This window comes from Enterocloster clostridioformis (genome assembly GCF_020297485.1).
GTDB lineage: Bacteria > Bacillota > Clostridia > Lachnospirales > Lachnospiraceae > Enterocloster > Enterocloster clostridioformis.
In genome coordinates this window covers 1,958,628-2,418,819 of record NZ_JAIWZC010000001.1, presented here as the reverse complement: position 1 = coordinate 2,418,819, position 460,192 = coordinate 1,958,628, and the positions used below count along the sequence as shown (strand labels likewise).

442 protein-coding genes, 1 tRNA gene, 47 pseudogenes and 4 riboswitches (2 of these 494 only partly in view) are annotated in these 460,192 nt (G+C 48.8%); of the genes and pseudogenes, 382 read left to right on the top strand and 108 right to left on the bottom strand.

Annotated features, from left to right (window positions below):
- The 17 genes from LA360_RS12305 to LA360_RS12225 form a co-directional block, all read left to right on the top strand.
- A protein-coding gene (locus LA360_RS12305; RefSeq protein ID WP_022201871.1) for an SDR family NAD(P)-dependent oxidoreductase crosses the window boundary here: on the top strand, positions 1 to 552 show its 3' portion. 273 nt of this gene lie to the left of the window's left edge; 552 of the gene's 825 nt are visible here — the last part of the coding sequence; its start codon lies beyond the left edge, outside the window; the stop codon is at positions 550 to 552.
- A 211-nt stretch (positions 553 to 763) separates the two neighbouring features.
- The gene (locus LA360_RS12300) at positions 764 to 1,807 is read left to right on the top strand and encodes an alcohol dehydrogenase (protein WP_368072319.1); all 1,044 of its coding nucleotides are present in this window, start codon (positions 764 to 766) and stop codon (positions 1,805 to 1,807) included.
- Positions 1,808 to 1,909: 102 nt separating this feature from the next.
- Entirely contained in the window at positions 1,910 to 2,512 is a 603-nt protein-coding gene (locus LA360_RS12295) for a cytidylate kinase-like family protein (RefSeq protein WP_022201873.1), read from the top strand.
- 355 nt (positions 2,513 to 2,867) lie between these two features.
- Positions 2,868 to 3,284, top strand: a complete 417-nt coding sequence (locus tag LA360_RS12290; RefSeq protein WP_112482015.1) for a MarR family winged helix-turn-helix transcriptional regulator — start codon at positions 2,868 to 2,870, stop codon at positions 3,282 to 3,284.
- Positions 3,285 to 3,289: 5 nt separating this feature from the next.
- Positions 3,290 to 4,354: an HlyD family secretion protein gene (locus LA360_RS12285; protein WP_022201875.1), complete on the top strand. Its 1,065-nt coding sequence runs from the start codon at positions 3,290 to 3,292 to the stop codon at positions 4,352 to 4,354.
- A gap of 23 nt (positions 4,355 to 4,377) precedes the next feature.
- Entirely contained in the window at positions 4,378 to 5,526 is a 1,149-nt protein-coding gene (locus LA360_RS12280) for an ABC transporter permease (RefSeq protein WP_022201876.1), read from the top strand.
- A complete protein-coding gene (locus LA360_RS12275) occupies positions 5,523 to 6,671 on the top strand; it encodes an ABC transporter permease (protein WP_022201877.1) in 1,149 nt (382 codons plus the stop codon). The genes LA360_RS12280 and LA360_RS12275 overlap by 4 nt, the downstream gene beginning before the upstream one ends.
- 175 nt (positions 6,672 to 6,846) lie before the next feature.
- Entirely contained in the window at positions 6,847 to 7,044 is a 198-nt protein-coding gene (locus LA360_RS12270; RefSeq protein ID WP_225537524.1) for a hypothetical protein, read from the top strand.
- 78 nt (positions 7,045 to 7,122) lie between these two features.
- Positions 7,123 to 7,992, top strand: a complete 870-nt coding sequence (locus LA360_RS12265) for a MurR/RpiR family transcriptional regulator (RefSeq protein ID WP_022201878.1) — start codon at positions 7,123 to 7,125, stop codon at positions 7,990 to 7,992.
- Between the two features lie 14 nt (positions 7,993 to 8,006).
- Entirely contained in the window at positions 8,007 to 8,906 is a 900-nt protein-coding gene (murQ, locus tag LA360_RS12260) for an N-acetylmuramic acid 6-phosphate etherase (protein WP_022201879.1), read from the top strand.
- Complete coding sequence (locus LA360_RS12255) at positions 8,887 to 9,873, top strand: GNAT family N-acetyltransferase (protein WP_022201880.1); 987 nt, start codon at positions 8,887 to 8,889, stop codon at positions 9,871 to 9,873. Before murQ ends, LA360_RS12255 begins: the two co-directional genes overlap by 20 nt.
- A gap of 32 nt (positions 9,874 to 9,905) precedes the next feature.
- Positions 9,906 to 11,234, top strand: a complete 1,329-nt coding sequence (locus LA360_RS12250; RefSeq protein WP_022201881.1) for a PTS transporter subunit EIIC — start codon at positions 9,906 to 9,908, stop codon at positions 11,232 to 11,234.
- 155 nt (positions 11,235 to 11,389) lie between these two features.
- Positions 11,390 to 11,602 (top strand): FeoA family protein, encoded by a 213-nt coding sequence (locus LA360_RS12245; RefSeq protein ID WP_002587049.1) that lies wholly within the window; start codon positions 11,390 to 11,392, stop codon positions 11,600 to 11,602.
- Positions 11,603 to 11,707: 105 nt separating this feature from the next.
- Positions 11,708 to 11,929 (top strand): helix-turn-helix domain-containing protein, encoded by a 222-nt coding sequence (locus LA360_RS12240; RefSeq protein ID WP_022201882.1) that lies wholly within the window; start codon positions 11,708 to 11,710, stop codon positions 11,927 to 11,929.
- A 22-nt stretch (positions 11,930 to 11,951) separates the two neighbouring features.
- The gene (locus tag LA360_RS12235; RefSeq protein WP_225537523.1) at positions 11,952 to 12,251 is read left to right on the top strand and encodes a 6TM ABC transporter family protein; all 300 of its coding nucleotides are present in this window, start codon (positions 11,952 to 11,954) and stop codon (positions 12,249 to 12,251) included.
- 11 nt (positions 12,252 to 12,262) lie between these two features.
- Positions 12,263 to 13,183: an ABC transporter ATP-binding protein gene (locus LA360_RS12230; protein WP_263870226.1), complete on the top strand. Its 921-nt coding sequence runs from the start codon at positions 12,263 to 12,265 to the stop codon at positions 13,181 to 13,183.
- A 2-nt stretch (positions 13,184 to 13,185) separates the two neighbouring features.
- On the top strand, positions 13,186 to 13,638 hold the full coding sequence (locus LA360_RS12225) for an ABC transporter permease (protein ID WP_112482013.1): 453 nt from the start codon (positions 13,186 to 13,188) through the stop codon (positions 13,636 to 13,638).
- 66 nt (positions 13,639 to 13,704) lie between these two features.
- On the opposite strand, the gene LA360_RS12220 is transcribed toward LA360_RS12225, so the two are convergent.
- The 3 genes from LA360_RS12220 to LA360_RS12210 all read right to left on the bottom strand — a co-directional run bounded on the left by LA360_RS12220 (position 13,705) and on the right by LA360_RS12210 (position 17,026).
- A complete protein-coding gene (locus tag LA360_RS12220; RefSeq protein WP_002587052.1) occupies positions 13,705 to 14,526 on the bottom strand; it encodes an ABC transporter permease in 822 nt (273 codons plus the stop codon).
- A complete protein-coding gene (locus LA360_RS12215) occupies positions 14,519 to 15,286 on the bottom strand; it encodes an ABC transporter ATP-binding protein (protein WP_022201886.1) in 768 nt (255 codons plus the stop codon). The genes LA360_RS12220 and LA360_RS12215 overlap by 8 nt, the downstream gene beginning before the upstream one ends.
- A 159-nt stretch (positions 15,287 to 15,445) precedes the next feature.
- Complete coding sequence (locus LA360_RS12210) at positions 15,446 to 17,026, bottom strand: polysaccharide deacetylase family protein (protein WP_112482011.1); 1,581 nt, start codon at positions 17,024 to 17,026, stop codon at positions 15,446 to 15,448.
- A 155-nt stretch (positions 17,027 to 17,181) separates the two neighbouring features.
- Between LA360_RS12210 and LA360_RS12205 the strand changes: the two genes are divergently transcribed.
- From LA360_RS12205 to LA360_RS12190, 4 genes are all read left to right on the top strand, one after another.
- Positions 17,182 to 17,622, top strand: a complete 441-nt coding sequence (locus LA360_RS12205) for an HIT family protein (protein ID WP_002587055.1) — start codon at positions 17,182 to 17,184, stop codon at positions 17,620 to 17,622.
- A 159-nt stretch (positions 17,623 to 17,781) separates the two neighbouring features.
- Complete coding sequence (locus LA360_RS12200; RefSeq protein WP_022201888.1) at positions 17,782 to 19,077, top strand: D-alanyl-D-alanine carboxypeptidase family protein; 1,296 nt, start codon at positions 17,782 to 17,784, stop codon at positions 19,075 to 19,077.
- Positions 19,078 to 19,353: 276 nt separating this feature from the next.
- On the top strand, positions 19,354 to 20,868 hold the full coding sequence (locus LA360_RS12195; RefSeq protein WP_022201889.1) for a sugar ABC transporter ATP-binding protein: 1,515 nt from the start codon (positions 19,354 to 19,356) through the stop codon (positions 20,866 to 20,868).
- A gap of 16 nt (positions 20,869 to 20,884) precedes the next feature.
- A complete protein-coding gene (locus tag LA360_RS12190; RefSeq protein WP_112482009.1) occupies positions 20,885 to 21,916 on the top strand; it encodes an ABC transporter permease in 1,032 nt (343 codons plus the stop codon).
- Positions 21,917 to 22,319: 403 nt separating this feature from the next.
- Here LA360_RS12190 and LA360_RS31275 read toward each other — a convergent pair whose 3' ends face one another.
- Complete coding sequence (locus tag LA360_RS31275; RefSeq protein ID WP_112482007.1) at positions 22,320 to 23,771, bottom strand: DDE-type integrase/transposase/recombinase; 1,452 nt, start codon at positions 23,769 to 23,771, stop codon at positions 22,320 to 22,322.
- Between the two features lie 177 nt (positions 23,772 to 23,948).
- On the opposite strand from LA360_RS31275, the gene LA360_RS31885 reads away from it, so the two are divergent.
- From LA360_RS31885 to LA360_RS12150, 6 genes are all read left to right on the top strand, one after another.
- The gene (locus tag LA360_RS31885; RefSeq protein WP_112482004.1) at positions 23,949 to 25,787 is read left to right on the top strand and encodes a substrate-binding domain-containing protein; all 1,839 of its coding nucleotides are present in this window, start codon (positions 23,949 to 23,951) and stop codon (positions 25,785 to 25,787) included.
- A gap of 142 nt (positions 25,788 to 25,929) precedes the next feature.
- Positions 25,930 to 26,196 carry a response regulator gene (locus tag LA360_RS12170; RefSeq protein ID WP_242997675.1) on the top strand — a complete coding sequence of 89 codons (267 nt, stop codon included), beginning with the start codon at positions 25,930 to 25,932 and terminating at the stop codon, positions 26,194 to 26,196.
- Entirely contained in the window at positions 26,102 to 27,517 is a 1,416-nt protein-coding gene (locus LA360_RS29665) for a response regulator transcription factor (RefSeq protein ID WP_242997693.1), read from the top strand. Before LA360_RS12170 ends, LA360_RS29665 begins: the two co-directional genes overlap by 95 nt.
- A gap of 24 nt (positions 27,518 to 27,541) precedes the next feature.
- On the top strand, positions 27,542 to 28,591 hold the full coding sequence (locus LA360_RS12160; protein ID WP_022200959.1) for a sensor histidine kinase: 1,050 nt from the start codon (positions 27,542 to 27,544) through the stop codon (positions 28,589 to 28,591).
- Positions 28,588 to 30,108 carry a sugar ABC transporter ATP-binding protein gene (locus tag LA360_RS12155; RefSeq protein WP_022200960.1) on the top strand — a complete coding sequence of 507 codons (1,521 nt, stop codon included), beginning with the start codon at positions 28,588 to 28,590 and terminating at the stop codon, positions 30,106 to 30,108. The genes LA360_RS12160 and LA360_RS12155 overlap by 4 nt, the downstream gene beginning before the upstream one ends.
- A complete protein-coding gene (locus tag LA360_RS12150; protein ID WP_146774943.1) occupies positions 30,066 to 30,257 on the top strand; it encodes a hypothetical protein in 192 nt (63 codons plus the stop codon). Before LA360_RS12155 ends, LA360_RS12150 begins: the two co-directional genes overlap by 43 nt.
- Positions 30,258 to 30,293: 36 nt before the next feature.
- Here the strand turns inward: LA360_RS12150 and LA360_RS12145 are convergent, their stop codons facing one another.
- A complete protein-coding gene (locus LA360_RS12145; protein ID WP_022200961.1) occupies positions 30,294 to 31,298 on the bottom strand; it encodes an ABC transporter substrate-binding protein in 1,005 nt (334 codons plus the stop codon).
- A gap of 385 nt (positions 31,299 to 31,683) precedes the next feature.
- Between LA360_RS12145 and LA360_RS12140 the strand changes: the two are divergent.
- The 9 genes and pseudogenes from LA360_RS12140 to LA360_RS12100 form a co-directional block, all read left to right on the top strand.
- Positions 31,684 to 32,157, top strand: a pseudogene (locus LA360_RS12140) (class I SAM-dependent methyltransferase); the annotation flags it as partial.
- A pseudogene (locus tag LA360_RS12135) lies at positions 32,127 to 32,576 on the top strand (phospholipase D-like domain-containing protein); the annotation flags it as partial. The pseudogenes LA360_RS12140 and LA360_RS12135, both read left to right, overlap by 31 nt.
- Positions 32,577 to 32,953: 377 nt before the next feature.
- Positions 32,954 to 33,286, top strand: coding sequence for a SymE family type I addiction module toxin (locus LA360_RS12130; protein ID WP_089776083.1), 333 nt, complete (start codon positions 32,954 to 32,956; stop codon positions 33,284 to 33,286).
- Positions 33,287 to 33,290: 4 nt separating this feature from the next.
- Positions 33,291 to 34,010, top strand: a complete 720-nt coding sequence (locus LA360_RS12125; RefSeq protein ID WP_057572979.1) for an AAA family ATPase — start codon at positions 33,291 to 33,293, stop codon at positions 34,008 to 34,010.
- Positions 33,949 to 34,527 (top strand): hypothetical protein, encoded by a 579-nt coding sequence (locus LA360_RS12120; RefSeq protein WP_207657889.1) that lies wholly within the window; start codon positions 33,949 to 33,951, stop codon positions 34,525 to 34,527. Before LA360_RS12125 ends, LA360_RS12120 begins: the two co-directional genes overlap by 62 nt.
- 187 nt (positions 34,528 to 34,714) lie before the next feature.
- Positions 34,715 to 34,915, top strand: a complete 201-nt coding sequence (locus LA360_RS12115) for a hypothetical protein (protein WP_057572981.1) — start codon at positions 34,715 to 34,717, stop codon at positions 34,913 to 34,915.
- 396 nt (positions 34,916 to 35,311) lie between these two features.
- A complete protein-coding gene (locus tag LA360_RS12110) occupies positions 35,312 to 35,845 on the top strand; it encodes a sigma-70 family RNA polymerase sigma factor (RefSeq protein ID WP_112481996.1) in 534 nt (177 codons plus the stop codon).
- A gap of 160 nt (positions 35,846 to 36,005) precedes the next feature.
- A complete protein-coding gene (locus LA360_RS12105) occupies positions 36,006 to 36,392 on the top strand; it encodes a type II toxin-antitoxin system MqsR family toxin (RefSeq protein ID WP_057572984.1) in 387 nt (128 codons plus the stop codon).
- A gap of 27 nt (positions 36,393 to 36,419) precedes the next feature.
- Entirely contained in the window at positions 36,420 to 37,430 is a 1,011-nt protein-coding gene (locus LA360_RS12100) for a Panacea domain-containing protein (protein ID WP_057572985.1), read from the top strand.
- Positions 37,431 to 37,681: 251 nt separating this feature from the next.
- Here LA360_RS12100 and LA360_RS31260 read toward each other — a convergent pair.
- Positions 37,682 to 38,349, bottom strand: a pseudogene (locus tag LA360_RS31260) (transposase zinc-binding domain-containing protein).
- Between LA360_RS31260 and LA360_RS29660 the strand changes: the two are divergent.
- The 9 genes from LA360_RS29660 to ltrA (LA360_RS12055) all read left to right on the top strand — a co-directional run bounded on the left by LA360_RS29660 (position 38,296) and on the right by ltrA (LA360_RS12055) (position 47,376).
- A complete protein-coding gene (locus LA360_RS29660; RefSeq protein ID WP_263870328.1) occupies positions 38,296 to 38,430 on the top strand; it encodes a hypothetical protein in 135 nt (44 codons plus the stop codon). The pseudogene LA360_RS31260 and the gene LA360_RS29660 overlap by 54 nt on opposite strands.
- 210 nt (positions 38,431 to 38,640) lie before the next feature.
- The gene (locus LA360_RS12090; protein ID WP_002588931.1) at positions 38,641 to 39,444 is read left to right on the top strand and encodes a DUF5058 family protein; all 804 of its coding nucleotides are present in this window, start codon (positions 38,641 to 38,643) and stop codon (positions 39,442 to 39,444) included.
- Between the two features lie 13 nt (positions 39,445 to 39,457).
- Entirely contained in the window at positions 39,458 to 40,147 is a 690-nt protein-coding gene (locus tag LA360_RS12085) for a hypothetical protein (protein ID WP_022201438.1), read from the top strand.
- Between the two features lie 133 nt (positions 40,148 to 40,280).
- Positions 40,281 to 41,387 carry a M20/M25/M40 family metallo-hydrolase gene (locus tag LA360_RS12080; RefSeq protein WP_112481994.1) on the top strand — a complete coding sequence of 369 codons (1,107 nt, stop codon included), beginning with the start codon at positions 40,281 to 40,283 and terminating at the stop codon, positions 41,385 to 41,387.
- 23 nt (positions 41,388 to 41,410) lie between these two features.
- Positions 41,411 to 42,748: an amidohydrolase gene (locus LA360_RS12075; RefSeq protein ID WP_022201440.1), complete on the top strand. Its 1,338-nt coding sequence runs from the start codon at positions 41,411 to 41,413 to the stop codon at positions 42,746 to 42,748.
- A 49-nt stretch (positions 42,749 to 42,797) separates the two neighbouring features.
- Positions 42,798 to 44,102, top strand: a complete 1,305-nt coding sequence (locus LA360_RS12070; protein ID WP_002587071.1) for a hypothetical protein — start codon at positions 42,798 to 42,800, stop codon at positions 44,100 to 44,102.
- Positions 44,103 to 44,233: 131 nt separating this feature from the next.
- Complete coding sequence (locus LA360_RS12065) at positions 44,234 to 45,043, top strand: Cof-type HAD-IIB family hydrolase (RefSeq protein ID WP_022201441.1); 810 nt, start codon at positions 44,234 to 44,236, stop codon at positions 45,041 to 45,043.
- A gap of 189 nt (positions 45,044 to 45,232) precedes the next feature.
- Positions 45,233 to 45,553: a YerC/YecD family TrpR-related protein gene (locus tag LA360_RS12060; protein ID WP_022201442.1), complete on the top strand. Its 321-nt coding sequence runs from the start codon at positions 45,233 to 45,235 to the stop codon at positions 45,551 to 45,553.
- 542 nt (positions 45,554 to 46,095) lie between these two features.
- Entirely contained in the window at positions 46,096 to 47,376 is a 1,281-nt protein-coding gene (gene ltrA / locus LA360_RS12055) for a group II intron reverse transcriptase/maturase (RefSeq protein WP_002578445.1), read from the top strand.
- Between the two features lie 128 nt (positions 47,377 to 47,504).
- On the opposite strand, the gene LA360_RS12050 is transcribed toward ltrA (LA360_RS12055), so the two are convergent.
- Positions 47,505 to 48,122, bottom strand: a complete 618-nt coding sequence (locus tag LA360_RS12050) for a DUF1836 domain-containing protein (protein ID WP_022202104.1) — start codon at positions 48,120 to 48,122, stop codon at positions 47,505 to 47,507.
- Positions 48,123 to 48,395: 273 nt separating this feature from the next.
- On the opposite strand from LA360_RS12050, the gene LA360_RS12045 reads away from it, so the two are divergent.
- The 6 genes from LA360_RS12045 to LA360_RS29650 all read left to right on the top strand — a co-directional run bounded on the left by LA360_RS12045 (position 48,396) and on the right by LA360_RS29650 (position 53,205).
- Entirely contained in the window at positions 48,396 to 48,701 is a 306-nt protein-coding gene (locus LA360_RS12045) for a hypothetical protein (RefSeq protein ID WP_057573027.1), read from the top strand.
- A gap of 234 nt (positions 48,702 to 48,935) precedes the next feature.
- Positions 48,936 to 51,278, top strand: a complete 2,343-nt coding sequence (locus LA360_RS12040) for an ATP-dependent helicase (RefSeq protein ID WP_057573026.1) — start codon at positions 48,936 to 48,938, stop codon at positions 51,276 to 51,278.
- Between the two features lie 208 nt (positions 51,279 to 51,486).
- Positions 51,487 to 51,801 carry a hypothetical protein gene (locus LA360_RS12035; RefSeq protein WP_002588051.1) on the top strand — a complete coding sequence of 105 codons (315 nt, stop codon included), beginning with the start codon at positions 51,487 to 51,489 and terminating at the stop codon, positions 51,799 to 51,801.
- Between the two features lie 590 nt (positions 51,802 to 52,391).
- Complete coding sequence (locus LA360_RS12030) at positions 52,392 to 52,589, top strand: hypothetical protein (protein WP_225537521.1); 198 nt, start codon at positions 52,392 to 52,394, stop codon at positions 52,587 to 52,589.
- 24 nt (positions 52,590 to 52,613) lie between these two features.
- A complete protein-coding gene (locus LA360_RS29655) occupies positions 52,614 to 52,889 on the top strand; it encodes a reverse transcriptase domain-containing protein (RefSeq protein ID WP_263870224.1) in 276 nt (91 codons plus the stop codon).
- Positions 52,870 to 53,205, top strand: a complete 336-nt coding sequence (locus LA360_RS29650) for a reverse transcriptase domain-containing protein (protein ID WP_022202615.1) — start codon at positions 52,870 to 52,872, stop codon at positions 53,203 to 53,205. The genes LA360_RS29655 and LA360_RS29650 overlap by 20 nt, the downstream gene beginning before the upstream one ends.
- A 496-nt stretch (positions 53,206 to 53,701) precedes the next feature.
- Here LA360_RS29650 and LA360_RS12020 read toward each other — a convergent pair whose 3' ends face one another.
- Positions 53,702 to 54,958 (bottom strand): IS110 family RNA-guided transposase, encoded by a 1,257-nt coding sequence (locus LA360_RS12020; RefSeq protein WP_112481992.1) that lies wholly within the window; start codon positions 54,956 to 54,958, stop codon positions 53,702 to 53,704.
- A gap of 311 nt (positions 54,959 to 55,269) precedes the next feature.
- Between LA360_RS12020 and rlmD the strand changes: the two genes are divergently transcribed.
- From rlmD to LA360_RS11910, 22 genes are all read left to right on the top strand, one after another.
- Positions 55,270 to 56,670: a 23S rRNA (uracil(1939)-C(5))-methyltransferase RlmD gene (gene rlmD / locus LA360_RS12015; protein WP_022200804.1), complete on the top strand. Its 1,401-nt coding sequence runs from the start codon at positions 55,270 to 55,272 to the stop codon at positions 56,668 to 56,670.
- 232 nt (positions 56,671 to 56,902) lie between these two features.
- Complete coding sequence (locus tag LA360_RS12010; RefSeq protein WP_092361637.1) at positions 56,903 to 57,748, top strand: hypothetical protein; 846 nt, start codon at positions 56,903 to 56,905, stop codon at positions 57,746 to 57,748.
- Between the two features lie 93 nt (positions 57,749 to 57,841).
- Positions 57,842 to 58,270: a hypothetical protein gene (locus tag LA360_RS12005; protein ID WP_112481990.1), complete on the top strand. Its 429-nt coding sequence runs from the start codon at positions 57,842 to 57,844 to the stop codon at positions 58,268 to 58,270.
- 261 nt (positions 58,271 to 58,531) lie between these two features.
- Complete coding sequence (locus tag LA360_RS12000; protein ID WP_054354536.1) at positions 58,532 to 59,242, top strand: hypothetical protein; 711 nt, start codon at positions 58,532 to 58,534, stop codon at positions 59,240 to 59,242.
- Entirely contained in the window at positions 59,236 to 60,435 is a 1,200-nt protein-coding gene (locus LA360_RS11995) for a recombinase zinc ribbon domain-containing protein (RefSeq protein ID WP_225537519.1), read from the top strand. Before LA360_RS12000 ends, LA360_RS11995 begins: the two co-directional genes overlap by 7 nt.
- A 2-nt stretch (positions 60,436 to 60,437) precedes the next feature.
- Complete coding sequence (locus LA360_RS11990) at positions 60,438 to 61,439, top strand: recombinase family protein (RefSeq protein WP_112481988.1); 1,002 nt, start codon at positions 60,438 to 60,440, stop codon at positions 61,437 to 61,439.
- Positions 61,363 to 63,018 (top strand): recombinase family protein, encoded by a 1,656-nt coding sequence (locus tag LA360_RS11985; RefSeq protein ID WP_166433703.1) that lies wholly within the window; start codon positions 61,363 to 61,365, stop codon positions 63,016 to 63,018. Before LA360_RS11990 ends, LA360_RS11985 begins: the two co-directional genes overlap by 77 nt.
- A 157-nt stretch (positions 63,019 to 63,175) precedes the next feature.
- Positions 63,176 to 63,565 carry a hypothetical protein gene (locus tag LA360_RS11980; RefSeq protein ID WP_225537518.1) on the top strand — a complete coding sequence of 130 codons (390 nt, stop codon included), beginning with the start codon at positions 63,176 to 63,178 and terminating at the stop codon, positions 63,563 to 63,565.
- Positions 63,566 to 63,832: 267 nt separating this feature from the next.
- Positions 63,833 to 65,461: an antirestriction protein ArdA gene (locus tag LA360_RS11975; RefSeq protein ID WP_112481987.1), complete on the top strand. Its 1,629-nt coding sequence runs from the start codon at positions 63,833 to 63,835 to the stop codon at positions 65,459 to 65,461.
- A 130-nt stretch (positions 65,462 to 65,591) separates the two neighbouring features.
- Complete coding sequence (tnpA, locus tag LA360_RS11970) at positions 65,592 to 65,963, top strand: IS66 family insertion sequence element accessory protein TnpA (RefSeq protein WP_065549657.1); 372 nt, start codon at positions 65,592 to 65,594, stop codon at positions 65,961 to 65,963.
- The gene (gene tnpB, locus LA360_RS11965; protein ID WP_112481961.1) at positions 65,956 to 66,309 is read left to right on the top strand and encodes an IS66 family insertion sequence element accessory protein TnpB; all 354 of its coding nucleotides are present in this window, start codon (positions 65,956 to 65,958) and stop codon (positions 66,307 to 66,309) included. The genes tnpA (LA360_RS11970) and tnpB (LA360_RS11965) overlap by 8 nt, the downstream gene beginning before the upstream one ends.
- Before the next feature lie 147 nt (positions 66,310 to 66,456).
- A complete protein-coding gene (gene tnpC / locus LA360_RS11960) occupies positions 66,457 to 68,106 on the top strand; it encodes an IS66 family transposase (RefSeq protein ID WP_112481985.1) in 1,650 nt (549 codons plus the stop codon).
- A 350-nt stretch (positions 68,107 to 68,456) separates the two neighbouring features.
- The gene (locus tag LA360_RS11955) at positions 68,457 to 69,212 is read left to right on the top strand and encodes a hypothetical protein (RefSeq protein ID WP_112481984.1); all 756 of its coding nucleotides are present in this window, start codon (positions 68,457 to 68,459) and stop codon (positions 69,210 to 69,212) included.
- A 48-nt stretch (positions 69,213 to 69,260) separates the two neighbouring features.
- The gene (locus LA360_RS11950) at positions 69,261 to 70,661 is read left to right on the top strand and encodes a B12-binding domain-containing radical SAM protein (protein WP_112481982.1); all 1,401 of its coding nucleotides are present in this window, start codon (positions 69,261 to 69,263) and stop codon (positions 70,659 to 70,661) included.
- Position 70,662: 1 nt separating this feature from the next.
- Positions 70,663 to 72,072, top strand: a complete 1,410-nt coding sequence (locus LA360_RS11945; RefSeq protein WP_112481980.1) for an HD domain-containing protein — start codon at positions 70,663 to 70,665, stop codon at positions 72,070 to 72,072.
- Complete coding sequence (locus LA360_RS11940) at positions 72,023 to 73,291, top strand: DNA methyltransferase (protein ID WP_160116331.1); 1,269 nt, start codon at positions 72,023 to 72,025, stop codon at positions 73,289 to 73,291. Before LA360_RS11945 ends, LA360_RS11940 begins: the two co-directional genes overlap by 50 nt.
- 11 nt (positions 73,292 to 73,302) lie before the next feature.
- Positions 73,303 to 75,726: a DUF4062 domain-containing protein gene (locus LA360_RS11935; RefSeq protein WP_225537517.1), complete on the top strand. Its 2,424-nt coding sequence runs from the start codon at positions 73,303 to 73,305 to the stop codon at positions 75,724 to 75,726.
- Between the two features lie 606 nt (positions 75,727 to 76,332).
- On the top strand, positions 76,333 to 78,405 hold the full coding sequence (locus tag LA360_RS11930) for a reverse transcriptase domain-containing protein (RefSeq protein ID WP_225537516.1): 2,073 nt from the start codon (positions 76,333 to 76,335) through the stop codon (positions 78,403 to 78,405).
- 76 nt (positions 78,406 to 78,481) lie between these two features.
- Entirely contained in the window at positions 78,482 to 79,504 is a 1,023-nt protein-coding gene (locus LA360_RS11925; RefSeq protein ID WP_112481973.1) for a virulence RhuM family protein, read from the top strand.
- A 398-nt stretch (positions 79,505 to 79,902) separates the two neighbouring features.
- Complete coding sequence (locus tag LA360_RS11920; RefSeq protein WP_225537515.1) at positions 79,903 to 80,838, top strand: AlbA family DNA-binding domain-containing protein; 936 nt, start codon at positions 79,903 to 79,905, stop codon at positions 80,836 to 80,838.
- 184 nt (positions 80,839 to 81,022) lie between these two features.
- Entirely contained in the window at positions 81,023 to 81,901 is an 879-nt protein-coding gene (locus LA360_RS11915; RefSeq protein ID WP_146774940.1) for a hypothetical protein, read from the top strand.
- Positions 81,902 to 82,008: 107 nt separating this feature from the next.
- Positions 82,009 to 83,061 (top strand): virulence RhuM family protein, encoded by a 1,053-nt coding sequence (locus tag LA360_RS11910; protein WP_022200730.1) that lies wholly within the window; start codon positions 82,009 to 82,011, stop codon positions 83,059 to 83,061.
- Between the two features lie 696 nt (positions 83,062 to 83,757).
- Here LA360_RS11910 and tnpC (LA360_RS11905) read toward each other — a convergent pair.
- The 4 genes from tnpC (LA360_RS11905) to tnpA (LA360_RS11890) all read right to left on the bottom strand — a co-directional run bounded on the left by tnpC (LA360_RS11905) (position 83,758) and on the right by tnpA (LA360_RS11890) (position 86,803).
- A complete protein-coding gene (gene tnpC / locus LA360_RS11905) occupies positions 83,758 to 85,407 on the bottom strand; it encodes an IS66 family transposase (protein ID WP_112481967.1) in 1,650 nt (549 codons plus the stop codon).
- A gap of 147 nt (positions 85,408 to 85,554) precedes the next feature.
- Positions 85,555 to 85,908, bottom strand: coding sequence for an IS66 family insertion sequence element accessory protein TnpB (tnpB, locus tag LA360_RS11900; RefSeq protein ID WP_089776306.1), 354 nt, complete (start codon positions 85,906 to 85,908; stop codon positions 85,555 to 85,557).
- Entirely contained in the window at positions 85,901 to 86,272 is a 372-nt protein-coding gene (tnpA, locus tag LA360_RS11895) for an IS66 family insertion sequence element accessory protein TnpA (protein ID WP_057573074.1), read from the bottom strand. The genes tnpB (LA360_RS11900) and tnpA (LA360_RS11895) overlap by 8 nt, the downstream gene beginning before the upstream one ends.
- A 120-nt stretch (positions 86,273 to 86,392) precedes the next feature.
- The gene (gene tnpA, locus LA360_RS11890) at positions 86,393 to 86,803 is read right to left on the bottom strand and encodes an IS66 family insertion sequence element accessory protein TnpA (RefSeq protein ID WP_174713916.1); all 411 of its coding nucleotides are present in this window, start codon (positions 86,801 to 86,803) and stop codon (positions 86,393 to 86,395) included.
- 137 nt (positions 86,804 to 86,940) lie between these two features.
- Here tnpA (LA360_RS11890) and LA360_RS11885 point away from each other — a divergent pair.
- Both LA360_RS11885 and LA360_RS11880 read left to right on the top strand, forming a co-directional pair.
- Positions 86,941 to 88,038: pseudogene (locus tag LA360_RS11885) on the top strand (IS256 family transposase); the annotation flags it as partial.
- A 45-nt stretch (positions 88,039 to 88,083) separates the two neighbouring features.
- Positions 88,084 to 88,296 carry a hypothetical protein gene (locus tag LA360_RS11880; protein ID WP_002583243.1) on the top strand — a complete coding sequence of 71 codons (213 nt, stop codon included), beginning with the start codon at positions 88,084 to 88,086 and terminating at the stop codon, positions 88,294 to 88,296.
- On the opposite strand, the gene LA360_RS11875 is transcribed toward LA360_RS11880, so the two are convergent.
- The 5 genes and pseudogenes from LA360_RS11875 to tnpA (LA360_RS11855) form a co-directional block, all read right to left on the bottom strand.
- Complete coding sequence (locus tag LA360_RS11875; protein ID WP_002583244.1) at positions 88,293 to 88,568, bottom strand: hypothetical protein; 276 nt, start codon at positions 88,566 to 88,568, stop codon at positions 88,293 to 88,295. The two genes, LA360_RS11880 and LA360_RS11875, sit on opposite strands and share 4 nt — an antisense overlap.
- A gap of 206 nt (positions 88,569 to 88,774) precedes the next feature.
- Positions 88,775 to 89,819, bottom strand: a pseudogene (locus tag LA360_RS11870) (transposase); the annotation flags it as partial.
- Between the two features lie 73 nt (positions 89,820 to 89,892).
- The gene (tnpC, locus tag LA360_RS11865; RefSeq protein ID WP_112481963.1) at positions 89,893 to 91,542 is read right to left on the bottom strand and encodes an IS66 family transposase; all 1,650 of its coding nucleotides are present in this window, start codon (positions 91,540 to 91,542) and stop codon (positions 89,893 to 89,895) included.
- 147 nt (positions 91,543 to 91,689) lie between these two features.
- Positions 91,690 to 92,043 carry an IS66 family insertion sequence element accessory protein TnpB gene (gene tnpB, locus LA360_RS11860; protein ID WP_112481961.1) on the bottom strand — a complete coding sequence of 118 codons (354 nt, stop codon included), beginning with the start codon at positions 92,041 to 92,043 and terminating at the stop codon, positions 91,690 to 91,692.
- Positions 92,036 to 92,407: an IS66 family insertion sequence element accessory protein TnpA gene (gene tnpA / locus LA360_RS11855; protein ID WP_065549657.1), complete on the bottom strand. Its 372-nt coding sequence runs from the start codon at positions 92,405 to 92,407 to the stop codon at positions 92,036 to 92,038. Before tnpA (LA360_RS11855) ends, tnpB (LA360_RS11860) begins: the two co-directional genes overlap by 8 nt.
- 190 nt (positions 92,408 to 92,597) lie before the next feature.
- Between tnpA (LA360_RS11855) and tnpC (LA360_RS11850) the strand changes: the two are divergent.
- Both tnpC (LA360_RS11850) and LA360_RS11840 read left to right on the top strand, forming a co-directional pair.
- Positions 92,598 to 93,961: pseudogene (gene tnpC / locus LA360_RS11850) on the top strand (IS66 family transposase); the annotation flags it as partial.
- Between the two features lie 375 nt (positions 93,962 to 94,336).
- Positions 94,337 to 94,821 (top strand): annotated as a pseudogene (locus LA360_RS11840) (GTP-binding protein); the annotation flags it as partial.
- A 63-nt stretch (positions 94,822 to 94,884) separates the two neighbouring features.
- On the opposite strand, the pseudogene rhuM reads toward LA360_RS11840, so the two are convergent.
- From rhuM to LA360_RS11820, 4 genes and pseudogenes are all read right to left on the bottom strand, one after another.
- A pseudogene (rhuM, locus tag LA360_RS31255) lies at positions 94,885 to 95,266 on the bottom strand (RhuM family protein); the annotation flags it as partial.
- A gap of 150 nt (positions 95,267 to 95,416) precedes the next feature.
- Positions 95,417 to 96,667 carry an MFS transporter gene (locus LA360_RS11830; protein ID WP_022201357.1) on the bottom strand — a complete coding sequence of 417 codons (1,251 nt, stop codon included), beginning with the start codon at positions 96,665 to 96,667 and terminating at the stop codon, positions 95,417 to 95,419.
- A 196-nt stretch (positions 96,668 to 96,863) separates the two neighbouring features.
- Positions 96,864 to 97,433 (bottom strand): SAP domain-containing protein, encoded by a 570-nt coding sequence (locus tag LA360_RS11825; protein ID WP_022201356.1) that lies wholly within the window; start codon positions 97,431 to 97,433, stop codon positions 96,864 to 96,866.
- 176 nt (positions 97,434 to 97,609) lie between these two features.
- Positions 97,610 to 97,942 (bottom strand): RNA-dependent RNA polymerase family protein, encoded by a 333-nt coding sequence (locus LA360_RS11820; protein WP_022201355.1) that lies wholly within the window; start codon positions 97,940 to 97,942, stop codon positions 97,610 to 97,612.
- 397 nt (positions 97,943 to 98,339) lie between these two features.
- Between LA360_RS11820 and LA360_RS11815 the strand changes: the two genes are divergently transcribed.
- The 10 genes and pseudogenes from LA360_RS11815 to LA360_RS31245 form a co-directional block, all read left to right on the top strand.
- Positions 98,340 to 98,483 (top strand): hypothetical protein, encoded by a 144-nt coding sequence (locus LA360_RS11815; protein WP_225537514.1) that lies wholly within the window; start codon positions 98,340 to 98,342, stop codon positions 98,481 to 98,483.
- 317 nt (positions 98,484 to 98,800) lie between these two features.
- Positions 98,801 to 99,508 (top strand): FadR/GntR family transcriptional regulator, encoded by a 708-nt coding sequence (locus LA360_RS11810; protein ID WP_022201354.1) that lies wholly within the window; start codon positions 98,801 to 98,803, stop codon positions 99,506 to 99,508.
- Positions 99,505 to 100,845: an ABC transporter substrate-binding protein gene (locus tag LA360_RS11805; protein ID WP_022201353.1), complete on the top strand. Its 1,341-nt coding sequence runs from the start codon at positions 99,505 to 99,507 to the stop codon at positions 100,843 to 100,845. The genes LA360_RS11810 and LA360_RS11805 overlap by 4 nt, the downstream gene beginning before the upstream one ends.
- A gap of 232 nt (positions 100,846 to 101,077) precedes the next feature.
- Positions 101,078 to 101,950, top strand: coding sequence for a carbohydrate ABC transporter permease (locus tag LA360_RS11800; RefSeq protein WP_057572589.1), 873 nt, complete (start codon positions 101,078 to 101,080; stop codon positions 101,948 to 101,950).
- A gap of 4 nt (positions 101,951 to 101,954) precedes the next feature.
- Positions 101,955 to 102,791 (top strand): carbohydrate ABC transporter permease, encoded by an 837-nt coding sequence (locus LA360_RS11795; RefSeq protein ID WP_022201351.1) that lies wholly within the window; start codon positions 101,955 to 101,957, stop codon positions 102,789 to 102,791.
- A gap of 128 nt (positions 102,792 to 102,919) precedes the next feature.
- Positions 102,920 to 103,738 (top strand): transketolase, encoded by an 819-nt coding sequence (locus LA360_RS11790; RefSeq protein WP_225537513.1) that lies wholly within the window; start codon positions 102,920 to 102,922, stop codon positions 103,736 to 103,738.
- 1 nt (position 103,739) lies between these two features.
- Positions 103,740 to 104,666, top strand: a complete 927-nt coding sequence (locus tag LA360_RS11785) for a transketolase family protein (protein ID WP_022201349.1) — start codon at positions 103,740 to 103,742, stop codon at positions 104,664 to 104,666.
- A 31-nt stretch (positions 104,667 to 104,697) separates the two neighbouring features.
- A complete protein-coding gene (locus LA360_RS11780) occupies positions 104,698 to 105,099 on the top strand; it encodes a cupin (RefSeq protein ID WP_057572588.1) in 402 nt (133 codons plus the stop codon).
- A gap of 253 nt (positions 105,100 to 105,352) precedes the next feature.
- A complete protein-coding gene (locus tag LA360_RS11775) occupies positions 105,353 to 105,781 on the top strand; it encodes a C-GCAxxG-C-C family protein (RefSeq protein WP_022201347.1) in 429 nt (142 codons plus the stop codon).
- 25 nt (positions 105,782 to 105,806) lie between these two features.
- Positions 105,807 to 105,896: pseudogene (locus tag LA360_RS31245) on the top strand (prevent-host-death protein); the annotation flags it as partial.
- Between the two features lie 402 nt (positions 105,897 to 106,298).
- Here LA360_RS31245 and LA360_RS11765 read toward each other — a convergent pair.
- On the bottom strand, positions 106,299 to 107,189 hold the full coding sequence (locus LA360_RS11765; protein WP_022201345.1) for a helix-turn-helix domain-containing protein: 891 nt from the start codon (positions 107,187 to 107,189) through the stop codon (positions 106,299 to 106,301).
- A 191-nt stretch (positions 107,190 to 107,380) separates the two neighbouring features.
- Here LA360_RS11765 and LA360_RS11760 point away from each other — a divergent pair, with 191 nt between their 5' ends.
- The 3 genes from LA360_RS11760 (at position 107,381) to LA360_RS11750 (ending at position 112,928) form a co-directional block, all read left to right on the top strand.
- Positions 107,381 to 110,422: a glycoside hydrolase family 2 TIM barrel-domain containing protein gene (locus LA360_RS11760; RefSeq protein WP_057572586.1), complete on the top strand. Its 3,042-nt coding sequence runs from the start codon at positions 107,381 to 107,383 to the stop codon at positions 110,420 to 110,422.
- Between the two features lie 87 nt (positions 110,423 to 110,509).
- Entirely contained in the window at positions 110,510 to 111,892 is a 1,383-nt protein-coding gene (locus LA360_RS11755) for an MFS transporter (RefSeq protein ID WP_057572585.1), read from the top strand.
- 232 nt (positions 111,893 to 112,124) lie between these two features.
- Positions 112,125 to 112,928, top strand: coding sequence for a helix-turn-helix transcriptional regulator (locus LA360_RS11750; RefSeq protein WP_022203330.1), 804 nt, complete (start codon positions 112,125 to 112,127; stop codon positions 112,926 to 112,928).
- A 109-nt stretch (positions 112,929 to 113,037) separates the two neighbouring features.
- Here the strand turns inward: LA360_RS11750 and LA360_RS11745 are convergent, their stop codons facing one another.
- From LA360_RS11745 to LA360_RS11735, 3 genes are read right to left on the bottom strand one after another with little or no spacing between them, the layout of a single operon-like run.
- A complete protein-coding gene (locus LA360_RS11745) occupies positions 113,038 to 113,763 on the bottom strand; it encodes an ABC transporter permease (RefSeq protein ID WP_022203331.1) in 726 nt (241 codons plus the stop codon).
- Between the two features lie 13 nt (positions 113,764 to 113,776).
- Positions 113,777 to 114,538: an ABC transporter permease gene (locus LA360_RS11740; protein ID WP_022203332.1), complete on the bottom strand. Its 762-nt coding sequence runs from the start codon at positions 114,536 to 114,538 to the stop codon at positions 113,777 to 113,779.
- The gene (locus LA360_RS11735; RefSeq protein ID WP_022203333.1) at positions 114,535 to 115,521 is read right to left on the bottom strand and encodes an ABC transporter ATP-binding protein; all 987 of its coding nucleotides are present in this window, start codon (positions 115,519 to 115,521) and stop codon (positions 114,535 to 114,537) included. Before LA360_RS11735 ends, LA360_RS11740 begins: the two co-directional genes overlap by 4 nt.
- A 207-nt stretch (positions 115,522 to 115,728) precedes the next feature.
- Between LA360_RS11735 and LA360_RS11730 the strand changes: the two genes are divergently transcribed.
- The 3 genes from LA360_RS11730 to LA360_RS11720 all read left to right on the top strand — a co-directional run bounded on the left by LA360_RS11730 (position 115,729) and on the right by LA360_RS11720 (position 118,547).
- Complete coding sequence (locus tag LA360_RS11730; protein WP_002584381.1) at positions 115,729 to 116,439, top strand: response regulator transcription factor; 711 nt, start codon at positions 115,729 to 115,731, stop codon at positions 116,437 to 116,439.
- Positions 116,436 to 117,782: a histidine kinase dimerization/phospho-acceptor domain-containing protein gene (locus tag LA360_RS11725; RefSeq protein WP_225537512.1), complete on the top strand. Its 1,347-nt coding sequence runs from the start codon at positions 116,436 to 116,438 to the stop codon at positions 117,780 to 117,782. The genes LA360_RS11730 and LA360_RS11725 overlap by 4 nt, the downstream gene beginning before the upstream one ends.
- A gap of 162 nt (positions 117,783 to 117,944) precedes the next feature.
- A complete protein-coding gene (locus tag LA360_RS11720) occupies positions 117,945 to 118,547 on the top strand; it encodes a 50S ribosomal protein L25 (protein WP_057572583.1) in 603 nt (200 codons plus the stop codon).
- Positions 118,548 to 118,714: 167 nt separating this feature from the next.
- Here LA360_RS11720 and LA360_RS11715 read toward each other — a convergent pair whose 3' ends face one another.
- Complete coding sequence (locus tag LA360_RS11715; protein ID WP_112481957.1) at positions 118,715 to 118,942, bottom strand: hypothetical protein; 228 nt, start codon at positions 118,940 to 118,942, stop codon at positions 118,715 to 118,717.
- Positions 118,943 to 118,977: 35 nt separating this feature from the next.
- Here LA360_RS11715 and LA360_RS11710 point away from each other — a divergent pair.
- The 31 genes and pseudogenes from LA360_RS11710 to metF all read left to right on the top strand — a co-directional run.
- Positions 118,978 to 119,310: pseudogene (locus tag LA360_RS11710) on the top strand (PTS sugar transporter subunit IIC); the annotation flags it as partial.
- The gene (locus tag LA360_RS11705) at positions 119,300 to 120,109 is read left to right on the top strand and encodes a PTS system mannose/fructose/sorbose family transporter subunit IID (RefSeq protein ID WP_022203337.1); all 810 of its coding nucleotides are present in this window, start codon (positions 119,300 to 119,302) and stop codon (positions 120,107 to 120,109) included. The pseudogene LA360_RS11710 and the gene LA360_RS11705, both read left to right, overlap by 11 nt.
- Before the next feature lie 183 nt (positions 120,110 to 120,292).
- Positions 120,293 to 122,338, top strand: a complete 2,046-nt coding sequence (locus tag LA360_RS11700) for a heparinase II/III domain-containing protein (RefSeq protein ID WP_022203338.1) — start codon at positions 120,293 to 120,295, stop codon at positions 122,336 to 122,338.
- 47 nt (positions 122,339 to 122,385) lie between these two features.
- A complete protein-coding gene (locus LA360_RS11695; protein WP_022203339.1) occupies positions 122,386 to 123,390 on the top strand; it encodes a LacI family DNA-binding transcriptional regulator in 1,005 nt (334 codons plus the stop codon).
- A 261-nt stretch (positions 123,391 to 123,651) separates the two neighbouring features.
- Positions 123,652 to 123,792 carry a hypothetical protein gene (locus tag LA360_RS11690; protein ID WP_022203340.1) on the top strand — a complete coding sequence of 47 codons (141 nt, stop codon included), beginning with the start codon at positions 123,652 to 123,654 and terminating at the stop codon, positions 123,790 to 123,792.
- A gap of 146 nt (positions 123,793 to 123,938) precedes the next feature.
- On the top strand, positions 123,939 to 124,163 hold the full coding sequence (locus LA360_RS11685) for a hypothetical protein (protein ID WP_022203341.1): 225 nt from the start codon (positions 123,939 to 123,941) through the stop codon (positions 124,161 to 124,163).
- A gap of 197 nt (positions 124,164 to 124,360) precedes the next feature.
- On the top strand, positions 124,361 to 124,849 hold the full coding sequence (locus LA360_RS11680; protein WP_138262448.1) for a hypothetical protein: 489 nt from the start codon (positions 124,361 to 124,363) through the stop codon (positions 124,847 to 124,849).
- A gap of 124 nt (positions 124,850 to 124,973) precedes the next feature.
- Positions 124,974 to 126,458, top strand: coding sequence for an AAA family ATPase (locus LA360_RS11675; RefSeq protein ID WP_022203344.1), 1,485 nt, complete (start codon positions 124,974 to 124,976; stop codon positions 126,456 to 126,458).
- Between the two features lie 129 nt (positions 126,459 to 126,587).
- Positions 126,588 to 127,127 (top strand): methylated-DNA--[protein]-cysteine S-methyltransferase, encoded by a 540-nt coding sequence (locus LA360_RS11670; protein ID WP_022203345.1) that lies wholly within the window; start codon positions 126,588 to 126,590, stop codon positions 127,125 to 127,127.
- A 488-nt stretch (positions 127,128 to 127,615) separates the two neighbouring features.
- Entirely contained in the window at positions 127,616 to 127,780 is a 165-nt protein-coding gene (locus LA360_RS11665) for a hypothetical protein (protein WP_022203346.1), read from the top strand.
- Between the two features lie 135 nt (positions 127,781 to 127,915).
- Complete coding sequence (locus LA360_RS11660) at positions 127,916 to 128,194, top strand: type II toxin-antitoxin system HicB family antitoxin (RefSeq protein ID WP_022203347.1); 279 nt, start codon at positions 127,916 to 127,918, stop codon at positions 128,192 to 128,194.
- Between the two features lie 41 nt (positions 128,195 to 128,235).
- Positions 128,236 to 128,442: riboswitch (cobalamin riboswitch) on the top strand.
- A gap of 301 nt (positions 128,443 to 128,743) precedes the next feature.
- On the top strand, positions 128,744 to 129,802 hold the full coding sequence (locus tag LA360_RS11655) for a sirohydrochlorin cobaltochelatase (protein WP_022203348.1): 1,059 nt from the start codon (positions 128,744 to 128,746) through the stop codon (positions 129,800 to 129,802).
- Positions 129,803 to 129,833: 31 nt separating this feature from the next.
- Positions 129,834 to 130,859: a hypothetical protein gene (locus tag LA360_RS11650; protein WP_089774563.1), complete on the top strand. Its 1,026-nt coding sequence runs from the start codon at positions 129,834 to 129,836 to the stop codon at positions 130,857 to 130,859.
- Complete coding sequence (locus LA360_RS11645) at positions 130,856 to 132,115, top strand: ABC transporter substrate-binding protein (RefSeq protein WP_089774540.1); 1,260 nt, start codon at positions 130,856 to 130,858, stop codon at positions 132,113 to 132,115. Before LA360_RS11650 ends, LA360_RS11645 begins: the two co-directional genes overlap by 4 nt.
- Before the next feature lie 79 nt (positions 132,116 to 132,194).
- On the top strand, positions 132,195 to 133,214 hold the full coding sequence (locus tag LA360_RS11640) for a FecCD family ABC transporter permease (RefSeq protein WP_022203351.1): 1,020 nt from the start codon (positions 132,195 to 132,197) through the stop codon (positions 133,212 to 133,214).
- A 65-nt stretch (positions 133,215 to 133,279) separates the two neighbouring features.
- Positions 133,280 to 134,383, top strand: coding sequence for an ABC transporter ATP-binding protein (locus LA360_RS11635; protein ID WP_022203352.1), 1,104 nt, complete (start codon positions 133,280 to 133,282; stop codon positions 134,381 to 134,383).
- 221 nt (positions 134,384 to 134,604) lie between these two features.
- On the top strand, positions 134,605 to 134,787 hold the full coding sequence (locus LA360_RS11630; RefSeq protein ID WP_138262450.1) for a LacI family DNA-binding transcriptional regulator: 183 nt from the start codon (positions 134,605 to 134,607) through the stop codon (positions 134,785 to 134,787).
- A gap of 94 nt (positions 134,788 to 134,881) precedes the next feature.
- A complete protein-coding gene (locus LA360_RS11625) occupies positions 134,882 to 135,643 on the top strand; it encodes a LacI family DNA-binding transcriptional regulator (RefSeq protein WP_138262451.1) in 762 nt (253 codons plus the stop codon).
- A 670-nt stretch (positions 135,644 to 136,313) separates the two neighbouring features.
- The gene (gene ltrA, locus LA360_RS11620) at positions 136,314 to 137,594 is read left to right on the top strand and encodes a group II intron reverse transcriptase/maturase (RefSeq protein ID WP_002578445.1); all 1,281 of its coding nucleotides are present in this window, start codon (positions 136,314 to 136,316) and stop codon (positions 137,592 to 137,594) included.
- A gap of 97 nt (positions 137,595 to 137,691) precedes the next feature.
- Positions 137,692 to 138,015, top strand: coding sequence for a TIM-barrel domain-containing protein (locus tag LA360_RS11615; protein WP_022203354.1), 324 nt, complete (start codon positions 137,692 to 137,694; stop codon positions 138,013 to 138,015).
- Between the two features lie 51 nt (positions 138,016 to 138,066).
- Positions 138,067 to 138,456, top strand: coding sequence for a hypothetical protein (locus LA360_RS11610; RefSeq protein ID WP_022203355.1), 390 nt, complete (start codon positions 138,067 to 138,069; stop codon positions 138,454 to 138,456).
- 15 nt (positions 138,457 to 138,471) lie between these two features.
- A complete protein-coding gene (locus LA360_RS11605) occupies positions 138,472 to 139,542 on the top strand; it encodes a beta-L-arabinofuranosidase domain-containing protein (RefSeq protein WP_022203356.1) in 1,071 nt (356 codons plus the stop codon).
- Positions 139,543 to 139,692: 150 nt separating this feature from the next.
- A pseudogene (locus tag LA360_RS11600) lies at positions 139,693 to 141,365 on the top strand (alpha-glucosidase).
- A gap of 213 nt (positions 141,366 to 141,578) precedes the next feature.
- Positions 141,579 to 141,941, top strand: coding sequence for a hypothetical protein (locus tag LA360_RS11595; RefSeq protein ID WP_022203359.1), 363 nt, complete (start codon positions 141,579 to 141,581; stop codon positions 141,939 to 141,941).
- A 4-nt stretch (positions 141,942 to 141,945) separates the two neighbouring features.
- Entirely contained in the window at positions 141,946 to 142,140 is a 195-nt protein-coding gene (locus tag LA360_RS11590; protein ID WP_225537511.1) for a hypothetical protein, read from the top strand.
- A 197-nt stretch (positions 142,141 to 142,337) separates the two neighbouring features.
- On the top strand, positions 142,338 to 142,784 hold the full coding sequence (locus LA360_RS11585) for a hypothetical protein (protein ID WP_225537510.1): 447 nt from the start codon (positions 142,338 to 142,340) through the stop codon (positions 142,782 to 142,784).
- Between the two features lie 304 nt (positions 142,785 to 143,088).
- A complete protein-coding gene (gene cobI, locus LA360_RS11580; protein ID WP_022203361.1) occupies positions 143,089 to 143,799 on the top strand; it encodes a precorrin-2 C(20)-methyltransferase in 711 nt (236 codons plus the stop codon).
- Positions 143,799 to 144,644, top strand: coding sequence for an ABC transporter ATP-binding protein (locus LA360_RS11575; protein WP_022203362.1), 846 nt, complete (start codon positions 143,799 to 143,801; stop codon positions 144,642 to 144,644). Before cobI ends, LA360_RS11575 begins: the two co-directional genes overlap by 1 nt.
- Positions 144,635 to 145,372 (top strand): ABC transporter permease, encoded by a 738-nt coding sequence (locus tag LA360_RS11570; protein WP_022203363.1) that lies wholly within the window; start codon positions 144,635 to 144,637, stop codon positions 145,370 to 145,372. The genes LA360_RS11575 and LA360_RS11570 overlap by 10 nt, the downstream gene beginning before the upstream one ends.
- A pseudogene (locus tag LA360_RS11565) lies at positions 145,356 to 146,846 on the top strand (DUF512 domain-containing protein); the annotation flags it as partial. The gene LA360_RS11570 and the pseudogene LA360_RS11565, both read left to right, overlap by 17 nt.
- 155 nt (positions 146,847 to 147,001) lie before the next feature.
- Positions 147,002 to 147,865 (top strand): methylenetetrahydrofolate reductase [NAD(P)H], encoded by an 864-nt coding sequence (gene metF, locus LA360_RS11560; protein WP_022203365.1) that lies wholly within the window; start codon positions 147,002 to 147,004, stop codon positions 147,863 to 147,865.
- A gap of 13 nt (positions 147,866 to 147,878) precedes the next feature.
- On the opposite strand, the gene LA360_RS11555 is transcribed toward metF, so the two are convergent.
- Positions 147,879 to 148,787, bottom strand: coding sequence for a LysR family transcriptional regulator (locus tag LA360_RS11555; RefSeq protein ID WP_022203366.1), 909 nt, complete (start codon positions 148,785 to 148,787; stop codon positions 147,879 to 147,881).
- 145 nt (positions 148,788 to 148,932) lie between these two features.
- Here LA360_RS11555 and LA360_RS11550 point away from each other — a divergent pair, with 145 nt between their 5' ends.
- On the top strand, positions 148,933 to 149,133 hold the full coding sequence (locus tag LA360_RS11550; protein WP_146774939.1) for a hypothetical protein: 201 nt from the start codon (positions 148,933 to 148,935) through the stop codon (positions 149,131 to 149,133).
- Between the two features lie 49 nt (positions 149,134 to 149,182).
- Here LA360_RS11550 and LA360_RS11545 read toward each other — a convergent pair whose 3' ends face one another.
- The 3 genes from LA360_RS11545 to LA360_RS11535 form a co-directional block, all read right to left on the bottom strand.
- Positions 149,183 to 149,776 carry a transposase gene (locus LA360_RS11545; RefSeq protein ID WP_225537753.1) on the bottom strand — a complete coding sequence of 198 codons (594 nt, stop codon included), beginning with the start codon at positions 149,774 to 149,776 and terminating at the stop codon, positions 149,183 to 149,185.
- Between the two features lie 137 nt (positions 149,777 to 149,913).
- Positions 149,914 to 150,408 (bottom strand): helix-turn-helix domain-containing protein, encoded by a 495-nt coding sequence (locus LA360_RS11540; RefSeq protein ID WP_112481404.1) that lies wholly within the window; start codon positions 150,406 to 150,408, stop codon positions 149,914 to 149,916.
- A gap of 63 nt (positions 150,409 to 150,471) precedes the next feature.
- Positions 150,472 to 150,903 (bottom strand): VIT domain-containing protein, encoded by a 432-nt coding sequence (locus LA360_RS11535; protein WP_225537509.1) that lies wholly within the window; start codon positions 150,901 to 150,903, stop codon positions 150,472 to 150,474.
- 102 nt (positions 150,904 to 151,005) lie between these two features.
- On the opposite strand from LA360_RS11535, the pseudogene LA360_RS31240 reads away from it, so the two are divergent.
- Positions 151,006 to 151,308: pseudogene (locus tag LA360_RS31240) on the top strand (cation:proton antiporter domain-containing protein); the annotation flags it as partial.
- Positions 151,309 to 151,849: 541 nt separating this feature from the next.
- Positions 151,850 to 152,464, top strand: a pseudogene (locus LA360_RS11525) (AI-2E family transporter); the annotation flags it as partial.
- 88 nt (positions 152,465 to 152,552) lie between these two features.
- On the opposite strand, the gene LA360_RS11520 reads toward LA360_RS11525, so the two are convergent.
- On the bottom strand, positions 152,553 to 153,809 hold the full coding sequence (locus LA360_RS11520) for an IS110 family RNA-guided transposase (RefSeq protein WP_057572861.1): 1,257 nt from the start codon (positions 153,807 to 153,809) through the stop codon (positions 152,553 to 152,555).
- A gap of 266 nt (positions 153,810 to 154,075) precedes the next feature.
- Here LA360_RS11520 and LA360_RS11515 point away from each other — a divergent pair.
- The 5 genes and pseudogenes from LA360_RS11515 to LA360_RS11495 all read left to right on the top strand — a co-directional run.
- Positions 154,076 to 154,402: pseudogene (locus LA360_RS11515) on the top strand (sporulation integral membrane protein YtvI); the annotation flags it as partial.
- Positions 154,403 to 154,521: 119 nt separating this feature from the next.
- The gene (locus LA360_RS31235) at positions 154,522 to 155,136 is read left to right on the top strand and encodes a sugar O-acetyltransferase (protein ID WP_022201269.1); all 615 of its coding nucleotides are present in this window, start codon (positions 154,522 to 154,524) and stop codon (positions 155,134 to 155,136) included.
- A 3-nt stretch (positions 155,137 to 155,139) separates the two neighbouring features.
- Positions 155,140 to 156,189, top strand: coding sequence for a 16S rRNA (cytosine(1402)-N(4))-methyltransferase RsmH (rsmH, locus tag LA360_RS11505; RefSeq protein ID WP_002584420.1), 1,050 nt, complete (start codon positions 155,140 to 155,142; stop codon positions 156,187 to 156,189).
- A gap of 28 nt (positions 156,190 to 156,217) precedes the next feature.
- Positions 156,218 to 157,231, top strand: coding sequence for an SDR family oxidoreductase (locus LA360_RS11500; protein WP_002584421.1), 1,014 nt, complete (start codon positions 156,218 to 156,220; stop codon positions 157,229 to 157,231).
- Between the two features lie 68 nt (positions 157,232 to 157,299).
- A pseudogene (locus tag LA360_RS11495) lies at positions 157,300 to 157,434 on the top strand (DNA-3-methyladenine glycosylase I); the annotation flags it as partial.
- Positions 157,435 to 157,635: 201 nt separating this feature from the next.
- Here the strand turns inward: LA360_RS11495 and LA360_RS11490 are convergent.
- Entirely contained in the window at positions 157,636 to 158,964 is a 1,329-nt protein-coding gene (locus LA360_RS11490; protein WP_112481952.1) for an IS4 family transposase, read from the bottom strand.
- A gap of 205 nt (positions 158,965 to 159,169) precedes the next feature.
- Between LA360_RS11490 and LA360_RS11485 the strand changes: the two are divergent.
- The 7 genes and pseudogenes from LA360_RS11485 to LA360_RS11455 all read left to right on the top strand — a co-directional run.
- Positions 159,170 to 159,643, top strand: a pseudogene (locus LA360_RS11485) (DNA-3-methyladenine glycosylase I); the annotation flags it as partial.
- Between the two features lie 357 nt (positions 159,644 to 160,000).
- The gene (locus tag LA360_RS11480; RefSeq protein ID WP_002584423.1) at positions 160,001 to 160,222 is read left to right on the top strand and encodes a hypothetical protein; all 222 of its coding nucleotides are present in this window, start codon (positions 160,001 to 160,003) and stop codon (positions 160,220 to 160,222) included.
- Between the two features lie 273 nt (positions 160,223 to 160,495).
- A riboswitch (TPP riboswitch) is annotated at positions 160,496 to 160,605 on the top strand.
- A 79-nt stretch (positions 160,606 to 160,684) separates the two neighbouring features.
- Positions 160,685 to 160,981: a thiamine-binding protein gene (locus LA360_RS11475; protein ID WP_002584424.1), complete on the top strand. Its 297-nt coding sequence runs from the start codon at positions 160,685 to 160,687 to the stop codon at positions 160,979 to 160,981.
- On the top strand, positions 160,950 to 161,723 hold the full coding sequence (locus tag LA360_RS11470) for an ABC transporter permease (protein WP_022201267.1): 774 nt from the start codon (positions 160,950 to 160,952) through the stop codon (positions 161,721 to 161,723). The genes LA360_RS11475 and LA360_RS11470 overlap by 32 nt, the downstream gene beginning before the upstream one ends.
- A 44-nt stretch (positions 161,724 to 161,767) precedes the next feature.
- Positions 161,768 to 162,853 carry an ABC transporter substrate-binding protein gene (locus tag LA360_RS11465; protein ID WP_057571143.1) on the top strand — a complete coding sequence of 362 codons (1,086 nt, stop codon included), beginning with the start codon at positions 161,768 to 161,770 and terminating at the stop codon, positions 162,851 to 162,853.
- Positions 162,854 to 162,888: 35 nt separating this feature from the next.
- Positions 162,889 to 163,674 carry an ABC transporter ATP-binding protein gene (locus LA360_RS11460; protein WP_022201265.1) on the top strand — a complete coding sequence of 262 codons (786 nt, stop codon included), beginning with the start codon at positions 162,889 to 162,891 and terminating at the stop codon, positions 163,672 to 163,674.
- A gap of 66 nt (positions 163,675 to 163,740) precedes the next feature.
- On the top strand, positions 163,741 to 164,496 hold the full coding sequence (locus LA360_RS11455) for an EFR1 family ferrodoxin (protein WP_022201264.1): 756 nt from the start codon (positions 163,741 to 163,743) through the stop codon (positions 164,494 to 164,496).
- A gap of 85 nt (positions 164,497 to 164,581) precedes the next feature.
- Here the strand turns inward: LA360_RS11455 and LA360_RS11450 are convergent, their stop codons facing one another.
- Positions 164,582 to 165,604, bottom strand: a complete 1,023-nt coding sequence (locus tag LA360_RS11450; protein ID WP_022201263.1) for a PTS sugar transporter subunit IIC — start codon at positions 165,602 to 165,604, stop codon at positions 164,582 to 164,584.
- A gap of 207 nt (positions 165,605 to 165,811) precedes the next feature.
- Between LA360_RS11450 and LA360_RS11445 the strand changes: the two genes are divergently transcribed.
- The 5 genes from LA360_RS11445 to LA360_RS11425 all read left to right on the top strand — a co-directional run bounded on the left by LA360_RS11445 (position 165,812) and on the right by LA360_RS11425 (position 170,934).
- Entirely contained in the window at positions 165,812 to 166,354 is a 543-nt protein-coding gene (locus tag LA360_RS11445; protein ID WP_022201262.1) for a phosphatase PAP2 family protein, read from the top strand.
- 64 nt (positions 166,355 to 166,418) lie between these two features.
- Positions 166,419 to 167,444 (top strand): MBL fold metallo-hydrolase, encoded by a 1,026-nt coding sequence (locus LA360_RS11440; RefSeq protein WP_022201261.1) that lies wholly within the window; start codon positions 166,419 to 166,421, stop codon positions 167,442 to 167,444.
- An 81-nt stretch (positions 167,445 to 167,525) separates the two neighbouring features.
- Positions 167,526 to 167,638: riboswitch (THF riboswitch) on the top strand.
- Positions 167,639 to 167,874: 236 nt separating this feature from the next.
- On the top strand, positions 167,875 to 168,447 hold the full coding sequence (locus LA360_RS11435; RefSeq protein ID WP_022201260.1) for a folate family ECF transporter S component: 573 nt from the start codon (positions 167,875 to 167,877) through the stop codon (positions 168,445 to 168,447).
- Positions 168,448 to 168,766: 319 nt separating this feature from the next.
- Positions 168,767 to 170,050, top strand: coding sequence for an NAD(P)-dependent oxidoreductase (locus LA360_RS11430; RefSeq protein WP_022201259.1), 1,284 nt, complete (start codon positions 168,767 to 168,769; stop codon positions 170,048 to 170,050).
- 32 nt (positions 170,051 to 170,082) lie between these two features.
- Positions 170,083 to 170,934, top strand: a complete 852-nt coding sequence (locus tag LA360_RS11425) for a sugar phosphate isomerase/epimerase family protein (RefSeq protein ID WP_022201258.1) — start codon at positions 170,083 to 170,085, stop codon at positions 170,932 to 170,934.
- A gap of 189 nt (positions 170,935 to 171,123) precedes the next feature.
- Here the strand turns inward: LA360_RS11425 and LA360_RS11420 are convergent, their stop codons facing one another.
- Positions 171,124 to 172,503: an MATE family efflux transporter gene (locus LA360_RS11420; protein ID WP_057571139.1), complete on the bottom strand. Its 1,380-nt coding sequence runs from the start codon at positions 172,501 to 172,503 to the stop codon at positions 171,124 to 171,126.
- A gap of 328 nt (positions 172,504 to 172,831) precedes the next feature.
- Here LA360_RS11420 and LA360_RS11415 point away from each other — a divergent pair, with 328 nt between their 5' ends.
- The 4 genes from LA360_RS11415 to LA360_RS11400 all read left to right on the top strand — a co-directional run bounded on the left by LA360_RS11415 (position 172,832) and on the right by LA360_RS11400 (position 176,280).
- Positions 172,832 to 173,827, top strand: coding sequence for an ADP-ribosylglycohydrolase family protein (locus LA360_RS11415; RefSeq protein ID WP_022201256.1), 996 nt, complete (start codon positions 172,832 to 172,834; stop codon positions 173,825 to 173,827).
- Positions 173,824 to 174,756 carry a PfkB family carbohydrate kinase gene (locus LA360_RS11410; protein WP_112481951.1) on the top strand — a complete coding sequence of 311 codons (933 nt, stop codon included), beginning with the start codon at positions 173,824 to 173,826 and terminating at the stop codon, positions 174,754 to 174,756. Before LA360_RS11415 ends, LA360_RS11410 begins: the two co-directional genes overlap by 4 nt.
- Positions 174,757 to 174,782: 26 nt before the next feature.
- Entirely contained in the window at positions 174,783 to 175,469 is a 687-nt protein-coding gene (gene pnuC / locus LA360_RS11405; RefSeq protein WP_022201254.1) for a nicotinamide riboside transporter PnuC, read from the top strand.
- 85 nt (positions 175,470 to 175,554) lie between these two features.
- Positions 175,555 to 176,280 carry a GntR family transcriptional regulator gene (locus LA360_RS11400; protein WP_112482229.1) on the top strand — a complete coding sequence of 242 codons (726 nt, stop codon included), beginning with the start codon at positions 175,555 to 175,557 and terminating at the stop codon, positions 176,278 to 176,280.
- Positions 176,281 to 176,331: 51 nt separating this feature from the next.
- Here LA360_RS11400 and LA360_RS11395 read toward each other — a convergent pair whose 3' ends face one another.
- Positions 176,332 to 177,891: a putative polysaccharide biosynthesis protein gene (locus tag LA360_RS11395; protein ID WP_022201252.1), complete on the bottom strand. Its 1,560-nt coding sequence runs from the start codon at positions 177,889 to 177,891 to the stop codon at positions 176,332 to 176,334.
- Positions 177,892 to 178,064: 173 nt separating this feature from the next.
- The gene (locus LA360_RS11390; RefSeq protein WP_225537507.1) at positions 178,065 to 178,799 is read right to left on the bottom strand and encodes an MATE family efflux transporter; all 735 of its coding nucleotides are present in this window, start codon (positions 178,797 to 178,799) and stop codon (positions 178,065 to 178,067) included.
- Here LA360_RS11390 and LA360_RS31230 point away from each other — a divergent pair.
- The 7 genes and pseudogenes from LA360_RS31230 to LA360_RS11355 form a co-directional block, all read left to right on the top strand.
- Positions 178,790 to 178,958 (top strand): annotated as a pseudogene (locus LA360_RS31230) (glycoside hydrolase family 88 protein); the annotation flags it as partial. The gene LA360_RS11390 and the pseudogene LA360_RS31230 sit on opposite strands and share 10 nt — an antisense overlap.
- Before the next feature lie 243 nt (positions 178,959 to 179,201).
- Positions 179,202 to 180,395, top strand: coding sequence for an AAA family ATPase (locus LA360_RS11380; protein WP_022201250.1), 1,194 nt, complete (start codon positions 179,202 to 179,204; stop codon positions 180,393 to 180,395).
- Between the two features lie 15 nt (positions 180,396 to 180,410).
- The gene (locus LA360_RS11375) at positions 180,411 to 180,899 is read left to right on the top strand and encodes a hypothetical protein (RefSeq protein ID WP_022201249.1); all 489 of its coding nucleotides are present in this window, start codon (positions 180,411 to 180,413) and stop codon (positions 180,897 to 180,899) included.
- A 330-nt stretch (positions 180,900 to 181,229) separates the two neighbouring features.
- Positions 181,230 to 182,423 (top strand): cysteine desulfurase NifS, encoded by a 1,194-nt coding sequence (gene nifS, locus LA360_RS11370; RefSeq protein ID WP_022201248.1) that lies wholly within the window; start codon positions 181,230 to 181,232, stop codon positions 182,421 to 182,423.
- Between the two features lie 57 nt (positions 182,424 to 182,480).
- Positions 182,481 to 182,918, top strand: coding sequence for a Fe-S cluster assembly scaffold protein NifU (gene nifU / locus LA360_RS11365; protein ID WP_027641692.1), 438 nt, complete (start codon positions 182,481 to 182,483; stop codon positions 182,916 to 182,918).
- On the top strand, positions 182,915 to 183,994 hold the full coding sequence (gene mnmA / locus LA360_RS11360) for a tRNA 2-thiouridine(34) synthase MnmA (protein ID WP_112481949.1): 1,080 nt from the start codon (positions 182,915 to 182,917) through the stop codon (positions 183,992 to 183,994). The genes nifU and mnmA overlap by 4 nt, the downstream gene beginning before the upstream one ends.
- Positions 183,991 to 185,352 carry an N-acetylmuramoyl-L-alanine amidase gene (locus tag LA360_RS11355; protein WP_112481947.1) on the top strand — a complete coding sequence of 454 codons (1,362 nt, stop codon included), beginning with the start codon at positions 183,991 to 183,993 and terminating at the stop codon, positions 185,350 to 185,352. Before mnmA ends, LA360_RS11355 begins: the two co-directional genes overlap by 4 nt.
- Before the next feature lie 281 nt (positions 185,353 to 185,633).
- Here LA360_RS11355 and LA360_RS11350 read toward each other — a convergent pair whose 3' ends face one another.
- The 4 genes from LA360_RS11350 to LA360_RS11335 all read right to left on the bottom strand — a co-directional run bounded on the left by LA360_RS11350 (position 185,634) and on the right by LA360_RS11335 (position 188,853).
- On the bottom strand, positions 185,634 to 186,398 hold the full coding sequence (locus tag LA360_RS11350) for a M20 metallopeptidase family protein (RefSeq protein WP_225537506.1): 765 nt from the start codon (positions 186,396 to 186,398) through the stop codon (positions 185,634 to 185,636).
- Between the two features lie 68 nt (positions 186,399 to 186,466).
- Complete coding sequence (locus LA360_RS11345) at positions 186,467 to 187,204, bottom strand: amino acid ABC transporter ATP-binding protein (protein ID WP_022201244.1); 738 nt, start codon at positions 187,202 to 187,204, stop codon at positions 186,467 to 186,469.
- Positions 187,205 to 187,242: 38 nt separating this feature from the next.
- Positions 187,243 to 188,142, bottom strand: a complete 900-nt coding sequence (locus LA360_RS11340) for a transporter substrate-binding domain-containing protein (protein ID WP_022201243.1) — start codon at positions 188,140 to 188,142, stop codon at positions 187,243 to 187,245.
- Between the two features lie 45 nt (positions 188,143 to 188,187).
- Positions 188,188 to 188,853 carry an amino acid ABC transporter permease gene (locus LA360_RS11335; RefSeq protein WP_002584455.1) on the bottom strand — a complete coding sequence of 222 codons (666 nt, stop codon included), beginning with the start codon at positions 188,851 to 188,853 and terminating at the stop codon, positions 188,188 to 188,190.
- A gap of 253 nt (positions 188,854 to 189,106) precedes the next feature.
- On the opposite strand from LA360_RS11335, the gene LA360_RS11330 reads away from it, so the two are divergent.
- On the top strand, positions 189,107 to 189,910 hold the full coding sequence (locus tag LA360_RS11330) for a DUF6612 family protein (protein ID WP_022201242.1): 804 nt from the start codon (positions 189,107 to 189,109) through the stop codon (positions 189,908 to 189,910).
- Positions 189,911 to 190,032: 122 nt separating this feature from the next.
- A tRNA-Ser gene (locus LA360_RS11325) sits at positions 190,033 to 190,121 on the top strand.
- A gap of 48 nt (positions 190,122 to 190,169) precedes the next feature.
- Here LA360_RS11325 and LA360_RS11320 read toward each other — a convergent pair.
- The 5 genes from LA360_RS11320 to LA360_RS11300 all read right to left on the bottom strand — a co-directional run bounded on the left by LA360_RS11320 (position 190,170) and on the right by LA360_RS11300 (position 192,285).
- On the bottom strand, positions 190,170 to 190,340 hold the full coding sequence (locus LA360_RS11320) for a hypothetical protein (RefSeq protein ID WP_155521179.1): 171 nt from the start codon (positions 190,338 to 190,340) through the stop codon (positions 190,170 to 190,172).
- A gap of 119 nt (positions 190,341 to 190,459) precedes the next feature.
- Positions 190,460 to 190,639, bottom strand: a complete 180-nt coding sequence (locus LA360_RS11315) for a hypothetical protein (RefSeq protein ID WP_002584457.1) — start codon at positions 190,637 to 190,639, stop codon at positions 190,460 to 190,462.
- Between the two features lie 6 nt (positions 190,640 to 190,645).
- On the bottom strand, positions 190,646 to 190,828 hold the full coding sequence (locus LA360_RS11310; protein ID WP_022201241.1) for a hypothetical protein: 183 nt from the start codon (positions 190,826 to 190,828) through the stop codon (positions 190,646 to 190,648).
- 64 nt (positions 190,829 to 190,892) lie between these two features.
- Positions 190,893 to 191,765, bottom strand: coding sequence for an anti-sigma-V factor RsiV (gene rsiV / locus LA360_RS11305; protein WP_022201240.1), 873 nt, complete (start codon positions 191,763 to 191,765; stop codon positions 190,893 to 190,895).
- Positions 191,734 to 192,285: an RNA polymerase sigma factor gene (locus tag LA360_RS11300; RefSeq protein WP_022201239.1), complete on the bottom strand. Its 552-nt coding sequence runs from the start codon at positions 192,283 to 192,285 to the stop codon at positions 191,734 to 191,736. The genes rsiV and LA360_RS11300 overlap by 32 nt, the downstream gene beginning before the upstream one ends.
- A 190-nt stretch (positions 192,286 to 192,475) precedes the next feature.
- Here LA360_RS11300 and LA360_RS11295 point away from each other — a divergent pair, with 190 nt between their 5' ends.
- On the top strand, positions 192,476 to 193,435 hold the full coding sequence (locus LA360_RS11295) for a peptidoglycan recognition protein family protein (RefSeq protein ID WP_112481945.1): 960 nt from the start codon (positions 192,476 to 192,478) through the stop codon (positions 193,433 to 193,435).
- Positions 193,436 to 193,497: 62 nt separating this feature from the next.
- On the opposite strand, the gene LA360_RS11290 is transcribed toward LA360_RS11295, so the two are convergent.
- Positions 193,498 to 194,307, bottom strand: a complete 810-nt coding sequence (locus LA360_RS11290; RefSeq protein WP_022201237.1) for a histidinol-phosphatase HisJ family protein — start codon at positions 194,305 to 194,307, stop codon at positions 193,498 to 193,500.
- 217 nt (positions 194,308 to 194,524) lie between these two features.
- Here LA360_RS11290 and gap point away from each other — a divergent pair, with 217 nt between their 5' ends.
- The 4 genes from gap to gpmI all read left to right on the top strand — a co-directional run bounded on the left by gap (position 194,525) and on the right by gpmI (position 199,326).
- The gene (gene gap, locus LA360_RS11285) at positions 194,525 to 195,556 is read left to right on the top strand and encodes a type I glyceraldehyde-3-phosphate dehydrogenase (protein ID WP_002584463.1); all 1,032 of its coding nucleotides are present in this window, start codon (positions 194,525 to 194,527) and stop codon (positions 195,554 to 195,556) included.
- A 109-nt stretch (positions 195,557 to 195,665) separates the two neighbouring features.
- Positions 195,666 to 196,883, top strand: coding sequence for a phosphoglycerate kinase (locus LA360_RS11280; RefSeq protein ID WP_112481943.1), 1,218 nt, complete (start codon positions 195,666 to 195,668; stop codon positions 196,881 to 196,883).
- 50 nt (positions 196,884 to 196,933) lie between these two features.
- Positions 196,934 to 197,686, top strand: a complete 753-nt coding sequence (tpiA, locus tag LA360_RS11275) for a triose-phosphate isomerase (RefSeq protein WP_022201235.1) — start codon at positions 196,934 to 196,936, stop codon at positions 197,684 to 197,686.
- Between the two features lie 98 nt (positions 197,687 to 197,784).
- A complete protein-coding gene (gpmI, locus tag LA360_RS11270; RefSeq protein ID WP_022201234.1) occupies positions 197,785 to 199,326 on the top strand; it encodes a 2,3-bisphosphoglycerate-independent phosphoglycerate mutase in 1,542 nt (513 codons plus the stop codon).
- A 107-nt stretch (positions 199,327 to 199,433) separates the two neighbouring features.
- Here gpmI and LA360_RS11265 read toward each other — a convergent pair.
- Positions 199,434 to 200,829 (bottom strand): annotated as a pseudogene (locus LA360_RS11265) (cation:proton antiporter).
- A gap of 123 nt (positions 200,830 to 200,952) precedes the next feature.
- Here LA360_RS11265 and LA360_RS11260 point away from each other — a divergent pair.
- From LA360_RS11260 to LA360_RS11205, 12 genes and pseudogenes are all read left to right on the top strand, one after another.
- A complete protein-coding gene (locus LA360_RS11260) occupies positions 200,953 to 201,846 on the top strand; it encodes a LysR family transcriptional regulator (RefSeq protein WP_022201232.1) in 894 nt (297 codons plus the stop codon).
- Between the two features lie 16 nt (positions 201,847 to 201,862).
- Positions 201,863 to 202,507: a Fic family protein gene (locus LA360_RS11255; RefSeq protein WP_022201231.1), complete on the top strand. Its 645-nt coding sequence runs from the start codon at positions 201,863 to 201,865 to the stop codon at positions 202,505 to 202,507.
- A 217-nt stretch (positions 202,508 to 202,724) separates the two neighbouring features.
- Positions 202,725 to 202,976: a gamma-glutamylcyclotransferase family protein gene (locus tag LA360_RS11250; protein ID WP_022201230.1), complete on the top strand. Its 252-nt coding sequence runs from the start codon at positions 202,725 to 202,727 to the stop codon at positions 202,974 to 202,976.
- A gap of 1 nt (position 202,977) precedes the next feature.
- A complete protein-coding gene (locus LA360_RS11245) occupies positions 202,978 to 203,403 on the top strand; it encodes a helix-turn-helix domain-containing protein (RefSeq protein ID WP_318653988.1) in 426 nt (141 codons plus the stop codon).
- A gap of 63 nt (positions 203,404 to 203,466) precedes the next feature.
- On the top strand, positions 203,467 to 204,402 hold the full coding sequence (locus tag LA360_RS11240) for a HipA domain-containing protein (RefSeq protein ID WP_112481941.1): 936 nt from the start codon (positions 203,467 to 203,469) through the stop codon (positions 204,400 to 204,402).
- Entirely contained in the window at positions 204,399 to 204,614 is a 216-nt protein-coding gene (locus LA360_RS11235; RefSeq protein ID WP_022201227.1) for a hypothetical protein, read from the top strand. The genes LA360_RS11240 and LA360_RS11235 overlap by 4 nt, the downstream gene beginning before the upstream one ends.
- A 4-nt stretch (positions 204,615 to 204,618) precedes the next feature.
- Positions 204,619 to 204,759 (top strand): hypothetical protein, encoded by a 141-nt coding sequence (locus LA360_RS11230; protein ID WP_155521178.1) that lies wholly within the window; start codon positions 204,619 to 204,621, stop codon positions 204,757 to 204,759.
- 131 nt (positions 204,760 to 204,890) lie between these two features.
- Entirely contained in the window at positions 204,891 to 205,127 is a 237-nt protein-coding gene (locus LA360_RS11225) for a hypothetical protein (RefSeq protein ID WP_022201225.1), read from the top strand.
- A pseudogene (locus LA360_RS11220) lies at positions 205,088 to 205,237 on the top strand (DUF4253 domain-containing protein); the annotation flags it as partial. The gene LA360_RS11225 and the pseudogene LA360_RS11220, both read left to right, overlap by 40 nt.
- Positions 205,237 to 205,569 carry a hypothetical protein gene (locus LA360_RS11215; protein WP_022201223.1) on the top strand — a complete coding sequence of 111 codons (333 nt, stop codon included), beginning with the start codon at positions 205,237 to 205,239 and terminating at the stop codon, positions 205,567 to 205,569. The pseudogene LA360_RS11220 and the gene LA360_RS11215, both read left to right, overlap by 1 nt.
- Positions 205,550 to 206,176: a DUF3885 domain-containing protein gene (locus LA360_RS11210; RefSeq protein ID WP_022201222.1), complete on the top strand. Its 627-nt coding sequence runs from the start codon at positions 205,550 to 205,552 to the stop codon at positions 206,174 to 206,176. The genes LA360_RS11215 and LA360_RS11210 overlap by 20 nt, the downstream gene beginning before the upstream one ends.
- A 419-nt stretch (positions 206,177 to 206,595) precedes the next feature.
- Positions 206,596 to 206,976, top strand: a complete 381-nt coding sequence (locus tag LA360_RS11205; RefSeq protein ID WP_057571131.1) for a hypothetical protein — start codon at positions 206,596 to 206,598, stop codon at positions 206,974 to 206,976.
- Between the two features lie 226 nt (positions 206,977 to 207,202).
- On the opposite strand, the gene LA360_RS11200 is transcribed toward LA360_RS11205, so the two are convergent.
- Positions 207,203 to 207,598 carry an RrF2 family transcriptional regulator gene (locus LA360_RS11200; protein ID WP_022201220.1) on the bottom strand — a complete coding sequence of 132 codons (396 nt, stop codon included), beginning with the start codon at positions 207,596 to 207,598 and terminating at the stop codon, positions 207,203 to 207,205.
- Positions 207,599 to 208,024: 426 nt separating this feature from the next.
- Between LA360_RS11200 and LA360_RS11195 the strand changes: the two genes are divergently transcribed.
- The 8 genes and pseudogenes from LA360_RS11195 to LA360_RS11160 all read left to right on the top strand — a co-directional run.
- Complete coding sequence (locus tag LA360_RS11195) at positions 208,025 to 209,320, top strand: O-acetylhomoserine aminocarboxypropyltransferase/cysteine synthase family protein (protein ID WP_065550949.1); 1,296 nt, start codon at positions 208,025 to 208,027, stop codon at positions 209,318 to 209,320.
- Between the two features lie 39 nt (positions 209,321 to 209,359).
- A complete protein-coding gene (locus tag LA360_RS11190; protein WP_022201218.1) occupies positions 209,360 to 210,019 on the top strand; it encodes an amino acid ABC transporter permease in 660 nt (219 codons plus the stop codon).
- Entirely contained in the window at positions 210,000 to 210,674 is a 675-nt protein-coding gene (locus LA360_RS11185) for an amino acid ABC transporter permease (protein ID WP_022201217.1), read from the top strand. The genes LA360_RS11190 and LA360_RS11185 overlap by 20 nt, the downstream gene beginning before the upstream one ends.
- Before the next feature lie 4 nt (positions 210,675 to 210,678).
- On the top strand, positions 210,679 to 211,440 hold the full coding sequence (locus tag LA360_RS11180; RefSeq protein ID WP_022201216.1) for an amino acid ABC transporter ATP-binding protein: 762 nt from the start codon (positions 210,679 to 210,681) through the stop codon (positions 211,438 to 211,440).
- A 30-nt stretch (positions 211,441 to 211,470) separates the two neighbouring features.
- Positions 211,471 to 212,355: a transporter substrate-binding domain-containing protein gene (locus LA360_RS11175; protein ID WP_022201215.1), complete on the top strand. Its 885-nt coding sequence runs from the start codon at positions 211,471 to 211,473 to the stop codon at positions 212,353 to 212,355.
- Positions 212,352 to 212,459, top strand: a pseudogene (locus tag LA360_RS31225) (arylesterase); the annotation flags it as partial. The gene LA360_RS11175 and the pseudogene LA360_RS31225, both read left to right, overlap by 4 nt.
- 82 nt (positions 212,460 to 212,541) lie before the next feature.
- Positions 212,542 to 212,789: pseudogene (locus LA360_RS31220) on the top strand (IS110 family RNA-guided transposase); the annotation flags it as partial.
- Between the two features lie 335 nt (positions 212,790 to 213,124).
- A pseudogene (locus tag LA360_RS11160) lies at positions 213,125 to 213,244 on the top strand (transposase); the annotation flags it as partial.
- A 264-nt stretch (positions 213,245 to 213,508) separates the two neighbouring features.
- Here LA360_RS11160 and LA360_RS31215 read toward each other — a convergent pair.
- Positions 213,509 to 213,622, bottom strand: a complete 114-nt coding sequence (locus LA360_RS31215) for an ATP-binding protein (protein WP_236945787.1) — start codon at positions 213,620 to 213,622, stop codon at positions 213,509 to 213,511.
- 162 nt (positions 213,623 to 213,784) lie between these two features.
- Positions 213,785 to 214,564, bottom strand: a pseudogene (locus LA360_RS11150) (ISL3 family transposase); the annotation flags it as partial.
- 80 nt (positions 214,565 to 214,644) lie between these two features.
- On the opposite strand from LA360_RS11150, the gene LA360_RS11145 reads away from it, so the two are divergent.
- On the top strand, positions 214,645 to 215,928 hold the full coding sequence (locus LA360_RS11145; protein WP_112481939.1) for an IS630 family transposase: 1,284 nt from the start codon (positions 214,645 to 214,647) through the stop codon (positions 215,926 to 215,928).
- An 18-nt stretch (positions 215,929 to 215,946) separates the two neighbouring features.
- Here the strand turns inward: LA360_RS11145 and LA360_RS31210 are convergent.
- Positions 215,947 to 216,188 (bottom strand): annotated as a pseudogene (locus tag LA360_RS31210) (transposase family protein); the annotation flags it as partial.
- 517 nt (positions 216,189 to 216,705) lie between these two features.
- Here LA360_RS31210 and ltrA (LA360_RS11135) point away from each other — a divergent pair.
- A complete protein-coding gene (gene ltrA, locus LA360_RS11135) occupies positions 216,706 to 218,004 on the top strand; it encodes a group II intron reverse transcriptase/maturase (RefSeq protein WP_057572962.1) in 1,299 nt (432 codons plus the stop codon).
- Between the two features lie 169 nt (positions 218,005 to 218,173).
- On the opposite strand, the gene LA360_RS11130 is transcribed toward ltrA (LA360_RS11135), so the two are convergent.
- Together LA360_RS11130 and LA360_RS32125 are read right to left on the bottom strand one after the other, a co-directional pair.
- On the bottom strand, positions 218,174 to 218,359 hold the full coding sequence (locus LA360_RS11130) for a hypothetical protein (protein ID WP_009295925.1): 186 nt from the start codon (positions 218,357 to 218,359) through the stop codon (positions 218,174 to 218,176).
- 55 nt (positions 218,360 to 218,414) lie between these two features.
- Positions 218,415 to 219,518 (bottom strand): IS91 family transposase, encoded by a 1,104-nt coding sequence (locus tag LA360_RS32125; RefSeq protein WP_465245347.1) that lies wholly within the window; start codon positions 219,516 to 219,518, stop codon positions 218,415 to 218,417.
- Positions 219,519 to 220,612: 1,094 nt separating this feature from the next.
- On the opposite strand from LA360_RS32125, the gene LA360_RS11110 reads away from it, so the two are divergent.
- The 26 genes and pseudogenes from LA360_RS11110 to LA360_RS10985 all read left to right on the top strand — a co-directional run bounded on the left by LA360_RS11110 (position 220,613) and on the right by LA360_RS10985 (position 247,645).
- The gene (locus LA360_RS11110; protein ID WP_057573083.1) at positions 220,613 to 222,295 is read left to right on the top strand and encodes an ABC transporter substrate-binding protein; all 1,683 of its coding nucleotides are present in this window, start codon (positions 220,613 to 220,615) and stop codon (positions 222,293 to 222,295) included.
- Between the two features lie 200 nt (positions 222,296 to 222,495).
- Positions 222,496 to 223,458 (top strand): ABC transporter permease, encoded by a 963-nt coding sequence (locus LA360_RS11105; RefSeq protein ID WP_022202427.1) that lies wholly within the window; start codon positions 222,496 to 222,498, stop codon positions 223,456 to 223,458.
- An 11-nt stretch (positions 223,459 to 223,469) separates the two neighbouring features.
- On the top strand, positions 223,470 to 224,390 hold the full coding sequence (locus LA360_RS11100) for an ABC transporter permease (RefSeq protein ID WP_022202426.1): 921 nt from the start codon (positions 223,470 to 223,472) through the stop codon (positions 224,388 to 224,390).
- A gap of 12 nt (positions 224,391 to 224,402) precedes the next feature.
- The gene (locus LA360_RS11095; protein WP_022202425.1) at positions 224,403 to 225,425 is read left to right on the top strand and encodes an ABC transporter ATP-binding protein; all 1,023 of its coding nucleotides are present in this window, start codon (positions 224,403 to 224,405) and stop codon (positions 225,423 to 225,425) included.
- Positions 225,415 to 226,458, top strand: coding sequence for an ABC transporter ATP-binding protein (locus LA360_RS11090; protein WP_022202424.1), 1,044 nt, complete (start codon positions 225,415 to 225,417; stop codon positions 226,456 to 226,458). Before LA360_RS11095 ends, LA360_RS11090 begins: the two co-directional genes overlap by 11 nt.
- Positions 226,431 to 228,086 (top strand): FAD-dependent oxidoreductase, encoded by a 1,656-nt coding sequence (locus LA360_RS11085; RefSeq protein WP_022202423.1) that lies wholly within the window; start codon positions 226,431 to 226,433, stop codon positions 228,084 to 228,086. The genes LA360_RS11090 and LA360_RS11085 overlap by 28 nt, the downstream gene beginning before the upstream one ends.
- 23 nt (positions 228,087 to 228,109) lie before the next feature.
- Complete coding sequence (locus tag LA360_RS11080; RefSeq protein ID WP_112481937.1) at positions 228,110 to 229,099, top strand: acetylxylan esterase; 990 nt, start codon at positions 228,110 to 228,112, stop codon at positions 229,097 to 229,099.
- The gene (locus LA360_RS11075) at positions 229,081 to 230,094 is read left to right on the top strand and encodes an acetylxylan esterase (RefSeq protein WP_022202421.1); all 1,014 of its coding nucleotides are present in this window, start codon (positions 229,081 to 229,083) and stop codon (positions 230,092 to 230,094) included. The genes LA360_RS11080 and LA360_RS11075 overlap by 19 nt, the downstream gene beginning before the upstream one ends.
- A gap of 1,499 nt (positions 230,095 to 231,593) precedes the next feature.
- Positions 231,594 to 232,697, top strand: coding sequence for an L-ascorbate 6-phosphate lactonase (gene ulaG / locus LA360_RS11070; RefSeq protein ID WP_057573181.1), 1,104 nt, complete (start codon positions 231,594 to 231,596; stop codon positions 232,695 to 232,697).
- Between the two features lie 26 nt (positions 232,698 to 232,723).
- On the top strand, positions 232,724 to 233,182 hold the full coding sequence (locus LA360_RS11065; RefSeq protein WP_022200313.1) for a PTS sugar transporter subunit IIA: 459 nt from the start codon (positions 232,724 to 232,726) through the stop codon (positions 233,180 to 233,182).
- A 15-nt stretch (positions 233,183 to 233,197) separates the two neighbouring features.
- Positions 233,198 to 234,676, top strand: coding sequence for a PTS ascorbate transporter subunit IIC (locus LA360_RS11060; RefSeq protein WP_089775493.1), 1,479 nt, complete (start codon positions 233,198 to 233,200; stop codon positions 234,674 to 234,676).
- Positions 234,677 to 234,731: 55 nt separating this feature from the next.
- Positions 234,732 to 235,034: a PTS sugar transporter subunit IIB gene (locus LA360_RS11055; protein ID WP_022200315.1), complete on the top strand. Its 303-nt coding sequence runs from the start codon at positions 234,732 to 234,734 to the stop codon at positions 235,032 to 235,034.
- A 270-nt stretch (positions 235,035 to 235,304) separates the two neighbouring features.
- Positions 235,305 to 236,075, top strand: a complete 771-nt coding sequence (locus tag LA360_RS11050) for a DeoR/GlpR family DNA-binding transcription regulator (RefSeq protein WP_022200316.1) — start codon at positions 235,305 to 235,307, stop codon at positions 236,073 to 236,075.
- Between the two features lie 67 nt (positions 236,076 to 236,142).
- Positions 236,143 to 236,991 carry an L-ribulose-5-phosphate 3-epimerase gene (locus tag LA360_RS11045; RefSeq protein ID WP_022200317.1) on the top strand — a complete coding sequence of 283 codons (849 nt, stop codon included), beginning with the start codon at positions 236,143 to 236,145 and terminating at the stop codon, positions 236,989 to 236,991.
- Positions 236,992 to 237,004: 13 nt separating this feature from the next.
- Positions 237,005 to 238,054, top strand: coding sequence for a hypothetical protein (locus tag LA360_RS11040; RefSeq protein ID WP_022200318.1), 1,050 nt, complete (start codon positions 237,005 to 237,007; stop codon positions 238,052 to 238,054).
- Positions 238,055 to 238,090: 36 nt separating this feature from the next.
- Positions 238,091 to 238,780 carry an L-ribulose-5-phosphate 4-epimerase gene (locus LA360_RS11035; protein ID WP_022200319.1) on the top strand — a complete coding sequence of 230 codons (690 nt, stop codon included), beginning with the start codon at positions 238,091 to 238,093 and terminating at the stop codon, positions 238,778 to 238,780.
- Between the two features lie 32 nt (positions 238,781 to 238,812).
- Positions 238,813 to 238,980: a hypothetical protein gene (locus LA360_RS11030; protein WP_022200320.1), complete on the top strand. Its 168-nt coding sequence runs from the start codon at positions 238,813 to 238,815 to the stop codon at positions 238,978 to 238,980.
- Positions 238,981 to 239,102: 122 nt separating this feature from the next.
- Entirely contained in the window at positions 239,103 to 239,399 is a 297-nt protein-coding gene (locus LA360_RS11025) for a DUF6262 family protein (protein WP_225537503.1), read from the top strand.
- A gap of 766 nt (positions 239,400 to 240,165) precedes the next feature.
- Positions 240,166 to 240,351: pseudogene (locus tag LA360_RS11020) on the top strand (ABC transporter ATP-binding protein); the annotation flags it as partial.
- 117 nt (positions 240,352 to 240,468) lie between these two features.
- Complete coding sequence (gene tnpA, locus LA360_RS11015) at positions 240,469 to 240,939, top strand: IS200/IS605 family transposase (RefSeq protein ID WP_057571327.1); 471 nt, start codon at positions 240,469 to 240,471, stop codon at positions 240,937 to 240,939.
- A gap of 47 nt (positions 240,940 to 240,986) precedes the next feature.
- Positions 240,987 to 241,856: a DegV family protein gene (locus LA360_RS11010; protein ID WP_022202240.1), complete on the top strand. Its 870-nt coding sequence runs from the start codon at positions 240,987 to 240,989 to the stop codon at positions 241,854 to 241,856.
- A complete protein-coding gene (locus LA360_RS11005) occupies positions 241,857 to 243,326 on the top strand; it encodes a sensor histidine kinase (protein WP_022202239.1) in 1,470 nt (489 codons plus the stop codon).
- A gap of 86 nt (positions 243,327 to 243,412) precedes the next feature.
- A complete protein-coding gene (locus tag LA360_RS11000; protein ID WP_089775490.1) occupies positions 243,413 to 244,354 on the top strand; it encodes a GerMN domain-containing protein in 942 nt (313 codons plus the stop codon).
- Between the two features lie 112 nt (positions 244,355 to 244,466).
- Complete coding sequence (locus LA360_RS10995; protein ID WP_112482227.1) at positions 244,467 to 247,016, top strand: DNA internalization-related competence protein ComEC/Rec2; 2,550 nt, start codon at positions 244,467 to 244,469, stop codon at positions 247,014 to 247,016.
- 65 nt (positions 247,017 to 247,081) lie between these two features.
- Positions 247,082 to 247,492, top strand: a complete 411-nt coding sequence (locus LA360_RS10990) for a PTS sugar transporter subunit IIB (RefSeq protein WP_225537502.1) — start codon at positions 247,082 to 247,084, stop codon at positions 247,490 to 247,492.
- Positions 247,493 to 247,501: 9 nt separating this feature from the next.
- The gene (locus tag LA360_RS10985) at positions 247,502 to 247,645 is read left to right on the top strand and encodes a hypothetical protein (protein ID WP_225537501.1); all 144 of its coding nucleotides are present in this window, start codon (positions 247,502 to 247,504) and stop codon (positions 247,643 to 247,645) included.
- Between the two features lie 24 nt (positions 247,646 to 247,669).
- Here LA360_RS10985 and LA360_RS10980 read toward each other — a convergent pair whose 3' ends face one another.
- The 4 genes and pseudogenes from LA360_RS10980 to LA360_RS10965 all read right to left on the bottom strand — a co-directional run bounded on the left by LA360_RS10980 (position 247,670) and on the right by LA360_RS10965 (position 249,959).
- Positions 247,670 to 248,128, bottom strand: a complete 459-nt coding sequence (locus tag LA360_RS10980) for a low molecular weight protein-tyrosine-phosphatase (RefSeq protein ID WP_022202235.1) — start codon at positions 248,126 to 248,128, stop codon at positions 247,670 to 247,672.
- Positions 248,129 to 248,313: 185 nt separating this feature from the next.
- Positions 248,314 to 248,541, bottom strand: a pseudogene (locus tag LA360_RS10975) (tyrosine-type recombinase/integrase); the annotation flags it as partial.
- A 168-nt stretch (positions 248,542 to 248,709) separates the two neighbouring features.
- A complete protein-coding gene (locus tag LA360_RS10970) occupies positions 248,710 to 249,327 on the bottom strand; it encodes a transposase (protein WP_225537750.1) in 618 nt (205 codons plus the stop codon).
- 137 nt (positions 249,328 to 249,464) lie between these two features.
- Complete coding sequence (locus LA360_RS10965; RefSeq protein WP_112481932.1) at positions 249,465 to 249,959, bottom strand: helix-turn-helix domain-containing protein; 495 nt, start codon at positions 249,957 to 249,959, stop codon at positions 249,465 to 249,467.
- A gap of 20 nt (positions 249,960 to 249,979) precedes the next feature.
- On the opposite strand from LA360_RS10965, the gene LA360_RS10960 reads away from it, so the two are divergent.
- Positions 249,980 to 250,528: a hypothetical protein gene (locus LA360_RS10960; RefSeq protein WP_146774937.1), complete on the top strand. Its 549-nt coding sequence runs from the start codon at positions 249,980 to 249,982 to the stop codon at positions 250,526 to 250,528.
- Here LA360_RS10960 and LA360_RS10955 read toward each other — a convergent pair.
- Together LA360_RS10955 and LA360_RS10950 are read right to left on the bottom strand one after the other, a co-directional pair.
- Positions 250,520 to 250,966: a DUF3237 family protein gene (locus LA360_RS10955; RefSeq protein WP_022202832.1), complete on the bottom strand. Its 447-nt coding sequence runs from the start codon at positions 250,964 to 250,966 to the stop codon at positions 250,520 to 250,522. The genes LA360_RS10960 and LA360_RS10955 overlap by 9 nt on opposite strands.
- Positions 250,963 to 251,928, bottom strand: coding sequence for a LysR family transcriptional regulator (locus tag LA360_RS10950; RefSeq protein ID WP_057573095.1), 966 nt, complete (start codon positions 251,926 to 251,928; stop codon positions 250,963 to 250,965). The genes LA360_RS10955 and LA360_RS10950 overlap by 4 nt, the downstream gene beginning before the upstream one ends.
- Positions 251,929 to 252,052: 124 nt before the next feature.
- On the opposite strand from LA360_RS10950, the gene LA360_RS10945 reads away from it, so the two are divergent.
- The 7 genes and pseudogenes from LA360_RS10945 to LA360_RS10915 all read left to right on the top strand — a co-directional run.
- Positions 252,053 to 252,352, top strand: coding sequence for a UxaA family hydrolase (locus tag LA360_RS10945; protein WP_022202834.1), 300 nt, complete (start codon positions 252,053 to 252,055; stop codon positions 252,350 to 252,352).
- Between the two features lie 12 nt (positions 252,353 to 252,364).
- Positions 252,365 to 253,528 (top strand): UxaA family hydrolase, encoded by a 1,164-nt coding sequence (locus tag LA360_RS10940; protein WP_225537500.1) that lies wholly within the window; start codon positions 252,365 to 252,367, stop codon positions 253,526 to 253,528.
- 30 nt (positions 253,529 to 253,558) lie between these two features.
- Positions 253,559 to 254,845, top strand: coding sequence for an SLC13 family permease (locus tag LA360_RS10935; protein WP_022202836.1), 1,287 nt, complete (start codon positions 253,559 to 253,561; stop codon positions 254,843 to 254,845).
- Positions 254,846 to 254,877: 32 nt separating this feature from the next.
- Positions 254,878 to 256,626, top strand: a complete 1,749-nt coding sequence (locus tag LA360_RS10930) for a CE1 family esterase (protein ID WP_146774936.1) — start codon at positions 254,878 to 254,880, stop codon at positions 256,624 to 256,626.
- 96 nt (positions 256,627 to 256,722) lie between these two features.
- The gene (locus tag LA360_RS10925; protein WP_112481930.1) at positions 256,723 to 258,669 is read left to right on the top strand and encodes an oxidoreductase; all 1,947 of its coding nucleotides are present in this window, start codon (positions 256,723 to 256,725) and stop codon (positions 258,667 to 258,669) included.
- Between the two features lie 87 nt (positions 258,670 to 258,756).
- On the top strand, positions 258,757 to 259,452 hold the full coding sequence (locus tag LA360_RS10920; RefSeq protein ID WP_022202839.1) for a DUF554 domain-containing protein: 696 nt from the start codon (positions 258,757 to 258,759) through the stop codon (positions 259,450 to 259,452).
- Positions 259,453 to 259,653: 201 nt separating this feature from the next.
- Positions 259,654 to 260,284, top strand: a pseudogene (locus LA360_RS10915) (recombinase family protein); the annotation flags it as partial.
- Here the strand turns inward: LA360_RS10915 and LA360_RS10910 are convergent.
- From LA360_RS10910 to LA360_RS10895, 4 genes are all read right to left on the bottom strand, one after another.
- A complete protein-coding gene (locus LA360_RS10910; RefSeq protein WP_022202841.1) occupies positions 260,265 to 260,582 on the bottom strand; it encodes a hypothetical protein in 318 nt (105 codons plus the stop codon). The pseudogene LA360_RS10915 and the gene LA360_RS10910 overlap by 20 nt on opposite strands.
- A gap of 1 nt (position 260,583) precedes the next feature.
- On the bottom strand, positions 260,584 to 261,621 hold the full coding sequence (locus LA360_RS10905) for an aldo/keto reductase (RefSeq protein WP_065550970.1): 1,038 nt from the start codon (positions 261,619 to 261,621) through the stop codon (positions 260,584 to 260,586).
- A 12-nt stretch (positions 261,622 to 261,633) separates the two neighbouring features.
- On the bottom strand, positions 261,634 to 262,719 hold the full coding sequence (locus tag LA360_RS10900; RefSeq protein WP_022202843.1) for a flavodoxin: 1,086 nt from the start codon (positions 262,717 to 262,719) through the stop codon (positions 261,634 to 261,636).
- Positions 262,720 to 262,939: 220 nt separating this feature from the next.
- A complete protein-coding gene (locus LA360_RS10895; RefSeq protein ID WP_155521171.1) occupies positions 262,940 to 263,092 on the bottom strand; it encodes a hypothetical protein in 153 nt (50 codons plus the stop codon).
- Positions 263,093 to 263,157: 65 nt separating this feature from the next.
- Between LA360_RS10895 and LA360_RS10890 the strand changes: the two genes are divergently transcribed.
- Positions 263,158 to 263,688, top strand: coding sequence for an RNA-guided endonuclease TnpB family protein (locus LA360_RS10890; RefSeq protein WP_225537499.1), 531 nt, complete (start codon positions 263,158 to 263,160; stop codon positions 263,686 to 263,688).
- 171 nt (positions 263,689 to 263,859) lie between these two features.
- Here the strand turns inward: LA360_RS10890 and LA360_RS10885 are convergent, their stop codons facing one another.
- From LA360_RS10885 to LA360_RS10860, 6 genes are all read right to left on the bottom strand, one after another.
- Positions 263,860 to 264,612 (bottom strand): carboxymuconolactone decarboxylase family protein, encoded by a 753-nt coding sequence (locus LA360_RS10885; RefSeq protein WP_022202845.1) that lies wholly within the window; start codon positions 264,610 to 264,612, stop codon positions 263,860 to 263,862.
- Positions 264,613 to 264,629: 17 nt separating this feature from the next.
- The gene (locus LA360_RS10880) at positions 264,630 to 265,106 is read right to left on the bottom strand and encodes a flavodoxin (RefSeq protein ID WP_022202846.1); all 477 of its coding nucleotides are present in this window, start codon (positions 265,104 to 265,106) and stop codon (positions 264,630 to 264,632) included.
- A 1-nt stretch (position 265,107) separates the two neighbouring features.
- Positions 265,108 to 265,665 (bottom strand): flavin reductase family protein, encoded by a 558-nt coding sequence (locus LA360_RS10875; protein WP_112481928.1) that lies wholly within the window; start codon positions 265,663 to 265,665, stop codon positions 265,108 to 265,110.
- A gap of 3 nt (positions 265,666 to 265,668) precedes the next feature.
- Positions 265,669 to 266,028, bottom strand: a complete 360-nt coding sequence (locus LA360_RS10870; protein WP_022202848.1) for a MerR family transcriptional regulator — start codon at positions 266,026 to 266,028, stop codon at positions 265,669 to 265,671.
- Positions 266,029 to 266,134: 106 nt separating this feature from the next.
- Complete coding sequence (locus LA360_RS10865; RefSeq protein WP_003526155.1) at positions 266,135 to 267,001, bottom strand: LysR family transcriptional regulator; 867 nt, start codon at positions 266,999 to 267,001, stop codon at positions 266,135 to 266,137.
- A 34-nt stretch (positions 267,002 to 267,035) separates the two neighbouring features.
- The gene (locus LA360_RS10860) at positions 267,036 to 267,245 is read right to left on the bottom strand and encodes a hypothetical protein (protein ID WP_146774935.1); all 210 of its coding nucleotides are present in this window, start codon (positions 267,243 to 267,245) and stop codon (positions 267,036 to 267,038) included.
- Positions 267,246 to 267,377: 132 nt separating this feature from the next.
- On the opposite strand from LA360_RS10860, the gene LA360_RS31875 reads away from it, so the two are divergent.
- Positions 267,378 to 267,515, top strand: coding sequence for a putative holin-like toxin (locus LA360_RS31875; protein WP_349141420.1), 138 nt, complete (start codon positions 267,378 to 267,380; stop codon positions 267,513 to 267,515).
- Positions 267,516 to 267,926: 411 nt separating this feature from the next.
- Here the strand turns inward: LA360_RS31875 and LA360_RS10850 are convergent, their stop codons facing one another.
- Genes LA360_RS10850 through LA360_RS10840 form a run of 3 tightly spaced genes read right to left on the bottom strand, consistent with a single transcriptional unit; the run spans position 267,927 to position 270,030 of the window.
- Entirely contained in the window at positions 267,927 to 268,271 is a 345-nt protein-coding gene (locus LA360_RS10850) for a hypothetical protein (RefSeq protein WP_022202850.1), read from the bottom strand.
- Positions 268,272 to 268,319: 48 nt separating this feature from the next.
- The gene (locus LA360_RS10845) at positions 268,320 to 269,372 is read right to left on the bottom strand and encodes a DUF4868 domain-containing protein (RefSeq protein ID WP_022202851.1); all 1,053 of its coding nucleotides are present in this window, start codon (positions 269,370 to 269,372) and stop codon (positions 268,320 to 268,322) included.
- A 19-nt stretch (positions 269,373 to 269,391) separates the two neighbouring features.
- Positions 269,392 to 270,030, bottom strand: a complete 639-nt coding sequence (locus tag LA360_RS10840) for a hypothetical protein (protein ID WP_022202852.1) — start codon at positions 270,028 to 270,030, stop codon at positions 269,392 to 269,394.
- 219 nt (positions 270,031 to 270,249) lie between these two features.
- Here LA360_RS10840 and holA point away from each other — a divergent pair, with 219 nt between their 5' ends.
- Both holA and LA360_RS10830 read left to right on the top strand, forming a co-directional pair.
- Positions 270,250 to 271,230: a DNA polymerase III subunit delta gene (gene holA / locus LA360_RS10835; protein ID WP_022202853.1), complete on the top strand. Its 981-nt coding sequence runs from the start codon at positions 270,250 to 270,252 to the stop codon at positions 271,228 to 271,230.
- Positions 271,231 to 271,250: 20 nt separating this feature from the next.
- Positions 271,251 to 271,823, top strand: coding sequence for a TIGR01440 family protein (locus LA360_RS10830; RefSeq protein ID WP_022202854.1), 573 nt, complete (start codon positions 271,251 to 271,253; stop codon positions 271,821 to 271,823).
- Positions 271,824 to 271,946: 123 nt separating this feature from the next.
- On the opposite strand, the gene LA360_RS29990 is transcribed toward LA360_RS10830, so the two are convergent.
- Complete coding sequence (locus LA360_RS29990) at positions 271,947 to 272,324, bottom strand: transposase domain-containing protein (protein WP_112481926.1); 378 nt, start codon at positions 272,322 to 272,324, stop codon at positions 271,947 to 271,949.
- Positions 272,325 to 272,420: 96 nt separating this feature from the next.
- Here LA360_RS29990 and LA360_RS10820 point away from each other — a divergent pair.
- The 22 genes and pseudogenes from LA360_RS10820 to LA360_RS30425 form a co-directional block, all read left to right on the top strand.
- Positions 272,421 to 272,753 (top strand): annotated as a pseudogene (locus LA360_RS10820) (transposase); the annotation flags it as partial.
- Positions 272,754 to 272,902: 149 nt separating this feature from the next.
- Positions 272,903 to 273,186: pseudogene (locus LA360_RS10815) on the top strand (hypothetical protein); the annotation flags it as partial.
- Positions 273,169 to 273,399 (top strand): hypothetical protein, encoded by a 231-nt coding sequence (locus LA360_RS10810; protein WP_225537498.1) that lies wholly within the window; start codon positions 273,169 to 273,171, stop codon positions 273,397 to 273,399. The pseudogene LA360_RS10815 and the gene LA360_RS10810, both read left to right, overlap by 18 nt.
- 78 nt (positions 273,400 to 273,477) lie before the next feature.
- Positions 273,478 to 274,443 (top strand): alpha/beta hydrolase, encoded by a 966-nt coding sequence (locus LA360_RS10805; RefSeq protein WP_170321126.1) that lies wholly within the window; start codon positions 273,478 to 273,480, stop codon positions 274,441 to 274,443.
- A 155-nt stretch (positions 274,444 to 274,598) separates the two neighbouring features.
- Positions 274,599 to 276,227, top strand: a complete 1,629-nt coding sequence (locus tag LA360_RS10800) for a response regulator transcription factor (RefSeq protein WP_022203136.1) — start codon at positions 274,599 to 274,601, stop codon at positions 276,225 to 276,227.
- Positions 276,224 to 277,789, top strand: a complete 1,566-nt coding sequence (locus LA360_RS10795) for a sensor histidine kinase (RefSeq protein ID WP_022203137.1) — start codon at positions 276,224 to 276,226, stop codon at positions 277,787 to 277,789. The genes LA360_RS10800 and LA360_RS10795 overlap by 4 nt, the downstream gene beginning before the upstream one ends.
- A gap of 171 nt (positions 277,790 to 277,960) precedes the next feature.
- Positions 277,961 to 279,061: an ABC transporter substrate-binding protein gene (locus LA360_RS10790; RefSeq protein ID WP_112481924.1), complete on the top strand. Its 1,101-nt coding sequence runs from the start codon at positions 277,961 to 277,963 to the stop codon at positions 279,059 to 279,061.
- A 141-nt stretch (positions 279,062 to 279,202) separates the two neighbouring features.
- On the top strand, positions 279,203 to 280,717 hold the full coding sequence (locus LA360_RS10785; RefSeq protein ID WP_022203139.1) for a sugar ABC transporter ATP-binding protein: 1,515 nt from the start codon (positions 279,203 to 279,205) through the stop codon (positions 280,715 to 280,717).
- On the top strand, positions 280,714 to 281,769 hold the full coding sequence (locus LA360_RS10780) for an ABC transporter permease (protein WP_022203140.1): 1,056 nt from the start codon (positions 280,714 to 280,716) through the stop codon (positions 281,767 to 281,769). Before LA360_RS10785 ends, LA360_RS10780 begins: the two co-directional genes overlap by 4 nt.
- Positions 281,769 to 282,794, top strand: a complete 1,026-nt coding sequence (locus LA360_RS10775; RefSeq protein WP_022203141.1) for an ABC transporter permease subunit — start codon at positions 281,769 to 281,771, stop codon at positions 282,792 to 282,794. The genes LA360_RS10780 and LA360_RS10775 overlap by 1 nt, the downstream gene beginning before the upstream one ends.
- A gap of 584 nt (positions 282,795 to 283,378) precedes the next feature.
- Entirely contained in the window at positions 283,379 to 284,659 is a 1,281-nt protein-coding gene (ltrA, locus tag LA360_RS10770) for a group II intron reverse transcriptase/maturase (RefSeq protein WP_002578445.1), read from the top strand.
- 433 nt (positions 284,660 to 285,092) lie between these two features.
- Entirely contained in the window at positions 285,093 to 286,277 is a 1,185-nt protein-coding gene (gene chvE / locus LA360_RS10765; protein ID WP_065550987.1) for a multiple monosaccharide ABC transporter substrate-binding protein, read from the top strand.
- Between the two features lie 81 nt (positions 286,278 to 286,358).
- Complete coding sequence (gene mmsA / locus LA360_RS10760) at positions 286,359 to 287,906, top strand: multiple monosaccharide ABC transporter ATP-binding protein (protein ID WP_022202258.1); 1,548 nt, start codon at positions 286,359 to 286,361, stop codon at positions 287,904 to 287,906.
- Between the two features lie 2 nt (positions 287,907 to 287,908).
- Complete coding sequence (mmsB, locus tag LA360_RS10755) at positions 287,909 to 289,078, top strand: multiple monosaccharide ABC transporter permease (RefSeq protein ID WP_065550989.1); 1,170 nt, start codon at positions 287,909 to 287,911, stop codon at positions 289,076 to 289,078.
- 9 nt (positions 289,079 to 289,087) lie between these two features.
- A complete protein-coding gene (locus LA360_RS10750; RefSeq protein WP_022202256.1) occupies positions 289,088 to 290,194 on the top strand; it encodes a GntR family transcriptional regulator in 1,107 nt (368 codons plus the stop codon).
- The gene (locus LA360_RS10745) at positions 290,194 to 290,490 is read left to right on the top strand and encodes a hypothetical protein (protein ID WP_002584267.1); all 297 of its coding nucleotides are present in this window, start codon (positions 290,194 to 290,196) and stop codon (positions 290,488 to 290,490) included. Before LA360_RS10750 ends, LA360_RS10745 begins: the two co-directional genes overlap by 1 nt.
- Positions 290,491 to 290,531: 41 nt before the next feature.
- Positions 290,532 to 292,028: an L-arabinose isomerase gene (gene araA, locus LA360_RS10740; protein WP_022202255.1), complete on the top strand. Its 1,497-nt coding sequence runs from the start codon at positions 290,532 to 290,534 to the stop codon at positions 292,026 to 292,028.
- Between the two features lie 28 nt (positions 292,029 to 292,056).
- Positions 292,057 to 293,667 carry a xylulokinase gene (locus LA360_RS10735; RefSeq protein ID WP_022202254.1) on the top strand — a complete coding sequence of 537 codons (1,611 nt, stop codon included), beginning with the start codon at positions 292,057 to 292,059 and terminating at the stop codon, positions 293,665 to 293,667.
- Positions 293,668 to 293,722: 55 nt separating this feature from the next.
- Positions 293,723 to 294,415 (top strand): L-ribulose-5-phosphate 4-epimerase, encoded by a 693-nt coding sequence (locus LA360_RS10730; protein ID WP_002584264.1) that lies wholly within the window; start codon positions 293,723 to 293,725, stop codon positions 294,413 to 294,415.
- A 281-nt stretch (positions 294,416 to 294,696) separates the two neighbouring features.
- Entirely contained in the window at positions 294,697 to 295,050 is a 354-nt protein-coding gene (locus tag LA360_RS10725) for an MGMT family protein (RefSeq protein WP_022202253.1), read from the top strand.
- Positions 295,051 to 295,173: 123 nt separating this feature from the next.
- Positions 295,174 to 296,391: an MFS transporter gene (locus LA360_RS10720; RefSeq protein ID WP_022202252.1), complete on the top strand. Its 1,218-nt coding sequence runs from the start codon at positions 295,174 to 295,176 to the stop codon at positions 296,389 to 296,391.
- Positions 296,388 to 296,606 (top strand): hypothetical protein, encoded by a 219-nt coding sequence (locus tag LA360_RS30425; protein ID WP_022202251.1) that lies wholly within the window; start codon positions 296,388 to 296,390, stop codon positions 296,604 to 296,606. Before LA360_RS10720 ends, LA360_RS30425 begins: the two co-directional genes overlap by 4 nt.
- 409 nt (positions 296,607 to 297,015) lie before the next feature.
- On the opposite strand, the gene LA360_RS10710 is transcribed toward LA360_RS30425, so the two are convergent.
- Entirely contained in the window at positions 297,016 to 298,083 is a 1,068-nt protein-coding gene (locus tag LA360_RS10710; RefSeq protein ID WP_022202250.1) for a HAMP domain-containing sensor histidine kinase, read from the bottom strand.
- Positions 298,080 to 298,754: a response regulator transcription factor gene (locus LA360_RS10705; protein ID WP_002584259.1), complete on the bottom strand. Its 675-nt coding sequence runs from the start codon at positions 298,752 to 298,754 to the stop codon at positions 298,080 to 298,082. The genes LA360_RS10710 and LA360_RS10705 overlap by 4 nt, the downstream gene beginning before the upstream one ends.
- Before the next feature lie 162 nt (positions 298,755 to 298,916).
- Here LA360_RS10705 and LA360_RS10700 point away from each other — a divergent pair, with 162 nt between their 5' ends.
- From LA360_RS10700 to LA360_RS10680, 5 genes are all read left to right on the top strand, one after another.
- Positions 298,917 to 299,075, top strand: coding sequence for a hypothetical protein (locus LA360_RS10700; protein ID WP_022202249.1), 159 nt, complete (start codon positions 298,917 to 298,919; stop codon positions 299,073 to 299,075).
- A gap of 125 nt (positions 299,076 to 299,200) precedes the next feature.
- The gene (locus tag LA360_RS10695; RefSeq protein ID WP_089776449.1) at positions 299,201 to 300,352 is read left to right on the top strand and encodes an efflux RND transporter periplasmic adaptor subunit; all 1,152 of its coding nucleotides are present in this window, start codon (positions 299,201 to 299,203) and stop codon (positions 300,350 to 300,352) included.
- Between the two features lie 3 nt (positions 300,353 to 300,355).
- Positions 300,356 to 303,361, top strand: coding sequence for an efflux RND transporter permease subunit (locus tag LA360_RS10690; protein WP_002593475.1), 3,006 nt, complete (start codon positions 300,356 to 300,358; stop codon positions 303,359 to 303,361).
- Positions 303,362 to 303,379: 18 nt separating this feature from the next.
- Positions 303,380 to 304,540 (top strand): TolC family protein, encoded by a 1,161-nt coding sequence (locus LA360_RS10685; RefSeq protein ID WP_022202247.1) that lies wholly within the window; start codon positions 303,380 to 303,382, stop codon positions 304,538 to 304,540.
- A 75-nt stretch (positions 304,541 to 304,615) separates the two neighbouring features.
- The gene (locus tag LA360_RS10680) at positions 304,616 to 305,836 is read left to right on the top strand and encodes a TolC family protein (RefSeq protein WP_057571116.1); all 1,221 of its coding nucleotides are present in this window, start codon (positions 304,616 to 304,618) and stop codon (positions 305,834 to 305,836) included.
- On the opposite strand, the gene LA360_RS10675 is transcribed toward LA360_RS10680, so the two are convergent.
- Positions 305,823 to 307,700, bottom strand: coding sequence for a sensor histidine kinase (locus LA360_RS10675; protein WP_112481922.1), 1,878 nt, complete (start codon positions 307,698 to 307,700; stop codon positions 305,823 to 305,825). The two genes, LA360_RS10680 and LA360_RS10675, sit on opposite strands and share 14 nt — an antisense overlap.
- The gene (locus LA360_RS10670; RefSeq protein ID WP_022202244.1) at positions 307,697 to 309,253 is read right to left on the bottom strand and encodes a response regulator; all 1,557 of its coding nucleotides are present in this window, start codon (positions 309,251 to 309,253) and stop codon (positions 307,697 to 307,699) included. The genes LA360_RS10675 and LA360_RS10670 overlap by 4 nt, the downstream gene beginning before the upstream one ends.
- Before the next feature lie 199 nt (positions 309,254 to 309,452).
- On the opposite strand from LA360_RS10670, the gene LA360_RS10665 reads away from it, so the two are divergent.
- The 3 genes from LA360_RS10665 (at position 309,453) to ltrA (LA360_RS10655) (ending at position 312,780) form a co-directional block, all read left to right on the top strand.
- Entirely contained in the window at positions 309,453 to 310,442 is a 990-nt protein-coding gene (locus LA360_RS10665; protein ID WP_022202243.1) for a substrate-binding domain-containing protein, read from the top strand.
- Between the two features lie 209 nt (positions 310,443 to 310,651).
- Positions 310,652 to 310,879, top strand: coding sequence for an HPr family phosphocarrier protein (locus LA360_RS10660; protein WP_002565147.1), 228 nt, complete (start codon positions 310,652 to 310,654; stop codon positions 310,877 to 310,879).
- Positions 310,880 to 311,481: 602 nt separating this feature from the next.
- Positions 311,482 to 312,780, top strand: coding sequence for a group II intron reverse transcriptase/maturase (gene ltrA / locus LA360_RS10655; RefSeq protein WP_057572962.1), 1,299 nt, complete (start codon positions 311,482 to 311,484; stop codon positions 312,778 to 312,780).
- Between the two features lie 169 nt (positions 312,781 to 312,949).
- Here the strand turns inward: ltrA (LA360_RS10655) and LA360_RS10650 are convergent, their stop codons facing one another.
- The 4 genes from LA360_RS10650 to deoD form a co-directional block, all read right to left on the bottom strand.
- Positions 312,950 to 313,135 (bottom strand): hypothetical protein, encoded by a 186-nt coding sequence (locus LA360_RS10650; RefSeq protein WP_009295925.1) that lies wholly within the window; start codon positions 313,133 to 313,135, stop codon positions 312,950 to 312,952.
- A 55-nt stretch (positions 313,136 to 313,190) separates the two neighbouring features.
- The gene (locus LA360_RS32120) at positions 313,191 to 314,294 is read right to left on the bottom strand and encodes an IS91 family transposase (protein WP_465245347.1); all 1,104 of its coding nucleotides are present in this window, start codon (positions 314,292 to 314,294) and stop codon (positions 313,191 to 313,193) included.
- 260 nt (positions 314,295 to 314,554) lie between these two features.
- Positions 314,555 to 315,748, bottom strand: coding sequence for a phosphopentomutase (locus LA360_RS10630; protein WP_112481918.1), 1,194 nt, complete (start codon positions 315,746 to 315,748; stop codon positions 314,555 to 314,557).
- Between the two features lie 25 nt (positions 315,749 to 315,773).
- Complete coding sequence (gene deoD, locus LA360_RS10625; RefSeq protein WP_112481916.1) at positions 315,774 to 316,496, bottom strand: purine-nucleoside phosphorylase; 723 nt, start codon at positions 316,494 to 316,496, stop codon at positions 315,774 to 315,776.
- Between the two features lie 109 nt (positions 316,497 to 316,605).
- Here deoD and LA360_RS10620 point away from each other — a divergent pair, with 109 nt between their 5' ends.
- From LA360_RS10620 to ltrA (LA360_RS10480), 29 genes and pseudogenes are all read left to right on the top strand, one after another.
- The gene (locus LA360_RS10620) at positions 316,606 to 317,313 is read left to right on the top strand and encodes a Crp/Fnr family transcriptional regulator (RefSeq protein ID WP_112481914.1); all 708 of its coding nucleotides are present in this window, start codon (positions 316,606 to 316,608) and stop codon (positions 317,311 to 317,313) included.
- A 175-nt stretch (positions 317,314 to 317,488) separates the two neighbouring features.
- Positions 317,489 to 318,364, top strand: a pseudogene (locus LA360_RS10615) (transposase); the annotation flags it as partial.
- 2 nt (positions 318,365 to 318,366) lie between these two features.
- Positions 318,367 to 318,909 carry a sulfatase-like hydrolase/transferase gene (locus LA360_RS10610; protein ID WP_112481912.1) on the top strand — a complete coding sequence of 181 codons (543 nt, stop codon included), beginning with the start codon at positions 318,367 to 318,369 and terminating at the stop codon, positions 318,907 to 318,909.
- The gene (locus tag LA360_RS30410; protein ID WP_330411235.1) at positions 318,816 to 319,145 is read left to right on the top strand and encodes an alkaline phosphatase family protein; all 330 of its coding nucleotides are present in this window, start codon (positions 318,816 to 318,818) and stop codon (positions 319,143 to 319,145) included. Before LA360_RS10610 ends, LA360_RS30410 begins: the two co-directional genes overlap by 94 nt.
- A gap of 110 nt (positions 319,146 to 319,255) precedes the next feature.
- A complete protein-coding gene (locus tag LA360_RS10600; protein ID WP_112481909.1) occupies positions 319,256 to 320,293 on the top strand; it encodes a LacI family DNA-binding transcriptional regulator in 1,038 nt (345 codons plus the stop codon).
- Between the two features lie 321 nt (positions 320,294 to 320,614).
- The gene (locus LA360_RS10595) at positions 320,615 to 322,033 is read left to right on the top strand and encodes an ABC transporter substrate-binding protein (RefSeq protein ID WP_112481907.1); all 1,419 of its coding nucleotides are present in this window, start codon (positions 320,615 to 320,617) and stop codon (positions 322,031 to 322,033) included.
- 26 nt (positions 322,034 to 322,059) lie between these two features.
- Positions 322,060 to 322,929, top strand: coding sequence for a carbohydrate ABC transporter permease (locus tag LA360_RS10590; RefSeq protein ID WP_225537495.1), 870 nt, complete (start codon positions 322,060 to 322,062; stop codon positions 322,927 to 322,929).
- Between the two features lie 9 nt (positions 322,930 to 322,938).
- On the top strand, positions 322,939 to 323,781 hold the full coding sequence (locus LA360_RS10585; protein ID WP_225537494.1) for a carbohydrate ABC transporter permease: 843 nt from the start codon (positions 322,939 to 322,941) through the stop codon (positions 323,779 to 323,781).
- An 84-nt stretch (positions 323,782 to 323,865) separates the two neighbouring features.
- Positions 323,866 to 325,998: an ADP-ribosylglycohydrolase family protein gene (locus LA360_RS10580; protein WP_112482906.1), complete on the top strand. Its 2,133-nt coding sequence runs from the start codon at positions 323,866 to 323,868 to the stop codon at positions 325,996 to 325,998.
- Between the two features lie 2 nt (positions 325,999 to 326,000).
- The gene (locus tag LA360_RS10575; RefSeq protein WP_112482907.1) at positions 326,001 to 328,091 is read left to right on the top strand and encodes an ADP-ribosylglycohydrolase family protein; all 2,091 of its coding nucleotides are present in this window, start codon (positions 326,001 to 326,003) and stop codon (positions 328,089 to 328,091) included.
- 22 nt (positions 328,092 to 328,113) lie between these two features.
- Positions 328,114 to 329,031, top strand: coding sequence for a carbohydrate kinase family protein (locus LA360_RS10570; RefSeq protein ID WP_112482909.1), 918 nt, complete (start codon positions 328,114 to 328,116; stop codon positions 329,029 to 329,031).
- The gene (locus LA360_RS10565) at positions 329,021 to 329,920 is read left to right on the top strand and encodes a nucleoside phosphorylase (RefSeq protein WP_112482910.1); all 900 of its coding nucleotides are present in this window, start codon (positions 329,021 to 329,023) and stop codon (positions 329,918 to 329,920) included. The genes LA360_RS10570 and LA360_RS10565 overlap by 11 nt, the downstream gene beginning before the upstream one ends.
- A gap of 1 nt (position 329,921) precedes the next feature.
- Positions 329,922 to 331,082: an SIS domain-containing protein gene (locus tag LA360_RS10560; protein ID WP_112482912.1), complete on the top strand. Its 1,161-nt coding sequence runs from the start codon at positions 329,922 to 329,924 to the stop codon at positions 331,080 to 331,082.
- 12 nt (positions 331,083 to 331,094) lie between these two features.
- On the top strand, positions 331,095 to 331,502 hold the full coding sequence (locus LA360_RS10555; RefSeq protein ID WP_112482914.1) for a secondary thiamine-phosphate synthase enzyme YjbQ: 408 nt from the start codon (positions 331,095 to 331,097) through the stop codon (positions 331,500 to 331,502).
- Between the two features lie 43 nt (positions 331,503 to 331,545).
- Positions 331,546 to 332,502 carry a nucleoside hydrolase gene (locus tag LA360_RS10550; RefSeq protein WP_225537493.1) on the top strand — a complete coding sequence of 319 codons (957 nt, stop codon included), beginning with the start codon at positions 331,546 to 331,548 and terminating at the stop codon, positions 332,500 to 332,502.
- A gap of 14 nt (positions 332,503 to 332,516) precedes the next feature.
- Entirely contained in the window at positions 332,517 to 333,653 is a 1,137-nt protein-coding gene (locus LA360_RS10545; protein WP_112482916.1) for a nucleoside 2-deoxyribosyltransferase, read from the top strand.
- 44 nt (positions 333,654 to 333,697) lie between these two features.
- Complete coding sequence (ade, locus tag LA360_RS10540; protein WP_225537492.1) at positions 333,698 to 335,431, top strand: adenine deaminase; 1,734 nt, start codon at positions 333,698 to 333,700, stop codon at positions 335,429 to 335,431.
- A gap of 146 nt (positions 335,432 to 335,577) precedes the next feature.
- Complete coding sequence (locus LA360_RS10535) at positions 335,578 to 335,898, top strand: hypothetical protein (protein WP_112482920.1); 321 nt, start codon at positions 335,578 to 335,580, stop codon at positions 335,896 to 335,898.
- 503 nt (positions 335,899 to 336,401) lie between these two features.
- Positions 336,402 to 337,826 carry an extracellular solute-binding protein gene (locus LA360_RS10530; RefSeq protein WP_112482923.1) on the top strand — a complete coding sequence of 475 codons (1,425 nt, stop codon included), beginning with the start codon at positions 336,402 to 336,404 and terminating at the stop codon, positions 337,824 to 337,826.
- 7 nt (positions 337,827 to 337,833) lie between these two features.
- Entirely contained in the window at positions 337,834 to 338,958 is a 1,125-nt protein-coding gene (locus LA360_RS10525; RefSeq protein WP_112482925.1) for an SIS domain-containing protein, read from the top strand.
- An 18-nt stretch (positions 338,959 to 338,976) separates the two neighbouring features.
- Entirely contained in the window at positions 338,977 to 339,771 is a 795-nt protein-coding gene (locus LA360_RS10520; RefSeq protein WP_112482927.1) for an HAD family hydrolase, read from the top strand.
- 15 nt (positions 339,772 to 339,786) lie between these two features.
- Positions 339,787 to 340,683, top strand: coding sequence for a carbohydrate ABC transporter permease (locus tag LA360_RS10515; protein ID WP_160116364.1), 897 nt, complete (start codon positions 339,787 to 339,789; stop codon positions 340,681 to 340,683).
- Positions 340,683 to 341,516 carry a carbohydrate ABC transporter permease gene (locus LA360_RS10510; RefSeq protein ID WP_112482931.1) on the top strand — a complete coding sequence of 278 codons (834 nt, stop codon included), beginning with the start codon at positions 340,683 to 340,685 and terminating at the stop codon, positions 341,514 to 341,516. The genes LA360_RS10515 and LA360_RS10510 overlap by 1 nt, the downstream gene beginning before the upstream one ends.
- 20 nt (positions 341,517 to 341,536) lie before the next feature.
- Positions 341,537 to 342,424: a sugar phosphate isomerase/epimerase family protein gene (locus tag LA360_RS10505; protein ID WP_112482933.1), complete on the top strand. Its 888-nt coding sequence runs from the start codon at positions 341,537 to 341,539 to the stop codon at positions 342,422 to 342,424.
- 12 nt (positions 342,425 to 342,436) lie between these two features.
- On the top strand, positions 342,437 to 343,576 hold the full coding sequence (locus LA360_RS10500) for an SIS domain-containing protein (protein ID WP_112482935.1): 1,140 nt from the start codon (positions 342,437 to 342,439) through the stop codon (positions 343,574 to 343,576).
- 18 nt (positions 343,577 to 343,594) lie between these two features.
- Positions 343,595 to 344,008 (top strand): secondary thiamine-phosphate synthase enzyme YjbQ, encoded by a 414-nt coding sequence (locus LA360_RS10495; protein ID WP_112482937.1) that lies wholly within the window; start codon positions 343,595 to 343,597, stop codon positions 344,006 to 344,008.
- 81 nt (positions 344,009 to 344,089) lie between these two features.
- Positions 344,090 to 344,866, top strand: a complete 777-nt coding sequence (locus LA360_RS10490) for a GntR family transcriptional regulator (protein WP_112482939.1) — start codon at positions 344,090 to 344,092, stop codon at positions 344,864 to 344,866.
- An 80-nt stretch (positions 344,867 to 344,946) separates the two neighbouring features.
- Positions 344,947 to 346,347 carry a GNAT family N-acetyltransferase gene (locus LA360_RS10485; protein WP_112482941.1) on the top strand — a complete coding sequence of 467 codons (1,401 nt, stop codon included), beginning with the start codon at positions 344,947 to 344,949 and terminating at the stop codon, positions 346,345 to 346,347.
- A 535-nt stretch (positions 346,348 to 346,882) separates the two neighbouring features.
- Positions 346,883 to 348,163, top strand: coding sequence for a group II intron reverse transcriptase/maturase (gene ltrA / locus LA360_RS10480; RefSeq protein ID WP_002578445.1), 1,281 nt, complete (start codon positions 346,883 to 346,885; stop codon positions 348,161 to 348,163).
- Positions 348,164 to 348,247: 84 nt separating this feature from the next.
- Here the strand turns inward: ltrA (LA360_RS10480) and LA360_RS10475 are convergent.
- Positions 348,248 to 348,667: pseudogene (locus LA360_RS10475) on the bottom strand (helix-turn-helix domain-containing protein); the annotation flags it as partial.
- Positions 348,668 to 348,812: 145 nt separating this feature from the next.
- Positions 348,813 to 349,121: pseudogene (locus LA360_RS10470) on the bottom strand (helix-turn-helix domain-containing protein); the annotation flags it as partial.
- Between LA360_RS10470 and LA360_RS29980 the strand changes: the two are divergent.
- Together LA360_RS29980 and LA360_RS31870 are read left to right on the top strand one after the other, a co-directional pair.
- Positions 349,110 to 349,742, top strand: a complete 633-nt coding sequence (locus tag LA360_RS29980) for a GyrI-like domain-containing protein (RefSeq protein ID WP_160116365.1) — start codon at positions 349,110 to 349,112, stop codon at positions 349,740 to 349,742. The pseudogene LA360_RS10470 and the gene LA360_RS29980 overlap by 12 nt on opposite strands.
- A complete protein-coding gene (locus LA360_RS31870; RefSeq protein WP_081031239.1) occupies positions 349,678 to 349,962 on the top strand; it encodes a GyrI-like domain-containing protein in 285 nt (94 codons plus the stop codon). Before LA360_RS29980 ends, LA360_RS31870 begins: the two co-directional genes overlap by 65 nt.
- Positions 349,963 to 350,090: 128 nt before the next feature.
- Here LA360_RS31870 and LA360_RS10460 read toward each other — a convergent pair whose 3' ends face one another.
- Both LA360_RS10460 and LA360_RS10455 read right to left on the bottom strand, forming a co-directional pair.
- Positions 350,091 to 350,234, bottom strand: a complete 144-nt coding sequence (locus LA360_RS10460) for a hypothetical protein (RefSeq protein WP_002585181.1) — start codon at positions 350,232 to 350,234, stop codon at positions 350,091 to 350,093.
- 23 nt (positions 350,235 to 350,257) lie between these two features.
- Complete coding sequence (locus tag LA360_RS10455) at positions 350,258 to 350,407, bottom strand: hypothetical protein (RefSeq protein ID WP_002569425.1); 150 nt, start codon at positions 350,405 to 350,407, stop codon at positions 350,258 to 350,260.
- On the opposite strand from LA360_RS10455, the gene LA360_RS32115 reads away from it, so the two are divergent.
- A complete protein-coding gene (locus tag LA360_RS32115; RefSeq protein ID WP_465220487.1) occupies positions 350,396 to 350,545 on the top strand; it encodes a DUF4884 domain-containing protein in 150 nt (49 codons plus the stop codon). The genes LA360_RS10455 and LA360_RS32115 overlap by 12 nt on opposite strands.
- 19 nt (positions 350,546 to 350,564) lie before the next feature.
- Here the strand turns inward: LA360_RS32115 and rpsT are convergent, their stop codons facing one another.
- The gene (gene rpsT, locus LA360_RS10450; protein ID WP_002569424.1) at positions 350,565 to 350,828 is read right to left on the bottom strand and encodes a 30S ribosomal protein S20; all 264 of its coding nucleotides are present in this window, start codon (positions 350,826 to 350,828) and stop codon (positions 350,565 to 350,567) included.
- 221 nt (positions 350,829 to 351,049) lie between these two features.
- On the opposite strand from rpsT, the gene gpr reads away from it, so the two are divergent.
- From gpr to dhaM, 17 genes are all read left to right on the top strand, one after another.
- Positions 351,050 to 352,060, top strand: a complete 1,011-nt coding sequence (gene gpr / locus LA360_RS10445) for a GPR endopeptidase (RefSeq protein WP_022203088.1) — start codon at positions 351,050 to 351,052, stop codon at positions 352,058 to 352,060.
- 73 nt (positions 352,061 to 352,133) lie between these two features.
- Positions 352,134 to 353,468: a stage II sporulation protein P gene (locus LA360_RS10440; RefSeq protein WP_112482947.1), complete on the top strand. Its 1,335-nt coding sequence runs from the start codon at positions 352,134 to 352,136 to the stop codon at positions 353,466 to 353,468.
- Between the two features lie 73 nt (positions 353,469 to 353,541).
- On the top strand, positions 353,542 to 355,356 hold the full coding sequence (lepA, locus tag LA360_RS10435; protein WP_022203090.1) for a translation elongation factor 4: 1,815 nt from the start codon (positions 353,542 to 353,544) through the stop codon (positions 355,354 to 355,356).
- 21 nt (positions 355,357 to 355,377) lie between these two features.
- Complete coding sequence (locus LA360_RS10430) at positions 355,378 to 356,655, top strand: coproporphyrinogen-III oxidase family protein (protein ID WP_112482949.1); 1,278 nt, start codon at positions 355,378 to 355,380, stop codon at positions 356,653 to 356,655.
- Between the two features lie 84 nt (positions 356,656 to 356,739).
- Positions 356,740 to 357,477: a DNA alkylation repair protein gene (locus LA360_RS10425; protein ID WP_022203092.1), complete on the top strand. Its 738-nt coding sequence runs from the start codon at positions 356,740 to 356,742 to the stop codon at positions 357,475 to 357,477.
- A 170-nt stretch (positions 357,478 to 357,647) separates the two neighbouring features.
- Positions 357,648 to 358,214 carry an alkyl hydroperoxide reductase subunit C gene (ahpC, locus tag LA360_RS10420; protein WP_002594486.1) on the top strand — a complete coding sequence of 189 codons (567 nt, stop codon included), beginning with the start codon at positions 357,648 to 357,650 and terminating at the stop codon, positions 358,212 to 358,214.
- 4 nt (positions 358,215 to 358,218) lie between these two features.
- Positions 358,219 to 358,884: a thioredoxin family protein gene (locus tag LA360_RS10415; RefSeq protein ID WP_022203093.1), complete on the top strand. Its 666-nt coding sequence runs from the start codon at positions 358,219 to 358,221 to the stop codon at positions 358,882 to 358,884.
- Positions 358,885 to 359,139: 255 nt separating this feature from the next.
- Positions 359,140 to 359,709 carry a glycerol-3-phosphate responsive antiterminator gene (locus LA360_RS10410; protein WP_022203094.1) on the top strand — a complete coding sequence of 190 codons (570 nt, stop codon included), beginning with the start codon at positions 359,140 to 359,142 and terminating at the stop codon, positions 359,707 to 359,709.
- Between the two features lie 99 nt (positions 359,710 to 359,808).
- Positions 359,809 to 361,305, top strand: a complete 1,497-nt coding sequence (gene glpK / locus LA360_RS10405; RefSeq protein WP_002585172.1) for a glycerol kinase GlpK — start codon at positions 359,809 to 359,811, stop codon at positions 361,303 to 361,305.
- Positions 361,306 to 361,410: 105 nt separating this feature from the next.
- Positions 361,411 to 362,124, top strand: a complete 714-nt coding sequence (locus LA360_RS10400; RefSeq protein ID WP_002585171.1) for an MIP/aquaporin family protein — start codon at positions 361,411 to 361,413, stop codon at positions 362,122 to 362,124.
- Positions 362,125 to 362,365: 241 nt separating this feature from the next.
- Entirely contained in the window at positions 362,366 to 363,805 is a 1,440-nt protein-coding gene (locus LA360_RS10395) for an NAD(P)/FAD-dependent oxidoreductase (protein WP_112482951.1), read from the top strand.
- A 17-nt stretch (positions 363,806 to 363,822) separates the two neighbouring features.
- Positions 363,823 to 365,088, top strand: a complete 1,266-nt coding sequence (locus LA360_RS10390) for an NAD(P)/FAD-dependent oxidoreductase (protein WP_002585169.1) — start codon at positions 363,823 to 363,825, stop codon at positions 365,086 to 365,088.
- Between the two features lie 3 nt (positions 365,089 to 365,091).
- Positions 365,092 to 365,451, top strand: coding sequence for a DUF1667 domain-containing protein (locus LA360_RS10385; RefSeq protein WP_022203097.1), 360 nt, complete (start codon positions 365,092 to 365,094; stop codon positions 365,449 to 365,451).
- A gap of 167 nt (positions 365,452 to 365,618) precedes the next feature.
- The gene (locus LA360_RS10380) at positions 365,619 to 365,810 is read left to right on the top strand and encodes a hypothetical protein (RefSeq protein ID WP_002569410.1); all 192 of its coding nucleotides are present in this window, start codon (positions 365,619 to 365,621) and stop codon (positions 365,808 to 365,810) included.
- A 163-nt stretch (positions 365,811 to 365,973) separates the two neighbouring features.
- The gene (gene dhaK, locus LA360_RS10375; RefSeq protein WP_022203098.1) at positions 365,974 to 366,960 is read left to right on the top strand and encodes a dihydroxyacetone kinase subunit DhaK; all 987 of its coding nucleotides are present in this window, start codon (positions 365,974 to 365,976) and stop codon (positions 366,958 to 366,960) included.
- 50 nt (positions 366,961 to 367,010) lie between these two features.
- Positions 367,011 to 367,634: a dihydroxyacetone kinase subunit DhaL gene (gene dhaL, locus LA360_RS10370; protein ID WP_022203099.1), complete on the top strand. Its 624-nt coding sequence runs from the start codon at positions 367,011 to 367,013 to the stop codon at positions 367,632 to 367,634.
- Positions 367,635 to 367,701: 67 nt separating this feature from the next.
- The gene (gene dhaM, locus LA360_RS10365) at positions 367,702 to 368,082 is read left to right on the top strand and encodes a dihydroxyacetone kinase phosphoryl donor subunit DhaM (protein ID WP_002594484.1); all 381 of its coding nucleotides are present in this window, start codon (positions 367,702 to 367,704) and stop codon (positions 368,080 to 368,082) included.
- A 70-nt stretch (positions 368,083 to 368,152) separates the two neighbouring features.
- On the opposite strand, the gene LA360_RS10360 is transcribed toward dhaM, so the two are convergent.
- Both LA360_RS10360 and LA360_RS10355 read right to left on the bottom strand, forming a co-directional pair.
- Positions 368,153 to 368,503: a NusG domain II-containing protein gene (locus LA360_RS10360; RefSeq protein WP_112482953.1), complete on the bottom strand. Its 351-nt coding sequence runs from the start codon at positions 368,501 to 368,503 to the stop codon at positions 368,153 to 368,155.
- Positions 368,500 to 369,006 (bottom strand): hypothetical protein, encoded by a 507-nt coding sequence (locus tag LA360_RS10355; protein WP_022203102.1) that lies wholly within the window; start codon positions 369,004 to 369,006, stop codon positions 368,500 to 368,502. Before LA360_RS10355 ends, LA360_RS10360 begins: the two co-directional genes overlap by 4 nt.
- A 341-nt stretch (positions 369,007 to 369,347) precedes the next feature.
- Between LA360_RS10355 and LA360_RS10350 the strand changes: the two genes are divergently transcribed.
- The 6 genes from LA360_RS10350 (at position 369,348) to LA360_RS10325 (ending at position 374,857) form a co-directional block, all read left to right on the top strand.
- On the top strand, positions 369,348 to 370,214 hold the full coding sequence (locus LA360_RS10350) for a tyrosine-type recombinase/integrase (protein WP_112481419.1): 867 nt from the start codon (positions 369,348 to 369,350) through the stop codon (positions 370,212 to 370,214).
- On the top strand, positions 370,207 to 371,364 hold the full coding sequence (locus tag LA360_RS10345; protein ID WP_112481418.1) for an IS91 family transposase: 1,158 nt from the start codon (positions 370,207 to 370,209) through the stop codon (positions 371,362 to 371,364). The genes LA360_RS10350 and LA360_RS10345 overlap by 8 nt, the downstream gene beginning before the upstream one ends.
- A 518-nt stretch (positions 371,365 to 371,882) precedes the next feature.
- Positions 371,883 to 372,470, top strand: a complete 588-nt coding sequence (locus LA360_RS10340; RefSeq protein ID WP_022203103.1) for a Gx transporter family protein — start codon at positions 371,883 to 371,885, stop codon at positions 372,468 to 372,470.
- Positions 372,471 to 372,528: 58 nt separating this feature from the next.
- Positions 372,529 to 374,112, top strand: a complete 1,584-nt coding sequence (gene galT, locus LA360_RS10335; RefSeq protein WP_022203104.1) for a UDP-glucose--hexose-1-phosphate uridylyltransferase — start codon at positions 372,529 to 372,531, stop codon at positions 374,110 to 374,112.
- A gap of 87 nt (positions 374,113 to 374,199) precedes the next feature.
- Entirely contained in the window at positions 374,200 to 374,388 is a 189-nt protein-coding gene (locus LA360_RS10330) for a PTS sugar transporter subunit IIA (protein WP_242857952.1), read from the top strand.
- A 136-nt stretch (positions 374,389 to 374,524) separates the two neighbouring features.
- Positions 374,525 to 374,857, top strand: coding sequence for a cupin domain-containing protein (locus LA360_RS10325; RefSeq protein WP_002585160.1), 333 nt, complete (start codon positions 374,525 to 374,527; stop codon positions 374,855 to 374,857).
- A gap of 410 nt (positions 374,858 to 375,267) precedes the next feature.
- Here the strand turns inward: LA360_RS10325 and LA360_RS31185 are convergent.
- Positions 375,268 to 375,552, bottom strand: a pseudogene (locus tag LA360_RS31185) (transposase); the annotation flags it as partial.
- Positions 375,553 to 375,842: 290 nt separating this feature from the next.
- On the opposite strand from LA360_RS31185, the pseudogene LA360_RS10315 reads away from it, so the two are divergent.
- The 9 genes and pseudogenes from LA360_RS10315 to LA360_RS10275 all read left to right on the top strand — a co-directional run bounded on the left by LA360_RS10315 (position 375,843) and on the right by LA360_RS10275 (position 380,192).
- Positions 375,843 to 376,254 (top strand): annotated as a pseudogene (locus LA360_RS10315) (YjdF family protein).
- Between the two features lie 389 nt (positions 376,255 to 376,643).
- A complete protein-coding gene (gene cptIN, locus LA360_RS10310; protein ID WP_057572672.1) occupies positions 376,644 to 377,114 on the top strand; it encodes a type III toxin-antitoxin system CptIN family toxin in 471 nt (156 codons plus the stop codon).
- 82 nt (positions 377,115 to 377,196) lie between these two features.
- Positions 377,197 to 377,433, top strand: a complete 237-nt coding sequence (locus LA360_RS31865; protein ID WP_112482957.1) for a hypothetical protein — start codon at positions 377,197 to 377,199, stop codon at positions 377,431 to 377,433.
- Positions 377,399 to 377,779 (top strand): transposase, encoded by a 381-nt coding sequence (locus LA360_RS10300; protein WP_166433720.1) that lies wholly within the window; start codon positions 377,399 to 377,401, stop codon positions 377,777 to 377,779. Before LA360_RS31865 ends, LA360_RS10300 begins: the two co-directional genes overlap by 35 nt.
- The gene (tnpB, locus tag LA360_RS31860) at positions 377,724 to 377,975 is read left to right on the top strand and encodes an IS66 family insertion sequence element accessory protein TnpB (RefSeq protein ID WP_112482959.1); all 252 of its coding nucleotides are present in this window, start codon (positions 377,724 to 377,726) and stop codon (positions 377,973 to 377,975) included. The genes LA360_RS10300 and tnpB (LA360_RS31860) overlap by 56 nt, the downstream gene beginning before the upstream one ends.
- A gap of 291 nt (positions 377,976 to 378,266) precedes the next feature.
- Positions 378,267 to 378,401 (top strand): annotated as a pseudogene (locus tag LA360_RS31180) (MBL fold metallo-hydrolase); the annotation flags it as partial.
- A gap of 151 nt (positions 378,402 to 378,552) precedes the next feature.
- Positions 378,553 to 378,687 (top strand): annotated as a pseudogene (locus tag LA360_RS10285) (YjdF family protein); the annotation flags it as partial.
- Positions 378,688 to 378,942: 255 nt separating this feature from the next.
- Positions 378,943 to 379,437 carry a helix-turn-helix domain-containing protein gene (locus LA360_RS10280; RefSeq protein WP_089776580.1) on the top strand — a complete coding sequence of 165 codons (495 nt, stop codon included), beginning with the start codon at positions 378,943 to 378,945 and terminating at the stop codon, positions 379,435 to 379,437.
- Positions 379,407 to 380,192, top strand: a complete 786-nt coding sequence (locus LA360_RS10275; protein WP_112481403.1) for a transposase — start codon at positions 379,407 to 379,409, stop codon at positions 380,190 to 380,192. The genes LA360_RS10280 and LA360_RS10275 overlap by 31 nt, the downstream gene beginning before the upstream one ends.
- Here the strand turns inward: LA360_RS10275 and LA360_RS10270 are convergent, their stop codons facing one another.
- Entirely contained in the window at positions 380,193 to 380,375 is a 183-nt protein-coding gene (locus LA360_RS10270; RefSeq protein WP_112482961.1) for a hypothetical protein, read from the bottom strand.
- Between the two features lie 1,111 nt (positions 380,376 to 381,486).
- Here LA360_RS10270 and LA360_RS31855 point away from each other — a divergent pair.
- The 3 genes and pseudogenes from LA360_RS31855 to LA360_RS10255 form a co-directional block, all read left to right on the top strand.
- Positions 381,487 to 381,567: pseudogene (locus LA360_RS31855) on the top strand (SEC-C metal-binding domain-containing protein); the annotation flags it as partial.
- Positions 381,568 to 382,008: 441 nt separating this feature from the next.
- Positions 382,009 to 383,214 carry an IS256 family transposase gene (locus LA360_RS10260; protein ID WP_173876956.1) on the top strand — a complete coding sequence of 402 codons (1,206 nt, stop codon included), beginning with the start codon at positions 382,009 to 382,011 and terminating at the stop codon, positions 383,212 to 383,214.
- A gap of 45 nt (positions 383,215 to 383,259) precedes the next feature.
- Positions 383,260 to 383,472 (top strand): hypothetical protein, encoded by a 213-nt coding sequence (locus LA360_RS10255; RefSeq protein WP_002583243.1) that lies wholly within the window; start codon positions 383,260 to 383,262, stop codon positions 383,470 to 383,472.
- Here the strand turns inward: LA360_RS10255 and LA360_RS10250 are convergent.
- On the bottom strand, positions 383,469 to 383,744 hold the full coding sequence (locus LA360_RS10250; RefSeq protein ID WP_002583244.1) for a hypothetical protein: 276 nt from the start codon (positions 383,742 to 383,744) through the stop codon (positions 383,469 to 383,471). The two genes, LA360_RS10255 and LA360_RS10250, sit on opposite strands and share 4 nt — an antisense overlap.
- A 229-nt stretch (positions 383,745 to 383,973) precedes the next feature.
- Here LA360_RS10250 and LA360_RS10245 point away from each other — a divergent pair, with 229 nt between their 5' ends.
- On the top strand, positions 383,974 to 385,296 hold the full coding sequence (locus LA360_RS10245) for an IS701 family transposase (RefSeq protein WP_470295739.1): 1,323 nt from the start codon (positions 383,974 to 383,976) through the stop codon (positions 385,294 to 385,296).
- 217 nt (positions 385,297 to 385,513) lie between these two features.
- Here the strand turns inward: LA360_RS10245 and LA360_RS10240 are convergent.
- Positions 385,514 to 385,870 (bottom strand): annotated as a pseudogene (locus tag LA360_RS10240) (helix-turn-helix domain-containing protein); the annotation flags it as partial.
- Here LA360_RS10240 and LA360_RS10235 point away from each other — a divergent pair.
- Positions 385,845 to 386,148, top strand: a pseudogene (locus LA360_RS10235) (site-specific integrase); the annotation flags it as partial. The pseudogenes LA360_RS10240 and LA360_RS10235 sit on opposite strands and share 26 nt — an antisense overlap.
- A gap of 708 nt (positions 386,149 to 386,856) precedes the next feature.
- Here LA360_RS10235 and LA360_RS10230 read toward each other — a convergent pair.
- The 4 genes from LA360_RS10230 to LA360_RS10215 all read right to left on the bottom strand — a co-directional run bounded on the left by LA360_RS10230 (position 386,857) and on the right by LA360_RS10215 (position 389,982).
- On the bottom strand, positions 386,857 to 387,153 hold the full coding sequence (locus LA360_RS10230; RefSeq protein WP_057573142.1) for a hypothetical protein: 297 nt from the start codon (positions 387,151 to 387,153) through the stop codon (positions 386,857 to 386,859).
- Positions 387,153 to 387,965, bottom strand: a complete 813-nt coding sequence (locus LA360_RS10225; protein ID WP_112481587.1) for an ExeA family protein — start codon at positions 387,963 to 387,965, stop codon at positions 387,153 to 387,155. Before LA360_RS10225 ends, LA360_RS10230 begins: the two co-directional genes overlap by 1 nt.
- On the bottom strand, positions 387,958 to 389,373 hold the full coding sequence (locus LA360_RS10220; RefSeq protein WP_112481597.1) for a DDE-type integrase/transposase/recombinase: 1,416 nt from the start codon (positions 389,371 to 389,373) through the stop codon (positions 387,958 to 387,960). The genes LA360_RS10225 and LA360_RS10220 overlap by 8 nt, the downstream gene beginning before the upstream one ends.
- A gap of 78 nt (positions 389,374 to 389,451) precedes the next feature.
- Positions 389,452 to 389,982 (bottom strand): DUF6431 domain-containing protein, encoded by a 531-nt coding sequence (locus LA360_RS10215; protein ID WP_146774921.1) that lies wholly within the window; start codon positions 389,980 to 389,982, stop codon positions 389,452 to 389,454.
- Positions 389,983 to 390,130: 148 nt separating this feature from the next.
- Here LA360_RS10215 and aspS point away from each other — a divergent pair, with 148 nt between their 5' ends.
- A complete protein-coding gene (gene aspS, locus LA360_RS10210; RefSeq protein ID WP_225537746.1) occupies positions 390,131 to 391,318 on the top strand; it encodes an aspartate--tRNA(Asn) ligase in 1,188 nt (395 codons plus the stop codon).
- On the opposite strand, the gene LA360_RS10205 is transcribed toward aspS, so the two are convergent.
- The 6 genes and pseudogenes from LA360_RS10205 to LA360_RS10180 all read right to left on the bottom strand — a co-directional run bounded on the left by LA360_RS10205 (position 391,319) and on the right by LA360_RS10180 (position 394,745).
- Complete coding sequence (locus LA360_RS10205) at positions 391,319 to 391,936, bottom strand: transposase (RefSeq protein WP_225537737.1); 618 nt, start codon at positions 391,934 to 391,936, stop codon at positions 391,319 to 391,321. It abuts the gene before it with no gap.
- A 137-nt stretch (positions 391,937 to 392,073) separates the two neighbouring features.
- Positions 392,074 to 392,568 carry a helix-turn-helix domain-containing protein gene (locus tag LA360_RS10200; protein ID WP_112481787.1) on the bottom strand — a complete coding sequence of 165 codons (495 nt, stop codon included), beginning with the start codon at positions 392,566 to 392,568 and terminating at the stop codon, positions 392,074 to 392,076.
- Positions 392,569 to 392,789: 221 nt separating this feature from the next.
- Positions 392,790 to 392,948, bottom strand: a complete 159-nt coding sequence (locus LA360_RS10195; RefSeq protein WP_146774974.1) for a conjugal transfer protein — start codon at positions 392,946 to 392,948, stop codon at positions 392,790 to 392,792.
- Positions 392,949 to 393,025: 77 nt separating this feature from the next.
- Positions 393,026 to 393,400, bottom strand: a pseudogene (locus LA360_RS10190) (CD3337/EF1877 family mobilome membrane protein); the annotation flags it as partial.
- Between the two features lie 274 nt (positions 393,401 to 393,674).
- On the bottom strand, positions 393,675 to 394,139 hold the full coding sequence (locus tag LA360_RS31175; protein WP_089776457.1) for a TspO/MBR family protein: 465 nt from the start codon (positions 394,137 to 394,139) through the stop codon (positions 393,675 to 393,677).
- Positions 394,140 to 394,265: 126 nt separating this feature from the next.
- Complete coding sequence (locus LA360_RS10180) at positions 394,266 to 394,745, bottom strand: cupin domain-containing protein (protein ID WP_089776456.1); 480 nt, start codon at positions 394,743 to 394,745, stop codon at positions 394,266 to 394,268.
- A 193-nt stretch (positions 394,746 to 394,938) separates the two neighbouring features.
- On the opposite strand from LA360_RS10180, the gene LA360_RS10175 reads away from it, so the two are divergent.
- From LA360_RS10175 to folK, 13 genes and pseudogenes are all read left to right on the top strand, one after another.
- A complete protein-coding gene (locus LA360_RS10175) occupies positions 394,939 to 395,112 on the top strand; it encodes a hypothetical protein (protein ID WP_155521220.1) in 174 nt (57 codons plus the stop codon).
- Between the two features lie 408 nt (positions 395,113 to 395,520).
- A complete protein-coding gene (locus tag LA360_RS10170; RefSeq protein WP_146774975.1) occupies positions 395,521 to 395,733 on the top strand; it encodes a hypothetical protein in 213 nt (70 codons plus the stop codon).
- Positions 395,734 to 396,012: 279 nt separating this feature from the next.
- On the top strand, positions 396,013 to 396,336 hold the full coding sequence (locus LA360_RS10165) for a hypothetical protein (RefSeq protein ID WP_146774976.1): 324 nt from the start codon (positions 396,013 to 396,015) through the stop codon (positions 396,334 to 396,336).
- A gap of 28 nt (positions 396,337 to 396,364) precedes the next feature.
- Positions 396,365 to 396,733: an MFS transporter gene (locus LA360_RS10160; RefSeq protein WP_225537491.1), complete on the top strand. Its 369-nt coding sequence runs from the start codon at positions 396,365 to 396,367 to the stop codon at positions 396,731 to 396,733.
- 109 nt (positions 396,734 to 396,842) lie between these two features.
- A riboswitch (glycine riboswitch) is annotated at positions 396,843 to 396,923 on the top strand.
- Positions 396,924 to 397,493: 570 nt separating this feature from the next.
- Positions 397,494 to 398,774: a group II intron reverse transcriptase/maturase gene (gene ltrA, locus LA360_RS10155; RefSeq protein ID WP_002578445.1), complete on the top strand. Its 1,281-nt coding sequence runs from the start codon at positions 397,494 to 397,496 to the stop codon at positions 398,772 to 398,774.
- A 253-nt stretch (positions 398,775 to 399,027) separates the two neighbouring features.
- Positions 399,028 to 399,681: pseudogene (locus LA360_RS31850) on the top strand (hypothetical protein); the annotation flags it as partial.
- Positions 399,682 to 399,741: 60 nt separating this feature from the next.
- Positions 399,742 to 400,113 carry an IS66 family insertion sequence element accessory protein TnpA gene (gene tnpA, locus LA360_RS10145; RefSeq protein WP_112482449.1) on the top strand — a complete coding sequence of 124 codons (372 nt, stop codon included), beginning with the start codon at positions 399,742 to 399,744 and terminating at the stop codon, positions 400,111 to 400,113.
- Positions 400,106 to 400,459 (top strand): IS66 family insertion sequence element accessory protein TnpB, encoded by a 354-nt coding sequence (gene tnpB, locus LA360_RS10140; RefSeq protein WP_089776306.1) that lies wholly within the window; start codon positions 400,106 to 400,108, stop codon positions 400,457 to 400,459. The genes tnpA (LA360_RS10145) and tnpB (LA360_RS10140) overlap by 8 nt, the downstream gene beginning before the upstream one ends.
- A gap of 147 nt (positions 400,460 to 400,606) precedes the next feature.
- A complete protein-coding gene (gene tnpC, locus LA360_RS10135; protein WP_112482447.1) occupies positions 400,607 to 402,256 on the top strand; it encodes an IS66 family transposase in 1,650 nt (549 codons plus the stop codon).
- A 71-nt stretch (positions 402,257 to 402,327) separates the two neighbouring features.
- A pseudogene (locus LA360_RS10130) lies at positions 402,328 to 402,780 on the top strand (aminomethyl-transferring glycine dehydrogenase subunit GcvPA); the annotation flags it as partial.
- Positions 402,777 to 404,219: an aminomethyl-transferring glycine dehydrogenase subunit GcvPB gene (gcvPB, locus tag LA360_RS10125; RefSeq protein ID WP_022202039.1), complete on the top strand. Its 1,443-nt coding sequence runs from the start codon at positions 402,777 to 402,779 to the stop codon at positions 404,217 to 404,219. The pseudogene LA360_RS10130 and the gene gcvPB, both read left to right, overlap by 4 nt.
- A gap of 92 nt (positions 404,220 to 404,311) precedes the next feature.
- Positions 404,312 to 405,601 (top strand): annotated as a pseudogene (lpdA, locus tag LA360_RS10120) (dihydrolipoyl dehydrogenase); the annotation flags it as partial.
- Positions 405,601 to 405,920 (top strand): annotated as a pseudogene (gene folK, locus LA360_RS31160) (2-amino-4-hydroxy-6-hydroxymethyldihydropteridine diphosphokinase); the annotation flags it as partial. The pseudogenes lpdA and folK, both read left to right, overlap by 1 nt.
- Positions 405,921 to 405,949: 29 nt before the next feature.
- On the opposite strand, the gene LA360_RS10110 reads toward folK, so the two are convergent.
- The 3 genes and pseudogenes from LA360_RS10110 to LA360_RS10100 all read right to left on the bottom strand — a co-directional run bounded on the left by LA360_RS10110 (position 405,950) and on the right by LA360_RS10100 (position 408,293).
- The gene (locus LA360_RS10110) at positions 405,950 to 406,471 is read right to left on the bottom strand and encodes an ECF transporter S component (RefSeq protein WP_022202041.1); all 522 of its coding nucleotides are present in this window, start codon (positions 406,469 to 406,471) and stop codon (positions 405,950 to 405,952) included.
- Between the two features lie 189 nt (positions 406,472 to 406,660).
- Positions 406,661 to 407,292, bottom strand: a pseudogene (locus LA360_RS10105) (HAD family hydrolase).
- Complete coding sequence (locus tag LA360_RS10100; RefSeq protein ID WP_022202043.1) at positions 407,292 to 408,293, bottom strand: winged helix-turn-helix domain-containing protein; 1,002 nt, start codon at positions 408,291 to 408,293, stop codon at positions 407,292 to 407,294. The pseudogene LA360_RS10105 and the gene LA360_RS10100 overlap by 1 nt, the downstream one beginning before the upstream one ends.
- 184 nt (positions 408,294 to 408,477) lie before the next feature.
- Here LA360_RS10100 and LA360_RS31845 point away from each other — a divergent pair, with 184 nt between their 5' ends.
- Complete coding sequence (locus tag LA360_RS31845) at positions 408,478 to 408,639, top strand: hypothetical protein (protein WP_022202044.1); 162 nt, start codon at positions 408,478 to 408,480, stop codon at positions 408,637 to 408,639.
- Positions 408,636 to 409,210 (top strand): annotated as a pseudogene (locus LA360_RS10090) (DMT family transporter); the annotation flags it as partial. The gene LA360_RS31845 and the pseudogene LA360_RS10090, both read left to right, overlap by 4 nt.
- Before the next feature lie 298 nt (positions 409,211 to 409,508).
- Here LA360_RS10090 and LA360_RS10085 read toward each other — a convergent pair.
- Positions 409,509 to 410,522: an asparaginase gene (locus LA360_RS10085; protein WP_022202046.1), complete on the bottom strand. Its 1,014-nt coding sequence runs from the start codon at positions 410,520 to 410,522 to the stop codon at positions 409,509 to 409,511.
- 234 nt (positions 410,523 to 410,756) lie between these two features.
- Between LA360_RS10085 and LA360_RS10080 the strand changes: the two genes are divergently transcribed.
- The 8 genes from LA360_RS10080 (at position 410,757) to ilvC (ending at position 417,462) form a co-directional block, all read left to right on the top strand.
- Positions 410,757 to 411,209: an NfeD family protein gene (locus LA360_RS10080; protein WP_022202047.1), complete on the top strand. Its 453-nt coding sequence runs from the start codon at positions 410,757 to 410,759 to the stop codon at positions 411,207 to 411,209.
- Positions 411,210 to 411,230: 21 nt separating this feature from the next.
- Positions 411,231 to 412,181 (top strand): SPFH domain-containing protein, encoded by a 951-nt coding sequence (locus tag LA360_RS10075; RefSeq protein WP_002585143.1) that lies wholly within the window; start codon positions 411,231 to 411,233, stop codon positions 412,179 to 412,181.
- A 162-nt stretch (positions 412,182 to 412,343) separates the two neighbouring features.
- Positions 412,344 to 413,738, top strand: a complete 1,395-nt coding sequence (locus LA360_RS10070; protein WP_022202048.1) for an MATE family efflux transporter — start codon at positions 412,344 to 412,346, stop codon at positions 413,736 to 413,738.
- 41 nt (positions 413,739 to 413,779) lie between these two features.
- Entirely contained in the window at positions 413,780 to 413,962 is a 183-nt protein-coding gene (locus LA360_RS10065; RefSeq protein WP_002585141.1) for an HPr family phosphocarrier protein, read from the top strand.
- Between the two features lie 215 nt (positions 413,963 to 414,177).
- On the top strand, positions 414,178 to 415,011 hold the full coding sequence (nudC, locus tag LA360_RS10060; protein WP_022202050.1) for an NAD(+) diphosphatase: 834 nt from the start codon (positions 414,178 to 414,180) through the stop codon (positions 415,009 to 415,011).
- A gap of 31 nt (positions 415,012 to 415,042) precedes the next feature.
- A complete protein-coding gene (locus LA360_RS10055) occupies positions 415,043 to 415,711 on the top strand; it encodes an HAD family hydrolase (protein ID WP_022202051.1) in 669 nt (222 codons plus the stop codon).
- Between the two features lie 125 nt (positions 415,712 to 415,836).
- Complete coding sequence (gene ilvN, locus LA360_RS10050) at positions 415,837 to 416,340, top strand: acetolactate synthase small subunit (protein WP_002569358.1); 504 nt, start codon at positions 415,837 to 415,839, stop codon at positions 416,338 to 416,340.
- A gap of 111 nt (positions 416,341 to 416,451) precedes the next feature.
- Positions 416,452 to 417,462, top strand: coding sequence for a ketol-acid reductoisomerase (gene ilvC / locus LA360_RS10045; RefSeq protein WP_022202052.1), 1,011 nt, complete (start codon positions 416,452 to 416,454; stop codon positions 417,460 to 417,462).
- Between the two features lie 133 nt (positions 417,463 to 417,595).
- Here the strand turns inward: ilvC and LA360_RS10040 are convergent, their stop codons facing one another.
- Positions 417,596 to 418,477, bottom strand: a complete 882-nt coding sequence (locus LA360_RS10040; RefSeq protein ID WP_003526187.1) for a LysR family transcriptional regulator — start codon at positions 418,475 to 418,477, stop codon at positions 417,596 to 417,598.
- A 152-nt stretch (positions 418,478 to 418,629) separates the two neighbouring features.
- Here LA360_RS10040 and leuC point away from each other — a divergent pair, with 152 nt between their 5' ends.
- Together leuC and leuD are read left to right on the top strand one after the other, a co-directional pair.
- On the top strand, positions 418,630 to 419,892 hold the full coding sequence (gene leuC, locus LA360_RS10035; protein WP_089776250.1) for a 3-isopropylmalate dehydratase large subunit: 1,263 nt from the start codon (positions 418,630 to 418,632) through the stop codon (positions 419,890 to 419,892).
- Between the two features lie 44 nt (positions 419,893 to 419,936).
- On the top strand, positions 419,937 to 420,422 hold the full coding sequence (gene leuD / locus LA360_RS10030) for a 3-isopropylmalate dehydratase small subunit (protein WP_003526189.1): 486 nt from the start codon (positions 419,937 to 419,939) through the stop codon (positions 420,420 to 420,422).
- An 87-nt stretch (positions 420,423 to 420,509) separates the two neighbouring features.
- Here the strand turns inward: leuD and LA360_RS10025 are convergent, their stop codons facing one another.
- On the bottom strand, positions 420,510 to 421,385 hold the full coding sequence (locus LA360_RS10025) for a LysR family transcriptional regulator (protein ID WP_022202054.1): 876 nt from the start codon (positions 421,383 to 421,385) through the stop codon (positions 420,510 to 420,512).
- 174 nt (positions 421,386 to 421,559) lie between these two features.
- Between LA360_RS10025 and LA360_RS10020 the strand changes: the two genes are divergently transcribed.
- The 35 genes from LA360_RS10020 to LA360_RS09850 form a co-directional block, all read left to right on the top strand.
- Entirely contained in the window at positions 421,560 to 422,834 is a 1,275-nt protein-coding gene (locus tag LA360_RS10020) for an L-cysteine desulfidase family protein (protein ID WP_022202055.1), read from the top strand.
- A gap of 2 nt (positions 422,835 to 422,836) precedes the next feature.
- Positions 422,837 to 424,030 (top strand): dicarboxylate/amino acid:cation symporter, encoded by a 1,194-nt coding sequence (locus LA360_RS10015; protein ID WP_002585132.1) that lies wholly within the window; start codon positions 422,837 to 422,839, stop codon positions 424,028 to 424,030.
- A gap of 30 nt (positions 424,031 to 424,060) precedes the next feature.
- On the top strand, positions 424,061 to 424,234 hold the full coding sequence (locus LA360_RS10010) for a hypothetical protein (protein ID WP_160116368.1): 174 nt from the start codon (positions 424,061 to 424,063) through the stop codon (positions 424,232 to 424,234).
- Positions 424,212 to 425,642 carry an amidohydrolase gene (locus LA360_RS10005; RefSeq protein WP_022202056.1) on the top strand — a complete coding sequence of 477 codons (1,431 nt, stop codon included), beginning with the start codon at positions 424,212 to 424,214 and terminating at the stop codon, positions 425,640 to 425,642. Before LA360_RS10010 ends, LA360_RS10005 begins: the two co-directional genes overlap by 23 nt.
- A gap of 55 nt (positions 425,643 to 425,697) precedes the next feature.
- Positions 425,698 to 426,453 carry a MerR family transcriptional regulator gene (locus LA360_RS10000; protein WP_022202057.1) on the top strand — a complete coding sequence of 252 codons (756 nt, stop codon included), beginning with the start codon at positions 425,698 to 425,700 and terminating at the stop codon, positions 426,451 to 426,453.
- Between the two features lie 73 nt (positions 426,454 to 426,526).
- Positions 426,527 to 427,645 (top strand): BMP family protein, encoded by a 1,119-nt coding sequence (locus LA360_RS09995; RefSeq protein ID WP_022202058.1) that lies wholly within the window; start codon positions 426,527 to 426,529, stop codon positions 427,643 to 427,645.
- Between the two features lie 90 nt (positions 427,646 to 427,735).
- Positions 427,736 to 429,265, top strand: coding sequence for an ABC transporter ATP-binding protein (locus LA360_RS09990; protein ID WP_022202059.1), 1,530 nt, complete (start codon positions 427,736 to 427,738; stop codon positions 429,263 to 429,265).
- The gene (locus LA360_RS09985) at positions 429,258 to 430,286 is read left to right on the top strand and encodes an ABC transporter permease (protein WP_022202060.1); all 1,029 of its coding nucleotides are present in this window, start codon (positions 429,258 to 429,260) and stop codon (positions 430,284 to 430,286) included. Before LA360_RS09990 ends, LA360_RS09985 begins: the two co-directional genes overlap by 8 nt.
- Positions 430,280 to 431,221 (top strand): ABC transporter permease, encoded by a 942-nt coding sequence (locus tag LA360_RS09980; RefSeq protein WP_022202061.1) that lies wholly within the window; start codon positions 430,280 to 430,282, stop codon positions 431,219 to 431,221. Before LA360_RS09985 ends, LA360_RS09980 begins: the two co-directional genes overlap by 7 nt.
- Before the next feature lie 272 nt (positions 431,222 to 431,493).
- Positions 431,494 to 431,745, top strand: coding sequence for a TM1266 family iron-only hydrogenase system putative regulator (locus LA360_RS09975; RefSeq protein ID WP_022202062.1), 252 nt, complete (start codon positions 431,494 to 431,496; stop codon positions 431,743 to 431,745).
- A gap of 90 nt (positions 431,746 to 431,835) precedes the next feature.
- Positions 431,836 to 433,257, top strand: coding sequence for a [FeFe] hydrogenase H-cluster radical SAM maturase HydG (gene hydG, locus LA360_RS09970; RefSeq protein WP_022202063.1), 1,422 nt, complete (start codon positions 431,836 to 431,838; stop codon positions 433,255 to 433,257).
- Positions 433,258 to 433,281: 24 nt separating this feature from the next.
- Positions 433,282 to 434,517, top strand: a complete 1,236-nt coding sequence (gene hydF / locus LA360_RS09965) for a [FeFe] hydrogenase H-cluster maturation GTPase HydF (RefSeq protein WP_022202064.1) — start codon at positions 433,282 to 433,284, stop codon at positions 434,515 to 434,517.
- A 281-nt stretch (positions 434,518 to 434,798) separates the two neighbouring features.
- Entirely contained in the window at positions 434,799 to 435,938 is a 1,140-nt protein-coding gene (gene nagA / locus LA360_RS09960; RefSeq protein ID WP_022202065.1) for an N-acetylglucosamine-6-phosphate deacetylase, read from the top strand.
- 176 nt (positions 435,939 to 436,114) lie between these two features.
- Positions 436,115 to 436,582: a ribosome maturation factor RimP gene (locus tag LA360_RS09955; RefSeq protein ID WP_022202066.1), complete on the top strand. Its 468-nt coding sequence runs from the start codon at positions 436,115 to 436,117 to the stop codon at positions 436,580 to 436,582.
- Between the two features lie 41 nt (positions 436,583 to 436,623).
- Positions 436,624 to 437,790, top strand: a complete 1,167-nt coding sequence (nusA, locus tag LA360_RS09950; RefSeq protein ID WP_022202067.1) for a transcription termination factor NusA — start codon at positions 436,624 to 436,626, stop codon at positions 437,788 to 437,790.
- Positions 437,791 to 437,824: 34 nt separating this feature from the next.
- On the top strand, positions 437,825 to 438,097 hold the full coding sequence (gene rnpM, locus LA360_RS09945) for an RNase P modulator RnpM (RefSeq protein ID WP_002569337.1): 273 nt from the start codon (positions 437,825 to 437,827) through the stop codon (positions 438,095 to 438,097).
- Entirely contained in the window at positions 438,087 to 438,422 is a 336-nt protein-coding gene (locus LA360_RS09940) for a L7Ae/L30e/S12e/Gadd45 family ribosomal protein (protein ID WP_022202068.1), read from the top strand. Before rnpM ends, LA360_RS09940 begins: the two co-directional genes overlap by 11 nt.
- Entirely contained in the window at positions 438,409 to 441,771 is a 3,363-nt protein-coding gene (gene infB / locus LA360_RS09935) for a translation initiation factor IF-2 (protein ID WP_112482969.1), read from the top strand. The genes LA360_RS09940 and infB overlap by 14 nt, the downstream gene beginning before the upstream one ends.
- Positions 441,772 to 441,796: 25 nt before the next feature.
- A complete protein-coding gene (gene rbfA, locus LA360_RS09930; RefSeq protein ID WP_002569333.1) occupies positions 441,797 to 442,198 on the top strand; it encodes a 30S ribosome-binding factor RbfA in 402 nt (133 codons plus the stop codon).
- Positions 442,198 to 443,166 carry a DHH family phosphoesterase gene (locus LA360_RS09925; RefSeq protein WP_112482971.1) on the top strand — a complete coding sequence of 323 codons (969 nt, stop codon included), beginning with the start codon at positions 442,198 to 442,200 and terminating at the stop codon, positions 443,164 to 443,166. Before rbfA ends, LA360_RS09925 begins: the two co-directional genes overlap by 1 nt.
- 10 nt (positions 443,167 to 443,176) lie before the next feature.
- Positions 443,177 to 444,103: a tRNA pseudouridine(55) synthase TruB gene (truB, locus tag LA360_RS09920; protein WP_022201567.1), complete on the top strand. Its 927-nt coding sequence runs from the start codon at positions 443,177 to 443,179 to the stop codon at positions 444,101 to 444,103.
- A 58-nt stretch (positions 444,104 to 444,161) separates the two neighbouring features.
- A complete protein-coding gene (locus tag LA360_RS09915; protein ID WP_022201568.1) occupies positions 444,162 to 445,112 on the top strand; it encodes a bifunctional riboflavin kinase/FAD synthetase in 951 nt (316 codons plus the stop codon).
- A gap of 177 nt (positions 445,113 to 445,289) precedes the next feature.
- On the top strand, positions 445,290 to 445,556 hold the full coding sequence (rpsO, locus tag LA360_RS09910; RefSeq protein ID WP_002569329.1) for a 30S ribosomal protein S15: 267 nt from the start codon (positions 445,290 to 445,292) through the stop codon (positions 445,554 to 445,556).
- A gap of 234 nt (positions 445,557 to 445,790) precedes the next feature.
- A complete protein-coding gene (locus LA360_RS09905) occupies positions 445,791 to 447,914 on the top strand; it encodes a polyribonucleotide nucleotidyltransferase (RefSeq protein ID WP_022201570.1) in 2,124 nt (707 codons plus the stop codon).
- A gap of 40 nt (positions 447,915 to 447,954) precedes the next feature.
- Entirely contained in the window at positions 447,955 to 448,659 is a 705-nt protein-coding gene (locus LA360_RS09900; protein ID WP_022201571.1) for a hypothetical protein, read from the top strand.
- A 109-nt stretch (positions 448,660 to 448,768) separates the two neighbouring features.
- Complete coding sequence (gene gltX / locus LA360_RS09895) at positions 448,769 to 450,220, top strand: glutamate--tRNA ligase (protein WP_057572498.1); 1,452 nt, start codon at positions 448,769 to 448,771, stop codon at positions 450,218 to 450,220.
- 11 nt (positions 450,221 to 450,231) lie between these two features.
- On the top strand, positions 450,232 to 452,058 hold the full coding sequence (locus LA360_RS09890; RefSeq protein WP_022201573.1) for an ATP-dependent helicase: 1,827 nt from the start codon (positions 450,232 to 450,234) through the stop codon (positions 452,056 to 452,058).
- Positions 452,055 to 452,597, top strand: a complete 543-nt coding sequence (locus LA360_RS09885) for a cob(I)yrinic acid a,c-diamide adenosyltransferase (RefSeq protein WP_022201574.1) — start codon at positions 452,055 to 452,057, stop codon at positions 452,595 to 452,597. The genes LA360_RS09890 and LA360_RS09885 overlap by 4 nt, the downstream gene beginning before the upstream one ends.
- A 247-nt stretch (positions 452,598 to 452,844) precedes the next feature.
- On the top strand, positions 452,845 to 453,168 hold the full coding sequence (locus tag LA360_RS09880; protein WP_022201575.1) for a DUF1292 domain-containing protein: 324 nt from the start codon (positions 452,845 to 452,847) through the stop codon (positions 453,166 to 453,168).
- Between the two features lie 209 nt (positions 453,169 to 453,377).
- On the top strand, positions 453,378 to 454,058 hold the full coding sequence (locus LA360_RS09875; RefSeq protein ID WP_002585105.1) for a response regulator transcription factor: 681 nt from the start codon (positions 453,378 to 453,380) through the stop codon (positions 454,056 to 454,058).
- Positions 454,055 to 455,578: a sensor histidine kinase gene (locus LA360_RS09870; RefSeq protein ID WP_022201576.1), complete on the top strand. Its 1,524-nt coding sequence runs from the start codon at positions 454,055 to 454,057 to the stop codon at positions 455,576 to 455,578. The genes LA360_RS09875 and LA360_RS09870 overlap by 4 nt, the downstream gene beginning before the upstream one ends.
- A 167-nt stretch (positions 455,579 to 455,745) precedes the next feature.
- Complete coding sequence (locus tag LA360_RS09865; protein ID WP_022201577.1) at positions 455,746 to 457,059, top strand: DUF3798 domain-containing protein; 1,314 nt, start codon at positions 455,746 to 455,748, stop codon at positions 457,057 to 457,059.
- A 79-nt stretch (positions 457,060 to 457,138) separates the two neighbouring features.
- On the top strand, positions 457,139 to 458,728 hold the full coding sequence (locus tag LA360_RS09860) for a sugar ABC transporter ATP-binding protein (protein WP_022201578.1): 1,590 nt from the start codon (positions 457,139 to 457,141) through the stop codon (positions 458,726 to 458,728).
- A gap of 13 nt (positions 458,729 to 458,741) precedes the next feature.
- Positions 458,742 to 459,821, top strand: coding sequence for an ABC transporter permease (locus LA360_RS09855; protein ID WP_022201579.1), 1,080 nt, complete (start codon positions 458,742 to 458,744; stop codon positions 459,819 to 459,821).
- Positions 459,818 to 460,192 carry the 5' portion of an ABC transporter permease gene (locus tag LA360_RS09850; protein WP_002585100.1) on the top strand. The gene runs 753 nt beyond the window's last position, so 375 of the gene's 1,128 nt are visible here — the first part of the coding sequence; the start codon lies at positions 459,818 to 459,820; the stop codon falls past the right edge of the window. The genes LA360_RS09855 and LA360_RS09850 overlap by 4 nt, the downstream gene beginning before the upstream one ends.

The window sequence follows — 460,192 nt, the reverse complement described above, 5'->3', positions numbered from 1 at the left end:
GCCATTAACAACGCGGGCGTCAAGGGAAATCCCAGTCCGCTCCATGAGTTAGAGCAGGAGCAGATGGACTACACCATGGCGAACAACTTTTATTCCGTATTTTTCTGCTGCAAGCACGAAATCAGGGAATTCATGAAGGAAGGGAATGGGGGCGTCATTGTCAACAATGCATCCATTGCCGGGCTCACAGGCCTTCCGGGCAATCCTGCCTATGTGGCGTCCAAACATGCGGTCAACGGACTGACTAAGAACCTGGCCCTTGATTACGCCAGATACGGAATCCGCATAAACTCAGTCAATCCCGCAGGCACCACCACGCCCATGGTAGCCGAGGCATATGAATATGTGAAGAACCATAGAGAGGCAGCCATCAAAGCTGGTATGGACCCTGCAAAGGCCCAGTCCATGGCCGGACAGAAGCTCACCTCCATGCTGGAACGGGAGGCCACGGCAGAGGAGCAGGCGGCATCCATCCTGTTTTTGGTATCAGATGACGCCACCCACATGACAGGGGCCACGGTACAGACAGACGGAGGATGGACGTCCTTTTAGGAATGCCTGATATATGCTATAATATCCTTATATTTATATATATATGATAAGATGATATTGGAGAAAACAGCAGCAAATCGGAGGTATAGTAAAGATGCAAAGCGATATGCAAACTCAGGTGTCCCAATCCCAGGCGGCCCAGTCTCAGGCGACCCAATCCCCGGTTCCTCAGTCCCCGGCTCCCCAGTCCCGGACTCCCCAGCCCAAGACAATGAAAGCCGCCGTCTATAAAGAAAATGGTACCATAACCCTGGAAGACCGGCCTGTCCCCAGGCTGAAAGATCCGCAGGATGCCATTATAAAGGTGACCCTTACCACCATCTGTTCCAGCGATATCCATATTAAAAACGGCGCTGTCCCAAGGGCTGTGCCGGGAACCATACTGGGACATGAGTTTGTGGGCATAGTGGAGCAGACCGGGGAGGAGGTAAGAAGGTTTAAGCCCGGAGACAGGGTGGCTGTGAATGTGGAGACATTTTGCGGGGAGTGCTATTTCTGCAAGCGGGGCTATGTCAACAACTGTACCCATGAGCACGGAGGATGGGCGCTGGGGTGCAGGATTGACGGCGGTCAGGCCGGGTATGTCAGGGTTCCGTTTGCTGACAACGGACTAACAAGGATACCCGGTGAGGTGACGGACGAGGCGGCGCTGTTTACAGGGGATATCCTTTCCACCGGTTACTGGGGAGCGTCCCTGGCGGAAATCAAACCGGCGGATACGGTAGCTGTGATTGGCGCAGGTCCTACCGGGCTGTGTACCCTGATGTGCGCAAGGCTCTACGGTCCCGGAATGATCATTGCCATTGATACGTCTGATGAACGGCTGGAGCTGGCTAAGGATCAGGGACTGGCGGATGTCGGCCTCAACCCGCTAAAGCAGGATGTGGAACAGGAGATAAGGAAGCTGACCTTTGGACGCGGCGCGGATGCCGTATTGGAAGTGGCAGGAGGCAGGGATACCTTCCAGATGGCATGGAAGATTGCCAGGCCCAATGCAGTGGTCTGTGTAGTGGCCTTATATGAAGAACCGCAGATACTCCCCCTCCCGGACATGTACGGGAAGAACCTGGTTTTCAAGACCGGCGGAGTGGACGCTTCCTGCTGTGAGGAAATCATGAAACTGATAAAGGCCGGAAAACTGGATACCAGCTGTCTGATTACCCACAGGGCAAAGCTTGAAAACATTATGGAAGCCTATGATGTGTTTGAGAATAAGAGGGACCATGTGATAAAGTACGCAATTGAGGTAACATAAGGCAGATGGATGTCCTGCGTAATTTGAGGACATTTGCAGACATATAAGAAAGACATATAGGAAAGATATATAAGAAAGATATATAAGAAAGAAGGAATGAGTATGGGCAGGAACTGTTGTATCACCATTGAGCGTCAGTACGGAAGCGGAGGAAGGGAGGTGGCCCGCATCCTGTCGGAGCGCCTGGGGATTCCCTGTTATGGGAGGGAGCTTCTGGCAGTGACGGCGGCAGACAATGGAATCAGCATCGAGGAACTGAAAAAGCTGGATGAAAAACGGACGGGAAGCCTGCTTCATGATTTGGTGCTGTATGCCTTCCGGTTCCAGAATTACAATAAGATGCAGGAGCCCTTTGATATCAATAAGGAGGTATCTGACACCATCCGCAGGCTGGCCCGGAAGGGACCATGTATCTTTATCGGAAGATGCGCTGATTTTGCCCTGGACGGAGAATGCGACGTACTTAAACTGTTTATCTACGCTTCATCCATGGAGAAGCGCAAACGCCGTATATGCGAGGTGGATGACATAGCCTTTGAGAAGGCGGAGGAAGAATTACAGAAGAGGGACAGCCAGAGAAGTGACTATTATCACTATTTTACCGGAAAAAACTGGGGGGATATGGAAAATTATGATGCCTGTCTGAATACCTCTGTATTGGGATATGAGGGCTGCGCGGACCTGATTATGAAAATGATGGAATGAGATTGTTGAATGTCATCAAAGGAAGTATAAAAACATTATATGAAAACGCTGCGAAAACGCCGTGATAATGCCGTGAATCAGCCGGATTCCAAACCAGGAAACCAGCTTCTTCACGGCATTTTTCTTCCTCCGCGCCCTGTCAGAAGAACCATCCCGTCAAATAAACGGAGAAATAATAAAAGTTGAGCCGTAATTTTGTGAAAAAAAAACGGGTTGATTTTCATTTGCAAAATGCATATAATATTTGTCAAACACAACAGTTGTTAAATACATATGATAGCCGCACAAAGCATTCCTTAGCAGTGTCTGCGGCAGCACCCGCAAGGAGGTGAGTACCATACAGGAAATAGCCACCATGATAGAAAAGAGCAAACGAAGGTTTCTGTGCATTAAATTCAGGGCCTGCGGCCTTTCCTTTTCCGAGGGAATCGCGCTTCTGGTTATAGGCTACAGCAAATACAGCAATCAGGATACCATTTCCAGCCTGTCCGGAATCGATAAATACCAGACAGCCAAGGTATTGGCGGCCATGGAGGAGCGGGGATATATCAGGAGGGAGATTAACCCTGAGAACAAGCGTGAAAAGCTGGTCTGCCTGTCGGAAAAGGGAAAAGAGGCAGCTAATTCACTGAAGGACATCATGGATCAGTGGGAGAAAATCATCTTTGCCGGAATCACGGCCCAGGAGGAACGGGCCCTGGAACAGATTATGTGCAAAATCGTCGGAAATGTAAGGGAGTATGAAAGAAATACTGGAAGGGAGAAACTGTAATAACAATGAAACTGGCAAAATCCAAGAAAAAAATCATAGGGGCAGCGGCGGCTGTTATTTTATGCGCCATTGTCCTGGTGCTCATCTTCGGCCATGTGACCGGGGATGACCTGTTATTTAAGAATAAGAAAAATCTGGTGGTGCAGTCCTATGTGACCATGGATGAGAGCAACATCAACGCGCTGACAGGAGGCCAGATTAAGGATGTCCTGGTGGAGGAAGGGGATCTGGTGACGAAAGGCCAGGAGCTGGTCCGTCTGGACAGTGATACCCTGATGGCCCAGAGGGAACAGGCCCAGGCAGCCCTGGCCCAGGCGCAGGCATCTTATCAGAGCCTGTTAAACGGCGCCACAGAGGAACAGATGAAGCAGCTGCAGCTGGCGGTCCAGATTGCCCAGGCAAACCTGGAAAATGCCCAGGCATCCTATACCAGGATGGAGGCGGATTATGAGAGGACCTTGGCGCTGGTTCCGGCAGGGGCCGTATCCCAGTCCTCCGTGGATGGGCAGAAGGCTGCCCTGGCTTCTGCCAAGGCTGCCCTGGACAGCTCACGCTCCAATCTGGAGATTTCCCGGAGCAAGCTTTCCGAAGCCAAAAACGGAGCCACGCCGGAACAGATTGCCCAGGCCCAGGCCGGGGTGGACCAGGCCTGGGCTGCCCTGAAACAGATTGACACCACCCTGGATAAATGTGTCCTCACCTCCCCTGTGGACGGCCTGGTGACAACGGTAAATGTCAAGGCCGGTGATGTGGTGTCCTCCGGACTTCCCTCCGTTGTGGTTGCGGACATTTATACCCCCTATATCACATGTGATGTGGATGAAATGAAGCTTCCCCGGGTAAAACTGGACCAGGAGGTGGATATCTCCCTGGCAGCCCTGGGAAAGGATACATATAAGGGAAAAGTGGTGCGAATCAATAAAGAAGCGGATTTTGCCACTAAGAAGGCGTCCAATGAAGCTGACTGGGATATCCTGACCTACGGAATCAAGGTAACCTTTGACGACCTGTCGGGACTGCAGGATGAGCTGCGTTCCGGTATGACAGCCTATGTTGACTTTGGAAAGTGATGTGATGGTATATGAGAGAATGGATGAAACGGGCAGGGAGCCTGGCATCTTCTGTGAAAAAACGGTACATAACGATTCCCATGCTGATTCTTCTTCTGGCACCCACCATCCTGAGTCTGCTCATGGGCGCTGAGTTCATTCACCTGCCTTTTCAGAAGGTCCCCACGGTCATTGTGAACCATGACCACTCTGAGACGGTCCAAAGCCTGATTCAACTGATTTCGGATAACAGGACATTTGACGTCATTGCATGTACGGATGAGGAGGATGACCTGAAGGAAGCATTTTACTACAATAAGGCCCTGGCCGGAATCGTGATTCCGGAGCATTTTTCAGAGGATTTGTTAAATGGCAGGGAAGCCAAAATCATGATTTTTAACGACGGCGCCCTTTCCACGGTTGCCAGCGGCATGAGGGGAACCATAGCCGAAGCCCTGGGAACCATTAAGAGCGGCTATATGCTGAAGCTGGCAGAGGGAAAGGGCATACCGCCCCAGGCAGCCATGAACCTGATTGCGCCCATGGGATATGTGACAAAGGCCATCAGCAATCCCTCCAAGAACGTGGCATACATGATGATGGAGGGCATCCTTCTTACCATTGTGCAGATTGGAGCCGGATGCGTGGGGGCCTGCGTGTGCGAGAGGGCGAGCTTTGGAAGTCTGATGAAGAAGGCCGGATTCATCACCGGCATTGCCTGCGTCTCTGCCCTGGGCTGTATGGTGACCCAGACCCTGTGTTTCGGGTTTCCGTATAAGAGTTCGCCCTGGGCCGGCATTCTGATGACAGTTTTCACCTGCTTCGGCATTACCCTTTTTGGAATACTCCAGAACCTGGGTACCGGGGGAAACTGTGAGGAGGCAGTGCAGAAATGCAGCATCATAAGTTTTACCATGCTGTTAGCCGGTTACACATTTCCGGTCATCTCCATGCCCTGGCCCTGTAAGTTTCTTACCTGGTTCATGCCCAATACCCACTATATCGTGCCTCTGAGGGACATGGCCCTGGTGGAGCGCAGCTTTTTGAGTGAGGCCCATCATGTTCTGTGGCTTATGGGATTCTGCGCGGTGATGGCGCTTTTGGTGGCCAAGAAATTCAGGGATGTCAGGACAGAGGCGGGAAGCCCGCTGACGGATAGTCCCCTGACGGAAAGCGGGGTGGCCGGCATATGATGAGCAGGATATGGAAGGAAGAAAAAAACACGGTTATCGGTCTTTTTATTTCCGTGCTGGCCGGCATGCTCCTGATTACTACTATCTGGAAAAATGATTACACAGAAAATATTCCCTTCGGAATTCTGGATGAGGACCGGTCCTCTTTGTCCCAGTCCATTGTGAAGCAGCTTGGCATCAATCCCTCTCTGGACATTGTATATTACGCGGATTCGGAGCAGGATTTGAAACAGGCCATCCTGGATAAGAAGATAGAGGCCGGCGTCATGATACCCGTAAATTTCAGCCGGGATATGTCACTGAAGAAATCACCCCAGGCAGTGATTTTTGCGGACTGCTCCAACATCATCACCGGAGGAGGGGCTGTGGGGGCTGCATCGTCTGTGCTGGGTACCATGAGCGCGGGAATGCAGCTTAAGATGCTGGAGGGAAATAACTTTTACCCCTCGGCGGCCCAGACCAGCCTGGGTACATTTTCTTACGTGGACAGGACCTTGTATGAGCCACAGGGCGATTACATCAGGAAAATGAGCTATCTGCTGGTTCCCTCCATCACCATGCAGACCTTCCTCATCTCATTTTTCATTCCTCTCATGATACGCAAGAGGAAAGCCCTGGCAGCGGCTGCCCCGGAAAAGCGGGGGGAGGAATTAAAGGACGGAATCATCAGGACGGCCGTGGTGGCGGGCGGCGCAGTGGTGACCCAGTTCGCGGCGCTGAGCGTGGTGGGGCTGTATAAGAATATTCCCCTGAGAGGGGAAATCGGCCTCTATCTGTTCAGCACAGTGCTTTTCATGCTGGCAGCCGTGGCCTTTGGCGTGATGCTTGGGTCCTTTACCAGGAGGCTGGCCTGCTTTGCACAGCTGTATATGATGTGCAGCAACCTGATTGTATTTACCTCAGGACTTATTTTTCCATACTATTTGATGCCGAAATGGCTCAGCATTGCTTCCAGGATATTTTCGCCCATTGCCAATATTGCCGTGGAATTAAAGGCTGTGAACCTGAAGGGAATCGGCTGGGACGCTGCCTGGCCCCAGCTGGCGGGAACGGCCCTGTATACCGTGTTCTGGCTGGCGGCGGGAGGCGCCATGTACGCTCTGAGCATTAAGAAGGAGCGCAGGCTTGCCGGGGCGGCGGAGTGAGAGACTGGGTAACAGGGAATGGCAGCCAGCAATGTTTGGGCTATGGGGTCTTGTCTTGCAAAGCGGTAATACGGATATGATTGACGGCAGTATCTTTAAGTCTATTTTCTGGTTTTCAATCCCTCTTTTGAATAGGAAATTTTTTTCAACAATTGTATAATACGTGGATTCCTATGTGGAAGGAAATTTTGTCAATACAAACGCCCTGGCGGCGGTGGGGGCTTCGCCCCCTGTCATCAATATGCTGGCGGGATTCTTCATGGGACTGTCCACTACCTTGGGGATTGACGGATTCCTCCAGCCGCCGCTCAATAAAAAAGCGGCGGCTTTTCAGTATTTACGCGCAATAAGAGGTGAAAAAGTCAAAATATGAAATAATTTTTCGTAAAAGTCAGATGATATTGACAAAAGTGTTTAAAAGAGTAATATAAAGGCATAGAAAGGAACTGATATGAAAAGTGTACTTGTCAGGATACAGGAATATTCAGCGCAGGCCAGCGGGGCTGAGAAAGGGGTCCTCAGATTTTTAAGGGAAAATCCCGAGGAAGCCGCCGGATACAGCATAAAGCAGCTGGCAGACAAAACGTTTTCCTCAGCGGCAACCATTGTCCGCCTGTGCAGGAAGATGGGGTTTGAGGGCTATAAGGAGCTGCAGAAATCGCTGCTGTATGAGTCAGCCCTGCGCAGGGAGAGTACACGGCCCATGGAGCAGGAGATAAAGAAGGACGACAGCCTGGAGGAGCTGGTGAACAAGGTGACCTATAAGAACATAGTGTCCCTTGACAATACCAGGAAGCTGGTGGATCTGGAAATCTTGAATCAATGTGTGGAGTTGCTGGAGCGGAGCCAGACCGTGTATCTGTTCGGGCTTGGTTCTTCCCTGCTGGTGGCCAGAGATATGTATCTGAAGCTTCTGCGGGTCAACAAGCCATGTGTGATTTGCGATGACTGGCATGCCCAGCTCCTGCAGGCCAGAAACATCCGGGGGTGCGATCTGGCCCTCATTGTCAGCTATTCCGGTCTTACAGAGGAAATGATAGTATGTGCCAGGGAAGCCAGGCTGAGGGAGGCGCCGGTCATCACCATATCCAGGTTTGAGCAGTCGCCCCTGGTCCGTCTGGCTGATTATAACCTGTCAGTGGCTGCAACGGAACTGATTTTCAGGAGCGGGGCCATGTCATCCAGGATATCCCAGCTGAACATGATAGATATTCTGTACACGGCCTATGTGCATAAGCGGTATGACGAGTGCATGGAACAGTTCAGGAAGACCCATATAGACAAATCCGAGGGACCGGATGAAAACCAAAACGTATTGTAAGGGGAGGAATTGCCATGATAGATTTGTCAGTGTTGGTAACGGAAAGCAGGAATAAGGAGACCATGGGGCTGGACCAGATGACCCCTCTGGAAATTGTTGCTATTATGAACCGGGAGGATGGGAAGGCGGTGGAAGCTGTGGGGGAGGTTCTGCCCCAGATTGCCCGGGCCATTGCCTGGTGTACGGACAGTCTGAAACAAAAGGGGAGAATCATCTATATGGGAGCCGGTACCAGCGGAAGGCTGGGGGTACTGGATGCGGTGGAATGTCCGCCCACCTTCGGGGTGTCGCCGGATGTGGTGGTGGGCCTGATGGCCGGGGGCTCCGCTGCCTTTGTGAAGGCGGTGGAGGGAGCCGAGGACAGCCAGACCCTGGGTGAGGAAGACTTAAAAAAGATTCATCTGTCCCCGGCGGATATCGTCATAGGGCTGGCGGCCAGCGGAAGGACGCCTTACGTGATATACGGCCTCCGGTATGCCAAAAAAATTGGATGCAGGACCGTGGCAGTGTCCTGCAACCGGGATTCTGAGATAGGAAAGGAGGCAGATTTGGCCATTGAACCGGTGCCGGGCCCGGAGGTCCTTACTGGCTCCACCAGGCTGAAGGCCGGAACGGCCCAGAAGATGGTTCTGAACATGATATCCACAGGAAGCATGGTGGGAATCGGCAAGGTTTACCAGAACCTGATGGTGGATGTTGTGCAGACAAATATGAAGCTGATTACAAGGGCGGAAAATATTGTCATGACAGCCACGGGATGCACCAGGGAAGAGGCCAGGGACTGTCTGGAGGAGGCGGAGGGAAGCGTAAAGCTGGCAATTACCATGATTCTGCTGCATTGCGGCGCCGAATCCGCAAAGACAAGATTAAATCGAGCTGGGGGGTATGTTCGGAATGCAATACAGGACGTATAAGGAAGCCATGCTTCCGCAGCTGGTGCGGCTGTGGAAAGAGGAAGCGGTGCGTATCCGGTATAAAGCCTATGATACACCGGAAGAATGGAAGGCAGAGCTTTTGGATAAACCGGATTTTGACCCGGAGGGATGCATCCTGGCCTTTACGGATTCCGGCAGTCTGGCGGGATTTGCGGCGGCAATCAGCCAGAAGGAATTCCTGCCGGGGCAGAACCGGGACAATACGCCGGGATATATATTCCTTCTGGTGGTAAAGGAGGAATATGAAGGCAGAGGCGTGGGAAGCAGCCTTTTGGAAAGGGCGGAGGCATTTCTGAAGGGCCAGGGAAAACATGAAATAAGAATAAGTCACAAATGTCCCGTTAAAATGTCCTGGTACATAGACCGGGAAGGCCACGAGCACAACAAGGCGCCTGGAATCAGGACAGACTCCCGCGGATACGTATTTTTTCAAAGGAGAGGATATGAGCTGGTTCAAAAAGAGGTTTCTTATTATCTGCAACTGGAAAAATTTTACATTCCGGCGGACGTACAGAAGCACATTATGGAGTTTAAGCAGCAGGGAATCAGAGTCGCCTGGTTTGACGGCACCAGGAATTTTGGATATGAGGAAATGTTTGGGCGTCTGAGGGACCAGTCATTCCTGAAAAAATTCCGGGACGGAATCCGGGAACATAAGAAAATTCTCATAGTGGAGGACAGGGACGGCAGGGTGATTGGCACAGCCGGAACCGTGTATCCTGAGAAAAACGGACGGGGATTCTTTTCGGCCCTGGCAGTGGACCCGGCTGACGGGGGAAAGGGAATCGGCAATGTACTGTTCTTCAGCCTGTGTCAGGAGCTTAAGAACATGGGGGCGGAATACATGACGATTTTTGTAACGGAAACCAATTTTGCCAGAAGGATTTATGAGAAGGCAGGTTTTTCAGTGGTACAGGAGTGGGCGATACTAAAAAAGACGGTATAACAGGCAAGAGATAAGAAAGGGGAAGGTATCTTATGACAAAGAAAGAGCTGGCACAATCAATCTGCAATCTGGTGGGCGAATCCAATATCAGGACCATAGCAAACTGCTATACCCGGGTCAGGCTGACCGTAAAGGACCCGGAAAAAATGAAGCGGGAGGAGCTTAAAAAGCTGGAGGGCGTACTGGGGGTTATTGAGGAGGGCAGTCATGTGCAGCTGGTGCTGGGCCCCGGCACTGCGGCGGCAGTGGCCCAGCTTATGAGTGACATGACCCATATTAAAAGTGAAGAGGTGGACGAAGCCGTTCTCCTGAAAGAGGAAAACAGGGCAAAAAACAATGTACCCTGCAAGAACATGCTGAAAAAGATAGCCAATATCTTCATTCCCATCATCCCCGCATTCATTGCCTGCGGACTGGTGGTTGCTGTCTACGAATCATCCTATGTATTTTTCCCGGGCTTTCAGGATACGGATTTCGGCAAAATAATGAGCGCGCTGGCCTACTCGGTCTTTACCATCCTGCCCATCATCGTGGGGTATAATACATCCAAGGAATTCGGCGGAAGTCCCATCATCGGTGCTGTTCTGGCCTCCATACTGAACAGTTCATCCCTGGCAGGGGTACAGCTGTTCCATGTGTCCATTACCCCCGGACGGGGCGGCGTGATATCCGTACTGATTATTGCCTATGTGGCAGTGCTGCTGGAGAAACAGCTTCAAAAAGTCATACCGGATTTCCTGGACATGTTCCTGCGGCCGCTGATTACGGTCTGCGTCATGACCTTTGTGGGCCTGATGGTATTCCAGCCCATCGGCGGCTTCATATCGGAGACCATTGGAGCCTTTGTCAGCTTCATTATCTATAAGGTGCCTGTGCTGGCCGGTCTGACCTCAGCCATCTATCTGCCCCTGGTAATGACGGGAATGCACCATGGGCTCATTGCGGTCAACACCCAGCTTATAGCGGATTTCGGCGTCACCTATCTGCTGCCCGTTACCTGTATGGCCGGCGCGGGACAGGTGGGAGCTGCGTTTTACGTATATTTAAAGACAAAGAACCAGAGACTGAAAAAGACCATTAAGAATGCTCTTCCCGTGGGAATGCTGGGAATAGGGGAACCCCTGATGTGGGGCTGTACCATTCCTCTTGGAAAGCCGTTCATAGCATCCTGCATTGGCGGCGGAATCGGCGGAAGCGTCATGGCAGTGATGAAGGTGGCGGCCAAGGTCCCTGAGCTGTCAGGTATTCCTCTGGCGTTCATTACCACCCGGTTCCCGCTGTATTTTGTAGGTCTGTTCGCTTCCTACGCGGCCGGCTTTATCGTGTGCAGGCTGATGGGATTTACGGACCCGGAGGACTAGAGGATAATGGAGATAAAAGATTAAAAAAGCCTAACCCACATTGCCGTTGACTAACAGCCCTTCGGATGTTTACAATATAAATAAAAGGGCCGGCATGATAAAGGGCCATTTTGCTCATACTTGGTATGAACGCAAACGGTAACGGAGGTGTGGTTATGCAGTCATTGTCAGAGGTTAAGGCAGGAGCTGTCTGTACGATTAAATGGATGTTCGGCAATCCCCAGGTCATGGAGTTCATGCATCAGCATGACATCAGGGAGGGAAGTACCATCAATGTGTTCCAGCATGGAAGGGACAGCATGATAATCGGAATGAACAATATACGTCTTGCAATCGGAAACGAGGTTGCGGAGCGGATTAAGGTGTGAAGCAGGCCGTTGATATCCCAGATTAGAGGTATCAGCGGCCTGAAATTTTTCTTTGCTGCAGAATAATTATGCAGTTAATTTCAAAAAATATAAGGAAACTGTTCCATGTTTTGCCGGCGTCTGGAACGGGCCGGCCATATAACAATGGTCAAGAATGACAAAGACGCCCGTTTCATAAATGTGGTCCTTACAGAAAAAGGGCGGGCATTGGTTCAGGGCATGATGGAGCAGATGGGCAGCCATTCTGAGAAGGATTCCATGAGCAAAGAAGCTCTGGAGACTATTTTGAAAGGGTTAAAATGTCTGGAAAAGTGTTTGCAGAGCTGAAAGCGTTCCGTCTGGAACTTCTATGCGTGCTGGTCAGTGTGGCGGCCGGAGTGGGAGCCACTCGGGGCTTCCCACCTATCTGTCGGATATCATCAACAGGGGAATCGCGGATAAGGATATGAATTACATTCTTCACACCGGCCTCATCATGCTGGGAATGGTATGCAATATTATCACAGGCTTTTTTGCCTCCAGAATCGCGCTGGGCTTAGGGCGGAATGTGAGGAGCAGGATTTTCACAAAGGTGGAATATTTCTCCCAGGCGGAGATTGACACATTTTCAACCGCGTCTTTGATTACGCGCTTCTGCGCATCATCCTGACAGCGCCTATCATGTGCGTGGTGGGCATCATGCTGGCTTACAGCAAAAATCCGAAAATGTCAAGCATACTCGTGGTATCCATGCCGGTGATGGTGCTGATTATCAGCCTGATTGGCAGGAGGACCATGCCTCTTTCCAGGAAGATGCAGACCAGGATTGACCGAATCAACCTGATTATGAGGGGAAAGCTTTCCGGCATCCGTGTCATCCGGGCATTTGGGACAGAGGATTACGAAGAAAAGCGTTTTGACGGCGCCAACAAGGACCTGATGAATAATGCCATGAAAATGATGCATGCCATGTCACTGCTGGGGCCGTCCCTGATACTGATATTAAACCTGACCGTGGTGGGGCTTCTCTGGCGGGCGGGACAGGGAATCGCAGCAGAGCCCGTGATACCGGGAGATATCCTGGCAATCATCCAGTATGTGATGCAGATCATGATGTCGGTCACCATGCTTTCCATGATCTTCGTCATGTATCCCAGATGCGCTGCTTCCGCGGACCGTATCTGCGAGGTGCTGGATACTGAAAATTCCATCAGTGACCCGGCGGTTCCCAAGACATCAGAGAGACAGAAAGGTTATCTCACCTTCCGGGATGTAAGCTTTTATTTTTCGGGAGCAGAAGAGCCGGCCGTCAGCCATGTCAGCTTTGAGGCAAAGCCGGGAGAGACAACGGCTATCATCGGAAGTACGGGCAGCGGCAAGACAGCGCTGGTGGGATTGATTCCACGCTTTTATGATGTGCAGGAGGGCGAGGTCCTGGTGGGCGGAGTCAATGTAAAGGACTATGACAGGAGGACCCTGCGCCAAAAAATCGGTTATGTGCCTCAGAAAGCCCTGCTGTTTAAGGGTACCATCATGGAAAATATCCGCTTCGGGGATGATTCGGCCAGCGATGAGCGGGTGAGGGAGGCGGCGGCCTGGTGAGCATGAAGGTGGTAAAACATTCCCAGCGTTATTTCCAGGGACAGCAGTCCGCGCTGGGGGATCTTACAGGGTATGTGGAGGAGATGTACAACGGACAGAACGTGATTGCCGCCTTTGGAAAAGAGGAGGACATCATCGGGACTTTTGAGGGCATCAACAACCGACTCTACGACAACGGATGGAAAGCGCAGTTTTCGTCCAGTATCATCATGCCCTTAACGCAGGCGCTGACCAATATCGGCTATGTGGGAGTGGCGGTTGTCAGCGGATGGCTCTGCATCAACGGCAGGCTGAGCATAGGTATGATTCAGTCCTTCATCCAGTATCTGCGCCAGTTCTCCCAGCCCATCAACCAGGTAACCAACATTGCAAACATCATGCAGGCCACCATGGCTGCGGCCCAAAGGGTATTTGAGTTTTTGGATGCGAAAGAGGAGGTGAAAATTAAGCTGTAAGGGACAGGAAGGTCTGCCGTAACCTCCTGTCCCTTACATATTCAGTTCAGAGACGGGTTTTACTCACTATCTCTTTTTTATTCTCATCTCCGCATACGCGATAATCTGATACAACACTCCCGACACAATGCAGAGGATCACAATAGAAGTCACCACCATGGTCATGGCAAAGGTCTGAGAGCCATAGGTAATCAGATATCCCAGCCCGGCCTTGGCGCTCAGGAATTCACCTATAATCACGCCCACCAGACACAGTCCGATGTTCACCTTCATATTGCTTATAACAAGGGGAAGGGAACCGGGCAGCAGAACCTTCAGGAGCACATCCTTTCGTCCGCCTCCCAGGGAGTAAATCAGCTTGATCTGTTCCGTATCCATCTGGGAAAAGCCTGTGTATAAGGTCAGAATGGAACCAAATACAGCCACGGACACGGCAGCCACCACAATGGTCCGCATGTTATTGCCCAGCCACACAATCAAAAGAGGGGCCAGGGCGGATTTGGGGAGGCTGTTTAACAGGACAAGGAAGGGCTCCAGCACCTGTGCCACGCTTTTGCCGGACCACAGAAGCAGGGCGCATGCCAGGCCAAAGACTGTGCACACGGCAAAGCTGATAAGGGTTTCCATAAGAGTTACCCCTGTGTGGAGGAACAGGCTTCCGTCCTTTGCCATGGAAACCAGGCATTTGGCAATCATCACAGGGGAGCTGAAAATGAAGCTGTCAATCCAGTGCATGTCGGCCGCCAGTTCCCACAGCGCCAGGAGAAGGACCAGCAGCATGACGCGGCATATGGTCACCTGGCGGTGGCGCTGTATTTCTCGGGCCACATACTCCTGCTGGGCCACGGACATATTGCAGGCTGATACAGGCTGTTTATCTCTATTCATATGTCTTTAACTCCTTCCATACCATATTAAAGTAAGCAGAGAATTCCGGACAGTTCCTGCGGTCCAGGGAGCGGGTGCACATTTTAGGAAAATCAATGGACAGGATTTTCTTGACACGGCCGGGACGGGGGGACAGGATCAGTATGCGGTCAGCCACGCTGATGGCCTCAGACAGGTCGTGGGTCACCAGTATGGCGGTTTTGTGCGTCTGACGGATGATGGAGCTGATGTCGTCGCACACAGACAGCCGGGTCTGGTAATCCAGGGCTGAAAATGGTTCGTCCAGGAGAAGAAGGTCCGGCTTAAGGGCCAGTGTCCGTATGAGGGCCGCTCTCTGGCGCATGCCGCCGGACAGCTCCGAGGGTTTTGCATATTCAAAGCCTGCCAGACCGTAGGCCGCCATCATTTCCAGCAGTTCCTGCCTGGCAGGTTCGTCCAACCGCTTTTGAATTTCAAGGCCAAGGGATATATTTGAGAAAATATTTCTCCATTCAAATAAATGATCCTTCTGCAGCATGTATCCAATGGCAGAGGGAGATTTGGTCAGGGGGACGCCGTCTATGTTGATGGTGCCTCCCTCGGGCAGTGTCAGTCCGCACAGCATGGACAGAAGGGTGGACTTGCCGCATCCGGAGGGACCCACGATAGCCAGGAATTCCCCGGGGGATACATCAAATGATATATGGTCAAGGGCCAGCGTCTCACCATCCAGTGAATGGTAGGAATAGCTGACCCCGTCTACTTCCAGTTTGGGAATCATGAAGAAGCTCCTTTCAATTAGAAATCAATTCCTTGATTTATTATATGTAGACAACGGGAAACCGTTCGCCCGGAGCAGGAAAAAAGAAAACAGGCCCCCTGCCGCTTGACCGCGGCAGGAAGCCTGCGTGATAACAATATGAGCGGGAGCCGTAAGACGTTACTTCTGGTAGCTCCAGCTTACCGGCGTGGGCCTGGCTGAGTCAAACACCTGGGCGGCGTCAAACAAATCAGTCAGGCGTTTCCTGGCCGGGTCTGTCTGGATGAGATCCTCATACAGGCGGTAGCCGTCCAGGTTCCTTCTGGCCATGCGGAAGTAGTTTGTACCCATCTGGGTCCAGTAGGGCTTGCTGGCATCCACATTGCAGAAATAGCGGAATCCCTTGGATTCCAGGTAGGCAAAGCGGGGATTGTCCTGATGGTAAGGACGCCAGTCGGCAATGTCGTTGCCATAAGGATAGAGGATGATATCGGTGGGACCTATGAGGGATTCCACCTCGGCCTCCCATTTGTCCGTATCGGTTCGGAAACGCTCCTCATCAATGGCAAATCCGGCCTGCGGGCCATCCGCCACGCCCAGGTGCAGGTGGCCCCAGCTGTGGGAAGCCAGCTCCCAGCCATTATCCTTCAGACACTGGGCCACCCTGGCTGCCTGTTCACGGTCAGCCTCATAGGCGGGGCTGTTCTGGTAGGAGGATGCAGTTCGATACCCCAGTATGCCTTCATAGCCGGTAAATGCGATAATGGCCCTTGCGCCTTTGTAGGAAAAGTCGGGGTGTTCCTGTATGAAGTCCTCCAAAAGCGGAATCAAATCATAGGAGCCGGTGGATGTGGTGCCGTCGTCCATGACCATCTCGCAGGTGGGCTTTCCGTCCTCGCCAATCACCACCCGTTTGGCAAACCCGTCCCCGTCCATGTAGGGATAGTAGCAGACATCATCCTGGGACATGACAAAGGGCTTCTTTCCCTCCGGGAGCATGACGCTGCCCATTACAAAGCGGACGTTTCCATTTTCATCAGGCGCCTCGTAGGCCACATCGTGGATGCGGACCAGCACATAGCCCTTCTGGTACATATCCTCCAGTATCTTAAGAAATTCATCCTTGGTGGTCATGACGGAATTATAGTTGGCGCTGTCCGAGTCCCCGTCAAAGGCCTTGGAGGTATCCATGATAAGTGAGTGGAAGAAAATGTGGGTGACAGCGTTCATATCGGCGGGAACCAGGGCGGCCTTCTGTGATTCATACCGTGCCAGCGCCTCCTTCATGCGGGAGTTCTCCAAATCCAGGCCGCTGGAGTTGATAAGCTCTGCGGCCTTATCGTAATCATAACCCATGGCGATGCGGTCAGCCTGGGCTATGAGCCGGGAAATGTCGTCCTGGGGAGCTTCCGCGGAAGGCTGGTCCGATGGGCCGGAGGAACTGTCTCCGGAAGCCCCGGAGGAACTATTGCCGGAGCTTCCGCCAAAATTGCCGCCGGAAGCCCCGCCGGGGGAATCCCCACCAGCGGAAGGTCTGTTCCCGTTCGGATTAGGGGAGCCGTTTTGCCCTGATGAGGCAATGACCTGGACCGTTCCGTCCGGCTGTTTCGCTAAAACAAACCGGTAGAGGGCGAAAATGCCGCCTCCTGCCAGTACAGTGATTGCTAATAATAAAATAAATGTAGGAAGATGCCGTGACATCCGTGCAAGCTTCTGCCTGCGCCTGCGGGACTGCCTGCGTCTGAAATCTGCTCTGCTCATAGAAATTCTCCTGTATCTGGTACTTGCCTACTTATTATAGCATAGATTCCGTGAAGTGGGTACTATGAAAGAAAAAACAAATATTGGAATTGAAATTCATCTTGTTCCGTGGTATGTTTAAGTTGATATGAATAAACATAAAGGAGAACAGGAACATGGAAGATATGGTAAAGGATCCTAATTGCGCATATTGTATGCAGGGCGAACTGGTGGCTAAGTTCGGTTATCCTGTGTGTGAGATGAAGACAGGCTTTCTCTATGTATTTAAGGAGCAGAGTAAGAAGGGCAGAGTTATTCTGGCTCATAAGAAGCATGTCAGCGAGCTCATCGATCTGACCGACGAGGAGAGGAATGATTACTTTGCAGAGGTGGCCCAGGCAGCCCGCGCCGTACACAAGGTGTTCCGGCCGGACAAGGTAAATTACGGTGCTTACGGCGACACAGGACATCACCTGCACTTTCACATTGTCCCCAAGTATGAGGGCGGTGAAGAATGGGGCGGCACCTTTGAGATGAACAGCGGAAGGACCATGCTTACAGACCCTGAGTACGAGAAGATGGCAGAGGACTTAAGACAGGCCCTGAAGGAAGTATAATTATAATAAGGCAGGAAAATAAGATAGGAAAAATGCGGCAGGCTGCGGTATAATTACGGCCCGCTGCATTTTTTTGCGGTAGAAATCAAGGTTTTGCGGGCATAAGCTGTCTGTCCACTCCCATACAATTAGTAGCAGATGATTTTATTGGAGGAAAATATGAGACGGATTGCAGCGATATTATGCTCAGCAGCAATACTGGTCTCCTATCCCGGGATTGCCGCCCTGGGCCAGGAGCCGGAAATCGCCATCCCCGTGGGAGCAGAGGTATCAGGGAGCAGCCTCTATGGACAGGATGAAGGATGGACAGGAGGGGATGTGCAGGCGGCGGAGGCGCCTGCGGACCAGAACCAGACAGCAGTCCAGATAGCCGCCCCGTCGGCTATTCTAATGGAAGCGTCCACCGGACAGGTAATCTATGAAAAGGGTGCAGATGAAAAACGCAGCCCGGCCAGTGTTACCAAGGTTATGACACTGATATTGATTTTCGATGCCCTTCAGTCCGGGAAGATTCAGCTGACGGACGAGGTGGTCACCAGCGCTCATGCCAAATCCATGGGAGGTTCCCAGGTGTTTCTGGAGGAAGGCGAGAAACAGACCGTGGAGACATTGATTAAATGCATTGTCATTGCATCCGGCAATGACGCGTCTGTGGCCATGGCGGAGTACATAGCTGGCAGCGAGGAGGAGTTTGTGCGGATGATGAATGAAAGGGCAGCCGGCCTTGGCATGGCCAATACCCATTTCGTGGACTGCTGCGGTCTTACGGAATCCGCGGACCATTACACCACGGCCAGGGACATTGCCGTCATGAGCCGCGAGCTGATTAATAAATATCCTCAGATACATAACTATTCCACCATATGGATGGAGAATATAACACATGTCACAAAGCAGGGAACAAAGGAATTCGGCTTGTCCAACACAAATAAACTGCTTAAGATGGCAACTAATTTTACGGTTACGGGCCTTAAGACGGGGTCCACATCCATTGCAAAGTACTGCCTGTCGGCCACAGCGGAAAAGGATGGGGTGCGTCTTATCGCTGCCATCATGGCTGCGCCGGATTTCAAAACCAGATTTGCAGACGCCCAGACCCTTCTCAACTATGGTTATGCAAACTGCAAGCTCTATGAAGACAAGGAACATCTGCCGCTGCCCCAGATGCCGGTTACAGGAGGCGTGGAGGATGAGGTAGGGCTGACCTACGAGGGAACATTTTCCTACCTGAGCCTTAAGGGTGAGGATTTGGGAGCCATCGAGAAGAAGCTGGTGCTTCTGGAATCCATACCCGCTCCGGTGGAACCGGGGCAGAAGGCAGGCGTGCTGGAATATTCTCTGGGCGGCAAAAAGCTGGGAGAGGTTAATGTGCTGACGAACGGAAGTATACGGGAAGCAGGGTATATGGATTATTTGAAGAAGCTTGTGGGAGCGTGGAGGCTGAACCGGCGGTAGGGGGTAATTGTATGGGGATTAGAAGGCTGTCCTCCTGGGGAGGGCGGCCTTTTTTAAGAGATGGAAAAAGTGCTAATTATATCAAGTAATAATAAAAATAATACGGTGTATATAACAAACAATTCTGCGTCTCGTTTCTGTAATTCTATAAAAATGCATAAAAATGTCCCCCTAATTAGGAAAAAGCCCCCCTTATTTGTGAAACTGAAGATTGGTATAATAGAATCATAGATAAAAGTCAGACAATGGATTATGAAGAAGGACAGGTGGCTGAGAATGAACGATACAATTGTTTCCATGGAGAATATCTGTAAGAGCTTTCCAGGAGTCAAGGCATTGGACCATGTGCGTTTTGAACTGCGTTCAGGGGAAGTCATGGCGCTTCTGGGAGAAAATGGTGCAGGAAAAAGTACATTGATGAAGGTGCTCAGCGGTGTCTACACAAGGGATGAAGGGAAAGTGGAAATATTCGGCAGGGAGTACGGGGATATGAACCCGAAGCAGGCCCAGGAAGCCGGAGTGGCAATCATCCATCAGGAGTTGAACATGTGCAGGCATCTGTCGGTGACAGAAAACATGTTCCTGGGACGCGAGAAGGTAAAGGGCATGGTTCTGTCAAACAAGGAGATGGAGGAGGAAGCCAGAAAGATTCTGGATGAGCTGAAAATTGATTTGGATCCGCACCAGGTGGTGGGGGATCTGCCTGTGTCCAAGCAGCAGATGGTGGAGATAGCCAAGGCACTGTCCACCCATGCGAAAATCCTGATTATGGATGAACCCACTTCCGCCCTGACAGCCAGGGAGATAGAGGACTTATTCCGAATCATCCATAACCTGAGGGAAAAGGGATGCGGCATCGTGTACATTTCCCACCGGCTGGAGGAGCTTCAGTCCATTGTGGACCGTGTGACCATAATGCGGGACGGCCAGTACATAACCTCTATGAATTTCCGGGACACAACCCTGGATGAGATAATTGCCAACATGGTGGGACGTGAAATTAAGGAAAAGTTTCCGCGCGTTTCCTGCGAAAAAGGGAAAAAGGTCCTGGAAGTAAAAAATCTGAATGCAGGCAGGATGGTGCGTGATGTGGATTTCTCCCTGTATGAAGGGGAAATTGTGGGATTTGCCGGACTGATGGGAGCGGGCAGGACCGAGACCACCAGGGCTATATTCGGCATTGATGCCAAGGAGAGCGGACAGATTTTCCTGGACGGAAGAGAGGTGGCCATTCACAAGCCCGAGGATGCCATACAGGCAGGAATCGTGCTGGCCCCTGAGGACAGGAAAAAGGACGGACTATGTACAAAACTGAGTATACGGCATAATATAGCCCTGCCAAACCTGGATTTGCTGTGCAACAAGATGGGGGTGGTAAGCCGGTCCAGGGAAGATGAAATGTGCCGGAAGGTGGTGGATGACTTAAAGGTCAAAACCCCTAATGTGGATGTGAATGCAGGCAATCTGTCCGGCGGCAACCAGCAGAAGGTGGTTGTTGGAAAATGGCTGGCCCGTAATTCCAGGGTGGTGATATTCGATGAGCCGACCAGGGGAATTGATGTGGCTGCCAAAGTAGAAATATATAATCTGATGAACCAGCTAAAGCAACAGGGAATTGCTGTCATGTTCGTATCCTCGGAGATGCCGGAGGTCATGGGAATCGCTGACAGAATCGTCGTCATGTGTGACGGCCGTATTACCGGAGAGCTGATGGCAGAGGAGGCCACCCAGAACAGCATTCTGACCCTGGCAACCAGATTTGAGAAGAAAATTGACGCTAAGTGCTTATAATGAGGAGGAGAAAGGTATGAATCACAAGAATCAGGGAGCCCTCAGACAGTTTTTGAATATAAGGGGCATGAGAGGGGCTATGACTGCCTTTGCGGGACTCATTGTCATTTACATAGCATTCGGGGCAATTAATCCCACTGTATTTTCAGAACAAAATGTTACAAACCTGTTCCGTTCCATGTCAAAGTACCTGATTATCGGTATCGGACAGAGCTACGTGCTCATAACAGGCAACATTGATTTGTCCATTGGTTCTGTGGTGGGCATGAGCGCCATGATAGCAGCAACCCTTATGACCCATGGGGTCAATCCCATGGCTGCCATACTGATTACACTTGTCTGCTGCCTGGCCATCGGCGTGGTAAACGGTATTCTGGTAGGAAAGTTCCAGCTTCCCCCGTTCATAGCAACCCTGGGAACCATGTTCGTAGCCAGAGGCGTGGCTTATATGGTAAATGGGAACCGCAACACGGATGCCATCAGTTCAGGCATAGGCAAGGAAGCGGCAGATAAGTTCCAGGCATTTTTTTACTATGGAAAGACGGCGGGGGTGTTTAATACCTTCTGGATTGCCCTGGTACTGTTTATCGCATTCTTTTTCCTGCTCTCCAAGACCAGGACCGGACGCCATATTTACGCCATTGGTTCCAATGCGGAGGCGGCCAAGCTCTCCGGTGTCAGTGTGGTGGCGACAGTCACAAAGACATATCTGGTCAGTGCCTTCTGTTCCTTCGTGGTAGGTCTGATTCTCTGCGGCCAGGCCAATATGGGCAATATGGAAGCAGGCAATATGTATGAGATGTACGCAGTGGCAGCCGGCGTCATCGGCGGTATCTCGCCGCTGGGAGGAACGGGAATCCTGCTGGGGACCTTTGCGGGTGCGGCTGTATGGCAGACCCTGGAAAACGGACTTAACATGATTGGGGTACAGGTAGGAATCCAGCGCCTTGTCATAGGTATTATCGTGGTATTCGCAGTGCTTCTGGACGTGGTGCTCCGGAAGGGAATGCTCATACGGAAACGTCCGGCAGCGGAAAAAAAGGTTTAGAAATTTTATGGAATTAGACGTCACGGGCCAGCTTCCCTGACGCTAATATAAAATGAATGTGAAAGTGTACATGCGTGTACGAAAGGTAGTGTCAAGTAATCTATGAAAACTAAGCCGGAAAAAATCGGCTCAAATGAACCTTGAAAACTGCAGATATACCAAGAGCCAGGCCCTCCGGGAGCTTAGGGCGCCGCCCTAAGAACTTGCAAGGGACCTGTCCCTTGACCCAATATCGGGCTCTGCCCGAACCCGTCCTCGCCGGAAGGCAGGAAAAGGGCGCACCTGCCCCCTTTTCTGTTTTACAGGATTATCCGTGAACCTTATGTCAAGAGGCTTTCGCGGCATATCCTCGCACTTTGTGCTCCGGTATTCCACGGTCCTCCTGACAACAGTTCCGCTCCTTTTAGACTGCGGCTGTTTTCCGGAGATTTAGGATGGTCTGCTGGCCCAGAAAGATGAGAAGCTGCCATTTGCCCGGCATGTTGTCTGCTCCCCGCAGGATTTCCACATCATTGAGCACATGGTAGTTGTTGTGTTTATGAGGGCGTAGAAAGTTGTAATAAGCGACCCACAGGGCAAGGTCATAGTTGGCTCCATCGATGGTGTCAAAGCCGTTGGTCTTTCGATAGGAAGCCTTGTAGGTGCGGTTAAGCCGTTCGATCATCTGCTTAAAAGGCCGGAATTCTTTGGAGACGGCGTCATCATTGGTAAGCCCGATGACCTGGGTGATGTGGAACTTAAAAGCATCGCCGAATTCATGAAAGAACTGCTGGGCGGCAAGAGGATACGCACTATAGCCATCGGCAATAAAGCGGAAGTTTTTGGGAAGCTCCTTAAAGTGGCGGAATGCCATGCGCATGGCCATGATACAGGGGCCGACGCCCCGGTTATCTGAGACCCTGTAGCCGATGATGGAGCGTTTGGCGGCATCCATGATAAACCAGATATAAGATTTGATGCCGCGAACTTTGATGTAGGTCTCGTCGGCGGTAAAGGTAGTGCCAGCGCCGTAATCATAGTTATCAACAAAGGGCTTGATACAGATGGCGGCGCTCTTGCAGTAGTTAGCGATCTGCTGATGAGAGATTTGGATGTTGTAGAGGTCTTTCAGGGCCTGGGAAGTCTTACGCAGAGAAAGGGAAAGGTTTACATGAAGGGTGAGGCACAGGGACATGACATGGGAATCGAACTTATTGAATTTGAGGGAGGAGGCATTCTTTGGCAGGGAGTTTAAGTCCATGCGAAAGAAATCTATCGTGAATTCGCGGTAGAGGTAGTGAAGCTTGTATTCATTTTTGCCATAGTCTTTCTCCAGGTGTTCTTTATCGACGTTTTTGAGGTTATGGAGATAGTAGGGACATTTCTGGTTGACGCATTTGTGGAGGATGAAGTGTTTCCGGTCCTTTTTGTGGACAAGGGCATGTCCGCAGTGGGGACAGCGCAGGGTATAGTGCTTGGAGAAGCGGTTATCATCAGTAGAGAAGTTGGTATCACATACTTTGCATTTTAACTGTCCTTTGGAACCATTATTACGATAAAGAAAAGGCTGAGGAGCATGGCAGGAGGGACAGGTACAGTCAGGAGAGATATCGCATTCCTTGCGCCGTGCAACAGGCCGAATCTTCTTATGGTATTTATATTCGAAGTAAGGGATGAGGAGCTGCCAGTCCCAATCGTTTTGATGAAACTGAAGCATAGGGAGTTCATCGGTTCTGAATTTTTGGTATTTAGGGGAATGGGAATCATCAAAAGCCCATTGTTTGAGAGGGATATATTTGCAGATAAAAGTAATGAGCCAGCAGTTCTGCTGGTAAAGAAATTGAATGAGTGACAATAAATAGGTAATACTATTCATAAGCAATGAAATTCCTTTCTGTGTTTGTGGGATTGGTTTACCTAAAGTATTGACACAAAAAGGGAGGTCATTGCTTTTTTCTTTGAAAAAGTGGTGTAATCCCTAAAAATACAAGGTTTGTAACAAAAAATGAGGTAGTAAACTTGACACTACCGTACGAAAAAAGGAGGAAATGCAATGAAAAAAATGTTAGCACTGGCTTGTTCCCTTGGCCTCGCCGCGTCTCTTATTACCGGGTGCGGCAGCAAGACTGAGGATGTATCAGCCACCACCGCAGCGCAGGCATCGGCAGAAGCAGCAAAGACAGAAGCGCCGGCAGCTGGTTCCGACACCATGGTTGCCCTGATTACCATGGATTCCATTGACCAGCATTGGGTGACCCTGAACGAGGGCGCGCAGAAGGCTGCAAAGGAGCTGGGCGTAACGGTCCAGTTTATGGCTCCCAACACCAAGGATGACGCGCAGCAGATTGAATGTGTGAACAATGCGGTGTCCGCGGGCGCCAAGGCCATCATCGTGGCAGCCAACGGTCCGGACGCCATCTCGTCCGCATTAAAGGAGGCGCAGTCCTCAGGCGTAAAAATCGTATATGTAGACTCCCCGGCCAACGTGGAAGCAGAGGCAACCTTCTCCACGGATAACAAGGCAGCAGGCAAGACGGCAGGCGGGGAAATGCTTAAGGCCCTGAAGGACGCAGGGGTGACATCCGGTTCCATCGGCATCATCAATGTAAACGCTGCAACCGATTCCTGCGTCATGCGTGAAGAGGGATTCCGTTCCGCATTTGAGGGAAGCGGCTTCACTCTCTTAGAGACACAGTACGGCGAAGGCGATGCGGCCAAGTCGCAGAGCATTGCGGAAAACTATATCACCCAGGGCGTTGTGGGCATCTTTGGCTGTAACGAAGGTTCTACCACCGGAGCGGGCAACGCAATCAAGGCATCCGGTAAAGACGGAATCATCGGCGTTGGATTTGACAAGTCCGATGCAATCCTGGGCCTGATTGACGACGGATACATGCTGTGCACCATGGCCCAGAATCCCGATGTAATGGGCTACGAGGGCGTAAAGGCAGCCGTGGCAGCTGTTGGCGGCGAGTCATTGGGCGGCAAGGTAACTGACACAGGCGTATCTGTGCTTACGGCGCAGAACGGGGCGGCTGGCGATGCTTCCGCGGCTGTAAAGGCAGGCAGGGAATACAGGATTGCTCTGATTACCATGGATTCCATTGACCAGCACTGGGTAACCCTCAACGAGGGCGCACAGAAGGAAGCAGAGGCCCTTGGCGTAACCGTGACCTTCATGTCTCCAAATACAAAGGATGACGCACAGCAGATTGAGTGCGTGAACAATGCAGTGGCAGGCGGCTATGAGGCAATCATGGTAGCAGCTAACGGTCCGGACGCTATCTCCTCCGCGTTAAAAGAAGCAGAATCAACCGGTGTAAAAATCGTATACGTAGACTCCCCGGCCAACGTGGAAGCAGAGGCAACCTTCTCCACGGATAACAAGGCAGCAGGCAAGACGGCAGGCGGGGAAATGCTTAAGGCCCTGAAGGACGCAGGGGTGACATCCGGTTCCATCGGCATCATCAATGTAAACGCTGCAACCGATTCCTGCGTTATGCGCGAGGAAGGATTCCGTTCCGCATTTGAGGGAAGCGGCTTCACCCTGTTAGAGACACAGTACGGCGAAGGCGATGCTGCCAAGTCGCAGAGCATTGCGGAAAACTATATCACCCAAGGCGTTGTGGGCATCTTTGGCTGTAACGAAGGTTCTACCACCGGAGCGGGCAACGCAATCAAGGCATCCGGCAAAGACGGAATCATCGGCGTTGGATTTGACAAGTCCGATGCAATCCTGGGCCTGATTGACGACGGATACCTGCTGTGCACCATGGCCCAGAACCCGGATGTTATGGGCTCAAAGGGTGTGGAAGCATGTGTGAAGGCTCTGGAAGGAGAAGCTTTAGGAGGAGCTGTGACGGATACAGGAGTGTCTGTATTGAAGAAGTAAGGAATCATCAATAATGGATATGACAGGAACGCCGCTCTGAGGAACGGCGTTCTTGTTGAAATGTAAAATTGGGCATGTTATGATTAAGGTCAGAGAAAGGTCGCGGGTATAACCTGGAAGGCTGTCTTAGGGGGAGTGGTATATGTTAAAGGTAATAATAGCGGACGATGAGCGCCTGATATGCAGGCTGGTGCAGACGCTGGCGGACTGGGATTCAATGGGCATGGAGGTGGTGGCCATGGCGGAGAACGGCCTGGAGGCGCTGGAACTGGTGCAGTCCAGGCATCCCGACATACTTGATTACAGACATACGTATGCCTGGCTGCGACGGGCTGGAGCTGATACGGAGCGCGAAACAAATCATGCCGGACCTGGAAGTGGTAATCATCAGCGGCTATGCCCATTTTGAGTATGCCCAGAGCGCCATGAAGTATGGGGCCGGCTACTATCTGTTAAAGCCCATCAAACAGGCGGAGCTGATGGAGACACTGGAAAAAATCAAGGAAAAATGTGAATCCAGGCTGGAGACAATGGAAACCATCAGCAGGCAGCATCAGAACAGCCAAAAGGATTTAAGCCGCATACGGGAGAGTCTGGTAAAGGATTTGATGACGAATCCCACAGAATTGACGGCGGAAGCTCTGAGGGACATCTACCACGTGGAGACATACGGCGGCATGTACCAGGTGTTCATGGTAAAAATAGACGGCGGCAGTGGCCAGGTCAGCCGCAGCGGCCTGGAGGTCATGCAGGAGAAAATAAAGGATATATTCAGCAACTCCCTGGCCCCGGTCTGCCATGACATGCTGCTGCATTTCCAGTCCTTCACCGGCTGCGGCGTCATGAATTACGACCCGGCTAAAAAGGATGAGGTGCGCAGAGGACTGAGGGAGTGCCTGAATCACCTGGAAGTAAAGAGAAGTCTGCTGGGCCCCTTTGAATTTTCCGTCTCACTGGGAATTGCCGTGGATGCTCCGGAGAAAATGCCCTTATCCCTGGAATCAGCCAGGAACGCCATGACAGAGCGCCTGATTCAGGGAACCGGAAGACTGCTGGATACAGTGCCGCCGGGCTCCGGCATAGAAAAGCAGAACCTGCTGGATAAATACATAAAGGTGATGGAGCACACCGTGGACAGCCTGAGTACAGCAGAGGCAGGGGAGGCCTGCCGTATGCTGGAGACAGAGGCCCTGGGGCTGGATCGTATATGCGGCAGGGAGATACTGGAGCTGGTGCTGTCAGCAGGCCGCCTCTTCATCGCCCGCACAGCCCTGAGCAATGTGGAGGAAATCCAGCAGGAATTTGTGAACAGCTGCAGCCAGTGCAGGACAGCGGGAGAGCTTTTCGGCCAGCTGGCCCGAATCCAGGAAAGGCTGCTGTCTGAGGCCAGGGAGATGCGAAGCAGCGAGGCCGCAAGACCGATTCGCATTGCCAAACAGTATGTGATGCAGCATTTTGACGAACCCATTACCCTGGAGACCGTGTGCGAGGATATCGGTTTCAGCGTCAATTATTTCAGTATGCTGTTCAAGCGTGAGACAGGGGAAGGATTTGCTAAATACCTTACCAGGGTAAGGATTGAGGAAGCTAAGACATTGCTTCGCGAGACCAGTATTCCCATTGCAGAGATATGTGAGAAGGTGGGGTACAGTGACAGGAAGCATTTTACCCATACCTTCCACAAGGCCACGGGACTGAATCCGGTGGAATACCGGAAACTGTATGGATAAAGGGAACAGGAGGGAGGCGGGGAAATGGAACAAAACAGGTTCAGATATCTTTCGGTGCGGGTTATTGCGCTGCTTATTGCCGCCCTGTGTTTAGCGATGTTTCAGACTGCGGCCTGCCTGGTCCGGGCGTTCCGGGGAAATGCACCCTTGTGGCCCGGCGTTATGGGCGCTGCGCTGCTGCTTATTTGCATATGGGTCTTCAGTAAATGGATACTCAGGCCCTACCTCCGGTTGGAACGGACCATGCACCTGTTCCTGGAGGGATATACCACCACCGACCTGACTGACTTGTGCCAGGTGGTCCCGACTCCCATGGTGTACCGGATGCTGGAGCACATGATGAAAATTATGGATTCATCGGAACTGCTTAAGCTTAACAAGCGGCAGGCCCAGTATCTGGCGCTCCAGAATCAGATTAACCCCCATTTCCTGTACAATACCCTGGAGAGCATCCGCAGCGAGGCTTTGATTGCAGGGCTTACCAGCGTAGCGGATATGACGGAGGCCCTGGCCACATTTTTCCGCTACACCATCAGCAAGGTGGAAAACCTGGTTTCCGTGGAGGAGGAGCTGGAGAACTGCAGGACCTATTTCCGGATACAGCAGTACCGGTTCGGTTCACGGCTGAGCCTGTCCATAGAATGCGATCCGGAGGACAGGGAGGAGATATATGGCTGCCGGCTGCCGAAGCTGACCATGCAGCCTATCCTGGAGAACAGCATCATCCATGGAACGGAGTGCAAGATAGGCACAGGCCACCTGTCCATCCATCTGGAACGGAGCGGACAACGGCTGCTGATACGCATTTCTGACGACGGGGTGGGGATGGATGAGGAGGTATTGTCCAGGATGAACGATCGGCTGGGAAAGAGCGGTCAGGCATTTGCGTCCCAGGGTTCAGAGACTCGGGGCGGCATAGCCCTTATAAATGTAAACAACCGGATTCACCTGCTCTTTGGAGAGGAATACGGGCTTCATGTATTTTCCATGCCGGGAGTTGGGACAGATGTGGAAATCAATTTGCCTGCCATTACCAATGACAGGGACTTGAAGAACAAAGAGGCATTAAAATGAGGGAAGAGATACTGCGCATGGAGCGGGTGACTTACCGGGAACAGGGAGTGGCCCTGCTGGAGAATTTCAGCATGACAATCTGGGCAGGCGAGATACTGGGTCTGGTGCCGGTAAACCACCTGGGGCTGTCTGCCCTGGTTCGTCTGCTGCAGCAAAACCTTCCCCTGCATTACGGCTATGTGTATTATAAGGAAAGGCTGGTAAACGACTGGCGTTTTCCATGTACAGGTATGAACCATACCATCATGAACCAAACCGCCATAAATCAAACTGCCATGAACCGTGTCAGCGTGATTCGCAACCGGAGCTGTCTGGCGGAGGGACTGACTGTGGCCGACAATATTTTCGTGCTCCGTCCCGGATTCAGGAAGCGGCTGATGCAGCCTTATATACTGAGGGAACAGTTAAAGCCCTTCATGGAGGATATCGGAGTGGAGATTCCGGCCGACGCTTATGTGGAGGAGCTCACTAACTTTGAACGGTTTGTGGTGGAACTGTTAAAGGCAGTGGTGGCAGGCAATCATCTGGTGGTGCTGGAGGACATAAGCACCTTCATAAGCGACGCGGAGCTGGAGCAGCTGAGCGGAATCCTGCATCACTACGCGAAAAAGGGCATGTCTTTTCTCTACATAGCCGCTCATTTCGAGGAAGCGCGTCAGATATGCGGTCGGACGGCCCTTATGCTGAACGGACAGATTATAAAATGCTTCCAGGCAAAGGACAAAGCGCCGGACCCGTTTTTTCTGCACTGCACCGAGGACTTTGACCGTCATGTGCGGGAGCAGATGAACCAGAGGCCAAGGCCGGAGGAAAACCAGATTGTGTTTCAGGCAGAGGGAGAACCTGCGTTTTCAGTTGCAAGGGGAGAATGTCTGGTGATGCAGGATTTGGATAACTGCATGATTCAGGAACTGATTCCGGTCCTGTCCGGTGAAGAAAGGCATTCCGCGGGACAGATTTTAATTGACGGAACGCCTCTGGGAGGGAAAAATGACCGCCGCATCGCAGTGATCCAGGAACTGCCGGTACATTCCATGCTGTTTTCCAACCTGAGCTATCTGGATAACCTTTGTTTTACTCTGGACCACCGGGTCAGAGGCGTGTGGGGAAGCAAGCGCGTTAAGAAAAGCCTGCGTCAGGAATATGCTGAACTTTTGGGGGAGGAGGTATTTGACCTGCCTGTGGACCGTCTGACGGAATGGCAGAAATACGACCTCATATATACCCGCATTTACCTTCAGAATCCTAAAGTCGTGTTCTGTGTGCAGCCCTTTAAGAGTGCGGAGGTATCCCTGCGCATCCATATCATGGAGCTGCTGGAACGTTTTTTAAATAAGGGGATTCCTGTGGTGATTATGGCAGTGAACCTGGCAGATTCTCTGGCTCTGGCGGACCGGCTCCTGCGGGTGCGCCGGGGCGGGAAGGTACAGGAGTATCACAGGGATGAGTTCGCGGCATTGCCGGTGAATACGCCATGGCTGTATTTGTATCAGGAGAAGTACAGGGAAGAGTGGTAGGGCGGCGTGGACGGGCGGTGGGGCGTGGAAGAGTGGCAGGCGGAGCGGTTGAAATGAATGAAACAGGTGAACTAAATGAAACAGGCCGGATTATATACTGTACTGCATTTGGGCAGGTAACAGTTTATAAGCCGGCTGTTTATAGTTAGTGGGAATTAAAGTGCACTGCGTGAGTAAAGCGGAGGCTATTTCGCTGCCTGCTCAGAAAACTGTGTGGTAACAAGGTCCTCATAGGGAACCCGTGCCGACAGTTCACCTGCCTCTTCCAGGATGTTTTCCAGAAGCTCAAAGCTTTCTTTCTCGAATACGGTGTCATCCTTCCAGGTATCCTGGTCCTTATAACGGCCTACGATGACAGCGAGTTTATCCACCGGTGTTTCCTTGAACTGGGGCTGGATGGTTTTGGCAATTTCTTCGGCGGAATGGGAGTTTACGTAGTCCATGCCCTTCTGGATGGCATTGGTAAACTTCTGAATGATTTCCGGGTTTTGCTCCACATAGCTCTTCCTGGCACAGTAAGCAGTGTAAGGGACATATCCGGATTCTGTTCCAAGAGAGGCTACCACGTACCCGCTGCCTTCGCTCTCCAGAGTGGTTGCAAAAGGTTCAAATTCCACGGTATAGTCCGCGTCATCGCTGGTAAAGGCGGCTGCGGTCAGCCCGAAATTGATGCTCTGGTCAATGGAAAGGTCTGTCTTTGGGTCCATGCCGTGTTTCTTTAGGATATACTCGAAGACCATCTGAGGCATGCCGCCTGCGCGTCCGCCGAGGACCTTCCTGCCCTTCAGGTTTTCCCATTTAAAATTGTCCTCAGGCTGACGTCCCACCAGGAAGTTGCCTGCCCGCTGTGTCAGCTGGGCGAAGTTCACAGCATAGTCCTGAGAACCCTCCTGGTATACGTAGATGCTGGCCTCGGAACCCATAAAACCGATTTGGGCGTCGCCGGAGATAAGGGCGGTCATTACCTTATCAGCACCAGCTCCGTTTACAAGGGTCAGGTCGATGCCCTCGTCCTCAAAATATCCCAGCTCAATGGCTGCGTATTGGGGGGCGTAGAAGATGGAATGGGCCACTTCGTTGAGGACCAACGGGGTGTTGCCGGAGGATGCACTGCCGGATGATTTTGAACAGCCAGTTAGGGCAGCTGCGGTCAGGGCTGCTGCCAGAAGAATGCTAATTGCTTTTTTCATCAATATGCTCCTTATATGATTTGGTATAGTATAGTCTATTAGGTCTGGGGGGAATCGGTGAATAAAACATGGGGAACCGAGGATTAAAATGGCTGATGGAAGCCGTGTTTTATACCGGCGTGATATTGAGTGGTCTTATAGAGAGTCTGATTTTATGGAGACCAATCTGATAGTACCTGGTTATGTATTTATTTTTAAACAGTTTTAATTGCCTGTGATGCCCAAAAATGATATGATTGACAGTAGTCGTGATAAAAATGGGTAGCAGTCTTAATGAGAGTATAATATGCTATTTTCCATATCTGCCTAAGGAGAATGGAAACAAATCGGAGATTGACCTTCTGCTTTTTGTAAATATATATATATTTGAGCAGGAATTACAGCGGCTGGAATCCTGGACTTCGGATGCGGTTCCGGCAGAGATACCAGGTATTTCATGGACAGGGGATTTGAGACAGATGCCATAGATGGTTCTGAAGAGCTGGTCAGGATTGCGTCTGAATATACAGGCATTGAAGTAAGGCAGATGTATTTTCAGAATTTAGATGAAAAAGAGGCTTATGATGGAATCTGGGCATGTTCTTCCATACTGCATCTGTCCTATGGGGAGCTGGAGGATGTTTTTGTCAAAATGGCTCGTGCGTTGAATCACCATGGAATCCTGTATACCTCCTTTAAATATGGAACGGCAGAGGGTGAGCCAAGTGGCCGCTATTTTACGGATATGACGGAAAGAAAGATGGATAAACTGTTAAAAGATGTAAATACATTTGACATCATGGAGATGTGGGTAACGGACGATGTCCGCCCGGGGAGAGCAGAAGAAAAATGGCTGAACATGATATTGAGGAAAAAATAGAATCGTTGAAACAAATACAAAGGGATATCGGGCCCTGTGAGGTCATTACCGGGGGCAGAGATAAGAATCGTTTTTTGCTGTATCAGTTAGAGCTCAGTATGCTCAGGGCTGTACAGATTGATATGATTGTGTCATTCCTCATGGAGTCAGGAGTACGTATGATTCTGGATGATTTGGAACAGGCACTGAAACGCGGAGTGAAAATCAGAATCCTGACCGGAAATTATCTGGGGATCACACAGCCGGAGGCATTGTGCCTTATAAAGGACCGGCTGGGGGACCGGGTGGACCTTCGGTTTTACAATGAAAAGGAACGGTCCTTTCACCCCAAAGCCTACATATTCCGAAGAAAGGATTTAGGGGAAATATACATTGGTTCATCCAATGTTTCGCGCAGTGCTCTCACATCCGGTATTGAATGAATCATACTTTGCCAGGGATTGTTTTGATTATATTGTTATTGATGAGTACGGCATAATAGGACAAGTCAAGAGAAGACCGATTTTAAAGGCTTCCTGACCAAGTCCTATTTTTTTGACCTACTGGAAGAGGGGGTGAGATGTAAGGACGGCGCCGAATTTACAATCGAATACCTACTACTATGAAGGCAGAGGGGTTTCCAGGCTCCGAATGGACGAAGAATGCCTTCGTGAGAGTGGGGTGATGCTTATCAGAGCAAATAGGGCTTTGATCCGCGGGAGTAGTCTGCTCCTAGACGGATCTGAGCCCTTTTCTCTTTCAAGGCGGTCGGATGCAGGCAGCATCCATGTTACAGATAATCGAAGGAGGAAATCAGATGAAGAGATTCAAAGAGCGTAGAAATATGAAGATCTACGGAATGAGCGGATACAATTACAAGTCAACCCCGACCATCATGCTTAAAGGTCAGTGGCTGAAGGAGCTGGGCTTTGAGATCGGCGGGTATGTTACTGCCAGCTGTGAGAACGACAAGCTGGTTATCACGCCGGATGCGGAAATGGCGGTGCTGAAGGAAGCAGAGGCGGCTTTCATGGAAAGAGAGACAGAGCTTCTGCAAAAGAGGTTTAAGGCGGAGAAGGAAAAGCTGCGTGCTCAGTTTGTAGCGGAGAGAACAGCGGAGTACGGCGTTTGCGCGGAACAGGGGGTGTGATGTTATGGGAAAGATAATCATGATCGGAGCAATGAAGGGTGGTGTCGGTAAATCTGTTACGGCGTTCAATCTGGCGTATTCCCTGCAGAAGAAGGGGAAGAAGGTTCTGGCTGTGGACTTTGATCCGCAGTCTAACCTGACAACCTGTTTCGGGGCGGCAGATGAAGTGATCGTGACGGTGAACCCTCAGCTTCTGGCTATGAAGGGCTTGGCGGACTTCCTGAAGACCGTGAAAAAGATCAAGAGCTGCATCAATGAGAAACGTACAAATTTTGAGCCGCCGAGCGGGAAGCGCACCAAGCAAAATGAGGTCGAGTGGCTGGAATGGCAGGCACATAGGTTGGCTCCAAGGGTTCTGATGCCTAAAAATATGTTCCGGAAGAAGGCAGAGGAACTGCTTGATAATGATATCAATTCCTGTGATGAGCTGATTCACCAACTTGCCGAGTTCTTCATTGTTTCGAGAAGCTCTGTTAAGATTCGATTGCTTGAAGTGGGGCTGGAAGAAAGAATATCCGGCTTTCAAGATTATGAAGCTGTTTATGCTGAGTTGAACCGGACAAAAGATTTTGTTCCTCTGACTTTGGAAGAGTCATTCCAGATGCTTTCCGATAATCCCATTCTTGAAGAGTGGGTGGAGTCATATGGCCTGTTATTTGTAGATGGGTACTTTGTTGTCCCGGACAGAAGAATATCACCGTCAAAAACGGCGAAATACATCTGACAAAAAGGGCGAAGACAAATCTTCCTACATGTGCCCTGAATATAAGGGAACAGCATTTTATAACATACAAATATGCGCAGGAAGATCTTTCTTGCTATGCAATGATGAGACTGAAAAAGAGTTCCTTAGGCTGCTCAGGGATGAAGATACCACCTTATGCCAGAGCCTGACATTTATGATTGATAAAAAAGGATGGACGGATCCTCTGGACTTTTATGAGAATACATTAGTACATGAGAATTATCTTAAACGGATTAGAGATAATGAATCCAATAAAATGGAGTCCGGAACTATCATGGCTATCTGTGTCGGTTTAGGGCTTCGCAGGGATCTGATAGAAGAAGTGTATCAGAAATCGGAGCGCAAACTACATCCATATCAAGATCCGGATCGTATCTGGCTGAAAATTATTGACCGATACCCGTGCATTAGCATTGTGGACTTCAATAGATTACTTGAAGTGGTCAAAATGGAGCCAATCGGAACCAAAGATAGAAAGAATTCAAGAGTTTCATAATTTTTTTCAACTTACCAAGTTGGGATTGAGCCTCTTAGGGGGCTTTTTTTTTTATGCTCAAATCTGAAAAGCCTTATTTTAAGCCATTTCTTCTCAACTTACCGAGTTTTTACAGCATTTTTCCATTCTGCTTTAATGAAGGCGTGCCAGGCAAAAGACACAGAAAAAGAGACGGAGGTATGCAGAAATGACAAGAGATGAAAGAACAAATTGGATCGCAAATATTGAAAATACAGCTTCATTTATCGAGTCAGAGATTGGTGCAGAAACCGTGAATTTTGTCCTGGAAAAATACGAGGCAAAGTCAATCGAGCAGATCGCATCATCCGATTTGTCTGAGGTTTTCAGTGAACTATACGCGATCGAGACGAATTTGAGATCTGGATGATGATACCGGAAAAATGCGGTGAAAAACCGCTTAGTAAGACAGGGGGTTGCAAATATCCCAGAGAAATATAGGAGGGAAATCGGAAAAACGGGGTTTCTCATACCTATACCAGTAGGACGGTGGGTACGGATCAGAGTCCTCATCCGTGGATGAAGGTTCTGATGGGTATCCGGCGGATATCCAAATAACTATTTACAAATTTAATATCGGCACATGATGCGCAGTGGACAGGATACGAACATATTGCATTCCAGACAGTTGCCGGTACGGCAGCAGCGGAAAGCGATATGTATGTACCCTTGCTTCATTGCGCTCTTTTTGCAGCATGGGTACGTCGGGGGATAAGCCTGTCGATGTCTTGTCTCACTGTCTCCGGGCCAGAAACGGAGGCAAAAGATGTTATTCAGAAAAACACCGACAAGTGAGAGAGGCAACTATGTGTACAGGTTCAGTGACGGGATGGTATCCGTTATTGCGGAGGGTGATGAGGCGGCGGTCTGGATCAAGTCGCTCCATTCCTTCGATGATGCTGAGGTCTATAACAACATCAAGAACAGCAGACCGCAGCTTGAATCCTGGCAGAAGAAGGCTCTGGAAGAGTGGAAGGCTCAGCATCCGGGTGAAGAGCCGGAGAAGAATTGGAATCTGTCGATGGACGGATTGATGATGACTGAGAATCCAGATACCAGCACTTATGCGAAGCAGCTTGCGGAGATGGCGGCGGAAGAGCCGGATCCGCTGAAGGAGCTTCTTTATGAGATTCTTTCAAGGCTGCCGGAGGACGATCAGGAATTGTATCGTCTGTATTATGTGGAGGGCTATTCACAGGAAGAGATTGCGGAGATGAAAGACGTGTCACAGAACACAATCTCTAAGAAGCTTCGCAGGATCAAGAAGCAGCTGACCGAGATGTGCAGGAACGCAGTATAAGGACGGAGCGGGTAATCCCAACTGAATATGGTGTCAAATGACGGCGGGAAATTTTCCTGCCGCTTTTGATGATGGGATATTGACAAAAAGCAATCATAGGGTTATACTGATGATGAAAAAAATCAAAAAATACATCATGCACTCTGCGGAGGATAAAGTATTGAGCATAGATCAGAAAGACATAGAGCAGTATCTTTCCGAGGTGAAGGAAGCTGTTGAAAAGGATAATTACCGGCTTGATCGGAATGCCAGACGGCAGGATAACATCAATCTGTTTCTGGATTATGTTATTGACGAGGCAAAGGCAAAGGAGATCATATTGAGCCTTACTGTAATGGATTTTTCGGAAATCCTGCAGAATGAGCATAAGGGCTATGAACATGAGAACCTGTATGTATTTGGCAAGGATGTGTCACTTTTGGAGAGGAATGGGACGGAAGAAAAAACAGTATCTTTGTATATCAAATTCAACAAGCTGGAGAACTGTTTTGTGATCGTTATTTCGTTCCATGAACAGAAACATCCGCTTACATACTATTTCAAATAATCAGGAGGCAAATCGGAGGTGACCATTATGACAGAGAAGGGAAGAAGAGATTTCTGCATAGAGTGCAGGAAAGAGACCGAGTACCTTTTGCAGAAGAAGGACATCGTAAAGAATATAAGGGATAAGGATTATACCTTTGCAATCACCGTGGCTGTCTGTGCGGAGTGCGGTGAGGAAATGAGCATTCCAGGCCTTATTGATAAGAATGTTCAGGAAATCGATGAGCAGTACAGGGTGGCGGAAGGGCTTGTATCGGTTGACGATATCGAAAAGCTCATGAAAATCTATAAGATCGGTAAGGCTCCTCTGTCCCTGGCGCTGGGTTTCGGAGAGGTGACTATTCCGCGTTATCTGGAAGGACAGGTACCTTCCAAAGAATATTCTGATATCGTAAAGGCGGCGCTGGCATCCCCTGCCTATATGAAGCATAAGCTCATGGAAAACCGGGAGAAGCTGACGGATGCGGCATACAGGAAGGCGCTTTCGGCATCAGAAAGCATAGAGAGCCTGTTTTCCGTTTCGGATAAGATGCTCAGGGTGATCGCATATATATTTGAAAAGCTGGAAGAGGTAACGCCTCTCATGCTGCAGAAGCTCCTGTATTTTATCCAGGGCGTTTATTCTGCATTGTATGGAAAACCGATCTTTGAAGAGGACTGCAGGGCATGGATCCACGGTCCGGTTTATCCGGAGGTGTATGACCTGTTCCGGGATTTCAAATATAATCCGATCGATGATGCACGGTTCGCGCTTCTTAGTGGAACTGAGGATGCACTGACGGATGATGAGAAGCGTGTGATCGACCTTGTGGTGAATACTTTCGGGATGTATGGCGGAAAGGTGCTGGAGAAGATCACACACAATGAGGATCCCTGGATGGAGGCGAGGAAAGGATACGGCGACAGCATCCCTTCCAGTGAGCTTCTGCCGAAAGAGCGGATTATGAAGTATTATATCCTGATAAACCAGAAATACGGCATAGATACGGAGGATGGCCTGCGGACATATATCCATGATATGCTTGATAAGGCATCATGATCCGTAACAACTGAATCCGGATAATAGAGTCAGACCATAAGGCTCAGAAGAGTTAATTCTTCTGGGTCTTATTTTTTTCTTTATTAGGAAACTTCGCAAATCGGCAAAGATGGTGTATAATAGACTGGAGATAAAAAATGACATAGCAAAAGAGCGAAGGTGTGACTTCGCCATGACGTTGTCTATGTAGTTTTTTGTTTTTGGTTTAGGCTGCACTATCTGACGGTAGAGAAAGGATAAGGCGTATGGATCTATCCATATCCCATAACCTTTCGATAGCGTTCAAATAGTGCAGTTTTTTTGTGGTAAACTTCTAAAACCAACATAGAAGTGCCACACTTCGGGCATCTGAGCGGATCATAGCCAAAGGCCAGAAGAATCGAATTACGCCAGTCCAGTAATCGGGAAAGATATTGCCGCTTCTAAGGGATAAACATTTCCTGAGATTTTTTTCCTGTTTATGGTGTTTTGCATAAATGCCGTAGTAGCGGACCATTTTAAAGTGCCTGTCAGGGATATGTACGATCAGCCGTTTGATAAAGTCAATGGCAGGGATGCATTCTGTGATTGTTTTATGGTCCTCATGGCGCTGATAATGGAACGTCACACAATCCCCGTCATAGGCATCAATCCTGGAAGTGGCAATGACAGGTCTTCCAAGATATCTGCTGATGTATTTAACGGGGATTGTAAAGACACAATGTCTGTGGTTGCAGGAAACGAGTTTACAGGACATACGTAAAGCCCGTTTCTGGTTATACATGCTGCCACAGGAAGGACAGAAGCGGCTTTTACAGGAGAAGGGAACAAATTTAAGGTTACCACAATGAGGGCAGCCAAAGAAAGCGCCCCCGAAAGAAGGAGCATGGCAATTGATCATCCTGTCGATGTTATCCAAAACATTGTTGCCGGGGCGGATGACATATTGGACGTATTCAAAGTGGTCAGAAAAAATAGTTTGGAGGATGTTCTTTTTACACATAAGAACATTTTACAATAAAAAGATATAAAGAGAACCCCCCAAATCCTCTCATGAGTGAGGGGCAGGGGAGTTTAGAGTGCCGAAGGCACTTTGTTCAGAATAGCTCCCATTCTTTGAGATATTCTGCACTACACCCTCCAACCTCCATTCTGTCACTTAAACAAATATTCAACAAAAGCACTTGACAATACCGAGGAAATGTAGTAAATATAAATATAAGGACATGTTATGGACATGACCGAAACTAGAAAATCCAAAAGACTGCAGCTTTTGGAAAGGGGAATAACCAAGGAGGTCAGAATGAACGAAAGTGTTAATTATTTGGATTATGCCAACAGTCCTCTGATGTGGGCAGCAGCGGCTTTGGCGGTAGCGGTGGTAGTGTTTCAGTCAATTCTGTTTATGAAGAGGTCTATGAAGGCGGCCAGCGAGTCGGCTCTTACCACGGACCAGGTACATAAGGCAATCAAGAGCAGTGTGATATCATCCATTGGCCCGTCCGTAGTAATCCTGGTAACCATGATATCCCTGCTGGTCACCATGGGTGCGCCGGTGGCATGGATGCGTCTGTCATTTATCGGTTCGGTCAACTATGAGGCCATGGCGGCCGGATTCGGTGCGCAGGCCATGGGAAAGACACTTCAGACCATGGATACCATGGCATTTGCCTGCGGCGTGTGGACCATGGTATGCGGCTCCCTGGGCTGGCTGATTTTCACCTTCCTGTTCTGCGATAAGATGGACAAGGTTAACCACCTGATGTCAAAGGGCAATGCCAAGATGGTTCCCATCATTTCCGCGGGCGCCATGCTGGGCGCGTTTGCTAACCTGGCTTCCGGCAACTTCTTTACGGCCGAGGGCTCCCTGACATTTACCAACGCGCCGGCAATCGCTACCATAGCGGGCTGCGTCATCATGATGATACTGGTGAAGCTGTCCAGGGCCAGGGATATCGGCTGGCTCAGGGAGTGGGCATTTGCAATCGCCATGTTCAGCGGCATGTTCATCGGATATGCTGTCAGCGTAATCTAAGGAGGGTTAGAAGATGAAAAACGATTATTATTCTGGTACATATATCCCCGGAATCGTCAAATGGGGAAAGATTACACTGCTGCTGGGCATTTTCGCGGGATTCCTTCCTGCGCTGGTGATGGCCTTCAGAGGCTACATGCCTCCGGTGTCCGCCATTATCGCAGGTACTCTTATGCAGATCAGCGTAAGCGGAGCATTTTACATTGTTGAGCCCATTTCCTACTTCCCGATTCTGGGCATTCCGGGAACCTACCTTACCTTCCTTTCAGGCAATACCTCCAACATGCGTGTGCCATGTTCTTCCGTGGCGCAGGAGGCAGCCGGAGTGGAGATGGGGACGGAGGAAGGCTCCATTATTTCCACTATCGGTATTGCCACATCCATTCTCGTCAATATCGTGATTCTTACCGTGGGAGCTGTTGCGGGAAGCGTTATCCTGAACATTCTTCCTGCACCTGTGAAGGAGGCGCTTAATTTCCTGCTTCCCGCGCTCTTCGGTGCTGTATTCGGACAGTTTGCCGCAACCCGTCCCAAACTGGGCGTGGTGGCCGCCATCATCGCCATCGGAATGAACTGGCTCATGAAGCTGGGCTTCTTAAGCTTTATACCGGGCAATCCATCCTATGTGGTTATTCTGGTAGCTGTATTTGGCTCCATCTACGCAGGCAAGCTTCTTTACAAGAAAGAGCTGCAGGTTGACTGATAAGCAGAGACTGATAAGCAGGGACGGATAAGGAAAAGGGATGGACAAGAAAAAGGGATAGGATACCTTGCACAAGCGCCCGGGGCACGGGCGCTGCGTGCACATGAAGGCTTATAAAATGAGGAGGATGACTATGCTGTCACGCGAGCGGATGCAGGAACGTTTTTTGGAATTAGTTCAGATTTACAGCCCTTCCGGCGGGGAGAAGGAGCAGTGCCAATGGCTTATGGACTATTTTAAGGAGAGAGGAATAGAGGCTTCCATAGATGAAGCCGGAAAGGCATATGGAGGAAACGGCGGTAATATTATCGCCCATGTCAAGGGCGAGCCCTGTAATCCTCCCTTCTGTTTTGTAGCCCATCTGGACCAGATTGAGCCGTGTAAGGATGTGAAGCCGGTGGTGGATGGCCATATCATCCGCACGAACGGCACCACCACCCTGGGAGGCGATGATAAGGGGGCTGTGGCCTCCATACTGGAAATCGTTGAGGATATTGTGGAGACCGACAGGCCCCACAAGGAGTTCTATATCATGTTTACCGTCTCTGAGGAGACAAGCATGCAGGGAACCAAACACATGGACCTGTCCCGCCTGCCATGCAAGAACATGGTCATAGCGGACGCGACAGGCCCGGCAGGAATCATTGCCTATAAGGCCCCGGCCATGGAGGCCATAAGGTGCACGGTGAGAGGTCGTAAGGCCCATGCGGGCATTGAACCTGAAAAAGGAATCAATGCTGTGGTGGCAGCGTCCGGGGCAATCAGCCGGATGCATATCGGGCGGATTGACCAGGAGACCACATCCAATATCGGGCGGATCGAGGGAGGGGCAGCCACCAATATCGTGACTGATGAAGTGACATTTACCGCCGAGATACGTTCCCACAGCATGGATAAGCTTAAAAATGAAGTGGCCCACATGGAGGAATGCCTGAAAGCAGCCTGCCTGGAGATGGGTGCCGCCTATGAAATAGAACATGAACTGGCATATCCTTCCCTGGAGGTAAGCCTTGACAGTGATTTGTACCGCATGACAGCCCAGGCCATGGAGAAGGAAGGAATCGAACCTAAGCCCATGGTCATCGGCGGAGGCAGCGACGGCAATATATTGGCCGGGTACGGCTGCAGCAGCCTTATATTAAGCGTTGGCATGATGGATGTACATACGGTACAGGAAGCGCTGGATATGGATGAACTCTGGAATGCTACCAGGGTTATGAGCCGGATGACAGAACTGTAAGTAAGATGACAAGGAATGATGATATGGACAAAGAAGAAGTGAAACAGAGATGCCTCAATGTGATTGAGGAACACCAGGATGAAATCATTGCCCTGGGAAAGGAAGCTTATAAAACGCCGGAGCTGGGATATAAGGAGTTCAGGACAGGAAAACTTATGGAGGAAGCCTTTCGCAAGCTTGGGCTGGAGCCGGAGACCGGCGTATCCTATACCGGCTGCCGTGTATCCTCCGGTCCCAAGGGAAACGGTCCCAGGGTGGCGGTGATGGGCGAGCTGGACTGCATCATGTGCGACGCCCATCCGGATGCGGCCGAGGGAGGGCTGGTTCATGCCTGCGGGCATAATGTACAGCTGGCAAACCTGTACGGGGCAGCCGTGGGAATTCTTACGTCAGGCGTTATGGAGCACCTGGGCGGCGCCGCTGACTTCATAGCCATACCCGCGGAGGAATGTGTGGACTATGAGTACAGGAACCGCCTTATGAGTCAGGGAACCATCCACTATCTGGGAGGAAAACAGGAGCTTATGTACCGTGGGGGCCTGGACGATACGGATATGGTTCTTCAGTGCCATATGATGGAGATGGAGCCGGGAAAATGCTGCATCCTGGACACCAAAGGCAATGGATTCATCAGCAAGACCGTGCATTTTCTGGGAAGGGCAGCCCATGCCGGGTTTGCCCCGGAGCAGGGAATCAACGCCCTGAACATGGCGGAGCTGGCCATGAACAATATTCACGCGCTGAGGGAAACCTTCAGGGATGAGGATAAGGTGCGGGTAAGCATTGTAATCAAGGAGGGCGGTGGCCTGGTAAATGTGGTGCCGGAGCGTGTTACCATGGAAATCATGGTTCGTGCCTTTACCATTGATGCCATGGAGGATGCCTCCCATAAAGTAAACCGGAGCATGAAGGCGGCCGCAATGGCTCTGGGGGGCAAGGTGGAGATTCACGACTGCATCGGCTACCTCCCCCTGAATACGGACCGCCGGATTGCCCGTCTGTACCGGGACAACATGATAGCCTACGAACACGCGGGGGAGGATGCGTTTGTGGAGGACTGGGAGACAGCCGGTTCCACGGACCTGGGGGACATTTCCCAGATCATGCCCTGCATGCACATCTGGGCAGGCGGCATAAAAGGCGGCCTCCACACGGAAAAATACCGGATGGACGACCCTTACACTGCCTATATTGTACCTGCTAAAATGATGGCCCTTACCATCATCGACCTTTTGTGGGACGGAGGCGCGAGGGGAAAGGAAATCATGGGGAATTTCCGCCCTGCCCTGACAAAGGAAGAATACCTAAATCTCTTAAAAGACCATCAGGTGGTTGATTTATACGACGCTTCTGATTTATAATCGGTATATGGCGCGCTGTGCGCAAAAAATCGGGAGGTTGACAGTATAAATGATAGTGGGAGTAGTGGGGCCAAAGGAATCCTGCGGAATCATCAGGAAAGCAATTCATCAGATTGACCAGAGTCATGAGGTGCGTTTATATACAAGGGAGCTGGTAAGAGAGGCCGTGGATGTCATTGACATCTGCGAGCAGGAGTGCGACGGTGTGATTTTTACCGGAAGCGGCATCTGCGACTATGTGCTGGGTCATCACCAGATGCAGAAACCTTACACATACATCAAGCGGTCCGCCAGCAGTATCTCGGAAGTATTTCTGAAAATGGTCAGGGAAGGGCGGGAAATCGACACCTTCAGCATTGACGTGGTGGAAAAGCAGATTATCGAGGATATCCTGGACGCCTTTCACATACAGCCCAGGAATATATATACCTGCCCGCTGCTTGCAGGCGTGGCGGAGGAAGAGTATGTTGCATGGCATATGGAGCTGCTGGAGAAGAAGATGACCGATGTGGCGGTCACTGCTTATGTGGCAGTCTATCATATGATAGAAGAAAAGGGCGGCAGGGTCTTTTACCTGGAGCCCAAACGCTCCCAGGTCAGGGATGCCCTGGCCGATCTGGACAAGGGCTGGGCCCTGGCTCAGGCAGAATATTCGCAGATTGCGGTGGAATTGATTCAGATGTCCAACTTCCCGGAGAGGGAGGACCAGTATTATAATGCCATGGCAAGCAAGGCGGAATTTGAAGTGGAACTGATACGCTATGTAAGGGGAATCCAGGGATCTGTATTCCCCTTTGGGCGTGATGAATATGTGATTTATGCCAATTCCGGAGTGGTGAAGGGAAAGAAGAACCATAAGGATCTGAGAATTCTTCAGGGGGAGGGAAAGAATCTGGGACTGGTAGTAAATGCAGGTCTGGGCATGGGCGTGACGGCTTACCAAGCAGAGATGCATGCCAGGAAGGCTCTGGAATATTCTCTTGGCAAGGGGGATGGAGGAATCTTTCAGATTGATGAGGGAGAGAAGATTCATGGCCCGCTGGGCCTGGAGCAGCAGCTTCAGTACAGCATGATATCCTTTGACCCCAAAATTCAGACGATCTCTGAAAAGACAGGACTCAGCATGGAATCCATTCTGAAGATTCAGGCCATTGCTGGTGTGAGGAAGAGCTATGTGTTTGACGCTTCGGAGCTGGCTGAATGTCTGGGCATCACGGTCAGGAGCGCCAGGCGGATTCTCAGCAAGATTCAGGCAGCCGGCCTGGGGACGGTCTGCGCCAGGGAAAGCGCTGCCAAGGGAGGCCGCCCCAGGGCTCTGGTAGAGCTGAAATTCGGTCTCAGGGATGTGGATTAATATCTGTTCCGGTTGTCACTGCGCTGTATTTCTGATAAAATGGTTCCATGGAAGTGTAAATGGAAACATGGAAGTAAAACGCGGAAAAATATAAGTGGAAATAAAGAATCGGATACAGGAGAGAAAAGGCAATGGACTACAAGATAATCGTACTGGATTTGGACGGTACACTGACCAACCGTGATAAAATCATTACGCCCAGAACAAAAGAGGCCCTGATGAAGGCCCAGGAAGCAGGAAACGTGGTGGTGCTGGCATCCGGCCGTCCCACGGCAGGCGTGGAGCCGCTGGCAAGGGAGCTGGAGCTGTCGCGTTTCGGCAGCTATATCCTGTCCTACAACGGAGGGATGATAACCAACTGTAAGACAGGTGAAACCGTGTTTTCTTCATTGCTGCCCAGGGAGTCCAACCAGAAGATAATCGGGCTGGCAGAGGAGCACAGGGTAGATATCCTTACATATGAAGGCGGGGAAATTATCACCAACAATGAGGAATGTCCCTACGCCATTGCCGAGTCCAATATCAACCACCTGCCTTTGCGACAGGTGGAGGATATGAAGTCCTATGTGGATTTCAGGGTGCCCAAGTTCCTGATGCTGGATGACGGCGATTACCTGGTGACCGTGGAGCCCAAGGTAAAAGCCGCTATGGGGCGTGATTTCAGCGTGTACCGTTCCGAGCCGTATTTCCTGGAAATCATGCCAAAGGGAATCGACAAGGCCCAGTCTCTGGCCCGTTTGCTGGAGGTGCTGGGGCTTGAACGGGAGCAGATGATAGCCTGCGGCGACGGTTACAATGACATGACCATGATTAAGTATGCCGGCCTGGGCGTGGCCATGGAAAATGCCGTTCTCCCGGTGAGACAGGCCGCTGATTACATCACTGCATCCAACAACCACGACGGCGTAGGGCTGGTGGTTGAGAAATTCATGCTGTCCTAAAAGAGGCAGGGAAAACAGAAGAATATATACCCGAAAAAAATGCCCTTATAAAATCTCCTGCCACGTATGGACTTTCAGACTTTAATATGCTAAAATGAACAAGTATGGGGCTTATATGACCTGTAATCATTTTACAATACCATACGGAAGGGGAAGGCCGTATGAATTATAAGGAGAGATAACCAGGACATGAACAAGAAAATTAAAACAGAAGCAGTGGACCATCTATTTGATGCCATACTGACCTTAAAGACTCCGGATGAATGCTATAAGTTTTTCGAGGACGTATGCACCATCAATGAACTGCTGTCCCTGTCCCAGCGCTATGAAGTGGCCAAAATGCTGCGGGAAGGCAAGACCTACCTGGAGATTGCGGAGAAGACCGGCGCATCTACAGCTACCATCAGCCGGGTTAACCGTTCGCTGAATTATGGAAGCGACGGATACGACATGGTATTTGCCAGGCTCACAAGGGGAACGCAGGCAGAAAAAGGGGATATCGAAAGCTGAGTATGATAAAGGGTGTATTAAAAAACGGATATTGCGGCGTGAATGGCCGCGATATCCGTTTTGTTTGCCCAGCATGGGCGTTTTCTAATGGGTGAAAGTCCCAAGTGCGCGTAGGCAACAACGAAGCACATAGCCGAACAGCAAGGGTGTCCGCCGTGAGACGGAATCTGAAAGAAGCTGTAAGCAAACCTCTGACCTGACGGACAGGAACCGCATATAAGGCTCGGAAATACGGATAAGGTGGCAAAAGGCACTGAAGTCCAAAAGGTTGCCGGAAGTACGAGTAAATGCGGCAGGTACATGGAGGAAAAGAACACGCACCTTAACTGGGGAGGTCTCACAGGCGGTCTCATTAGCCGTAGTAACAACGAATTGTGAGAAGTCAGCAGAAGCCATAGTAGTGAGGAAGTTCCTGTAATGGGGACGGAGCGAAGGGCTGAACAATCAATCAGTTGAAGTACGTTCCACTTCGTAGCCGGAGCATACGCCTGTCGATGACTTCAAAGGCGGCAAAGGCAAAAGGGGCAGAAAGGAAACAACGCATGGACACAAGCAGTCTCATGGAGCAGATATTAAGCAGGGATAATCTAAATGCGGCGTATCTGCAAGTCGTAAGGAATAAAGGAGCGGCAGGCGTGGACGGGATGACCGTTGAAGAACTTGGCGCATATCTTTCGGAAAACGGCGAAAACATTAAGGAACAGTTGCGGACGAGGAAGTATAAGCCGAAGCCAGTCCGCAGGGTGGAGATACCCAAACCCGATGGTGGTACAAGAAATCTTGGAGTGCCAACAGCAGTAGACCGCTTTGTACAGCAGGCGGTGGCACAGGTGCTTACCCCGATATTTGAGGAGCAGTTTCACGACCACAGCTATGGATTCAGACCCAAGCGGTGTGCACAGCAGGCAGTCCTTAAAGCATTGGAAATGATGAATGACGGACACAACTGGATAGTGGATATCGACCTAGCGAAATTCTTTGACACAGTAGACCATGACAAGCTGATGACGATTTTCGGACGGACAATAAAGGACGGAGATGTCATATCGGTGGTAAGAAAGATTCTGGTCAGCGGCGTAATGATTGATGATGAGTATGAAGATACGGTAGTCGGCACACCGCAGGGTGGAAATATCTCGCCGCTGTTAGCAAATATCATGTTAAATGAGCTGGACAAAGAACTGGAAGCAAGGAGGCTGGATTTCGTCCGGTATGCAGATGACCTTATTATAATGGTCGGGAGCAGACAGGCGGCAGAGCGGGTAATGAAGAGCGTGGCTCGGTTTATAGAGGAAAAGCTTGGACTGAAAGTGAACGCGGAAAAGAGCAGGGTTGATAAACCAAAGGGCATTAAGTATCTGGGGTTTGGATTTTACTATGACTCATTTGCCAAAGGGTACAAAGCCAGACCACACCCGAAAGCGGCAGCAAAGTTCAAGGCGCAGATGAAGAAATATACAAGCAGGAGCTGGGGAGTGGGCAATGGTTATAAAATTGGGAAACTCAACCGGCTTATCCGAGGGTGGATAAATTATTTCAAAATCGGAAGCATGAAAAGGCTGTGCGCAAAAATGGACGGACAGATTCGGTATCGACTGCGCATGTGCATATGGAAACACTGGAAAACGCCAAAGAACAGGGAAAAGAATCTTATCAAACTTGGTCTGCCGCCAAATGCGGCACATGGCATTTCATATGCCAAAGGATATGCCAGAGTGTGCAGAAGCTGGAATCTCCACATTTGTATCAGTAAAGAGAGACTAGCTAAGTTTGGTCTTGTATCCATGGAAGACTACTACGCCGAAAAGGCTGTTACATGTTAAGTTGATTGAACCGCCGTATACCGAACGGTACGTACGGTGGTGTGAGAGGTCGGAAGGCGAAATAATCGCCTTCCTCCTACTCGATTGGCTTTTGTCCGCTATGGGCGGGTTTCAACCGGTTATGAAGCCTACTTCTTGCGGGGAGCGGGCGCATCCTCCCTGAGCTGGTCCGCAATCATTTCAATCATCTGTGTCTTCAGATACACGTCAAAGGACAGCTCGCAGATAAAGGCAAACAGCTTCAGGTACTCCCTGTCCTCATCATCCACAGGAGCATCTGAAAATGTATCCTGGGCCCGGGCAAACTTGGCCGCCACATCAGACTTCAGATTGTTCATCTCGCCCTTTTCCAAAGTAAATACTTCGTTATAGATATCTTCCAGGGACAGCCGGGATGTCTGCCCTGAGAAATGCTTCGACGTAATAGGACGGAACAGTTCTTCAATATCACTGAAGGACAGCAGGTTTTTGAAGTAATATATGAACACAAGCATCAGCATGTGGTCTTTGGAATACTTCTTCTTCACCGGAGGAGGAAGGAGGTTGTTCTTGGCGTAGTTGTTAATCATGGTTTTGGTCAGGACTTTATCACCCGGATGGCGTCTCATATCTTTTAAATGGCTGTCCATGAAGGTGGTAACCTGGTCCATGTACAAATCAATATCAGGAATCTCGTCCGCCTTGACATGGGACAGGTTCTCCAGATAGGAAAACAGGTCCTGCAGACGTTCTTCATTTGTCTTCATCTATGTGTCACCTCTGTCATTCTTATCACATTACTATATCCATTATATAGTATTCAATACTAGTATAACTCGATTTAAATAAGCTTACAATTTAAGCATTGGTAGTAATCTGATTTCTTGGCTTACGTGTCCGTGCTTTGGGCGCACGTTTCCCTTGGTTTTCAGGATAATAATGTAAACTTATTAAAATCGAGTTATACTAGATGACAAGGGGGAAATTCCCCTTATTTTACATGGGTTCTTAGACACATTTATTATATTGGAGGAAGCCCGGTGGATGGAAAAGGTGATAAAATTACGCTTGTGAAAGCGGATGAAAAAGGAGAAGTCACATTTGATGAGATTGTGGGTGCAGGCAAACAGGACGGCAAGGCATCCAACAGGTTTTATGCGTTTGCCCTGGACACAAAGGAGACAGTGGAACTGGCGCCTGTGCCAGGGGGAGGAAACCAGGACACAGTGCGTATCACAGGTGTTGGATGGCCGGATTTATGTATTCAGCGGCGGGGATGCAGTGGCTTTACTGATTTTAAATGCTCTGGAAAATGCATGGAGCGCTGTGGGAGAGGTTTCTTTTGACGCCCCGTGCGGGGAAGGCCTGGTGCTGAACGGAGATTATATTTATTCAATCAATGGCGAAATCAAACCTGGAACAAGGACCAGCCGCATGTATGGGGGATTGCTTGTAAGATAGGATTGTATTTTGCCGCCTGCAGTCGCCTGCAATCGTCCCAAATGCAGGTCTTGCAGGATGGGATTCAGAATGGTATACTTAATAAACATAATTGCAGTTAAGAAGGCGGTACATAGTTTATGAGTATTTACGATGCATTGAATCCCATGCAGAAGGAGGCGGTCCTTCATACGGAAGGGCCTCTCCTTATTTTAGCAGGAGCCGGTTCCGGAAAAACCAGGGTGCTGACCCACAGAGTGGCATATCTGATTGATGAGAAGCAGGTGAACCCGTGGAATATCCTGGCCATCACCTTTACCAATAAGGCGGCCGGAGAGATGAGGGAAAGGGTGGACCAGCTGGTAGGATTTGGGGCTGAGAGCATTTGGGTCAGCACCTTCCACTCCACCTGTGTGCGCATCCTGCGCAGGCATATAGAGTATCTGGGCTACACCACGAATTTTTCCATCTATGACAGCGACGACCAGAAGACCCTGATGAAGCAGGTGTTCAAGGTCATGGATGTGGATACCAAGCAGTTCAAGGAGCGTTCCGTGTTAGGCACCATATCCTCCGCAAAGGACAAGCTCATCGGCCCTGAGGAGTTCCTGTTAAATGCAGGGCAGGACTTCAGGCAGCGCAGGATTGGGGAGATATATAAGGAGTACCAGAAGCGTCTCAGGAAGAACAATGCCCTGGACTTCGACGACCTCATAGTAAAGACAGTGGAGCTGTTCCAGAACAACAGCGAGATCCTGAATTACTATCAGGAGCGGTTTAAGTATATCATGGTGGACGAATATCAGGACACCAACCTGGCCCAGTTTAAGCTGATCAGCCTGCTGGCTTCCAAGTACAGGAACCTGTGTGTGGTGGGGGATGACGACCAGTCCATTTACCGGTTCAGAGGGGCGGATATAGGGAATATTCTGAGCTTCGAGGAGACATTTCCCGGGGCAAAGGTCATTAAGCTGGAGCAGAATTACCGCTCCACCCAGAATATACTGAATGCGGCCAACGGCGTCATACGCCACAACCGGGGACGTAAGGACAAAACCCTGTGGACCGCCAATGGCGAGGGGGATTTGATTCGTTTTAAACAATTTGACACGGCCAGAGAGGAAGCGGACTTTGTGGCCAGGGAGATAAGGGACAGCGGCTATGCTTATCAGGACCAGGCTGTGCTTTACCGCACCAATGCCCAGTCCCGCCTTCTGGAGGAGAGGTGTATCTTTTACAACGTACCCTATCGCCTGGTGGGAGGCGTGAATTTCTATCAGAGAAAGGAAATCAAGGATATCCTGGCCTATTTAAAGACTATAGCCAACGGAGTGGATGATTTGTCTGTGCTGCGCATTATCAATGTGCCCAAGCGGGGAATCGGAGCCACCACCATGGGGAAGGTAACCATCTTTGCCTCTGAACATGGCATGAGCCTGTACGACGCCCTCAGGGAGGCCCGCCAGATTCCGGGCATAGGCAAGGTTGCTGAGAAGATCGGAACCTTCATAGGGCAGATGGAGAGCTTCCGAGCCAGGGCACAGTCAGAGGATTACACCATCCAGGATTTGATAGAGGGTATTATGGACGAAACAGGCTACCAGCAGGAGCTGGAGGCAGAGGGAGAGGTGGAGTCCCAGACCAGGCTGGAGAACATAGAGGAGCTGGTCAACAAGGCCGTGAGCTACGAGGAGGACAGCGAGCATCCCACACTGGATGAATTCCTGGAGCAGGTGGCCCTGGTGGCTGATATAGACAATATGGATGAATCTGAAAACCGGGTCACCCTCATGACCCTGCACAGCGCCAAGGGACTGGAGTTCCCAAAGGTGTATCTGGTAGGTCTGGAGGACGGACTGTTCCCCAGCATGATGTCCATAAATTCCGATGACAAGACAGACATGGAGGAGGAGCGTCGTCTCTGCTATGTGGGAATGACAAGGGCCAAGAATGAGCTGGTGATTACCAGCGCCAGACAGCGGATGGTCAACGGAGAGACCAGATACTGCAAGCCCAGCCGTTTCCTGGAGGAAGTGCCGGGTGAGTTGCTGGAGGAGGAGCGTCTGGAACCGGTGCTGGGAAGCTTTGGCAGCCGGAACAATGGGGATGGTGCAGGTGGATTTGGCAGGTCAGGTATTTCCGGCGAAGCAGGTCTGCCGTGGAACCAGCCGGCCCCAGGGAATACGCGTACAAGCACCTTTGGAAAAGGTTATAACGCATATGCATCCGGTGCATCCCAGCCTCTGTCAGGCCGGGGCGCCGGCAGCCCAGCGGGTAATCCGGGATTTGGCAAAGCATTTACGGTACAGAAGGCAGCATCCCTGGATTACGGCGAGGGAGACCGGGTCAGGCACATCAAATTCGGAGAGGGAACCGTGAAGTCCATCAGGGACGGAGGGAAGGACTACGAAGTCACCGTGGTGTTCGACGGTGCGGGCCAGAAGAAGATGTTTGCATCCTTTGCAAAGCTAAAAAAGGTCTGATGGGTGTGGCAGCGTCCGGAACGCCTGGCGGAAACCGGTATCTGCATAGCGGATTCCCGCCGGGATCGGGTTTCAATTAAAATTGGATTGAAACAATTGGATAAAATTTGAATAAATTGGGATAGTAAATCAAGAGCTTCCATGATATAATAATTAAAAACAAGCAAGAGGGCAGAAGTGCTTATATATAAGAAAGGACGTGGGTAGAATGAACAGATTTGACAGAGACAGGTTTGATCAGATGGGGAAAGAGGCATTAAGCCGTGTAGAAGAACTGATGAATTCCAGCAGAATCAATGAACTGCTTCACAAGAGAGAAGAGGACGAGAAGAAAAAGAACTGCATTCTCTGGGTGCTGGCCATCATTGGAGCAGTGGCAGCAGTGGCAGGTATTGCATACGCTGTATACCGTTTCTTTACTCCGGATTATCTGGAGGATTTTGAGGATGATTTCGACGATGACTTTGACGATGACTTCTTTGAGGATGAGGAGCCGGAGGAGAAGGCAGAAAAGGCTGAATAACAGGGAATGCTATAATGCTGTTATAAGATACACTGAAGAATGATAAAAAGGATAGTTGTTTGGACCGCCGCGGGAAGTGGCGGTCCTTTTTGGGTATGACGGGCATGCCCGTGTTCTGTGGTGAAAGTCCACTTAGGCGTAGCTGTCAACGAACTATATAGCGACTCCCAAGGTTCACAGCGCGAGGCGTGGACGAGAGGAAGGGATAGAGAAATCGTAGCCCTACGAACAGAAGCTTGATATTAAGGCGTTCATTGGCGTGTAAGTTAGCCTAAGATAACGAAGCCTTAAAGGCAGCCGTAAACCATGGGCGTAAATCAAGAGGGCAGACGAGGAAAGAACACGGACTTATCCCGTGAGGTCTCACGGGCGGGTCTCATTAGCCGTAGTAACAACGAACTGTGAGAAGTCAGCAGAAGCCATAGTAGACAGGTGGAAACATCTGCCGAAGGTCTGAACAATGTAACAGTGTGAACGAATGTATGTACCTGTGAGTATCTGACAAGCGGATGTAGGCGAAACGTATAAGAGCCGTAAACGCATGAACATAGGACAAATCAGGGAGCGGAGAGAAGTGAAGCACACAGAGTATGACGGAGTTGTTGGAAAAGATACCGGACAAGAGGAGCATGAACAAAGCGTATAAGAAAGTCCGTGCCAACAAAGGCGCAAGCGGCGTAGACGGCATGGAGATTGAAGAACTTGCCGGATATATCCGCAAGAACTGCACAGTATCAGAGAGCAAATCAGAAAGGAGTTTTACCACCCCATCAAAAAAAGGCCAGTAAGGTATAATACAGGTAATCAGCTCTATGTGCAAGCCGCTGTTTTCAGAGCACAGCTGCGGATTCCGTCCGAACAGGAGTTGTGAAATGGCAATAAGGGAGATGCTCGTATTTCTTAATATTGACTTAGAGGAATTCTTCGATAACGTGCCCCGAGATAAACGGATGAGCCTTGTTCATAACATTATCAACGACGGAGACGCAGAATCGCTGATACGAAAATATCTGAAAGCAGGCGTAATGGTGCAGGGCAGGTACGTGAAAACGGAACGAGGAACCCCATATGTGGGGGGGTGGGGGTAATCTTTCGCCACTATTGTCGCCAATAATGCTGAACGAACTGGACAAAGAGTTGGAGAAGCGAGGATTACGCTTCGTGAGGTATGCTGACGACTGTGTAATAGCAGTAAGAAGCGAAGCGAGTGCCAAGCGAGTCATATATTCGATAACGGACTGGAAAGAGAGAAAACTCGGATTGAATGTAAATGCTGAAAAGACACACATAACAAGACCAAGTAACCTCAAATATCTCGGATTTGGATTTTATAAAGATACAAAGACAAAGGAATGGAAATGCAAACCTCTCAAGGATTCCGTACAGAAATTTAAAAGGACGTGAAAGAAGCTGGCAGAAAGAAGAAAATCAACAGCGTTTGAGGTGAGAGTGCAGCAGCTTGGAGTAGGAAAAGACCTTGCACGAGCAACGGTATACTGTGGAGACCAATACCAGTGGGTTGTGACCAAAACATGTGTTGTCAGGGCAATTTCAAAAGAAAAACTGACACTGGCAGGACTGGTCAGCTGTAATGATTATTACATGGAACATCATGCTTTGAAGTTATGTTGAACCGCCGTATGCCAAACGGCATGTACGGTGTGAGAGGGGAGAGAAAATCTCCCTACTCGATTCTGTAGGAAGTGGAGGTCCTTTTGGGGCCGGCTTGATGTGAGCCCTATTGCATGATATAATGATACGGCAAAATGAACCACAAGAAAAATGCCTAAACGGCGGACAGAACGGAGAAATAGGTTGAAAGAAAAAATCAAAAAAAATCGTAACTTAACAAGAGCACCAGTAAACTGCCGCCCCAAAGGATCCTATGGAATAAAGGGTATCAGGCCATAGCAGGAGGAGTAATCATATAGCCTCGTTTCTCTAAACGTTTGATGGCATTTCTGTCATACTGTTCCTGAAATTTCCGGTACATTTCTTCAGGAATAGCGGAATAATCCGTATCGGCAGGATTAAATACCTCCTGCTTTTGGAACATGTGGTAAATGCAAGTCAACACCATGCGTGCAATGGCAATGATTGCCCGTTTATGACCACGACGTTTTTTTATACGGTCATATTTGTATCTGAAGTAAGGGTTTTTACTCTTGATGGCAGCATTTGCACACTGAACCAGCAGAGGCTTTAAGTACACCCCGGCTCTTGAAACATGGACGCTCTTCTTTTTACCGGCACTTTCGTTATTTTCAGGAGCCAGCCCAGCCCAGGAGCACAAACGTTTTGAGGATTTGAATACCGCCATATCCACCCCGATTTCAGCAATGATAAAGGTGGCAGACTGCTCTGTAATTCCAGGAATTGTAGTAGCCAATTCGATAAATTTATGGTAAGGTTTAGCCAGGTCGGAAATCGTTTCTTCGAGAGTGGAGACGCACTCATTGATTTCATCGAAATGCTTTCTGCAGACCTTAATCTTAACGGATTGGTCACGGCGCAGTTCATAACCGATTATGGAGGTTACAACATCATCTGCCTTGTCCTTTGCTTTTTTAAGAAGCAGGGATTTACAGTATTCGGGGTCAAATACCTCACAGGTCAGGATATAGTCAACGATGGCGGTCGCTGATTTTCCAAAGGTATCTGAGAGGACGGATGCAAGGGCAATGTTGGAAACCGTAAGAGCATTCTGTAACCGGTTTTTCTCACTGCTGCGGTGGCCAATCAGTTTCTGCCGGTATCGGAACAATTCCCGAAGCATGCGAATTTCCTTACAGGGGATATAACTGGAAGGAACAATATCAAATTTAAACAGATCCGCAATCCAGGCGGAGTCTTTGTCATCGGTTTTCTGTCCTTTGATAGCCCTGACATACTTGGGGTTAGCAACGACAACGTGACAGGAATCCTCCAGGATATTAAAAATTGGAATCCAGTATTTACCAGTGGATTCGAGGCAGATCTCAGTGCAATTGAAAGAAAGAAGCCATTTTTTCAAAGAATTAAGATCGGAATTGAAGGTGGCGAACCGCTTTTTAACATAAGAAGTAGCGCCCCTGTAGTCTGTCAGAGCAATGGTAGCGACAACAAATTTCTTGTGAACGTCCATGCCACAGCAGACAAAGTGTTTGATAGATAACATAAAACAGCCCTCCTAAGTAAAATAGACAGACATTGACTGGCTGTCCAGCAAAGAAAGACCTAAGGAATTGCTTTGACAATGATTAGGTTACGAGCTCAAGGCGTCACTGGTTTGTGCTTGAGAAGACAGCCGACACATGTTTTTATGCGGACTTGATCCCAAATGGAGGAACCGATTCTACTTCCTCCTCCGTGCTCTGTAGTGTATCTGTCTGAGGAGAGTTTAACATCAAAAATAAAATAGTGGAAGCACAAACTTGCTATTTCATAACTGTTTTGTGCCTAAGCGAAGCGAAAGGAATGAGAGTTTTTATGAGAAAAGGCGATATTTACGAAGGAATAGTGGAAAAAATCGAATTCCCGAATAAGGGTATCCTGCATATAGATGGCGAGAGAGTGGTGATAAAGAATGCCATACCAGGCCAGAAAATTCAGTGTGTTATCACCAAGCGCAGAAAGGGAAAGTCAGAGGCCAGAACCTTGGAGATACTGGAGCATTCACCGGCAGAAAGGCCGGAGGAGGCATGTCCGCATTTTGGGATATGCGGCGGCTGCATTTACCAGAGCCTGCCCTACGAAGAACAGTTAAAAATAAAAAAAGAGCAGGTAAAATCCCTGCTGGACAGCGTGGTAGAGGACGGCACCTACGAGTTTCAGGGAATCAAGGCCAGCCCCAACTCATCAGGATACCGCAATAAAATGGAGTTTTCCTTTGGAGATGAGGTAAAGGATGGCCCCCTGGCATTGGGAATGCACAAGAGGGGGAGCTTTTACGATATCGTAACCACTCCTGAGTGCCGGATTGTACATCCGGATTTCTGCAGGATATTGGTGGCCACCAAAGAATATTTTGAGGAGCTGGGGATTACTTTCTATAAGAAATTACAGCACCAGGGTTATCTTCGCCATCTGCTGGTCCGAAGGGCGGTAAAGACAGGGGAAATTCTGGTAGACCTGGTGACCAGCACACAGCGGGAGTATCTGGGCGAAAGGACAGAGGAAGAGGCGCTGTCAAAGTGGACGGAAAAGCTGGCTGGCCTTCCTCTGGATGGCAGGCTGGCGGGAATTCTTCACACAGAGAATGACTCCCTGGCAGATGTGGTGCAGAGCGACGCGACCCACATCCTTTACGGTCAGGATTACTTTTACGAAGAACTGCTGGGACTGCGTTTTCGTATCTCGCCCTTCTCTTTCTTTCAGACAAATTCCCTTGGCGCGGAGATTCTGTACGATACAGTACGGGGATTTGTAGGCGATACAAAGGACAGAGTGGTATTCGATCTATACAGCGGAACCGGAACCATTGCACAGATACTGGCGTCTGTGGCTAAAAAGGTGGTGGGCGTTGAGATTGTAGAAGAAGCCGTCAGGTCAGCCAAGGTAAACGCCGAACTCAATGGACTGGAGAACTGCGAGTTTTTGGCTGGCGATGTGCTCAAAGTGATAGATGAACTCCAGGATAAGCCCGATCTGATTGTAGTGGATCCGCCCAGGGATGGAATACATCCTAAGGCATTGGGAAAAATCATTGATTTCGGGGTGGACCGGATTGTATATATATCCTGTAAACCTACCAGTTTGGTCAGAGATTTGGCGGTGCTGCAGGACAGAGGATATAGGGTGGAGAAGGTTTGTGGGGTGGATATGTTTCCGGGGACCGGGAATGTCGAGGTGGTAATAATGATGCGGAATTGTGGTTTGGAAGGAAAATAGAGGGAGCTTACCACAAGATATAGTGGTTTTTGGCGAAAAATCGAGGAAAAAATCGGGCAAAAAATGGCCGTTTTTGACCTCGATTTTTTGGCCTTTTCATAGATGTGAGACGGGTAAAAGAGGATATGAGGTAAAATTTCAGGTCAGCCAGATCAAAAAATGGCGGGCCTTTTTTAATAGAGTATCAAAAATAGAAACGTCTATATGTGAAGAGACAGAGAGGGGAATTTAGATGTTTAAGATTTATTTGAGCCAGACAGTAAGCCCTGGTGTAGGAATAAGCCTGCCGGCTACGATCGAAGAAATGAGAGAAGCCTATTTTCTTCTGAATGGAACGGATACAGTTCCATTGGAAACAGCTACCGCCTATGTGGAATCGTCCATTCCAAATCTGCGCCAGTACCTGTATGAGGTTCCGGTGTCAGAAAAAAGATTAGAGGAACTGAACTACCTGGCCTATCGTGTGAAATGGATGGACAGCCAGGACGAGGCGGTATTCGGAACCGTGATTGAGATGATGAAACCGGAGACACTCCAAGATATAATCAATCTTTCCTGCAACATGGATAAATTCAGATATTTGCCGGGGGTGACAACAGAAGCAAAATTAGGGGAACATCTGCTGAAGGGAAATGCTGATATGGCTATGGAGGAGCAGGCAGCCAGATCTAATTATGAAGGGATTGTAACAGATTATATAAAAAAACACGGTGGTATGTTTCATGCATTTGGCTATACCAGTGGGAGTCAGGAAGAACTGGAGCCTATCTATGGAGGGAATGAGTTACCAGATCCGGATTTCAAACAGACTTGTAGTTTTAAAGTATGGATCTATAAAGGGAATCCTTATGATAACTATACATTGACCCTTCCGGCAACCGAAAGTAAAATGGATGCGCTCAAGAGCGCTATGGGAATTTCAAACTGGAGCGAATGTAAACAGTTAGCCATCCAGTGCAGGGTGCCAGCGCTGTGGGATTGGTTACCGGAGTATGGTTCCATAGAGGAGCTGAATGATTTGGTGGCCGAGCATTGTCAGAGCATGGAGAATCAGCTGGCCCCAGTATTGGAGATGTAAAAGAAAAGGCCATCGAATAAAAATTCCAGGTCAGCCAGATCAAAAAGTGGCTGGCCTTTTTTATATAGATAAGAAAAAAGAAGGAGGAATTTCATGCAGATCACAACCGATGAGTTACGCAGAATGACAAATCAGGAAGGACTGATCCTCCAGGGCTGTGGAGGGGATGCGCAGGAGTGGGTAGACGGAATCAATGAACTGTTAACACAGGAAGGCATTTTATTGGAGGGGACAAAGTTTAAAAATGTGAAGTCATTTCGTAATGAGGGATTGACCAACCTTCTGTTTCCATTTGAGGACGTGAAACTTGATTTTGGAAAGCTGGCGATATGGAGAATTAAGAGCCATGAGACGTTTGGGGGCGCTTGGCTGTCTGATTATGTTCCGAATCGGCTGGGAGGTTTTCTGGACGCGGTGTCTGCACAAAAGACAGATGAGATTCAGCAACAGGGTGAACACCCGTCTCATCCTGCATGGGAAGGCGAGGAGGATGGTCTGATTGGGATGTCAATGAAGCAGTAAAAGGCAGACTGGAAGAACTGGGATACCGTATGGAAGGAATCAGTTCAAAAGCAGAAGAGATGGATATGGGGTGGCTGAATGAATTGGAATCCATGGTATTCCATTAGAGAGAGGAACTGAAAAAATAATCAGCCGGACTTTGATAGGAAAGTGCTGGTGTCCAGTGATACCGTGGAACCGCAGTTATGTCTTTTAAAATAAGGGCATAGCTGCTTTTTTTATGTCAAAAACCCAACGATTTGAAAGAAAGGACGGAGAACCATGACTGTAAGATTTATGAAAGGGACTTCAATCGCAGAGCTGGAGCGGGAAATGCAGCAGGTGCCAGGGTTTGGGCCGCGTAGAAGCGGAGTCATCCGGAGCCGGCAGGCTGGGGAGACAGCGGGAGTTGGAAGCTGCCGGTATGTCAATGTGTGGAGAGCAGAAAAAGAACAGGGTATGGACGGCCGTCTGTATACCGCAGTGGATGAGGAAATGCCTCCTGCATTCTATCAGATTTTACTCAGATTGTTGGCAGAGGAGCTGCCGGGATCGGCCCTGACGGTCCGGGTAGGGAAGCTCCAGGAGGAAGGGGAGAAAGGAATTATGTTTTTTAAAAGTGTGGAACACAGGCGGCGGTTTCGGGCGCTCATGCGCTGCGGTTTATATCCGGGGCTTGTGACGGAACCGGGATTTGCAGCGGCCGTGTTTCTATTGAGCAGTGAGGAGAAGCTGTGGGAAAAGGCCGGGCCATTTGTGCAGGAGCACACGATTGACTACAGCCGATTCCGCCTTCGCGGGGCAGATTTAGACAGCTACGCAACGTTCTGTGTGGCGAAGGAATTATGTACCGGAAAACCTTATGTGTCTTTATCGGAATTGGGAGATCCGGAACTGTTCCATGACGGGCTGCTGCGTCTGATTATCCATGCGGTCTTAATCAGCCGGCATGGGGTAGGGACTGTCTTAAATGAGGAGGAAGTAGAATGTTAGAAATCCGGATTGGTTATGGGGATGTAGTTTCCGGGCAAATGGGGATTCCAATGTCGGCTTCAGACTTTGAGGCTGCCAAAAAGATACTGGACGAGGGGAAAAACGGGAATCAGCCAGTGACGGTCCGTTCTCTGGTTTCCCCGGTTCAGCCGCTGTCAGAGATGATTACAGGGATGGATTACGGAGATGAGACGATGCGGAAGGAACTGGACTTCCTGGGTTCGCGGCTGCGGCATATGACAAGGAAAGGGCAGGATATTTTTTCCGTGGCGCTTAAATTGGAAACGCCTGGAACGCTGAAGGAGATCATCAATCTTTCCTATAACCTGGATTCCTATGATCTGTTGGAGGATATCAGTGATCCGGGGCGAATTGCAGCAGAGCTGTTACGCAGGGGAAAACAGATTGAGATACCAGAGGTACTGTACCCTATGCTGGATTTTGAACGCATCCGGGATTCCTATTTTGCAGACCACAAAGGTGATTACTGTGCAAGTGGCCTTGTTTTAAAGCGTGAGGATACTGTTTATACAGAAGTATATCAGAACCGGTATGCATTCAGCAGTCGGATTCTCTGCGGGGAGTGTGGGACAAAATTTCGCAGGCAGAAAATCTATATCGGAAAGCCATATGAAAAAATCCAGTGGTGTTGCTACCAGCATATTAAAGACAGTAAGAAATGCAGCCAGAAGGCAGTCCGCGAGGACGTCATCCAGGCTGCATTTCTTACGCTTTGGAACCGGCTTGCCAGCAATTATGAGGAGATCCTGATCCCCATGCTGGCGGCGCTGAAGGCAATCCAGGGCAACCCAGAGCAAGACCGGGAAATGCAGGAGATAGAACAGAATATTCAGGAACTAAAACGGCAGGGCTACAGGCTGGGCAGGTTATTAACCGAAGGCAGCATAAGCTCTGCCATTTTTATTGAGAGACAGAACCAGATTGAGGCACAGCTGGAAGCGGACCGGAGGCGGCTGCGGCAGCTACAGGGGCAGAAAGCCTTTGAATGGGAGATATCCCAGACCGAATATCTGATAAGCGCCTTCCGCAATCGTCCTGCCATTCTGGAGGCATATGACGAGGAGTTGTTCCTGCTGCTGGTAGACCATATCACGGTGCTACCCGGACGCCGGCTGGTATTCCGTCTGAAGAATGGTCTGGAACTGGAAGAAAATGAACAGGAGGTGAGCTAAGTATGGGACAACGCCATATGCCGCTGGGGTATCGGATGGCGGGAGGAAAAATAGTAATTGATCCAGAACAGGCAGAGATTATAAAAGGAATCTTCCAGGAGTATTCAGAAGGAGCCTCCCTGTATCAGATTGCGAGAAAACTTACGGAGCAGGGGGTGCTCAATGCAAATCATAAGCCGGTGTGGAATCATGGGACGGTCGGAAAAATCCTGGAGAATCGAAAGTATCTGGGAGACGAATTCTACCCAACAATCATAGAACCGAAACTGTTCACCCAGGTACAGGATCGCAGGAAAGAAAAGAGCAGAGAGTTGGGGCGCGTCATGCAGCCTAACAGCTTCGGAAATCGCTCTATGTTCGCAGGCAGTCTGGTCTGTGGAGTCTGCGGGCAGCCCTACCGCCGGTACGTGGAGCACTGCGGACAGCCGGGAGAAAAAATCGTCTGGAAATGTAAGCACTACATAAATGAAAATAGGGTGTGCTGCCGGAACATATTCCTGGTAGACAGTCAGATCATCCAAGCATTTATGGAACTGATGAGAGGGGTGAAGGATGGGAGGTTCCAAATAGAGCCGGAAACCATCGTGCAGGGCCTGCCATATAGCCGTGAGGTGGCAGAACTGACCAGAAAGCTGCAGGAATTGGAGGAAAAGCCGGAGTATCCATCCGAGGAGATGGTACGGCTGATTTATGAGCGGGCCAGATTACAGTACCGGGTGTCCAGAATTCAGTACCAGAATTACCAGACAGAAAAACTGAAAACAGTCCTGGAAGAAAACCCACTCCAAAAAGAATTTAATAGTGAACTTTTTAAGGCAACGATACATCGGATTACCGTTCACAAGGACAGACGGTTCGAATTTGAATTAATGAATGGTGTAAAAATCGAGCTTCCTATCCGAGAAGCAGCAGAAGGGAGGAAACCGGATGAGACGGGCCAGAACAGAAACCGTTGTAAAGAAAAACATCTCTGTAATTCCAGCCAATCCGGAATACAGCCGTGATACAAGGGCCCAATATAAGCGGCTGCGGGTAGCCGCCTACTGCCGGGTCAGTACCTTGCAGGAACAGCAGGAGACCAGCTATGAAGCACAGGTGAATTATTATACAGAAAAAATCAACAGCAACCCGGAATGGGGGTTTGCAGGAATCTATGCAGATGACGGGAAGAGCGCCACCATGACCCGTAAGCGGAATGACTTTCAAGCAATGATTGATGACTGTATGGCAGGAAAAATTGATATGGTCATCACAAAATCCATCAGCCGCTTTGCCAGGAACACGGTAGACTCCCTTACCCATATCCGAAAATTAAAGGCAAAGAATATCGCCGTGTATTTTGAAAAGGAGAACATCAATACCCTGGGGGATGGCGGGGAAATGCTGATCACCATTTTAAGCAGCCAGGCCCAGGAGGAAAGCCGGAATTTGAGTGAAAATGTCCACTGGGGGTATGTGAGGCAGTTTGAAAACGGAGTGGTGTATGTAAATCACAATAAATTTCTGGGATACACCAAAGATGAAGAAGGAAATCTGGTCATTGTGCCAGATGAGGCAAAGCTGGTCCGCAGGATCTTCCGATTATACCTGGAAGGAAACAGCATTAACAAAATTGCAGAGACATTTACAAAAGAAGGAATCCGGACTGTGACAGGAAACACCGTATGGCATGCCACGGTGATTTCCAAGATGCTGATGAATGAAAAATATATGGGAGATGCGCTGCTGCAAAAAACCTATACCGTGGATTTCCTGGAAAAGAAGAGGGCGGTCAATAAAGGAATCGTACCGCAGTTTTACATCGAAGGCAACCATGAAGCGATTATCCCTCGGGAACTGTTTTACCAGGTACAGGAGGAACGGGCCCGCCGGGCGAATGTTTATCGTCCGGCAAACAAGAAGGGAACCACCATCCGGGGAAAATACAGTTCCAAGTATGTGCTGGCTGACATCATGTACTGTAAGGAGTGCGGACAGCCTTACCGTAGGCAGGTCTGGGTGAACGGCGGGACAAAGAAGCCGGTGTGGCGCTGTTACAGCCGCTTGAAGAGCGGAACCAAGAAGTGCAAGCATTCCCCAAGCCTGGAAGAAAAGACGCTCCATGAAGCGATTATGGAGGCCGTCAACTCCGTGGTAAAGGATGAAGGGGAGTTTATCGATGCCTTCCGGGATAATGTCATCCGGATCCTGGGCAGCTACTCGGATAACGTGGAACCGACCGAATATGATGAGAAGATCGATGCGCTGCAGAAACAGATGCTGGCCCTAATTGAGGACAGCGCCAAAACAGAGAGCGCCGACGAGGAATTCGACCGGGCGTACCGGGAGATCGCGGACCAGATCCGGGCTCTCAAGAAAAAAAGAACAGAGCTAATCCGGGAAAAACAGCTGGCCGAAGCTTACGACCAGAGAGTGGAAGGCATGGGCCAGTATATCCAAAAGACCAACTACCTAAAACGCCAGTTTGACGATGAACTGGTCAGACGGCTGATTAAGGGTATCAAGGTAATCAGCGAAGATAAGATTGAAATCCAGTTCCACTCAGGGATTGTAATGACACAGAGAATCAACGATTATGACTAAGGCCGGCGGCAGAATCAACGGGTTCCTGCCTGCCGGGATCCTGACAGTGGTAAGAATAAAGTCCCCAGACATAGTGTGATATTTCTATCACAGCTGGGGGTTTTATTGTTGGCATTACAGAGCGGTAAAGGAACGATAGAAGCGGAGGAACAGCAGAATGGTATCAGAAGAGTTGAAAAAGATGTTTGATGGGCGGATTGCAATGCAGGATATGCACTATGTGGGGAAAGCCTGCTATGGGAGACTGGATGAGAATCTTAGAGGTAAGATTGAGCTGGGACAGGGCTTCCTGGACAGTGGATATACCCGTCTTACCGTCTCTGTGCTGGAGCGAACAAATGGACTGGTGGATCAGATGAAGTTTTTAATCAGTGATGTGACCGGTCTGAAACAAGAAACGGAAGGGGAACGGATGGCAGGGCCAGAACTGAGATCGTATAAGGATTCTGTCTGGTGGAATTGTGAGATGGAAGAGGAGGACTACCAGAAGATAGCGGAGGCGGTCAATGGATATCTGTCCCTGTTTCAGTCGGAAGAACTAGTATAACTCGATTTAAATAAGTTTACAATTTAAGCATTGGTAGTAATCTGATTTCTTGGCTTACGTGTCCGTGCTTTGGGCGCACGTTTCCCTTGGTTTTCAGGATAATAATGTAAACTTATTAAAATCGAGTTATACTAGTTCAGGGACAGAAGGAAGGAGAATCCCAGGGGCAGAATGAACAGGTGGGAGTGCTGCCGAGTAATATCCTTACTTAAATCATCGGAACCATATATAAATTATAGAAGGAATGAGGAAGGGAGCAGGGCTTAAATGGAAGTGTTTGTGAAGCGTGAAAACTGGGATGGCGGAATCTGGATGAAGCTGCCGGCCTCGGAGGAACAGGCAGAGCAGGTCCAGAAGGAATTGGCCGGGTATCATCCTTCCAGAATGATTCCATTCATAGGGGATGTGAAAGCGCCGGTGGCTGGTCTGGCTCATCTGTTAATTGGAGAATTTGTGTTTCAGGATTCAAACCTGGGGCAGTTAAACTACCTTGCCGCAGAGCTTGGTTCCTGGTCGGAACAGGAGCGGGCTGTATTCGAGACTGTACTGCAGAATGAAAAGCCGGATTCCTTGCTGCGGATTGTGGAGGCAATGGACCATTTAGACCAGTACGAATGCCATCCAGAGATAAAATCCCTGGAACAGTGTGGGTATTATCTGTTTGAGCGGGAGGGAAGAACGCTACCGGTGGAATTGACCGGCTATTTTGATTATGAAGCATATGGCCGTTTGAATATGAAAGCCAGTGAGCGGTTGACAGATGAGGGACTCGTCACAAGAATCAAGGCGCCAAAACCAGCAGTGGGAACGAAGCAGAATCCGGAAGTGGTGCAGCCTGGATCAGCCGTATTCCGAGTGTATCTGGCATTTGATAAGAGGTATTCGGAAAAGAGCTGTTTTTACTTCCCTATGACGGAGAAACAGCTGGAGGCTCTGGAGGAGAAGTGCAGAACATATGATGGTGATGAGGAGGCAGATTATCTCAGCAATATCTGGGAGTTGGATCAGTTCTTACCTCCAAGGCTCACATTTAGGGAGCTGAACCAGATTGCAATGGAGATACAGAACCTGGCAGATAAATCCACTGTGTCGAGAAAGAAACTTCTGGCTTCACTAGAAGCGGAGGTTCCAAGGGATGCAGACGCAGCGTGTCGGATTATCCGTAATTATAAGGACTATGAGTTCCTTTCAGTTCAGAAGTTGTCTGTGGAGAGCTATGCGAAGTATCTGTTGAATCTACATCAGATTTACATCGAGAAGGAGCTGGAACCATATGTCCGTCTCCAGGAATATGGTTTGCAGAAAATGAAAGAAAACGGGCCGGTGGAGACAACATTTGGCACGTTGATTTGCAAGGGACATCCGATACAGGAAATGAGCCCGTCTGTTCAGGAGTTCCGTCTGTACAATTCATTGGCTGTAACTGCCTATTGGAATGAAAGTGAATCCTTTGTGCCGGAGCTTTTAAGCGGGGAGGAGCTTCTCTCGTATGAAAGCATGATCCGGGAAAAGATCCAGGCCAGCTTAAAAAACTGCCTCGAGAAGGGGCTGGCAGAATATCTATATTCTGAACTGCTTAAAAAACGGGTTGTATCCATGATGCCAGATGTAGAAGCATATGCCGGCAGCCTTTGGGGTGTGCTTACAGTACGAACTTACGGAGAATTAAATGATCGGGAATTGGCGGCAGTGATGGAAGAGTGGAAGGCGATGGCGGATAGTGGCTGGGGAGAAGAACTGTTTTACCGGCCTATTCGGACGGAGAAGGGTGAGATTTATATTGGGTTCTGGGATACAGACAATAATGACAACCTGTTTATAAAAACAGAGGAGGAGTTTCGGCGGGACTGCCTGGGCGGAAGTCAAATTGGGCAGGAGCGGCAGCTTTTAATGTAAGTCTTTCAATACAACGTTTAAATATAGGCCAAGACAGTAACTTAACATGAAAAGAATAGACGTTTTAAAAGTAAGTAGGTAATAATCAGTATCTGCAAATTTCCATCCACATTTGATAAGATAAGTTCAAATGATGGAGGTGATACCAATAAATACGAATGACAATGTAACCTCAAAGGCTGACCTTTGGGCAGACCGGTTCCATGCTTTTCAGGAAAGCGGTTTATCCCGCAAAGAATGGTGTCAGCAGAATGGAATCCCACAGTCTACACTGGGTTACTGGATCCGAAAGCTCCAGTCAGAAGCAGCTGAGACAGAAAGTGCTTCTGATCCGGTGTTTGCAAAGCTCCCTTCGGAACATGAACTCCATTTCAGTACAGCAGGTACAGGAAAACCTCCTGTGATGCTCTGTCTCCCGGAAAATATCCGGATTGAAGCTGCTGCGGACTGTCCAGCCAGACTGTTGACTGCCCTGCTTCAGGCCTTAAAGAACTATGCTTGATTTTTCCGGAAGTACTACGGTCTATCTGGCATGTGGCTGCACGGACCTCCGGAAGAGCTGCACTGGTTTAGCGGCCATCATCAAACTGAAATTCCATCTCGATCCGTACTCCCGCTGTATGTTCGCGTTCTGCAATCGCAGGCGCACATTGCTCAAGATCCTTCAGTGGGACGGGTCAGGGTTTTGGATCCTGATGAAACGGCTGGACCGCGATTCCTTCCATTGGCCTGACACACCGGATGAACTGCAGAAAGTTACGCTGAAAGAGATCCATTGGCTGTGCGATGGTTTATCCCTGAACCCCAGCGGCGCATTTGAAGAACGTCACCCGAAGATCGTCATATGAGCCCGGATCCTGTCAATTCGCAAAAAGCCGAAAATCACTTTGTTTTGGGCGGATTTTCCTCCGTCCCGGAATGCAGTTTCCTATAGGAACGGAATGCTTTTTCTGGTATACTTTCTGGCAGAGATTTCAGAAAGTTGAGGCTGTGTTATGGATCCGCTTTTTACAGAGGAACAACTGAACAAGATGAGCAGGGAGGATATCATCTCCCTGATGAAAACCATGCGGGAGCATTATCAGAAACAGGAAACAAAGATCCAGATCCTCGAAGAAAAAACAAAGGAACTGGAATTCCTGAACGCGATGCTTTCTGACCGTCTGACTCTTGCGCAGCGGAAACAGTTTGGCCCATCCAGCGAAAAATATGCGGATGGCTATACGCAGCTGAACCTTTTTAACGAGGCAGAGCAGGAAGCAGAGCCTGATGCGCCGGAGCCGGAAATGGAGGAGATCCATCCGTCTTCCTATAAAAGAAAGAAACGTTCCGGCAAAAAGGAGGAAGATCTTTCCGCCTTTGAGACAACGGAAGTAATTGAGTATAAGCTGACCGGCGCGGACCGAAACTGTCCGGACTGCAATACCAAATATAAAGTCGTGACAAAAGAGACGGTGAAGCGCCTGAAGTTTGTGCCTGCACGGTTTGAAGTGGTGGAGGAGGTCACCTATGTTTACAGCTGCCCAAAATGCGGGGCGATGAAACGTCCGGAAAAGGCGCCTTCCCTTCTCAAAGGCAGTGTGGCAACACCATCCCTGGCGGCAGGCATCATGAACGCAAAGTATGTGGGCGGCATGCCCCTTGCGCGTCAGGAACGGGAATTCGCCCGTTACGGCCTGAACCTTTCCACAAAGACCATGGCGAATTGGATCATCCAGTGTGCGGACCGGTATCTGCAGCCGCTTTATGAACTGATGAAGGAAGAATTCCTCCGGAGCCGGTACGCTCATGGGGATGAAACCCGTGTTCAGGTAATCGATGAGCCGGAACAGAAAGGTTCCACCCAGAACTGGATGTGGGTCTATCTCACTGATGAATACAGCGGCGCACCCCGGATGGTCCTCTTCCAATACGAAAGAACCCGGGCGGGATATCATCCGGTGGAATTCCTTGGGGATCAGTACCAGGGATATTTCACCTGCGATGGATACCAGGCATACCACAGCCTTCCGGAAAGGATCACCGTGACAGGATGCATGGCCCATGCGAGGCGCAGATTTGATGAATCCCTGACCGTTTTGAAAAAGGACTTTACCAAAGAGCAGCTGAAGGAAACAACCGCATATCAGGCAATGGCACGGATCGGGATGTTCTATAAGATCGAAGAGATGATCCGTGACAAGTCACCGGAAGAAAGGTATGAAGAGCGTCAAAAGCAGGCAAAGCCGCTTTTAGAGGCTTTCTTTGAGTGGCTTCATACCCTGGAGGAAGCTGTGGACAGATCTTCTAAGATCGGAGAGGCGGTCCTGTATACGCTGAACCAGGAAACCTATCTGAAAAGGTATCTGGAAGATGGCCATCTGAGTATTGACAATCTAGCTGCAGAGCGGGCACTGAAAAATTTTGCCATAGGGAGACGCAGCTGGCTGTTTGCCAAAAGCATCCGCGGGGCACAGGCCAGTGCGACTGTGTACAGCATCACAGAAACTGCGCTTCTGAATGGACTGAAGCCATACAACTATCTCACATATGTGATGGAAAAGATGAAAGAACTCGGTGCGTTTCCGGCAAAGGAAGAAATGCTGGAGCTTCTCCCATGGTCCTCCAATCTGCCTGATGATTGCCGCAGCAAACTTAAAAAGTAAAAAACAGATCTTCCCCCGGTAAGTGCTGGGGGATTTCTTATTTTGTCAAGATACGGATTATTACTTACTTACTTTTAAAATATGCTGCGATTTTATTTCAGTTCCCATATAATAGTTGTAGAGAGAGGAGGGATTAGATCAGATGATTCGGTTCTTTGAGTTGCGTAGCAGAAGGTAGTATATAAATTGGTAGGTCTTATGAGCAGATGGTACGTGAGGGAGTATTCATAATATATTTTTAGATAGTAAAGAGTGGGATAATATGTTAAGATGGTGTAAGAGTTATACAACTACAATCTAATATTTATGATTAATTTAACAATGAATAATAAAATGTGAGGGTAAATAACATGGATAAGTTAATAGAGAAAATGGGCTTATATGATATCTGGACTGTACTTTTTCCAGGTGCAATTTTCCAGCTATTATTTAAAACAATTTTTGATTATATGTTGTCATTACCAGAACAAGTAAAAAACACAACAAGCGTGATTGAACGAACATTTCTTTTTTGTAAATCTTATATATATGAGCCAGGAACAGTATATGAATTACTGATCTTTCTTTTAAGCTCTTATTTTGTGGGATTACTTCTACACGAATTTAGTAGTATATTTAAGAACAGGGTTATGTATAAACATGGGAAGCCTATAGAGCTTTTGCTGGATTACCAAGGTGGTGTTTTTGAGCAAGAACAAATCCAAGTATTGATGCCAATGTATATTAAGTTAAAAGGAAGTGATTTTACGTTAAATGATAAGGAAAAGCAAAGAGAAGAGAGTCGCTCATTATTTCATAAAATTAATATGGATATGCAGAGGCGGAAGAGAGCAAATGAATATGTAAAACTAAATGTGATTTATAATACATGTGCTACATTAGGAGTTGCAATTATGCTTATTTTATGTTTGGCATTAGCATTCGAAATAGAATTTATGATTCTTAAAAGACAAGATTTAATATTATCATTTATAAGTTTGGATGTGGTGCTCATTCTAGGAATATATATACTTCTAAATAGGAGTAAAAGATATTATAGATATTGGACAAAGAATATTGTTTTAGCATATCAAGACCTATATATAAGTGAAGAAACAAATTCATAGGAGTAAAATTGGTATGGATGTGTTAAAAATACATAATGAGGTAATGTTATGAAAAATGTAGATTTATTGTTAATTAACCCTCCGTTTCATAGAAGAAATGGAAGTGGAACAATTTTTCCATTGGGTTTGGGATATATACTTGCGGCAGTAAATATAAATGGATTAACAAGTGATGTAATAGACTGTTCACATGTTATATCAACATATGAACCTGGCGATTTGAATAAATTAAAAGAATATTTACAGATTAATTTAAAAAGTTATACACCTACGCTTGTTGGAATCGGCCCATGTATTACAACACAGGTAAAATCTTTAAAAATTATATCTGATTGTTGTAAAGATATTTATAGAAATGATAGAATTTTTGCGGGCGGTCCATTAGCTTCGATTGATGGTCAGGAATGGTTTTTTTTTGATTTTTTAGGACTTCAATATATTGTAAAGGGGGATGGAGAAAAGGCGATTGTTGAAATGCTAAAGTGTGCAAAAAAAGGTGCGGAACTTTCGGAATGTAAATATGTAACGAGAAGAAATTATAGTTTTTTTAATGAAATTGAGGATATTAGTAATATTTCTTATCCACAAAGACCCTTTATTGAAGATAATATAATTTCAACAAGGAGAATGGATGGGCATAATAAAACAGCGACTATGATAACTTCGAGGGGATGTTTATATAATTGTAAATATTGTGTTTCAGGTAATATGAAGTATAAGCAGTTCAGAAAAAGAAGTTACAATGATATTATTGATGAAATGCAATATCTTAAAGAAAAATATAAGATTACAGACATTATTTTTTATGATGATTGTTTTTTTTATAATCCTCAAAAAGTACACCAGGATGTTTTTGATTTTTGCTCTATGTTAATACAAAGGAAGGTTGGTATGACATGGCAGATGGAGATAAGATGTGACTTATTTGAAATAATGAATGATAGGGACGTTATGTTACTATATCAATCAGGGTGTAGACAGATAAATTTAGGTATAGAAAAAGTATCAATAAGTGGTTTGAAGTATTTAGGTAAGAATATTTCTCTTAATGGATTAGCAGATCAGATTAAGTATGTAAAGAATATTTCTAAAATAAAGATCGCAGGTACTTTTATTTTAGGTGGAAAAGACGAGACGAGAGAAAATATTGAACATACTATAGAAGTCTCTACAAATATGAATCTTGATTTTGCCCATTATAATCCTTTGTTTATTTATCCAGGAACTCCAATATATCAAGAATGTTTTCACAATGAGAAGGACTGGGTTGATTATATTATGAAGGATACGTGGCCTTGGGGAGAAATTGTTTACCAAAATAAGTATGTGAGTAGAGAGCAGTTACTTGAGTTGGTTAATTATGCTTATGAAAAATTTTATGAAGAATCATCATACAAAAATAGTATAATGGTAAAGGATAGATTTAATTTAAATAGTAGAGGTAAGTAGTATGAAAATATATGATAGATTATATAAAGAGATGAAATTTCCTCCCATTATCATAGAATTATTAAACTGCCCAGGTCTTTTGCGGTTACGTGATGTTAGGATGGCAAATAATCAATTTGTTGCATTCCCATCATTTGCATCGTCATCACGTTATGAACACTCTTTGGGAGTTTGCTATCTTGCTGGTATTTGTGCAGATAGTATGGAACTGGCTGAAAAAGATAGAACAGAATTGATGGTAGCTTGTTTATATCATGACGTTGGAACGCCTCCTTTTGCGCATGCAATGGAAGAGGTCTTGCAGATAAAGTTCGGATTTGACCATGAGCAAAATTTGAAAAATCTAATCATGGGAACAACAGGTGTTTTTGATAGAGAATTTGCTCAAATCTATCAGGGACAGGGTTTAAAAATACTGAGTGTGTGCCAAAGTAGAGAGGCCAGGAGAATAGGTTTAGATATTCATCGCATCGCTCATTTAGCAGCAGGAGATTCTCGAGAACTTCTTTCAGATTTAGTAAATAGTAAAGGTATGGATTTAGATAATATAGATAATATTTTTAGGGCTTCATCTGCAATGGGGCTAATAGCGGGGGAATGTGGAGAAACAGCAAAAATGCTTGCGGGGTCTTTTGTTGTTAAAGAGGGACAGATTTGCCTTAATGGGATGTATGTTGATCAAATACGAGAATGGCAAAGGATACGTGATTTGCAATATACTGCGATATTTGAAAGTATAGAGGATTTTGCCTATCAAACAATGATAAAAAGAGCTATAAATTTATTGTTAGAGGAAGATTGTAATACTACAGTGCTTGATATTAATTCATGGCGATTAACTGATTCGGAAATGACATATAATGTTTTATTAAGGCATACTAAAAGCCGTGATATTATGAAACGTGTCTTGTTATGCAAACCATATGTATGCTTGGGAATTCTGTATGTTAAGGGCAATGGAGTAGTCAACTATATAAATAAAAATTTACAAAAAATAGAGAAGGTAGCGGGAGAGTATTTCGTGGATTTTATGGGTATGACGGACAAAAAGATAAAATCAATAGGAATACCACCTGTTGTTGCAAACTTTTATCCAGATAAAAGGAAAAGAATGATAGCAAATAAAGTTTTTTTATGGAATGAGGAGATTAAGGTTTGTAATTCAGAAGATTATCCACAAGGAGTTTTACTGGGCCTTTTTAGCCCTTTTAGCAATAATAATTTTAAAAATGTTGAGGTTGAGGGAAAAAACCTTAGAAAGAAAATTTCTTTCAGAAAAAGTGAGTTGGAAGTAATGTGTAATATCCTGGAAGAGGGATTGTTAAAGAATTTTGAAGTATCGTTATATGGAGGTGAGGATAATGGAAAAGCTTATTCGGACTTTGAATCAAATCAATTGGGACTTTTCTGATTATAATAGTTTGAAATTTCCTATAGATATTAATTCAATACCATGGTATCCAGCAACTCTGCCACCGCCAATACCCAAATTTCTAATTGCGCTATTGTCAAAGGAAAATGATATTGTTTTTGATCCTTTTGGAGGAAAAGGAACAGTTGGTGTTGAAGCGATAAAACAAAACAGACGCTTTTATTATAACGATTTGAACCCATTTGCAGCAGATATTACAAAAGATATTATAAATATACTTAAGGGCTGTTGTTTGGATAGGAATCACGTCTTAAAGCTTGTTGAATTAGATACAGAAACCTTAAAGAGTATAAGAGTGCGTTTTGTGAAAGAAGATGTTTATGAAGGGAAAAATGAGGAAATTATTAATAAATACTACGCCTATCAGTTGAGTATTGATATTGATGTACTTGGTTTAAGCCGGGAGTTACCTTATTGGTATCATATTGATACTTTGAATGAACTTGTTTGTATATATAAATTACTAGAAAGTAATCATGATACCTATTCATATTATATAAGAAAATTTGCTTTTGTATCTATTCTGAAAGAAGTTTGTTCCCAGAGAGGGCATTTTACATATATAACAGATAATTGTAGACCCTCTAAGATCACATATTTTGATGCGTTTACTGCGTACCTCGCCATGTTGAAAAGAATTAATGATTCAGCGGCAGACTTTATTAAGCAATTTCATACAACGAATAGTACTGGTAATTTATTTGATATAATAAACAATTCATATATAAATTGTGGCGATTCACGTAGGCTCGATTGGATTGAGAATAACAGTATAGATCTTGTTATCACATCACCCCCATATTTATGTGCTCAAGACTATGTAAAAACAATGCGACTAATTAATCTTTTTTTCCCGGAAGAGAGATTTAAAGATTTAACAGAAAAAGAGATCGGAGCAAGAGCTAGAAGAAAAGGTAGGGCTGCAGAAGTAGTACAAAGTTTTTATGATGACATGGATAATGTGCTTAATGAAGTAAGTCGAATTTTAAAAAAAGATAAGTATTTTTGTCTTGTTATCGGACAAGGAAAAGGAAAAATAACAAAAGAGTACGATACTATCAACGATATATCTACTATGGCTATAACAAAGCATAGCTTTGAAAAGGTATTTCAAACAACGAGAAGAATTAACTATAAAGCTGTTAGGATTGGCGGAGTAGATAGTGAAGAGATTATAATATTTCGTAAGATAAACTAGGGAGGATAAAAATGTCTTTACCGTGGGTGATTGGAGTACTTTCCACTGATTTTGATTTACATGATTATCGCGAAGCAATTATTAACTATCTAAAACAAAGTAATACTATAATTTCTGCTTTTGAATCTCCTGATTTTCCAGTAGAACCAGATAAACATTCGCATGACGTTTGTTTAACAGCTTTAAAAAGAACACATATCGCTATTTTAATAATAGACAAGAGATTTGGTGGTATTTATTACGATTCATCGGATGTGTCTATTACAAAGGAAGAATATATATCTGCAATTGAAAAAGGAATCCCATGTCTTGTTTTTGTAAACAAACAATCTTGGGAGGAGAGGCATTCTTATTCCGTTGATTTGAAAAAATGTGGAAAGTCACCTGAGGAATTTGAAAAAGAATATAATTGTAAATATGTTAGTGACATTAGAACAATTTATTTTATCAATGATATTCAAAAAATTTATGAGGATAAAAATTGTAGTAATTGGATAACTTTTTTTGATAGCATACCTGATTTGATAGAGAAATTGCATGGTAAACTTAGTGGTCTATCTCGGTATTGGATAAAGCGTATAGTTAATAGGCAGAGAGATAGTTTGAAGGCCCGAAAGACATCTACAAGTTTTTCGATGTCTTTAGGAGATGTTTTCGATAAAGGGTATTATATGGAGCCTGAATATAATGTTGAATCAGGTTCTTTATTAACAGAGAATCAGGGTTTGGAAAAAGCTATAGTTAGTGAATTATCTAATCAAAAATCTGTCCTTGTTTATGGCGAGGCAGGTTATGGGAAGACAACAATCTTAGCGAGGAGTTTTTTAGAACATGTTGCGAAATTTAATAAAGAGGATGGATACGAAATTCCTTTTTATATTTGGTTGAAAGATAAAAGTAGCGAATATCATTTTGATTTTTATAGGTACATACAGGAATGTTTTGAAGTCTATTATAAGAGAATGCCATATCCTTATTTGGATGTTTCGTCTATAATGCCATATTTTTATTTAGATGGCTTTGATGAGATTGCAGAAAAAATTTCCAGAGAAGAGGTAAATAGTATTATTTCATCATGTATATTTAAATTTCCTATCATGTTGACAAGTCGCATTCAATATGCCTTACGTTATTTGGGTAATTTTGAATTGGCCAATAAATTTAATGTTCGTATAAAGATAAACAAATGGGATCCAGAAAAGGCTAAAAAATATATTGATAATTTTTGTGTTATAAATGGGAAAAACAAAGAATATGTTGATAAAATTTACGTTTTATTAACTGATAACAAAGATTTAAATGATATTTTAGATAATCCATTACTTATTACAATGTTACTTTGGGTAATTGAAGCTAATAGAATGGATATTCCTGAAACAATTTCTACTAGGGTAGAACTTTTTCAGGAATGTTTTAAGGAAATGGCTCGGCGAGAATTGCATAGAGCAAAAATTTCTAATTTAGTTGAAAATGATTTAATATTAATTTGGTCTTATTTTGCTTGGCTGATATATCAGGAAAGATTGTTGAAAAGAAAACCTAAAGTTAAAAATTTACTTTTAGATTTACAAAATAATTATCTTATACAATATGGTGAAAATTATAATGATTCTATATTAGAAGTGGTCTTTGATACAGTGGGAGAATTTGTATTTGGAACTTTTCATGAACAATTTTTAGAGTTTTTGGTTGCTAATACATTATACCATGCATGTTTGTATAAGAAGATGCCATATCCAGAATTTCTAAAATATGTTATACGCCCAGAAATTAATAGATATTTTAGAGCAATTTGGAATGAAAGTTTAGAAGAAGAAAAAGAAAGTATTGCTAATAATATTTTTGATAAATACATGGATAATTTAGGTTTAAATGATAATATAGCTATTTCGACCAGAGTACATGCCATATATCATATTTCAAGGTTAAATAGTAAGTTACGAGAAAAAAATATTGAAAGGGCGTTTTCAATTGAGACGAATATTTCAGTGCGTTTATCTTTGTTTTTTGGAGCAATTAAAATGGGAAAAATGAATGAAGAAGAGGACTTCTATAATCTTTTACTTGAAAACCAGGAATATAATGTAGCAAATAGAGGATATCATCTGGCATATTATTCTGACATGCCGTCAGATGGAGAATTACCGTTTCTCGATACAGGTGAAGTAGATTGGTCAAATACATTAAAAGCGTTTATTAGACATTTTGAAAGTAAAAAAAGAGAACAATATTTTTTACGCAGAATAGATTTGATTACAATGTTACAATTAATGGAATCAAGACAATCAACAGGACCGCTTACTAGAAAAATTTTGGAAAATTTTGAACAACTTACCTTTCATCCGGTTATTCGAAATGAGAAAGATTTTCAAAAGAAAATAGAAAAAGCTTTTAATACTGTGAAAGCGAAATTTGAAGAATTCTGTGAATTGTAATTTTCAAAGAAAGAATTAGGGTATGCTTATGTATAGATATTGGGGTCAAAAAGGGGCGAAGTGGACCGGCGAAGGCGTCGGCCTTTTTGACCTTAATATCATATTATATAGTTGGCCTGGATTCTATCAGTTGCATTTATAAAAACAAGATATTAAAATATTTATTTTTAGATCATTAATATATTTTAGCATAGCTATTTTTTGAATAAATTAGTTTAATCGGACATCAGATTCATATGTTTTCTTCAATTATTAGATGACTTAAATTAGAGCATCAAGCGATTCCGAATAACAAATAAAGTGGATTATATCATTTCCGCTTGGGGAGAATTGCGTCCTTCCACCATCATTATTATCCACTCAACAAATGTCGAGAGTTTGTGTAGAATTGTGCAGAAAATAAGGAATAGCTTATTAACGAAAAGTGATAGAAAATGATAAATGTTAAAAAATGGCTGAAAAATGTTTAGGAAGAGTATTGTGGTGATTGAACTTTTGTGATAAACTCTTTGTAAAGAGCCAGTAATGTTCAATTAATTTGGACTTTTTGAAACTATTTTTAGTTTCAAAACGGTTTGTCCAACAGGTAGCACGATAGAAATCGGAATGCTTGTTCCAAGCTTTCCAATTTCTATCGCACTCCCTGTTAGCCAAAGCAGTTTTATCAAGTGGCTCTTTTTTGTGTGGGAGAAAATGATGAATAGGACGCCGGAAGAAGTTATTAATTTAAGACCACTTGTTTTTTTATGTGGACCATTATATGATCCATCAGATAAGAAAGACCGAAGAAAAATTTTGCGACAGTATCTGACGAGATATAAAACGACACTTAGTTATAATGGAAAAGATTATGTGATTGAACCATTTGCATTGATTATTGATAAGGTTTTTAACACAGAAGATCTGGAAAATAACCAAAATATTGCATTGATAGAAGAAGTGATTGCTGCATGTGCATATAAAAATTATATTTTTATAGATACAATGTCAACAGCTTTGGAGTTGGGACTTTTTGCAAATAGCTATTCTCAAAACAGAACCACGGCATTACTGCCAAAAGATTTCAGATCGTTTAAACCATCAATAGGATATTTTGTACAACAGACGATAAAAAAGTCGGATAATATTGCACTTTGTATTTATGGGAATAAAAGAATCAATAAATTTATTGATGGAGGCAGACAGGTTATAGAAAATCTGGTTGCTTTTAAATCACATCAAATTCCACGCGAAATAGAGCGTGATATAAAGAAAGACTTTAGCAAAGGAATAGAGAGCTTTATTCTGCGGATTGAATTTACAACAAATATTAAGGATGCTGAAAAAATCTTATACCAGGTTAATACAGAGGGGATTCGAATGGTTATTCCTCCACGAATTTTATTTTATTTGGTAGAAACCTTTGGAAGTATTAACAATATCAAAAATGCACTGCTGGATTATTTTGAATATTATGAGTGCGAAAAAGATAAAGAGCTGGTTATAATGTCTATATTAATACGAAAAGGATTGTGTATTCTGGAGTTGGATTCGCCGTTTGAATATAGCATCATCGATGTAATTGGGAGCATGAGCTATTTCATAGAAAAGTTAAAAACTCGTGTAGCCTTTCATCAGAATTATGAGCGACTGCGGTATGCTCCGATAAAACGTTGGAGATCTCGAAAACGATTTTCTGCATGCGAATTATTGGGCCTGGATATTATTGAAATGAGGCAGATGCAGTCACTGTTTGGATATAATAAGAAAAAATCTGTTATATCCAAAAACCTACTCATAAATGGCAAGAAAAGGAAAATAAAAATGTATTCTTGCACATCAGAAGGCTTTGCTTTAAGAAATTTTCATTTAAGACTTATGAAGCAGTTGCAGAAGTTATTTGAACTGCAGCCATATAGTTATGCTTATCGCAAAGATAGGTCGATTTTAATGTGTATGAACCAACACATTGACAGTAAATTTTTCTTAAAGATAGATATTAGAGACTTTTTCAATAGCATATCAAAAGGGAAAATGAATAAAATTATCAAGTGTCATTTGTGCTACGATCCTAAACAGGCTTATGAAGATAATGTGATATGGAGAAAGAGCAGGTATTTAGGTGAGTATGTAAAGGAATGGTTGGGAATTAAAGAAATTACAGATATATGTTTTGTGAATGGTCGGTTAGCCTTGGGAATGGTTACATCACCAATTCTATCAAATATTTACATGGATTTCTTTGATGCACGGTTTCATGATAACTATCCTGAATTAGTTTATACAAGATATTCCGATGATATATTAATTTCATCTGGAAAATGGTTCGACTATAAATCTATTTTAAATTTCATTGCAAAAGAATTGTGCTATCTTGGACTGGAGATGAATGAGCATAAGGTTGGATTTTATAAATTGAAGCAAGCGGGTGATCATATTAAGTTTTTAGGATTAAATATAGTCCATGGACCAGCGGAAGAAAATTATATTACAGTTGGAAAGCAGTATATAAAAGATGTTTGTTCCAATATTTCTCAATATGAAAAAAAGATAGGATTATTTAAAAAATCTCAAATTATTGGGCAAATAGAATATATTAAGTTTATTAGTACCAGAGATTATTTGCAATTGCAGAAAATATATAGAATCAAAAATCATAAAGATTTAAACGTGGAAGAATTGAATCGAGTGGGATTGTAACAATAAAATTAGAATATAGTTATAATCTGCAAGTGATGACATGAACAATATTAAATGATCAAAGGCAGGTGATTGAATGGAGAATCAAGGTGAAATCATTATTTATCAAACAGAAGATGGCCTAACACACATAGAGGTGAAAATTGAGGATGAAACCGTCTGGTTGAGTCAACAGCAAATGGCAGACTTGTACCAAACCTCTAGGACGAATGTGGTCGAGCATATAAAACACATTTACGAAGATGGTGAACTGGATGAGCAGTCAACCTGTCGGAATTTCCGACAGGTTCGTCAAGAAGGCAATAGAGAAGTTGCAAGGAATATACCATTTTATAATCTTGACATGATCATATCACTTGGATATAGAGTAAAATCATCGATTGCCACGAGATTTCGGCGTTGGGCGACAGAGCGTTTGAGGGAATACATGATTAAAGGCTTTACTATGGATGATGAAAGGTTGAAAGGCAATGGCGGTGGTAATTACTGGCGTGAATTACTTGAACGTATTAGAGATATCCGCTCATCTGAAAAGGTATTGTATCGACAAGTTCTGGATTTATATGCCACAAGTGTAGATTACGATCCTCGTAGTGAGGATTCAATAGAGTTCTTTAAAATAGTGCAGAATAAGCTGCATTTCGCGGCTCATGGCCATACAGCGGCAGAAGTGATATACGAACGAGCAGATTCAGAAAAGCCGTTTATGGGACTTACTACATTTTCGGGAGAACTTCCGGAATTAAAGGATATTAGTATTGCAAAAAATTATCTGAATGAGGAAGAATTAAAAGTTTTGAATAATCTTGTTTCTGGTTATTTTGATTTGGCTGAAATTAATGCAATCGAGCATAAGCCAATGTACATGAAAGATTATATTGACCAGTTGGATGCTATTTTATTGTCAGGTAATAGAAAACTGCTTGCGGGATATGGAAAAGTGAGTCATGATCAGGCAATGAAAAAGGCAAAGGAAGAGTATAGAAAATACCAAAAAAATACACTTTCACCGGTGGAGCAGGCATATATGGAAACTATTAAGGACGTTGGTGAGAATGCGAAAAAGAGAGTAAGAAAAGAAAGAGGAAATAGAAGATGAATCTTGAGTAGGTATGCAATGGCTTGCTGTGCATTTGAGCGGGATGTTTACTATTGGAGTTCCGCCAAGGGGCAACTATATATTTCTGCCATCATTATTATCCACTCAACAAATTGTCGAAGTTTGCGTGGAATTATGCCGGAAAGAGATGATGGGGAACATAAATTTATGAGTGAAAATGGATAGTAACTTTAGTTGTCTGAAATATTTATAAACGCATGAGTAAAATGAGGAGGAAGATAAATGAGTTTAATTCCAAGTGGTTTAAGTGTACAAGAAGCATATCGTAGATATAGAAATGGTCAAATTGTTGTTAATAGGAAGTATCAGAGAAAATTAGTATGGACACAGAATGAAAAAAGAATTCTTCGTTAGCAGTCGATATTGAAAATGCACTAATGAGATATAAAAAGGAAAAATTGATTTCAGATATTAAAAATACATTTTCAGTTTTAAAAAATACAATTGAAAGTGTAAGTAATGAGGATAATTTTTTGAGAAAGACTTTATATCCTGATTCAAGAAGTCCTATTAAAAATGCATTTTATACTTTATTTATGGCATTTTATAATATGTTAGTAAAAGAGGATTTATCACCATGTGATAATAATCGTTTGTTTGAAAACTTAAAAAATCTTCAATCAAAGATTAAGATGAGTACACATTATACAAATATTGAAGATCGTAAAAAAAATATAGCATTAACAGAAGGACTAATAAGAGGAACCTTTGTAAAGAAGGAGCCATCATCTTTGAATCATGGTGCGGGTTTAGCTTTAGATTTTGAAAATTCCATTCGTAGGTCTAAAATTGAAACACCAAGGTATGAATTTAAACAAGGTTTTTTAAGATTATCAGATGACCGGAAATATGATAAAGAATTAGAAAGTCAAATTATTCATACTATATGTGCAATGGCTAATATCGGTCCAGATAGTGAGGGTTATATATATATTGGTGTAGCTGACAAAGAAAAAGATGCTGAAAGAATTAAAATTCTGGATGGAATAGAACCAATGAATATATCAAACCATTTTGTAGTGGGGGTAGAAAGAGAGGCTATAATACTTGGGATTTCGGTGGAAAACTACTGTAGGAAGGTTTTGAGCATTATTCAAGAGTCAAAATTATCAAAAGACTTAAAAATAGCAGTTTTGACTAAAATTGATATTATAGATTATAAAGGGTTGACAGTAATTAGGATATGTGTACCGAAACAAGATGAACTTTCATACTGTGGGGAGGATATTTATATTCGACAATATAACAACACTGTAAAATTAGAAACCGCTAAAGAAATTTTGGCAGTAAATAAAATATTTGAACAAAGATAAACGTAATGCATAGTCTGTTGCCTTTTAGAGAAAAATAATCAATATTTGTATTTTGAATTTGTATTTTATTGCTATAAGCGCATAATAGAAAAGATATTAATAATACAGAGGATGAATATGAAACTTGGAAAAGCGTTTGAGTTATTTATAAAACACATTCTTAATAAATGTAGGGTTTTCTGACGTGAAATTCGATGGATTATATATTTTTGATGGGGCTCCTGGCCAAATGATTCAAGGGCTAGGGGAAGCACACAATGCAGATGTATTATTGGAGCCTCCAGCTCAAACTCCTTTTTATTCTTGTACAAGGTTGTTAATTGAATGTAAAGACTACCGCAAGAAAGTAGGTTTGAATATGATAAGAAGTACACTGGGTCTGAGAGAGGATATTAATCATTTTGACATTGTAGATGTAAATAGACTCTTGGCCCGAAGGAGGCAAAATAGAGCGGGAGTTGTCTATCCCTATGAACGTTACACTTATCAGGTTGCAGTCGCTTCACTCAGCGGATTTACTGTTCAAGCCCAAGAGTTTGCAGCAACGCATAGAATTCCTTTGCTGGAATTTGATAAAATGCCTTTTTGGAGTGATTTTTGGATGTTGCTTGGTTATGATAATGTTTCTTTCGGTGATAGTATAAGGGGACATAGAATACCTGCTGTGCATATGGCTGAAAATCAAATCATTGAATTCGCTAATGAAATCGGGAGACGTATGGCTGTTGCTGTAACAAATTCTGGTCAATTGTTGTTTTTATACCGGATAACAAGGGAAAATAATGATTTTTCTGACTCATATACATTGCATTGGAGTAATTCATCTCATCCCTGGGAATTGCGATCAGGGAATCAAGTATATTTATTTCAACTTCCAAAAAGTATCATGAAGTTGTGGTTAGAAAATTCTACAAATGATCTTGAACTAAAAAAAGAGGCTATTAATTGTAAGGCAGGTTTTTTATCAAGTATGATTGTATATTATTCGCACCATTATCTGCCAACTGCGAAAATGATTTCAATTGATAAATATGATTTGGAACGAGCCAGACGAAATTTATAGAGATGATCTAAAATGGGAAATTCTTGAGTCTTTGTAATGTTTGGAATGAAAGTTTCTTTTGGGAATGCAAGGAAAGAAGGAACAAAGCGGGGAGAGGAGAGTCGTTTATGTCAAAAAGGAAAACGGACATTACAATACACAGTTCTGCCGCGGAGTATTTGACTTATGTGGCTTCAGTCGGGGATAGTAACGATAGCTTTGAAATGCGTTATGAGGATGAAAATATCTGGCTGACGCAAAAAATGCTTGCGACTTTATATGATGTAAATGTGCGTACAATCAATGAACATATTAAAAAAATTTATGATGATGGTGAACTGGCACAGGAGTCAACTATCCGGAAATTCCGGATAGTTCAAACAGAAGGTTTGCGGCAGGTGAACCGGGAAGTGATTCACTATAACCTTCAAATGATCGTTGCGGTCGGCTTTAAAGTTAACAACGACCGTGCCGTAAGATTCCGCAAATGGGCTGGTCAGATTGTCAAGGATTATACAATTCAGGGCTGGACGATGGACAAAGAGCGCCTGAAAAAAGGGCATATGTTCACCGATGAATATTTTGAACGACAGCTGGAAAATATTCGTGAGATACGCCTATCTGAGCGCAAGTTTTATCAAAAGGTTACAGATCTCTATGCCACAGCGTTTGATTACGACAAAGATGCCAAGACTACCCGGCAGTTTTTCAAAATGGTACAGAACAAGATGCATTGGGCTGTACATCGGCATACGGCAGCAGAATTGATTGTAGAGCGTGCAAATGCTGAAAAAGAACATATGGGTTTGACAACATGGGAATCAGCGCCGGATGGGAAGATCGTCAAAGCTGATGTAAGTGTTGCTAAGAACTACCTGAGCGAAAAGGAAATGTCCTATTTGGAGAGAATCGTTTCACTTTATCTTGACTATGCGGAGTTACAGGCCGAACGAAGGATACCGATGAGTATGGAGGACTGGGCAAAGCGCCTTGACGGATTCCTGGAGTTTAATGGGAATGAACTGCTGATGGGACCGGGAAAAGTCAGTGCAGAGCAGGCAAAGCTTCATGCAGAGACTGAGTTTGAAAAATATCGTATTGTTCAGGATCGATTATTTATGTCAGATTACGATAAATATTTGTTAGAATTAGAATATCAAGCAGAGCAAAGTGATGAGTAAAGTTGATTATATCGTTTCCGCTGGGGGAGGAGTATACCTTCCCGCCATCATTATTATTCACTCAACAAATGTGGAGACAATTGTCGAATTATGTCAACATTTCTGAATTAAGAAGATTCAGGTAGTAGATAGAAAGAAACAGCACTAAGTTTTCACAAGTATTAAATTCTATGGTATTATTTAAAGGAATATGTGGACAGGGCATTCAAAAGAAACTTGATGTCTTCTCAGTGAGGAACAATAATGAATTCGAAAAGGTTTGACTATGCCTTTTGAGAATCTTTTTACAGCTTCAATACATGTGGAGACTGAGTGGCGTTTTCAAAGAAAGTTTGATTTTATGCTTAATTGAACGATCTATCCTGAGAAAGTGATTCTGAGTTGCTTAATTTAATAAAATAGGAATATTTTTCGAATATGTAAACAATTTCTTTGTTTTTTATGAAAACTAGAGTATTATTGTAGCAAATAAAGGAGTTTCCAGTATGGATGTAAGTAAGTAATAATCCGTATCTTGACAAAATAAGAAATCCCCCAGCACTTACCGGGGGAGGATCTGTCTTTTACTTTTTAAGTTTGCTGCGGCAATCATCAGGCAGATTGGAGGACCATGGGAGAAGCTCCGTAAGTAAGTAATAATCCGTATCTTGACAAAATAAGAAATCCCCCAGCACTTACCGGGGGAAGATCTGTTTTTTACTTTTTAAGTTTGCTACGGCAATCATCAGGCAGATTGGAGGACCATGGGAGAAGCTCCAGCATTTCTTCCTTTGCCGGAAACGCACCGAGTTCTTTCATCTTTTCCATCACATATGTGAGATAGTTGTATGGCTTCAGTCCATTCAGAAGCGCAGTTTCTGTGATGCTGTACACAGTCGCACTGGCCTGTGCCCCGCGGATGCTTTTGGCAAACAGCCAGTTGCGTCTCCCTATGGCAAAATTTTTCAGTGCCCGCTCTGCAGCTAGATTGTCAATACTCAGATGGCCATCTTCCAGATACCTTTTCAGATAGGTTTCCTGGTTCAGCGTATACAGGACCGCCTCTCCGATCTTAGAAGATCTGTCCACAGCATCCTCCAGGGTATGAAGCCACTCGAAAAAAGCCTCTAAAAGCGGCTTTGCCTGCTTTTGACGCTCTTCATACCTTTCTTCCGGTGACTTGTCACGGATCATCTCTTCGATCTTATAGAACATCCCGATCCGTGCCATTGCCTGATATGCGGTTGTTTCCTTCAGCTGCTCTTTGGTAAAGTCCTTTTTCAAAACGGTCAGGGATTCATCAAATCTGCGCCTCGCATGGGCCATGCATCCTGTCACGGTGATCCTTTCCGGAAGGCTGTGGTATGCCTGGTATCCATCGCAGGTGAAATATCCCTGGTACTGATCCCCAAGGAATTCCACCGGATGATATCCCGCCCGGGTTCTTTCGTATTGGAAGAGGACCATCCGGGGTGCGCCGCTGTATTCATCAGTGAGATAGACCCACATCCAGTTCTGGGTGGAACCTTTCTGTTCCGGCTCATCGATTACCTGAACACGGGTTTCATCCCCATGAGCGTACCGGCTCCGGAGGAATTCTTCCTTCATCAGTTCATAAAGCGGCTGCAGATACCGGTCCGCACACTGGATGATCCAATTCGCCATGGTCTTTGTGGAAAGGTTCAGGTCGTAACGGGCGAATTCCCGTTCCTGACGCGCAAGGGGCATGCCGCCCACATACTTTGCGTTCATGATGCCTGCCACCAGGGATGGTGTTGCCACACTGCCTTTGAGAAGGGAAGGCGCCTTTTCCGGACGTTTCATCGCCCCGCATTTTGGGCAGCTGTAAACATAGGTGACCTCCTCCACCACTTCAAACCGTGCAGGCACAAACTTCAGGCGCTTCACCGTCTCTTTTGTCACGACTTTATATTTGGTATTGCAGTCCGGACAGTTTCGGTCCGCGCCGGTCAGCTTATACTCAATTACTTCCGTTGTCTCAAAGGCGGAAAGATCTTCCTCCTTTTTGCCGGAACGTTTCTTTCTTTTATAGGAAGACGGATGGATCTCCTCCATTTCCGGCTCCGGCGCATCAGGCTCTGCTTCCTGCTCTGCCTCGTTAAAAAGGTTCAGCTGCGTATAGCCATCCGCATATTTTTCGCTGGATGGGCCAAACTGTTTCCGCTGCGCAAGAGTCAGACGGTCAGAAAGCATCGCGTTCAGGAATTCCAGTTCCTTTGTTTTTTCTTCGAGGATCTGGATCTTTGTTTCCTGTTTCTGATAATGCTCCTGCATGGTTTTCATCAGGGAGATGATATCCTCCCTGCTCATCTTGTTCAGTTGTTCCTCTGTAAAAAGCGGATCCATAACACAGCCTCAACTTTCTGAAATCTCTGCCAGAAAGTATACCAGAAAAAGCATTCCGTTCCTATAGGAAACTGCATTCCGGGACGGAGGAAAATCCGCCCAAAACAAAGTGATTTTCGGCTTTTTGCGAATTGACAGGATCCGGGCTCATATGACGATCTTCGGGTGACGTTCTTCAAATGCGCCGCTGGGGTTCAGGGATAAACCATCGCACAGCCAATGGATCTCTTTCAGCGTAACTTTCTGCAGTTCATCCGGTGTGTCAGGCCAATGGAAGGAATCGCGGTCCAGCCGTTTCATCAGGATCCAAAACCCTGACCCGTCCCACTGAAGGATCTTGAGCAATGTGCGCCTGCGATTGCAGAACGCGAACATACAGCGGGAGTACGGATCGAGATGGAATTTCAGTTTGATGATGGCCGCTAAACCAGTGTAGCTCTTCCGGAGGTCCGTGCAGCCACATGCCAGATAGACTGTAGTACTTCCGTAAAAATCAAGCATAGTTCTTTAAGGCCTGAAGCAGGGCAGTCAACAGTCTGGCTGGACAGTCCGCAGCAACTTCAATCCGGATATTTTCCGGGAGACAGAGCATCACAGGAGGTTTTCCTGTACCTGCTGTACTGAAATGGAGTTCATGTTCCGAAGGGAGCTTTGCAAACACCGGATCAGAAGCACTTTCTGTCTCAGCTGCTTCTGACTGGAGCTTTCGGATCCAGTAACCCAGTGTAGACTGTGGGATTCCATTCTGCTGACACCATTCTTTGCGGGATAAACCGCTTTCCTGAAAAGCATGGAACCGGTCTGCCCAAAGGTCAGCCTTTGAGGTTACATTGTCATTCGTATTTATTGGTATCACCTCCATCATTTGAACTTATCTTATCAAATGTGGATGGAAATTTGCAGATACTGATTATTACCTACTTACAAAAATATCGAGAGGATAAGCCACAGACGATGTAGATCTTTTCAAGTCCGGAGATATCGCCTAACATGAAGTCTCCCGGATCAGACGGAGTGTCCTTGTAAGAAGGACAGGGTCGGCATCATTGCTGATCCGAATGATCACATCTTTCATGGTCACTTCAATCGTATGTGAATTGTCAAGGTACATTTGCTGCATCTGTGATGCCGCATGCTGCTCCGGAAGATGATCCGGAACAATATCAATGGGAACCACATCCTGTTTTGGAAGTGGATCTGCATGATGACCGTAATTCGGTGCAGGGATCTGTTCCGCTGCCGCTTTCCGGCATCGGCTGACCCAGTTATAAAAGGTGCTTACTGCGATGTCATTTTCACGGCACCATTCAGCATCTGTCATGCCGCTCTGGCGGCATTCATTGATAAGCCTGATCTGTTCTGCCATAGGAACACGGGCTTTGCGAGTAGCTGCCATAACCTATCCTCCATAATTGTAGTGAAATAGTCTAAGTATCTAACAGCTACAATTATAGCGGAAGAAGGCGGATTAGAAAATCCGCAGGTATATTTGGCGCTTACTTTTGTCAAGATACGGATTATTACTTACTTACGAAGGAGATGATGGAAGCGGAGATGGATGAGCATCTCGGCTATGGGAGGTCAGAACGGTCGGATTCGGATGATTACCGCAATGGCTACAAGCCCAAGCGGATCAACAGCAGCTTCGGGAGCATGGACATCCAGGTGCCCCAGGACAGGAAGTCCACGTTTGAACCCCAGGTGGTAAGAAAGCGCCAGAAGGACATTTCCGGCATTGACCAGAAGATCATATCCATGTATGCAAAAGGCATGACAACCCGCCAAATCTCGGATACCTTGATGGACATTTATGGTTTTGAGGCTTCGGAAGGGTTCATCTCGGACGTGACGGACAAGATACTGCCGCAGATTGAAGACTGGCAGAACCGCCCGCTGGAGGAAGTCTATCCCGTGGTCTACATCGACGCAATCCATTATTCCGTGCGGGAGGACGGGGTAATCCGCAAGCTTGCCGCCTATGTCATCCTCGGCCTTACGCTGGAAGGTAAAAAGGAAGTCCTGAGCATACAGATCGGGGAGAATGAAAGCTCCAAGTACTGGCTCTGCGTTCTGAACGAGTTGAAGAACCGCGGTGTGAAGGATATCCTCATTCTCTGCTCGGACGGGCTCACGGGCATTAAGGAAGCCATAACGGCGGCATTCCCGAAGACGGAGCAGCAGCGCTGCATCGTACATATGGTACGGAACACGCTGAAATACGTCTCCGACAAGGACCGGAAAGCATTTGCCACGGACCTGAAAACCATCTACCATGCCGCAAACGAGGAAAAGGCGCTGGAGGCGCTGGAGAAGGTGACGGAAAAGTGGACGCCAAAGTACCCCAACTCAATGAAACGCTGGCATGACAACTGGGATGTGGTATCCCCCATCTTCAAGTTTTCCATGGAGGTCAGGAAGGTGATCTATACTACCAACGCGATCGAGAGCCTCAACTCTACCTACCGGAAGCTCAACCGCCAGCGGAGCGTGTTCCCGGGCAGCACGGCGCTCTTAAAGGCTCTGTACCTGGCCACGTTCGAGGCGACGAAGAAGTGGACCATGCCCATCCGCAACTGGGGGCAGGTCTATGGGGAACTGTCCATTATGTACGAAGGCAGACTGCCGGAATAAGAGCGCACAGGCATAGGTGTACACCTATCCGGAAAGGAGCTTTCCATGTATGGATTTTCAAAATACGATGCTCAGGACAGGTACGACAGCTATAATACTGTACAGGTGAAGTTAAAACTGAATATGAAGACAGATGCAGATATCCTGGCCTGGGTCAGACAGCACAAATATGGCAGGGACACTTCCGTCCAAGGGGCCATCAAGGCCCTGATACGGGAAGACATCGCCAGAGGCCAGGCCGATGGGACACAAGGTTAATCCCTCTGCATTTTACATTCGTTGGCTGTCTGCAGCTCTGACAGGGATTCCATGATAGACAGGTAATCGATCCCCTCCACAACAGTCCCTGTGCCAGGGTCAAACAGTTCATCGTCTGCGGTGGCTTTCGGGTCATAGGATTTCAGTTCACTGTCATACCAGCTATAGATATCACTGTATAAGTCGGCTGCATGATCCAGCAGGGACTGCAGTCCATTGATCTTTGCCCTGATATCTTCAGGTACAAAGGGATCGTCTGTTTTTAGCTTCATGGCACACCTCCTGATGTTTTCCTGTAAGAAGTGTACCATAATTTGATGGGATTTTCCAATACATCTTGACAGAATCCAAAAGCATCCGTATAGTAAAGGTAGGTGGTCACGACATCCACCTACCTTTCTCATTAACTTATCATAGAAGATCTCAATTTACAGACTTTTTTTCATACTCTCTACTGAACAGTAAAAAGTTTGTACGCTTAAGAAGCCAGTAAATCCTTATCAATTACTGACCTTTCCTGCATTTCCTGAATTAATTGTGTTATGCGTAATTCGGGATTTTGCCCCATAAAATGAAAAATATATTTCCGTAGGTAACACATCACGGCTCCTTCCGATACTTTCCCTTTCGATGTAGTACGTTGGTAGCGGATTTGTTAGGAGCGAAGCTTTCCCTCTGATCGGATAGCAAGAGCCTGAATCGTTCCCATTGCAATACACGACAATGCCATATGCATTTCAATGGCACGGATTGCTTCCATTATCTTTTTACGCGAATAGTTGTCGGTCACTTGTTCAAGAGAAGTTGGCTCTGTCTTTTTGCGATAATAATCAATCTTGGGCATATGCTTTGACCAGAAATGGTAACAGAAGCCTCCCAGTTGCTGCTTCAATTCCCGGAAAGTGCATTCGATCCGGAACCTATAGCTATATAAACGGATCATAGCCACTGGCTCTATAGAAAGACTGGTTCCCGCCAGAATGCTTTGCCCCCCATTATATTCCACCAGAACAAAACGTAGTTCTTGATACAGTTTCTGGCCCCAAAGCAGGTCGGTGCTGTAGTAGCGGATCTTTTCTTTCTTCCCATAAAGTTCCAACTCTGTCTCCAGGAACTTCTCCTTATGGGAATAGAAGAGTTCCTTCAGATGGTCGGCCTTTCCTTTCTTGGCAGGTCTTCCCCTTCCGGATCTTCGGACGCTGGGTTTTTCATAAGCAATGCAGTTACGTTTGGCTTTTGTCACAATTTCCATATGGACAGACTCTTCCAGGGTAAGTTCTTGAAGCCTTGTAAGAGCCGGCACGGAAAGAAAATACCGGTCAAGCAGGAGCAGGGAATCGCCAAAGACCTTTGCTGCCTGATAAGCGTCTTCTACCATCTGTACCACGTGGGATGCGTTGGAAATGCAGGAAGTATCCCAATTGCAGACCGTCATGGAGTCGGATGCTCAGTGGAATGCATGCCAGGCTATGAATGGATCCGGCAAGGATACCCAGCCCACCGAACATATGACCATGGATAAACGTAAGTAAGTAATAATCCGTATCTTGACAAAATAAGAAATCCCCCAGCACTTACCGGGGGAAGATCTGTTTTTTATTTTTTAAGTTTGCTGCGGCAATCATCAGGCAGATTGGAGGACCATGGGAGAAGCTCCAGCATTTCTTCCTTTGCCGGAAACGCACCGAGTTCTTTCATCTTTTCCATCACATATGTGAGATAGTTGTATGGCTTCAGTCCATTCAGAAGCGCAGTTTCTGTGATGCTGTACACAGTCGCACTGGCCTGTGCCCCGCGGATGCTTTTGGCAAACAGCCAGCTGCGTCTCCCTATGGCAAAATTTTTCAGTGCCCGCTCTGCAGCTAGATTGTCAATACTCAGATGGCCATCTTCCAGATACCTTTTCAGATAGGTTTCCTGGTTCAGCGTATACAGGACCGCCTCTCCGATCTTAGAAGATCTGTCCACAGCATCCTCCAGGGTATGAAGCCACTCAAAGAAAGCCTCTAAAAGCGGCTTTGCCTGCTTTTGACGCTCTTCATACCTTTCTTCCGGTGACTTGTCACGGATCATCTCCTCGATCTTATAGAACATCCCGATCCGTGCCATTGCCTGATATGCGGTTGTTTCCTTCAGCTGCTCTTTGGTAAAGTCCTTTTTCAAAACGGTCAGGGATTCATCAAATCTGCGCCTCGCATGGGCCATGCATCCTGTCACGGTGATCCTTTCCGGAAGGCTGTGGTATGCCTGGTATCCATCGCAGGTGAAATATCCCTGGTACTGATCCCCAAGGAATTCCACCGGATGATATCCCGCCCGGGTTCTTTCGTATTGGAAGAGGACCATCCGGGGTGAGCCGCTGTATTCATCAGTGAGATAGACCCACATCCAGTTCTGGGTGGAACCTTTCTGTTCCGGCTCATCGATTACCTGAACACGGGTTTCATCCCCATGAGCGTACCGGCTCCGGAGGAATTCTTCCTTCATCAGTTCATAAAGCGGCTGCAGATACCGGTCCGCACACTGGATGATCCAATTCGCCATGGTCTTTGTGGAAAGGTTCAGGCCGTAACGGGCGAATTCCCGTTCCTGACGCGCAAGGGGCATGCCGCCCACATACTTTGCGTTCATGATGCCTGCCGCCAGGGATGGTGTTGCCACACTGCCTTTGAGAAGGGAAGGCGCCTTTTCCGGACGTTTCATCGCCCCGCATTTTGGGCAGCTGTAAACATAGGCGGCCTCCTCCACCACTTCAAACCGTGCAGGCACAAACTTCAGGCGCTTCACCGTCTCTTTTGTCACGACTTTATATTTGGTATTGCAGTCCGGACAGTTTCGGTCCGCGCCGGTCAGCTTATACTCAATTACTTCCGTTGTCTCAAAGGCGGAAAGATCTTCCTCCTTTTTGCCGGAACGTTTCTTTCTTTTATAGGAAGACGGATGGATCTCCTCCATTTCCGGCTCCGGCGCATCAGGCTCTGCTTCCTGCTCTGCCTCGTTAAAAAGGTTCAGCTGCGTATAGCCATCCGCATATTTTTCGCTGGATGGGCCAAACTGTTTCCGCTGCGCAAGAGTCAGACGGTCAGAAAGCATCGCGTTCAGGAATTCCAGTTCCTTTGTTTTTTCTTCGAGGATCTGGATCTTTGTTTCCTGTTTCTGATAATGCTCCCGCATGGTTTTCATCAGGGAGATGATATCCTCCCTGCTCATCTTGTTCAGTTGTTCCTCTGTAAAAAGCGGATCCATAACACAGCCTCAACTTTCTGAAATCTCTGCCAGAAAGTATACCAGAAAAAGCATTCCGTTCCTATAGGAAACTGCATTCCGGGACGGAGGAAAATCCGCCCAAAACAAAGTGATTTTCGGCTTTTTGCGAATTGACAGGATCCGGGCTCATATGACGATCTTCGGGTGACGTTCTTCAAATGCGCCGCTGGGGTTCAGGGATAAACCATCGCACAGCCAATGGATCTCTTTCAGCGTAACTTTCTGCAGTTCATCCGGTGTGTCAGGCCAATGGAAGGAATCGCGGTCCAGCCGTTTCATCAGGATCCAAAACCCTGACCCGTCCCACTGAAGGATCTTGAGCAATGTGCGCCTGCGATTGCAGAACGCGAACATACAGCGGGAGTACGGATCGAGATGGAATTTCAGTTTGATGATGGCCGCTAAACCAGTGCAGCTCTTCCGGAGGTCCGTGCAGCCACATGCCAGATAGACCGTAGTACTTCCGGAAAAATCAAGCATAGTTCTTTAAGGCCTGAAGCAGGGCAGTCAACAGTCTGGCTGGACAGTCCGCAGCAGCTTCAATCCGGATATTTTCCGGGAGACAGAGCATCACAGGAGGTTTTCCTGTACCTGCTGTACTGAAATGGAGTTCATGTTCCGAAGGGAGCTTTGCAAACACCGGATCAGAAGCACTTTCTGTCTCAGCTGCTTCTGACTGGAGCTTTCGGATCCAGTAACCCAGTGTAGACTGTGGGATTCCATTCTGCTGACACCATTCTTTGCGGGATAAACCGCTTTCCTGAAAAGCATGGAACCGGTCTGCCCAAAGGTCAGCCTTTGAGGTTACATTGTCATTCGTATTTATTGGTATCACCTCCATCATTTGAACTTATCTTATCAAATGTGGATGGAAATTTGCAGATACTGATTATTACCTACTTACGATGGAAAAGATGAAAGAACTCGGTGCGTTTCCGGCAAAGGAAGAAATGCTGGAGCTTCTCCCATGGTCCTCCAATCTGCCTGATGATTGCCGCAGCAAACTTAAAAAGTAAAAAACAGATCTTCCCCCGATAAGTGCTGGGGGATTTCTTATTTTGTCAAGATACGGATTATTACTTACTTACCTTTATGGAACAAAATCCGAGAAGACATCTGCACTTCAGATCGAGGGACAGATGTCTCTTTTTAATCAAAAAGAGGGTTTAATGAAGTGGAATCCTGTGCAGATCCCAATGCGCAGGAACCTGACCTGGTTGAAGTTGAGAAACATCTCCGTAAAAAGAAATATACAGGCCAGCGTGAGGAATTGGTCAAAAGCATTCCGCACAGCAAAGTGCTGCATACGATCGATGACAGAGAGAAGATCTGCGAAAAATGCGGAGGCACAATGGTGAGAGTCGGAGAAGAATTTGTCCGCACAGAGGTACAGTTTATCCCGGCGAAACTCAAAGTCATTGACCATTACAGGGAAACCTATGAATGCAGGGCATGCCGGAAACGTGGAAAACCACATATGGAAAAAGCACCAGTACCATATCCTCCGGTCATGCATTCCCTTGCATCCGCTTCTACGATCGCATGGCTGATCCATCAGAAATTCGAACTGGGCATCCCATTACACCGTCAGGAAAAGGAATGGAACGCTCTCGGCTTAAGCCTGAGCAGGGCGACGATGTCAAACTGGCTGCTGGTTGTATACCGTGACTGGCTTCAGTATGTAGTCTGCCGTCTCAAACAGGAACTGCTGAAGCAGAGTTACCTGCACATCGATGAAACCCATGTACAGGTGCTGAAGGAACCGGGCCGAAAGAACCCATCGGATTCTTACATGTGGGTTTACTGCAGCATCAAAGATGCCGCAAATCCGATCCGTTATTTCGAATACCAGCCTGGCCGGGGCGGAAAATATCCGGAAGCATTTCTGGAAGGATATAACGGATATATACACACAGATGCGTACTCCGGATACAATGGGGTAAAGGGAGTGAAACGATGCCTGTGCTACACACATCTGCGCCGCGCCTTTGTAGATGCGCTTCCAAAGGATGTCCATGATCCTAAGGCTTCGAAACCAGCAGAAGCAATCCTGCGGCTGAATAAACTATTCGAAATCGAAGGAGAACTGGAAAGTCTTTCACCCGAGCAGAAGAAAAAAGAACGTCTCATCCGCGAGAAACAACATCTCGAGGATTTTTGGTCATGGGCAGAAAAGAATGCCATCGGAGAACTACCAAAATCAAAGCTTTCAACAGCTTTCCATTATACGTTGAACCATCGTCAGGAGTTTTTTAATTATCTGGAAGACGGACACTGTTCCATCAGTAATTCGCTTGCTGAAAACTGCATCCGGCCATTTGTAATCGGTCGAAAGAATTGGCTGTTTGCAGGAAGTCCAAAGGGAACTGCTGCAAGCGCCGGAATATATACACTAGTATAACTCAATTTTAATAAGTTTACATTATTATCCTGAAAACCAAGGGAAACGTGCGCCCAAAGCACGGACACGTAAGCCAAGAAATCAGATTACTACCAATGCTTAAATTGTAAGCTTATTTAAATCGAGTTATACTAGTTGAAACAGCTAAGGCTAACGAGCTTGCCCCAATGAAATACATAAAATACATCCTGTCAGATATGCCCGGAAGCGCTTTCCTGGAGCATCCAGAATATCTGGATGATTATCTACCTTGGAATCCCATGGTAAAGGAAATATGTCAATAACCATCAACCTTTTAGTATTTAGTATAAGAGGCTGGTGGTTATTTTTATATCCACTATCTTGTTTGACGCTTACGAAAGGGGTAATAAAATGCGAAATAAAGGGACGACAAAACTTTATGTATTAACAGGTTTTTTGGGGCTGGTAAAACTACCTTGTTGTTAAAGCTCCTAGAACACCTGAAAGGGAATAGGGTTGGTATCATCCAAAATGAATTTGTCAAATTGGGGATTGACGGCGCAATCCTGAAAAATGATGATATCCATATGGTTGAAATCAACCATGGTTCTATTTTCTGCTCCTGCCTGAAACTTTCCTTTGTCAGCGCACTCAGTGAAATGACACAGCATGATTTTGACTACCTGTTCGTAGAAAGTTCAGGCCTGGGAGACCCATCCAATGTTGAAGAAATTCTTGGGGCTGTTGATGCCATCTCCGGTAAAAGTTATGATTTCTGTGGTGTTATCCGCTTAGCTGATGCAGTAAATTTTATAAATCAACTGACAGATTTAGAGACTGTGTACCGTCAGCTTAAATATTGTCATCTTGCCGTCATTACTAAATCTGATCTTGTTGAGTGGATAATAATGATGGCGGCAGGGCGTAATTCTCCCCAAGCGGAAACGGTATAATTATCTTTACGCGTCACTTTGAACCGCTTGATATTCTAATTCTAACAAATACTTATCATAGCCTGACATAAATAAGCGTTCCCGAACAATGGGATATTTTTCAAACTCAGTCTCCGCATAAAGTTTTGCCTGCTCCGCACTAATTTTTCCCGGCCCCATAAGCGGTTCATTCCATTAAACTCCAGGAATCCGTCAAGGCGCTTTGCCCAGTCTTCCATACTCATTCGTATACTACGTTCCTCCTGCATCTTATTCTGAACCGTTTAAAAAAAACTGCCGGGTAGTCTTAGCATCTTTATCGTAATCTAATGCTGTAGCATAAAAATCCGTAACCTTCTGAATAAAACTTGCGCTCAGACAGCCGTATCTAACGAATATTCTCCAGCTGTTAAGAACCAACATCCCTTTAAAGTCATGGCAGTCTGTCTGCGATAAAAGAATCAACTTCCAAGTATGAAAATTATTGGAACACCAGCCAGCAGGCAGTAAACCAGCTAAACACAAGTCATAGCCGGATGCTCCACCAAAAACCGGATTTTTATTCTGATTTTTTCTTATTGATAAGAATCCCGGCCTTATCACAAATCCGCACCGAAGGCACTGCCACACATAACACAGAAGCAGCCAGTACCAGCACTCCCGCAATCAGGAACCAGTTCTCAACCCCATACCGTTCCGCAAATATCCCGGATACAATCAGCCCCAGCGGTCCGCTGAGCAGTCGTATACTGCTGGACAATGACAGAACCCTTCCCAGGTACCTTGCTTCAAAGTTGCTTTGCAGCAGCGGCGTATACATCCCCCAGTAAAATGGTCCGGAGACTCCCATGAGCCAGGAACATAAGATAAAGACATAAAAATCATCCGGCGGCAGGATTCCTGATACAAATAAGCTAAAACTCATTAACAGAAAGGAACCAACAATGGTATAAACCCTGTTTTTTGTTCCTCCCCATTTTGACAATATCAACGACCCAAACAAAAGCCCGGCAGAGAACACCACCTCAACAATACTGGCACTTGTACTGGTTCCATTAAAATATGACATTGTCATCAATGGAAACAGCGCACTGGTAGGCATCAACGCCAAAGTATAAAGACTTCCAATCGACACCAGCCCCAGCATCCCTTTCTTTGCCCTGAGAATCCGGAAGCCTTCCCTCGCCTCCCGTAAAACCTGTACGTTTCTGTCACGTCCCTCCTGCTGCAATTCCGGGATTTGCGTGATTCCAAGCGTAATTACCGCAATCAGCGCCCCTATGACGTCCAAGGAGATAATTCCGCTCAGGCTCCAGGAACTGTACAGCACCGCCGCGACAACCGGGCTTAAGATTTGTGATACCGATTCCAACGCCTGCGAATATCCCGCACATCTGGTCAACTGGCCTGCCGGGACAATCTGCGGGGTAACTGCCTGAAGGCAGGGATTGTGGAACGCGGAACCGACCGAGCGTGCCAGCAAAACCGCAAGAATCAGTTCTGTCGATAACCTGCCCATCCATCCTGCGATCACCATTACAAAACTTGCTGCCGAAATAAGAAGATCTGAGATAATCATGATTCTTTTTCGGTTATACTGGTCGATAAAGACACCGATAAACGGTCCTAAAACCCCCTGCGGGAGAAACCCCATCATCATAGCCGCCGTCAGTACCATGGCAGAACCGGTATGGTCTGTCAGATACCACACAACCGCAAATTGAAGGACAGAACTTGAGAACTGGGATATTGCCTGTCCGGTCCAGATTGTGAAGAAATTCTTTTTCCAATTTGTTATCACTGTATCCATGCTGTTTCCATTCTAATCAAAGTTTATTTAATAAGCAGATAAAATTCTTCTTATGCCTTGTCTTTCTTTGTCATTAAAATTTCACTACTTAGCCAGAATTATATCATATTTTTGACCATTTGATGTTATTTTCCGTAATAAAATACCGGGAAGACTTAAACCTCCCCGGCATAGATTTCTTTCATTGAGCTGAATGTCAATTTCCCAGCAAAAACCGCTTTTCTTCATCCTGCACAATTCCAGGCTTTGCATATCGGTCATATGCCTGCCATGAAATGCCCCGGTTTTTATTCCTGTGGATTTGTACGTAGGCATCATGAGTCTGAAGGAATGCAGCTCCCTCTGAAGACAGCTTATATACCGTTTCCGGGACATGGGCATTCAAGAATCCTTCTTCAGCATTATCAAGTATTCGCTCTATCAGGACTGCTTTCTTACCAGATATCGGCAAATTCAGTTCCCTCAGCATGTCCTTGAGTTCAGGCAGCTTCAACAATTCCAGCGCCTCTCCTGGTTCTGCCTCAATTAGATACCCTTCCTTAATCAGCTTCTTATGATATTTGACGCGGTCTCTGATTCCGCACTCGTACAGAAAATAACTTGCATAGTAACCATCATCTCTTATTGGCTGTGGTTTGGAAAATGCCCACAGAAATACAGCCTTTGCATAATCCCTCTGCAGCGGTGGAATCTCCGGGCTTTTTAAGCAGATTCGAAAAAAATCCCATTCTCCCGTACCTCTCTTCTCTTTGCAAAGTAATGCCATGCTGCTAATACGTTTTTTTCCCTTCTCTTCTATGTTTAGCTATAACACATTACCTGCTGTATCATATTTATATATTTTATCTATATGTTTAGTTATATATGAAGTTCTCAATGCATCATAAGAAATAGTTCTCTCAACCTATAATTATCCTCTCTTTACAAACCATTTTCTCAAAATTACCATTGTATCTCATCTAGCTGCCTTAAAAAGTATTCACCAGTTTGAGGTTCTACCATTTTTATGTAGTATGCTTTTCCATACAGATACTCTTTAAAATTAACACTCCTTGCAGATGCAATGTTTTCCAGATGTGTTGAAACTCCAAATTTTTTACAATAATAAATCTCCTGTTTTAATCTTCTTTTGAATTTCTTTGGAATCTTCAGACCATCTTCTTTGACCAGTAAACCAGTAATCAGTTTTCTTTCATTTTCTTTAAATATCCTTGTTTTATTGTTATTTATAGAAAAACCGTATTTCTTTATGATTTCCGCTATGATAGGAAACAAAAAAAATCCTCGATATCCACTGTCAAAATTTGTTTTTTCCTATATGCTTTTCAGCATTGGTAACAATCGATTTACCAGTTACAAACCCATGACAGCATTCACTTTTTTTCAATATTTCGTCCAGAATCCATCTTTGCCGTATTTTTAACTTCAAGCTGGGAGCCGTTATTTCTCGTTCCTTAGATCTCCCATGTATAATAAACACATTGTAATACGGAAATTGTAACTGTGTCATTTTCAATATCTTATCTACATGATGCCCATCAGATATTACAGGCAGGTTTCTTGCAGGTGATGAAATAAAATATTTTGTCTGTAACGCCCCCGCGGTCCTCCCGGTAGGGGAACTGGACAGGGCAGCAACGTTAAGGCGGCCGATTGAACAATGCTTTGAGGAATGCAAGAGCAATCTGGGGATGGGGATTATGAGTGCCGCAGCTACCAAGGCTGGAACCGCCATATGCTGTTTGTAATGATAACCCTTCTGTTTGCCACCCAGATACGGGAAATCTTTAAAAAAGCAATCCCATTTTCTGTGTAATTTATACAAAAGATGAATTGGGTTTAATGTGGGAAAAATTTGTGCAAAAACGAAAACAACATACCAATTGGTATGAAAATATACTAAAAGGTCTGATGAATTTAAAATACAAACAAGTATAATATGGGCATTTTAACCTATAAAATAAGTAATAAATAGATTTAAATTAAAAAATACATGAAAAATCTATTTACAAACATCATATGTTATGCTACTATAAGGACAGATGAAACAAAAATATCACCAATGATTGCTAGAAAAACTGAAGTTAAATGACAAAATGACCATAGACCACCGCTGAGGGAGAGGAGAGTTCAATGCGCAGAGATATGAACGAATATCAGAATATGGATGTACTTCCCATGGCTACTGCCCAGAAAGTTAAGACGATGATTATCCAGAGGGAGATGAAGCCCGGTGACAGGCTTCCCACAGAGAAGGAGCTGGCAGATCTTTTTGGCGTAAGCCGGTCTACACTTCGGGAAGCCATGAAGTTCCTGAGAGCGGAGAATGTGGTTGTAATCCGGCAGGGGAGCGGAACCTTTGTGAGCGCGGGAACGGGTATTGGGGAAGACCCCCTGGGGCTGCATTTCACCAATCAGGAGAAGCTGATCCAGAATCTGTTTGAGACGCGTATGCTGATTGAACCTCAGATCGCAGGCCTGGCCTGCCAGAGGGCCACACCCCAGGACGTCAGGAACCTCCAGTTGCTGGTGACGGAGATGGACCGCAGCGAGGTCAACAGCCCTGCATCGGCGGAGCTGGACGTCCAGTTCCACACCGCGGTTGCGGAATGTACGCACAACGAAGTGCTGATCCGGGTAGTGCCCATCATCATTGAGTCTATCCGCCGAAGCCATGTGGAGACACATGATGATCCGGAGAGTTTTAAGCGGGCCAAGAGAAGCCACTCGGGAATCTGTAAAGCAATTGCCGAGGGCGATTTCATGGAAGCCAAGTTCCAGGCCGAGCGGCATGTATGGGAAACATTAAATGATATAAAGGAAACGGAGGAACGAAAATGAAAAAAAGATTATTTGCAAGAAAGACACTGGCTCTGGCAATGGCAGCCCTGATGGCCGCAGGCGCTCTGACTGGCTGTTCATCAGGCTCCAAGGAGACAGCGGCCGCGGGGGATACAACCGCTGCACCGGCTGCAGGTTCTGAGGCGGCCGGCTCAGAGGCGGCCGGCGGTTCCGGGGAGGCGGTTACCGTTAAGTTCCGCTACTGGGCGGACAACACCGATTATTCTGCATTGATGCAGGACATTATCAAGAAATTCAACGCGGAGAACGGTAAGGGCATCACGGTTGTGGGTGAGGAGACTCCCTGGGACGGCGGCGCATACTCTGAGAATCTCTTTAACGCCAAGATGGGCGGCGGAGACATCGACTGCGCAACCTGGAAGCTGACTTCCACCCCGTTGTTTGTCAACAACGACCTGCTGGCCGACCTGACTCCCCTTGTGGACAGCTGGGACAAGAAGGACGACATAGACGAGAACATCTACAGCATTATGAAGGAAGCCGGAGGCACAGACAGTCTCTATGTTATGCCATGGAACATCCAGGTGCTGTACGTTTACTACAGACCTTCCATCTTCGAGGCAGCCGGCGTTGAGGTTCCAAAGACCTACGAAGAATTCTTAACTGCAATTGAAAAGTGCACCATGGACACCAACGGCGACGGCAAGACCGATGTCTACGGCTTTGGCATGAGAGGCGCCAAGGGCGGCCAGGAGCCATGGGGAAGCTTCGTATACGGGCGCGGCGGCAATTTTGAGGATATGACTACCCCGGAAGCTGTTCAGGGTATGCAGGACTTCATCGACATTTACACCAAGGGCTATGTACCGCCCACAGCAACCAGCGACGGCTTTAACGAGATTATTGCCAACTTTAAGTCCGGCTTAACAGCCATGACCATTCACCATACCGGTTCTTCCGCTGACATGGAAGCCGCCTTCGGCGGCGACGTATCCGCATTCCCCTTCCCCGCAGGCAAGGGCCAGTGGACCTCCATGGGTGACACTGAGACTGTTATTTTCGAATCCTGCCAGAACAAAGAGGCTGCATTTGAGTGGGTATCTTACCTGGCGACCGGCGAAGGCCAGAAGATGTGGTGTGAAGGCACCGGCAATGTACCTGTAAGCAAGACTGTTCAGGCCGGCGACTTCTTCCGGAGCAACCGATTCATGGCAGCCTCCATTGAAGGACAGAGCTATGCAGGTATTCTTCCGATCCTGGATACCACAACCGAGTGGATCTCCACCCTGTGGCCCAACACCGTATCCCAGGCGCTCACCGGCAGCATCACTGCCGAGCAGTGCATGAAGACCCTTCAGAACGGTTTGTACCAGTAACCATTGACACATACGCGGGGCGGCAGAAACTAGTATAACCCACACTAAATACCTTACTGTTTCGCTGGTCTGATTTTCCTATAGCACAGGTGCAAAATACTCAGCGTAGAACCCACTACGCCTCCGTTTTTGCACCTGCACTCTCAAAAAATCATCCTCACCGAACCGGCAAGGCATTTAATGTGGGTCATACTAGGGCCGCCCCACAGAAATCAGAAGGGGGGATTCACCAATGGTCAAGAAACGGACAATATGGCCATACCTGCTGGTCGCTCCGGCAGTGCTCATCATTCTCTGCGTAGTGTTCATTCCGGTGTTCAACGCAATTGTCATGAGCTTTCAGAAGTATGACCTGCGCAGACCGAAAGACATTGCATTTAACGGAGTAGCCAACTATATGAAAGCCTTCGGGGACCCGCTGTTCTGGAACGCCCTGTGGAGGACAGTCATATGGGTGGCGGCAGGTGTAGGCTTACAGTTCCTGTTCGGATTCATTCTGGCCCTCCTTCTGAATCAGAAGTTTGTGGGGCGCGGCATGGTCCGTGCGGTCAGCATGATTCCATGGGTAACACCTGGCGTACTGATCGGCCTGATGTGGCGCTGGATCTATGACGGCAACTTCGGCGTACTCAACGATTTATTGTTAAAAATCCATGCGGTCACGGACAAAATACCCTTTTTGTCCCGGGTTTCAACCGCATTTCCCAGTGTGATCGTAACCATTGTATGGCAGGGAATTCCGTTCTTTGCGCTGATGCTATTAGCAGCTCTTTCGGGCGTGCCCGCGGAAATGTACGAGGCGGCGGATATTGACGGCGCGTCACCGTGGCAGAAGCTGATGTTCGTTACCATTCCATCCATCAAGAACACCATTTTCGTAACAGCGCTGCTGCGTGTGATCTGGGTAGCCAACTCAGTGGATGTAATCTACAACATGACAGAGGGCGGACCGGCTTACTCTACGCAGACCCTCAGCGTTTACATCTTCAACAAGGGCAATGCCCTGGAACTTGGATATGCGTCAGCAATGGCCCTTCTGATGGCAGCGGTTCTGCTGGTGGCAGCCATACCGTATCTGAAAATGAACTTTAGGGAGGAGAAGTAAGGATATGAAAAGACAATCCGGATTAAAACGTTTTGTAGCCGTATTTATCCCGCTGCTCCTGATGATGGTTTTCATCCTGTTTCCGTTCTACTGGACATTCGTAACTTCTGTGAAACCGCAGGATGAGCTTTACGGAGCGGTGGTTACATACTGGCCCAGCCACATTACTTTTGAAGCCTACAGCAAGCTGTTTACCACCACTGTAAACTTCTTTGCTGCCATGAAGAACAGCTTTATCGTTGCTTCCCTGACAACTATCGTATCGCTGACCGCTTCCACGCTGGCGGCATATGCATTTTCCAGATACCAGTTCACGGGAAGAAAGATTTTAATGTGTACGTTCCTGTGCAACAACATGTTCCCCACGGTACTGCTGCTGATTCCGCTGTACACCATTATGCGTAAGATGGGACTGCTGTACACTCCTGCCTCCTTGGTTTTATCTTACACCACATTTACCATTCCCTTTTCCGTATGGCTGCTGCTGGGCTTCCTAAACGACCTGCCCATGTCACTTGAGGAAGCGGCCCTGGTAGACGGGTGCAACAGAGGCTCCGCCTTTTTGAAGATCATTCTTCCGATCCTGGGTCCCTGCCTGGTGGCAACCGGAGTTTACATTTTTATGACATCCTGGAATGAGTACACATTTGCCATGATGTTCACCAACACGGATACACGCACCATCCCGGTAGCGCTGAAGAGCCTGATCGGACAGCTGGGCGTCCAGTGGGATCTGCTGACTGCAGGAGGCATTATCACCATTATACCGGTGTGTATTATGTTCTTCTTCGCACAGAAGCGTTTGGTAGAAGGTTTAACAGCCGGAGCTGTGAAAGGTTAACTTCAAGAGCCGCCCCGTTCGGCCCGGGAAATGCCGGCGGGTTGACGTCCATAAACAAGGAAAGCTCCCTTCGCATACGCTGAGGGGAAAGTCAAGGAAAGTCCCCTTCGCATAAGCTCAGGGGGGAGATGAGGAGGAAAACAATTATGCGGTATGACAAGAAAGCGAAAGAACTGAGGGCAGAAATCTTAAAGATGTTATATGCCTGCCAGTCAGGACATCCCGGTGGGTCTCTGTCCTGTGTGGAAATGCTGATGGCACTTTATTATGAGGTGATGAAGGTAGATCCTAAGAACCCAAAAGACCCGGACCGCGACCGTTTTGTGCTGAGCAAGGGCCATGCATGCCCCACCCTCTACGCGATTCTTGCGGACCTGGGGTATTTCCCCAAGGAAGACCTGGCCGGGCTGCGCCAGATTGACAGCCATTTACAGGGACATCCCGACTGCACCAAGACTCCGGGCGTGGACATGAACACCGGCTCCCTGGGACAGGGCGCTTCCCTGGCCATGGGCCTGGCTCTGGCTGCAAAGCATGCGGGGGCAGACTACAAGGTATACACAGTGCTGGGCGACGGCGAGTGCCAGGAAGGCCTGGTATGGGAGGCTGCAATGGCGGCGGCCCACTACAAGCTGGATAACCTGACCTTTATGCTGGATTACAATAAACTGCAGATCGACGGCCGCAACGACGAAGTTATGAGCCTGGGCAACATTATGAAGAAGTTCGACGCCTTTGGCTTCGAGTGTTTCGAGGTGGACGGCCATGATATGGACGCGATTGTGTCCGCTCTGAAGGCTCCCGTATCGGGCAGGCCGAAATTCATATGCTGCAACACTGTCAAGGGCAAGGGCGTTTCCTTTATGGAGGACCAGTTCGGATGGCACGGCAGCCCCATGAACAAAGAGCAGTTTGAGAAAGCGTTAAGCGAGCAGGAGGTGGAGTAAAATGGGAAAGTCGTTACGTGTTGCATACGGTGAAGCTCTGGTTAAATTAGGAGAGAAAAATGATAAGGTAGTGGTAATGGATGCCGATCTGGCCCATGCTACCCAGACCGGTATGTTCAAAGATAAATACCCGGAGCGTTTCTACAACATGGGTATTGCAGAAGCTAACATGATGTGTGCGGCGGCTGGATTCGCTCACACCGGCTACGTTCCTTTTGTGAGCACCTTCGCCCTGTTCGGCGCAGGACGTGCGTTTGAACAGATCCGCAATTCCATCTGCTATACCAACTGTAATGTAAAGTTCGGCTTTTCCCACTCCGGCCTGTGTGTAGGCGAGGACGGCGGAAGCCATCAGTCCATCGAGGACATCGCCCTCATGAGAGAGCTGCCCCACATGACCATCTTTGTTCCCTGCGATCCCGCGGAGACAGAGAAGGCGGTTATGGCTGCTGCTGAGATCGACGGGCCGGTATATATCCGTGTTGCCAGACCTGTCTGCGACGATATCACCACAGCCCACACCCCATTCATTCCCGGCAAGGCCAATGTGATGAAAGAGGGAAGTGACATTTGCTTAATCGCTTGCGGCCTGATGATTCCGAGGGCCCTGGAAGCGGCGGCTGAGCTGGAAAAAGAGGGCTCAAGCGTGGCAGTTGTGAACATGCATACCATCAAACCCATTGACAAGGACATTGTGCTGAAGATGAACGAGAGCTGCAAGGCCATCGTAACTGTTGAAGAGCACTCCGTTATCGGCGGCCTTGGCTCTGCGGTTGCAGAAGTTCTGGCAGGCCACAACGGCGCCAAGTTCGCCATGGTGGGCATTGAAGACAAGTTCGGCAAGTCCGGCAAGCCGGATCAGCTGTTCGAGGCATATGGCCTGACCGCTGCCAATGTGGCTGCAAAGGCAAAAGAGCTGCTGAAATAATTGGGGAAAATGACTGTGGAGGATTAAGAAAATGACCATTGCAAATTATGAGTTTACCGGCGAAGGTATGCAGAGAGTATTCGAAAACGAGAAATGGACTGTGGGAATCAAGAACTGGAAGCCGGCCAATGATGTAACAGGAATTGACTGCCTGGAGCGCCACAACAAGACGGACGAGCTGTTTGTGCTGGTGGAAGGCAGCTGCACCCTGATCTACGCCAATGAAGTGGAAGGCGGGTTAGCATTCGGCGCAGTAAAGATGGAGAAGGATAAAGTCTACAACATCCCCTCTACCCTTTGGCACAACACTATCACCCAAAAGGACACCAAGATGATCTTGATCGAGGATTCCAGCACTTCTATGGAAAACAGCGATATTCTGAACCTGGTTGCAGCTCAGATTGAAGAGATGAGAAGCCTCTGGAGCAGATGACTAAACATCCGCTGACAGACACAGGAAAGCTAGGATAAAGGATAAAACCCGATATTATAAAAGGAACACAGTGCTGTGGTTTAGGAGGTTGTGCGCATCATGTGCAGGGAACCTGACGCGTAATGGTTGTCAGGATGTCTCGCGCCTTTTGAAAGAAATCCTGGATTGCCATGAACAACCGGATGTCGCAAAGCCGATGATAAACAGTATGATGACAAGATTCTGGCAAGGGTCTTGGGAAAGGGAAGGATAGATGACAAAAGAGGAAATAAAAAACCTGTTTATGCAGGGAATTGACTGTTCACAGGTAGTGGCAGGTCGATTTGCAGATGAATTGGAGATGGAGGAAAGCCTTCTCAGGAAAATGTCTGCCTGTTTTGGCGGTGGAATGCAGTGTGGTGAAACATGTGGGGCGGTGACCGGTGCGTTGATGGTAATCGGTCTCAAGTACGGACATAGTATGAATAACGATTTGAAACAAAAAGAAATCATGCGTGAAATGACTTCTGAGTTCAAGCGTTTGTTTGCCGAAAAGTACGTTTCTTGCATGTGCAGGGAGCTGCTGGGACACGACATATCCAAAGCGGATGAGATGGAACAGGTGTTGGAGCAAGGGCTGCTGTTAGATTTCTGTCCATGTGTTGTGAGGGACATAATAGAAATACTGGAGAAGATGATATAGATGCGGCGGACAAAGGAGGGATAATATGCCCCGGATAATGCCAATTACAGACTTAAGAAAAACAAATGAGATTTCAGAAATCTGCCATAAAAGCCAGGAACCAATCTTTGTGACACTATTACAGAGGCGTTAAGCGGATTGAGGAGAAAGTATGCATAATAAAAATATACAGTAGAACTGTTTCATCGGGCCCTGAGAGATTTTGACCGTATCTACCGGTATATTTACGATTATCTTTGAGGCATATACATTAGGACTATTATTAGAGAAAATAGACCAGAGAGGAATTACAAGGTGAGAGTAGAATGCGGCATCTGTTATAGAACAATAATAAATGTGGAGGTGGTAATAATGATGAGGAATTGTGGTTTAAGAAGTAGAGTGCATTAACCACGAGATATAGCGGTTTTGGCTGAAAAAACGAGGGGAAAACCGGGCAAAAAATGGCCGGTTTTCCCCTCGTTTTTTTGCCTTTTCATAGATGTGAGATGGGGAAAAGAGGATGTGGAGTAAAATCTCAGGTCAGCCAGATTGAAAAATGGCTGGTGCAGGATGACTTGGTTTTACGATATTCTGTTGGAGAATATCCCTTTAGTTTATGAAACAGGCGGCTGAAATACAGCTGGTTATCATACCCTACGATGCGCGATATTTCATTGACTGCATAATTTGTGGTTTCCAATAAAGTTTGTGCGTTATTGACGCGGATAGAAACGATATATTGTAAGGGTGTGGAGCCTGTATATTTTTTAAAGTTGCGAATAAACCAACTGACACTCATTCCTCTGGATGAAGCATATTCCTCTATATTAATCTCCCGATTATAATTTTCCATAAAGTAAGTTATAGCGTTATCTATTTCGTGAATCATATAGTCATTTTTTAAGGTATGTTCTTTGGTTAATTCCCGCTGGAAAATGATCAATAAATGGCGCAATAAGAGCGTCATCATTTCTTCATAATTACTTTGGCATTTTTGCAATTCTAATATGATACGTTTGAAAATTTGTTCATACTCCAAAGCAGTACCTACCGGAAAGATTCTGCGGTTGTCTGCGAACCCATATTTTCGCAAGATATTTTTTATATTATTTCCTGTAAAGTGAATCCAGTACACCTCGGTTTTATCTTCACCGTAGTATTCATATTTTTGAAATTCCTTTGGACGGTATAAAACAATATTGCCGGCATGAACGATGGTTTCATTTTCCGGTTTGTCGAAATGAAAATGGCCGCATCCGGAAGCAACGTAGATGATTTGAAAATCCAAGCGCCCCCGCGGACGATAGGTTGGTAATTTAGGAAGCGTAGATAGTCTGTATGTGCCGCAGCTTCCAACAATCAGTGGTTGGCTTTTGTCTTTGAAGTCGAGATGAGATTGATTTAAGTAACCGTTGTTCATATACATGGCGGAGAACCCCCTTTAAAATAAGTGATGACGCTGCCTTTTTTATATTGTATCATTTTGTGCATAAAATGTCTATTCCGGTTTATAGACATATTTTGAATACTGACGTATGATTACAGTAACAAATAAAGCGCAGCCGATGAAAGAAAATTTATTGTGTGATAAAAAGTGCATATTCAAGGAGGGAATTTATGATCGTACCACGTTATTATGAAGATTTAAGCGTGCTGCATGAAAACACAATGCCGCCAAGAGCGTACTACATGCCGGCATCAAAAAGAATGGATGATTTGACAGAGCATAGAGAAAAGTCAGATCGTTTGCAGCTATTAAATGGAAACTGGAAATTTCGTTATTTTGAAAGCATTTACGATGTGAAGGAATCGTTCTACGAAACGGATTATGACGTATCAGATTTTGATGAAATGAGAGTCCCAGGCATATGGCAAATGGAAGGATACGATATGCATCAGTACACGAATATCCGTTATCCATTTCCGTTTGATCCGCCTTATGTTCCGCAGGATATTCCGTGCGGAGCTTATGTTCATACATTTTTTTACCAGAGTGAAAAAACGGCGCCAAAAGCATACCTGAATTTTGAGGGAGTAGATAGCTGCTTTTATGTCTGGTTGAATGGAAAATATGTAGGATACAGCCAGATATCTCATGCAGTGAGTGAATTTGATGTTACTTCCTTTTTGAAAGATGGAGAGAATATCATTGCAGTGTTGGTTCTGAAGTGGTGTGATGGTTCGTATCTGGAAGATCAGGATAAATTCCGAATGAGTGGAATCTTCAGAGATGTGTACATTTTAAAACGTCCGGAACGGGCTGTGTGCGATTATCGCATAACGACAGAGGTTTCCAAAGAAGTCGCCAGGATAAAGTTAGATATACAGTTTTATCAGCCGATTCATCTGAACATAAGAGTTGAAGATAAAAACGGAGCTGTTGTTTCTCAAGGGACGATAGAGAAAGATGGAATCATAGAATTTGAAATCTTTTGTCCGGTGTTTTGGAATACGGAAAATCCATATCTTTATACGGTGATTCTGGAATCGAAATATGAAGTGATTGTGGATGCGGTAGCTTTACGCACGATTGAAATTTACGATAAAGTGATTTATTTCAACGGTGAGAAAATCAAATTCCGCGGTGTGAACCGTCACGATTCTGAGCCGGAAACAGGAGTTGTGGGTGCAAAACAGATAAAGACGGATATGATATTGATGAAACAGCATAATTTTAATGCGATTCGTTCCAGCCATTACCCGAATGCGCCGTATTTTTATCAGATGTGCGATAAATATGGATTTATAGTTATTGACGAGGCGGATATTGAAGCGCATGGGCCGTTCATGTTATATCGGAAAGAGGATACCGATTATAACCGCTTTAGTCGCTGGAATGAGAAGATAGCGGATGATCCGGCTTGGGAGCAGTCGATTCTTGACCGTGTACAGCGTATGATTCAGCGGGATAAGAACCGTTTTTGCATCGTTATGTGGTCTATGGGAAATGAAAGTGCTTATGGCTGCAATTTTGAAAAGGCACTGGAGTGGACAAAAACATTCGATCCCGCAAGACTTACACAATACGAAAGCGCCAGGTATCGGAATTATAACGTAACCTATCAGTACCATAATCTGGATCTGTATAGCCGCATGTATCCGGCACTGGAAGAAATAGAGGAATATTTGGAGAAGGATGGAAGTAAGCCATTTCTGCTGGTTGAATATTGCCATAGCATGGGAAATGGCCCCGGTGATTTTGAAGATTATTTTCAAATGATTCAGAGCGATGACCGGATATGCGGAGGTTTTGTCTGGGAATGGTGCGATCATGCGATAGCACATGGAAAAACGGAAAATGGAACGCCTATGTATTATTATGGCGGCGATCATGGAGAGAGCATCCATGATGGGAATTTCTGTGTGGATGGACTGGTTTATCCGGACCGTACTCCCCATACCGGACTTCTGGAATATAAAAATGTGTATCGTCCGGCAAGAGTTGTTTCCTATGATTTGGACAGCGGAGAGTTGATTTTACACAATTATATGGATTTTGATGATCTGAAGGACTATGTGGAAATTTCTTATGAAGTGACGCAGGATGGCTTGATTATTAGTAAAGGGAAATTGCCCGCTTTTTCAGTAGCGCCCCACCAAGAGGGAAAAACAAAGCTGGAGCTTTCTATACCGGGGAATGGGAAGGTTTATTTAAAACTAATTTACCGGTTGAAGAAATCGGCTGCTCTTTTGGAAAAAAATCATGTGCTGGGCTTTGATGAGATACAGCTTTCTGGCAGCCACTTAAAAACCCGTCAGGCAGAACAGTGGTTAAACAGAATTGCAGAGGGTACAGAAATCCAAGTAAAGGAAAAAGACACTCAAATCGAAATAAAGGCAGCCGACTTTGTTTACATCATAGATAAACGAACAGCCCTTTTTGAGCAAATTCAGTTTGCCGGAAGAAATTATCTGAAGCGTCCTATGGAACTGAATATTTGGAGAGCACCAACGGATAACGATATGTATATGAAAGAAGTCTGGAAAAAAGCCCATTACCATGAAGCATATACGAGAGCTTATGATATTGAGGTTTGCCAGAACAGAAATGGTGTGGAAATTTTGGCTTATTCAGCGATAGTCGCTGCAACAGTGCAAAAAATCATGGACGTAAAAATCAAGTGGATAGTAGACGCCAGCGGAAAAGTATCTTCTGAATTTACAGTGTTGAAAGATGGGGAATTTCCAGAACTTCCGAGATTTGGTTTGAGGCTTTTCCTTGATAAGAGCATGGAAAATGCCTGTTATTATGGAATGGGTCCTCAGGAAAGCTACAGAGATAAACATAGAGCAGCGAGTCATGGGCTTTATCGGTCGAAGGTATGTGACTTACATGAGGATTACATTCGCCCGCAGGAAAATGGAAGTCACTATGACTGTGATTATCTGGAGCTTTCTGGTTCACAGTATGGAATTGCGGCTGTTGCAAAGAAGTCCTTTTCATTCAATGCTTCGCATTACACGCAGGAAGAATTGGAAAGAGCTGCGCATAACTATGAATTATGCGCAGCTGACAGTACAATACTATGTTTGGATTATGCATTAAATGGAATAGGATCGAATAGTTGTGGCCCTGTTGTCCTGGAGAAGTACAGGTTTGATGAAACCGAGTTTCAGTTTGGACTTACTCTGGTTCCATTTGTGAAAGGCACAAAGTAACAACGGTGAGCAGCCATAAGACAATGAAAACATCTAAAATCGCTGCCTGGCATTGAACGTTCAGGCAGCTTCGGGAAGGAGCGTATTATGGGAGAAAAAACGTACTTGAAGTGGTATAACAAAGTGGGATACGGATCGGGTGACATTGCCGGAAATGTGGTATACGCATTTTTAACATCGTTCGTTATGATTTATTTAACAGATACGATTGGGCTGGCATCCGGGATAATCGGAACACTAATTGCGGTATCTAAGATTTTTGATGGATTTACAGATATTATTTTCGGTTCCTTGATTGATAAAACCCATACGAAGCTGGGAAAAGCAAGACCCTGGATGATTTATGGGTATATCGGGTGTGCAATCACACTGATCGCTGTGTTTGCAGTTCCAATCAGTTGGGGCAAAACAGCACAGTACGCATGGTTTTTTATTGCGTATACACTGCTGAATGGAGTGTTCTATACGGCAAATAATATTGCGTATTCAGCCCTCACCTCTCTAGTGACAAAAAACAGCAAAGAACGTGTACAGATGGGGTCTTATCGTTTCATCTTTGCATTTTCAACGAGCCTGCTCATTCAGTCTGTCACAGTGATCTTCGTGGATTTCTGTGGTGGAGGCGCCGAAGCATGGAGAACGGTTGCAATTATTTATGCCGTGATTGGCCTTATTGTAAATACTATTTCAGGGCTTTCTGTAAAGGAACTTCCAGAGGAGGAATTAATTTCAGCGGATCAATCTAAGGAAGAAAAATACAGTGCCGTTGATGCGTTTAGACTGATTATTGCAAATAAATATTACCTCATGATTTGTGGAGTCTATATCTTACAGCAGTTGTACACTGCTATGATCGGAGCGGGTATCTTCTATGCAACATGGGTTCTGAAGAATAAAAATTTGTTCGGAGTATTTTCGTGGGCAGTAAACATTCCTTTGATTATCGCTCTGATTTTCACGCCCACATTGGTAGGAAAATGGAATGGAATGTATAAGCTGAACTTAAGAGGTTATATGCTTGCGGTGGCTGGAAGAGCCCTGGTAGTTGTTGCGGGGTATATGGAAAGTGTTCCGTTGATGCTGCTATTTACAGCGGTGGCAGCGTTTGGCCAGGGGCCTTGGCAGGGAGATATGAATGCAGTGATTGCATCTTGTTCAGAATACACATATCTGACGAAAGGGAAAAAGGTAGAAGGAACCATGTATTCCTGTACCTCATTAGGGATTAAGCTTGGCGGGGGTATTGGAACTGCTGTTGTAGGATGGCTGCTTGAATTAAGCGGTTATGTAGGAACGGCAGAAACGCAGCCGGAATCTTGTATCAGTATGCTTCAGTTTATGTATCTGTGGCTGCCGCTGATTTTTGACGTGCTTATTATGTTTGTCCTCTCCAGGATAAATGTTGAGGAAGCAAATGATAAAATCCGGGCGAAAAAAGGAATGGTATCAGGAAATACTCAGTCTTTTTGATAACTATGCGCGATATATATGGTTAAAATAGTCGGCGTAAAAAGTTAAAAGGATATTGAAATACTGTTTAAGCTTACTCATTTTACCTTCCTCCTTGTTCTTGGTTATGTGTTTATTATATGACAGGAGAAATAATATTGCTTGCCAAAAGAAAAGAAAGAATAGCCAAATTTTGCAGTAGATATAAGGTGACAATGCAGAATCATGAGCAAGGGAGAGGAGGAATTTATCAGTGCATTTATCATTTGTAGATACGGAAGAAGAAATTCTGGCAGTAAAAAGAGTGGCAAGACATGTATCTCCACATCTGCACAATGCTTTGGAAATTGTATGGGTAACAGAGGGTGCTTTGGAATTGGGAGTTGGGCAGGAACTGTATCATATGGAGAATGGAGATATAGGTTTTGTATTTCCCAATATCATTCACCATTATCAGGTTTTTACGGATAGGGAGAGTGTGGCTGTTTTTATAAAATCCCCGCCGTTTGTTTTGAGTACTTTTGATGAGATATTGCTAAACTATGCGCCGGAATATCCGATAATAAAAGCTGGTGACGTGGACAGAGAAACGTATCGTGCGCTTGGGGCGGTTATGAAAACAAAACAGACGGAATTTGCGATTGTACAAGCATATTTACAGATTGTCCTGGCAAGATGTATCAGAAACTTCAAATTAGTAGAAAAAAGAAGCGTTGGAAGCGATGATCTCATTTACCAGACAGTTGCCTATGTGTCAGGCAATTTCAAAAATACGTTTTCTTTAGAAGATATGGCGAAAGACTTAGGGGTTAGTAAGTATGTTTTATCTCGCATTTTTTCAAAGACGTTTCATAGTAATTTTAAGCAGTATCTGAATGATACGAGGTTAGATTATGCTCGTCGCCGATTGGAGAACACGGAGGATTCGATTACTAATATCTGCTTGGACAGTGGATTTGATAGTCAGAGGACATTTAACCGAGTGTTCAAAGAAAGATTCCGGGTTTCGCCCACTGAATATCGGAAAAGTCAGAAAGAGAAAGTGAAGCTGCTTTGACGAGCTGTTTTAACAGAAAAGAGATAGCTGGATAAAGAGCGGAGGTAAAAGCGCTTGAGCGCCGGAAGCCCATTCCCGGGCTTCCGGCTCCTTCGTTATTATAGGAAATCTATCCTATCTTATTCTTTATTCTTCCAATTCCCGTCAAAGATACCCCCAGCAGATAAACCGCGCATATCACAAAGAATAACACGGTATTCTGCCCCAGCACATCCTCCGATTTGTTGGAATTCATGCCCAGGAGCATCTGGGAATAGGGCCACAGGAGTCCGGCCTTCGTATTGGCGGCAATTATGCCTGTAACGCCGCCTGCCAGGCCAACGGCAATGGGAGTGGCAAAGCTTCGTATTTCCGTGGCAACCAGAAACTGCAGGGCGGCAATCACAAAGGCTCCGGCCAGTCCGCGGATCATCCAGAAACAGAGATCGCCGGGCGGCAGATCCGGCAGGCCAATGACTTTTCCGGAGGCGAAAAAGAGCAGGGCAAACCATATCTGTGTCAGTCCGGAAATAGCGCATACCAGGATGAACTTGGACAGGTAGATGGTGTGATAGGATACCGGGCAGGCGAACAGGGTATTCCGGCAGCTGTTAAAATTCTCATATCTCCATAAAAACGCGCAGTATGCGCCGATCAAGGGAGCAAAAAAGAATGTGGCATAAAATAATGTCACCTGAGTCCAGTAGGAATACCATCCGGATTTTAACAAATCAAGATTGGACAGGTAATTTCCGGCGCCGAGCAGGATGGGGATGACAGGAATCAGCAGAAAGGCCGGCCATATCAGGGTTCCTCTGCATTTCATGCGTTCACAGATAATTGCTTTTACTATCATCAGTTATTCCTCCTTACATGGTTTCACGGACCGTTTCTAAAAAATGTTTTTGGCCGTAACGGTACAGAATTATGATTGCCGCAGCCAGGATGGCCATCCAGAAGAAAGGATACGTATTCCAGCTATAGGCAGTGTAGCGCGTGGACTCATCATATGCATATCCCACATTGCACAGCGATGCATAATATCCCCACGGTATCAGACAGCGCAGCGGCCATCTGTTTAAAAACCAGGAGAACAGCCCGGTAAATGTGCCTCCTATGCTTATGAAGATGGGTGTCAGCTGGTTGGTGAACTTGAGGGAGAGGTTCAGCTGAAGGATAAATATGCACAGGGAAGTCAGACATATGGTTGTAAAATATTCCGTCAGATGGGACGCGGCCCCTCCGTCATATGACCGTGAAACAGCCCAGAACAGGAGTGTCTGCATGAGTGCAAACAGGATGATATAAAAACTGCCGGCCGCTGCTTTCCCGCGGTAGACGTGTTCCGGTTTCTGCATGGTACAGATCCATTTGTAAGTATTTCCCATCTGTTCCATATCACACATCCGGCTGGCCAGAGCAGCCAGAACAATAGGGCACAGGATGGTGTTCATCAGAAGCAGATTGGTAAACAGCATAGCGCTCGCATCGTTCAGGCGTGTAATGTCTAAATCGTCCATGCACCAGCACGTCCAGGCCGTGATGAGGGCAAATATCATCAGGAACAGAAGCGGGATATGCCGGCGGCGCAGCTTGCGCATCTCCAGGATGAATTCTGTTTTTATACTCATAGTCCCGCCTCCTTTACCATACTGAGGTAGATATCTTCCAGGCTCTGCCGCTTCTCCTCGGCCCGGTATAAATCAATCCCATGATTCATCAAGATGTGGAATATCTGTGCCAGCATATGGTCGGGAAGGAAGGGGAGGCGGATGCCGTCAGCAGCGGAGTAACAGAACCCGTCCGCGGCGTCATTCCCTTTCAGAAGCAGGGCGGCACGGTCCTCATTTTCCCGAAGCAGTGCAGAGAGCTCCCCGTTTTCCCTGAGCAGTGCGGCAGCGCCTGTGTCATCCGAGGTACGCAGATAAATCTGCCGGGTGCTGCGCGCCTGGAGCATGGACAGGGCATCCTGGAATATCAGCCGTCCCCTGGATATGATGCCGATGCAGCCGGCGGTCTGTTCCATTTCCGCCAGGAGGTGGCTGGATACCATTACCGTCATTCCAAACTGTTCCGGAAGGCTTTTAATCAGCTCCCGCATCTCGTGAATACCGGCTGGGTCCAGCCCGTTGGTGGGTTCATCCAAAAGTACCAGTTTTGGGGAGCCTAATAGAGCATTTGCCAGGCCAAGGCGCTGCTTCATGCCCAGGGAGTAATGCGCGGCCTGTTTCTTTTTCTGACCATCCAGGCGTACGATGGACAGGACCCGGTCAATCTCCGTGTAAGGGAGACCTCTCAACATGCAGCTGATCTGAAGGTTTTCATATGCGGTAAGATTACCATAATAGGAAGGAGTCTCAATCAGGGAACCCACCTGTCTCAGGATGGAAATGCGGCTGTGGTCATTCAGTTCTGTGCCGTTGATGCGGATGCTTCCGCTGTCCCGGTTGATTAATCCCAGGAGCATTTTCATGGTCGTGCTTTTGCCGGCTCCGTTAGGACCTAAAAATCCAAAGATGGAGCCCTCGGGAATGCGAAGGTCCAGGTGGTCCACGGCGGGAGTGCCGCGGTAGGTCTTTGTCAGCTGGCTGGTTTCAATGATATATTGTGCCATTTTGATATCCTCCTTGTCTGCGATTAAGCGGCATACGGCATAGGTCAGAGCCTCATCCGGATTTTCTGCTGCTTTCTCTAGGATTCAGAATAACGCGGCCTCCTTATGCCTGCCTTTCTCCAACCTTAAATTTACCTTAAATGATTCAAAAAATGATTCCCTGTTCCGCTAAATCAGCTATAATGAACCCAAAGGCAGGTGATTGGGATGAAGCTTAGGGAAGCGCGTATTTTAGTGGTAGATGACAGCCGGGAGTTGTGCAGCCTGGTGGAGAGTATTTGTGAGCAGGAGGGCTTTTCCCATGTGGAGACAGCCTTTTCCTGCCGGGAGGCGGAAGAACGGATAGAAAACGGGGCTGCTGACTTCCTGATTCTGGATGTAAATATGCCCTTTGAAGATGGATTTTCTTTCTTCCAGCGGATTAAGACAGTGCTGGAAAAGCAGAGGATTCCGGTCCTGTTTCTCTCCGCACGGGACCAGGACGAGGACCGGCTCCAGGGATTGGATCTGGGGGCGGATGATTATATGACTAAACCATTCCTGCCCAGGGAGCTGGTACTGCGCATCTCGGCTATCTTAAAACGGACTTACCGGCTGGAGGAGCAGACGGAGTGTTACAGGCTGGGAAAACGGGAGGTGGATTTGTCCGCGGGGGTGGTGAGGTTATTGGACGGATCGGGGAGAACCATTTCCCTGACAAATAAGGAATATCAGCTTTTGAAGCTGTTCCTGGAAAACCGCGGCAGGATCCTGACATTTGATGTTCTGTCGGAATCGGTCTGGGGAGAGAATTATTTCGATTATGAGAATACGCTGATGGTACACATCCGTAAACTGCGGGAAAAGATAGAAGAGAAGCCGTCGGAACCGGAATTTTTAATTACTGTGAAAGGATTAGGGTATCGGATGAACAGATGAAAAGCCTGATGAGGATTTATTTTAGTTATATTGCAACAGCGCTGGCAATCATTGTTGCATTTGTCGTACTGCAGGTTGTATTGCTGGGCATCGTCACCTCCAAGCTTTATGAAAATGAGAGCGGCGGGGGAAAGTATGCCATTGCCCGGGTATACCAGGCGCTGGACGGAGACGGGCTGGAAGCTGTGGCCTGCCTACAGGAGATGGGGGCCTCCTTTGCCATGCTTTTAGATGATACAGGAACTCCGGTCTGGAACTATCGGCTGCCGGAGCATTTAAACCACACATACACAACCTCGCAGGTTGCCTCTTTCACACGCTGGTATCTGGATGACTATCCGGTTTATGTATGGGGAGGGGGAAAGGGGCTCCTGGTAATCGGCTATCCCAGGGGAAGTATGTGGAATTATGCTGTTCATCAGGATATGGATAATTTAAAGGGAGTTTTCACATTCCTGTCGCTAAGCTTTGTCAGTACGCTGGCAGCCTCGGTCCTGATTCTGCTGGTATCCGGATTCCGCTACTACAGGCGGATGCGGATTATTGCGGATGCCATTGGGCAGCTTGCATCTGGCGGAAGCGCCCATTTGGCGGAAACCGGGACCATGAAGGAGATTGCCAGTACCATCAACCGCACCTCTGACCGTCTGACAGCGCAGCGGGAGCAGCTGGAGAAGCGTGATGAGGCGCGTACAGAATGGATCAGCGGGGTATCCCACGACATACGTACTCCCCTGTCCCTGGTCATGGGCTATGCGGATATGATAGAGCGTCAATCCGATACAGATACGCGGATCAGGAAAAAGGCCGCCTTAATCCGTTGGCAGAGTGTCCGTATCCGGAATCTGATTGAGGATTTGAATCTTGCATCAAAACTGGAGTATAATGCACAGCCGCTGCGAAAGAGAAAGGTGTTTCTGGCGGTAATTCTGCGGAAGGTTGCTGCGGATTTGCTGAATTCCATGGAGCAGGCGGAGCGTTATCCGTTGTCCATCTGCATTGAACCCGGATTTGAAACATTTTCGTTGGAAGCGGATGAGCAGCTTCTGTTCCGCGCATTCCGAAACATACTGGGCAATTCAGTCCGCCACAATGAAGACGGGTGCAGCCTTGGGGTGCGCGCCTGGATGAAAGACAGTCGTCCCCATGTGCAGTTTTATGACAATGGCCGCGGCATTCCTCCGGCCATCTGTCATTATCTGAACGGGGGGCAGATGCCGGAAGAAAATGTACATCTGATGGGGCTGAGGATTGTGCGTCAGATTATAGGGGCCCACGGGGGCACCATCTGTACCAGGGAGGATGGACATGGGATTGAGATTCGATTCCAGGCGCTCATATAGCGAGAGAAAGTAAATGGACCGCGTAATCGATAGGCATAATCCGAAAAGGACTTGACAACGGTGCTATAATGTAGTTGTAACATAATAAACTTACTTAACACACCTATTTGTTTATCAAATTTGAAGGCTGCTAAGCAATCAGAATTTTGGAGGAAAAGATAAATGACTACTTTAAAAGCTGAAAAAAGAAGCATGTCCATCAAAGCAAAACGATTGAGAAGAGAGGGTTTCGTTACTGGAAATATCTTTGGCAGGGAAATTCCCGAATCCATTCCCATTAAAATGGAGAGAACCGTGGCGGAACGGCTCCTAAAAACCTGCAACAAAGGCAGCCAGATTCTGTTAGACGTGGACGGACAGGTGTTTGACGTCCTGATTAAAGACATATGCTTTAATTCAATGAAGGGGCTTGTTGAGGAGATTGATTTCCAGGCGCTTGTAAGCGGCGAAAAAGTCCATTCCGTGGCGGAGATCATCCTTTTAAACCATGATAAGGTGATAAGCGGTGTTCTGCAGCAGCGGATTCAGGAGATTTCCTACAAAGCTTTACCGGATGCAATTATTGACAAGGTAAAAGTCGATGTAGGAGATATGAGAGTCGGTGATATAATCCGGGTAGGAGATTTGGATATCGCGAAGAATAAGAACATTGAGCTTGTTACTGATTTGGATACAGCAGTGGCAACGGTTATCGCGGTACATGCGGCGGCGGAGACGGCGGACGAGGCTGCTCCTGAGACAAAGCAGACCGGAAACGTTTTATAATTAAGTGCAATAGAAAAATGACAGAGTATAGGCGCTTAGGAACTTTATGTTCTTAGGCGCCCTTTTATGCATATACGGAAACAGCGCCCTTCCTCAAACAATACCACAATTTTAACCGTTCTTCCATTTTCGCCTCACATGCCGCCGGTCGTACAGGCCGTAATGGCTTAATGTTCCAGCACCAGGAGATTCTCGCTTGTGGATGCCCGCCATCTCCCTTTCTTCCCGGCTGCGGGGAATCCGGTTTGTGATAAGGGGTCTCCTCCACGCGCTTCCGGAGTGCGCTGCCGGGCAGCCTCTTTCAGGACCGGTATGGGATTGCGGCTTTCACGCTGGACACGCCCGATGTTTGCGCCTGCCGCAGTGCCGCCTGCCTTTATACGGCGTTTTGTCATGGCGGCATTGACCGCATAACCGCCTCCGGCACAAACTGGGCTTTATTATCGGATTCGGAGGCGCCTTCAGCTCCGAGGGGCTCCAGAAGGTGATTTCCCTGATTCCCGCATGGCTCAGCGCGGGTCTGGGCGTGGCAGGCAAGATGCTTCCCGCCATTGGTTTTGCCATGATTCTCAATGTAATGGCAAAGAAGGAACTGATTCCATTTGTACTGTTCGGCTATATCGCCATTGCCTACCTGAACCTTCCTGTCATGGGAGTGGCTGTAATCGGTACGGCCATTGCGCTGCTTGTATTTTTCCATGCCGGCAAAGAAAACGGCGAATCTGTAGAAGAAGTGGAGGTTGAATTTGAAGATGGCATTTAATCAGCTGGAGAAAAAAGATTATATGAAGACATCCCTGCGGGCCTATTTCCTGCAGAATGGATTTAACTATGGCAATTACCAGGGTCTTGGCTATGCAAATGTGCTTTATCCCGCCCTCCGCAAGATGTACAAGGACGACGATGACAAGCTCCAGGAAGCATTGAAGGAGAATATAGAGTTTTTTAACAGCAATATTCACTTTCTTCCGTTTATCACCAGCCTTCATCTGGTTATGCTGGAGAATAAGACTCCTTCCAATGAAATCCGCAACATCAAAATGGCTCTCATGGGACCTCTGGCAGGAATCGGTGATTCTCTTGCCCAGTTCTGCCTGGCGCCGCTGTTTGCAACCATTGGCGCGTCCCTGGCCCAGGACGGCCTGATTATGGGCCCTATCCTGTTCTTTGTGGCCATGAACGTGATTCTTCTGGCCATGAAGTTTCTGACCGGCATGTGGGGATACAAGCTGGGCACCAACATCATCGCCACCCTCAGCACGAAGATGGAACAGATATCCAATATCGCCAGCATGATAGGCGTTACTGTCATCTCCGGCCTTGCTGTAAATTTTGTAAAGATTTCCACACCGATTCAATACGTTGCCAATATGACGGGAGACCAGCAGAAGGTGGTGGCTATCCAGGAGATGATTGACGCCATTGCCCCCAAGCTTCTTCCTGTATTGTTCACAGGACTTATTTTCTACCTTATAAAGGTGAAAAAGTGGACCACTTATAAGCTGGTCATCCTTACCATTATCCTGGGCGTGGTGCTTTCTGTCCTGAATCTGATTGCTTAGAGTGTATCAGGAAATTGCTTTGGGACACACTCAAAAAAGCGGGGAGGTACCCTTTGACATGTATGCCTGAAGCATGCAGCGGGGGCGCCTCCCTCTCTGTTTTATGAATGTTAACGGGAACAGGGGATGAAGCAGCCCCCCTGAAATGAGAGAAAGACTGAACGGCATAAAAAGGAGTTATCTATGCATGATGAAAGGTATGTACATGTAAGACAAAGAGCAGAGGCCTACGAGGCCTGGTATGAAAAGGAACATGTGTGCGCCCATATTGCCGGAAACTGCCGGGAGGAGGCGGAGAAAATTCTGGCGCAGGCAGACAGGCTGATGGCGCATACATTTTCGTTTGAGGACAGATGGGATATGGAACCCTGCCGTGAACCATTTACCCTTAAGGAAATGATATGGGACAGAAGCCCCAACGGGGATCCGGAATGGATTTTCATGCTGAACCGTCACGAGTACATGAACAAACTTCTTATTGCCGGCTGGCTTACCGGCGATAAGGCATATGTGGAAAAGCTGAAATGGTTTCTGTTCCATTGGATTCAGGCAAATCCCATACTTCCTGAAGGAACCGTGACCACCCGGACCATTGATACGGGAATCCGGTGCATGAGCTGGCAGTATCTGCTGCTTCATCTTCTGGGAGAGGGCCTTATGGAGGAAAGAGAAGCCGCAGGAATCCTGGAGAGCATGAAAGAACAGTTTGCCAGCCTGAGGAAAAGGTACATCGGAAAATATACACTCAGCAACTGGGGCGTCCTTCAGACGGCGTCCATCTGCAACGGATACCTGTGGTTTCACGAATATTTACCTTCAGACGGAACTGAGGACTGGGCCTGGCAGGAACTGGAACGTCAGATTGGGCTCCAGGTACTGGATGACGGAGCCCACTGGGAGCAGTCCATGATGTATCATATGGAGGTGCTTCTTGCCTGCATGAAGCTGCTGGCCTCCTGCCGGGCTTGGGTCAGGATTGAAAACAGGACGGAATTTTGGCGCGATACAGACTGGCTGGAGAAGGCCGTTGACAGGATGAGCCGTTATGTGCTTTTCGCCTCGGGACCGGATCATTTACAGATAGCCCAATGTGACAGCGATGTTACCGATGTGAGGGATGTGATGGTGAAGGCGGCTGTCCTTACCGGGGACGGCAGGTACAGGTATGCGGGATATGATACCGCGGACCTGGACAGTGCCTGGATGTTTGGAAGCGCCGGAGTCACCGGGTACAGTGCCATGGCGGGCAGGAAACCGGAGAGCCTGTCCCTGGCTGCAGCGGATGCCGGGCATATATTTTTTAGAAGCAGCTGGGAGGAGGACAGCCATTTCACCTATATGAAATGCGGTCCCCTTGGAAGCGGGCACGGACATGCGGATTTGACTCATATATCGCTGCATTACAGAGGCTGTCCCATACTGGTGGACAGCGGCAGGTATTCCTATGTGGAGGAGGAACCGCTGCGCCCGTTTCTCAAAAGCGCCCAGGCCCACAATGTATGTGTCATAGACGGAGAGTCTCATGGAAGGCCCAGGGGTTCATGGGGGTATGACAGCTTTGGACAGAGCTTTAAAAATTATTACAGGGAACAGGGCCCGGTCCATTACGGGGAAATGGCTTATCACGGATGTCTCATGTCCGGCGCGCATTATCTGGTCATCCGCAAGGTGATGGCGGTGGACCAGGGAATCTGGATGATTGTCAATGATATACGCTGCGATGGCGGTCATGAGGTGAAAGAGTATTATCATCTGGACAGTGCCGTACAGGGAACCCCCATTGGGACAGGAACGGACGGGGCCGGGGAATGCTGGAGACTGTGTTCCGGCGGGGATGATGCAATGACGGTGCTGGGCTCCCGCCCCTTTGAGGCAGTGCCCTGCGTCATATCCAAACAGTATAACCAGAAAGAGAAAAGCACCTGTCTGGTTAGGAAAACCGGATTTACAGACCGCATCACAGACTGGACCTGTCTGTTTGGAGAAGGGACAGAGGCTGAGAAAACCCAGGTTTTCCAGTACGGAAGCAGCCGGCCGGAGACGGAGGAACAGGTGACGGCCATGAGCTTTTGCCTCTCGCCGGATGAATCCTGGGATTTCCTGGTGTGGAATCAGGAAACGTGGCAGGGCGGTAAAATTCACGATTGCAGAGGGGTGCCGGTTTATGCCAAGGCAGCGGCCATTCACACCATAAAAGGGAACACGACACTTTACCGATTGAGGATTTAATGGTATATTTATAAGAGCGATGCAGGATGAGGCGGGTGGAGGTCAGAATGAAGAAGTTGACAATTAATGAGATTGCTGAACGGGCGGGTGTTTCAAAGACAACGGTGTCCTTCTATCTCAACGGCAAGATTAATAAGATGTCTGAGGAGACCAAACAGAGAATACAGCATATTATTGATGAGACCGGATATGAGCCAAGTGCTGCGGCCAGAGCCATGAAGGCCAAGAGCAGCGGCGTGGTGGGGGTCATACTGGCGGACACGTCGGAGGGATACTGCGCCAGGGCCCTCAAAGGAATTGAGGAGGCTGCCAGCGCCCTGGAATACCAGATTGTGGTGGGAAACAGCGGTCTGGCCTTCCAGCACGAGAAGGATTACGTGGAACGCATGCTCAGGCTGGGAGTTGACGGTTTTATAGTCCAGTCCACCTACCGTTTCGGCATGCTGGCCTCAGACCTGGAAAAAAAGAAAAAGCCCATCGTATATCTGGATGCCAAGCCCTATGATTTCAAGGGACGGTATGTGAAAAGCAACAATTATGACTGCGTGTACCAGGTGATTTCGGAATGCATCAGGAAGGGATATGAGAAATTTCTCATGATTTCAGACGGTGATTCCAACATCAGCGCAGGTTTTGAGAATACCCAGGGATATAAGGATGCCATACAGGACGCCCGGAAGGAGGGTGCCACCCAGTACCTGCAGGAGGGCGTAAAGTCCGACCAGGTCTACGAAATGCTGAAGGACCAGATAAGCCTGGATAAAAAGACGCTGATTTATGTTGCCAGTCCGGGACTTTTGCAGGTGGTGTACCAGGCGATCCGCAGGTACCCGGACTATATGAGGCTGTTTCCGGACACACTGGGCCTGATCGGATTTGACGCAGAGGGATGGACCCGGATGACTACCCCGGCCATATCTGCCATCATCACGCCCGCTTATCAGGAAGGGGTCAGAGCCATGGAAGAGCTGGCTGACATCCTGGACGGTAAGAAAACAGATGGGGAAGTGGTATTTAAGAATATAGTCAAGTGGAGGGAAACCACCCTTTGACATTTTAATGTAATATGAGTCTGTGAAATGACGATGTCCGTGTGCCGGGACATCTGATTGGATGATATGGGAGCCGGTATAAGGAAACTTATTTTGGCTCCTGTTTTTTGGAACATATATTATTTTGCGGAGTCCCTCTTCATTGCGCGGCAGCAGGAATCATGATATGCTTTAACACACGGATAAAGACCGGAAAAGAGGAAATGAGAAAGGCAGTATTACACAGAGCTATTAAAAAAGACATTTGACCTGGAATTACCAATGGCGCAGCTGCTGGAAGTACCCAAGATGACGGTACTGGACGATGAAGGGACTCTTGCAGGACTTCCTAAGACAGGAGACCAGAATCAAAGGATGGTGCAGGTTTTGATATGTGATATTATATTTTGTGGATTGATGTAAAATCAACAGGAATCCAAAGTTTGGAAAATGCAATCAATCTCGGGATGGAAAGAAGTATGCAGATATGGTACAATATAGATTATATGAGGTAACTGGGTCGAATGATAAAGTTGACTTATTCACGCCTGGTTGGAGGAATTGGGAATATGGTTAAAAACTATACGATAAAAGATCATCTGGTTTCAGAAGCTGATTTTAGAGAGTTATCGGGCAAAGCGTCATTGAACGAGAATGACGGGATGATATATATATTACCAGAGTTTACTGATGGAAAAGATATTATAAATGAATTTGCGTTTGATTTAAACAGGTTCGCCAAAAGCGAGGACATTCCTTGTACCATGGTATATGATAAAGATAATTTTGAATAGTTGGCATCAAGGGATTTTGATATTTTGCTACCCTTTATAATCAGTCTGTCAGCGTCCGCCTGTTATGATTTGATGAAGTACTTTGTTAAGAAATATTTTTCTGATAAGAAAAAAGTGAATGTGAGAATGATTATAAAAAAGAAAAAAGATACAAGCTATCGTAAAATTCAGATATCGGGAGACGCAGAAGGGGTAATTTGTGCGCTGGATATTTTGAAAGAAGAAGAGAAGGAAATATAGAACGTTTGAATTGTTTTTACGTAGAGATGGCCCATTATGTCAGCGAAATTGACTGCAGGGAATGTGCTGAAAGGCATTCAATATATAAAGATTGTATTTGGAATTCGTTTATAACTGCGGCCTCCTATGAAGCTTTTAAAGGGAGGAACCGTTTTGTAAAGGTAATTGACTGGCTTGAGGATTTGCATGAATTTTCAAACAAAGATATCAGCGATATGAACAGAGAGATTTCGAATCAATTAAAAACTGTTATGCAGGAGCGTTTGCTTCCGTTATGCAGAGAGCATAATATGTATGTGGCCAGCAAGAAAGTAGCAAGATCAGAGTCAGCATATGCTGATGTGAAAAGCGAGATTTATGAGAGTTACAGGGAGGAGTTTGACCAGGATATAGATAAAACGTATTTTGATTCTGCTGTTAATATGCTCTTAGCTGAGAGAAGATAGTAAGGTCAGCAGAGGAAGCCGCCTGGATGCTTCCGGAAAGGATAACATGGGGAAAACATAAAGGAAAATCCCCAATCCCTCTGTTGACACAAAAATAAGATGTACATAATTAGGGAGGATTATCATGCCGGTATTTGATTTCAGCGATACACCCAAAAAGGAAGAGGAGCCCCAGTGCACCTATACGGTATACTGCTCCGGCGAGGCGGCTGCCTCCCCGGAGAAGCCCATGCTTGTTCTGGATAACAGCAGCCGGGACTGGAAGCACCATTCCTGCGGCGTATTTACAAATCAGGCCAAACGGACGGCCTTTGAATTCAAGGAGGAGGACGGGACCATCAGCGCTGATATCCTGCGGGTTGACGCACGCTTCATCAGTCTGCTGCGCTGGCTGGGAGAGAACCATATCAGTGTCCGCCTGTCCGGCCAGAACCGCGGGGACGGATACGCGGTCTATAAGATTCGGGAGGTGGCCTTTGGCGGCGGGACCAAGCTTTCCGCTGAAGACGGATTTCTCCAGTTTATGATTGACAGGCTGCTGGCAAGCAGCGCGCCGGAGACGGAACTGGCGGAAGAGGACCTGGAGGAAATCGGGGACGATATGAAGCTGACCAGTCTCCAGAGTCTTTCTGATTTTATGAACTGCGCCGGCAGAACGCTGCCTGACAACATACGAATCTGGGCCCGCCGGAATCTGGCGGTAGCCCGATCCCATGAAGTGACTCCGGAGGAGAGGCGCCATGCGCAGCGCGCCCTTTCCATTATGATGAACATACAGTGGAAGAACCACTATTTTGAGTCCATTGATCCAAGGGAGGCCCGGCGGATTCTGGATGAGGAGCTGTACGGTATGGAACGGGTCAAGCAGAGAATCATAGAGACCATCATACAGATTAACCGTACCCATACCCTTCCCGCATACGGCATGCTTCTGGTGGGTCCGGCAGGCACCGGAAAGTCACAGATTGCCTATGCGGTAGCCAGGATTTTAAAGCTTCCGTGGACGACCCTGGATATGAGCTCCATCAATGACCCGGAACAGCTCACCGGCAGTTCCCGTATCTATTCAAATGCCAAACCGGGCATCATTATGGAAGCCTTCTCCATGGCGGGAGAATCCAACCTTGTCTTTATTATCAACGAACTGGACAAGGCGTCAGCGGGAAAAGGCAACGGCAATCCCGCCGATGTGCTGCTGACCCTCTTAGACAATCTGGGATTTACGGACAATTACATAGAATGTATGATTCCCACCGGCGGCGTCTATCCCATTGCCACGGCAAACGATAAGAGCCAAATCAGTGCGCCCCTTATGTCGCGTTTTGCAGTGATTGATATTCCGGATTATACACCGGAGGAGAAGAAAATCATATTTTCCAGGTACGCCATGCCAAAGGTTTTAAGACGCATGGGACTGCACGAAAATGAATGTGTGGTGACTGAAGAGGCACTTGACGCGGTCATAGAAAAATACGCGGACACCACAGGAATCCGGGATTTGGAGCAGGCCGCAGAGCATATGGCTGCCAACGCCCTCTACCAGATAGAAGTGGAACACGTCCCAGCGGTGGTGTTTGACGGGAATACGGTGCGGGGGCTGCTGGGGTAGGGATTATTCCTGTTCCGGCGTGTATACAGGAAGCTTATTATAAAGACTGCCGGGTGTGTGACGGATACAGGAGCGGCAGCGCGTGGGAAGCGCTTCATGGATAAACAGGGAGAACAGAGAGGGAGTAATATGTATTATACGACAGATTATGCATCGCCGGTTGGCGGGATTAAGCTGGCTGCTGACGGTGAAAGACTGGTTGGGCTATGGCTGGAAGGACAGAAATATTTTGCCGGTACTGTAAAAGAAGAGATGACTGAGGACCGGGAACTTGGTATTTTTAAACATACGAAGGACTGGCTGGACCGCTATTTTGCAGGAAAGAAGCCGGTACCCTCAGAGCTTTTGCTGGCTCCTCCGGGCGGAGAATTCCGGCAGGGAGTGTGGGAAATCCTCTGTCAGATTCCTTACGGCCAGCTCACTACATACGGCGATATTGCAAAGAAAATGGCGGTGAGGATGAACAGGGAAACCATGTCTGCCCAGGCAGTGGGCGGAGCTGTGGGACACAATCCCATTTCCATCATCATCCCGTGCCACCGGGTAGTAGGCACAACCGGCAGTCTGACCGGATATGCCGGGGGCATTGATAAAAAGATATGGCTGCTGAAGCATGAAAGTGCGGATATGGAAGGCTTGTTCATGCCTAAGAGGGGGACGGCGCTTTAAGGATAAGGGTATGTCTTGGGAAAGGTTGTTCTGATTATCGCAACACAAATGGACCGGCAGTTTCCTGACGGCCCATCTAGTATGAGAAAAGTTGTATGAAAAGCATTACGCTTTATAAATTAAATATAGCATCAAGGTATGAATAAGATATGAACAGGAACGAATTTTTTTTGTATTTTATCAACTGTTTTGCCGACCATTTTGCCCATACTTTTCTGAACGGTTCATGACCAAAGCATGGATATGAATTATAATAGAATATACAGTCCTATAAAAAGGGATTGACAGCAAAAACAGGATATAGCATAAAGAAATGGAACAGACGCTGGCTGCCCTCGTGAATGTGGAGCAGCTTATAAAGGAGGCGGGAGGAGACAGGACGAATCTGCGGACGCGGAGGGCTGTGGAAGCTGGATTACAAAGCGCCGGCATTCAGTCCGGAGCTGATAGACCGAGATACATGGGGAATCTTCCGTTACAGGGCGTTCATGCCGCTGTCAGACGAGGGCTGGCAGGATATTACCCTTGGGGAGGGCATGACACCGGTCATCCGGTTCTCCGAGAATGTCCTGCGTAAGATGGACTATCGGATTCTGGAGGCCTGCCACACAGAAACGGGTGCGCTGCCGGAATCCCGGCGTGTCCGTCAGTGACATCATAGATGGTATGGGAAATGCAGAATATTCTACAAAAAATAACAGCTTCCCAATAACACTCCGAGATTGTGCAGAATCCAAATTCAGTATATAATAAGTATGCTTTATTATGAATATTGGAGGAAGAAAGAAATGACATTTACTTACCCGGCGGTATTTACGCCTCATAAAAACGATAAAGGCTACCATGTAACATTTCCGGATCTGCAGTGCTGCGAGGCAGACGGACCGGACCTGGAGGATGCGGTGGAGCATGCCAGAGAGGCGGCTTACAACTGGCTCTATCTGGAGATTGAGGAGAAAACTTTTGAGTTTCCTCCCCAGACCCATGTGGAGGATATCAGGCTGGAGGAAGGGGAGTTTCTGAAACAGATCATGGTGACAGTGAAGCTGCTTCCGGATAATGATTGATTTTATTGCCTTTTTTTACATTAAGTGGTAGGATAAATCATATCGAGTTAAGAACAACTGGTGCCGCTGTCTGTCGCTGGCAGACTGCGGGTAATAGGGAAACAGGTGGAAATCCTGTACGATCTCGTCACTGTAAGTAAGGAGCGCATGGTTCGTGTCAAGGACAGTCACTGATTCGTTTGAATTGGGAAGGCGGTCATGCGTGTTGATATACGAGTCAGGAAACCTGCCAGTTGTTGGTACAGGAATATATTTCCAGATCACGAGTAATTGGTTGTACCGATTTACGGTGTTTCGGCCGCGGATTTCTGACTCAGACGGTAACGGATTTTTACGCAGGGGAAGCTGTGCCCGGACGGAAGGGGATTCCTTCGGAGCATGGATACGCTGCGTATTACATATCTGCAGAAAAACACATATCTGCTGACATCTTCCGGAATACGCCTATGCGCGTGCAGACTGCCGTTTGGGATTCGTCAGATACAGGCGGCATATTCCTCTACCTTTCTTTGACCGATGGGGTTATATAAAACAAGGAGGAAAGAGAAGATGAAAATGAAAAAACTGGCAGTATTATTTGCGGCGGCAGCCCTGACAACGGTGACCGCGGCCGGCTGTTCCGGCGGACAGAAGGAAACAGCCGCAGAGACAACCAAGGAGACTGAGGCAGCGGCCACTGCTGAGGCAACAACAGCGGCAGAGACGGAAGCAGCGGAGACGACAGAAGAGGCCGCAGAAGCAGCTGCCGAGGCGGACGAGGAGAATTACGATACCGGGGATGCATCTAAGGATAATACCAGGAATCAGGATGAGATCGGTGAAAATGAACTTCTGGTAGTCAGCTTTGGTACCAGCTACAATGACAGCAGACGTCTGACCATTGGTGCCATTGAGGACGCTATTGAGAAGGCATTTCCTGACTTTGCCGTAAGAAGAGGATTTACCAGCCAGATTATTATTGACCACGTAAAATCCCGGGATGACGTTGCCATTGACAATGTGGGCGAGGCCCTTGACCGCGCGGAAAAGAACGGCGTCAGGAATCTTGTGATTCAGCCTACCCATCTGATGAACGGGCTTGAGTATACGGATTTGGTCAATGAGGTGGCGGAGTATTCGGATGCATTTGAGAAAGTGGCAATCGGAAAGCCGCTTCTCACCACAGATGATGATTTCAGGGCAGTGATGAAGGCCATCACAGAGGCAACTGCCCGGTATGATGACGGCGAGACAGCTATCTGCTTCATGGGACATGGCACTGAGGCAGATTCTAACCAGGTGTACGCAAAAATGCAGGACATGCTCACGGAGGAAGGCTATAGGAATTACTATGTGGGTACCGTGGAGGCGGCGCCAGGCCTGGATGACGTCCTGACAGCAGTGAAGGAAGGAAGCTACAAGAAGGTAGTACTGGAACCGCTGATGATCGTGGCAGGCGACCATGCTAACAACGACATGGCAGGAGACGAAGAGGGCTCCTGGAAGACCGCCTTTGAGGACGCAGGCTATGAAGTGACATGCCTTGTTAACGGACTGGGCGAGCTGGAAGCAATTAAACAGCTCTTTGTAGAACACGCTCAGGCAGCGGTTGACAGTCTGACAAAGTAAATCAGAAAGATAAATGGGCGGTCGGGGCAATTTGCTGATCGCCCTTTTGAAGGTGGGGAGATTGGAAATGAAATTCAGGAAAATGAACTTGGCTGCCCTGCTGCTTGTCGTGGGGCTGTCCGCCGGAACTCTTTCAGGCTGCGGAAAGGAGGCGCCGGCTGCCGCCGCTGCAGACATTGCCCGGGAAGCCGGTTCTCAGGCAGAGGATAGGCAGACAGGGGATAGGCAGACAGAGGATAGGCAGACAGGGGATGACCCGGCAGAGCGCGCCCGGGCAGGAGACACCGGAAGCCAGGAGACAGGCAGCCGGATGGATGTAGCGCAAGACGGAATGGTACCGGTTCTGGCAGATGCAATAAAAGATGGGGTCTATGGGATTAAGGTGGACTCCAGTTCCAGCATGTTCCAGATTACGGAGTGTGAACTTACGGTGCGGGATGGAGCCATGAGTGCAGTTATGACCATGAGCGGAACCGGGTATCTGAAACTGTATATGGGAACAGGCGCTGATGCAGAGCGGGCTCCTGATGCGGATTTTATTCCATTTGCGGAAAACGCGGATGGGAAACATACTTTCAAGGTACCGGTGGAAGCGCTGGACAAGGGGATTGACTGCAGTGCGTTCAGTAAGAAAAGGGAAAAATGGTATGACCGTGTGCTGGTATTCCGTGCCGACTCCCTTCCGGCAGAGGCGTTTGCAGACGGTAAGGTGGCTGCCGCGGAGAGCCTCAAGCTGGAGGATGGTTCCTATACAGTGGCAGTCAGGCTGGAGGGCGGTTCAGGCCGGGCATCTGTGGAGACGCCGGCTGCACTCCGGATTGAGGACGGCAAGGCTTTTGCAACCATTATCTGGAGCAGTTCAAACTATGATTATATGAAGGTCGGGGGCGAGAAGTTTGACCTGGTGAACACGGAAGGGAATTCTTCCTTTGAGATTCCGGTCAGCGCCTTTGACTGGAAGATGCAGGTCATAGCGGATACCATAGCCATGAGCGAGCCTCATGAGGTGGAATATACCCTGGTGTTTGATTCAACGACAATAAAAAGGGCTGAATGATGAGACGAAAAAAGATAGTGACGGCGGCTGCCGCCGCAGGAATTCTGATGGCGGTGATATGCGCAGGCTGTTCGCCGGGCGGGCGGGCTGAGACAGGACGGACGGCGGCGGGACAGACGGCGGCCGGGCAGACAACGGCCGGGCAGACAACGGCTGGGCAGACAACGGCCGGGCAGACGGCCTCGGATGAGGATCCGGAAGCTGCCCCGGAAAGCTGGAGCAGCAAAAAGATAACCAGGAGTATGGAACTTCTCTATGCGGACCAGTTTTCAGTGGATTATTACGATGGCGGCTACCCGATGATTACCATAAAGGACAGCGGCCGCTATCTGGTGGTGCCGGAAGGGAAAACAGAGCCCTCCGGTCTTCCGGGCGATGTGGCTGTCATAAAACAGCCGCTGAAGAATATTTATCTGGCGGCAACATCAGCAATGGACCTGTTCTGCAGTCTGGATGGAACGGACCGGATTACACTGTCCGGGACAGATGCTTCCGGTTGGTACATAGAGGAGGCCAGGTCAGCCCTGGAGGATGGCAGAATGCTTTATGCGGGCAAATACAACGCGCCGGATTATGAGCGGATATTGTCCATGTCCTGCGACCTGGCCATAGAATCCACCATGATTTATCATTCCCCGGAAGTAAAGGAACAGCTGGAACAGCTGGGGATACCGGTTCTGGTGGAGCGCTCCAGCTATGAGAGCCATCCCCTTGGCAGGATGGAGTGGCTGAAATTATATGCCGTGCTGCTGGGCCGGGAGGAACAGGCAGAGCGCTGTTTTGACGACCAGGTAAGGCAGCTGTTACCTGTGATGAACCAGGAGAATACCGGGAAGACAGCGGCATTTTTCTATATCAGCAGCAACGGCTATGTCAATGTGAGAAAGTCCGGGGATTATGTGGCCGAAATGATTGCCCTGGCCGGAGGAACCTATGTCCCGCAGGGACTTGCGGGAAATGAAAATGCATTGTCCACCATGAACATGCAGATGGAAAGCTTTTATGCCGCTGCCAGGGATGCGGATTACATTATTTACAACAGCACCATAGACGGGGAACTGGACAGCCTGGACCAGCTTTTGGATAAAAGCAGCCTCCTGGCTGACTTTAAGGCTGTGAAGGAGGGAAATGTGTGGTGCACGGAAAAAAGCCTGTTCCAGGAAACCATGGGGCCGGGGGATATGATTCTGGATATCCACCGGATACTGACAGAGAAGGAGCCGGAGGGATTAAGGTATATGCACCGGCTGCGCTAGGGGGGCGTCTGAAAACGCATTCCCGCCCGGCAAAGATACATGGCGGTCCCATGGGCTGCCGGAAAAAGGAGTTATGCCAATGCCAAAAGGTATCTACACAAAATACAGCATTTCATTTGCCCTTTTGGCAGCCATGATGTGCGTATTATTTATCTGGAACATTAATTCCGGCAGTGTGCATCTGTCCGTGGAGGAAATCGGTGAAATCCTGCTCAGGAGAACCGGGGAGGACACCTCATACCACATTGTGTGGGATATACGCCTTCCCCGGATTCTTTCGGCTGTGATACTGGGCGGAGCCTTATCCGTATCCGGTTTCCTGCTGCAGACGTTTTTCGCAAATCCCATCGCAGGGCCATTTGTGCTGGGGATTTCATCCGGCGCAAAACTGGTGGTTTCCCTTGTGATGATTGTCCTGCTGGGAAGGGGAATCTCCATCGGCTCGGCCGGGATGATTCTGGCTGCTTTTGCAGGCTCCATGATTTCCATGGGATTTGTGCTGATGATTTCCGGTAAGGTAAAGAAGATGTCCATGCTGGTTATCTGCGGTGTAATGATTAGCTATATCTGTTCCGCCATAACGGATTTTGTGGTGACATTTGCGGACGACGCCAACATTGTCAATCTTCACAACTGGTCCATGGGCAGCTTTTCAGGTACCTCATGGGAGTATGTAAGGGTCATGACAGCAGTGATTTTCCTGGCGCTGCTCCTTGTCTTTCTCATGGCAAAGCCCATTGGCGCTTACCAGATGGGAGAGGTCTATGCCCGGAACATGGGGGTGAACATCCTGCGGTTCAGGGTGGCCCTGATTCTGCTGTCCAGCATTCTTTCGGCCTGTGTGACTGCATTTGCCGGGCCCATATCCTTTGTGGGCATTGCGGTTCCGCACCTGGTGAAGAGCCTGTTTAAGACGGCAAAGCCCATACTCATGATTCCGGGCTGCTTCCTGGGCGGCGCTGTGTTCTGCCTGTTCTGCGATTTGGCGGCCAGGACGGTCTTTGCGCCCACAGAACTCAGCATCAGCTCCGTGACAGCTGTTTTCGGCGCGCCCATTGTCATCTATATGATGGTGCACAACCGTAAGAACATGCAGTGAGCGGGAAGGATGGGGACCGGGCAGCGGGAAAACAGAACAGCGGGAGAGACAGAGAGGCGGATTTCATGGAAGAAAATTACATATTGACTGAAAATATGACCGTGGGATACGGCGGTATACCTCTTATAAGGCAAATCGGGATTCATGTGAGACCAGGCGAAATTGTAACCCTGATTGGTCCAAACGGGGCTGGCAAATCCACCATTCTCCGAAGCGTAATCCGGCAGCTGGGGCTGTTGGAAGGGGCTGTATATCTGGATGGCACGCCCATGCAGCAGATGGGGGAGAGGGAGATTGCAAAGCGGATGTCCATTCTGATGACAGAACGGATTCACCCTGAACTTATGACCTGTGAGGATGTGGTCAGCACCGGCCGTTACCCGTATACCGGAAGAATGGGCATACTGACCGCAGAAGACAGAAAAAAGGTCAGGGAGGCCATGGAACTGGTTCACGCATGGGACCTGGCCCGGCGGGATTTTTCGGAGATAAGCGACGGGCAGAAGCAGCGCATCCTTCTGGCGCGGGCCGTGTGCCAGGAACCCAGGGCCATTGTGCTGGACGAACCCACTTCTTTCCTGGATATCCGGCATAAGCTGGAGCTTCTGACGATTCTCAAGGACCTGGTTCATGAGAAGAAGGTGGCAGTGCTTATGTCCCTTCATGAGTTGGACTTAGCGCAGAAATTATCGGATTATATTGTCTGCGTAAACGGGGAATACATTGAACGGTGCGGTACACCGGAAGAAATCTTTACATCCTCTTATATTACCAGTCTGTACGGAATTACGAAAGGCAGCTATCATGCCGAGCTGGGCTGCCTTGAGATGGAACCGGTGAGGGGAACGCCCCAGGTGTTCGTCATAGGCGGAAACGGAAGCGGAATCCCGGTGTATAGGAAGCTGCAGCGCATGGGAATTCCTTTTGCCGCAGGAATCCTCCACGAAAATGATATAGATTACCCCATTGCCGTGGCATTGGCTGCAAAGGTGATATCGGAAGCCCCCTTTGAACTGATTCGGGAGGAGACGTATGAGCGGGCAGCTGCGGTTATGGAGTCCTGCGGCCAGGTCATCTGCTGTCTGAAGGATTTCGGGACTGTAAATGAGAAGAACCGGAAACTGGCTGAGCTGGGCAGGGATAAGCCGGAACCGTGCGGGTTTTCCTGAAACAGGCTCCGGATTTCATTTACGGATGTAATGATTAGACGATATACTGATAAGGCAGGGACGGATATAAAGTTTGAAAAACCAATGGAGGAGCATCTGAAAGTATGGTATGATTCTACCAGAGCGTGTCTGGAAACTGCTTTTACGTCAGATGGCGGGAATGAATTTTCAGACACGCTCCGTAAAAAGTAAAATGTCAAAGCAGGACAGGTGAAGTTAGAATGATTACATTAAAGGAAATCGCAGCAGAGGCAGGCGTCAGTATGACCACTGTGTCGAATGTACTGCATGGAAAAGCAAAGAAGGTTTCTCCGGAAGTGGAAGAGAGAATAAAAAAAGCTTTTGGTCAAATACAACTATATCCCCAGATTCGGGCTGAATGCTCTGACCAACAAGGACTCTAAAATAATCAGTATTCTTGTCAATACGCCGGATTTCGTGGAGCGGACCCCTTACGAACGTCCCTTTTACGGAAATATCATTGGTGAGCTTGAAAGCATGCTGAGAAAAAGAGGGTATTATATCATGCTCTTTTCTTCCAAGAACATACCCGAAATTATGAAAATGACCATGGGATGGAATGTGGATGGAATCATATCCATCTCCATGCCGGCCAAATATTATAAGCAGATTGGCAAACAGACGGGAAAGCCCATTGTATCCATTGATATGAACGAATACGACCCGGCAAAGATAGCAGGATGCTTTAATGTGACCTCCAGGGATTATGAGGGGGGCAGACACATGATGGGGTATCTGCTGGACCAGGGAATTGAAAAGGTGGTGTACCTGACCAATACCAAGTCGGGAGCTGATTACTGCTGGTATCTGGGAGCGTCGGAGTTATACAGGGAGCGCCTGGGAGAAAACGCGGCCCTGGAGATACATATGCTGGGCAGGACCTATGACGAGAGGGCCATGGTTTACGATGAAATGCGCAGGCTGATTGGACGCAGGTCCGCACTGTTTTTTTCCACGGATTTCAATGCGGTGGAGGCCATCGGTTATCTGCAGCGCAGGCAGATTTCCATACCGGAGGATATCTCTGTGGCGGGATTTGACGATGATATATATGCAAGGCTCTGCAATCCAAGGCTTACATCCATGAGTGTGGATGTGAGCCGTAAGGCAGAGCTGGCGGTAAATATGCTCATGCGTCTTATAGATGGAGAAGAGGTGCGGGAGAGCGAGCCGAAAATTGATGCTGTCATAGCGGAGAGGGAAAGTGTTATGAAGGTGGAGGAGGGACTGGACTACTAAAGGGGCGGCAGGCCAAGGCGCGCTGTGCATATCCTTCTTATGAAAAATGTAAATACAATTGGAACCAGGAGAGGGGGAGCTTAAGCGTCCGGATTCCCAGGATGCCCGCTGCCCGCCTATTTGAGCTGGAAGTGGTACAAAGTTAAGATAAAAAAACAGGTATTTTCAGTTAATTGGAAATACCTGTTTTGTTTGCCCAGCATGGGCGTTTTCTAATGGGTGAAAGTCCCAAGTGCGCGTAGGCAACAACGAAGCACATAGCCGAACAGCAAGGGTGTCCGCCGTGAGACGGAATCTGAAAGAAGCTGTAAGCAAACCTCTGACCTGACGGACAGGAACCGCATATAAGGCTCGGAAATACGGATAAGGTGGCAAAAGGCACTGAAGTCCAAAAGGTTGCCGGAAGTACGAGTAAATGCGGCAGGTACATGGAGGAAAAGAACACGCACCTTAACTGGGGAGGTCTCACAGGCGGTCTCATTAGCCGTAGTAACAACGAATTGTGAGAAGTCAGCAGAAGCCATAGTAGTGAGGAAGTTCCTGTAATGGGGACGGAGCGAAGGGCTGAACAATCAATCAGTTGAAGTACGTTCCACTTCGTAGCCGGAGCATACGCCTGTCGATGACTTCAAAGGCGGCAAAGGCAAAAGGGGCAGAAAGGAAACAACGCATGGACACAAGCAGTCTCATGGAGCAGATATTAAGCAGGGATAATCTAAATGCGGCGTATCTGCAAGTCGTAAGGAATAAAGGAGCGGCAGGCGTGGACGGGATGACCGTTGAAGAACTTGGCGCATATCTTTCGGAAAACGGCGAAAACATTAAGGAACAGTTGCGGACGAGGAAGTATAAGCCGAAGCCAGTCCGCAGGGTGGAGATACCCAAACCCGATGGTGGTACAAGAAATCTTGGAGTGCCAACAGCAGTAGACCGCTTTGTACAGCAGGCGGTGGCACAGGTGCTTACCCCGATATTTGAGGAGCAGTTTCACGACCACAGCTATGGATTCAGACCCAAGCGGTGTGCACAGCAGGCAGTCCTTAAAGCATTGGAAATGATGAATGACGGACACAACTGGATAGTGGATATCGACCTAGCGAAATTCTTTGACACAGTAGACCATGACAAGCTGATGACGATTTTCGGACGGACAATAAAGGACGGAGATGTCATATCGGTGGTAAGAAAGATTCTGGTCAGCGGCGTAATGATTGATGATGAGTATGAAGATACGGTAGTCGGCACACCGCAGGGTGGAAATATCTCGCCGCTGTTAGCAAATATCATGTTAAATGAGCTGGACAAAGAACTGGAAGCAAGGAGGCTGGATTTCGTCCGGTATGCAGATGACCTTATTATAATGGTCGGGAGCAGACAGGCGGCAGAGCGGGTAATGAAGAGCGTGGCTCGGTTTATAGAGGAAAAGCTTGGACTGAAAGTGAACGCGGAAAAGAGCAGGGTTGATAAACCAAAGGGCATTAAGTATCTGGGGTTTGGATTTTACTATGACTCATTTGCCAAAGGGTACAAAGCCAGACCACACCCGAAAGCGGCAGCAAAGTTCAAGGCGCAGATGAAGAAATATACAAGCAGGAGCTGGGGAGTGGGCAATGGTTATAAAATTGGGAAACTCAACCGGCTTATCCGAGGGTGGATAAATTATTTCAAAATCGGAAGCATGAAAAGGCTGTGCGCAAAAATGGACGGACAGATTCGGTATCGACTGCGCATGTGCATATGGAAACACTGGAAAACGCCAAAGAACAGGGAAAAGAATCTTATCAAACTTGGTCTGCCGCCAAATGCGGCACATGGCATTTCATATGCCAAAGGATATGCCAGAGTGTGCAGAAGCTGGAATCTCCACATTTGTATCAGTAAAGAGAGACTAGCTAAGTTTGGTCTTGTATCCATGGAAGACTACTACGCCGAAAAGGCTGTTACATGTTAAGTTGATTGAACCGCCGTATACCGAACGGTACGTACGGTGGTGTGAGAGGTCGGAAGGCGAAATAATCGCCTTCCTCCTACTCGATTTTTGCCTGAGGATGCAGTTCGGGCTTTTGTCCACCCACAGCCGGCTTCACGGCTCCAAGAGCTACCGTGTGCCATGGCTTTTCGATGACGAGGCCTTGGAAGTATGCCGCCGTTTTACAAGGCTTAAGCTGCGACTGATGCCTTATCTGTACCGGATGGCGGTTAAGTCCCATGAGACAGGTATTCCGTCCATGCGGGCCATGGTAATGGAATTTGACAGGGACCCGGCGGCGCGCTACCTGGATATGCAGTATATGCTGGGAGACAGCCTTTTGGTGGCCCCTGTTTTCAGGGAGGACAATGAGGTGGAGTACTATCTGCCGGAGGGCAGGTGAACCCATCTGTTATCAGGGGAATGCAGGGACGGCGGAAGATGGTATCATGATGTGTGCGATTTCTTTACCCTGCCCTTATATGTCAGGGAGAACACGCTTCTTGCAATGGGGGCCTGCGGGGAACGCCCGGATTACGATTATGCAAAAGGAGCCGAACTGAGGTTATATGCCCTTGGGGATGGAAAAGAAGCGGTATGTGAGATTCCGGATACCGCAGGCAGCATCGTCCTGACGGCCAGGGCTGCCAGGAACGGACGCACCATTGTCATTTCCAGCACCGGGATGCCGGAGGGGATGACGTATGTACTGAAAGGCATCCATGAGGCAAAAGGCATATCAGGCGCAGATGTTTTGGGGGATGACGGCGGAATCATCCTGGCTCCCGGAGACAACACAGTGACCATTGAGTTAAAGGCGGCATCAGACGCACAGCGGTTCTAAGAAAGGTACAGAAGCATGGAAGCATTCAGATTATTGGAAAAACAGGGGTGTACAATCAGGGACTCATTCTGGAGCCGCTATATATCGTTAGTTAAGAACACGGTCATCCCTTACCAGTGGGATATCCTAAACGACAGGATTCCGGATTCCGAGCCCAGTCATGCCATTGACAATTTCCGCGTTGCGGCGGGAGATATGGAGGGCAGGTTTTACGGCCAGGTATTTCAGGACAGTGATGTATCCAAGTGGCTGGAGGCAGTGGGCAATGTACTCATGCTGGAGCGGGATAAAGAGCTGGAGGAAAAGGCGGATTCAGTCATCGATATCATAGCCAGGGCCCAGCAGCCGGACGGGTATCTGGACACCTATTTTATCATTGAGGAACCGGATAAGCGCTGGACCAATGTGCTGGAGTGCCATGAGCTGTACTGCGCGGGCCATTTTATTGAGGGGGCTGTGGCCTACTATCTGGCAACCGGAAAAGAAAAAGTATACAATGTGGCAAAAAAACTGGCCGACCACATTGACGGCGTGTTCGGACCGGAGGAAAGATGGAGGCGGATGGGATATACCCGTGCGCCGTTGGGCCTGGCACTGCGCATACCGGGGTGGAGCAGGGGATACAGCCTGCGTGTAAATGGGGAAACCGTATCAGCGGACAGGGAAGAAAAGGGATTTGCCTGTCTGATGCGCTCCTGGCCGGAAGAGACGGAGATTACACTTAAGTTCCGTATGGAGGCCCGGTTCATAAAGGCCAGCCAGAATGTCCGTTACAATGCGGGCAGGGCGGCAATTGTGAGAGGTCCGCTGGTATATTGTCTGGAGGAAGCGGACAATGGGGCGTATCTGGACCAGATTGCCGTGGACCCCAAAGGCGGACTCGCAGAGGAGGCAGATTTGTCCATGCCGGGAGGCTGCATCGCACTGAAGGCCAGGGGAGTCCGGGAGCTTGCGCAGACGGATGCAGATACACTCTACATGCCTTACGGGTCATATGAGGAAGCGGTGACCGTAAAGGCGGTTCCTTATTTTCTGAGGAATAACCGGGGAAGAGGAGAAATGCAGGTCTGGATGCGGATAAAATAAGGATAGAAATTTCATTGACACCGCAAATGTATATTGCAAATGGGTGCCGGGACTGGGCAATTCAAGCGGACAATACCCGGGAGCCTGGCTGAAGGCCCGAAAGGCTTACAGCCAATCATAGATATTTTTAAAGAGTATGGGGTGGAATAGATGAATCAGTGGTGGAAGAAAAGCGTAATATACCAGATTTATCCGCGCAGCTTTGCTGACAGCAACGGGGATGGTATCGGGGATTTGAACGGAATCACGGCTCATCTGGATTATCTTAAGGAACTGGGAATCGATGTAATCTGGCTGTCTCCTGTATATGAGTCTCCCTGTGATGACAACGGGTATGATATATCTGATTACAAACATATATTAAAAGAGTTCGGAACCATGGAGGATTATGACAGGATGCTCTGTGAAGCGCACCGGCGCGGTATTAAGGTTATCATGGATTTGGTGGTGAACCATACCTCGGACGAACATGAATGGTTTGTGGAAAGCAGGAAGTCAAAGGACAATCCATACCGGGATTATTATATCTGGAAAGAAGGAAAACGGGACGAAAACGGGCGTACGGCAGCGCCCCCTAATAATTGGGGTTCCAATTTTGGCGGTCCGGCCTGGGAATATGACAGCCTGACAGATATGTACTATCTCCACTGTTTCTCTAAAAAACAGCCGGATTTGAGCTGGGAGAACCGGACGCTCAGGGAAGAAATCTACGATATGATGGATTGGTGGTGCAGGAAGGGAATCGATGGTTTCCGCATGGATGTAATCAGCATGATTTCAAAGCAGCAGGATTTCCCGGACGGAGCCGTAAAGGACGGACTCTATGGGGACCATCAGGAGTTTGTCTGCAATGGACCGAGGGTGCATGAGTATCTGCGGGAAATGAACCGCAGGGTGCTGTCCAGGTATGATATCATGACCGTGGGGGAAGCGCTGGGAACCACCATGGAGCATGCAAAGAGGTATGCAGGTGAAACCGCCGGGGAGCTGAACATGGTATTCCATTTTGAACATGTTTCCCTGGGGGAACGAATCATCGGAAAATGGACCGATAAGCGGGTGCCTTTAAAGGAATTGAGGGACACGTTTAATCGGTGGCAGACAAGGCTGGAAGGGAAGGCATGGAACAGTCTGTACTTGGATAACCACGATCAGCCCAGGGCCGTGTCCAGATTCGGGAATGACTCGCCCCGTTACAGGACGGTGTCGGCCAAAATGCTGGCGACCTGCCTTCACATGATGAAGGGAACCCCGTATATTTATCAGGGTGAGGAACTGGGAATGACCAATGCAAGGTTTGAAGTCCTGTCAGATTACAGGGATATTGAAAGCATCAATGTTACCATGAGCTGACGGAAAACGGCCTGATGGATGAGGATACCATGATGCGCTGTTTAAAGACAATCAGCCGGGATAATGCCCGTACACCTGTGCAGTGGGATGACAGTGATAACGGCGGTTTTACCACAGGAATCCCCTGGATTAAGGTGAATCCAAATTACCGGGAAATCAATGCCAGGGCAGAGTTGGCGGATTCGGACAGCGTATTCCACTATTACAGGAAACTGATTGCGCTCAGGAAACAGCACGATATCATCGTATATGGCGCATTTGTGGGCCGGCTGGAGGACAGCGGTTCTGTTTATGCCTATGAGCGCCACTGCAAGGGCAGACGGCTTTTGGTTGCCTGCAATTTTACGGACCAGACCGTTCCCTGTGATGCGGCGGAGGAGTTTCCCGGCGCTAAGGAGCTGATTTGTAATTATGATGAGCATGTAAAGGGCGTTCTGAAGCCGTATGAAGCCCGGGTTATATTGGGGTGAATGGGCCGGGGAGGACTCTGCTTTTAACTGCAGCTCTGTCACCTGCTCCCCCACATGCTTAGTGGTATGGACATCAATCCACAGCAGTTCCTGCAGCGGTCCCCGGATGTTCATGGAATGTTCCCTGGCAAAGGCAAGGAGCTGGGGCACATAGGTGCGGGTCCGGCGGGGGACCAGTATGCCCAGCTCCAGTTGTCATAAAGGAGCTGTATCATGAATTTTGAGGGAATGTCACTGAAGAAAATATTCTGGAGGTTTGTATGGCCCTCCGTGGCGGCCCAGTGGATTTTTGCGCTGTATACCATGGTGGACGGGATGTTTGTGGCCAGGGGGGTATCGGAGGCAGCTCTGTCCGCGGTGGTGGCCATTTTCCTGAGGCAGGGCAGGCGGCGGGAGGCCAATCAGGCCAACACCCAGAGCACGGCGGAGTATGTGAAGCATTATATTTTGTCACTTCTGCCTGTTTGCAGCTGTGGCTGTGGCTCTCTTTATTTCCGAAAAGCTGGAAGGACTCAGGCTTTACTCGGCGTCTGTATTCAGGATATTCAGCCTGTCATTCCTGGCGCTGGGATTTAACATTGTGGGGTCAGGATATTTTACGGCCATAGAACGGCCAAAGGAGTCACTGGTTATCTCCATGGGCAGAGGCATGATTATTATGGCGGCCGCATTAGCGGGCTGTATTGCGGTAATGGGAGGCGGGGGAATCTGGTGGGCGCCTGCTGTATCAGAGCTGTCGTGCGGTTATCAGCGAACGTCAGTCAACCTTAAATGAGAATATGCCGTTAAGGGATGCCATTTATTATGGAAGGACAATGGAGAAACTGGTTGAGTCCAGAGCGCTGTACCGCACCGGCCGGATTCAGATTCCAACGCCTGAGTTTTTTGTTTTCTATAATGGTGACAAACGTTTCCCGAAAAGAGAGAATTCTGAAACTTTCGGATGCATACCTTGAAAAGACCCAATATCCTATGCTAGAATTAAGTGTAAAGGTAATTAATATCAATCTGCCGTCAAACCACCCGATTCTAAAAAAATGGGGGCCGCTGTATGGGTATTCCTGGTTTATCCAGCAGATAAAGAATTATCTGATACAGGGAAAGAGCCGCGATGAGGCAATTATCAGCGCCATGTCCGACTGTGAGCAGAAGGGTTTTTTGGCGGAGTTTCTGAGAGAACATGGAACGGAGGCGGTGAATATGCTGTTTACGGAGTTCAATATGGAGGACGCCCTGGAAGGGCGTTATGAAGAGGGAAGAAACGAGGGAATCAGGGCTTTTATCCTGGATTATTTGGAGGATGGAAAGACGGAGGAACAGACTCTTGCGCGGCTGAAACAAAGGGTTTCCCTGAATCAGGAGGAGGCACAGAAGTATTTTGGCCTTTATAATACCAGGAAAAACCACCACAGTAATTAGTGCAGTCCCGGATTAGCCCAGGACAAAAACATAAAGAAATATATGAAGGGATACTGAGAGATAGGGGAATACATATCCCCAGGGAGTGCCGCGCAACGGCATGAATCTGCTGCAGGCAAAGAGCCGTGACAAGACAAAACGTATCAGGAACGTGATACCGCGGGGCCGTGCGCTGTACACTCAGCGGCAGGGCCTTTTTTTGCATACGTCGGAGGTGAATTATAATAGGGTGAATGAAATAATTGCCCTTTGCCTCCGGATATGGTACCATGTCATGGTATGAGAACAGAAAGAGGAACGAAAAATGGGAAAACTGTACGGAATCGGCGTAGGACCGGGGGACCCGGAACTGCTGACTTTAAAAGCACACCGCGTTCTGAATGAGGCGGATGTGATTTTTTGTCCTGAAAAGGAGACTGGAGCAGGAAGCTTTGCCTTTGATATCATAAAGGGACTTTTGGAGAACACAGAGGCAAAAATCGTAAATCTGGTATATCCAATGCATTATCACGGCGCCCAGCTGCGTGAAATGTGGAAGCAGAACGCGGGATGCATCGCAGAGCATTTAAGCGGGGAGCGCACCGGCGCCTTCATTACACTGGGAGACCCGGCGGTTTACAGCACGTTTATGTACACCCTGCCCTACATAGAGGCAGCAGGCGTGGAGGTGGAGGTAGTACCCGGCATTACATCCTTCTGCGCTGCAGCGGACTCCATGAAAATGCCTCTGGTGGCCTGGAATGAGGACCTGGTGGTGGCGCCAGTGCGCAAAAACAGCAGCGAGGATTTGGGAAGGGTACTCAGGGAACACGACAATGTGGTTCTGATGAAGCCCTCCACTGACCCGGAGGCCCTGCTGCGGGCCCTGGAGGAGAACCACCTGGAGGACAGGTTTGTGCTGATTACCAAGACAGGCACAGGTGAGGAGCGTCTGGTGACTGACTTTGAGGACCTGAAAAAGTATGATATACCTTATCTTTCCACGGTCATCATCAAGAAGCAGGGGAGGCAGTAATGATTCTATGTAAAGACCTGCATAAACAGTTCGGTGATGTGGAAGCGGTGCAGGGTGTTTCCATGGAGATTCCCGACGGGATGTTTTTGGGCCTGCTGGGCCCCAATGGAGCGGGAAAGACAACACTGATGCGGATGATGACCGGACTTCTGCCGCCTGATACAGGCACCGTGGCCTTTGACGGACAGGCCATGGACCGGAATGCCGTGGCTGTAAAGCAGGCCATTGGCGTAACCAGCCAGCATGTCAACCTGGACAAGGAATTGACTGTGGAAGAAAATATGGAGTTTGCGGGCCGCCTTTACCGGATGGGAAAGGCGGATATTGCCGCGTCCGCGGACCGTCTCCTGTCCTTCCTTGGACTGGACAGCGTCCGAAAAAGGGTGACTCAGAACCTGTCAGGAGGAATGAAGCGCAAGCTGATGATTGCAAAGTCCCTGATTCATAATCCCAGATACTTATTTCTGGACGAGCCAACGGTAGGCATTGACCCCAATGCCCGCCGTGATATATGGGATTTCCTGCGCATGCAGCATAAGGAGGGAAAGACCATACTTCTGACCACCCATTATATCGAGGAGGCCCAGCATCTCTGCGATTATGTGATGCTCATTGACGGAGGAAAGATATTTAAGGAGGACACGCCAAAAGGACTGATTGATGAAATCGGACCATTTAAGGTGGAGTACGAAGACGGAGACAGGATGAAGGCCGAGTTCTTTCAGGACCTGCCCGCGGCCAAGGCCAGGGCCGGGGGGATTGACGCGCTGTGCAGCGTGCTTCCTTCCACACTGGAGGACGTATTTTTCCATTACACCAGCAAGGGGGTGGGAGGATGGAAATAACCACGATTTTGTGGCGGGAATGGCTGTTTCTTAAACGGAGGTTCTGGAGAGTCACATTTTCCCAGATGGTATCGCCGCTTTTGTATTTCGTGACCTTTGGGATTGGACTGGGCAGGGTGATGGAGATGGACGGAAAACCTTATCTCTACTACCTGATACCGGGACTTTTGGCCATGACCACCATGCGCAACAGCTACACTTCGGTTTCCACCCGCATCAGCGTCATGCGCCTCCACGAAAAGAGCTTTGAGTGTTATCTGTATTCACCCACCCGGATGCATCTGCTGGCTATGGGACACATCCTTGCGGGAGCCCTCCGCGGCATGTATTCCGGCGTATTCATTGTACTGTTGGGAATCGTGTCAGGGGTCAGGCTGGCCATGAACGGGTGGCTGTTGACAGCCGTTATCCTGAATTCGCTGATTTTTTCCGCCCTGGGCTTTCTGGCGGCCATGATGATGGAAAGCCACTACGACATGAATAATTTTACGAATATTGTGATAACGCCCATGTCCTTCCTGTGCGGCACCTTCTTTTCCCTGGACGGCATACCGGAGGCCCTTAAGTGGGTGGTGAATATTATGCCGCTGACCCATACGACGCGTCTTATACGGGAAATTTCTTTTGGCGGCAGCGTCAGCCGGCTGTCCATGGCGGCGGCGGTGTTGTTCGCGGCGGCGCTTACCGGAGGCTGCGTGTGGGCATGTTACAGAGAAGCAAAAGCATAAAAACAGGAATTGTGGAAAGAACTATAATATTGAGGAAAATAGGTTGAAAACGAAAAAGAATGAACATGTGATAAAAGAGGTATATCCCGGCTCTATTGCGGAGGAGATGGAAATTGAACCAGGGGATATACTGGTTTCGATTAATAATGAAGTGATTGAGGATGTATTTGACTACAGGTATCTGATTAAGGATGAGTATATTGAGGTGGTCATAAGAAAACCGGACGGGGAAGAGTGGCTGCTGGAAATCGACAAGGAATATGACGATGACCTGGGGGTGGAGTTTGAAAACGGCCTGATGAGCGATTACCGTTCCTGCAGCAACAAATGCATCTTCTGCTTTATTGACCAGATGCCGCCGGGGATGCGGGAGACCTTGTATTTTAAGGATGACGATTCCAGGCTTTCTTTCCTGCAGGGAAATTACATTACCCTGACCAATATGAAGGAGAGGGACATAGAGAGAATCATCCGTATGCAGCTGGCCCCCATTAACATATCGGTACAGACTACCAACCCGCAGCTGCGGTGTAAAATGCTTCACAACCGTTTTGCGGGTGATAAGCTTAAGTATCTGCAAATGCTCTATGACGGCCATGTGGAAATGAACGGCCAGGTGGTCTGCTGCAAGAATGTAAACGACGGGGCGGAGCTTAAGAGGACCATTGAAGATTTATCTAAATATCTGCCGTTCTTAAGAAGTGTTTCCGTGGTTCCGGCAGGTATCACAAAATTCAGGGATGGATTGTTTCCCATTGAGTTATATACTAAGGAGGAAGCAGGCGCTGTCATTGATATGGTGGAAAGCCGCCAGCAGGAGTTTTATGACCAATACGGCCTTCATTTCATTCATGCCAGTGACGAGTGGTACATCACGGCGGGCAGGGATTTTCCTGAGGAAGAGCGTTATGACGGCTATATCCAGCTGGAGAACGGCGTGGGCATGATGCGTATGTTCATCAATGAATTCAATGAAGCCCTGGAGGATGTGGTCAGCGCGAGAGAGTATGAAGGGCTGGCTGAGACTGTTTCAAGGACGCTGACCATTGCCACGGGAAAGCTGACGTATTCTACCATCTGCGGCTTTGCGAAACAGCTGATGGCTGCATTCCCCCGTCTAACGGTTCATGTGTACTTTATAAGAAATGATTTCTTTGGGGAGACCATTACGGTATCCGGCCTCATAACAGGACAGGACCTGATAAGACAGTTAAAGGAACGGCAGGATGCGGGTGAGGATTTGGGAGAGGTACTGCAGATTCCTTCCAATATGCTGCGCGTGGGTGAACAGGTATTTTTAGATGATCTGACGGTCCAGGATGTGGAGCGGGAGCTGGGGATGAAGGTGGTGGCAGTGGAATCAGGAGGCAGGGAGTTCATTGACGCCATTTTGGATCCGGAATACAGAATGGAACGAAAGAATGATAATTTTGTGTATATCCGGGCCTATGACAGGAATAAGGAAACACAGTGACAGAGAATGGCCCGATATAGTTTAAAACTATAGTTGCCCATAAAATTTACAAATTATCCCTTCTTTTTGTTTTGTGCTATGATTACTGCAATCAGGAATCATGACAAATCATAAATGATGACCAAGACTTATTTCAAAGAAGGGAACCAACAGATATGAAGACATCATCCTTGTTCAACCATAAAACCGTACTGTCCCTGGAGGTATTTCCTCCCAAGAGGACAGCGCCCGTTGACACGATTTACAATACGCTGGATGAGCTTAAGGGAATCACGCCTGATTTCATCAGCGTCACATATGGGGCGGGAGGCAGCGAGAACAGTCAGACAACGCTTAAGATTGCGTCTGCTATTAAGCATAAATACGGCATAGAGAGCGTGGCCCATATCCCGTGCCTGAACCTGACAAGGGAGGATGTCCTGTTGATTCTGGAACAGCTGAAGGAACAGAAAATAGAGAATATACTGGCCCTTCGGGGGGACCGCGTTCCGGACAGGGAGCCGGCAGGGGATTTCCGGTATGCGTCGGATTTGGTGGAGTTTATAAAGCTCCATGGGGATTTTAACATCATAGGCGCCTGCTACCCGGAAGGCCATCAGGAATCAGGCGGCCTGGTAAGGGATATGAAACACCTGAAGGACAAGGTGGACGCCGGCGTCAGCCAGCTCATCACCCAGCTTTTCTTTGACAACGAGTATTTTTACCGCTTCAGGGAACGGATGGATCTGGTGGGAATCCATGTTCCGGTGGAGGCCGGAATCATGCCGGTGGTCAACAAAAAGCAGATCGAGCGCATGGTATCCCTGTGCGGTGTCAAGCTGCCGAAAAAATTCATCTCCGTGATGGAGCGTTACGGGGATAACCCGATTGCCATGCGGGACGCGGGCATTGCCTATGCGGTGGACCAGATTGTGGACCTGGCGGCAGGCGGCGTGGACGGCATCCACCTGTACACCATGAACAATCCTTATATTGCTAACCGGATATACGAATCCGTATTCCGGCTGATGGCGTCTTAGCGCGTGGTTTGCTCTAAGGCTGTCTGCCAATCAGCCGGTTTAATTCCTCCAGATATTTCCTGGCAAACTGGCTGAGATGGATCCTGGGGTCCGCAATCCATCCGATGAGCATGTTATCCTCTGTTTCCAGAGGAACCGCCATGATGGAGTCGCCGTTCAGGTTGCGGTTTAAAATGCCGCTGCATATGGTATATCCGTTTAATCCGATGAGAAGATTGAACAGGGTGGCCCTGTCGCTGACATAAATTACTTTTTTTCTGGGTATGGTGCTGAGTATTTCCTCTGAGAAGTAAAAGGAGTTTTTTTCGCCCTGCTCAAAAGCCAGGAAGGGGTAATCCTCCAAATCATTAATGGTAACGCGTTTCCTGGCTGACAGGGGATGGGATACGCTGATGAATACATGGGGGCTGGCCCGGAACAGGGGATGGAATACAAGACCGCTTTCCTTAAACAGCTTTTCCAGCACCTTCCGGTTAAAATCGTTGATATAAAGGATGCCCAGCTCACTCCTGTAATTCTTCACATCGTCGATAATCTCATAGGTGCGGGTCTCTCTCAGGGTGAATTCATATTCGTCCGTGCTCTGCCGGGATACCAGGTTGGCGAACGCATTGACGGCAAAGGCATAGTGCTGGGTGGATATGGAGCAGATACGCTTCACCGGTTTTTTGTTTGTGTAATGCTGTTCCAGCAGCTCGGCCTGCTCCAGCACCTGCCTGGCATAGGACAGGAATTCCATTCCCTGGGAGGACAGGGCAATACCCTTGGAGCTCCGGTTGAAGATGGATATGCCCATTTCCTTTTCCAGCTCCTTGACCGCGTTGGAAAGGCTGGGCTGGGTTATGAAAAGCTGCTTGGCCGCCTCGGAAATAGAGCCGCAGTTTACGATGGTTACAATATAGCGCAGTTGCTGTAGGGTCATGACAAATACCTCCATTGCATTTGATGCATGGAGGTATTTTAGCACGAAATGATATAGTTTGAAACTATGTCATTCCATATTTTGATGGTTTTTGCGGTATCATCCCGATTTCCGCCGGCCTGTATGTCCGCGGATTTCGGAACAGATGCCGCGAAAGGTTATGACGGTAAGGCGTCCGGCCTGGGACCGGACCCTCCCATGGGGAGATTTTATGGGAGAGGCGGAGTATTTCCGGGAGACGGCAAAGTTTGACACATGCCTGGGCAGTGGCCTGCCGGATGTTTTCCATGGTGGCTGGTACGGATTGCGGGGTCATGGAAGCAGCTGCATCGGAGAACAGCACTAGTACAGCATTGCTTAAATATCAGTGATTAAATTACTAATGGTATCCCGGCTTATGTCCACTTAAATGGGTGTGCTGTAAGATTGTATTGTTCAATAAAGCGCAGGATGCTTGCTTCCAGTTCTTCTATTGATAGGTAGCTTTTCCGCTTCAGCAGCTTCCGGTTAATGATGCCAAACCATATCTCAATCTGGTTCATCCAGGAACTGTGTTTCGGAGTATAGACAAAGCGGATCCGGTGGGAAGGGTCATGCAGGAAATCCGCTCGGCTTTCCATACTTTTAAGGATCCCTGTTTTCCCTTTTTTGCCCAGTTCCACGCCAAGGGCACAGGCTTCTGCCACAAAGCGGACAAGGGCTTCCGATTTATGGGTGTTTAGGCCATCGCATATAAATGTCCATGGGGCTTGCGGGTCTGTCCCTACCAATGCTTTCACGGCTTCCACAAAATCCTCTTCTGTGCGTGTGGAGTTTAAATACGGCATTTCCATACGGCCCGTTGCAACATCAAAGAACCCGATGAGGCTGGTCGTGCCATGGCGGATATACTCAAACTCCATTTTGGCGCACTGGCCGGGTAATGGGAGCTTGTCAGGATATTTATGTTCCAGCGCTTGTACCCCGGTCATTTCATCCGTGGAAACAATGTGTGCACCTTCCCGGCTTTGTTCCTGGGCACTCTGGTACAGGCCGCAGATTTCGTTTACTTTCCGCGCAAAAGATTCCGGGGCTTCCGTCTTTTCCGAAGAATGAAGCCAGTAACGGATTTTGTGGGGATGTAAATCTACCTCATTTTTAAAAAACGGCTGACAGATTTCTCAGAAATCTGTTCAGCGATCCCCTGCTTTTTAATTTCTGCCACTAACAGCGGGAGACTCCACTGGCTTACTTCGTACCCAAAATCATTTGGGTTGCTGCAGGCAAGGTCGATGATCCGCATGATCTGGTCCGGCGTAAAAACAGACGGGGCACCGGGGCGTTTTTTATCGGACAGGACTGCCCGTATCTCATCTTCAAGCTTTTTCGGGTCGTCCATTTCAATCCTCCGCAAGGCTGGGAGCGCCGCGAGGAACCGACTGCGCCAGGTGGCAACATTATTATAATGAAGCCCGACCTGTGGTGCAATATTCTGGTTGAGTTCCCCCTGTGACGCAAGCAGGACAATGCTGGCTCTTTTGACCAGTCCTGACGGAAGGGAGCGGCTTTTTGAAAAAGCAGATAATATGTTTTTCATGGCATCAGATAAAACCGGGATAGTATCAATTGTTTTCCTTCGCATAATAACACATCCATTCTTTAGTGATAGAATTATTATGCACCGACTACAATAAAAAAGCAACGTCTATTCATTATTATTTTGGCAATACTGTACTAGGTTAAGCCGGTCCGAATCCCTGAGATTCCCCACCAGGCTCCGTATCAGCTCCTTTGCCGTATCAAGCGGATACCCGAACATGGAACCCGACACATCCGGGACAAATATGTATTCCCGGGGAGGTATCGCCTCCGCTCTGACGCGCTCCGGCGGCTGCACCATCAGCATAAAGAAATTTTCCTTTTCCCCGGTGCGCAGCATGAGGCCGCAGTTTATCTCCTGTCCGGTGAGCCTGTAATCCAGGATAAAGTCGCGGTTCCCTGCAAAATCACCGGAATCAGAGAGGGTCACACGGGCCTCGGAGGCGCTTTTTCCCTCGCTTGCGGCCTCCTCAAATTCAGCTTTGGCATCTTCCTTTTCTTTGATTTTTGCCGTGATTACTTCGTCGCCGATTTTCACGCTCCAGTCTGACTAGAACCGCTTATCAAGCTGATGACTTCTGCATTATGTGTTGACGCAGAAATTATCGGCTTTTTTGTGCTCTGTTAGGAGGAAAAGAATATGCTGATTAGTATTGCTTTTATGCTGATGCTGGGAATGTTTTTGGGATGGGTATGCAGGAAGCTGCGTCTGCCCGGCCTTATGGGGATGATTTTTACGGGGATTCTTCTGGGACCCTATGCCCTGAATCTGATTGATGTGACCATACTGAATATATCATCGGAGCTGAGGCGGATTGCCCTTATCATTATATTGATGAGGGCAGGGATTTCCCTGGACTTAAATGATTTGAAGAAGGTGGGACGGCCGGCCGTGCTCATGTGCTTTCTTCCGGCTTGCTTTGAGATATTGGGGATGGTCCTCAGGGGAGAATATTGGAAAGGAGCTGGGGATAAGATAGAGTCAGGCAATGTGGGGCTGAACGAGGACGCCTTCTTCCTGAAGGAATTGGCGGAGGAGGCAGCCCTTATCGTCAAACCGGATATGGACAGCAGAGTGGGATGCTTCGGGTTTGTGGCGGAGGACTGCGGAATCGGCATGGCGCCGGAATTTCTGGAAAAACTGTTCATGCTCTTTGAACGGGCCTGTCCGGGACCATTCGGAATAAAAGTGCGGATTAAAAGTTTGTTAAAGTATGGGTCACCCCCTTGTGTAATTCAGGCTTATCCAATATAATAGGCCGTAAACAGAGTTACATGAGGAGAAGACGGATTCCATGGACGGCGAATTCGGCGGCACTGCCCCGAAGCATAGACATTCGATACAATATACCACATAAGTGGGATGAGGCATGGCTTGCGCACAATTGGGTGCAGGCCGTGTCTTTTTGTTTTTTACCGGCATACCAATAAAAGGGTGCGCCGGCCATGGATGTTATACCTGTCCGGACAGAAAGGAAGAAAAAATGAAGACCGAAGCGAGAAGAATATTTATCATTAACTGTATGTATTTTACAATCCTGCTGCTGGCAGCCTTTGTCCTGCTGAAATACGGGCTGCCCATGGTGGCTCCCTTTGTCACCGCGTTCGTGATTGCGTATCTGTTAAGGAGGCCAATCTGTTTTGCGTCAGGCCGTCTGCACATAAACAGGAGGGTTATGGCTATACTTATGGTGCTTCTGTTCTACAGTGTGGCGGGGCTGCTGTTTACCCTCCTCTGCGTCAAGATATTTTCTAACGGGAAATTGCTGGTGGCGAGCCTGCCCTCGGTTTACGCCAATTACGTGGAGCCGGTATTTACCGGAATTTTCAGCGGCATAGAACAGTCCCTTCTGCGCATGGATCCGTCTCTCCTTGGAACCTTAGAGGAGCTGGAAGGGCATTTTGTCCAGTCCGCGGGACAGATGGTATCAGGAATCTCCATGGAAGTCATGGGCGGGCTTTCCGGCTTCGCCTCATCTCTTCCCGGTATGTTTATCAATCTGCTGCTCATGGTCATTACCACCTTTTTCATTGCGGCTGATTATGAACTGCTGACCGGATTCTGCCTGCGCCAGCTGGGGGAACGGCCAAAGGAGGTTAGGTTGAAAGAAAAAATCAAAAAAAATCGTAACTTAACAAGAGCACCAGTAAACTGCCGCCCCAAAGGATCCTATGGAATAAAGGGTATCAGGCCATAGCAGGAGGAGTAATCATATAGCCTCGTTTCTCTAAACGTTTGATGGCATTTCTGTCATACTGTTCCTGAAATTTCCGGTACATTTCTTCAGGAATAGCGGAATAATCCGTATCGGCAGGATTAAATACCTCCTGCTTTTGGAACATGTGGTAAATGCAAGTCAACACCATGCGTGCAATGGCAATGATTGCCCGTTTATGACCACGACGTTTTTTTATACGGTCATATTTGTATCTGAAGTAAGGGTTTTTACTCTTGATGGCAGCATTTGCACACTGAACCAGCAGAGGCTTTAAGTACACCCCGGCTCTTGAAACATGGACGCTCTTCTTTTTACCGGCACTTTCGTTATTTTCAGGAGCCAGCCCAGCCCAGGAGCACAAACGTTTTGAGGATTTGAATACCGCCATATCCACCCCGATTTCAGCAATGATAAAGGTGGCAGACTGCTCTGTAATTCCAGGAATTGTAGTAGCCAATTCGATAAATTTATGGTAAGGTTTAGCCAGGTCGGAAATCGTTTCTTCGAGAGTGGAGACGCACTCATTGATTTCATCGAAATGCTTTCTGCAGACCTTAATCTTAACGGATTGGTCACGGCGCAGTTCATAACCGATTATGGAGGTTACAACATCATCTGCCTTGTCCTTTGCTTTTTTAAGAAGCAGGGATTTACAGTATTCGGGGTCAAATACCTCACAGGTCAGGATATAGTCAACGATGGCGGTCGCTGATTTTCCAAAGGTATCTGAGAGGACGGATGCAAGGGCAATGTTGGAAACCGTAAGAGCATTCTGTAACCGGTTTTTCTCACTGCTGCGGTGGCCAATCAGTTTCTGCCGGTATCGGAACAATTCCCGAAGCATGCGAATTTCCTTACAGGGGATATAACTGGAAGGAACAATATCAAATTTAAACAGATCCGCAATCCAGGCGGAGTCTTTGTCATCGGTTTTCTGTCCTTTGATAGCCCTGACATACTTGGGGTTAGCAACGACAACGTGACAGGAATCCTCCAGGATATTAAAAATTGGAATCCAGTATTTACCAGTGGATTCGAGGCAGATCTCAGTGCAATTGAAAGAAAGAAGCCATTTTTTCAAAGAATTAAGATCGGAATTGAAGGTGGCGAACCGCTTTTTAACATAAGAAGTAACGCCCCTGTAGTCTGTCAGAGCAATGGTAGCGACAACAAATTTCTTGTGAACGTCCATGCCACAGCAGACAAAGTGTTTGATAGATAACATAAAACAGCCCTCCTAAGTAAAATAGACAGACATTGACTGGCTGTCCAGCAAAGAAAGACCTAAGGAATTGCTTTGACAATGATTAGGTTACGAGCTCAAGGCGTCACTGGTTTGTGCTTGAGAAGACAGCCGACACATGTTTTTATGCGGACTTGATCCCAAATGGAGGAACCGATTCTACTTCCTCCTCCGTGCTCTGTAGTGTATCTGTCTGAGGAGAGTTTAACATCAAAAATAAAATAGTGGAAGCACAAACTTGCTATTTCATAACTGTTTTGTGCCTAAGCGAAGCGAAAGGAATGAGAGTTTTTATGGAGATACAGTCCTATGTGGCGGGCACCCTTTTTGTGTGCATACGCTCCTATGCCCTGATCATGACCATTACCTTTGTGGAACTGTCCATCGGCCTGACCCTGATTGGGGTTAAAATCGTGGGCAGCCAGATTGGCCTTCACCCGGTAGTGACGCTGGTGAGCATGTTTGTGGGAGCACAGCTTCTGGGTGTACTGGGATTGTTTGGATTCCCCATTGGCCTGTCCCTGCTGCGCTACCTGAACGAGACAGGGGCCATCCGGCTGTTTAAGACCGCGTGAGGAGAATCGTAGCAGATATTCCATGAGGAAACAGATTTCCTTCCATCACATATTGCATCCCTGCCCTTATGCTTGGTATAATGGTAAAGATAAGCGGGGGAGGAAGGAAAGAATCGGTTATGACTGAGAAAGAACGGATGTTGTCAGAGAAGCTTTATATTCCACAGGATGAGGAGCTTGCGGCGGACTGCGCCAGATCCCGGCGGCTGGTTCGGCTGATTAATGGGACCACGGAAGAACAGGCGGAGTACAGGGTGCAGCTTTTTAAGGAGCTGTTTGCCAGGACAGGTGAAAATTTATGGGTGGAACCGCCCTTTCGCTGTGACTACGGCTGCCATATTTCTGTGGGTGAAAATTTCTACGCTAATTTTGACTGCATTATTTTGGATGTATGCGATGTGACCATCGGGGATAATGTGTTTCTTGCCCCCAGGGTGTGCATCTTTACCGCGGGCCATCCCATCGACGCCGGGGTACGCCGCAGGCAGCTGGAATACGGAAAGAAGGTAGTGATTGGGAATGATGTATGGGTGGGAGGAAATACTGTCATCAATCCCGGAGTCACCATTGGGGACAATGTGATTATTGGTTCGGGGTCCGTGGTTACGAAGGACATTCCATCCGGCGTCATTGCGGCCGGTAATCCCTGCCGTGTCCTCCGTCCTGTCACAGAGGAGGATACCAGGTACTGGGAGGAGCTTGAAAGAGAATATCGGAGAAGCAGAGGAGAGTAAGGCATGGAACAGGAAGAACGGAAGCACCAGCGCCGTGTGCGGTACAGGGGAACCCATCCCAAACGTTACGAGGAAAAATACAAGGAGCTCCAGCCGGAAAAGTACCCGGAAACCGTGGCAAAGGTCATCCAGAAGGGAAGTACCCCGGTGGGTATGCATATCCCTATCATGGTAAATGAGATACTGGATTTTCTACAGATACAGCCGGGTCAGACCGGCCTGGACGCCACTCTGGGATACGGGGGCCATACCGGCAGGATGCTGGAGCGCCTGGAGTCAAAGGGGCATATCTACGCTCTGGATGTGGATTCCATTGAGATGGAAAAGACCAGGAAGCGGCTTGAAAATAAGGGCTATGGGCCGGAGATACTTACCATCCGGAAGCTGAACTTTGCCAATATAGACCAGATAGTCCGGGAATCGGGGCCCCTGGATTTTGTGCTGGCGGATTTGGGCGTGTCATCCATGCAGATTGATAATCCGTCCAGAGGTTTTTCGTTTAAGAAAGAAGGGCCCCTGGATCTGCGTCTGGACCCGCTTAAAGGGGAGCCTGCATCTGAGCGGCTTAAAGGTCTGACCCGGGAGGAATTAACAGGCATGCTCATAGAGAATTCCGACGAACCCTATGCGGAGGAGATTGCCCGCGCGGTTATGGGTGAAATCAAGCGGGGAAGGGAGGTTGCCACAACCACCAGGCTATATGAGATGATAGACAGGGCACTGGCGTTTATTCCGGAGGAAGAACGGAAGGAGGCAGTGAAGAAGTCCTGCCAGAGAACATTCCAGGCTCTGCGCATTGATGTGAACAGCGAGTTTGAGGTGTTGTATGAATTCCTGGACAAGCTTCCGGGCGTATTAAAGCCGGGAGGACGGGCAGCTATCCTGACCTTCCATTCCGGAGAGGACAGGATCGTGAAGAAATCATTTAAGGAAATGTACAGGGCGGGGCTTTACAGCCAGGTTGCCACGGATGTGATCCGCCCTACGGCAGAGGAGCGCAGGATGAACAGCCGCGCTCATTCCACGAAAATGCGGTGGGCCGTTAAGGCGTGACATAGCACGAATGCAGGGAGGTATCATAATGAAAGCATTATTTATAGGGGGAACAGGAACCATCAGCACGGCCGTGACAGAGCTGGCCAGGGAGAGAGGCTGGGAGGTTGCCCTTCTCAACCGGGGCTCCAAACCGGTGCCGGAGGGAATGGAATCCATTGTTGCGGACATTCACGACGAGGAAGCGGTGGCCCGCATAGTGGAGGGCAGGACATATGACGTGGTGGCCCAGTTCATTGCGTATGGGGCGGAGGATGTGGAACGTGACATACGGCTCTTTCAGGGAAGGACGAGGCAATATATTTTCATCAGCAGCGCGTCCGCGTACCAGAAACCCATGGCAGGCTGTCCCATAACGGAGAGCACGCCTTTAATCAATCCCTATTGGGAATATTCCCGCAAAAAGATTGACGCGGAGGAGGTGCTGACGGCAGCGTACCGCAGGAACGGATTCCCTGTCACGATTGTGCGCCCCAGCCATACATATGATGGCAAAAAGCCGCCGGTGGCCATCCATGGTGATAAGGGAAACTGGCAGATATTAAAGCGGATACTGGAGGGAAAGCCAATCATCATACCAGGGGACGGCACCTCCTTGTGGACCCTGACCCATTCCACTGATTTTGCCAGGGGGTATGTGGGCCTTATGGGCAATCCCCATGCCATAGGCAATGCCTACCATATTACCAGCGATGAGTCCATGACATGGAACCAGATTTATGAAACGCTGGCAGAGGCATTGGACAGGCCTCTTAACGCCCTTCATGTGGCGTCTGATTTTCTGGCAGAGCATGGAAAGGAATACGATTTTGAAGGCCAGCTTCTGGGGGATAAGGCGTGTACGGTCCTGTTTGACAATACGAAAATCAAGAGGGCGGTGCCTGATTTTGTATGCAGGGTATCCATGGCAGAGGGGATTAGAAGCTCGGTCCGCTATATGATGGACCATCCGGAGAGTCAGACCCCGGACCCTCAGTTTGATGCGTGGTGTGACCGGATAGCAGGGGCATGGAAGGCTGCGGACGAGGCATTTGGAAAATAGGGATTGATTGGGAAACAGTCGGATGTATCGGCAGGAAAAGCGGATAAACGGCAGGAGGTCCGGGATAAATGGACGGGTGTACATGGTGTCTGTGCAATGAAAAAATGAAGAAATACCACGATGAAGAATGGGGTGTCCCTCTGCATGATGACCACAGGCAGTTTGAGTTTCTTATGATGGAAGTCATGCAGTGCGGGCTGAACCAATGTCATTTAGTTAACTTTTTGTAAAAGAAAGAATGTTTTTTTAAAATAGAGATCTGACGTTCCAAACGGATAGATTGAAGAGAAGGATATAGGGATTATTTATCAGAAGTAGTTTTGTAAATATTTTACCGCAAGGCAAACAAGCAGATTTACATCTGCTTCAAAAAAGGGTATTATAGATATTGATGAAACTGTTACTTATGCTGCTCGATATATAAAATATCGAGGTTTTCGGAAGTGTGCCGTTTGGAGTCGTGGATACTGTCGATCATTCCGTATCGGAATCAGCTCTTTTGTCAGCAGGGACATCACATCTATGGAGTCTTTCCCTGTGTTCGGACGGAGAAAGACTCTACAAATATGAGCAGCCATACTGAAATTTACTTTGTATTCATATTTCGTGTTTCCCTTTTCTATAATTGCATGATTGGTTAGTGTTTCTGTTATGTTGTAAGCGATTAACTTTGCCCAAATTTCCTGTTTGATATATTCTGGTTTGTAGGCATGGAAGTTACTCAATCCGACCGTATATTTCAGCTTACGGAAAGACCCCTCAATGGCCCATCTGGCATAGTATAGAAGTTTTATTTGTTCCGACGGGAATTCATCTGAAGGCAGATTAGTGACGATGCATTCATAAGAATCATCCGATATCGGAAACCGTACGATTCTAAAAGATAAATCGTAGGTATCCAGGGAACCATATGCAACGTAATCAAACGATGCAGCCGCATCCACAAAGCGTTTGTAATAACCTTCTTTAATCGATATCTTCTTTTTATGACTGCGAACCAGAGTTACATTTACCTGAATATCAAAGGAGTCTGCATCTGGAAACTCAAAATTTCCAACAAGTCCTTTGGAATGGATATCTTTGGTGCGAAATAAAAAATACTGGCCTTTTTCCTTCACATGTGCCATGTTGTTGTAAGAACAATAGCCCCTGTCACCGATAAAAACATCTTTTGTACCAGTCAGTAAATCGTGGCGGTCGACCATTTCACAGAAAGCACTAAATTCATCTTTCTGATGGATCGGCTGGATCAGCGCATCGGAATAAGTGTGCTTCTGTAAGTCGTAAAAAGCATTCAGATGCATACTGTAAAAGCCCTTTATTGAATGTCCATCAGAGACATGATACTCTTCTGGGGCGAAAGCAGGTTTACTGAAAAAGGTAAAGGTGGAGCCATCTGCAGCAAGAAAGCGGTAGCGTAGCTTTTTTTGGTCATAAAAGGAAGCAAAATGGTTAAAATGCCGAAATACAGCTTCCAGGGCATCCGGGCTAAGCTTTGCGCGTTGCTGGTTGAGTGCCGAAGCAGTTGGCGACTGTGGATCCATGTCGAAGAAGTCCAGCAATTCATTTTTTGTGCTGGAGGAGGCTTGGGAAACAAGGAAAGTGATAAGCTTATCGGCGGGGAACTTCCTGTTCCTTGTCAGATCGGTGTCCGAATAGGTAAATTCGGAGATTACGGATGAAACAAGATGGACGGAATGGGAAAAGCATTGTTTAATTTTTTGATGGAACATTGTGTGTACCTCCTTGAATTAGAATGAATTTATGATTCTAATCCAAGGGCCGCTCTCGCTACCTATTAAAGTCAATCAGTAGCGAGAGCGGCCGCACATTTTGTGGTGTATGTCAACTGTTTTTATGAAAAAAGGGAAAAATATGGTTAGACACCCTTCATTAAGAATCTAACCATAATATTGCAAAGCGTTAACTAAATGACATTGCGGGCTGAACTGGAACATGATGATACAGAAGCGGGAAATCTTCCGCCAGTGTTTTGACGGGTTTGATTACGACCGGATTGCGGCGTATACAGAGGCGGATATTGAACGGATTCTGACCTGTGAAGGAATGATTAAATCCCGCAGAAAGGTAGAGGCTGTCATTCATAATGCCAGGTGTTTTCAGAAGGTCAGGGAGGAATACGGCTCATTCAGTTCGTACATATGGAGCTTTTCCAGGGGAAAAACCATTCTTTATGCAGGCCATCAAAAGGGAAACATTCCGGCCTGTAACGCCTTGTCCCGGCAGGTCAGCCAGGAGTTAAGAAAACGTGGATTTAAGTATCTGGGGCCGGTAACGGTTTACTCTCATCTCCAGGCCTGCGGCGTGATTAATGACCATGTGGAGGGATGTTTCCGGTATCGTGATATTGTGGAGCATTATCCCACCGTGAAGAAGCGGGAAAAGGAGTAGGATGCATATATAACAGTTATCTGTAATGTGGCGATGAAAGGGATTCCGGGCTCTGGGGCCGGGAATCCTTTTTGCTTGTCCGCGCTGGCTTTTGCGGTCTCCGGCCGGAAGTATTCCTCTTACACATGCGACAGAAAAGCTTTAACTGAAATTAAGAAAGACGAAAAGAACAAAGACGAAAAGAACAAAGGCTGCATGCGCGCTACCATAGAATTATCAGAGGTGCCGGTACACTTGATGGCCAGTACGCTGGCGCCGCGTGAAGCGAGAAGGAGACTATTATGAAAATGAGATGGCGTGTGGCGGCGGACAGGCGTACCCTTATCTGTTCTGGGAAGGAGAGGACCGCACAGAGTAATGAAGGGCAGTCCTTACAACCTGATTACATTCCAGAAGGAAGCCTATGAGGAGACGGCCAGACTTCATATTTCGCCAAAACCGGACAGCATCCTCCGGGTATTCATGGTATACACACCGCTGGCTCAGCCCGTCCAGGTGGAGGAACCGGAGTTAAATGCGTTTGAGAGGAAGGGCTTCACTGCGGTGGAGCGGGGAGGAAAGGAGATTTTGGCAGAATGATAGTAAAACCTGTTGTCACTATAAGAAAACCGGATATCCCGCCGGGGCTGACATACAGTCCTGTCCTGAACTGCTTAAAAGAGTGCCGGACATTGCATATGCGGTTTTGGACCGTTCCGGCACCCAGGCGTGTTACAGGGCATTTCAGGATATCTGAAATGTGCGCATGACAGTGTACTGTACGCATGACAGGCCTTGCGGATCCTATGACAGCCGCAGGGCAGAGCAGCAGTACCTATTGACTTTTAAAATGAGCCGTAGTATACTTGTCCCAACAATGAAAAGGGGTGCTGGAGTGGAATCCGGCTGAGATGGAATATGTTCTGAACCCTGATACCTGATCTGGATAATGCCAGCGTAGGAAGCCTGCAGAAGATGTAAGTTTTTGTGAGTTTTATCCCGCCCGTAATATCCGGACGGGATTTTTTGATCCATATGATTTGAAGAGAAAAGGAGAACAATATGAACGCAAGCGTAGCAATCCAGTCACTTCCAAAGGCAGCTGATGATGAGGAATTAATCCGTATCGTGGACCAGGTCATCGATTACATCAAGAGCACGGGGTTAAACTATTATGTAGGTCCCTTTGAGACAACCATTGAAGGGGATTATGACCAGCTGATGGATATTGTAAAAGAGTGCCAGTATATTGCGGTCAGGGCGGGCGCCCCCTCTGTGGCCGCATATATTAAGGTTTCTTACCACCCCGAAGGAGATGTGCTTACCATTGAAAAGAAAGTTACCAAGCATCACCAGTAAACTGTGGTCTGTTTCCGCCATCCTGTCCATTCTCATCCTGTGGCAGCTTTCTGTATCCTTTGGACTGGTGGAGGGCTTCATGCTGCCTTCCCCGGTTCAGGTAGCCGGTGCATTTATGAAGGAATTCCCGGCCCTCATGGAGAATGCCAGGATTACACTGGCCGAGGCCGGGCTGGGGCTGGCTTTGGGAATTGCCGCGGGCTTTGGGGCCGCAGTGCTGATGGACCGGTTTGACAAGGCATACAAGGCTTTTTATCCCATCATTGTACTGACCCAGACCGTGCCGGCGGTTGCCATAGCGCCTCTTTTGGTGCTGTGGTTTGGCTATGAAATGACTCCAAAGGTCATACTCATTGTGATTACCACATTTTTCCCCATCACGGTGGGGCTGCTGACCGGATTCAGGGCTGCTGACCCGGATGCGGTGAATCTGTTAAAGGCCATGGGAGCGGGCCGGTTCCAGATATTCCGCTATATCAAGCTGCCGGGAGCCATGGGCCAGTTTTTTTCCAGTCTCAGGATATCTGCCTCTTACGCGGTGGTGGGAGCCGTGATTTCTGAGTGGCTGGGTGGTTTTGGAGGACTGGGCGTATACATGACAAGGGTTAAGAAGGCATTTTCCTTTGATAAGATGTTCGCGGTCATTTTCCTCATATCGGCCATCAGCTTAATTCTGATGTGGGCCGTGGAACTGCTTCAGAAAAAATGTATGCCATGGGAAAATAGCCGAAAACATAAATAGAACGGGAAAACTATATCCGGCGTTTATAAGAGGAGAGATTGAAAATGAAACATAAATGTGCAAGTATGCTGCTGGCCTCCCTTTGCATGGGAGTACTTCTCACCGGGTGCGGCAAAGCCCCGGATTCAGGAGAGAATACCGCCTCTGGCCAGGCCGCGGAGGATACACGGAAAGAGAACGTAAATAGGGAAAGCGCAAGCCAGGAGGAAGAGGGGGCGAAGCAGGATGTAAGAAAGCTGACATTTGTCCTGGACTGGACGCCTAACACCAACCACACAGGCCTCTATGTTGCCCGTGAAAAGGGATATTTTAAGGATGCCGGCCTGGAGGTGGAGATTGTGCAGCCGCCGGAAAACGGGGCGGAGGTACTGGCAGCTTCCGGAAAGGCTCAATTTGCAATGTCCTTCCAGGACAGCCTGGCGCCGGCATTTTCAGGGGATAATCCCCTTCCGGTAACCGCTGTGGCAGGTGTTATACAGCACAATACATCGGGCATTATTTCCAGAAAGGGTGAGGGAATGGACCGCCCAAGGGGACTGGAAGGGAAAAAGTATGCCACCTGGGACCTTCCTGTGGAAAAGGCGACCATTAAGGATGTGATGGAAGCGGACGGAGGGGATTTTGATAAGGTTGAACTGATTCCCAGCACAGTGACGGACGAGGTGACGGCTCTCAGGACAAAATCTGTGGATGCCATATGGATTTTCTATGCATGGGCAGGCGTAAAGACAGAGCTGGAAGGTCTGGAGACAGATTACTTTGCCTTTGCGGATTTGGATTCTGTATTTGATTTTTATACGCCGGTCATCATAGCCAACAATACATTCCTGGCGGAAGAGCCGGAGACAGCCAGGGCATTTCTGGACGCGGTCAGCAGGGGATACGAGTTCGCCATAGAACATCCTCAGGAGGCAGGGGACATCCTGTGCAAGGCCGCGCCGGAGCTGGACCCGGAACTGGTAAAGGCCAGCCAGGAATACCTGGCGGACAAGTATCAGGCGGATGCGCCAAAATGGGGATACATTGACCAGAAGCGCTGGGATGTATATTACGCATGGCTGAATGAAAAAGGTCTTACGGAGACGCCCATTGAGGCGGGAACAGGATTTTCCAACGAATACCTGCCGTAAGGCCGGGGACGGCAGTGCCGTGCCAGGAGGAGAACATGGAGCAGCTAAAGGTAGAGGGAATTTCAAAATCCTTTGACGGGGAGCAGGTGCTGGAGGATATATCCATCACCCTGAACAAGGGGGAACTGGTGTCGCTGCTGGGAATCAGCGGAGGCGGCAAGACCACTCTTTTTAATATTATCGCTGGGCTGTCAAGGCCGGATACAGGGCATGTCCTTCTGGACGGGGAGGACGTGACCGGTTGTCCGGGACGGGTGAGCTATATGCTGCAGAAGGACCTGCTCCTGCCCTACCGGACCATAGAGGATAATGTGGCCCTTCCTCTGATTGTAAAAGGAATGAAAAAGCGGGAGGCACGGGAGCTGGCATCCCCCTACTTCCGTCAGTTCGGCCTGGAGGGCACTCAGAAGAAATATCCGGCCCAGCTCTCCGGCGGCATGAGGCAGAGAGCGGCCCTGCTCCGCACGTATCTGTTTTCAGGCAGCGTGGCGCTGTTGGACGAACCCTTTTCCGCACTGGACATGATGACCAAAAAATCCGTCCATGACTGGTATCTGAAGGTGATGGATGAGATCCATCTGTCCACCCTGTTTATTACCCACGACATTGACGAGGCCATATTGCTGTCCGACCGGATATACCTGCTGACAGGCAGGCCCGGAAGGATAACAGAGGAACTCATCATAGAGGAGACAAAGCCCAGGGACAGGGATTTCGGCCTTACGGCAGAATTTCTGGAATATAAGAGGCATATACTGAAACATCTTGAAAGGACAGTCTGGATGAGGTTGACGGGGACAGGGAAAGAATATTATAATTAATATATTCCAATGAAAAGCCGGGTGCAAAAAAGAGGTAGCCATAAAAAGCAGAAGGAGACAACCGCCATGATTCTATATTTTTCAGGAACAGGAAATAGTGAATACATCGCGAAAAGAATCGGAGAAGAGATAAACGACGAAATCATGAATCTGGGAGAGAAAATACGCAGCCGCGACTTTTCCGGCATACACTCAGACACCCCGTGGGTCGTGGCCGCCCCCACCTACGCGTGGAGAATCCCCCGCATCCTGCAGGAATGGCTGGAAAAAACAGAATTAACCGGAAACAAAAACATATATTTCGTAATGACCTGCGGCGGAAACATTGGAAACGCGGGCAGATATCTGAAAAAGCTAACCGACGCCAAGGGCCTCAGCTATCAGGGCTGCGCCCAGATAATTATGCCCGAAAACTACATTGCGATGTTCACCACCCCCACCCGGGAAGAAGCTGCCGGGATAATCCGCCGGTCCCAAAGCGCAATCGACAAAGCCGCCCGGCAAATCAAACTCAACAGGCCGTTCCCCCAGGTTCCCGTAACACGAAAGGACAAGATCAACAGCGGGATTGTAAACGACATTTTTTACCCAATGTTCGTCCACGCCAAAAAGTTCCGGGCGACCGGCGCCTGCATATCCTGCGGAAAATGCGCCAACATCTGCCCCTTAAACAATATCCGCCTGAAAAACGGCTTCCCCGTCTGGGGCAGAAGCTGCACCCACTGCATGGCATGCATCAACCGCTGTCCAAGCCAGGCCATCGAATACGGAAAACACACCCAAAACCTTCCGCGCTACACCTGTCCAGAAAGCAGAGGTTAAACCATTGGTTTAGCCCCTGCTTTGCCATTTGAATCCATGGCGCCTTTTTCACGGCGTCAATCTCCGGTACGCGTTCACCGGCACCTTACAAATCTAATTTCAAATCCCCATCCTTAATCCATCCCATCCTGCGCAGCACCTCCCCAAACACAAAGGTCAGCACACCGGGAAGCAGGAAGCACACCATAAGGATGCCCACCCACATCCGGGTTCCGCCGCCCATGGCCGTATATACGCCGATGGGGCCCACCAGACCGCAGGTGCCCATGCCGGACCCGGCCGGGATGTTTTCCAGGCGGAAGACCATGGTGGCGATGGGGCCGGTAATCATGGACGCCAGTGTGGGCGGTATCCAGATACGGGGATTCAGCACAATGTTGCCCATCTGCAGCATGCTGGTGCCCAGGCCCTGGGCCATCAGACCGCCGACTTTATTTTCGCGGTAGCTCATGACGGCAAATCCAATCATCTGGGCGCAGCAGCCGGCTGTGGCGGCGCCTCCGGCCAGTCCGTCCAGGGACAGGGCAATACAGATGGCAGCGCTGCTGATGGGAAGGGTCAGGGCAATGCCGATAAGGACTGACACCAGGATTCCCATGATGAAGGGCTGCATTTCCGTGGCAGTCTTTACCAGGTTTCCGAACCAGTTCATGAATTGGGCCACGCCGGGCCCCACGAACTGGGCCACCAGCACACCGGAGATAATGGTGATACCGGGCGTCACGATGATGTCCAGACGTGTTTCCCTGGATACAATCTTACCCAATTCCGCAGCCACGATGGTGGCGACCAGGGCGCCCACAGGACCACCCAGGGCATTGCCCGCGATACCTACCGTGGCAGCGGAAAACAGCACCAGCTGAGGCGCCTTTAAGGCGTGGGCAATGGCGATGCCCAGGGCCGCGCCGGTAGCGCTTTTGGCGTAGTCGGCAATGACGTTGAAAATTTCTATCTGGAGCTGCCGGCCCAGGGTACCGAAGATGGTGCCGATGAGAAGGGATGCAAACAGGCCGAAAGCCATGGCCCCCAGAGCGTCAATCAGATAGGTCTGCACCGTGATGTTAACATTTTTCCGTTTCAGGAATTCTTTCACACTTGATTTTGCCATACTTATATTCTCCCTTTTCCGGGCTGAGGGGTGTATCGGAATTTATACGCTCCGGAGCCTTTATTTTGTTAGGGATTTTATCACATATTCATAAAAATGCAAGGTTTTTGACTAAAATTGCAGATTTCGTTAAAATATTAATAGATTGAAAAATAATATTATGTGGGATATAATGGTATGAACAGGGAATATTAACCTGGAAATGAGGTGAACGGTATCGAATTCCAGATTTTATATACACTGCAGGAACTTCACACGCCTTTGGTAGACGGGCTTATGGTGTTCATAACCTCTCTGGGCGACCACGGATGGTTCTGGCTCCTTATGGGTGTCCTGCTTTTTTCATTTCCCAGGACCAGGCTTTTAGGCGGATGTATGCTGATATCCATAGCAGCCGGATTTCTTTTGGGCAATGTACTGCTTAAGAATATGGCGGCCAGGCAGCGCCCATGCTGGCTGGACCCTTCCGTGGAGCTGCTGGTCCGTGTCCCCAAGGATTTCTCCTTCCCTTCAGGGCATTCCCTGGTGAGCTTTGAGGGAGCGGTCTGCATCTTCCTTTTTAACAGAAAATGGGGGATTCCGGCCCTTATGCTGGCTGTGCTCATCGCGTTTTCAAGACTGTATCTCTTTGTACATTTTCCCACGGATGTGCTGGCGGGAATCATCATGGGAACCGTAATTGCGTGGTTCGTGGTGAGGACGGCTAAGAGACGGACGGAAAAAACGGACCGGGTGCCAGGGGCTCCGTGATATGGCGGCAGGCTGATAAATAAAAATGACCATAGAATGACAGAATGAAAGACAGGTGGAAGTTATGTTGGAACGCGCTCCGGGAATTTTTGAAGTGGAGCTTCACAGCAATCAGAAAAGCATTGATGAGATTAAGATATTCCTCATTCCGGGAAATGACGGGGAGAGAAGCCTGATGGTGGATGCCGGTTTTCGCAGCAGGACGTGTCTGCACGTCATGGAAGAGGCGCTGGGAAAACTGGGAATCACCTATGACAGTCTGGATATATTCCTTACCCACAAGCATCATGACCACTGCGGCCTGGCCAGCGAGTATGCGGCCAGAGGCGCAAGGCTGTTCATGAATCCGCAGGAAGACAGGCACTGTTACGACTGTCTGTACTATAATCACAGCCATGGCTCCTCGGAGGACCAGCCCCAGGTGCTGCAGAGCGTTGGGGTGACAGAGGAGGGGACACCGGAGATATGGAACATGTTCATGGAAGTGAACCAGAGGATTCGGGAGAACAGGGGATGGGAATTCGAGATTCCGGGATATCCATATACACCGGTAAATGAGGGACAGATTCTGAGCTATGGGGATTATCACCTGGAGACAGTCGGGCTTAAGGGGCATACCTACGGGCAGATGGGTCTGTACGACCGGAATCATAAGGTACTCTTTTGCGCGGACCAGGTCATTGACGGCATTGTGCCCATTGTGGGTACCACCTATCCGGACGAGCACCTGCTTAAGGGGTATTTTGACTCCCTGGAAAGGCTGAAGCACCAGTACGGAGACTGCCTGATTCTTCCGGCTCACAAGGAGCCCATCCGGGATGTGAAGCGGGTGGTGGACCGGATTGTCTTTGCCTATCTGGACAAGACGGATTTAATCAAGCATATACTGGACCACGGCCATCACAGGATGACCACCAGGGAGGTGGCATGCCTGGCCTACGGTATAGACCATGTGCCCAGGGACCAGTCTGAGTTTATCAAGCTTAAGATGGTCATAAGCAAGACCTTTTCCTGTCTGGAATATCTGTATGATGAGGATTTTGCCATCCGCACTCTGGAGGGCGGGAGCTATTACTGGGAAGCGCCGTAAGGAAAAGCGCCGTAAGGAAAATAAAAAAGTGCTTGCATATCTTCAGATATAGTGTATAGTAGAAGGTACAATAAAAACAGAAGCAGAGTAGGTATATGTGCGTTAAGTGCCGGCTGGACAGGGAGTTGTCAGCTGGACGAAAGAGGATTCCCAAGGGGAATCTGTCTGCGGTACATATACCGCATCCCGCTGCAACAGAGATAGATGGAGCGGCCTGTTTTATGTGCAGCCGGTTTACGCCGGCCAAAAGCGTGTATGGAAATCAATGATATAACACGCTCTCGCACAGGGAAGTCATGTCCGGGCATATAAACGTGCGTCGGATAGGTTTCCGGGGCCGTTTTTTGTATGCAAGGAAGAAAGGTTCCTGCACCTGCCATTGCATATCTCCGTTTGTAGTCCGTGAAATCTGCAAAGGAGGTAATGAATCATGAAGAAATTAGCAGAATTGTTTGGCAGTTCATCCCGGGAGCTTAAAAGCGTCCGGACCATCACTGTGTGCGCCATGCTGGCGGCAGCGGCAATCATCCTGGTGAATTTCCGCATTGAGCTGACTAACACCCAGAGAATCGGCTTTTCCGGCATACCCAACCAATTAGTGGCCTATCTGTTCGGACCCGCTGTCAGCTGTCTGTTCGCGGGGGCTCTGGACATTATCAAGTATCTCATAAAGCCGGTTGGCGCCTTCTTTCCCGGCCTGACGCTGGTAACCATGCTGGCCGGACTGATTTACGGGTTTTTCTTTTATAAGAAGCCGTTAAAGTTCACCAGGGTGCTGGCTGCCCACTTCCTGGTCTGCCTGGTGTGCAACGTGATTCTCAACACCCTGTGTCTCAGTATCCTGTACGGGCAGGCGTTCATGCTGCTTCTGCCTCCCCGTGTTATACAGAACATAGTGAAATGGCCCATTGATTCCTTCATCTTTTTCAATGTGGCCAAGATGCTGGAGATGTCCGGCGTGTTCCGGGCTGTCAGGGGAAGCAGGGCCGCCGTGCAGCGGTAGCGGCAGAAACGGATTAAAAGTTATTTATTTAACGGGTGAAGCATTTAACAAGTGCGGGAAAGGAAAGCCACAGATTGCCCTGTACTGTTTACAGCAAAATGCCCTCGGGATTCAGGTAAGAAACCTGCCCCGGGGGCATTTTGCTGTGAGGGGATCTGCGCGGGCCGGAACCGCCTCTGAGAATTGCCGGTCTGCTCCGTTAATTTTGCGACGGGCTGTTTCGCAAAAAGTACACCGGCGCTGTTGCTTCGCCCGGACGGCTGTGCTATGATTGGGGCTGCAAAAAGAGATGAGAGCAGTTTAAAGGAGGAATCATGCCATGGCAGTTCATGTAATCGACGAGGCCAACCGTTGCCTGCAGTGTAAGAAACCCATGTGTCAGCAGGGATGCCCAATCCACACCCCCATACCCACGATGATCAAGGCCCTGAAAGAGGGGGGACTGGAGGAGGCGGGAGCCATGCTGTTTTCCAACAACCCCATGTCACTGGTGTGTTCCCTGGTATGCAATCATGAGCGGCAGTGTGAGGGCCACTGTGTCCTGGGAAGAAAGGGACAGCCGGTCCATGTGAGCAGCATAGAGAATTATATATCAGACACATGCCTGGAGCGTATTGACGTCCGGTGCCAGCCAAAGAACGGGAAAAAGGTGGCTGTCATCGGAGCGGGGCCCGCGGGAATCACAATTGCCATTCTGCTGACACAGAAAGGGTACAGTGTGACCATCTTTGACTCCAGGGACAAGATTGGCGGCGTATTGCAGTACGGCATACCGGAATTCCGTCTGCCAAAGGCAATTTTGGAGCGCTATAAGAAAAAGCTTCTGTCCATGGGAATCAGGATTCGTCCCAATACCACCATAGGGGGAGCCCTGGAAATCAAGGACCTGTTCCGGGACGGATATGAGAGCATCTTCATCGGCACCGGTGTATGGCGTCCAAAGAAGCTGGGAATCAAGGGAGAATCCCTGGGAAATGTGCATTTTGCCATTGATTACCTGGCCAATCCGGATGCCTACGACCTGGGAGACAGGGTGGCTGTTATCGGAGTGGGCAATTCCGCTATGGACGTGGCCAGGACCGTCATCCGAAAGGGTTCCCACCATGTGACCCTCTATGCCAGAGGGAACCACTCGGACGCCAGCCTTCACGAGACACAGTACGCCATGCTGGACGGAGCTAAATTCGAGTTTAACAGGAATGTTGTGGAAATCAATGACAACGGGCCTGTATTCCAGCAGATTCTGTATGATGAGGAAGGCAATGCGGCAGGGGTTTCCGATGAAAAAGAGCAGGTTTACGCTGATTCTGTTATTATCTCCATAAGCCAGGGGCCAAAGAGCAAGCTGGTCAATACCACAGAGGGGCTGAAGGCCACCAGAAACGGCCTTTTGGAGACGGACGAACAGGGGGAGACAACGGTGGAGGGAATCTTTGCCTCCGGCGATGTGGTTCTGGGAGCCAAGACAGTGGTGGAGGCAGTGGCCTATTCCAAGACGGTTGCAGATGCCATGGATGCCTATATGAAGAAAAAAGATATGAAAGAAAAAAATAAAAAAGACGAAAAAAGGACTGGCCGGCCGGGAATAGCCGTGGTAAAATAGGGATTGAAAACGTTTGCAAAGGAGAAGGGTCCATGAAACTGAATACAGGCATGAGATGCCATGATTTATGTCCAAAGATGGAAATGGAAAAGCTGTTTGCCCAGGTGAGGGAACATGATATCCGCCAGATCCAGCTGGCATTTGGAAAGTCCATCAGCGATTACGATTTTACCACAGGCCATTACAGCTCCGGATTTGCCCGGACCATTGCCAGGGAGCTGGAGAAGAACCAAATCCATGTGGCTGTGCTGGGCTGCTACATTAATCCCACAAACCCCATTGAATCCAGGCGCCAGGCAGAGGTGGCGCGTTTCATCGAACACATGAAATATGCCAGAATCATAGGGGCTGATATGGTGGGAACAGAGACCGGACGCCTGGACCCGGATTTTAGGGTCACAGAGGAATCCTATACGGAGGACGCTTACCGGCTGCTTCTTAAGAGTATGAGGGAGATCGTGGCTGCGGCCGAGAAACTGGGCGTTATCGTGGGGGTGGAGGGCGTATTTAACCACACGCTGTACAGCCCTGCCAGGATGAAGCGGTTTCTGGAGGACATTGATTCCCCCAATGTGGAGGTGATACTGGACGCCGTGAACCTGATCCACCCCTATCAGGTGGAGCCGGAGGCCCAGAAGCAAGTCATTGACAGGGCCTTTGCATATTACGGCGACCGCATAGGGGCCCTTCATGTGAAGGATTTTGTCTTTGACGGTCAGGAACAGCTGTTCCGACATGTGGGTGACGGTCTTTTCCGGTATGAACCCCTTATGAAGCATGTTAAGGAGAGAAAGCCCCATATTGCCATGCTGCTGGAGAATTCCGGCAGGGAGCGTTATCATGAGGATGTGAAGTTCCTTCAGCAGATTTACGACCGGGTGTAGAGGGCGGTATGCGGGCAGTCTGTCCGGAACAATAGGCCGTGAAACCGGCTAAAAGAGCTGACAAGCCGGTTAAAAGAGAAGTGAGGTCAGTGGAAATCCAATACATAGAACACCCCAAAGCTGATAAGAAAGGCTTTGGGGTGTTCTATGTTTGGGATATTGCTTTCCGATCATCGGGCTCGGATAGAGTCAGGCATGAGCTCCCAACTTCCGCTTCATTTTCCGGAAGGTAAGAATGAACAGTGTTACCGTGGTGCACACTGCTATGGTATCGGCAATGGGTTCTGCCACGAACACGGCAAACACCTTATTTTCAAAGATGTTAGGCAGAATGTAAATCAACGGTATCAGCAGGATGACCTTGCGAAGCAGGGCCAGAAACAGGGAGGTCTTGCTGTCGCCGATAGCGATAAAGGTCTGCTGGCATGCCAGCTGGGCTCCGAAGAGCAGGGACGCGGCCATATAGATGCGGATAGACCACTCGCTGAAGTCTGTCAGGGCGGCGTCGTGGGTAAAGATGCGGATATATACCATGGGCGCGAACATGGCCACGGCCCAGAGGGCGGTGGAGTAGGTCAAACATGAGGTCAGAAGCAGCCGGAAGGTCCTGCTTACGCGGTCCAGCTTTTTGGCGCCGTAGTTAAAGCTGATAATAGGTTGTGCGCCTTGGGTCAGTCCCTGAAGGGGCAGGAGGGAGAACTGCATCACGCTTCCCATGATGGTCATGGCCCCCACTGCCACATCGCCTCCGTACTTTAGGAGGGAGGTGTTAAAACAGATGTTCAGGATGCTTTCCGTGAACTGCATGACAAAGGGGGCAGCGCCCAGCGCAATGGCCGGCATGAGGATTTCCCTTTTAGGCCGCATGTAACAGGCGCGTATTTTCAGGTAACTCTTATTTGATATGAGGAACAGGACAACCCAGACAGCGGAAATTCCCTGGGAGATGATGGTTGCCAGGGCAGCGCCCCGCACGCCCATATGGAACACAAACATGAGAATAGGGTCCAGGATGATGTTGCATATGGCTCCGATGAGCACGGTGTACATGCCTGTCTTGGCATATCCCTGGGCATTGATGAAGGCGTTGAGTCCCAGAGCCAGCTGTACGAAAATGGTTCCCAGGGAATAAATCTGCATGTAAGCCCACCCATACTCTATGGTATTGCCGCTGGCTCCGAACATCAGCAGGATGCTGCGGCCGAAGATGAGGAAGAAAGCAGTCAGGACAACGGCCACGGTTATAAGAGCAGTGGTACAGTTGCCCAGGATGTTTTCTGCTTCTTCCTTTCTGCCCTTGCCCAGCATAATGGATGCCCTGGGAGCGCCGCCCATGCTTACCAGGGCAGCAAAGGCGGAAATCGCCATGATAACCGGGAAGGTGACGCCCACGCCTGTAAGCGCATGGGCGCCTTCGCCGGGCAGATGGCCGATATACATACGGTCCACCATGTTATACAGCACGTTGATGATTTGGGCTGTAATGGCCGGCAGAGCCAACTGAAAAAGAAGTTTTCCCACGCTTCCCGTGCCCAGGTCCACCTCTTTTGCTTCTTTGTTCTTCTCCATATAATTCACAATCCTTTCGTATTTCAAAAATAGCCATTTAAATACTATATCTCGAAACATTGGGAAAGTCAACCAGATGGACGGATGGCAAAAAGCCGAAAAATGAATCCTGCCGGAGAGACAGGAACGGAACCTGTCGTGATTATACAAAATACATAAAAACAAGTGCGATAAAGTGGTGGAATATTGGGATTTTGTGACCATGTGCATAAATATGTATTTTTATATTGACAGGAATGTCAGATGATACTATAATGCAGATAATAATACAAGCTGTAATGACAATATGTAATAATATGTAATAATAATCTTGCCAGGAGGTAACAGTATGAGAGACAAAATTGCCGGAGCCCTTTTCGGGATGGCTCTGGGCGACGCCATGGGCATGCCTGCGGAGTTGTGGGGGAGAAAGAGAGTGAAAGCCTTTTTCGGACGGATTGAGGGATTTTTAGACGGACCGGCTGAGAATGATGTGGCTTTTAATTATAAGAAGGGACAGTTCACCGATGATACGGGCCAGGCTCTGGTTCTGCTGGACTCCATTGCGTCCACTGACTATGAACCGGACACAAGGGACATTGCCCTTAGGATGTTAGCCTGGGCTGAAAAGGAGAATGCCTTTGAGAACAATATCCTGGGCCCCACCTCCAAGGTGGCTCTGGCGAATTTCAGGGACAACATCCAGGATTCCAGGATTACGGACAAGGCACTGTCCAACGGAAGCGCCATGAGGATTGCCCCCATCGGCTGCCTGTTCAGGCCGGAACAGAAGGAGGACATTGCCAGGTATGTGTACCAGGTATCAAGAGCCACGCATACCAGCGATGTGACCATAGCCGGTGCGGCCATGATTGCGGAGGCAGTGAGCTCGGCCATGGTGAAGGATGGCTTTGATGAGGTCATGGAGGATGTGTTTGGGATTGAGGAGATTGGTTACGGCATGGGCTGCGAGACCTTCAGTCCAAAGCTGGGAGAGCGCTTGAAGATCGGCCTGGACATTGCCAAAGCCCACAGGGGGGATGATGAGGGGTTCATCCGCAGGCTCTACGATGTGGTAGGCGCCGGGGTGGGGATTATTGAGTCCGTGCCGGCAGCCCTGTCCGTGGCATACTTTGCCCAGGACCCCAACCGGTCCTGCCTGCTCTGCGCCAACATGGCAGGCGACACAGACACCATTGGAGCCATGGCAACTGCTGTCTGCGGGGCATTTACAGGGCTTGGACAGATAAAACAGGAATACATTGAAACCCTGAGGCAGCAGAATGACGCTGACTTTGACCATTACATACAGATACTGGAAAAAGGAAGGGAGAGACTTGCATGAAAACCCTTGTGATAGGTGCAGCCATCATTGATATTATCATGAAGATAAAGCGCCTGCCTAAAAGCGGGGAGGACATTCTGTGCAGTGAAACCGTGTCAGCTGTGGGGGGATGTGCCTACAACGTGGCCGGTACGCTGCGGGGCTTTGACGCGGACCACGACCTTTTCGTGCCTGTGGGAAGGGGCATGTACGGGAATATGATTGCAGGCGATCTGGAAAAACTGGGATACCCCATCCTTATCAGGGAAGAAGAGTCGGACAATGGTTACTGCCTGTGTCTGGTGGAGGAGGATGGGGAGCGCACATTCATCACGGTCAAGGGCGCGGAAGGGTGCTTTAGGCCCTCCTGGTTTGAACAGCTGTCCCAGGATGTCTATGACAGCATCTATGTGGCCGGATACCAGGTGTGCGGTAACAGCGGCAGGGTCATATCCGGCTGGATGGAGGGCGCGAAGGACAGGATGAAGGAAAAACGCGTTTTCTTTGCTCCGGGGCCTGTCATAACCGACATTGACGGGGATGTGATGGAGCGCATCCTTTCAGTGGAGCCCATTCTCCATCTCAATGAGAAGGAAGCCTTTGATTACACGAAGCAGCCGTCTGTGGAGGGCTGCCTGAGGTATCTGCACGGCCTGAACCATAACCTTGTGGTGGTCACCATGGGGGCTTCCGGCACCATGTATTATGACGGCAGCAGGATAAAGACGGTTCCTGCCTGTAAGACCCGGGTAAAGGATACCATAGGGGCGGGAGACAGCCACGTGGCAGCCATGATTGCGGGGTATTCCAAGGGGCTGGATACGGAGCAATGTGTGAGACTGGCTAACCGGGTGGCATCGGAAATCGTAAGCATCCAGGGGCCGGTGATGATCAGGGAAATGTTTGAACAGCAGGATTTTGCGTCCTATATCCTGAATGGCTGCATATAACATACGAATGTGGAGGGGAAGTTTATATGAATAAGATAAAAGAGTTCTTTCGTGATTGGAGTATATTTGAAAAAGTCTGGCTGGTTTTTGTGTGCTCGCTTATGACCGTTATATGGTTTATCAACGGGGATACGCCGTTCATGCTGGTCTTAAGCCTTACAGGCAGCCTGAACCTGGTTCTGGGAGCCAAGGGCAAGGTGGCAGGGCTTTACTTTGCCATCATCAACAGCGCCCTGTACGCGTACCAGTGCCTGGGAATCCCGCTGTACGGCGAGGTAATGTACAATGTTCTCTACAGCATTCCGGTCAGCGCCACTGCCATCTATCTGTGGAATAGGAACGCAACCAGCGACGGCGAGGTCCGGTTCCGCACCATGACGCCTAAGCTTATGGCAGGGGTGGCGGCGGCCACGGCCGCGGGAGTATGGGGATATTCAGAACTGTTAAAATACATGGGAGGTTCCTTTGTATTTATGGATTCACTGACCACAGTGGTTTCCGTCATAGCCAGTATGCTCTATTTGCTCCGTTATTCCGAGCAGTGGCTTATGTGGGTCATTGTCAACGCGCTGTCCATCATCATGTGGATTATGGTGTTTGTATCAGGGGACACCACGGCCCTGCTCATCATTGTGATGAAGACAGTGAATCTGCTGAATTCCCTCTATGGGTATATGAACTGGAGGAAAATATCGCAGAAAACAGCGAAGTAACCCCTTTTCTCTCTTCAATAAGTTGAAAGAATGTCTCTCTCAGTATATAATGATAAAAACAGAAAAAGTGCGGATTGAGGTTATTATGAGAGAGAAATTAGCCAAATATGAGCAGATCAGGCAGGATATCATACATAAAATCGAGAGCATGGAATACAGGCCCAACCAGGTCATTCCATCGGAAAATGAGCTGTGCGCATCCTATGGGGTGAGCAGGATTACAGTCAGAAAGGCCATAGACGAGCTGGTTCATGAGGGACTGCTCTACCGAATCAGGGGAAAAGGAAGCTTTGTCAGGGACCATGCGTCGGAGGGACTGTCACGCATCTACAGCTTTACCGAAGCCATCCTCCACCAGGGAAAGACGCCGTCCAAAAGGCTGCTGTTCCTGAAGGCGGAGGAAGCCGACGCGGACATAAGGCGCAGGATGGGCTTAAAGGAGAGGGAGGAGGTCTACGTCATCAAGAGCATTTATTATGCGGACGGCAGGCCCTATTGTATCAATACCTCCATTCTTCCAAAGAAGCTGTTTCCCAAGCTGGAGTTATTTGACTTCAACCGCAACTCCCTGTATGAGGTGCTGAAATCCTTTTACCAGCTCTCCTTCACAAAGGCGCGGCAAATTTTAAACGCCACGGTGGGGAGCAGCGAAATCTACGGATATCTGGAGACGGAGGAAAATCAGCCTTTGCTCAGAATCAACGCCACCTCCTTCTGTCTGTATCATGATAATGAGACGGTATTCGAGATATATGAGTCTTATATATTGACAGACATCCTCAGCTATTATGTGGAAAAATATAACACGTGAGAAGAACGTTGAAAAAGATACTGCTTGCGATGGAAAAAGCGGTCCCTGGCTCTAAGGCAGGGGCCGCTTTTTGTGGAACAGGAGCAGAAGTCCCATGTAGCTGAAGCTCAGGAACAGAATCTGCACCGTTGTCATGATAAAGAGGGGAAGCTCTTTAAGCCAGACGCAGGCCTGTGAAAATGCCAGGTACATGCCGATGGAGACCAGCAGAAGGAGTACAGGCTTAACTATCATGTTGATGGTATCCCAGCAAAAGGGTACCAGACGCTTCACCGCAAGGAAGCTCATGAGGGCCAGAGCCAGTTCACTGACCAGCATGCCCCACAGGTATCCCAGAATTCCGTATCTGGGAATGGCAAAGAGCACAAACGCCAGCCGTATGACCATGGCAGACACATTCTGGAAAAAGGTGGATGAAGTCCTGCCGAGGCCGTTTAAGATGCTGCCCATAGTAGTGGCCAGGTACATGAAGGGACACAGCCATGACAGGATGGTGATATATGTACCCGCGTTTTGGTCGTGGAATACGCTGACGCCCAGCTGGTTCCCAAAAATGGTGAATATGCCGATGCACAGCACGCCCATATAGCAGCTGTATCGCAGGGACATGGATATCATGGAGGAAATACGGGCCTCGTTGCCGTCGGCCTGGGCTTCGGCCACCGTGGGCAGCAGGAGCACGGCCATGGAGTTGGTGATGGCGGAGGGAAACAGAATGAACGGCAAGGCCATGCTGGTCAGGACGCCGTATACGGACAGGGCCTCGGAGTTGGTAAGGCCGGAGCTCATCAGCTTGTTGGGAATCCATATGGCTTCCGCACTTCCCAGTACATTTAAAATCAGCCGGTTTCCCATAAGGGGAAGGGCCAGGGCCATAAGGGGAGCCGCGGTGGCGCCAAAGGAAAGGGGGATGGCAGGAGCGCGGCGGGAGTCTCCGTCTTTGCAGGGCGGAAAGAATCCGAGACAGAACACGGTGAACATGGCAGATGCCATCTCGCCAATCAGGTGCCCGTATACAGCCAGGCTTACGGTGATCTGGCGGCCTGATTCCAGCCAGATGCTGGCAATGAGGAACACGGCACCCATGCGTATGACCTGCTCCGCCACCTGGGAAAAGGCCGGGACACGGGCTTTCTGCATGCCGTAGTAGTAACCGTTGATACAGGCGTGGAGGGCCGCGAAGGGAACGGACACAGCCATCACCGGCAGATAGGGAGCGCATCTGGGCTCCAGCAGAAGCTTTTCTGCAAGGAAACCGGCATTTCCATAGATGCCCCAGGCCAGGAGGAAGGACATGCCCATGGCAATAACCAGACCCGTCCTGAATACGGCTTTGCCCCTGGTCTGGTTGGCAGCCACGTACTGCGACAGGGCGGTCTGGATGGAGCCTGCGCAGACAGCGAAACAGATGCTGAATATGGGGTGCACCATATTGTAAATACCCAGTCCCTCGGCACCGATGGTCCTGGACATGAAGATTCTATAGAAGAATCCCAGTATCCTGCATATGAACCCGGTGGAGGTCAGGAGTAAGGTCCCGGTGATGAAGGCCATTTTCCTGGGTGACAGACGCTTGGAGACAGGGGAGGATGCGGTCAATGAGTGATTCATAAACGCTCCTGGAGATGGGAATTATTAAAAATATATGATGAATTCCAGGATGTAGAACCCATTGGACGGCGATTTGGAGGCATCCCCGGAGCAATTTCCATACACTTTCTAAGCAGTTGGTTTTACAGTCTGCTCCATCCTGTTAAATTCCCTGAATATGCCCCGGATTATGACTAGCGTGAGAACCAGGGTGCCGATGTCTGCAATGGGCTGGGCCAGCTGGATGCCGAAAAGGCCCAGGTGATGTGTGGCGATGAGCAGCACCGGAAGAGTTGACGAAGTAGATCAGGCGGTTTACGATGGCCATGGCCGCGATGGCAGCGTCGCCAAAGGGGTGGGCCGTGGTATTTAAAACAATGGTCGCAATACTGGCCATACCCTGACGGGTCAGGGAGGGCAGGCCGCCGCTTAAGATTTTGCCGAAAAAGGAAAAGGGATGGACGGAAATTGCCGATGCGGATATGGATACACTCCCTGCGCAGGTTGCACTGGGCGAGAAGAATGCAGAAACTGATAAACTGGGACAGGCCGGTGGCAATGGCGGCCCCGGAGGTACCCAGACCCAGGCCGAAGATAAAGATGGGGTCCAGGGCAATGTTAAGGATGCCGCCTGTGGTGATTCCCACCATGGCAAAGGCGGCCAGGCCCTGGAGCCGCAGCAGGTTATTCATGATAAAGGAACACATCATGAAAGGCGTGGCCAGGAAAATGTAGCGGGCATATTCCACTGCAAAGAGCTTGATGGTTTCCGTGGCTCCCAAAAGCATAACAACCTGGTCAATGTGGAACAGGCAGAAAACGCCCAGGCAGGTACCCAGGATAAAGCCGGTGAAGAATGCAACGGAGACAGCCCCTTCCCCGTCCTCGTGGCGTCCGGCACCCAGACACCGGGCTTCCCCAGGAGTCAAACGGCCTTCTTTTCCACGGCACCTATGCCAGGGCCAGCGCGGGCAATCCCTGCGCCAACCGGGGTGGGGATGAGTGCAATACCTGGGGGGTGGGGGGATTATTTTTATATGGAGGCGCTTACCAGGCTTGTGGGGGAATGGGAGCCGTATTGGTATTAAGGAACGGAATCATTATTATAATTAGGAGTGAGAGGCAGACTGCGATTTCATTACAGTGTACTTCGAGCTCCTGATTTTGTATATGAAGATATTAGAATAATTATGGTATTTTAAGTTTTGGCATGGAGAATAAAGTGGTTTAGTCAAGATTAAAGAAGAATGACATATTAAATAAGTCAAAAATAAATTGACATACCAAGTCAAATCAACTATACTATTAAATATAGTAAGGAGGTGGGTATTTTGCTGGGACTGGAGTATGTATGTAAATTGTATGATATTTCTTATTTGAATTTAGCTAACAAACTAGAGGTTACATCTCAGCAGATAAATGACTGGATAAAACTCAGAAGGAGGATACCGCAGCACCATTTGGAAAATGCAAGCAAAATATTAGGTATACCATCAGCATACCTTGAAAAGGAATTAGACGATATAGATAGGATACGAATACAGGAGATTAAAATCAAGAGAGAGAAGGAGCGGTATTTTTCAATGACAAAAGGACAGAAGAGAGTATGTATAATTAACTATAAGGGCGGGGTGGGAAAAACAACATTAGCATTAAATTTAGCCGCAGGGTTATCAACGAAAGGAAAAGTACTGCTTATAGATGTGGACCATCAAGCAAATCTGAGCCGTGCGTGTTTAAAATCCAAGGAATTTACAGAAGATAACAGTGTTGCAGCAATATTTAAGTCGTATATAAACAGAACCCAGATGCCAGATACCCAGATAATTGAAAAGGCTCCGCTGAAACGGTTTAAAAATTTAGATATCCTCCCATCAATAGAGGAATTAGATGAATTTGAGTTTGATTTAGCAAGTACAGCTCATGCGGATGATTTCCATGATTGGGATAAGAAAACCTTGATTTGTAAATGGATAGATGATAATAACCTTGAAAGTGAGTATGATTATATTGTTTTTGATTGTCCTCCGGCAACGATGAATATAACACAGAATGCTTTGGCGGCTTCGCATTTTTATATTGTGCCTCTGATACCCAGCGAACTGTCCTTACGTGGTTTGAATCATTTAATACATATGATAGATAATAAAATATATAGTAAGCTATTGGCATATAAGCAGATGTTGGAGATAGGAATCCAAAACGGATTATACAAAAACTGTATATATAAGTCATTTGTTGGTCATATAGAACTCAAAGCAGCTGTGTTGAGCATGGTTCAGGTGGCGCCTAATACATATAATAGATATGGGTGTACGGATGTACACCAAAGAGGTATAGATCAGCTAAAACAGTGGGAGAAGTCGATGGATGGTTTAAAAGGAAAGGTTTTGTATGACCACATTGTTTACAAGAGAACTGATATAGAAAATGCCATGGGTCTGGGTATGCCGGCCTATAATACAGAATATGATAATCAGGGTGAGATAACAGAACTAGTAGATTATATAGCGAAAATATTATGATTCAGGAGAAGAAATATGATTAAAAATATAAGGATAGAGTTGATGCGGTTATTCTATAATGACTGTAATTTAAGTCATGATATAAAAGCGTGTGATGAGATGGAAGCCTTTTTTGATGCTTTAAAGATGTTGGATACATTTACGGTTGACCAGACTAAAAATTATTTTGATAAGATTAGGGAATCTGTTTCCAATGTAGAGGCACTAGCTCCTGTTAAAAGGTCCCGAGGTGGCTGTGATTTATTAAATATATTACAAACAATGGGGCTGGAGTCCTTATGCTATGAGAATATTACGATTGAAGTAGTAAAGGCATTGCAGGCTAACGACAAAATTACGAAAGCATTGGCATTACAGTTAGCAGAAAAAATTGGTATTACAAAAAAATCATATAAAACCCGCAAGGATATTTTTTATGACATCGTTCGGATGATTAATAACCGTGACACAATGAATGCAACAAAAAATGCATTGACTAATGAAATTCCTAATATTGATGAATAGAGAAGTATGGTCATAAACTATTTTCGATTTTGGTGGAAAAGATTGTATGATATGAAGATAGGCTGTCCCTGTAGTGGGATGGCCTTTTTGAATAAAGTGTGTCTAAATATAGGTTGACTGGCCGTTTTCAGATAGTCATGGATTGATTATAAGGACACAAATGTAGTTTTACATAATCTGGAAAATGGTAATATCCTTGAATTTTTCATATAATAACAGTAGTGCCATATAAAACAAGTATTCCTATTGAAATTGTAGGAATACTATGGTATAGTAAAAAGCGTAGATGAAGCTTTTAACTTTAGGACTACAGAAAGGCGGATTTTGATTATGAAGCAATTGATTTATCTGGATAATGCGGCCACCACAAAGACCAGGCCGGAGGTGGTGGAGTCCATGCTTCCATACTTTACGGAGTATTACGGCAACCCCTCCTCGGTCTACGACTTCTCCACTGAGAGTAAAAAGGCCGTAAACCATGCAAGAGAGACCATTGCCCGGTCCCTGGGTGCAAAGACCAATGAGATATATTTTACGGCCGGAGGCAGCGAGGCCGATAACTGGGCCCTGGTGGCCACGGCAGAGGCCTATGGAAATAAAGGGAAACACATCATCACCACCAAGATTGAGCACCACGCCATCCTTCACACCTGCCAGTACCTGGAGAAAAGGGGATACGAGGTCACATATCTGGATGTGGATGAAAATGGAGTGGTCAAGCTGGATGAGCTTAAGAAGGCCATCCGGCCGGACACCATCCTCATATCAGTGATGTTTGCCAATAATGAGATCGGTACCATCGAGCCCATCAAGGAGATTGGGGCCATTGCCAGGGAACACGGGATTTTGTTCCACACCGATGCGGTACAGGCATTTGCCCATGTGCCCATTGATGTGGATGAGTACAATATTGACATGCTCAGTTCCAGCGGACATAAGCTGAACGGGCCCAAGGGAATCGGATTTCTCTATATCCGCACAGGTGTTAAGATTCGTTCCTTCATCCACGGAGGCGCCCAGGAGCGCAAGCGCCGTGCCGGAACAGAGAATGTGCCCGGCATAGTGGGATACGGCAAGGCAGTGGAGCTGGCCATGGCCAACATGGAGGAACGGGCTGCCAGGGAAACGAAACTGCGGGATTATCTGATGAAGCGGGTCATGGACGAGGTGCCCTTTACCAGGATTAACGGCTCACGCACCAGCCGCCTTCCGGGCAATGTGAATTTTGCTTTCCAGTTTATTGAAGGTGAATCCCTTCTCATCAAACTGGATATGGCAGGCATCTGCGGATCCAGCGGTTCAGCCTGCACTTCAGGGTCACTGGACCCATCCCATGTGCTTTTGGCCATCGGGCTGCCTCATGAGATTGCCCACGGCTCTCTCCGTCTTACCTTAAGCGGGGAGAACACAAAGGAGGAGATGGATTACGTGACGGAGCAGATTAAGGATATCGTGGGATACCTGCGGAGCATGTCGCCTTTGTATGAGGATTATATAAAGCACAATGGCGGTGAGAAAAAATAATATACAGGGAAGTGCCTGTATGAAAGATAAACTTGGAACGATTCAGGAGGAATATAGATGTACACAGAAAAAGTAATGGACCATTTTGAGCACCCCAGAAATGTGGGTGAGATAGAGAACCCCAGCGGAATGGGGACAGTGGGAAATCCCAAATGCGGCGATATCATGCGGATTTACCTGGATATTGATGAGAACCAGGTCATCCGGGACGTGAAGTTCAAAACCTTTGGCTGCGGGGCTGCCGTGGCAACCAGCAGCATGGCCACGGAGCTGGTAAAGGGAAAGACGGTCCAGGAGGCCATGGCCGTTACCAATAAAGCAGTCATGGAAGCACTTGACGGACTGCCTCCGGTTAAGGTACACTGTTCTCTGTTGGCAGAGGAAGCAATCCATGCGGCCCTCTGGGATTACGCACAGAAAAACGGTATTACCATTGAGGGCTTAGAAAAGCCCAAGGATAATATTGAGGAAGAGGAAGAAGAGGAAAACTATTGAGCAGGAAGGTAGTAGTAGGCATGTCAGGAGGAGTTGACTCCTCCGTGGCAGCCTGGCTGTTAAAGGAACAGGGTTACGACGTGATTGGCGTGACCATGCAGATTTGGCAGGACGAGGATACTGAGGTCCAGGAGGCAGAGGGCGGTTGCTGCGGTTTAAGCGCGGTGGATGACGCCAGAAGGGTTGCCATGGACCTGGGTATCCCTTATTATGTCATGAATTTCAAGGAAGAGTTCCGTAAAAACGTGATGGATTATTTTGTAGGCGAGTACGTGGAGGGAAGGACGCCCAACCCGTGTATTGCCTGCAACCGCCACGTGAAGTGGGAGTCACTGCTCAGGCGGAGCATGGCCATCGGGGCGGATTACATTGCCACAGGTCATTATGCGCAGATAGACAGGCTGCCGGGAGGGCGTTATTCCCTAAAGATCTCGGTGACCGCCGCAAAGGACCAGACATACGCTCTCTACAACCTGACCCAGGAACAGCTGTCCCATACCCTGATGCCTGTGGGAAGCTACCATAAGGAGGAGATACGGGACATGGCAGAGCGCCTGGGACTTCCGGTGGCACATAAACCGGACAGCCAGGAGATATGCTTTATCCCGGACCACGATTACGCGTCATTTATTGAGGAATACACGGGCAGGGAGCTGCCGCCGGGAAACTTCGTGGACCTGGACGGCAATGTCCTGGGCCGTCATAGGGGCATTACCCACTATACGGTGGGCCAGAGAAAGGGGCTGAACCTTTCCATGGGCCGCCCTGTTTTCGTGGTGGAAATACGCCCTGAAACAAATGAAGTTGTCATCGGTGACAATCAGGATGTATTTACAAATGTGCTACGCTGCGATAAACTGAACTGGATGGCAGTTGACGGGCTTCATGGAAAGTCCATGGATGTCTTGGCCAAAATCAGATACAGCCACAAAGGAAGTCCCTGTACCATCCGTGAAATCGGGAATGATATGGTGGAATGCCGTTTCCATGAGCCGGTCCGGGCCGTGACTCCGGGACAGGCCGTGGTATTCTACGACGGGGATTATGTGGCAGGCGGAGGTACCATAATAAGATGAAACGGAAGATAAGAGAAAGCAGCGCCGCATGTAAAAGCAGTGCGGCGCCCACAGACAGAATGGAACGCAACGGAATGGCACGTAACAAACGGCGGGTAAATGGTCTGGCCGCCATTGGGCTGGCAGGCATCATGGCCGCCGGCATGGGTCTGACCGGGTGTGGAAACTATGTGCCCAGCAGCGAGATGAAGGCCGGAATCCAGTCCGAAGGCGGGGAGGTGTCCTGGGGCCAGGAGAGCCCGTCAGCCGGCGAGCCCTCAGTTGCGCGGGAAGAAGGCAGTGCGGATAAAGGCAGTAAGGCCGAGACCATCAAACTGGACACAGAGCGAACCACGGCACCCATGCCTCAGTTTGAGGATATATCAGACACTGTCTATGTGAAATCATCAAACGGCGGCAGTGTACGCATACGCTCTGCCTGCGATACAGGGGACGATTCCAACATTCTGACAAACGCCAGTCCCGGAACCGGACTAAAGCGTACCGGGAAGGGGGAGCAGTGGACCAGAATTGATTATAATGGAACGCCGGGTTACATATCATCCGGATATATAACCACCCAGGTTCCGGAGACCACGGCCGCGCCGCCCCGGGCATGTGTGGACAGCGGGGAGATAACCCTGAATCCTTCGTGGAAATACGCGGAGTTTTCCAAGATTTATTCGGGTGCGGCGGCACTGTACCGCTCCGAGGCAGCAAGCCCCAAGGGCATTACGGTCTGCGTCAATGCGGGGCATGGAACCAAGGGCGGAGCTTCTGTCAAGACGCTGTGTCATCCCGACGGCACACCCAAGGTAACCGGGGGCACCACCGGCGCAGGGGCCACCTTGGCGGCAGCCGTGTCAGGCGGCATGACCTTTGCCGACGGAACCGCCGAGAGCAAGGTGACGCTGTCCATGGCAAAGATACTGAAGGATAAGCTGCTGGCAGCAGGATATGATGTGCTGATGATCCGGGAGAGCGGCGATGTCCAGTTGGACAATATAGCCAGGACTGTCATAGCCAATAATGCAAGCGACTGCCACATTGCTCTTCACTGGGATTCCACCACCAATAACAAGGGGGCATTTTACATGAGCGTTCCCAATGTGGAATCCTACCGGAACATGGAACCCGTAAAATCTCACTGGCAGCAGCACAATGCCCTTGGCGAAAGCCTGGTGGCAGGTCTTAAGGGGGCGGGAGTCAAGATATTCTCCGGCGGCTCCATGGCCATGGATCTGACCCAGACTTCCTTCTCCACTGTGCCGTCCGTGGATATAGAGCTGGGAGACAAGGCTTCCGACCATTCTGCGGCCACGCTGACTACGCTGGCTGACGGCCTGGTGGCTGGGGTGAACCAGTATTTTGGGCAGTGAGGACAGAAAAAAATGAGAAAAACGATGATTTGAATTAGGGAATAGAAGGAGGGCTAAAACCCTCCTTTTTCCAGACAATCAACTGCAAACTGAGCGAATACAGCGGCCATCCCGAGTATCACGGATTCCTCCAGCATAAAGCTGCTGCTGTGGAGTCCAAACGTTCCCTGATTTTTTTCAGTTGCAATGCCGGCATATACATAGGCTCCCGGAACACGGGCCACATATTCACTGAAATCCTCTCCTCCAAGATGAGATTGGTATCCAGTTTGACATGTTCTTCACCTAATATCCTGGCAGCTCACTGAAGGCAGAATCTTACACAGCACCCTTGCCGCTGTTTCAGGAAGACGTCGGGATACGATTTGCTGTAAACCGGAATAAATCTGATTCGTTATGGCAATGGGGTCTATGCACTCATGGGGCCAGGAACCATGACCGCCTTGCCCTGTCACCTGTATTTCAAATCTTCCAGGATATCCAAAGGCACATCTCTCTGCCACACACATTTCTCCCGCCGCTGCTTCTGGCCATGCATGGGCGGCAAAAACAGCGTCTACAGCAGAATTTTCCAGTATGCGGTCTTCCTCAACCATTTTTCTTCCACCAATTCCATTTTCCTCACCGGGCTGGAATACAAATTTCACGTGACCGGAAAACTGGCTGCGCAGCTTTGACAGAATCATTGCACTGCCTAAAAGCCACGCAGCATGTCCGTCGTGTCCGCATGCGTGCATTATGCCAGGTGTTTCTGACGAAAAGGGAAGTCCGGTTTTTTCTTCTATGGGCAGCGCGTCGATATCTGCACGCAGAAGAACTGTTTTTCCAGCGCCCTTTGCTCCTGTCAGGCTGCCGACGACCCCGGTACCGCCGGCAGCCCCTGTAATCACCTCCATCCCTTCCAGATTGCGTAACTTCTCAGCAATTTTATGGGATGTTTCATACTCCTCCATAGAGAGTTCCGGATGGCAGTGGAGTTCACGGCGAAATTGGATTATTTCTTCTCTGCATTGTTCTGCTTTTTCTTTGATTTGTTCGGTCAGCATCAGCTTCCTCCCTGAGTTGGAATAGAATGTAATAGGCCCCACAGACAGTGAGGCCGGTATAGTTGACTTTATTTGCTTACGAAATTTAAAAACTGGCGCAGCCTTGGATTTTCAGGGTTATCAATGAGTTCCTCAGGGGAACCGTCAGCCGCAATCATACCGTTGTCCATGAACAATATGCGGGTTGCAACGTTTCTTGCGAATTTGATTTCGTGGGTGACCAGGACCATGGTGGAATCCTCTTCGGCCAGCCGGCGAATGGTATTCAGTACTTCTCCCACAAGTTCGGGATCCAGGGCGGAAGTGGGCTCGTCGAAGAGCAGAACATCCGGACTGACCGCCAGGGCCCGGGCAATGGCCACACGCTGCTGCTGTCCGCCCGACATCTTGGCCGGGTAAAAATCCTTACGGTCCAGCATGCCTACTTTCTCTAAAAGCCGCAGGGATGTCTCCTCTGCTTCAGCCTTTGGTCTGTTATGAACGGTCACAAGCGCTTCCATGACATTTTCCAAAGCTGTTTTATTCTTAAATAGATTATAGCCCTGGAATACCATGGCAGATTGACGCCGCAGGTTCCGTACTTCCTTAGAAGTATACCTGGCTGCGTCCACACGCGCATTGCCGATCTGAATGATTCCCGTGGTGGGTATACACAGAAAGTTCAGGCAGCGCAGCAGGGTTGATTTTCCGGTACCCGATGGCCCCAGGATGGCCACTATTTCATTTTTCTTTATATTCAGGTTAATGTCCTTTAGAACTTCTGTATCGGTTCCGAATGTTTTGGACAGATTTTCTACTGTAACCATCTGTTATTTCCCTTCAACTGCAGATTTTCAGCTGTTATTTAGTGGGTTGCCGTTAACCACTCGTCGCTAATAAGCTGGGATAAATCCTCATAAAACCATTTAGTGATGATTTCAGAAACGGTTCCATCCTCATGCATTTCCTTTAATACCACATTGATATCATCGCGGAGTCCGGCTCCCTCCTCCGTGTCAGCAAACCACCAGCCTACGTTATTTCCAAACAGCTTTTGGTCCAGCATACGAAATTCCAGGTTCTGGGCCCTTTCTGCTTTTTCGATGTTGGTAACTGTATTGGCATAACAGTCTATGCGCCCAAGGGAACAATCCTGAAAACCTGCATTTGAATCCTCATAAGTTACGATTTCCCAATCATAATCAGGAGCCATATTCTCAACTGTTGACTGGGCAGCCTGTCCGGCTGTCACACCGATGGTGTGTCCGCGTAAATCATCCATTGTCTTATATTCGCTGTCCGGCCGGACTATGATGACCTGCGCATCCGCATAGATTGGGTCAGATGCAATATATGTTTTCAGACGGGCTTCGGTAATGGCAAAGCAGTTTGCGGCTACATCCACACGGCCGGTGTTTAATTCCCCAAACAGGGAGGCCATATCTGAAACCTGTTTCATCTCGATGGTCCATCCGGTGCGGGCTTCGATTTCAGCCCAAAGGTCAGCCTCAGCTCCTGTCCAGTTTCCCTGGTCGTCAACCATGGAATAGGGTTCGCCGGTACCGGCAGTCCCTACTATGACAGTGCGGCTTTCAGCCGGTTCTGTATCATTGCCGGAATTGTCTGTCTTTGCATGTTCGGACGGGTTTGCCTGTGTGGCTTTGGCAGAGGCAGCAGGCTCCGGGCTCTGGCCTGAACAGCCTGCCATGGAAGCAGCTGCCAGGGCTGCCGAGATAATAAGAGCGGTTGCTTTTTTGCTTTTCATATGTTTCCTCCATTTGATGAATATTATAATATATAAGCAAACGGTCTAAAAAATAGCATTGCACCGTTTTTCCAATACTTTCTGGAAAGCCGTGAGAATCAGTGTTATAACCCAGTAAATCAACATGACGCAGGCATAGCACTCAAAGAACTGGAAGGTGTTGGCTCCTTCAATTTTTGCGGCCCCCATCACGTCCCTGACTCCAACCAGAAATGCCAGGGAAGACATTTTGAAAAGATTAATCAGGTCATTGAATAGAGGCGGAAGCGCAACACGGATTGCCTGGGGTATGACAATTCTGATTGTCATTTGGAAACCTGTCATGCCAAAGGCCATGGCTGCTTCCCTCTGCCCCTCATCCACGGAAATCAATGCCCCGCGGATGGATTCTGAAACAAACGCTCCCATGTTCAGGCTCATGATGACCGCAACAGCCACGGTGGGAGACATATTAAGAATAAGGGAACTTAAGTTGGCCAGACCGTAATAGAAAAAGAACAGCTGGGCGGCAACCGGTGTACCGCGGACAAAGGATATCCAGATTTTTAGAACCTGGCTCACACCCTTTACTTTGTAATAGCTGATGATGGCAAAGACCATTCCGATGACAAGCGAGAAAACGGCACTGATAATGGTCAGAGTCAGAGTCACATTCAACTTGCCCGCAATATAGGGAAGTGTTTGAAAGAAATAGCTCCAGTTAAATTTCATACCATACCCCTTCGTGATGATTTATCTTTATGTATAATTAATACAGCTTTGAACAGCAGACATATTATATATCGTTAAATACATGAAATCCAATTGACAAAATCTATTGGGAAATTGTGCCGGATAGATATTATGAATGGTGTTAAAATTGTAAATGTAAGGAAAACGTAAATCCTTCCGCATTTACAAATAAAACCTGATGCGTTACAATGAACATAACACCAAAGGTTTGTTTAAGACAAGGAGGGATTACATGAGATTAATGAAACGTCTGCTGGCAGTGGTTCTGGGAGCTGTCCTTTTATGTCCCATGACCGCTTATGCGGCCCGGTCACAGGAAGCATTGGAGCTGTACAAGGCGGTGGAAGCCAAGAACCAGAACATGACGGATATGAACGCCTTTTACGATTTCAAGATGAAGATGACAGGCAGCCTGCTTGAGAATGAAGGTATCAGTCCCATTGACATGCGGCTGGAGATGAATATGAAGATGAATCATATGCAGGACCCCAGTCAGCTGCGTTACATGGCATATTGCCGTATGACAATTCCGGACAGTGAGCCTATCACCTATTCCATGTATTATCTGGACGGCTATACCTACATGGATATGCCGGGACAAAAGATTAAGTACCCCATGGCCATGGGCGACATGATGAATCAGGCCATGGCTTCGTCAAAGGCTTTCGAGGTGCCGGAGGATTTGGCCGGAGACTTTAACCTGTGGGACGAGGGAGAGAACAAGGTCATCGGCTATACCATCAACGATGCCAGGATGAACGAGTACATGCAGATGGTACTCGGCTCTACCGGACTTACGGGCATGCTGGACGGTCTTGATATGAAGCTTCGCAATATCCGCGGAGAGTATGTGGTGAATCCGGCCGGCGACTGCATTAAGATGCGCCTCAAGATGGATATGGATATGACCATGCAGGGGGAGACCTTCAGTGTGAGCCTGGACGGCGATGTGGGAATCGCGGATCCCGGCCAGCCCGTGGATGTACCTGTTCCAAATCCTGCGGAATATACCGAGATGCAGGCGGCAGCCAGTTAAAGGAGATTTGAGGGTATTTTTAAGATAGTTTCAAAATATGCTGAAAATGTCTAAAAAAATTAACGCCAACTACTACACAAAACACGGATTTTAGTGTATAATGCAGTAGTTGGCATTTTTTTGGAGGAGTACCCAAGTGGCTGAAGGGTCTGGCTTCGAACACCAGTAGGTCGGCAGCACCGGCGCGAGGGTTCAAATCCCTCCTCCTCCGTTTATGTGACGATTCTGGCATTTGCTCCGGCCGCAGCTTTTATACAGGTTACGGCCGCCCTCCAGAACCTTCTTTTCCCGTATCAGCTCTGCAATCGCAGAGCCCCCCGCTGACGCGTCCAAGCCACTGTTCAAAGGTTTCATCCTGATAACGGTATTTGTGTTTCCAGATATCGATTCCCAGCCGGTTTTCAGCTCCCAGACACTCCTGTATTTCCATATAATTACACCCCGGATTCTATATATTGTATTAAAAACAATAATATCACAATATATGGCATGATTCGAGCCCCGGGAAGGGATGGGTTAAAAACGCGCAAAAAATGCAGCCCTGGTTTATCAGGACTGCATGCGGTTTTCAGGAAATTCCTGAGGGAAATCATGGGTGGCGCTGTCTGCGCCGGGCAAATCAATTTCAGGAATGTCCCCATCCCCATAGGTGCTGCTGTTTCTGCCCGGAAGCTCCAGGGGTTCCTGTCTGCCGGGCTCCTGTCTTCCGGGTATCTGTATTCCGTCCATGTGCCATCATCCTTCCGTAAACATGTTTTCCACGTAGTTGCGCATATCCTCATGGCTCTTTATGTTTCTGGCCCTGTTTACCACTTGTTTCTGTTCCGGCTCCGTAAGGCCGGAGAAACGGCTCATGGCTTCAGGATTCATAGCCAACTCCATGGTAAATCCAATGGGAAGTTCATCCCGCTCTATCATATTCATCACCTCAGGATTAGTATGGAAGGCGGGGACGGAAAATATGCATGGCCGGATTCAGGATTTAAAAGGCACCTGTAACGGAACCGGGAATGGTGAACTGTACGGCGCCCATGTAACCCGGCGCCACATCGTATTCGTTAAATGTAATCACAAGTTCGCCGTTTTCATTGAAATAATAGCTCTCATCGCCTGTAAGTCCCTTGAAATCCTCATCCGGCATATCGGATTGGTAGAAGTACATGATGGACTCATCCTTTGCCATCTGTTCCGCCATCTGGCTCTTAATGTTGGTGCTGATGGCATCCAGCATTTCCGGACGGTCATGGAACAGGTCCTTTAAGGAGATGACATTTCCGGTGGCCTTGTCTATGGTAAATACCTTGACGAACTGGGTACCGCTGGCCATGGTAAGGGTGGTATCAATGCGGATGCACAGATATTTGCTGTTGTCTGTCACCACTTCATAGCGGGAATCCAGACCATAGTGCCCCTCTCCGTTGTCCTTTGACAATTCTTCCTCATACATGGCAATGAGCTCATTGCCATAATCCTCTATGGATTTGTTTGCCGGTACCTGGGCACCCTCGGTCCCTTCAATCGTCACCTGGGGAACCTTGATATCAGCCTCAAAATGATTCTTTTTATCTTCATAAGTGCGGAAGGTTACCACCTTTGCGATGGATCCAATGACCGGAATCTGTTCCATGGCATTGGCCAGGGCCGGTGTGGCGTTGGCCAGTACGGTAATGGCAATCATGGCAGCGGCAGCGGCCCCGCCTGTCTTCTTTGCAAATTTCATAATAATCACGCCTTTCTGTTCTTTTTTTGCCTGGGCAATGCCCGCAAGCATGCGTTCCTTTGCTTCCTTTGGAACAGGTATGCTTTCATATTCTGATTTCAGGTTATCCATCTGTCTGTTTTCTTCCTGTTTCATGAGCATGGCTCCTTTCTGAAAAATGGTTCTGGTTTCCGCCCAAAGACTCCGGCTCCAGTTCCAGCCTTAGCTTTTTTAAGGTGCGGTATAGCCTGGCCTTTACTGTGTTGAGATTTTCACCTACTATATCAGCAATCTCTTCTAATTTAAGATCCTCAAAATACCGCAGTAGGATGACAGTCCTGCTTTTGTCATCCAGCCGGTTTATCATCTGTTTCAAGTCCAGGTCCTGGTAATGGTCCTCCGTGGGTGTTTCCGGCATTTCTTCTGTGGGTGTTTCTTTCTTTTTCCTGCGCAGCATATCCAGGCTTGTGTTGACTACGATCCGGTAAATCCATGTGGACAGGTAGTCTTTATTTCTGACCCCTTTGCAGTCCTTAATTGCCCGGTAGGCGCTTTCCTGGACTACATCAAGGGCATCATCTTGGTTTCGCATTAGCTTATATGCCAGGCGGTAGTAGCGTTCATAATTTTCCGTAAGGAGACGTTCTGTTTCCGCCGTGTGGTTGTAAAAGCCCATGTACCTGCATCCTCCTTTCATATCCTTCTGACTGTTAGACGTCTGGGGCAGGGATAAAGTTGCGTCTGTTTTATGATTTTACGGATTGTTTCATAAAATGCAACATCCATTGTGTTTTAAGCTGAAAAATGTTATATTGTTCATGTGACAGAATCTGTGGAACATGAATTAACGAAAGGTGTACGAAAGGATGAGAGAGGAACGGACTAACGATATAGATGGGATGAGAGATTACGAAGATATCCGGCAGGTACCGCTGGAGCCGGGCCGGCCGGCGTCTGGCCGGCAGAATCCTCCTGTGGGGGATTCCTACATAGGAGGCAGGCCCAGACGTGAGCGGGTTTCCAGAAGAAAGCCCGGTATGGGAGATACGGGACCGGGGGCCGGAAAGCCTGCTGCCGGAACGGCGCAGGAGGACCAGAACACCAGAAAGAAGACTGAACGGTCTCAAAGGAATAAAAAAACAGGAAATTCAGGTTCAGGTGAACGCCGTAACCGTTCGGGGAAAGGCGTGTCCTTCCTGGCGCTTTTGCTGGTGCTGGTGTTGGGCGCAGGCGCCGGTCTTGGCGGAGGTTATTACCTCTGGGGCTGGGAGAGGCCCTATACCGTGGATTTGAAGGCAGTGGAAGTGCCGGATTATGTAGAGCAGGATTTCATAAGGAAGAATATATTTTCCAGGCCGGATGTGGGGCGTCAGAAGGTGGATAAGATTGTCATACACTATGTGGCTAATCCCGGCTCCACGGCCAGGAATAACAGGGACTATTTTGACAGCCTGGCTGACCAGGACCCGCAAAAAAGCGGTTCGTCTGCCAGCAGCCATTTTGTAGTGGGTCTGGAAGGAGAAGTTATCCAGTGCATTCCTGTCAATGAGATTGCCTATGCCAATGCCCCTTTAAACAACACGACGGTTGCCATTGAGGTGTGCCATCCGGACGACAGCGGAAAGTTCAATGATGCCACCTATGAATCCCTGGTGGATTTGACGGCCTTCCTCTGCAGACAGCTGAAACTGACGCCTGGGGACGTCATACGCCACTATGATGTAAATGAAAAACTCTGTCCTAAGTATTATGTGGAGCACGAGGACGCATGGGAGCGGTTCCAGAAGGATGTAAAGGCAGGCATGAAAACAGAAAGCGCGGGATGAGGTGCATAAACGGTATAAATGCGGCAAATCCTATATCATCGCCGCTCGCAGCCATTCCCCGGCTAAAGAGGAATGAATTCCGGCTTTCTGCCATGGTACACGGTAAAATATTTATAACCGCAGTCCAGCAGCAGTTCGCGGCAGGTGTCAAAGGCATAACCCACATATTCCGGGGTATGGGCGTCGGATCCAATGGTTATCATCTCGCCGCCCAGCTCCCGGTAGCGCATGAGAATCTTCCGGCAGGGATTGGGCTGGCCCAGGCCGTACTTAAAACCGCCTGTGTTGCACTCCAGAGATTTGCCGTTTTCAATAAGAATCTTTAAGAGCGGGTCAATCCACCGGCTCAGATGCCGGTAGTCGTAAAAGTCGTTCTGGTGGGGAGCGTAGCGCACCGCGTAATCCAGATGGCCAAAGGAATCAAAGGTATGGCACAGGTCTCTGACACGCGCCAGGGAGGCTTCAAAGAAATCCTCAAAGCCGGTCACCTCGCCCTGCCTGTTCCAGTATTCCGGATCGTATGGGTCCATGCTCTTTACAAAATGGCTGGATCCGATGATGAAATCAAAGGAATCCCCATAACGCTTTACAAAGTGCTCCAAATATTCTTTAAGATGCTCCTGAAGCCCCAGCTCGATTCCAATGTTGATGCGGATACGGTCCCTGTAATCTGCCCGGAGCATGCGCAGGGCCGTGAGATAGGCGGGTATATCCAGGATAAAATCACAGTCGCAGAATCCGGAATCGTAGTCGTGGTGGTCGGTAATGCACATCTCCTTCATGCCAAGTTCTATGGCTTTCTCAATCTGCAGGCTGATGGAGGTGTTGGAGTCACCGGAAAATTCAGTGTGCAGATGGCAGTCGTATATCATTGGAGCCTCTCCTTTGCTTCTATCGCATTTCATAACAACATTATAGCAGAAAATACCCGAATGGCAAGATTCCAGTCTTTTCTTCGTATAAATAGTTCAAAGATCCGTAAAAATAAAAAAAGGACTTGCCATTTCATTAGAAATTGATTACAATAGAGAGAGGTTGATTAATATTTAACAATAATATATTTTTTAACAAACTAGGAGGAATTGAATCATGGCAGTAAAAGTAGCGATTAATGGATTTGGACGTATTGGACGTCTGGCTTTCCGTCAGATGTTCGGAGCAGAAGGTTACGATGTAGTAGCTATCAATGACTTAACCGATCCTAAGATGTTAGCTCATCTGTTAAAGTATGATACGGCACAGGGTGGATATGCCGGCGTTTACGGCCAGGGTCTGCACACTGTTGAGGCTGGAGAGGATTCCATTACTGTAGACGGCAAGAAGATTACCATCTACAAGGAGCCAAAGGCTGCTGATCTTCCATGGGGCGAAATCGGCGTAGACGTGGTTCTGGAGTGTACCGGATTCTACTGCTCTAAGGACAAAGCTCAGGCACACATCGATGCAGGCGCTAAGAAAGTTGTTATCTCTGCTCCGGCAGGCAATGACCTTCCTACTATTGTATACAGCGTTAACGAAAATGTACTGACAGCTGACGACAAGATTATCTCCGCAGCTTCCTGTACAACAAACTGCTTAGCTCCTATGGCTAAGGCACTGAATGATTACGCTCCTATCCAGAGCGGTATCATGTCCACCATCCACGCTTACACAGGCGATCAGATGATTCTGGACGGACCACACAGAAAAGGTGATTTAAGAAGAGCAAGAGCCGGCGCAGCTAACATCGTTCCTAACTCCACCGGTGCTGCTAAGGCTATCGGCCTGGTTATTCCAGAGCTGAACGGCAAGTTAATCGGTTCCGCACAGCGTGTACCTGTACCAACCGGTTCCACCACCATCTTAACAGCTGTTGTTAAGAAGGCCGGCGTTACAAAGGAAGACATCAACGCAGCTATGAAGGCAGCTGCCAGCGAGTCCTTTGGATACAACGAAGATGCCATCGTATCTTCCGACATTATCGGTATGAGATTTGGTTCTCTGTTCGACGCAACACAGACCATGGTAGCCCAGATTGCTGATGATCTGTACGAAGTACAGGTTGTTTCATGGTATGACAATGAGAACTCCTACACAAGCCAGATGGTAAGGACAATCAAGTACTTTGCTGAGTTAGGCTAATTGTGACAACAGGACAGTAATTTTTAAGTAGACTCATGAAGGGTCCGGTCGTTTGGGCCGGGCCCTTTGTTCGCCAAATGTATCAATGACTCTGAAAGGGGAAAGACATATGTTAAACAAGAAAACAGTTGATGATTTAAAAGATTTACAGGGCAAAAAAGTACTGGTACGCTGCGATTTCAACGTTCCGTTAAAGGAAGGCGTTATCCAGAACTATAACCGTATTGACGGAGCCATCCCAACCATAAAGAAGCTTCTTGACCAGGGCGCTAAGGTTATCCTGTGCTCCCATTTAGGCAAGCCAAAGGGCGAGCCCGTTCCGGAGATGAGCCTTGCTCCTGTTGCTCCTGCTCTGAGCGAAAGACTGGGCGTAGAGGTTAAGTTTGTGGACGATCCAAAGGTAACAGGACCTGAGACCCGGAAGGTAGCCGCTGAGTTAAAGGACGGAGAGGTACTGCTCCTTCAGAATACCCGTTACAGGGGTGAGGAGACCAAATTCAAAGACGGCGATGCTGCAAGCGAAGCTTATGCAAAAGAACTGGCTGATCTGTGCGACGGCATTTTCGTAAATGATGCATTCGGTACTGCCCACAGGGCCCACTGCTCCAATGTTGGTGTTACCAGATTTACCAAGGAGAACGTGGTAGGCTACCTGATGGAGAAGGAAATCAAGTTCTTAGGGCAGGCAGTTGAGAATCCGGTTCGTCCATTCGTGGCCATCCTGGGCGGCGCCAAGGTTTCCGACAAGATTAATGTAATCAACAACCTGTTAGACAAGGTTGACACCCTGATTATCGGCGGCGGTATGGCTTATACCTTTGCAAAGGCACAGGGCCAGGAAATCGGCAACTCCTTATGCGAGGCAGATAAGCTGGATTACGCTCTGGAGATGATTAAGAAGGCAGAGGAAAAGGGCGTTAAGCTGCTTCTTCCTGTTGACCATGTGGAAGGAAAGGAATTCTCCAACGATACAGAGCATAAAGTAGTGGATGTGATCGATGCGGGCTGGTCAGGATTTGACATCGGACCTAAAACCATCGCGCTTTATAAGGAAGCATTACAGGGCGCCAAGACCGTTGTGTGGAACGGACCTATGGGCGTGTTTGAGTTCTCCAACTTCGCAGAAGGCACACTGGAAGTATGCCGCGCGGTTGCTGACTTGGCAGATGCCACCACTGTAATCGGCGGCGGCGACTCTGTCAACGCTGTGAAGAGACTGGGCTTTGCTGATAAGATGACCCACATCTCCACCGGCGGCGGCGCTTCCCTGGAATTCCTGGAGGGCAAGGAACTGCCAGGCGTGGTTGCAGCTGACAACAAAGCTTAATTCGGGTTTCCCATAAATGATTTCAGTGTGAAAGGGAGAGGTAAACTACAATGTCAAGAAAGAAAATTATAGCAGGCAACTGGAAGATGAACATGACTCCGTCAGAGGCAGTTGCCCTTGTAAACGAGTTAAAGCCATTGGTAGTGAATGAGGATGTGGACGTGGTATTCTGTGTGCCTGCCATTGACATCATTCCTGCTATGGAAGCAGCCAAGGGAACCAATATCTATATCGGAGCCGAGAATATGTACTATGAGGAGAAGGGCGCTTACACAGGCGAGATTTCCCCCAATATGCTGGTAGACGCCGGCGTTAAGTACGTAATCATCGGCCATTCCGAGAGACGCGAGTATTTCGCGGAGACAGATGAGACCGTGAACAAAAAGGTGTTAAAGGCCTTTGAACACGGCATCACACCGATTGTCTGCTGCGGGGAGACACTGACACAGAGGGAGCAGGGAATCACCATTGACTGGATTCGCCAGCAGATTAAGATTGCGTTCCTGAATGTGACAGCTGACCAGGCTAAGACTGCAGTTATTGCTTACGAGCCCATCTGGGCAATCGGCACTGGCAAGGTGGCTACCACAGAGCAGGCTGAGGAAGTTTGCGCAGCCATCCGTGGATGCATTGGGGAGATTTATGATGAGGCTACAGCTGAGGCAATCCGTATCCAGTACGGCGGCTCTGTATCCGCATCCTCCGCTCCGGAGCTTTTCGAACAGCCGGATATCGATGGAGGACTGGTAGGCGGCGCTTCCTTAAAGCCTGACTTTGGCAAGATTGTAAATTACAACAAGTAATAGCGGAATGTGTGCCCTGCCCCTGACCGGAGCGTGTCCCAACGCGGGATTCACGCGCCCTAAGGCGGCAGGGCATTTAAAACAGAAGGAGATTGAAAATGAGCAAAAAACCAACCGTATTAATGATTCTGGACGGCTACGGACTGAACGATAACTGCGAACACAACGCTGTATGCGAGGGCAAAACCCCGGTTATGGACCAGCTTATGAGCCAGTGCCCCTTTGTAAAGGGAGAGGCCAGCGGCATGGCAGTGGGACTTCCGGAAGGACAGATGGGCAACTCTGAGGTAGGACATCTGAACATGGGAGCAGGCCGTATCGTATACCAGGAACTGACCAGAATCACAAAGTCCATTCAGGACGGGGACTTTTTCCGGATTCCGGAGTTTCTCACAGCAGTTGAAAACTGCAAAAAACATGATTCTGCCCTTCATATGTTCGGACTGGTGTCTGACGGCGGCGTACACAGCCACAACACCCACATCTACGGCCTGCTGGAGCTGGCGAAGAAGAACGGCTTAAAGAAGGTGTATGTACACTGCTTCCTGGATGGCCGCGATACACCTCCTGAATCAGGAAAAGGCTTTGTGGAGCAGCTGGAAGCAAAGATGAAGGAAATTGGCATAGGCGAGGTGGCTTCTGTCATGGGACGTTACTATGCCATGGACCGTGATAAGAGATGGGACCGCGTGGAACAGGCTTACAGCGCTCTGACAAAGGGCGAAGGAAATCAGGCTGAAAGCGCTGCGGCAGGCATCCAGGCTTCCTATGACAATGATAAGGCGGATGAGTTCGTCATCCCCTTTGTGGTCATGAAGGACGGCAAGCCTGTGGCGACTATCCAGGACAAGGATTCCGTGATTTTCTACAACTTCCGTCCGGACCGCGCAAGGGAGATTACCCGCGCATTCTGCGACGACAGCTTTGACGGCTTCCCGAGGGAGAAAAGACTGGACCTGGTGTATGTATGCTTTACGGATTATGACGAGACCATCCAGAACAAGCTGGTTGCATTTAAAAAGGAGAGCATCACCAATACCTTTGGCGAGTTCCTGGCAGCTCACCAAAAGACTCAGGTAAGGATTGCGGAGACAGAGAAATATGCTCATGTGACCTTCTTCTTCAACGGCGGCGTGGAAGAACCAAACGAGGGTGAGGACCGCATCCTGGTTCCTTCTCCAAAGGAGGTTGCCACCTATGATTTAAAACCCGAGATGAGCGCTAATGGCGTGTGTGATAAGCTGGTGGAAGCCATCAAATCCGGCAAATACGATGTTATCATCATCAATTTTGCCAACCCTGACATGGTAGGCCATACCGGAGTTGAGGACGCAGCCATCAAGGCCATTGAGACCGTGGACGCCTGCGTGGGCCGTGCGGTGGAGGCCGTCAAGGAAGTGGACGGCGTCATGTTCATCTGCGCGGACCATGGAAACGCAGAGCAGCTGGTGGACTATGAGACAGGCGAACCATTTACCGCCCATACCACCAACCCGGTACCGTTCATCCTGGTAAATGCGGACCCATCCTATAAGCTGCGTGAGGGCGGCGCACTGTGCGATATCGTGCCTACCCTTATCGAACTCATGGGAATGGAGCAGCCTAAGGAAATGACAGGAACATCACTGCTGGTTAGGTAAGAATAATTAAATAAGAATCAATATATGTAAAAGCCGGCTCCGAATGTGCGGAGCTGGCTTTTTTGATCTAAAAATGCCGGGGCAGGCGCCAAGTAATCTTAAATCATTCAGGTTACCGCATGTCTTTGAGGGATTTGCCGGGCCGGTACAGCAGTATTTGTTTCTTTACTGCTGTCAGAGGCTTTGGACCGCTGCGTCCGTTTTATGTACAGTTGGTTGCTCTGCATCTTCTGCTTTAGCGGCAGAGGGGCCGCTTGCAGCAGCCTTCCCGGAGACAGCCTTTCCCACAGCAGACTTCCCAACACCCGCCTTTCCCGGAACGCTACCGGATAACTTGATGGAAGCCTTTGCGCAGGCAGGACCCACCATTTCATACAAAAGCCCGCTGGACAGAATGATGGTGGACAGCAGCTGGCCGCTTTCTGCGGGGAGTATACGCTGTCCCAGCACAGCCAGGCCGATGGACACGCCTGCCTGAGGAATCAGCGCCAGGCCAAAGTAACGGCGTATTTCCGGTGAAGCGTGGGTAACCGCGGCGCCCAGGGCAGAGCCGGTGTATTTTCCGGCAATGCGGACCAGAAAGTAAACAATGCCGATCACGCCGGCGGCCGCCAGGCTGGGGACGGAAAGCCTCATGCCGGAAAGCACGAAGAACATCACCAGGAGGGGAGGCGTGAACTGGTTTAACTGCTTGAACAGGTGTTTGTTGCCGCTGGCATTGATATAAGCGGTGCCGGAGGCCATACATGCCAACAGGGGAGAAACATCAAGGGAAGTACAGATACCGGCCACGCCCATGATAGTGACGCAGGCCAGAACCAGGCTGTGGTCTTTGCTGCGGCGTTTGTGTATCAGCCTGCTGAGCACCACACCGGATAATCCGCCCAGCGCCAGCGCCAATAAGTTAAAGAGCACCGGAAAAGCAATCTGGGAAACCGTCACAGAGCCGCTGGAGGAACTGGCCTGGACAAAGGCCGCGCACACGCTGAAGGCTATCAGGGAGACCGCATCGTCCAGGGCAACTGCCTGCAGGATAGTGTCCACAAACAGCCCTCTGGCCTTATACTGCCGGATAGTCATAATGGTGGAGGCAGGGGCCGTGGCGCAGCCAATGGCTCCTAAAAGCAGACTGAAGGACAGGGATAACCCAATAATCAGCATAACAATTGTGATGAAGATACCTGCGGTCAGGGATTCAAACAGGGTCAGAATCACCATGTTTTTTCCGTTGGCTTTCAGGGATGACAGTTTAAAATATTTTCCTACTCCAAATGCGATGAATGCCAGGGCAAGGTCCGTGATGAAATCCATCTGTTCAATATATTGTGAAGGGACAAGGTTCAGGCACCAGGGCCCGATGATGACTCCCGCAATAATATAACCGGTAACGTTAGGAAGATGAAGCTGTTTTGTGATTCGTGTCAACAGAAAGCCGGATGCCAGCATGACTGCTATGGCCAATATAATTCCTGCTGCTCCCAGGTTTGATAAAAATAGTGCCATAATCAGCACTCCTTTCTGCGTTTTTTTTGTTTTGCTTGATTATAGTAGTGTTTGGTGATAAAATCAAATGATATTATTTGATTGGGATATAAAAAATATTTATATACTGAGGGGGACGGGCCCGTGTTTGACATGAAAGTAAAGACCCTTCTGGCTGTCATCGAAGCCGGAAGCTATACAAAGGCAGCTCAGAAGCTGAATCTGACCCAGCCGGCGGTGAGTCATCAGATTCGCCTGCTGGAAAATGAGTTCGATATAAAAATATTTTATAGGAGCAAAAACAAACTAAAGCTGACCCCCCAGGGGAAGATACTGGTGCAGTACGCCCGCAGGGCGGCGGCCGTCTATTCCAATGCCTGTCAGGCCATTGCGGACAGCAAGACGGAGACCAGCCACCTGAATGTAGGCATCACTCCCACGGCAGGAGAGACCATCATTCCCCAGGTGCTGGCCACCCTCTGCAATGAGAATCCGGATATACATATAAATATTTGTGTCAATACCATTCAAAAAATTTATAGCCGCCTGAAGGCATATGAACTGGATTTTGCCGTGGTGGAGGGCGGGGTGCCGGATACGGCGCTGGTGTCCACCACCCTGGACACGGATTACCTGTGTCTGGCTGTCTCGCCCATGCACCGCCTGGCCAGGGCCAAGACCGTGTCCGTGGAGGAAATACGCCATGAAAAGCTGATTCTGCGCAGCCGCAGTGCAGGCACAAGGCAGCTGTTTGAGAAGCATCTGGGCGCCAGGAACATGAGCCTGGCAGAGTTTAACGTGATGATGGAGCTGGATAATGTGTCCATGATTAAAGAGCTGGTAACCATGGATTTGGGAATTACCATCATTGCCAAAAGCGCCTGCCGCGAGGAATTGGCCAGCGGCCGTCTGGCCATTATTCCCATTGAAAATTCCTCCATGGTGCGCCAGATTGACATGGTATACCAGAAAGATTTCCTGCATCCTGAGCTTATCCGGAATATCCGGGGTATTTATGAACAGCTGAAGGCAAAGTGATGTTTACTGATATGGTATGATACTAACAAGAAATAGAGAGACAAAGGTGCTTTTGGAGGATGGGCTGACCATAGGAGGCAGATCACTGCGAGATGTATTGGAAGCGGTGGGGCATGCGAAAGCCTATGAGTTTATGTTCACTTTGCTAAAAAGTCGCCGCATAGATGAAGAAGTGGTGCTCTATATGCATAGGTTGTTCTATTGGAATATAGAACCAGACTATGCAGGCAGATATCGAGATATTCAGGTTATCATCACAGGTTCCCATTATTCAACCACACCACCAGATAGACTGGACAAGGAGATGAGAGGGCTGTTTGAATGGGTGTCTAAGAAAAGAGAGCGATTCCACCCAGTGGAATTTGCTGCCGAGCTGCACCGGCGTTGTGTATTTATCCATCCGTTCAAGGACGGGAATGGCAGAGTGGCTCGTCTTTTGGTGAATCTTGCGTTGATTCAAGATGGATATCTTCCGGCAGTCATCCCGCCAATCCTTCGTAAGGATTATGTATCTTTGTTGGAACGGGCGCATCGGGAGGCTCATGATTTTATAGAATTTATTGCAGAACGGGAGCTGGAATCTCAGAAGGAAATCCTGCGGCTGTTTCAGATCCCTTTCCCTAAAATGGAGTCTGGAATGTCAGGAATGGAAATGAAATGAAGAAATAGATTGACTGTGTGTCGGACAAAGAAATAGGTCCGGCACTCTTTTGTATCCTATAAGTGCAAGAGATGAAGCATAGGATTTGTGCTTTGCCTTCTGCACTTATTTTTTGAGGCGCTGACCAGGACGTTGGAAAAGATGGACCAGAAGGAATCCCAGTGGAGGCAAGGGTAGCTCTGCTTTTTCCATGTCGATGGGGATGTAGGAGGAACGAATGAGCAAAGTAAAAATCGATATTGCCTATGGCAGCAATCTAAATCTGCCGCAGATGGCGAAGCGCTGTCCCTCGGCAAGGGTGCTTGGAACGTCTGAAATTAAGGATTACAAGCTGTTACTTCGGGGATCACGCACAGGCTCCTATGCCACGATAGAACCCTGTGAAGCCTCGCCTTTTATGGAAATCACCATTGACGATATATCGGGAATCCGATATAATGGTAGTGGTGATGAAAATGACAATAAATGAAATGATAAAAGAAAAAGGAATGTCCCGATACAGCTTATCCAAAAGAAGCGGTATTCCCTGGGCAACACTCTCAGACATCTGCTCCGGTAAAACAAGCTTGACGCGGTGCAATGCGCAGACGCTTCAAAAGCTGGCAACTGCCTTTACAATGACCATCGAGGAGGTGCTGACACTCACAGCAGAATCCGAACAACATCAGGAGGACGGCAAACCGCAGGATCGTTCCTACTTGGAATCCAACCTGTCTGCCCATCTGCAAAAAGCAATCGGCGATTATATACAGGGGGAAAAAGATGAAGTGACCTATATGGACTGCCTATGGGGAGAGCTGTATGGTTCGATTAATGCCGACCTTTGGGCAGGAGTCATATCGGAGGAACAGGCAAATTATCTGAGGGCGAAATATCTTTATGAAGAACAGGAGTGAGCGTGTGAAAAAGAATTTTCACACTGCAATTGGTGCCAAATTGCAAAAGGAAAGGAGATTTAAATGATAGATTTTACAGGCTGCCCTGTCAATAAGTTTAAAGGGTACGGAGGTGCCAATGGCAATAAAATCAACATCGAATATAACGGCGTAAGCTATATGCTGAAATTTCCACCGGTGCCGTCAAAAAACAAGGCGATGAGTTATACCAACAGCTATATCAGCGAATATCTTGCCTGCCATATCTTTGAAAGCCTTGGATTTACCGTGCAGGAAACCCTCCTTGGCACTTATACCGACAAGCGCGGCAAGGAAAAAATCGTGGTTGCCTGCAGGGATTTTACTGCCGGCGGCAAAAGGCTGATGGAGTTTGCCCATCTGAAAAACACCTGTGTGGACAGCGAGCAAAGCGGCTACGGCACCGAGCTTTCCTCCATTCTGAAAGCGATAGAGGAACAATCCCTTGTAGAACCCCAAAAGCTGAAAGACTTCTTTTGGGATATGTTTGTAGCCGATGCTTTCCTTGGCAACTTCGACCGCCACAATGGTAACTGGGGAGTTTTGATTGATGAGCAGAACAAGTGCGCTGACATTGCTCCCATCTATGACTGCGGCTCCTGCCTCTATCCACAGATGGATGAAATTGGAATGCAGAAGGTGTTGGGAGATGAAAAAGAAATCCATCAGCGTGTTTATCTGTTCCCGACCTCGGCTATTTTGGAACAGGGGAAAAAGATACCCTACTTTGATTATATTTCTTCCCTGAAAAACGAGGATTGCAATCAGGCACTGCAGCGGATTGCAGATCGAATTGACATGGATCGGCTCTATGCCTTGGTAGAGGAAGCACCGTTTATTACCGAACTGCAAAAGGATTTTTACAGGATTATGCTGTCAGAAAGAAAAGCAAAAATCTTGGACTACAGCATGGAACTGTTTCTTGGGCATGAAATTACCCAAAAGGAACGGCAGGACCCATATCAACTACAGCTCTTGTGAAAAAGGCGGCGGCAACAGCTCTTACCGATGAGCGATTGCGAAAAGGCAGGGCATGGACCATCGGACTGCTCCTCTCGCCTGTTATTTTAATCCCTATGTTAATCTGCTCCCTGCTTTCGGGAACTGACGATCACAATAACATGGTGATAGACTTATGCTTTAACGGTGGAGTGATTTCGGGCAATGTCTCCGAGGATTACCGGGGATACTGAAGATATGCGTGATAGTATATCACCTATGAGGAACGATGATAAGATTGCCAGGGAGGCGAGGGAGAAGGAAGCTCGTCCGAAAAGACCAAGGCCGGAAGCCAGAACGGTGAATCATTCGCAGGAGATTTCCGGGGAGATCAGTTAGAGGCTGCATGATAAGGAGATGGGAGAAATGAACTATTTAGAGATCACAGTATGGATGGAGGAGCATCAATACCATGCGTTGGCTGACCGCCTGGAAGATGATTCTACCATGGAGAAGGTAGTGGATAGATCATGCAGAAGCTGTATGAAAAATGTGTCCCGGCTGAGGAGAGGGAGCGTATCGAGAAAATCATTGTCCAGAAGGAGGTTAGGCGGAAGTCAGAAGAAGCTGCCAGCCGCCGCTTTGTTTTCATTGAGGCAAAGAAGAATGGGGTGACCAGCTGCAGGATTGGGGAAGGGTATGGGACTCCACTTGAAGTGGCCCTGACCTGTCGGCGCCTGTCCCAAAGGAGAAGGCCATGGAGATGACGGTGGAGCAGTACGGCTTCTGCCCGGATATAGACCAGAACTTTGAAGAGCTTGGAGCCTTGGCCGACACCCTGCGGCAGTCCACTGTCTGGTACTTCTGGTGGGATTGATGGGAGATGTGGTGGATGCCGGAATATCAGAAACATACATCGAATTGAAAAAACAGTTTGTTGCGTCCGATAGCGGCCCGGACAGTGTCCGCGCCCTCTATGCCTTTAAGGAGGAGCTGGAGCAGACGGAGGACAAACAAGACAAGGAAGTGCTGATGGATGTGTACGACCTGCCGGACTTCAAAAGGGGCGCCTACGACCTGCTCTGTCAAATCGAGGACCGCTACGCCTGTGTGAAGCGCTTTGGAAAACGGAAGCAAGAAGGAATACCCTTTGGAGAAGACATCTTTGTGGGACTAACGGAGGAATATCATGCTGGTCAAGAAGTTTGAAAGTGTCCTGTGTCAACTGGGCATGGAGCGGCTGGAGCACCCACTGTTTTACCATGCGCCAGTGGGAATCCGGTTCGGAATAGGTGGGGAAGAGACGATATATTTAGATGGAAAACCAAATCCCGTCTATGTTCAGGGTGCGCTGGACCGGGCGGCGGCGATTTATCGGAGCCTTCCGATCCCACCAGATATCCTGCGGATCGATGGATATCCCGAAGAAGAAACAGATGATTCTGTCCTGACCACGGTTCGGAAGATGGCCGGGCTTCCTGTCCCCCAGGAGCAGGAAGCATCTGTGGAGTTGGATGAAGACGGCGATGCCCATAGGCAGATCCGCTTTTATTGGGACCTGAAGTGTGTTTCGTTCTGTCCGGAACAGCTTATCCGGGAGATTATCCTGGGGGACATCGGCGGTTGGTCCGGCTTTACGTCCAGTGTTTATCTGGCAGGTCCTGGCCCCTTCATCTACCACCTGTACGATGACCGGGGACTGGATGTGCTGGGCGGTTCACAGGAACTGCTGCTGCCTCTCTACCGCCAATTCCATGGCTGGATCTTAGAGTATGATCTGGAGCAGATCGACCGCCTGTTCGCTTCAGAAGACTAACCACCCCGGCAGAAATTTACCATTGACGGCCGCCTTTTGAAATAATATTTGAAGACGGAAGGAGCCGGGCACAGCTGCACTCTGGAACGGCGCTGATACACAGATAAGGAGACATCTACTGTGGGACTGGATATCTACGCTGGGACGTTGCCCCGGTACTATTCGAATAACCGGAAGACCGCTGTCCAGCAATGGGCAGCGGCAAACGGCTACATCTTTCAGAAAATAACTCCGTATGGACAGGACGCGGCAGACGCGAAGAAACTGAGCCCTGCTGAGGTCCAGGATTTTGTGGAGAATGGGCGGGAACAGATATCGGCCGCAATATCCCAGCTGGAAAAACCTCCCTATGCCCATAGACTGAGGATAACGGGAAGCCCTACTATACCGACCAGCTGGGCTGGGACGATTGTGGTACCATGCTGTTTGTGGCTGCTTGCCATACCCATAATGATACGGTTTCGCCTATTGTGGAGAAGGAATGGGATGTCATGGAGCATCCCATGGTCGTCCGGTTTGAAGAGGATCAGGAGCCGGATAAGCTCAATAAGCTGGCGTGGCAGGCCGATGAGGAAACCATTTTGAACTGGATCGAAACAGAGGGATATTCGGTGGACGGGCCTGTTGAGCAAAACGGGAAATATAGTAAAGCGGACCTCTCGGAGTATCCCCGGTATGGCACGGAAGCCTTGGAGCAGTTTGCCTTCTCCACGCTCTGTAAGGTCATGCAGTTTGAAGAAAAGCAGCTGGTGCCTGTTGTGCTGGATGACTCAGGAGAGTTTTTATGGGATATGATGTGAGCTTGTACCCAATTGCCTCGGCCTGTTTCAGCAGAATGAATCGATGAAAAAGAGAATAGAAAAATCATCATCAATCCATGCACTGTCTGCAATGTTTTCCACATATCTATGGATGTGATCCACAAAATAATCATGCCGATTCCTAAAAGAGCTAGCTAATAATATGGGCAATAGGTATACAATTCCGATACATACCTCATCCCACCCAGCTTTTATAAGCGTAAATTTATAACAAATCCTCCAGTGTTTTTCCATAAAAATAATCATGCACCATTTTATCAAACTCTGCCCACATGGGAAGAGTTTTACATGTGGCGGCCCTGCTGCAGGGTTTGGCGTCCTTGGAAAGACATGCAACAGTAGCAAGCGATCCCTCCATTAATTCCAATATCTCACCTACTGGATATTCTTCCGGCTTACGGCAAAGTTTGTACCCGCCTCCACGTCCCCCAAGCCCGATCAGCATCTTTTCTTTGATAAGCTCTTTTACAATAATCTCCAGGTATTTTTTGGAAATTTCCTGCCGCTCTGCCACTTCTTTCAAGGGAATGTATCCTTCACCACCATGTTCTGCCAGATCTATCATGACACGAAGAGCATAGCGTCCTTTTGTTGAAATCATACCATACACCGTCCTTTCTGTAATTTATGCCTATTATACCGCGGGGTGAATGGGTAAATCAATGATTTTCAAAAATTTCAAAATCGCCCATTGACATAGTAGGCAATTGGTGATACTATAAGTGCATCGGTTTTGAGCTGATTATCAGGAAAGGAGGCGAAAGCAATGACCGGATTATATACCCTTAAAGTTCATACTGTCATGTGTTGTCGAATGCGGAACTCCCGGGCATATTATATGGCTGGGGTATGGTTATGCGCAGATTGCAGCATAGCTAACTGCCTCGATACAATGCTTGATTGATCTGTCAGCATATCGTATGCCATTGGCCCGGGAGCTTGTGATGAGCTTCCGGTTTTTTATTTGCCGAAACCGGAACAGCAGCCGAGTGAACCGAAAAATATTAATCCAAAGGAGATCACAAAAATGAGTGAATATAAAAACGGATACAAATTTGAAACCCTGCAGCTTCACGTTGGACAGGAGCAGGCCGATTCTGCCACCGGTTCCAGAGCAGTTCCCATTTACCAGACCACCTCTTATGTGTTCCATAATGCCGCACACGCTGCAGCACGCTTCGGGCTTACAGATGCAGGCAATATTTATGGACGCCTGACAAACTCAACGCAGGACGTACTGGAAAAGCGGCTTGCCGCGCTTGAAGGCGGCGCTGCTGCACTGGCAACCGCATCTGGTGCTGCCGCAATCACCTATACCATTCAGGCTCTGGCACAAGCCGGCGATCACATTGTAGCACAGAAGACAATCTATGGCGGCAGCTATAATCTGCTGGCACACACACTTCCTCAGTTCGGAGTCACCGCAACCTTTGTGGATGCCCATAACCTTGAAGAACTGACCGCCGCCATACAGACAAATACCAAAGCTGTCTACCTGGAAACGCTGGGCAACCCAAACAGCGATATCCCGGACATTGATGCAATCGCAGAAATTGCTCATGCACACGGTCTGCCTCTTGTGATTGATAACACCTTTGGCACACCATACCTCATCCGCCCGATTGAACACGGAGCAGATATCGTAGTCCATTCCGCCACCAAGTTCATCGGCGGCCATGGAACTACCCTGGGTGGTATTATCGTGGATTCCGGCAATTTTGACTGGAAAGCCAGTGGTAAATACGCTCCTATCGCAAAACCCAACCCCAGCTATCATGGTGTCTCTTTTGTGGATGCGGCAGGCCCGGCGGCCTTCGTCACCTATATCCGTGCCATTCTTCTTCGCGATACAGGTGCAACTCTTTCCCCCTTCAACGCATTCCTGCTTTTGCAGGGCGTGGAAACCCTTTCCCTACGCCTGGAACGTCATGCAGAAAATACAAAGAAAGTGGTGGAATATCTGGTCAATCATCCGCAGGTGGAAAAAGTCAATCATCCCAGCCTGCCGGATCATCCCAACCACGCATTGTACACGAAGTATTTCCCCAATGGAGGAGCCAGCATCTTCACCTTTGAGATTAAGGGCGGCCAGGAGGAAGCCTGGAGGTTTATGGACAATCTGAAAATCTTCTCCCTGCTTGCCAATGTAGCCGATGTAAAGAGCCTCGTAATCCACCCGGCCAGTACCACCCATTCCCAACTCTCCCCGGAAGAATTGCTGGAACAGGGCATTAAGCCGAATACCATCCGCCTGTCCATCGGCACAGAGCATATTGATGATATTATCGCGGACTTAGAGAATGGGTTTGCTTCATTAAAATAAGTGATGTGAATGAAATTGAGGCAAAAGGAGGAGGCTGGCTTGAGCTGGGAAATTATCGGGAAATATTTGCCGTTGTACCAAAAAGCGGCGGTACTGACAGTAAAAATCGGATTTATTGGGATAGCGGCCGCCATTACGATTGGGTTACTATGCACTATCATTCAGTATTATAAGATTCCGGTCATCCGCAGGATTGTATCTGTATACATTGAAATCAGCCGGAACACGCCTCTTATGGTGCAGTTGTTCTTCATCTATTATGGCCTGCCCAAAATTGGTATTCAGACAGATGCCGCTGCGTGCGGTGTCGCAGGGCTGGCTTTTCTTGGCGGGAGCTATATGTCAGAAGCATTTCGCAGTGGGATTGAGGCGATTGCGCCAATCCAAGAGGAAAGCGCATATAGTCTCGGGCTAAGTAAACTGCAGACTTTTTCTTATGTAATTTTGCCGCAGGCATTTTCCATCAGCGTTCCGGCATTTATGGCGAATGTGATTTTTTTATTGAAAGAAACCAGCGTATTCTCTGCCATAAGCCTGATGGATTTAATGTTTACAGCAAAGGATCTGATTGGACTGTATTACAAAACTGCGGAGAGCCTTTTCCTGTTAGTGATGTTCTATCTTATTATTTTGCTTCCGGTTTCCGTTTTGGGAAGCCTCCTGGAAAGGAGGTCACGCTATGCCGGATTTGGGTCTTGAGGTGCTGCTGAAAGGGAAAAATCTTGCACGTATTCTTGGCGGATTAGACGCGGCACTCAAAATCAGTATGATTTCCGTCGCCATCAGTATCCCATTGGGAATCATTTTGGGCATTCTCATGACATGGAAAAATCCAATCTGCCGGGCGATCCTGCGATGTTATCTGGAATTTGTCCGGATTATGCCGCAGATGGTGTTACTGTTCCTCGTCTATTTCGGTACTACGAGAGCCTTTGGCTGGGACTTGTCCGGGGAGTTGGCATCCATGATCGTATTCACAGTCTGGGGAACGGCTGAAATGAGCGATCTGGTCCGGGGTGCGCTTATTAGTATTCCCATACACCAGTATGAAAGTGCCGAAGCACTGGGGCTAACAGGAATGCAAAGCTATCGGTATATTATTCTGCCACAGGTCGTGCGAAGGTTGATCCCACTGTCAATCAACCTCATTACAAGGATGATTAAAACCACAAGCCTGATCCTGATGATCGGCGTTGTGGAGGTACTGAAGGTTGCCCAACAGATTATAGAGGCAAACCGAATGAGTAGTCCCAATGCTGCATTTGGAATTTACTTAACGGTATTATTTTTATATTTTATTGCCTGCTGGCCAATCAGCCTTTTGGCAAAATACCTTGAGAAACAATGGAGGTGATGAGATGTCGGAATCGGTATTAACTATAGAGCATCTGACAAAACAATTTGACAATTCTACTGTTCTCAATGATTTAAGCCTGCAGATTCACGAGGGTGAGGCTGTTGTGATTGTCGGCCCCAGCGGATGCGGAAAAAGTACACTGCTGCGGTGTATCAATGCCCTGGAGAATATTCAGAGTGGTGAGATCCGGCTGCATGGGGAGCTTGTCACGAAGCGAAGCAGAAACTTAACCGGAATTCGCCAAAAGATCGGTATGGTATTCCAGAGCTATGAGCTGTTCCCGCACTTGAACGTGCTGGATAATATCCTGCTGGCACCGACCAAAGTGCAGAAAAGGACAAAGGACGAGGTAAAAAAAGAAGCTCTTGCACTTTTGTCCCGTGTTGGCCTTGCGGAAAAAGCGAAAAGTTTTCCACGGCAGTTATCTGGTGGACAGAAACAACGGGTTGCGATTGTCCGTGCATTATGTATGCACCCTGAAATTCTGCTGTTTGATGAGGTAACAGCAGCACTTGACCCGGAGATGGTCAGAGAAGTATTGGAGGTTATCTTAAACCTTGCTGACCAGGGACGGACGATGATAATCGTCACTCATGAAATGCAGTTTGCAAGGGCGGTGGCTGACAGGATTATCTTTCTGGATGATGGAGAAATCAATGAGGAAGGGACACCGGATCAGTTTTTCGATGCGCCGAGAACTGACCGGGCAAAAAAGTTTTTGCAAACATTTACCTTTGAGCGGAAAGGTTCAAAGCAAAACTGATATAGGGCGATGCCCGGAATGGAGATCATGATGAAAAATATTCGTAAGCTTGTAACCGTTGTACTCACTCTTTCGCTGACGCTTTCTCTGGCTGCCTGTGGATCAGAGAATTCTTCAAATGGCAGCGTGACAGCCGACAGAGAAAAAAACCAGAATGTTGTTTACCGTACTTTGGACGAAATTAAGGAGAGCGGCACCATTAACATCGGCGTTTTCTCTGACAAGAACCCATTCGGCTATGTAGATGAAAATGGGGAGTATCAGGGCTATGATGTGTACTTTGCCAACCGCATCGGTGAAGATCTCGGCGTGAAAATCAACTATATATCCACCGAGGCGGCTAACCGTATCGAATATCTGCAGACTGGTAAGGCAGATATCATTCTGGCAAACTTCACAGTAACACCTCAGCGTGCTGAAGAAGTAGATTTCGCACTTCCATATATGAATGTTGCACTAGGAGTCGTTTCTCCAGACAGCCGTGTGATTGAGAGCCTGGATAGCTGGAATGCGGAGGATCAAATCATTGTCATTTCCGGCACAACCGCAGAAACCTATCTGATTGAAAACTATCCGGATATCCCACTGCAGAAGTATGACTCTTATGCAACTGCAAAGAATGCCCTGGAAAACGGGAACGGAGTAGCGTGGGTAAATGATAACACAGAGGTTATTGCCTTTGCATTGCAGAACGATGGTTACACTGTAGGAATTCCATCATTGGGCAGTCAGGACAGCATTGCACCAGCAGTTTCCAAGGGTAATAATACTCTTCTGGACTGGTTGAATGAGGAAATCATAAGCCTTGGTGAGGAGCAGTTTTTCCATGCAGCTTATAAGGCAACATTAGCTGACACCTATGGTTTGGACTACGAAGACAGTCTGGTTGTTGAAGGTGGAAGAAAAAATAAATGATGAAAAATATACTGGCTTTTGGCGACTCCAATACCTGGGGGCTGATTCCAGGCACTCATGAACGATATCCATGGGGAAAACGCTGGACAAGTATCTTACAGAAAATCAAAAAAGCAGAACTCAACGGGCCTCACATAACTGCGGCACCATAATTGTCAGGGTACTGGACATTGGGCGTTTACGTGCCGTCTGGGACTTGTAAGAGGCAGTTACATTCCATGCGAATAATTTACATTTTACGTGAATATGCAAGGCATAGTTATAAGCCTGTTTCCTGCCGTTCCAACGAAAAGAACTGATATCAGAATACTCTTACCGTTTGCAATATTGCGTTAGATTCTGTTGTTTATGATATATTGGGACGGTCATTCACATCCATCATTCAATACCTGATTGAACAGACGGGGGGGGGGAGTCTGTTAGCCATGAATCATTGTAATCGCGCGTGATTCTCATTGTCATCTTCCAGGCGGTGCCTAGCAGTGAAGAAAGGACTCCGGGCGATTTATACAATTGATATACAAGAAAATTTGCTGGAAAAGCAGCAACAAAAGGCTATCAAACAGGAATAGAAGTGAGTGTGTGAAGAAAAGGGCCTGTTGACAAACTAAAGAAAAAGGACCTTCTGTATGGTATAATTATCATATCAAGTGCGATAGGTCATTTTTATGATGGGAAAACAGACTGGGTAAATTCAGATGGTAATTCTTGACATAGATTCTATGGTTCCGGAGAGCCATCTCCTGAGCCAGATTAAAAACTGTGTAAATCTATTGATTCGGTTATCCTGATAAAAATGCTGCTCATTGCTTATCTTTATGGAATCAAATCAGAACGAAGGCTTGAAGAGAAAGTGCCGTTTAACCTTGCCTACTGCTGGTTTTTTGGTGATTATTACGGTGCGGCGGAGCAGCCAGTCCGATGTGGCAAGAGCCACCTGTCCGGACCAACAGAGCCACTCCGTTTTCCTGGTTAATAGTTACTTTGACAGTGCAGGATTCAGTCCATATACCTCTCTCATGGAAAGATTTTTGGATGGATCCATACTTTCAATGTCGATCTTATATGAATCGTAGGATATGCGATCCATGATGGCATCTGCAAGGGTGCTTTCGCCACCGCAGATCTGCTGATACCATTCGCTTTCGCGAAACTAGGAACAAAAGATTGTTGAAAATTTCTTGCGTCTTTTGTGTATCAGTTCAAAAAGGTTTCTGGCTTCGGCTTCTGTCAGCTTAAGAAGCAGCCCCTCATCAATAATCAACACCACTGGCTTGGTGTATTTTTTCAGGCTCTTTGTCAATAGTTGGGGTGGGATTTGTTAAAATCCCGCGCCAACTCTATGACAAGTACACCTTTTATGTATGGTTCCAAGTTTTACTGATTTTGGATATGCCAAATAAGCCTCCGCATTACCGACCATTTTATCCTATGATGTACAGTGGAGTATTCGAGTTCGGAAACGCTTGAAGTTGCGAATTCCGTAGCTGCTCCGTTTTAATACTTTTATCTTGTTGTTGAATCCTTCTGTAGGTCCATTTGTCAGCCCGTATTTAAAGACATTCAGGATTTCTTTGCGCCAGGCCCTGTAAGTCTTGGCACAGTCCTCAAATTCCTTGATCCCACAGCTCTGTGCATTTGCAATCCAGTCATCAAATTCCTGCTGTTGCTGGCGGTATGCCTTCATCTGGCAGATATCATAAAACCACTCTTTCATGTGGTGTGCCAAACGCAAATCCTCACTGTACTGAAGCATCAGGTCACAGGCCTGTTTGTTTTCATCTTTCAGTTTTATATAGCGGGTCAGAATGAGCTTTGCGTTAGGAAAGAAGGTCTGAGCAAGCTCTGTATAAGGCCGCCACATATCGCAGACGAAGAACTTAACATTCAAGCGTTCTTTCCTTGGAATGCTACGCCAATACTCAGCCAGGTGGCTCTGGGTCCGGTCTGGGAGGATATCAAGGATTCGCCGTTTGTTCGGCTCAACCAGGATACACTGATATTTGCCGGTGGAAGCATTCCCTTTGAATTCGTCAATGGAGAGTGCTCGTGGGAGCCGGTCAGGCGGAGGAGAGTGTATGGTGTCCAGGAGCCGGCAGACCGTCTGGGCGGAAACACCGGTAAGTTCTGCAATCTGTTTCACGGAAAAGGTCTGACGAAGCAGGGAAAGGATGTAGAATGCAAGTCTGCGTGTCCTGCGGTGATAGCTAGTATGACTCTATTTTAATAAGTTTACATTATTATCCTGAAATGGTATAATACTTATAGACCATTTCAGGAGGTAAAATGATGCCAAAGAGTGCTACGCCTATTTTTCTTTCCAATGATGATAAGTCATATTTAAAGTCCATTCTACAGAAGGGGACTGTTGAAGCCAGAGTCCACAGGAGAGCCAAAATCCTCTTATTAAAATCAGATGGCATGGCAGATGAAGCCATTGCTGACAAACTCGATATTTCGAGACCGACGGTAAAGCTCTGCCTGAAAAAATATATGGAATCAGGCGTAAAAGCTGCCATGGAAGACAGTAAAGGCCGTGGCCGCAGGATTGAAATTACCGATGATGCAAAGGCATGGGTAATCAATATTGCCTGCCAAAAGCCTTCCGCATTCGGCCTCCCGGCAGAGTTATGGTATCCATTGAGCCTTACCCGCTACATCAATTCCGTTGCTGAACAGGAAGGATATCCCCGTATGGCGACAGCATCTGAGTTTTCTATCCGGAAGATACTTAGGAAAGCAATGCTTAATCCCCATAAGGTCACCTATTATTGTGAAAAACGGGATCCTGACTTTGAAAAGAAGATGCATGATGTGCTGGTCATTTACAAACAGGTTGAACTCCGCTTTGATGAAAATGGAAGTTTGATTCCGTTTGCCGGTGATGAAGAGCCGGTACATACATTATCCTATGATGAAAAGCCCGGGATCCAAGCGATTGCCACCACAACCGGGGACAGGCCCCCGGCTGCCAGTACGGAAAAAATGTCCACCGTACAGCGTGATTATGAGTATAAACGTCTGGGGACGCTCTCCCTATTGGCAGCGATTGACCTGTTGACCGGGGAAGCTATCCCACTGGTAAGCAATACTCATAAAAGCAGCGATTTTGTAACATTCCTTAAAATATTGGATGAGAAATACCCAAAAGGGGACAAAATACGGCTTATACTGGATAACCACTCCGCCCATACATCCAGGGAGACACAGGAATATCTGAATACAGTTCCTGGAAGGTTTGAATTTGTGTTCACACCCACACATGGCTCCTGGCTGAATATGGTGGAAGGCTTTTTCAGCAAAATGACCCGCCAGATGTTGTCCGGGATTCGTGTAGGCTCGAAAAAGGAACTAAAGGAACGGATTTTGAAATACTTTGAAGAAATCAATGAGGTTCCCGTCCCCTACAAATGGAAATACCGCTTGGACACGATTGATCTTTCGGAAGAGGATGTGGGCACAATCGTCTATGAAGTTGTAAATGCGAAAGCAGCAAGTCCTGAAAACCAAGGGAAACGTGCGCCCAAAGCACGGACACGTAAGCCAAGAAATCAGATTACTACCAATGCTTAAATTGTAAGCTTATTTAAATCGAGTTATACTAGGCAGGAACGAGCAGGGTTCCGTAAAACGTTTGTGACAGGAAGGGCAGAAATAGCGTTGTTTACGAAGGACCAGGATGACCTGTTTTCCTTGTAAGGGAATATCCTGTACCTCCTGTAAGCGGTAATCATGGACACGTTTCGTATAAGCCCCACAGCAAGGACAAATCTGTTTAGTCGGTGAGACAGTATAAAAATTTTAATAAAAGAGTCTGCCTGGACGACTTTTTTATATTATAGGGTGCGCCCAGCTAAGGGCTTGAAATTTAGTGGGTGAGAGTCCCACGGTGTAAGGTACAAGCTATACCGCATCAAGCGAGTCTTGGGTGGACAGCAGCGATGTTGCCTGCTAAGCGTAGACAGCGGGATTGCAGGGCATAGCCGTATATAGCTTCGATATTAAAATGAAATTGGGAAGGCAGAAGTGCTCCTATACACTGAAAGCAACACAGCTGTAGTCGTTAAGAGCGAGAATGCAGCTGCTTCCCCGGGGTTTTAAGGCTGGTCATGTAATCAAGGATTTTAAGTCAACTGGGGAGGTCTGCCAGGCTCCGGGCAGGTTGCGTAAGCCCGGTATACGGAACAACGGTAGAAAGGAGAACCGTAAATGGCCGGCAGAAGTCGGATGGCCGAATAGTACACAGCAAAAAAAAGCGGTGGAAGTCGAGAGAGACCTGTCCTCGCAGGTCAGCCATGCAAAGTCATATCAAAGAGGAAACATAATCTGTACGCAGAGACAGGAGAAATTATGGAAACGAAATTGGCGAGAATATCACAGTTGTCAAGCGAACATCCGGAAATGGTATTTACGTCCATAGGGCATCTGATTAATAAAGAGTTACTGAAAGAATGCCACAAGGAGATGGATGGAAAGAAAGCGGTAGGAATTGATGGAATTACCAAAGAGGACTACGAAGTAAATTTGGAAGAAAACTTAGATGAATTAATCAGGAAAATGAAGAAGAAGGCATACAAGCCCAAACCGGCAAAACGGGTGGAAATACCAAAAGAAAATGGAAAGACCCGCCCGCTCAGTATATCCTGCTATGAGGATAAGTTAGTACAGGAAGCGCTAAGGCGAATACTGGAAGCAGTGTTCGAGCCCCATTTCTACGAAGAAATGATGGGATTCCGCCCAGGAAGGAACTGCCACATGGCATTAAGGAGACTGAATGGGATGCTGGAAAGGGAAAAGACGAATTGGGTGCTGGACGCAGACATTAAAGGGTTTTTCGACCATTTAGACCATGAATGGATAGTAAAGTTCATAGAATCGCGGATAAAAGACCCGACCATTATCAGACTGGTAAGACGGATGCTGAAAGCGGGAATCATGAGAGATTTCAGATATGAGGAGACAGAAGAAGGGGCAGGCCAAGGCTCGGACTGCTCCCCGGTCATAGCCAATATATATATGCACTATGTGCTGATATGGTGGTTCAGGGAGAAAGTACAGCCAGTGATGAGAGGATATGCGGGGCTGGTAGTCTATGCGGATGATTTTGTGGGATGCTTCCAATATAAATCAGATGCAGAAATATTTTATGAACACTTAAAGCGCAGAATGAAGTACTTTGGACTAGAATTGGAGGAAAGCAAGACAAGGTTGATTGAATTTGGCCGATTCGCAGAAAGTAACCGGAAAGACCGGGGAAAAGGGAGGCCGGAGACGTTCACATTCCTGGGATTCACGCATTACTGTTCGCATGGCAGGACGGGAAAGTTCAGAGTAAAGAGGAAAACCAGTAAGAAAAAGCTTGCAAAGAAAAGCAGGGAAATAAACGCCATGATAAGAGACATGAGGTTTCTGGAGATAAACAGGATAGTAAAGAAACTAAATGAAGTACTGACTGGTTATTATCATTATTACGGAATTACTGACAATTCAAGAAGCCTGAACTCATTCAATAATGTGGTATGGTTTAGGTTATTCTACTGGCTGAACAGAAGAAGTCAGAGAAGGAGCTATACGAAGGAAGGATATAAGGAACTAATGAGACAGTTCCCGCTTGTGCGGCCACGTATTTATGTCAGTATATACGGATAACTGTAGATGTATTAGCTTTGCAGGGAGCCGGATGCGGGAAAGCTGCATGTCCGGTTCTGAGAGGGGTAAGCCCTGTAAGGGGCTTACCTACTTACCAAAGTCCTTGCTGAAATAAAGTTATGTAAACTAATGATTCTGCCAAAGGAGGGTATAGAAAACAGACGGTGATTTAGAACAGGTCGATATAGAACCCTTCTTCCCATCCATCATCGTCGAGGTCGTCATCTTCAGTTAAAAAGTAATGCATATCCAATAAATCAGAATCGGTCATATTTCTGACCAGTTTGGGTGTCATTCCTTCTGGAGGATTTTTGATGTATTTTTGTCTGAGTTCATCCACATATCTTTGATTCATTTGCAACTGCCTCCCATCTGTAATAAATGTAGTATGAAGCAGATGGGAGAGAAAGTCAAGCAGAGCGGGACCGGGGATAAAGGCCATGCCTTATCCTTGTCCTTTTGTATAATTCATCCAGAGGAACCCGTTCATGTTTATGGTACAGCTCTAGAAAGACCATTTCATGTCTGCAGTTTGGGCATTGCAGGGGGTCGTACCCCATGGTAAGAAGGAAAAGCTTACGCCAGGTGTTGAAATCGAGGAGAATCCTGTGTTTGGATTTTGGGACTGCTTTATGGAGCTGATTGTCAATCTCCCGGTGTCTGGCATAAAGCCCATAGTACCGGGTCATCTTGAAGTTTTTTTCAGGTATATGCAGAATGAGCAGCTTAATGAAATCAATGGCGGGAAGAGTCTTTTTTACAAAAGAGTTGTCTTCATGCTTATTGTAATGGAAAGTCACCATCTCCCCATCGTAGGAATCAATCCTGGAAAGAGCAATGACAGGGCGGCCAAGATAACGGCTGACATATTTAATAATGGATTTTGGGTCGCAAAGATTGGGCTTGGCATAAACGTAGAATCCATTTCTGTCCCTATGGTAAACGGCGGCTTTCATCTTTTTAAAAGAGGGACCGATGCGTTTTTCCAGTTTATTTAACAAAACAGTCTGAAAGGATTTACGGAGGTAGGAATAATTGAAATATGTGACCTTGCGCCAGACACCATCATCAGAAAACCCGCCTTCGGTAAGGAGACAGTGGATGTGTGGATTCCAACCGGGAGGGCGACCGAAGGTATGAAGGACACAGATAAACCCAGGGACAAAGTTTTTGGATTTGTTCAGGGAGAAAAAATATTCTTTGATGACATCAGAAACAGCCTCGAAAAGGCAGTTAAGCAGAGTGCGGTCTTCGAGGAAAAAGCGGCGGAGGGATTCGTCAATGGTGAAGACGAGATGGCGATGGGTACACTGTATTAATTTAAAAGACATAGCGGTAGACCTGTCATTGGAATACTTAGCGCCGCAGGAGGGGCAAAACTTGGAGTGGCAGCGGAAAGGAACGAACTTGAGGTTACCGCAATGGGGACAGCCATACATGGCGCCACCATAAGAAGGATCCCCGCAGTTAATGACCTTATCAATGTTTTCCATGACGACAGGTCTGGGTTTTATATCGTATTCAATGATTTCGTAATAGTCTCTGAGCATCTTCTGAATCACATTCATGAGATTATTATGGAATAAAATGACGCAAAAAACAAGCCCTAATTCCCCTCATGAATGAGGGGCCAGGGGAGTTGAGGTGCCGAAGGCACTTTCTTGTATTCAGAGAAAGACTGTTGATGTCCATGGTTTGCCGCCTGTGCAACCGATATGGGTACAGTCAGGATTAATGCCAGCGCCTATTACCCATCTTTTTATCGGAGCGTGACATTTGCTGTTCTAAAACGAGAACACAAACTGAATAAGAGTAAACGCTGTATAGCGAGTACCTTTCAATTGCAGTTGAAGTCTGGGATAATAGGCCCATAATTCTAAAAACAATCAAAAAAGTTTAGCACTCAACTTTTTTGACTCATGTCAGGAGGTTGAGTTATGAAATCTCAAACAGGTTTACCTACGATGTACTGGATATTGCCGAAGCGTAATACGGCATTCTGATGCAGGGGCTGGAGATTGTTGCCAAACGTCCTGTCAGGGAGATTGAGCATCCATCCTACGCCATGTGATTTGTGTAGTTCGTAGAATTAAAAAAAGTAAAAACATGCGGGATTTCAATAAACACTCAGATTTTTCAAAGTATATAATTCGCCATTTTTACGCATCTCCCAGCATGTTAATTATATCACTGCCTCTACTTAAAGGAAATGCTACTGAAGCTCTACTGCCTAAAGGCGATGGGTTTTACATTAGGCTTGGAAAATAAATTCAATATCCGTCCATCCTCACAGTTTCATTTATGGTGGTGCCAGGTGTGCGGGACATGGAATGTTTATATAAAAATTCAGTTCACATCCTTGCGAAAATAATTATATATTTAAGAGAATTTTAGAAATAAAAATAAAAGTTATGGAATAAATAGACAAATCATAAAGGATATATGATAGATGATTTGTATAAATAAGTGAAGATTCTGAAAGAACATTTAATATAATAGCGAAGTATTGAAAATAAATTAAAAAATAAATATATTTATAAAAACTTTATTTTATAATATTTGCTTTACAATATTAGGCAATATGCCAAAGGAAGGAGAAAGGGAAAGAATGAAAAAGAAACTGTTCTCTTTGATTTTTGCAGCGTCTATAAGTATGGCTCTTCTAGCAGGCTGCGGCGGTGGACAGGAGACTGCAACAGGAACAGGGATAAAAGCAGAAGGAGGTACGGAAGCAATGCCTGCGGGCGAGGCAGGAGTGCTTTACTCTAATGGAGGACCTACAGAGTTCTTTGAAACCCCTTGGTTAAATCCGGGAACTTATATGTATAATAAAACTTTGTATGCTCGTTTACTGCTTGCAGACGAGAATTTATCTCCTATATCCGGTGAGGGAGAGCTGGCTTCCAGCTATGAAATGGCAGAAGATGGTTCTTATTTAAAATTCACCTTAAGAGATGGGATAACCTGGCATGATGGGGCGCCAATTACAGCAGAAGAAATTCAATGGAATATTGAGTATGCGTTAAAGACAACCGTATTAAACTCCGTATTTCGCTCCGCTTTTGAAGCCATAGAAGGCTCTGGCGCTTATTTAGATGGAAGTGCGGAACATATTTCCGGTATTGTAGTTGACGGAAATACGATTACGTTAAACTTCGATAGGGTAGCTCCTGATGCATTGCTGGTATTTACACAATTTGCGCCATTGCCGAAAAAATATCTGGCAGATGTGGATCCTGTGAGCCTGCAGCAGGCAGAGTACTTCCAGCATCCGATTGGTTCCGGCCCTTTTAAAGTGGAGGAGGTGCAGATGGGGAATTATACAATATTGGCACCTTTTGAAGGATACTACGGTGGAGTGGCAAACTACAAAATCCACTTAAATCCCAGCGCCGGAGATTCGGATCCTAACTTTGTTACAAATGCAAAAGCTGGAAAGCTGGATTATGCATACACAAAAAACATTGCTGACGTGCAGGCACTAGAAGGGCAGGCAGGTATTACATTGGATAAAGTGGATGTGCGTTATACAAGGCTTTTCTATGTGAATAAATTCCCTAATGCGGATGGAACTCCAGGTGCTCTTTCGGATATTAGAGTACGCCAGGCGATTGCTTATGCAATCGATATGGCCGCTATCTGTGAAGGCGTTATGAATGGGGCAGGCGTTCCTGCCAATAGTTTAACCCCTGACGGATCGGATAAGGTGGATGGATTAAATAATTACGATTACAATCCTGAGAAAGCAAAACAGCTATTAGCGGAAGTGGGCTGGGATTCTAATAGAGAGATTAAAGTAGTTTACTACTATACAGATCAGGCAACTCAGGATTTAATGGCAGTTATCCAGCAGTATCTTGCGGAAGTTGGAATTAAGATGAATGCAAGCCTGGTAGAGGGAGACCTTGCAACAATCCTTTGGAAAGCGCCGGAGGATCCGGTCAATGGACCTAGAGCGGTAGACTGGGATATGTGTTATGCGGCAAATGCGGCGCTGTCCTTACATGAGTACTATGACAGATACGCAACCGGCTACTCTATTAATTCACACACGCCTGGCGATCCAAAGCTGGATGAATTAATTGCTGCAACAAATGCTTCTGCAGATGCGGAGGTACAGAAAAAGGCGTTCTTTGAATTGCAGAAATACGAAAACGAAACATTATTTGAAATCCCATTATATTACCAGCCAATCTATTTGTTACATAGTGATAGAGTAGAAGGAATTGAGGCGATTGGTAATCCACAGTTTAATTTTAACTGGGGAGTTCAGAACTGGGTTGTAAAGTAAGATAAACAATTCAATTTGTTTTATATACGTGTAAGGATGGGGAGTGTGTCTTAAAAGTCGCTTTAGAAGCAAAATCATACCATATGCAGTGTATCTCACTGTTATAAAATTTCTACATGGCATGATTTCTGAATGAAAATGACTTTTGAGACACTCCCTTTCTTTATGAGAATGGGACGAATCAGAAAGGAAGGCTAAACATGCTTAAGTATACAGTGAAAAAAATCCTGGGAATGATTCCGATGCTGCTGATTATTACCTTTATCATCTATTGGCTGTTAGATTTGACGCCAGGAGATCCTACCTCTTATTTAATGGATCCGGAATCCCTAGCCCGGTTAACGAATGAACAAATGGCAGCTTTAAGGGCACAGTATGGATTAGATGATCCCTTTGTTATAAGATATTTTAAGTGGTTGTTCCGAATTTTACAGGGAGATTTTGGTTATAGTACCTCCAGCGGAGTTCCGGTTATTCAAATTATGGCGCAAAGACTTCCTGCTACGCTGGAGCTGGCAGTGGCGGCCTTATTGATTTCCACCGCTCTTGGAAGTATTCTGGGAGTGTTAGGTGCTATTTATAAAGGAAGCATTGGAGACAATGTTCTGACTGTGGCAGGTATGATTGGAGTTTCGATTCCCCAGTTTTTCTTTGGCGTATGCGCTATTTTAATTTTTGCTTTGAATTTAGGGTGGCTGCCGGTTGGAGGGCGTACGGATACCAATGCAGTAACCTTTTTAGATCGTGCAAAATACATGGTATTACCAGCTCTTGTGCTGGGAGTTTCTATGACTGCGGGTGTAATGCGATATGCCAGAAGCAGTATGCTGGATACGATGAATAAAGATTACATAAAAACTGCAAGAAGTAAAGGGATACCGGAATGGAGGGTAAATCTGATACATGGATTCAGGGTGTCTCTTACTCCTGTAATTGTATTAATTGGTTTCCGCCTGCCAACGCTGATCGCAGGTTCCGTAGTAATTGAAACAGTATTTCAGTGGCCAGGAATAGGAAGTGCGTTTAATACTGCAGTACGTTCTCAAAACTATAACCTGGTTATGATGTTAGCCCTGCTCTTTGTATTTATGACCTTGTTTGCCAGTACCTTTGTTGATATTATGACGGCGGCTCTGGACCCAAGGGTGAAGCTGAACGGATAGGAGGGATAAAGGTGTCAAAACAATCCAGATTAAATCGCAAGTTTGATAGAATAAAAAGACTGGAGGAGTCCGGTGAATTAAAAAGAAGGAAGCAGGGGAATCGAGCCTTAAGAAAGCTTCTGAATAACCGCCTAGCCATCGTGGGGGGAGCTATTTTTCTGGTTATTCTGATAAGCTGTATTTTTGCTCCCTTTCTGGCCTCCCATTCTCCAACGGCAGTAGATATGAAGGCTATTTTAAAGATGCCTTCAGGAAATCACCCTTTTGGAACGGATAAATTAGGAAGAGATGTATTTGCCAGAGTATTGTACGGAGGACGTATGTCCATCGCTATCGGCTTTGGAAGCGCGCTTGGCTGTGCTGTCATTGGAGTTTTGGCAGGATGTTACAGCGGCTACAGGGGAGGGAGGTTTGACCAGTTCATGGTTCGGATTTCGGAGATTTTTATGTCCATTCCGCAGCTTATTCTGGTTCTGATGCTGGTATCAATCTTAGGGCAGAGCGCAAAGAATATTGTAATTATATTTATAATTTGCGGCTGGGGTTCATCCTACCGTATGGCAAGATCCCAGGTGCTGTCTATCCGTGAGGAGGAATATGTCCAGTCTTTAAGGGTTTTTGGGCTGAATCCATTTGTTATCTGTTATAAGCATATCCTGCCAAATGCCTTAAGTCCGATTATAGTAAATATAACCTTAAGTACGGCTATGTTTATTCTTGAAGAGGCGGCGCTGAGTTTTTTAGGTCTGGGCGTTCCCCTGGAGGTTCCTACCTGGGGAAATATTTTAAATGCTGCTCAGGATTTATATACGTTAGAAAATAGCTGGTGGTTGTGGCTTCCAACGGGTATTGTGGTTTCTCTCTTCGTTATGAGTATTAACTTTTTAGGTGATGGAATCCGGGATACAACCGATCCCACGCAGCAGGGTTAGGAGGGCGTAAGAATGAAGAAAGAACAGGATGTAATTATTTCAGTGAACAATCTGAAAACATATTTTTATACCAACCAGCGCTGCAATAAGGCGATTAATGGAGTATCTATGGAAATTAAGAGGGGAAAAACTCTATGTATTGTTGGAGAATCCGGTTGTGGAAAAAGTGTAACAGCAACCTCTATTATGCAGCTTTTACCGAAGCTTTCCCGTATTGAAGAGGGAGAAATTATCTACCATAGTGAAGATGGGCGTGGAGATATACATATTGAAAGCCTGGAACGGAATGGAAAGCAGATGCGTTCTTTGAGAGGTCATGACATTGCTATGATCTTTCAGGACCCTATGACTGCCTTGAATCCGGTATATACCATCGGCTGGCAAATCTGCGAGATGATCCATTCTCATGAGAGGGTGACGAAAAAAGAAGCAAGAGCAAGAGCGCTACAGCTTTTAAAGGATATGGGAATCCCGAATCCGGAAAAAAGGATTGACCAATACCCTCATGAATTTTCGGGAGGTATGCGTCAGCGTGCTATGATTGCTATGGCTATGAGCTGCAAGCCTAAGGTGTTAATTGCAGATGAACCGACTACCGCCTTGGATGTGACGATTCAAGCGCAAATTTTTGAATTGATGAAGCATTTAAAGGAGGAATACAATACTGCCATTATGCTGATCACCCATGACATGGGTGTGGTATGTGAGTTGGCTGATGACGTGGCAGTTATGTATATGGGAAATATCATTGAAAGCGGAACGGCTCAGGAGGTTTTAGGCTCTCCGGCCCACCCCTATACAAAAGCGCTTTTAAAGTCAATCCCTATTTTGGGAAAGGGCGCGAAACAAGAGATTTATCCGATTCAGGGCTCCACACCAGATCCCTATGATCGCCCCAGCGGCTGCCAGTTTGCTCCCAGATGCGAGTATGCCTGTGCGGCATGTGATGGAAAGATGCCTGAGGAAGCCATAGTAGAGGGGACTCATATGGTGCGTTGCAGCAGATATAAGGAGGTGTTAACAGATGCCAGATAAGAAAGAAAAACAGCCTTTATTAACGATTAGAGGATTAAAAACCTTCTTTCCTGTAAAAAGTGGATTTCTGGGTAGGGCAGAGTCTTACGTGCAGGCTGTAAACGATATCGATCTTACCATTTACAGAGGAGAGACCCTGGGATTAGTAGGAGAATCCGGCTGCGGAAAAACTACTCTGGGAAAAACAATTTTACAGCTATACAAGCCTACGGCAGGTGAAATGATATATGAATTTGAGGATGGTTCCCGCAATCTTGCAGAACTGAAAAAGGATGAAATGGATATGGCCAGAAGAAAGATTCAAATTGTCTTTCAGGATCCTCAGTCCTCCCTGAATCCCTCTTTTACCATTTATCAATCCTTGTCAGATCCGTTAAAAAAGTTTGGGGTCAAAACCAAAGCAGAACGCAGAAAGGTGATCGGGGATTTATTAGAAGCAGTTAATATGCGCAGAGAGTATATGGATCGTTATCCTCATGAGTTTTCAGGGGGTCAGAGACAGCGTATAGGAATAGCAAGAGCTTTATGCATCAACCCGGAGCTTGTGATTTGCGATGAAGCCGTATCGGCCCTTGACGTATCAATTCAGGCGCAGGTTCTCCAGCTCTTAAAAGAATTAAAGGAGAAGCATAACCTAACGTATATCTTTATTACCCATGATTTAAGTGTAGTAGAGTATATAAGCGATAGAATCGCAGTTATGTATTTGGGCAGAATTGTAGAGCTTGCAGATGCAGATGAATTATATCAGCATAGTATTCACCCTTATACACAGGCTCTGCTATCTGCTATACCAGTCGCAGACATTAATCATAAAAAGGAAAGAATCGTATTAAAGGGTGATGTTCCGTCTCCAATGAATCCGCCCAGTGGCTGCCATTTCCATGGACGCTGCCGTATGTGCCAGGAAATATGCACAACAGAAAAGCCTAAGCTTCAGAAATATATTATTGAAGGAAAGGAACATTTTGTAGCGTGTCATTTTGCAAAGGAGAATATGGAAGCATGCGCTGTTTCAGAAGAATCTATGTAGATGTATTAGTAGTTGGTTCTGGCTTAGCTGGTTTGACAGCAGCTATTTCTGCGGCTGAAGAGGGTGTGAGGGTAGCCATTATCAGCAGAGGGGGCCTTTGCTCTGGTTCCAGCTTCTATCCTGGAACTTGGGGATTAGGCTTGGTAGCTCCAGAGGATGAAAAGGATGTGCCGGATCTGGAAGAAACAATTTTAAGAATTGGAGAAGGAATGGCTAATCCGGCTCTGGTTCACACCTTCACAGGACAAATAAGGGAAAGTCTGGAATACTTAGAGCATTTGGGAGTTCCCTTAAGAGAGGCAAAGGCAAATAAAGAGAGGGAATTTATACCGTGCTTTGATCATAAAAACAGGCTTTGGAAGGGAATTGAAAAGCCTGGAAGCTCTCAAATGATGTCGAAGCGGTTGCGTGAATTAAAAGTCGCCTGTCTTGAACATATGACAATCGTAAGGCTATTAAAAGAAGGAGAGCGTGTTTGCGGGGCTCTGGCCGTCAAGAGAAAAGATGAGGGGCTTAGCCTTGTGGAAATACTAAGTCCAGCAGTGATTTTAGCTACCGGAGGAATGGGAGGACTGTTTACACACCGTTTGACTACAGATGATGTGACAGGAATTGGTCAATACCTGGCTTTAGAGTCAGGAGCTAAATTGTTTAATCTGGAATTTATGCAGATGATGCTGGGGCATGTACACCCTGCCCCCAAGACCATCTATAATGAAAAGATGTTCCGATTCAGCCGTTTTTATGGAGCAGATAAGGAATTATTTTCGGAATGGGAAGGGGAAGAAAGGGAGAAGCAGTTAGAATTAAGATCCGGGTATGGGCCCTTTACTACACGCCTTTCGTCTAAAAAGGTGGATCTGGAAATTTATAAGGAAAGCCAAAGGAGAAGAGAGGGAATTCGCGTTGTTTATCAAGAGGAGGTAAAGCGGCATCAGCCTGAGTTTATAAAAACATATTTTGACTGGTTAAAGGAAGAAAAAAATTTGACCATGGATGATCCGGTATGGTTAAGCATATATGCTCATGCTTCTAACGGTGGGATTGCTATTGATGAAGAGGCATTTACGGGAGTAGAAGGTCTGTATGCCTGTGGTGAAGTAACCGGAGGCATGCATGGGGCAGATAGGCTGGGAGGTCTGTCTTCGGCCAATGGGTTGGTCTTTGGACGTATTGCTGGTAAGGCGGCAGCTCGGTCTGAGAGAGGGAAGAAAGAAGGAAAGGCAGCATATGCTTATCAGCCGCTTTATGTCATTTTGGAAGCTAAGAAATATCTGAATACGATACAAAAATTGAATCAACAGCATGCCATGCTCATAAGGAGCGAAAAAGGAAGTAAGAATGTTTTACAGGAACTATCAAAGCTCCAAAGTCAAATGGAACGGAATAAAATCCCCCTAGAAAAGACAGATTGTTCCATGGAGGAGCTGCTTAGAAGCGTAGATTTGGAGGCGGCTTTCGAGCTTACCCTTGCGCTGCATCAGGCGATTTTGCTTCGCAGGGAAAGTAGGGGGCCTCATTATCGAGAGGATTGTCCGAAACGGGAGAATGGTTTAAACATACCAATCTATTCATGGAAACAGAATCAAGAGATAGTAACACATCTTCAAATGAGCAAATTTACGTAGCAACGATAGAAAGGAAACAAAGCATGCCGGCAAAAGATATGCCTTTACAGCAATTAAAACAGTATACTGGAAGTACTCCCAGGCCGAAGGATTTTTGGGAATTTTGGGAGAAAAGAGCGAGGGAGGCCTGGGTTCTGCCATTGGAATATGAACTGAAGGAAGCGGAAATTCCCCACACCCCGTATACTCAGTATTATGACATATGGTTAAAGGGAATGGCAGGGGCCAGGCTCCATATTAAATATGTAAAGCCTGTTAGAAAAAGAAGGGTGCCTGTGGTTCTGCAGTTTCATGGATATCCAGGATCTTCCAGGGGGTGGTTTGAACAATCCAGCTTTGCCGGTTTAGGGATGGCCGTTCTGGCTATGGACTGTCCGGGGCAAGGAGGCATCAGTGAGGATCTCGGCGGACGGCAGGGAACTACTGCCGCAGATCATATTATCATGGGGGTGGATGGGCCGCCGGAGAAGCTTTATTATGTGGAGGTCTTTCAGGACACCTGCCTGATGGTACGTTTGGCTTTAGCATTAGAGGGATTGGATACAGAGCAAATTTATGTAAATGGAGCCAGTCAGGGGGCTGGCCTAGGATTGGTATGCACAGCATTAAATGCGGCTTATATAAAGCGCTGTGCGGCTCTTTACCCATTTCTTTCTGATTATCGCAGAGCATGGGAGATGGATAGAGATGTTATCGTTTATAATGGCCTGGCTTACCATACCCGTTGGTTTGATCCGATGGGAGAACACCTGGATGAATTTTTCACTAAATTGGGATACATTGATGTGCAGAATTTTGTAGAACGAATTACCTGTCCGGTTTTATGCGGAACCGGCCTTATGGATGATGTATGTCCGCCATCTACCCAGTTTGCCGTATTTTCCAAGATCACTGCCCGGAAAAAGCATTTGATTTTCTATGAATATGGTCATGAGGAAATTGCTGCGTTTGATAATAAGATTATTAACTTTTTTGGTAATAAGGAGGATGGGGTATGCCTGGAACAGATTTAAGATTAGAGGAATTAAATACTTATACAGGGGCCTGTCCTGCTCCAAAGGATTTTGCGAAGCATTGGAAGCAGGTGAAGGAACAGATTGGGGCTTTGGCTTCATCTGTCTCTATGGATAAATTAGAAATGGAAACCGAGGAACTAGAGTATTATATTATTACAGTTAAGACATGGGATGGATGTCTTCTTAAAGCCAAATATATCTGCCCTTCCAAACCGGGACTGCATCCTACGGTAATACAATTTCATGACTATCCTCAATCCTCCCGAAGCTGGCTGCATTTAAGCCGTTATGGCGCCATCGGATATGCTGTTTTGGCCCCTGACTGCCGGGGACAGGGAGGAATGAGTGAATGTGGAGAGGCAGGGAAAGGGCCAACAGCCTGCGGCCCTTTATTTCATGGCCTGGATGGAGAAGTGGAGGATCTATATCTGCACAGGCTTTACGAAGATGCGCTGCTGTGGACGGAGGTTGCAAAAGGATTAAAAAAGACCGATGGAGTCCATATGGCTGTATACGGAGAAGGTCAGGGAGGAGCACTGGCTATAGCATGCGCAGCCCTCTATCCGGAAGTGGAGAAATGCGCTAGCCAATATCCGATGCTCTGTGACTATAAGAGAATCTGGGAAAAGGATTTTTCGGAAGGGCCTTATATGGGGTTATTTTATTATTTCAAATGGCAGGACCCTATGCATGAAAAGGAACAGGAGATCTTTGATAAGCTGGCTTATGTGGACGCGAAAAATTTTGCCCCATTGCTTCGCAATAAGGTATTAATTGGTATTGGCCTGCAGGATGTGAATACACCGCCGTCTTCTCAATTTGCCCTTGCTAATGGGATTGCTTGTGACAACAGGTGCTGTGTATATCCAAATCATGGTCACGAATTAAACAATTTTTTTGAAAATGAGCACTTGAACTTTTTAATAGACCAGCAAGCTGCCTTTTCAGTCAGGAGTGTTCTTGGTTTAGAACAGTCGGATGTTTCTGCCTGATTTGTTGTGATATAAAATGAACTTCATATTTTATGTTGATAATCAGCAAGACCTACGGTAAAATGAGGCAAACTTCATATTAAGCCTGCTAATAAAGAGGGTGACTATATAGATAGTTTTTTTTAAGATTTCCCGTATCTGGGTGGCAAACAGATGGATTATCATTACAAACAGCATATGGCGGGGGAGCATCCCAAGGAGGACCTGTTGACAAATCCATTTTCTAAGGAATTTTTGTATGCTGTCTCTCACGGAACACAATAGAACGGCTGGTAAATCCGGATTACTCACACCGCTTTTACCAGTCTTTTAAGGTTTAATGCTGTTGCCGATAAGAGGCATTCTTCCGTCGCTTTTTGGAGGCCCTTTTTCTGTATTTTATTCAGTTGGAATAATAGGGGGATGTCTTTTCATATATGAAATCAAAGTTTACACAGTTTTTAATTTGTCTCAGGAGATGGCTCTCTGGAACCATAGAATCTATGTCAAGAATTACCATCTGAATCTGCCCAGTATGTTTTCCCGTCATAACGGGAGTGCATCGTTCAAAGCACTTCCGCTGAATTTTATCGTTCCTAATTGTCTCAGGTTTGTTCTTCTTTTTGCTTTGCCTCCGCTGTGCTGGCTGTTGTTGCTTCTGTCGCGGACATTTATGGACGGAGTGAGTTTTGACTTCCTAAGGGAGCAGATTTGCCGAGTCACGTTTGCTGCCGTGCGTCATTCGCGAATCTTATTGCTCGCCGCAGGGGGCTTTCACACGAGTGGCGGCGGAGCATTCTTTTTCCTCATGGACAGCAAGTCGTGCGTCCATGAGCTCGGAGACATTCAAACTGACTGTTTGCTCTTTCGGTTCGACATACCCCTCCATGGCTTCATTAAGCTCGTCAGAATATGTTGCCTTCTGCTCTGACTACTTTTGTAGCGTCCGTTCCGTTGTGATAAGTTCTTTTTCACCTGAATCGTTGGCACAGTTCAAATAGCAAAGCAGCATTTCTTTTTCGGTTTTCTGTTTCTTCAATTTTTTGGTTCGCTCGGTCATGCAATAGGTGAGGTTATGCAGTTTGGATATGTGGAAAAAAAGGCGTTTTTTCCTACGCAAGCAGATTTTTCCATTCTCTGTTCTTGCCCTTGAGCTGCTGTACCAATCCTGCATAGCGTTCAAGCTCAGGTTCGACTGCATTGACATGTTTGCGCATGTGTGTGTTTGCCCACGCCGAAAGGATGTTCTTAGATTTTGAGCCTATAAAAAGGAAAATGAAGCGAGAGGTAAATGGCATTGTTGCTGTAAAAATAGGCAAAATGTATATGTGATAACTGTTGATATGGAATAAAATTGGAAAAAGAGCGGTGAAATTGATTATAGCATATGAAACGCTCATAAAAACACACAATCGAACATAAAAGATTGTTGCGAACAATCGTAAAACATGATAAAATACAATTAAAGAACAAATAAATCATATAAAGGAGTCGAGTTGAATGTGAAAGGGGATAATAATATGAGCAGAGTGAGCGAAATGACAAGGGAGTCCTGGATTATGAGTACATTTCCGGAATGGGGCACCTGGCTGAATGAGGAAATCGAGAACGAGGAAGTTAAGCCAGGTACAGTTGCCATGTGGTGGCTGGGATGTACGGGTATGTGGTTCAAGACTCCCGGCGGCTGCAATCTTACCATTGACTTATGGTGCGGCAACGGAAAGCGCACTCATGGTAATGGGAAAATGGCGGTTGGGCATCAGATGGCAAATATGTGCGGTGCCAGAGATATGCAGCCCAATCTGAGGGCGGTACCCTTCGTGATTGACCCGTTTGCCATCAAGCAGGTGGACGCGGTACTGGCAACTCATTACCATCAGGATCACATGAGCGCCGAGTATGCGGCCCATGTAATCCAGAGCGGAATGAAAACTGTGGATGACAATGGAAAAGAGATTCCTGTGCCCTTTATCGGTCCGAAAAAATCAGTTGAGCTTTGGGTTAAGTGGGGCGTTCCGGAGGACCGCTGCATTACAGTCCGCCCGGGCGACACCATCAAAGTTAAAGATATTGAGATCGTAGCACTGGATTCCTTCGACCGTACCTGTCTGGTTACTACAGACTCCACGGGACCTGACAGAGAAGAACTGACCGGCGTATGCCCAATGGACATGGATGACAAGGCGGTGAACTACCTGATTAAGACGCCGGGCGGGAACATTTACCACAGCGGCGATTCTCATTACTCCATCTACTTTGCAAAGCATGGCAAGGATTACGATGTGGATGTGGCCTTTGGCTCCTACGGTGAGAATCCGGTGGGGATGGCGGATAAGATGACCTCATGTGATATTCTGAGAATGGCGGAGGCCTTAAGGTGCAAGGTAGTTATTCCCATCCATTACGATGTGTGGACCAACTTTATGGCTGATGTGAATGAAATCCAGGTGCTTTACGATATGAAGAAAGAACGTTTGGATTATAGATTCCATCCGTTCTTCTGGGAAGTAGGCGGCAAGTATGTGTATCCTACAGACAAGGATAAGAGAGCGTACCATCACCGAAGAGGGTTTGAGGACTGCTTTGAGGCTCCTCAGAACATACCTTTCCGCTCCTGTCTGTAAGCCTCGGTCATAAGGGGGAACAATCAATGTTAAAAGAGTTCGTGAAGTCAAACCATTACAAATTTGCGGAGGAGGCCTCTGATTGGGAAGAGGCCATCCGCATGAGCTGTGAATGCTTAGAGGCAGATGGAACTGTGGAGGCTAATTATAAGGCAGACATTATTGAGTGTGTGAAGAAGTATGGTCCTTATATTGTAATTATGCCCAATGTGGCAATGCCTCATTCTCAGGAATGTGCAAAAGGGGTGCACAAGACAGCTATTGCTTTTATGAAACTGAAAAAACCTGTAAGCTTTGAGCCGGGAAATGCGCAGATGGACGCTAGACTGTTTTTTACATTGGCGTCCTGCAATCCAGATCAGCATTTGGCAAACATGACAAGACTGTCGGAGCTGCTGATGAATGAGGAGGTAGTGGCGGCTTTACTGGAGGCGGAAACACCGGAGGATTTGATTAAGATTCAGGAGAACTATATTGAGGGATAAATTAAGGGGGATAATATGGATATTTTAATGAAAATATGGTCGTATTTTGCAGTTAACGTATTACAGCAGCCTGCATTCATGATTGGTCTTATCGTAATGATTGGTTACATATTGTTGAGGAAATCCTGGTATGATGTTCTGGCAGGCGTGATTAAGGCGATAGTGGGTTACTTGATTTTATCTGTTGGTTCCGGTGGTTTGGTCAGCAATTTCCGTCCGGTGCTGGTAGGTCTGAAAGAAAGATTTAATATTGGTGCTATGGTAATTGACCCTTACTTCGGTCAAAACGCAGTTACAGCCGGTGTGGAGGAAGTGTTCGGAAAGACGTTCGGCAATGCGATGATTCTGCTGTTGATTGCATTTATTGTAAACATCCTTCTGGTGCGCTTCTCTAAGTACACCAAGCTGCGCGCTCTGTTTACTACAGGTCATGTGCAAGTGCAGCAGGCGTCCACTGCTTACTGGCTCATTCTGTTCGCCTGTCCGTTCCTCATCGACAATAATGCAAGCCTCCTGGTTGTAATGGCTCTGATTTTGGGCGCATACTGGGCGGTAGGCTCCAACCTTACCATTAAGCCCTGTCAGGAATTGACAGATGGAGCAGGCTTCTGTCTGGCCCATCAACAGATGTTTGGCATTGCTCTGAATACCTGGTTGGCTGAGAAAGTTTTTGGAAAAAAGAAAGATGGAAAGGATATTAAAAAGATTGACGATTTAGAGCTTCCAGGCTTTATGTCTATTTTTAATGAGAACATGGTATGTACCTCTATCCTGATGGTAATCTTCTTCGGAACGATTCTCTGCATCCTTGGACGTGATTACCTTGTGGCTCAGGGATTCCTGAAAGAAAATGCCAGCATGTTCTTCTATGTGATCCAGACCTGTTTGTATTTTTCCGTATACCTGGCAATCCTTCAGTTAGGTGTAAGAACCTTCGTAACAGAGCTGACTGCATCCTTCCAGGGGATTGCCGACAAACTGCTGCCGGGTTCCCTTCCGGGTGTTGACTGCGCGGTTATCTACGGTTTCGGTTCTATGAACGCAGTTCCTCTGGGATTCCTTGCAGGCTTTGCAGGACAGATTATCGCTATTGGCGCGCTGATCGCATTAAAGAGTCCTGTGCTTGTTATTTGCGGATTCGTGCCTGTATTCTTTGACAATGCAACTATCGCTGTGTTTGCCAATGAGAAGGGGGGGATCAAGGCTGCTCTCATTCTTCCATTTATTTCCGGTCTTTGCCAGGTGTTCGGTTCAGCTATTATCGCAGGCTGGGTGGGGATGGCAGCTTACGGTGGATATTTAGGAATGTGGGATTGGGCGGTTGTGTGGCCTGTAATGACAGCCGTCATGAAGTGCTTAAGCTACGCAGGCGTTGCAATTGTAGTTATCGTACTTCTGGCTATCCCCCAGATTCAGTACAGGAAGGACAAAAAAGGTTATTTCCTGATTACAGAGGATTACGAAGCATACAGAGCTTTGAAAGAGAACAAATAGTAATGTATAAATGAATTGTCAAAGTTAAGGCGTTTATAAGCAGGAGAGGTTAATTATGGCAAAGGAAAATATGAGTTTTATCGTATGCTGCGCAAATGGTGCGGGCTCAAGTCTGATGATGAAGATGACTATGCAGAAAATGCTGGATACAGTGGGGATCAAACCGGGGAAGGTTCATCACTGTGCACTGTCCGAAGGGAAAACCGCAGCTAGTCAGTATGATGTAGTATTCTGCGCACAGAATTTTGCAAACATGTTTAAAGATGCCGAGAAAAAAGGAACCGTTGTAATCGGACTCCGCAACATCATGTCAGCTCGGGAGATGGAAGACAAGATGAAAGAAAAGGGCCTTCTCTAAAATTTAATGAACGAAACGAACATAAATACATGACACAAGCTTCTATTTGGGATATAATATACACGTAGGTATTGAGCCGTGCAAAAAAGTTCCAGAGGAAAATCGCGTTGTGCTTGCACAAAAGCACATGTTAAATTGGAGTTTTTGTAGGACGAAAGCCAGTGAGCCCGATGCAATGCAGTAAAATTGGGACTCACTGGGGCCAATATGAGCGAGGCAAAACAGTATTGCTCCGCAAAGTGATATATTCCTAAATGAGAGGTGTGACGTATGAAAAGAGAAAGAGCTTTTGTGGAGAGTCGCAGAAACCGGATTGTGGAGATAATGGAGGAGAAACCGGAAGTTCGCGTAGATGAGCTTTCGCAACTACTGGGAGTGTCCCTGATTACGATTAGAAGAGATCTTCAGTATCTGGAGGAACAGAAGCTCCTTGTTCGTAATTATGGAGGGGCTGTGTCAACCATGGCCCCTAAGAATATGAAGGACGAGGTGCAGCTGTACCGCAAGCTTATCGCTAGGTATGCGGCAGACTTTGTGGCAGAGAATGATACAATATTCATCAACACCAGCAGCAATGCACTCCAGATACTGGAGTATGTGGAGTGCAATAACGTGACGGTTATTACCAATAATGGCAAGGCCATAGGGCGGGAATATTGTCCGGGTGTTAATGTGGTGCTTACAGGAGGCGAATTGCGCCATCCAAAGGATGCCATGGTGGGGGATTTTACTCTGAGGAATTTGCAGCATGTATATGCAAAGAAAGCGTTTGTGGGCTGCTCTGGCATCAGCGCAGAGTTAGGAATGACCACAGAGATATTCAATGAGGTCAGTATCAATGAGATGATGATCGCCCATGCAAACCAGACTGTTTATGTGCTGGCAGACCACACGAAGATAGGTAGTAACAGCAGCTTTACCAGTTGCCCCATAGAGAAGATTCAGTATCTTATAACGGATGAGAAGGCGCCCGATGACGCCCTGAACGCCATAAGAGAAAAAGGCGTTCGGGTATATCAGGTGCACAAATCTGATTTTTAAGACATCATGCCACTCCGGATTCAAAGACGGCGATTGGAAAAAAGAGACATATAATGGGAGGAAAGTGATGAAACGACCATATACTCTTGGATTATATGAAAAATCCATGCCCTCGCAGCTTGGGTGGAAAGAAAAGCTGGAAGCGGCAAAAGGAGCCGGTTTTGATTTTGTGGAGATTAGCATTGACGAGACGGAGGAGAAGCTGGGACGTTTGGACATGTCAGAAGAGGAGCGCCTGGGGCTGGTGAGTCTGATGAAGGAAGCCGGGCTTCCCATACGCACTATGTGTCTCAGCGGACACCGCAAGTTTCCGCTGGGAAGCAGCGATCCTGCTGTCCGCAGCCGCGGAATGGAGATTATGGAGAAAGCAATCCGGCTAGCAGATGACTTGGGAATCCGGATTATACAACTGGCGGGTTATGACGTATACTATGACGAGTCCACAGATGAGACCAAAAGACAATTTGCTGAAAATCTCATAAAAGCAACTGAGATGGCAGCGAAAGTAGGCATCGTCATGGGGTTTGAAACCATGGAGACGGATTTCATGAACACAGTGGGAAAGGCCATGGAGTATGTGGAGCTCGTTTCCTCCATGTATCTGGGCGTTTATCCTGATATTGGAAATATTACCAATGCAGCAAAGACCTATGGTACAGATGTGCTGGAAGACCTTCGCCTTGGAAAAGGCCATCTGGCAGCCATGCATCTGAAGGAGACCACTCCCGGCGTATTCCGCGAAGTATCCTTCGGCCAAGGCCATGTGGACTTTAAGGGAGCCATAAAGACGGCCTGGGATCTGGGGGTGAGAAAATATGTGACAGAATTCTGGTATACAGGGAATCCTCAGTGGAAAAAGGATTTGGCTCAGGCCAATGAGATGATGACTAGTATTCTGGATGCGCAGTGGGAATAAGGATGAGTGAATTATGAAAGTTGAGAAAAAAGTAATAGGAAATCTGGCTAAATGTTATTCCATTGCCCCTCTTCATTATCAGGGGATGGATTATTTTCTTGTGGCGGCGGAGAAGGTAGGTCGCTGTATCCTCTTTGATCTGGACGGCAACGAGGTGGACACGGTATGGACTGAACCGGGGGGAGCTATGTCCATTGTCCAGGTGCCGGGGACAGACGGGCAGTTTCTCTCCACCTATAAGTGCTACTCTCCAAACGACTCTAAGGAGGCCGGGATTGTATACGTAACTCCAAGAGGCAAGGGAGACTGGCTGGTAACCACACTGGTGGTTCTTCCTCATGTACACAGGTTTGATATCCTGGAGAGAGGAGGCGTGCGGTATCTTATTGCCTGCACCCTTAAATCAGGCCATGAGTTTAAGGATGACTGGTCAAAGCCCGGTAAAGTGTACGCTGCGGTTCTGCCTGAGAATTTAAACATTTTTAATCAGGAGAATCCGCTCCATATGGAAGTGATTAAGGACGGGCTTACTAAAAACCACGGATATTACAGAGTCGATTTGGACGGGACTCCCGGTAGCGTAGTGTCCGCCGAGGACGGCGTATTCCTCTTTACGCCTCCGGCAGAGCCGGGTGGACAGTGGGGTGTAGAATGCCTTCTGGATACTCCTGCCAGCGATGCGCTTCTTGCGGACTTGGACGGGGACGGAGAGCAGGAGTTAGCTGTGATAGCGCCTTTCCACGGCGACAGCATCAGTATATACAAGAAGGAGGACGGCCGTTACCGGAATGCTTACGCTTATGATAAGCCTGCGGAATTTGCCCACTCCATTTTTGGGGGCATGCTCTGTGGAAAGACCAGGGTTGTCATCGGACACAGAAAGGGCGCACGAGATTTGCTTGCATTTACATATAATCAGGATACAAAAAGCTATGAGGTCCAGGTTCTGGACAAGGACTGCGGTTCCGCGAATGTGTTTCGGTACACAAACCATGGAAAGGATGTTCTTATCTCAACTAACCGTGAGATAGATGAGATCGCCATGTATATTTTGGAACCATAAAAGCGCAGCAGCAGGAAGTAAAAAGGAGAGCCGAAGATGCTGGAAAATCTGAAGAAAATTGTCTATGAAGCTAATATGGAGCTGCCTAAATACGGGCTCGTAACCTTTACCTGGGGAAATGTCAGCGCCATTGACCGGGAGAGTGGAATGTTTGTTATTAAACCCAGCGGTGTGGATTATGATAAGCTGTCCCCCGAGGATATGGTGGTGATGGACTTGGATGGCAACCGTGTGGAGGGAAAACTCAATCCCTCCTCGGACACTGCCACCCACTTGGAGTTGTATAAAGCCCTACCTCTGGTGGGGGGGATTGTTCACACCCATTCCTCATGGGCCACCAGCTGGGCGCAGTCAGGAAGAGGAATTCCCTGTTACGGAACCACCCATGCAGATTATATGTACGGTGAGATCCCCTGTCTGCGCTGCTTGACCAGGGAGGACATTGAGGGGGCCTATGAGAAAAATACGGGGCTTCTCATCGCAGAATATTTTAAGGATAAAGAGTACATGGCAGTTCCAGCTTGTCTCTGCAAGAATCACGGGCCCTTTGCCTGGGGCAAGGACGCTATGGAGGCCGTACACAATGCGGTAGTGTTGGAGGAAGTGGCAAAGATGGCGGCCTGCTGCGAGCTGATTAATCCTAAAGTACAGCCTGCGCCTCAGGAATTGCAGGATAAGCATTATCTGAGAAAACACGGAGCAAGTGCTTACTATGGTCAGCAATAATTGGAATTGTTATTGAAATCGGGGAGTTGAAGATGATAAAGGAATTGATATCTGATATAGATGGTACAATATATGAATATGAGAGCAATAAGAAGATAGTGATAGAAAGGCTGTGGGGATATTGGAGGGATCATCTGAGCCTGTCTCGTGAAGTGTATAAGGAGGCCGGGTTGATTTTTTGGGGGGACGGGGTGGTATAATCATCTAAACTGCTACCAAAGCATGCTGGAGTTTATGGAATCGCTGAAGTTCAGAGGTATTCTGGTGTATGTGGGCAGCAATATGACTGCCTATATCCGGTACAAGAAGATGGAATCAACTGATGGATGAGAGGGAACCGGTTACCGTCCTAAAACTGATGGAAAAGACCGGACTATCGAGAGGATTCTTCTACAAAAATCCAACGGTGAGGAAAGAACTGGACCGGGCATTCGAGCAGCAGGCCGGCATGAGCAACCCCAAAAAGAAGATTTTGGATATGGCTATGAACCATGAAATACAAGCACTGCTCCGGCAGCTGAGAGAGGTACAGCAGGACAATGAAAAATTAATGAAGGAAAATGAAACGTTAAAAAAGGCGTTGGAACGGAAAAACAGGGAGCTGATCTGCAGTCTTTAAATCGAAAACAGGATGGTACGGACCAGGCGAATGGTACCGGTTCAGCGGCTATCAAAAGGAGGGAAGAACCGCCTTTGGATTAGGATATCGATCAACAATGTAGGAAGATAAACGAATCTATGGCACAGCCAAATCAAAAGGCTGTGCTTTTCTGGTGGAAAAAAAGGCTGTTTTATGATACACTAAAAACCATCAACACACACGGATGCTTTCCAAGCTTCGCTTAACGATTCAATTGAAAAAAGTGTGTTAACAGGTCCATCAGGAGGAGGGCGGCAACGATGTGTAATGAAAACATTGCATATGGGAAACCATAAGCGATACGCAACAAAATCTGTTAGAATGGTCAAGATTACTGGCGCCTATGAATTTATTGAGGGTGCTGCCTTATGCTCCAAAGTAGTTAAACTTGATATGATCCCTGTTTTGTTGGAGCGTGAGAGCGCCTGCCTTGTAGATAAATGACTGGATAAAATGACGATAGGAAGAACCATGTTCACGTGGACCATCCGCTTGAAAGATGCATGAAGATGACTGGATTCGAGTGTTTTTATAAAGTTGTATGGTGGAAGGGAAAACATGGGATAATGGTGGAATAGCAGTAAATATGCTATGAAGGGATATAGCTTAGTCAACCTAGTGAATCTGATGATGGAAGATTAATCGGGAGATTACGTCTTTTATTTTTTATAAAAAGGAACACAATACACAGATATGTTTGCCGTTGAGGGTAAGGTTTACAAAGAGGAGCGGGGTTAGGGTACATTTAATGGACGAGGCCACATCCGCCCTTGACCACCGCCTGACCACCATCCAGGGGGCAGACCGTATACTTGTGCCGGCTGGCAATCAGATTGCGGAAGAGGGAAACCATGAACAGCTGCTGGAGAAGAATGGAATGTATTACCAGTTATACGCAACCGCAAACAGACTGAACCAGGGGATTGCATGAAGGAGAACATTTAATCAAAAAGAGGGTTTAATTCCCCGCAGCTTGCTGCGTAACAAACTTTTTCAAGACATGGAGGAAGTGATATACTAGAGGAAAAAGGAAAGGAGAAATTGTGTGATGAGTGAAACAATACGCAAGTCACACAATGTATCAGTACTCATGTATCATTTCGTATGTCCAGCAAAATATAGAAGAGTAGTAATAGATGAAGATGTAGATAGGGTAATCAAAGAAACGTGTGAGGGAATTCAGGAAAGGTATGAAATAAGATTTTTGGAAGTAGGTACAGATAAAGACCATATACATTTTCTTATCCAGTCAGTGCCTGCATATAGTCCAAAAAAAATCATCCAAATAGTGAAGAGCATCATAGCCCGAGAGGTGTTCGCGAAATGTCCACAAGTGAAGAAAAAATTGTGGGGAGGAGAATTCTGGACAGATGGCTATTACGTAGCAACGGTGAGTGAACATGGGAATGAGCAAATCATAAGTAGATATGTGAAAGAACAGGGACAGGAAAAAAATTATAAAACAATCTATAAAAACGTAGAGAAAACAAAGCAGTATAGCATATGGGATTATATGTAGAGGTTGCAACCTTCGATACCCCGCAGCTTGCTGCGGGGTAGTTCATTATGAAAATAGCTATTGTTGCGGACAGCAACAGCGGAGTAACGCAGGATGAGGCAAAGAAGCTGGGCATATATGTGCTTCCCATGCCTTTTATGATAGATGGACAGATATTTTATGAGGGTATTGATTTAAGCCACGAAGAATTTTACAGAAGGATGGAGGAAGGCGCCGACATCACCACATCCCAGCCCTCGCCAAAAGACGTGATGGAGCAGTGGGAGCAGCTTTTGGAGGATCATGATCAGGTGGTGTACATTCCCATGTCCAGCGGACTCAGCGGTTCCTGTCAGACAGCCCTTATGCTGGCAAAAGAGTATGAGGGGCGCGTCCAGGTGGTGAACAACCAGAGGATTTCCGTTACACAGAGACAGTCTGCCCTGGATGCCAGGGATTTGGCAGAGCTGGGATGGAGTGGTGAACAGATAAAGGAAAAGCTGGAGGCAACCAGGTTTGACAGCTCCATTTATATTACGGTGGACACTCTTAAATATCTGAAAAAGGGAGGCAGGATTACCCCTGCCGCGGCAGCTCTGGGAACCCTGCTCAAGATAAAGCCTGTGCTCACCATCCAGGGAGAAAAGCTGGATGCATTTGCAAAGGCCAGGACCATGAAGCAGGCCAAGACCATCATGCTGACTGCCCTGGCCCATGATCTGGAGGAGCGCCTGGCAGACCGGAAGGCGGAACACACCTATTTGCAGATTGCACATACATGCAGTGAGCAGGCAGCCCATGAGCTGGAAGAAACTGTAAGGGAATTATATCCCGGCGTCCCCGTGTTCGGGGCTCCCCTATCCCTTAGTATCGGATGCCATATCGGCCCTGGCGCCCTGGCAGTTGCCTGCACCAGGAAATTAAAGGAGCTGGAATAAGTGTCGGAAAAGAAATTTGTTAAGAAGCTGCGTACCTTCGGCATGAGCATGAAGGTACCTCTTGCCGCCGTCATTATAGGCGCAGCCCTGATTCCGCTTTTTCTGGAGGCCGGCATCATGCTGGGTACGTTCCGGCAGAGCCAGCTGGATGCCAGGTTCATAGAGATACAGAACCAGTGTGTCATACTCAGCAATAAGATGACCCGGTCCGGCTATATGACGGCTGAGAAAAAGAACAATGCCAGTCTGGACAGCCAGATGCAGACCCTGTCCGATGTATATAATGGAAGAATCGTTATTGTGGGAAGCAATTTCCGGGTGGTGACAGATACCTTTAATCTGGCCACAGGAAAGTATTATTTGTCTGAAGAGGTCATCAAATGTTTCAAGGGTGAAAACAGCAGCCACTACAACAAGGATATGCAGTATTTTGCCCAGACCATTCCCGTGTATGACGCTGCGGACGGAAAAGCTGTGAGCGGAGTCATTGTGGTCACCGCATCCACGGAAAATATCCTGTCCCTGACAGACAAGGTCATGGGAAAATCCCATCTCTTTCTGGTGTGCATGGCGCTTGTGATCAGTGTGTTGGGCGTGGTGGCAGCCCATCTGCTGCTGCGTCCTTTCAAAAAACTTCAGATGTCATTCGACAGGGTGACGCAGGGAGATTTGGACGCGGACATCACAGAGGAGACTTACAGGGAGACCAGACTTTTGTCCCAGTCCGTCCAAAAGTCCCTGGGCAAGCTTAAGGCCGTGGACCAGTCACGCCAGGAATTCGTTTCCAATGTGTCCCATGAACTGAAGACGCCTATCACCTCTATCCGTGTGCTGGCTGATTCGCTTATGGGGATGAAAGACGTGCCGGTGGAGCTGTATCGGGAGTTTATGACGGATATTTCGGACGAGATTGACCGGGAGAACCAGATTATAGAGGACCTGCTGATGCTGGTCAAGATGGACAAGACAGCTGAGGACCAGATGAACATAGAGCAGGTAAATATCAACGGAGAACTGGAGCTGATTTTAAAACGTCTGCGTCCCATTGCCAAACGCGGAAATGTGGAACTGATTCTGGAGAGCATCCGGGAAGTGACAGCGGATGTGGATAAGGTAAAGATATCCCTGGCAATTACCAATCTGGTGGAAAATGCCATTAAATATAACCGGGATTCGGGTATGGTCCGCGTGACCCTGGATGCGGACCACAAATATTTCTACATCAAGGTGGCGGATACCGGTATCGGGATACCGGAGGATGCGCTGGAACACATATTTGAACGGTTTTTCCGGGTGGATAAGGCGCGCTCCAGGGAAGTGGGCGGCACCGGGCTGGGACTGGCTATCGCGAAAAATGTCATTCAGATGCACCACGGTATCATAGATGTGGAGAGTACGGTGGGAGAGGGAACCACCTTCAGTGTGAGGATACCTCTTAACTATGTACCGAGACAGGAGGCGAAGCCATGAGCAGACATACCGGGAGCAGACATACCGGGAGCAGACATACCGGGAGCAGACATACCGGGAGCAGACGTACCGGGAGCAGACATGCCATGGGAATACATGCGGTGAGAAGGCTGATTCTGCCCCTGATGGCGGTTGTATTCCTGTTGTCAGGCTGCTGGGAGGGTGAAAGCCCCGCCTCAAACCCTTCTGAGGGCAGATATCTGATTTACTATCTGAATGCGTCCATCACCAAGCTGGTTCCCCAGGAGTACGAGACGGAAACAAAGGACAAGGGGGAGCTGGTAAATGAACTGATGGATCAGTTTCTGAATGTACCAAAGGATTTGGACTGCCAGCCGGGGCTGACAGACCGGGTGACCTATCAGGGGAGCCGCCAGGAGGAACAGGTGTTGTATCTGTACTTCGATATGAATTACACGGCTATGAAGGCGGAACGGGAGATTCTCTGCCGGGCAGCCCTCACCAGGACCCTTACGCAGATTGAGGGAATTGACTATATCAATATTTACTGCGGGGACCAGCCACTGATGGACCGGCAGGGGAATCCGGTGGGAATGTTGTCATCCACTGATTTTATCATGAACACCAGCAATGTGAATGCCTACGAAAAGACGGAGCTGACCCTGTACTTTGCCGATGAGACAGGCAACCGCCTGGTGCCGGAGAAACGGGAGGTAGTCCACAACATCAATACTTCCCTGGAACAGCTGGTAGTAGAGCAGCTCATTGCCGGACCGGGACAGGAGGGACACAATCCCACTCTCCCGTCAGACTGCAAGATACTGAGCCTGTCAGTGACAGATAATGTATGCTATATCAACTTTGATTCCGCTTTTTCCAATACAACCCTGGCAGTGAATGAGTATATACCTATTTATTCCATTGTGGACTCTCTTTCGGAGATGACGACAGTGACAAAGGTACAGATTATGATCAACGGGTCCCAGAATGTGATGTTCCGGGATGTGGTGTCCCTGAATACCACCTTTGAGAGAAGCCAGAATTATATTGACGGGGAGAGTCAATAGGGCAGGGCCGGCAGGAGAGGCGCAGGAAAGCACTGCAGGAGAGGCGCAGGAAAGCCTGCAGAAGAAACGCGGGAAGATACGGCAGGAAATACGAAAGGAAACACAACCGAATATGAAGAGACCGCTAGTTGTATTGGCAGCAGGTTACGTACTTGGAGAGGTGCTGGCCCTGCAGGTTAACACGGCGGTGGACACAGGAGTTCTGGCGTGGCTGTGCGCGGCTGCGGCGGGAATTCTATGGCTTTTGGATACAGGGAGGGGAGTATTGCGCTTTTCTGCTCCAAAGGAGAAGATGCAGGGCAGGAGCAACCGGAAACGCAGGGTGCTTCTGCTCTTTTTGGCATGTATTCTGGCTGGCGCGTCTTTGGGGATGGCCAGAGGGGGGAAGGAAAAGGGGATTCTGGACAGGGAGGAGTCTGCGGCCCGGACCATGAACGGGGCTCGGATACTGGTAAGAGGAGAAATAAAAAAGGCTGAACAAAAGGAAGATACCCTTACCCTTATTTTGGAACAGGTGACGGCTGAGGCGGGGAGGAGGACTGCGAAGTTCAGGAGGATAGTAGTGTATGTGGAGAACGGGGCGAAAGGAAAGAGTGATTCCGGTTTTCGGGAAGCGCTGACAGCTGGTTTGAAAGTACAGGTGAGAGGGAAGCTGGCTCCGGTGGAGGGACCGGGAAATCCCGGAGAATTTGATTTCAGGACCTATTACCGCACAAAGGGAACTGCATGCAGGCTGTATGGAGAAAACCTGGAAGTGGCGGGGGGAGAAGCGATTCCATATTATAAGGGAATAACAGAATTTCGGATGCGGTGTGCCGGTATACTTGAGAAGATATGCATGCCGGAGGATGCGGCGGTATTTAAAGCCGTGCTTCTGGGAGATACGTCTGATATGAATCCGGAGATGCGGGATATGTACCAGCGCAACGGAATATCCCATCTTCTGGCTGTCAGCGGGCAGCATCTGGCTATTATCGGCGGAGGGCTCTATCTGATGATTCGCCGGGCCGGAGCCGGTTATGGCCGGGCTGGGATGATATCATCTGCTCTTGTTATCAGCTATGGAATAATGACAGGAAGTTCCGGCTCCGCTATAAGGGCAGTTATCATGATATTGTGCCTGTGGCTGGCGGCGGTCAAAGGAAGAAGCTACGACACCCTGTCGGCATTGGGAGCTGCAGCCTTAATTCTTCTGTACAGACAGCCTTATCTGTTGTACCACAGCGGATTTGAACTGTCCTTTGGGGCGGTTCTGGCAATCAGCGGATTAGGAGGCTGGATGCAGTCCTTCCTTAAATTGGAACGGGCATGGGAAAAGACGCTCCTTATCAGTTTATGCGTACAAATCATACTCACCCCTATTGTGCTGTATCACTATTTTCAGCATCCTCTTTATGTTATTTTTTTAAATCTTTTGGTTATACCCCTTGTTTCCATATTAATGTATTCCGGTATTCTGGGGATTGTACTGGGAGGTGTTTGGATTCAGGGCGGAGTGGCGGCAGTGGGAGCCGGACATTATATTTTAAGGTTCTATGAGCTGCTGTGTAAATTTGTGGAAGGGCTGCCCGGTTACAGCCTGGTGCTGGGGCGTCCATCTCCGGGCGTGTTGGTGTTGTATTTTGGCATATGCGGGATGGGAACAGCTGTTATGCTGGTTTGCATCAGGAGACGGACCGGAGCCGATTTGAAAACTCATTCCCGCTGTCTTCGGGCTCCGTTTCGCGGTATAGTTGACTCGAAACCAGTGATATTAATATGCCTTTTTTGCATTTATGCACTTAGTTTTCTGGCACTGGTCCCACGTCCTGTCAAAGGACTGGAGGTTGTCTGTCTGGATGTGGGACAGGGGGACGGTCTGCTGCTCAGGACAGGCGAGAAGGTGGTGCTTATAGACGGCGGCAGCAGCAGTCAGAAAAAACTGGGGAATATTGTTCTGGAGCCTTATTTAAAAAGCCGGGGAATATCGTGGATTGATTACGCGGTGGTAAGCCATGGGGACAGCGACCATATAAATGGTTTTGTGTACCTGTTAGAGGAATCAAAGGACATCAGGATAGGAACACTGGTGCTGCCTGTGATGGGAAAGGGGGAGGAGGTATATGAAAATCTGGCTGTACTGGCCCGGAGGGAAGGGGCAGATGTGGTTTATATGAAAACCGCGGACTGGGTGGAAGCAGGGGAGCTGACACTTACCTGTCTGTATGCCGGTGAAGATTTTGGCGGAAAGGACCGAAACAGCCACTCCCTGGTTTTGTGCGGAGATTATAAGGGATTTCATATGTTGTTTACCGGCGATATGGGGGAAGGGCAGGAGCGCAGCCTGGTCAGACTGGCAGAACAGGACGAAACCCTGCAGGATATACATTTGAATCATGCGCAGATATTGAAAACAGCCCATCATGGTTCAGGGACATCTTCATCGGAAGTATTCCTGAACCGGTTGAGGATTCAATTAGCCGTTGTTTCCTATGGAAAGGAAAATGCCTATGGACATCCGTCGCCGGAGACAATGTCCCGTTTAAAGGAACAGGGGATTGTGATTCTGGAGACCGGAAGGAAAGGAGCCATAACACTTAAAACAGATGGTGCATCGCTGAAAGTCCATGTGTTCCGAGAGGAAAAATCTCATCAGGATAAGCTGGATGAAATCGCTGGATGAAATACGCTTCTGACAGCCATATTATAAATATGGAAGAGATAATGGAATCTTGGAGGGAGCAGGGGATGAATTATCAAAAAACATCTGATGAGATATTATCTCACAAAGGTGGAGCGGAGAATATTAAGGAAGTGACACACTGTTTTACCAGACTCCGGTTTACATTAAGGGAGCCGGAAAAAGCTGACCGCGGCAGGATAGAGCGGGTAGAAGGCGTGATAGCGGTTGTGGAAAGCAGCGGCCAGCTCCAGGTTGCCGTGGGGACAGAGGTGGGTCCGGTATATGACATGATGAAGAAAATGGACGGCACAGAACGAAAAACGGGTAAAGAGGGAGAGCCGGTTTATCATAAGGACAGGAAGGGAAGATGGACACACACCGGGAGTTATGATGCGGTCCAGAAGCAAGGGCCTAAAGGAGGTGGCGGCATCAGTATATCATTTTTCGGGGCTGCCATTATGACATTTCTGCTGTGATTTGAGGATATGGATCAGGAGGCAGAGAAAGCATCATGGGAAAGGATGTATGTGGACAGAAGCGAACACGACACAGGAAGCCTTAAGTGCATTAAAAAAGACAGCTTTCACTGGTACCGCCGTGTCATAGAGACAAACGGGTCAATGGTATAAGCTGTCAGTAGAGAAGGACTGTGTTTAAATGCGCTCTAATATATAATCCAGCAGCGCAGCGCAGCCTTCCGTCACATCGGACCAGGTGGTGTCAAAGTCACCGGTGTACCATGGGTCGGCCACATCCCTTCCGGAACCAGTGAATTCCATAAGTTTAAAAATCTTGTGGTCAGGATCACCGCCTGAAATACGCTGCATGTTGCGAATATTCCAGCTATCCATGCCAATCAGGTAATCGAATGATTTATAATCTGCCCTTGTCATCTGTTTTGCGCGGTGCCCCTCGCAGGGAATGCCGGCCTGCTTTAATTTGGCGCGGGTTCCGTGGTGTACAGGATTACCGATTTCTTCGGTGGACGTAGCAGCAGAATCTGCCCGAATTACCCCGGACAGGCCTTTTTCCTTTAGCAGGCTGCGGAAGTAGTAGAGGGCCATGGGGCTGCGGCAGATGTTGCCGTGGCAGACAAATAATACTTTTATCATTTTTCTGTAACTCCTTATAAGTCCTGTATTTCTTCTCAAATGCTTGATTTTACAGGGTTTTGGGGCTGTTCCGAAATTCTCTGTTTCCAGAGTATTTTCTCAAATCGTCCCATACTTTCTCATATTTGTCCCTGCAAAATTGGTAAATACGTTGGTAAAATAAGCAGCTTTACCAACGGGCTTTTTCAGCCATTCGCTACTCGATTCAGTTCCTCCTTGGCATCATCAAAATTCACATGGGTGTAGGTGTTCAAGGTTACGCTAATGTCTGCATGACCCATGATATACTGTAAGGTCTTGGGATTCATTCCCGACTTTGCCATATTGGAGCAAAAGGTATGTCTGCATACATGAGGGGTTACTTTCGGCATCTGGACACGATAAATCTTGTTGTACTTTTCAATGATATGTTCTAGTATAACTCGATTTTAATAAGTTTACATTATTATCCTGAAAACCAAGGGAAACGTGCGCCCAAAGCACGGACACGTAAGCCAAGAAATCAGATTACTACCAATGCTTAAATTGTAAACTTATTTAAATCGAGTTATACTAGTACAGCATTGCTTAAATGTCAGTGATTAAATTACTAATGGTATCCCGGCATATGTCCACTTAAATGGGTGTGCTGTAAGATTGTATTGTTCAATAAAGCGCAGGATGCTTGCTTCCAGTTCTTCTATTGATAGGCAGCTTTTCCGCTTCAGCAGCTTCCGGTTATTGATGCCAAACCATATCTCAATCTGGTTCATCCAGGAACTGTGTTTCGGAGTATAGACAAAGCGGATCCGGTGGGAAGGGTCATGCAGGAAATCCGCCCGGCTTTCCATACTTTTAAGGATCCCTGTTTTCCCTTTTTTGCCCAGTTCCAAGCCAAGGGCACAGGCTTCTGCCACAAAGCGGACAAGGGCTTCCGACTTATGGGTGTTTAGGCCATCGCATATAAATGTCCATGGGGCTTGCGGGTCTGTCCCTGCCAATGCTTTCACGGCTTCCACAAAATCCTCTTCTGTGCGTGTGGAGTTTAAATACGGCATTTCCATACGGCCCGTTGCAACATCAAAGAACCCGATGAGACTGGTCGTGCCATGGCGGATATACTCAAACTCCATTTTGGCGCACTGGCCGGGTAATGGGAGCTTGTCAGGATATTTATGTTCCAGCGCCTGTACCCCGGTCATTTCATCCGTGGAAACAATGTGTGCACCTTCCCGGCTTTGTTCCTGGGCACTCTGGTACAGGCCGCAGATTTCGTTTACTTTCCGCGCAAAAGATTCCGGGGCTTCCGTCTTTTCCGAAGAATGAAGCCAGTAACGGATTTTGTGGGGATGTAAATCTACCTCATTTTTAAAAAACGGCTGACAGATTTCTCAGAAATCTGTTCAGCGATCCCCTGCTTTTTAATTTCTGCCACTAACAGCGGGAGGCTCCACTGGCTTACTTCGTACCCAAAATCATTTGGGCTGCTGCAGGCAAGGCCGATGATCCGCATGATCTGGTCCGGCGTAAAAACAGACGGGGCACCGGGGCGTTTTTTATCGGACAGGACTGCCCGTATCTCATCTTCAAGCCTTTCCGGGTCGTCCATTTCAATCCTCCGCAAGGCTGGGAGCGCCGCGAGGAACCGACTGCGCCAGGTGGCAGCATTATTATAATGAAGCCCGACCTGTGGTGCAATATTCTGGTTGAGTTCCCCCTGTGACGCAAGCAGGACAATGCTGGCTCTTTTGACCAGTCCTGACGGAAGGGAGCGGCTTTTTGAAAAAGCAGATAATATGTTTTTCATGGCATCAGATAAAACCGGGATAGTATCAATTGTTTTCCTTCGCATAATAACCCATCCATTCTTTAGTGATAGAATTATTATGCACCGACTACAATAAAAAAGCAACGTCTATTCATTATTATTTTGGCAATGCTGTACTAGATATTAAGCAGTATGAGAATATAGTCAAGCAGCTTAAAGCCAAGATTCAGGAGCGCCGGACGTTGTTGGAGGAAAAGAAAAGTATCCCAGGAATTCAAGTATTTCGACATCGGGAGTTGACGCAGAAAATCGCTGCTTTGACCGAAGATATCGAGGAATTGAAAAGCGAGAAGGCCCTGCTATTCAATCAGTTTAACTGTGCGGACGGTCATGGCATGGGCGAAATCAAACAGTATATTGCATCTATGGAATCTTCGCTCGAAAGGCTAAACCAGCAGGAGGAAAAATATACCGCTGAATTGGACGCGGCACTGGCGCAGTACACTGAGCTGCAACGGCAGGCGGCGGATATGGATGCCATAGAACTGGATGTCGCCCGTCACGCTATTCGGCCTGATAAGGAACGGGAAACAGCCCAGCGGCTGCAAGCCGCTTATAGCAAGAAGCCAGGAGCGGTGACGCTTCTAAGGTGATTTGTTGGCCGTCTGTAATTCATAAAAACGAATCCACAGTCCGCTTTCGTCCCGTAGCCCCTCACCCACGAACTGATTGCGGTGGAGCAGAGGAGCCAGCGCAGGGGAGTCGGTGATAAAGGTGGGCACCGTCCGGAAAGGAGTCGGCCTTGCGCCATCCGTGAACCAGCCGTTGTTTTCCACATAGATATGGCAGTCTCTGCCGTCCCTGTCCGTGCCCGTCAGCATATACCGGGCCGACATATGCCGCACCTCGTTTTGATTGGTGATCTGGGTATCTACCCCGCAAGGTTCTACGATCCCATTGAAAATGGGCCCGGTTACCGTGCCTTTGAAGGGGATCATTTTTACACTGCCGATTTCGCTGGTCAGCATGACGGTCCCCTCGGGATTAGTCTCCACGTGGACCTCTAAAATGGGTGTTGATTTGTGTTTCATTGTAGCCTCCTATTATCGTTTTTCCCAAACCACTCCAGTAAATAGTCAATAAACGCCTTGACTGCGTGGGCAGTATAGTTCCGCTGGGGCAGCAGGGTGTAAAAAAGCCGGTTCACTTGCAGGGAAGCGATGGAAAAGAACAGTAATCTGTTTGAGGGGATGGAAAATACGATGCGGTCGCTGATAAAGGCGGCCCCCAGGCCATTGTCCGCGAATCGGTAGGCCGTAACCAGCTGGGACAGCGCCATTTTTACCTTTGGCGCAAATCCGGCCTCCTCAAACATGTGGATACTGCGATCATACAGATTGTTTCCCTTTTGAAGCAGGATGAACTCCAGTTCCCGAAATTCCCCCAGTGGTACTCTAAGGCAGGAGTCGGACATGTGCCGCCCCGCCTGGACGTCCTCCGCAGACAGGGCGCTCCCTCTCAACGCTTCAGACAGAGGGGTCTCCCGAGGAACAGCCAGCAGGATATGGTCAAAAAAGGCAGGTTGATGTTCGAAACGCTCAATATGCTCCGGCGCACAGCTGAAGGTCAAATCCAGTTCACGCCGCTCCAAACGCTTTGCCAACCTGGCTGAACTGTCCTCCGACACTTGGAGCTGGATGCCTGGATACCGCCGGGAAAAGCCGGACAGCACCTCTGCTAAGAGGAAACAGTTCAGGTAATGGGTTCCCCCAATGTGCAGGCGGCCCGTGTTCAGATCTCTCAGGTCCTCCAATTCCCGGCTCAAATCGGACTCCAAATACTTCATCCGCTCGACAGCCCGGATATATGCCTCCCCTGCCTGCGTCAACGTCAGCGGGCGGCGGCTGCGGTCGAACAACGCGGCCCCCAGGTTCTTCTCCTCCTGACGGACAGCCATACTCAGGGCGGGCTGGGTCAGATAGAGCTTTTCCGCCGCCTTGGTAAAGCTGCCGTCCTGATAGACCTGATAGATATACTGCATATTTTGTTCCATATATAAGCCGCCCTTATGTATCTATAAAAATCATAAAATTGATTATACACCTGCTTTGTGCTATTGTAAAGATAGCATAAAGAATTTCTTTTGATCCAATAAAATTCAGAAAAGGAGAACAAACATGAACATCAACGCACTGCTGATGGATCAGCGTGACAATGTGGTAACCTGCGTGGCCTCGGTGCCCAAGGGGAGCCAAATCGTCTATCAAAAGGGCACAGAGGTATGTACGCTCACTGCTGAGGATGACATCCCCTACTGCCACAAGGCCGCTCTGGAGGACCTGCCCCAGGGGGCGGAGGTACGCAAGTACGGCGAGATGATCGGACAGACCAGCGTATCTATCGCCAAAGGACACTGGGTTAGCCACGAGAACATTTTCAGTGTACCGCGGGACTATGACAGTGAGTTCATTCACTGAGAGGAGGCAACGATGATGCAATTTTGGGGCTATAAACGTAAAGAAGGCCGTGCTGGCATCCGCAACCACGTCCTGATCCTTCCCACCTGTGCCTGCGGAAGCGAGAGCTGCCGGGTGGTAGCCAGCCAGGTCCGGGGTGCGGTAAACATCGTATTCAACACCGGCTGCTCCGATGTAGCGGCCAACACCGAGATGTCTCAGAAGGTTCTCACGGGGTTTGCCTGCAATCCCAACGTCTACGGAGTGGTCATCATTGGTCTGGGGTGCGAAACTGTCCCCCACCAAAAACTTCGGGAGAAGATTCAAAGTATGACCAGCAAGCCGGTGGTGTCCTTCGGCATCCAGGACGAGGGCGGCACGCTGAAAACCATTGAGAAAGCTGTCCGGGCCGCTCGGGACATGGCTGCGGAGGCAGCCATGCAGCCAAAGGAGTTGTGCGACATATCTGAGCTGCTGCTGGGAATCGAGTGCGGCGGCTCCGACGCCACCTCTGGCATCGCCAGTAACCCAGCCGTAGGCGAACTCAGCGACCTGCTGGTGGACATGGGCGCCTCCACCATCATGAGCGAGTCCATCGAGTGGATCGGCGGAGAGCATGTCGTGGCCAAGCGGGCCGCTACTCCGGAGATACATAACCAGATCATCCAGATCTGCAAGGACTATGAGGAGCACCTGAAAGCCGCCGGACAGGACTGCCGGGCCGGCCAGCCCACCCCGGGCAACAAGGCGGGGGGCCTGTCCACCCTGGACGAGAAGAGCCTTGGCTGTATCCGCAAGGGCGGCACCCGCCCCATCGTGGAGGTGCTGGAGCAGGCCCAGCGGCCCACCAAGCACGGGGCCATCGTCATGGACACCGCAGGCTACGATATCTCCTCTCTTACCTCCATGGTAGCGGGCGGCTGCAACGCCATCATATTCACCACCGGACGGGGGACCCCCACAGGCAACGCCATTGTCCCCGTGCTGAAGGTCACCGCTAACGCCCACACCTACCAGTGCATGGAGGACAACATGGATGTGGATCTGAGCGCTATCATCACCGGCGAAAAGACCTATCAGAAGATGGGGGCGGAACTGGTTCAAATTATTGGAGATGTCTGTAACGGCAAGATGACCAAAGCAGAGGCGTTCGGCTTCTCTGACATTGCGGTGGACCACGTCTGCCGGTTCGTATAAGCGACCTCAAAATAGAAAGGAGATAGAGACATGACCTCATTAACGATTTGTTTAATCATCTGCGTGCTGACTATGATCAGCTATGTGTGGGGCAAGCTCCCTATGGGTCTGACAGCCTTGACCAGCATGGCGGCCTTTATCCTCACCGGCTGCCTGGACCCCAAAACCGCCCTGGGCTACTTTGGAAATTCCAACGGTGTCATGATCGTGGCCATGTTCGTGGTGGCTGCCGGCTTTACCCGGACTCAGTTCGTAAAGAAAGCCGCCGCCAGCGTGAACAAGATCGCCCACGGCTCCCTGACGATGGTCATGCTGGGCTACGTTCTGGTTACCGCCCTGCTGGCTCAGTTCATCCAGAGTTCTGTCATCGTGTTCGGCATCATGGCTCCCATGATGATTGCCACCTGCGACGAGTTGAAAATCAGCCCGTCCAAGACCCTGTTCCCTCTGTCCATCGTCAGCATCTCCACCATCTCTGCCCTGCCCCTGGGCAGCGGCGCTACTCAGGCCGCCGAACTCAACGGCTATCTGGAGGCCAACGCCTACACCGATTTTGTTGTAGCCATAACCGACCCCATGAAAGCCCGTCTGCCCATGCTCATTGCAGTGATGATCTACTGTATTTTCTTTGCTACCAAGTTTGCCCCTGACGCCCCGGTGGTCCAGACCTCCGAGATGAAGACCCGCCGGGACGATAAAGCGGCCCTGCCTGCTTTCCAGGAGCGTGCGGGTTACATCATCTTTATTCTGACCACTCTGGCCCTGATTTTCCAGCGTCAGATCAAAGTCGACACCTGGGTTATCTGTCTCACAGGCGCCGTGGCTATGGTCCTGTTTGGCGTCCTGACGGAAAAGGAGGCCATCGGCTCCATCAACTGGTCCATGGCGTTCCTGATCGTTGGTTCCTTTGCTATGGGTGGGGCTCTCACCGAGACCGGCGCGGGAGAAGTGGTCGGCGGCGTTCTGGCCGACTTCGCCAACAGCATCAACAACCCCTACATCATCGGCTTTATCTTCTTCATCGTGCCTTTCCTGCTTACCCAGGTGATGATGAACCGCACGGTTATGATTATCTTCATCCCCATCGCCATCCTGGCCTGTAAGGCTATGGGCGCCAATCCTATTGGCATCATTATCCTGGTGCAGTCCGCCTGCCTCAGCTCTTTCATGACCCCCATGGCTACCCCTGCGGTTCCCATGTGTATGGCCAGCGGCGGCTATGATTTGAAATCTCTCATCAAGCAGTCCATCATTCCCGCCACCATTCTCTGTGTTGTCTCCGCAGGCTGGATTATGACCGTATTCCCCATGTTCTGAGAATATGCTTCACCTCCCCACTCCAAACGGGGGTGAAGCATCGAAAGGAGGTATGCTTTATGTTAGAAATCAAGCAGTTTCCCGCTGATATGAGCGCTCTGGAGGTGGACCATACCGATGCCAAGCGTTGTTTGATCTCTGGGCTGTTTGAGGAAAAAGTGGAAGTTTCGGGTCAGAAGCGGCGCTTCTACACCTATATCGTGCCGGGGTTGTGCAGCAATCAGCCTTGCCTGGTAGTAGCTCCACCGGAGGATGTGTCTGTTCTGGATTTCCTGGAAAACGGCTTTTGGATAAGGTTTGCTGAGAAGAACCAGATCTTCCTCCACATCCTGGAGCCAGAGAACGGAAAATACCGCCTGGACGGCACCGATTCCGCCTATATGAACAAGGTCTACGTGGAGATTCAGTCCCGGCGGTTCTACGTCACCATGCAGGACAATATCTACGCTGTCGGGATCGGCGGCGGTGCGGCGGTGGCCCAGCAGGCCGCCATGGAGATGGCCTCCGAGTGGTCGGGCCTTGCCACCTTCGGTGAGATGACCCCCGAGGTACTCCAAAGCGCCGGGCGGGTCCACGCCGGGGAGAACACCGGGAAGACCGAACTGGTGGTCAGCGGAACCAAGGCACAGCTTCCCGTCTGGATGTGCTGGGGGGAGACCACCGGAGATAACCAGGCGGTACGGGACTACTGGAAGGGCCAGAACGACGCAGACAACGAGGTATTTTCCAACCGTTGGGCAGATGAAATTTACTTCCCCAGCCGGGTGTGCAAAAAGAGTCAGGTCAACGAGGAGAAGATCGCCCAGGTCCGGGTGACCAACGGCTGGTCCGGCGATTTGAACGAGGAATTTTTCACCGCCATCTGGGACTTCATCAGCCTTGCCCGCCGTCACCGCAGCTTTTCTAAAAAAGCCCTGCGTTGGTATGAGGACCCCGCCGCCTACGGTGCTCAGCTCCACACCCTGGAGGTGGACGGCTTTACCCGCCGCTGGTATGAGTATGTGCCCGAGAGCGTCCGGAACAGTGCCGCGCCCGTCCCCCTGGTGGTGTGTATGCACGGCAGGGGCGGCAGCGCGGAGAGCTTTATCGACCTGTCCGGTATGAACCGGGTGGCGGAGGAGCGGGACTTTATTGTACTGTTCCCCGAGGCCAGCGTCTATCAGCAGCACCCCGGCGGGCTGAGGAATGTCCTGCTGTGGAACGGAAGCTATCAGGGTAAGCCCATCGACGATGTGCCCTTCATTCTCAGCATGATCGAGGATGTGAAGAGCCGGTACGCCATTGATTCGGGCCGGGTGTACGCCTGCGGCCAGTCCAGCGGCGGCATGATGACCTCCGCCCTGGCGATCCGTGCCCCGGAGGTGTTCGCCGCCGTGGCCCCCTGGTCGGCCATCCGCAACCCAGACTTTGACGCCCCCCCACTGGAAAAAATCGACCCGATGGTGCCCTATCTGTTCCTCTTTGGAGAGAATGATTGGCTGTGTGTGGACCGGGAAAAGGGCGAGCTGGAGTATCATGTAGCCCCTGACATTGCTGCTTTCCTGCGCAATCTGATGAAGATCTATCAGCTGGATGAGACGCCCCACCGGTATGCCTGCGGCGAGATCAGCTACTATGTCTATCTGAACGCCAAGCGGGTTCCTCTGCTCGTTGTAGGTACTGTGAAAGAAATGTCCCACGCCAACTACCCCCGGGAAAGCTGGAACACTTACGACGAATTTTTGTCCAAATTCTCCAGACGCGCCGACGGAACGCTGGTGTATATGGGCGAGGAAGTTTAACCGTTACTAACCAGAAAAGTCCTTTACCGCAGCGCAGGCCAGGGCAGCAAAGACTGCAATGGCCTGCGCTTATATGTAATCAGGAGGTAAATAATCATGGAATACAAATATCCCAACCTGTGCAAGCCCATCACCCTGGGCCGCACCACCTTCCGCAACCGCATGTTCTCTGCGCCCATGGGCGGCACCGATATTACCACCGACGGCTGTATCGGCCCCAAATCCACCGCTTTCTACGAATTACGCGCCAAGGGCGGCGCGGCGGCGGTTACCGTCTCCGAGCTGATGGTTCATCCCTCCACCGACGGCTCCCACGCCTACCACCTGGACGAGTCCATCCTCAATTCCCTGGCCTGCGCCACCTACACCGCCGACGCCATCCGCCGCCACGGGGCCATCCCCAGCATCGAGCTGTCCCACTCCGGCATGTACTCGGGCACCTACATGACCGACAAGAACAAGCAGCACGGTATGACCCAGTGGGGGCCTTCCGCCTGCATCCGCCCCGATGGGGTTCAAGTAGGGGAACTCACGGTGGAGATGATCGATGACATTGTGGCTGCCTATGCCCATGTGGCTGGCTTGGTCAAAAGGGCAGGCTTTGAGCTGCTGATGGTCCACGGTGGCCACGGCTGGCTCATCAACCAGTTCCTGTCCCCCATGTTCAACAAGCGCACCGACGAGTACGGCGGTTCTCTGGAAAACCGCTGCCGTTTCGCCATTCGGGTGCTGAAAGCCATCCGGGAGGCGATAGGGCCCTTCTTCCCCATCGAATTCCGGCTGTCCGGAGCGGAGTTCGTGGAGGAGGGCTATGACCTGGAGGAGGGCATCCGCATTGCCCAGCAGATTGAGCCCTACATCGACCTCCTCCACGTCACCGCCGGCACCTATCAGCGCACCTTTGGCATCACCCACCCCTCCATGTTTACCGACCACGGACGGAATGTCTATCTGGCGGCGGAAATCAAGAAGCACGTCAAAGTGCCCGTGGCCACCATCGGCGGGCTGAACGACCCGGCCCAGATGGAGGAGATCATCGCCTCCGGCAAGGCCGATGTGGTCTACATGGCCCGGGCCCTGCTGGCCGACCCCTTCCTGCCCAACAAGATTATGGCAAATCAGGATGAGGATATTGTCCGCTGCCTGAGGTGCTTCACCTGTATGGCGGAGCGGGCTGCCACCTCCACCCGCCGCTGTACCGTCAATCCCCTGATTGGCCGGGAGTGTGAAGGCAGCGAGGTCGCCCCTGCCCCGGTGAAGAAGAATGTCCTGGTGGTGGGCGGAGGCCCCGGCGGGCTGTACGCCGCCTGGACTGCGGCCCGGAGAGGACATAAGGTCGTCCTGTGTGAGAAAGAAAACGAGCTGGGCGGCATTCTCAAGAGCGAGCAGGCCCTGCCTTTCAAGTACGAGATGTACCAGCTGGCAGGGACCTACGCCAAATTCTGCCGGGACACCGGAGTGGAGATCCGTCTGAACACCCCTGTTGACCGGGCCTATGTGGATGAAATGGCCCCGGACGCCGTGATTGTCGCCGCAGGCTCCAGCCCCCTGGTGCCGCCGATTCCCGGCCTGGACGGGGATAACGTAGTGATCGTCAACAACTACTACAAGGAGAAGGACAAGGTAGGTGACGATGCGGTCGTGTTCGGCGGCGGTCTGGCCGGCTGCGAGTGTGCCATCCACCTGGGCCAGGAGGGCAAGAAAGTCCACCTGGTGGAGATGCGGGACATGCTGGCCCCCGACGCCAATGTCCGCCACCGCCCCCTGCTGTTGAAGGAGATCGACAAGTATGTCACCGTTCATACTGGGTACAAGGGACTGCGGGTCACAGAGGAGGGTATCGTCTGTGAGGACAAAGAGGGCAAGGAGGTCCTGGTCCCCGGCAAATCCGTGATCTGCGCCCTTGGCCAGCGATCCCGTACCGATGTGGTGGAGGCGCTGAACGGCTCCGCTCCCTTTGTCCGGGTCATCGGCGACGCCGCCCGGGTTTCTACCATCACCAACGCCGTCTACTGGGGTTACCACGCCGCGTTGGACATTTAAACAGATACTAAGTTTGCCGCTGTTCTTCCGAAGAGGACGGCGGCAAACCATAATTTATCATTTTAATCATAAATAAGGGGGAATACCATGCCTGTTGGAGTTATTGTGAACTGTTTATCCGTGCTAATAGGGGGATTTGTAGGCGCAGCGCTTACCCGAACACTCTCGGATAAACTAAAGTCAGACCTGTCAATATTGTTTGGGTTTTGCTCCATTGCCATTGGTATCAATTCCATCATTAAGGCACAGGCCATGACCGCGGTTGTCCTGGCAATTCTGGGGGGATTTATCATTGGACATATCTTGAACTTGGACACAGCGGCAATCCATTTTTTCAGATGGCTGGTTGAAACACTGCGTCTTGGCAGAGAGAATATCGACATGGATATGTATATCACCGTAGTTGCATTGTTTTGCTGTTCCGGGTTCGGCTGGTACAGCACGTTGATAGAAGGGATTGCCGGTGATACCAGCCTATTGTTCTCCAAATCGGTTCTAGACTTTTTTACAGCCCTTGTATTTGCGGCGGCGCTGGGGAGAGCGGTCTGTGTGATTGCCGGCCCGCAGATTCTGGTTCTGCTGGTTATCTTTGGTGTTGGCCGCATGGCGGGTGCGTGGATCACACTGGGGATGTTTGCTGATCTGTCCGCCTGCGGCGGCATTTTGACGTTGGCCGCCGGTATGCGCGTAGCCAAAATCAAAAGCGTGCCTCTTGTCAACTTAATTCCGTCTCTGATTTTAGTTATGCCTCTTTCAGCACTGTGGACAACATTGATGGGATAGGGTTATTCAGATAAAAAGCGACTAAATTAAAGTGGACAAAAGTCGAGTGTACGGTCAAAGATAATAGTAAATGTCAAGTATAGAGTTATATTAGTCTGCGATATTCTTCTTCTGCTCCACTTCATCTTTACGTTCACACTTGACTAGGGATAGAATCAGCAATTCATAATATTTTTGTAAGGGTGAAAATATCCTTGACAAATCTCTTCTCAGAAGCGAATCCTTGAAACCTACGCACGGGAACACGGCATTATGAATTACCGTTTTTTCGTGGACGACGGTTGGAGCGGGGCGAATTTTGAAAGACCGAGTTTTAAGGAAATGATAGAGGGCGTGGAAAATGGCGAGATAAAGACCATTATCACAAAAGAACTCTCCCGTTTAGGCAGGAACTATCTGCAAGTCGGCATGTATACGGAAATGGTGTTCCCAAGAAAGGGAGTGCGTTATATCGCTATCAATGACGGCGTTGACAGCGAACAGGGCGACAACGATTTAACGCCGTTGAAAAATCTTTTTAATGAATGGCTGGTGAGAGATACGAGCAAGAAAATCAGAGCGGTAAAACGCTCAAAGGGCATAAGCGGAAAGCCCGTCACAAGCAAGCCTGTATATGGCTACCTCATGGACGAGGACGAAAGAAGCCCGGTTTATGAAGCACCTAATCGAGCAGAACGAGGACGGGGGCAAACGCCGGAACGCCGCCAAGAAGAAAGAGCTGGAAGCGGCAGAAAAACGGATTGCGGAACTCTCCGCTATCTTCAAGCGGCTGTATGAGGACAGCGTGACCGGGTGCATATCGGACGAGCGTTTCACGGAGTTGTCGGCAGAAAGGGCAGGAATGTAAACACATATCGTGACAGCCGGATGCCGCTGTACATCAGTGCCAGCATCGCTGCAAGCACGGCGATGTCTGCCACCGTCGGGAGAATGCGGCTTGCTGTATATCTTCCCTTAAACAGCTTTTTATGCCACACTGCGTTCAGCCCATGATGAAGCAGGAACAGCACAAACAAGGCGGCTCCCACCCATTCGCGGGCAGCTTCTCCCCACAGGTGGTAGCCCATGAGGAACAGCATTGCTATTGTCATGAAAAGGTCAACGAGGATTTTCAGATGCTTCCGTTTCATATCACAGCCTCTGGTTACCGGTAGACCACACATGGGGCTTGCTGGCTTCTGACGCCGTATTCTGTGCCATGACGCCGACCAGTACATGGGGGACATACAGTTCTTCCAGAAATGCCATTTCCTCCCCAGAAAGACTCAGCTCTGCTGCTTTTGCAGCCCCCTCAATGTGATGTAACTTGGTGGCACCCACAACCGGAGAAGTTACCTTCTGCATCAGCCATGCCAGAGCGATCTCCGTCATGCTGACACCCTTGGAATCTGCCAGTTCTGCCACTCTTGCAATGATCCTGCTGTCCGCCCCGGCAGTTGCATCATATTTCAGCCCTGCATAACTGTCCTCAGTCAGCCGCTTGGAGGTCTCGCCGGGGTGCTTGCTGAGACGACCACCAGCAAGGGCGCTGTACGGGGTCATGGCAATGTTGTCCTCCCGGCAAAGCTGTGCCATTTCCCGTTCTTCTTCCCGGAAAATCAGGTTGTAATGTCCCTGCACGGAAACAAATTTTGCTAAGCCTTCTTTTTCAGCCAGCGCATTGGCTTTCGCCAGCTGCCATGCAAAGCAGTTGGAAATGCCAATATACCGAGTCTTGCCCTGTTTTACCACATGGTTCAGCCCGTCCAATATGTCTTGCAGCGGGGTCTGGTAATCCCACATATGATAGATATAGAGGTCAACATAGTCCATACCGAGGTTTTGCAGGCTCTTGTCCATCATCCGCTGAATGTGCTGCTGACCGGAGATACCGTTTTCAATGTCTGCTGCCGTCCGGGGCAGGAACTTGGTGGCAATGACTATATCTTCCCGTCTGGCAAAATCCCGGATGGCTCTGCCCAAATACTGCTCGCTGGTTCCGCTCTGATAAGCGATAGCGGTATCAAAGAAGTTGACACCCAGATCCAGCCCCCGTTTGATAATCTCACGGGAGTGTTCCTCGTCAATCGTCCAGCTGTGCTGACCGTTTGCCGCATCCCCAAAGCCCATGCATCCCATGCAGATTTTGGAAACCGTCAGGTCGCTGTTGCCCAATGTTGTATATTTCATAACTGCACCTCCTTATTGTAAACCGTTCGTTTCCAACCATGTGGCAATATCATCATTCAGCGTGGAACCGCCGGAGTAGTGAACGGACAGCGCTTCACCCATAGACGCATCCGCTGCCAGCCATCTGCTCCTACGGCAGGCATATTCCCATTCTGTTTCCGTGGGCAGACGGTTGACATTTGCTGTGCGATCCCAGCTGACACGCGGCCCCTCAATGGTATACACAGGGGGCAGACCTTCCAGCTGACTGCGGCAATAGCGGACGGCATCCAGCCACGAAACGCTCTCCACAGGCAGATCATCCCTGATGAAATTGCTGGGGTTCTCACCCATCACGGCTTCGTACTCTGCCTGCATGACCTCATAGCGGCTTATATAAAAATCACTGACTGTTACCTCTCGCTGAGCCAGACCGATTTCTGTCAGCCACTGTACAAGCTGGTCACTACTGCGAACAGCCAAACCATCGGTCACAGCTGCATCAGGCTCCAGTGTGGCAATGGCCGCAGGCGTACCGGACAGACCACTGCCGCCGCTGGTGCAGAAAGGAGCAATGGTCTTGCCGCTAAAGTCCACAGCATCAAAGAAGGTGTACAGAATCCGAGGCATATCGCCCCACCAGATGGGGTAACCCACATAGATCACCGAATAGCCATCCGGATCCGGCAGTTCTCCTGCAATGGCAGGACGGGCGCTCTGGTCGTTCTGCTCGGCTGTTGCTCTGGTGGAATGGTCGTTGTAGTTTAAGTCCTCGTCGGTATAGGGGTGCTCCGGGACAATTTCATAAAGATCGGCACCGGTCAAGGCTGCCAGCTCCTCTGCGGCAGATCGGGTGATTCCGGTAGCGGAGAAATAGACAACCAGCGCCTTTTCTTCGGCAGCTTCCATTTCGGACGTTTCCTCTACATTGTTGTTTCCTTCCACAGGAGATGCAGTTTCTTCCTCCGTGGGTGCGGAGGTGTCCATGGATGCAGAAGAGCTTTCTGTCTGTGCGGAGCTTTCAGCTCCGACGGATTGAATTTCATTTGTGGTTCCTGCGCAGGCAGCCATACAGAAAAACAGCGCAGCAATCAGAACCATAGAGAATAATTTCTTCATAACTGTACCTGGAGACTCATGTCTTCGGACATGAGAGGAATGGTGCCCCTCAGCGTCTCTTACAGAGCCTCTCTTTCCTTTTTTTATTGAATATCCAGAACATGCGTTTGCTTTTTCTTTTTCGCTATGCTATAAAGCATCAGTCGGTGAAAAGTAATGGTTACCCATTCATCCGGCTCACCTTTTCCCGGCACGAATACGATCTGGTTTGGAACCGGGATTACTCGCTGCGGGACGGGATGTTTCGCTTAAACACACTGTCTGGCCGCTTGAAGGTTCCCTTGAATCCAAAGGCATGGAGCATTGGCTTTCCTGCGAAGGCCGGTTTGGCACGGCCAAGCTGCTTTGTAAAAACAGGAAATGGTTTCCGCATGTTCCGGTTGCCCTGGAAAAAGCGCGTTCTATTCCGGCCGTCCGGTCAAGCAGAAACGGGCGAACATGCTGGCCCTTCGGAAAGGTCTTCAGGTCCGTGGAACCAAATCCGCTAAACGGAAGCTTAAAAAGCTTCGGGAGAGAGAATCCCGTTATGTAACTGCGGTAAACCATGCAGTTACCAAGGCACTTGTCTCCCACTATGGAGCCGGAACGCTTTACGTGCTGGAGGATCTGACCGGTGTAAGGAAAGCCACAGAGCAGGTCCGCACCAAACAGCGCTATGTGACGGTCAGCTGGTGCTGCTATGAATTCCGGAAGATGCTGGAATACAAAGCACTCATGACCGGTTACCGTGTGATTGCCGTGGCTCCGGCCTATACAAGCCAGGACTGCCCGATATGTGGAAATCGTGCCAAGGAAAACCGAAACCGGAAGCGGCATGAATTCCAATGCCGGAAGTGCGGATACCAAAGTAATGATGACCGAATCGGCGATGAATCTGTACCTTGCCGCTCCGAAGAGCATCCCAGCGTAACAATTCGATTCCGTTGGTATCGAAAACGAATCCTCCTCTGGTTAGCAGAGGTCTGTTAGGTAAAGCCGAAGCAGAAGGGCTGCAGTCAATCAGCCTATAGTAGCCAATGTTTGAGGTAGGAGACAGAGGAATACTCTGTCGCTTGTACTACGGTAGTTGAGTTACAAGCCCGTGTCTTGAGACATGGGTAATTGACAGATTATTCCTTCCTAATATATGATGGTCACACCTTATTTTAATTTCCCATAGGTTTCCGCATCCACAGCTTCCAGCCATTTGTTGGAGCCATTCTCGCCGGGGACTTCGATAGCCAGATGGGAAAACCAACTGTCAGGGGCAGCACCGTGCCAGTGCTTCACGCCCACAGGAATGTTGATGCAGTCACCGGGGTTCATTTCAATGGCGTCCTTGCCCCATTCCTGATAGTAACCACGACCTGCCACGCAAATCAGAATCTGACCGCCGCCCTTCGCAGCGTTATGAATATGCCAGTTGTTGCGGCAGCCCGGTTCAAAGGTCACATTGAACACACCAACCTGACTGGTGGAGACAGGGGAAAGGTAGCTCTGTCCCACAAAATACTGTGCATAGGCATCATTAGGGGCACCGATTGGGAAAACCATGCCGTTTTCATGGGCAGACTTGGCATCCGTGACCGCATCCTCTGTCCAGACCTCCTTTGCTATGTTGAACACTGCCCAGCCTTTGGGCCAGCCTGCGTAGAAGGCCACATGGGTAATGACTGCAGCGATCTCTGCCTTTGTCACACCGGCTTTCTTTGCGTTTTCCAGATGGTAGCGCAGAGAAGAATCCGTTACGCCAGAGGACATCAATGCTACAACCGTGATGATGCAGCGGGTTTTGTGGTCAATATCCTGATTGCTCCAGTTCTCGCCAAAGAGAATATCATCGTTATAGTGGGCAAATTCCGGGGCAAAGCTGCCCAAAGCGTTTCTGCCCGCAGTCTGTACGACTTTTTCCATAATCAAATTTCCTTTCGTTATATTTTCTTAATCCAGCATTCCAATTCTTTTTCGGTTACATTAGAGAGGAACACTTTGCCCTCTGTGATCGTGGTGCTTTCATCCACAGAGGTACGCAGATAGTTCACGGCATGACCGAAACCGCTTCCGCCGGATGTTGCGAACAGAACGATTTTCTTGCCGGAAAAATCATGGCTTTCCAGAAAGCTGTTTACGATGGTAGGAGCGATATACCACCAGATGGGGAAGCCAAGGAAAACCGTGTCGTATCGGCTCACATCCAGATCGGTTTCTGCCAGAGCCGGACGAGAGCCGCGGTCATTCATTTCTATACTGCTGCGAGAACGTTTATCCATCCAGTTCAGGTCTGCGGATGTATAGGGAATTGCAGGGGTAATTTCATGCAGATCGGCATTTGCTGCCTGTGCCAGCTTACCTGCAACAGAAGCCGTTGTTCCGCTGGCACTAAAATAAGCTACAAGTGTTTTGGACATTTTACTTTTCCTCCTTTTTTGACTTGAAGGACAGGCATTTGCCCAGCACCTCGCCGGTAGCCAGATATTCATAGCTGGGGAACTGGAACAGCACGGGCTTCAGCTTGTTGTAGTCCGGCTTACCAGTTTCGGTCATACAACCTTTCTCCACATAGGTTCCGTCGATGGTGCAAATGAAGCTCTCAAAACCGTCCGTCTCATAAATGTACACCACACTGCACACCATGGTCAGGGGAGACTTTTCGATGATGGGAGACTTGCCATCCTGTGTCAGCCACGCAAACAGCTGAGACTTATCCTCCTTGCTTCCGCTGAGAGAGCCTGCCAGATCTGCCTCCGGCAGCATATCCGGCTGCACCAGATTGATGGTCAGCTTTTTGGTTTCCTTGATAATACTGTTGATAAAGTGTGGTTTTGCCAGACTGACCAGAACCTTGTCATGGCCGATGATGCCTACATGGGCAACCAGTGTCCATGTGGGGTTTGCCCCATTCATTGCACCGATCACAGTGACCGGAAGGGGGTACAATGCCAGCAGAGAGCCAATGTTTTTCTTCATAGATTATTCCTCCTGTTGCTTTACTTTTTGAAGTTTGTGCCGCAGATAGTCCAGCTGCCGCAGCTGATTTTCCCGTAGATGAATTTCCTCCAGTGCAGCCTTACGCCGTGCATTCAGCATTTCCAAACGCTGCTCTACGGTGTGGCTGCCATCCAGAAGCAGCTGCATATAGGTTTCCACTTCCTGACTTTCAAAGCCTACCTCGTGCAGCGTCATAATCATGCTCATGCGCTCCAGATCTTCGTCGTCATACTGCCAGACTCCCATGATTTTCTTCACGCTGGAGCAAAGCCCGAAGCGTTCATATTCTTGCAGCGTTTCCAGTGGGATCTGATAGCGTCTGCTTGCTTCCTCAATCGTCATTTCCTTCTCCTTGTGCAAAAAAATGTAGGTATCCCAATTGGAATACCTACATTGTATCGTCTGTTATTAAAAATGTCGAATACCTATATTACATTCTGAGAAATGCTCAAATCGTATTTCTCAGCCACTTGATAAAGCAATCGGTTGCCTGTGCCTGAAATTGATTCTTCTTCCATACAACGACCGCTCCGGTTTCTACCGCAGAAGCAAATGGAACAAATATCAGCTCCTCATAAAAACTGCCCAGATCAAAGCACAGCGCCACCCCGGCATTTTGCCGCACCAGAGCGGCGGCGTTCAGGATTAAGTTATAGGTTGCAGCAATCTCAAGCCGGTCATATGTTTCACCAAACCATGCCGACAGTTCGTGCCGGACAACCTCTCTCCGGGGAATGAGCAGCGGTACCCTCAGCAAATCTTCCGGAAAAACCGACGGTTTCTGTCCGAGGGGAGAGTCCTTCCGCACCAGAACGCCCCATTTTTCCTTCCATGGCATACGAATGAAATCGTACTTGCCAATATCCACCGGCTCCATCAAAAGTCCCATGTCCAGAAGTCCGGCTTCCATCCGCTCCTTGATGTCGTCTGCTGTGGCGCTGTAGAGGCTAAACTGTACCAGCGGATATTTCTGACGGAAAGCGGTCATCTGCTCGGCCAGCAGGGTCATATTCCGGGTTTCACCGCAGCCAATGGAGATCTCGCCGGAAATATCCTGCTCCCTGTTTGTGAGCTCCTGCATGGTTCGATCCGACAGGGCAACCAGTTCCTGTGCCCGTCTTTTCAGGAGCATCCCATCTTCTGTCAGGGAAATATTATATTTTCCACGCCGAAACAACGTCACGCCCAATTCCTGCTCCAACTGCTGCAACTGCCGGGAGAGCGTTGGCTGGGTCACATGAAGCAGCTGTGCGGCTTTTGTAATGTTTTCTTCTCTGGCCACCATGAGAAAATAGCGTAATACACGCAGCTCCATGGAGCAATCACCGCCTTTCCTGCTTTTCATTATATTAATCCATTCTATTCATTTCAAGCATAACTGCCATCAAGTTATACAGCTTTTGTTTTTTTGATGCTGCATTTCCTGCAGGGTAGAAAGAAAGCCATAAGCTAAACTCAATTTTCAGAACAGCAGTTCCCCACCATGAATAGTCAAGGAACAGGGACAATTCTCTATACGGCTGAAATTTACCGTTTGGGGACAGGAACTTCTGTTCCATGTTTTTGAAAAAATAGACCAAAAAAGGGCAGGTCATTTTCTTGTGACCTGCTAAAGTCTACTATAAGTTCATGCTTTGAACAAGTATTTCTTTTATATTCTTCTATTTACAGCCTGTTCACTGCCTTGTATAATGGAAGCAGGCAGTTCCTGCTGCTGGGTAGCTTCCATCTCCGAAAGGGGGTGGTATAACATGAGTACATATGAGACACTTTCTTTGATGATAGCGTTTGGGGTACTTGTTGTTATGATTACAGGTACAAAAAAATAGTCACCCGCCTCCCAAGCTCAGTGACTATTTTTAATTAAGCTATTAACTTGGAAGCCACTCACTGGAGTGAACTGCCTTTTTTGTACCTTTATTATAATCCAATTCTACCACATATGTCAATCATGGATTTTCTTTATACTTCCCAAAGGATGTCTAAAGGTATATCTGGAATTTCCAAAATGCTTCAGTGCGTATTCCAGGGGCAAACGATTCTGACGAAAAAAATAGCAGTCAGACATGCTCCAGTGCCAGTAATTCCGAAGCTGCCTTCGCATCCTTTACTCTTATTAGATTATCCCATGCATCTTCCTTCCCAAGCAAACTCATCCCACCATGCCACACGAGACAATCATTAGATGATGAATCAGAATATTCGGAGTCAACCTTGTCCAGGTTCTATATTCGCAGTCATCACAATACCTTTTTTCCCTTTTTGCTTTGGGCATAGGGCAGTGTTCCAACGATTATCACATTGAGGATAGTAATTCCCATTTTTAGCTCTTTTTGCAAATACATCTTTCCCGCCCAAAACATGGAGAAAAATCGGGTTGCCAGATTTGTGCCAATATATTGCTGACTGATTCTGGCTCCTTGATCCAAATCGTATTCCGCGGCAGAAAGCGCGTCTGAGAATACTTCACTTTCAGAATATGGTATGGCCGCTTTATTAAGAAGGGCTCTAAGTTTTCTGTTCTCAGCCTGCAAATCTCTGACTAACTTCCCGATGGAATCAAAATCATAAGCCCCTATATTCATGCAACTCCCTCTTTTTATATCTGCGGTTCCAACTAACCGCCCTTAATGTCAACCCTGCCTTTTTAGACCCTCCCCGTCTTTACCGCCCGGAACAACCAGCCGCTTCACATCCGTATCAAATTCATCCCCTGTCACCAATGAAACCGTATATCTTTCATCGAATAAATCAATCAGGTTTTCCACGTCCCTGAAGGTGTGCAGATAAATTTGTCCGCCGCGTATATCAAATACCCCCTGCCAGCGGGGGACTGTATTCACCCTCTGTATCAGTTCTTCCGCTGTCTTTTCCACCACATGGTAATGCTTAATCCGCATCATCTTGCGGGAATATTTGGTCTGGTTCCGCTCAATATAGGCCGTTAATTTTTCACAGTTGATCACCAGACGGATATCTGAAATATCAGACACCGCCTTTTTGGCCGATGCCTTGATGAAGTCATTGAACCCGAAATGTCTCTGCATCAGGCCGATATCTTTGGTGACGATTGTGTCCCCTATGATGAGCAGGTCTACTTTTCTTGTGATTACAAAGAGCTGTTCCGGCATTTCCACAAAACAATCGGTCTGTTCCGTATCTAATATCCGGGCAAAAAAGTGCTGGTTTTTCTTATTGGGGATTGTGGCGGGAAGTATATACTGGTAGGCCCAGATACTGTGAAGGCCCCTTCTGAAGCGGAAGAGTATGGCATCGGCCTTGTCCCTGTCGTCCATGCAGAAAGGCCCCATCTGTTCTTCCGGGGTATTTAAAAGCTCAAACGGTTTGTAATCGTCATCCTGCTTTATGATATAAAAAATATTCTGATTGCCCCCCGCTTGTTCAGCCATTGCATATTCTGCCTCATCATCAAGATACAGTTCCCTGATACTCTTGACGATGGAGTTTTGGACTTTATGCTTAAAATCGTTTTCCCTGCCGGTAGGGCCCTCATAAAAGGTGAAATGCTTAATAGGCGGATTCCTGGTTTTCATCATAATGAACATATCAAATCCAAATTCATCATCCGCAAACAGTTCCGCCAATGAATTTACAATTATTTCCTTTGACGTTTTTTCGGCAACATCTTTCTTACCATGTTCTCTATGTTCTCTTTGGTTTTCCATTGTATTTTTCTCCGCTATTTCAGTTTTTATTGTACATCAGGCAGACATCATCCGATATATACTTCCATTTCACTATTTTTTCCTCTGCAATGCCTGTTTTGCACACTGCAATCATGGTTTTATCCTTACAGCCGTCTATGACAGGATTGATGAAGTGGAATTTGTATATCCTGTAACCCAACAGGGTCAGTATAGGGTTCTGATAATACAGATGGGTGGTCCACATCAAGCGGATGACCAGCCCTAAAATACCGGTAAAAATGATGAACCCCTTTAAGGTCTCCACGTCATCCAGCAAAAGAGGCAGCACAAAAGTCATGAAAAACGTGATTCCGGAATCCGTTATCTCTTCTTCAATCACGACTTTTTCGCCTGCATCCACAAATCCGGACATCTGCATGCTCTTAAACTGGCACATGGCGGTTATGCTGTAAAGGGAGCATGCCAATGAAGCGATAGTGACGGCAAACGGACCCAGGTACGGGTGGTTCCATATCCGGTTTATGACACTGAATTCCCCCTGCATCAAAGAACGGATGAAATGGCATATGCCGGATATCATCCTGTAGTCAGAATATTTTATGAAAATTAAAATAAACAGCGGAAGGAAGGACTGAATGACAAGCTTCCTTTTCAGCTTTAAGTTTTGTTCCCCCATAGTTTCCTTTTGCCTCCCGTTTTTGGCATGAATAAAATACCTTATATATATATGTTCCATGACTACAGTCTACTATAAATCCGGGAGATGAACAAGGAAACTTTGAACCTTAAGCCGCACTTTTCAAACATGCTCTAGTGACAAATCACCTTGCCCTGTGTTATACTGAAATTGAAAAAACATCAGCCAATTGACGGGATATGGAAGGACGACCTTTACATGCAGACATTGAACCAGGACATAAAAGACCGTACATTTAAGCCTGTATACCTTCTGTTCGGTGAAGAGGCCTTCTTAAAGAAAAGTTATAAGAGCCGCCTGAGAGAAGCCCTTACCGGCGGGGATACCATGAATTATAATTATTTTGAAGGAAAAGGGATGAATGTGAACGAAATCATCGGTCTTGCGGACACCATGCCCTTTTTTGCGGAGAAGCGCCTTGTACTGATGGAGGACAGCGGATTCTTTAAAGGCGGGGCAGGAGCGGACGAGCTGACTGAGTATATGGGAGGAATCCCTGAATCCACCTGTCTTATATTTGTGGAATCGGAAGTGGACAAGAGGAGCAGACTATATAAGGCAGTGAAGAAATACGGCTATGCTGCGGAACTGAGTCATCAGGAACCGGCCCAGCTTGCCAGATGGGCGGCAGGCATCCTGTCTAAGAACGGCAGGAAGATTACCGGCCGCACCATGGAATTCTTTTTGAGCAAGGCAGGGGATGACATGGAGAACATCAGCTCGGAGCTGGAAAAGCTTATAAGCTATACTCTCGGCCGTGAGGTAATCACAGACGAGGACGTGGAAACCATCTGTACCACCCAGGTAACCAATAAGATATTTGACATGATAACAGCCATTGCAGCACGGCAGACCCGCAAGGCCATGGACCTCTATGAGGATCTTCTGACGCTGAAGGAACCGCCCATGCGCATCCTTTTTCTTATAGCAAGGCAGTTTAATCAAATCCTTCAGGTCAAGGACCTGATGGGAAAGGGGATGGATAAAAGTACCATAGCGTCCAGGCTCAAGCTTCAGCCCTTTGTGGTGGGAAAAATCATGCTGCAGGCCAAGACATTTACCAGGGAACAGATCCTGTCGTATGTGAATCTCTGTGTGGATGCCGAGGAAGGTGTTAAGACCGGAAAGCTGCAGGACCGGCTGGCAGTGGAACTGCTCATAGCAAACAAATATGAATAAAAATAAGAGGAATGAAGGCGATGGATATGATGGAGACAATTGAACTGGAAGATTTAGGGGATCAGGCCAGGCAGGTGCTGGAGGAGCTTATGGAGGTGGCCCGCCTGAAGCCGGGACAGATTCTGGTGGTAGGCTGTTCGTCCAGCGAGATAGACAGCTTTAAGATTGGGTCCCACTCAAGCGCGGAGATAGGGATGGCTGTGTATACGGCTCTTTACCAGGAACTAAAGCCAAAGGGAATTTATCTGGCTGCCCAGTGCTGCGAACATTTAAACCGTGCCCTGATTCTGGAGGCAGAGGCAGCTCAGGCTTACGGCTATGAACCGGTGAATGTGGTTCCCCAGCTAAAGGCCGGAGGTTCCTTTGCCACGGCTGCGTATGCTACCCTGGAACATCCTGTGGCAGTGGAGCACATCAGTGCCCATGCGGGAATTGATATAGGCGATACCCTCATTGGCATGCACATGAAGGACGTGGCAGTCCCGGTGCGGATTAAGACAAAAGAGATAGGAAGCGCCCATGTGGTATGCGCCAGGACCAGACCTAAGTTTATCGGCGGTATCAGGGCCCGTTACGACGAGGAAAATATGTAAGGATCGCAGCCGGTTACTGACATAGAATATGAAAATGGGATATGAGGAGGGTAAGCGCTCAATAAAATAATGGCTATCTTTTTGTAAAGCATCCAGCTATAGTTAAAGCAAACTGTTCCAACTTCAACTTTTTGATTTGATCCGGCATCTCTGCTGTATCATTTCTGACCAGGGCATCAGATCTTCTATACCTTCGGGCTCATCTTTGTAGTCCGGCATATAGAGCAGTACGGTCTTCAGATACGCGTAGATGTTCAGATTGTTAAGTTTTGCAGTCTCCGCCAGGCTGTAGATGATGGAACTGGCCTGAGCACCCTTTACGGTATTGGTGCGTCTATGTTCATGTCTGTGGCAGTTGGCAATCAAAAAGTGCGGTATCTTTCCATCAAGGATATCGACATTATTTCTCAGATGGTCTATCTGGTATATCGTAACGACCTTGCCATGACTGCCCCCATGGAGTATCTTGTCTCTTTGCTGTATCACCCTTAGTTTCGTCACATACTATGGGGCTGTGAAAAAAGTCCCATAAAAAAAGAACGCTTTCAGGTACAGGACCTGGAGGCGTTCTTCTTTTTGTGGTAAAATTAAGCTACTATGAATAATATTACCGAGAAGTATTATAGCCTAAAACAGGGAAGATTGCCACTGTTTCTTTCAGATTGTCTGGATATCTGTGATCCGGTATTAGCATTTGACAGAATCATGGAGGAGATTGGAATAGAAAAATATCTTAGGCCAGAGCCTTTACACAGGATAGGCCGGCCTGGATATAATCGGGTCAACATGCTAAAGACAGTCTTATTCGGCTTTATGGACACAGGATACGCTTCCCTTCGGGAATTGGAAGACCGATGCAAAGTTAACATCCGTTACATGTACCTGATGGATCATGAAACTCCCAGCTACCGCGCCTTCAGTTATTTTATTTTTCATGAACTTCTGCCCGCCTTGTAATTTCTTCATATCGTTGCACAATTCCCATCAGCCTGCTATAATTTATACAATATGTTATATTTTTTCGCAAATTTTATTTGAGAGCGGTATCTGTGACCAAAACCGGAATAAGGGATTTTCATGGATACGATGCCCTCACGTCAGACCGGGTGTATAAAAAGGCCATTCCCCATGAACAGGCAGCCAATATGATTCTAAACGGCGAATGCGGCTGCTTTTCCTCCAGGCTGCTGGACTGCTTTAAGAATGTGGAGCAGCAGCTTGCTGACCTGTGTAAATGGTACCGGACGGCAATGTACCGGCTCCAGCCAAGCTGTCCCGCCACGGTAGTGTGCCGGGGATGTGGGGAGTATTGGGTGGGTTTTTGAGAGGAGGGGGGGGGGGTGATTTGACGGCCCTGTTTCTCCTGAAGCAGAGGGCCCGGGATAATGCCGCGGATTTGGCGGAGGCTCTGAGGGCCTTGCCGGAACATCAGAATTCATGGATTTATGTGGTGGACATGGAAAGCCATGAACTGCTGCTCATCAACAACAAGACATATAAGATTACGCCGGATTCAAAGATGGGCATGAGCTGCCATGATATCACCTGCTATAAGACGGCGGAAGAAAATGGCTGAAATAAATAAAACAGGTGAGCAGAACGTGGAAATTGGAATATGCTGACAGTAGAGACTGTTGCGAAGAAGGAGTTCCATATGAAACGTTGTGTACCGTTAGAGCCGGAGGCAGAGGAGGTCTGTCAGGCAAATTCCAAACCGCCCCTTATATTTGAGCTGCCCCCTGCCGAGGGAAGGATGGTTCTGGAAAAGGCCCAGGACGCGCCTGTGTACAAATATCCGGCCCGTGTCAGCAAAGTGCGGGTCAATACCGGAAGATGGGGCGCTATTCCGGTATGGCTGGTGGATCCGGGTGTTTCCTGCCAGCCAGCCAATGTCATCTTTTATATCCACGGCGCAGGCTGGGTGTTCGGAAGCTTCCACACACATGAAAAACTGGTAAAGGAGCTGGCTGCCAGAACCGGATGTGTTTTGATATTTCCGGAGTACTCCCGTTCGCCTGAGGCGCGCTGTCCCACAGCCATTGAGCAGTGCTACAGCGTCATGTGTATGGCTCCGGTCCTTGTGAAAACCATGGGATATGCCATGAATCCCGGAACCTTCACCGTGGCCGGGGACAGCGTGGGAGGCAACATGGCCACGGTCATGACCCTCATGTCAAAATTCAGGAAGGGACCCTTCATCCAGAAACAGCTGCTGTATTATCCGGTCACCAATGCCTGTTTCGATACCTGTTCCTATAATGAATTTGCGGCGGGATACTACCTGTACCGGGCGGGTATGCAGTGGTTCTGGAACCAGTATGCCCCCTGTCGGAAGGACAGGGGACAGATTACGGTCTCGCCTCTTCGGGCGTCCGCGGAACAGCTGAGGGGGCTGCCGGCTGCCATGATACTCAACGGCGAGGCGGATGTCCTCAGGGACGAGGGCGAGGCATATGCCAGGAAGCTGCGGGAGGCTGGGGTGGATGTGACGGCCCTGCGGTTCCAGGCCATAATCCACGATTTTGTCATGCTCAATTCCCTGGACCGGACAAGGGCCTGCCGGGCGGCCATGGATGTGTCCACGGAATGGATTAACCGGAAGAACCGGGAAAAACAGTAGGCCGGTAAAATAAAACAAAGGCGGAGACAGCGCTCGGGTCTCTGCTTTTTCTTTTTTAAAAGGAAGAAACTTGAAAATGAACGTTTTCTATTTTATACTGAAAGACAGAAATTGGATGGTATGGATAAAATTACATAAGAGGGGGGAGCTGGATTATGATAAAGGTATTTCTTGTGGAGGATGAGATCGTCATGCGGGATGGCATCAAGAACAACATTCCATGGGAGAAGGAAGGGTTGGAATTCGCAGGGGAGGCCAGCGACGGAGAACTGGCCTATCCGCTTATCAGAAAGGTGCAGCCGGACATCCTCATAACGGATATCCGCATGCCCTTCATGGACGGACTGGAACTCTCTGAACTGGTGAAAAAGGAGTTTCCCAGAATCAAAATCATTATACTCAGCGGGTACAATGAATTTGACTATGCCAAGCAGGCCATCCACATCGGGGTGACGGACTATCTTCTGAAGCCTATTACGGCTGCCAAGCTTCTGGAAGCAGTGAAGAAGGTGGCGGATGTGATTGAGCAGGAGAGAGAGGATGCCCGCCTCATGGATAAGTACCGCCTGGAGATGGCGGAGAACACGGTGCTGGAACGCCAGCGGCTGCTGCGTGACCTGGTTACGGGGCGGGTCAATTTTAAGGAAGCCCTGGAACGCGGGGAGCAGGTGGGGATGGATTTGTCCGCTTCCTTTTACCAGCTCATGCTGTTTAAGCTTATGCCGATGGGATCTGCCGTGGCCTATTCCGACCGGGTGGTATCCTGCCAGGAAGCCATTGAGGAACGGATGGAGAGCCGGCAGCACATCCTGGTTTTTGACCGGGGGGACGAGGGATGGGCCTTCATTCTCACAGGGGAGTCTGAGCAGGAGGTGGAGCGCAGGATGAGGGAGTGCGCCGCCAGTCTGGGAGAGCTGGCCGGGGCCTGTAAGGACATACAGTATTTCGGCGGAATCGGAAGCTGCGTGAACCGCCTGGGCGATTTGCAGACCTCCTATCTGCAGGCAGGGCGGGCGTTTGCGGCCAGGTTTTTCACGGAAATGAACCGGGTCATAAGCTACAGCCAGATGGACGGAATGGTCCATGGATCCGGGGAAACCATAGATATCCACTCTGTGGACGCGTCCAAGGTGAACAGGAAGACCCTGGAAAATTTCCTGAAACAGGGGACTGTGGGCGAGGCATCCGGGTTTGTGGAAAAATATTTCCAGAATGTGGGAGAAAAGAACTGCCAGTCCTTTATGTTCCGTCAGTATATTGTCATGGACTGCTATCTCTGCGTCAGTACGTTTCTGGAACAGCTGGGGCTGGACATAGGACGCCTTCCCCGGGAACTGTCGGATATGGAAAAGGTCCTTAAGGACGGTTATACCCTGGAGGTGCTGAAGGGAAAGCTGGCGAAGCTTTTTGGGGAGGTCATGACCTTAAGGGACAGCCAGACAGCCAGCAAGTACAGCCAGGTTCTGGACGAGGCCAGGGCGTTTATCCATGATAATTACGCCAAGGAGGAGATTTCCCTGAACACGGTGGCTGCCAGGGTCAATATAAGCCCCAGCTATTTCAGCTCCATCTTCAGTCAGGAGATGGGAGTGACCTTTGTGGAATATCTCACAGGGGTGAGGATGGAAAAGGCGAAGGAGCTGCTGATGTGCTCCAATCTTAAGACCTCCGAAATCGGGTACGAGGTGGGATATAAGGATTCCCATTACTTCGGTTATCTGTTCAAGAAAACCGTTGGATGTACGCCTAAGGAGTACAGGGCGGGAAGCAGGGAGGCCTTATGACGGGAAAATGGAGGACCGGGTCCGGCGGGAAGGAGTGGGACGGAAGCCGTCTCCTGGAGCGCCTGCCCCTGGAAAAGCGCCTGAACCTGATGACATTTATCATCATCATTCCTCTGGCGGTGCTGGTTATCTATCTCATGGCAACGGTGGCCAAGTTCTGCAATGCCTACACCCAGAGCATAACCAACATCACCCAGGCCAACAGCGTTACGGCCAACCTGCGGGAGGATGTGGACTACAGCATGTACCGCATTGTCATAGGGATGCGGACCTACCAGTCCATCCATGAGCTGATGGAGGAGGACAGGCCCTACGGCTGGGAGCAGATTAAGGACCCGCATCAAACCATAAGCGATGCCAGAAAGACCTACCGCCAACTGTTAAAGCGGACGCCGGAGGGGGCCAACCGGACCAGGATTAACTGGCTGATGCACTGCCTGGACCAGCTGGAACAGAGAGTGAACGAGATAGAGGACAACCTTCCCCACGGCATGTACGATAAGAACATGGAAATTCTGGATTACGGCGTCCGTGTGCTGACTGCCGACATCGAAAAGCAGGGAAGGGAGTACGTGTACTATGAAACGCTCCATGTCCAGGAGATACAGAAGGAGCTGGAGAGCCAGGAGCACACGGCCATCGTGGTCAGCCTGACCCTGCTGGTATCCATTCTGCTTATCAGCCTTCTCCTCAGCCGCAGGATAACCAAAAGCGTTACCGTTCCCATACAGAAGCTCTGCAACGAGACAGAGAGGGTTGCAAAGGGAGATTTCACCTCCGGCCCCAAGATCGAGGCGGGGGATGAGCTGGCAATCCTTACGGGAAGCTTTGACCACATGAAGGAGGAAATCGGGCGGCTGATTGAGGACATACGGCAGGAACAGAACCAGCGCCGGGTCATGGAACTGCAGCTTCTTCAGGAGCAGATCAATCCTCACTTCCTCTACAACACCCTGGATACCATTGTGTGGCTGGCGGAGGGAGGGCAAAACCGGGCCGTGGTGGACATGGTCACCTCCCTGTCAGAATTTTTCCGCACAACTCTCAGCGGAGGAAAGGATTTTATCACCATGCGCGAGGAAATCGGCCATATTAAAAGCTATCTCCAAATCCAGAAGGTCCGCTACCAGGATATCATGGACTATGAGGTCACCCTTGAAAAATCCCTGGAGGAATGCAGAATCCTGAAGCTTACCCTCCAGCCTCTGGTGGAGAACGCCCTTTACCACGGAATCAAGAATAAAAGGGGGAAGGGACGTATCTGGGTCCGGGGATACGCAAAGGAGGACATGGCTGTGCTGGAGGTGGAGGATGACGGAGCGGGCATGACGGAGGAGGAGACGGAGGCCGTCAGGCGAAAGCTCAGAGGGGAAAAGGATTCGTCCTTACGGGAGGGGCCTGCTCCCAAGGGAGGTTTTGGGCTTTTCAATGTGGCGGAGCGCCTGCGCCTGAACTATGGTTCCCGGTGCAGTCTGGAGTTCGGGAGTGTCCTGGGGCTGGGCACAAGGGCAGTGGTGACCATTCCCCTGGAATCCGGATATGGCGGGGAAGGGGAGGATTGAAAAATATCCAACCATAATCGTAAAAAAACACCCAAATGTATGAATAAACTGTGAAAAATCTAAAAATCGTGTACAAAACAACGGAGAAATTCCGTTGTTTTTGTTATTAACAACTGATATGATTATTCCAACAAGGGGAAACAAAATACAAATCAAGGAGGTTTACGTATTATGAGAAAAAAAGGATTAAGCGTTATGTTATGTGCAGCAATGGCAGCATCCCTGCTGGCAGGGTGCGGCGGCGGAAGCAAGCCTGCAGAGACAGCAGCAGCTCCCGCGGCAGCTGAGACAACGGCGGCGGCCGACACCACGGCAGCTCCTGAGAAGACAGAGGCTGAGACAGAGGCTGAGGCAAAGGACGACGCGGCATCCGGTGATTTGATTGTGGTTGGTTATGCGCAGGTTGGCGCTGAGTCTGACTGGAGAACAGCTAATACAGAGTCCTTCAAGTCCACCTTTACAGAGGAAAACGGCTACAAGCTGATTTTTGACGATGCACAGCAGAAACAGGAGAACCAGATTAAGGCCATCAGAAGCTTCATCCAGCAGGATGTTGACTACATCGTAGTGGCTCCCGTAGTTGAGACAGGATGGGAGGCGGTTCTCCAGGAGGCACAGGAAGCAGGAATTCCGGTTATCCTGTCCGACCGTCAGATGGACGTGGATGAGAGTCTGTATGAGTGCTGGGTAGGCGGCAATTTCATCAAGGAAGGCGAGATAGCAGGAAACTGGCTGGCTGATTACTTAAAGGCACAGGGAAGAGACGGCGAGGACATCAACATCGTTACTCTTCAGGGAACCATCGGAGCATCCGCTCAGGTTGGCCGTACAGAAGGTTTTGGAAACATCTTAAAGCAGCATGACAACTGGAAAATGTTAGATATGCAGACAGGCGAATTTACACAGGCTAAGGGCCAGGAAGTTATGGAATCCTTCCTTAAGTCCTATGACGATATCGATGTGGTAGTGGCTGAGAACGACAACATGGCATTCGGCGCTATCGATGCAATCAAGGCAGCCGGCAAAACCTGCGGACCTGACGGCGACATCATCATCTTCTCCTTCGACGCAGTTAAGGCAGCATTTGACGCCATGATAGCCGGCGATTTAAACGCGGCATTTGAGTGTAACCCGTTACACGGACCGCGTGTAGATGAAATCATCAAGAAGCTGGAGAAGGGCGAGACTGTTGAGAAGATTCAGTATGTAGACGAAGCTTACTTCGATACATCCATGGATTTGGAATCTATCAAGGCTGAGCGCGCTTATTAATCAACATTTTCGTAACAGTACAGGAAAGGCGGTGGGGAGAGTCGTTGCACGGCTCTCCCCCTTTTCAAGCCTGAGGCTGGATGTTTTCAAGTAACTGAGCCCTGGAGATGGGGCGTATAACGGTAGAAAGGCGGAAATCGCATGGAGCAGAACGTTGTTTTGGAAATGCGGGGAATCAACAAGAATTTCCCCGGTGTAAAGGCGCTGCAGGATGTGGATTTTACTTTGAGAAAAGGCGAAATCCATGCCCTTATGGGCGAGAATGGTGCCGGGAAGTCTACACTGATCAAGGTGCTGACCGGCGTGGAGGAGTTTGAAACCGGTACAATCCGGATGGAAGGCTCATCCAATACCATCATCAACCGGTCGCCCCAGGAAGCGCAGGAGAATGGCATCAGCACGGTTTACCAGGAGGTTAACCTGTGTCCCAATCTGTCAGTGGCTGAGAACCTTTATATCGGCAGAGAGCCGAAAAAAGGTCCCATGATTGACTGGAGGACGATGAAGGAGGATGCCAGGAAGCTGCTGGAGGGACTGGATATCCACATCGATGTGACCATGGCTGTAGAGAACTATTCCATTGCCATCCAGCAGATGATTGCCATTGCCAGGGCTGTTGATATGTCGGCCAAGGTGCTGATTCTGGATGAACCCACATCCTCCCTGGACGACGGTGAGGTGGAGAAGCTGTTCGTGCTGATGAGACAGCTTAGGGCCAAGGGAATCGGAATCATCTTCGTGACCCATTTCCTGGAACAGGTATATGCTGTCTGTGACAGGATTACGGTCCTCAGAAACGGTACACTGGTGGGCGAATTCAAGGTGGAGGAGCTGCCAAGGGTACAGCTGGTGGCCAAGATGATGGGTAAGGATTTCGACGATCTGGCTGCCATCAAGAAGGAAGGCATGTCCACGGTCAAGGAAGATGTGATCATAAGCGCCAGGGGGCTGGGCTGCAAGGGGACCATCAAACCCTTCAGCCTGGATATCCATAAAGGCGAGGTCATCGGCCTTACAGGGCTTCTGGGCTCCGGCCGTTCCGAGCTGGTCCGGGCCATATACGGCGCCGATAAGCCGGACAGCGGCGAGCTGGCCGTAAAGGGAAAGAAGCTAAAGGTCAACGCGCCCATTGACGCCATGATGGAAGGCATGGCCTACCTGCCTGAAAACCGCAAGGAGGAGGGAATTATCGCGGATCTGTCTGTGCGGGAGAACATCATCATTGCCCTCCAGGCCAAGAAAGGCATGTTCAAGCTCATGAGCAGGAAGGAACAGGAGGAATTCACGGACAAATACATTGATATTCTTCAAATCAAGACAGCCGACAGGGAGACTCCTATTAAACAGCTCTCCGGCGGCAACCAGCAGAAGGTGATTCTGGGACGCTGGCTTCTGACCAATCCGGATTTTCTGATTCTGGATGAGCCCACAAGGGGAATTGATATCGGTACCAAGACAGAGATTCAGAAGCTGGTCCTGAGACTTGCGGAGGAAGGCATGGCCGTGGTGTTTATTTCCTCTGAAATCGAGGAGATGCTCCGCACCTGCAGCCGTATGGCGGTCATGCGCGACGGCGAGAAGGTGGGAGAGCTTAAGGAAGACGAGCTGAGCCAGGATTCCATCATGAAAGCAATTGCAGGAGGAGGGGAAGAATGATGGGGAAACTTAAAAAGTTGACAGGTTACAGACTTTTTCTTCCGTTATCCTGTCTTATCATAGTACTGTTAATCAACCTGATTACCACGCCCACGTTTTTTAGGATTACCATCAATAACGGCGTTCTCTACGGATATATCATCGACGTCATCAACCGTGCCAGCGAGCTGGTGGTGCTGGCCGTGGGCATGACCCTGGTGGTATCTGCCTCGGCGGGAACCGATATTTCCGTGGGCGCCGTCATGGCAGTGGCTGCGGCTGTGTGTACCAGGGTCCTGGCGGGCGGCGAGGTGTCGGTCAATGAGTATGCCAATCCTTACATCCTGGCCGTGCTGGCAGCCCTGGCCGTGGCGGTGGTGTGCGGCGGCTTTAACGGCTTCCTGGTTGCAAAGCTTAAGATACAGCCCATGGTGGCGACCCTGATTCTGTTTACAGCGGGCAGGGGTATATCCCAGCTGGTGACAAACGGACAGATTACATACATCCGTGTGGACGGATATAAGCTGCTGGGCAACAACATACCGGGAATTCCCATTCCCACCCCTATCTTTGTAGCTGTAATCGCGGTGGCGCTCACCTATATTCTGTTAAATAAGACAGCCATGGGCATGTACATTCAGTCTGTGGGCATCAATGAGAGGGCATCCCGGCTGGTAGGCCTTAAATCCGTGAAAATCATCTGGATGGCCTACGCGTTCTGCGGACTGTGCGCGGGAATCGCGGGACTGGTGGCATCCTCCCGCATTTATTCCGCGGATGCCAACAACATCGGCCTCAACATGGAGCTGGACGCTATCGCGGCAGTGGCTTTAGGCGGCAACTCCCTGGGCGGAGGCCGGTTCTCGCTGTTGGGCTCCGTAATCGGCGCCTATACCATCCAGGCCCTGACCACCACTCTCTATGCCATGAGCGTGCCCGCGGACCAGATTCCGGTATACAAGGCCATTGTGGTTATACTGATTGTGGCTGTACAGTCAGAGGAGCTTAAGAAATTCAGGAAACGTCTGGCATCCAGACATGCGTCCAGGAATGTGAAAGGGGGAGCGGCATAATGAAAAACAAAAGTGAAAAGAAAAAGCTGGACGGCAACTCCTTCCTGCTGGCTGTCACTATCATACTATTCTTTGTAATGTACATAGTCGGCATCATCATGTTTGGCGGAAGGGGATTTGCAAAGGTACAGAACTTCCTCAACCTGTTCATATCCAACGCTGGCCTGATTGTGGTGGCAACAGGCATGACAATTGTCATGATCACAGGCGGCATCGATATTTCCGTTGGTTCCGTGGTGGCCATGGTGTGCATGATGCTGGCCTGGATGATGGAGAGGGGGAACATCGGTGCGTTTCCGGCCATCCTTATTGTTCTGGTCACGGGATGTATATTCGGCCTGGTACAGGGCTTTCTGGTGGCCTACCTTAAGATACAGCCCTTTATCGTGACCCTGGCGGGCATGTTCTTCGCTAGAGGCATGACCTCCATTATCAGCCAGGAGATGATCAGCATTACCAACAAGACGTTTACCGGCATTGCCACATTCAAGATGTATCTGCCCTTTGGAGGTTATCTGAATAAGAAGGGAGTCATGATTTACCCTTACGTATACCCAAGCGTTATCATCGCTCTCGTGGTTCTGGCCATTGTATTTGTAGTTCTTAAGTATACCAAGTTCGGCCGTTCTATTTATGCCATTGGCGGAAATGAACAGTCTGCCCTGCTGCTGGGACTGAATGTGAGAAGAATCAAGCTTCAGGCTTATGTGCTGGACGGATTTCTGGCAGGACTGGGCGGCCTCTTGTTCTGCATGAACACATGCTCCGGTTTCGTGGAGCAGGCCAAGGGATTTGAGATGGACGCCATCGCATCCTCGGTCATCGGCGGAACTCTTCTGACAGGCGGTGTGGGAAATGTAATCGGAAGCCTTTTCGGAGTATTGATTAAGGGTACCATTGAATCCTTCATCACCTTCCAGGGTACCCTTTCCTCCTGGTGGGTGAGAATTACCATTGCGGCCCTTCTCTGTTTCTTCATCGTGCTTCAGAGCCTGATCGCGGCCCTGAAGAGAAAGAACAAGTAACAGGAAACAGCGGTGCCCTGCCGCCAGGCAAAAGTAAACAAAAAACGGTTAAAAAATTAACGGAACATTGAGCCAGCAAGCAGGCCGTCGGCTTGCTGGCTTTTGTTTGCCCAGCATGGGCGTTTTCTAATGGGTGAAAGTCCCAAGTGCGCGTAGGCAACAACGAAGCACATAGCCGAACAGCAAGGGTGTCCGCCGTGAGACGGAATCTGAAAGAAGCTGTAAGCAAACCTCTGACCTGACGGACAGGAACCGCATATAAGGCTCGGAAATACGGATAAGGTGGCAAAAGGCACTGAAGTCCAAAAGGTTGCCGGAAGTACGAGTAAATGCGGCAGGTACATGGAGGAAAAGAACACGCACCTTAACTGGGGAGGTCTCACAGGCGGTCTCATTAGCCGTAGTAACAACGAATTGTGAGAAGTCAGCAGAAGCCATAGTAGTGAGGAAGTTCCTGTAATGGGGACGGAGCGAAGGGCTGAACAATCAATCAGTTGAAGTACGTTCCACTTCGTAGCCGGAGCATACGCCTGTCGATGACTTCAAAGGCGGCAAAGGCAAAAGGGGCAGAAAGGAAACAACGCATGGACACAAGCAGTCTCATGGAGCAGATATTAAGCAGGGATAATCTAAATGCGGCGTATCTGCAAGTCGTAAGGAATAAAGGAGCGGCAGGCGTGGACGGGATGACCGTTGAAGAACTTGGCGCATATCTTTCGGAAAACGGCGAAAACATTAAGGAACAGTTGCGGACGAGGAAGTATAAGCCGAAGCCAGTCCGCAGGGTGGAGATACCCAAACCCGATGGTGGTACAAGAAATCTTGGAGTGCCAACAGCAGTAGACCGCTTTGTACAGCAGGCGGTGGCACAGGTGCTTACCCCGATATTTGAGGAGCAGTTTCACGACCACAGCTATGGATTCAGACCCAAGCGGTGTGCACAGCAGGCAGTCCTTAAAGCATTGGAAATGATGAATGACGGACACAACTGGATAGTGGATATCGACCTAGCGAAATTCTTTGACACAGTAGACCATGACAAGCTGATGACGATTTTCGGACGGACAATAAAGGACGGAGATGTCATATCGGTGGTAAGAAAGATTCTGGTCAGCGGCGTAATGATTGATGATGAGTATGAAGATACGGTAGTCGGCACACCGCAGGGTGGAAATATCTCGCCGCTGTTAGCAAATATCATGTTAAATGAGCTGGACAAAGAACTGGAAGCAAGGAGGCTGGATTTCGTCCGGTATGCAGATGACCTTATTATAATGGTCGGGAGCAGACAGGCGGCAGAGCGGGTAATGAAGAGCGTGGCTCGGTTTATAGAGGAAAAGCTTGGACTGAAAGTGAACGCGGAAAAGAGCAGGGTTGATAAACCAAAGGGCATTAAGTATCTGGGGTTTGGATTTTACTATGACTCATTTGCCAAAGGGTACAAAGCCAGACCACACCCGAAAGCGGCAGCAAAGTTCAAGGCGCAGATGAAGAAATATACAAGCAGGAGCTGGGGAGTGGGCAATGGTTATAAAATTGGGAAACTCAACCGGCTTATCCGAGGGTGGATAAATTATTTCAAAATCGGAAGCATGAAAAGGCTGTGCGCAAAAATGGACGGACAGATTCGGTATCGACTGCGCATGTGCATATGGAAACACTGGAAAACGCCAAAGAACAGGGAAAAGAATCTTATCAAACTTGGTCTGCCGCCAAATGCGGCACATGGCATTTCATATGCCAAAGGATATGCCAGAGTGTGCAGAAGCTGGAATCTCCACATTTGTATCAGTAAAGAGAGACTAGCTAAGTTTGGTCTTGTATCCATGGAAGACTACTACGCCGAAAAGGCTGTTACATGTTAAGTTGATTGAACCGCCGTATACCGAACGGTACGTACGGTGGTGTGAGAGGTCGGAAGGCGAAATAATCGCCTTCCTCCTACTCGATTTTGCGTCCGGGGAACAGGATTCGGAACTATTTACATGGTGAAACGAGTCGCTTTTGGGTGAAAATGGAAAAAATGACGTTAAAGTTGTACGTACAATAATAAAAAATATAAAAAAGTTCTAAATACCTATTGACAAAAATAGAACAAAAATGTATAGTGTATTTAAAGAAAAACGCAAGAAATATTGGCGAAACTCACAATGAAGATGGAGTAAAATCTACAAAAATGCAAAATAATTCAAATGAACCAGGGGGGAATGGGACAAGGGTTAGCTGAATTAACGAAAGTACAAGCTTGTGAACATGTACACAAGTTGTATGTATAAATTAAACCATGGGAGGTAACATATGAAACGAAAAATTATAAGCATGATTCTGGGGACGGCAATCGCAGCTTCACTGTTAACAGGATGCGGCGGCTCACAGCAGGCAGCGGCAACCACAGCGGCAGCGGCAGGGGACACCACAGCAGCGGCGGCAGATTCCGCCGCGGCAGCTGACGCGGCTGCAGAGGCAGCCAAGGCAGCAACCGGGGAAGGCAAGAAGGTAGGGGTGGCCATGCCTACACAGTCATCCGAGCGCTGGATTAACGACGGCGCCAACATGAAAAAGCAGCTGGAAGCTCTCGGATATGAGGTAGACCTTCAGTATGCAGAGGATGATGTACAGATGCAGGTTTCCCAGATTGAGAACATGATTGCGTCCGGCGTTAACTGTCTGGTAATCGCATCCATCGACTCCTCCGCACTTGTAAACGCAGAGGAGCAGGCTAAGAACGCAGGCATCCCCATCATTGCTTATGACCGTCTTCTGATGGATACCGACGCAGTTTCCTACTATGCAACCTTTGACAACAAGGGAGTTGGTACTGCAATCGGCAACTACATAAAGGAAGCAAAGGACTTAGACGCAGCCAAGGCAGCCGGCGAGTCCTACACCATCGAGTTCTTCATGGGCTCACCTGATGACAACAACGCTCTGTTCCTGTACAACGGACTGATGGAAGTCCTTCAGCCATACCTGGATGACGGGACACTGGTCTGCAGGTCCGGACGTACCTCCTTCGAGGATACATGTATCCTGAGATGGTCCCAGGAAACAGCACAGCAGAACTGCGAGAACTACCTGACCGGTTTCTATGCTGACGAGAAGTTAGACATCTGCGCAAGTGCGTTTGACGGTTTCGCATACGGCTGTAAGGCTGCTCTGGAAGGCGCCGGCTATAAGGTTGGCGAGGACTGGCCTCTGATTACAGGACAGGATGCTGAGCTGATGGCAGTTAAGAACATCATCTCCGGTTACCAGACAGCAACCATTTACAAGGACACACGTCTCCTGGCTGAGAAGTGCGTAACCATGGTACAGGCTGTTCTGGAAGGCGCGGAGCCGGAAATCAACGACACCGAACAGTACAACAACGGCAAGGTTGTGGTTCCTGCTTACCTGTGCACACCGGTAGCAGTAGACAAGGACAACTATAAGGAAATTATCGTAGACGGCGGCTACTACACAGAGGAGCAGCTGGCACAGTAAAGATGATTCGGGCGGCGGCATAGGTTCCGCCGCCCGATTGCGCTTTTTACAGAGTATTTTTCAAGAAAAGGAGTTGAAAAGATGTCCGAATATATTTTGGAGATGAACCACATCACGAAGGAATTCTCGGGCGTAAAGGCCTTGGACGATGTCAATATCAAGGTAAAACGCGGAGAGATCCATGCGCTGTGCGGAGAGAACGGGGCTGGAAAGTCCACCCTGATGAATGTGCTGTCCGGCGTTTACCCCTTTGGTTCATACAGCGGGGATATCGTGTATAACGGCAATGTGTGTCAGTTCCACAGCATCAAGCAGTCCGAGGCAAAGGGCATTGTTATCATCCACCAGGAGCTGGCCTTAAGCCCGTACATGTCGGTGGCTGAGAACGTATTTCTGGGAAACGAGCAGAAGGCAGCCAAGGGTATCATTGACTGGACCCTTACCCATAAGAAGGCCCAGGAAATGCTTGAAAAGGTTGGACTGGGAGGCGAGAACCTGAACGCGCCCATCAGCAGCCTGGGTGTGGGAAAACAGCAGCTGATAGAGATTGCCAAGGCCATGGCCAAAAAGGTGGAGCTGCTGATTCTGGATGAGCCCACAGCCGCGCTCAACGACGAAGAGAGCCGCCGGCTTCTGGACATCATGCTGGACCTTAAATCCCATGGAATCACCTGCATTATTATCTCCCATAAGCTGAACGAAATCAGTTACGTGGCAGATTCCATTACGGTTATCCGGGATGGAAAGACCATTGAGACCCTGGAGAAGGGCAAGGATGATTTTACGGAAGACCGCATCATCAAAGGCATGGTGGGACGCGAGCTGACCAACCGTTACCCGGAACGGCACTGTGAAATTGGTGATACGATTTTCGAGATAAAGGACTGGAATGTGTACCATCCCGACGACGCCCAGAGACAAATCATCAAGGACGTTTCTCTTCATGTGCGCAAAGGCGAGGTAGTGGGCCTGGCAGGACTTATGGGCGCGGGACGGACCGAGCTGGCCATGAGTATATTCGGCAGGTCCTACGGACAGAAAATCAGCGGCGCCATTAAGATAAACGGCAGGGAAGTACATATAAAGGACGTAAAGGACGCCATCAACAACAAGCTGGCATACGTGTCCGAGGACAGGAAGAACTATGGACTTGTGCTTATCAAGGATATCAAGTGGAACATGACCCTGTCCGCCATGAGGAATTTCTTTTCCAAGAACGGCGTTCTCAATGAAAATGATGAGATTCTGGCTGCGGAGGATTACAAGAAGAAAATTAACATCAAGTCTAATTCCATTAACCAGACCGTTGGCTCCTTATCGGGCGGCAACCAGCAGAAGGTGGTTCTCGCCAAGTGGATGCTGACACAGCCGGATGTGCTGATTCTGGATGAGCCTACCAGGGGTATCGACGTAGGCGCCAAGTATGAGATTTACTGCGTCATCAATGAACTGGCAAAGTCAGGCAAAGCGGTAATCGTCATCTCCTCTGAGATGCAGGAGGTAATCGGTACCTGTGACCGTGTATATGTGATCAACGAAGGACGGATTGCAGGAGAACTGACCAAGGAAGAGGTAACCCAGGAACGAATCATGAAATGTATTATGGCGGATAATGGAAAGGAAGCGTAGAGATGGATAAGAAGAAAACAGTTAATATTGATATGAAGCAGTATGGCATGGTACTTGCTTTAATCGCGGTGTTCTTGATTTTCGCAGTCATGACCGGCGGAAAGAATATGTCGCCGGCCAACATCAACAACCTGATCATGCAGAACGGATATGTGGTCATCCTGGCAGTCGGTATGCTGTTATGTGTGCTGACAGGCAACATCGACCTGGGTGTCGGCTCCATCGTGGCCCTGTGCGGCGCAACCGTAGGCATCCTGATGATTGACTACCACACCAATATGTGGGTCGCCATCCTGGCTGCCCTGGCAGTAGGCGTTCTGGCCGGTATGTTCGTGGGGCTGTTCGTATCCAAGCTGAGCATCCCGCCCTTTATCGTGACCCTGGCAACCATGCTTATGGGACGCGGACTTACATACACCCTGTTAAAGGCCCAGACAAAGGGACCCCTTCCCACCAGCTATACTTACATCGGCGCAGGCTTCCTGCCAACCATGAAAATTCCCTTTGGAAACGGCACCCTGGACGTGGTTTCCATTATTGTGGCAGGCATTGCCACGGTACTGGTGATCATGGCAGAGCTTAAGAGCATTAACACCAAGAAGAAATATGGTTTCCCCATCAACCCATTGTGGCAGATTATTATAAAGGAAGCCGTCATACTGATGATTGTATGGTTCTTCTTCTACAAGCTGTCACGCTACAACGGCATACCGTTTGTACTGGTAATCATGGGCGTTCTGGTTGGCCTGTATCATTTCATCACCAGCAAGACCGTTGCCGGACGCCAGATATACGCCCTGGGCGGCAACGCCAAGGCGGCAAAGCTTTCCGGTATCAATACTGAGAAAGTGTTCTTCTGGGTATACACCAACATGGGTATCTTAAGTGCCATTGCAGGTATCGTGCTTTCCGCACGTAATGCATCCGCAACCCCCAAGGCCGGAGACGGTTTCGAGATGGATGCCATCGCCTCCTGCTACATCGGCGGCGCGGCCACCAGCGGCGGTATCGGAACCATCATCGGAGCCGTGGTAGGTGCTTTCATCATGGGTATTCTGAACAATGGCATGTCCCTCTATGGATGGTCCACCGATATCCAAAAAATCGTAAAAGGCGCTGTACTTTTAGGTGCAGTTACGGTAGACTTGTTATCAAAGAGGAAAAAAGGATAGGTTTTGATTATGGGTACACAGGAGCTGAAATATAAGGAAGTCTATAACTGGGTGTTGGACAACATTAACAGCGGGGCTTTGAAGGTGGGCGAGAAGCTGCCTTCGGAGAATGAACTCAGCGGGCGTTTCGGGCTGAGCCGCCAGACGGTGCGCCATGCCGTGGATATTCTGGAGCAGCAGAAGCTGGTCATGAGGGTGCGGGGAAGCGGTACTTATGTGGGCGGCAACGGCAAGACGGAGCGCCAGGAACGGTACATGAACATCGCTGTAATCAGTACCTATGTGGACAGCTATATTTTCCCTCCTGTGGTGAGAGGAATCGAGAGGGTTCTCTCAAAAAGAGGTTACACCACCCAGATTGCCTTCACCGGCAACCGGGTGAGCAGGGAACAGGACATATTGAATAATCTTATCGACAAAGACATCATAGACGGACTGATTGTGGAGCCGGCCAAAAGCGCTCTCCCCAATCCAAACCTGCATTACTACCAGGAGCTTAAGGAACGGGGAATCCCGATTCTGTTCTTCAACAGCCGGTATCCGGAACTGGAGCTGCCCTGCGTGTCCATGAACGACGAGCAGGTGGGCAAGAAGGCCGTGGAATATCTGATTAAGAACGGTCACCAAAACATCGGAGGCGTGTTCAAAAGCGACGACGGACAGGGGCATTTGAGGTACAAAGGGTTCCTGTCAGGCATGCTGGAGGCGGGAATCAAGGTAAAGGATGCCAATGTGGTATGGCTGGACACGGAAGATTTCCTGGACCTGGACCAGTGGTCGGATTACCTGTTCCACAGGCTGGAGGGCTGTACGGGAGTGGTGTGCTACAACGATGAGGTGGCGTATGTGCTGTCAGGTCTCTGCGAGAAGCGGGGCATTGTCATACCGGACCAGCTGTCCATTGTCAGCGTTGATAATTCGGACCTGGCAACCCTGGCCAGCGTAAAGCTTACCTCCTTCCCCCACCCCATGGAGGCCCTGGGCAGGAAAGCTGCAGAGAACATGATAAGTATGATTGAGAATCCCTACTTTGACGGTAACTATCTGTTTGATTCGGATATTATTGAACGGGATTCCGTAAAGGTCCTGGAACGGCCGCGTAAGGAGGGAATGTAATGGGTGCGAAAAAGGAGGCAAAGAGAGAAGAAAGTGCCGCGAAACCGACTCAGATAACCGTAATGCTGCGTCTGGTGGCGGGAGGCTATCTGGTATACCTGGCCTTTGGCCTGCTGCAGGAGTATTTAAAACCTGCCGGGGGAGGCAAGATGGTACAGCTGGGCTGTGGGGTTCTTTTTGGCGTCATAGGTGCATTTCTGGCCGGCTGGTCTCTTAAGAAATTTATAAAAGGCGAATATATTAAGTATGGCGAAATTCCGGATGATGAGGAAGATGATCAGACGGAGGATATCTAACCGGCAATTGCTTTAACTGACAATCAAGGAGGATGAGAGATATGATAGCAGTAAAGAATTATAAGTTCTGGTTCTGTACAGGTTCACAGGATCTCTATGGAGATGAGTGCCTGGCGCATGTGGCGGAGCATTCGGGAATCATTGTGGACAGTCTTAATAAATCAGGCATCCTGCCCTATGAGGTGGTGTTAAAGCCCACACTTATTACCAATGAGCTGATCCGCAGGACCTTCAACGAGGCAAATGCGGATGAGGAGTGCGCGGGCGTCATCACCTGGATGCATACATTTTCACCGGCCAAGTCCTGGATTCTGGGACTGCAGGAATACAGAAAGCCCCTGATGCATTTCCATACACAGTTCAACCAGGAGATTCCCTACGATTCCATTGACATGGATTTCATGAATGAGAACCAGTCCGCCCATGGAGACAGGGAATACGGCCATATGGTAACCCGCATGGGTATTGAGAGAAAGGTTATTGTGGGCCACTGGAGAGATGAAAAGGTGGTGGGCCGCATAGCAGCCTGGATGCGCACCGCGGTAGGCATCATGGAGAGCAGCCATGTAAGGGTGGCGAGATTTGCGGACAACATGAGGAATGTGGCTGTCACCGAAGGCGACAAGGTGGAGGCCCAGATGAAGTTCGGCTGGGAAGTGGACGCCTATCCGGTCAATGAGCTGGCCGAATATGTGAAGGCTGTGCCAAAGGGAGATATCACGGCATTGGTGGACGAGTATTACAGCAAGTACACTATCTTGCTGGAGGGCAGGGAGCCGGAGGAATTTAAGCGCCATGTGGCGGTACAGGCCCAGATTGAGGCTGGCCTTGAGAAGTTCCTGCTGGAGAAGGATTACCACGCCATCGTCACCCACTTTGGGGATTTGGGAGAGCTGCAGCAGCTTCCGGGCCTGGCTATCCAGCGTCTCATGGAAAAGGGATACGGATTCGGCGCAGAGGGCGACTGGAAGACGGCTGCCATGGTCAGGCTGATGAAGATTATGACCCAGGGCATGAAGGACGCCAAGGGAACCTCTTTCATGGAAGATTATACATACAACCTAGTGCCCGGCAAGGAAGGAATCCTGGAAGCCCATATGCTGGAGGTGTGCCCCACCATTGCGGACGGGGAAATCAGCATCAAAGCCTGCCCGCTGTCCATGGGCGACAGGGAGGACCCGGCCCGGCTTGTATTCACATCCAAGACAGGTCGCGGTATCGCCACATCCTTAGTGGATCTCGGCACAAGGTTCCGCCTGATTATCAACGATGTGGAATGCAAAAAGACAGAAAAGCCGATGCCCAAGCTTCCGGTGGCAACCGCATTCTGGACGCCGGAGCCCAACCTGGCAACCGGGGCTGAAAGCTGGATTCTGGCAGGAGGCGCCCACCATACTGCATTCTCCTATGACCTGACGGCAGAGCAGATGGGAGACTGGGCAGACGCCATGGGCATTGAAACGGTCTATATTGACAAGGATACCACCATCCGCGGGCTTAAGAACGAGCTCCGCTGGAATGCGGCGGCTTATAGGTAGCCTTAATAAGCAAGTGGAGGGGCAATTCATGAGTTTAGATATAAATAAGATAAAAGAACAGATTGAGCATGGAAATACTTCCCTGGGCATAGAGCTGGGCTCCACCAGGATTAAGGCGGTCCTTATCGGTGAGGACCACACACCCATTGCCTCCGGCAGCCATGATTGGGAAAACAGGTACGTGGACCACATCTGGACCTATACCCTGGACGACATCTGGAACGGCGTCCGGGACTGCTACGGCAAAATGGCTGAGGATGTGAAGAAAACCTACGGCATCACCCTGACCACCATTGGTTCCATTGGATTTTCGGCCATGATGCACGGTTATATGGCGTTTAATAAAGAAGGTGAACTTCTGGTGCCCTTCCGCACCTGGAGAAATACCATCACAGGCCCTGCCGCCGGGAAGCTGACAGAGGTATTCAGGTACAACATTCCCCAGAGATGGAGCATTGCTCATTTGTACCAGGCCATTCTCAATAAGGAAGAGCATGTGAAGGATATCGACTACCTCATTACGCTGGAGGGATATGTGCACTGGAAGCTGACAGGCAGACGTGTTCTGGGTATCGGTGATGTGGCGGGCATGTTCCCGGTGGATATCCATGCCAGGGATTTTGACCAGAAGCGTGTGGAGCAGTTTGACCAACTGGTGGCAGGGGAGAATTTCCCGTGGAAGCTGCGGGACATCCTGCCGAAGGCCCTGGTGGCGGGAGAGGACGCAGGCGTCCTGACGGAAGAAGGCGCAAAGCTTCTTGACGCGTCCGGAAACCTGAAAGCAGGCATTCCCATGTGTCCGCCTGAGGGCGACGCGGGCACCGGCATGGCGGCCACCAACAGCGTGGCTGTCCGCACCGGCAATGTGTCTGCCGGCACCAGCGTGTTTGCCATGGTGGTGCTGGAGAAGGAGCTGGAACACGTATATCCGGAGATTGACCTGGTGACCACGCCGGCAGGCGATATGGTAGCCATGGTGCACTGCAATAACTGCACATCGGACCTGAACGCATGGGTGAACCTGTTTAAGGAGTTCTCAGAGGCCATGGGCATGAAGGCGGACATGAGCCAGCTCTTTGGAACCCTTTACAGCAAGGCTCTGGAGGGAGATTCCGACTGCGGCGGCCTGCTGGCGTACAACTATTTCTCAGGGGAGCACATCACCCACTTTGAGGAAGGCCGTCCCCTGTTTGTGCGCACACCGGACAGCCGGTTTAACCTGGCGAATTTCATGAGAGTACACCTGTACACCTCCCTGGGCGCTCTTAAGACAGGTATGGATATCCTGCTTAAGAAGGAGCATGTGAAGGTGGACAGCATTCTGGGCCACGGCGGACTCTTTAAGACAAAGGGCGTGGGCCAGAGAATCCTGGCAGGAGCCATGAACGCGCCGGTATCTGTCATGGAGACAGCCGGGGAAGGCGGCGCCTGGGGCATTGCGCTGCTGGCCTCTTACATGCGGTGCAGGGGAGAAGGCGAGACCCTGGACGCTTACCTGGCCCACAAGGTTTTTGCCGGTGACAAGGGAACCAGAATGGAGCCTGTGAAGGAGGATGTGGAAGGATTCGAGGCATTCATGAAGCGGTATGCGGAGGGCCTTGCCATTGAGAAGGCTGCTGTGGAGCATATGAAGGATTGAGCGGCCAGGCTGTGGAGTATAGAAGGATTAACAGGAACGGGAGCGTATACAGACTATGTTAGAAGAACTGAAGCAAAAGGTATATGAAGCCAATATGGAGCTGCCCCGCAGGGGCCTTATCACCTACACCTGGGGAAATGTCAGCGGCATTGACCGGGAAAAGGGACTGTTTGTCATAAAGCCCAGCGGGGTGGATTACGATGTGTTAAAGCCATCTGATATGGTGGTTATGGATCTGGAGGGCAATAAGGTGGAGGGGGAGATGAACCCTTCCTCTGACACCGCCACCCATGTGGAGCTGTACAATGGGTTTAAGGAGATTGGCGGTATTGTCCATACCCATTCCCCACACGCAACGGCCTGGGCACAGGCGGGCAGGGCTCTTCCCTGCTACGGCACCACCCATGCGGACTATTTTTACGGTGAGATTCCCTGCGCCAGGAACCTGACGGCAGAGGAAATCGAGGAAGGCTACGAGAAAAATACGGGAAAGGTCATCATTGAGACCTTCCAGGGGAAAAACCCTGTTTACATTCCGGCTGTGCTGTGTAAAAACCATGGCCCCTTTACATGGGGCAGGGACGCGGCTGAGGCTGTCCATAATGCCGTTGTGCTGGAGGAGATTGCCAGAATGAATTTCATGACAGAACTCATCAATCCCCAGGCAGGACCGGCTCCCCAGTGTATGCAGGATAAGCATTTCATGCGCAAGCATGGGCCAAATGCTTATTATGGACAGGGGAAGTAAAAGGGACCGGCTGACGCCTGTCTGTTCCCCGGGCAAATGAATGTGCGATATATAGTAAGAAAGCCCGCAGAGGCGGTCCTTGTGTTATAGGGATTTGTCCTGCGGGTTTTCTTTGATTTTTATTCTGCTTTCTTTGGTTTTTATTCGGTCTGTTAAAATGATGCGTACCATGGTACAATGTTGGTATGTTTTTATAATGAGGAGTCCGTTGGCAGGCTTTTTTAGCTTGTTTTGAAGGAGCTGGTGGAAGTGAGAATGTCTGTTGCCGGAGGAGGAGAAAGATGGATTTTTATAAAAGGGTGGGGATTACAGTGAGGGCGGTACCGGAAGGAAAGGTGGCCACCTATGGTCAAATCGCCCTGCTCTGCGGAAAACCGAAAAACGCAAGACAGGTGGGATATGCGCTGAACCGCGGTCTGGCCGGAGAAGTTCCGGCCCACCGTGTAGTCAACAGCCAGGGATATCTGACCGGCGCAGCGTCCTTTGAACACCCGGACCTGCAGAGAATGCTTCTGGAGGAGGAAGAGGTCCTGGTATCGGCGGAGGGACGTGCGGATATGAAACGGGATGGCTGGAAGAATACGCTGGAGGACGCGCTCAGACTGAAGGAGATGTTTGAGCGGGAGGGGATATGAATTCCGGCGGCCGGATGATGTGTGGCGGAGAATAGATATGTGACAGCGAATAGATGTGACAGCGAAAAGGTGACAGCTGAAAGGTGACAATGAAAGAGTGGGAGAGGAGGCAGCGGAACATCCATGGAACAGCAGTTTGCGGGATGGAGAAAGAAGTATTTTACAATTTGGACCGGCCAGGGAATATCAACCCTGACCAGCTCCATCGTACAAATGGCAATCATATGGTATATAACCGGAAGAACAAAGTCAGCGGCAGTCCTTTCCTTTGCAACGCTGGCGGGGTTCCTGCCCCAGGCAGTGCTTGGAATGTTCATCGGCGTACTGATTGACCGGCATGACAGGAAGAAAATCATGATATGTTCGGACCTGGTGATGACCTCAGCCTGTGTGGCGCTGGCTGTTTCGGGAATCTGGGGAGACATTCCGATTTGGATGATTTTCATTGTATTATTTATCCGAAGCATTGGCAATGCATTTTACGCCCCGTCCCTTCAGGCCATCATGCCGTCCATCATACCAAAGGACCAGCTGACAAAATACGCCGGGTATTCGCAGAGCTTTGAATCTGCGTCCATGATAGCCAGTCCTGCCATTGCGGCTGTATTGTACAGCGTGTTTCCGCTGAAAGTTATCCTGATGCTGGATGTGTTAGGAGCGATTTTTGCAGTGGCAACCCTGACAGCAGTGGATATACCAGCGATTTCCAGGGAAGATAAGGACAAGACAAATCTCCTGGGGGAGGTTAAGGAGGGGTACGGCGTCATGCGCAGTGTGCCCGGAATGCGGGAGCTTCTGGTGATTGGCGCATTGTATGCAGTCATATATTTCTCCATAGGAACCCTGTATCCGCTGATTACCATGTCCTACTTTAACGGCGGCGTCAGGGAATCGGGGCTGGTGGAGACTGTTTTTGCAGTGGGTACCCTGGTTGGCTCTGTTTCCCTGGGGATATGGGGAGGACGGATAGACAAGATAAAGGCAATCGCCGGGTCCATAGGCATATATGGAGCCGGGACCCTGGTAACCGGTCTGCTGCCTCCAAACGGTTTTTATGTCTTTGTATTCCTGTCATTTTTCATGGGAGTCTCTGTACCCTTTTATTTTGGGGTACAGACATCTATTTATCAGATTAAAATTCAGGGAGAATACCTGGGCAGGGCGCTGTCATTGTCCAGCAGCATCAGCATGGTGGCAATGCCCCTGGGACTGGTGCTGTCAGGAGCCCTGGCCGGTCCGCTGGGAATCGAGAACTGGTTTCTGATATCCGGCGGGGCAGCCTTGGTGATTGCGGTGTTAGCCTTAACTCTGCCTGCTTTGCGGCACTGTATGGACGGATGATTCCTGCAAAGTACTTCTCAGGGAGTACCCCGGCAAAGGGGCCTAAGAAGATTTGGGGCAGAAATGCCACCAGGCCGGATAATGCCATCATCATAGGAGAACCGGTCTCGCTGGCCAGCCACCAAATCAGGGAAAACTGGACAGCAGAGCTTCCGATCAGGGACACAGTCTGGCCAGCTGCAATGGTCAGAAATTTCTGTTTCCATTTTGAATAATCATTCATATTATACGATCCTTTCCATATTCTGTGTCAGACCTGACAGGGCTGTCCTGTTCTGCCTGGTTTCTCCCAAACCCAGTTTGGCAGCATACAACATAAACACAGCATAAAAGGCAGATAAAGCCATTACGGTTCTATCTGCCTTGCCTGTATGTAGAAAACAAACTGTCCCCGGGGTCAGCGGCGGGCAATTCATATATTACATGAAGCTATATCAGGCGTATCTGCATCTCATCCGTAAAACAGACATAACAAAAAAAACATATCAGGTTTTATTTACTTGCTGTTTATCTTAAACGAATGGAAAAATACATCAAACGCCCTCCTTTTTATAAAGTACAGTCATCATATCAGAAAAAACACGGTATGTCAAAGTAAATTTACCGGGGAAATCCTCAAAATGTTTACAGGGCAGAAGGAGGCGGGATAATGGGGAGGTTTACTGTAAAGGTGGTGCCGATACCTGCCTCGCTGATGACCCGGATTTGCCCTTTGTGCAGGTGCACGATTTTTTCCACCACCGTGAGGCCGATGCCGTTTCCCTCTGCGGTATGGGAACTGTCTCCCTGGTAGAAACGGTCAAATATGTGGTTTTTCGTCTCCTCATCCATGCCGCATCCATTGTCCAGAATCTGGAATACCACCTGGTCCTTCTTCTTATGCAGCTTCAGCTTTATCTTTCCGTTCTGAGGAGAAAATTTGATGGCGTTGTCAATCAGATTGATCCATACCTGGTTTAGGAGGGCCTTATTTCCGCGGTATTCCAGTTCGTCCAAATCAATAAACAGTTCCAGTTGCTTTTTCTGCCATTTTGATTCCAGCAGCAGGACGGACTGGCGTACTTCTTCCGACAGGTCAAAGGACTCCATATCGGACAGTATGCTCATTTTTTCTATCTTGGACAGGTTCAGCACATTAGTGGAGAGCTGGGACAGGCGGTTGGATTCACTTATGATAATGTCCAGATATTCGTCCCGTTCCTCCTTTGTGAGGCCGTCGTTTTTTAATATTTTGGCAAAGCCTCTCAGGGATACGATGGGAGTCTTGAATTCATGGGAAAAATTATTGATGAAGTCAGAGCGCAGCAGCTCCGTGTTCTCCAGTTCCTGGGCCATGCGGTTAAAGCTTTCGGAGAGACGTTCAAATTCACGGTTCAGATCCAGGTGGATGCGCACCTTGAAGTTGCCGTCCGCCAGCTGGTTGATGGCTTCAATCAGGTCCCGTATGGGTTTGAGAGGAATGCGGCTCAGGAGCAGGGTAAGGCCGGCCCCAACCACGGCGCTGAGCACGGCCAGCAGGGGAATGGGGCGCCAGAACTGGGGAATGGGGATATTGGCCTGGTAGAAAATCCTCCAGTAAAGGTACATCAAAAATCCCTGCAGGGTCATGACCGTGAGCATGATTAAGAAGATGCCTGCGGTCAGTATGAGGGTCATGGTTCCCAGCGGTTTATGGTTTGTCCTGCGTCTCATAGATTTTTCACCGCCTTGTAGCCCAGACCGCGTATGGTTTCGATGGTAAACTCAGGGTAATCCTCAAAACGCTTCCGGAGCCGGTTAATGTGTACATTGATGGTATTGTCGTCCGACTGGGATTCCATGCCCCATATCTCATCCATGAGCTGGATGCGGGTGAAGATCTTGCCGGGATAGGACAGGAGCTTATACAGAAGATAGAATTCCTTGCGGGGGAGAGTCTGGCTTTCATTCCCGCGGCTTACGGTCAGGGAGTCGTAGTCCAGGCACACATCACCGATGGTGATGCGCCGTTCGTTCACAATCTGAGCCCTGCGCAGCAATGCCCGGATGCGCAGAATCATTTCCTCCTCATCCACAGGCTTTGTCATATAATCGTCTGTTCCTACAATGAACCCCTTCCGTTTGTCCTCCGGCAGCTGCTTGGCAGTGACCATGAGAATGGGCAGGGTGTAATCTGTTGCCCTCAGCTGTCTGGTGAGCTCGTAGCCATCCATGCCTGGCATCATGATGTCCAGGATAACCAGGTCCACATGGTGGGTATCTAATAATTTCAAGGCTTCCAGTCCGTCGCATGCCAGGATGGGATGGTAGCCGTGTTCCTTCAGTACAGCTTCCATCAGCCTTCGGGTATTCTTGTCATCTTCCGCAACCAGTATCTGAAACATGTTCCTTTACCTCCCTTTACTACTACATTTCATTATACATATATAACACTCTTTTATAAAGTAAACATAAACGAATCATTCTTATGGGTTTATGCCATATTTATACCGTAAATGTCTGTTTATGTATAGCTTTAGTATCAAAAATGAGAGGAGGTGAATGACATGCCAGCTTTATCTGTGGCAGATTTAGCTATACTTAATGGCTATCAATATCCGGGAGGTGTGAATGCGGCTGCTGTTATCAACAATATATGTGATCGGGTCCGCCTGATTCCGTGCTGTTTTCGGTCATTTTATGTCATTGTATCCGGCGCACAGTAAAGTCACAAAAAATTCACAGAATAACGCGAAATTAATGACTTTCAGGCTGGTTTTGTTAATGTTGAATTAATCTTTAACCTTTAATATTAGGAATCAGTTGAGTAAACCAGCAAAGGAGATTGAATATGAGCAAGAGCAGGAAAATAAAGATTGGCATTGCCGCCGGAATAATCGTCATACTGGCCGTGGCAATGATTATGACGAAGGGCGGAAAAAAATCAAAGGGCGGTATGCCTGTGGGACAGGAGGCTTCTGTCACGGTGGTGAAGGCAGAACGGCCGTCAATCGGCGATATCATCCTTACCACAGGGCTTACAGGCACAGTGGAGCCTTCCGATGTGGTTCATATCTATGCAAAGGCAGCAGGGGACGTCACGGCGGTATATGTGAAGGCAGGGGATATGGTGACACAGGGACAGATCCTGCTTGAGATTGATACAGAGCAGGTGGAGACGGCAAAGAACTCCATGGATTCTGCATCCGTATCCCTTTCAGAGGCCCAGAGCAACCTGAGAAGAATGCAGATTCTTTACAGCGGCGGCGATTTGTCCGAGCAGGAATACGAGCAGTATGTCAACGCGGTGAAATCCGCGCAGCTCCAGTATGAGTCCGCTAAACTGGCTTATGAAAGGCAGGTGCAGTACAGCTCCATCACCGCCCCTATTAATGGAAAGATTGAAAGCTTTGACGTGGAGGTGTATGACAGGGTGAGCCAGTCCCAGGATTTGTGTGTGATTGCCGGTGAGGGTGAGAACGTAGTCTCCTTTTATGTGACCCAGCGCATGATGCAGAATGCCAATGTGGGCGACGAGCTGGAAATCCAGAAGAACGGAACTACATATAAAGCATATATCAGCGAAATCAACTCCATGGTTGATACGGATACAGGGCTGTTCAAGGTAAAGGCCCAGATTGAAGACACACAGGAGATTGCCCCCGGAAGCACGGTGAAATTAAACCTTGTGACGGAACGGGCATTGGAGACAATGGTGGTTCCCGTTGATGCAATCTATTATAGCGGCGGCAATGCCTATGTTTATCTGTATCAGGACGGCACCGCCTCCACGGCCCAGGTGGAAGTAGGACTGGAGGATGAGGAACATGCCCAGATTCTTTCCGGCCTGTCAGCCGATGACATGGTGGTGAGCACATGGAGCTCCAACCTGTATGAGGGGGCGAAAATACGGTTAAGGTATGAGGCACAGTCCGAAGAAACAGCAGCATCCGGCGGGGAACACAGCAAAAATGCAAAATCACAGGCAGAACAGGAGGCATAACCCATGGGATTGACAAGGTTTGTATTAAAACGTCCGGTGGCGACGGTTATGGCGTTGCTTTGCCTTTTGGTATTCGGTATTTCTTCCGTATTCAATGCCACGCTGGAACAGATGCCGGACACGGACCAGCCAATGCTGATTATCATGGCATCTTATTCCGGTGCTGGTCCCGAGGACATAGATGAACTGGTGACCCAGCCCATAGAAGACCAGGTGGGAACCATAGAGGGGGTGAAAAGCATGAGCTCCACTTCCAGTGAAAACAGGGCCATGATTATGCTGGAATATGATTACGGCACCGATATGGACGACGCTTATAATGATTTATCCCAGAGTCTGGATGCGCTGAGCCGCCAGCTCCCTGACGATGCGGAAACCTCTGTCATGGAGATGAATAACAATGCGGGAACCACCATGATGCTTTCCATATCAAACCCCTCCCAGGAGGATTTGTACGATTATGTGGACCAGACCGTGGTGCCTCTGCTGGAACAGATTTCTTCCGTGGCGGAGGTGGAGGCCATGGGCGGAAAGTCAGAATACTATAAAATCGAGCTTCAATCCGATGAGATGGCACAGTATCAGGTGACCATGAGCGACGTGTCCACGGCCATGAGCACGGCCAATCTTTCCTACCCATCCGGCGATGCGGTATCCGGAAAGCTGGAGCTTTCCGTGTCAACGTCCCTGGAGCATGAGACCATAGAAGCCCTGAAGGAAGTCCCCATCACCACCTCCAGCGGAAAGATTGTATATCTGGAGGACATTGCCAGGGTATATGAGGCAGAGGAGAGCCGGGGAGGCATTTCACGCTACAACGGCGAGGATACTATTTCCATTTCCATCACCAAGCAGCAGAGCAGCACTGCCATGGATGTGTCATCCGAGGTTCAGGAGGTTATTGAGAGCCTGGAGGCGGATGATGAGAACCTGAATATCAGGATTGTCAGGGACAGCGCGGACAGCATTCTCAGTTCCCTTAAGGACGTGGCCCTTACCCTGGTGCTGGCAGCCGTGATTTCCATGATTATCATATTCATTTTCTTTGGAGATTATAAGGCTTCCCTGATTGTAGGAAGCTCCATACCCACCTCCATACTGGTGTCGCTGATTCTGATGACCAGCGCCGGTTTCTCCCTGAATATCATTACCATGAGCGGTCTGGTGCTGGGAGTAGGCATGATGGTGGATAACTCCATTGTGGTGCTGGAGAGCTGTTTCAGGGCCATAGAGACAGAGGAGGACAAGGGCCTGCTGGGGTATGCCAAGGCTTCCCTGTCCGGAACCAACATTGTGCTCCAGTCCATTCTGGGATCCACTGTGACCACCTGTGTGGTTTTCCTGCCGCTGGTATTTCTGCAGGGCATGTCGGGACAGATGTTCGGCTCCATGGGATACGTTATCGTATTCTGTATGTGCGCCTCCTTCCTGTCAGCCATTACCATTGTTCCCCTTACCTATATGGCCTATAAGCCCCAGGAGAGGATGCAGGCGCCCATGTCGCGGCCCATGGAGCGGATACAGAACGGATACCGCCGCATCATGCCCGGACTTTTAAAACACAAGGCCATCATCATGATTGCATCAGTAATCATCGTGATTGCAACCTATTTTCTGGCCAGCGGGATGGAGACTGAGCTTATGACCGCGGACGATACGGGAACAGTCAGCGTTTCCATCGAAACAAGGCCGGGACTGCTGTCGGAAAATGCCGACGCCATGCTGACCCAGGCAGAGGAGATTGTCAAAGGTCATCCGGATGTGGAATCATACATGCTGCGCTATAACAATGACAGCGGTACCATAACAGCCTATCTGAGGGATGACAGGGATATGAGCACCGATGAGATAGTGGAGCAGTGGGAAACGGAGATGGCGGACCTGGATAACTGTACGGTGACAGTGGAGGCGTCCTCGTCCATGAGCTTCATGAGCAGGAGCCGGGGATATGAAGTCATCCTTAACGGTACGGATTACGATGAGCTCCAGGAAGTCAGCAGCAGGATTGTTGCCGAGATGACGGCCAGGGACGATGTGATGAACGTCCATTCCAGCATAGAAAATACGGCTCCCGTGGTGACTGTGAAGGTGGATCCGGTACTGGCGGCCGCAGAGGGGCTTACGGCATCCCAGATTGGTTCCCAGGTAAAACAGATGATGGACGGCGAAGAGGTGACCACCCTGGACGTGGATGGAAGAGAGGTCAGCGTGATGGCCGAATATCCGGAGGATGAGTACCGGACCGTCAGCCAGATGAAGGATATTATACTCTCCAAGCCCTCCGGAGGCTATGTGGCCCTTACGGATGTGGCGGAAATCTATTATAAGGACAGCCCGGCATCCATTTCCAAGACGGATAAGGCGTATGAGATAACCATTACGGCAGATTATACCGGGGGAAATGTCCAGTCCGCCATAGACAGCGAGGTCATAAGCCCCAACTTAAGCGCCACCATCAAGAAGGGCGTCAACTCCATGAACCGTATGATGCAGGAGGAATTTGCAGCCTTGTACCAGGCCATTGCCATCGCTGTATTCCTGGTTTTCGTGGTACTGTCAGCGCAGTTTGAGTCACCGAAGTTTTCCTTTATGGTAATGACCACCATACCATTCAGCCTCATAGGCTCCTTCGGCCTTTTGCAGATTACGGGAGTCAGCATCAGCATGACGTCCATACTGGGATTCCTGATTCTGGTCGGAACGGTTGTGAACAACGGTATCCTCTATGTGGATACAGTGAACCAATACCGCATGACCATGGATCTAAAGACCTCCCTGATCGAGGCGGGCGCCACACGTTTAAGGCCCATTATGATGACCAGCCTTACCACCATCCTTTCCATGATTCCCATGGCCCTGGCCATAGGGGACAGTGGTTCCACCACCCAGGGTCTGGCTATTGTTAACATCGGAGGACTCAGCGTGGGCGTGGCGGTGGCCCTGTTCATTCTGCCAATCTACTATGCGCTGATGAACGGCGATAAGAAACGGGTTGTGCTGGATATTTAAAGAGGAGGTGTCAATCATATGAGATACGGAAAAATAGGGGCCGGATGCCTGGCCGCGGCACTGTGTCTTGGCGCCATGCCGGCGCCGGCGTGGGCGGGTACACCGGAGTTTGCCTATACCGCAGAGCAGTGGGCTTCCCTCAGGGATAATCAGCTGGATTTTACGGAGATAGCGGACCTGATTCATGTATACAATAACACGGTGATTCAGAACCAGCTGGAGTATGAGGATTTCCGGGGGAAGGACGCGGACGATATTGCGGATGATTACTATGATGCTGCCGATGATATATACGGAAGCCTGGAATATCCTGATTCGTCGGATTCAGATTATGCCAGCCGCCTGTCCTCCTATTTGAGCAGCCAGATTCAGGCTGATAACCTGCGGGAACAGGGAGACGACAATGTGGAGGACGGGGACGTCAAGAAGCTGGAATATGACAAGACAGAGGCGGGTCTGGTAAAGGAGGCCCAGGAGCTGATGATAAGCTACTGGAGCCAGACATACAGCCTGGAAAGCCTGGAGCAGAATAAGATACAGGCCCAGTCGTCCTATGACCAGACCCTTACCCGTCTGAGCGCCGGTATGTCCACCCAGGCCCAGGTGCTGTCGGCCCGGGAGGCCGTCACATCGGCGGATGCATCCCTGCTGTCGGCTCGGAGCAGTCTGGGGCGGACAAAAGAAAATCTCTGCCTTATGCTGGGATGGACCTATGGGGCGCAGGTGGATATAGGAGATGTGCCGGAGCCGGACCTGGAGGGAATGGCAGCCATCAATCTGGATGAGGATGTATCCAGGGGAGTGGAAAATAATTACAGCCTTAAAATACTTGAAAAGAAAATAGCCAATGCAAAAAGCGGCACCAATAAGTCAAGTCTGGAACAGAGCTTAAAGAGCCAGAAGGAGACAGCTGCCTCCAGCATAAAGAATGCCTACGAGAGCATGATGATATCTAAATCCGACTACGAGCAGGCTCTTAATGCATATGAAATTGAGGCGACAGCCATGGAGACGGCAGAGCGGAAGATAACGGCCGGGACCATGACAAGAAACAATTATATAACACAGCAGTCCTCCTTCGCAACAGCCCAGGTCAATGTGCGTACACAGAGGCTGGCTCTTCTCAGGGCACAGCTGGAATACCAATGGTCGGTGGACGGACTGGCATCCGTGTCATAGGATGGGAGAGATTTGGAAATAGCGGAGAAATATTTAAAGTGCAGGAAAAAGGCAGGATGGAACAGAGGTGAGACAATGAAAAACCGCAGTCATGTAAAGGGAAGCAGCAGGAGGCGTGAGAACAGAAAAAAGACTGTCATGGTCCTTTTGACAATGGTACTGTGCCTGTCGGGAACCGGCGTCCGGACTTCCTATGCATCCCAGGAAGCATCCCAGGCCGCTGTCCCGGATGCGTCTCAGGACATATCCCCGGCAACCACAGGGAACGCAACGGGCACCACAATCATTGAATACGGCAATCTGAGGGAACTGCTGAAACAGGGAAATCTGTCTTTAAAAGAGAGCATAGAGGACTACGAGGACAATATAAACGCCTATCAGGAAATATGGGATACCCTTAAGCGGGAGCAGGACAACATGGAGGATAAGGCGGAGGAAATGGGCGGTGAGGACAGCCAGACAGCCGGGATCTATTCCTCCAATGCAGCCATGTTAAAATCCTCGGCCAGCCGCATATACAGCCAGCTGGACACCATGACCAGCGAAAAGAGCACCCGCAGCCTGGAAAAGTCCGCGGACACCTTTACCATGACAGCCCAGACCCTGATGAATTCCTACAACCAGATGGTACAGAATGTGGAATACCAGGAAAAGCGGGTTGAGTCCTTACAGGCAGCCTTTGAGGCCATGGTGAGAAAGCAGGCAGCCGGTACCGCCACCCAGGCCCGGCTGAAGGAAGCAAAAAAAAGCCTGGACACTGCCGGAAATTCCCTGGAGTCCCTCAGGCTCCAGGCCGGGGAGCTGCGCCGTCAGCTGCTTACCATGCTGGGGATTGAGGACAGCAGCCAGGTGGTGATAGGAGCCATACCGGAGCCGGATATGGCAGCCATTGAAGCCGTTGATTATGAAAGCGATAAGAACAGAGCCATGGGAAATGACAAGAATGTGCAGAATGCCCGCCACACCCCGGCCAGCAGTACCACTGAAATCAATATCAGGTTCAGGCTGGCGGATGAGGCGGAGGGGACAAAGGAGGCAGCGTTTTTGGCTTCCTACCAGAACCTTCAGGCCAGTAAAACAGCCTATGAGGCGGCCCTCACTGCCTTCCAGAGCGCCCGGCTGACCTACGAAGGACTCCAGAGAAAGCAGCAGGCCGGACTGCTGACAAGCACGGAATACCTGGAGGGCCAGGCAGCCTATCTGGAGAAAAAGGCGGCAAAAGAAACCGCCTCCATGAACCTGGCGGCGGCCTATGAATCGTATTGCTGGGATGTGAAAGGAATCAGTCAGACGTGATATGTCTGGCCGGAATCCGGACAGTAACCTCAGTACCCTTTCCCAAGGTGCTGGTGAAGGAGAGGCCGTAGGATTCACCGTACAGGCTCTTCAGCCTTAAGTTGGTATTATAGACGCCGATGTGGCCGGGAAAGGCAGTGTGCCTGGGGCTGGCGGAGGAGTCGGTACCGGCATTCACGTCATCCTTTAATGTATCAAGTGTTTCAGGCGGTATGCCTGCCCCGTCGTCAGAGATGATGAATACAATATCATCTCCATCTGGCCAGCCGGTGAGCAGGATGCTGCCTTTTTTTTCTTCCTTCATCATGATGCCGTGAAGGAAGGCATTTTCCACAATGGGCTGGAAGGTGAGCTTGGGGATCGTGTACTCACAGATTTCTTCCGGCACATCCACCACAAAGGCCACGCAATTGTCATAACGCATGTTCTGGAGACGGACATAGAGGCTTACATGCTCCAGATCCTTCTCAATGGAATTCATCAGCTCCCTGCGGCTCAGGGTAAGCTTATAAAAGCGGGACAGGATCTGGACCGCTTCCGTAACCTTTTCGCTCTGCCCGGTCTGGGACAGCCAGTTAATCATATCCAGGGTATTATAGAGAAAATGCGGGTTAATCTGGGCCTGCAGGGCGCGGAATTCCGCCATCCGGAGTTCATCGGAAGCCTTTTTCTGGCTGTCCATCAGGGTGATGATTTCTTCTGTCATGTAGTTGTAGGTATCGGACAGCACGCCAATCTCGTCGCAGCCAGTGTCAGCCACATCCATGGGCTGGGGCGGGCTGGTGCGGACAGTCTCCATCTGCAGGGCCACGCCTATGATGCGGTCCGCAATGGAGCCGGACAGGCGGAAGGCAGTGTACAGGGCCAGGGCGGTGAACAGCAGGTAAATCAGGGCAAAATGCATCATCAGCGCCCTGCCCGCATCTCCGATATGGAGGGCGGGGATAATGGACATCATGTACCAGTCCGTGTCCGCGATGGGAAAATAGGCCACATAGGCAGAGCCGTCCAGATAGGAGACAAGGGAAAACGTCTTTTCCTTTCCCACCCGCTGCCTCAGGTCCGGGCGGGGAATGAAGTATTTCCCGGCCAGGCCCATGTCCGAGGCGGATACGATCACATCCCGCTCATTTACCAGGAAGGCAGCCTCGTCCGTGACCGTGGCGTCATTGCGCAGCACCATGTCAAAGGCCGGCCTGGAAAGATACAGGGCCACATAGGCAGAGGCATTTTCAATGCCGGACACAGCGCCGCCGTCATGAGTATAAGGAATTCGGGTGATGTAGGCCAGCTTTCCGTTCTTCTCTGTCTCGTCCGGCGTCAGGTACAGTTCCGGGCACAGCAGACGGGCCTGATCCGAAGTGCTGTAGATGCCGTACCAGTAGCTGCTGCTTACTGAGGATACCGGGTTAAACAGGGCATTCCCGATCTTGTTGTACTGCATCAGGTCTCCGTATACGCTGTCATCATAATAAATCTTTACATCTGTAATCATGGAATGATCCGTAATGCTCTGCACCAGGTGGAACAGGCTGTTCATCCGGGAGGTGGAGATATCCATGGTATTGGCTTCTGCTCTGGGTACCTGGAAGAGATCCTGTATCAACATGGCGCTGGTGATGGTATCAGAGGCGTGTCCCACATGGGAAATGAGGTTCTCAATGGAGGTCACGGTCTGGGCGGACAGGGCCTGCTCCGAGCGGATGCTGTCATCCATGACAATGCCGTAAATGCGCAGGTATAGGAAGCCTGACAGTACGGCGGTGGGCAGCAGTACCAGGATGATGTGGGATATGACAAGCTTTGTCTTAAGACGCATGTCATAGGTATAATGATGAATCAGCTTAGAAAACGGATTTTTCATGCAAGCATTTTCTCCCTGTATTCAGAAGGGGACAGGCCCACGATTTTCTTAAAGGTCTTGCTGTAGTAATTGCCGTCGCTGTATCCTACCTTGGATGAAATGTCGGCAATCTTGTACCTGGGATCGCTTAAGAACTGCTTGGACATCTTGATGCGGTAATCCGTCAGATACTGGTTTAAGGTCTGGCCTGTCTCATTTTTAAAAATCGTACATACGTAGCTGGACGAAAGGTGGACGTACTCACTGACATCCGGCACGGAAAGGGAGGGGACCGCATAGTTCTTATGGATATATTCCTTAATCTGGAATACCACCGGGTTTCCCACACTGTTTCCCCGCAGGCGCTCAAAGAACAGGCGCACCTTTGCCGCCAGCAGGTCATTGAGCTCCCTCAGGATGGTGCAGTTCATGACCCCTTCCCAGATGGATTCAGACTCCAGTCCTTCCTTCTGCCACAGGGAGATATAGCTTCCCAGGCCGTGTTCGTCCAGCTTGCTGAAATACTTATAATAGATATCCTTCACCTGGCTGGGGCCAATCATGTCGTTTGGCACAAAGGATTCATACAGCCGTCTGACGATGTCCAGGGCTTCCTCCTCCTGCTTTTCGGACAGGGCCATGGAAAATTCCAGAAGGAGGTCTGCCGGCGGCCGGAATACGGCTGTTTCCATGTTGTGGGTCAGTATGAACCCGTAATCATGGAAAAATGCCTCCTTCAGATGTTCACTGGCTTCCTGGTAAGAGATATGCGCGCGGTCCATACCGCTTACAACCGGGCCCATGGAAATGAAAAAAGGGCATATCTTAATAAGCTTTTGGGCCAGGAGTCCGGCGCAGTCGTACAGGGTCTTGTCCGAGGGACGCTCCGGGGAGTGAAGGAAAACAATGATGCGGTGGTCACCTCTTAGGACATATGCCTGGGATATGCCCATAGATGTGAGATGGTCCGCAGAATAATCCCTGATTCCGTCCATCTGTTCCTCCGGCAGCATGGATAAGGGGGTGACACAGTCAATGATAATGCAGCAGAAGCAGGTGGTATGGGTGATTGAAAGGCCCAGGCCGGCTGCGAGCTGTCCTGCCTTTATAAGACTCTCCTCACCTGGCTGGGACAGTAAAAGGCTCAGATGGCCCAGCTGTTCCTTCTCCTGGATTCTTGCTGCCGCCTGGCTCATTTTCTCGTTTATGCTGCTCTCCACCGCCTCCCGTATGGCTGTGGCCAGTTCCTCCATGTCAAGGGGCTTTTCCACATACCCCAGGGCCTTCAGCTTGATGGCGGCTTTTAAGTATTCCTTGTCTGAATAAGCGCTCATAAAGATAATGGTGGCTGCGGGCAGCTCCTTTAATATCCGTTCCGCCATCTGAACCCCGTTCATCCTGGGCATCCGCACGTCCGTGAGCACAATATCCGGTTCCTCCTCAAGGGCCGTCTTAAGGCCGTGTATGCCGTCGTCCTCCAGCAGCACCTGGCTGATTCCAAGGCTCTCCAGGTTCAGGCTGTCCCGGATTCCCTCACGGGTCAGTTTCTCATCATCAACAATCAGAAGTTTCATCTATTATCATCCATCCTTTTCAAAAGGCAGTGATTTGTATACAATAATCAATACCGATACAACTATTGTATCAAGAAATCATAAATTTGCAACGGAAATGGACAAAATACGACATTAGGTATATACTGGGAAAAAACAGCAGGAAGGCGGGAACCGCAGGGTGAAAGGGAAAAATTGGGCTTGGATAGCAGGGGCGGCCATGATGGCAGGAGTGTTGTTCCTGTTTTCCTGCCAGGACAGTCAGTTTAACAGGGGAAAATACGCTATCATCATGAAATCCAAGAACAACTGGTACAATGAGCTGGCCAGCGAGGGCTTTAAACAGGCGGTGGAGGATGCAGGCAAGAACTGTATTGTCCTGTATCCCGACCATCCCTCTGCACAGGAACAGATACATCTGATACAGAACCTTACCGACGAAAAGGTGGAGGCCATAGCAGTGGCTGCCAACGATGAATATGCCCTGACTCCGGTTCTAACCCAGGCCAGGGAAAAGGGAATCTCCGTCATCACGCTGGATGCGGATGTGGAGGCGGGAAGCCGCAGTATTTACATAAGCCCGGTGGATGCCAGAGAGCTGGGGAAAGAACTGGTCAGGGAGGTGGACCGTATATGCGGCCACAGCGGCCAGTGGGGTATCCTGTCGGCGGGAAGCCGTTCCGCCAATCAGAACGAGTGGATATATATGATGAAGCAGGAGCTCCAGAATCTTGAGTACTGCGGCCTGCGTCTGGTGGACATTGCTTACGGGGAAGGGGAATATGAAAAGGCGGCTGAAAAGGCGGAGCTGATGCTGGAGACTTATCCTGACCTGAAGGTAATGTGCTGCCTGTCCACGGAAGGAATCAAGGCGGCGGCTGATGTGGTGAAGGAGCGGGGCCAGGCGTCTGAGGTAAAGGTCATCGGCCTGGGACTTCCGGACCAGATGGAGGAATATGTGGGCAGCGATCCTGAGGACGTGTGTCCGGTGCTGTACATATGGAGTCCCATGGACCTGGGACGGGTGGCAGGGTATGTGTGCCTGGAGCTGTCTGAGGGCTCCATTGAGGACAGGGCGGACCAGGAACTGCTGCTGGGAGGCAGGATATACCCCGTGGACTACGGTCAGGACGGCGGGCTGGAGGTCATAGCCGGCGAGCCCATAAGGGTGGATTCGGAAAATATTGGTTACTGGAAGGACCAGATTTAGAAGATATAAGTATAATATTTGAAAATATTCCATGAGATAGAAAAATATTACCATGGAAATCCCTTACCTGAACGTGGTATTATAAAAATGTCGGAAGACAAACAAAAGATAACGTTAGAGGGCATTGTCAGATGCGGACTTACCAGTAAGTACCATCCCCCAAGTATCTGACAGTGATACTAAAAAAATACCATACGGAGGTGAACAACATGAAACGTATCCTTGTTAAGTTTGACCAGGCAGACCAGATTATTAATTTTGTAAGAATCATGAACCGTTTTGAGTGTGATGCAGATGTGAAATGCGGCAGCCGTATGGTTGATGCAAAGTCTATTGTAGGTGTATTATCACTGGCAAAGTCCAAAACCGTAGAGCTGATTCTTCACACAGATGACTGCGACCAGCTGATGGAGGAAATCGCTCCGTTTGCAGCATAGTCAGACAACAGATACACTTTCCTTGATTTCTACATGAATCATGAACCGGGACAGCAGCAGGTGTGCTGTGGCCCGGTTCTTTTTTGTATTATAGGGTGCGCCCAGCTAAGGGCTTGAAATTTAGTGGGTGAGAGTCCCACGGTGTAAGGTACAAGCTATACCGCATCAAGCGAGTCTTGGGTGGACAGCAGCGATGTTGCCTGCTAAGCGTAGACAGCGGGATTGCAGGGCATAGCCGTATATAGCTTCGATATTAAAATGAAATTGGGAAGGCAGAAGTGCTCCTATACACTGAAAGCAACACAGCTGTAGTCGTTAAGAGCGAGAATGCAGCTGCTTCCCCGGGGTTTTAAGGCTGGTCATGTAATCAAGGATTTTAAGTCAACTGGGGAGGTCTGCCAGGCTCCGGGCAGGTTGCGTAAGCCCGGTATACGGAACAACGGTAGAAAGGAGAACCGTAAATGGCCGGCAGAAGTCGGATGGCCGAATAGTACACAGCAAAAAAAAGCGGTGGAAGTCGAGAGAGACCTGTCCTCGCAGGTCAGCCATGCAAAGTCATATCAAAGAGGAAACATAATCTGTACGCAGAGACAGGAGAAATTATGGAAACGAAATTGGCGAGAATATCACAGTTGTCAAGCGAACATCCGGAAATGGTATTTACGTCCATAGGGCATCTGATTAATAAAGAGTTACTGAAAGAATGCCACAAGGAGATGGATGGAAAGAAAGCGGTAGGAATTGATGGAATTACCAAAGAGGACTACGAAGTAAATTTGGAAGAAAACTTAGATGAATTAATCAGGAAAATGAAGAAGAAGGCATACAAGCCCAAACCGGCAAAACGGGTGGAAATACCAAAAGAAAATGGAAAGACCCGCCCGCTCAGTATATCCTGCTATGAGGATAAGTTAGTACAGGAAGCGCTAAGGCGAATACTGGAAGCAGTGTTCGAGCCCCATTTCTACGAAGAAATGATGGGATTCCGCCCAGGAAGGAACTGCCACATGGCATTAAGGAGACTGAATGGGATGCTGGAAAGGGAAAAGACGAATTGGGTGCTGGACGCAGACATTAAAGGGTTTTTCGACCATTTAGACCATGAATGGATAGTAAAGTTCATAGAATCGCGGATAAAAGACCCGACCATTATCAGACTGGTAAGACGGATGCTGAAAGCGGGAATCATGAGAGATTTCAGATATGAGGAGACAGAAGAAGGGGCAGGCCAAGGCTCGGACTGCTCCCCGGTCATAGCCAATATATATATGCACTATGTGCTGATATGGTGGTTCAGGGAGAAAGTACAGCCAGTGATGAGAGGATATGCGGGGCTGGTAGTCTATGCGGATGATTTTGTGGGATGCTTCCAATATAAATCAGATGCAGAAATATTTTATGAACACTTAAAGCGCAGAATGAAGTACTTTGGACTAGAATTGGAGGAAAGCAAGACAAGGTTGATTGAATTTGGCCGATTCGCAGAAAGTAACCGGAAAGACCGGGGAAAAGGGAGGCCGGAGACGTTCACATTCCTGGGATTCACGCATTACTGTTCGCATGGCAGGACGGGAAAGTTCAGAGTAAAGAGGAAAACCAGTAAGAAAAAGCTTGCAAAGAAAAGCAGGGAAATAAACGCCATGATAAGAGACATGAGGTTTCTGGAGATAAACAGGATAGTAAAGAAACTAAATGAAGTACTGACTGGTTATTATCATTATTACGGAATTACTGACAATTCAAGAAGCCTGAACTCATTCAATAATGTGGTATGGTTTAGGTTATTCTACTGGCTGAACAGAAGAAGTCAGAGAAGGAGCTATACGAAGGAAGGATATAAGGAACTAATGAGACAGTTCCCGCTTGTGCGGCCACGTATTTATGTCAGTATATACGGATAACTGTAGATGTATTAGCTTTGCAGGGAGCCGGATGCGGGAAAGCTGCATGTCCGGTTCTGAGAGGGGTAAGCCCTGTAAGGGGCTTACCTACTTACCAAAGTCCTTGCTGAAATAAAGTTATGTAAACTAATGATTCTGCCAAAGGAGGGTATAGAAAACAGACGGTGATTTAGAACAGGTCGATATAGAACCCTTCTTCCCATCCATCATCGTCGAGGTCGTCATCTTCAGTTAAAAAGTAATGCATATCCAATAAATCAGAATCGGTCATATTTCTGACCAGTTTGGGTGTCATTCCTTCTGGAGGATTTTTGATGTATTTTTGTCTGAGTTCATCCACATATCTTTGATTCATTTGCAACTGCCTCCCATCTGTAATAAATGTAGTATGAAGCAGATGGGAGAGAAAGTCAAGCAGAGCGGGACCGGGGATAAAGGCCATGCCTTATCCTTGTCCTTTTGTATAATTCATCCAGAGGAACCCGTTCATGTTTATGGTACAGCTCTAGAAAGACCATTTCATGTCTGCAGTTTGGGCATTGCAGGGGGTCGTACCCCATGGTAAGAAGGAAAAGCTTACGCCAGGTGTTGAAATCGAGGAGAATCCTGTGTTTGGATTTTGGGACTGCTTTATGGAGCTGATTGTCAATCTCCCGGTGTCTGGCATAAAGCCCATAGTACCGGGTCATCTTGAAGTTTTTTTCAGGTATATGCAGAATGAGCAGCTTAATGAAATCAATGGCGGGAAGAGTCTTTTTTACAAAAGAGTTGTCTTCATGCTTATTGTAATGGAAAGTCACCATCTCCCCATCGTAGGAATCAATCCTGGAAAGAGCAATGACAGGGCGGCCAAGATAACGGCTGACATATTTAATAATGGATTTTGGGTCGCAAAGATTGGGCTTGGCATAAACGTAGAATCCATTTCTGTCCCTATGGTAAACGGCGGCTTTCATCTTTTTAAAAGAGGGACCGATGCGTTTTTCCAGTTTATTTAACAAAACAGTCTGAAAGGATTTACGGAGGTAGGAATAATTGAAATATGTGACCTTGCGCCAGACACCATCATCAGAAAACCCGCCTTCGGTAAGGAGACAGTGGATGTGTGGATTCCAACCGGGAGGGCGACCGAAGGTATGAAGGACACAGATAAACCCAGGGACAAAGTTTTTGGATTTGTTCAGGGAGAAAAAATATTCTTTGATGACATCAGAAACAGCCTCGAAAAGGCAGTTAAGCAGAGTGCGGTCTTCGAGGAAAAAGCGGCGGAGGGATTCGTCAATGGTGAAGACGAGATGGCGATGGGTACACTGTATTAATTTAAAAGACATAGCGGTAGACCTGTCATTGGAATACTTAGCGCCGCAGGAGGGGCAAAACTTGGAGTGGCAGCGGAAAGGAACGAACTTGAGGTTACCGCAATGGGGACAGCCATACATGGCGCCACCATAAGAAGGATCCCCGCAGTTAATGACCTTATCAATGTTTTCCATGACGACAGGTCTGGGTTTTATATCGTATTCAATGATTTCGTAATAGTCTCTGAGCATCTTCTGAATCACATTCATGAGATTATTATGGAATAAAATGACGCAAAAAACAAGCCCTAATTCCCCTCATGAATGAGGGGCTAGGGGAGTTGAGGCGCCGAAGGCACTTTTTTGTTAACTTATCATAGAAGATCTCAATTTACAGACTTTTTTTCATACCCTCCAATCATCTATTTTGATGATTTTGCGACACTCTCAACTGCCCTCTTTTTACGTTCAATTGCTTATACCAACTCCTCCAAAAGGGAACTTCCAATGGTTCCTTCCGGCATACCCACTCCAAAATTCCCGGCAATGGTCGCTCCCACCGCTCCAAAGGAATCTGTCTCTGCCAGCTTGCCGGCTCCTTTAAACTGTTTAGAATAAATCAGAAGCGGAACCTGCTCCCTGGTGTGGTCCGTACCAGAATAGGTGGGATCATTGCCATGGTCGGCCGTAATCATCAGAAGATCCTCCTCACCCAGTCCGTCCAGCGCTTCTCCCAGCTTCTCGTCAAAACGCTCCACTTCCTTTGCGTACCCTTCCGGATTCCTTCGATGTCCCCACAGGGCATCGAAATCCACCAGATTGATAAAGCACAGTCCCTCAAAATCCTCATTCTTAATTATATCCACGGTCTGTTCCATGCCGTGAACCGAACTTTTGGACTTGTATGCCTTTGTGATTCCCTCTCCGTCAAAAATATCGCGGATCTTGCCCACGGAGATCACCTCAAATCCATGATCCTTTAACGCGTCCAGGGCTGTCCTGCCGGTAGGCTTAAGCGCATAGTCATGGCGGTTGCTGGTCCGTTTGAACTCGCCTTTTTTCCTGCCTACATATGGTCTGGCTATCACACGGCCCACTCTCCATTCATCCTTCATGGTCAGCTCACGCGCGATCTCGCAGCACCGGTACAACTCATCCAGTCCGAATGTCTCCTCATTGCCGCAGATCTGCAGCACGGAATCCGCCGATGTATACACAATCATATGGCCCGTAGCGATCTCTTCCTCCGCCAGCTCATCCAGGATCTCAGTCCCGCTGGAGCTTTTATTTCCGATCACCTTGTGTCCGGTACGCTTTTCCAGCTCATCGATGAGTTCTTTGGGAAAGCCCGTCTCAGTAAATGTTACAAACGGCTTCACTGTCTTGATCCCCATCAGCTCCCAGTGGCCCGTCATGGTATCCTTGCCGCAGCTCTCCTCATTCATAACCGTATAATATCCCACAGGCTGTGTTACAGCATCCACGCCCTTTAAGGGGCGCAGGTTGGCAAGTCCAAGGCGCCTAAGGTTGGGAATCTCCCAATGATCCACACTGTCCGCAATATGCCCCATGGTATCAGCGCCCTGATCTCCATAGTCCTTTGCGTCCTTTCCGTTTCCAGCGCCAAATGAATCCACTACAATCACAAATATTCGCTTAAATTTCCCCATTTTGTTCTCCTATCCAACAATCCAATTACTCTGCCATCATAGCCGCCGTCTTCAGCGCAACCTTCATCATGCTGCCGAATGCCTCCTGGCGTTCCTCCACGGTGGCCTTTTCCCCGGTTGTAAAGGAGTCGGATATAGTCAGCAGGCAGGCAGCCTTTTTCCCCAGTACCTTTGCGTTGTGGAACAGGGCAAAACTCTCCATCTCCACGCACTCACTGCCGTGCTTCGCATAAATCTCCTGAAAGCTGTCCATTCCCGGCTCACTGTAAAATACGTCACTGGAGTGGATCTTAGCCGGTATCACTTCGATTCCTGATACCTTTCCCGCTTCCAGAATCGCCTGGTTCAGCTCCGGATCCGGATATTTTATATCTGCCTCATCCCCGTTCTGGGTCCTGCTAAAGCTGGATTCACTCCAGCACTCCTCTGCCAGAACCACATCGTACAGTTTAAGCCTCTCGCTGTAAGCGCCTGCGGATCCGATGCGGATGATCCGTTCCACCCCGTACTGTGAGAACAGCTCATAGGAATAAATACCGATACTGGGCATCCCCATTCCGCTGGCCATAACAGTCACTTCTTTTCCCTCAAATTTTCCTGTAAACGCATAGATATTGCGCACCTTGCTCACTAATTTTACGTCAGTCAGCCAATTCTTTGCGATAAATTCCGCCCGTAACGGATCTCCCGGCATCAATACGGTTTTGGCAATCTCCCCTGGCATTGCGCTTATGTGTGGTGTTCCCATAATAAATAACCTCCTCTTTCTCTTGCAATTCATATGTTTTTATTTTAAACTCAATATATGGAATTAAAAATGCCAAATGTCACTTTTTAAGATAAATGAGGAATTTTTTATGATATGGGAACAAATATTGGAGGACTGTAAACAATACGACTGCTATCCCTCCGTCAAATCCTTCTTTTCCACCTGCCCGCCCCTGATCCGCAACTACCTGTCCGTCTGCGCGTTTCTCCCGGGGCAGATCCTCACCAAAGCGGGCACCCCATGTAGCACGGTCTATATCCTGATCTCCGGCCGTCTCCAGACCATCGAGGAGAAGGCCGGAGAGATGCCCTACAGTTTTTTTGACCTGGTACCATTTGATGTTCTGGGGGACTACGAGCTATTTTCCGAGGACGCGGAAAGCTTTGTGACCGTTCAGGTGCGGGAGCCTTCCGTATGTCTTACCCTGCCCGCAAGGTTCTATCTACAGTGGATCAGCACGGACAGCACCGCCCTGTTCTTCCGCACAAAGCTGCTTATGAAACAGCTCTCCCGTCAGCTCATCTCCAACCGCCGTTTTCTGCTTATGACCTATGAAGAACGCTGCATGTACATCATCTGCCAAGAAGCCCGCAGATCCCTCATGGCCAATGGTTCCTGCCGCTTCAAGCTGAACCGTGAGCTTCTGGCCGCCAAAACCGGCTGCTCCCTGCGCACCATCCACCGTCTGATGAAGGAGCTGGAGGAAAAGGAACTGATCGGACTGACCGGAGGCAGGGTAAATGTTACCCACGGGCAGTTAACCCGGCTGTTAAAGCTGCTGGACGCGCCTCTGTAAGGTCACGTATCACAAAAAATATCCCCATCCGGCAAACAACATAGACCGGATGGGGACATATGGTTGGGCCGTTGCAAAAGTAGATTAACCATCTACTGGAGCAATGGCTCCATTTTTGTACTCAAAAACAAAAAAACGGACTCCTAAGAGTCCGCCATCCGTGGTATAATAAAGTATGTCAAGTACAAAAGAATACCACAAAGATTATACCGAACTTGGGCGAACTTATCAACAGGTTTTGCCATTAAGTTTGGAAGGGTTGATTCCGAATGATGATTCTGTCCGACTGCTGAGACACGAATTGGAGGATTTCGATTACACTTTGCTGTATCAGGCTTACTCTGCCAAAGGCAGAAATCCTGCAGTGGACCCAAAGATCATGTTCAAGATTCTGCCCTATGCCTATTCCCAGACCATTTATTCTTCCAGAAAGATTGAAGCGGCCTGCCGCAGAGATAACAACTTTATGTGGCTGCTGGCCGGTCAGAAGGCCACCGATCACAGTACCATTGCGCGGTTTCGTACTGGATTTTTGGCTGCGGCCTGTGAGGACCTGTTTTTCCAAATGGTCCGCCGGCTGGCAGTCATGGGAGAATTGTCAAAAGAAATGGTATTTATTGATGGCACAAAGCTGGAAGTTTTTGCCAACAAATATACCTTTGTCTGGAAAAAATCGGTTGGCCGGTGGGAAGAAACCATGTTTGATAAAATCGTAGCGGCGGTAGAACTGGTAAACCAGGAGTATATCAAGTCCTTTACGGTAACAAGAGAAAGCCGGGCATCCGATTTGCAGGAGATTGTCGACTTTTTAGAAAAGACTGCCACAGAGCATGGGATTGCATTCGTACATGGACGTGGAAAACGAAAAACAATCCAACAACGTTATTACGAGCTGTTCCGGAGGTTTCTTGACCGTCAGCTGCTCTATGACCTGCACCATACCCGTTTTGGGAATCGCAACAGCTACTCCAAAACCGATGCGGAAGCAACGTTTATGCATATGAAGGATGACCATATGAGGAACGCCCAGCTCAAACCCGGTTATAACGTCCTGTGGATGTATGGGGACCCCACCACCCCTATGATGTGGCGGACCCATTTTATGGCAGAGTAGACGCCGGAAAACTGGCCGAACATCCAAGCTTTTCAGAAAAGTATGAAAATAAACCGTCCAATTACGCCTACTCTAAACAGTTTTGGCACTGTATGGATGGAATGGACTGGACGCAGATGAACCAGGTGCTGGCCAGAAGCTATGAACATGCAATGATGGTGGATGATGCCCTGGGACGTGTGGTTAAAAAGCTGGAGGACCTGTCTCTGTCTGAAAATACTCTGATTATCCTGACAGCGGATCATGGTGATATTGTAAGCGCGCATGGAGGTTTATTTAATAAAGAGACGCTTATGGTTGAGGAAACCATGAAAATACCGTTGGTAATGCGGTGGGATAATCTATCCCCTGCAAAGAGATATGCGGAGATTTTGCGTCGAATCTGGATTTGCCGGCTACTATCCTGGCCGCGGCAGACGTTAAGCCGGAATACGCGATGGATGGTGTCAATTTGCTCGGCGGACAGTCGCGTGAACATTTGATATGTGAAACCTTTGGCTGTTATAAAAGGGAATTTCAGCACAGAATGCTTAGATGGGGCAACTATAAGTATATTGCCCATGAGAACGATTTTGATGAATTTTATAATTTGAAAACAGATCCGTTTGAACTGCATAATCTGATTCACGAAACAGAATATTGCAGACAGCTTGAGGAGGCAAAAGCCAGGATGCTGGATACGGCGAAACAATATGGGGACAGCTTTACAGTGACGTGATATCTCTGATGCAGGAATTATCAGCATATTATGCCGTTGACGCTTCGCGAAATCTGGTGTATAATTTTGATAAATAATTTATCAATATTTACCATCGGGGAGAGGGCAAAGTGAAAGTAAAGGTAAAGGATATTGCGAAGGCGGCAGGGGTATCGCCAAGTACGGTTTCTCTTGTGTTGAATGACCGTCCGTCCAGAATTGCAGAGGATACGAAAGAGCATATCCTGCGCACTGCGAAAGAGATGCAGTTTCGGATGGAATCCGGCGTTGATTTCACCGAGTTTAAAAAAGTGAAGACGTTTGGTATGATTGTGCCGGATGAGATGAATTCTTTTTATCACAGAATGGCTGAGGAAACTGCAAAGCACGCGTTTTTGCATGGATATACGGTTTTCCAATGCTATACAAATGATGATATCCAGTGTTTTTATACGGCTCTTGAAGGGCTGATGGCTAAAAATGTGGACGGTCTGATTATTATTCCGCCAAGAACCATGGATAAGGAGAACGTCAAGCTGTTAAAGTCGCTGCAGAAAAATGGGATTCCCATGGTCCTGCTTGACCGGGCGGCGTATACGGTGTTCTGCGATTTTGTTACGGCGGATAACAAATACGGAGGACGCATTGCGACGGATTATCTGATCAGGCATGGACATACAAGAATCGGGTGTATGGTGGGGGATGCCAATGTATATACATCGAGAAAACGCGTGGACGGATATAAGGAGGCGCTGGCGGCGGCAAAGATTCCTTTTGACAGGGAGATTGTATATTATGGAAATTTTGATATTGAGACGGGCAGGGCAGGAGCGGCCGTACTGTTGGAGAAGGGCGTGACCGCTGTGGTGGCTGGAAACGATCTGATGGCATACGGAGTATATATTTATGCACGGGAACACCGGGTCTCCATACCGGAAGAATTATCGCTTATCGGCTATGATAATACGCGGCAGTGTATATTGATGGATGTTCCGCTGACCAGCGTGGACCAGAATACGGATATGATGGCTTCAAAGGTGGTTGAGTTGTTAATCCGTCGGATTGAGGAACCGCTGGAGGATGAGCAGGAGCCGGCGCGGAACTACTATTTCACGCCCTATGTGGTGGAGCGCTGTTCTGTGGCGGGAATTGATGGGAAAAAAGAATAAAAGTTTTATAGAGAGCCGGAAATGGGGAATGATACCTGTTTCCGGCTTTTTGAGTATGTTAAAACAAAATACGGCTAAAAAATTTATCAAATATTTTTCGTGAAATGAGTTGGATATAATGCTCGATAAATTTATAATAAAGACAGAAAAAATAGAGGAATACCCCAAAAATAGATGGATGAAAATAAATGATTCCGACTTTTTATTTTACGTTGACAATTTTAGATAAAATGTTATAATAAAAATACAAAAATATTTATCATAAATTTATCAAACGTTAGAGATAACCGTTAACCAATTAGAAAAAAGGAGAAAAGGTAAATGAAAAAAAGATTTTTTGCGGCAGCTTTATCAATTGCCATGGTAGGAACGCTTTTATCAGGATGCGGTATATCCACAAGCTCGTCAGAGAGTGACGCGCCGGGCGCGGCCGTTCAAAATGAGAAGGCGGATGAAGAAGGGCCGGATCTTAAAAATCGCGAGCAGCTTACATTCTGGTTTTGGGGAGCGGAGCCGTATGCACAGGAAGCGATGCAGAAATATGTGGCGGATAAATATAACAGTTCCCAGGATAAGTATGAACTTGCCCTGGAGTTCCGCCCTTCGGTGGATACAGATATGTCAACGGCGCTTGCGGCTAATCAGGGGCCTGACATTGTATACGGTTCCGGGCCGTCCTTTGTTATGCCGCTTGTGGCGGCAGGGAAGCTGGAACCCCTGGATACATATTCCGAACAGTATGGATGGAAAGACCGTATTTTGGAGCCGTATTATGAATCGGGCACAGTGAATGGAACACTTTACAGTCTGACCAGCGGAATCAGCACCATCGGTGTATTTTACAATAAAAAGGTTCTGGCGGACCACGGATGGGAGGTGCCGCAGACCATCGGCGACATGGAAAAAATTATGGATGAGGCGCTGGCAGAGGGGATGTATGCGTCCGTGACCGGCAATAAAGCATGGAAGCCGGTGAATGAGAACTACGCGTCCCTGTTCCTCACCCACATAGCCGGGCCGGAAGCCGTTTACAGATGCCTGAAGGGGGAGCAGCAGTGGAACAGCCCGGAAATCACAGCGGCGATTGAGAAATCCAAGGAATGGTGGGATAAGGATTACTTCGCTGGGGACGATTACATCAATCTGAACTACAGTGAATCATTACAGCTCCTGGCGGATGAGAAGTCTCCGTTTTTTATCGGTCCATCCATTGCGTACCAGTGGGCGGCCTCCTTCTTTACAGGGGATATGGCGGAGAACCTGGGCTTTATACCATTTCCTGCAACTGAAACAGTTCCGGATAAGACATATACAATCGGAACCTCCTGTACGTTGTCAATTAATGCCAATACCAGCCAGGAGCGCAAGGACGAGGCGGCAAAGGTCATTGATATGATGCTTCAGCCGGAGTTTATGCAGGAGATAACAGCTGTCTGGCCCGGTTATTGGGGAACGCCGTTAAAGGATCTTTCCGTCCTTGATACAACGGACATGGGCTACCTGTCAAAATCGTTTGTTGACATGATCCGCGACGTGTCGGAGGCAGTTAACAATGGTAATTTCGGATACTATGACAACGTGTTTTTCCCTGCGGCCACGCAGCAGGATATGGTCAATATCGAAGATGTATGGTATGACACGATTTCCGTATCTGACTATCTGGATAAAGTAGATAAGGATTTTAAAGAGGAATTTGATAAGGGACTTGTACCGCCCATACCAGCTCCGGCCATGAATTGATATAAAACTGACAGGAGGAATACTTTATGCGGCAAAGAAAAATGAACTGGAATTATATTCTGGTTGCCCCGGCCCTGCTAATCAGTATGTCAGTCATATTAATTCCCGGGCTTATGACCATTCTCTACTCGTTTACAGATTACAATGGCATTTCGCAGAACTTCAATTTTGTAGGATTTAAAAATTTCATTGAGCTTTTTCATGACAGGATTTTCTTTATCGCAATCCGCAACAATTTTATCTGGACTGTTTTATTTATTACAATACCTGTATTTATCGGGATGCTGGCAGCCATGCTCCTTCTCTCCAGAACAAAGACCAGAAGCATTTACCAGGTGGCGTTTCTGATTCCTTATGTACTGGCTCCTGCCGTCAATGCCATGCTCTGGCTGAACATTATATTCAGCCCTGTGGTTGGAATCATAGCGTTCCTTAAAAATTTTGGTATCGATTTTGGTTCTCCCCTTGCCAGCATGAAAAGCGCTATTTTTGCCTGCGCAAGTGTGGATATATGGCATTATTGGAGCTATCTGACCGTTATTTATCTGGCGGCCCTGCGGCAGACACCCATGGACCAGGTGGAGGCGGCCAGGATTGACGGATGCAACGGATGGCAGTTATTCCGTTACATTTACCTTCCCAATATCAGGTCAACCGTAAATCTGATGTTTGTGATGATTGTCATTGGCTCATTTCTGGCATTTGACTATATTAAGCTGCTCACCGCCGGAGGCCCCGCGCATTCCACGGAGGTTCTCGGCACCTATGCGTATTCCTTTGCTTTCAGCGAGATGAAGGTAGGAAAAGCAGCGGCAGTCGGTCTTTTTATGAGTTTCTTTGGTTTAATCGCGTCTTTGGTTTATACCAGGATGAGCCGCAAAGAAACCATGGATTAGGAGGAGAATATGGGAGCGTCTTCAATAAAGAAAAAAATCCTGGTCAATACCATGATTCATCTGGTTTTATTCCTGCTTTTGATTATCTGCCTGTTTCCCATTGTGCTTGTGGTAATCAACAGTTTTAAGACGAATGCGGAGATTGTAAGGAATCCGCTTTCAATCCCCAAGGTTCTGCATCTGGAAAACTTTATCCAGGCATGGACCACGGGAAAGTTCGCGCATGGGTTTATCAACAGCGTGAAGCTGAGTGCCTGTACAATCCTTATTGTGCTGTTCTGTTCCACTCTTGCGGGCTATGTTTTATCCGGGAACAGAATCAAGGGAAACGGAGGGGTGCTTACATATTTTATGATGGCTATGACAGTGCCCATACAGTTGTTTTTGTTCCCCTTATACTATGCTTATGCCAAAATGGGGCTTATTGGCAATATCCCGGCAACGAGCCTGATTCTGGCCGCCATGTTCATGCCCCTGTCAGTATTTCTGATGCGTACATTTTTTGTCAATGTGCCGAAGGAACTGGAGGAGTCCGCCAGAATTGACGGCGCCAATACGGCGCAGGTCATCTGGCATGTGCTGCGGCCCGTGGTATCACCGGGACTGATTACGGTCAGCATTTTAATCGGCCTGCAGTCATGGAATGAATACCTAATTTCCAGCACGTTCCTGCAGGGGGCGAAGAACTTTACCGCTACCCTTGGCTTTTTATCCATGAACGGGGCATACGGCTCGAATATGTCTATTCTCATGGCGGCATCAGTTATCCTGATTGCGCCGATTATTATCTTTTTCCTGTGCGCGCAGAAGTATTTTGTTGACGGCATGGTAAGCGGTGCGGTGAAGGGATAGAGCGTGTTTGGACACTCATTCCCGCATTCTGCGTGGCCGGGTTCCGCCGGGGTTGGAATTAATTTATAATTTGGAGGATTTTTTGTGAAAAATTTGGAACGGTTTAAAAATGATATTTATGCCGGCGTTCTTGGAAAAATCATTGGGGTTTATCTTGGAAGACCGGTGGAGGGGTGGACCTACGAGGCAATCAGGGATACCTTTGGGGAAATCTATTATTACAAAAACCATAAGACAGGAGCTCCGCTTATTGTGCCGGATGACGATATCTCCGGAACCTTCGCGTTTTTTAGGAGCCTGGAGGATAATAAATTTTCTCCTGATATTACTGCGGGTAAGATTGGGGATTCCTGGCTGAACTACATCATTGAAAATGAGACAATCCTCTGGTGGGGCGGTCTGTCGCGGAGCACGGAGCATACTGCATACCTGAGACTTAAGAATGGGATTCGTGCGCCCAGGAGTGGTTCCATTGAGCTGAACGGCCGGAGCATGGCGGAACAGATTGGATCGGAAATTTTTATCGATACGTGGGCCATGGCTAATCCGGGAAATCCGGAGCGCGCAGCAAGGATGGCGAGGGAAGCGGCAAGCGTGAGCCATGACGGGATTGCAATAGATGCGGCTGTTTATCTGGCAGTGATGGAATCCATGGCTTTTATAGAAAAAGATAATGATAAGTTGTTGGATGAAGGGCTTAGGTATGTTGAAAACCGTGAGTTTAAGAATCTGGTCGGGGAACTTAGGAAGCAGTGTGCCATGGCGTCTGACTGGAGGACAGTCAGACAGTGGATTGCGGATTACCATGGCTATGAAAAGTATCCGGGCAACTGCCCTATGGTGACAAACCATCTGACCCTTTTAATGGCGTTTATTATGGGCGGGGATGACTTCAACAAGGCATGTATGATTGCGTGCAGTTCCGGCTGGGATACGGACTGCAATTCCGGTAATGTGGGATGCTTGAACGGGATAAGGCTTGGGCTTGATGGATTTAAGCGCGGTACTGACCTGCGGTCTGCTGTCTCGGACCGCCTGTATGTGGTGACCAGCGACGGCGGTTCCTGCATATCGGATGCCGTTCTGGAAACGAGAAAAATTCTGAAAGCTGCCTGCCGTCTGGAGTATGAGCCGGTGGATTTCCCGGAGGCCAGGCTGGCGTTTGAATACCCGGGTTCTGTCCAGGGTGTGGTGCCTTATGATAAGGATACGGAGGAGCAGGTGCTCTGTGGTATTGACAATCCGTATGAGGAGACAGGGGAATTTGGCTGTAGGCTTTCCTACCGCGGCCTTGGCCCGGGCGTACACGCTTCCGCCTGCATTGATACATTTATTGACCTCCAGCCAAAAGGGAAGGAGGGAACCAGCTATTTTGATGTCCTCTGTTCGCCGTCCCTTTACAGCGGCCAGGAAGTAAATGCTGTCATCAAAGCCAGGGAGGAAGAGAACCCGTCTTTCTTTTTCTTTATCGAGTACTTTAATGAGACGGACCGGCTGGAAACCATATACAGTGGCGCGTTTATACTGAAAAAGGGAGATAACTGCCTGAAATGGAAGGTTCCGGATGTGGGAGGCCATGCCATCTTCCGTCTGGGGTTATCTTTAAGAAACAAAAAACAGAGGATGGATGGGGCAGTGGTCATAAAAACATTGGACTGGTCCAATGTGCCGGTTTGCTACAGTCTGGGTCGGTCTATGGAAATGACTCCTTCATTGACCCCATGGACCACGACCACGGCCTGGCTGAAAACGTTTGTATCGTCAGCGGACCACTTCTGCCCGGACTATACAACGACGTTTTCCATATCACACGCCGCAGGTAACGGCGTGGTTACCACAGGAACCATGGACTGGGATGATTATTCCGTCAAGTCCGTCATAACATTTTCGCAGCAGGACCAGGCCGGGCTGGTGGCACGGGCCAAAGGGCACAGACGGTATTACGGTGCGGTATTATCAAAGGGAAATGCAATCATTTACCGCCAGTGTGATGAACAGAGATATGTGATAGCAAAAGCAGGTATTTGTTTTACGATTGATGAGACACATGAACTGGAGTTTTCCCTTGAGGGCACAAAACTTTCCCTACGGGTTGACGGAAAACCGGCGGTGGAGGGGAGGGACGACTGTTACCTGTGCGGCGGAGCCGGTTTTGTAGTGGATTCAGGTGCTATCCTGGCAGATGGATTTGAAGTAAGAAGAATCGGGAGGAATTAATCGTGAGTATTAGTCGATATAGGAATCAGATATACGCGGGAGTGCTGGGCAAAATCATTGGCGTCTACCTGGGGCGTCCGGTAGAGGGATGGAGCTATCATAAAATCAGGGAAACATTTGATGAAATCAAATACTATGTCCACGAAAAAGCAGGGGTACCGCTGATTGTAGCGGATGATGATATTTCGGGAACATTCGCGTTTTTCCGGGCGCTGGAGGACAATGGGTATGACAGGGAACTTCCCGCCAAGGCGTTCGGCGATACATGGCTTAACTATATCATAGAAAACAAAACGATACTGTGGTGGGGCGGGCTGGGAAGGTCTACGGAACATACGGCGTTCCTGAATCTGAAAAATGGTATGGATGCGCCTGAAAGCGGATCCCTTAAGACGAACGGAACCACATTGGCGGAGCAGATTGGGGCGCAGATTTTTATTGACGCCATTGCTATGGCGTGTCCGGATGATCCGGATCTGGCGGTCAGCCTGGTGAGGAAGGCAGCCAGCGTCAGCCATGATGGGATTGCCCTTGAGGCGGCCTGCCATCTTGCTGCCCTTGAGGCCATGGCATTTACGGAGAAGAATGTAGATATACTTTTGGACCGCGCTGGCGCGTATGTACAGAACCCAATTCTTAAGGAAATGATTGCGGATGTGCGCGGCATTTGCAGAAAGGAATCTGACTGGAGGAAGGTACGGGAGTATCTGGATCCTAAATATGGTTATGAGGTATTCCCGGGGTGCTGCCATATGATACCGAACCATGCCATGGTGATTGCGTCCATCTTATTGGGAGGAGATGACTTTCAGAAATCCATATCCATCGCGTCTTCAGCGGCGTGGGATACGGACTGCAACGCTGGCAACGTGGGCGCGTTTAACGGAATACGCCTGGGCCTTGAGGGAATGAACGCGGGCGCCGATTTCAGGACGCCGGTGGCGGACCTCATGTATGTGGTTACTTCCGATGGCGGCTCTGTTGTGACAGATGCGGTACTTGAGAGTAAAAAGATTATAAAAGCAGCAGCCATGCTGCACAACGAAGAAATCCAGCAGACCCATGAGCGGTATACCTTTGAATTTCCAGGCTCTCTGCAGGGATTTGCCCCCTGTGGTTTTGACCATGGCAGCCAGGCGGAGGTGACGCTTTCCAATTATAACGAGGTATCCGGGGAAAATGGCCTGCTGATTCATTGCCGTCATCTGGCGGACGGCGTGACGGCGGATGTGTCTACCCAGACATTTATTGATTTTTCCAAGCTGGCCCGGAATTTTTCAACAGTGGCTTCGCCCACCCTTTATTCGTCACAACGGGTAGTGACAACCGCGGGAGTGCTGTCTGACGGGGAGGTCACAATCCGCCCATACATCCTTTATTATGATATTGATAACCAGATTCAGGTAATGTATGGGGAGCCGATCCGGCTGCGGGGAAAAGGGACCTTTGAATGGGTGGTTCCGGATACAAAGGGCATGTCCATTTTTAAATTGGGTTACGAGATTGGAAGCAGGAAACGGTTTGATGGGGATGTGGTGATTTACAGCATTGACTGGAAGGGAGCGCCCAGGGATTTTGCGCAGCGAGGCATGCTGATGACATCCATATGGAACACGAATCCCCTCTGGCTTGCGGGCTTTGCAAGTTCGGCCGTGCAGTTTGCGGCAGATTTTAAGCATACATATTGCGTATCAAATGTGGAGAAGGGGGGCGTTGTGACCATTGGAAGCAGGGAGTGGGAGGATTATACAGTTTCCAGCACGGTCTATTACAGTCTTCATAAGGAGGGCGGATTGGTCCTTAGAAGCAAGGGACATAAGCGCTACTATGGGGCGGCGCTCATGGATTACAGCAGGGCGGTTGTCTATGTCCAGAAAGACCGGGAACGTGTAATCCTGGCAGAGGTTCCATATGCATATCAGGAGGATACCGGCTATGACTTGACATTCGCGGCCCACAAGGACAAGCTGGAGTTTTATGTGAACCGGTCAAAACTTATTGAAGTGCAGGATGGAACCTATGAAAATGGAGGGGCTGGTTTTACCATATCGGAAGGGACTATGACGTGTGACAGTTTCATTGTGTCAGAGTGAGAAGAGGGGGACGGATAAGGATATGGATTTTATAATAGCATCCACTTCTGTGACAGACGAAATCCGGTTTGCGGATAAAAAGACAGTGAAGAAGGTTGCGGGCGGCGCTGGAATCTACGCGTTATGCGGAATCAAGCTGTGGAGCGACAGCGTTATGCCGGTTACGGGAGTGGGAAGGGATTATGGCTCTCTGTATGGCGCGTGGTACAGGAAGAATGGCATACCAATGGATGGACTTATTGTGAAAAGTGATAAGACCCCATATAATGTCATCCAGTATTTTGAAGATGGAGAGCGCAGTGAGACGCCCTTATACGGTCCGGACCATTATAAACAAATAGAAGTCACCCCGGCGGAGCTGGAACAGTATTTTCAAACGGCCAGGGGAATCTATATATTTAAAAACAGCAGTCATGATTTTTGGCAGCAGACAGTACCTATGCTGAAAAAACGGAGAGCGTCTGTCATGTGGGAGATTGCCAATGATTCCACTTGTCCTGAATGCCTGGAGGAGGTACGCCTGATTGCGGAGAATGTAGATATCTTTTCTATTAATTTAACCGAGAGCTGCCGCCTCTTTGGCGTCGGCACATTGGAAGAAGTAATAGAGCGGTTCTGTCAGTGGAAAACCGGCATGGTCTTTTTGCGGCAGGGGTACAGAGGAGCGGTGATGATAACCCCAAATGAGGTGTCGTTTGTGCCGTCGGTGAAGAATGTGGATGTAGTGGACCCAACCGGAGGCGGCAACAGTTCATCGGGTGCGGTACTGTATGGCTATTGCAGTGGTTACAGCCCCAGGGAATGCGGGATGATGGGGAGCATTGCGGCCGCTATGTGCCTGGAACAGTTCGGCGTACCGGAACGGATTGATGAGGGCAGGCGGATGGCGGCGCACCGTCTGCTGCGTGAAATGAAAGGCGGGGATCAGGATGAGAAGTGAAACCATAAGGCAAAAACCATCCATCAGAAGAATCCATGAGCTATATGAATATTATAAGAATGTACCGGAGCGCGGCCTTATGATAAAAGGCCGTCCGGCGCTGACGCAGATTGACCATGAGAAAGTGGGAGATTTTGTTCTGATTACGGTCCGCGACCCTCTGTGCGCTTATGATGTGGACCCTGCGAAAAAGATTGCGGACAGGCTGGAACATGCCGAGCTGATTGGCAATTCTGGAATGTTTACTTCATACAGCGGAATCTATAAGGGGGCAAACATTACTGTGGTCAGCGGAGGCAGCGGTTCGCCGGAGATGGAACTGATTTTATATGATTTTATGGAATATACGGACGCCGGGACATTCCTCCGTGTGGGAGGCTCCGGCGGGATTGGCGACGAGGTAAAGCCGGGTGATGTGGTAATCGCCAGCGGCGTGGTGCGCGAAGAAGCCATGACAAAGGCATATATACCGGCGGGATACCCGGCAGTCAGCCATTATGAGGTGGTGGGCGCCATGGTGGAGGCGGCAGACCAATTGGAGGCCCCTTATCACGTAGGAGTGACGCTGTCTGTGGACAGTGATTTCGTTGGAGGCGGAAGACCGGGAGTGGGCGGTTACATGCAGCCATGGAATATTGAAATAGCGGGAATCTATAACCGGGCCGGGGTTCTGAACGGGGACAGGGAGTCAGCCGCTATTGTTACCCTTTCTGCGCTGTTCGGCCGCAGGGGCGGTTCTATCTGTTCGGTTGCGGATAACCTGTGTACAGGGGAGACGTTTGAGGCGGGAAGCGGCCATAATTTTGCCATCGATATTGCCCTGGAAGGGTGCGCCTTATTGGACCGCAGAGATAAAGCCAAGATAGTGAAAAGTAAAGGAGCAGAGTGAGATGAGTTATAGTGAATGTTTAGCGGAGCAGTATTCCAATCCCATGAGCCGGCAGGTATTCAGCCTTCCATCGCTTATACGAGACCAGTACGAGGACCTGGAGCCAAAAACCAGGAAGGTTCTTTCATTTCAGGAGATTTTCAATATACAGCGGGTGGTGCTGACCGGCTGCGGGGATTCCTATGCCGCATGCCTTGCAACAAAGCATGTATTTGAGATGCTGACCGGGATACAGGCAGAGGTAGTGACAGCCCTTGACCTGGGCCGGTATTACAGTGAACGCCATCTGGGGGTGGACTGCCAGAATCCCATGGTGATCGCAGTCAGCAATTCAGGACGCGTGGCCAGGGTTACGGAAGCGGTAAGGCGGGCAAAGCTTCATGACTGCTTTGTGCTGGGGATTACGGGCAATATGGACGCGCCTCTGGCCCAGGGTTCAGAAAAAGTACTTAAGCTGGACATCCCGCCTTTTGAAAGCGCTCCGGGTACGCGCAGCTACCTGGTCAGCGTAATGGCTCTTTTGCTGCTGGCTGTTCGCATTGGCGAGGTAAAAGGCACATATACCATGGACCAGGCCATGGATTACCGGTATGACATAAGGGAACAGGGGAATCTGCTTGAGGCGCTGCTCCCTGAAATGGCAGAAAAATGCGCGGAGATTTCGGAAACGTGGAAAAGCTTTTCCTGTTTTGATTATGTGGGTGCGGGATTTGACTATGCGGCCGCCTGGTTTGGGCAGGCCAAAATGCTTGAGGCTGCCGGAAAAGTTTCGATGCACATAAATTCAGAGGAGTGGTTTCACCTGAACTGTTTTGCAAAGGATCCGGAACAGATAGGAACCATAATCGTAGCTAATTCAACAAACCCTGGTCTTGGACGGACCATGGATGTGATAAAGTACGCCAGGGAAATGGGAAGGCCAGTGGCGGTTGTGACGGACAAAACGGCAGAATCCCTGGGAACCGGCAAAGCAGACTGTATCACGGTGCCGTCTCCCAGGTATCCAATCAGTATGCCGCTGACCCAGTTCATACCCATGTGCCTTATAGCGGGCTATATTTCCAGCATGCTGGGAGAATCATATGGGCGTGGGTGTGAAGGACCGTGGAGTTTCTGTGAAAATGGACATTGTGTTCAGGAGAATGAGATAATTGTTTCATAGCAGGAGGAAAACATGTTAAAAAAGTTTAAGCTTAAAACAAAATACAATGAGGTCTGTGATATCACTGAGCAGGTAAAAAAGACCGTGGAGGAAAGCGGCGTAAAAGAGGGAACGTGTCTTGTCTATAATCCTCATTCCACCGCCGGATTAGCCGTGTTCTCTCCGTGGGATCCCGATGGTTTTATTGATTTAGATGAAGAGATACGCAGGCTGGTTCCCACCCGGATTGATTTTAAGCATCAGCACGATACCCCCCAGGACGCCGCCGGACATGTTAAATCCGCCTTGATTGGCATCTCTGGTAACTTTATCATCCATGAGGGGAAATTGATGACAGGAGGCTCCCAGGCCATCTATTTTCTGGAATTTGACGGGCCAAGAAACAGAGAGTTTTTTGTGAAGATACAGGCAGATAACTGATTTGCGCCCACAGGCGGAGTTTTAATAACAGAGAGGACAATGAATGATGGATAAGAAAAAAATAATCCTGGATTGTGATCCGGGTATGGATGATTCAATGGCAATTATCATGGCTTGTAAATCGGACGCGCTGGAGGTAAAAGCAATCACAACCGTGAGCGGTAATTATTCAGTGGATGTGACCAGCAAAAACGCATTAAAGGTATTGGAATTAATCGGGCGTACTGATATACCGGTAGGTAAAGGAATGCCGGAACCAATGGTAAGAAAAAGCCCCAAGGACCCGTTTACCCACGGAACGGATGGCCAGGCGGAGAATCATCTTCCGGATCCAGCCACGCCCCTATGCGGGCGCCACGCAGTGGAGCTGATTATTGATACGGTGAAAGCGAATCCTGGTGAAGTGTATATTCTTTGTACCGGTCCCATGAGCAACGTGGCCATGGCAATGAAAAAGGCGCCGGAGATAAAGTCCATGATTGCCGGTATTTATGCTATATCCGGTGCATTTGGGCTGAACCGTTATGCTTACGCGAACGCAACAGGCGATACGCCGCAGAGCGAGTGGAATGTCTATGTTGATCCGGAAGCGGCTGACATTGTATACAATTCAGGCGTTAAGCTGGTGGCGCTTGGCCTTGATGTGGCAACTCATTTTGATGTAAACCTGACGGACGGGGATATTCATATGCTGGAGCAGAGTGATAAGCCGGAGGCAAAGTTTTTCCTTCAGGCCATCCGTTTTGTCAATCAGAGAGGGTTTGAAGCGTATTGTGCCGTGATAGACTGTATGGCGGTCGGCTATGCCATTGATCCTGAACTTGTTACAACGATAACAGGCCGCGTTGGAATAGAGACAAAGGATGGATTGACACTGGGGATGACCGTCCTGGACAGCAGGCATCATTTTGTGTGGGAGACGCTGCCGGAGGTGGAGATTGGCGAGAGCGCGGACTATGAAGGGTTCTTAAAACTTTTAATGAAGCTTGTACTGGCGTAAGCAGGAGGATTGATATGTTTGAACAGGAGAAAATCTACATAGCGGGGCCGGAATGCTTTTATAAGGGAGGTCCTTCTATTCTCAATGCGATGAGGAGGAGGGCGGAGAGCCTGGGATTTGGCGTGACACTGCCCAATGAGCATCCGTTGGATATGGGAAATCCGGACCTTCAGAAGCGGGCGGACAGTATTTTTGAGGATCTAAAAAATATTATGAAGGAAACCACGGTCATTATCGCGGATCTTGAAGCGTACCGCGGTTCAGAGGCGGACAGCGGCACAATCTATGAGATTGGGATGGCTTATGCGGACGGTCTCAAATGCTATGGCTATACAAGGGATAAGCGTCCGTTGGCATGGAAGGACCAGAAATACACCATGCAGGACGGTGTGGTATATGATGAAAAAGGAAAGCAGGCGCCATATAAAGAGCTGCCGTTTGCCCCGGCTGTAGTAGGGTCTACAAAAATAGTGGAAGGTGACTTTGACGATTGTTTGTCCATGCTGATGACGGACCTGGAAGAAGAGTGGAAGGCAGAGGGGCGAAAGGTGTCTGCGTCAAGGCATGAAGCGGAAGAAAGCGGAGAAATGCCCAAAGGGAGGAATATGCCGGGGAGAGGGAATATACCGGGCCGTCCAAAGATTTATCTGGCTGACCTGACCCGCTATGAGAACGATGCAGATAATATCTATAAGTCTTTGAAGAATATCTGCAGGGAAAATGGGTTAGAAGCAGTTACTCCATGTGACTGGGCGGAGGAACTGCCAAAAGCAGAGAGCGCGAATCCCTATACGAGAGCAGCGGCATTGACGGAAAACTATCGCTGCCTGGTGAAGAGCTGTGACGCAGTCCTTGCTGATTTGAACAATTACCGCGGATACGAGTGCGCAAATGATGTAGGGTTTGAGTGCGGTATGGGGTTTGAGATGGGGAAAAAGCTGTTTGGGTATATGGATGATACAAGGCCATGTATTGAGAAAATTCCTCATCTGGGGGAAACTGCTGAATACCGGGACATGACGGGCAGTAATGTAGAAAATTTTAACTATCCCGCCAATCTGATGTTTGGAAGCTCCATGAAGATATATAAAGGGAAGCTGGAAGAAGTGATAAAGCACGTGGCAAAGGAACTATTGGAATCCTGCCTGTGATATGGTTCAAAGAGGGATTGAGGTGAAATTGGATGCAGGATAGTATGGCAGAAAACATATCAGCCGCATCAGGTGAAACGAAGGCTGAACTGGTTTTGAAACATGCTTCCATTGTAAACGTGTTTACGGAAGAAATCGAACAGGGCGATATTGCAATTAACCAGGGGGTGATTGTTGGCATTGGCGAATACCATGGCGAAATCGAGACGGAAATGGAAGGCAGAATCGTATGCCCGGGTTTTATTGACGGACATATACATTTGGAAAGTTCCATGGTAAGCCCTGCTGAATTTGAGCGGATTGTACTTCCACATGGCACAACAACAGTAATAACGGATCCGCATGAGATTGCTAATGTGGCAGGCGCGGTGGGGATTGATTACATGCTGGCTGTCACAGAACCATTGGATCTGGATGTCTTTTTCATGCTTCCGTCCTGTGTGCCGTCCACTGGTCTTGACGAGTCGGGATCAGAACTGACAGCAAGAGACCTGAAGGGCTATTACCAGAGCGGGTGGGTATTGGGATTGGCAGAAATGATGAATTCATATGGTACGGTCCGGGCGGAAGGGGAAATACTGGAGAAAATCCAGGACGCCCTGGATATGGGAAAGCTCATTGATGGGCACGCCCCCTTTCTGTCAGGAAAGGAGTTAAATGCGTATATCACGGCCGGCGTTGGATCGGACCATGAATGTGCTGTATTTGGGGAAGCAGTGGAAAAGATGAGACGCGGTCAGTGGATTATGATAAGGGAAGGGACGGCTGCTCATAATCTGGACGCCTTGATGCCTTTATTTGCGGAGCCGTACTACCGAAGATCCATGCTGGTTACGGATGACAAGCATCCGGGAGATTTGCTGCGTTGCGGACACATTGATTACATTATCAGGGAAGCGGTAAAACGTGGGGCCGATCCGATAAAGGCAATTAAAATGGGAAGCTTACACGCGGCAGAGTATTTCGGCTTAAAGGACAGGGGCGCAATAGCGCCTGGAAAGCTGGCTGATATAACGGTCCTGTCAGATTTGGATACATTCCATGTGGACAGTGTATATAAAAATGGAAGGCTGGCCGCAAAAGAGGGCAGAAGTCTGAAGCTAAAAAGTGGTATGATTCCGGAGATTTATGGTGATACAAAGAAGCGCGTCTTTTCATCCTTCCATATGCCAGTTCTTAAAGAGAAAGATTTTCATCTTCCTGTCACCGGCCAGAAGCAGCGCGTCATATGCCTGACCCCTCATGAACTCCTGACAGCAGCAAAGGAATATGAGCCATTGTCATGTGAGGGATATGCTCCGGGGGTGGATACCAGCCGCGACATCGTTAAACTGGCAGTAGTGGAACGCCATCATAATACAGGCCATATTGGTCTGGGCTTTTTAGGGGGATACGGACTGAAAAAAGGCGCGGTGGCGTCAAGTATCGCGCATGACTCCCATAATCTGATTATCGCAGGTGTGAGTGACCGTGATATGGCGATTGCAGGAAACTGCGTGCGGGAAAACCAGGGAGGACTGGCTGTAGTCCTGAATGGACAGGTCATAGGAAAACTCGCGCTGCCGATTGCAGGCCTGATGGGCACCGTGTCAATGGAACAGATAGATGCCAGACTCGAGGAATTAAAGAAAAATCTAAGAGTGATGGGGATTCCGGATGATATTGACCCGTTTATGACACTGGCATTCGTGAGCCTTCCGGTCATACCGGAATTGAGGCTCAATACATATGGGCTGATTGATGTTAACCAGCAGAAAGTAATCCATGTGTTTCAGTGACATTAGAGGAGATACAAGCAGAAACGGCAATCGATCTTTCACCCCACGGGCATTCCTATCTAAATCCATATAATGGATGTATGATGGGATGCCCTTATTGATACTGGCTAAGTTTTCCCGGATGGGAAAACCGTGTACAGGTTAAAATGAATATTGTAAGCCTTTTAGAGGATTATCTCTCAAATCGTATGGATGATGGTTATCTATACCTGGGCAGTGTATGTGATCCGTTCATGGAGCTGGAAAGGGAGTATAGGCTGACAGGAAAATGTCTGGAGCTGATCCGCAGATACAGGATACCACTGGTAATAACAACTTCAGCTGCATCAAACGTGATTCTGGATTACATTAAAATTCTTAAATCCATGGAATCGCGGGTTATTGTAGTGGCTGAACTGTCAAGGATACCGTTTCTTGAGGCAATGAATGGAGGCGGCAGGCATACAGGGATTGATCATGCGAATTAATTACGCAGGAATGGCTTGGAGATATGGGCTACCCTGGCGCCGGTTCTTCCGGGCATTACAGATTTAGATTGTGTACTGGGCACGCTGGATATTAAGATACCGCTTTATATAGACAGGCTGCGGTGCGGTCCGGATGATTTACAGGCTAATCGTATACTGGAATGGATTAGCAGGGATTATCCCGGGCTTTTCTACCGGTATGAGGATATAATAAAAAAACAGGATTGGAAATATTTTCAAGATATTTTGAAACAGGGCAGCTATAGCAGGAGGATTAAAACATTCCCCTTTCAATTATAGGATAAGCTTACAAAAATGAAAAAAACACTTGCTTTTTTTGTTGAAAAAGCGTATATTCTATTATATCAATATGTATTAATAATAATACATATATACAATAAACAATGAGCGGGAAATATGGACATAATGTACATTGACAATTGAATATACGACAGTAAGTTACTTAAGAAACAATATTAATAAAAATAGATAAGGAGGTACACATGAAAAAGAAGATTTTAGCAACTGTATTGGCAGCGGCAATGGCGTTTTCCCTGACAGCCTGCGGAGGGAGTAAGACATCATCCACACAGGCGGGAGCCGCAAAATCGGGAGAACCCGTGACCCTGGAGCAGGTGGATAAATCCCAGACCACGGAATTGATTTTTTGGCATAACCGCGGGGGAGCCGCAGGGGAATGTCTGGAAAAAATAATGATTCCAGAGTTTAATGATACGGTGGGAAAAGAAATGGGAATCAAAATTACGCCTGTTTATCAAAGCTCATCAGATTTAATCAGTAAATTAAAAGCCCTGATCCTTGCGGGCGATGTAGAGAACATGCCGGATTTGGTTCAGGTATTCGCGGGGGATACCGAGTATATGAGCACCGTGTCCTATGTTGTTCCGGCAGCGGATTTGATTGCGCAGGATGATTCTTTTAACACAGATGAATTACTTCCCCAACTGGTTAACACATATACATACGCGGGCAAATTGAACAGCCTGCCATTCCATGCTTCTACCATGACAATGTATTACAACAAGACTGCCTTTGAGGAAGCGGGACTTGACCCTGAGGCTCCTCCTGAAACACTGGCAGAAGTGGCAGAGGCAGCTGGAAAGCTTCTTAAGAAAGATTCTTCGGGAGTAAAACAGTACGCAATCACCATGGGAATACAGAACGCATATCTGAATCATTTCATTGCCGGCCAGGGAGAATATTCATATATTGGAGATCATGAGAACGGACATGCCGGACGTATGACCAAGGTTGAGTTTGATACAAACGGGACCATGAAAAAGTTCCTGACAGAATGGAAAAAGGTACTCGATACAGGGGCTGTACAGACTGTGGATGAGGGGACGCAGGCCAGGGATGAATTTATGGCAGGGACAAGCGCTATGATGTTTTCCAGTAACAGCGTGCTGGAAAGTATGGAAAATGTAGCGGAAGAAAAGGGATTTGAGCTGGGGGTTGTGCCTCTTCCGAAGGTTACGGCAGAGGACAGCGGTGGTGTATGCCCGGGTGGTTCCTCCATCTATGTATTTGACAGAGGGGATGGACAGAAGATTGCAAAATCCTGGGTGTTTATGAAAACATGGGTTTCAGCAGAGTATCAGTCAGAGTGGGTGCTGGCTACGGGATGTATCCCGGTAAACCAAAAAGCAATGGATACAGAAGGAATGAAGGAATATATAGAAAAGCGGCCGGAATTTAATGTTGCTTATAATGCGCTGATTCAATCGGATCCGCATATCCAGGAGCATCTGGCCCCCACACAGCAGGCATTTACCACTATTTTTAAAGAGAACGGGGAAAAATTTGCCGCGGGTGAGTTATCGGTTGATGAATGTGTAGCAGCCATGGCAGAGGCCTGCAATGCGGCTTTGGATGAATATAACCGCGCAAACCCCATAGAGCAGTGAGGAAGATGTGGAACAGTATAATTATATCAGAGAACACACATATAAGCTCCCTTCCCTGTTGACAGGACACTTTGAGCGGCTTCACAAGAGCGTGGTACAATTCATGCCGGATGAGACACTTAAAAGGGTGGAACATATCATAGTAACCGGTTGCGGGTATTCTTATATTGCCGCGTTATATGCCAAATGCCTTTTTGAAGAGATTTGCCATATACCGGTGGAGGTCCCGTTTTCAATTGACTGTTCGCGAGCAATGAATCCCAGCCTGTTTCCAAAAGACAAAACCATGTTTATCGGTATCAGCAAATCCGGCATAGTTGCCAGGGTTGCTGAATGCCTGGAACGGATGCGGCGACATGGAATCATGACCGTTGCTGTGACGTCGGACCGGTCGTCCAGATGCGCGGCCCATGGGGAATACCTGGTGGGAATCGATATACCGGAGATAAAGGAGAGCCTTCCACTCTGTAATTTTGCAGTGACACTGCTCTTTTTTCTCATACTTGCCAAGAGAACTGCGAATGTTAAGCAGATTGGGGAGAAAAAGGATACAGCAGAACTTTTTGATACGTTCATGCAGATGGAGCGGAAGCTAAAACTGCGGCTTCCATCCATAGAACACCAGGTTAATGGCTTTGCGGAGCATACCGCCGGTTCTTTCCTGTTTGAGTTTGTAGGTTCTGGGAGCGATTATCTGTCTGCCTGGCTGGGGCGTCAGCTGATGACCGGGCAGACTGGAAAACCGGCACTTGAGTGCAGTACAGAGGACTGGCTTCATTCCACCTTTTTTATGTGCCGTCCGGAGGAGATAGCTACAATCTTTATTAAAAGTTCCTTTGCCAGGTCAGAATCACGGGATCTGGAGGTACTGGATTATATGGCATATCTGAAACGCCGGCTGTGTGTCATAACGGATGAGGCGGATGGGGAGACGACAAATCAAAACCGGATTGTCCTGCCGCCCAGCGGACATGTGCTGCTTGACCCGTTTACGCATATGATACCAATCGCCCTGCTGGCAGGGAAGATATGTGAACTCACCGGAGAGCAGTATTCAAGGGGATTCCGGGACAGATGGGATTTCAGTAAAGGAGGATTCGCAACAGAGCATAGTAAGATAGAAATATATTGAGAAAGGAAGTGAGTATATATGGGAATAAAACTGGTTGTAACCGATATTGACGGAACGTTAATTGACAGTTCGGAGAAAATTCCTCCCCAACTGGCTGCCACAGTAAAAAAATGCAGGGAAAACGGGATCCGGTTTGCCGTATCCACTGGAAGGACAAAGGAACTGGCGGAGCCGATTATAAAAGAGCTGGGCATTACAGATCCTTGTGTCATCGCGAATGGGGCATGCATTGTGCAAGAGAATCAATATCTTGCTGCCCATGATTTTTCCGTCCTGCCCATTCTCCGTTATATTGGTCAAGCCGACCGTGACGGCCTGACTGTCACATTGACAGATGAAAAGGGGGAACGGGCGATTCGGGAGACGGATTATGTCCGCTATCACCAGAGTATAGGGAACCGGTTTAAGGAACCAATTGACCTGGATGGAACCGATTGGTATAAAGCACGTTTCCAAAAGGTTATGTTTATGGATGAGAATAAGACGGGGAAGATACATAACTATCAAAAGGAAATGGAAAATTTTAAGGAGCTGTATTGGGTAACTACTTATTCCGACGCAGCGGTGGAGCTTGGCCCAAAGGGATGCAACAAAGCAACCGGAGTGAAGGAACTGGCCGGATTATTAGGGGTCTCGATGGATGAAATCATGGCCTGCGGGGACTTTTCCAATGATTTGGAGATGATACGGGTGGCTGGGGTCGGAGTGGCGGTTAACAATGCAAATGATGAATTAAAGGAAGCGGCGGATTATGTTGCCAAAGGTTCCTTTGCGTATGGAGTGATGGAAGCAATAGAAACATATTGTTTTTGAAAATGGGGGATGAAAGTGAATAGTATAGCAGTAACTCCAACAAAGAAAAAGAAAAGTATCTTAAAAAAGGCAGAGCCTTATTTTTATCTGATACCGGCTTTAGGACTAATGGTGACATTTACATATTTTCCCTTTGCGAAAACAATTGTCACAAGTACATTTTTGACGAATGCCACAGGAAAGGCAGTGGAATTTATAGGGGCAGAGAATTATGTTAATCTTTTCCATGACCCGACCTTCATCCGTTCAATCATTAATACTTTTATTTATACGTTTATTCAGGTGCCAATTACAATAGCGTTAGCATTTTTCATGGCATTTTTGGCCAGTAAAAAAAGAAAATTTTCCGGTATCTATGAACTGCTGTTTGCATTTCCTATGGCAGTATCCATGTCTGTCGCAGCATTGATATTCAAGCTGTTATTGAATCCGCAGATTGGCGCATTCAACCACATATTTAATTTGGATTGCCTTTGGTTTAATGGAGAGAATACGGCCATGCCGGCCCTGATTTTCCTGGGGATATGGCTTGGAATCGGAATGGATTTTCTGTTTTTATTATCTGCGGTAAGAGGCGTGTCGGATGATTTGATTGAAGCGGCGAGAATTGACGGCGCAAACCTTTGCCATGAACTGAAGGATATCTATTTGCCCATGGTATCTCCTACTATTTTCTATTTGCTGTGTACCAACCTGGCAACCAGCATGATGATGTCCGGACAGGTTATCGTATTGACCAAGGGTGGACCAAACAATGCAACCTCCACAATTATCTACTATATGTATAAGAAAGCATTTGAGATTTATAATTATGGTTCTTCCTATGCGGCGGCAATTGTGGGCTTTACATTTGCATTCATTATGATACTGATTAGCTTTAGGTTTGAAAAGAAGGGGGTGTATTATAATTGATGGGAGCTAAGAAAAAGAAGAAAATCCTGAGCTGTATATTGCAGGGGGCCTGTATTACATGGGGAATCATTCTCGCGTCTCCTGTCATCTACTGCATTCTCATGTCATTTATGCAGCCGAGGGAAATCCTGTCCTCTCCGCCTAACCTGTTTCCCCAGGAGCTATACCTCGGCAATTACATAGCAGCGTTAAAGATGTCAAAAATACCAAGGTTTATCCTAAACTCCATCTTTGTATCACTGGTGTGCAGCACGGTCAGAATCATAACAGCATCACTGGCCGCGTATTCGTTTTCCTTTTTTGATTATAAAGGAAAGTCACTGCTGTTCTATTTGGTTCTGGGCACCTTGCTGATACCGGCCGATGCAACCATTGTAACGAACTATATGACGGTATCCGGGATGGGGCTTGTAAACAATTATCTTGGAGTCATGATTCTGTATTTTGTTTCAGCCGCAAATGTATTCATGATGCGGCAATATTTCCTGGGAGTCTCTAAGGAGTTAAAGGAAGCGGCAGAGATGGACGGCTGTAACAGCTTTGGGTTTTATACCCGTATCCTTATGCCTATTGCGAAGCCTGTGCTCGCGTCTGTTTTTATCTCCTCCTTCGTCAGCACATGGAATATGTATTTATGGCCCATGCTGATTACTACGAGAAATGAGATGAGGACTGTACAGGTTGGAATTACTATGCTTAACTTTGCGGAAGAAGCCGTTTATGGAGCCACGATGGCAGGTGCCGTTATGGTGCTGGTGCCGTCGCTTCTGGTGTTTATTGTTTCAGAGAAACAGATTGTCCGCGGTATGACGGCAGGTTCGGTAAAAGGATAGTCAAGGAGGGGAAGACAGACATGAGACTGGGAACATCTACTACCATTGCTTTTAACAGGCCATATGGCAGAAAGGAAGAGATACCAAACGCCGTGAAGCTATGTGCAGAAGCGGGATACAAGGTTCTGGATATGAATTTTCATGACTGCGCGAACTTCCCTACTCCTTTGCTTACAGACAAGTGGCAATGGTGGGTTGACAGCATTGCGGATGCCGCAGCCAGGTACGGGGTCGAATTTTCACAGTCGCACCTGCATTTCTATGAAGTGTTTTCAGTGGGGGATGATGAAGCCGGTGAAAAAGAAGAAATCATCCGGCGCTGTATGAAAGGATCCGCAATGCTGGGCGTTAAATGGGCCGTGACCCATGCGGCTACCATGTGGAATGTACCGGATTTAAGAAAAAAATCCCTGGATGGGAATATACAATATTTTAGAGAAAAACTGGAAATAGCAGAAGCGTTGGATTTACATATTGCCATTGAGAACCTTTGGGATTTGAATATATGCCCGAAGAGAAGATATACGTCAACAGCGGAAGAACTGGTTGAATTGGTTGATGCCCTGGATTCAGAGCGGATTGGGATTGCATGGGACTTTGAACACGCCTCCATCATGGAGCAGGATCAGATTTTGGCGCTCAGGATGATTGGCAGCCGATTGAAAGCCACACATGTATCCGACCACTATGGAATCCAGGCCGACCACCAGATTCCATACTTTGGCGTGACAAAATGGGAAGAGTTCCTGCCGGTACTGAAGGAAATTGAATACGAAGGTGACTTTGTTTATGAAACGCACCGCTACACACAGCACATGCCGGATGAACTGCTGCCCGGCGCGCTGCGGTTTAGTATTGAGGTGGGCAATTACCTTCTGGATTTAATGGACCGCACAACATTAAAATAAGGAGAAAATAGAATGGATTTAGAGTTTGATAATGCGATGAGAAGACAGGTTTATAGTATACCGGAGCTTATTTCACAGCAATATGAGGTGATGGAGCCAAGAATAAGGGAAGCCCTTACATTTGATGAAATATATTCACTGCAGCATATTATCATTACAGGCTGTGGCGATTCCATGGCAGCGGGGATGGCTGTCAGACATGCGTTTGAACGTTTGACCGGGCTTCCCATTGAAGTGCTTCCTGCGATAGACGTGGCAAGACATTACCCTAAAACACGCGTAGGAGGAGCGCCTAATTGTCCATTAGTGATTACTGTCAGCAATTCTGGGAAAGTGTCCAGGGTCAAGGAAGCCATTGAGCGGATGAAGGAACTGGGCGCACTGACCCTTGGAATGACATCGGGAAGTTCCACGCCGCTCGGCTCTGTATGCCAGAAAGTAATTGATACAAGTATTCCTTCTTTTGAAAGCGCTCCGGGCGTCAGGGGATATCTGGCCTCTGTAGAGGCATTGCTGCTGCTGGCAATCCGAATCGGCGAGATACGGGGAAGGTATACAATGGATCAGGCCAACCTGTATCGCAAGGATATAAAAAAATGTCCGGACAGGCTGTTGGAGGTTTTGGACCGTGTAGACAACCAGGTGTACAAAATTGCCGGACAGTGGAAGGATTTTGGAGGATTTGATTTTGTCGCTTCCGGTATTGACTATGCGTCCGCGTGGTATGGACAGGCAAAGATGATTGAAGCAGCAGGAAAATATTCCATGCATATCAATACAGAGGAATGGCTCCATCTGAACTTTCTCCTCAAGGATGTCAGCACAACAGGAACGGTTGTGGTCATTGATGATGAAAACCCGGCGTTAGGAAGGGCGCGGGAAACTCTTCATTATATGCAGGTTATGAAACGCCCACTGATGGTTGTTACAGACATGGAAAATCCGGAGGTGGAGGATGGACATTGTGTGTTGATGCCGAAAACGGATTTTGATATTACATCGCCGCTTCTCTATTTTATACCACTTGCACTGCTGGCCGGTTATATCGGTATTATGAGCGGTGAGACATATTCGCGCAGCTTCAGGGATAACTGGAAATTTGCAGAGGACGCATCAGCTATCTGGAAAAGCAAAATAGAGATAATCAAGTAGGAAGTTAAGGAGAGTCTAATGATAAGCAAGATTGAAAATTTCAAAATAGAATCACAGGAAAATGATGTGATAAAACTTACAGATGATGTGAAAGCATTTGTGGCAGAAAGCGGTATTACGGAGGGGCAGTGTATTGTTTTCACCCCCCATACAACAGCCGGGCTGACCATAACATCCTTTTGGGACCCCAGGGGATTTGAAGATATTCAGGATGAGATATGCCGGCTGATACCTACAAAAATCAATTTCAAGCATCAGCATGATACGCCGCAGGATGCGGCGGGACACGTAAAATCATCACTGATTGGAGTGACGCTGGCGCTTCCAATCCATGAGGGAAAACTGGTATTGGGCCACTCACAGGGGATTTACTTCCTTGAATTTGACGGTCCGCGTAAACGTGAATACTTTGTGAGCGTTTTGGGAGAGTGATTTTACTAGGATAATTGACAAATCTATGATATATTTATAGTTAAGTATTAATGTATAGACATCATAGAGGAGGTACTGATTATGAATAACAATATAATGAAGGACTCGCCGATTCCTGTATATTATCAGATATATGTAGATCTAAAGAAACGTATCATGAATTCCAGCCTGCAGGACGCAGAGGGGAAGCTGCCTACAGAGCAATCATTGGCGGACAGTTATGGAGTGAGCCGGGTGTGTATGCGACAGGCGATTGCTGAACTGGAAAAAGATGGACTCATTGTGCGGTTCCGCCATAAAGGCTCATTTGTGAAATCCTCACCCAAACCCATTATGCATAATCTGGACCTGCCGGGGATGGAATCGGGGAAATCAGTAAGGCATTACATTGACCGGCATCCTGAAATTGTGGAAATGAGGGCGTTTGACAATACTTACCCACATATAAGCGAAGCATTGCAGTATCAGGGCAGGATATATTATATAAAAAGAATTATGAAGGTAGATGGCAATCCAATCGCGATAAACCGGATATGGGTTCCCGCCACATTGGCGCCAGGTTTGGATGAGAATGGTCTGAGCATAGATGGGTCTTTGTCCAAAACACTGAATGAGATCTATCATCTGAAGACACACAGGCGGGAAAATATAATTGAAGTGGTAAGGCCGTCTACGTCAGAAGTAGAACTGCTGAAGATTACCTATGATACATTGATCCTGCAGATAAACAGTACCTCCTTTTTAACAGATGAAACACCATTTGAATACTCTGAAAACTCATGGATTGGGGATTCCATAAGACTTAAAATCGATGTCACGGATATTGAACATGGTTTAGAGTTTACTAAAAAGAATTAAAAGAAAAGCTGTCTTGAGGAATCAAGGCAGTTTTTTAATTTATAAGCGGAATCAATTATTTACAAGAAGGGGGATATCATATGCAGAATTTTCTGGGACAGTTAAGCGAAGGGACAGAAGTCCTTATGGTTTTATCAATCATACTGTTTGCGGGTTTTATTATGACCCGTTTGACGAACACTTTAAATTTACCAAAGGTAAGCGGTTACATCTTGGCCGGTATTTTGATAGGCCCATGCTGTCTGAATTTCATACCGGTAGCTATTATCGGCCATATGGGCTTTGTAAGTGACCTGGCATTGGCCTTCATCGCATTTGGTGTGGGAAAGTTTTTTAAAAAAGAGGTGCTGTTAAGGACAGGAAAAAAAGTTATTATTATCACGATGTTTGAAGCGCTGATGGCAGGTTTTCTCGTGACAATATTTGTTAAGTTTGTATTTAATCTGGATTGGGAATTTGCGCTTGTATTAGGTGCCATTGCCACAGCAACAGCTCCGGCCAGTACGATGATGACCATCAATCAGTATAAAGCGAAAGGTGAATTTGTAGACACATTATTACAGATTGTGGCCTTGGATGATGTGGTTTGTTTATTTGCCTTTAGTATTGTATCCGCGATTGCGAATGGCCGGGCTGCAAACGGCGTAAACGCCAACGATATTATTATTCCTTTGGTATTTAATTTTTTAGCAATCCTTTTTGGATTTTTCTGCGGTTATTTTCTAAGCAGGCTGTTAATCCCCAGCCGCAGCAAGGATAACCGGCTAATTCTCGCAATCGCCATGCTGTTAGGAATATCAGGAATCTGCGCAGCGGTAAATATCTCTCCGCTGTTGTCCTGCATGGTGTTTGGAGCGGCATATATCAATCTGACCGAGGACAAAAAATTATTCCGGCAGATTAATAACTTTACACCTCCTGTCATGTCGATATTTTTTATTGTATCAGGAATGAACTTAGATCTTAAGGTTTTGCAGACAGTGGGGGTGATTGGAGTAAGCTATTTTGTCATCCGTATTATTGGAAAATATCTTGGTACATATATAAGCTGTATGGTTACAGGCATGAGCAGAGAAATAAGAAACTACATGGGGCTGGCGCTGATTCCCCAGGCAGGGGTGGCGATAGGCCTTGTGTTTTTAGGCCAGCGTTTGCTGCCGCCGGAAACCGGTGATTTAATGCTGGCCATCATCCTGTCATCTTCCGTACTGTATGAGACGCTGAATATAACTGCCTATGATGGGAAAAGACTTGTTGGTTGCCTGCGTATTCTTTCGGACGGCTATTTCTTCGGAACGACTACCGAACTACTTATACTTCCAGAGTATCAGAAGCATGGAATTGGAAGCCGACTTCTTCAACTTGCAAGGGAGAACACCCCTACTATGTTATATTTTGGTTCACAGCCGGGAATTAAAGCGTTTTATGAAAAGAATGGCTGCCAAAAGAGTTTGCAGTCTTATATAATAGAGAAAAAATAATATTGGCATAGAAAGCTGCCGTTGTAGGAACGCCAATTCCCACAACGGCAGTTTTGTTTGCCCAGCATGGGCGTTTTCTAATGGGTGAAAGTCCCAAGTGCGCGTAGGCAACAACGAAGCACATAGCCGAACAGCAAGGGTGTCCGCCGTGAGACGGAATCTGAAAGAAGCTGTAAGCAAACCTCTGACCTGACGGACAGGAACCGCATATAAGGCTCGGAAATACGGATAAGGTGGCAAAAGGCACTGAAGTCCAAAAGGTTGCCGGAAGTACGAGTAAATGCGGCAGGTACATGGAGGAAAAGAACACGCACCTTAACTGGGGAGGTCTCACAGGCGGTCTCATTAGCCGTAGTAACAACGAATTGTGAGAAGTCAGCAGAAGCCAGAGTAGTGAGGAAGTTCCTGTAATGGGGACGGAGCGAAGGGCTGAACAATCAATCAGTTGAAGTACGTTCCACTTCGTAGCCGGAGCATACGCCTGTCGATGACTTCAAAGGCGGCAAAGGCAAAAGGGGCAGAAAGGAAACAACGCATGGACACAAGCAGTCTCATGGAGCAGATATTAAGCAGGGATAATCTAAATGCGGCGTATCTGCAAGTCGTAAGGAATAAAGGAGCGGCAGGCGTGGACGGGATGACCGTTGAAGAACTTGGCGCATATCTTTCGGAAAACGGCGAAAACATTAAGGAACAGTTGCGGACGAGGAAGTATAAGCCGAAGCCAGTCCGCAGGGTGGAGATACCCAAACCCGATGGTGGTACAAGAAATCTTGGAGTGCCAACAGCAGTAGACCGCTTTGTACAGCAGGCGGTGGCACAGGTGCTTACCCCGATATTTGAGGAGCAGTTTCACGACCACAGCTATGGATTCAGACCCAAGCGGTGTGCACAGCAGGCAGTCCTTAAAGCATTGGAAATGATGAATGACGGACACAACTGGATAGTGGATATCGACCTAGCGAAATTCTTTGACACAGTAGACCATGACAAGCTGATGACGATTTTCGGACGGACAATAAAGGACGGAGATGTCATATCGGTGGTAAGAAAGATTCTGGTCAGCGGCGTAATGATTGATGATGAGTATGAAGATACGGTAGTCGGCACACCGCAGGGTGGAAATATCTCGCCGCTGTTAGCAAATATCATGTTAAATGAGCTGGACAAAGAACTGGAAGCAAGGAGGCTGGATTTCGTCCGGTATGCAGATGACCTTATTATAATGGTCGGGAGCAGACAGGCGGCAGAGCGGGTAATGAAGAGCGTGGCTCGGTTTATAGAGGAAAAGCTTGGACTGAAAGTGAACGCGGAAAAGAGCAGGGTTGATAAACCAAAGGGCATTAAGTATCTGGGGTTTGGATTTTACTATGACTCATTTGCCAAAGGGTACAAAGCCAGACCACACCCGAAAGCGGCAGCAAAGTTCAAGGCGCAGATGAAGAAATATACAAGCAGGAGCTGGGGAGTGGGCAATGGTTATAAAATTGGGAAACTCAACCGGCTTATCCGAGGGTGGATAAATTATTTCAAAATCGGAAGCATGAAAAGGCTGTGCGCAAAAATGGACGGACAGATTCGGTATCGACTGCGCATGTGCATATGGAAACACTGGAAAACGCCAAAGAACAGGGAAAAGAATCTTATCAAACTTGGTCTGCCGCCAAATGCGGCACATGGCATTTCATATGCCAAAGGATATGCCAGAGTGTGCAGAAGCTGGAATCTCCACATTTGTATCAGTAAAGAGAGACTAGCTAAGTTTGGTCTTGTATCCATGGAAGACTACTACGCCGAAAAGGCTGTTACATGTTAAGTTGATTGAACCGCCGTATACCGAACGGTACGTACGGTGGTGTGAGAGGTCGGAAGGCGAAATAATCGCCTTCCTCCTACTCGATTATTTGCGTTTCTTGCGCTGACTGATTGGCGTTCCCATCTTCTTTGATTTTTGGAGAATCCGAATCAGCTAGCGAAATTCTTCAACTGACAGATTTTTGTAGTTGATACCAAGCTGCTTGCAGTAAAGCATTGCCTGTTTTTCCTGACGGCTGCCCTTGAAATTTTCAACTGCTTCCAAATTTTCTTTCAGCTCATCGGCAACGGTGGTCTGTGGCGCACTTTCACTGTCCTTTTTGTGGGTTTCCCGAATATCTCGGATAATGACGTTTATATCATCTAGCACCATGCGGCTGAAATATTCATCATCATTCACATGGGCGGCTTGCAGGACTTTTATATACGGAATATCTTCGCCGGGGCGATACCGTTCAATGATTTCATGACGGACGGTATCGACGAGGGCATTGAGGTTTTGAATTGCATGGTAGTATAATTCGATTTTAATAAGTTTACATTATTATCCTGAAAACCAAGGGAAACGTGCGCCCAAAGCACGGACACGTAAGCCAAGAAATCAGATTACTACCAATGCTTAAATTGTAAACTTATTTAAATCGAGTTATAGTAGTAATGCCGTCCACATAAATTTCAATGTCAGCCAGAAACTTGATGAAATCTTTGTGTGTGGCAAGCTCACAGAGCAGCCGGTTGTTGATACGGTCACACTTTAGAAGTGCCACTATTTCATCATTCAAATGTAGCTCCATCAAGGGTGTGTTTATCTGCTCTCGGTTTTCTGTCCGGCAGAACAAGTAATCAAGTGACACTTCATAAAAGTCTGCCAGCGTAATAAGGTTGCTATGATTAATTTCTTTATACTCGTTGGACTCGTAATTGGCAAGGGCAGATTTTGAGAAAGAGTGCGCAACTATTCACCACCTGAAGGTAGTGTATTGCGCCCTGCCGGGGGCTTCCTGCGGAAAGCGGATGATTGCCCGAAGCGTTCCGGCTCCTGCCAATCATCACAGGGGAAACTACACTTCCCCTGCGCTGGCTGCCGCCAGCTACCACTTTGTGGACTTGCCGCCCGGAACCCCTTTGCGGCTGCAAACTGTTCACGTCCAGAAGGTTTCCGTTCATCTCCCTCCATAGAGGACGGTCATAGTATAATAGAGTCAGCGACAAATGCCCATTTAAAAAACTTCTTGAAAATCATTTTAATTGGGATTACGATTTGTTTAGATATAGATGACTTTATAAGATTGGAGAAAACAATTTTGAAATTCTATATTAACACTATGCAAGAAAGAATACCGTCCTCTAAGGTTATTTATATGAGAAGAACTGGTGAGTATGACGTTGAAAATTACAAACTGATGGATACTTTTAAGAAATGGATAAAAGAGAACAATTTATATGATGAGGATACCGTTTTTTATGCAATACCTATGGATAATCCTGAAATAGTAAAGCCTTGTCAGTGCTGTTATGATGTTTGCATCAATTACCCCCACCCCGAATCACAACTTTGCACTAAATCAAATCAAGTGTAGAGGATTGGAGAGCGGTAAATATTTAACTTTTCTAATTCCCCACACAACAGATGCAGTCCAAACCGCATGGAAAATGTGTTTTTCTGAATTGGAGAAATTAGGATATTTGTTTGATAAAAGCAGACCTATAATGGAGCGCTATAGAAAAACTTTTGTAGACAGGCATTATTGTGAATTGTGTGTTCCTATTCTACAATTTGGATTTGAACTATTATCTTGAGTATGGCTTTGCAAATCCTAAGTTGTTAGACCATATGTAAAGCCGGTACCCGGAAGAAAACATGAAAAATCCCAGGCAGGAAAAGCAGGCAACCGCTTATCTGTCTGGGATTTTTCCCTCTTAAAGCCTTATTCTCCGCCAGGGCCGTCACGGCGCGGCCTGAACGATTCCGGCAGGGGCTCTGCATAAGCGCCCTTGTCCTTCTTCACATGGTCCGTATCGTTGGAACAGTCCCTGTTTTCTGCTGTATCCTGATTCATGGTACGATTCATGATTCTGCCTCCTTTAGATGCTGTCAGCTTCCCTCTTTCACGATTTCATCCAGAACCTTAATCAGGTCCTGCAATGTTTCCAGGTGCACATTGCGCTCCAGGATGCAGTTTTTCAGGTCAACGGAAAGGGTTTCGAATTTGTCCCGAATTTTCGGGGAAACATAGGATGCCATATCTATCACCTCGATGATAGTATGGGCAGGAATCTTCATTTTATGCACTGCATGAAAAATGGGAGTCAGAGCAATATTGAAAGAAAAAAATCCTCCCGGTGGGTTGGTCCGGAAGGAAGAGTGTCTGAAATTCCTTAACAATGAATATCTCTATAAATTAAGCGATGGAATTAACAGCCTTGGATAAGCGGGATACCTTGCGGGAAGCATTATTCTTGTGATATACTCCCTTGGTAGCAGCCTTGTCAATCTCGGTGGTAGCAGCCAGCAGTGCAGCCTGGGCAGCAGCCTTGTCCCCGGCGGCAACAGCAGCGTCCACCTTCTTGATTGCAGTTTTAACCTTGGATCTGATCGCCTTGTTTCTTGCAGCCTTAGTCTCGTTTACTAAGATTCTCTTCTTTGCAGATTTAATGTTAGCCAATGAAATACACCTCCGTTCTTCATATTATAATCTTTGTGTTTTCCATCAAAGCCTGGACACGGACAGTTCAATGTAAACATACTATTGTATTCTAGCTAATCTGACCCGGAATGTCAAGTCATATTTGGCGAATTTTTGAAGAAATTTGACAATCCAATCATACATATTTCCGGCCATAATCGCAGAAACTGATGGGAGAACGAGATGTGAGGTGGATGAATATGGAGGAAAATGCAGCTGTAAACGCTGTCAATGAGGCCGCGGCCAGTACCTTCCAGGTGAGGACGGACCTGGCGCTGGAACAGCGTGAGAGTTCCATGGGGGAAGGCGGAGACGTATCCGGAGTCCGGCTGAAGGAATGGCATCACCAAAAAAGCGGCCTTAAACTGACAGAGGTAAAGATACTGAATGAACAGGGAGCCAAGTCAATGGGAAAGCCCAGAGGGACCTACCTGACCCTGGAGGCAGACCGGCTGTCCAAGGCGGACGATGATTACCACAGTGAGATATCGGAAGAACTGGCCCGCCAGATACAAAAGCTTATGGCAGAGATGATTGGGTACAGGGAGGAGGATTTGCCCTCGATCCTGGTGGTGGGACTGGGAAATGACTCCGTTACCCCGGATTCCCTGGGCCCCAGGGTGCTGGATAACCTGCAGGTAACAAGACATCTGGACGGACAGTATGGAAACACCTTCCTGAAGGACAGGAAGCTTCCCGCCATCAGCGGCATTGCGCCCGGAGTCATGGCACAGACCGGCATGGAGACGGCAGAAATTTTAAAGGGTATCATACATGAAACCCATCCTGACCTGATTATTGCCATTGACGCCCTGGCGGCCAGGAGCGTGCGGCGTCTGGGGACCACTATCCAGCTTACAGATACGGGAATCCATCCGGGCTCAGGAGTTGGAAATCACCGCCACAGCCTGACAAAGGAAAGTCTGGGAGTGCCGGTGATGGCCATAGGGGTTCCCACCGTAGTGGGGGCGGCAGCCATTGTCCACGATACTGTCTCCGCGCTGGTGAGGGTGCTGGCGGAAAATGAGGGTACCAGGGGAACGGGGAGCTGGATCGAGGAAATGGACCCGGACGGACAGTATCAGCTTATACGGGAGCTGCTGGAGCCGGAATTCGGTCCTCTTTACGTCACTCCTCCGGATATTGACCAGTCTGTAAAGCAGTTAAGCTTTACCATATCCGAGGGCATCCATCAGGCTGTTTTTCCGTAAGGTTACGAAACAAGCAATATCCTCTGCGTTCCTGCATATCATAATAATAGTATGATGACAGGTGAATGAATTGATGAGAATAAGACGTGGAGGCGTGGACCGGCTCGTGCGCCGGTTTCTGGCCGGCACGGTCCTTATACTGCTTATGCTCCTGTGCGGCCGGTATATAAGCCGGGCCGCGGGAAGCATAACAAAGAATGAGTGCAGAAATATGATATGCGCAGGCGGACAATGGCTGGTAGAAGCCATATGGAACCAGGCCCATCCGGCAGAAGATCCCGGTGTGTCAGGCTCTTGGCCGGATGTCCGGGGAGGCAGTGGGGGAGTCAATGACCCGGATCCTGCTTACCGCAAATACAACGCGGTAAAAACATTTTATGAAGAACACCAGTATCTTGCCTGGTACGGCAATGAAGAGTCCGGCCAGCAGACTCCGGAGGAAACAGGAATCGTGGCCTCAGGAGAAGCCGGCGCAGGGGGAACTGCCGATGCGGGCGCTGCCGGAGCAGACAGTACCCGGGGCCAGGACCTGGCAGCCGGCGCGGGAACTATGGGAGCGTCCGGATTCCAGGGAGCCAGCCAGTCCCTGGAGACCATAACGGGGACACTGGAGCGCCCCATTACCGGCAATACATATGTGTTGGAACAGCTGATGGATTACGACTTCCTCATAAAACATTTTTACAGCGTCCACACCTCCACCACGGCGGGCCGTGATCTGATGAATGCCAGGGACCTGCTGAGCCGTGACATGACCATGAAGGGGGACGACTCCAAGCCGCAGATACTTATTTACCACACTCATTCCCAGGAAGCTTATAAGGATTCCGGACCCGGACAGACCGTGGTGGGTATTGGGGACTACCTGACCCGGCTGCTGGAGGCCAAGGGTTACAATGTATACCACGACAAATCGGTGTATGACTTGAAAAACGGCCAGCTGGACCGGAGCAAGGCATATAATTATGCACTGGACGGAATTACCAATATACTGCAGCAGAATCCCTCCATCGAGGTGGTGCTTGATATCCACAGGGACGGGGTAGGGGAAAACCTGCATCTGGTCACCCAGGTGGATGGCAGGGACACGGCGCAGATTATGTTTTTCAACGGACTGAGCCAGACGCCGGAGGGGCCTATCGAGTATCTGCAGAATCCATACCGGGAGGATAACCTGGCATTCAGCCTTCAGATGCAGCTGGGAGCCACTGCCTATTACCCCGGCTTTACCCGCAAGATATACCTTAAGGGCCTTCGGTACAATGAACACCTGCGTCCCAAGTCCAGCCTGATCGAGGTGGGAGCCCAGACAAACACCTATGAGGAGGCTTTAAACGCCATGGAGCCCCTGTCAGAACTTTTGGATATGGTGTTGCAAGGAAATAGAAAAGATAGTATAATTCAGTAAGCGAACGGAAGCGTTTTCCATGTGGATGTACGTAAGTTTCCGGTGAAGAAATACCACAGAAAGAGGATAAAGCATGCCAACAGTTGACCAGAGTAAAATTCGCAATTTTTGCATTATAGCACACATTGACCACGGAAAGTCCACCCTGGCTGACCGTATTATTGAGAAAACAGGACTTCTCACCAGCCGTGAGATGCAGGAGCAGGTACTGGATAATATGGACCTGGAACGTGAGAGGGGAATTACCATCAAGTCCCAGGCAGTCCGTACCGTATATAAGGCCCAGGATGGAAACGAGTATATTTTCAACCTGATAGACACTCCGGGACATGTGGATTTTAACTACGAGGTATCACGAAGCCTGGCTGCCTGCGACGGAGCCATACTGGTGGTGGACGCCTCCCAGGGAATCGAGGCCCAGACCCTGGCCAACGTGTACCTGGCCCTGGACCATGACCTGGATGTGTTTCCGGTTATCAATAAAATCGACCTCCCCAGCGCGGAGCCGGAGCGGGTGGCAGCGGAAATCGAGGATGTCATCGGTCTGGACGCCAGCGACGCCCCCCACATTTCGGCAAAAACAGGTGCTAATATAGAAGAAGTGCTGGAAGCCATAGTCCACAAGATACCTGCTCCCAAGGGAGATCCGGAAGCGCCCTTAAAGGCTCTTATCTTTGACTCCATCTACGATTCTTACAAGGGAGTCATCATATTCTGCCGCATCATGGAGGGAACCGTAAAAAGAGGAACCCCTATCCGTATGATGGCCACCGGATCCGAGGAGGATGTAGTGGAGGTGGGATATTTCGGCGCGGGCCAGTTCATTCCCTGCGACGAGCTGAGGGCAGGCATGGTAGGCTATATCACGGCCAGCATCAAGAATGTGCGGGATACCCGCGTGGGCGATACGGTGACCTCCAGGGACAACCCCTGCGCGTCACCTCTTCCCGGTTACAAAAAGGTTACCCCCATGGTATACTGCGGCCTCTATCCGGCGGATGGAGCCAAGTACAATGACTTAAGAGACGCGCTGGAAAAACTCCAGCTCAACGATGCCTCCCTGTTCTATGAACCGGAGACATCCATTGCCCTGGGCTTCGGATTCCGCTGCGGTTTTCTGGGACTTCTGCACCTGGAAATCATAGAAGAGCGTCTGGAGCGTGAATACAACTTAGACCTGGTGACAACGGCCCCGGGCGTTGTATACAGGGTGCACAAAACCACGGGCGAGATGATGGAGCTGACGAATCCGTCCAACCTTCCTGATCCTACGGAAATCGAGTACATGGAGGAGCCAATCGTCAGTGCGGAAATTATGGTGACCACGGAATTTGTAGGTTCAATTATGACGCTCTGTCAGGAGCGCAGAGGCAATTACCTGGGCATGGAATACATCGAGACCACCCGTGCCCTTCTGAAATACGAGCTGCCCTTAAATGAAATTATCTATGATTTCTTCGATGCCCTTAAGTCCCGTTCCAGGGGATACGCTTCCTTTGACTACGAGCTCAAGGGATACGAGCGTTCCAGCCTGGTGAAGCTGGACATCCTGGTGAACCGTGAGGAGGTGGACGCCCTTTCCTTCATTGTACACGCGGATTCCGCCTATGAACGGGGCAGAAAGATGTGCGAGAAGCTGAAGGATGAGATTCCCAGACATCTGTTTGAGATACCGATCCAGGCAGCCATCGGAGGCAAGATCATTGCCAGGGAAACGGTGAAGGCTGTCCGTAAGGATGTGCTGGCCAAGTGCTACGGCGGCGATATCAGCCGTAAGAGAAAACTTCTTGAGAAGCAGAAGGAGGGCAAGAAACGGATGCGCCAGATTGGAAATGTAGAGATTCCGCAGAAAGCATTCATGAGTGTGCTGAAGCTGGATGACGAATAAATAGGTGGGATAAATCATAAGATGACAAACTTACAGAGGAAGCCCTTGGAGCTGTACCTCCATGTACCCTTTTGCGCCAGGAAATGCCTTTACTGCGATTTCCTGTCCTTCAGGGCGCTGGCGTCTGTCCATGAGGCTTATACCGAACAACTAATCAGGGAAATAGAAGTCCAGGGTGCCTGCTGCCGTGAATACCAGGTCAAGACCGTGTTCATAGGAGGAGGCACTCCTTCTGTTATGGAACCGTGTCTTATCAGGGATATCATGCAGGCTCTGAACAGGAATTTCGACATAGCGGCAGATGCCGAGATTACCATTGAGGTCAATCCCGGCACCCTGCTTCAGAACAAGCTTCATATCTACCGCGCGGCGGGAATCAACCGGCTGAGCATTGGCCTCCAGTCCGCGGACAACCAGGAACTTAAGGACCTGGGGAGAATCCATACCTTTGAGGAATTCCTGAAGAGCTACCAGTGCGCCCGCATGGCCGGGTTCACCAACGTGAATGTGGACCTGATGAGCAGCATTCCGGGGCAGACGCTGGAGAGATGGAAGAATACGCTCAGGAAGGTGACCATGCTGAAACCGGAGCACATATCCGCATACAGCCTTATTGTGGAGGAGGGGACACCCTTCTGGGACCGTTATGGAAAGAGGGAAGAGGAGGAGACCGGCCTTAAAACAGATGACGTCTGCTTTCTGCACCCCCGGGGCGGCCGCCATACGGAGCAGGCTCCCGTTCCCGGAAAAAGAGCGGCCCTTTATCCCGCCCTTCCGGACGAGGAGACAGAGAACCGCATATATCATTTTACCAGGACCTTTCTGGCTGAACAGGGATACGGCCGTTATGAGATATCCAATTACGCCAAGCCTGGCAGGGAGTGTCTGCACAACACAGGCTACTGGAGGGGAGTTCCCTATCTGGGCCTGGGCCTGGGCTCCTCCTCATGCATGAACGGAACACGTTTCTCCAATGAACGTGATTTGGACACCTATCTGCATCTGGATTTTTCCGAAGAAGGCGGATCCTCAGCGCTTGCCCTTCTCAGAGGCCCTGTGGAGGAACTGACCAGGGAAGCCCAAATGGAGGAATTCATGTTCCTGGGACTTCGCATGACAAAAGGCATATCAGAGATAGACTTTGTATCCATGTTCGGGATTAAAATCGAAGGCATATACGGCCCTGTAATAGAGAGGCTCATTGCGGACGGACTCTTGAAGCGCGAGGGTGTCTGGATATCCCTGACCGAATGGGGAATGGATGTAAGCAACTTTGTACTCAGCGAATTTCTAATCTAAAGCGCGCCAGAAAGCTAGTGTTCCATCCAGTCAGAAGCACGCTTTAATTCAGTGGAACATTGTCATTTAAACCAGGAGATTAAAATGACTGAGAAGATAACCATACGTGAAACCGTAAGAATAAAACTGGAAGAATCATCAGACCCGGAGTACCGGGAATTCCACAGCCGGCTTCTGCCGGGAATCACCGGCATCATGGGAGTGCGCACACCCGTGCTCCGGGGCATCGCGAAAGACCTGAAAAAGAGCGGATGGCAGGAATACATAAAAGAGGTATCAGGTGCCTGGAAGGAAAAGGGCCAGGGAACAGACGGCGTTCTCTACGACGAAATGATAATCTGGGGGCTGTGTATCTGCGGAGGCTGCCGTGACTGGGACACGGCCAGGGAATACGTAACCGCTTTTGTCCCGGCCATCAATAACTGGGCAGTGTGCGATATATTCTGCGGCTCCCTTAAGATTACCGGCCGTTACAAAGAGGAGGTCTGGCAGTTCATCCAGCCTTATTTCCAATCCGGCGGGGAATACGGCCTGCGCTTTGGAACCGTCATGCTGTTATCTCATTACACAGACCGGGCCTATCTGGAACATGCCCTAAAACTGCTGGACGGCGTCCATCATACAGGCTACTATGCCAAAATGGCCGTGGCCTGGGCCCTCTCTGTCTATTTCGTCAAATTCCCGGACCAGGTAATGGAATACCTGAAGCAAAGCAGCCTGGACGACTGGACCTACAATAAAGCACTCCAGAAAATCACAGAATCCTTCCGCGTGGACAGAGAAACAAAAAAGCTGGTGCGGCAGATGCGCAGGGGGCGCTGACAGGAGCGGTTTTAGCGGCCGCCGCGGTGCCTCCCCATATCCATCCCATCCTTATCCCCCCTTGTCCTCTACAAAAACTTGTGCTACAATCAAACTGATATCAGAAAAGTCAGTTTATTTGCGGGAAAACAGGAATTGTTGTCTTAACAATTGGAGAAAGGAGCATTTTTATGGGGAATCTGATTAACAGGACCATCGGGGAATTTAAGGTACAGGCGTTTTATCAGGGGAAGTTCATGGATGTGACCAGGGAGGATACACTGGGGCACTGGTCTGTATTTTTTTTCTACCCGGCTGATTTTACCTTTGTGTGCCCTACGGAGTTAGGGGATCTGGCTGATTTTTATGAGGAATTTAAGGAAGCCGGGTGTGAAATTTACTCGGTGTCGGAGGATACCCATTTTGTCCATAAGGCATGGGCGGATGCCTCGGATACCATCAAAAAGATACAGTATCCCATGCTGGGAGACCCGGCCGGGAAGCTGGCCAGAGAGTTCGGCGTGCTGGATGAGGAGGAAGGCCAGGCATTTCGGGGAACCTTTATCCTGAATCCGGAAGGCAGGATTAAGGCATATGAGATTCATGACATGGGAATCGGCCGGAATGCCCAGGAGCTGCTGCGCAAGGTTCAGGCCGCCCGGTTCGTGGAGGAACATGGAGACCAGGTGTGTCCCGCAAAGTGGAAGCCGGGAGAAGAGACGCTGACACCCAGCCTGGATTTGGTGGGAATGCTGTAGGGAGGTGGAGGTTACGATTGATTTAAATACGATTCCGGGAGAAAGCAGTCTGGTGGACCAGGGGCTTAAGGACCAGCTGGCCGGTATTTTCGGCAGGATGGAGAAAAAAGTGACAATCAGGGCTGTGGCGGACCTGTCCGGGGAAAAGGACAGGGAGATGGCCTCCTTTCTGAGGGCAATCGTCTCTGTAAGCCCTAACCTGGAGCTGGAGTTATACGGGCCGGACGAGGCGGACCAGGTGCCGGAACTGAATACGGCGTGGCTGCCTGTAACCGGGCTGTATAAGGACGGGGCCTATGGGCGCGCTGCTTTTCACGGAGTGCCCGGAGGCAGGGAAATTAACTCCTTTGTGCTGGCTGTCTATAACCTGGCAGGGCCGGGACAGGAGGTGCCAAAGGGTACCAGAAAGAAGATAGAACGGCTGGATAAGAAGGCGAATATCAAGATATGCGTGTCCCTTGCGTGCCATCACTGCCCTTTGGTAGTGACAGCCTGCCAGCAGATTGCCATCCTGAATCCGAATATTGAGGCCGAGATGATTGACGCGGCCCTTTACGATGACCTGGTGGCCCAGTATGATATTAAGCGGGTGCCTATGATGATCATAAATGACAGCAGGATTGTGATGGGGAGCAAGACCATGGATGAAATCGTCACTTTGTTAAAATAATAACTAAAAAATAGTAAAACAGTGTTAAAAGCTGTTAAATATCAATAAAAAAAGTGCTAAAATTGATTTAAAATTGTACATTATGCGAGAAAAGAAATTCTTCTATTGAATTTGTATGTGCAATGTGCTATATTGGAAACAGATGAAGACAGACGAATAAAGTTGCTGAGATGATGAGAGCATAGTGAAACGACAGAAATGTTGATTTAGAACTATGCTCTTTTTAGTGGTGAAATTAAGTGAGGGGGGATACCGATGAATCAGAAATTATATGACCTGATTGAAACTAATCCGGTCATAGCGGCGGTAAAGGACATGGAAGGTCTTGACGCCTGCTGCAAAAGGGATGAGATTAAGGTGGTGTTCATCCTCTTTGGGGATATCTGTAATATCAGCGCAATCGTGGGACAGATTAAAGAGTCAGATAAAGTAGCCATGGTGCATATTGATCTGATAACAGGACTCAGCAGCAAAGAGGTTGCGGTGGATTTTATCAGGAATAATACCAGCGCGGACGGAATCATTTCAACAAAGCCGGCCCTGATAAAGCGGGCAAGGGAGCTGTCCCTGTATACCACGCTGAGGGTTTTTGTACTGGATTCCATGGCATTTGAAAACATCGAGAAACAGATGAGCGTGGCCAGGCCCGACATCATAGAGATACTCCCGGGACTCATGCCCAAGGTGATACGCAGGGTGTGCAGGCTGGTGAAGGTGCCTGTTATAGCGGGGGGACTTATATCAGACAAGGAAGATGTGATGGCAGCCCTGTCAGCCGGGGCCATATCCGTATCGACAACGAATCAGAAGGTATGGCTGATGTAAATATCGAAGCTTAAGTCCGCTCTCCTGGGGAAGGAGAATGGGTTTATGTATAAATGATACATATGGTATGTATCAGAACAACAAGAAGGAGGGTTTTTTATGGCAAAGTATGTAATGGCACTGGATTCGGGTACGACAAGCAACAGGTGTATCCTGTTCAATGAAAAGGGGGAAATGTGCAGTGTTGCTCAGAAGGAATTTACACAGTACTTCCCGAAGCCAGGTTGGGTAGAGCACGATGCCAATGAAATCTGGTCCACACAGTTAGGCGTTGCAGTGGAGGCTATGTCCAAAATCGGGGCTACCGCAGAGGATCTCGCGGCCATCGGCATCACTAACCAGCGTGAGACCACCATTGTTTGGGATAAGGAGACTGGGGAGCCCGTATACCATGCAATCGTGTGGCAGTGCCGCAGGACCTCCGAGTACTGCGATACACTGAAGGAGAAAGGATTGGTCGATACCTTCCGTGCCAAGACAGGACTTGTGATTGACGCTTATTTCTCAGGAACAAAGCTGAGATGGATACTTGAAAATGTGGAGGGAGTCAGGGAACGCGCAGAAAAAGGGGAGCTGCTGTTCGGAACCGTGGAGACATGGCTGATCTGGAAGCTGACCAAGGGCAGAGTACATGTAACCGATTATTCCAACGCATCACGCACCATGCTGTTCAACATTAACACACTGCAGTGGGATGATGAGATTCTGGCCGAGTTAAACATTCCGAAGTGCATGCTTCCGGAAGCAAAACCATCCAGTTTCGTATACGGTGAATCCGACCCGCAGTTCTTTGGCGGCCCAATCCCCATCGGAGGGGCGGCAGGCGACCAGCAGGCAGCTCTTTTCGGCCAGACCTGTTTCAATGCGGGCGAGGCAAAGAATACATACGGAACCGGCTGCTTCATGCTGATGAACACAGGCGAGAAGCCGGTGTTCTCCAAGAACGGCCTGGTTACCACTATTGCCTGGGGCCTGGACGGCAAAGTGAATTACGCTCTGGAAGGTTCTATCTTCGTTGCCGGCGCCGCCATCCAGTGGCTGAGGGACGAGATGAGGATGATAGATTCCTCGCCGGATTCCGAGTACATGGCTAAGAAGGTAAAGGACACCAACGGCTGTTATGTGGTTCCCGCGTTTACCGGACTGGGAGCGCCGCACTGGGATCAGTACGCCAGAGGCACTATCGTGGGCATTACCCGCGGTGTCAACAAATACCACATTATCCGTGCCACACTGGATTCCCTGTGCTATCAGACCAATGATGTGCTCCAGGCCATGAAGGCGGATTCCGGCATAGAGCTGGCAGCCCTTAAGGTGGACGGCGGAGCAAGCGCAAACAACTATCTGATGCAGACCCAGGCAGATATTATCAATGCTCCGGTGAACCGTCCCCAGTGCGTGGAGACCACAGCCATGGGCGCTGCCTATCTGGCAGGTCTGGCGGTTGGATACTGGGCTGACAAGGAAGAAGTTATCAAGAACTGGGCCATCGACCGCACCTTTACTCCGGAGATTTCAGAGGAGAAGAGGACTGAGATGGTGACCGGCTGGAACAAGGCCGTGAAATGCTCTTATGGATGGGCAAAAGAAGATTAATCAGATATGGGTATGAAACAATGTGATTCAGCATGGCTGCCCGGCATCCGGCGCCCCTTTGGCACAGGGGCCGGGGCCATGCCATACAGATAAGGGGGTTATTATATGTTGCCATATATTGCAGAGTTTTTGGGGACCATGATACTGATCATCTTAGGTGACGGCGTTGTAGCAAACGTGACGCTCAATAAGTCAGGCATGAAGGGGGCTGGCTCCATCCAGATTACCTTTGCATGGGGCCTTGCGGTTATGCTGCCCGCGTTCATCTTCGGCGCAGCATCCGGCGCGCATTTCAATCCGGCACTGACCATTGCCCTGGCAGTGGATGGAAGCATGGCATGGGGACTTGTTCCCGGATACATTGTTGCACAGTTCGCAGGTGCTTTTGTGGGCGCTGTCATTGTGTACCTTCTGTTCAAAGACCAGTATGACGCAACCGAGTCAGCGGCAACCAAGCTGGGAACCTTCTGTACAGGACCATCCGTTCCTAACATGGGACGCAACATTTTAAGCGAGGCAGTGGGTACATTTGTACTTGTATTTGCAATCAAAGGCATTGGCCAGGTAACCGGCATTGCTCCTGGCGTAGATAAACTGCTTGTATTCGGAATCATCGTATCAATCGGTATGTCTCTGGGCGGTCTGACCGGTTATGCCATCAATCCGGCACGTGACCTGGGACCACGTCTTGCACATGCTGTTCTGCCGATTAAGGGCAAAGGTGATTCCAACTGGGGCTATGCGCCGGTTGTCATCATCGGACCGGTTGTGGGCGCGGTAGCGGCGGTGTTACTGTATCAGGCGATTCCGTGGATGTAACATATAGTATGAACTGAATATTGATTGCGTGAGAACAGAGCGGAGCAAATGGGTGTGGAAACACGCCTTGTTTGCTCCGCTTTTTAAACCCTTCGGGGCTGAATGTTGGCCGCCCGGGCTGGCTGCTTTAAGACCAGGCCGGCGGATTTAAAATAAAAGGCCGGCCCGGTGAGGGCGGCGGCAGGAAGATGCCGGGAGGATTCGGCATTTTCACAAAAAAAGAAGGAAGGGAACAAAACATATGTATGACGTAATAATAATCGGGGCCGGCGTGTCCGGCGCTGCATCTGCCAGGGAGCTGTCACGGTATAAGGTGAATGCCTGTGTCCTGGAGCGGGAGGAGGATGTGTGCTGCGGCACTTCCAAGGCCAACAGTGCCATTGTCCATGCCGGATACGACGCGGCGGAAGGCTCGCTTATGGCCAGGCTGAATGTGGAAGGAAACCAGATTATGCCTGAACTGGCAAGGGAGCTGGATTTTCCCTTTAATCCCTGCGGATCCTTTGTGGTATGTCTGGATGAGGAGTCTCTGCCGGACCTGAGAACTCTGTATGAGCGGGGGGTTAAGAACGGTGTAAAGGATTTGGAAATCATCACGGATAAGGCGAGAATAAAGGAAATGGAGCCCAATCTGGCAGATGAGGTGGCGGGCGTTCTCTATGCACCTACGGCAGGCATCGTATGTCCCTTTAATCTGAACATTGCGCTGGCGGAAAATGCCTATACCAACGGCGTGGACTTTAAATTTAACACTGAGGTGACGGATATCCGCAGGATAGAGGGCGGATGGGCTCTGGAAACAAATCAGGGCGTGTATGAGACCCGCTATGTGGTCAACGCGGCAGGAGTCCATGCCGATAAGTTCCACAACATGGTCAGCGGGACAAAGATACACATAACCCCCAGAAGGGGAGATTACTGCCTGTTGGATAAGAGCGCCGGAAATCATGTGAGCCGCACCATATTTGCTCTTCCGGGTAAGTATGGAAAAGGTGTTCTGGTATCCCCTACGGTCCATGGCAACCTGATTGTGGGGCCAACTGCCATTGATATTGAGGATAAGGAGGCCACGGCCACCACCAGGGAGGGACTGGACGAATTGATTGCAAAAGCAGGGATGAACGTAAAGGACCTGCCCATGCGCCAGGTCATCACATCCTTTGCGGGACTCAGGGCCCATGAGGATCACCATGAGTTTATCATAAAGGAGCTGGAGGACGCGCCCGGATTCGTAGACTGTGCGGGAATCGAGTCGCCTGGCCTTACCAGCTGTCCTGCCATTGGAAGGATGGTGGCCGGAATCCTTAAGGAAAAGCTGGGGCTGGAGCCAAATCCGCAGTTTAACGGCAGCCGGAAGGGGATTCTGGACCCGGATACACTTACAAAAGAGGAGCAGGCAGAGCTGATTAAGCAGAATCCTGCTTACGGAAATATCATCTGCCGCTGCGAGATGGTCACGGAGGGAGAAATCCTGGACGCCATCCACAGGCCCCTGGGAGCGCGTTCCCTGGACGGCATCAAGCGCAGGACCAGGGCGGGAATGGGCCGCTGCCAGGCGGGGTTCTGCACCCCCAGATCCATGGAACTGCTTCACCGTGAGCTGGGACTTCCCATGACGGAGATTACAAAGGCCGGCGGGGATTCGAAGCTTGTAGCGGGAACCAATAAGGACAGAATATAGAAAGGGGCGCGCGCAAGATGAGGGAATATGATATTGTCATAATCGGCGGCGGTCCTGCGGGTCTTGCTGCAGCTGTAGCGGCCAGGGATAACGGGATAGAGAGCATCCTGATCCTGGAACGCGATAAGGAACTTGGAGGCATATTAAACCAGTGCATCCACAATGGATTCGGCCTCCATACATTCAAGGAGGAGCTGACAGGCCCGGAGTACGCTGCCAGGTTTGAGGAACAGGTGTATGAGAGGAATATTGAATATAAGTTAAACACCATGGTCATGGATATCAGCCATGACAAGGTGGTCACGGCCATGAACAGGGAAGAGGGACTGTTTGAGATACAGGCCAGGGCTGTCATACTGGCCATGGGATGCAGGGAGCGTTCCAGAGGGGCGCTTAACATACCTGGCTACCGGCCGGCGGGCATCTACTGCGCGGGTACGGCCCAGCGTCTGGTGAACATGGAGGGCTTCATGCCCGGACGGGAAGTGGTTATCCTGGGCTCCGGAGACATCGGCCTTATCATGGCCAGGCGTATGACATTAGAGGGAGCCAGGGTGAAGGTGGTGGCGGAGCTGATGCCTTATTCCGGAGGACTGAAACGTAATATCGTTCAGTGTCTGGATGATTACGGCATACCGCTGAAGCTGAGCCATACCGTGGTTGATATACGGGGAAAGGAGCGGCTGGAGGGAATCACCCTGGCTGCTGTGGATGGCAAGGGTAAGCCTATACCGGGAACAGAGGAGGATTATACCTGTGACACCCTGCTTCTCTCAGTGGGACTGATTCCTGAAAATGAGCTGTCTAACGGGATGGGCGTGGAAATGAACCGCGTCACATCAGGGCCTGTGGTGAACGAAAGCCTGGAAACCAATATCGAAGGCGTATTTGCCTGCGGCAACGTGCTCCACGTTCATGATTTAGTGGATTTCGTATCAGAGGAGGCAGCGGCGGCAGGTAAGAACGCAGCCAGATATGTGAAGGACGGCAGGCGCTCCGGGACAGGACAGGAGATTGAGTTAAGCGCCGTGGACGGGGTACGCTATACGGTGCCCTGCACCATCCATCCGGACCGCATGGAGGATACCCAAATCGTACGTTTCCGTGTTGGAAATGTTTATAAAAACTGCTATATCGGCGTATACTTTGATGGTGAGCAGGTAATGCACAGGAAACGTCCTGTTATGGCGCCGGGAGAGATGGAGGAGATAAAGCTCCAGAAGGAAAAATTGATGTTGCATCCCGGTCTTAAGAAGATTACAATAAAGGTAGAGGAGGCATAGACCATGGAAAAGAGAGAACTTATCTGTATCGGTTGTCCTATGGGGTGTCCTCTGACCGTTGAACTGGAAAACGGGGAAATCAAGGCCATCACAGGATACACATGCAAAAAGGGCGAGACATATGCGCGCAAGGAAGTGACCAACCCGACCCGAATCGTCACCTCCACTGTGAGGGTGGCAGGCGGACGGGCTGATATGGTATCTGTCAAGACCAGGGAAGATATACCCAAGGATAAGATATTCCAGTGTGTAAAGGCCTTAAAGGGCGTAACCGTCAAGGCTCCCATCCACATTGGAGATGTGATCGTGGCAGACGTGGCCGGCACGGGAGTTGATATAGTGGCCACCAAGGAAGTACTATAGTCGTGCGTTCCTGCTGGAGATGGGACAGAAATATGGTTTCCTTCCGAACCAGCAGGGGTGCGCCGGTCAGTCGGCAGCTGCCATAAGGCGGCCGCCGGCTTACTGTAGTTTGATGGATGGCGGACCGGCAGAATGGGGCGTTGTCCGAAGAAGAAGGAGGGCTCTAAATGGAGAAGAAACTGGACATCAATAACATGAACGGAATTACAGAGGAAGAGGATAAGACCTGCGGACTCAATGACATGAACTGCCTGGAAGGGGAAGAGGATAAGACCTGCGGACTTAACGACATGAACTGTGTTGAGGAGGAAGAGGACAAAACCTGCGGACTTAACGACATGAACTGTCTGGGCGAGTAACGGGAAGAACGGAGAGCAGAGGCTTACAGGAGGGGATGCGGACGGGTATGAATCCGTCCGCATCCCCAAAGGGCGGCCCCTGCTTTACGTGGTTTATGAACCAAAGGGGAAACCGCTGCCCGTATTTGGTGCAGCCTATTAAATAGAAGGGGGTTTACGCAATATGAAGAAATTTATCAACGATGTGGCGCTGGTAGAGGAGCAGATGATACAGGGTATGGTTAAGGCGTATCCGGGTTATCTGAGAAAGCTGGACTGCGGCAATGTGGTGGTCAGAGCCAATAAGAAGGAAGGTAAGGTGGCCCTGATCAGCGGAGGAGGAAGCGGGCATGAACCGGCTCACGGCGGATATGTGGGATGCGGTATGCTGGACGCGGCTGTGGCCGGCGCAGTGTTCACATCGCCTACCCCGGACCAGATTTATGAGGGAATCAAGGCCATTGCCACGGATGCAGGCGTGCTCATGGTAGTCAAGAACTATACCGGCGATGTGATGAATTTTGAGATGGCCGCTGAGATGGCCGGGATGGAAGGCATCACCGTGAAGTATGTGGTGACCAATGACGACGTGGCGGTGAAGGATAGTCTGTACACCGTGGGACGCAGAGGTGTGGCCGGAACCGTGTTTGTACATAAGATCGCAGGCGCCATGGCAGAGACAGGCGCTTCCCTGGACGAGGTCCATGCGGTTGCGCAAAAGGTAATCGACAACGTGCGGACCATGGGTGCGGCCATTGCGCCATGTACGGTTCCCGCAGCAGGCAAGCCGGGATTTGAGCTGTCAGATGATGAGATGGAAGTGGGAATCGGAATCCATGGAGAGCCGGGAACCCACAGGGAGTCCATGAAGACTGCGGATCAGGTGGCGGATATGCTTCTGGCGCAGATTTTGGGAGACATTGACTATGAGGGCAGCGAGGTGGCCGTGATGATCAACGGAGCAGGCGCAACGCCTCTCATGGAGCTCTTTATCATCAATAACAGGGTTTCAGATGTTCTGGCTGAAAAGGGAATCAGGGTTTATAAGACCTTTGTGGGAGAGTACATGACTTCCATTGAGATGCAGGGATTCTCCATCTCGCTTCTGAGGCTGGATGACCAGCTGAGGGAGCTTTTGGATGCTCCGGCGGATACGCCGGCCTGGAAGTAACAGGCATTTCTGAGGTCATAAAAATAAATTGAAATGAAAGGTGGGTCATCATGGCAGACAGTAAAAAGGTATTGGAAATCATCAAGGCAATCGGTCTGAAAATGGAGGCCGAGAAGGAGTATCTCACAGAGCTGGACCAGCCGATTGGAGACAGTGACCATGGCATAAATATGGCGCGGGGATTTGCAGCGGTGGAGGGAAAGCTTCCTGACCTGGAGGGAAAGGATATAGGGACCATTCTGAAAACAGTGGGCATGACATTGGTATCCACTGTGGGAGGCGCTTCCGGCCCCCTGTACGGTTCAGCCTATATGAAGGCGGGCATGGCCCTGGCAGGAAAGGAAGAGATGGATATGGATGATTTCCTGTCCATGATGGATACGGTTGTACAGGCAGTGGAGCAGAGAGGTAAGGCCACTGTGGAGGAAGCCACCATGCTGGATGCCATGGTACCTTCCCTGAAGGCCATGAAGGATGCGGCGGCAGAGGGAAAGAGCGCCGGGGAGGTGCTGGAGGCAGGAGTCAGGGCAGCCTGGGCCGGCGCAGAGCACACCAAGGATCTGGTAGCGACCAAGGGCCGGGCCAGCTATGTGGGAGAAAGAGGACTGGGACATCAGGATCCGGGAGCCACCTCTTATTCCTATATGCTGGAAGTCATTGCGGGGTTGGTATAGAGACAGAAACCGGATACAAATATGGGCATAGAGATACCGTGTCCGGCTGAAAGGAGCAGTAGTACATATGGTAGGATTTGTGATTGTGTCCCACAGTGAAAATCTGGCAAAAAGTGTGGTGGAGCTGACCTCCATCATGGCGCCAAGCGCAAGAATAGCGCCGGCCGGAGGCATGGACGACGGAGGCTTTGGAACCAGCTTTGAGAAGATACAGGCGGCCATTGAGTCCGTATATTCCGATGACGGGGTTCTTGTCCTGGTGGATTTGGGAAGCGCTGTCATGACCACGGAGATGGTCATTGAGATGTTCGGGGAAAAGAAGGTTGAGATGGTGGATTGTCCTCTGGTGGAGGGCGCCGTGGTTGCCACCATTGATGCCGTGGGCGGAATGAGCTTTGAGGATATCAAGACAGCTCTGGCCGGAGTGGGCAAGGCTAAGAAGTTTTAGCGCGTGTCAGAAAGCAATGTTCAAACACGCTCCGGGGCATAACAATGAATAAATACAATAGGCGGGGAAATCATTCCCCGCCTGTTATGGTTACAATCATCTGATTGGGAAGGCACACAATGGTGTCGCTGTTTAAATGCTTTTTCCCCTGGTGGACACAGACCTTATCAGGGCAGCTGGCCTCACTGCACCAAATTTCACCGTCCTTTACAATCAGGTGGTTGGTGCCGCCGTTAGGGGAGGTAATCGTTATCTCCGTATCTTTGCTGAGATCCAGTGTTTCCACTACGGTTCCGTCCACAGACACCTGGGCAATGGCTGCCGGTGCGCGGCGGATATAGTGGCTGATGCCAAAGGCAGCAGCCGCCATCAACAGTATTGCCGCAGCCAGAATCATGTCTCGCTTCTGTAACATGTTCATTTGATTTCCGCCTGACGCAGGCATTCCTCCACTCCGTTTATAAATGGATATACGTTGATGCTGACTGAGGCCACGGCGTCAGTGGTGTAACCGTCGTCACCGGCCAGCCCGGCCAGACGCTGGTGCTCTATCAGGTAACGGCAGACGCTGTCTGATTGGGCTTTCCATACAGGCCCGTCCGGCGTCATGATATACTGGCCTTCCATGGAAAGCTTCTGTTTGCTTTCCCCGTCACTGTTAAAGGAATCCCAGATACAGGATACGATGATACCATCGGATACTGTCAGGGTGGTTCTGTCCCGAAAACCGTTTGAGTCTGGTTCCGGAGCTTCATAGGTATAGATTCCGTCGGCCAGAGGCGCTTCGGGGCTGGCCGTGGTAACAGGTCCCCGTAAGGCCTTATACAAAGGGTCTGATACAGCAATTACCGCTAAGGACAACACGGCCATGACTGCAATGCCAATTAAACTTCTGGCATTAGAACTGATGGTATTTTTATTCATGGAAAACACTCCTTTTGAAAATATAGTAGTATGCGCTGCGGCAAAATAAACGCGGACGGCGCTGGGTTGGGATATATTATTTATTGTACCAAGTCGCTAGTGCGACGGCTAGCCCAAGGTACATAAAACCACCACTTTTTTTATAAAAAATAGCAGTTTTTAAATTTATGATGTATTGTTAAGTTACCACACCAAACAACTTCATAACTTTAAGAACTGCTATGCTTATGTTATCATGGATTTCTAAACTCAACAACTATATATCTTATTTTTTTACTCGTCCACCACCTCTTTTTGAAATGTAACTACTGTTTTTATTGCATTTCAAAGGAGATTTTACTATGGACAAATATTTAAATTCTTTCAGGGAAATGATTTCCCTTCGCGGTCTTACCGACCATACCCTTAAAAATTACTGTACTTACATCCGGGCGTATCTGGATTACCTCGCAAATGTTCTTCACAAATCGCCAGAAGATGTTTCCTGGGATGAACTTCGTGACTACATCAAATGGCTACAGAAATCCAGAGACCTTTCTGACCGCACCATCAACTGTGCCATTTCACAACTGCGCTTTTTCACCATGTATGTTCTTCACAAAACATGGGATGACACACAGCTTCCCATGCGTAAGTTTGACGAGTACCTTCCCTATGTTCCCTCGAAACAGGAAACATGGCAGTTTATTTCTTCCATACCTGATTTAAAGCAGAAGACTATGGTTACACTCATGTATTCCTCAGGGCTTCGTATCGGTGAAGTATGCCGTCTGCGTTACGAGGATGTTGACCGCAAAAACATGCGGCTTCACATCACACACTCCAAAAACAGGAATGACCGCTATGCCATTCTTTCTAAAGCGGCACTTGACCTGCTGACACGCTACTGGTTTGAATACGGCAGACCAAAAGGCTTTCTTTTTCCAAAGCAAAGTGGCGAGGACAGACCCATCGACACATTCTTCCTTTCAAGACACATCCATGCCCATGAGGACAGGCTCGGATGGGAACGCAGGCTTACCTGTCATTCCTTTCGTCATGCTTTTGGTACCCATCTGTATGAAAACGGAACCGACCTGCTTACCATAAAAGCGCTTATGGGACATAAATCTTTGTCTTCCACCACTATTTATGTCCATCTTTCCGGTAATGCCATCCGCAATGCCGTCAGCCCTTTTGACCGATTGGCAGGTGAATACCATGAGTGATTACAAAATCAGGCAGATATTTGAGCAGTCCTATGAAGCTTTCTCAGCACCGGGGCACTATCAGTCGGATGTCCAACGCAAAGCCGCCCGAGCCATCTTAAACTGCAAATCCGGAAGGCTTGGTGTCAACTTAAGTCAGTGTACCGACTGTGGGCATGTGGAAGTCCACAATAATTCCTGCCGCAACCGCAACTGCCCCAACTGTCAGGCTGTGAAGAAAGAAATCTGGGTAGATAAACGCAGTGCTGAGGTCATTGATTCACCCTATTTTCATGTAGTGTTTACACTTCCACATGAATTAAATCCCCTCATTTACTGCAACCAGAAGCTTCTGTATGGACTTCTTCACAGATGCTGCGCCGAAACACTTCTGGAATTATCTGCTGATAAGAAGTGGCTCGGGGCAACACCCGGGATTATCCAAGTACTTCATACTTGGAATCAGGAGCTGGATTACCATGTACATATGCACTGCATTGTTTCCGGCGGCGGGCTTACCGGAGATGGAAAAATCCGTAAATCCTCATCTAAGTTTTTTATCCGTACGGAGGTCCTGCGGGATAAGTTTAAGGGGAAATATATGGCACACCTTGTCTCCCTTTATGAAAGCGGCTCCCTTAACTTTTCATCCTCCTGTGAAAACCTGCGTAATTCTTACCACTGGAAGGAATTTAAAAATAAGCTTTATGAAATGGACTGGTGCCCCTACATCAAGAAAACCTTCAACGGCTTCGGCAATGTCATTGAATACCTTGGACGCTACATCCACAAAATCGCCATCTCTAACAGCAGGATCCTTTCTGTTACGGAAGATACGGTAACATTCTCTGCCCGTGGAAAAAAGCCGGGTGAACCAAAACGTCAGATTACTCTTGGCAACACGGAGTTTATACGCCGTTACCTGATGCATGTGCTGCCTTCCGGCTTTCAGAAAATACGCTATTATGGTTTTCTGAACAATCGGATGAAATATAAGAATCTGAAGGTTATCTTTAAGCTTCAGAATGGACAGCGTTTCAAGCAGCGTTACGCCGGAATGTCCCTGGCAGAGCTTTTAAAAGCAGTCTGGAATTTCGATATCTGTGTGTGTCCTGAATGTGGTCATACAGCCATGAAACAGCTGGGAAGGTGTCATGTTCCTTCTTCCTGACAGGCTGCTTTCCTATATATTTTTTAAGACCTGCCATCGGGAGGTCTGCGAAGCATACCCAAAAATATGGGATACAGCTAAAATCGTCCTGCTTCTGCATTGCAGACCACCATAATCCACTATTTTAAGCTTCCCTGGGGAAATACTATCCCCATACAGCCTATGGCTAAAGTTCCGCGACTTGGTACAATTGGAAAGAATCACATTCAGAGCAGTTTATCTTTTGCATAAGCTGTTCATTTTTTTGTCGCTCTGAATCTGATACTTTCCTTAAGAATTTTATCACAATACGCCATTGCATACAATGAGTTTTCGCACAGGCAGCGGTGGTAATTCATTCCCGTCCATTTTCATACATGAAAACAGTTCAGACGGTTGCCGTTCTGTTGCCGCCTACGCTCCAAGGCACTATGGAAGAATTGGGTCATGCATGGTATACTATATGCGTGTTGAACATGCGTGTTCAACACAGAGCGCAGGGCAAGGATGAAATGCCGCGATGAAGACGGGAGGATCATATGACGAATCAGAAAAAGGCAGTCACAGAATCATATAAAGACTCAGCTGTAACGGTGAAAAAAGGCCAGGCAAAACAAGTCCCCGGAGCCTCTGCCAGAAATGCGGCCCTTTTTGGGATACTGACAGCCCTGGCACTGGTGCTGGGATACGTGGAGTCATTGGTGCCGGTATATCTGGGAGCGCCCGGGGTAAAGCTGGGGCTGGCTAATCTGGTTACCATGGTGGGACTGTACTGTATGGGAACAAAAGAGACAGCTCTTATCAGCGTGGTGCGCATACTTTTATCAGGCATCCTGTTTGGGCCGCCTTCGGCCATCCTGTTTGGTCTGTCGGGGACTGCCCTGAGCCTTACCATCATGGCCCTGTGCAAGCGGTTCAGGCTGTTCGGAATGGTGGGAGTCAGCATATTGGGAGGAGTGGCCCATAATATCGGACAGTTTCTGATGGCGGCCTTTGTGGTGAATACGTTCGGCGTGTTTTCCTACCTGCCGGTGCTTCTGACAGCAGGCTGTGCGGCGGGAGCGCTGATTGGCCTTCTGGGAGGAATTCTGGTGGGCCGGGTGAACCGTTTACTCCGATCCGTTTAACAAAAACAGGATATAAAAGTAAAAAAGTGCATTGTGGTTACGGGGTGTGAGGGTTATAATGGAAGAAAACAGCGGCATGTGGCTGCGCTTAGATGGAAGAGTGTACAGGGAGGATATTTCTATGGTTTATGAAGCGGTTAAGGGATTGGTACAGTACGGTCTGGATAAGGGGCTCATATCTGAGGTGGACGCTATTTATGCCAGGAACCAAATCCTGGATGTGATGGGAATGGACGAGTATGAAGAACCCCAGGGGCCGGCGGAGAGCGGGGATTTGGAGGCCATTTTAAAGGAGCTTCTGGACTGTGCCGCGGACACGGGCGTGCTTAAGGAGGACAGCGTGGTTTACCGGGATCTGCTCGACACAAAGCTGATGAACTGCCTGATGCCAAGACCGGGCGAGGTGGTAAAAGAATTCTGGAAACGCTATGAGGAGTCCCCTGAGAAAGCAACTGACTGGTATTACGGCTTTAGCCAGGACTCCGACTATATCCGCCGTTACCGCATTGCAAGGGATATGAAGTGGACCACGGATACCCGTTACGGTACGTTAGACATTACGGTAAACCTGTCCAAACCGGAAAAGGATCCAAAGGCCATTGCCGCGGCTAAACTAGCCAAGCAGAGCGGCTATCCCAAATGCCAGCTGTGCATGGAGAACGTGGGATATGCGGGGCGGACCAATCATCCTGCCCGGAATAACCACAGAATCATTCCCATTACCATCAATGACAGTCAGTGGGGATTCCAGTATTCCCCATATGTGTACTATAATGAGCACTGCATCGTGTTTAACGGACAGCATGTGCCTATGAAAATTGATAAGGCGGCATTCAGAAAGCTGTTTGACTTTATCAAACAGTTTCCCCATTATTTCCTGGGCTCCAATGCGGACCTTCCCATTGTGGGAGGATCCATCCTGAGCCATGACCATTTCCAGGGGGGACATTATACCTTTGCCATGGCAAAAGCGCCCATAGAGAAGCATTTTACCATAAAAGGGTACGAGGATGTGGAAGCGGGAATCGTATTCTGGCCTATGTCCGTGCTGCGGCTTCGGGCGGCTGACCCGGACAGACTGATTGAGCTGGGGGATGCTGTACTGGGAGCATGGAGAGGCTATACGGATGAGGATGCATTTATCTTTGCCGAGACAGACGGAGAACCTCATAACACCATTACGCCCATTGCCAGAAAGGTTGGGGATACCTTTGAACTGGATTTGGTGCTGCGCAATAATATTACCACAGAGGAATTCCCGCTGGGCGTATACCATCCCCATCAGGAGCTTCATCACATAAAGAAAGAGAACATTGGCCTGATTGAGGTCATGGGACTGGCTGTGCTGCCTTCAAGGCTTAAGACGGAGCTGGCAATGCTGGGAGAGTACATGGTGGATGGAAAGGATATACGAAGGGATGAGGTCCTTGAGAAACACGCTGACTGGGTGGAGGAATTCCTGCCCGTTTATCAGGAAAAGGGCATCCCGGTGACAAGGGATAATGTGTGGTCCATACTGCAGGAGGAAGTGGGAAAGGTGTTTGCACGGGTCCTGGAGGATGCGGGCGTCTATAAATGCGACGGGCAAGGACGGAGGGCATTTGCAAGATTCCTACACTTTGTCGGCTTTGAAGAGGTATAATCAGCCTGGCTGTAAGATACATTTACAGTAAACAGAAATTGGAAAATTGATAAGTATGATTTAAATGAGAACTGTATTGTATTCGATATGGAAGGCAGTAAAAAGGATATCATAAGAATCCTGTCAGGGGAGCTGTACAGGGCAGGAAAAATCACGGACACAGAGGAATTTTATCAGGATGTACTGGCAAGGGAAGCCATTACCCCACCTTCGTGGGCTTTGATATGGGCCTTCCCCATGGCAAGACGGACCATGCGGAGGCGTTACGGAATCTGAGAAATAAACATTTGTGAGAAACGTATTTAAAAAATTCAGAAAACTAGAAGCGGGGACTAGCCGCAGCCCCGCCTGCTTGGTATAATGGAGAATATACCGCGGATGACTGCGGTGAATGACGGAAGGAGACAGTGACATGCTGGATGAAAGATGGGTGTTTCATGAGAACGCGGAGCCGGTTCAGGCGGGGCCTGGGGTTGTCAGGAGGGTTCTGGCTTACAGTAAGGATTTGATGTGTGTGGAGAATACCTTTGAGGAGGGAGCCGTGGGCAGCCTTCATCATCATCCCCATACCCAGATTACATATGTGGTAAGCGGAGAATTCGAGTTTAATATAGACGGTGAGAAAAAAACAGTGAGGGCAGGGGATACCATGCTGAAGCTGGACGGCGTGGAGCATGGATGCGTGTGCAGGAAGGCAGGCATTCTTCTGGATATCTTTAATCCTATGCGGGAGGATTTTGTATAGGTGAACCAAAGAAAAATCTTGTGCAGTATGCTAAAAAAACAGCCGATTTGTTGTAAGATAACGATATTCTTTCGCGAGAACATTGGCTTTTGTTCCTGGATTGGTATAACCGGGGAGTAAATAGTTGCGTGCAGAGCTTCGGCTTGATTTTGTACAACATGAGTTTGTGGACCTTTCTTTTTCAAAGGTCCGCGGATTCGTGTTGTTTTTTGTCCTAAAATGAGCGGTCTCGGAAACTTGATAAACAATTGATGCAATTTTCAAACAATTAAAAAACGCCAATGAATAATCGGGAAACGAGAGGTGGAGGTGATGATTATCCAGGGAATACAGAATAAAGAAGGGCATGATTTTTAGACCTTCGACAGGAGGTCCTTTGATAGGATATTTGGATAAATGCCAGATATCAGCTATTCCGCATTCTGCCGCTTTTTAAAGCGGGCATCTAAATGGATGCATATAGCAGTGATCGTGGTCATGAAGGAATAACGTGGTTTTCCATGGAGTACCATCCGGTGGAGACCATAATCATTCAGGACGCGGTTGTTGATGCGCTCCGTAGCGGTACGCTGGTTATAGATTTCTTTATATTCCTCCGTGCCGCGTGGGACTTTTGTATAAAGGCGGATGCTCCATTCGGGTTTCGTTTTTATGACGCGGCCATATTTGGACTGGGAACAGTCACAGCTGCATTTATCGGAATCTTAGTAATGATTTTGATTTGAACATGATGTCAGCACCGTGTCAGTTAAAACAAATAAGAAAAGTGTGATAATGTGGCAGTTTGCACTAATAAGCGGATTGCCACATTTTTATGGAAAAATGGACATTTATGTGGTAACATATAGGAGCAAAGATAAAAACACAACGCGAGGTAATCTTGTAGAACTGGTAGGTAGTCCAGTCGCACCGATTTGGTGTAAGTAGCCCTCCCTCCTTGGGTCGTCCGTTCTTTGTGCATTACAATTTTCAAGGAGGAATTGTCATGGACAAAATAGCGGGCAGACTGACAGTATTTTTTGAAGAACCATTCTGGATAGGCGTGTTTGAACGAATATCTGAGGGAAAGTTATCTGTGTGCAAAATCACATTTGGAGCAGAACCAAAGGACTATGAGATATACGATTTTGTTCTGAAAAATTACTATCGGCTGAAATTTAGTCTGGCTGTGGCAACTGATGGAAGTTGCTCGCAATCCGAAACGGGTACAGCGGGAAGTGCGGAAACAGGTGCAGAACACCGGGATATGCACAAAATCGCAATAGGCTTTGAAATTACAGCAGGAGCAGTTGAAAAATGAACGCAAGACTGTGAGCCGGGAGCAACGGGAAGCAGAGAAACAGCGGCAGTTTGAACTGAAACAGCAGAAAAGGAAAGAAAAGCATAGGGGCAGGTAACGCCTGCCCCGGCTTTTCTCAATTAAGTTGCATATTGTCTATTGTTACGCTTTAGGGTATCTGGAATGCTTATTTTATAAGGGTTTGAGAGTGCAAAAATGGTGTTGGTGATACTTTATACCTTTATTACTCAAATGCGGTTTTTGTTGCGTAACGGGAATAATTAGCGGCTATTTGCATAAAATTTTAATGGAAAGCCTTATTGACTTTCCTCTTTGCACTTGCTAGAATGTAGGTACAAAGAAAGTTTACCACTGACCGATATGTGGTATATAAATGGTCGGGTTGAAAGTTTACCGCTGACCGATATGCGGTATATAAATGGTTGGGTTGAAAGTATAGTCCTTCGCCGCAAGGTGGGGGACTTTTTCCATAATGAGGACAGGCAAATGAAGAAAACAGGCTTTTATATTATCAAGGACAAATTTTTTGAGGATATGCCAGACCCATATCTCAAAGGGAATAAGGCGGGAAACAGACCGCATTATTATTGCTTTGAAGATTCAAGTACCGGGATATACTGGATGATACCATTGTCCAGCCGCATTGATAAATACAGACGGATTATGGAGAAAAAAGTAAAAGCCGGGAAACCCTGCGATATTCTCCATATCGTCAAACTGGATGACAGCCGGGAGAGCGCATTCCTGATACAGGATATGTTTCCGATAACAGAGGAATACATAGAACGGGAATATACAATCGCTGGGAATCATCTGATGTTGACGAGTGAGCATACTGCCAGAGAGATTGAGCAGAAAGCGAGAAAAGTCATAGGTATGTTGAAGCGTGGTATAAAGTTCACACCAACGCAGCCGGATGTTATGGCGATTTTGAACAAGTTGAGGGAACGCAGATAGATTTCCTTGTTGGTGCAAAAATTACATGGTGCTAGCACCATATTGAAAAGTACTACAAGCAATCAGGGATAGGAGAAATGAAGTGTTGGAATCTTTATATACATTTAGGTGTCTGGTAGATTATAGGTTTAATGGCACGGATCGAGTGGAAAAGCAAAATGAATTTTTGGCAGATGTGTGGATAGATACAGATTTTTCAAATAATGTTTCAAATAAAATACGGAATAAATGTAGAGAATTAGGGCAAAATGGGTGGGTTATCTCTCCTTTTTGGGAACCTAATAATGAGGAAACTTGGAAGGGGATATGCGCGATTTGAAGTTGAGAAAAATAATTGGTGGATTGAAGCCGAAAAATTATTTGATAAGAAGCTGTTTTTTAGCTGTGCTTTAGTCTTATCTGCATTATTTGAAAGAGAAATTAGAAAATGTCCAATCGATAATTGGAGTAATAAAACTACACGGTATTTTAAAGACTCAATTTCAGATAAAATCACTCAAATTTATTGTGACGATAGGATTGAACCTATCAGTAGATATATAGATACGTTATTGCTAATTCCCTCTTTAGATAGCTTTAATGGATTGATGGCCATCATCCGGGATACCTATGAAATGGATCCCTACAGCAATTCCCTGTTCCTTTTTTTGTGGGAGACGCTGTGACCGAATCAAGGCACTGCATTTTGAAAAAGACGGCTTCTGCCTTCTGTATAAAAGACTGGATAACGGCCGTTTCCAGTGGCCAAGGAATTCCTCCCAAGTAAGGAACCTTACCCGGCAGGAATACCGCTGGCTCCTGGAGGGGCTTTCTATCGACCAGCCCAAGGCGATCCGCCCCGTGAAAAAGAAGGACTTCTGATTTTTGTGCAAACGGGAGAAAATTTTTTCTGCCCTTATGCATCCGGAACAGCTCCATGGGGAACTTATCCACATGTCGACAGAGCCGCTGCGGCGATTGGAGGATAACCGTCTCTGTTTTTCCGGACTCGCTGTCTTTATGTGGAAAACATGCTGTTTTTCATGGAATAGGTTCTGTTGAAGCCAGCGGTTTTCCACTTTTTCGCTTCGTCAGAATGACGAAGACCGTGCGGTGGGAAATTCGCTTCCCTGCGGGCTTTTCAGGTGCCACCTGGTTTTGCTGTGCAGTAAAGCACATCATTCATTGGATATAAAGCCGTAAATTTTAATTCATATGCGAGAAGCATTTAGAAATCTTAAGGTGGACGGAAAACTTCATCATGGCAGTGGAACATTTAACTATGGGGATTGGGGAGTATGGTTATAAAAAGTAAGCTGTGGCAAAGATAAAAACACAACGCAAGGCAACCTTGCAGAACTGGTAGGTAGTCCAGTCGCACCGATTTGGTGTAAGCAGCCCTCCTTCCTTAGGGTCGTCCGTGCTTTGTTCATTACAATCATTTTAAGGAGGAATTGTCATGGACAAAGTTTCGGGCAGACTGACAGTATTTTTTGAGGAACCATTTTGGGTAGGCGTTTTTGAACGCATATCAGAGGGCAAATTATCTGTATGCAAGGTTACATTTGGCTCAGAACCAAAAGACTATGATATGTAGTTGAGGCGGGGGAAGAATGTTATCCCTAAGCTGCATAATCAATCAACAGTGCCGGATAGTAGCGGGACTCTGGAGTCTGACAGTTGATAGCAGAATTTTTCGGCCGCTTTGCAGTCTAATTCCTCATGAGATACGGGTGACCCGCTGTAATACACGCTAGTACAGCATTGCCAAAATAATAATGAATAGACGTTGCTTTTTTATTGTAGTCGGTGCATAATAATTCTATCACTAAAGAATGGATGTGTTATTATGCGAAGGAAAACAATTGATACTATCCCGGTTTTATCTGATGCCATGAAAAACATATTATCTGCTTTTTCAAAAAGCCGCTCCCTTCCGTCAGGACTGGTCAAAAGAGCCAGCATTGTCCTGCTTGCGTCACAGGGGGAACTCAACCAGAATATTGCACCACAGGTCGGGCTTCATTATAATAATGTTGCCACCTGGCGCAGTCGGTTCCTCGCGGCGCTCCCAGCCTTGCGGAGGATTGAAATGGACGACCCGAAAAAGCTTGAAGATGAGATACGGGCAGTCCTGTCCGATAAAAAACGCCCCGGTGCCCCGTCTGTTTTTACGCCGGACCAGATCATGCGGATCATCGACCTTGCCTGCAGCAGCCCAAATGATTTTGGGTACGAAGTAAGCCAGTGGAGTCTCCCGCTGTTAGTGGCAGAAATTAAAAAGCAGGGGATCGCTGAACAGATTTCTGAGAAATCTGTCAGCCGTTTTTTAAAAATGAGGTAGATTTACATCCCCACAAAATCCGTTACTGGCTTCATTCTTCGGAAAAGACGGAAGCCCCGGAATCTTTTGCGCGGAAAGTAAACGAAATCTGCGGCCTGTACCAGAGTGCCCAGGAACAAAGCCGGGAAGGTGCACACATTGTTTCCACGGATGAAATGACCGGGGTACAAGCGCTGGAACATAAATATCCTGACAAGCTCCCATTACCCGGCCAGTGCGCCAAAATGGAGTTTGAGTATATCCGCCATGGCACGACCAGCCTCATCGGGTTCTTTGATGTTGCAACGGGCCGTATGGAAATGCCGTATTTAAACTCCACACGCACAGAAGAGGATTTTGTGGAAGCCGTGAAAGCATTGGTAGGGACAGACCCGCAAGCCCCATGGACATTTATATGCGATGGCCTAAACACCCATAAATCGGAAGCCCTTGTCCGCTTTGTGGCAGAAGCCTGTGCCCTTGGCGTGGAACTGGGCAAAAAAGGGAAAACAGGGATCCTTAAAAGTATGGAAAGCCGAGCGGATTTCCTGCATGACCCTTCCCACCGGATCCGCTTTGTCTATACTCCGAAACACAGTTCCTGGATGAACCAGATTGAGATATGGTTTGGCATCATTAACCGGAAGCTGCTGAAGCGGAAAAGCTACCTATCAATAGAAGAACTGGAAGCAAGCATCCTGCGCTTTATTGAACAATACAATCTTACAGCACACCCATTTAAGTGGACATATGCCGGGATACCATTAGTAATTTAATCACTGATATTTAAGCAATGCTGTACTAGTGCGGTTGATATCAAGAAGAGCAGTCCCTGTTTTGACAGGGAGTTCTTTACCGAAAGGTTTCGGACTAAATTTACTCTCATAGTCAGGTCCAAGCGTTTCTTCAGATTTTTCGACCAATCCACCTGCATGGTAAGTTGCCAACTTTTTTGGCATATTCTGCTTTTTCGTCTTAAATTACGATACCATTAATGGAATGCCGGATATAAGACATTTTTGGAAGAACACAGGAGAAAAAAATTACTATTAAGGGCATTGGAAGTTTTAAAGCATAACTGATAAAAATACTTTTGGAAAGGGCGGTAAAATAGTGGCGAATTTAAGACTGAAGAAGAGCATTTTGGAGGTGGTGGATAATCAGTTAAAAGCAAACGATCCTCCATGCACGAAGAATACATATGACAAACTGTTGGATGCCGGGTATTCAAAGTCAGAAGCAAAGGATAAAATCGGAGCAGTTGTACTTACAGAAATTTATGATATTTTGAAAAAGGGACAGGCTTTTGATGAAGAAAAGTATAAAAGCAGCCTTGAGGAGATGTTAAGGCAAAGTATTGATTATGAGGACGATCATCACATAAGAACGGAATGGGATAAGTGGGATGAGTTGGTTCAAAAAGGATATGAATCTTTTGAAGAACAAAAGGCAGCAGAAGGCCTGTGTTTTTGGCAGGAAGCGTGGGATATTTTTGAATCTGTTATGAAACAGGTTCCGGAAACAGAGACACTTTATGGTCTGATGGAGTCACAGGATTATGTATATCCGATTGACTGCTGGCTTCAGGACTATGAGATGGAACTGGGAAATGCAGGAAAATATGGGGAAAGAATTGCGTTCTGCCAAAAGATATTGGAGATGTTTGATTGGCAAGGCGAAGACGACAGCTGTTTTCGGTGCGGCATTGGCGAATCCCTTTTTCGGGAAGGAAAAACAGCGGAGGCATATGAATATTATGAAAATTGGCTGATGGATGACTCGCAAAACGTAAATGGAACCAATAGCTTTAGCTGGATTCTTTTTGAAAATGGAGATGCAGAGAAAGCGTATGAAGTGGTAAGAAAAGTGACATGGGGTGTTTCGTGTTACGTGGATAATTCGATTCTTTTTATGCGTGCGCGGCAATTAGCCGATTATGTCGGAAAAGAAAACGAAAGCAAATGGTATCAGCAGCAGTTAGACACATTCGAGAACTCGATTAAAAAATGGGAAATGGATGAAGATGAAATTTTTGATGAATTTACGGCACCAAAACAGATTCCGGTTGTAAAAGAGAAAAAAATATATCCAAATGATCCCTGTCCATGTGGAAGTGGCAAAAAGTATAAGAAATGTTGCGGAAAACAGTAGCGACTATCGTTACGGTTAAATATGCGGATGTTTATCATAAAAAAGTGAACGCAAATTTCTCAAATCAGAGTCATAATATACACATGGATTGGTAAACCATTTTCTCATTATTCTTTGATTGGTAGTACCGGTTTGCAAAGGAGGGTGCAAGCCACCGGATACCATAACAATAAAGAAAAATAGTGTGAGGAATACGAGTAATATCTATACGGAGTGGTATAGATAAATATACACGACTTTACAACTTTTTAAGAAAAAAAATATCGTACAGGACACTTTGGTGTATAATTAGTTTGCCAACAAAATATACAAAGGAAGAGAGTATGAAAGTTTTTCTGTAAATAGCTATTAAGCATTAGGTCTTCTATGATAAAATCTATTATCATAAGGAGGCCTATTATTATGGCAAGAAGAGAAAAACAGCCCGTACACAAAGTAGTCATGACGGAGGGGAAAAGGAACATCGTCCATCAGCTCCTGGAAGAGTATGACATCCAGACTGCGGAGGATATCCAGGAAGCCCTCAAAGACCTGCTGGGGAGCACCCTGAAGGAGATGATGGAAGCGGAGATGGATGAGCATCTCGGCTATGGGAGGTCAGAACGGTCGGATTCGGATGATTACCGCAATGGCTACAAGCCCAAGCGGATCAACAGCAGCTTCGGGAGCATGGACATCCAGGTGCCCCAGGACAGGAAGTCCACGTTTGAACCCCAGGTGGTAAGAAAGCGCCAGAAGGACATTTCCGGCATTGACCAGAAGATCATATCCATGTATGCAAAAGGCATGACAACCCGCCAAATCTCGGATACCTTGATGGACATTTATGGTTTTGAGGCTTCGGAAGGGTTCATCTCGGACGTGACGGACAAGATACTGCCGCAGATTGAAGACTGGCAGAACCGCCCGCTGGAGGAAGTCTATCCCGTGGTCTACATCGACGCAATCCATTATTCCGTGCGGGAGGACGGGGTAATCCGCAAGCTTGCCGCCTATGTCATCCTCGGCCTTACGCTGGAAGGTAAAAAGGAAGTCCTGAGCATACAGATCGGGGAGAATGAAAGCTCCAAGTACTGGCTCTGCGTTCTGAACGAGTTGAAGAACCGCGGTGTGAAGGATATCCTCATTCTCTGCTCGGACGGGCTCACGGGCATTAAGGAAGCCATAACGGCGGCATTCCCGAAGACGGAGCAGCAGCGCTGCATCGTACATATGGTACGGAACACGCTGAAATACGTCTCCGACAAGGACCGGAAAGCATTTGCCACGGACCTGAAAACCATCTACCATGCCGCAAACGAGGAAAAGGCGCTGGAGGCGCTGGAGAAGGTGACGGAAAAGTGGACGCCAAAGTACCCCAACTCAATGAAACGCTGGCATGACAACTGGGATGTGGTATCCCCCATCTTCAAGTTTTCCATGGAGGTCAGGAAGGTGATCTATACTACCAACGCGATCGAGAGCCTCAACTCTACCTACCGGAAGCTCAACCGCCAGCGGAGCGTGTTCCCGGGCAGCACGGCGCTCTTAAAGGCTCTGTACCTGGCCACGTTCGAGGCGACGAAGAAGTGGACCATGCCCATCCGCAACTGGGGGCAGGTCTATGGGGAACTGTCCATTATGTACGAAGGCAGACTGCCGGAATAAGAGCGCACAGGCATAGGTGTACACCTATCCGGAAAGGAGCTTTCCATGTATGGATTTTCAAAATACGATGCTCAGGACAGGTACGACAGCTATAATACTGTACAGGTGAAGTTAAAACTGAATATGAAGACAGATGCAGATATCCTGGCCTGGGTCAGACAGCACAAATATGGCAGGGACACTTCCGTCCAAGGGGCCATCAAGGCCCTGATACGGGAAGACATCGCCAGAGGCCAGGCCGATGGGACACAAGGTTAATCCCTCTGCATTTTACATTCGTTGGCTGTCTGCAGCTCTGACAGGGATTCCATGATAGACAGGTAATCGATCCCCTCCACAACAGTCCCTGTGCCAGGGTCAAACAGTTCATCGTCTGCGGTGGCTTTCGGGTCATAGGATTTCAGTTCACTGTCATACCAGCTATAGATATCACTGTATAAGTCGGCTGCATGATCCAGCAGGGACTGCAGTCCATTGATCTTTGCCCTGATATCTTCAGGTACAAAGGGATCGTCTGTTTTTAGCTTCATGGCACACCTCCTGATGTTTTCCTGTAAGAAGTGTACCATAATTTGATGGGATTTTCCAATACATCTTGACAGAATCCAAAAGCATCCGTATAGTAAAGGTAGGTGGTCACGACATCCACCTACCTTTCTCATTAACTTATCATAGAAGATCTCAATTTACAGACTTTTTTTCATACTCTCCAAAGGAAAGTGACCCTGTACGACAAACTCATTATACAACGAAAAGAACCTGATTGGTAGACTTCATCAATATTTTTCCATCTATTTTAAAACGTTTTCTTCCCCTGCCGCGGAGACTTTATTTCTACTGGCTTTATCCATACTTGCCATGGAGTCGGCGGATTCCATCCGTTCCCTCTACCGACATTTTTTGTCTGGCATCACCCAAAAGTCACTGACTGCTTTTTATTATGCCTGTTCCTACTCCAAAGCAGACTATTCCAGATTCATGAATGTAACGGCATCCCTGGCTTTAAAACTCATTCCTGACTCCCTGAAGTCACAGCCGGTCTTCTTCTGCATTGATGATACCATGATTTCTAAATTTGGAAGGAAATTTGAAGATGTTTCAAAACTTTTTGACCATGCAGCACACAATGGCTCCAACTATCTGAACGGCCATTGCTTTGTCAGTCTCATGCTTTGTGTCCCCATATGGAGCAACCGCCGGATTGCTTATCTGGCTGTCCCTCTCGGTTACCGCATGTGGCAGAAAAAACAATCGAAACTGGAGCTTGCCGCAGCCATGGTGCCTCAGGTCATGCCCTCTTTTGCTTCTCAGAAGAATGTCATAATCCTTTGTGACAGTTGGTACGCCAAGAAAAATCTCGCCTGTATTGTTGATGAATATCCAAATCTAGATTTGATCTGTAATGCCAGGGCTGACTCTGTTATTTATGACCTTGCCCCACAGCCAACCGGCAGAAGAGGCAGGCCCGCAAAGCATGGGGAACGCCTTTCTATTAAAGAGGACTTCACTCTTTCTGCTGAAAAGATAGGGGATTACTACATGGGTGTACGCCGGGTCCCTACCAATATCTTCGGGCAAAGGGAGGTTCCCGCCTATGTAACTTCTACAGAGAAAACCGGCGGCTCCAGACGCCTGTTTTTCAGTACGATTATTCCAGAGCAGATGCAGATATTCTGCGCATGGCAGGAAAAGGCGCCGCTAAACCAGACCGGGAGTGAGCGTATGCAGTTCATTCCATTATTGTGTTACACATTTCGCTGGAATATCGAGGTGAGTTATTATGAACAGAAAACGTTCTGGTCGTTATGCAGCTATATGTTACGCAGTCGGAAGGGAATCGAAATGTTGGTTAACCTGATCAACATCTCGTATTGTGCCATGAAGATACTGCCATATCAGGAAGAATCATTTTCAAAGTACCGTACAGAAAGTGTGCAGGAATTTCGGTTTGCCCTTAGTGAGCAAATCCGGCAGCAGGTATTTTATACCACTTTCGTGAGAAATATCGAAACCAGCATAAAATCCAGTGTTGTTATGAAAGCTTTAAAACAGTTAATTCGGCAACAGTGCTGGCATTTATAAAAGTTGTAAAGTCGTGATAAATATAGAAAAACAAGATTAAAACAAAAAACTTTGCGGGTTCGAATAGGATTTTGCAAAAATAAGCCTAGTATTTATGCGGATTCCAAACAAAATCCGTTAATATTTTGGCAACGATTTGGCAACAATCCGAACAGCAACTGAGTGGATCATGCACCGATTAAGCTCGCTTAAAGAGGGGCAATGATACACGAAGTTATTCCTGGCTGATTTCTCCGGATTCCAGTTTTGCAGCCATTTGCTGCCATGCAAGAAAAGATGTGAACAGATGCTGATAGTTCTTGTGTTCCCGGTCAAGGCGGAGAGAGAGTTCTCCGTCGATTTCTCCGATTTTGATTCCATACATATCTTCCAGTGCAAAGAGGGTGTGCATAAGACCAAGATAGGAGTCAATGTCCGGAACATTGATTGCTCTTGGGCTGATATCGAAGATCTGTGCCATTTTTTTGATCAGGTCAGCTTTGGGAGTTCTGGCTTCTGTTTCATACTGTGCCACACGAACATCCGAAGTCTTTCCGAGGAACCCCAAAAGCTCGCCAAGCTCAACGGGGAGCATGGGAAAAGAGGTTCCGAAGGAAATGAAGTTCTGGACAAAGGAACAATATCTGAAACATGCTTAGACTATGATGGGCAAGCCCAGATCTTATTACGCTTTTGAAATGCTGTACTGGACCGGAATTCGGGATGGCGAGCTGCTTGCCCTCACACCAGAGAATTTCGATTTTGAAAAACAGACGGTGCGGATTAATAAAACGTAAAATGGAAAGGGGATGCAAAGAGACAGGAGTTCCAGTCATACGAATCCACGATCTTCGTCACAGTCATGTTTCTATATGTGGCAGATATTCTGACAAGAATGGATGGTGTTTCTTAGATTAATATGTCTTAGTTTATGAAATCGTTATATACGAGTTTCGCGAGTTTCATGCAATCCAAGGGTATCTTGACAATTAATTTAATCAGTGATAGAATGGCAAGAAATAAATGAGAATTTCAACCCAGATAGAGGTATAATTATGTTTAATAATCAGTTCCAGAAACTGAATAGGGACGACGATAGGTAGCGTTTGTATCTGTGATTTGTCATAGGTGCAAGCGCTAAATGTGTTGTGCCTATGTGGAATATAAAGATAATAGACCACATTGGTAAAGATAAATACTTTGCTCGTGTGGTTTTTTTTGTACCCTTTTTATCAATTTCCATACGAGTACATATTTTGAAAGAAGGTGATCGTATGGGACATAAAGACGATGTTCTTATGGATAGTAGTTGTTTTATAAAAATCAAATAACGAGATAGAAAGGATAAAACAATGGAAAATATAAAAGGAAATATTATTGTAACTGAATTGGAAGCTGAGGAGTTAGTAGAACACATCGGAGAAATACAAATGTTACTGACCTCCTGATATGACGCTGACCAGATTTGTTCATTTTTCAGCAGGCTGCTCTAACTCATGTCAGTCATTGCGGTGGCTTCTGGGTGGATTTCTCCACCCTTAAAACCATCGTTTTGATAGAGAGTGCTCCTGCATAGGCTTTTCAGTCAAATGGAAGCACGCCTTGATCTTTGACAACTTCATACTGCTTTGCATGCGGCGATTTGAACCTGCGCAGTTTACTGCTGACGTTATCCATATGCTCCTGAAGATCTTCAAGCTGTCCGCTGATGTCATCCATGGCGATCCTGATATCCCCATGGAGCAGTTCTATGGAATTGAGGGCTTCCTCCAGTTCGTCCCGGATGTCCATGTATTCCTCCAGCAGATCCAATACGCCGGACTGGCGCATGCGGTCAGCAAAGGTCTCTGCCGGGCGATGTTCTTTGTTCTGAACCATCAGGCCTCACCTCCCAGCATCTCATGTTCGAGGACAAACCTTACCTGATGTTCGTCCGTGAGACGCTTTCCCTGCTGGCTGGCGTACATCAGGCAGCCGTTACAGATCCGGTTGATGCGCCTTGGGATCCCCGTGGACTCGCGGAAGCTCTCGTCCATGGCCTTATCGGTAAAGATATCCTGCCTGCCTCCGGCATACGCAAGGTGGGAACGGATATATCTTTCCGTCTGCGCACGGTCAAGATGGGGCAGGATGCAGCTTAAATCAATCCGCTGCCTGACGGCCGCATACCGCTGGAGCCGGAGTTTATCCCACAGCTCCGTCTGCCCGACGAGCACGAGTGCCATAGGGCTCATAGAATCGAATTTATAATTCAGCAGGAAGCGGAATTCCTCAATGGTCTCTTTTTCCAGAAGGTGTGCTTCATCCAGGATGCAGACGACTTTCCTGCCCTGCACGCCGCGGATGATCTCCACCTCCTTCTGAAGCTGCCTCTTGGCATCGCCGCGGTAGAACTTTGATTCCACGCCCAGCTGGTCGAGCATGCCTTTGTAGAACCATCTTGGGGTCAGTTTGGAGTCCGACAGGTAGAGGAAGATATATTCCTCTTTGGGGAGCGTCTCCACAAAACGGCGCACCAGCGTTGACTTGCCGCACCCGGCATCCGCCGTCACCACGGCGAACAGCTGGCGGTCTGCCACATAAGACAGGCGCCCAAGGGTGTCCGCCATCGCCGGTGACTCATACAGCATCCCCGACGGGATATCGCGCACGAAAGGGAGACGCTGCATTTCGTAAAAAGCTTTATACATTGCTGCCACCATCCTTCCTGTACTGTCCGAAAGAGATGGCATCTGCCATGTGCTTTTTGGATGCTGCGCTCTTCTTTTCCAGCGCCTCCAGCATACGGGAATTATCCGGCTCCGTTTCCTGCATGGAAATCGGCAGGGGGTCTTTTTTATCACAAAACGGCCTCATTTCGAGCGGCTTTGCGGTAAACGGTTCAATCCCTTTATGGCGGATCGTGATGGTTTCCGGCGAAGCAGGGTCATAGGAAATCTCCACCCGGAAACCGATAAGGGACGGTTTTGTCTCATATTTGCGGCCCTGAAAGCTGATACAGCCGCCCTTGTCAACAAGGCGTTCTTCATGATGGAGGAACGCTTCCGCCACTACGGATGTATCCAGGAACTTTAAAGGCCGGCAGTCCCGGTTCCACTCCTGGAGAGGGGTGATCCCTTCTGGTGGGACGGGCATGCCAAGGCTCTCATAATACTCCCGGATGCCCTCGTGCGGCTGCTTATGGTAGTATTCCTCCAGGTAGTTTTTCCAGTGCCGGTTAAGCTCTTCCAGTGTTTTGACCTTATGGATCCGGGCCTCCCTGAGAAAAGCATCGACCACCTGATGGAATTTTTCTATTTTCCCCTTTGATTTTCCGCTGCGGACTTTTGCGTGCCGAACCGTAATCCCAAGTCTGGCAAGGGAGAATTTCAGCTGTTTTGCCACATACTGCGAACCGTTGTCAAAGTATACGGCATCACAAGCCCCGGCCTTCAAGAGGACGTTCCGGAAGGTATCCTCCACGATGCTTTCCTCCTGGTTGTCATAAAACCGGGAATGGACCAGGTATCTGGAGTGGTCATCGATGGCGGAGGACAGATATGTCTGCACCATCGCCCCGTTTTTCCCTATGGGGAGCTTACACCCATACTTGATATCAGCCTGCAGCATCATCATCCTGTTGGGCTTGCAGAAACGTTTGGACGAGCTTTCGCGTGCGCTTGCGTATGTCTGCATCTGTCTCGTGCCGAAACCGGCTTTATAAAGGTGACGCTGCAGGGTAGGGCGCTTGAGTACGCCCGGCTCCGCCCAGCCCTCCTGCTCCAGGATGAAGATGATCTGCTCCACGCTCCGCCTGGGTACTTCCTTCCTCAGTTGGATTGCCTGCTCCACAATCTTCCGGTAATTATCCGGCAGCCTCCCGGAGACAACCGCCTGAGCCGGCACGACGGGTTTGAGACCCTCGAAGCCTTTTTCTTCATAGGCGGCAAGGTACCGGAAGATGGTACGCTCGGATAAGCCTGACTTTGAGGCTGCTTCTTCCCGCAGCTGGCTGCGTTTGGCGGGATCCAGGCTCTCATCAAGCAGTGGCGCGATCAAGGTGTAGCGTGAGAGCGCCTCGTTATCCCTCCCGTTTAAATCTTTTTTGATTGTCTGCATGGTATGCACCTCCTTTTTGGACAGCATACCGCAAAAAGCGCTGACAGCCAAAACAAAGTGGGTGCATATAAGATGTCCTCAGACGGATACCAGGAAACCGCCTGAGTTATAGACCATGCGCAGGACAGCGGGAAGCCACCTGTCACAGGATTTCCTAATTGTTTCCAAAATGGCCGCGCCGGCCAGTCCGGGATTCCTTAAGAGGCTCATAGCCTGCCGACAGTAACCTTCTGTCCGGGAGAAGTTTGCCATAAGCCAGTGGTGCCACCGCCGTATGGTTTCATCACAAGGATAATCCTCGTTCATGGTATCCTCCGGCATGATATCACCATCCAGCACGGCAGCGATAAGGTCGGAGCCATAATGCTTATAAGGGACGAGCTTATCAGGGAGAAGACTGTGAAGCCTCCGGCAGCCCTCATTGTCACACCGTCTCCGCTCAATCATCAGCCACACCACCTGTCCGCCATCCAGCTTCATGATTCGTGGTTTCCAGTCACGGTGGCTGACAGGGGACCGGCATATGGGGCATATACAATTTTCGTTACAATGGATAGTAATTACGCCATCCCCCTTGTCAGATTCCGTGTACTCTGATACAATAATCATGGTTTTATCATGAGTCTCAGAGGACACAACTTAGCGGGAGGGTCTTCTGGGACTTTCTCTTTCTGTAGAATGTTCATTGACATTATACAGAGCAAGTCTCTGACATTCAAGCAGAGCAGTATGGATGACAAATTAGCTTAGCAACAACATACAAATTCATGGAAGTATCTACAAAGTTAGAAAAATGAAAGGTTTTTCTTTTGTGTTATTAAGAACAAAAAGAGATGTAGTTCAGTGCGTTGCTTCGGGAAATCTCGAAATACCAGCAGAAGAAAGTTGTGTAACAATTACTGCGATTTTAGTGGCGGAAGGTAGAAGTAAAACAGGATATGAATTGCATATTAAAAATATAAAAGTTTTAAGTAAACCTCATGAAATATCACCAATTGTAATCAACCAAAAAATCGTGGATACTTCTATAGAAAATTTGCTTGACTATAGACCAATCACTTTAAGAAATGAAAAAGAAAGAGCTATTTTTAAATTACAGGAAGGCATTTGCAGGGGGATTAGAGAATTCCTTTATAATGAACATTTTACAGAAGTTCATACGCCTAAGATCGTGCAGTCAGGAGCAGAAGGAGGCGCCAATATATTTTCTTTAAACTATTTTGGACAAGAGGCATATTTGGCTCAAAGCCCTCAGTTTTATAAGCAGATGATGGTAGGCGTGTTTGAACGTGTATTTGAAATTGCACCAGTGTTCCGAGCTGAGAAACATGATACATCAAGACATTTGAACGAATATACCAGCGTGGATTTTGAAATGGGCTATATAAATAGTTTTGAGGAAATTATGGAAATGGAAACTGCAATGCTGAAATATACATTGAATTATTTGTCTGAGCATTATAAAAAGGAAATAGCATTGCTTGATCTTAATTTGCCTATAATTGAGACAATTCCTGCAATTAGTTTTCATGAAGCGAAGATTAAAATAGCTGAGGCTCATAATCGTCCTGTAAAAGATTGGGAAGATTTTGAACCAGAAGAGGAAAAACTTTTATCAGAGATTATTTTTAAAGAAACTGGAAGTGAATTCGTTTTTGTAACACATTATCCGAGTGTAAAGAGACCGTTTTATGCTATGGACAGTAAAGAACATACTAATGAAACAGAAAGTTTCGATTTGCTGTTTAGAGGACTTGAAATTACAACCGGTGGTCAGAGAATCCATAATTATGAAGAACAGATTGCAAAAATGAATAAGAAAAATATGAATGTGCAATTGTTTGAAAGTTATCTTATGATGCATAAATACGGTATGCCGCCACACGGAGGACTTGGACTTGGCTTGGAACGTTTCACTAGTACAGCATTGCTTAAATATCAGTGATTAAATTACTAATGGTATCCCGGCATATGTCCACTTAAATGGGTGTGCTGTAAGATTGTATTGTTCAATAAAGCGCAGGATGCTTGCTTCCAGTTCTTCTATTGATAGGCAGCTTTTCCGCTTCAGCAGCTTCCGGTTAATGATGCCAAACCATATCTCAATCTGGTTCATCCAGGAACTGTGTTTCGGAGTATAGACAAAGCGGATCCGGTGGGAAGGGTCATGCAGGAAATCCGCCCGGCTTTCCATACTTTTAAGGATCCCTGTTTTCCCTTTTTTGCCCAGTTCCACGCCAAGGGCACAGGCTTCTGCCACATAGCGGACAAGGGTTTCCGACTTATGGGTGTTTAGGCCATCGCATATAAATGTCCATGGGGCTTGCGGGTCTGTCCTTACCAATGCTTTCACGGCTTCCACAAAATCCTCTTCTGTGCGTGTGGAGTTTAAATACGGCATTTCCATACGGCCCGTTGCAACATCAAAGAACCCGATGAGGCTGGTCGTGCCATGGCGGATATACTCAAACTCCATTTTGGCGCACTGGCCGGGTAATGGGAGCTTGTCAGGATATTTATGTTCCAGCGCTTGTACCCCGGTCATTTCATCCGTGGAAACAATGTGTGCACCTTCCCGGCTTTGTTCCTGGGCACTCTGGTACAGGCCGCAGATTTCGTTTACTTTCCGAGCAAAAGATTCCGGGGCTTCCGTCTTTTCCGAAGAATGAAGCCAGTAACGGATTTTGTGGGGATGTAAATCTACCTCATTTTTAAAAAACGGCTGACAGATTTCTCAGAAATCTGTTCAGCGATCCCCTGCTTTTTAATTTCTGCCACTAACAGCGGGAGACTCCACTGGCTTACTTCGTACCCAAAATCATTTGGGTTGCTGCAGGCAAGGCCGATGATCCGCATGATCTGGTCCGGCGTAAAAACAGACGGGGCACCGGGGCGTTTTTTATCGGACAGGACTGCCCGTATCTCATCTTCAAGCTTTTCCGGGGCGTCCATTTCAATCCTCCGCAAGGCTGGGAGCGCCGCGAGGAACCGACTGCGCCAGGTGGCAACATTATTATAATGAAGCCCGACCTGTGGTGCAATATTCTGGTTGAGTTCTCCCTGTGACGCAAGCAGGACAATGCTGGCTCTTTTGACCAGTCCTGACGGAAGGGAGCGGCTTTTTGAAAAAGCAGATAATATGTTTTTCATGGCATCAGATAAAACCGGGATAGTATCAATTGTTTTCCTTCGCATAATAACCCATCCATTCTTTAGTGATAGAATTATTATGCACCGACTACAATAAAAAAGCAACGTCTATTCATTATTATTTTGGCAATGCTGTACTAGTAAGTTATTAGGATATGAAAATGTAAGATTTACGACGTTGTTCCCGAGAGATATTAACAGATTGCTTCCTTAAAGCATGCTGTAATTGTGTGAGAAGTGGAGCAGAAAAAACCGCATTTTAACAATTATGATGCATAAGGGGAAATATTGCTTTCCAAGTTTTGACTTATTTTTACAATCTTCCAATTCTCCCCGTTCTTCTCCAACACAAGCTCAAACTGCGATACCTGCGTTGTATAGTCTCTTCCGCCGTCTTCTTCATCCAAGAACACAATCACCACCAAAAGTACAGGGAGAAAATCATCACGAACACGCCGGAGCAGGCAAAAAAGAGGTGTCTTAGCTTCATGGTTTCTCCCCTTTTGTTGGGGCTGGTTGAGAGCAGGCTTTCCACACGTTCAGCTCCGATACTTTCCACATCCGAGTTGCCGTATTGCAGCAGGAGCCACGGCTGTTTCACCTGAATGGAGAACAGGCTGTCACGGATAAGGTCTACACTGTCTTTCCCCTGACTTTCCGAGTTTGGCAGCACAATCTTTGTGCCAAGTGACAGGCTGGCGTTGATGTCTGCGGAAAATTCATTGATTTTCCCGATATAGTCCGGGGCATAGGCGATAAAGGCTGCTGACAGCACGAACACTACCACGGAATTCACAACGGCGTGGATGGTTTTTGTGGTTACCCGCTTGATAAGCCCGGTGCAGGCAACATAAATACCAACTACCAGAATGAGAATGCAGGAACCCGAGATGGGATGAGAACGGGGAAAGACGTTGGAAACAAAGGCGGAGCTGCTGCGTGAAGGGGCAGTGCACCGGGTGCCGGCGCATCCCCTGCGGTATCTGATGGACGGGGCCGGGCTTACTATGCCTTAGGTGGCAGATATGAAATGGTGGTCGGAGCGGTTATGTACTGCCCGGAATGTGGAAATCTGCAGGTGGAATTAAAAAATTACAAGATGTCAATAAAAAGAACCGAATAAGTTTGGCTTAGTCGGTTCACTTCACATATCAATTCAATATGAAAATAGAGAAATTTAAGTATGCGGCAAATATACACCATATCAGATAGGGAATTTGTAAATAAGCAGCCAGAGGGCTAACAATGTAAAATTGCCTTATCATAATTATTATTATAAAGATTAACGCAATGAGCCAGATAAAAGCAAATAGGTAAAGGTCCAAACCGAAGAAGATAATGCTCCAACAAAAGTTGAAGAATAACTGTATACCATAGATCAACAAAGCTTTCGGTTTATTGGGACTGTTTGAAGAATAAACTATATATGAGGATATTCCCATCAGTATGTAAAGTATTGTCCATACGATAGGAAAAATAAATCCTGGTGGGCTAAAAGCTGGTTTATCTAAAATAGAGTATGATAACATATTTCCGCTAAATAATGCAGACATTGAACCAACTGCTAATGGGATAAGTATTGATATAATAAGAGCACTTTTATTTCGTATTTTCATATACTGGTATGCCTATTGTTTATATTTAGTTAATTATATGTTATGGGGTTATAAATTATGATTTTGTTAGAAGTGAGATTAGCTAAAGACTCGCCAGTCCTTCTAAAAGAACTGACGAGGTGGTGATTAGTAATGATTTGCTTCTGCGATAGCTTTAGTTTGGTGGACAGTACCCCAAGGGTGATGAGGAGGTGAATAAATAGAGTATAATCTTAAAGGAATATCACCAGTGTTTACTACATTGTGCCAGATTCCGGCAGGAACAAATATAGCACTGTTAGTAAAGACTGGTTGTTGAAAGTTTAAACGGTCCATCTGGTTACCCATTTGAACAACCCCATGGCCGGATTCAATATGCAAAAATTGGTCATCGTTAGGATGAACCTCTAACCCTATTTCGTCACCAACTGGTATACTCATCAGAGTAAGCTGTAAGTTATTACCTGTCCATAAGGCAGTGCGAAATGTGTCATTATTCATAGTGGCATTGCTAATATCAATAATAAACGGATTTGGACCGTAATCAGTTGCCACATTTGATTGGAAGCTGGAGTAGGAAGCTCCCAAGGTATAGGAAGGCGAGTTAGTATGTTGATTGTTAAACATTTTTGTCTCCAAGGCGCTAATTTATAATATTATATGAAAAAAGACGTATTTGCTCATTAGAAAGAACACAGAAGTAAGACAAATGATAAGTAGCTACACATCGAACTGAAATTTTAAGAAGTATGAAAAAGCAGAACCCATTGTCCCGTTGCTAACGGACTAAGCGAAGATGAGATACAGCAGGTGCTGCAGTATGCCATACATGATAGTATCTGGAAAGGCAATATCCGGAGCACAAAGAAACTTAGGGAGAAATTTGAGGTGCTATTTACACAAAGCCAAAGAAGGCGTGGAACAGATTATGATACTATTGGAATTCAAAATCGGACAGATGAGGAGCGGTCTCGGAAACTTGATAAACAATTGATACAATTTTCAAACAATTAAAAAATGCCAATGAATAATCGGGAAACGAGAGGTGGAGGTGATGATTATCCAGGGAATACAGAATAAAGAAGGGCATGATTTTTAGACCTTCGACAGGAGGTCCTTTGATAGGATATTTGGATAAATGCCAGATATCAGCTATTCCGCATTCTGCCGCTTTTTAAAGCGGGCATCTAAATGGATGCATATAGCAATGATCGTGGTCATGAAGGAATAACGTGGTTTTCATGGAGTACCATCCGGTGAAGACCATAATCATTCAGGATGCCAGGTCAATAAAAGCCCGGATCTTCCGGTTCTTTAGTAACGTGTAGGCAGGAAGGTTATCCATGGCGGAGTCCAGGCACATGTTTTTCATGGAAAAGCCAGGCATGTTTTTCTCCATTTCATGAAAAGCGACCAGAAAGTTGACAGAATCATGGCGTTTCGCACTGGTAAAGCGCAGGAGCAGCGGAAGGTCAATCTTCAGGGAACTGTTATGTCAGGACAGATGGAAAAGTGTATATCCATAATAGTATTTATCCAGGTCGCTGTCCCAGCCCCAGGAAGCATCGGGGTCGGAATAATGGCGGGAGGAGCCCTCCGGGGAGGAAGGATCTAAGCGGTGTCCTCTGGGGGAAGCGTGGGTATGTACTGCGGTACCGTCGCCGGAAACAGTAAGGTTATCTGAAGGGATAAGCCCCTGCTGCATGGACGGAAGGACGGCTGCAGCGTAAAAGAACTGCTGAAGCCTTTCCTCGAAGTTGAAAGGGATGGACCTATCATCCAGGAGACGTTCTGCAATACACTTTACGATGCCCTGGCGGGATTCAGAGGCTTTCTGATGTTTCCCTTTTGGCCTGTCCGTTTTTCTGGAATTCCAGGAAGCAGGAAAGAGCCTGTGCCGGGAATAGCGGGTTGTATCCGGGTAAACCCAAAGGCGGTCAATCAGGTCGTAGTAAGAGCCGAGCGGCGGGAGACGGTCAGGGGGACAGTCGGTGAGGACAGCGAGGAGGCGGTCCTGCCGGAGCCTGGCAGCCCAGGCCGTGGGGGAAAGAGAGGCAAGGCCCTTGGAAACAAGCAGAAAGAACAGGACAAAAGACCTGAGAATCTGCGGCTGGTTGATGGCAGGGCGCCCCATAGGTGGATAAAAAGCGGAGAGATAATCCATCGCTTTATCGGTGTCAAAGAGCCGGAGTTTTTGCCATGGTTCCCAGAGTTCTGAGTGCAGCCTGCCCCGTTCAGAAATTTGTTTGATATTTATTAAACATCAGCTCTTCCTGTACCTGATGGCAATTTTGCCTGGGTTCAGTGCCTGTATAGGAACCGTAAGCGCTCCGGTTATCACCAGCGGAATCTTCGTTACAAAGCATTACGCGGAAATCTATGGATTCCTCAGTCTTTTCCCCGGCGTGGGATATGCCCTGGGCGGTCCTCTGATTGCGCCGGCCTATGATATGACGGGCTCATACAACATTGCCTGGATCATTGCGGCAGCCCTCTCCATTGCCATGACAGCTTTCCTTTTGTACTCCTACAGGGTCAGCCGCATATGCATAAAGGGACAGGAAGAAACAGGAAATACGGCAAAAATACAGTATAATAACGGGAAAATGCGTTAAAAATTAAACACATTTTACTTGTCGACTGAAAATGTTAAGTGTGATAATATGAAAATAGCACAAAGCAGAACTGATATAAATGCTTTTGTTGATAAATTTATATAATCGGATGATGGATTCGGGAGAGACTGCACAGGCAGCGCCGAAGGGGAAGCGAAGAACTCTCAGGCAAAAGAACCGGATACTGGACGAAACTCTGGAAAGCGATAGCACCGACGAAGCCAAATCTTTCAGGTACAAAGACAGAGCGCATGAACATTTTTTTGTTCGTGCGCTTTTTGTTTGCCCAGCATGGGCGTTTTCTAATGGGTGAAAGTCCCAAGTGCGCGTAGGCAACAACGAAGCACATAGCCGAACAGCAAGGGTGTCCGCCGTGAGACGGAATCTGAAAGAAGCTGTAAGCAAACCTCTGACCTGACGGACAGGAACCGCATATAAGGCTCGGAAATACGGATAAGGTGGCAAAAGGCACTGAAGTCCAAAAGGTTGCCGGAAGTACGAGTAAATGCGGCAGGTACATGGAGGAAAAGAACACGCACCTTAACTGGGGAGGTCTCACAGGCGGTCTCATTAGCCGTAGTAACAACGAATTGTGAGAAGTCAGCAGAAGCCATAGTAGTGAGGAAGTTCCTGTAATGGGGACGGAGCGAAGGGCTGAACAATCAATCAGTTGAAGTACGTTCCACTTCGTAGCCGGAGCATACGCCTGTCGATGACTTCAAAGGCGGCAAAGGCAAAAGGGGCAGAAAGGAAACAACGCATGGACACAAGCAGTCTCATGGAGCAGATATTAAGCAGGGATAATCTAAATGCGGCGTATCTGCAAGTCGTAAGGAATAAAGGAGCGGCAGGCGTGGACGGGATGACCGTTGAAGAACTTGGCGCATATCTTTCGGAAAACGGCGAAAACATTAAGGAACAGTTGCGGACGAGGAAGTATAAGCCGAAGCCAGTCCGCAGGGTGGAGATACCCAAACCCGATGGTGGTACAAGAAATCTTGGAGTGCCAACAGCAGTAGACCGCTTTGTACAGCAGGCGGTGGCACAGGTGCTTACCCCGATATTTGAGGAGCAGTTTCACGACCACAGCTATGGATTCAGACCCAAGCGGTGTGCACAGCAGGCAGTCCTTAAAGCATTGGAAATGATGAATGACGGACACAACTGGATAGTGGATATCGACCTAGCGAAATTCTTTGACACAGTAGACCATGACAAGCTGATGACGATTTTCGGACGGACAATAAAGGACGGAGATGTCATATCGGTGGTAAGAAAGATTCTGGTCAGCGGCGTAATGATTGATGATGAGTATGAAGATACGGTAGTCGGCACACCGCAGGGTGGAAATATCTCGCCGCTGTTAGCAAATATCATGTTAAATGAGCTGGACAAAGAACTGGAAGCAAGGAGGCTGGATTTCGTCCGGTATGCAGATGACCTTATTATAATGGTCGGGAGCAGACAGGCGGCAGAGCGGGTAATGAAGAGCGTGGCTCGGTTTATAGAGGAAAAGCTTGGACTGAAAGTGAACGCGGAAAAGAGCAGGGTTGATAAACCAAAGGGCATTAAGTATCTGGGGTTTGGATTTTACTATGACTCATTTGCCAAAGGGTACAAAGCCAGACCACACCCGAAAGCGGCAGCAAAGTTCAAGGCGCAGATGAAGAAATATACAAGCAGGAGCTGGGGAGTGGGCAATGGTTATAAAATTGGGAAACTCAACCGGCTTATCCGAGGGTGGATAAATTATTTCAAAATCGGAAGCATGAAAAGGCTGTGCGCAAAAATGGACGGACAGATTCGGTATCGACTGCGCATGTGCATATGGAAACACTGGAAAACGCCAAAGAACAGGGAAAAGAATCTTATCAAACTTGGTCTGCCGCCAAATGCGGCACATGGCATTTCATATGCCAAAGGATATGCCAGAGTGTGCAGAAGCTGGAATCTCCACATTTGTATCAGTAAAGAGAGACTAGCTAAGTTTGGTCTTGTATCCATGGAAGACTACTACGCCGAAAAGGCTGTTACATGTTAAGTTGATTGAACCGCCGTATACCGAACGGTACGTACGGTGGTGTGAGAGGTCGGAAGGCGAAATAATCGCCTTCCTCCTACTCGATTTGATATCCGGGCCATGGACACAGGGCATGTATATATCCGGTCCGGTCTTAAAAAAAGCGCACGGTACAAATGGGGAGGTGGTATGGTTTCGGAGGCAGAAGCAGGGCAGATTGATAAGACCGTGATGAAAAATAAAAAGGAGGGTATAACCAATGGTTGAACAGGTAATGGATTTTATTGAGGGATATGACAAAGAGATAGGGGAGGCAATCAAGGCGGAGTGCGGATGCCAGAGAAGGAATCTGGAGCTGATTGCTTCCGAGAACATTGTATCGGAGCCGGTGATGGCTGCCATGGGCACGGTGCTCACCAACAAATACGCGGAAGGATACGCGGGAAAACGCTATTACGGCGGATGCGAGTTTGTGGACGTGGTGGAGACCATTGCCATTGAGAGGGCAAAGAAGCTGTTCGGATGCGACTACGTAAATGTACAGCCCCATTCCGGAGCCCAGGCCAACATGGCTGTGTTCGTTGCCATGTTAAAGCCCGGCGACACGGTCATGGGCATGGACGAGGACGCCTTAAGGGAACTGTTAGACGACACGGCATCCTGCTTCTATGTGCAGCAGCCTAACTACTATGGTAATCTGGAGGAATGCGGCCTGTTGGGAGAAATCACCCATGAAAAGGGAGCCAAATATATCATGGGCTGCAACCCCATCTCCCTGGATCTTCTGCCCACACCGGCGGAATGCGGTGCGGACATCGCGGTTGGAGACGGCCAGCCCCTGGGCATGCCTCTCTGCTTCGGAGGCCCGTACCTGGGCTTTATGACAGCTACATCAGCCATGGGAAGAAAGCTTCCGGGCAGAATCGTGGTAAGTAGGTAATAATCAGTATCTGCAAATTTCCATCCACATTTGATAAGATAAGTTCAAATGATGGAGGTGATACCAATAAATACGAATGACAATGTAACCTCAAAGGCTGACCTTTGGGCAGACCGGTTCCATGCTTTTCAGGAAAGCGGTTTATCCCGCAAAGAATGGTGTCAGCAGAATGGAATCCCACAGTCTACACTGGGTTACTGGATCCGAAAGCTCCAGTCAGAAGCAGCTGAGACAGAAAGTGCTTCTGATCCGGTGTTTGCAAAGCTCCCTTCGGAACATGAACTCCATTTCAGTACAGCAGATACAGGAAAACCTCCTGTGATGCTCTGTCTCCCGGAAAATATCCGGATTGAAGTTGCTGCGGACTGTCCAGCCAGACTGTTGACTGCCCTGCTTCAGGCCTTAAAGAACTATGCTTGATTTTTACGGAAGTACTACAGTCTATCTGGCATGTGGCTGCACGGACCTCCGGAAGAGCTACACTGGTTTAGCGGCCATCATCAAACTGAAATTCCATCTCGATCCGTACTCCCGCTGTATGTTCGCGTTCTGCAATCGCAGGCGCACATTGCTCAAGATCCTTCAGTGGGACGGGTCAGGGTTTTGGATCCTGATGAAACGGCTGGACCGCGATTCCTTCCATTGGCCTGACACACCGGATGAACTGCAGAAAGTTACGCTGAAAGAGATCCATTGGCTGTGCGATGGTTTATCCCTGAACCCCAGCGGCGCATTTGAAGAACGTCACCCGAAGATCGTCATATGAGCCCGGATCCTGTCAATTCGCAAAAAGCCGAAAATCACTTTGTTTTGGGCGGATTTTCCTCCGTCCCGGAATGCAGTTTCCTATAGGAACGGAATGCTTTTTCTGGTATACTTTCTGGTAGAGATTTCAGAAAGTTGAGGCTGTGTTATGGATCCGCTTTTTACAGAGGAACAACTGAACAAGATGAGCAGGGAGGATATCATCTCCCTGATGAAAACCATGCGGGAGCATTATCAGAAACAGGAAACAAAGATCCAGATCCTCGAAGAAAAAACAAAGGAACTGGAATTCCTGAACGCGATGCTTTCTGACCGTCTGACTCTTGCGCAGCGGAAACAGTTTGGCCCATCCAGCGAAAAATATGCGGATGGCTATACGCAGCTGAACCTTTTTAACGAGGCAGAGCAGGAAGCAGAGCCTGATGCGCCGGAGCCGGAAATGGAGGAGATCCATCCGTCTTCCTATAAAAGAAAGAAACGTTCCGGCAAAAAGGAGGAAGATCTTTCCGCCTTTGAGACAACGGAAGTAATTGAGTATAAGCTGACCGGCGCGGACCGAAACTGTCCGGACTGCAATACCAAATATAAAGTCGTGACAAAAGAGACGGTGAAGCGCCTGAAGTTTGTGCCTGCACGGTTTGAAGTGGTGGAGGAGGTCACCTATGTTTACAGCTGCCCGAAATGCGGGGCGATGAAACGTCCGGAAAAGGCGCCTTCCCTTCTCAAAGGCAGTGTGGCAACACCATCCCTGGTGGCAGGCATCATGAACGCAAAGTATGTGGGCGGCATGCCCCTTGCGCGTCAGGAACGGGAATTCGCCCGTTACGACCTGAACCTTTCCACAAAGACCATGGCGAATTGGATCATCCAGTGTGCGGACCGGTATCTGCAGCCGCTTTATGAACTGATGAAGGAAGAATTCCTCCGGAGCCGGTACGCTCATGGGGATGAAACCCGTGTTCAGGTAATCGATGAGCCGGAACAGAAAGGTTCCACCCAGAACTGGATGTGGGTCTATCTCACTGATGAATACAGCGGCGCACCCCGGATGGTCCTCTTCCAATACGAAAGAACCCGGGCGGGATATCATCCGGTGGAATTCCTTGGGGATCAGTACCAGGGATATTTCACCTGCGATGGATACCAGGCATACCACAGCCTTCCGGAAAGGATCACCGTGACAGGATGCATGGCCCATGCGAGGCGCAGATTTGATGAATCCCTGACCGTTTTGAAAAAGGACTTTACCAAAGAGCAGCTGAAGGAAACAACCGCATATCAGGCAATGGCACGGATCGGGATGTTCTATAAGATCGAAGAGATGATCCGTGACAAGTCACCGGAAGAAAGGTATGAAGAGCGTCAAAAGCAGGCAAAGCCGCTTTTAGAGGCTTTTTTCGAGTGGCTTCATACCCTGGAGGATGCTGTGGACAGATCTTCTAAGATCGGAGAGGCGGTCCTGTATACGCTGAACCAGGAAACCTATCTGAAAAGGTATCTGGAAGATGGCCATCTGAGTATTGACAATCTAGCTGCAGAGCGGGCACTGAAAAATTTTGCCATAGGGAGACGCAACTGGCTGTTTGCCAAAAGCATCCGCGGGGCACAGGCCAGTGCGACTGTGTACAGCATCACAGAAACTGCGCTTCTGAATGGACTGAAGCCATACAACTATCTCACATATGTGATGGAAAAGATGAAAGAACTCGGTGCGTTTCCGGCAAAGGAAGAAATGCTGGAGCTTCTCCCATGGTCCTCCAATCTGCCTGATGATTGCCGCAGCAAACTTAAAAAGTAAAAGACAGATCTTCCCCCGGTAAGTGCTGGGGGATTTCTTATTTTGTCAAGATACGGATTATTACTTACTTACGAATCGTGGGAGAGACAAGGGATGTGGACGGCAAGAGAGCGTATGTGCTGACCCTCCAGGCCAGGGAACAGCATATAAGACGTGAAAAGGCAAGCTCCAACGTGTGCTCCAACCAGGCCCTCTGCGCCCTGACTGCCAGCGTATATATGGCGGCCATGGGAGGAGAAGGGTTAAGAAAGACAGCCGTTCTCTGCACCTCCAAGGCCCATTATCTGAAGGAACAGCTGGAACAGGCCGGCCTCACGGCCAGGTATGACAGGGAATTCTTCCACGAGTTCGTCACCGAGGGAGATACGGACAGCGGCCTTATCTTAAAGGCTCTGGAGGAAAAGGGAATCCTGGGGGGACTGCCCTTAAATGACAGGGAGATTCTCTGGTGCGCTACTGAGCAGAACCGGAAGGAAGACATAGACCAGGCGGCCCAAATCGTGCAGGAGGTATGCGGGGAATGAAATTAATATTTGAAAAAGGAACTCCTGGCAGACACTGCCACCTGCTTCCGGACTGCGACGTGCCGGTCCACGAGATAGGAATTGGCAGGGAGAGGAAACTGAACCTGCCCGAGCTTTCTGAAAATGAAATCAGCAGACATTATACCGGTCTTGCGGGGCGGGCCCACGGCGTCAACGACGGCTTCTATCCCCTGGGCTCCTGCACCATGAAATACAACCCCAAGGTAAACGAGGAGGCGGCGTCCCTGGAGGGTTTTGCGGGTATCCATCCGCTGCAGCCTGAACATACGGTACAGGGCGCCCTCAGGGTGTTTGGCCTGGCGGAGAAGTATCTGTGTGAAATAACAGGCATGGAGGCCATGACCTTCCAGCCCGCGGCAGGCGCCCATGGGGAATTTACGGGTCTGCTGCTGATGAAGGCTTACCACCATTTCAGAGGGGACGAAAAGAGGACGAAAATCATTGTCCCTGACTCTGCCCATGGCACCAATCCCGCCAGCGCCACCATGGCCGGCTACAGCGTTGTCAGCATTCCCTCCAGGGAGGACGGATGCGTGGATCTAGATAAGCTTAAGGAGGCAGTGGGGGAGGACACGGCAGGTCTGATGCTGACCAATCCCAACACAGTAGGGCTCTTTGACAAAAACATCCTGGAGATTACCCGCATTGTCCATGAGGCGGGAGGGCTGTGCTATTACGACGGAGCCAACCTCAACGCGGTCATGGGCATCGTGAGACCGGGAGATATGGGATTTGACGTAATCCACCTGAACCTTCACAAGACATTTTCCACGCCTCACGGCGGAGGCGGTCCGGGAAGCGGCCCTGTGGGCTGCAAGGAATTCCTGCGGCCCTTCCTTCCGGGATTTATGGTTAAGGCGTCGGGAGAAGAGGAAGGTTGCGGGGCTTTAAGCTTTGTGAAGGAGCCGGAATCCATTGGAAGGGTAAAGATGTTCTATGGAAACTTCGGGGAGGTGGTAAAGGCGCTGTCCTACATCATGACCCTGGGCAGGGAAGGGATTCCCGAGGCATCCTCCAATGCAGTGCTGAATGCCAACTATATGATGAATAAGCTGTCAGACCTGTATAAGATGGCTTACAATGAGACTTGTATGCATGAATTTGTCATGACGCTGGAGGATTTGAAACACGATATCAATGTGTCGGCCATGGATATTGCCAAGGCGTTTCTGGATTACGGTATCCATCCGCCCACCATGTACTTCCCGCTGATTGTCCATGAGGCCCTGATGGTGGAGCCCACCGAGACAGAGTCAAGGGAGACGCTGGACCAAGCCATTGAGGTATTCCGGAACATTTATGAGGCGGCAAAGGCAGACCCGGAGAGCCTTCACCAGGCTCCGGTCAAGACTCCGGTCCGCCGGCTGGACGAGGTGACCGCGGCCAGAAAGCCGGTGCTGCGCTATATGGGGGAGTAAGAGCAGGCAATTGATTTGCAGAACAATACAGGCAGTGCTCAGGAGCGTGTCGGAAGGGATTCCGGCGCGCTCCGGCGGCAATAGGAGGAAAAATGGCAGATAGATTTGACTTGGTTATCATAGGAGCGGGTCCCGGCGGTTATGTGGCGGCAATCAAGGGCGCCAAGCTGGGGCTTACGGTGGCAGTGGTGGAAAACAGGGAGGAAGGGGGAACCTGCCTGAACCGTGGCTGTATTCCGGTCAAGGCCATGATTCATGCGTCCCAGCTTTACAGGGAGATGAAGGAGGGCGGACATTTCGGCATTTTTGCGGAGAATGTCCGGTATGAGTATGATAAGATTCTGGAATACAAGGAGGGAACGTCAGGAAGCTTAAGACAGGGAGTGGAGCAGCTCTTTAAGGCAAACGGCGTGACGCTGGTTAAGGGAACCGGCGCTCTGCAGGCGGACAAAACCGTGCTGGTGACAGGGTGTGAAGGAGAAGAGGAAAGCCGGGTGTTAAAAGGAAAGCATGTGCTGCTGGCCTCAGGCTCAAAGCCAATGAACCTGCCCATCCAGGGACTGGACCTGCCCGGGGTGCTTACCAGCGACAGGCTGTTTGAACTGAAGCGTGCGCCGGAAAGCCTGCTGATTATCGGTGGAGGCGTGATCGGAGCTGAATTTGCCTCTGTATTTTCATCCCTTGGCATCCGGGTGACCATAGCGGAGGCCCTTCCAAGGCTCCTGGCAGACCTGGGTCAGGACATTTCCCAGAACCTGAAAATGATTCTCAAAAAGCGTGGAATCAAAATCTATACAGGAGCCACGGTAAAGAGGATTGAAGAGACGAAACATGGTCTGGCCTGCGTCTTCGAGGAAAAGGGAGAGGAGAAGCGGGAGGAAGCGGATTATGTGCTGTCGGCCGCCGGCAGGGTGCCGGAAACGGAAAAGCTGCTGGGACCGGGGACAGAGCTTGCCATGGAGCGGGGAAGAATTGTGGTGGATTCCAACTTTGAGACATCCATGGAGGGTGTATACGCCATCGGAGACGTGATTAAGGGAATCCAGCTGGCTCATGTGGCCAGCGCCCAGGGAGTATGGGTGGCGGAACACCTGGCGGGAACAGGCCACTCCATTGATTTATCCATTGTTCCCAACTGCGTGTACACCAGTCCTGAGATTGCCTCCGTGGGACTTACGGAGGACGAGGCGGCCCAGGCTGGGATACCTGTGTCAGTGGGGAAATTCCTGATGTCCGCCAATGGGAAATCCCAGATATCCAGGGAGGAGAGAGGCTTCATCAAAATCATTGCAGAAGCCGACACCAAGGTGGTGCTGGGAGCCCAGATGATGTGCGCCAGGGCCACGGACATGATCGGGGAGATGGCCACCGCGGCGGCAAATACGGAGTGACGGACCAGGCTGATTTCATCAACGGATGTATGGAAATAAAAACCCTCTTTACACCGGAGGAACTGTTAGACGGCCTACATGAAATCGAGGCGGCAGCGGGAAGGAAGCGAATCATACACTGGGCCCCAGGACGCTGGACCCGGACATTATTTTCTATTACGATTTGGTGTATGTATCGGAACAGTTTAGCATACCTCACACACAGATGCACAAGCGTGATTTTGTCCTGAAGCCTCTGGCTGAGATAGCGCCCTATAAGCGCCATCCCATTTATGGAGAGACCGTGGCTGAAATGCCGGATTCGTTTTAGGAGTGTCTTACAATGCTTTCTCACACCCTTTAAGCCTTTAACGCCATGGAAAGAGGCTTTTGGAGGACCGGATACAGGGCGCTGGAGATAATCAGGCCGCTGATTCCCTGGATGATGTTGCTGGGAACACTGGCCAGGGCAGCACCTAATCCGTATAGAAAGACTTCGCACATGCAGTATCCTCCGGCCACCAGAACAATGTCAATCACACCGCAGCCGGCTACGGCGGCATATGGATTCATCCCTCTGGCCCTTAAACTGCGGCAGACATGGCTTGCCGAAAATGCCACCAGGCCCTTGATGGCAAAGGTGATGGGGACATAGATGAAATAACCTCCCAGCAGGTCTGCCATGCAGGAGCCGATACCGGCTGCCAGGAATGCGGATATCGGGTCCAAAAACACGCCGCAGAGAATCACGATGGCGTCGCCCGGGTGGATGTAACCGCCTGTACCGGGGGTGGGGATGCGGATGGACATGGTGGCCACGCAGGCCAGAGCTGCGAACAGGGCAGACAACACCAGTTTTTTAGTAGAGAAACGTTCCGTCATAGGGATACCTCCTTAAATTGAAGTACTTAAATGCTGATACCTACTATAACGGAAAAGTGGACTGAGCAAAATATCCAGTTTGATAATATTTGACCAGTCCAGACTGGGCTGGCTGCTGAGGGAGAAATCAGACGCGGGGCGGTGAAGCGTGGAAGCCGGTGTCTCATTTTGGCGTCTCATTCTGGCGTATCATTCAAGCCAGCGTATGATGGCAGCCGGATCCTCAAAACGATGGGTGGATGAGATGTCGTCCGGACAGTGGCAGCCCCACAAAGCCAGACAGGAGTCAACTCCGGCCCGGGATGCGCACTGCATGTCGTAGATGCTGTCCCCGATGTAGAGAATCTGCCGGGGACAGGCATCAGTGCGTTTCATATATTCAAGCATGGGTTCCGGATCCGGTTTGTGGCGGACTGTGTCATCGGCCGTTATGACGGTCTGAAAATATCCGGATATCTGAAAGGGAAGGAAGCTGCAGGTGTACTGAGGCATTGTCTTGGAAGTGATGATGCCCAGGCTGCAGCCCTTTTTTTCAGAAAATCCAACAGGGGTACAATGCCCTCATACAGATAGGCGGTGTACTGATACTCCTGTTCATACTGTTCCCACCGGGGATAAATCCGGAATATCTGGTCGGGGGAATGTATGCCCAGACGTTCAAATGCATCCAGCCCTGGTATGCCCAGAACCGGCAGAAGCCGGCTTATGTCCCAGTGTTCCCCGGTTATATCCCTGAGAGCTCTCTGCAGTCCGTGGAGCACGGCCCCGGTGGTATTAATCAGCGTGTTGTCAATATCAAACACAACATGGGTGTAGCGCATTATGAACCTCCTTCACTGGCAGCCTGTTCCAGGGACTTTGCCACGGCAAACAGGCCCTTTTCATAATCCTGCTGGTAATCATAGGACAGCTCTATAGACGGGATTGCCTTGGACGGCAGATAGGAAACGCAGAGACGGCGGATCTCGTCTGCTTTTCCCTCCAGCAGGGGGTGGCGGTAGAGCACAATCATGTGAGGATTTACCGTCACGGCATAAATTTGTATCAGGCGTGCATATAGCTCGCTTATGTTCTCCGCGGGAGGCAGACCAGGGCCGCCGCTGTTTAACTGTTTATAGACAGGCAGGAAGCTGACCTCGCTGCAATAGCCTGAGGCCCCGGTCCACAGATGACCGTCAATGACCATTCCGCCTCCTATACCGTTTCCTCCCATGAAGAGCGTGACCAGGGAGCCTGTATCAGGGTGCTTCTGGGCCCAGCAGCCCATGGTCAGAAAATTCATATCATTTCCCACTGTCATGGGGATGGGAACCAGACGCCGGAAATGCTCCTCCAGGTTCATGCCTTTGAGTCCGCTGTACTGATTGGTCTCTTCCACCACACCGTGATTTACCAGGGCGGCAATCCCCGCGGCGGCTGCTTTCAGGCGGGGATACCGGTTGTGGATATCGAGAATCAGGGCATCCAGCTGTTCCAGGGACAGAATTTCAAAGGGCAGACATCCCTGCTCCACGGTGTTCTCTCTCATATCCTTCAGATTCCAGCATACCCGGTCCGACTCAACCTGTACCAGGAGATACAGGCTGAAAAGGGGATTCAGTTCATAAAGGCAGGCGCACCTGCCTCCGGTGGATGAGCCGGCCCCTTGTTCAGTCAGTTCCCCATCGGAGCACAGTTCATCAATCAGGCGTCCGACCGTAGGGAAACTTAATCCCAGCTCCCTGGCAATCTGGCTTCTGGAAGCAGACTCATGTTTACCCATGTAAGCTCGTATGCGCTCTTTATTCAGCTGTTTTACAGTGACCGGTTCTTCCTGGGCCATGGGAATACCCCTCCTTTCATACAATTATTAACGCACTTTTTAAAATTATATTAATAAGTTGATTCTATTTAATCACGAGACAGAGGAAATGTCAATAAGAAAATCTTGAAAGACTTGACAAAGAAACGGCCAGCGCATATTGTTACAGGGAAAATGTGCAAAAAAAGACAGGAGGCAGACTGCGATGGAACATCTCATATTCAGTCTCAATGCGACCATGCCCATCTTTTTCCTTATGGTATTGGGGGCGTGTTTCAGAAAAGCAGGAATCATGGAAGGAGTCTTTGTGGACAGGGTCAATCAGTTTGTGTTTAAGGTGGCCCTTCCCGTACTGCTGTTTGAGTGACAGCGGCGAGCCCCTTCCTGTTTAAGGAGAAGCTTACCGCCCGCCAGGTGTTCTGTTTCGTTATGTCCACACTGGGACTGGTGCTGGTGATAGGTGTCAGCAGAGGAGGAAGCCGTGAGTTGATTGGGATTTTGTTCGGCCTGGGGGCCGCTGTGTTTTATGCGTCGGTGGTATTGTTCAATAAAAGCATACGTCATGTGTCGGGCATTAACCGGACATTTTACCAGTTCCTGGCAGCCATTTTGGTTCTCACTCCCTATGTGTGCCTGACAGGAGGATCCCATCTTTCGGAAATGGATGTACTTGGGGTTGCAAACCTTCTGGTGGTGGGAGTGTTCCACACCGGCATATGTTATTGCATGTATTTTTCATCCCTTCGTTATCTGAAAGGCCAGGAAGCTTCTATTCTCAGCTACATAGACCCCCTTGCGGCCATCCTGGTATCGGTGGCTATCCTGCATGAGTCCATCACTGTGTTTCAGGCAGTGGGAGGGGGAATGATACTTGGGTTTACGGTTGTGAATGAGGCGGGGGAGGGGACGCGGACGTGCATGGGGGATCGCGTCCGTGAGAGGCGGGAACGCAGCCCGGGCTGTGACCGTTTCCGCAGCGGGACTTAGTCTCTCCGAACTGCTCCACCCCCCGCCATTTCCCTTTTGTGTACTCCAACTGGAGACCCTGCGGCAGACGGCGGCCCTGGGAACAGGTCCGCTGGCCGGGAAGCTGTCGTGGGATTTCTCTAGTTCAAGATATAATTCCCCCGCATGGGCAAAAGCATTGTAGATAAAATAAGATAAATCACAGTCAAGGGAAAGGGGCTTAAAATAGAACTCCGCACAGTTCTCTAAAAACGGGTCAGAGGCAGGGTATTAGTTTTCACTCCATTTCCAGAGTATGTCCCGGTTCACGGTCTCGTAGAACATCCTGCGTATCCGGACAGGGTCCTTTGTCTGACCGAGTATCCACATGATTTTAGTAACTACTGCCTCCAGGGTCATGTCATAGGCTTCCAGAAGGCCGAATTCCTGTTTGATGCTCCGGCCCACCTCATAGACGGACATGTCGCTGCCCTCGTTGGTGACCTGGGTTGTCATGATGACGGTCTTTCCAAGGCCTGTCCAACGGGCGATGGCGCCGTGGTAATCCCCGTCCTGGTAGGACGGCAGGCCGCCCACTCCAAAGGATTCTATGATGACGGCGTCGTAATGCTCCGCCATGTAATCCAGCAGGGAAGCGTCCATGGAGGGAATCAGCTTCATGAGCCCCACATCCCCGTCCATTTGGCGGTAGAAGCAGACCGGCTTTTTGTCCCTGTCCTTGTCGTCCAGATAAAATATAATCTGGCCGTCCTGGATGATGGCCACATAAGGATAGTTGATGCTGGAAAACGCGTGATAGCTTTTTGTCCACTCCTTCTTTCCCCTGGTGCCTGCAATGACCTTGCCGTCAAAGACAAGGTTCACGTCGTGGGCGCCGGGACAGGAGGCAAAGAGAAGGCTGTCGGCCAGGTTGGTCCTGGCGTCCGTATTTTCCATGTCAATAGGCTTCTGGGCCCCGGTGATGATGATGGGCTTTGGCGAATGCTGAATCAGGTAGGACAGGGCCGCGGCCGTATAAGCCATGGTGTCCGTGCCGTGGGTGATGACAAAGCCGTCGTATTGGCCGTAGTTTTCCTCGATTGCCTTTTCGACTGCCAGCCAGTGGCAGGGCTGTATGTTGGTGCTGTCTATGTTCATCAGCTGGATGGAGTGGATTTCACAGTAGCTTCGGCTGTCGGGCACATAGGACAGGATTTCATCCGATGTAATGACGGGCTTAAGCCCTTTATCCGTGCGCTTGCAGGCAATGGTGCCGCCTGTTCCGAGTAAGAGTATGCGTTTCATGTTGTACCCCCTGATCATGTGTATTTAAGTTTATGTTAAGTATAACCTGTTTGCAAAAACATATAATAACAGCAGCGGCGTCCTTAACTGACGCATAACCTTTCGTACTGCTTACAATTATATTAAGAATATGATAAATTTACAATCCCTTGATTGATTTTAAGTCTGACTATGATACAATAAGAATAAGTAACCAATTTTCTCCATATTCTGTGCAGATGAAAGGAGATTTACATGTCCCTTATTTGGCTTATCGCGTTTGTGGTTTTTTTGGTAGTGGAAGGAGTTACTACATCCCTGACCAGTATCTGGTTTGCCGGAGGGTCCCTGGCGGCTCTGGTGGTGCAGGTGTGTGGAGGCGGTCTGTATCCCCAGCTGGCAGTGTTTGTGGCGGTGTCCTTCATGCTGTTTCTCATGGTCCGTCCCTTTGCGTACAAGTACCTGTACAGCAAGCGGACAAATACCAATGTTGACAGTCTGACAGGCCGTAAGGCCGTGGTCAAGGAACGTATTGATAATGTGGCGGGTACAGGGACTGCCATCCTGGCCGGTGAAACCTGGCTTGCCAGGGCGGCGCAGGAGGGGGATACCTTTGAAGCGGGTGATGTAGTGATTATATCCGCTGTCAGCGGGGCTAAGCTGCTGGTAGCTGCGGCAAAGCAGGAACATGAAGTGGAAAAAGTATAAAGAAACATAAGGAGGATTCATATGTTTGGAGCAATCGGAGGATTTATCACGTTCATCATCATTGCAGTCATTATTTTATTCATTCTGTCCACCTGTATCAGAATCGTGCCCCAGGCTCAGGCTCTGGTGGTGGAACGGCTGGGTGCCTATCTCGGCACATACAGCGTGGGCATTCATTTCCTGGTTCCCTTCATCGACCGTGTGGCCAAGAAGGTGAATCTGAAGGAGCAGGTGGAGGATTTCCCTCCCCAGCCGGTTATCACCAAGGATAACGTAACCATGCAGATTGATACGGTGGTATTCTTCTACATCACGGACCCGAAGCTGTATGCTTACGGCGTGGAGCGTCCGCTGCTTGCCATTGAGAACCTGACAGCCACCACCCTGCGTAATATTATCGGTGACCTGGAGCTGGATGAAACGCTGACCTCCAGGGAAACCATCAATGCCAAGATGCAGGAGTCGCTGGATATTGCTACGGACCCGTGGGGCATCAAGGTGACCAGGGTAGAGCTTAAGAACATCATTCCTCCGGCAGCTATCCAGGAGGCCATGGAGAAACAGATGAAGGCAGAGCGCGAGCGCCGTGAATCTATTCTGAGGGCTGAGGGCGAGAAGAAGTCCATGATTCTGGTGGCGGAAGGCAACAAGGAATCCGCGGTTCTGAACGCGGAGGCTGAGAAGGAAGCGGCTATCTTGAGGGCTGAGGCCGAGAAGGAAAAGAAGATTAAGGAGGCCCAGGGCCAGGCAGAGGCCATCCGTTCCGTGCAGAAGGCTACGGCAGACGGTATCCGTTTCATCAAGGAGGCAGGGGCTGACAATGCGGTCCTTCAGCTTAAGAGCCTGGAGGCGTTCCAGGCAGCTGCCAACGGAAAGGCCAATAAGATAATTATTCCTTCGGATATCCAGGGAATTGCCGGTCTGGTTAAATCCATCGCAGAGGTAGCCGCAAAAGATGAGGCCGCAGAATAAAAGACCGTAGAATAAGCGGCCGCAGAATAAAATCCGATGGACAAAAGCCGGTCCATGATATAAGATAGGAATTGGAGGCAGTACCCATCAGCTGACCTAACTGGTGGGTGCTGTTTTATTCTTTATGATTTTTACGAAAATGTACAGACATGAGGTGCAGGTATGGAGGGAAAGGTTGCAAAGAAAAACCGTATCACGGAAGGAAGCATTTTCGGACAGCTGCTGCTGTTTTTCTTTCCCATATTGTTCGGAACGTTTTTCCAGCAGCTGTATAATACGGCGGATGCCATGGTGGTGGGCCGCTTTGTGGGAAAGCAGGCCCTGGCTGCGGTGGGTGGAAGCACCAGCACCCTGATTAATCTGCTGGTGGGTTTCTTTGTGGGCCTGTCCAGCGGCGCCACGGTGGTCATATCCCAGTTTTACGGCGCCAGGAAGGCGGATAAGGTCCACTGGGCCGTACATACATCCATTGCTTTTTCCGTTATTGGGGGTATTATATTCATGATTGTGGGTCTGGTGGGATCGCCCTGGGCCCTGGAAACCATGAAGACGCCGGAGGATGTCATGGGCCATGCGGTGGTGTATATCCGCATATATTTCCTGGGTATCATAGTCAACCTGGTTTACAACATGGGCGCCGGAATCCTGCGGGCCGTCGGAGATTCCAGACGGCCCCTGTATTTCCTCATTGCCAGCTGTTTTACCAACATTATTCTGGATGTGCTGCTGGTGGCAGTGTTGCGGATGGGAGTGGCAGGCGCTGCCCTGGCTACCATCACGTCCCAGCTTTTAAGCGCAATCCTGGTGGTCCGTGCGCTTATGAAAACGGACGATATGTATAAGCTGGAATGGAAGAAGGTGCGCATTGACCAGAGGATGCTCCAGAGGATTGTGCGCATCGGTATCCCTGCCGGGATGCAGTCCGTCATGTACAATATATCCAATGTCATCATCCAGGCCGGTGTCAATACCCTGGGAACAGACAATGTGACTGCATGGGCCACCTACGGCAAGGTGGACGGCCTGTACTGGATGATGATTAATGCCCTCGGCATATCCGCCACCACCTTCGTGGGGCAGAATTTCGGGGCCGGCCGTCTGGACCGTGTGCGCAAGGGCGCCGGTGCCTGCATGGTGATCGGCGTGGTGCTGACAGCGTCCGTGGGAGTGGTTCTGTATAACGGCGGCCATCTGCTGGTGGAACTGTTCACCACGGACCGGCAGGTCCAGGCCATCAGCATGGATTTGCTGCATTTCATGGTCCCGACCTTTATTACCTATATTGCCATTGAGATACTTTCCGGTACCCTCAGAGGGGTGGGAGACGCGTGGATGCCCCTCGTCATCACGGGCATCGGCGTGTGCGCGGTCAGGGTGCTGTGGATTATGTTTGTGCTGCCTCATTACCACACTATCATCGGCGCGGCCTTCTGCTATCCGCTGACCTGGAGCCTGACCACGGTCGCCTTTGTGATTTATTATTACATTTTCAGCAGCCTCAGACGCTGGAAGCTTAAGCCCCTTAAAAAGCGGTTTGGCGTGTATAAGCCTTTTTGATATGGGAAGACTTTCTGTATAAAATGACAGGAGGTGCCTATATGACCACAAGGGAAGTCATGTTTGATTCGGTGGAGGATGTAAAACGGTTTGTCCAGCAGAGCGAGAAGCAGCCGGAAGATATTGACGTGTGCTGCGGCAGCTGCATGGTGGACGGAAAGTCCATGCTGGGAATTCTCAGTCTGGGGATTCATAAAAAATTGAATGTTGTGATCCATGACTGAGAGGTGAAAGGACGTTCCGGATACAGGGCGTCCTTTTTTGACGGGCGTTCCTGCCTCACTGGTTTTACCTCACTGCTGTGCTTTATTGATTTACTTCGCTGATTTGAAAGGAAGGTTTTACAATGAACCGTTCCTGTGATACAATAGACACTAAATATATTTTTACAGGTTGGACTTTCAGGATTAACAGACCGTAAAGGACGGAGGCTAAATGCATGATTCAGGATATTGCACCGCATACATATGACCCTGTATTCAGGAGGAAGAAACCGGAAGACAGGGATTATCTGCTTCACTACGAATATAATAAGGTAATGCTTCTCAAAGGCGAAAAGGGGAGTGCGATCCCTACCTTCGGGGAATTGAGAGAGGAAGGGGAATTTTCGGAACAGGCACAGTACCTTTTTTCTATTGATGACAGGGCCTATTACTGTGTGACGGACATGGCGGTGCCGGAATTCGGGGGTTTTTACATGGAGCCTCTGACTGTGTTCCGGAATTTTGAACCCCTTCACCAGGCGTTTGCGGGGATAACGGGCAGCCAGCTCTACCGGTGGATGCAGAGCAGGCGGTTTTGCGGCTGCTGCGGCTCGAAGACAGAACCCAGCGCCAGGGAGCGCGCCCTTGTCTGTCCTTCCTGCGGGCAGACGGAATACCCCAAGATCAGTCCGGCTGTCATCGTGGCCATTACCAACGGGGACAAGCTGTTAATGTCGCGCTATGCCGGAGGCGCTTACCGCAACTATGCGCTGATTGCCGGATTCGTGGAAATCGGAGAGACCTTTGAGGACTGCGTCCGCAGGGAGGTCATGGAGGAAGTGGGCCTTAGGGTGAAGAATATCCGCTACTATAAAAGCCAGCCCTGGGCATTTTCCGATACGGAGATGGTGGGATTTACGGCGGAGCTGGACGGGAATGACACCATATGCCTGGAGGAAGAGGAGCTGTGCGAGGCCGGCTGGTTTACACGGGATGAAATCGTGGAATACGGTCCCTGTATCAGTGTGGGACACGAGATGATGAAGGCGTTTAAGGATGGGAAGATATAGCAGGCAGCCACATAAAAAAGGAGAAGTGACCATGAACCGTAAGGATTATATTTTATTTGACTTGGATGGAACCCTGACAGACCCTAAGGAGGGAATCACAAAATCGGTACAGCACGCACTGGCGCATTTCGGGATACAGACAGATGATCTGGACAGTCTGACGCCCTTCATAGGGCCCCCTCTGAGGGACAGCTTTAAGAAGTATTACGGCTTTTCCGATGAGCAGGCATGGGAGGGAGTACAGGCGTATCGGGAGTATTTCAGCGTCAGGGGCTGGGTTCAGAATAAGGAGTATCCCGGCATAAAGGAAATGCTGGAAGCCTTAAAGGAGGCGGGAAGGGTGCTGCTGGTGGCCACCTCCAAGCCGGAGGAGTTTGCCAGGAAGATACTGGAGCACTTTGACATGGCGGACTATTTCGATTTCATCGGCGGAGCCGATATGGGGGAAACGCGGGTGCGCAAGGGGGATGTAATCCGATATGTGCTGGAACAGTGCGGCCTGGAGCCGGACGATGAGACAATCGGACGCTGCATGATGGTAGGGGACAGGGAGCACGATGTCCTGGGGGCCAGAGAGTGCGGCATGGAATGCGTGGGCGTGCTCTACGGATATGGCGACCGCCAGGAGATGGATGGGTGCAGACCTGCCTGGATTGCGGGGACGGTGAAGGAATTAAGGGATTTGCTCCTGTCACTATAACTTGAACTCATAATAACCATTCCTATTATGCAATTGACAAATAGAATAATGGTTGCTATGATTGAAATTACTATTAAGAAGGCAGCTGCTTTTGCGCTTGCCGTCAAATGAGAGGGTGGGATTAGATGGACGACAGAATCGTGTTATCGCTGCTTGTGGACAATACCGCAGGTGTGCTGGCCCGTGTAGCAGGGCTTTTCAGCCGCCGCGGATACAATATTGAGAGTCTGACTGTAGGTGTCACCGCTGACCCGCGGTACTCCAGGATGACCGTGGTTTCCCTGGGAGACCAGACCGTCCTGGAACAGATTAAGAACCAGCTCAATAAGTTGGAGGATGTAAGGGATATCAAGGAGCTGCAGCCGGACCGTTCCGTATACAGGGAACTGATGATGGTGAAGGTGCGTGCCAATGCCAGCGACCGCCAGTCCGTCAGCGCCATATCCAGTATCTTCCGCGCCACCATTGTGGATGTGGGAAAGGATTCGTTGACAGTCATGCTGACAGGAGACCAGTCCAAACTGGATGCGCTTATTAACCTGCTGGAGGATTATGAAATCCTGGAGCTGGCCAGAACCGGTCTTACGGGACTGGAAAGAGGCGCGGAGGATATCAGGATGCTTCCATAAAACAGAGGCTTAAGGGGCGGCCAAAGGCGGACAGAGAGTCGTCGGTTTTGTTGCCTTAAACATATATCATTTAAGATTTAAGTTCAAAGGAATTGAAGGAGGAAAAAAGCAATGCCAAAGATTTATTATCAGGAAGATTGTAATTTGTCATTACTGGAGGGCAAGACCATTGCTGTGATCGGTTACGGCAGCCAGGGACATGCACATGCTTTAAACTTAAAGGAGTCAGGATGCAACGTAATTGTAGGCCTGTATGAGGGCAGCCGTTCCTGGAAGAAAGCAGAGGAGCAGGGATTCGAGGTATATACAGCAGCTGAGGCATCCAAAAAAGCAGATGTCATCATGATACTGATCAACGATGAGAAGCAGGCCGCCATGTATAAGGAGTCCATCGCGCCAAACCTGCGTCCGGGTATGATGCTGATGTTTGCCCATGGTTTCGCTATCCACTTCGGACAGATTGTTCCGCCTAAGGATGTGGACGTTACCATGATCGCTCCCAAGGCGCCGGGCCATACCGTGAGAAGCGAGTATCAGAGGGGCAGAGGAACCCCATGTCTGGTAGCTGTTTACCAGGATGCCACAGGCAAGGCCATGGACATGGCGCTGGCTTACGGACAGGGAATCGGAGGCGCAAGGGCAGGTATCCTGGAGACCACCTTCAGAGTGGAGACCGAGACCGACCTGTTCGGCGAGCAGGCAGTGCTCTGCGGCGGCGTGTGCGCCCTGATGAAGGCCGGATTTGAGACTCTGGTTGAAGCAGGCTATGCTCCTGAGAATGCATACTTTGAGTGCGTGCATGAGATGAAGCTGATTGTGGACCTGATTTACGAGAGCGGTTTTGCAGGCATGCGTTATTCCATTTCCAATACAGCTGAGTACGGCGATTATATCACCGGACCAAAGATTGTGACCGACGAGACAAAGAAGGCCATGAAGAAGATTCTGTCCGATATCCAGGACGGTTCCTTTGCAAAAGAGTGGCTTCTGGAGAACCAGGTTGGCTGCCCGCATTTCAATGCCATGAGAAAGAACGAGGCAGAGCAGCCGCTTGAGAAGGTGGGAGCTGAGCTGAGAAAGCTTTACAGCTGGAATGATACGGACAAACTGATTAACAACTAATTGATTCACAACGAACGCTGCGTAGATTGTATTCGGGAAGATTGGCGGATACAAGGAAGAACAGGCGGAGGCCCCGGAAGGAAACCGGGGAATCCGCCTGTTTTATATATGCAGAATATGCATATTCGGAGTATCAGTACAGAAACTCCAGGAATGTTTTCAGGGCCATGGCCTGGTTGGAGGGGTGATAGGCGAAGCCGATGGTCCTGCGGTGGATGGGGATATACAGGGGAATCTCTACCAGCAGGCCGCTGTCCAGCTCCTTCTGCACCAATTCCTTGATGACACAGGCAATGCCCAGGCCAATTTTGGCAAATTCAATCAGCAGGTCCATGGTGGTGACTTCCAGAATCTGGTGGGGACAGATGTTGTTTTCCTCCATGTATTCGTCCACATGGTGGCGGGTCATGTTGCTGGTGTCAAGAAGCATGATGTTGCCCGTCTCAAACAGGCTGGTATCCCGCCCCTCTCTCAGGTACAGGTTCTCCAGATAATTGGGGGTGGTGACAAAGGTGTCCTGGATATCCATGACCGGGATAAAGGCCAGGTCACGGCGGACCGAGGGCTCGGCAACCAGGCCCAGGTCGATCTTCTGCTGCTCCAGCCGGCCAAGGGTCTGGGCTGTGGCCTGGCTTTCTATGGTAACCTTCATGTGAGGATACTGGTCGATGAAGGTCTTCAGGTAGGGAAGCAGGATATATTTGCACAGAGTGTTGCTCACCCCAATCCGTAAGTGGCCGATGTCGAATTCCTGAATCCGCTTCAGTTCCTGTTCGCCCCGGTCCAGGGCGTCAAAAGCCTCCCTGGTATGTTCAAATAGAATTTCACCCTCAGAGGTGAGCTGTACTCCGCGGGAGCTTCGGGTAAACAGGGACAGGCCAAGGCTGTCCTCCAGCTTGCTGATGGCCTTGCTGATGGCGGGCTGGCTGATGTAAAGTTCCTTTGCGGCCTTGGATATGTTGCCGGCTTTGGCCACTTCATAAAATATCTTGTATTGGGACAGGTTCTGTTCCATGGAATCCCCCTCCTGCTATATAACATTTTTTCATATATCCCATTCATATTATGCATTTTTATTATAACAATACATATGCTAAAATGTAAAGCACGGATGATATAATTTCGAGGAATTATTAAAGAGAAGGATATTGAAGGAGGAAATAAGTTATGGGAATGACCATGAGCCAGAAAATCCTGGCTGCCCACGCAGGACTTGAGGAAGTGAAGGCGGGACAGCTCATAGAGGCGGATTTGGATTTAGTGCTGGGAAATGACATCACTTCTCCGGTTGCCATCAACGAGATGAAGAAGATGGACAGAAAGACCGTGTTTGATAAGGACAAGATTGCCCTGGTTATGGACCATTTTATCCCTAACAAGGATATAAAGTCGGCTGAGAACTGCAAGTGCTGCAGGGAGTTTGCCTGCCGCCATGAGATAACCAATTATTTCGATGTGGGAGAGATGGGAATCGAGCATGCCCTTCTTCCTGAAAAGGGACTGGTGGTGGCCGGTGACGCGGTCATAGGCGCGGACTCCCACACATGTACATACGGAGCGCTGGGAGCATTTTCCACGGGGGTGGGAAGCACGGATATGGCAGCCGGCATGGTGACCGGCAGGGCATGGTTTAAGGTGCCCTCTGCCATTAAATTTGAGCTGGTGGGCAAGCCCTCCAAGTGGGTCAGCGGCAAGGATGTAATCTTACATATTATCGGCATGATTGGTGTGGACGGAGCCCTGTATAAGTCCATGGAGTTCGTGGGGGAGGGAATCAGGAACCTTTCCATGGATGACCGCTTTACCATCTGCAACATGGCAATCGAGGCAGGAGGAAAGAACGGAATCTTCCCGGTGGATGAACTGGCCGCCGAATATATGAAGGAGCATTCAAAGCGCGGGTTTACCGCATATAAGGCGGATGAGGACGCGGAGTATGATGAGACATATGTGATTGACTTGTCCCAGTTAAAGCCCACCGTATCCTTCCCCCATCTTCCTTCCAATACCAGGACCATTGACCAGGCAGGGGATGTGAAGGTGGACCAGGCGGTCATCGGTTCCTGTACCAACGGACGTATAGAGGACATGAGAATCGCGGCGGAGGTATTAAAGGGCAGGAAGATTGCCAAGGGTGTGCGCTGCATCGTGATACCGGCTACCCAGTCCATCTATCTTCAGGCAATGAGAGAGGGGCTTCTGGAGATTTTCATTGAGGCGGGAGCCGTGGTGAGCACACCTACCTGCGGTCCGTGTCTGGGCGGCTACATGGGTATCCTTGCGGCCGGGGAGAGGTGCATCTCCACAACAAACCGAAACTTTGTGGGACGTATGGGACACGTTGATTCAGAGGTATATCTGGCCAGCCCGGCCGTGGCTGCCGCAAGTGCCGTGGCGGGAAAAATTATCTGCCCGTGCCGGCTGGATTAACGGAATAAATGCAATATCATTGTGAAAGGAAAAGGAGACTGAACATGAAAGCATGCGGACACGTTTTTAAATACGGTGACAATGTGGATACGGATGTCATCATCCCGGCCAGATATTTAAACGCCACCCAGGGCGACGAGCTGGCAAAACACTGTATGGAGGATATTGACAGGGAGTTTGTGAATAAGGTCCAAAAGGGGGACATCATTGTGGCCAACAAGAATTTCGGCTGCGGTTCCTCCCGGGAACACGCGCCTCTGGCCATCAAGTGCGCGGGAGTGAGCTGCGTTATCGCGGAGACATTTGCCCGTATCTTCTACAGGAATTCCATAAACATCGGCCTTCCCATCATTGAGTGCCTGGAGGCGGCCAGGTCCATTGAGGCGGGGGATGAGGTGGAAGTTGATTTTGACAGCGGAATCATCACCAACAAGACAAAGGGAGAGACCTATCAGGGCCAGTCCTTCCCGCCCTTCATGCAGAAAATCATATCGGCGGGCGGCCTGGTGAATTACATTAACGGACAATAGAAAAGCAGGAAAGCAGCCCATGTGCGGCAGGGAGAACATGCTCCCTTCAGAATTAAATTCTGACGCGCCGGGCTGCTTTTTTGGGGTTTAACTCCTGGCCAGACGTATGAACGCGTCCATCTCTCTGGTGACCCACTTATCCTTGTGGTAAACAATCTGACGCCAGGTCCTCATGTAGAAATCCCTGACATCCAATACGGCCAGCTCTCCGCTGATAATATCCCTGTGTATGGTGAATTCCGGAAGAAAGGAAACACCCAGGTTCTTTCTCAGCAGGTTGATGATAAATTCCGTGTTCCCTATCTCCAGAAAGGGGTGTATTTCCTTGCCCTGGGCAGCCAGGTACTGGTCCAGGATAAAACGGTAGCTGGCGTTTCTCTCGGTGAGGATGAAGGGCTGGCCTATGACCTGGTCCAGGTCCAGGCTGTCCCTCCCCACAAAGGGGTGGCCGGAGGCGGTGACAAACACAATGTCCTCCGGTTCCTCCAGGACTTTTATCCATTTGCTGTCATACATACGCTTATCCAGGAAATACACTATATCAATGGCATTGCTGTTCATCATCTCCAACAGTGTCTCAGGGGAGTCGGTGATGAGCCTTATGTTGACCTTGGGGTAGAGCCTGTGGTATTCCCTTAACAGCTCCGGGAATATGGTGGCGCAAATGGATTCAATGGTCCCCAGACACAGGCTTCCGGTAAGCTCTGAAACATGGGTGACCGCGTCCCTGGCGTGTTCCAGCTCCTTCATGACCGAGACCGCGTGTTCGTAAAACAGGGCTCCCTGATGGGTCAGGGTGGTCTGTTTGCCGATGCGGTCAAAGAGATGGACGTTCAGCTCCTGCTCCAGCTGTTTGATTTGAATGGTGACAGCTGCCTGGGAATAACCCAGCTGTCTGGCTGCCTTGGAAAAGCTCTTTAACTGCGCTACCTGGATAAAGGCGGCAATCTCCCGTAGCTCCATATGATGTGATTCCTTTGCTCATTTTGTATAAAAATTTTTAAATGATATCATAAAAACATTAAATTTTACAACCATATGCTTTTATGGTACATTAATATTAATCAGAAATCAATCCAAAATGTATAGTAATTTTCCGGATAATCAATTAAAATTGAGAAAGGTATCACAATCATCATGGAAAAAACAAATGTTAAGTACGGAGCGTATGTTCAAATTCTGAAGGAGGAGCTGCTTCCGGCCATGGGATGTACAGAGCCCATTGCCCTTGCCTATGCGGCGGCCACGGCCAGGAAAGTGCTGGGGGAGCTGCCGGACCGTGTGGTGGTGGGAGCCAGCGGAAGCATTATCAAGAATGTGAAGTCGGTTATCGTGCCTAACACGAATCATCTGAAGGGCATTCCGGCAGCGGCAGCAGCGGGAATTGTTGCGGGAGATTCGGACAAAGAACTGGAGGTGATTGCAGAAGTTACACCAGATCAGACCAGACAGATGAAGGAATTCCTGGATAACACGGAAATCAGGGTGGAGCATGCGGATAACGGCATTACCTTTGATATCATCGTGACTCTGTATAAGGGGGATTCCTACGCAAAGGTCCGCATCGCCAATTATCATACCAATATCGTGCTGATTGAAAAGAATGGGGAGATTCTTAAGCAGGTAGAGGTGGCAGGCGAGGAGGAGGGTCTGACTGACAGAAGCCTGCTCAACATGGAGGACATCTGGGATTTTATCAATACGGTGGACATCGGGGATATACGGGAAGTATTGGACCGCCAGATTAAGTACAACTGGGCCATTGCCCAGGAGGGATTAAAAGGGGATTATGGCGCCAATATCGGCTCTGTTCTTTTGGAAATGTCCGGAAATGATGTCCGCACCAGGGCAAAAGCCATGGCAGCGGCAGGTTCTGACGCCAGGATGAATGGCTGTGAACTGCCGGTCATCATCAATTCGGGAAGCGGAAACCAGGGTATCACTGCCTCTGTTCCCGTGCTGGTATATGCGGAGGAATTTAAGGTGGATGAGGATAAGAAGTACAGGGCGCTGGCTCTGTCCAACCTGACAGCCATCCATCAGAAGACTCCCATTGGCAGGCTTTCCGCTTACTGCGGGGCTGTCAGTGCCGGTGCAGGCGCCGGTGCAGGGATTGCTTACCTGTGCGGCGGCGGTTTCAAAGAAGTCGTACATACGGTTGTAAACGCCCTTGCCATTGTGTCGGGCATTGTCTGTGACGGAGCAAAGGCTTCCTGCGCGGCCAAGATTGCCTCGGCAGTGGATGCGGGAATTCTGGGCTACAACATGTATATACGCGGTCAGCAGTTTTACGGGGGAGACGGTATCGTCACCAAGGGTGTCGAGGCCACACTTAAGAACGTTGGTCGTCTTGGAAAAGAAGGGATGAAGGAGACCAACGAGGAAATCATAAAAATCATGATTGGAGAATAAGTATGAAAAAAATAACAGGCAGTTTACCGTTTCGGTTGCTTTTGGGCGTTATCCTGGGCATCATAGTTGGTCAGTTGGCCGGGAGCGGCCTTATGCATGTTGTTGTGACAATCAAATACATCCTGAACCAGGTCATTGTTTTCTGTGTGCCGCTTATCATCATCGGATTCATTGCCCCTTCCATCACAAGGCTGGGCAACAATGCATCCAAAATGCTGGGAGTCGCCATTATAATTGCCTATGTTTCATCTATCGGTGCAGCCCTTTTTTCTATGACGGCAGGTTTTCTTATGATTCCTCACCTGTCCATTGCCACTGAGGTGGAGGGGTTAAAGGATTTGCCGGAAATCGTGTTCCAGCTGGATATACCTCAAATTATGCCTGTGATGAGCGCCCTGGTGTTCTCACTGCTTCTGGGCCTGGCCGCCACATGGACCAAGGCCGCGGTGATTACTCAGGTGCTGGAGGAGTTCCAGCAGATTGTGCTGTCCGTTGTCACCAAGGTGGTAATTCCTATCCTTCCTGTGTTTATCGCGTTTACATTCTGTGCCCTTTCCTATGAGGGGACTATTACAAAACAGCTTCCCGTGTTCATCCAGGTGGTCATCATTGTCATGATTGGCCATTACATCTGGCTGGCCCTGCTGTATGCCGTCGGCGGCGCCTATTCAGGCAAGAATCCGCTGGATGTCATAAAGAATTACGGACCTGCCTATATTACCGCGGTGGGTACCATGTCCTCAGCGGCTACACTGGCTGTTGCCCTGCGCTGTGCCAAGAAATCACAGCCGCCTCTCAGGGATGACATGGTGGACTTCGGCATCCCGCTCTTTGCCAACATCCATCTGTGCGGTTCTGTTCTGACAGAGGTATTCTTTGTGATGACCATATCCAAGATCCTTTACGGAACCATTCCGTCCCTGGGCACCATGATTTTGTTCTGCGCCCTTTTGGGTGTGTTCGCCATCGGAGCGCCCGGTGTTCCCGGAGGCACGGTTATGGCTTCCCTGGGTCTGATTACAGGCGTACTGGGATTTGACGAAACGGGAACAGCGCTGATGCTTACCATCTTTGCCCTTCAGGACAGCTTCGGAACCGCCTGCAACGTGACCGGTGACGGGGCCCTGACCATGATTCTTACAGGCTTTGCCGAGAAACACGGAATCAAGAGGCAGAAGATTGAAAGCGGGCTGTGACGGGTCTGCATATTTATAAGTTTTACTAATATGAATATAGCGATTTATAATAAAAACAAAATTACTCTTGAACCTATAGCGGCTATAGGATATATAATAGGTTCAAGAGCCAAGCGGAAAGGACCGGCTGGCAAAGCCGGTCCTTTTTTGCAGCATGATATTTCCGAAAGAGAGGTAAAGAATGGACAAAAAGATTCTTATTAAGAATGCCAGGGCAATCGTGTCCTGTGACGGGGAAGACCGGGTTTACAGGGACGCGGACATGCTGATTGAGGGGCCGAAGATACTGGCAATCGGCAGGGACCTGATGAACGGAGGGGACCCGGCGTCAGGAAGAAATCTGAATCAGGAGGAGGTCCAGGTCATCCGGGCAGAGGGAAAATTCGTGTATCCGGGCCTGATCAACACCCATCATCATTTTTTCCAGACCTTTGTGCGCAATCTCATGACCATTGACTATCCCAACATGATGGTGATGGACTGGATTGATAAGATTTACCGCATATTCCAGAACATTGATTCCGACGTGATTTACTACTCCACCCTTACATCCTTTGCGGATTTGATGAAACACGGCTGTACCTGCGCCTTTGATCACCAATACTGCTACACCAGGAAGACCGGCAAGTCACCGGTGGACCGTCAGATGGAGGCGGCAGAGCTTTTGGGCATCCGGTACCACGCCGGAAGGGGGACCAACACCCTTCCCGGAAGTGAAGGAAGCTCCATTCCCGACAATATGCTGGAGACAACGGATGAGTTCTTAAAGGACTGTGACAGGCTGATTGGACTGTATCACGATTCCGGGCCGTTTTCCATGAGGCAGATAGTCATGGCGCCCTGCCAGCCCATTAACTGCCGCAGGGAAACCTTTGCCGAGACCGTGGCCATGGCCAGGGAGAAGGGGGTCAGGATGCATACGCATCTGGGCGAGGGAGAGAACGAGGGCATGATGGCCCGCTGGGGCAAGCGCACCATGGACTGGTGTGGAGAGATGGGCTTTATCGGAGAGGACGTGTGGTACGCCCATGACTGGGAAGTGACAAAGGAAGAGTATAGGGTCCTGGCAGCCACAGGCACAGGGGTTTCCCACTGTCCGGCGCCGGCCGTACTTGGCGGCTTCCCGATTCTAAATATAAAGGAAATGCGGGAAGCGGGCATCCTTGTGAGCCTGGGATGCGACGGTTCCGCCACCAATGACAGTTCCAATCTGCTGGATGCCCTGCGCATGGCTTACCTGATGCAGGCAAACCACACCAAGGAGAGAGGGGGATGCGTCTCCGCCTATGACATGTTAAAGGTGGCCACCGTAAACGGGGCAAAGACCCTTGGAAGAGGCGACCTGGGGTCCCTGGAAGCGGGAAAGGCAGCGGACCTGTTTATGATTGACACAGAGACACTGGAGCTGGCGGGCGCCCTGCACGACCCGAAGAACCTGCTGGCCAGAGTGGGACTGACCGGACCGGTGTGGATGACCATGATTAACGGAAACATTGTTTACAAAGACGGCATCCTGAAAGGCGTGGACGAGAGAAAGCTGGCCCTGGAGGGAGAGGCTGTATGCACAAGGGTCATCCGGGAGCCTCACAGCGCGTACAGGGAATTTATTTAAGGGGGAATCTTATTTAAAGGGGAAGCCGGCAGAAAAAAGGAAAGAAGGTTGGCAGGTGAAGGAATATTTTTCTATCGGGGAATTGGCGGAGCTGTTCGGGCTTAACATACAGACACTGTACTACTACGACAGCGTCGGCATCTTTTCCCCCAGGGAACGCAATGAGAAAAACGGGCGCAGAAAGTATGAGTTTGACCAGATATACGAGCTGGCAACCGTGTCCTATATGCGCCGTCTGGGCTATTCCCTGGAGGAAATCAAGGAATCCAGAACCAGCTTAAATTCCAGCAGGGCTGTGGACATTATGAAGCAGCGCTCCCAGAAGCTTCGTAGGCAGTGGCAGAAGCTGCTCAACATAGATGAGGCCATCCAGAGAAAAATCCGGTTCATGGAACAGGAGATGGATGGAATCCGTCTGGATGAGATTGCGGTAAAGCATTTTGAGGACCGGAGGTTTATTTCCATAGGCGACGAGGAGCTGCTGTACAGGGAAAATTCCTTTTATTTTTATCCCACCATCGCCTTTTACGAGGGAGACCGGAAGTATTTTGGGGCCTACCTGTATCCGGACCATGAGGAGATACCAAAAACCATACCTCAGTCCAGAATCCAGATTATCCGGGGAGGCGACTTCCTCTGCGGATACCATCTGGGCGGATACGAGGGGGTGCCGGACACCATCCGGCGTCTGAGGGAGGCCAGGCCGGACCTTGAGCTGGGGGCCCAGGCCATCAATTTTAATATTCTGGATCAGTTCGTGGAGAGTGACAATAAAAATTTTATCACCGCCATGCAGATTCGGGTGTTATAGATTCACATGACTGATGATGGGGTACCTAATGAGGAAACATAAAAAATCTAAGGAAAAAGGAAGGATAAGAGACATGAAAAACAGAATGCGTTTAGCGGCGGCAGCCCTGGCATTATCCATGGCAGGCTTTGGCCTGACCGGATGCGGCGGGGAAACAAAGGAGACAGCGGCAAAGACAGAGGCTGCAGATAAGCAGGCCGGGGGCGCCCAGGCGGCAGATACCCAGGCAAATGGGGACCAGGCCGAAGGCGGCCAGGAGGAAGGAAGCCGGACAGCGGACGGCAAGACGTACAAGGTGGCCCTGTGCCTGTCCGGCGCGGCCAATGATATGGGCTGGTGCCAGTCAGCCTATGACGGCCTTAAGCTTTTAGAGGCGGATTACGGCTGTGAGGTGACCTATACGGAGAACCTGACACCGGATGACATTGAGGCTGCTTTTGCGGATTATGCGGCCAGCGGATATGACGTGGTCATCGGTCACGGATACGAGTTCGGAGATCCGGCGGTGGACGTTGCGGAGCAGTATCCGGATACAAAGTTCATTGTAACGGAGGGAGAGGTGTCTGCCGACAATGTGGCCTCCTATGTGTCAAAGTGTGAGGAAGGCGGATACATCATGGGAATGCTGGCAGCCGGCATGTCCGAGAGCGGCAAGGTGGGCTTTATCGGACCGATTCAGGGCGCGTCCCTTGTGAAGATTATGAACGGATTTGAGGACGGGGCAAAGGAAGTAAACCCTGACATCCAGGTACAGACCGCATGGACCGGTTCCTTTACCGATACGGCCCTTGGCAAGGAGGCCGCCCAGGCCATGATTGATAATGGCGCGGATGTAATCGGACACTGTGCCAACGAGTCGGGAACAGGAGCCATCAATGCGGCAAAGGAAGCAAAGGTCTACGCCACAGGCGACTCCTATGACCAGAATGATCTGGCGCCCGACACCATCCTTTCCTCATCTGTTTACCACATTCCTCATGTGATTGAGGTTGCCTTTAAGACGGTTGCGGACGGAACCTTTGAGGGCGGCATCTACCAGCTGGGAATGGCAGACGGGGCAGTGAGCGTTGCGCCTTACCACAATCTGGATTCCGCTGTTCCCGATGAGCTGAAGCAGAAGATTTCCGATAAGATTGCGGCAATTGAGTCCGGAACGTTTGAAGTGACATGTGATACCAAGCCCAGAACATAAGATATTTCCTGAAAGGGGCCTGCATCAAACCAACCGCAGCTCTGCGTGTCCGGGGGTGCGGGCCCTGTTTGGAAAGAAAGGATGGAACAGATGCCATTACTTGAGATGAAGCATATAACCAAATCCTTTGCAGGCGTGTATGCCAACGAGGATGTGGACCTGTCTGTGGAGCAGGGGGAGATACATGCGCTGTTAGGGGAAAATGGGGCCGGCAAGACCACCCTTATGAATATTCTGTTTGGCATTTATCAGGCGGACAGGGGGGAAATCTGTTTTAAAGGCCATAATGTGGAATTTAAGTCGCCGGGGGAGGCGATTGCCAGGGGAATCGGCATGGTGCACCAGCATTTTTCCCTGGTGAAGAAAATGACGGTGCTGGACAATGTGATGCTGGGATTAAAGGGGGAGGGCATCATGGCGGACCGGAAGTCGGCAAGGGAAAAACTGACGGGCCTTGCCGCGGCCTACGGTCTCCCGGTAAACCCGGAAGCCCCTGTCCACACCCTTTCCGTGGGAGAGCAGCAGAGGGTGGAGATTCTCAAGGCTCTGTACCGGGATGTGAGCCTGCTGATTCTGGACGAGCCCACCGGCGTACTCACGCCCCAGGAAACGGAGAATTTTTTCGGGGTATTAAAACGGCTGCGTGACGAGGGTTATGGAATTATTATCATCACCCACCGGCTGGGGGAAATCATGGATATCAGCGACCGGGTGACGGTGCTGCGCGACGGCCGGAAGGTCAGGAGCCTGGTGACAAAGGAGACAACGCCGGAGGAGCTGTCTGCCTGTATGATTGGGCGGGAGCTTAAGACGGAAAGAGAGATAAGGGAATCCGCTGCCGGGGAGACGGCCTTAAGCCTTAAGGATGTGTGTCTCCACAAAAAGCACAGCACCAAGATGTCTCTGGACCACGTAAGCCTTACCATACGCAGGGGAGAAATCCTGGGAATCGCGGGAGTGGAAGGCAACGGACAGAAGGAGCTGGCCGAGGTAATAACAGGAATCCGCAGGATTAAAAGCGGACAGATGGAATACCAGGGAAAGGATATACGAAAGGACAGTGTAAAGGAACGGTTCCGGGCGGGTATCTCCTATATTTCCGATGACCGTCACGGCGACAGCCTGGTCATGGACATGACGGTGGAGGACAATCTGATTTTAAGGGACTTTGACAGGGAACCTTTTTCAAGGAAAATGGTGCTGGACTACAGACAGGCGGAGAAGAGAGCCAGGGAGGCCCTGGATGAATACAGCATCAAGACCTCGGGCAAAAGCGGCATCAAAACACCGGTAAAGCTGATGAGCGGCGGTAACCAGCAAAAGGTCATACTTTCCAGGGAGATATCCGGGGAAGCCGGCCTGATTGTGGCCAGCCAGCCCACAAGGGGACTGGATATCGGAGCCACCCGGTTTGTCCATGAAACCCTCCTCAGGCAGAGGGATGCAGGCAGATGCGTCCTGCTGATATCGGCTGACCTGGATGAAATCCTGGGGGTAAGCGACCGCGTGGCAGTCATGTATGAGGGCCGTATCATAGGGATCCTGAACCGGGAAGAGGCGGATGTACATAAAATTGGCCTGCTGATGGGCGGTATTGCTAAGGAGGCGGCAAATGAATAGGAAATCAAAAATATTTGAGACAGCAGGCATCGGACTCATCGCAGTGGCAGTGTGGACGGTTCTCATCATGCTGTCAGACGCAAGCCCGGCAGAGGCTTATGCCATGTTCTTTAAGGGCATATTTGGAAACTTAAACGGGTTCATGGAAGTGTTTGTAAAGGCAGCCCCCCTGATTTTTACGGGTCTGGGATGCGCGGTGGCGTTCAGGACCGGCTTTTTCAACATCGGCGCGGAGGGACAGTTTTACATAGGGGCCCTTGCCTCGGCGTGGGCGGCCCTTACCTGGACCGGGATTCCCGGCGCGCTCCGCATCCTGTGCGCCATTTTGATGGGATTTGTATTTGGTGGTCTCTGGGCTCTGATAGCCGCCATGTTTAAGGCAAAGCTGGGGATATCGGAAATCATTGTAACCATCATGCTGAATTACATTGCCATCAATTTCCTGGGCATTGCGGTCAGGACCTTCCTCATGGACCCGGCAGGAAGCATACCTCAGTCGCCCAAGCTGGACCCTTCCGTCACCCTTTACCGGTTCTTAAAGCCCACCAGGCTTCACGCGGGATTTATCATTGCCGTGCTCATGGTGTTCCTTGTCTGGTTCATCCTGGAAAAGACAACGGTGGGATATGAAATCAAGGTGGTGGGATTCAACAAGCGGGCAGCTGCCTGCAATGGAATCTCTGTTGTCAGAAACATCATCATTTCCGCGTTCTTAAGCGGCGGACTGGCGGGAATCGCAGGAGCCGTGGAGGTCATGGGAGTGCAGAGAAAGCTTCTGGAGGGAATCTCCGGGGAGTGCGGATACACAGCGGTGCTCATCGCCCTTCTGGCCTCCAACCATCCCCTGGGCGTACTCTTTGCCGCCATCGCCTTTGCGGCCCTGGAGGTGGGAGCCAATTCCATGCAGAGGCAGATGGGAGTGCCTTCGGCCATTGTCAATATCCTGGTGGGGCTGATTGTGCTGCTGATTCTGGGCAGGGAGCTGTTTTACAGGAAGAGAAAGGAGGAAAAACCATGTTAGAGCAAATCATGACCATTGGTTTTGTGACGGCCTTTCTGACGGCGTCCGTAAGAATGGCCGTGCCTCTGATTTACGCCGGACTGGGGGAGACCATATCCGAGAAGGCGGGAATCCTTAACATAGGCATGGAGGGAGTCATGCTGGGCGGAGCCTTTTTCTCCTTTGCGGGAACCCTTTATTCCGGCAGCCTGGCCGTTGGCCTTTTGTGCGGCATGGCGGGCGGGGCCATGGTCAGCGCCATCCACGGGCTGCTGTCCATCAGGCTGGCCCAGGACCAGTCTGTCAGCGGAATCGCCATCAATATATTTATGGCCGGAGTCACCAGCTTTCTCTATAAACTGATGTCAAGCGGCCGGTCCTATCAGCAGATTGAACCCTTTGCAAAGCTTAAGATACCCTTTCTGGGGGATATACCCCTGATAGGAAACGCCCTGTTCAACCAGGACATACTGACATACGGGGTCTATGTGCTGGTAATCCTGGTCGCTCTGTTTTACAGCAGGACGTCAAAGGGAATGGCCTTTGCCGCCATCGGGGAGAATCCCAGGGCTGCGGATTCAGCCGGTATACCCGTACACCGGTACCAGTGGGCGGCTGTGCTGTTAAACGGAATGCTGGGAGGGCTGGGAGGCGCCTATCTGGTTCTGGTGCAGGTGGGTAATTTTTCTGAGAATATGACATCAGGCAGGGGATACATAGCCCTGGCGGCAGTCATATTGGGCCGGTATGTGCCCTTTGGAATGATGGGCGCGGCCTTCATATTCGGCGCGGCCAATGCCCTTCAAATCCGCCTCCAGGCCATCGGAGTGCCCCTGCCCACACAGGCTCTGGCCATGCTGCCCTACATCATAACCCTGGTTGCCCTTCTGGGCTCCATCGGCAGAAACAGCGCGCCCGAGGCATTGGGTAAGCCGTATATAAGGGGAGCCAGGTAGATTTCCGGAATAATGATTGACAGTCCCCCTGGCCTGTAGTAAGATAAGAAAAACGGATGTGCGCCACGGTACATGGTACCGGTATCTGCGCTGACAGGCCTGTCTTACGGCCAGGGCCTTACAGCAAAGAGACGGCAGCAAATCCCATATCAGGATATGTGATTGACTGACCTGAAGCAAGGCTGAAGGGGAAGGCGGGGACACAGATATGACAGTATGTTCAGGATACGCCTTTTTGGCGTATCCTTTTTTCAGTTATCGGGAGGTATCATATGGAGACAAGAATCGCGGTAATCGGCATAATAGTGGAAAATAAGGATGCGGTGGAAAGCGTCAACGATCTGCTCCACCAATACGGTCAGTACATCATTGGGAGGATGGGGCTTCCCTATGAAAAGAAAAAGGTTAACATTATAAGCGTTGTGGTGGATGCGCCCCAGGACATCATAAGCGCCCTGTCCGGCAAACTGGGCAGGCTTCAGGGCGTTAACTCCAAGGCCCTGTACTCCAATATCGGTAGTTGATAAAACTATATAAATTATCTGGCGGGGAAGTGTTACCGGAGGCCGCCATGGCCATGGACCCTGACCCGGCAAGAAAAGGAGAGGAAGAACATGAATTACGACCTAAAATCATCCCGTGCAGAGGAATTCATTCACCACGGGGAAATTGAGGAGACCCTTGCCTACGGGGAGGCAAACAGCACAAACAGGGAACTGATTGACGAGATTCTGGCAAAGGCCAGGGAGCGCAGGGGGCTGACCCACAGGGAGGCCATGGTGCTTCTGGACTGCGGACTGGAGGACAAGAACCAGGAGATTTATGAGCTGGCGGAACAGATTAAAAGGGATTTCTACGGAAACCGCATTGTGCTGTTTGCGCCCCTGTACCTGTCCAATTACTGTATCAATGGGTGTGTGTACTGTCCCTACCACGCCAAGAACAAACATATCCCAAGGAAGAAGCTGACCCAGGATGAAATCCGCAGGGAGGTTATGGCGCTGCAGGATATGGGGCATAAGCGCCTGGCCCTTGAAACAGGGGAGGACCCGGTGCACAATCCCATTGAATACATGCTGGAGTCCATTGACACCATTTACAGCATAAAGCATAAAAACGGCGCCATACGCCGCGTCAACGTGAACATAGCGGCCACCACGGTGGAGAATTACAGGAAGCTTAAGGACGCGGGAATCGGTACATATATCCTGTTCCAGGAGACATATCATAAGGAAAGCTATGAAAAGCTTCATCCCACAGGGCCAAAGCATGATTACTGTTACCACACAGAGGCGATGGACCGTGCCCAAATGGGCGGTATTGACGACGTGGGCTGCGGCGTGCTGTTTGGCCTGGAGCTTTACCGGTATGAATTTGCGGGACTTCTGATGCACGCGGAGCATCTGGAGGCAGTGTTCGGGGTGGGACCCCATACCATCAGCGTGCCCAGGATACGAAGGGCGGATGACATTGACCCGGATTCCTTTGACAATGGAATCGATGACGACACCTTCGCCAAGCTGGTTGCCTGTATTCGAATCGCGGTTCCCTACACAGGCATGATTGTTTCCACAAGAGAGAGCCAGAAAACCAGGGAACGGGTGCTGCACCTGGGCATTTCCCAAATCAGCGGCGGCTCCAAGACAAGCGTGGGCGGCTACTTTGAACCTGAGCCTGAGGATGAATGTTCGGCCCAGTTCGATGTAAGCGACAACCGTACCCTGGACCAGGTAGTGAACTGGCTCATGGGTATGGGATATATTCCCAGCTTCTGTACGGCCTGCTACAGGGAAGGGCGCACAGGCGACCGTTTCATGTCCCTGTGCAAGAGCGGGCAGATTCAAAACTGCTGCCATCCCAATGCTCTCATGACGCTGAAGGAATATCTCATGGATTACAGTTCTGAGGAGACAAGGCGCATCGGCGAGGCGCTCATAGAGAAGGAAATCGGAAGCATACCAAAGGAGAAGGTGCGCCAGATTGTCAGGGATAACCTGGTAAAGATTGAACAGGGCGTCAGGGATTTCAGATTTTAAACAGGGGAAGAGGAGCGGATGACCATGGGAATGAACAATACGCCGGCATCGGACCGGATACATATTGGATTTTTTGGAAGGAGAAACGCCGGCAAATCCAGCGTGCTGAACGCGGTCACGGGCCAGGATCTGGCTGTGGTGTCGGACGTGAAGGGAACCACTACGGACCCTGTTTATAAGGCCATGGAGCTGCTGCCTCTGGGCCCTGTGATGATGATTGACACGCCCGGCATTGACGATGAGGGCCAGTTGGGAAGCCTGAGGGTGAGGAAGAGCTATCAGGTACTAAACAAGACAGACGTGGCTGTGCTGGTGATGGATGTCTGTCACGGCCCGGCTTCGGAGGACTATGCCCTCCTGGAGAAGATAGGGGAAAAACAGATTCCCTGCGTGGCGGTCTGCAACAAGGCGGATTTGGACGGAATTTCCGGTCAGAGACCGGAGGGGATTCCTGACTCGGTTCCCGTCCTGTCTGTCAGCGCCCATACCGGTCAGGGTATTGCGGCGCTGAAGGAGTGTCTGGCGCAGCTGGGCAGGACCCAGGAGAACAGCCGCAAAATCGTGGGAGATTTGCTTTCTCCATCGGATCTGGCCGTACTGGTGGTACCCATTGACAAGGCGGCTCCCAAGGGACGCCTGATTCTGCCCCAGCAGCAGACCATACGCGACATCCTGGAAGCGGATGCAGTGTCCGTGGTGGTCAGGGAAAACGGACTGAAGGACACGCTGGCATCTCTGGAGAAGAAGCCCAGAATGGTCATCACCGACAGTCAGGTATTTGCTAAGGTCAGTGCAGATACGCCGGAGGATATTCTCCTGACTTCCTTTTCCATTCTCTTTGCCCGCTATAAAGGCAGTCTGGAGCCCATGGTGCAGGGCGTCAGGGCTCTGGACAGCATCAGAAAGGGAGACAGAATCCTGATTTCTGAGGGCTGCACCCATCACAGGCAGTGCGAAGATATCGGGACCGTAAAGCTGCCCAAGTGGATACGGGAGTATACCGGAACAGAACCGGAGTTTGTGTTTACCTCAGGTACGGAGTTTCCGGATGAACTGGCTGGCTATCATCTGATTGTCCATTGCGGCGGATGCATGCTGAATGAGCGTGAGATGAAATATAGAATGAAATGCGCTCAGGACCAGGGAATTCCCATGACCAACTATGGCATAACCATTGCTTACATACATGGGATATTGAGGCGGAGCGTGGAACCATTTCCGGAGATAGCGGCGCTGCTGGACGGCAGCCGGGAAGGATGAGGGCGGGGAGTCTGAATCAGGATGCGTCATAACCGGACGGTTGGGAAATACGGATAAGTGATATAAGGCAGGGGCTGTGAATCATATTTTATGTGACACAGGCTCCTGCTTTTTTGCACTTTTTTGCGCCCTGTATATACTGGAGATTATAGATAGGCATTTTGAATTAAAAAAAATATTTTTTTATTTTAGGAGGTATATTGAAAAATGTTTCTAACGTGATATACTTATAACTAAGGGGAATTAATATTGAGAACATATAAATGGAAGGAGAAGAAATTATGAGGATTCAGGGTAAGAGAGTCTGGATAGCAGGACAGTTCATAGCAGCCCAGATGGAGATTGAGGATGGAGCCATCAGTCGTATCCATGGGTATGGTGCGGGACCGGCGGATCAGGATTACGGGGATAAGAGAATCGTGCCGGGTTTCATTGACATCCACACACACGGAGCATATGATTTTGATACAAACGACGGCCGGCCGGAGGGACTCCGCAACTGGATGAAGCGGATACCGGAGGAGGGTGTAACAGCCATCCTGCCCACTACCGTAACCCAGATGCCGGATGTGCTCACCAAGGCCGTGGCCAATGTGGCAGCCGTGGTGAAGGAGGGCTACGAAGGAGCGGAAATCCTGGGCATTCATTTTGAGGGACCGTTCCTGGACATGGAGTACAAGGGAGCGCAGCCGCCTGAGGCCATTGCGTCTGCATCCGTGGAGCAATTTAAAAAATATCAGGAGGCAGCACAGGGCCTTATCAAATATATCACCCTGGCGCCGGAGCGGGATCCGGACCATGCGCTTACCAGATACTGCTCCACCCACGGCGTGGTGGTCAGCATGGGCCACTCGGCAGCCACTTACGAGCAGGCTCTTTTGGGCATTGCCAACGGCGCAACATCCATGACCCATGTATATAACGGCATGACGCCTTACCATCACCGCAAACCGGGGCTGGTAGGCACGGCTTTCCGGGTAAGGGACATCTACGGGGAAATCATCTGTGACGGTTGCCATTCCCACCTGGCTGCCCTGAACAACTTCTTTACGGCCAAGGGACGTGATTATTCCATCATGATCAGCGATTCCCTCAGGGCTAAGCACTGCCCTCCGGGAGGTGAGTACCAGCTGGGCGGCCATGACATTGAGATAGGAGAGGACGGACTGGCCCGTCTCAAGGGAACAGATACCATTGCGGGAAGCACCCTCAACATGAACAGAGGGCTTAAGATTCTGGTAGAGCAGGCGCTGGTGCCCTTTGACACTGCTCTTAATTCATGCACCATCAACCCGGCCAGATGTCTGGGCGTGGATCACAGAAAAGGAAAGATTGCAGCCGGATGCGACGCGGATTTGGTGGTTCTGGATGATGATTACAGCGTACTCCAGACATGGTGCAGAGGACGCGCAATGCTTTGATGCAGGACCCTGAACCGCCGCGGTTTTAAGGAAAATTTCGATAAAATCCTTGAAAATGCTTGCATTTACGGCGGCATGATGGTATAGTGTATACGATAACTAATGTAGATTACTGATAAAAGAGTGGACACCAGTCCACTCTTTCGTTTTGGAAAGACAGGAAAGGTGGTGGAATGATGGGAAAAAAGGAGAGCTATGAGAGCCGGGTGGAGAAACACCTCCTTCCACTGATGGAAGAGCATGGTTTTGAACTGGTAGACGTAGAATATGTCAAAGAAGCAGGTACCTGGTATCTGAGGGCTTATATAGATAAAGAAGGCGGCATTGCCGTGGATGACTGTGAGGTCATCAGCAGGGCCTTAAGCAGCTGGCTGGACAAAGAAGATTTTATTGACGACAGTTATATTCTGGAAGTCAGTTCGCCGGGACTAGGCCGTCCTCTTAAGAAGGAAAAGGACTTCGTAAGAAGCATGGGCAAGGATGTGGATGTAAGGCTTTACCGTCAGCTTAACAAGCAAAAGGAATTTACGGGCGCCCTCAGTGCATATGATGAAAATACTGTGACGCTGACCATGGAAGACGGAAACCAGATGGTATTTGAAAAAGCGGACATTGCCCTGATACGGCTTGCGCTGGATTTTTAGTTAGATCATTCACATGCTGAGACATGGATAGGAGGATAAACATGAACAAGGAACTGTTAGAGGCAATGGAGGTATTGGAGAAAGAGAAAAACATTTCCAAAGATACGCTCATTGAGGCCATTGAGAACTCTTTACTCACTGCCTGTAAGAACCATTTCGGAAAAGCCGATAATGTAAAGGTCACGGTGAACCCTAATACCTGTGACTTTGCAGTATATGCGGAAAAAGCGGTTGTGGAAAACGTGGAGGACGATTGTCTGGAGATGAGCCTGGCGGATGCCAAGATGCTGAACCCCAAGTATGAGATTGGGGATACGGTACAGATTCCGCTGGATTCCAAGAAATTCGGCCGTATTGCCACACAGAACGCAAAGAACGTGATTCTGCAGAAGATACGCGAGGAAGAACGCAAGGCACTGTACAACGAGTATTATATGAAGGAAAAGGATGTCATGACCGGCGTGGTACAGCGCTATCTGGGAAGGAACGTGAGCATTAACCTGGGCAGGGTGGACGCCATCCTCAATGAAAGCGAGCAGGTAAAGGGCGAGACATTCCGTCCCACGGAGCGCGTCAAGGTATATGTTATCGAGGTGAAGGATACGCCAAAGGGCCCCAGGGTTTCTGTGTCCAGGACACACCCGGACCTGGTGAAACGTCTCTTTGAATCCGAGGTGGCCGAGGTCCGCGACGGTACGGTGGAAATCAAGGCCATTGCCAGGGAAGCAGGTTCCAGGACAAAGATTGCGGTGAAATCCAATGACGCCAATGTGGATCCGGTAGGCGCATGCGTGGGCCTCAACGGTTCCAGGGTTAATTCCATTGTAAGCGAATTAAAGGGTGAAAAGATTGACATCATTAACTGGGATGACAATCCCGCGTACCTGATTGAAAATGCATTGAGCCCCGCCAAGGTTATCTGCGTTGTGGCGGACGAGGAAGAGCGGGAAGCCCAGGTTATTGTGCCGGATTACCAGTTGTCCCTTGCCATCGGCAAGGAGGGTCAGAACGCGAGACTGGCCGCAAGGCTTACTGGCTTTAAGATTGATATTAAGAGTGAGACCCAGGCCAGGGAAATGGGACTCTTCGAGCAGATGGGGCTTCAGTATGGCGATACGCCGTCTGAGGTCTATGAGGAAGAGACGGAGGAAACGGAAAGCTACCAGGAGTATGAAGAAAACTATCAGGAAGACGGAAGCGAACAGTAAAAGGGATACTCTGAGAAGGTTAGGAGTGATGTAAGTGAGCATGAAAAAAGTTCCGCTCAGGCAGTGCATTGGCTGCCAGGAGATGAAGAGTAAGAAAGAAATGATAAGAGTCATAAAAACCGCCGAGGATGAGATTATGTTGGATGCCACAGGCCGTAAGAACGGCAGGGGCGCTTACCTGTGTCCATCAATGGAATGCCTGAAGAAGGCAGTGAAGGGAAAGGGACTGGAACGTTCCTTCAAGATGGCCATTCCCAAAGAGGTGTATGAAACTCTGGAAAAGGAGATGGAAGAACTTGGCAGATAACAAAAGGCTGTTAAGCCTGGTGGGCCTTGCGACAAGGGCCAGGAAGGTGGTAAGCGGCGAATTTTCGACGGAGAAATCAGTAAAGAGCGGAAAGTCCCATTTGGTAATCGTATCGGAAGAAGCTTCGGACAATACAAAGAAAAAGTTTACCAACATGTGTACTTACTATAAAGTCCCAATCTATCTGTTTGGAACAAAGGACGAACTGGGGCATGCCATGGGGCAGGAGTTCAGGGCGTCACTGTCAGTGGAGGATGCAGGTTTCGCAAGGTCAATGGTAGAACGAATGAATAAAAACGGAGGTAGCTTGAATGAGAGTAAGTGAACTGGCAAATGAACTGGGCAAGACCAGTAAGGAGATATTGGAAATTATTAAGACGAAGGATAAATCAGCTGTATTGTATGCGGCATCGAATGTGACAAAGGATCAGGAGAATATTGTACGCTCTTTTGCAAATCCTAAGAGGGACGCAAAACCTGCCGCACCGGAGCACAGGACTGAGGCTCCTAAAACAGAGGCTTCCAGGACGGAAGCTCCAAGGACGGAAGCGCCTAAGACAGAGGCTCCTAAGGCGGAGGCTGCCAGGAACCAGGACGGCGGGTCAAGGGGTGAACCGGCTAAGAAGAAGCTGACGGCCGTGTTCCGTCCTCAGAACGCCCAGCAGCAGATTAAGCGTCCGGTTCCTCCGAAGCCACAGGGAGGAAAACAGGGCCATACGGCTCCTGCCCCGGCCGCAGCGCCTCAGGCCGTACATCCGGCACCCCAGGCAGCTTTGGCAGAGTCTGCAAAACCACAGGTTCAGGCTCAGTCAGCGGATACGGTTTCAGAGAGAACCGCAGCGCCTCAGCCAACCCAGGCACCACAGGCCGGAGTTCAGGCGGGAGCCCCGGGAACTGCCCAGGACAGCCGTGATACAGCCAGGAGCCAGGGAGGCTACCAGGGCAGCCGCGACAATAACAGAAGTCAGGGAGGCTACCAGGGCAGCCGCGACAACAACCGCGGCCAGGGAGGCTATCAGGGAGGCCAGGGGGGCTACCAGGGCAGCCGCGACAATAACAGGAGCCAGGGAGGCTGCCAGGGCAGCCGCGACAACAACCGCGGCCAGGGAGGCTATCAGGGAGGCCAGGGAGGCTGCCAGGGCAGCCGTGACAACAACAGAAGCCAGGGCGGCTATCAGGGAGGCCAGGGAGGCTACCAGGGCAGCCGTGACAATAACAGGAGCCAGGGCGGCTATCAGGGAGGCCAGGGAGGCTACCAGGGCAGCCGCGACAACAACAGGCCCCAGGGAGGCGGCTATCAGGGCAGCAGGAGCCAGGGCGGCTATCAGGGAGGCCAGGGAGGCTACCAGGGCAGCCGTGACAACAACAGGCCCCAGGGAGGCGGCTATCAGGGCAGCAGAAGCCAGGGCAGCTATCAGGGAGGCCAGGGAGGCTACCAGGGCAGCCGTGACAACAACAGGCCCCAGGGAGGCGGCTATCAGGGCAGCAGGAGCCAGGGCAGCTATCAGGGAGGCCAGGGAGGTTACCAGGGCAGCCGCGACAGCAACAGGCCGGGGGGAGGCTACCAGGGCAACCGCGACGGCGCAAGGCCCCAGGGCGGTTATGGAAACAGGTCCCAGGGCGGCTACGGCGCAAGAACTCAGGGAGGCTATCAGGGCCGTCCGGGAGATGACAAGGATGCAAGGGACAACAGAGGCAGGACTGACAGCCGACGCCCAGCAGGGGCCAGGGACGGGAAGTCATCCTTTGACACCCCAATCCAGACAAAGCCAAGCAGCAACCGCCAGAATAAGAATGCCCATAAGAATGCCAGATTTGATAAGCGCGACAGGCTGGAGGACGGCAAGAAGAAAGTTCCGAAGACAGGAAAGGGAGCATTTATCATGCCTCAGCCTAAGAAGGAGGAGTCTAAGGCGGATGAGGTGAAAACCATCACTCTTCCCGATGTACTCACCATCAAGGAGCTGGCAGAGAAGATGAAGCTTCAGCCATCTGTCATTGTAAAGAAGCTGTTTTTAAAGGGCCAGGTAGTGACCCTGAACCAGGAAATCGATTATGAGCAGGCAGAAGAGATTGCCATGGAATTCGATGTCCTGTGTGAAAAGGAAGTAAAGGTTGATGTCATAGCGGAGCTTTTGAAGGAAGATGAAGAGAGCACCGAGGACATGGTTCCCAGGTCACCGGTTGTGTGCGTTATGGGCCACGTTGACCACGGTAAAACTTCCCTTTTGGACGCTATCCGGGAGACAAACGTGACTGCAAGAGAGGCAGGCGGCATCACCCAGCATATCGGTGCCTCTGTCATCGAGATAAACGACCGAAAGATTACGTTCCTGGATACGCCGGGCCATGAGGCGTTCACGGCCATGCGTATGAGGGGAGCACAGTCCACTGACATTGCCATCCTGGTAGTGGCCGCGGATGACGGCGTAATGCCTCAGACCGTTGAGGCTATCAACCACGCAAAGGCGGCCAATGTGGAAATCATTGTGGCCATCAACAAGATTGATAAGCCAAGCGCCAACGTGGATAAAGTAAAGCAGGAGCTGGCTGAATACGAGCTGATTCCCGAGGATTGGGGCGGCAGCACCATCTTCGTACCTGTCTCAGCCCATACAAAAGAGGGTATCAAGGACCTGCTGGAAATGGTTCTTCTGACCGCGGACGTGCTTGAACTGAAGGCTAACCCCAACCGTAAGGGCAGGGGCCTTGTAATCGAGGCAGAGCTGGATAAGGGCAAGGGACCTGTTGCCACGGTTCTGGTACAGAAAGGCACCTTAAGAGTAGGCGAGACCATTGCGGCCGGCGCGTGCTTCGGCAAGATTCGTGCCATGATGGACGACAGGGGCCGCCGCGTGAAGGAGGCAGGGCCGTCCACACCGGTGGAAATCCTGGGCCTTAACGATGTGCCCAATGCCGGTGAGGTATTTGTGGCAACTGAAAACGAGAAGGAAGCAAGAAACTTTGCTGAGACATTTATCTCAGAAGGAAAGAGTAAACTGATAGAGGATACCAAGGCAAAACTGTCTCTGGATGATCTGTTCAGCCAGATTCAGGCCGGCAATGTAAAGGAACTGCCGATTATCGTAAAGGCCGACGTACAGGGCTCCGTGGAGGCTGTAAAGCAGAGCCTTACCAAGCTCTCCAACGAGGAGGTCATGGTAAAGGTGATCCACGGCGGCGTAGGCGCCATCAACGAGTCCGACGTTTCCCTGGCATCCGCATCCAACGCAATCATCATTGGCTTCAACATCCGTCCGGACGCGACCGCCAAGTCCATTGCGGAGCGTGAGAAGGTGGATATCCGTCTGTACAAGGTTATCTATCAGGCCATCGAGGATGTGGAGGCAGCCATGAAGGGCATGCTGGATCCTGTATTCGAGGAAAAGATTATCGGCCACGCAGTGATCCGCCAGACCTTTAAGGCGTCCGGCATCGGAACCATTGCAGGCTCCTATGTATTGGACGGCAAATTCCAGAGAAACTGCAGCTGCCGTGTCAAGAGAGACGGAGAGCAGATTTTTGAAGGACCGCTGGCTTCCCTCAAGCGTTTCAAGGACGATGTAAAGGAAGTGGCGGCAGGATACGAGTGCGGCCTTGTATTTGAGAAGTTTAATGATCTTCAGGAAGATGATGAGATCGAGGCTTACATCATGGTGGAAGTACCGAGATAGGCATCATGGCTAAGAGAGGAGTTACATGCGTAAGAACAGCATAAAGAATACAAGAATCAACATGGAGGTTCAGCGGGAACTCAGTGAAATCATCCGCGGGGGAATCAAGGATCCGAGGATTCATCCCATGACCAGCGTGGTTTCCGTTGAGGTCACACCAGACCTTAAGTTCTGCAAGGCGTATATCAGCGTTCTTGGGGACGAGGAGGCGGGGAAATCTACCATCCAGGGACTAAAGAGCGCAGAAGGGTATGTGCGCAGGGAGCTTGCAAGAAGAGTGAACCTGCGCAACACGCCGGAGCTTAAGTTCATATTGGACCAGTCCATTGAATATGGTGTTAACATGTCCAGACTCATCGATGAAGTGACAAAAGACCTTCATCAGGAAGAAACACAGGATGAAGAAGGAGCAAAGGAGGAGTTTTAATGACGATTCTTGAACAGATGTTAGAGGGCACCAAGTCCGTCGCCATCCTGGGCCATGTACGCCCGGACGGCGACTGCCTGGGCTCCGCACTGGGACTTTATAACTATCTCCGGCTGAATCATCCGGATATACGGGCAGCCGTGTATCTGGAGGAGTCATCTCCTAAATTTAATTATCTGAAGGGATATGACAAAATCCGCCACCAGGTTGACGATGCGTACTATGAGCTCTGTGTCTGCCTGGACAGCGGCGATATCCAGCGTCTGGGTGATTTTAAACATTACCTGGACCAGGCGGACAAAAGCCTGTGCCTGGACCATCATGTGACCAATACCCGTTACGGCGGCACCAACGTGGTTCCGGATGAGGCCAGTTCTACCTGCGAGGTCCTTTTTGAACAGCTGGATGAAGAAAAAATCGACCGTCACACGGCGGAGTGCCTGTACACCGGCATCATACATGATACAGGCGTGTTTAAATTTTCCTGTACATCAGCCCACACCATGGAGATAGCGGGAAAGCTGATGGAAAAGGGAATTGACTTCGGAGCCATCATAGACAACAGCTTTTACAGAAAAACATACATCCAGAACCAGATTCTGGGCAGGGCCCTCCTGGAGAGCATAACCTTTTTTGACGGGCGGTGCATCTTCAGCGCCATCCGCCAGAGCGAGATGGAGTTTTACGGGGTTGACGGCAAGGACATGGACGGGATTATCGACCAGCTGCGCCTCACGGAAGGTGTGGAGGTGGCTATCTTCATCTATGAGACAGGCGCCCAGGAATTCAAGGTCAGCATGCGTTCCCGGTATCTGGTGGACGTAAGCAGGATTGCGGCGTTCTTTGGAGGCGGAGGCCATGTAAGGGCTGCCGGATGTACCATGAGCGGCAGCATACACGACGTTATCAACAATCTGTCCGTACACATTGCCGGGCAGTTAGATGCTGTCCCGGACGGCCAGAAGTAAGGAACATACCATGTATCACGGAATCATAAATGTATACAAAGAGCCGGGCTATACTTCCCACGATGTGGTAGCCCGGCTTCGAGGGATTTTAAAACAGAAAAAAATAGGCCATACAGGAACCCTGGACCCAGCGGCTGAAGGAGTCCTTCCTGTTTGTCTGGGGACGGGCACCAGGCTGTGCGACATGCTGACGGACCGGTCCAAGACATACCAGGCCGTTATGCTGCTGGGCTGTGAGACAGACACCCAGGACACCACAGGAACCATTCTGGCAGAAAACAGGGAAGGGGCACTGTCCCTTACCGGGGAACAGGTAAGGGACGCTGTCATGGGATTTAGGGGTAATTACGCCCAGATACCTCCCATGTACTCCGCCCTTAAGGTGGACGGAAAGAAGCTGTACGAGCTGGCAAGGGCGGGAAAGGAAGTGGAACGCCAGCCAAGGCCGGTGCAGATTCTGGACATAAAGGTAAACGGGATAGATCTGCCCAGGGTTTGGATGGAGGTCACCTGTTCCAAGGGAACATACATACGTACCCTGTGCCATGATATCGGAAGGCTTTTGGGATGCGGCGGCTGTATGGATCACCTTACACGTACCAGGGTGGACCGCTTCAGCATTGAGGACAGCCTGACACTGGACCAGCTGGAACAGCTCCGTGACCAGGGAGAACTGGAGAGCTGCATCCTCCCGGTGGAGGAGGCCCTGCAGTCCCTCCGGCCTCTTAGATGCCTGCCGGAAGCAGACTCCCTCTTACACAATGGCAATCCCTGCTTTGCAAGGCAGCTAGACTGGAGCCGGTCAGATGAGCGGGAGGCCGGGGCTGAGGACGGACAGATGTTCCGCATGTATGACAGCAATCACAGATTTACGGGGGTCTACCAGTACCAGAAGGACAGGCACTGGTGGAAGCCCTGGAAGATGTTCCCCATGTAGCATCCCATGCAGCGCCGCCGGAACATCTGGAACAGAGGAAAAACGAGGAAGTGACAGGATGAGGTATATAGCAGACACCACAGAATTTCAGATAGAGGAGCCCACCATCGTGACTTTGGGCAAGTTTGACGGCAGGCACAGAGGCCATCAGAAGCTGTTAAGGACCATGATGGAGCTGAAGGCAGGGACAGGGTATCCCACTGCCATCTTCACCTTTGGCACGGCTCCGGGAACAGCAGTCACGGGTCAGCCCCAGACCGTTATCACCACCAATTTGGAGCGCCGCGCCAACATGGAGAAGGTGGGAATCGATTATCTGGTGGAATACCCATTTACCGATGAAACCCGCCATATGGAGCCGGAAACCTTTGTCAGGGATATTCTGGCAGGCCGTATGCATGCCAGGGAAATCGTGGTAGGCCCGGACTGCAGCTTTGGCTACAAGGGGGCAGGCAGCGCAGCACTGCTTCTGGCCATGGCCCATGACCTGGGATACCGTCTCCATGTCATAGAAAAGGAAAAGGACCACAGGCGCGACATCAGCAGCACCTATATCCGAGAAGAACTGGAAAAAGGCAATGTGGAAAAAGCCAACCAGCTGCTGGGCCAGCCCTACGCCATCCACGGGGAAGTGGTGCACGGCAACCACATCGGAGGCAGTCTGTTAGGTTTTCCCACAGCCAATATACTTCCGCCTCCCATCAAGCGCCTGCCCAGATACGGCGTTTATGTATCCCGCGTGCTGGTGGACGGCGTCTACTATAAAGGCGTTACCAACATTGGAAAGAAACCCACGGTGGGAGGAGAATACCCGGCAGGGGTGGAGACCTACATCTTCGGCCTGGAAGGCGACATCTACGGCAAAAACATAGAAGTCCAGATCCTGGCCTTCGACCGCCCGGAACAAAAGTTCACATCCCTTGAGGAACTGAAGGAGCGGATTGAAAAGGATAAAGAGTTTGCGAATGCATATTATGAAAAACATCCGGAGATTCTTGTGGAGAAATAAGATGTGGTACGATGCCATGCCAAATTGCCACGCCAAATTTATTTTTTCTCACTTTACAACCCCACCCATTTATGCTATACTAAGTCGGTATAAAATAACGCCGATGCCCGGTTACCTGGTGACTCCAGCCGGCAGCCTGGTTTTTGGTGAGATGAATAATATTAAGGAGGAAACACCATGATTTCAAAGGAAAAGAAAGCACAGATTATCGCAGAGTATGGCCGTAAGCCAGGGGACACAGGTTCACCTGAGGTTCAGATTGCCATTCTGACAGAGAGAATCACAGAACTGACCGAACATCTGAAGCAGAATCCAAAGGATCATCACTCCAGAAGAGGTCTTCTGATGATGGTTGGACAGAGAAGAGGTCTTCTTGATTACTTAAAGAAGACAGACCTGGAAGGATATCGTGCATTAATCGAGAAGCTTGGTATCAGAAAGTAATTCTGAAGATTAGGGTGGAGGGAACTCCACCCTATATTTGCTTATCATGGAAAGGAAGAAGCGGTGTGGGCGGCAGAGGTATCACTCCGAGACCGCTGATGTACCTGCAGGATTATGATTTCTGCAGGCAGATCAGTAGTTTCGGCGTCTTCTGCCCGGGGATGACATATGGATTGGACATGCCCCGGCCATACCGGTAACATTTATTATTTTTATTGTAAAGGAGATACCAGTATGTTTAAAAGTTTTAGTATGGATTTGGCAGGACGCAAACTGACCGTTGAGGTTGGCCGTGTGGCTGCCCAGGCAAGCGGTGCGGCCTTCATGCACTATGGCGATACGGTGGTGCTTTCCACGGCAACCGCGTCGTCCAAGCCAAGGGAGGGCATTGATTTCTTCCCTCTCAGCGTGGAATATGAGGAAAAATTATACTCAGTAGGAAAGATTCCGGGCGGTTTCAATAAGAGAGAGGGCAAGGCTTCTGAAAATGCTGTCCTGACCTGCCGCGTTATCGACCGTCCCATGCGTCCGCTGTTCCCCAAGGATTACCGCAACGACGTGACCCTGGACAACATCGTAATGTGCGTGGATCCTGACTGCAGCCCTGAGCTGACAGCCATGCTGGGTTCTGCTATTGCCACCAGCATTTCCGATATCCCGTTTGCTGGTCCCTGTGCTACCACGCAGGTAGGTCTGATTGACGGCCAGTTCATCATCAACCCCACTGCTGACCAGAAGCAGGTGTCTGATATGGCTCTGACCGTGGCTTCCACCAGGGAAAAGGTTATCATGATTGAGGCCGGCGCCAACGAGGTTCCGGAGCAGATTATGATTGACGCCATCTTTAAGGCTCATGAAGTGAACCAGGAAATTATCAGGTTCATCGACACCATCGTGGCTGAGTGCGGCAAGGAAAAGCACTCTTATGAGAGCTGCGCGGTGCCGGAAGAGCTGTTTGCAGCCATCAGGGAAATCGTGACCCCACAGGAAATGGAAGAGGCCGTGTTTACCGATGACAAGCAGACCCGCGAGAAGAATATAGCGGAAATCACAGCAAAGCTGGAAGAGGCATTTGCCGGAAACGAAGAATGGCTTGCCGTTCTGGGCGAGGCTGTTTACCAGTATCAGAAGAAGACGGTCCGCAAGATGATTTTAAAAGATCACAAGCGTCCTGACGGCCGCGCTATCACGGAAATCCGTCACCTGGCCGCGGAAGTTGACCTTCTTCCCAGAGTTCACGGCTCAGGCATGTTTACCCGCGGCCAGACACAGATTCTCAACGTCTGCACCCTGGCTCCTCTGTCCGAGGCCCAGAAATTAGACGGCCTGGATGAAAATGAGACCAGCAAGCGTTATATGCACCACTATAACTTCCCGTCCTTCTCTGTAGGCGAGACAAAGCCAAGCAGAGGACCGGGCCGCCGCGAGATAGGCCATGGGGCCCTGGCGGAGAGGGCGTTGATTCCGGTCCTTCCAAGTGCGGAGGAATTCCCATATGCAATCCGTACCGTATCTGAGACCATGGAGTCCAATGGTTCCACCTCTCAGGCAAGTATCTGTGCGTCCACCCTTTCGCTGATGGCTGCCGGTGTGCCTATTAAGGAGATGGTAGCCGGTATTTCCTGCGGTCTTGTGACCGGTGATACGGATGACGATTATCTGGTGCTTACCGACATTCAGGGCCTGGAAGATTTTTTTGGCGATATGGACTTTAAGGTGGGCGGAACCAAGAATGGTATTACTGCCATTCAGATGGATATTAAGATTCACGGACTGACACGGCCGATTATTGAGGAAGCCATTGCCAGGACAAGGGAAGCCAGAATGTATATTCTGGACAATGTAATGAGACCTGTTATCTCAGAGCCGAGAAAGCACTTAAGCCCATATGCTCCGAAGATTAAGCAGATTACCATTGATCCGCAGAAGATTGGCGACGTGGTAGGTAAGCAGGGCAAGGTCATCAACAAGATTATTGAGGAGACCGGCGTTAAGATAGACATTACGGACGACGGTTCTGTGAATGTATGCGGCACGGACGAGGCCATGATTGACAGGGCTATCCAGATTATTACCGGAATCGTCACGGATATTGAGGCGGGCATGGTGTTTAACGGCAAGGTAGTGCGTATCATGAACTTTGGCGCATTTGTGGAGCTGGCCCCCAATAAGGATGGTATGATTCATATTTCCAAGCTGTCTGATAAGCGCGTTGGCAAGGTGGAGGATGTTGTGAACATCGGAGATGAGGTTACTGTAAAGGTAACTGAGGTCGATAAGATGGGCAGAATCAACCTGACCATGAGACCGAGCGACTTGGCAGAGAATAAGACCGCTGCCAGGACAGAGGAAAAATAAATTGCCTGACAGAAGGCAGAATGAAAGAGGAGATAAGTTTATGAGGAACATGAAAAGGAGCTTTGCGGTATTGGCTGCAACCGTTATGGCAGTGTGCGGCATTGCCCTGACAGGATGCCAGCAGAAGCTTGAGCCGGCAGACCAGGTAGTGGGAGCGCTGTACGAGCTGTCTGTTAAGGAAAATGCGGCTCCTATGAAGGATTTACTGGGATTTGCTTCTGAGGAAGACGTAAAGACCACCCTGATGGAAGATTCCGCCGAGACAGATCTGGTTTCCATGTTCAAGTCAGAGTTTGAGGCCGCGGGCATCGAGTTCTCTGACGAAGAAGTAGCTGAAATGTCCGATGCCCTTCAGGGACTGATTGACAAGCTGGATTACAGCGCCGAGATCACAGACCAGAGCAAGGACGAGACCACCGTACTTCTGAAGGTTAAGAGCTATTCCATGGATGATATGCAGAATATCATGGTAGACGTTATGACCGACATGCAGAACAACATCGACGAAGAAACAGCCGCAGCCATCATGGCCGGTGATGAAGATGCCCTTCAGAAGCTGATGCAGGATGCTGTAAAGCAGTATATGGGAAAGATTGGCGAGATGGTGCCGGCAGAAGAGATGACCGAGCTGACCATCAAGTGCCAGAGAGTCAAGGTGGATGTAAGCGGCAAGGAAAAGGTCGCATGGATGCCTCAGGATTTAAGCAAGTTCTCTGACGAGGTGAACAACGCCACATTCAAATAGGTATAAAGAAAGGGACAGTGCCTGTGAAAACAGGCATTGTCTTTTTTAGGCCTTCGTTATATAATGGTTTTTGAGTTATCAGATTGAGAAGAATATAGGAGACTTTAACATGAGCAGAGTAAGGACAAGGTATGCACCCAGCCCCACGGGCAGGATGCATGTGGGAAATTTAAGGACGGCATTGTATGCCTATCTCATAGCAAAGCATGAGGGAGGGGATTTCCTTCTCCGTATTGAAGATACAGACCAGGAACGTTTCGTGGAAGGGGCAGTGGAAATCATATACCAGACCCTGAAGGATACAGGCCTGATCCATGACGAGGGTCCTGACAAGGACGGAGGATGCGGCCCGTATGTCCAGAGCGAGCGCCAGGCATCCGGTATTTACCTGGAGTACGCAAAGAAGCTGGTGGAAAAAGGAGAGGCTTACTACTGCTTCTGTACTCCGGAGCGTCTGGCCGCCCTTAAGACCACTGTAAATGGAGAGGAAATCATGGCATATGATAAGCACTGCCTCCATTTAACCAAAGAAGAGGTGGAAGCCAACCTGGCAGCAGGCATGCCCTATGTCATCCGCCAGAACAATCCTACCACGGGAACCACCACATTCCGGGACGAGATTTACGGGGATATCACAGTGGACAACTCCGAGCTGGATGACATGGTCCTTATCAAGTCAGACGGATATCCCACCTATAATTTCGCCAACGTGGTGGACGACCATCTGATGGGTATTACCCATGTGGTAAGGGGAAATGAATATCTGTCCTCGTCACCCAAGTACAACAGGCTCTATGCCGCCTTTGGGTGGGATGTGCCGGTCTATGTGCACTGCCCGCTGATTACGGATGAGAGCCACCATAAACTGAGCAAGAGAAGCGGACACTCCTCCTTTGAGGACCTTTTGGAGCAGGGCTTCATCTCTCAGGCCGTGGTGAACTACGTGGCCCTATTGGGCTGGTCACCGGAGAACAACCGGGAGATATTCACTCTGGAGGAGATGGTAAAGGAATTTGATTACCACCGCATGAGCAAATCCCCTGCCGTGTTCGATATGACAAAGCTTAAGTGGATGAACGGCGAATACATGAAGGCTATGGATTTTGATACCTTCTATGAGATGGCTGAGCCGTATCTGAAGGCGGCTGTCAGCAGGGATTTGGATCTTAAGAAGATAGCGTCCATGGTCAAAACAAGGATTGAAGTGTTCCCTGACATTGCGGACCATGTGGATTTCTTCGAGACCCTTCCGGAATACGATACGGCCATGTATACCCACAAGAAGATGAAGACAAACCCGGAGACCTCTCTTAAGGTTTTAAAGGATGTGCTGCCTCTTCTGGAAGCACAGGAGGATTTCACCAACGATGCCCTTTACGGTGTCCTCTCAAAATATGTGGAGGACACGGGGGTCAAAACCGGCTTTGTGATGTGGCCCATCCGTACCGCCGTGTCCGGCAAGCAGATGACGCCGGCCGGAGCCACAGAAATCATGGAAGTCCTGGGCAAGGAGGAGTCCCTGGCCAGAATCCGCAAAGGGATACAGATGCTTGAGGCATAGGAATCTAGTAAATGGCATTTAACGACGCACAAAAAATGGCAATCCGGCATAGGGAAGGTCCCATGCTGGTTTTGGCAGGACCCGGTTCCGGCAAGACGACAGTCATCACCAACCGGGTCCGTTATCTTACGGAAAAGGCAGGCGTGGATCCCTCCCATATTCTGGTAATTACATTTACCAGGGCAGCGGCCAGGGAGATGAAGGAGCGCTATGAACAGATTACACAGGCAGGATGCAGCCGGGTTTCCTTTGGAACCTTCCATTCTGTCTTTTTTCTGATTCTCAAACTGGCTTACCGGTATAAGGCCGCGGACATTGTAAGGGAAGAACAGCGCGTTCAGTTCATAAAGGAAATGCTGTCAAAATGCGATTTGGAGGTTGAGGATGAAGGCGAGTTCATATCCTCTGTGCTCAGTGAAATCAGCATGGTGAAGGGCGACATCATGGACATGGACCACTACTATGCAAAAAACTGCTCCGAGGACATGTTCAGGCAGCTGTACCGGGGCTATGAAGCACGGCTGAGACAGAACCGGCTGCTGGATTTTGACGACATGCTGGTGATGTGCTACGAGCTGTTTAAGGAAAGAAAAGATATCCTGTCCGCATGGCAGGACAAGTACAGGTACATATTAATAGATGAGTTCCAGGACATTAACCGGATTCAGTATGAAATCGTAAAAATGCTGGCCCTTCCCAGAAACAACCTGTTTATTGTGGGGGATGACGACCAGTCCATTTACCGGTTCCGCGGGGCAAAGCCGGAGCTGATGCTGGGCTTTGAACGGGATTATCCCGGTGCGGGAAAAATTCTCCTGGATACCAATTACCGCTGCAGCCGCCAGATTGTGGAGGCTGCGGGGCGGGTTATCTCGCACAACAGGACCCGTTTTCCCAAGGAAATCAGGGCGGCAAGGGGGAAGGGCCATCCGGTCATCATAAAGGAGTGGCAGGAGCCCATAGACGAGACGTTAGGAATCGTTACAGAGATACGCGGCTATGCCTCCATGGGCATATCCTACAATGATATGGCAGTGCTCTACCGGACCAACATGGGCCCCCGTCTGCTGATTTCCAAGCTTATGGAATACAACATACCCTTTTATATGAGGGATGCGGTGCCTAATCTGTATGAACACTGGATATCCGGAAATGTGATTTCCTATATCCGTGCCGCCTTAGGGGATTTGAGCCGTTCCAATGTGCTTCAAATCATCAACCGTCCCAAGCGCTATATCAGCCGGGATGCCCTGGAGGACCGGCAGGTTAACTGGGAGTCGGTGAAATCCTTTTACCAGGACAAGAACTGGATGATGGACCGGATTGAACAGCTGGAATATGATTTGGCGGTGTTGAGGAATATGGCTCCGGCCGCGGCCGTCAATTACATCCGGAAGGCAGTGGAGTACGATGAGTACATCCGGGAATACGCCCAGTCCAGAAGGATGAAGCCGGAGGAGCTGTTTGAGACGCTGGACCAGCTTCAGGAAAGCGCGGCCGGCTTTAAGACATATGAACACTGGTTCACCCATATGGAGGAATATAAGGAACAGCTTAAAAAACAGGCGGCAGGCAGGGACGAACAGCGCCAGGGAGTCAGCCTCATGACCATGCACAGCGCCAAGGGGCTGGAATTCAGGGTGGTCTATATCCTGGACGCCAATGAAGGCGTTACGCCCCATCACAAGGCGGTTCTGGACCCGGATGTGGAGGAAGAACGCAGGATGTTCTATGTGGCTATGACAAGGGCCAGGGAGAGGCTCCATATTTATCATGTGAAGGAGCGGTACCGCAAGAAACAGGCGAAATCAAGGTTTGCAGAGGAGGCAGAAGGATGAATGAAACAGGGCTTGTCCAGATATACTGCGGTGATGGAAAGGGAAAGACCACAGCAGCCATAGGCGCGGCTGTACGGGCCGCCGGGCGGGGATACCGGGTGCTGGTGGCCAGGCTTCTAAAGACAGATGATTCAGGGGAGGTAACAGGGCTCTCCCATGTTCCCAACATTACAGTGCTGCCCTGCGGCCGGAATTTCGGATTTTCCTGGAACATGACCCAGGTCCGGCGGAAGGCCGCTGCCCTGTATTATGACCACTGTCTTATGAATGCCTGGAACATGGCCCTGGGAGCGGACGGGGGAGAACCCTATGACATGCTGGTGCTGGATGAAGCCATCGGCGCCTGTAACCTTGGGTTTGTGGATGAGGCCGGCCTGGTAAAGGCCCTTAAGGAAAAACCGGCTGCCCTGGAGGTCATTCTTACAGGACGCTGTCCCTCAGAGGCCCTGCGGGATCAGGCGGACTATATTACGGAAATGGTTATGAGACGCCATCCCTATGAACGCGGAGTCGGGGCAAGGGAAGGAATCGAATACTAGTATAACTCGATTTTAATAAGTTTACATTATTATCCTGAAAACCAAGGGAAACGTGCGCCCAAAGCACGGACACGTAAGCCAAGAAATCAGATTACTACCAATGCTTAAATTGTAAGCTTATTTAAATCGAGTTATACTAGAAAATGAATATGAGAGAATATGTTCTTGCATTTTAAGGGTGAGTCTGATAGAGTGTAAGAGAAAAGAAACAAGCTTAAATTTTTGGAAGCAAGAGAGGAATCAGGATATGGCAGACGAGAAAGATCTGAATGAAGAAGAGCAGGAGATGACAGTTACCCTTACTCTGGATGATGATACAGAAGTGGAGTGCGTGGTGCTGACTATCTTTAACGCGGGAGAGCACGAGTACATTGCCCTTTTACCCATGGAAGGCGCTGATTCGGAGGAAGGCGAGGTATATCTGTACCGTTACAGCGAAACCGAGGACGGAACTCCTAACCTGGACAACATCGAGGATGACGATGAGTACGAAATCGTGGCTGAAGCATTTGACGAGCTGCTGGATGCCCAGGAATACGATGAGCTGGTGGGCGAGGACGAGGAAGAATAATCAGGATAATTATGATACAGAGGAACGGCTCCGGGAGAAATCCCGGGGCTTTTTTCAGTTCATAGGAAAGCGCGCCCGGTGGCGCCTGTTCTATCGGATGCCCAGTTGTGAAACTTGTGTGAAATGATGGAAATGTTCCTTGATTTTTGTTAAAATAATTCCTATAAAAGAATGAAAAAAAGCCAGATTATATGTAAGGAGGCAGTATCATGGATACACTTAAGATATTAGTAGTGGACGACGAGGCCAGAATGAGGAAGCTGGTAAAGGATTTCCTCACCAATAAAGGGTTTGCGGTCATAGAGGCGGGAGACGGCGAGGAGGCGGTGGACGTATTCTTTGCGCAAAAGGACATTGCCCTGGTGCTTTTGGATGTTATGATGCCGAAGATGGACGGCTGGGAAGTGCTGAGGACCATCCGCAAGTATTCCCAGGTACCGGTCATTATGCTGACAGCCAGAAGTGAGGAGAGAGACGAGCTCCAGGGTTTTTCCCTGGGAGTGGACGAGTATATATCCAAGCCCTTTAGTCCGAAGATTCTGGTGGCACGGGTGGAGGCCATCCTCAGGAGGACGAATGTGGCTTCCGCGGACAGCGTGAATGTGGGAGGTATTTGCATTGATAAGGCGGCCCACCAGGTTACCATAGACGGGCAGGAGATTGATCTGAGCTTTAAGGAGTTTGAGCTCCTCACCTACTTTGTGGAGAATCAGGGAATCGCCCTTTCCAGGGAAAAGATTCTGAATAATGTGTGGAATTATGACTATTTTGGAGATGCCCGCACCATAGACACCCATGTGAAGAAGCTGCGCAGCAAGATGGGAGAAAAGGGAGAATACATTAAGACCATATGGGGCATGGGCTATAAATTCGAGGTGAGCGAAGGATGAAGCATTCCATCAGGGTAAAATTCACCATGATATTCATTGGTCTGATGGCGGCGGTGTTAGTCAGCATGTGGGCGGTGAACAGTTTTTTTCTGGAGGGCTTTTATGCAAAACAAAAGCTGCAGCTTTTGGAAAACGCCTATGAAAATCTGAATGCCATTGCTGTGGACAAGGAGTTTCAGGGCCAGAATATCACGGAAGAACTGCAGAGCCTGTTCTCAAGCGATGGAGAGCAGACAGAGGCCAGCCGTCTATTGCGGCTTATGAATGATAAATACAATACAACCATCGTGATTCAGGACAGTATTACCGGAGAGCTGATTCCGCTGGCAAAGGACGGCAAATTCCTGGCGGATGCCCTCCACCGCTATATATTAGGAATCATTGACCCCAGGACGGAGACCCTGATATCCCAGGATGACCATCAGGTGCAGAAGATATATGACAGACGGTCACAGGGCTATTATCTCCAGAGCTGGGGCTTCTTTGACGATAACAGGACCATGTTTATCATGTCCATGCCCCTGGCCAGCATTCACGACAGCGTGAATATTTCCAATGAGTTCCTGGCTTACGTGGGACTTGCGGCCCTTGTGCTGGGAAGCGCCCTTATGTACTATGCCACAAAAAAGGTGGTTTCTCCTATCCGTTCCCTTGCGGCCCTGTCTGCCAGAATGTCGGAGCTGGACTTTGAGGCCCGCTACACCGGTGATTCGGAGGATGAGATTGGAGTGCTGGGCCGCAGCATGAATACACTGTCGGAAAAGCTTAAGGAGACCATCGGTGAGCTGAAGACAGCCAACAACGAACTGCAAAAGGACATTGAGGAAAAGATAAAAGTTGATGAAACCCGCAAGGAATTTATCGCTAACGTGTCCCATGAGCTCAAGACTCCCATTGCCCTGATACAGGGGTATGCGGAGGGCCTGACCGAGGGCATGGCCGAGGACGAGGACAGCCGTAATTACTACTGCGAGGTCATCATGGACGAAGCAGGCAAGATGAATAAGATGGTGAAGCAGCTTCTGACCCTGACAGCCCTGGAATTCGGCAACGACATGCCTGTGATGGAACGGTTCGATATCGCGGCCCTGATTCACGGAATCCTGTCATCTGCCGGCATCCTGCTCCAGCAAAAGGAGGCCAGGGTGGTTTTTGACCAGGAGGAGCCGGTTTGGGTGTGGGCGGATGAATTTAAGATAGAGGAGGTCATCACCAACTACCTGAACAATGCCATGAACCACCTGGAGGGGGAACGGCGGATTGAAATTCGCTTGGAAAGGAAAGAAAAGGAAGTCCGCATTACTGTGTTCAATACGGGGCGCCATATACCGGAGGAAGACCTGGGGAACCTTTGGACTAAATTCTATAAAGTAGATAAAGCCAGGACAAGAGAATATGGAGGCAGCGGCATCGGGCTTTCCATCGTCAAGGCGATTATGGATTCCCACAACAAATCATGTGGTGTAGAAAATGTAAACGGGGGGGTGGAGTTCTGGTTTACAGTGGACAGCGGGATATAAAACGGTTATAAATACAGTATTTTACAGTTATTTTTGATAATTTGAAAATGTGCATAAAATTGAACCTACTCCAAAATGGATTTTATAACTATTGACAAAATATGAGCATATGCTACAATTAAAAAGTAACTGTTGTCCCCTTGTTAAAAAAATATTTGGAGGTAAGTATGAGAAAAAAGTTTATAGGCGTTATGCTTGCGGCAGCCATGGCGGCAGGACTTGCCGGCTGTGGCAGCTCAGGAGGCACAAGCACGGGCGCAGCGGCAGCTGATACCCAGGCTACCGAGGCTCAGAAGGAAGAAGCAAAGGACGATGCCAAGAAAGAGGATGAAAAAGAGGATTCAGAGGCATCTGACAGTGAGGGAGCCAGTGATTTCCACATTGGTATCATAACAGGCTCCGTATCCCAGTCCGAGGATGACAGGCGTGGCGCCGAGGCGTTCCAGGCCATGTATGGCGAGGATATGGTTAAGCTGGCTATTTATCCTGACAACTTTACCGAGGAGTTAGAGACCACCATCCAGACCATTGTCAACCTTTCTGATGATCCTAAGATGAAGGCAATCATCATGAACCAGTCTGTTCCCGGCACAACCGAGGCTTTCCGTAAGATCAAAGAGACCCGCCCTGACATTCTCTGTATTGCCGGCGAGGGCCATGAGGATCTTCCTGAGATTGGCAGCGCGGCTGACCTGGTCTGCAACAACGACTTCGTTGCCCGTGGTTACCTGATCATCCGCACCGCTCATGAACTTGGCTGTGATACGTTTGTACATATTTCCTTCCCGCGTCACATGGCTTATGAGACTATGAGCCGCCGTGTGGCTGTCATGAAGGAAGCCTGCAAGGAATTCGGCATGGAATTCGTACTTGAGACAGCTCCGGATCCAACCTCTGACGTAGGTGTTGCCGGCGCTCAGGCGTACATACTTGAGAAGGTTCCGGAGTGGGTTGAGAAGTACGGCAAGAACGCTGCTTACTTCTGTACAAATGACGCCCATACCGAGCCGCTGTTAAAGCAGCTCATGGAATACGGCGGCTACTTCATCGAAGCAGACCTTCCTTCCCCGCTGATGGGCTATCCAGGCGCTCTTGGTATCGATCTGACTGCCGAGGCTGGTGATTTTGATAAGATTCTTGCCAAGGTTGAGTCCACAATCGTTGAAAGAGGCGGCGCTGACCACTTCGGAACATGGGCATATTCCTATGGATATACCACATCCGCCGGTCTTGCCCAGCATGCACTGAACGTCCTCAATGGCGAGAGTGAGCTTGACGATATTGATGATATTGCAAAGGCATATCAGGTATTCTCTCCCAAGGCTGAGTGGAATGGTTCCAATTACACCAATGTGGAAACCGGCGTTAAGTTAGATAATGTGTTCCTGGTATATCAGGATACCTATATCATGGGCGATCCGGGACATTTCATGGGCTCCACTAAGATTGAGGTTCCAGAGAAATACTTCACCATCAAGTAAGACACTTACTAATAAAAATAAGTACGGAGAACAGTGGGGAGGGGTTGCTCTCCCCCCTGTTGTGTTAGGTGGGCATAATATGATGAATAACAACACTCCCTTATTGGAGATGCGTAATATCAAGAAGGATTTTTTTGGCAATCAGGTCTTGACTGATATTAACTTTACACTGAATGCCGGCGAGGTACTGGGTCTTGTCGGCGAAAATGGTGCCGGTAAAAGTACATTGATGAAACTCCTCTTTGGCATGGATGTGATTAGGGAAACCGGCGGATATGGCGGAGACGTTCTGATTAATGGCGAGAAGGTCAGCTTCTCGACTCCCTTTGATGCATTGGAGGCCGGAATCGGCATGGTGCATCAGGAATTTTCATTAATACCGGGATTCACGGCAACAGATAATATACTGCTTAACCGTGAACCAAAGAAAAAGAATATTATCTCGGAAATTTTCGGCGACAGATTAGACACCCTTGACTATAAGGAGATGGCCGAACGTTCTGAGCAGGCTATTGATAAGATGGGCGTTAAGATTGACGCCAAAATGGTTATCAGCGATATGCCCGTGGGTCATAAGCAGTTTACTGAGATCGCGAGAGAGCTCAGCAAGGATAACCTGAAGCTGTTGATACTGGATGAGCCAACGGCTGTTCTGACGGAAAAAGAGGCAGAGGCGCTGCTGGATTCAATTCGCGGCATGGCTGCCAAAGGCATTGCCGTGATTTTCATTACCCACCGGCTGCACGAGATTCTGACAGTCTGTGACAAGGTAGTCATCATGCGGGACGGTTACGTTGTAAAGGACGTGCCTGCAAAGGAGACGGATGTTGCGGATATCACAAAGTGGATGGTGGGCAGAAATATCCAGTCCACGGCCAGAGCGGATATCAGGATTAATCCGGATGCAAAGAACATCATGTCCATCCGTAATCTATGGGTGGATATGTCAGGTGAGACTGTGCGCAATGTGGATCTTGATATCAAGGAAGGCGAGATTCTTGGCATAGGCGGACTGGCCGGACAGGGCAAGCTGGGCATTCCGAACGGAATCATGGGGCTTTGCGAAGCGGGCGGTAAAGTGGAATTTGACGGCAGGCCCATTCCTCTTAACAACCCAAGAAGATGCCTGGATGCATCCCTGGCCTTTGTTTCCGAGGACAGAAGGGGTGTGGGACTCCTTCTTGACGAAACCCTTGAGTGGAATATTGCATTTTCTGCCATGCAGATTCAAGACAAATTCCTCAAGAAATATTTTGGAGGGATGATTACCTGGAGAGATGAAAAAGCAATCCACGAAGTGACCAAAAAATACATAGACGAGCTAATGATAAAATGCACCAGCTCCAAGCAAAAGGCAAAGGAGCTTTCCGGTGGAAACCAGCAGAAAGTGTGTCTGGCAAAGGCCTTTGCACTTGAACCTAAATTCCTGTTTGTATCCGAGCCCACGAGAGGCATTGATGTGGGCGCGAAATCATTGGTACTGGATGCCCTTAAGAAGTTTAACAAGGAGCATGGAGTTACCGTTGTCATGATTTCCTCTGAGCTGGAGGAACTGAGGACCACGTGTGACCGTATAGCCATTGTTTCGGGCGGTAAGATTGCTGGAATCCTGCCGGCGACCGAATCCTCAGAAGAATTCGGTATGCTCATGGTCAGCCAGGTTAAATAAGGGGGGAGACAGCATGGAAAAAATAGAAGATAGTACAATAAATATTGGGAAGAAGACGAAAATCAAGGAATTGGTTGACAACTTCGGTCTGCCGAGGCTGATCATTGCCGGATTCCTTCTGGCGCTCTTCATTCTGGCGCCAATCGTCGGAGCGGATCTTCCCACACAGATAACCAATACAATTAACCGTTTCAGCTGGAATGCGGTCCTGGTACTGGCAATGGTGCCGATGGTGCATTCAGGCTGCGGGCTGAATTTTGGCCTTCCTTTAGGCATTATCTCCGGTCTTCTGGGTGCGACCATGTCCATTCAGTTTGGATTTACCGGGCCTCTCAGCTTTTTCATGGCCATTCTTATAGCTACTCCGTTTGCGCTGCTGTTTGGCGGCGGTTACGGCTGGCTGCTCAACAAGATTAAAGGCGGCGAGATGATGATCGCCACTTATGTAGGTTTCTCATCCGTATCCTTTATGTGTATGATGTGGCTTTTGCTGCCGTACAGCAGTCCGACCATGGTTTGGGGATTGTCTGGCAAAGGCCTTCGTACAACAATCTCACTGGAGGGTTTTTACGACAAGGCCCTGGCCAATTTCCTGCAGATTAATATCGGCAGGATTTCCATACCTACGGGCAGCCTCCTGTTCTTTGCCTTTCTCGCCTTCCTTATGTGGGCGTTCCTTCACACGAAAACCGGTACTGCCATGACGGCTGTGGGCTCCAATCCCAACTTTGCCAGAGCGTCCGGCATCAATATCGATAAGACAAGAATGCTTTCCGTCATCATGTCTACCTGGCTTGCCGCGGTGGGCATCCTGATGTATGAACAGGGCTTCGGCTTTATCCAGCTTTACATGGCGCCGTTCTATATGGCGCTTCCGGCAGTGTCTGCAATCCTGATTGGAGGTGCTTCAGTCAATAAGGCATCCATTACCAATGTAATCATAGGTACGTTCCTGTTCCAGGGCATTGTTACCATGACCCCAACGGTAATGAATTCTATGATTCATATGGATATGAGCGAGGTTATCCGTATCGTTGTTTCCAACGGTATGATTCTTTATGCTTTGACCAGGAAGACGGAGGGATCAAAATGAGTAAAAAACAGAAAAATAACGGCAGTAATAGCATTCTCGAATTAGTTCGGAATAACACTGTGCCGCTGATGTTTATCATTATCTGCGTCGTCTGCATTCCGATATCCGGTTTTTCACCGGGGTATCTGCTCAATGAGATTGTCACGAGATTGGGCAGGAATGCTTTCCTGATTCTGAGCCTGTTGATTCCTATTATGGCGGGAATGGGGCTAAACTTTGGTATGACGCTGGGCGCCATGGCGGGGGAAATCGGCCTTATCTTTGTGGCCGACTGGCAGATATGGGGCATACCCGGTATCATCCTTGCCATGATCATCTCCATACCGATTTCCGTTCTGCTGGGCCTTTTCTGCGGTAAGATGCTTAACATG

What these genes read in the sequence shown, in the direction of transcription:
- LA360_RS12300 (WP_368072319.1), top strand. Translation starts at nt 764, where the DNA reads ATGAAAGCCGCCGTCTATAAAGAAAATGGTACCATAACCCTGGAAGAC.
- LA360_RS12295 (WP_022201873.1), top strand. Translation starts at nt 1,910, where the DNA reads ATGGGCAGGAACTGTTGTATCACCATTGAGCGTCAGTACGGAAGCGGA.
- LA360_RS12290 (WP_112482015.1), top strand. Translation starts at nt 2,868, where the DNA reads ATGATAGAAAAGAGCAAACGAAGGTTTCTGTGCATTAAATTCAGGGCC.
- LA360_RS12285 (WP_022201875.1), top strand. Translation starts at nt 3,290, where the DNA reads ATGAAACTGGCAAAATCCAAGAAAAAAATCATAGGGGCAGCGGCGGCT.
- LA360_RS12280 (WP_022201876.1), top strand. Translation starts at nt 4,378, where the DNA reads ATGAAACGGGCAGGGAGCCTGGCATCTTCTGTGAAAAAACGGTACATA.
- LA360_RS12275 (WP_022201877.1), top strand. Translation starts at nt 5,523, where the DNA reads ATGATGAGCAGGATATGGAAGGAAGAAAAAAACACGGTTATCGGTCTT.
- LA360_RS12265 (WP_022201878.1), top strand. Translation starts at nt 7,123, where the DNA reads ATGAAAAGTGTACTTGTCAGGATACAGGAATATTCAGCGCAGGCCAGC.
- murQ (WP_022201879.1), top strand. Translation starts at nt 8,007, where the DNA reads ATGATAGATTTGTCAGTGTTGGTAACGGAAAGCAGGAATAAGGAGACC.
- LA360_RS12255 (WP_022201880.1), top strand. Translation starts at nt 8,887, where the DNA reads ATGCAATACAGGACGTATAAGGAAGCCATGCTTCCGCAGCTGGTGCGG.
- LA360_RS12250 (WP_022201881.1), top strand. Translation starts at nt 9,906, where the DNA reads ATGACAAAGAAAGAGCTGGCACAATCAATCTGCAATCTGGTGGGCGAA.
- LA360_RS12245 (WP_002587049.1), top strand. Translation starts at nt 11,390, where the DNA reads ATGCAGTCATTGTCAGAGGTTAAGGCAGGAGCTGTCTGTACGATTAAA.
- LA360_RS12240 (WP_022201882.1), top strand. Translation starts at nt 11,708, where the DNA reads ATGTTTTGCCGGCGTCTGGAACGGGCCGGCCATATAACAATGGTCAAG.
- LA360_RS12235 (WP_225537523.1), top strand. Translation starts at nt 11,952, where the DNA reads ATGCGTGCTGGTCAGTGTGGCGGCCGGAGTGGGAGCCACTCGGGGCTT.
- LA360_RS12230 (WP_263870226.1), top strand. Translation starts at nt 12,263, where the DNA reads ATGTGCGTGGTGGGCATCATGCTGGCTTACAGCAAAAATCCGAAAATG.
- LA360_RS12225 (WP_112482013.1), top strand. Translation starts at nt 13,186, where the DNA reads ATGAAGGTGGTAAAACATTCCCAGCGTTATTTCCAGGGACAGCAGTCC.
- LA360_RS12220 (WP_002587052.1), bottom strand. Translation starts at nt 14,526, where the DNA reads ATGAATAGAGATAAACAGCCTGTATCAGCCTGCAATATGTCCGTGGCC.
- LA360_RS12215 (WP_022201886.1), bottom strand. Translation starts at nt 15,286, where the DNA reads ATGATTCCCAAACTGGAAGTAGACGGGGTCAGCTATTCCTACCATTCA.
- LA360_RS12210 (WP_112482011.1), bottom strand. Translation starts at nt 17,026, where the DNA reads ATGAGCAGAGCAGATTTCAGACGCAGGCAGTCCCGCAGGCGCAGGCAG.
- LA360_RS12205 (WP_002587055.1), top strand. Translation starts at nt 17,182, where the DNA reads ATGGAAGATATGGTAAAGGATCCTAATTGCGCATATTGTATGCAGGGC.
- LA360_RS12200 (WP_022201888.1), top strand. Translation starts at nt 17,782, where the DNA reads ATGAGACGGATTGCAGCGATATTATGCTCAGCAGCAATACTGGTCTCC.
- LA360_RS12195 (WP_022201889.1), top strand. Translation starts at nt 19,354, where the DNA reads ATGAACGATACAATTGTTTCCATGGAGAATATCTGTAAGAGCTTTCCA.
- LA360_RS12190 (WP_112482009.1), top strand. Translation starts at nt 20,885, where the DNA reads ATGAATCACAAGAATCAGGGAGCCCTCAGACAGTTTTTGAATATAAGG.
- LA360_RS31275 (WP_112482007.1), bottom strand. Translation starts at nt 23,771, where the DNA reads ATGAATAGTATTACCTATTTATTGTCACTCATTCAATTTCTTTACCAG.
- LA360_RS31885 (WP_112482004.1), top strand. Translation starts at nt 23,949, where the DNA reads ATGAAAAAAATGTTAGCACTGGCTTGTTCCCTTGGCCTCGCCGCGTCT.
- LA360_RS12170 (WP_242997675.1), top strand. Translation starts at nt 25,930, where the DNA reads ATGTTAAAGGTAATAATAGCGGACGATGAGCGCCTGATATGCAGGCTG.
- LA360_RS29665 (WP_242997693.1), top strand. Translation starts at nt 26,102, where the DNA reads ATGCCTGGCTGCGACGGGCTGGAGCTGATACGGAGCGCGAAACAAATC.
- LA360_RS12160 (WP_022200959.1), top strand. Translation starts at nt 27,542, where the DNA reads ATGGAACAAAACAGGTTCAGATATCTTTCGGTGCGGGTTATTGCGCTG.
- LA360_RS12155 (WP_022200960.1), top strand. Translation starts at nt 28,588, where the DNA reads ATGAGGGAAGAGATACTGCGCATGGAGCGGGTGACTTACCGGGAACAG.
- LA360_RS12150 (WP_146774943.1), top strand. Translation starts at nt 30,066, where the DNA reads ATGGCTGTATTTGTATCAGGAGAAGTACAGGGAAGAGTGGTAGGGCGG.
- LA360_RS12145 (WP_022200961.1), bottom strand. Translation starts at nt 31,298, where the DNA reads ATGAAAAAAGCAATTAGCATTCTTCTGGCAGCAGCCCTGACCGCAGCT.
- LA360_RS12130 (WP_089776083.1), top strand. Translation starts at nt 32,954, where the DNA reads ATGAAGAGATTCAAAGAGCGTAGAAATATGAAGATCTACGGAATGAGC.
- LA360_RS12125 (WP_057572979.1), top strand. Translation starts at nt 33,291, where the DNA reads ATGGGAAAGATAATCATGATCGGAGCAATGAAGGGTGGTGTCGGTAAA.
- LA360_RS12120 (WP_207657889.1), top strand. Translation starts at nt 33,949, where the DNA reads ATGGGTACTTTGTTGTCCCGGACAGAAGAATATCACCGTCAAAAACGG.
- LA360_RS12115 (WP_057572981.1), top strand. Translation starts at nt 34,715, where the DNA reads ATGACAAGAGATGAAAGAACAAATTGGATCGCAAATATTGAAAATACA.
- LA360_RS12110 (WP_112481996.1), top strand. Translation starts at nt 35,312, where the DNA reads ATGTTATTCAGAAAAACACCGACAAGTGAGAGAGGCAACTATGTGTAC.
- LA360_RS12100 (WP_057572985.1), top strand. Translation starts at nt 36,420, where the DNA reads ATGACAGAGAAGGGAAGAAGAGATTTCTGCATAGAGTGCAGGAAAGAG.
- LA360_RS29660 (WP_263870328.1), top strand. Translation starts at nt 38,296, where the DNA reads ATGGCAATTGATCATCCTGTCGATGTTATCCAAAACATTGTTGCCGGG.
- LA360_RS12090 (WP_002588931.1), top strand. Translation starts at nt 38,641, where the DNA reads ATGGACATGACCGAAACTAGAAAATCCAAAAGACTGCAGCTTTTGGAA.
- LA360_RS12085 (WP_022201438.1), top strand. Translation starts at nt 39,458, where the DNA reads ATGAAAAACGATTATTATTCTGGTACATATATCCCCGGAATCGTCAAA.
- LA360_RS12080 (WP_112481994.1), top strand. Translation starts at nt 40,281, where the DNA reads ATGCTGTCACGCGAGCGGATGCAGGAACGTTTTTTGGAATTAGTTCAG.
- LA360_RS12075 (WP_022201440.1), top strand. Translation starts at nt 41,411, where the DNA reads ATGGACAAAGAAGAAGTGAAACAGAGATGCCTCAATGTGATTGAGGAA.
- LA360_RS12070 (WP_002587071.1), top strand. Translation starts at nt 42,798, where the DNA reads ATGATAGTGGGAGTAGTGGGGCCAAAGGAATCCTGCGGAATCATCAGG.
- LA360_RS12065 (WP_022201441.1), top strand. Translation starts at nt 44,234, where the DNA reads ATGGACTACAAGATAATCGTACTGGATTTGGACGGTACACTGACCAAC.
- LA360_RS12060 (WP_022201442.1), top strand. Translation starts at nt 45,233, where the DNA reads ATGAACAAGAAAATTAAAACAGAAGCAGTGGACCATCTATTTGATGCC.
- ltrA (WP_002578445.1), top strand. Translation starts at nt 46,096, where the DNA reads ATGGACACAAGCAGTCTCATGGAGCAGATATTAAGCAGGGATAATCTA.
- LA360_RS12050 (WP_022202104.1), bottom strand. Translation starts at nt 48,122, where the DNA reads ATGAAGACAAATGAAGAACGTCTGCAGGACCTGTTTTCCTATCTGGAG.
- LA360_RS12040 (WP_057573026.1), top strand. Translation starts at nt 48,936, where the DNA reads ATGAGTATTTACGATGCATTGAATCCCATGCAGAAGGAGGCGGTCCTT.
- LA360_RS12035 (WP_002588051.1), top strand. Translation starts at nt 51,487, where the DNA reads ATGAACAGATTTGACAGAGACAGGTTTGATCAGATGGGGAAAGAGGCA.
- LA360_RS12030 (WP_225537521.1), top strand. Translation starts at nt 52,392, where the DNA reads ATGACGGAGTTGTTGGAAAAGATACCGGACAAGAGGAGCATGAACAAA.
- LA360_RS29655 (WP_263870224.1), top strand. Translation starts at nt 52,614, where the DNA reads ATGTGCAAGCCGCTGTTTTCAGAGCACAGCTGCGGATTCCGTCCGAAC.
- LA360_RS29650 (WP_022202615.1), top strand. Translation starts at nt 52,870, where the DNA reads ATGTGGGGGGGTGGGGGTAATCTTTCGCCACTATTGTCGCCAATAATG.
- LA360_RS12020 (WP_112481992.1), bottom strand. Translation starts at nt 54,958, where the DNA reads ATGTTATCTATCAAACACTTTGTCTGCTGTGGCATGGACGTTCACAAG.
- rlmD (WP_022200804.1), top strand. Translation starts at nt 55,270, where the DNA reads ATGAGAAAAGGCGATATTTACGAAGGAATAGTGGAAAAAATCGAATTC.
- LA360_RS12010 (WP_092361637.1), top strand. Translation starts at nt 56,903, where the DNA reads ATGTTTAAGATTTATTTGAGCCAGACAGTAAGCCCTGGTGTAGGAATA.
- LA360_RS12005 (WP_112481990.1), top strand. Translation starts at nt 57,842, where the DNA reads ATGCAGATCACAACCGATGAGTTACGCAGAATGACAAATCAGGAAGGA.
- LA360_RS12000 (WP_054354536.1), top strand. Translation starts at nt 58,532, where the DNA reads ATGACTGTAAGATTTATGAAAGGGACTTCAATCGCAGAGCTGGAGCGG.
- LA360_RS11995 (WP_225537519.1), top strand. Translation starts at nt 59,236, where the DNA reads ATGTTAGAAATCCGGATTGGTTATGGGGATGTAGTTTCCGGGCAAATG.
- LA360_RS11990 (WP_112481988.1), top strand. Translation starts at nt 60,438, where the DNA reads ATGGGACAACGCCATATGCCGCTGGGGTATCGGATGGCGGGAGGAAAA.
- LA360_RS11985 (WP_166433703.1), top strand. Translation starts at nt 61,363, where the DNA reads ATGAGACGGGCCAGAACAGAAACCGTTGTAAAGAAAAACATCTCTGTA.
- LA360_RS11980 (WP_225537518.1), top strand. Translation starts at nt 63,176, where the DNA reads ATGGTATCAGAAGAGTTGAAAAAGATGTTTGATGGGCGGATTGCAATG.
- LA360_RS11975 (WP_112481987.1), top strand. Translation starts at nt 63,833, where the DNA reads ATGGAAGTGTTTGTGAAGCGTGAAAACTGGGATGGCGGAATCTGGATG.
- tnpA (WP_065549657.1), top strand. Translation starts at nt 65,592, where the DNA reads ATGATGGAGGTGATACCAATAAATACGAATGACAATGTAACCTCAAAG.
- tnpB (WP_112481961.1), top strand. Translation starts at nt 65,956, where the DNA reads ATGCTTGATTTTTCCGGAAGTACTACGGTCTATCTGGCATGTGGCTGC.
- tnpC (WP_112481985.1), top strand. Translation starts at nt 66,457, where the DNA reads ATGGATCCGCTTTTTACAGAGGAACAACTGAACAAGATGAGCAGGGAG.
- LA360_RS11955 (WP_112481984.1), top strand. Translation starts at nt 68,457, where the DNA reads ATGGATAAGTTAATAGAGAAAATGGGCTTATATGATATCTGGACTGTA.
- LA360_RS11950 (WP_112481982.1), top strand. Translation starts at nt 69,261, where the DNA reads ATGAAAAATGTAGATTTATTGTTAATTAACCCTCCGTTTCATAGAAGA.
- LA360_RS11945 (WP_112481980.1), top strand. Translation starts at nt 70,663, where the DNA reads ATGAAAATATATGATAGATTATATAAAGAGATGAAATTTCCTCCCATT.
- LA360_RS11940 (WP_160116331.1), top strand. Translation starts at nt 72,023, where the DNA reads ATGGAAAAGCTTATTCGGACTTTGAATCAAATCAATTGGGACTTTTCT.
- LA360_RS11935 (WP_225537517.1), top strand. Translation starts at nt 73,303, where the DNA reads ATGTCTTTACCGTGGGTGATTGGAGTACTTTCCACTGATTTTGATTTA.
- LA360_RS11930 (WP_225537516.1), top strand. Translation starts at nt 76,333, where the DNA reads ATGCTTGTTCCAAGCTTTCCAATTTCTATCGCACTCCCTGTTAGCCAA.
- LA360_RS11925 (WP_112481973.1), top strand. Translation starts at nt 78,482, where the DNA reads ATGGAGAATCAAGGTGAAATCATTATTTATCAAACAGAAGATGGCCTA.
- LA360_RS11920 (WP_225537515.1), top strand. Translation starts at nt 79,903, where the DNA reads ATGAGATATAAAAAGGAAAAATTGATTTCAGATATTAAAAATACATTT.
- LA360_RS11910 (WP_022200730.1), top strand. Translation starts at nt 82,009, where the DNA reads ATGTCAAAAAGGAAAACGGACATTACAATACACAGTTCTGCCGCGGAG.
- tnpC (WP_112481967.1), bottom strand. Translation starts at nt 85,407, where the DNA reads ATGGATCCGCTTTTTACAGAGGAACAACTGAACAAGATGAGCAGGGAG.
- tnpB (WP_089776306.1), bottom strand. Translation starts at nt 85,908, where the DNA reads ATGCTTGATTTTTACGGAAGTACTACAGTCTATCTGGCATGTGGCTGC.
- tnpA (WP_057573074.1), bottom strand. Translation starts at nt 86,272, where the DNA reads ATGATGGAGGTGATACCAATAAATACGAATGACAATGTAACCTCAAAG.
- tnpA (WP_174713916.1), bottom strand. Translation starts at nt 86,803, where the DNA reads ATGGCAGCTACTCGCAAAGCCCGTGTTCCTATGGCAGAACAGATCAGG.
- LA360_RS11880 (WP_002583243.1), top strand. Translation starts at nt 88,084, where the DNA reads ATGTATGGATTTTCAAAATACGATGCTCAGGACAGGTACGACAGCTAT.
- LA360_RS11875 (WP_002583244.1), bottom strand. Translation starts at nt 88,568, where the DNA reads ATGAAGCTAAAAACAGACGATCCCTTTGTACCTGAAGATATCAGGGCA.
- tnpC (WP_112481963.1), bottom strand. Translation starts at nt 91,542, where the DNA reads ATGGATCCGCTTTTTACAGAGGAACAACTGAACAAGATGAGCAGGGAG.
- tnpB (WP_112481961.1), bottom strand. Translation starts at nt 92,043, where the DNA reads ATGCTTGATTTTTCCGGAAGTACTACGGTCTATCTGGCATGTGGCTGC.
- tnpA (WP_065549657.1), bottom strand. Translation starts at nt 92,407, where the DNA reads ATGATGGAGGTGATACCAATAAATACGAATGACAATGTAACCTCAAAG.
- LA360_RS11830 (WP_022201357.1), bottom strand. Translation starts at nt 96,667, where the DNA reads ATGGATACAGTGATAACAAATTGGAAAAAGAATTTCTTCACAATCTGG.
- LA360_RS11825 (WP_022201356.1), bottom strand. Translation starts at nt 97,433, where the DNA reads ATGGCATTACTTTGCAAAGAGAAGAGAGGTACGGGAGAATGGGATTTT.
- LA360_RS11815 (WP_225537514.1), top strand. Translation starts at nt 98,340, where the DNA reads ATGCAAGAGCAATCTGGGGATGGGGATTATGAGTGCCGCAGCTACCAA.
- LA360_RS11810 (WP_022201354.1), top strand. Translation starts at nt 98,801, where the DNA reads ATGCGCAGAGATATGAACGAATATCAGAATATGGATGTACTTCCCATG.
- LA360_RS11805 (WP_022201353.1), top strand. Translation starts at nt 99,505, where the DNA reads ATGAAAAAAAGATTATTTGCAAGAAAGACACTGGCTCTGGCAATGGCA.
- LA360_RS11800 (WP_057572589.1), top strand. Translation starts at nt 101,078, where the DNA reads ATGGTCAAGAAACGGACAATATGGCCATACCTGCTGGTCGCTCCGGCA.
- LA360_RS11795 (WP_022201351.1), top strand. Translation starts at nt 101,955, where the DNA reads ATGAAAAGACAATCCGGATTAAAACGTTTTGTAGCCGTATTTATCCCG.
- LA360_RS11790 (WP_225537513.1), top strand. Translation starts at nt 102,920, where the DNA reads ATGAGGAGGAAAACAATTATGCGGTATGACAAGAAAGCGAAAGAACTG.
- LA360_RS11785 (WP_022201349.1), top strand. Translation starts at nt 103,740, where the DNA reads ATGGGAAAGTCGTTACGTGTTGCATACGGTGAAGCTCTGGTTAAATTA.
- LA360_RS11780 (WP_057572588.1), top strand. Translation starts at nt 104,698, where the DNA reads ATGACCATTGCAAATTATGAGTTTACCGGCGAAGGTATGCAGAGAGTA.
- LA360_RS11775 (WP_022201347.1), top strand. Translation starts at nt 105,353, where the DNA reads ATGACAAAAGAGGAAATAAAAAACCTGTTTATGCAGGGAATTGACTGT.
- LA360_RS11765 (WP_022201345.1), bottom strand. Translation starts at nt 107,189, where the DNA reads ATGTATATGAACAACGGTTACTTAAATCAATCTCATCTCGACTTCAAA.
- LA360_RS11760 (WP_057572586.1), top strand. Translation starts at nt 107,381, where the DNA reads ATGATCGTACCACGTTATTATGAAGATTTAAGCGTGCTGCATGAAAAC.
- LA360_RS11755 (WP_057572585.1), top strand. Translation starts at nt 110,510, where the DNA reads ATGGGAGAAAAAACGTACTTGAAGTGGTATAACAAAGTGGGATACGGA.
- LA360_RS11745 (WP_022203331.1), bottom strand. Translation starts at nt 113,763, where the DNA reads ATGATAGTAAAAGCAATTATCTGTGAACGCATGAAATGCAGAGGAACC.
- LA360_RS11740 (WP_022203332.1), bottom strand. Translation starts at nt 114,538, where the DNA reads ATGAGTATAAAAACAGAATTCATCCTGGAGATGCGCAAGCTGCGCCGC.
- LA360_RS11735 (WP_022203333.1), bottom strand. Translation starts at nt 115,521, where the DNA reads ATGGCACAATATATCATTGAAACCAGCCAGCTGACAAAGACCTACCGC.
- LA360_RS11730 (WP_002584381.1), top strand. Translation starts at nt 115,729, where the DNA reads ATGAAGCTTAGGGAAGCGCGTATTTTAGTGGTAGATGACAGCCGGGAG.
- LA360_RS11725 (WP_225537512.1), top strand. Translation starts at nt 116,436, where the DNA reads ATGAAAAGCCTGATGAGGATTTATTTTAGTTATATTGCAACAGCGCTG.
- LA360_RS11720 (WP_057572583.1), top strand. Translation starts at nt 117,945, where the DNA reads ATGACTACTTTAAAAGCTGAAAAAAGAAGCATGTCCATCAAAGCAAAA.
- LA360_RS11715 (WP_112481957.1), bottom strand. Translation starts at nt 118,942, where the DNA reads ATGACAAAACGCCGTATAAAGGCAGGCGGCACTGCGGCAGGCGCAAAC.
- LA360_RS11705 (WP_022203337.1), top strand. Translation starts at nt 119,300, where the DNA reads ATGGCATTTAATCAGCTGGAGAAAAAAGATTATATGAAGACATCCCTG.
- LA360_RS11700 (WP_022203338.1), top strand. Translation starts at nt 120,293, where the DNA reads ATGCATGATGAAAGGTATGTACATGTAAGACAAAGAGCAGAGGCCTAC.
- LA360_RS11695 (WP_022203339.1), top strand. Translation starts at nt 122,386, where the DNA reads ATGAAGAAGTTGACAATTAATGAGATTGCTGAACGGGCGGGTGTTTCA.
- LA360_RS11690 (WP_022203340.1), top strand. Translation starts at nt 123,652, where the DNA reads ATGGCGCAGCTGCTGGAAGTACCCAAGATGACGGTACTGGACGATGAA.
- LA360_RS11685 (WP_022203341.1), top strand. Translation starts at nt 123,939, where the DNA reads ATGGTTAAAAACTATACGATAAAAGATCATCTGGTTTCAGAAGCTGAT.
- LA360_RS11675 (WP_022203344.1), top strand. Translation starts at nt 124,974, where the DNA reads ATGCCGGTATTTGATTTCAGCGATACACCCAAAAAGGAAGAGGAGCCC.
- LA360_RS11670 (WP_022203345.1), top strand. Translation starts at nt 126,588, where the DNA reads ATGTATTATACGACAGATTATGCATCGCCGGTTGGCGGGATTAAGCTG.
- LA360_RS11665 (WP_022203346.1), top strand. Translation starts at nt 127,616, where the DNA reads ATGCCGCTGTCAGACGAGGGCTGGCAGGATATTACCCTTGGGGAGGGC.
- LA360_RS11660 (WP_022203347.1), top strand. Translation starts at nt 127,916, where the DNA reads ATGACATTTACTTACCCGGCGGTATTTACGCCTCATAAAAACGATAAA.
- LA360_RS11655 (WP_022203348.1), top strand. Translation starts at nt 128,744, where the DNA reads ATGAAAATGAAAAAACTGGCAGTATTATTTGCGGCGGCAGCCCTGACA.
- LA360_RS11645 (WP_089774540.1), top strand. Translation starts at nt 130,856, where the DNA reads ATGATGAGACGAAAAAAGATAGTGACGGCGGCTGCCGCCGCAGGAATT.
- LA360_RS11640 (WP_022203351.1), top strand. Translation starts at nt 132,195, where the DNA reads ATGCCAAAAGGTATCTACACAAAATACAGCATTTCATTTGCCCTTTTG.
- LA360_RS11635 (WP_022203352.1), top strand. Translation starts at nt 133,280, where the DNA reads ATGGAAGAAAATTACATATTGACTGAAAATATGACCGTGGGATACGGC.
- LA360_RS11630 (WP_138262450.1), top strand. Translation starts at nt 134,605, where the DNA reads ATGATTACATTAAAGGAAATCGCAGCAGAGGCAGGCGTCAGTATGACC.
- LA360_RS11625 (WP_138262451.1), top strand. Translation starts at nt 134,882, where the DNA reads ATGCTGAGAAAAAGAGGGTATTATATCATGCTCTTTTCTTCCAAGAAC.
- ltrA (WP_002578445.1), top strand. Translation starts at nt 136,314, where the DNA reads ATGGACACAAGCAGTCTCATGGAGCAGATATTAAGCAGGGATAATCTA.
- LA360_RS11615 (WP_022203354.1), top strand. Translation starts at nt 137,692, where the DNA reads ATGCAGTTCGGGCTTTTGTCCACCCACAGCCGGCTTCACGGCTCCAAG.
- LA360_RS11605 (WP_022203356.1), top strand. Translation starts at nt 138,472, where the DNA reads ATGGAAGCATTCAGATTATTGGAAAAACAGGGGTGTACAATCAGGGAC.
- LA360_RS11595 (WP_022203359.1), top strand. Translation starts at nt 141,579, where the DNA reads ATGAATTTTGAGGGAATGTCACTGAAGAAAATATTCTGGAGGTTTGTA.
- LA360_RS11585 (WP_225537510.1), top strand. Translation starts at nt 142,338, where the DNA reads ATGCTAGAATTAAGTGTAAAGGTAATTAATATCAATCTGCCGTCAAAC.
- cobI (WP_022203361.1), top strand. Translation starts at nt 143,089, where the DNA reads ATGGGAAAACTGTACGGAATCGGCGTAGGACCGGGGGACCCGGAACTG.
- LA360_RS11575 (WP_022203362.1), top strand. Translation starts at nt 143,799, where the DNA reads ATGATTCTATGTAAAGACCTGCATAAACAGTTCGGTGATGTGGAAGCG.
- LA360_RS11570 (WP_022203363.1), top strand. Translation starts at nt 144,635, where the DNA reads ATGGAAATAACCACGATTTTGTGGCGGGAATGGCTGTTTCTTAAACGG.
- metF (WP_022203365.1), top strand. Translation starts at nt 147,002, where the DNA reads ATGAAGACATCATCCTTGTTCAACCATAAAACCGTACTGTCCCTGGAG.
- LA360_RS11555 (WP_022203366.1), bottom strand. Translation starts at nt 148,787, where the DNA reads ATGACCCTACAGCAACTGCGCTATATTGTAACCATCGTAAACTGCGGC.
- LA360_RS11550 (WP_146774939.1), top strand. Translation starts at nt 148,933, where the DNA reads ATGCCGCGAAAGGTTATGACGGTAAGGCGTCCGGCCTGGGACCGGACC.
- LA360_RS11540 (WP_112481404.1), bottom strand. Translation starts at nt 150,408, where the DNA reads ATGCGAAGGAAAACAATTGATACTATCCCGGTTTTATCTGATGCCATG.
- LA360_RS11520 (WP_057572861.1), bottom strand. Translation starts at nt 153,809, where the DNA reads ATGTTATCTATCAAACACTTTGTCTGCTGTGGCATGGACGTTCACAAG.
- LA360_RS31235 (WP_022201269.1), top strand. Translation starts at nt 154,522, where the DNA reads ATGACTGAGAAAGAACGGATGTTGTCAGAGAAGCTTTATATTCCACAG.
- rsmH (WP_002584420.1), top strand. Translation starts at nt 155,140, where the DNA reads ATGGAACAGGAAGAACGGAAGCACCAGCGCCGTGTGCGGTACAGGGGA.
- LA360_RS11500 (WP_002584421.1), top strand. Translation starts at nt 156,218, where the DNA reads ATGAAAGCATTATTTATAGGGGGAACAGGAACCATCAGCACGGCCGTG.
- LA360_RS11490 (WP_112481952.1), bottom strand. Translation starts at nt 158,964, where the DNA reads ATGTTCCATCAAAAAATTAAACAATGCTTTTCCCATTCCGTCCATCTT.
- LA360_RS11480 (WP_002584423.1), top strand. Translation starts at nt 160,001, where the DNA reads ATGAAGGGCAGTCCTTACAACCTGATTACATTCCAGAAGGAAGCCTAT.
- LA360_RS11475 (WP_002584424.1), top strand. Translation starts at nt 160,685, where the DNA reads ATGAACGCAAGCGTAGCAATCCAGTCACTTCCAAAGGCAGCTGATGAT.
- LA360_RS11465 (WP_057571143.1), top strand. Translation starts at nt 161,768, where the DNA reads ATGAAACATAAATGTGCAAGTATGCTGCTGGCCTCCCTTTGCATGGGA.
- LA360_RS11460 (WP_022201265.1), top strand. Translation starts at nt 162,889, where the DNA reads ATGGAGCAGCTAAAGGTAGAGGGAATTTCAAAATCCTTTGACGGGGAG.
- LA360_RS11455 (WP_022201264.1), top strand. Translation starts at nt 163,741, where the DNA reads ATGATTCTATATTTTTCAGGAACAGGAAATAGTGAATACATCGCGAAA.
- LA360_RS11450 (WP_022201263.1), bottom strand. Translation starts at nt 165,604, where the DNA reads ATGGCAAAATCAAGTGTGAAAGAATTCCTGAAACGGAAAAATGTTAAC.
- LA360_RS11440 (WP_022201261.1), top strand. Translation starts at nt 166,419, where the DNA reads ATGTTGGAACGCGCTCCGGGAATTTTTGAAGTGGAGCTTCACAGCAAT.
- LA360_RS11435 (WP_022201260.1), top strand. Translation starts at nt 167,875, where the DNA reads ATGAAGAAATTAGCAGAATTGTTTGGCAGTTCATCCCGGGAGCTTAAA.
- LA360_RS11430 (WP_022201259.1), top strand. Translation starts at nt 168,767, where the DNA reads ATGGCAGTTCATGTAATCGACGAGGCCAACCGTTGCCTGCAGTGTAAG.
- LA360_RS11425 (WP_022201258.1), top strand. Translation starts at nt 170,083, where the DNA reads ATGAAACTGAATACAGGCATGAGATGCCATGATTTATGTCCAAAGATG.
- LA360_RS11420 (WP_057571139.1), bottom strand. Translation starts at nt 172,503, where the DNA reads ATGGAGAAGAACAAAGAAGCAAAAGAGGTGGACCTGGGCACGGGAAGC.
- LA360_RS11415 (WP_022201256.1), top strand. Translation starts at nt 172,832, where the DNA reads ATGAGAGACAAAATTGCCGGAGCCCTTTTCGGGATGGCTCTGGGCGAC.
- LA360_RS11410 (WP_112481951.1), top strand. Translation starts at nt 173,824, where the DNA reads ATGAAAACCCTTGTGATAGGTGCAGCCATCATTGATATTATCATGAAG.
- pnuC (WP_022201254.1), top strand. Translation starts at nt 174,783, where the DNA reads ATGAATAAGATAAAAGAGTTCTTTCGTGATTGGAGTATATTTGAAAAA.
- LA360_RS11400 (WP_112482229.1), top strand. Translation starts at nt 175,555, where the DNA reads ATGAGAGAGAAATTAGCCAAATATGAGCAGATCAGGCAGGATATCATA.
- LA360_RS11395 (WP_022201252.1), bottom strand. Translation starts at nt 177,891, where the DNA reads ATGAATCACTCATTGACCGCATCCTCCCCTGTCTCCAAGCGTCTGTCA.
- LA360_RS11375 (WP_022201249.1), top strand. Translation starts at nt 180,411, where the DNA reads ATGATTAAAAATATAAGGATAGAGTTGATGCGGTTATTCTATAATGAC.
- nifS (WP_022201248.1), top strand. Translation starts at nt 181,230, where the DNA reads ATGAAGCAATTGATTTATCTGGATAATGCGGCCACCACAAAGACCAGG.
- nifU (WP_027641692.1), top strand. Translation starts at nt 182,481, where the DNA reads ATGTACACAGAAAAAGTAATGGACCATTTTGAGCACCCCAGAAATGTG.
- LA360_RS11355 (WP_112481947.1), top strand. Translation starts at nt 183,991, where the DNA reads ATGAAACGGAAGATAAGAGAAAGCAGCGCCGCATGTAAAAGCAGTGCG.
- LA360_RS11350 (WP_225537506.1), bottom strand. Translation starts at nt 186,398, where the DNA reads ATGCTGACCGAACAAATCAAAGAAAAAGCAGAACAATGCAGAGAAGAA.
- LA360_RS11345 (WP_022201244.1), bottom strand. Translation starts at nt 187,204, where the DNA reads ATGGTTACAGTAGAAAATCTGTCCAAAACATTCGGAACCGATACAGAA.
- LA360_RS11340 (WP_022201243.1), bottom strand. Translation starts at nt 188,142, where the DNA reads ATGAAAAGCAAAAAAGCAACCGCTCTTATTATCTCGGCAGCCCTGGCA.
- LA360_RS11335 (WP_002584455.1), bottom strand. Translation starts at nt 188,853, where the DNA reads ATGAAATTTAACTGGAGCTATTTCTTTCAAACACTTCCCTATATTGCG.
- LA360_RS11330 (WP_022201242.1), top strand. Translation starts at nt 189,107, where the DNA reads ATGAGATTAATGAAACGTCTGCTGGCAGTGGTTCTGGGAGCTGTCCTT.
- LA360_RS11320 (WP_155521179.1), bottom strand. Translation starts at nt 190,340, where the DNA reads ATGGAAATACAGGAGTGTCTGGGAGCTGAAAACCGGCTGGGAATCGAT.
- LA360_RS11315 (WP_002584457.1), bottom strand. Translation starts at nt 190,639, where the DNA reads ATGGACGGAATACAGATACCCGGAAGACAGGAGCCCGGCAGACAGGAA.
- LA360_RS11310 (WP_022201241.1), bottom strand. Translation starts at nt 190,828, where the DNA reads ATGATAGAGCGGGATGAACTTCCCATTGGATTTACCATGGAGTTGGCT.
- rsiV (WP_022201240.1), bottom strand. Translation starts at nt 191,765, where the DNA reads ATGAAACAGGAAGAAAACAGACAGATGGATAACCTGAAATCAGAATAT.
- LA360_RS11300 (WP_022201239.1), bottom strand. Translation starts at nt 192,285, where the DNA reads ATGGGCTTTTACAACCACACGGCGGAAACAGAACGTCTCCTTACGGAA.
- LA360_RS11295 (WP_112481945.1), top strand. Translation starts at nt 192,476, where the DNA reads ATGAGAGAGGAACGGACTAACGATATAGATGGGATGAGAGATTACGAA.
- LA360_RS11290 (WP_022201237.1), bottom strand. Translation starts at nt 194,307, where the DNA reads ATGATATACGACTGCCATCTGCACACTGAATTTTCCGGTGACTCCAAC.
- gap (WP_002584463.1), top strand. Translation starts at nt 194,525, where the DNA reads ATGGCAGTAAAAGTAGCGATTAATGGATTTGGACGTATTGGACGTCTG.
- LA360_RS11280 (WP_112481943.1), top strand. Translation starts at nt 195,666, where the DNA reads ATGTTAAACAAGAAAACAGTTGATGATTTAAAAGATTTACAGGGCAAA.
- tpiA (WP_022201235.1), top strand. Translation starts at nt 196,934, where the DNA reads ATGTCAAGAAAGAAAATTATAGCAGGCAACTGGAAGATGAACATGACT.
- gpmI (WP_022201234.1), top strand. Translation starts at nt 197,785, where the DNA reads ATGAGCAAAAAACCAACCGTATTAATGATTCTGGACGGCTACGGACTG.
- LA360_RS11255 (WP_022201231.1), top strand. Translation starts at nt 201,863, where the DNA reads ATGATACTAACAAGAAATAGAGAGACAAAGGTGCTTTTGGAGGATGGG.
- LA360_RS11250 (WP_022201230.1), top strand. Translation starts at nt 202,725, where the DNA reads ATGAGCAAAGTAAAAATCGATATTGCCTATGGCAGCAATCTAAATCTG.
- LA360_RS11245 (WP_318653988.1), top strand. Translation starts at nt 202,978, where the DNA reads ATGATAAAAGAAAAAGGAATGTCCCGATACAGCTTATCCAAAAGAAGC.
- LA360_RS11240 (WP_112481941.1), top strand. Translation starts at nt 203,467, where the DNA reads ATGATAGATTTTACAGGCTGCCCTGTCAATAAGTTTAAAGGGTACGGA.
- LA360_RS11230 (WP_155521178.1), top strand. Translation starts at nt 204,619, where the DNA reads ATGCGTGATAGTATATCACCTATGAGGAACGATGATAAGATTGCCAGG.
- LA360_RS11225 (WP_022201225.1), top strand. Translation starts at nt 204,891, where the DNA reads ATGCAGAAGCTGTATGAAAAATGTGTCCCGGCTGAGGAGAGGGAGCGT.
- LA360_RS11215 (WP_022201223.1), top strand. Translation starts at nt 205,237, where the DNA reads ATGGGAGATGTGGTGGATGCCGGAATATCAGAAACATACATCGAATTG.
- LA360_RS11210 (WP_022201222.1), top strand. Translation starts at nt 205,550, where the DNA reads ATGCTGGTCAAGAAGTTTGAAAGTGTCCTGTGTCAACTGGGCATGGAG.
- LA360_RS11205 (WP_057571131.1), top strand. Translation starts at nt 206,596, where the DNA reads ATGCTGTTTGTGGCTGCTTGCCATACCCATAATGATACGGTTTCGCCT.
- LA360_RS11200 (WP_022201220.1), bottom strand. Translation starts at nt 207,598, where the DNA reads ATGATTTCAACAAAAGGACGCTATGCTCTTCGTGTCATGATAGATCTG.
- LA360_RS11195 (WP_065550949.1), top strand. Translation starts at nt 208,025, where the DNA reads ATGAGTGAATATAAAAACGGATACAAATTTGAAACCCTGCAGCTTCAC.
- LA360_RS11185 (WP_022201217.1), top strand. Translation starts at nt 210,000, where the DNA reads ATGCCGGATTTGGGTCTTGAGGTGCTGCTGAAAGGGAAAAATCTTGCA.
- LA360_RS11180 (WP_022201216.1), top strand. Translation starts at nt 210,679, where the DNA reads ATGTCGGAATCGGTATTAACTATAGAGCATCTGACAAAACAATTTGAC.
- LA360_RS11175 (WP_022201215.1), top strand. Translation starts at nt 211,471, where the DNA reads ATGAAAAATATTCGTAAGCTTGTAACCGTTGTACTCACTCTTTCGCTG.
- LA360_RS11145 (WP_112481939.1), top strand. Translation starts at nt 214,645, where the DNA reads ATGCCAAAGAGTGCTACGCCTATTTTTCTTTCCAATGATGATAAGTCA.
- ltrA (WP_057572962.1), top strand. Translation starts at nt 216,706, where the DNA reads ATGGAAACGAAATTGGCGAGAATATCACAGTTGTCAAGCGAACATCCG.
- LA360_RS11130 (WP_009295925.1), bottom strand. Translation starts at nt 218,359, where the DNA reads ATGAATCAAAGATATGTGGATGAACTCAGACAAAAATACATCAAAAAT.
- LA360_RS11110 (WP_057573083.1), top strand. Translation starts at nt 220,613, where the DNA reads ATGAAAAAGAAACTGTTCTCTTTGATTTTTGCAGCGTCTATAAGTATG.
- LA360_RS11105 (WP_022202427.1), top strand. Translation starts at nt 222,496, where the DNA reads ATGCTTAAGTATACAGTGAAAAAAATCCTGGGAATGATTCCGATGCTG.
- LA360_RS11095 (WP_022202425.1), top strand. Translation starts at nt 224,403, where the DNA reads ATGAAGAAAGAACAGGATGTAATTATTTCAGTGAACAATCTGAAAACA.
- LA360_RS11090 (WP_022202424.1), top strand. Translation starts at nt 225,415, where the DNA reads ATGCCAGATAAGAAAGAAAAACAGCCTTTATTAACGATTAGAGGATTA.
- LA360_RS11085 (WP_022202423.1), top strand. Translation starts at nt 226,431, where the DNA reads ATGCGCTGTTTCAGAAGAATCTATGTAGATGTATTAGTAGTTGGTTCT.
- LA360_RS11080 (WP_112481937.1), top strand. Translation starts at nt 228,110, where the DNA reads ATGCCGGCAAAAGATATGCCTTTACAGCAATTAAAACAGTATACTGGA.
- LA360_RS11075 (WP_022202421.1), top strand. Translation starts at nt 229,081, where the DNA reads ATGCCTGGAACAGATTTAAGATTAGAGGAATTAAATACTTATACAGGG.
- ulaG (WP_057573181.1), top strand. Translation starts at nt 231,594, where the DNA reads ATGAGCAGAGTGAGCGAAATGACAAGGGAGTCCTGGATTATGAGTACA.
- LA360_RS11065 (WP_022200313.1), top strand. Translation starts at nt 232,724, where the DNA reads ATGTTAAAAGAGTTCGTGAAGTCAAACCATTACAAATTTGCGGAGGAG.
- LA360_RS11060 (WP_089775493.1), top strand. Translation starts at nt 233,198, where the DNA reads ATGGATATTTTAATGAAAATATGGTCGTATTTTGCAGTTAACGTATTA.
- LA360_RS11055 (WP_022200315.1), top strand. Translation starts at nt 234,732, where the DNA reads ATGGCAAAGGAAAATATGAGTTTTATCGTATGCTGCGCAAATGGTGCG.
- LA360_RS11050 (WP_022200316.1), top strand. Translation starts at nt 235,305, where the DNA reads ATGAAAAGAGAAAGAGCTTTTGTGGAGAGTCGCAGAAACCGGATTGTG.
- LA360_RS11045 (WP_022200317.1), top strand. Translation starts at nt 236,143, where the DNA reads ATGAAACGACCATATACTCTTGGATTATATGAAAAATCCATGCCCTCG.
- LA360_RS11040 (WP_022200318.1), top strand. Translation starts at nt 237,005, where the DNA reads ATGAAAGTTGAGAAAAAAGTAATAGGAAATCTGGCTAAATGTTATTCC.
- LA360_RS11035 (WP_022200319.1), top strand. Translation starts at nt 238,091, where the DNA reads ATGCTGGAAAATCTGAAGAAAATTGTCTATGAAGCTAATATGGAGCTG.
- LA360_RS11030 (WP_022200320.1), top strand. Translation starts at nt 238,813, where the DNA reads ATGATAAAGGAATTGATATCTGATATAGATGGTACAATATATGAATAT.
- LA360_RS11025 (WP_225537503.1), top strand. Translation starts at nt 239,103, where the DNA reads ATGGATGAGAGGGAACCGGTTACCGTCCTAAAACTGATGGAAAAGACC.
- tnpA (WP_057571327.1), top strand. Translation starts at nt 240,469, where the DNA reads ATGAGTGAAACAATACGCAAGTCACACAATGTATCAGTACTCATGTAT.
- LA360_RS11010 (WP_022202240.1), top strand. Translation starts at nt 240,987, where the DNA reads ATGAAAATAGCTATTGTTGCGGACAGCAACAGCGGAGTAACGCAGGAT.
- LA360_RS11000 (WP_089775490.1), top strand. Translation starts at nt 243,413, where the DNA reads ATGGGAATACATGCGGTGAGAAGGCTGATTCTGCCCCTGATGGCGGTT.
- LA360_RS10995 (WP_112482227.1), top strand. Translation starts at nt 244,467, where the DNA reads ATGAAGAGACCGCTAGTTGTATTGGCAGCAGGTTACGTACTTGGAGAG.
- LA360_RS10990 (WP_225537502.1), top strand. Translation starts at nt 247,082, where the DNA reads ATGAATTATCAAAAAACATCTGATGAGATATTATCTCACAAAGGTGGA.
- LA360_RS10985 (WP_225537501.1), top strand. Translation starts at nt 247,502, where the DNA reads ATGGATCAGGAGGCAGAGAAAGCATCATGGGAAAGGATGTATGTGGAC.
- LA360_RS10980 (WP_022202235.1), bottom strand. Translation starts at nt 248,128, where the DNA reads ATGATAAAAGTATTATTTGTCTGCCACGGCAACATCTGCCGCAGCCCC.
- LA360_RS10965 (WP_112481932.1), bottom strand. Translation starts at nt 249,959, where the DNA reads ATGCGAAGGAAAACAATTGATACTATCCCGGTTTTATCTGATGCCATG.
- LA360_RS10955 (WP_022202832.1), bottom strand. Translation starts at nt 250,966, where the DNA reads ATGAAACACAAATCAACACCCATTTTAGAGGTCCACGTGGAGACTAAT.
- LA360_RS10950 (WP_057573095.1), bottom strand. Translation starts at nt 251,928, where the DNA reads ATGGAACAAAATATGCAGTATATCTATCAGGTCTATCAGGACGGCAGC.
- LA360_RS10945 (WP_022202834.1), top strand. Translation starts at nt 252,053, where the DNA reads ATGAACATCAACGCACTGCTGATGGATCAGCGTGACAATGTGGTAACC.
- LA360_RS10940 (WP_225537500.1), top strand. Translation starts at nt 252,365, where the DNA reads ATGATGCAATTTTGGGGCTATAAACGTAAAGAAGGCCGTGCTGGCATC.
- LA360_RS10935 (WP_022202836.1), top strand. Translation starts at nt 253,559, where the DNA reads ATGACCTCATTAACGATTTGTTTAATCATCTGCGTGCTGACTATGATC.
- LA360_RS10925 (WP_112481930.1), top strand. Translation starts at nt 256,723, where the DNA reads ATGGAATACAAATATCCCAACCTGTGCAAGCCCATCACCCTGGGCCGC.
- LA360_RS10920 (WP_022202839.1), top strand. Translation starts at nt 258,757, where the DNA reads ATGCCTGTTGGAGTTATTGTGAACTGTTTATCCGTGCTAATAGGGGGA.
- LA360_RS10910 (WP_022202841.1), bottom strand. Translation starts at nt 260,582, where the DNA reads ATGAAACGGAAGCATCTGAAAATCCTCGTTGACCTTTTCATGACAATA.
- LA360_RS10905 (WP_065550970.1), bottom strand. Translation starts at nt 261,621, where the DNA reads ATGAAATATACAACATTGGGCAACAGCGACCTGACGGTTTCCAAAATC.
- LA360_RS10900 (WP_022202843.1), bottom strand. Translation starts at nt 262,719, where the DNA reads ATGAAGAAATTATTCTCTATGGTTCTGATTGCTGCGCTGTTTTTCTGT.
- LA360_RS10895 (WP_155521171.1), bottom strand. Translation starts at nt 263,092, where the DNA reads ATGCGGAAACCATTTCCTGTTTTTACAAAGCAGCTTGGCCGTGCCAAA.
- LA360_RS10890 (WP_225537499.1), top strand. Translation starts at nt 263,158, where the DNA reads ATGCTGGCCCTTCGGAAAGGTCTTCAGGTCCGTGGAACCAAATCCGCT.
- LA360_RS10885 (WP_022202845.1), bottom strand. Translation starts at nt 264,612, where the DNA reads ATGGAAAAAGTCGTACAGACTGCGGGCAGAAACGCTTTGGGCAGCTTT.
- LA360_RS10880 (WP_022202846.1), bottom strand. Translation starts at nt 265,106, where the DNA reads ATGTCCAAAACACTTGTAGCTTATTTTAGTGCCAGCGGAACAACGGCT.
- LA360_RS10875 (WP_112481928.1), bottom strand. Translation starts at nt 265,665, where the DNA reads ATGAAGAAAAACATTGGCTCTCTGCTGGCATTGTACCCCCTTCCGGTC.
- LA360_RS10870 (WP_022202848.1), bottom strand. Translation starts at nt 266,028, where the DNA reads ATGACGATTGAGGAAGCAAGCAGACGCTATCAGATCCCACTGGAAACG.
- LA360_RS10865 (WP_003526155.1), bottom strand. Translation starts at nt 267,001, where the DNA reads ATGGAGCTGCGTGTATTACGCTATTTTCTCATGGTGGCCAGAGAAGAA.
- LA360_RS10860 (WP_146774935.1), bottom strand. Translation starts at nt 267,245, where the DNA reads ATGGAACAGAAGTTCCTGTCCCCAAACGGTAAATTTCAGCCGTATAGA.
- LA360_RS31875 (WP_349141420.1), top strand. Translation starts at nt 267,378, where the DNA reads ATGGAAGCAGGCAGTTCCTGCTGCTGGGTAGCTTCCATCTCCGAAAGG.
- LA360_RS10850 (WP_022202850.1), bottom strand. Translation starts at nt 268,271, where the DNA reads ATGAATATAGGGGCTTATGATTTTGATTCCATCGGGAAGTTAGTCAGA.
- LA360_RS10845 (WP_022202851.1), bottom strand. Translation starts at nt 269,372, where the DNA reads ATGGAAAACCAAAGAGAACATAGAGAACATGGTAAGAAAGATGTTGCC.
- LA360_RS10840 (WP_022202852.1), bottom strand. Translation starts at nt 270,030, where the DNA reads ATGGGGGAACAAAACTTAAAGCTGAAAAGGAAGCTTGTCATTCAGTCC.
- holA (WP_022202853.1), top strand. Translation starts at nt 270,250, where the DNA reads ATGCAGACATTGAACCAGGACATAAAAGACCGTACATTTAAGCCTGTA.
- LA360_RS10830 (WP_022202854.1), top strand. Translation starts at nt 271,251, where the DNA reads ATGGATATGATGGAGACAATTGAACTGGAAGATTTAGGGGATCAGGCC.
- LA360_RS10805 (WP_170321126.1), top strand. Translation starts at nt 273,478, where the DNA reads ATGAAACGTTGTGTACCGTTAGAGCCGGAGGCAGAGGAGGTCTGTCAG.
- LA360_RS10800 (WP_022203136.1), top strand. Translation starts at nt 274,599, where the DNA reads ATGATAAAGGTATTTCTTGTGGAGGATGAGATCGTCATGCGGGATGGC.
- LA360_RS10795 (WP_022203137.1), top strand. Translation starts at nt 276,224, where the DNA reads ATGACGGGAAAATGGAGGACCGGGTCCGGCGGGAAGGAGTGGGACGGA.
- LA360_RS10790 (WP_112481924.1), top strand. Translation starts at nt 277,961, where the DNA reads ATGAGAAAAAAAGGATTAAGCGTTATGTTATGTGCAGCAATGGCAGCA.
- LA360_RS10785 (WP_022203139.1), top strand. Translation starts at nt 279,203, where the DNA reads ATGGAGCAGAACGTTGTTTTGGAAATGCGGGGAATCAACAAGAATTTC.
- LA360_RS10780 (WP_022203140.1), top strand. Translation starts at nt 280,714, where the DNA reads ATGATGGGGAAACTTAAAAAGTTGACAGGTTACAGACTTTTTCTTCCG.
- LA360_RS10775 (WP_022203141.1), top strand. Translation starts at nt 281,769, where the DNA reads ATGAAAAACAAAAGTGAAAAGAAAAAGCTGGACGGCAACTCCTTCCTG.
- ltrA (WP_002578445.1), top strand. Translation starts at nt 283,379, where the DNA reads ATGGACACAAGCAGTCTCATGGAGCAGATATTAAGCAGGGATAATCTA.
- chvE (WP_065550987.1), top strand. Translation starts at nt 285,093, where the DNA reads ATGAAACGAAAAATTATAAGCATGATTCTGGGGACGGCAATCGCAGCT.
- mmsA (WP_022202258.1), top strand. Translation starts at nt 286,359, where the DNA reads ATGTCCGAATATATTTTGGAGATGAACCACATCACGAAGGAATTCTCG.
- mmsB (WP_065550989.1), top strand. Translation starts at nt 287,909, where the DNA reads ATGGATAAGAAGAAAACAGTTAATATTGATATGAAGCAGTATGGCATG.
- LA360_RS10750 (WP_022202256.1), top strand. Translation starts at nt 289,088, where the DNA reads ATGGGTACACAGGAGCTGAAATATAAGGAAGTCTATAACTGGGTGTTG.
- LA360_RS10745 (WP_002584267.1), top strand. Translation starts at nt 290,194, where the DNA reads ATGGGTGCGAAAAAGGAGGCAAAGAGAGAAGAAAGTGCCGCGAAACCG.
- araA (WP_022202255.1), top strand. Translation starts at nt 290,532, where the DNA reads ATGATAGCAGTAAAGAATTATAAGTTCTGGTTCTGTACAGGTTCACAG.
- LA360_RS10735 (WP_022202254.1), top strand. Translation starts at nt 292,057, where the DNA reads ATGAGTTTAGATATAAATAAGATAAAAGAACAGATTGAGCATGGAAAT.
- LA360_RS10730 (WP_002584264.1), top strand. Translation starts at nt 293,723, where the DNA reads ATGTTAGAAGAACTGAAGCAAAAGGTATATGAAGCCAATATGGAGCTG.
- LA360_RS10725 (WP_022202253.1), top strand. Translation starts at nt 294,697, where the DNA reads ATGGATTTTTATAAAAGGGTGGGGATTACAGTGAGGGCGGTACCGGAA.
- LA360_RS10720 (WP_022202252.1), top strand. Translation starts at nt 295,174, where the DNA reads ATGGAACAGCAGTTTGCGGGATGGAGAAAGAAGTATTTTACAATTTGG.
- LA360_RS30425 (WP_022202251.1), top strand. Translation starts at nt 296,388, where the DNA reads ATGATTCCTGCAAAGTACTTCTCAGGGAGTACCCCGGCAAAGGGGCCT.
- LA360_RS10710 (WP_022202250.1), bottom strand. Translation starts at nt 298,083, where the DNA reads ATGAGACGCAGGACAAACCATAAACCGCTGGGAACCATGACCCTCATA.
- LA360_RS10705 (WP_002584259.1), bottom strand. Translation starts at nt 298,754, where the DNA reads ATGTTTCAGATACTGGTTGCGGAAGATGACAAGAATACCCGAAGGCTG.
- LA360_RS10700 (WP_022202249.1), top strand. Translation starts at nt 298,917, where the DNA reads ATGCCAGCTTTATCTGTGGCAGATTTAGCTATACTTAATGGCTATCAA.
- LA360_RS10695 (WP_089776449.1), top strand. Translation starts at nt 299,201, where the DNA reads ATGAGCAAGAGCAGGAAAATAAAGATTGGCATTGCCGCCGGAATAATC.
- LA360_RS10690 (WP_002593475.1), top strand. Translation starts at nt 300,356, where the DNA reads ATGGGATTGACAAGGTTTGTATTAAAACGTCCGGTGGCGACGGTTATG.
- LA360_RS10685 (WP_022202247.1), top strand. Translation starts at nt 303,380, where the DNA reads ATGAGATACGGAAAAATAGGGGCCGGATGCCTGGCCGCGGCACTGTGT.
- LA360_RS10680 (WP_057571116.1), top strand. Translation starts at nt 304,616, where the DNA reads ATGAAAAACCGCAGTCATGTAAAGGGAAGCAGCAGGAGGCGTGAGAAC.
- LA360_RS10675 (WP_112481922.1), bottom strand. Translation starts at nt 307,700, where the DNA reads ATGAAAAATCCGTTTTCTAAGCTGATTCATCATTATACCTATGACATG.
- LA360_RS10670 (WP_022202244.1), bottom strand. Translation starts at nt 309,253, where the DNA reads ATGAAACTTCTGATTGTTGATGATGAGAAACTGACCCGTGAGGGAATC.
- LA360_RS10665 (WP_022202243.1), top strand. Translation starts at nt 309,453, where the DNA reads ATGATGGCAGGAGTGTTGTTCCTGTTTTCCTGCCAGGACAGTCAGTTT.
- LA360_RS10660 (WP_002565147.1), top strand. Translation starts at nt 310,652, where the DNA reads ATGAAACGTATCCTTGTTAAGTTTGACCAGGCAGACCAGATTATTAAT.
- ltrA (WP_057572962.1), top strand. Translation starts at nt 311,482, where the DNA reads ATGGAAACGAAATTGGCGAGAATATCACAGTTGTCAAGCGAACATCCG.
- LA360_RS10650 (WP_009295925.1), bottom strand. Translation starts at nt 313,135, where the DNA reads ATGAATCAAAGATATGTGGATGAACTCAGACAAAAATACATCAAAAAT.
- LA360_RS10630 (WP_112481918.1), bottom strand. Translation starts at nt 315,748, where the DNA reads ATGGGGAAATTTAAGCGAATATTTGTGATTGTAGTGGATTCATTTGGC.
- deoD (WP_112481916.1), bottom strand. Translation starts at nt 316,496, where the DNA reads ATGGGAACACCACACATAAGCGCAATGCCAGGGGAGATTGCCAAAACC.
- LA360_RS10620 (WP_112481914.1), top strand. Translation starts at nt 316,606, where the DNA reads ATGATATGGGAACAAATATTGGAGGACTGTAAACAATACGACTGCTAT.
- LA360_RS10595 (WP_112481907.1), top strand. Translation starts at nt 320,615, where the DNA reads ATGAAAAAAAGATTTTTTGCGGCAGCTTTATCAATTGCCATGGTAGGA.
- LA360_RS10590 (WP_225537495.1), top strand. Translation starts at nt 322,060, where the DNA reads ATGCGGCAAAGAAAAATGAACTGGAATTATATTCTGGTTGCCCCGGCC.
- LA360_RS10585 (WP_225537494.1), top strand. Translation starts at nt 322,939, where the DNA reads ATGGGAGCGTCTTCAATAAAGAAAAAAATCCTGGTCAATACCATGATT.
- LA360_RS10570 (WP_112482909.1), top strand. Translation starts at nt 328,114, where the DNA reads ATGGATTTTATAATAGCATCCACTTCTGTGACAGACGAAATCCGGTTT.
- LA360_RS10565 (WP_112482910.1), top strand. Translation starts at nt 329,021, where the DNA reads ATGAGAAGTGAAACCATAAGGCAAAAACCATCCATCAGAAGAATCCAT.
- LA360_RS10560 (WP_112482912.1), top strand. Translation starts at nt 329,922, where the DNA reads ATGAGTTATAGTGAATGTTTAGCGGAGCAGTATTCCAATCCCATGAGC.
- LA360_RS10555 (WP_112482914.1), top strand. Translation starts at nt 331,095, where the DNA reads ATGTTAAAAAAGTTTAAGCTTAAAACAAAATACAATGAGGTCTGTGAT.
- LA360_RS10550 (WP_225537493.1), top strand. Translation starts at nt 331,546, where the DNA reads ATGATGGATAAGAAAAAAATAATCCTGGATTGTGATCCGGGTATGGAT.
- LA360_RS10545 (WP_112482916.1), top strand. Translation starts at nt 332,517, where the DNA reads ATGTTTGAACAGGAGAAAATCTACATAGCGGGGCCGGAATGCTTTTAT.
- ade (WP_225537492.1), top strand. Translation starts at nt 333,698, where the DNA reads ATGGCAGAAAACATATCAGCCGCATCAGGTGAAACGAAGGCTGAACTG.
- LA360_RS10535 (WP_112482920.1), top strand. Translation starts at nt 335,578, where the DNA reads ATGAATATTGTAAGCCTTTTAGAGGATTATCTCTCAAATCGTATGGAT.
- LA360_RS10530 (WP_112482923.1), top strand. Translation starts at nt 336,402, where the DNA reads ATGAAAAAGAAGATTTTAGCAACTGTATTGGCAGCGGCAATGGCGTTT.
- LA360_RS10520 (WP_112482927.1), top strand. Translation starts at nt 338,977, where the DNA reads ATGGGAATAAAACTGGTTGTAACCGATATTGACGGAACGTTAATTGAC.
- LA360_RS10510 (WP_112482931.1), top strand. Translation starts at nt 340,683, where the DNA reads ATGGGAGCTAAGAAAAAGAAGAAAATCCTGAGCTGTATATTGCAGGGG.
- LA360_RS10505 (WP_112482933.1), top strand. Translation starts at nt 341,537, where the DNA reads ATGAGACTGGGAACATCTACTACCATTGCTTTTAACAGGCCATATGGC.
- LA360_RS10500 (WP_112482935.1), top strand. Translation starts at nt 342,437, where the DNA reads ATGGATTTAGAGTTTGATAATGCGATGAGAAGACAGGTTTATAGTATA.
- LA360_RS10495 (WP_112482937.1), top strand. Translation starts at nt 343,595, where the DNA reads ATGATAAGCAAGATTGAAAATTTCAAAATAGAATCACAGGAAAATGAT.
- LA360_RS10490 (WP_112482939.1), top strand. Translation starts at nt 344,090, where the DNA reads ATGAATAACAATATAATGAAGGACTCGCCGATTCCTGTATATTATCAG.
- LA360_RS10485 (WP_112482941.1), top strand. Translation starts at nt 344,947, where the DNA reads ATGCAGAATTTTCTGGGACAGTTAAGCGAAGGGACAGAAGTCCTTATG.
- ltrA (WP_002578445.1), top strand. Translation starts at nt 346,883, where the DNA reads ATGGACACAAGCAGTCTCATGGAGCAGATATTAAGCAGGGATAATCTA.
- LA360_RS31870 (WP_081031239.1), top strand. Translation starts at nt 349,678, where the DNA reads ATGATGTTTGCATCAATTACCCCCACCCCGAATCACAACTTTGCACTA.
- LA360_RS10460 (WP_002585181.1), bottom strand. Translation starts at nt 350,234, where the DNA reads ATGAATCGTACCATGAATCAGGATACAGCAGAAAACAGGGACTGTTCC.
- LA360_RS10455 (WP_002569425.1), bottom strand. Translation starts at nt 350,407, where the DNA reads ATGGCATCCTATGTTTCCCCGAAAATTCGGGACAAATTCGAAACCCTT.
- gpr (WP_022203088.1), top strand. Translation starts at nt 351,050, where the DNA reads ATGGAGGAAAATGCAGCTGTAAACGCTGTCAATGAGGCCGCGGCCAGT.
- LA360_RS10440 (WP_112482947.1), top strand. Translation starts at nt 352,134, where the DNA reads ATGAGAATAAGACGTGGAGGCGTGGACCGGCTCGTGCGCCGGTTTCTG.
- lepA (WP_022203090.1), top strand. Translation starts at nt 353,542, where the DNA reads ATGCCAACAGTTGACCAGAGTAAAATTCGCAATTTTTGCATTATAGCA.
- LA360_RS10430 (WP_112482949.1), top strand. Translation starts at nt 355,378, where the DNA reads ATGACAAACTTACAGAGGAAGCCCTTGGAGCTGTACCTCCATGTACCC.
- LA360_RS10425 (WP_022203092.1), top strand. Translation starts at nt 356,740, where the DNA reads ATGACTGAGAAGATAACCATACGTGAAACCGTAAGAATAAAACTGGAA.
- ahpC (WP_002594486.1), top strand. Translation starts at nt 357,648, where the DNA reads ATGGGGAATCTGATTAACAGGACCATCGGGGAATTTAAGGTACAGGCG.
- LA360_RS10410 (WP_022203094.1), top strand. Translation starts at nt 359,140, where the DNA reads ATGAATCAGAAATTATATGACCTGATTGAAACTAATCCGGTCATAGCG.
- glpK (WP_002585172.1), top strand. Translation starts at nt 359,809, where the DNA reads ATGGCAAAGTATGTAATGGCACTGGATTCGGGTACGACAAGCAACAGG.
- LA360_RS10400 (WP_002585171.1), top strand. Translation starts at nt 361,411, where the DNA reads ATGTTGCCATATATTGCAGAGTTTTTGGGGACCATGATACTGATCATC.
- LA360_RS10395 (WP_112482951.1), top strand. Translation starts at nt 362,366, where the DNA reads ATGTATGACGTAATAATAATCGGGGCCGGCGTGTCCGGCGCTGCATCT.
- LA360_RS10390 (WP_002585169.1), top strand. Translation starts at nt 363,823, where the DNA reads ATGAGGGAATATGATATTGTCATAATCGGCGGCGGTCCTGCGGGTCTT.
- LA360_RS10385 (WP_022203097.1), top strand. Translation starts at nt 365,092, where the DNA reads ATGGAAAAGAGAGAACTTATCTGTATCGGTTGTCCTATGGGGTGTCCT.
- LA360_RS10380 (WP_002569410.1), top strand. Translation starts at nt 365,619, where the DNA reads ATGGAGAAGAAACTGGACATCAATAACATGAACGGAATTACAGAGGAA.
- dhaK (WP_022203098.1), top strand. Translation starts at nt 365,974, where the DNA reads ATGAAGAAATTTATCAACGATGTGGCGCTGGTAGAGGAGCAGATGATA.
- dhaL (WP_022203099.1), top strand. Translation starts at nt 367,011, where the DNA reads ATGGCAGACAGTAAAAAGGTATTGGAAATCATCAAGGCAATCGGTCTG.
- dhaM (WP_002594484.1), top strand. Translation starts at nt 367,702, where the DNA reads ATGGTAGGATTTGTGATTGTGTCCCACAGTGAAAATCTGGCAAAAAGT.
- LA360_RS10360 (WP_112482953.1), bottom strand. Translation starts at nt 368,503, where the DNA reads ATGAACATGTTACAGAAGCGAGACATGATTCTGGCTGCGGCAATACTG.
- LA360_RS10355 (WP_022203102.1), bottom strand. Translation starts at nt 369,006, where the DNA reads ATGAATAAAAATACCATCAGTTCTAATGCCAGAAGTTTAATTGGCATT.
- LA360_RS10350 (WP_112481419.1), top strand. Translation starts at nt 369,348, where the DNA reads ATGGACAAATATTTAAATTCTTTCAGGGAAATGATTTCCCTTCGCGGT.
- LA360_RS10345 (WP_112481418.1), top strand. Translation starts at nt 370,207, where the DNA reads ATGAGTGATTACAAAATCAGGCAGATATTTGAGCAGTCCTATGAAGCT.
- LA360_RS10340 (WP_022203103.1), top strand. Translation starts at nt 371,883, where the DNA reads ATGACGAATCAGAAAAAGGCAGTCACAGAATCATATAAAGACTCAGCT.
- galT (WP_022203104.1), top strand. Translation starts at nt 372,529, where the DNA reads ATGGAAGAAAACAGCGGCATGTGGCTGCGCTTAGATGGAAGAGTGTAC.
- LA360_RS10330 (WP_242857952.1), top strand. Translation starts at nt 374,200, where the DNA reads ATGGAAGGCAGTAAAAAGGATATCATAAGAATCCTGTCAGGGGAGCTG.
- LA360_RS10325 (WP_002585160.1), top strand. Translation starts at nt 374,525, where the DNA reads ATGCTGGATGAAAGATGGGTGTTTCATGAGAACGCGGAGCCGGTTCAG.
- cptIN (WP_057572672.1), top strand. Translation starts at nt 376,644, where the DNA reads ATGAAGAAAACAGGCTTTTATATTATCAAGGACAAATTTTTTGAGGAT.
- LA360_RS10300 (WP_166433720.1), top strand. Translation starts at nt 377,399, where the DNA reads ATGAGGAAACTTGGAAGGGGATATGCGCGATTTGAAGTTGAGAAAAAT.
- tnpB (WP_112482959.1), top strand. Translation starts at nt 377,724, where the DNA reads ATGAAATGGATCCCTACAGCAATTCCCTGTTCCTTTTTTTGTGGGAGA.
- LA360_RS10280 (WP_089776580.1), top strand. Translation starts at nt 378,943, where the DNA reads ATGCGAAGGAAAACAATTGATACTATCCCGGTTTTATCTGATGCCATG.
- LA360_RS10270 (WP_112482961.1), bottom strand. Translation starts at nt 380,375, where the DNA reads ATGCCAAAAAAGTTGGCAACTTACCATGCAGGTGGATTGGTCGAAAAA.
- LA360_RS10260 (WP_173876956.1), top strand. Translation starts at nt 382,009, where the DNA reads ATGACGGAGGGGAAAAGGAACATCGTCCATCAGCTCCTGGAAGAGTAT.
- LA360_RS10255 (WP_002583243.1), top strand. Translation starts at nt 383,260, where the DNA reads ATGTATGGATTTTCAAAATACGATGCTCAGGACAGGTACGACAGCTAT.
- LA360_RS10250 (WP_002583244.1), bottom strand. Translation starts at nt 383,744, where the DNA reads ATGAAGCTAAAAACAGACGATCCCTTTGTACCTGAAGATATCAGGGCA.
- LA360_RS10230 (WP_057573142.1), bottom strand. Translation starts at nt 387,153, where the DNA reads ATGGTTCAGAACAAAGAACATCGCCCGGCAGAGACCTTTGCTGACCGC.
- LA360_RS10225 (WP_112481587.1), bottom strand. Translation starts at nt 387,965, where the DNA reads ATGTATAAAGCTTTTTACGAAATGCAGCGTCTCCCTTTCGTGCGCGAT.
- LA360_RS10220 (WP_112481597.1), bottom strand. Translation starts at nt 389,373, where the DNA reads ATGCAGACAATCAAAAAAGATTTAAACGGGAGGGATAACGAGGCGCTC.
- LA360_RS10215 (WP_146774921.1), bottom strand. Translation starts at nt 389,982, where the DNA reads ATGATTATTGTATCAGAGTACACGGAATCTGACAAGGGGGATGGCGTA.
- LA360_RS10200 (WP_112481787.1), bottom strand. Translation starts at nt 392,568, where the DNA reads ATGCGAAGGAAAACAATTGATACTATCCCGGTTTTATCTGATGCCATG.
- LA360_RS31175 (WP_089776457.1), bottom strand. Translation starts at nt 394,139, where the DNA reads ATGAAAATACGAAATAAAAGTGCTCTTATTATATCAATACTTATCCCA.
- LA360_RS10180 (WP_089776456.1), bottom strand. Translation starts at nt 394,745, where the DNA reads ATGTTTAACAATCAACATACTAACTCGCCTTCCTATACCTTGGGAGCT.
- LA360_RS10175 (WP_155521220.1), top strand. Translation starts at nt 394,939, where the DNA reads ATGCCATACATGATAGTATCTGGAAAGGCAATATCCGGAGCACAAAGA.
- LA360_RS10170 (WP_146774975.1), top strand. Translation starts at nt 395,521, where the DNA reads ATGAAAAGCGACCAGAAAGTTGACAGAATCATGGCGTTTCGCACTGGT.
- ltrA (WP_002578445.1), top strand. Translation starts at nt 397,494, where the DNA reads ATGGACACAAGCAGTCTCATGGAGCAGATATTAAGCAGGGATAATCTA.
- tnpA (WP_112482449.1), top strand. Translation starts at nt 399,742, where the DNA reads ATGATGGAGGTGATACCAATAAATACGAATGACAATGTAACCTCAAAG.
- tnpB (WP_089776306.1), top strand. Translation starts at nt 400,106, where the DNA reads ATGCTTGATTTTTACGGAAGTACTACAGTCTATCTGGCATGTGGCTGC.
- tnpC (WP_112482447.1), top strand. Translation starts at nt 400,607, where the DNA reads ATGGATCCGCTTTTTACAGAGGAACAACTGAACAAGATGAGCAGGGAG.
- gcvPB (WP_022202039.1), top strand. Translation starts at nt 402,777, where the DNA reads ATGAAATTAATATTTGAAAAAGGAACTCCTGGCAGACACTGCCACCTG.
- LA360_RS10110 (WP_022202041.1), bottom strand. Translation starts at nt 406,471, where the DNA reads ATGACGGAACGTTTCTCTACTAAAAAACTGGTGTTGTCTGCCCTGTTC.
- LA360_RS10100 (WP_022202043.1), bottom strand. Translation starts at nt 408,293, where the DNA reads ATGGCCCAGGAAGAACCGGTCACTGTAAAACAGCTGAATAAAGAGCGC.
- LA360_RS31845 (WP_022202044.1), top strand. Translation starts at nt 408,478, where the DNA reads ATGGAACATCTCATATTCAGTCTCAATGCGACCATGCCCATCTTTTTC.
- LA360_RS10085 (WP_022202046.1), bottom strand. Translation starts at nt 410,522, where the DNA reads ATGAAACGCATACTCTTACTCGGAACAGGCGGCACCATTGCCTGCAAG.
- LA360_RS10080 (WP_022202047.1), top strand. Translation starts at nt 410,757, where the DNA reads ATGTCCCTTATTTGGCTTATCGCGTTTGTGGTTTTTTTGGTAGTGGAA.
- LA360_RS10075 (WP_002585143.1), top strand. Translation starts at nt 411,231, where the DNA reads ATGTTTGGAGCAATCGGAGGATTTATCACGTTCATCATCATTGCAGTC.
- LA360_RS10070 (WP_022202048.1), top strand. Translation starts at nt 412,344, where the DNA reads ATGGAGGGAAAGGTTGCAAAGAAAAACCGTATCACGGAAGGAAGCATT.
- LA360_RS10065 (WP_002585141.1), top strand. Translation starts at nt 413,780, where the DNA reads ATGACCACAAGGGAAGTCATGTTTGATTCGGTGGAGGATGTAAAACGG.
- nudC (WP_022202050.1), top strand. Translation starts at nt 414,178, where the DNA reads ATGATTCAGGATATTGCACCGCATACATATGACCCTGTATTCAGGAGG.
- LA360_RS10055 (WP_022202051.1), top strand. Translation starts at nt 415,043, where the DNA reads ATGAACCGTAAGGATTATATTTTATTTGACTTGGATGGAACCCTGACA.
- ilvN (WP_002569358.1), top strand. Translation starts at nt 415,837, where the DNA reads ATGGACGACAGAATCGTGTTATCGCTGCTTGTGGACAATACCGCAGGT.
- ilvC (WP_022202052.1), top strand. Translation starts at nt 416,452, where the DNA reads ATGCCAAAGATTTATTATCAGGAAGATTGTAATTTGTCATTACTGGAG.
- LA360_RS10040 (WP_003526187.1), bottom strand. Translation starts at nt 418,477, where the DNA reads ATGGAACAGAACCTGTCCCAATACAAGATATTTTATGAAGTGGCCAAA.
- leuC (WP_089776250.1), top strand. Translation starts at nt 418,630, where the DNA reads ATGGGAATGACCATGAGCCAGAAAATCCTGGCTGCCCACGCAGGACTT.
- leuD (WP_003526189.1), top strand. Translation starts at nt 419,937, where the DNA reads ATGAAAGCATGCGGACACGTTTTTAAATACGGTGACAATGTGGATACG.
- LA360_RS10025 (WP_022202054.1), bottom strand. Translation starts at nt 421,385, where the DNA reads ATGGAGCTACGGGAGATTGCCGCCTTTATCCAGGTAGCGCAGTTAAAG.
- LA360_RS10020 (WP_022202055.1), top strand. Translation starts at nt 421,560, where the DNA reads ATGGAAAAAACAAATGTTAAGTACGGAGCGTATGTTCAAATTCTGAAG.
- LA360_RS10015 (WP_002585132.1), top strand. Translation starts at nt 422,837, where the DNA reads ATGAAAAAAATAACAGGCAGTTTACCGTTTCGGTTGCTTTTGGGCGTT.
- LA360_RS10010 (WP_160116368.1), top strand. Translation starts at nt 424,061, where the DNA reads ATGAATATAGCGATTTATAATAAAAACAAAATTACTCTTGAACCTATA.
- LA360_RS10005 (WP_022202056.1), top strand. Translation starts at nt 424,212, where the DNA reads ATGGACAAAAAGATTCTTATTAAGAATGCCAGGGCAATCGTGTCCTGT.
- LA360_RS09995 (WP_022202058.1), top strand. Translation starts at nt 426,527, where the DNA reads ATGAAAAACAGAATGCGTTTAGCGGCGGCAGCCCTGGCATTATCCATG.
- LA360_RS09990 (WP_022202059.1), top strand. Translation starts at nt 427,736, where the DNA reads ATGCCATTACTTGAGATGAAGCATATAACCAAATCCTTTGCAGGCGTG.
- LA360_RS09985 (WP_022202060.1), top strand. Translation starts at nt 429,258, where the DNA reads ATGAATAGGAAATCAAAAATATTTGAGACAGCAGGCATCGGACTCATC.
- LA360_RS09980 (WP_022202061.1), top strand. Translation starts at nt 430,280, where the DNA reads ATGTTAGAGCAAATCATGACCATTGGTTTTGTGACGGCCTTTCTGACG.
- LA360_RS09975 (WP_022202062.1), top strand. Translation starts at nt 431,494, where the DNA reads ATGGAGACAAGAATCGCGGTAATCGGCATAATAGTGGAAAATAAGGAT.
- hydG (WP_022202063.1), top strand. Translation starts at nt 431,836, where the DNA reads ATGAATTACGACCTAAAATCATCCCGTGCAGAGGAATTCATTCACCAC.
- hydF (WP_022202064.1), top strand. Translation starts at nt 433,282, where the DNA reads ATGGGAATGAACAATACGCCGGCATCGGACCGGATACATATTGGATTT.
- nagA (WP_022202065.1), top strand. Translation starts at nt 434,799, where the DNA reads ATGAGGATTCAGGGTAAGAGAGTCTGGATAGCAGGACAGTTCATAGCA.
- LA360_RS09955 (WP_022202066.1), top strand. Translation starts at nt 436,115, where the DNA reads ATGGGAAAAAAGGAGAGCTATGAGAGCCGGGTGGAGAAACACCTCCTT.
- nusA (WP_022202067.1), top strand. Translation starts at nt 436,624, where the DNA reads ATGAACAAGGAACTGTTAGAGGCAATGGAGGTATTGGAGAAAGAGAAA.
- infB (WP_112482969.1), top strand. Translation starts at nt 438,409, where the DNA reads ATGAGAGTAAGTGAACTGGCAAATGAACTGGGCAAGACCAGTAAGGAG.
- rbfA (WP_002569333.1), top strand. Translation starts at nt 441,797, where the DNA reads ATGCGTAAGAACAGCATAAAGAATACAAGAATCAACATGGAGGTTCAG.
- LA360_RS09925 (WP_112482971.1), top strand. Translation starts at nt 442,198, where the DNA reads ATGACGATTCTTGAACAGATGTTAGAGGGCACCAAGTCCGTCGCCATC.
- truB (WP_022201567.1), top strand. Translation starts at nt 443,177, where the DNA reads ATGTATCACGGAATCATAAATGTATACAAAGAGCCGGGCTATACTTCC.
- LA360_RS09915 (WP_022201568.1), top strand. Translation starts at nt 444,162, where the DNA reads ATGAGGTATATAGCAGACACCACAGAATTTCAGATAGAGGAGCCCACC.
- rpsO (WP_002569329.1), top strand. Translation starts at nt 445,290, where the DNA reads ATGATTTCAAAGGAAAAGAAAGCACAGATTATCGCAGAGTATGGCCGT.
- LA360_RS09905 (WP_022201570.1), top strand. Translation starts at nt 445,791, where the DNA reads ATGTTTAAAAGTTTTAGTATGGATTTGGCAGGACGCAAACTGACCGTT.
- LA360_RS09900 (WP_022201571.1), top strand. Translation starts at nt 447,955, where the DNA reads ATGAGGAACATGAAAAGGAGCTTTGCGGTATTGGCTGCAACCGTTATG.
- gltX (WP_057572498.1), top strand. Translation starts at nt 448,769, where the DNA reads ATGAGCAGAGTAAGGACAAGGTATGCACCCAGCCCCACGGGCAGGATG.
- LA360_RS09890 (WP_022201573.1), top strand. Translation starts at nt 450,232, where the DNA reads ATGGCATTTAACGACGCACAAAAAATGGCAATCCGGCATAGGGAAGGT.
- LA360_RS09885 (WP_022201574.1), top strand. Translation starts at nt 452,055, where the DNA reads ATGAATGAAACAGGGCTTGTCCAGATATACTGCGGTGATGGAAAGGGA.
- LA360_RS09880 (WP_022201575.1), top strand. Translation starts at nt 452,845, where the DNA reads ATGGCAGACGAGAAAGATCTGAATGAAGAAGAGCAGGAGATGACAGTT.
- LA360_RS09875 (WP_002585105.1), top strand. Translation starts at nt 453,378, where the DNA reads ATGGATACACTTAAGATATTAGTAGTGGACGACGAGGCCAGAATGAGG.
- LA360_RS09870 (WP_022201576.1), top strand. Translation starts at nt 454,055, where the DNA reads ATGAAGCATTCCATCAGGGTAAAATTCACCATGATATTCATTGGTCTG.
- LA360_RS09865 (WP_022201577.1), top strand. Translation starts at nt 455,746, where the DNA reads ATGAGAAAAAAGTTTATAGGCGTTATGCTTGCGGCAGCCATGGCGGCA.
- LA360_RS09860 (WP_022201578.1), top strand. Translation starts at nt 457,139, where the DNA reads ATGATGAATAACAACACTCCCTTATTGGAGATGCGTAATATCAAGAAG.
- LA360_RS09855 (WP_022201579.1), top strand. Translation starts at nt 458,742, where the DNA reads ATGGAAAAAATAGAAGATAGTACAATAAATATTGGGAAGAAGACGAAA.